Here is a 389,108-nt window from a genome sequence, read left to right on the forward strand (position 1 = left end):
ATGGTCGGCGCCTCCGGCGCGGGCGGGACCGGCGGCGCGATCTCAGCCGCCGGCGGCGCCGGGCTGTCCTCGACCGGCACCGAGGGGACAGAGGGCGGCGCGGCCGGGCCGCCCGGCATCGCCGCGCTGTCCTCGGCGTCCGAGGCGCCGTCGCGCTCGCTGTCCCAGATCAGCGCGACCGTGCCCTGCGGCGCCGGCTCCGGCGGGACGCGCGCGGCGGCCCAGAGCATCGCCGCCAGCACCGCCGCGTGCAGCAGCACGGAGGCCGCGAAGGCGATGCCGCGGCGCGTCCCGTCCCTCACCGCGCGATGGCGCCGCGGCGCCTCACAGCACCAGCACGCCCCGGTGCTTGGCCTTGCCCTCGGGCTCGATATGGATGGTGATGGTGGCCTGGCCGAGTTCGTCCTTCAGCGCGGCCTCGATCCGGTCGCAGATCTCATGCGCCTCCTCCACCGTCATCGCGGCGGGGACCACCAGGTGGAATTCCAGGAAGGTGAAGCGGCCGGAATGGCGGCTGCGCAGGTCATGCGCTTCCAGCGCGCCCTCGGCGTGGCGGGCGACGATCTCCTTGATGCGCAGCATCGTGTCGGCCGGCACCGCCTCGTCCATCAGCCCGCCCAGGGATTCGCGCATCAGCCGCCAGCCCGAGAAGAGGATGTTCACCGCGGTCGCCGCCGCCAGCAGCGGATCGAGCCAGAGCACCCCGGTCAGCGCCACCAGCGACACGCCGACCAGCACCCCGCCCGAGGACACGACATCGGCCAGCAGGTGCCGCGCATCCGCCATCAGGGCGGGCGAGCGCGCCGACCGGCCGCGGCGGAACAGCAGCGCCGACCAGGCCGCGTTGATCCCCGTCGCGACCGCCGAGACCATCAGGCCGAGCGGCGCCTGGTCCAGCGGCCGCGGGTTGTTCCAGGCGGACCAGGCCTCGTGCAGGATCATCAGCGCGGCGACGATGATCAGCGCGCCTTCCAGGACGGCGGAGAAATACTCGGCCTTGGCGTGGCCATAGGGATGGTTGGCATCGGCCGGCAGCTGCGACAGGCGGATGGCGCCGAGCGCCGCGCCGGCGGCGGCGACGTTGACCACGGATTCCAGCGCATCGGCGAACAGCGCGACGGAGCCGGTCGCCCACCAGGCCCAGCCCTTGAGGGCGAGCACCGTCAGCGCCACCACAACCGAGAGCGCGGCGATATGCTCGATGCGCGAGGCCTGCGAGCCCGCCACGTCCCAGCCTTCCTTGTTGCGGGGGGAACGGCGCTGTCTTGCCCCGAGGCCGGGGGGCCGGGCAAGCCCGCGGTGCCTGGGCGGGCAGGCGCCCTCTCGCAATCCTTCCGGGGCGGGAGCATATGCCGCGGATGGAACGGCCCGGGATCACGCGCCGCCTCGGCCTGCGGGCGGGACTCGGCCTCGCGCCCTGCCTCGTGCCCGGCCTCGCGCGGGCGGCGCCCGCGCAGGACGGCCGCCCGGTCTCCTGGGTGGTGCCGAACGGGCCGGGCAGCGCGCTCGACATCGCCGCGCGGCTGATCGCGCCGGACCTCGGCGCGCGCCTGGGCCAGCCCGTGGTCGTGGAGAACCGCCCCGGCGCCGGCGGGCTGCTGGCGGCCGAGGCGGTCGCGCGCGCCCCGGCCGACGGGAATACGCTCTTCTTCGGCAATTCCTCGACCTTCGCGATCGCGCCCCTGATGATCCCGGGCCACCGCTTCGATGTGCTGCGCGACCTCGCGCCGGTGGGGGGCATCGGCGCGTCCTGGAACGTCATCGCGGTCGCCGCCGATGGCCCGCATCGCGGCCTGCCCGGGCTGCTGGACGCCGCGCGCGCCGCGCCCGGGCGCATCTCCTGCGCCACGACCACCGGATCGGCGCAGCAGCTGGCCGCGCTGCTATTCGCCCGCGCGGCGGGGATCGAGCTGAACCTGCTCACCAGCACCTCCTCGGTCACCGGGCTGCAGGACGTGGTGGCGGGGCGGGTGGACATGGCGGTGGAACACCTCCCGACCGTCCAGCCGCTGCTGGCGGAGCGGCGGCTGCGGCCGCTTGCGGTCAACGCGCCGATGCGTATCGAGCAGCTGCCCGATGTCCCCGCTCTGACGGAATACGGCATCGCCGGCGCCGAGGCCGCGACCTGGTCGGCGCTCTACGTCGCCGCGCGCACGCCGCCGGGTGCGGTCGCGCGCCTGGCCGCGGCGCTGCGCGGCGCGCTGGCCGAGCCCCGCGTGCAGGAGACGATTCGCCGCATCGGCGCCAGCGTGATCGCCGAGGCCGACGGCGCGACGCTCACCGCGATGCTGGAGGAGGATCTCCGCCGCTACCGCGCGGTCTTCGACGTCGGCGGGCTCCGGCCTTAGAGCCCGCATCGGACTCACCCCTGCCCCGATCGCGGGCCAGCCCCGCCATTTCCGCCTTGCCCCCGGCAGCGCGCCGTCGACTATGGTCCGGAGCCGGGCACCCGAGGGAGCCATCCATGCTTGCCGATCGCCTTGCGCGCGCCCTGGAGGCGAGGGGCATCCACTACGCCTGGGTCATGGCGGCGCTGGCCTTCTTCTACGTCTTGTTCTCGACCTCCGCGCTCGGCGTCCCGGGCGTGCTGATCCTGCCGATGTCGCAGGACCTCGGCATGACCATCGGCGAACTCTCGGCCCCGCAGGGGCTGCGTTTCGTCATGTTCGGCGCGATGGCACCCTTTGCGGGCGGGCTGATGCTGCGCTACGGGCCGCGACGCATCGTGGCCTTCGCCGGCGTGCTGCTGATGGTGGGGCTCGTCGTCACCGCGACCATCGCCAGCCAGTGGCAGCTCTGGCTCGGGATCGGCGTGATCCTCGGCATCGCGCCGGGCCTGACGGCGCTGCAGATCAACGCCATCATCTCCTCCCGCTGGTTTGCCGCTCGGCGCGGGCTGGTGGTCGGGCTGATGGGCGGGGCGTCGGCCACCGGCGTCCTGATCTTCATGCCGCTCGCCGCCTGGATCGCGGAGCACTGGGGCTGGCGGATGGCGCTGCTTCCATCCGGCATCGGCATCGCCGTGATGGTCGGGCTGGCCCAGCTCCTGTTCCGCGACCGTCCGCAGGAACTCGGCCTGCCCGCTTACGGCGAGACGGCGATGCAGCCCATCCCGCCCAGGCCCCAGGGCAACTTCGTTCGCATCAGCTTCGAGATGCTGTCGCTCGGCATCCGCCGGCCGGTCTTCTGGATCCTGTCGGGCGCCTTCGCGATCTGCGGCGTTTCCAGCTTCGGCGTCACCCAGGCGCATCTCGTGCCCTATTGCGGAGACATCGGCATCCCCATGGTCACCGCGGCTTGGCTGCTGGCGGTGATCGGCGTCTTCGACCTGATCGGCACGGTCGGCTCGGGCTGGCTGTCCGACCGCTACGACAACCGCTGGCTGCTGGCCGGCTACTACGGGTTCCGCGGCCTGTCGCTGATCTGGCTGGTGTTAAGCGACACCTCGCTGGCGGGGCTGACGGTCTTCGCGGTCGTCTACGGGCTCGACTTCATCGCCACCATGCCGCCGACGGTGAAGCTGACCATCGCGACCTTCGGGCGGGAGGCCGGACCGGCGCTGCTCGCCTGGATCTTCGCCGCGCACCAGTTCGGCTCCGGCGCCTTCGCCGCGCTGGCCGGGTCGAGCCGCGACGCGGTCGGCAGCTACGTGCCGGCCTTCTTCGTCGCCGGGCTGCTCTGCCTGGTGGCGGCCGCGTCCTTCGTGGCGGTGCGGCGGCCCACGCGGGCGCCGAGCCCGGCGCCGGCCTGAAGGCCGCACCACCTCACACGCTGAAGTACTTCGCGCGGGGGTGGTGCAGCACGATCGCGCTGGTGGACTGCTCGGGGTGCAGCTGCCACTCGTCGCTGATCTCGACGCCAATGCGCTCCGCCTTCAGCAGCTTCAGCAGCGGCTCCTGGTCCTCGAGCCGCGGGCAGGCGGGGTAGCCGAAGGAATAGCGGCCGCCGCGATAGCCCTGGCTCAGCATCTTCTCGATGTCGCGCTCGTCCTCGCCGGCGAAGCCCCATTCCGCGCGGATGCGCTTGTGCACGTATTCCGCCATCGCCTCGGCCATCTCGACGCCGAGGCCATGCAGGTAGAGGTAGTCCTGGTAGCGGTTCTCCTCGAACCACTCGCGCGCGACGTCGGACGCCTTCTGGCCGACGGTGACGACCTGCAGGCCGATCACGTCGCGCCCATCCTCGATGTCGGTGACGAAGTCAGCGATGCACTCGCCGTCGTCCTTGGGCTGGCGCGGCAGGGTGAAGCGGCAGGCCTCGGTCGTGCCGTCCTCCTCGAAGAGGATCAGGTCGTTGCCCTGCCCCGCGCATTTCCAGTAGCCGTAGATCGCCTGCGGCTTGAGGATCTGCTGCTCCTCGCTCAGCGACAGCATGCGCCTGAGCACCGGGCGCAGCTCCTGCTTCGCCCAGCCCAGGAAGTCGTCGAGCGAGCGGCCGGCCTTCCGGAAGCCCCACTGGAATTGATAGAGGCTGCGCTCGTTGATGAAGGGCACGAGGGCTTTCGGCGCTGCCTCCATCACGCGCGCGCCCCAGAAGGGCGGCGTCGGCGCGGTCGATTGCGCGGCGACGCGGCGGCGACGCGACTGCGCGTAGTTCACGTCCACCGGCGCGAAACCGCGCGGATCGGCCTGGCCGAGCGTGCGCTTCTCATTGCGCGTCTTCCCCGACCGCTTGGCCTGCAGCGCCGCGAGGTAGTCGTCGAAGCCGTTGCCCATCACCTTGTCCATGAGGTGCAGGCCGTCGAAGGCGTCCCGCGCATAGGCCACGCGCCCGCAAGCATAGGCCTTCACGCAATCATCCTCGACATAGTTGCGCGTCAGCGCCGCGCCGCCGAGCAGCACCGGCACGTCGATCCCCTGGCGCGACATCTCCTCGAGGTTCTCGCGCATCACCACGGTGGACTTCACCAGCAGCCCGGACATGCCGATGGCATGCGCCTTGTGCTCCTTCGCCGCGGTGACGATGTCGTTCAGCGGCACCTTGATGCCGAGGTTGACGACCTTGTAGCCGTTGTTGGTCAGGATGATGTCGACCAGGTTCTTGCCGATGTCGTGGACGTCGCCCTTCACCGTGCCGAGCACGATGATGCCCTTCTCCTGCCCCTCGACGCGTTCCATGTGGGGCTCGAGGTAGGCGACGGCGGCCTTCATCGTCTCGGCGGATTGCAGGACGAAGGGCAGCTGCATCTTGCCCGCGCCAAACAGGTCCCCGACCACCTTCATGCCGTCCAGAAGCACGTCGTTGATGATCGACAGCGGCGTCAACCCCTTGGCCAGCGCATCGGCCAGCTCCTCGTCCAGCCCCTTGCGGTCGCCGTCCACGATGCGGTCCTTGAGCCGTCCCTCGACCGTCTCCGCGCGCTTCTTCTTGACGTTGTCCGCGGCCTTCCGGCCGGAGAAGATCTCGAGCACCTTCTGGAGCGGATCGTAGCCCTCGCGGCGGCGGTCGAAGATCAGGTCCTCGACCACTTCGACCTCCTCCGGCGGGATCTGGTGCAGCGGCTTGATCTTGGACACGTGCACGATCGCGCCCGTCATGCCGGCCTTCACGGCGTGATCCAGGAAGACGCTGTTCAGCACGTGCCGCGCGGCCGGGTTCAGCCCGAAGGAGATGTTGGACAGGCCGAGGATGATCTGGATGTCGGGGAACTCCTCCCGGATCGCCCTGATGCCTTCCAGCGTCCAGAGGCCGAGCTTGCGGTCGTCCTCATTGCCGGTCGCGATGGTGAAGGTCAGCGGGTCGATGAGCAGGTCCGACTGCGGCAGGCCGTGCCGGTTGCAGGCGAAGTCCACCAGGCGGCGCGCGATCCGCAGCTTGTCCTCCGCGGTCTTGGCCATGCCGACCTCGTCGATGGTCAGCGCGATGACGCCGGCGCCGAACTTCCTGGCGAGCTTCATGCGGTCCGTCGCATGGCCCTCGCCATCCTCGAAGTTGATGGAGTTGATGATGGGCTTGCCGCCATGCAGCTTCAGCGCGGCCTCGATCACCGGGGTCTCGGTGCTGTCGATGACCAGCGGAGAGTTCACGCTGCTGGTGAAGCGGCGGATGACCTCGTTCATCTCCGCCATCTCGTCGCGCCCGACGAAGGCGGTGCAGATGTCGAGGCTGTTGGATCCTTCCGCCACCTGCTCGCGTCCGATCGCGAGGCACCCGTCCCAGTCATGCGCGGCCTGGCGTTCGCGCCACGCCTTCGACCCGTTCGCGTTGCAGCGCTCGCCGATCGAGAAGTAGCTGTTCTCCTGCCGCAGCGCAGTCGCGGTGTAGAGCGACGCGACGGAGGGGATCCAGACGGGCTTGCGCGCGACCGGCGCCGGCCGCGCGGCGCTGCCGCCGAGCTTGCGAAGCAGCGCATCCAGCGCGGCGATATGCGCATCGTTGGTCCCGCAGCAGCCGCCGATGAGGTTGAGCCCGTCCTCCGTGACGAAGCGCTCCATCCAGCTCGCGAGCTCCGCCGGGCCCAGCGGGTAATGCGTCTTCCCGTCCACCAGCTCCGGCAGCCCGGCATTGGGCTGGACGGAGATCAGGCCGGGCCAGTTCCTGCTGAGCCAGCGCACATGCTCCGCCATCTCCTGCGGGCCCGTCGCGCAGTTCAACCCGAGCAGCGGCACGTCGAGCGAATGCACCACCGAAGCGGCCGCCGAGATATCGGGGCCGACCAGCAGCGTGCCGGTCGTCTCCACCGTGACCTGGACGAAAACCGGGATATCGGACTTCGCCTCGGCGCGCGCGATCTTCGCCGCATTCACCGCGGCCTTGATGTAGAGCGTGTCCTGGTTGGTCTCGGTCAGCAGCGCGTCGGCGCCGCCGGCGATCAAGCCGCGGCACTGGACCGCCAACTCGCGCTCCAGCGTGTCGTAGTCGATGTTGCCGAGGCTCGGCAGCTTCGTCCCCGGCCCGATGTCGCCGATCACCCAGCGGTGGCGCCCGTCGGAGAAGCCCTCCGCGGCCTCGCGCGCGAGCTCCACCGCGACCTTGTTGATCTCGAAGGCGCGGTCGCCGAGCTCGAACTCGGCGAGCGTCACCGGCGAGCCGCCGAAGGTGTTGGTCAGCACCGCGTCGGCGCCGGCGGCGAAATAGCCGTGATGAATCTCGCGCACGATGTCGGGGCGCGAGAGGTTCAGCACCTCGGTGCAGTTCTCCTTGTCCCAGAAGTCGCGGGCGACATCGAGCGTCATGCCCTGGATGCGCGCGCCGAAACCGCCGTCGCAGAGCAGCACCCGGTCACGCAGCGCGTCGAGAAGATGGGGGCGGGACATGGCGTGAGCCTTACTTCGCGAGGGCGTGCGCGGCGTGGCGCTGCGCCGACCAGATGCGGACGGAAAGCGGACCGGGAAGCGTGACCTGCGAGGCCAGTGTGCAACCCGCGCCGCCCAGCCAGCCCGCGAGCTGCGCGTCGTCGAAGCCTGGCCAGCGATGCGCCTGCTTCTCCATCAGCGAGGCGTCGCCATGCGGCGCGAGATCCGCGACCAGCAGCGTCCCGCCGGGCTTCAGCACGCGGGCGGCCTCGGCCAGCGCGGCGGCGGGATCCTCGGCGTAGTGCAGCACCATCTGCATGGTGACGGCGTCGAAGGCGGCGTCCGCGAAGGGCAGCCGGTACATGTCGGCCTGGCGCACGCCGGCGCGGTCAGCGACGCCGCGCTCGGCCAGCCGCGCGCGGGCCAGCGCCAGCATGTCGCGGCTCATGTCCACGCCGAGCGCGCGGTCGGCCCGCGGCGCCACCAGTTCCAGCAGCCGCCCCGTGCCGGTGCCGATGTCGAGCAGCGCGCCGAGCCTGGCCGGCAGCGCATCCAGCAGCGCGGTCTCGATCTCGCCCGCGGGCAGGCCGAGCGCCCGCATCTCGTCCCAGTCCATGCCATGTCGCCGGAAGGCCTCCGATGCCTCCCGCGCCCGCTCCGCCGCCAGCCGTGCCGCGACGCGGCGGTCGGATGCCAGGCGCGGATCCTCCTCCGGCAGCCGGGCCAGGATCAGCCGCGCGAGATCCGCCCCCGCCGGCATGGCGAAATAGGCGTTCGCCCCTTCCGGGATGCGCTCCAGCAGCCCTGCTTCCGTCAGCAGCTTGAGATGCCGGGACAGCCGCGGCTGCGACTGCCCCAGCACCGCGCAGAGATCGGTCACGCAGAGCGGATGCCGCGCACACAGCGCCAGCAGCCGGAGCCGCGTCGGCTCCGCCACGGCGCGCAACTGGGAGAGCAGATCGTCCATGCGCTTGCAAATGGCATAAAGATATCCTTATGTCCAGCACATGGCCTGGTCCGTTGACGCCCGTATCCCGCTTGTGACCGTCCCCGACGAGGCCACCCTGGCCGCGGCGCTGGCCGCCGGCCGCCCCGCCGCCGTCCTGGCCGAGGCGCCCCCGCCGGCGAAGCCCGAGGCTGCCGTAGCCCTGGTCAGCTTCGACGTGACGGGCCCGCAGCATGTCGCGGGCTGCACCTGCTGCGCCGGCCGCAGCGCCGCCGCGCTGGCGCTGGACCGGCTGTTCCAGGCCCGCGTCCGCAACGCCTGCCCCTGGTTCGAGCGGGTGGTGGCCCTGGCCGATACCGAGGCGGCGCGCACCGAGATCGCCGCCGCCCTGCAGGACGATGCGCTGACCGCCGCCCGCTTCCGCGCGGCTTGACCCGCCGCAAGGACGTGCGGAACTGCCCGTGCTCCGTTGCGTCCGTCACGCGGAGGTGTCGGATGCGCGTCGTCCTGGCCTGCCTGATCCTGCCCTTCCTCGCCGTCGCGGCGGCGGCGCAGGGCGACCCCGCCACGGGCCGCCGCCTGGCGGAGGCGCAATGCGCGTCCTGCCACGCCGTCGCGGGTGGCGGCCCTTCCCCCAACATGGCCGCGCCGCCCTTCGCCGCCGTCGCGCGCATGCCCTCCACCACCGCGCTCTCGCTGCAGGCCTTCCTGCGGACGCCGCATGGGCAGATGCCGGATGTCGTGCTGACGCCGGCGCAGCTCGACGACGTCACGGCCTGGATCCTGTCGCTCCGCACCGGGCCGAACTGAACCAGCTCCTCGGACCGGTTGTCTGCGGCGCTTCACAATCGCGTCGCCAGCGAATTCGCGATTGAGCGCGATCGGCACACGCGTGCAGCTTTCCTTGCCGGCAACCATGGGAGGCAGGGCGTGCCCCTATCCACTCTTCTGCAGAAGCCGATCCGCTGGTCATCCTGGGTCAACGACCCCGAGCTTCGCGAGCTGCTGCAACAGCTCCAGGCGAACGTCCTGAAGGGGCATGGCCGCGACCACACCGGCAACATCTTCGTGGGCTTGGGCGGCATGGCGGGCCAGGACATCGCCGCCCTGCTGCGACGGCTCGCGCCGCTGGTCACGCCTGCGTTGCAGCAGCTTTCCGAGGCCGAGGCCTTTCGCAACCTCGGCATCGGCGGCGGCCGTGTCGTCTGCCTGTTCCTCGCCGCGACGGCCTATGCGAAGCTCGGCCTGCCCGCGGCGAAACGGCCGCCCGGCGCGGCCTTCCAGGCCGGCATGCGTGCCCGGGGGCAGCTGCCCGCCCTGCAGTTCGGCGGCCTGCCGCCGCTGCCCGGCCTCAACGACCCGCATGAGAGCCATTGGGGCGCCGGCGCCTTCGCGCCGGGCAATCCGACGCCCGACGCCATGCTGCTCGTCGCCGACGACGACCCCGATCGCGTCACCGCGGGGCTCGAGGCGCTGATCGGCGTGCTGAACGGGACCGGCGCCCGCGTGCTCGGGGTCGAGCGCGGCAAGGCGCAACGCCGGCGCAACCAGGGCGGCAACCCCAAGGGCGAGGGCATCGAGCATTTCGGCTATGTGGACGGCCGCAGCCAGCCGCTCTTCCTCGCTGAGGATGTCGATCGCGAGCCCCGCGCGCAGTGGGACCCGGCCTTTCCGCCGAGCCAGTTCCTGGTCGCCGATCCCGCCGGCCGCTCGCCGCTCGCCTGCGGCAGCTACTTCGTCTTCCGCAAGCTCGAACAGGACGTCGCCCGCTTCAAGCGGCAGGAGGACGAGCTTGCCGACGCGCTCTATGGCCGCGACGCGGATGAGGAGCTGCGGGAGCGCGCCGGCGCGCTGGTCGTCGGCCGCTTCGAGGACGGCACGCCGGTGGTGCTGCAAGGCGATCCGCAGGGCGGCCACCCGCCGAACGACTTCACCTTCGCGGCGGACGCGCAGGGCGGCGCCTGCCCCTTCCGCGCCCATATCCGCAAGGCCAACCCGCGTGGCGAATCCGAACCGCCGGGCGCCGCGCGACCCCCGGGCCTGAAGCATGAGCGCGAGCGCATCATGGCCCGCCGCGGCATCACCTATGGCGAGCGGCGGGGCACGCCGGGCGACGGCTTCCCCGAGGATGACCGGCCGAGCGGCGATGTCGGCCTGCTCTTCATGGCCTACATGGCCGACATCACGGAGCAGTTCGAGTTCACCCAGGCCGGCTGGGTGAACAACGCGGACTTCGTGAAGCCCGCGACCGGCGTGGATCCCGTGCTGTCCCAGCGCGCCAACCGGCCAGGCACGCCCGGCGACACGAAGTGGACGGACGCCCGCACCGGCAACACCGCGTCCTACGACTTCCGCACGGCGGTGAAGCTGCTGGGCGGCGAGTATTTCTTCGCCCCCTCCATCGGCTTCCTCTACGACGCGCGGGGCTGACGCGATCGCTGTGTGCCATCCCGGGCGATGCCGTCGGGCTCGCCCGGGTCCCGCGCCGCGGATCCGATGCGCTGCAGCGCTGCCTCGATCTCCGCCACGACCTCCCGCAGCGGCTCCAGGCAGAGCCGCACGCCTTCCTCCGGCGGTATGGTGCGGGCCATCCAAATCGCGTTGACGCAGCCCAGCAGCCGCGCGCCCTGGCGCACCGGCAGCGCGATGGATCCCGTATGCGGCCAGGGCGTGCCGGCGCCGATGCGCAGCGCGAAGCCGCGCCTGCGCGTCGCCGCGATCATCCGCGCGATCCCGGCGGCATCGCGCGCCGGCGCGTCCTCCTTCCGGTCGGAGGCCGCGAGCAGGCGGAGCAGCGTCTCGCGCTCGCTCCGCGGCGCAAAAGCGAGCCAGGCCTGGCCGACGGAGCTCTGCATCACCGGCAGCGCGCGGCCGATCATGCCGCGGTCGATCGAGAAGCGCGCGACGCGATGCGTCGTCTCGCGGATCACCATCGCCGTGCCCTCCAGCGTGCAGAGGTCGCAGGGCCAGCCGATCCGCCCGGTCAGGCGATAGAGCGCGGGCGCGGCGACGGCGCTGATCCATTCCTCGTCCTCGAAGCCGTCGGAGAGGCTCCGGACCTTGAGGCGCAGCACCCAGCGCTCGTCGGACGGGCTGCGCGCGACGTAGCCCTCGCGCTCCAGCGTCTCGACCAGGCGATAGACGGTCGGGCGGGGGATGCCGGTCTCGCGCGCCAGGGTCAGCGCTGTCGCGCCGCCATGCCGGTTGAGCGCGGCGAGCAGGTCGAGGCCGCGCGCGAAGGCGCGGATCGGTTTCGGAGCCGTTCCCATGTCCACCACGCGGACAAGCCGACGGGAAGCTTTGCGCCGCGGCTGCCGGGCTGGCAAGCCTGTCGCCAGCAGGAGGAAGCGCCATGCCGCATGACGTCGCGATCGTCGGCTTCGGCCCCGTGGGGGCGACGCTCGCGCATCTGCTGGCGCAGCAGGGGCTGAGCGTCCTGGTGCTGGACCGCGAGGCCGCGGCCTATCACCTGCCCCGCGCCGTGCATTTCGACGACGAGGTGATGCGCGTCTTCCAAGGGATCGGCCTGGCGGAGGCCATCCTGCCCTTCACCCACCTCTCGCCCGGCATGCGCTTCGTGGACGCGGCGGGGCGGCTGATGATGGACTGGTCGCGGCCGCAGGCGACGACGCCGCAGGGCTGGAACGCATCCTATCGCTTCCACCAGCCCGACCTCGAACGCGTGCTGCGCGACGCACTGGCGGCGAAGCCGGGCGTCGCCATCGAGACCTCGACCGACGTCACGGCGGTATCCCAGGACGACGAGGGCGTGACGCTCTCGACGACGCGCGGCGAGCGTCGCGCGCGCTGGGTGGTGGGCTGCGACGGCGCGAAGTCCTTCCTGCGCGCGACGATCGGCGGCGGGATGGACGACCTCGGCTTCGACGAGCGCTGGCTGGTGGTGGATGTCATCCTGAAGCGCCCGCGCCCCGACCTCGGCGACCATTCCATCCAGTTCTGCCGTCCCGACCGCCCGGCGACCTATGTCCGCGGCGTTGGCGACCGCCGGCGCTGGGAGATTACCGTCCACAAGGACGAGGCGCCAGGCGAGCGCATGGACGACGCCGAGGTCTGGCGCCTGCTGTCGGACTGGATCGGACCGGACGACGCCGTGCTGGAACGCAGCGCCGTCTACACCTTCCGCTCCGCCGTCGCGCGGCGCTGGCGGGACGGGCGCCTGCTGATCGCCGGCGACGCCGCGCATCTGACACCGCCCTTCATGGGCCAGGGCATGTGCGCGGGGATCCGCGACGCCGCGAACCTCGGCTGGAAACTGGCCCGCGTGCATCGTGGCGAGGCGGACGAGACGCTGCTCGACAGCTACCAGGCGGAACGCGCGCCGAATGCGAAGGAATACATCGCGACCGCGGTGCGCCTCGGTGGCCTGATCAACACGCGCGCAATGGCCGCCGCGCTCGGCGACGCGCCGCCGGATGAGCCTGTGAGGATGAGTTCCATCGCGCCCGCGCTGGGCGGCTTCACCGCGCCCTATGGCCGCCCGGTGCCGCAGCCCACCCTCGCGGATGGACAGCGCTTGGACGACCGCGTCGGCCCGCGCTTCGCCGTGCTGCTGACGGAGCAGGCCGCCGCCGCGCTGAACGCCGCGACGATGGATCGCCTCGCCGCCCGCGGCGCGGTGCTGGTCGCGGATGACGCGCTCTCACCCTGGCTCGCCACGCTCGGCGCCGCCGCCGCGCTGGTGCGGCCGGACCGCATGCTCCTCGCCGCCGCGCCCGACGCCGCCGGCGTCGCATCCTTCCTCGACCTCTTCTGAGAACTGACACGACCATGCGCCTCCTCACCTTCCGCCGCGCCGACGGCAGCCTCGCCCCCGGCGCCATCGTCCCGGGCGGCGTCGCCGACCTCGGCAAGCGGCTCGGCGTCGCGTCGCTGCGCGCGCTGCTCGCGTCGGGCAGGCTGGACGAGGCGAAGCGCCTCGACACCGCCGACCTACCGCTGGAGGGCCTCTCCTTCGCCCCCGTCATCCCCGACCCCGACAAGATCATCTGCGTCGGCCTAAACTACCGCGACCACGTCGCGGAGACCGGCCGCACCGTCACCGAGAAGCCCGCGCTCTTCGCGCGCTTCGCCGGCAGCCAGGTCGGGCACGGCCAGCCCATGATCCGCCCCCACGCCTCCGTCGAGTTCGACTACGAGGGCGAGCTGGCGGTGATCATCGGCAAGGCCGGCCGCCATATCGCCGCTTCCGACGCGCTGAAGCACGTCGCGGGCTATGCCTGCTACAACGAAGGCTCGATCCGCGACTGGCAGCGCCACACCAGCCAGTTCCTCGCGGGCAAGACCTTTGCCGGCACCGGCGCCTTCGGCCCCTGGATGGTGACCAGCGATGAGATCCCCGATCCCTCGACGCTCACGCTGGAGACACGGGTGAACGGCCAGGTCGTGCAGCACACCACGACGGACCTCATGATCACGCCGGTGCCGCAGATCATCGAATATGTCTCGACCGTCCTGCCGCTGCTGCCGGGCGACGTCATCGTCTCCGGCACGCCGGGCGGCGTGGGGGCCAAGCGCAACCCGCCGCTCTGGCTGAAGCCGGGCGACGTCACCGAAGTCGAGATCTCGCGTATCGGTCTGCTGCGCAACCCGGTGGAGCAGGAAGCATGATCCAGGCCCTCGGCTACATCGGCATCCGCGCGGCGCAGCCCACGGAGTGGGACGGCTTCGCGACCAGGCTGCTCGGCATGCAGCGCGTCGACCGCGGCGGCGGGACGCATGTCTTCCGCATGGACGACCGCGCGCAGCGCCTGGTGGTGACGCCCGAAGCCGACGACGGCCTCGCCTTCATGGGGTGGGAGGTCGCGGACGCCGCCGCCCTCGACGCACTCGCCGCGAAGCTGGAAGCCGCCGGCATCGCCGTCGAACGCGGCAGCCGCGCGCTGGCGGATGAGCGCCACGTCGCCGGCCTCATCGTCTTCCGCGATCCCGGCGGCAACCGGCTCGAGGTCTTCCACGGCCAGGAAGTCGCGGACGAACCCTTCAAGCCCGGCCGCCCGATCTCCGGCTTCCGCACCGGCCCCTTCGGCATGGGCCATGCCGTGCTGCATGTGAAGGACGCGCAGGCACTCGCGCCCTTCTACCGGGACACGCTGGGCTTCGGGCTCAGCGACTACGGCCGCAAGCCCTACGACCTCTTCTTCTTCCACGTGAACGGCCGCCACCACTCCTTCGCCATGGTCGGATCGGGCCGGGCCGGCATCCACCACTTCATGGTGGAGCTCGGCAGCCTGGACGATGTCGGCCAGGGCTACGACCTCGCGACGGCGGAGAAGGACCGCGTCGCCTATTCGCTGGGCCGCCACACCAACGACTGGATGACGTCCTTCTACGCGAACACGCCGTCCGGCTTCTTCGTTGAATATGGCTGGGGCGGACGGATCATCGATCCCGCGACCTGGCAGCCGCACGAGACTTTCGACGGCCCGAGCTACTGGGGCCATGAGCGCCTGCACCTGCCCGAGGACGGCGCGCGCGCGCATCTCCGCGCGATGCGCATGGACGCCGCGGCGCGCGGCCTGCGCGCGCCGGACCCGCAGCCCTCGACGGGCTGCGCCTGGGCCGACGCCACCATTCGACAGAACTGACGAACAGGGAGGACCATCCATGATCACCCGCCGCCTGGCCTTGGCCGCGCTGGCCGCCGCGCCGCTGCCCGCGCTCGCCCAGACCGCGCTGCCGCGTACCGTCACGCTCGTCGTGCCCTTCGGGCCTGGCACCGTCGTCGACATCATGGCGCGCGCCTTCGCCGAGCCCTTCCGCCAGGCGCTCGGCGGCAACACCACCGTCGTCGTGCTGAACCGAGAGGGCGCGGGCGGCGCGATCGCCGCGGGCTCCGTCGCGCAGGCGCGGCCCGACGGCGCCACGATCGGCTTCGGCCCGTCGGGCATGCTGACCACGCAGCCCTTCATGGTGCCGACGCCCGGCTATCGCCTCGATAGCTTCGAGCCGGTCTGCCAGACCTTCGAGAACATCTTCGCCCTCGCCGTGCCCGCCCGCTCGCCCTACCGCACCCTGCAGGAGCTGCTGGACGCCGGGAAGGCGCGCCCGGACACGCTGAGCTTCGGCCATGCCGGCAACGGCACGGTCGGCCACCTCATCGTCCGCCAGCTCGAGATCCTCTCCGGCGCGCATTTCAACGACGTCGCCTACCGCGCCGGCGCGCAGATGATGACCGACGCGATGGCCGGCACGGTGGACCTGGTCGCGACGACCTGGGCGACGCTGCGCGAGAGCGGCCTGCGCGTGCTCGCCGTCGCGGCCGATGCGCGCGATCCCGCGATCGAGGCGCCGACCCTGGCCGAGCTCGGCTTCGCCGTGAACTGGCGCGGCTTCGGCGGCCTCTGGGCCCCGCGCGGCCTGGCGCAGCCGATCGCCGAGAAGCTGCAGGCGGCCTGCCTGCAGGCCACCGCGTCCGAGGGCTATGGGAGCGTGATGGCGACCACCGCGCAGGTCGTCGCGCCGCTCGACGCCCGCCGCTTCGGCGAGCGCCTGACGGCCGAGCAGCGCGAGGCCCAGGCGCTGCTGGACCGCCTCGGCCTCATTCCGCGGTGAACGAGGTCTCCACCGACCCGATTCCGGAGAGGCTCGCGCGTAGCGTGCCCGCCGGCGCGGCGGCCGGCGTCAGCCCCGCCACGACCAGCAGCGCGCCCGCGGGCAGCCCGCCCCAGTCGCGTGCGAACCGCGCGGCCTCGGCGAAGCGCGCGCCGAGGTCGCATTCTGCGCCGCGCGCGCCCTTCGCGCCGAGCGCGACGCGCGTCGCGCCGGCCGCGACGGCCCTGCCCTTCCCCGCCACCACCAGCCCGAGCCGCCCGAGATCCGCGGCCAGCAACAGCGGGTCCTCCACGCGCTCGCCATAGCGCATCGCGGAGACGTCGAGCGCGGGATGGATCCGCGCGAAGACCGCCGCCGCGTCGTCATCGGGATCGAGCGGCTCCGCCAGCACGCCGATCGCCGCGGCGGTCACCTCCGCATGGCGTAGCGCGTCCGTCGCGATCGGTGCGCCGGCCGGCACCAGCCGCGCCTCCGTCATCGGCCCCGCGATCATCGCGCCGCCGCGCGCCAGCACCCGCACGCCGCAGGCGACCTGGCCCATCGCCTCCAGCGCCGCCGCCGCGATCTCGGCGGCTTCGTCGGCGTCGCGCGGCGGCTCCAGAACCGCCAGCGGGTTGCCGGTCTCCGTCGCCTCCGCGATCCAGCCCGCGACGGCCGCCGCGTCGAAGCCGCTCAATTCAGCGGCGGGAGGGCGATCTCCTCCTGCTCCATGAAGCCGCCGGGCGGCGCCGCGTCGAAGCTGCCGGCCGTGGCCGGATCCACCGGCGCGCCGCCATAGAGCTGCTCCGGCAGCCAGGTCACGAGCCCCGGGAAGATGTAGACCATCAGCATGCAGAAGATGACGATGTAGATGAAGGGCATGCAGCCCTTGAAGATGTCCTCGAGCTTAACGTGCGGCGGTGCGACGCCCTTGAGGTAGAAGGCCGCCATCGCGACGGGGGGGCGACAGGAAGGACGTCTGCAGGTTGAGCGCGACCAGGATGCCGAAGAAGATCGGGCTGATGCCGAAATCGTCGAGCATCGGCAGGAAGATCGGCACGAAGATCACGATGATCTCCGTCCATTCCAGCGGCCAGCCCAGGATGAAGATGATGACCTGCGCCAGCAGCATGAAGGTGAAGGAGTTCAGCGGCAGCGACTTCACGAATTCCTCGACCACGGACTGCCCGCCGAGATAGCCGAAGACCGAGGAGAAAATGTAGCTGCCGACAAAGAGCCAGCAGACCATCGCCGAGGTGCGCGCGGTCAGGAACACGCTCTCCTTCAGCTTCTGCCAGGTGAAGGCGCGGTAGACGATCGCCAGGATGACGGAGCCCAGCGATCCCATCGCCGCGGCTTCCGACGGTGTCGCGAGGCCGAGGATGATGGAGCCGAGCACCGAGGCGATCAGCAGCGCGAGCGGTACGAAGGAGGTGACCAGCGACCAGACGATGGTCGTGACCGGGACGTTCCGCTCCTCCTTCGGCAGGCGCGGCGCCATGTCGGGGCGCACGATGCCGATGCCGATGGTGTAGAGCATGTAGAGCAGCGCAAGCGACACGCCGGGGATGAAGGCCGCGGCATAGAGCTGCACGACGGAGACGCCCGCCGTCGCGCCATACAGGATCAGCATGATCGAGGGCGGGATCAGGATGCCGAGGCACCCGCCCGCGCAGGTCACGCCCGCCGCAAGCTTCGGGTCGTAGCCCGCGCGCAGCATCGCCGGAAACGCCAGCAGCCCCATCAGCGTGACAACGGCGCCGACGATCCCCGTCGCCGTCGCGAACAACGCGCAGGTCGCGAGTGTCGCGACGGCAAGCGATCCCGGCAGCCCGCCCGAGGCCAGCTGCAGCGACCGGAACAGCCGGTCCAGGATATTCGCGCGCTCGATGATGTAGCCCATGAAGACGAAGAGCGGGATCGATAGCAGGACGTCGTTGCTCATCACGGCATAGGTGCGCACGACCAGCAGGTCGAAGACGCGTTCCTGCATGCCGAGGTAGCCGAAGAACAGCCCCATCGCCATCAGCGTGAAGGCGATGGGGAAGCCCAGCATGATGAAGAAGAGGAACAGCAGGAGCTGCGTGAGCCCGAGCGCGGGATCGGAAATCATGGAGTGCCCTCAGGCGCCTGGAGAAGCCCTCTCCACCCGAAAGGGGGAGAGGGTTGGGTGAGGGGGGCGCGCAAGACGGCCCCGTGTGCGCCGGACAGCGTCACGACCGCCCCATCACGGCGCGTGGTCGCGCGACGCCGATTGCTGCCGCGCCGCCAGCATCGCCGCATCCGCGATCGCGGCCTCGCCGCCGCGCAGCATCTCGGCCGCCAGCGCCTCGGCGCCCTTCGCCTCCGCTGCCAGCAGGATCTGCTTCTCCATCTCCTCGACGTCCGACAGCCGCGCCGGCCAGTCGCCGTTGCGGATGCACTGCACGCAGCGCACCACCTCCGCCAGGCCCTGCAGCAGCAACAGCAGGCCGACCAGCGGGATCAGGAACTTGAAGGGCCAGAGATACGGCCCGTTCGGGCTGGTGGCGCTGCGCTCGTTCTGCGCGAAGCTCAGCGCGAAGAAGTGCCAGCCGGAGATCATGAAGGCCATGATCGCGGGGAAGAAGAACAGGATGTAGAGCGTCAGGTCGAACTTCGCCTGCAGCGCCGGGCGGAAGTTGCGATAGAGGAAGTCGCCGCGGACATGCCCGTTGCGCGACAGCGCATAGGCGCCGGCCAGCATGAACAGCGTGCCGTACAGCATGTAGGAGGTGTCGTAGGCCCAGTCCGTCGGCGCGCGGAAGAAGCGCCGCGCGGTCACGTCGTAGCAGATCGCCGCCGTCAGCAGCAGGATCGCCCAGGACCCGGCCTGGCCGACGAAGGTGGACAGCCGGTCGATGCCGATCAGCACCTTCAGCGCGCCCGGCCGCCTGGCGAAGACGATGCCCGCCACGATCGCCGCCGCGACCAGCGCGACGATCGCGTAGATCCAGACCCGATCCGTCATCCGTGCCCCCCCGACACGAAGAGAGGCCGGCCCGCTGCCGGACCGGCCCTCACCCGAACGCCTGGCGCCTCAGCCCTGGCGCGCGAAGAAGTGGTTGTACCCGATGACCGGGCTCGTCTGGTAACGCAGGTAGAAGCCGGCGACGCGCCGGCACCAGTCGCGCTGGCTCTCGCAGACCTTGCGGAAGAAGGGCCCGTTCGCCGGCGAGGAATTGTCGGCCTGCAGCCGCGTCACGACGCGGTCCCAGGCGGCGAGCTGCGCATCCAGCACCGCGCGCGGCGTCTGGCGCACCGTCACGCCGGCCTGCGCCAGCGCGGCGAGGTCGCGGGGATAGCGGTCCTGCTGCTTCCACGACATGTCGGCCGACGCCGATTCCGACGCGTACTTGATGACGAGCTGCAGCTCCTGCGGCAGCGCCTCGAACTTCTGCCTGTTGAACAGGATCTCGAAGCACTCGGTGTTCTGGTGCAGCGACTGCAGCATGTAGTTCTTGGCCACGTCCGACAGGCCCAGCACGCGGTCCGAGGAGGGGTTGTTGAACTCCGCCCCGTCCAGCACGCCGCGCTCCAGCGCCGGGCCGACCTCGCCGCCCGACAGCGCCACGACCGCAGCCCCCATCTCCTGGAACAGGTCCGTCGCCAGGCCGATGGTGCGGTAGCGCAGGCCGCGGATCTGCTCCGGCCGCTCGATCGGCGTGCGGAACCAGCCGAGAGGCTGGGTCGGCATCGGCCCCGACATGAAGGCGACCGCGTTCAGCCGCAGGATGTCGTTGACGAGCTCGCGGTACAGCGCCTCGCCGCCGCCATAGTAGAACCAGCCGATCAGCTGGTTGGCGTCGCCGAACCAGGGCGGGGAGGTCCCGAACAGGCTGAAGGCCTTGTTCTTGCCGTACCAGTAGCCCGACACGCCATGCCCGCCATCGAGCGTCCCGGCATGCACGGCATCCATCAGTTGGAAGGCGCCGACGACGGAGCCCGCCGCCAGCAGGTCCAGCCGCACGCGCCCGCCGCCCATCGCGTTGACGCGGGTGACGAAGTCCTGCGCGTATTCGTGGAAGATGTCGCGCTGCGCCCAGGTGGACTGGAAGCGCAGCACCACCGTCTGGGCACGGCTGACATTGGGGGTGGCGAGCACGGTCGTGCCTACGGCACCGACCGCGGCCGCCGTCAGCAGCCCGCGACGCCCGGCGCGCGTCGTCTCTTGGGTCATCGTTTCCTCCTCGCTCCGCCGCATCCTTGTTGCGGCGAATGAACGAGAGGTCATTTAGATCGGTGCCGCGTTCCTCGCAACGACCGACATCGTGTAATTCTCGTCAGGATTTAAACGAAGCCAGACGAATTCAACTATTTCGTGACGAACGCCTTCTCCACGACGTAACTGCCGGGGTTGTTGTTGGAGCCTTCCTCGAAACCCCGCGCCTCCAGCAGCGCGCGGATGTCCGCGTTCATCGCCTCCGACCCGCACAGCATCGCGCGGTCGCGCTCCGGCGACAGCGGCGGAAGGCCGAGATCGGCCGTCAGCGACCCGTCCTCGATCATCGTCGTGATGCGCTTCGTCCGCCCGAAGGGCTCCCGCGTGACGGAGGGTATGTAGGTCAGCTTCCCCGCCACGATCTCGCCAAGCAGCTCATGCGCCGGCAGCTCCTTCGCGACGAGGTCGCGATAGGCGAGCTCCGCGGCCTGGCGGACCGTGTGGACCAGGATGATCCGCTCGAAGCGGTCATAGGTCTCGGGCTCGCGGATCAGGCTCATGAATGGCGCGAGGCCGGTGCCGGTGGCGAAGAACCACAGCACGCCGCCCGGGACCAGGTTGTCGGTCACCAGCGTGCCGGTCGCCTTGCGGCCGATCAGCACGTGGTCGCCCGGAACGATGTGCTGCAGGCGCGAGGTCAGCGGCCCGTCCTGCACCTTGATCGAGAGGAACTCGAGGTGCTCCTCCCAGGGCGGGCTCACCATGGAATAGGCGCGGACCAGCGGCTTGCCCTCCACCGCCAGCCCGATCATGGCGAACTGGCCGGCTGTAAAGCGGAAGGACGGGTCGCGCGTGCAGGTGAAGGAAAACAGCCGCTCGGTCCAATGATGGACCGTCAGCACGCGCTCCTGGAAGAAGCCGGGCGGGGCGGCGGGCTTGGCGATCTCGGCGGAGGTGCTCATGCCCGTCCTCATGCTATGGGCGCGCGGATGCTGCAATCTCATCCCTGCAGCTTACGCTGCAACGCGGTAGCTCATCTCGCATTGTCGTGGCGCAAGTCCAGCGCCGGGGCCATGCTTCCCGCGCATTGCCGAAAGCCATGGCCCCCATGACAGACCTGCCGCTCGGCCCCGAGGTGGATCTTACCCCCCGCCCGCTCCCCGCGCGCATCCCCCATCACGGCGCCGCCGTGACGCTGGAGCCGCTGGCGGTCCGCCATGCCGAGGACCTCTGGGCGGCCGCGCAATCCGACCCGGAGGGACGCTCCTGGACCTATCTCGGCTATGGCCCCTTCCCCGACGCGGCCGCCATGCGCCGCCACGTCGCGGCCTTCGCGGCCCAGCACGACCCCATGGCCTGGGCCGTCCGCCCGCACCGCTCTGGCCGCGTCGAGGGCTGGCTCACGCTGATGGAGATCCACCCCGCCCACGCCGCGATCGAGATCGGTCATATCTGGTTCTCGCCCCGCCTGCAGCGCAGCCGCGCGGCGACCGAGGCGATGTTCCTCCTCATGCGCCACGCCATGGACGACCTGGGCTACCGGCGCCTGGTGTGGAAATGCAACGCGCTGAACGCGCCCTCCGTCGCTGCCGCGCATCGCCTGGGCTTCGTGGCGGAGGGCGTCCATCGTGCGGTGCAGGTCACCAAGGGCCGCCGCCGCGACACCGCCTGGTTCTCCATCCTGGAGGACGAATGGCCCGCCCGCCGCGACGCCATCGCCGCCTGGCTGCAGGACGCCAACTGGGACCACCAGGGCGCGCCCCGGACATCGCTCACCGCGGCCATCGCGGCGCTGGATCGCGACGCATGAACGGGGCATGATGGTTCTGTCATCCGCGGGAGGAGGGCGTCCATGCACGGCATTGAATTCGAGTTCGGCGAGGTCCTGGCCTGGGGCCTGATCGTCGCGACCTTCGTCTATGCCGCGGGGCTGCATCGCCTCGGCCGCGGCGGGGCGGTCGCGCTGGCGGCGCTCGCGGCCATGGCAACCAAGGCGGCGCTGCTGCCGTTGACCTGAGGCATCGGACCGGCACCGTTCAGCAACAATGCTGCGCTGGATCGTGTCCTGTGGGACTTGAGCGACCCCTGAACCGGCGGGGGCGCGCGGCATTGTCTTTCGTTCCGCCATGCCGCAGGGTCCAAGCCTGACAGGCACGAGAAGGGGGCCAGCCCGCCCATGGCGCGCGTGATCGAGGATACCGTCGGCGCCTTCGTCCCGGGCCCCCGGATCGAGCTGGCCGGCGCCCCGTCGGGCCCGCTCGCCGGGCTCGACTTCGCGGTGAAGGACCTCTTCGACGTCGAGGCCGCGCCGACGACCTACGGCAACCCCGACTGGGCCCGCACCCATCCCGTCGCCGTCGCCTCGGCGCCCATCGTGGTGGCGCTGCTGCAGGCCGGCGCGTCGCTGCGCGGCAAGACGAAGACGGTCGAGCTCGCCTATGGCCTGACCGGCGAGAATGTCTGGCATGGCACGCCGGTCAACCCCGCCGCGCCGGACCGCTTCCCCGGCGGCTCCTCCTGCGGCTCGGCCGCCGCGGTGGGCGCTGGGCTGGTGGATTTCGCGCTCGGCTCCGACACCGGCGGGTCGGTGCGCATTCCCGCAAGCTATTGCGGCCTGTTCGGCATCCGCCCGACCTGGGGCGCGGTGAACCTGACCGGCGCCTGCGGCCTAGGCCCCAGCTTCGACACCGCGGGCTGGTTCGCCCGCGACGCCGCCACGCTCCGCCGCGTCGGCGACGTCCTGCTGCCCGCCGCGCCGGCGGCCAGCCTCGGCCCGCTGATCAAGGTGCAGGAGGCCTGGGTGAACGCGCTGCCGACCGTCGCGGCCGCGCTCTCCGTCGCGCTGTCGGCGACCGAGCGCGTCGCCGGCCCGGTGCTCTCGCTCAACCTGGTGCCGGAGACGCTGGACGCGACGTACGAGAATTTCCGCCACATCCAGGCGCAGGAGGCCTGGGCCACGCTCGGCGCCTGGATCGAGGCGACGCAGCCGCAATTCGGCCCCGGCGTCGGCGAGCGCTTCGCGCTCGCCAAGGTCACCGATCCCGCCCGCTTGGCGGAGGCGCGGCGCTTCCGCGAGGTGTTCCGCGCCCGCGTCACCGGGCTGCTCGGCTCCGGCGCGGTGCTGGCTTATCCGACCTCCCCCGTCCCGGCGCCGCGGCTCGAGACGCCGCCCGAGGGCCAGCAGGCCGTGCGCGAGAGGACGCTCGGCGTCACCGCCATCGCCGGCCTCGCCGGGCTGTGCGAGGTCACGATCCCCGCGGCGCGGGTGGACGGGCTGCCCGTCGGCCTTTCGCTCGTCGCCGCGCCGGGCCGCGACCGCGCGCTGCTGGCGTTCGCGGAGAACGTGGCGGCCGCGCTCGGCATCGGATGAGGGCCGCCGTCACGCGACCGCGGCTTGCCGCCCCGCCCGCGTCGTCCTAAGCGCCCAGCATGGTCATCCGCGACGCCACCCCCGCCGACGTGCCGGCGATCAGCGCGATCTACGCGCATCACGTCCTGCACGGCACCGGCACCTTCGAGGAGGATCCGCCGGACGAGGCCGAGATCGCCGCGCGGCTCGCGCGCGTGCAGGGCAGCGGCTGGGCCTGGCTGATCGCCGAGGACGAAGCCGGCGACGTCATCGGCTACTCCTACTTCGCGCAGTTCCGCGACCGCTCCGCCTATCGCCACACCGCGGAGAACGCGATCTATGTCCGCGACGACGTGCGCGGCCAGGGCGTCGGCAAGGCGCTGGTGCAGGCCCTGGTCGAGCGCGCCGAGGCCGCAGGATTCCGCCAGATGCTGGCCGTGATCGGCGATTCCGAGAATACGGGCTCGATCGGCCTGCATGTCTCGCTCGGCTTCCGCCAGGTCGGCGTACTGAAATCCGTCGGCGTGAAGTTCGGACGCTGGGTGGACGTGGTGATGATGCAGCGCACCCTCGGCGAGGGCGACCGCGCGCTGCCGGAACCGGCGCCCTGACGCACCGCCTGTCCTAGCCCGCGATCGGCCTGAGTGTGCTCACCGAAGGTGGGCACGCCAGGCCGTGAATCGCCGGGCCAGGGAAAGCTGGACCCGTATCGGGCTGACGACAGTCAGCCCGATACGGGTCTAAGAGCTCAGCGGATATCGGCGTCCGGGATCTCGGCCAGGCGGATCACTGCCTCGCGGAAGTTGACGGCTTCCCGGTCCATGGTGGTGCGCAGCATCGTGGCGAGTTTCATCGGCGGCAGCCCCTCGCCGAAGCGCTTGCGCATCATCCCGACAGCGTTGCGATAGGCCTCGTCCGGCGCCGCAGCCAGGATCGCGGCCCAGGCTTCCTCGCCCCGGATCGGCTTCGACAGATCCACCGGCGCGGTCTCCCAGCGCGGCTGGATCGCCTTCGGCGCGCCGCGCATCATCCCCATCATGTCGGGCGAGCGCCGGCGCAGGCTGAAGATCATGACCAGCAGGCCGACGATCGCCAGCCCCGCCGCGACCACGGCGAGCACCAGGGGATCCCAGTCGGCCAGCATGTCACGCATGGTAGCCCGGTGTCAGGCGGCCCGCACGACCCTGAGCGCGGCGGCCGTCGTCCAGAGCGCCAGGGCCAGCAGCCCGACGCGTTCTGCGTGCCAGACCAGGCGGCGGCGGAAGATCTCCCGTTGGCGCCGCTCGCGCGCGCCACGGGCTTCGGGGCGGGCGCGGGCCGCGCCAAGGCCGGGCGGCACGCCGCCGCCTTCCCGCGCCGACTGCCAGGCCGCCAGCAGCAGCGCCACCGCCACCGCCGCGACGAGATGCCCACCCTGCAGCAGCGCCAGGGCGGGATCGGCGGCGAGCGTCAGCATCACCGCCATGATCGCCACCGCCGCGAAGCCGAGCGGCCGCCGGATGCGTCGGTCGGTCACGCTCTCCATCGCGTCCATCACAGGTCCTCGCGGTATGCCCGCGCAAGCATGTGCGCCGAACCCGCCGGCGGACAAGAGGAAAATCAGGCCAACTCGAGGGAGGCGCGCAGGGATTCCAGCGTCACGTCCGCCAGCCGCCCTTCCATCGCCCGCTCCGCATCGTCCAGCACGCCGCGCAGCATTCCCGGCACGCGCAGCCCCAGCGGATCGGCGCCGCGCTGCGGGCCGCGATGCGTCGGCAGCAGCGGCAGGTTCGGCCGGCGCATCGCCGCCCAGACGTCGGCAAGCGTGATCGTCCCGGCCGGCCGGGCCAGCTCGGCGCCGCCCGGGCCGCGGCGGATCCGCACCAGCCCGGCGCGCGCCAACTGACCGGCCAAGCGGCGGATCACCACGGGGTTGGTCCCGACGCTCTCGGCGATGCGGTTGCTGGTGGCCTGGCCCGCGGGCTCGGTGGCGAGCAGCAGCAGGATGTGGACGGCGACGGCGAAACGTGTGGCGACCATGGTCGGGCTATCGCGCCTGCTGGCTGGGCCGCGGGGCCAAAAGGCATGCGGCGGCTTGACGAAAATGCGAACGGAGAGCGAACATCGGCCCATGGCCCAGGACATCACCGCGGCGCATCGCACCCGCGCCGTCTGCCGCGCCGCGGCGCGCTTCTGCGGCCTCAGGGGCTGGGCGCCGGTCACCGAGATGCCGCTGCCGAACGGCCGGCGCGCCGACATCCTGGCCCTGCTGCCCGATGGCGGCTTCGCGGTGGTGGAGGTGAAGTCCTGCGCGCGCGACTTCCTCGCGGACGCGAAATGGCCGGACTACCGGGACTATTGCGACCGCCTCTACTTCGCCGTGGACCTCGACTTCCCGCAGGAACTCATCCCCGACGAGGTCGGGCTGCTGGTCGCCGATGGCCCCGACGCCGCGCTGCTGCGCGACGCGCCGGCGCATCCCATCGCGCCGTCCCGCCGCCGCGCCCTGCTGCACCGCTACGCCGTGGTGGCCGCGGGCCGCCTGGCCGCGCTGCAGGACCCTGCGGGCCTCGCCGAGCTGCGCGCCGCGCTCCGCGTGGAATGAGCGCCCGGCGCGGGCGCCGGCATCAACGCCCCCCGCGTCGCCGCCCGATCCGCCCCCTTGCGGAGCCAACGCCATGCGTCCCACCCGATGTCGCTCTGTGACATGGATAAGACGATTCGACAGGCTCGACCACAGCCTTACAATGGAAGAAATGTTTTCGTATCAATCAACTTTAATAGCTGTTGTTTGGTACTCGACTTGTTACAACAGTGAATACAGTAGATGCCGCGCGCTGGACATGCCGGGACTGCCCGGCGCGGCCGAATGGCCTGCAGCTTGCCTTCCGCATTCCGGATACGAACCCCCGCCTAACCCCAGGGATCGAGCCCGCGCAGCCGCGCCGCGAGCCAGCTGGCGTAGTCGTCGGTCATCCCCGCCACGAAATCCACGGCGCAGCGGAGGTTCTCCGACAGCGAGAAATCCTCCCGCGGACGGTAGTCCTGCATCAGCGACACGACCTGGCGGTCGCGGTGCGCGATCCCCTCGAAGCCGGCCCGCGCGAAGGCCAGGCAGGCCGGCACGAAGACGTCGAGCGCCTTGCCGATGACGTCGCCGGCCGCGATCTCGAACTCCACCTTGCGGGGATGGAAGTAGATCGTGGTGCGGTTGAAGCGCCGGATCGCGGCCAGCGCCTCGCCCGCGCGGGCGTCGCGGTCGCCGAAGGCCCCGATCAGGCTCGCCGCGCTCGGCATGCGGCCGTCCAGGATCGCCTCGCGGTTGGCCACGAAGGCGTCGGCGCAGGCTTCCAGCAGCCGCCCCGTCGCGGCGGCGCGGAGATAGGCGATGCGCTGCGGGTCCGTCTCCTCGACATCGAGCCCCCGCACATGGTCGGGGATCGCGGCCACGAGGTCGCGATAGGTGCCATAGGGCACCATGCCGAGCTCCACCGCATCCTCGAGGTCGGCGAGCGAATAGACGATGTCGTCGGCCGCCTCCATCAGCCAGACCGCGGGATGGCGCGGGTTCGGGCCGGACAGTCCCGCGGCAGCGACGACTTCCCCGAACGCGTCCCGCTCCGTCGCGAAATGGCCGAACTTCACGCCTGGCCGGCCGCCGCGCCCGGCGCGGGGATCGGCGGCGTCCCAAGGGTATTTCAGGAAGGCCGCCAGCGTCGCCATGGTCAGCCGCATGCCGCCACGCTGGCGATAGCCGTCCGCCCGCGTCAGGATCCGGAAGCCCTGCGCGTTGCCGTCGAAATGCGCGAGGTCGGGATCGAGCCCGAGATCCGGATGCGCGGCCAGGAAGCGCGCCATCCACGCCGCGATCACCTCCTCCCCGGCATGGCCGAAGGGCGGGTTGCCGATGTCGTGCGCGAGGCAGGTGGCGTGGACGAGGAAGCCGAGCTCCTGCGACGTCCGCCCTGCGGCGGCGAGGTCCTCGGCGATCCGCCCGCCCACGATGTCGCCGAGCGAGCGGCCGACGGACGCGACCTCCAGGGTATGGACAAGCCGGTTGCGGACATGCGCGTTGGAGGGCAGCGGATGGACCTGGGTCTTCTTCTGCAGCCGCCGGAAGGGACGGGAGAAGACGATGCGGTCCTGGTCTATCTGGAAGTGGCTGCGGTGCGGCCGGTCCCTGCGCTCCGCCTCGAAGTAGCGCCTGTCGAGGAAGAGGCTGCCCCAGTCCACTATCGTGCCCTCAGACGCCGGGCGGCGGCTCCGCCGCCTTGGCTTCGCCGCACTTGCGGCGGCCGCCATTCGGCGGCGTCGTGCCGAAGGCACGCCCTCGGCGCAACGCCTGCCTGAAGAGCGGCAGGCATGTCAGCGCCGTGCCGGCATGCGGTCACCCCTTGATGCGCGCCACGGTCGCCGTGGTGCTCTGCCCCGGCAGCAGCTCTGCCAGTCGCACCACGCCGCCCCAATCCTGCACGAGCTCGCCGCCGACGACCTGGTCCACGGTATAGTCCGCGCCCTTCACCAACACGTCGGGGCGGATCAGGCGGATCAGCTCGACCGGCGTGTCCTCCTCGAACAGGGTCACGCAGTCCACGGAGGCCAGGCTCGCCAGCACGGCGGCGCGCGCCGCCTCGCCCTGGATCGGGCGCGTCGGGCCCTTCAGGCGCTTCACGGAGGAATCCGCATTGAGCCCGACGACGAGGCGGTCGCACCAGCCGCGCGCCTGCTCCAGCAGGTGGACATGGCCGGGATGCAGCAGGTCGAAGCAGCCATTGGTGAAGCCGATCCGCCAGCCGCGCCGGCGCCAGCGCTCCACCTGCTCCACCGCCGCGGTGCGCGCCATCACCTTGCGCAACGCGCCGCGCTCGGGCGTCAGCGCTTCCATCAGGTCGCTCTCGCGCGCGACCGCGGTGCCGATCTTGCCCACCACGATGCCGGCCGCGATGTTGGCGAGCCTGGCAGCGACCGGCAGCGCCAGCCCCGCCGCGAGCCCGGCCGCGACCACGCCGACCACCGTGTCGCCGGCGCCCGAGACGTCATGCACCTCCGGCGCCTCGGCCGGGAAGTGGCGCACCGCGCCGGCCTCGACCAGCGTCATGCCGTCCTCGCTGCGGGTGACGAGCACGGCGCCGAAGCCGTGGCGTTCCCGCAGGACCTCGGCCGCGGCGACGACCGCGTCCTCGCTGTCCACGCGCATTCCCGTGGCCTGGGCGAGCTCGTTGCGGTTGGGCGTCAGCAGGTCGGCGCCGGCATAGCGGGCATAGTCCAGGCCCTTGGGATCCACCACGACGCGGCGCCCGGCGGCGCGCGCGGCGGCGATCAGGCGCTGCGCGGTGTCGCCGGCCAGCACGCCCTTGTTGTAGTCCGACAGCACCATCACCGTGGTCGCCGCCACCGCATCGGCGGCGATGCGCACCATGCGCTCGGCCAGGCGGTCCTGGATCGGGCTCGCCTGCTCGTGGTCGGCGCGCATCAGCTGCTGGCCGGCCGCGATGAAGCGCGTCTTGGTCGTGGTGGCCCGCCCGCCCTGCACCAGCAGCCAGGGCTCCACATTGGGCTGCCCGCCGATCAGCCCCGTCAGGTCGCTGCCGGCCTGGTCGTCGCCGACCACCGAGACGAAGGCGACCGCGGCCCCGAGCGCCGTCAGGTTGCGCACCACGTTGCCCGCGCCGCCCGGCATGGCGAGCTCGCGTTCCACCGTCAGGACGGGAACCGGCGCCTCGGGGCTGATGCGGCCGACCTTCCCGTAGACGTAGCGGTCGAGCATGGCGTCGCCGACCACGAGGACGGAGGCGCGTCGGAGCTGCCGGACCGCATCCGCGAGCGCCGCGACGGGGATCTCGGGCATCGGAAGGTCGGCGGGCGCAGGGCCTTGCATGGCAGGGCCGTAGCGCAACCCGCGTATCCCGCGCAAGGCAAGGGAGTGTGGGCGGGGCCTCCGCCGGCCCGCTCAGGCGTGGAGGAAGCCGACCGTCTCCCCCTCCAGCACCGCCGCGGTCAGCGGTCCCCCGAAGACCGCGCCGGTGTCGATCCCGATGCGGTGGCCCAGCACCTCCGGCGCCCGGGACGGCGTGTGGCCATGCACCACGACGGCCGGCAGCCCGCCGCGCCAGGACAGGAAGGGCTCCCGGATCCAGGCGAGGTCCATCGGGTCCTGCTGGTCGAGCGGCAGGTCCGGCCGCACCCCGGCATGGGCGAAGAAATACCCGCCCAGGGCAAGGCTCGGGCGGAAGGCCCGGATCAGGTCGAACTCCGCCTGGGGGACCGCCGCCCAGCTCCGCATGTCGTGGGGATCGGCGCCGTAGCTCTCCAGCGTCGCCACGCCGCCATTCTCGAGCCAGAAGCCGACCAGCTCCTCCTCTGCCCGGGAATCCATCGCCGCGAGCATCATCTGCTCGTGGTTGCCGATGAGGTTCGCGACCTCGAACCCGCCGAGCGCGCGCGGATCGCGCAGCAGCGCCAGCACCCCCGCGCTGTCCTCGCCGCGATCCACGTAGTCGCCGAGATGCACCACGATGCTGCGCGCCGGTGGCGCCCCCGCCGCGTGGTCCGCGATCATCTCGTGCAGGGCGGCCAGCCGCCGCGCGCAGCCATGGGCGTCGCCAACGGCATAGACGCGCAGGCCCTCGGGCAGCCAGCCCGGTCCTAAGAAAGTTTCAAGCATCGTCGTTGCAATCTAGTGCGTCCGGGTTCCGCCGTCGCCCTCCGCCGGCGGCCCGGCCAGACACATGCCCGGGACAGGAATGCCCGACCTCGCTCCCGCCAGGATGGCGGACACTCCGGAGGCGCCGCCCGGCGGCCTCGCCACGGCGCTGCGCCACGCGCTGCGCGACGCCGCCGGCCGCGCGATGCTGCGCGTCGAGGCCGGCCCCCCGCACCGCGCCCGCGTCGTCCGCGCCCTGCTGCAGCAGGGCGCGCTGGCCGCGGGCGGGCAGGTCATGGACGGGCGCGGCGGCGACCTCCTGCTCCTCGGCGCCGAGGCGCGCCGCGCCGCCCGCCTCGCCGGGCTGCTGGACCGCATGGCCGGGCCGGGCGCGACCCTGGTCTGGTCGCTGGAGCAGGACCGCGACGCCGTGCTCGCCTATGCCGCCTCCGGCGCCGTCGCCGCGCCGCGCCCGCCGCCGGAAGGCCCGACGCTCGCCGGCCTCGACGCTGCGCTGGAGGCTCTGCCGCTCGGCGGCGTCATCCGCCGCCTGGTCGGGCTGCGCGACGGCCCGGCCGGGACGCGGCCCGACTTCATCCGCCTCGAACCCGACCGCGAGGCGCTCGCCGCCGCGATGGGGCCGCTCGGCGGGGATGCCGACCTGCTCGACCACGCGGCGCAGCGCGTCGCGGCCAGGCTGCGTGCCGCGCTCGCCGAGCCCGCCGAGGCCCGGATCCTGCTCGGCAGCGTGCGCGCCCCGCGGCTGCACCTGCCCCTGGCTGAGGCCCGCCTCCCCGGCGGCGGCCATCCGCCCGGCCTGCTCGTCGCCACCCTCCCCCTCTCGGCCGCCGCCGAGCCCGAGGCGCTCGCCGCCAGGCGCGAGGCGCTGGCCGCCGCCGGCATCGGCCTCGAGCTCGAGGGGCTGGAGGCCGGGTTGCTCGGCCTGCTCGATCCCGCGGGGCTGCCGCCGGTGCATCTGCGGCTGGCCTGGTCGCCGGGCCTGCCGGAGGCCGCCTGCGCCCGGCTCGACCCCGCCCGCGTCGCGCTGTCCGGCGCCGACACCGCCGAGGCCCGCGGCTTCGCCGCCGCCTTCGGCTTCGCGGTCGAGGCGCCGGCGTGAGGCTCGACGCCCTGATCCCCGATGGCGGGCCGCAGACCGCCATCCGCGCCGCCCTCGACCTCGCCGCCCTGGTGCGGGAGACCGTCTCGGCGGAGGCCGGGCGCGAGGTGCTGCACCTCTCCCTCGCCTCGCTCGCCGCGCCGCTGCGCCGGCCGAATCACCGCCGGCTGCTGCGCGACATGCTGGATACCGCGCTCGCCTCCTCCCGCACCCGGATCTTCGAACTGCCCAATGGCGACCTGGTCGCGGTGGCACGCGCCCCGGCGCCGGGGCTGCTGGCGGCGGAGGCGGCGCTGCGCCGCGGCCTGGACGAAGCCGGGGAGACCGGCGCGCTGCGCCGACTGCGCCTGCCCGCCGACGCCGCGGCGCTGCTCGCCACGGTCTCGGAGGCGCTCGGCCTCGAGCCCGGCGAGGCCCGCCCGATCGAGGCGCCGAGTGGCGGACGGCCGCTCGACACCGCCGAACTCGCCGCCGCCGAGCGCGCCCTGGCCCAGGCCGAGCTCGAGCCCATGACCCGGGCGCAGCAGGTCTGCCGGCTCGACCCCAACGGCGACCGGCCGGAGACGATCTGGGAGGACCGGCGGGTGGATTGGGCCGCGCTGGCCGCGGCGGTGCTGCCGGGGCGCGACCTCGGCGCCGCGCCGGGCCTGCTGCGCCGGCTACGCCGCGCGGCGGAACAGCGGCTGCTCGCCGGCATCCTGCGCCCGGCCTCGCTGCTGGCCTGGAAGCCGGTCGGGCTGGCGCTCTCCCCCGCCACGATCGAGGGCGCGGCCTTCGCCCGCTTCGCGGAATCGCTGCCCGCCGGCCGCGCGGCGGAAGTCACGATCGGGCTGCGCGCGGCGGAGATGCTGGCCGATCCCGTGGCGCTGCCGCGCCTTGCCGCGCTGCTGCGGCGCCGCGGCTTCCGCGTCGCGCTCGATGAGGTGCGCGCGGGCCTGCTGGCGATGCTGCCGCCGGAGCGGTTGCCGGTGGACCTGCTGCGGCTCGCCTGGTCGCCCTCGCTGCCCGTGGACGCGCCGCCGGCGATCGAGCCCCTGGCCCAGGCGGCGCCGGAGCGGATCGTGCTGACCGGCGTGGACCGCGCCGCGGCAATCGCCTGGGGCTGGGAGGCCGGGCTGCGGCTCTTCCAGGGCCCGCTGGTGGAACGCCGGCGGGCGGCGTAGCGCGGCTATTCCTGCGAGCGGTTGAGCAGCAGCGCCCCGCGCGCCCGGGCCGCTGCGGCATCGCAGTCGCCCGCGAGGTGAGGATAGCGCGCCAGGATCGCCTCGCGCGTCGCGACCTCCGGCACGCGGGCATGCGCGAGGCAGACCGCGCCGCCGGGGCCCCAGCCCGCCTCGAAGGGCATCTCGGTGCCCATGCCGCCGGGATGAACGACCTCGTCCTCCCACGCGATCAGCATGCCGTCGCGCGTCCAGGACTGGCCGTCGCCGCCGTAATCCGCGCGGAACATGCGCACGCAGGCCGTCAGCAGCGGGCCGAGGGCCGCCCCGCGCCAGGGCGCGTAGCCCGCGAGCACGCATTTCCCGATCGCGCCGGCGGTGCAGGAGAGGTGGAAGTCGGCGGGGCCGGCGGGCGGCACCCAGGTCAGCCGCTCGTCCCAATGGCCGGGAATGGCGAGCGCGGCGGCCTGGCCGTCGGGGCCGCGGTTGCACCAGGCACCCCCCTCCGGCCGGTCGAGCTCGTAGAGGCGGATGCCGGGCGCCCCGGCGTCCCGCGCGGCGGTGACGACCAGGCGCATCGGCGCGCCGGAGAAGCCGCGGGCGAGGATCTCCTGCCCCGGGCGGGGCTCGCTCTCGGCGCCGAGGAGGCGCCCGGCCTCGGCCGTGACGGCAAGCGGCTCGGCCAGCGCCGGCGCGGCGAGCAGCGTCAGGACAAGCAGCAGGCGGCGCATCGGGTCACTCCGGGCGAGGCTGGCGCGCCGCGGCGGGCTGCCGCGGCGCGTGAGGGGATCGTCAGTCGCGCTGGCCGTCCGGCGAGGTGCCGTTGATCTCCCGGCCGCAGGCCACCGCGTCGCGGCGCTCCGCGCCGTCCGGCGAGGTGCCGTTGCTCCAGCCGCAGACCGGCGCGTCGGCGCGCGTCGCGCCGTCCGGCGAGCGGCCGTTGGCCCAGCCGCAGACCACCACGTCGCGGCGATCGGCACCGTCGGGCGAGCTGCCGTTGGTCCAGCCGCAGACCGGGGCATCGGCGCGCGTCGCGCCATCGGGCGAGGGCCCCTGGGTGCTGTGGCCGGCATAGGCGGGGGCGGCGAGGCCGATCGCCAGCGCGGCGACGAGGGTGGCGGAGATTGAGGCGAAGCGGGTCATGGTCGGGGTCCTTTCTTGGCATCGGTGCCGCGGATCGGCGCCGTGCGGACCTTTTGACACTTCCGCGTTTCGATACGGCTTCGCTGATTTCCTCGCGTGCTGCGCGGGTTTCGCGGCTCGTGTCACGCCTGTTTCATGCGCGCCGGCGCGGGCCTCAGTCCCGCGCGTCGTCGCGGGACGTGCCGTTGCTCCAGCCGCACGCCGGCGCGTCGCGGCGGTCAGCGCCGTCAGGCGACGTGCCGTTGGCGCCGATGCCGCAGACCGTCCCGGCGCGCGTCGCGCCATCGGGGGACGTGCCGTTCTGCCAGCCGCAGGGCGGCGCATCGCGGCGGTCGGCGCCGTCGAGGGACGTGCCGTTGCCGCCGAGCGCGCACACCGTTTCGGCGCGCGTCGCGCCGTCGGGCGAGGGGCCGTTGATCGCGCCGGCCGAAGCCGGCTGGGCGGCGAGGCCGATCGCCAGCGCGGCCGCGGCGAGGGTGGCGGAGACGGAAGCGAGGCGGGTCATCGTCCTGGGTCCTTCGGCTCTGGATCCGGCGCGACGACCGCGTCCGGTGACACCCTTGTCGCAGGCCCTGGTTTCGCCACGGCTTCGCGCCGCGTTTCAGTTGTAGCGCAGCTTGTTTCGATTGTGGTGCGGGCACCGGCCGACGCGACCGGCAGTCAAGAGCCCTCCAGCCGGGTTGCCCTGGTGCCGTGGCAGCGCATATCCCGTGCCATGACAGACATCGCCCTGCGCGTGGAGGCGCTGACCAAGCGCTACCGCCCCGACGCGCCCCCCGCCGTACACGACCTCTCCTTCGCCATGCCGCGCGGCACGACCTGGGGGCTGCTGGGCGGCAACGGCGCGGGCAAGACGACGACCATCGGCATGCTGCTCGGCCTGCTGGTGCCGACATCGGGGCGCATCACGGCGCTCGGCCGCGACATGGCGACCGACCGCTTTGCCGCGCTCGCGCGGATGAACTTCTCATCGCCCTATGTGTCGCTGCCGCATCGGCTGAGCGTGGCTGAGAACCTGCGGGTCTATTGCCACCTCTACGGCGTGAAGCGGGCGGAGGCGCGGATCGGCGAACTCGCCGGCCAGCTTCACCTGGCGGAGCTGCTGGATCGCCCCGCCGGCGAGCTCTCGGCAGGCCAGAAGACGCGCGTCGCGCTGGCCAAGGCGCTGGTGAACCGGCCGGACCTGCTGCTGCTGGACGAGCCGACGGCGAGCCTCGATCCCGACACCGGCGACTGGGTGCGGACCTGGCTCGAGCGCTACCGCGCCGAGACGGGCTGCGCGATCCTGCTGGCCTCGCACAACATGGCCGAGGTCGAGCGGCTCTGCGACCACGTCATCATGCTCAAGGCCGGCCGCGCCGTGGACCAGGGCAGCCCGGCCGATCTGCTGGCCCGCTACGGCCGCGACGACCTCGAGGACGTCTTCCTCGACATCGCACGGGACCGGCAGCGCGCGGAGATGCCGGCATGAGCGCGCCGCCAACGTCCCTCCCTCGCACGCCGACTTCACCCTCCCCCGCCGTTGCGGGGGGCCGCGGCACTGCCGCGGCGCCGGAGCGGTCGGCTTCAGCCGACGACGCGCAGGCTGGATGGGGAGGGGGCAGCGGCCACCCCAACGCGGCCGCCCTCGCGCTCCGCCGCATCTGGGGCCTGATGTACCGCCATCTCGCGCTCTACCGCCGGTCCTGGCCGCGGCTGCTCGAGCTCGCCTACTGGCCCGTCCTGCAGATGATCGTCTGGGGGTTCGTCACGGCCTATCTCGCGGGGCTGCAGAACAACTACGCCTCGGTCGCCGCCGGCATCCTCCTCGGCGGCGTGCTCCTGTGGGAGGTCGCGATCCGCAGCCAGATGGGCTTCGCCATCTCCTTCCTCGAGGAGATCTGGTCGCGCAACCTCGGCCATGTCTTCGTCAGCCCCCTGCGCCCGCGGGAGCTGATCGCGGCGCTGGTGGGCATGAGCATGCTGCGCATGTTCGCCGGCGTCATTCCCGCGATCATCCTGGCGTTCTTCCTCTACGGCTTCGGCCTGTGGCGGATGGGGCCGGTGCTGGTCCTGCTCTTCGCGGCGCTGATGATCATGGGCTGGGCCGTGGCGCTCGGCGTCACCGCGCTGATCCTGCGCCACGGCGCCGGCGCGGAGCCGCTGGCCTGGTCGGTGCTGTTCGGGCTCACGCCCTTCGCCGCGGTCTTCTATCCCGTGAGCATCCTGCCGGCCTGGCTGCAGCCCGTCGCCTGGATTATCCCCGCCGCCCATGTCTTCGAAGGCATGCGGGAGGCGCTGCTGCACGGCACGATCGCCTGGGGCCATCTCGGCGCGGCCTTCGCGCTGGATGCGCTGTGGCTCGCGGTCATGACCTGGGTGTTCCTGCGCCAGCTCGAGGGCGCGCGGGTGCGCGGCGCGCTGCTGAACATCGGGGAATAGCGCGCTACTCCGCTCCCTCCCACAGCGACAGCGGCCGCGCGATCGCGTCCGGCGCGGCCAGGCTGCCGATCGAAAGCCGCACCCATCCGGCGCCGGGGTTGCGCAGCACCACCGGCCCCTCGGCCGCGAAGGCCACGCCGGCGGCGAAGGGGACGGGCTCCCCGTCGCCGCGGTCGCGGATCACCGTGCCCTGCGTCACCAGCACCAGCGTCTCCGCCGGGAAGCCCTGCGGCGCCGTCGCCGCCCCCGGAGAAAGCTCCAGGAGCGTCATGCGGAAGACCAGCTCGCCCGGGCGCGGCTCGGGCGGCAGCGGCTCGGCCCGCCAGTCCTGCGCGAAGCACGGCCCGGCCGCCGCGGCCAGCAGCGCCATGGGCAGCGCCACGCGCCGCAGCCGCGCCCCCGCCGCCCGCCAGGCCCGCCGCAGCGCCAGCCGCCGCAGCCGCGCCGCGCGCCGGCGGTGGTGGTCGAGGTCGAGCGCGCCATCCGCATGCCGCCTGGTCGTGATGCTGCCGGTCATCGGTCGGTCTCCCCTGCCCCGGCACGGCGCCGGAACGCGGGGACCATCCTGCGCAGCCACCGCCGGCCCCGCTGTGAGGCCGGCCCGATTTTTCCTTGAGAAACCCCCGATTTGCGGCCCAGCCTGCGCCATGCGCATGCGGTTCGGCGATTGCGAGCTCGACCAGGCGCGGCGGGAGCTGCGCCGCGGCGGCGCGCTGGTGCCGGTGGAGCCACAGGTCTTCGACCTGCTCTGCCACCTGATCCGCCACCGCGACCGCGTCGTCACCCGCGACGACATGATCGACGGCGTCTGGGGCGGCCGCATCGTGTCGGAATCCACGCTCTCCAGCCGCATCAATGCCGCGCGCCGCGCCATCGGCGACAGCGGCGAGGCGCAGGCGATGATCCGCACCATCGCCCGTCGCGGCCTGCGCTTCGTCGCGGAGGTCACGGAGGACGCCGCCGCGCCTGCCGCCATCACCGCCCCGCGACAGGAGGTGCGCTTCTGCCGCGCGCCGGACGGCGTGACGCTGGCGGTCGCGAGCGCCGGCGAAGGCCCGGTGCTGCTGCGCGCCGGCACCTGGCTCAGCCATGTCGAGCATGACTGGGCGAGCCCGCTCTTCGCGCCGATGCTGCGGCGGCTCGCGGCCCGCAACCGGCTGGTGCGCTACGACATCCGGGGCTGCGGCCTGTCGGACCACGAACCGGCGGAGATCTCCTTCGACGCCTTCCGCCGCGACTTCGAGGCCGTGGCCGCCACGATCGAGGCGCCGCGCTTCGCCCTGATCGGCGCGTCGCAGGGCGCGGCGCTGGCGATCGACTTCGCCGCCCGCCATCCCGACCGCGTGACGAAGCTCGTCGTCACCGGCGGCTTCGCCCGCGGCCGCAACCGGCGCGGCCAGACGCAGGAGCGCGAGAAGGCGCAGGCGATCCTGACCCTGATGCGCCAGGGCTGGGGCGACCCGCGATCGGCCTTCATGCAGATGTTCAGCGCGCTCTATGTCCCGAGGAGCTCGCCGGAGCAGCTGCACTGGTGGATCGCGGCGCAGCGCGCCACTACCAGCGCCGAGGCCGCGGTCCGCATCCGCGAGGTCATCGACGAGATCGACGTCACGGCGCTGCTGCCGCAGGTGCGCGCGCCGGCGCTGGTCCTGCATGCCCGCGGCGACAGCGTCGCCCCCTTCGAGGAAGGCCGGCTGATCGCCGCCGGCATTTCCGGCGCGCGCTTCGTCGAGCTCGACAGCGACAACCACGTCGTGCTGGAGGGCGAGCCCGCCTGGCCGCGCCTGGCCGCGGAGGTCGAGTCCTTCCTGGCGGCGTAACCCGCGCGCGCCCCGCGCGTTCTGCGCGCATGCACCCTGCCCCGCCCGCCTTCCTCTTCGCGACCGGCATCGAGAATTCCTACCCCACCATCCACCACGGCCGCACCCGCGTGGACGAGATGGAGCGCTGCCGCCACTACGATCTCTGGCGCGACGATTTCTCGCTGGTGCAGGAGCTCGGCCTGAGCTTCCTGCGCTACGGCCCGCCGATCCACCGCACCTGGCTCGGGCATGGGCGCTACGACTGGGATTTCGCCGACGCGACCTTCGGCGAGCTCTGTCGCCGCGACATCGTGCCCATCGTGGATCTCTGCCATTTCGGCGTGCCGGACTTCGTCGGCGACTTCCAGAACCCGGACTTCCCGCACCTCTTCGCGGAGTATGCGCGCGCCTTCGCGCAGCGCTTCCCCTGGGTGCAGCTCCATACGCCGGTCAACGAGATGTACATCTGCGCGCTGTTCTCCGCGCGCTACGGCTGGTGGAACGAGCAGCTCTCGACCGACCGCGCCTTCGTCACGGCGCTCAAGCACATCGTGCGCGCCAACGTGCTCGCGATGCGCGCAATCCTCGAGGTCCGCCGCGACGCGATCTTCATCCAGTCCGAGAGCACCGAGTACTTCCACGCGAAATGCCCCGGCGCGATCGGCCCGGCGGAGATGCGCAACCAGGAACGCTTCCTCTCGCTCGACCTCAACTACGGCCGCCGCGTGGACAGCGGCATGTACGAATACCTCGGGGACAACGGCATGACGCGGGAGGAGTACCACTTCTTCCTCGCGAACTCGCCGCTGAAGCGGCACTGCATCATGGGCAACGACTACTACGTCACCAACGAGCACCTGGTGGACGAGGACGCCTCGACGAGCCCGTCCGGCGAGGTCTTCGGCTATGCCGTGCTGACCCGCCACTACCACGATCGCTACGCGCTGCCGGTGATGCACACCGAGACCAACATGCGCGACGAGCCCGAGGGCAGCGCGGAGCGCTGGCTCTGGAAGCAATGGGCGAACGTGCTGCGCGTCAGGAACGACGGCGTGCCGGTGGTCGGCTTCACCTGGTATTCGCTGACCGACCAGGTGGATTGGGTCCACGCCCTGCGGGAGGACCGCGGCGATGTGGACAGTGTCGGGCTGTTCGACCTGGATCGCCGCATCCGCCCCGTCGGCCGCGCCTACAAGCGCCTCGTCGAGCAGTGGCGCGACGTGCTGCCCGCGCAATCGCTCTGCCTGCAGGTCCCGATCGTGATGCCGAGCCACTTCGACCCCGAGGGTCTGCCGGAGGGGTATTGGGCGGCACAGGCGTCGCGGCGGGCGAAGCGGTAGGCGTCGGGCGGCGTCGGCGTCCTCCGGCCTCTCGCTCGTCCCCCACCGGAGCTCCGCTTCCGGCACGACAGAAGGCGGTGGACGAAGGGGGCGGGGATCGCCGAGGCTCGCCGGCACGCCGCCGGTGCGCGCCGGGGGCAAGCGCATCGGCGCTTTTCTCGGCAGCCCCCATTCGCCCGGACCCTGGTGCATCATCCCATGGCATCCTCGTCGGAACAGAGCCCTGCCCTTGCCGCCCTCCGCCCGCAGGTCGGAACCCTCATTGTCGCGACGAGCGCCGTCCAGCTCGCGAACGGCTTCTTCAACACCTTCATCTCGCTGCGGGTCGCACAGGAACGGTTCGACCCGACGATCGCCGGCCTCGTCCTCAGCGCGTATTTCGCCGGCTTCACCGTGGCGGCGCTGTGGTGCGGACGGGTCATCGACGGGATCGGGCACATCCGCGCCTACGCCGCCTTCGCGGGCCTGGTCGTCGTCGCGACCACGACGATGGCGCTGGTGTCGGAGCCGCTGATCTGGATCGTCCAGCGCGCCGTCATCGGCTTCGGCTGTGCCGGAATTTTCGTCACGACGGAAAGCTGGCTCAACGCCAAGACCCAGCCGGCCGAGCGCGGACGCGTCTTCGCGACCTACATGGTCGGCACCTTCCTAGCCCTCGCTTTCGGCCAGCTCCTGATCGGTCCGACCGACATCACCGCCGCGGCCCCGTTCAATGCCATCGCCGCCCTGTTCGCCGTCGCGCTCGTCATGGTGAGCGCCACCCGGGCCGAAGCGCCGCGTGCGACGGCGGCCGCGGGGACGCTGCCCTTTCGCCAGCTCGCGCGCGCAGCCCCCGTCGCCTTCGCGGGCTGCGTCGTCAACGGGCTTCTCTCCGGCACCTTCTATTCGCTCGTTCCGGCGTGGATGCAGGGTGACGGGATCGACCGCGCCACGATCGCACTCTTCATGCTCGCGGCGGTGCTGGGCGGGCTCGCCTTCCAGATCCCGGTCGGCTGGCTCTCGGACCGCTTCGACCGGCGCGTGGTGCTGGCCGTCCTCGGCTGCGGCTTCGGGGCGACGGCGATCACCCTGGTCCTGCTGCCCCACCCCATCGAGGTGCTCCTGCCCGGAGCGGCGCTGCTCGGCGGCTTCCTCTCGACGCTCTATCCCGTCTGCGTCGCCAATGCGCATGACCGCATGCCGGCGGACCGGGTCCTGGCGGTGAGCAGGCAGCTGATCCTGCTGAGCGGGGTCGGTTCGGTGCTCGGGCCGCTAATCGGCGCAGGCGTCATGGGGCGCTTCGACATCGACGGCGTGCTGTATTTCATGGCCGCCGCCGCGTTCCTCCTTGCGGCGCTCGCGTTGCAGCAGAACCTGGCGACGGCGGCGCCCGCGCATCTGGAGCGGACCTTCGTCGTCCTCGGTCCCCAGGCCGCGTCGCTGGCGCACGACCCGCTCGAAAGCAACGACAACGCCCCGAGGTCGAGCGAGGTGGATTCGGCCGCCTGAGCGCCTGGATTGCCAGTGACACGAGCGGCCTGTTCCTGCTATGTTCCGTATGCTCTTTGACATGGCTGGGGCATCCCGGCCCGCATCCGACCCGCCCGTTCGGCTCCGGGCCGCTTTTGCCTGACCGTGCGCTCAGCAGACTCGGCAGTCCGGCCGGATTGCCTGACCTGACCCGCCGCTCAGCCCGTCAACGCCCCCCGCCTCAGGCTCAGGCCTTTTGTCCGAAGCATCCGTTTTGAGGGATAAAAGTCCAAAATCCTAAAGTCGTAAAATGGCCCGATGGCCGTGCCGCCGCCGTCGCGCTATGCCGCCGGCGTGACGACGACAACCCGCTTCTTCCTGATCCGCCATGCGCTGGTCGAGCCCTCCGCCCGCGCCACCATGTACGGCACCATGGATGTCGGCCTCTGCGAGCTCGCGCTGCGGCAGGAAGCCGCCGCCTATCGCTGGCTCGCCGCGCGGCTGCCGCAGCCCGCGCGCTGGCTCTGCACGCCGCTGTCGCGCACGCGGGCCACCGCCGCCGCCATCTTCGCGGCGGGCTATCCGGACACCCCGCTCGAGGTCGAGGACGGCTTCATCGAGCAGCGCCTCGGCGAGTGGCAGGGCCTGCCGCACGACGTCTTCTTCGAACGCCTGCGCCACCCGCCCCACCCCTTCTGGTCCATCCACGCCGAGGAACGCCCTCCCGGCGGCGAAAGCTTCGCCGACGTGATTGGCCGCGTCGGGCCCACGCTCGACCGCCTGGTGGCCGAGAACACGGGCGGCGACGTCGTGATCCTCGCCCATGGCGGCTCGATCCGCGCCGCCGTCGCGCATGCCATGGGCGTCAGCGCCCAGGCCGTACTGGCCTTTTCGGTCAAGAACCTTTCCCTCACGCGGCTCGAGAAGGTCGGGCCGGACTGGCGCGTCGCCGCGGTGAACGAGGAACCCTTCACCCTCCCTGCCGGCGCCTGAACGCGGGCCGGCCGGGGTTCACGCCCCCGCGACCCCCGGCGGAACGACCCCGCCTTCGCCTTGGACAGTCATGGTTCTGTCCTGTAGAAACCCTGCGGACGACAACGCCTTGGGGGGAATTGTTGATGTTTCGCGGCATCCTCGTCGCGGCCCTTCTCCTCGCGGGCTGCGCCAGCGGGCAGAACGAGGCCCAGCAGCAGGTCCTGGTCGATCGCGCCACCCTCGCCGTGCAGGAGGTGATGACCGCCGGCGACCGCCCGCAGGACGCGACCGACACGCTGAAGCGCGCCCGCGCCGCGCTGGTCTGCCCCCGCTTCTTCCGCGCCGGCTTCATCTTCGGCGGGGAGGGCGGGGCCTGCGTCCTCTCGGCGCGCGACGGCAGCGGGTCCTGGTCGTCGCCGGCCTTCTACTCCATGGGCGCGGCGAGCTTCGGCCTGCAGGCCGGGATCACCGACGCCAGCCTCGTCGTCCTCGTCATGAACGACCGCGCGCTGACCGCGCTGCTGCGCGACCAGGTGCGCTTCGGCGGCGACGCCAACCTGACCTTCGCGACCTTCGGCGCCGGTATCGGCGGCGGCACGACAGCGGCGGCGGGCGCCGACTACGTGGCGCTCGCGCAGTCGCGCGGGCTCTTCGCCGGGCTGTCCCTGCAGGGCTCCTACATGAATTACGACGCCGCGGGCGCGCGCGCCTATTACGGCCGCGACGCGACGGCGCAGCAGATCGTCATCGACATGGCGGCGCACAACCCGGCCGCCGATCCCCTGCGTGCGATGCTGATGCGCTTCGGGAACCGCCAGTAGCGGCGGCGGAATCCGGACACACCGCGCGAATTGACCGTCCCCGCGGCGAGTGCCAGAGGGAAAAGGTGAGTGCGCTCGACCCGCAGACCATCGCACAGCTCTCGGCGACACTGCCGCGAAGCGAGCTGGTGCCGATCCTGCGCGCCTTCCTGGACGACCTGACCCGCCTCGCCCGCGACTTCGACGCTGCCGCGGCCGCGGCGCGCGAGGAGCCCGCGCGGCGCGCGGCCCATGCGCTGGCCGGCACCGCCGCCGGCATCGGCGCAATGCGGCTCGAAGCCGTCGCCCGCCGCGCCATGGCGCCCGGCGCCGAGGCCCCGGCGCTGGCTCTCGAGATGCGCGCCGAGGCCGAGGCCGCGCTGGCCGAGATCGCCGCCACGCTCGACCGCCTCGCCCAGGGCTGACCTGGCGCCGGCCGGCCCGCCCGGGTGGGATCAACCGACCTGGTCGAGCCCGGCCCTGAGCTGGGCGCGCCGGGCGTCGCCGATTCCGTCCAGCAGCCTGTGGCGCAGCGCGAAATCGGCGATGACGAGGTTCACGTTGAACTTCACGCGGTCGGTCTCCGCGACCAGGCGCAGCGCGTCCTCGGCCGGCATCAGCTCGAAGCGCTCGACCTCGTCGTCGCGCGGGCGCGGCACGACGCCGTCGGGGATCTCGAGGTCGTAGAGGTGCAGCACGTCGCGCCGGAGCCCCTCGTCATTGGCCATGACGTAGGAGATCCGGCCCGCCGGCACCGCCCGCGCGGCAAGCTCCTCCGGCAGGGACGCTTCCTCTCCCGCCTCCTTCACCAGGCATTCCAGCGGCGAGAGCCCGGCCGGGATGCCGCCGGCGACCACGTTGTCCATCTGGCCCGGCGCGACGGACTTGTCCCTCGACCGCCAGCCCACCCAGAGGTGCAGCCCATCGGCCCGCCGGACGAAGCCGTTGACATGCACGCCCTGCGACATGATCCCGAAGGCCGGCAGCGCGCCGCGGTCGATCCGGGCAAGGGTGGGACCGTCGGGCGTGGCGCGGATGTCGAAGGGCTCGTCGCGCAGACGGAAATGGCCCCGCCCGGCCAGTGCCTGGGTCAGGCGTTCCAGCGCCGCCGTCCGCTGCCCCTCCCCGCGCAGCCGCCCGGCGAGCGCGGCGCCGCGGCCGTCGAAATGCACCTCCCGCGGGAAGAAGGAGAGGGCGCGCGCGAGCTCCGCGCCCATCCAGCCCACCTGCTCCTCTCCGATGCGGAAGGGCACGAGGTGTGCGGGCGAGGCGATGTTGTTGCAGGCCTCGATGTGGCGCCAGAGGCGGTCGAACGGGGTCATGGCCCTCAGTAACGCGGCCCGCGCATGGCCGGGAAGCGCCGGGTCGCCTTTCCCGGCCGTCGGGCGTAACCACATCTTTCCACCGACGACCCCGGCCGGAGCAAGGCGTGCCATCTCAACCCCGTGACGAGCGCAGCGGCCTGACGACGCTGCTGACGCTCGCGACCTATCTCTGGCCGGCGAACGAGCCGATGCTGCGGCTGCGCGTGGTGATCAGCCTGCTGCTGCTGGTCGCCGCCCGCGGCGCCAACGTGCTGGTCCCGCTCGCCTTCGGGCGCGCGGTGGATGCCCTGACGCCGCATGGCGCCGCGGTCCAGGCGGTCGCCGTGCCGGTCGCGATCGTCGCGGCCTACGGCCTGACCCGCCTGCTCTCCTCGGCGCTGACGGAAGGCTCCGACGCCGTCTTCTCCAAGGTGCAGGGACGCGCCATGCGGCGCATCTCCCTCGAGGTGTTCGAGCACCTGCATCGGCTGTCGCTGCGCTTCCACCTCGACCGCCAGACCGGCGGGCTGTCGCGGGTGATCGAGCGCGGGACGCGGGGCATGACCTTCGTCCTCGACTTCCTGCTCTTCCGCATCGCACCGACGCTGGTCGAGATCCTGGTGGTCGCCATCATCCTCTGGGCGATGTTCGACATCAGCTTCAGCGCGATCATCATGGTCGCGCTCGGCGGCTACATCGCCTTCACCCTGCTCTTCACGGAATGGCGCCTGCGCTTCCGCCGGCAGATGAACGAGACCGATCAGGAGGCCAACACCAAGGCGGTGGACAGCCTGCTGAACTTCGAGACCGTGAAGTATTTCGGCAACGAGGCGCATGAGGCGCGGCGCTACGACAGCGCGATGCAGCGCTACGAGCATGCCTATGTCCGCTCCGAGGTCACGCTGAACGCGCTGAACTTCGGCCAGCAGGCGATCGTCGCGGTGGGCCTCACCCTGGTGATGCTGCTCGCGGCGTACCGCGTGGCGCATGGCCAGATGACGGTCGGCGACTTCGTGCTGGTGAACACCTACCTGCTGCAGCTCTTCCAGCCGCTCAACTTCCTCGGCTTCGCCTATCGCGAGATCAAGCAGGGCCTGGTGGACATGGAGGCCATGTTCCGGCTGCTGCGCGAGGAGCGCGAGGTGCCGGACAAGCCCGATGCGCGCCCGATCCGCGTGACCCAGGGCGAGGTCCGGTTCGAGGACGTCCGCTTCGGCTACCGGCCCGACCGCGAGATCCTGAAAGGCGTGACCATCGACGTGCCGCCTGGGCGGACGCTGGCCATCGTCGGCCCGACCGGCGCCGGCAAATCCACGATCTCCCGCCTGCTGTTCCGCTTCTACGACGTGAACCAGGGAGCCGTGCGCATCGACGGGCAGGACGTGCGCGACGTCACGCAGGACAGCCTCCGCCAGGCCATCGGCGTCGTGCCGCAGGACACCGTGCTGTTCAACGACACCATCCGCTACAACATCGCCTATGGCCGTCCCGGCGCGAGCCAGGAGGAGGTCGAGCAGGCCGCGAAGCTCGCGCAGGTCCATGACTTCGTGCTCCGCCTGCCCGACGGCTACGACACGCGGGTCGGGGAGCGCGGGCTCAAGCTCTCTGGCGGCGAGAAGCAGCGGGTCGCCATCGCACGCACGCTCCTGAAGGACCCGCGCATTCTGATCCTGGACGAGGCAACGAGCGCGCTCGACACCCATACCGAGCAGGAGATCCAGGCCGCGCTACGCGACGCCGCGCGGGGGCGCACCACCCTGGTGATCGCGCATCGCCTCTCCACCGTGGTCGAGGCCGACGAGATCATCGTCTTGCAGGATGGCCGCATTGCCGAGCGCGGCAGCCACGCCGCGCTGATCGCCGAGGACGGGCTCTATGCCGAGATGTGGCGGCGCCAGTCGGAAGCGGTCGCCGCCGCCGAGGCCGCCGCGGCCGCCCAGGCCGCGGAGCGCGACTTCGAGGCCCGGGCGAAGGCGCCGGCCTGAGCGTCAGCAGAGCTCCCTGACCCCGGCCGGCGTCTCGATGCGGGCCCGGTAGCGCGGCTCGCTGCCCTGCAGGATCGCCGGGCCGCGGCTGACGCCGAGCTCGCGGTAGAGCGCCGAGATGCCGGCGGCGTCGGGGTGTTCGAGCGAGAAGGATCGCAGCCTCGCGCCGAGGTCGGCGATCGTCGCCATGGAGCGGGGCCTGCCGCGCCTGTCGATGATGCACGGCGCCGCGCCGTCGAGCGGAAGCGCGCCGTCGTCGCGAAGCGCGAAGTCGAAGGACGGATCGCTCCAGGGCAGGGAGACCTTCTTCCCGAAGGTGTCCTCGCGGCCCGCGAGGAAGGCGTCGAGCCCGTCGGTCCGCGCGACCCAGGCGCGCAGGCGGCGCCCCGCATCCCAGGCGGCCCTGACCGCGCGCCGGTCATCCAGGCCGAACCATCGCGCGCGCCCCGGCCCTGCGGTATCGGGATCGACCGCCACGATCTCCAGGTAGACGCCCGCTCCGAGCTGCAGGAGGTGATTGACGGTGCCCATGTAGCCGTGGCGCTGCCCGAACGGGATGTCGAGGTCGAGGCACGCGCGCGCATGCGCGCAGCCCTCCGCCAGGGTCGGGGCGATCACCGTGAGATGGTCAAGTTCCAGCATGTCCCGGCGAGCAGCCTTCGCGGATGCGGCGCGCGCATCCTACAGCGCCATCGCGCGGGTGGCCCGCCTTGCCTGCTTCCTGATAGGCTGGCCCGGCACCGTGAAAGGAGCCCGGCATGCCGGTCGAACGCAAGCAGGGCCATTGTGCCCTCTGCATCGCACGCTGCGGCTGCACCTATGTCACGCAGGACGGCCGGCTGGTCGGGCTCGAGCCCGATCCCACGCATCCCACGGGCCAGGCGCTCTGCGCCAAGGGCCGCGCGGCGCCGGAGCTCGTGTACCATCCCGACCGGCTGCTGCACCCGATGCGGCGCACGCGGCCGAAGGGCGATCCCGATCCCGGCTGGCGGCGCATCTCCTGGGAGGAGGCGCTGGCCGAGACCGCTTCCGCCTTGCGCCGCATCGCCGATCGCCACGGCCCGCGCGCCATCGCCTTCAGCCGCGCCTCGGGCTCCTGCACCTCGACGAACGATGCCGGGCCCTGGATCGCGCGGCTGATGCGCGGCATCGGCGCATCCAACATGATGAACAACGTGGACATCTGCGGCTGGGGCCGCGGCTTCGCGACCACCTACACCTTCGGTGTCGGCAGCCTCGCCACCGGCGCCGGCGGTGCCATGCCGGAGATCGAGCGCGCGGGATGCCTGATCCTCTGGGGCTACAACCCCTCCCATTCGCGGCTGACGCATGCGACCGCGACCGTCGCGGCGCTCAAGCGCGGGATGAAGCTGATCGTCATCGACCCGCGCCATGTCGGGCTGGCGAACAAGGCCGACCTCTGGATCAGACCGCGGCCGGGCAGCGACGGGGCGCTCGCGCTCGGCATCGCGAACGTGATGATCGCCCGCGGCTGGTTCGACCTCGACTTCGTGCGGCGCTGGTCGAACGGCCCGCTGCTGGTGCGCGAGGATACCGGGCGCCTGCTGCGCCTGTCGGACATCGAGCCCGGCGCCGATCCCGCGCTGCTCGTCGCGCTGGACGAGGCCGGCGCCGTCCTGCCCTATGATCCCCGCAACGGCGCCTATGCGCGCGACGGGCTGCCGGCGCTGGACGCCGCGCCGATCCTCGCCGGCATCGCCTGCCGCACCGCCTTCGCGCGCTACGCCGCGCTCTGCGCGGAGTGGACGCCGGCGCGCGTCGCCGAGACCTGCTGGGTGCCCGCCGCGCAGGTCGAACAGGCCGCGCGGATGATCTGGGAGGCCCGGCCCACCGCCTACTACGCCTGGAGCGGGCATGAGCAGCACACCAACACGACGCAGACCGCGCGCGCGATCTCGCTGATCCACCTGCTGACCGGCTGCTTCGACGCGCCGGGCGGCAACGTGCTGCTGCCCGGGGCGAACCTGGCGGCGGCGCCGCCCGTGAAGGGCGCGCCGGACGCTTCGCCGGCCCTCGGCATGGCCGACCGGCCGCTCGGCATTGCGCGCTGGGGCTTCGTCTCGCCCGAGGAGATCTACCGCGGCGTCCTCGAAGGCAAGCCCTACCGCGTCGCAGGCCTCGTCTCATTCGGCGGCAACATGCTGGTCTCGCATGCCGATCCCCGGCGCGGTCGCGACGCGCTGGCCGCGTTCGAGTTCAGCGTCCACGCCGACCTCTTCATGAACCCGTCCGCGGCTTTCGCCGACATCGTGCTACCCGCCGCGACGCCCTTCGAGGCCGAGGCGCTCAAGGCCGGCTTCGACGTCAGCGAGGCCGCGCAGGCCCGCGTGCAGCTCCGCCAGGCCGCCGTCGCGCCGGTCGGCGAGAGTCGCTCCGACATGCAGATCGCCTTCGACCTCGCGGTCGCGCTCGGGCTCGGCGAGCAGTTCTGGCAGGGCGACCAGCAGGCGGCATGGCGCGAGCAGCTCGCGCCCTCCGGCCTGACGCTCGAGGCGCTGCGCGACGCCCCGGGCGGCCTCGACGTGCCGCTGACGACGCGCTACCGCAAATACGAGCAGTCGGGCTTCGCCACGCCGACCCGCAAGGCACAGATCCATTGCGAGGCCTTCCTCGACCATGGCCAGGCGTCCCTGCCCGCCTTCGAGGAGCCGCTGATGGGCCCGGCCGCCCGCCCGGATCTCGCCGCCGACTTCCCGCTGGTGCTGACCAGTGCCAAGCACACGCTGTTCTGCGAGAGCCAGCATCGAAACCTGCCGAGCCTGCGGCGCCAGGCCCGCGAGCCCGAGCTCGACCTCCACCCCGAGGCCGCGAAGGCGCGCGGCATCGCCGCCGGCGACTGGGTCGAGATCGCCACCCCGCTCGGGCGGGTGTGCGCGCGGGCCGCGCTGAACGCGTCCCTCGATCCGCGCGTCGCGGTCGGCCAGCATGGCTGGTGGCAGGGCTGCGAGGCGCTCGGCCTGGCGGGCGAGGACCCCTTCGCCGAGGGCGGGACCAACCTCAACCTGGTGCTGGGCGGCGACCTGGTGGACCCGATCAGCGGTACCCAGCCCCTGAAATCCTGGCTTTGCGAGGTCCGCAGGGTCGCATCCCCGGCATAGGGGTTCCCCCCGCCCCCTGTCCTGCCTATGTGCCGCCCAGCACAGGAGGGCAAGGAATGCAGCTCGACCCCGAGGGCGTGGCCCCGGAGGACCTCAGCCACGCCGGCGCGGTGGTGGACAAGGCGATCGAATACATGCTCGGGCAGAACATCGCCCCGATCTCGGTCGCCTCGGCCCTGCTGGGCGGCGCGCTGGGGATGCTGGCCCGCAGCATGGACGACCGTGGCGTGGCGCAGGTGCTGCGCAACGCGCTGGATTCGGTCGAATCCGGCGAGCTCGACGAGATGCGCGGGCCCGGGGGATCGCCGGGCGCGATGTAGGCGGCGCCTGAGGGCGCGCCCTTGGGGCAGCGCCCGGCGACCGCGTGCGGATCGGCCCTGCGGGCCGACCGCGGGCAGATCGGCCCTGCGGGCCGACTGCGGGCAGACCGGCCCTGCGGGCCGACTGCGGCTTGACTAAGGGTCCGTTCTCCGCGATACGGCCCCGCTCCGAACAACTCCGTCCGCCCCGGGCCACGCTTTTCGCTGGCCCCCGGCGTGTCGTCCAACGGGATAGAGACTGTCATGGCCCGCCGCTGCGCAGTGACCGGCAAGGGCGTGCTGACCGGCAACAACGTCAGCCACGCCAACAACAAGACCCGCCGCCGCTACCTGCCGAACCTGCAGGAGACGTCGTTCTTCTCCGACATCCTCGGGGCGCCGATCCGCCTGCGCCTGTCCGTCGCGGGCATCCGCACGGTGGAGCACAATGGCGGCCTCGACAGCTTCCTGCTCGGCACGCCCGACCGCCGCCTTCCCGCCGAGGCGATCGTGCTGAAGCGCCGGCTCGAGAAGGCGCAGGCCCGCAAGGCCGCGGCCTGAACCGGCCCGAGGGCCTGGACGGGATCGTCCACGGCCGGGGCCTCACGGCTTCGTCACGCCAGCTTGACATGGAAGCGTCGGCCGCCCGCTGACGCTTTACCTTTTGTAAAGCCGGGGGATGGCAGCCTGCAGCCATGCCGGCGTCCATTTCCTTCACCCTGCTCCTCATCCTGGCGGGCGCCGCCGGATCAGTGCTGCTGCTCCAGCGCCGCGCCCTGAAGCAGGCCCGCGCGCGCTGTGCCGACAGCCAGCGCCTGGCGGCGGCGCGTGGCCGGTCCCTCGCGCTGGCCGCCCAGGAACTGCGGGGCATCGCGGCCGGGCTGTCGGGCTGGGACGGCCTCGCCTCGGTGCCCGCGAAATGGCGGGGCGAGACCGTGCAGGGTCCGGCCGAACGGCTTCTCCGCCTGGCCGACGACCTGGCCGAGGTCGCGGCCATCCCCGGCCCCCGCGTGATCCATGAAGGCCCCGCCCCGCTCGGCCCCATCGTGGACGCCGCCATCGCGCTGGTGGACCGCCAGATCCGCCCCGGCCGACGCCACTGGCAGGTGGACCAGGCGCTGCGCGTGCTGACCGTCAGGGCCGATCGCCGCGCGCTGGAGGGCGCGCTGGCCGCGCTGCTACGCCGCGCCGCCAGTCATTCCCGCGACGGCGACGCCATCGTGCTGCGCTGGGTCGTCGCGAGCGAGACCGTCGCCATCGTCGTGGAGGACGAGGGCGACGGCCTGGCCGCCCACGACCTCGGCGCGGAACAGCCGGCCGCGCTCCCGGGCACGCGGGGCCTCGATCTCGGGCTCAGCCTGGCCCGCTCGCTCGCCGCGGCGCATGGCGGCGACGTCCGGCTGGAGTCCGCGCCCGGAATCGGCGCCCGCGCCTGGCTGACCCTGCCGCGGGCGAGGCTGCTGGAACCCGCCTGATCCCGCCCGGCCTAGCTCGCCATCTCGAAGAACAGCAAAAGCGTCCGCTGCAGGCCGTTCTGGTTGTCGTCGGAGACGATGCCGACCAGCATCCGGCCCTCATGCATTACCGCCGCGACACCTTCGTAGTTGTCCACCGGCAGCGGCGGGGCGAGGCGCAGGATCTCCTGCGGCTCCAGCACCGGCGCGGCGAGCGCCGCGGCCGAGAGGCGCGTCAGGCGGCCGGAGAAGCCGCCGAGGAACGAGAAGCCGCGCTCCAGCACCAGCGCGCCGCCATCGGGCAGCGGCGTCGCATCGACCGGCACCAGGCCAGGGGCGGGGCGGTAGGCCAGGATGGTCCAGCGGCCGGGGCCGCCGAGCCAGGCGGTGCGCAGCGCCGGCGCGTCGGGCGGCGTCAGCTCCTCGGCGATCGCGAGCCATCGCCCGTCGGCGAGCACGGCCAGCGTCTCCAGCCCGCCATTGGCCGGCGCCTGCTCGAGCCCCGGCGGCGCCTCGACATAGTCGCCGGGGCCGTCGAGGTCGCGGTAGCGGCGGATGCGGTGCCAGCGCTCGAAGCCGACGAGCCAGTCGCCGTTCGGCAGCCGCGCGAGGGCTTCGGAGTCGCCGGTGTAGCCCCGCGACAGCGGCCGCCCCGAGCCGTCGCGCAGCCGGCCCGTGCGGATGACCTCGAGCGCGGTGGGCCGCAGGTTCGGGCCGAGGGTGAGGCGGAATTCCGCGAAGCGCGCGAGGTCGCTGACCGCAGTGACGGTGAGGTCCGGCGCGATGTGCAGCGCGGAGAGCCCGCCGAAGCCGAGCGCCTGGCGGTCGATCTCGAAGGCACCGAGGGGGCGGAGGGCGGAGGTGTCGGGCAGGTCGGGGAGGGCGAAGGCGGTCGCGACCTGGCCTGGCTGGGCCTGCGCGCAGGCGGGAAGGGCTGCGGCGAGCAGCCCACCGAGGATGGCGCGCCGCGGCATCGGGGGAGGTGGCGCCGGCCCCCACCCGCCTTCGCTGCGCTCGGGCACCCTCCCCCGCAAGCGGGAGAGGGGGAAAGGGTGCAACCGCTCCCTCTCCCGCTCGCGGGGGAGGGTCGGGGTGGGGGGAACGCCGGGAGGAACCGCGCTCAGACGATCGCCGGCGCGCGTTCGGCGGCGGCGCGCTGCGTCGCGCCGAAGGCGCGCGAGGAACAGCAGCGTGGCAGCGGGCCGCAGCACATCAGACGACCGCCGGCGCACGTTCGGCGGCGGCGCGCTGCGTCGCGCCGAAGGCGCGCGAGGCACAGCAGCGTGGCAGCGGGCCGCAGCACATCAGACGACAGCCGGCGCGCGTTCGGCGGCGGCGCGCTGCGTCGCGCCGAAGACGCGCGAGGCACAGGAGCGTGGCAGCGGGCCGCAGCACATCAGACGACCGCCGGCGCGCGTTCGGCGGCGGCGCGCTGCGTCGCGCCGAAGGCGCGCGAGGCACAGCAGCGTGGCAGCGGGCCGCAACGCATCAGACTACAGCCGGCGCGCGTTCGGCGGCGGCGCGCTGCCACGCCAGCGCGGCGTCCTCGTCGAACAGCTCCGCCAGCTTCTTCATCATCGTGCCGCCGAGCTCCTCGGCGTCCACGATCGTCACCGCGCGACGGTAGTAGCGCGTGACGTCGTGGCCGATGCCGATGGCGATGAGCTCGATGATCTCGCGCCCTTCGATCTCGCCGATCACCTTGCGCAGGTGGCGCTCGAGGTAGTTCCCTGGGTTCACGGACAGCGTCGAATCATCCACCGGCGCGCCGTCGCTGATCACCATCAGGATCCGGCGATGCTCGCTCCGCGCGAGCAGCCGGCGATACGCCCAGTCCAGCGCCTCGCCGTCGATGTTCTCCTTCAGCAGCCCCTCGCGGAGCATCAGCCCGAGATTGCGGCGCGCCCGCCGCCACGGCTCGTCCGCGGCCTTGTAGACGACGTGGCGGAGATCGTTGAGGCGGCCGGGGTTGCGCGGCTTGCCTTCCTGCACCCAGCGCTCGCGCGACTGCCCGCCCTTCCAGGCGCGCGTCGTGAAGCCCAGGATCTCCACCTTGACGCCGCAGCGCTCCAACGTGCGGGCCAGGATGTCGCAGCACATCGCGGCGACCGTGATGGGGCGGCCGCGCATGCTGCCGGAATTGTCGATCAGCAGCGTGACGACGGTGTCGCGGAAATCCGCCTCGCGCTCCCGCTTGTAGGACAGCGAGTGCATGGGGTTGGCGACGATGCGCGCGAGCCGCGCGACGTCGAGCAGCCCTTCCTCGAGGTCGAATTCCCAGGCGCGCTGCTGCTGCGCGAGCAATCTGCGTTGCAGGCGGTTCGCGAGCTTCGACACCACGCCCTGCAGGTGGCTGAGCTGCTGGTCGAGCTGCTGGCGCAGCCGGCCGAGCTCGTCGGCGTCGCAGAGATCCTCGGCCTCGACGATCTCGTCGAAGGAGCGGGTGAAGGCCTTGTAGGCCGAGGGATCGTCGACCTGCGGCACCTCGCGCCGCTGGGTCGGGCCGCCCGGGCGGTCGTCGCCATCGGCCGCCGCGCCCTCCTCCTCGCCTTCCTCGGTCTCGTCCTCGGCAGCGTCGCCCTGCATGGATTCCGGCTGGGCGCCGAGCATCGATTCCTGGTCCTGCGCCTGAGCCTCGCCCTCGCCGGACTGGTCCTGCTGCTGGCTGGTCTCGCCGCCCTCGCCTTCTTCCTCGTCCTGCTCGGATTCTGTCTCGACCTCGGCCTCGGCGAGGTCGAGGGCCGCGAGCAGCTTGCGGGAGGCGCGCGCGAAGGCGTCCTGGTTGTCGGCGCTGTGCGCCATCTCCTCGAGCGCCTGGTCGGCCTTCTCGCCGAGCGTGTCGCGCCAGAGATCGAGCACGCGCCGCGCAGCCGCGGGAGCCGGCTCGCCGGACAGCTTCTCGCGCGCGAGCAGACCTAGCGCCGCGGCCATCGGCAGCTGGTCCTTGCGCGTCATGCGGTCGTAGCCCTCGGCCTCGCACTGGTCGGCCAGCCGCGCGCGGAGGTTCGCCGCGACACCGGCCATGTGCTGGCTTCCCACGACCTCGACGCGCACGTCTTCCAGCGCGTCATAGACCTCGCGCGCCTCGCGGCGCGTCGGCAGGCGGGCGTTGTGCACGCCCTCGTCATGGTGGCGGAGCTTGAGGCCGATGGCATCCGCCGCGCCACGCAGCTTCGCCATCTCCGCCGGCGGGAGGGCGCGCGTCGGCAGCGGCAGCCGCGCCCGCTTGCCCGCGAGGCCGGAGGGGCCGGGCTGGAAGGCGACCTGGACCTCCGGCACCTGCGCGATGGCGCGCAGCACGCCGGCGGTGGCGCGCTTGAATTCCTCCTGTCGGGTCTGGTCCTGCTTGCCGCTCATGCCGGCGCCTTCATGGCAAGGGCGCGCTGCCGTGCCGGGCGGGCCTCGATGGCGGCGAGATAGCGCGCGATGACCGGCGAGGGCTGCATCAGGCCGAAGCCCGCCATGTAGGCGAGCAGGCCGCCGACGACGAGATCGGCGGCGGTGAAGCGGTCGCCCAGGAGCCAGCGACGGCCGTCCAGCGCCGTCTCGATCCGCGCCAGGACCTCGGGCATCGCGGGCCAGCCGAGCGCGCTCGGCGGCGCGGGCCGGGCGCGCGGGAAGGCGGCATCGGCCATGGCGGGTTCCGCGACGCCCGGTCCGTAGGCCATCCAGAACAGATAGGCAGCGCGTTCCCGCGTGCCGATCGCCGGCGCCAGGCCGGAAGCAGGGAAGAGGTCTGCGACATAGGCCGCGATGGCGACGGCTTCCGTCACCACCACGTCCCAGGATCCGTCGGGCCCGCGGTCCAGCAGCGCCGGCAGCTTGCCCGCGGGGTTGAGCCTCAGGAAATCCGGCGCCTTGTGCGAGCCGGCCTCCAGGCTGTACCACCGGATCTCATAGTCCGCCCCCGCTTCCTCGAGCAGCCACAGGCTGCCCATGGAGCGCGATCTCGGGGAGTGATGCAGCAGGAAGCGCGGCGCCGCCATCGGTTCACCCCGCCTTGCGCAGCAACAGGCCGGTCGGCAGCTCCTCGTTGAAGCAGCGCTGGTAGTACTCAGCGACCGTGCTGCGCTCGGCCTCGTCGCACTTGTTGAGGAAGGTCAGGCGGAAGGCGAAGCCGACATCCCCGAAGATCCGCGCATTCTCCGCCCAGGTGATGACGGTGCGCGGCGACATCACGGTCGAGATGTCGCCCGCGATGAAGCCGGCGCGCGTGAGGTCGGCGAGCGCGACCATGGCCTCGACCTGGCGCTTCATCTTCGCGTCCTTGGCGTCGATGCCGAGCTTCGCCATGACGATCTCGGTCTCCTGCGCATGCGGCAGGTAGTTCAGCGTCGCCACGATGTTCCAGCGGTCCATCTGGCCCTGGTTGATCTGCTGCGTGCCGTGATAGAGCCCCGTCGTGTCGCCCAGACCGACCGTGTTCGCAGTGGAGAACAGGCGGAACATCGGGTGGGGCCTGATGACCTTGTTCTGGTCGAGCAGCGTCAGCTTGCCCTCGACCTCCAGCACGCGCTGGATCACGAACATCACGTCCGGGCGGCCGGCATCGTATTCGTCGAAAACCAGCGCACAGGGATGCTGCAGCGCCCAGGGCAGGATGCCCTCGCGGAACTCGGTGACCTGCTTGCCGTCCTTCAGGACGATCGCGTCCTTGCCGATCAGGTCGATGCGGCTGATGTGGCTGTCGAGGTTGACGCGGATGCAGGGCCAGTTCAGCCGCGCCGCGACCTGTTCGATATGCGTGGACTTGCCGGTGCCGTGATAGCCCTGGACCATCACGCGGCGGTTGAAGGCGAAGCCCGCCAGGATCGCGAGCGTGGTGTCTCGGTCGAAGCGGTAGGAGGTGTCGATCTCCGGCACGTGCTCCGTGCGCACGGAAAAGCCCGGCGCCATCATGTCGCTGTCGATGCCGAAGGCGTCACGCACCTTGACCTCGATGTCGGGCCTGTCGATCGAGGCGGTGGTGCGGGTTTCGGCGAGGGCGACCTTGGTCATGACGCGGTCCGGCTGGGGGGAGAAAGGGGCAATCTAGGGCGGGCGAAGCGGCGGGGCTACCCCGCGGCGGCTGCCTCGGCGGGGCGGCCGACGCGATGGCGGAGCAGGCTGTAGGCGCGGTTAATGTCCTTCAGCCGCTCCTCGGCCTGGCGGTCGCCGCCATTGGCGTCGGGGTGGTGGCGCTTGGCGAGTTCCTTCCAGCGCGCGCGCAGCGTCACGGAATCGAGCGGCCAGCCCAGCCCCAGAACGTCGAGCGCCGCGCGCAGTTCGCCCGGCGGCTCGTCGCGCCTCGGGGTCTTCTCGCGCCGCGCCTTGTGCAGAGGGGTGTCGCGCAGCACGCCGAGGGGGTCGCGGATGTACTCGCTGTCGAAGGGGTTGAAGCCGCCGAGGCGTCCCAGCGGCCAGGTCGGGCGCTGCCAGCCGCTGTCCTTGCGCAGCTCGCTCTCGATCTCGGTCGGGCCCATGCCCTTGTAGTAGTCCCAGGCGCGGTTGTACTCGCGAACATGCTCCAGGCAGAACCAGCGATAGTCGTTGAGATGCGCGCGGTCCTTCGGCGCGCGGTACTCGCCGCCGAGCAGGCAGCCCGGGCTTTCGCAGAGCCGGGGCGGCGCCGCCGGCTCTTCCGGAATCCCCAGCTGGATGCGCTCGCTCCGTCGTGGCATCGGGCAGTTATGGGCGTGGGTCCCGGGGTGCGCAAGGCAGCGCGGCGCGGGCCGGACATGTTCCCCCGCCCTGTGGAAAACCCTTCGCGAACAACCATCTGCACAGCATGACCCGTCGCGCCGACCGCATCGCGGAGACCCTCCGCGCCAGCTTTCCCCCCGCCGAGGTCGCGGTGGTGGACGACAGCCACCGCCATGCCGGCCATGCCGGCGCCGCCCCGGGCGGCGAGACCCATTACAGCGTGCGCGTGGTCTCGCCGGCCTTCGCGGGGATGAACCGCGTGGCGCGGTCCCGCGCGGTGCACGAGGCGCTGGCAGCGGAGTTCAAGGGCGGGCTGCACGCCCTGGCGCTGACCTTGCGGACGCCGGAGGAGGCGTAGCCCGCCTACTCCCCCGCCTCGTCCTTCAGGCGCTTCACCACCGGGCTGTCCGCCGCATAGGCCAGGCAGGTTCCGATCGGGATGGCGCGCCGGGATGGCGGCGGGGTCTCGCCGCGGGCGATCGCGGCCTCCCGCGCCTCGCGCGCCTGGCGCCAGCGCACCGGGCCAATGGTCTGGAACGCGACCGTGGCCATCTGGGCCAGGAGCTCCCGCAGATGGGTGCAGCCCACCGCGCCGCCGACCCTCTCCCTCACCGCGCGGCTGAAGCCCGGGCCGATCGGCACGCCGGCCAGCGCGGCGAAGTTCGGCGCGGCGCGCGGGCAGATCGCGAAGGGCGTGAAGTCCGACGACGCCTCGCAGGAGCGGATCACCATGTCCTCGCCGACGGTCAGGCGCAGCCACATCCCGTGCAGCGGCTCCCCGGCCTCGATCCGGCCGCGGTCCTGGTTGTCGAAGCCGTAGGTCTTGGTGTCCTCGAGCCAGGCCTCGATGTCGAAGAGGCCGTCGTCGCGGTGGTAGCCGTTCATCTCGATCAGCCGGCGATGGAGCTTCCGGCGGGGGGCGGGCGAGGTCAGCGGCATGGTGCCCTGGCGATGTTGCGGCGCAGCAGGCCCATAACTGGCACGCCCCCCGCCGCGATGCCAGCGGCGGGGGGCGGCCCGGCGAGCGGTGCGTCAGAGCAGGATGTTGGCGTCGGTCACCGTCGCGCCCATCACCGCGATCCTCATCTCGGCCGTGCCATCGCCGTTCACGTCACCGAAGATGTAGGAGTTGCCGGCATCGTAGGTGATCCAGAGCTGGCCCGCGATGCCCTGCGGGGCGTCGCCGACATAGGCGAAGGAGTTCCGCGTCCCGTAGCCGCCATCCGCATCGATGGCGGTGAGGTTGATGACGTCCTGGCTGGTCTGGAAGCCTTCGATCACGTCCGAGGCGTAGAGGCTGCTGTGCAGCACGCTCTGGTAGATGAAGAAGTCGTAGCCCTCCCCGCCATTCATCGTGTCCGCGCCCGCGCCGCCGATCAGCAGGTCGTTGCCGCCGCCGCCATGCAGCATGTCATTGCCGTTCTCACCGAACAGGGTGTCGTTGCCGATGTCGCCGGGCGCATCGAGGTCGGTGCCCCACGTATCCCCGTAGACGGTGTCGGCGCCCTCGCCGCCGCGGAGCATGTCGTTGTGCCGACCTCCGCTGAGGCGATCCAGCCCGTCCTGCCCGAGCAGCGTGTCCGCGCCGATGCCGCCGGACATGAAGTCGTTCGCCGTGCCACCGGACAGGCTGTCGTTGCCGGTGCCCGCGATCAGCGTGTCGTTGCCCCACTGGCCGTCGAGCGTGTTGTTGCCGTCTCCGCCGTCGATCCAGTCGTAGCCGTCGCCGCCCGTGACCTTGTCGTTGCCCTGCCCGGTGGAGATCCGGTCGCCCCCGGTGCCGCCATCGACGGTATCGTTGCCGGAATAGGTGGTGATGGTGTCCGCCCCGGCAGCGCCGAAGACCGAGCTCGAGCCCGTGGCGTAGTCGAGGTTGATCGTATTGGCCTGCGCGCTGCCTGCGATCGTCGCAGGAGCCGCACCGACATACTGCAGTTCCTCCACGAAGTCGGTCATCGTGTAGTTCGCGACGGAGGTCTTGACCTTGTCGTAGCCCTCGCCGGCCAGCTCCACCACGACGTCGCCCTGGGCGACGATGTAGGAGTCGTTGCCCGCCCCGCCCCGCATGACGTCGGCGCCGGCACCGACCTCGTACATGTCGCCATCCAGCGTATCGTTGCCCGCGCCGCCGGACATCGTGTCCGCGCCCGCGCCGCCGTAGATCTGGTCCTGGCCGTCGCCGCCGAGCAGGAAGTCGTTGCCTTCCTCGCCGCGGAGGTGGTCGTTGCCGCCGTTGCCCTCGATCGTGTCGCCGCCGGCGCCGCCCGCCACCTGGTTCGCGACGTCGGTGCCTACGATCCAGAGGCCCATGTTGTTCAGGGTGCCTTCGACCGTGAGGTTCTCGATGTTGACGGGGATGGAGAAGCTCTGCGTCGTCCAGGACGAGAGGCGGATCGTGTCAATGCCCGCATTCGCGGCCTCGCCCACCCGCTGCCAGAGCGGGTTGGAGTTCGCATCGATATGGACGAAATAGGTGTCGTCGCCGGCGCCGCCGAGCATCTGCCCGCCGCCCTGCAGCGTGTCCATGCCGCCGCCGCCGATCAGCACGTCATGCAGGTCACCCGTCAGCAAGTCGGCATTGCCGCCGCCGTCCACGGTGTCTGCGCCACCGTCATTGGTGTTGACCGTGTCGTTGCCGGCTCCGCCATACACCCACCAGACCTTGCCGGCGTTGCCATCCGCAAAGCTGTCGTTGCCAGCGGTCAGGAATTTCATGGTGTAGGACATTGGAAGTCTCCCTGGTTTTCGGTTCTGCTGGAACCGTTGTGCCAGGGGCGTCCTTCACGACGATGTTGTGGCTGTTACAAACCCGGGGGTTCCGTTTCGCCCCAGGTTTCAATTGTTTCCCGCGCGGTGGCCCGCGCCGACGCGATCAGGCCGAGCAACCCTCGTCGCGCAGCAGGCGGTCCACCTGCTCGGGCGGGACGTCGCCCGCGGTGAAGCAGGCACCGGGGGCCTTCAGCAGCACGAAGCGCAGCGCCCCGTCGCGCGCCTTCTTGTCCTTGCGCATGCGCTGGACCAGCCGCTCGGCCGAGGGCACCCGCGGCAGGTCGCCGATGCGCGCCGGCAGCCCCACCGCCTGCAGGTGGGAGATCACCCGCGTCGGCCATTCCTGCGAGCAGTACCCCAGCCTGGCCGATAGCGAGGCCGCCAGGCCGAGGCCGACCGCGACCGCCTCTCCGTGCAGCAGCGCGCCATAGCCGAACTCCGCTTCCAGCGCGTGGCCGAAGGTGTGGCCGAGATTGAGCAGCGCGCGGCCGCCCTCCTCGCTCTCCTCGCGCTCGTCGGCCGCGACGACGGCGGATTTCAGCCTGCAGGATTCCAACACCGCATGCGCCAGCGCCTGCGGGTCGCCGGCGACGGCGCGCGCGCCTGCGCCCTCGCACCACTCCCAGAATTCCTCGCCGGCGATGAGCCCGTGCTTGGCGACCTCCGCCCAGCCCGCGCGCAGCTCCCGCGGCGGCAGGGTCGCGAGCGCCGTCGTATCGGCCAGCACGATGCGCGGCTGGTGGAAGGCGCCGACCAGGTTCTTGCCGAGCGCGAGGTTGATCCCGGTCTTCCCGCCAACGCTGCTGTCGACCTGGGCCAGCAGCGTGGTGGGGATCTGCACGAAGGGCAGGCCGCGCAGCGCAGAGGCCGCGGCGAAGCCCGCGAGGTCGCCGACCACGCCGCCGCCGAGCGCCACAACCGCTGTCCGCCGGTCCGCCCCCGCGCCCAGCATCGCCTCGAGCGCGCGTTGCAGTTCCGCGAAGCACTTCGTCTGTTCGCCCGGCGGGACGATGTGCTCCGCCACCACGCCGAAACCGGCCTGGCCCAGCCCGGCCCGCAGCGCGGGCAGGTGGATCGCGGCGACGGTCTCGTCGGAGATCACCGCGACGCGCCGCGCCGGCAGCACGGGGGCCAGCAGCGCGCCGGCGCGGGACAGCAGCGACTCGCCGACCACGATGTCATAGGCGCGCTCGCCGAGGCCCACCGCCAGGCGCCGGGGCTCGCGATGCGCCTCCAGCGCCTCCTGCACGCGGCGCGTCGTGATCTCCGGCGGCTCGTCCGTGCAGTCCACGATGATATCGGCCTCGGCGAACAGCGGGTGGCGGGTCGCGGTCAGCCGCTCCAGCACCTCCTTCGGGTCGGCGTTGAGGAACATCGGGCGGTGCTCGCGCCCCGCCACGCGGCGCAGCAGCGTCGGCATGCCGCAGCGCAGCCAGACCGAGAGCGCGCCGGAGCCGCGGATGGCGGCCCGCGTGCGGGTGTCGGCGAAGGCGCCGCCGCCGGTGGCCAGCACGAGAGGCGGGCCGGCCAGCAGGCGCTGGATCACCCGGCGCTCGCCGTCGCGGAAATGCGGCTCCCCGTAGCGGCTGAAGATCTCCGTGATGGGCAGGCCGGCCGCGGCCTCGATCTCGGCGTCGGCATCGGCGAAGGGCAGGCCGAGCCGGCCGGCGAGCCGCCGACCGATGGAGGATTTGCCGGAGCCCGGCATGCCGACGAGCACCACCGCGCGCCCCAGGGGGCGGTCATGCGGGGGCGCGGCGTCGGGGCGTTCGGACGACGGAGCCGGATCGGCCATCAGGGCAGTGTTGCGTGACACGATGGCGAAGGCTAGCACAGCGCCGGCCGCCCGAGGATCCGCCCCGCCGATGTTCCGCAACCCCGTCCTGCTGCTGGTCGCCGTCGTGGCGGGGGTGATCGTGCTCGGCCTGCTGGCGCTCGGCGCCTTCCCGCCCTCGGTGACGCCGCAGGCGACCGAGCGGGCGATCCCGGCGGAGCGCTTCGCGCCGCGCAATTGAGCGACCGCCACGTCGATTCCTTCCTCGAGATGCTGGCGGCCGAGCGCGGCGCGGCGCGCAATACGCTGGCCGCCTACCAGGCGGACCTCGAGGATTTCGCGGTGCATGCGCGGATGCGCGGCCTGGGTCCGGCCGAGGCGGGGCCGGAGATCGTGCGGTCCTATCTGCACGGGCTGTCGGCCGGCGGGCTGTCGGCGCGGACCGCGGCGCGGCGCCTGTCGGCGATGCGCCAGTTCTTCCGCTTCCTCGCGCGGGAGGGGGTGCGGCCGGACGACCCGACGGAACTCACGGAAAGCCCCCGCCTGCCGGCCTCCCTCCCCAAGGCCTTGTCGGAGCCCGAGGTCGAGCAGCTGATCGCCGGCGCGGCCACCCTGCCGGGAAAGCGCGGGCCGCTCGCGGTGGCGCTGGTGGAGCTTCTGTATGTGAGCGGCCTGCGCGTCAGCGAGCTGGTCTCGCTGCCGGCCGGAGCGCTGCGGGCCGACGCGCCGCTGGTCGCGGTGATGGGCAAGGGGTCGAAGGAGCGGCTGGTCCCGATCTCGTCCCGGGCGCGGGAGGCCGCGCTGGCGGCGCGGGGGACGCCGGCGAAGCCCTCGCGCTGGCTGTTCCCGTCCCGGGCGGCGGGCGGGCACATCACGCGCCAGGCGGTGGGCGTGGTGCTGAAGGACGCTGCGATCGCGGCGGGGCTCGACCCCGATCGGGTCAGCCCGCATGTCCTGCGGCACTCCTTTGCGACGCATCTGCTGGGGCGGGGCGCGGATCTGCGGAGCCTGCAGATGCTGCTGGGGCATGCCGACATCGCGACGACGCAGATCTACACCAAGGTGCTGGAGGAGCGGCTGCGCAAGCTGGTGGAGGCGCATCACCCGCTGGCGGGGTGACCGAATAGCCCTCTCCCCCGCTCATGGGGGAGAGGGTTGGGTGAGGGGGAAGCGCAGGACGGGTCACGCGTTCCTGTTCGTCGTCGCCCCCCTCACCCTGCCCTCTCTCCCCTGCGGGCGGAGAGGGTTCCAATGCCTTCCCGCCCTCCCCCCTTTCCCTCGCCCGGGCTATACGACCCCGTCATGCCCGACGCCTTGCCCTCCGACCTGCTCGACCGGCTTTCCGCGCTGCTCGGCCCGCGCGGCCTGCTGACGGACCCCGCCGATATCGCCCCGCACCTCGTGGACTGGCGCAACCTCTTCCAGGGCTCGAGCCCGGCCGTCGTCCGCCCCGCCTCGACCGCAGAGGTCGCCGGCGTGGTGCGTCTCTGCGCCGAGGCCGGCGTGCCGGTAGTCCCCCAGGGCGGCAACACCTCCATGGTCGCCGGCGCCACGCCCGATGAATCCGGCCGGGCCGTCGTTGTCGCGCTGACGCGCATGAACCGCCTCCGCGACCTCGACGTGACCGACATGACCATGACGGCCGACGCGGGGCTCGTGCTGAAGGCCGCGCAGGACGCGGCCGAGCAGGCCGGCGCTCTCTTCCCGCTGTCGCTGGGCGCCGAGGGCACGGCGACGATCGGCGGCGTGCTCTCCACCAATGCCGGCGGCAACACCACGGTGCGCTACGGCAACGCGCGCGAATTGATGCTCGGGCTCGAGGTGGTGCTGCCCGACGGGTCCGTCTGGAACGGGCTCAGGCGGCTGCGCAAGGACAACACGGGCTATGCGCTGCGGCATCTATTCGTCGGCGCGGAGGGAACGCTCGGCATCGTCACGGCCGCCGTGCTGCGGCTGTTCCCGCGCCCGCGCGACACGGCGCTCGCCTTCTGCGCGGTGGCGGACGAGGACGCGGCGCTCGCGCTGTTCCGGCGCTTCCGCGACCGCGACGAGAGCGCGGTGCGCGCCTTCGAGTACATGTCCGGCCAGGGCGTGGATTTCGCGGTGCGCCACATCGAGGGCGTGACCCTGCCCCTGTCCGAGCGCGCGGACCACTACGTCCTCGTGGACCTCGCCTCGCCCCGCGGGGATGCGGGGCTGCGCGGGATGGCGGAGTCCGTGCTGGAGGAAGCACTGGAAGCGAGCGAGGTGCTGGACGCCACCATCGCGGACTCCGACGCCGCCGCGAAGAAGCTCTGGCGCATCCGCGAGGAACACCCGGAGGCGCAGAAGCGCGAGGGCGCCAGCGTGAAGAACGACGTCTCGGTCCCTGTGTCCAAGGTGCCGGAGATGATCCGCCGCTGCTCGGCCGCGCTGCAGGCGCTGATCCCCGGCAGCCGTCCCGTGCCCTTTGGCCATATCGGCGACGGCAACATCCACATGAACCTCGAGCAGCCCGAGGGGATGGATCCCGCCGAATTCCTCGCGCGCAGCCACGACATCATGGATTGCGTGAACGCGGTGGTCCGCGACCTCGACGGCAGCTTCAGCGCGGAGCATGGCATCGGGCGGCTGAAGACCGACATGATGGCGGAGTGGCGCGGCGGCGCGGAGCTTGCGGCGATGCGCGCGATCAAGGCGGCGCTCGATCCGAAGGGCCTGATGAATCCGGGCAAGGTGCTGCCCTGAGCGCGCTCCCGTCGCGTCCGGAACGCACTCTCCCCGCTAATTTCAAACCCTCTCCCCCCGGAGGGGGGGCCGACGCACTGCGTCGGCGCCGGAGAGGTCGGCTTCAGCCGACAACGCGGAGGCTAGGGATGGGTGAGGGGGGGGCGCGCAGCGCTCGATGCGGGCGTGTGCCGCGCATTCTGCACGCCCCCCCCACCCTGACCCTCCCGCCCCTGCGGGTGGAGAGGGAAGAGGGGCGCGCACCATGACGCGCATCGATCGCTACATCCTGCGCCAATTGGCCGGCGGCCTGCTCGCCGTCACCGCGGGCCTGGCCGCGCTGGTCTGGCTCACGCAGTCGCTCCGCTTCATCGAGCTCGTGCTGGACCGCGGCCTGTCCTTCCTTGTGTTCCTCGAGCTCACCAGCCTGATGCTGCCGGGCTTCGTCGCGGTGATCCTGCCGATCACGACCTTCGTCGTCGTGCTCTTCATCTACGTCCGCATGAACTCCGACCGCGAGCTCGTCGTGATGCGCGCGACCGGCCTCTCCCCCGCGCGGCTCGCCAGGCCGGGGATCATGATCGCGCTCGTCGCCGTCGGCGTCGGCTACTTCCTCAACCTCTGGCTCGTGCCGCTGTCGCACGGCGCCTTCCGGCTCTGGCAGTTCGAGATCCGCAACCAGATGGCCGCGATCCTGCTGCAGGAAGGCGTCTTCTCCTCCGTCGGCAGCGACCTCACGGTCTATGCCCGCGCGCGCGACCGCGACGGCACGCTGCGCGGCATCCTGGTGCACGACACCCGCGAATCCGGCGGCCCCGTCACCATCATCGCGGAGAGCGGGCGCATCACCTCCACGCCGCAGGGGCCGCGCGTCGTGCTCCTTAACGGCACGCGCCAGCAGCTGGAACGCCCGCCCGGCCAGCCGCCACGCCTGAATGTGCTGAGCTTCGCGGAGAACAGCGTGGACCTCGCCCGCGCCACCCGGCAGGAGGAAGTGCGCTCGCGCGATTCGCGGGAACGCAGCATCCCCGAGCTGCTGGATCCCGACCCCGAGGAAGGGCTCCGCCCGCGCGAGATCGCGCGCTTCTACGGCGAGGCGCATCAGCGCATGACCGCGCCGCTCACCGCGCTGACTTATGCGCTGGTCGGGCTCGCGGTCGCGCTGACCGGCCAGTTTCGCCGGCATGGCGGTGGCCTCCGGCTCGCGACCGGGATCGGGATCACGGTCGGGCTGCTGGCGCTCGGGCTGACCACCGGCAACCTTGCCACGCGCGACAACGACTTCGTGTGGCTGATCTGGTTGCATGCCATCGCGCCCGGCGTGGTTGCCTTCTGGTGGATGGTCGGCGCGCCGGGCCTGCCGCGGCCGCGGCCGAGGCCGGCATCGGCATGAGGCGGCGATGACGCTGACGCCCACGCTGACGCTCTATGTCGCGCGCGGCTTCCTCGCCGCGACGATGATCATGCTGGCGGCGCTGACCGGCCTCGTCGCGCTGTTCGACTTCCTGGAACTGCTGCGCCGCGCGGCGAGCCGGCCGGATGTCGGCTTCGACATCCCCGCCACCATCGCGGCACTCCGCCTGCCCTTCGTCTCACTGCAGATCCTGCCCTTCTCCATCCTGCTCGGCGGCATCGTCGCGTTCTGGCGGCTGACGCGGTCGTCGGAGCTGATCGTGGCGCGCGCGGCCGGCGTCTCGGCCTGGGGGTTCCTGACCGGGCCCTGCGCGGTGGCGATGCTGATCGGCATCATCGCGGTGACCGGCGTCTCGCCGCTGTCGTCCATGATGCTGGCGCGCGCCGAGCGGCTGGATCAGACATTCCTGCGCACCGGCGGCGGGCTGTCCTCGCTGGCCGGCGGGCGGCTCTGGCTGCGCCAGGCCGACCACGAGCTCGACCCGCAGGGCGTCGCGGTGCTCGCCGGTCGTCCCGCCGCCGCGCGCGACCGCGACCCGCGCCGCCTGCCGCGGTTCGAGCTGCAGGATGCCACGGTCTGGCGCTTGTCCGGCGCCGACACCGCGCTCGCGCGGATCGAGGCGCCGCGCGCCCGGCTCGAGGACGGGAGATGGGTGCTGGACGACGCGGTCGCCTTCGGCGCGGACCGCCGCCCCGCGCCGCCACGGCAGATCCTGCTGCCGACCGAGCTCACGCCCGGGCGCATCGAGGACAGCTTCGCCTCGCCCGAGACGCTGGGCTTCTGGTCCCTGCCTGGCTTCATCGCGGTGCTGGAGGAAGCCGGCTTCTCCGCCGTGCGCCACCGCATCCAGTTCCAGTCCCTGCTGGCGCTCCCGGTCCTCGCCCTCGCGATGTCGCTGCTGGCCGCGGGCTTCTCCATGCGGCATAACCGCCGGGGGGGCGTGGCGCAGATGATCGCGGCGGGGGTCGCGGCGGGCTTCGCGCTCTTCGTGGTGGACCGGGTGGCCGACGAATTCGGCGAGGCGGGGTCGCTGCCGGTGGTGCTGGCGGCCTGGGCGCCAACTGTCGCGGGGCTGCTGCTGGCGCTGGCGTTGCTGCTGCATCTCGAGGACGGGTGACGCCCGTGGACGTGAGTTGCGACGCGCGTTGCGCCGTGCAGGGGTAAGGGGGAGAGTGGATGGGGATGCAGGCCTGATGCGCGTGGTCCTGTCCCGCATCCTGCCGCTGCTGTGCGTGCTGCTGGCGGCCGCGCCGGCTATGGCGCAGTCCGGCCTGCCGGGCTTCGGCGGCCCATCGTCCAACGAGCCCGTCACCTTCACCGCCGAGGATGTCAGCTACGACCAGAACACCGGCGTCGTGACCGCGTCGGGCCGCGTCGAGGCCTGGCAGGGCATGCGCGTGCTGCGCGCCGACCGCTTCACCTACAACCGCGAGACCGGCGTCGCGACCGCCGACGGCAACGTCGTGATGATCGAGCCCGATGGCAGCGTGCTCTTCGCCGAGCGCGCGGAGCTGTCGGGCGGCATGCGCGATGCGACGCTGGAAGGGCTGCGCGGACTGCTCGCGTCGAACGCCCGCGTCGCTGCGGCGGGCGGGCGGCGCACCGACGGGCGGATCACCGACCTCTCCCGCGTGGTCTATTCGCCCTGCAACACCTGCCCCGAGGACCCCGACCGACCGCCGCTCTGGCAGCTGCGCGCGCGCATCGCGAGCCTGCATGCCGACGAGCAGCGCGTGCGCTACCGCGACGCCGCGCTGGAATTCGGCGGCCTGCCGCTGCTCTGGACGCCCTATCTCAGCCATGCCGCGCCGGGCGCGCCGCGCGTCTCGGGCTTCCTCTCGCCGAGCTTCGGCCTGACCAAGCTGCTCGGCGCCTTCTGGTCGCAGCCCTATTACTGGGCGATCGACGACAGCTCCGACGCGCTGCTGCACGCGCAGATCGGCACGAGCGAATCGGGCAATCTCGGCCTGACCTACCGCCGGCGCTTCAATTCGGGCGCGCTGTCGCTGGACGGGTCCTTCGGCTATCTCGGCTCCTCCGACGCCAAGACCGACGGCAACCAGGGCTGGGGCTACCACTTCTTCTCCAACAGCCTCTTCGCGCTGGACGAGAACTGGCGGACGGGCCTGGCGATCAACCGCGCCTCCTCGCGCGACTACCTCCGCGCCTTCCGCTACAACGCGCCGCAGACCCTGACCTCCACCGGCTTCGTCGAGGGCTTCTGGGGCGGGCAGGGCTATGCGCGGCTCGACTCGCGCCTCTACCAGAACGTGCTGAACACCACCGGCACGTCGAACATTCCCTTCGTGCTGCCCTATGGCTATGCCGAATGGGCCTTCCGGCCCGACAGCTGGGGCGGGCAGCTCACCCTGGACAGCCAGGCCTATTCGCTGTTCCGCCGGGAAGGCACGGATTCCCGCCGCATCGCCACGCGGGCGAGCTACGAGCTCCCGCTCTACGGCCGCTTCGGCGAGGTCTACACCATCAGGGGCCGCGCCGACCTTCTCGCGGGGTCGAGCGAGAACCTGAACCAGGCGCCCTTCTTCAGCCCCGACACCGGCGGCGGCTGGACCATGGGCAATGCCCGCGCCGCGCTCGATGTGCGCTGGCCGCTGATGCGCCCGGCCGGCGAGTGGGGCAGCCACATCCTGGAGCCCCGGGTGCAGTTCGTCACCGGCCCGGCCATGGGCACCCAAGCGAACATCCCGGCCGAGGACAGCCTGAACTTCGACTTCACTGACGCCAACCTCTTCGAGCTCAACCGCTTCGCCGGCCGCGACCGCCAGGAAGGCGGCACGCGCATGGACGCCGCGCTCCGCGGCGCCTGGCTGTTCCCGAATGGCGGCCAGCTCGAGGGGCTGTTCGGCCAGTCCTGGCGGACCTCGGTCCAGGACCAGTTCCCCGTCAATTCCGGCCTGCAGGGCAAGACGAGCGACTATGTCGGCCGCGTGCGGCTGGCGCCGGTGCCGTGGTTCGAGGTGCTCGGCCGCGCCCGGCTCGACAACGAAAGCTGGCAGCCGCAGCTCTGGGACCTGTCGTCCACGCTGTTCGGCACGGGCTATTCGGTCACCGCCGGCTACCTCTTCGCCCCGGCCGCGGCGAACAACAGCTATCCCCAGCGCAACGAGATCGGGCTCGGCGGCAGCCTGCGCATCAACGAGAACTGGCGGATCGGCGGCTTCGGCCGCTACGACATCCAGGCCGGCACCCCGGCCAGCGCCTTCGCCTCCCTGGTCTACGAGGACGAGTGCCTGGTCTTCGAGGCGCGCTACCGCCGCAGCTGGGCGGAGGACCCCAGCACCAACCAGCCCTATGCCGGCGGGACGATCCTGCTGCTGCGGGTGACGCTGAAGACGATCGGCGATTTCGGCATCCGCGCCCTGTAGGATGGCGGGGCTTCGGTTCCGGGCCGGGGCGCCCCTTCCCTCCGGGCCGGGCTCCGCCTAACAAATGGCCATGCGCCTCCTCGCCCGCGCCCTGGCCGTGCTCGCCTTCCTCATCGCCCTCGCCCTGCCTGGCGGGCAAGGCGCCTTGGCGCAGACCAACCGCATTGTCGCGGTGGTCAATGGCGACGTCGTCACCCTCGCCGACATCGAGGGCCGCCGGCGGCTCTTCGCGATCAATGCCGGCCTGCCGGCCTCGCCCGAGATCCTCAACCGCCTGACCCCGCAGGTCACGCGGCTGCTGATCGACGAGAAGCTGCGTCTGCAGGAGGTCCAGCGCCGGCGCCTCGTCGTCACCGACACCGACATCGCCGAGGCGATCCAGCAGATCGAGAGCCGCAACAACATGGGCCAGGGCGGCCTGGTCGCGCAGCTCCGCCGCGCGGGGGTGGAGCCGCGCGTGCTGTACGACCAGCTCCGCGTGCAGATCGGCTGGTCGAGGCTGGTCCGCGCCCTGCTCGGCAACCAGGCCAACCCCAGCGAAGCCGAGATCAACGAATACCTGCAGACCCAGCGCGCCCGCACCGGCCAGCCGGAATTCCTGGTTTCCGAGATCTTCATCCCCGTGGACAACCCCGCCGACGAGCCGGAGGTCCGCCGCTTCGTCGAGGACGTCGTCAGCCAGCTCCGCCAGGGCGTCCCCTTCCCCGTGGCCGCGACGCAGTTCAGCCAGTCGCAGACCGCGCTGTCCGGCGGCGACCTCGGCTGGGTCGGGCCGGAGGCGCTGGCGCCCGAGGTCGGGCGCGTCGTCACCCAGATGCCGCCCGGCGCGATCAGCGGCGCCATCCGCGTCCCCGGCGGCTTCCAGATCGTGGCGCTGCGCCAGCGGCGCGAGGTCGGTCGCGACCTCGCGACCTTCGTCACGCTGCGCCAGATCTTCTTCCCCTTCTCGACGCCGCTGAACCCGACGCAGCCGACGGCGCAGCAGGTCCAGCAGGTGGAGCGCGCGCGCGCCGTTGCGGCTTCCGTGCGCAGCTGCGCGCAGATGGAGGCGAATGCGCGGGCCGGCGGCAGCGACCGCCCCGCCGATCCCGGCGGCGAGCTGCGGCTGGAAAGCATGAACCCGCCGCCGCTGCGCGAGCTCGTCGCCACCCAGCCGCTCAACACGTCGAGCGAGCCGATTGTCGCCCCCGACGGCGTCGCGCTGATCATGGTCTGCTCGCGGGAGCGCCGGAACGAGGCCGAGATCACCCCGGCCATCGCGCGAAACGCCATCATCCGCGACCGCGCCGAGCTGCTATCGCGCCAGACCCAGCGCGAGCTGCGCCGCCGCGCCCAGATCCAGATGAGGAACAGTTGAGCGCTTCGGCGCGCCGCGCCGCTGGCGCGGCGTCCGCGAGGTGACCGACCCTCTCCCGTCGCTGCGCGACACCGTCGCGCGGCATGGGCTGGATGCGCGGAAGTCGCTCGGCCAGCATTTCCTGCTCGATCCCGCGCTCTGCAAGCGCATCGCCGCCGCGGCCGGGCCGATGGAGGGGCGGCACGTGCTGGAGGTCGGCCCCGGGCCCGGCGGGCTGACCCGCGCGCTGCTGGCGACGCCGGCCGAGCAGGTGCTGGCTGTCGAGCTGGACCGCCGTGCGGTCGCCGCGCTGGCCGAACTCGCCGCCATCCATCCGGGCCGGCTGACCGTACGGGAGGAGGACGCGCTGCGCGTGGACCCCGCCGACGCGCTCCCCGCGCCGCGCAAGGTGGTGGCGAACCTGCCCTACAACGTCGCGACGCCCCTGCTGGTGGGATGGCTGCGCGGCGCGGCGGCGCTGGAGTCGATGACGCTGATGTTCCAGCAGGAGGTGGCCGAGCGCATCACGGCTGCGCCGGACACGGAGATGTACGGGCGACTCGGCGTGCTGGCGCAGTGGCGCTGCCGCTGCACGCTGCTGCTGACCCTGCCGCCCGGCGCCTTCTCCCCGCCGCCCAAGGTCTGGTCCGCCGTGGTCGGCCTAGTGCCGCACGAGCAGGATCCCGGCGCGGCGCTGTTCGCGACGATGGAGCGGCTGACCGCGGCGGCCTTCGGCCAGCGGCGCAAGATGCTGCGCGGTGCACTGAAGTCCCTGGGAGACGCGGAAGGGCTTCTCGCGGCGGCGGGGATTGACGGCGCGCGCCGGGCGGAGACGCTGTCCATCGCTGAATTCGACCGCCTCGCTCGCGCGCTGCTCGCGCGCGGCTGACACGGAGCCTGCCCATGCTGCCCGAACGCCCGACCCTGCTTTTCGCCCACGTCGCCTACCGCTTCGCCGAGCGCTACGCCGCGCGCGGCGGCAGCCTGCCGGTGCTGGAGGCCCGCAGCCCCGAGGAGATGGAGGCGAAGCTGCCGGAGGCCGACGTCCTGCTGGTCTCTGGCCTGTGGCGCAACCACTTCGCTGTGCCGGGCGCGCGGCTGCGCTTCATCCAGTCCATCAGCGCGGGCGTGGACCAGTACGACAAGGCCGCGCTGGCCGCCGCCGGAATCCGCCTGGCCTCGGCGCAGGGCGCCAACGCGAATGCCGTCAGCGAGCACGCGATTGCGCTGATCCTGGCGCTGGCCCGCCGCATCCCCGAGGCCCGCGACAACCAGGCGCGCCGGCACTGGCGCGGCATGATCGGCGATCTGACGCGTCGCGAGGACGAGCTCGGCGGCAAGACGCTGCTGGTGGTCGGAATCGGGCGGATCGGCGGACGGCTCGCGCGGCTGGCCAAGGCCTTCGGCATGAAGGTCGTCGGCCTGCGCCGGGATCCCGCAAAGGGCGCCGAGGGCGCCGACGAGATCCATCCGATGTCGGCGCTGAGGCAGCATCTGCCGCGCGCGGATTACGTCGCGCTGACCTGCGCCCTGACCGAGGAGACGCGCGGCCTGATGGACGAGGCCGCCTTCGCCGCGATGAAGCCGGGCGCCGCGCTGGTCAACGTCGCGCGCGGGCGCGTCTGCGACGAGGCCGCGCTGATCGCCGCCCTGCAATCCGGCCAGGTCGGCCAGGCCGGCATCGACGTCACGGCCGAGGAGCCGCTGAAGCCGGAAAGCCCGCTCTGGACCATGCCGAACGTGCTGGTCACGCCGCACACCGGCGGCGAGACACGGTCATACGAGGACAACGTGCTGGATCTGATGGAGGAGAACCTGGCGAGACTCCGCCGCGGCGAGACGGCGCTGTTCAACCAGGTCGTGTGAGGGCGGTTCCGCCGCCCCCACCCCATCCCTCCCCCGCAAGCGGGGGAGGGAGCCGCCCTCCCCCGCGTGCGGGGGAGGGTTGGGTGGGGGCGGCGCTGTCCTCCAGCCTCTACGCCCTCCTCGCCGCCCTGATCGGCGCCGCCGTCATCGCCTGGACCTTCGGCCTCCACGTCCTCCCGCCGTCCCACACGGGCTGGATGCTCACCGGCACGATCGGCCCCGATCCCGTGCAGTACTGGCTGGGCTACACCTTCTTCAAGCGCGCGCCCTGGACCTGGCCGCCGGGGCTGAACCCCGATTGGGGGCTCGAGATCGGCTCCTCCGTCTTCTATTCCGATTCGATCCCGCTGCTCGCCCTCGCCTTCAAGGCGCTGCACTCCGTTCTCGAGGTCTCGCAATACTGGGGGATGTGGCTCTTCGCCTGCGGCGCGCTGCAGGCCTTCATGGCGTGGAAAATCATCGGGCTGGCGACGCCGCATCCGCTGCCGCGCCTCGCCGGCGCCGCGCTGTTCGCGCTGTCGCCGACCATGCTGAACCGCCTCGGCGGGCATTTCGCGCTCGGGGCGCATTTCCTGCTGCTGATCGCGCTGTATCTGTGCCTGACGCGCGCGCGGCCCGCGGTGCGCCTGCTGCAATGGGCGGGGCTTATCCTGCTGGCCTCGCTGATCCATTCCTACCTCTTGCCGATGGTCGCGGGGTTCTGGGGCGCAGACTGGCTGGCGCGGCTTGTTCGACCCTCTCCCCCCTCAGGGGGGAGAGGGATGGGTGAGGGGGGCGCGCCAGCATCCCGCAAGCTCCTGGCCGTCGAACTCCTCGCCGCCCCCGGCGCCGGCGTGTTCGGCCTCTGGCTCGCCGGCTTCTTCGTGCTGTCCGGCGGCTTCGGCGGGACCTGGGGCGGCTACGGGCGGATGCAGCTCGACCTGCTCGCACCTTTCGACCCCTCGCCCTGGGGCGCCTTCCTGCCGGACCTGCCGGAGCCCGACCATCTCGAGACCGGGCATTCCTATGCCGGGCTCGGCGGGCTGCTCGCCGTGGCGATCGCGGGCCTCGCCTGGCTGCGCCGGCCCTGGCCCTGGCTGCGCGCCTGGTGGCCGCTGCTGCTTGCCGTCCTCGGGATGCTCGCGCTCGCGATCAGCAACCGCGTGTCCATCGGCGGGCAGGCCTTCGTGCTGTTCGACATCCCAGAGCGCGTGCTGCGCATCCTCGATGCGCTGCGGGCGTCGGAGCGCTTCCTCTGGCCCTTCGCCTACACGCTGCTGGCGGCGTCCGTCTTCGCCATCATCCGCGCCTTCGGGCCGAAGCGCGCGGGCGTGATCCTGGCGGTGCTGGTCGTGGTGCAGGTCCTGGACATGCGGCCTGGCTTCGCGCGGCTCGATCGCTACTTCCCCGTCGGCCCCGCGGTGGCGCCGCTGCGGCTGCAGGATCCGTTCTGGCAAGAGGCCGCGCAGCGCTACCGGCGCGTGCGCCTGGCGCCGACGGGCATGCAGGCCCGGCACTGGGAGGAGATCGCGGTCTATGCCGCGACGCTGGGTCTGACGACGGACGCGGTCTATCTCGCGCGGCTCGATCCCGCGAAGGTCGAGGCGCTGAACGCCCGCGTGCTGGCCGAGCTTGCCGAGGGCCACTACGAGCCCGGCACCTTCTATGCGATCGGCGATGCGCGCACGCTTGAGGCGGCGTTGCAGGGCGCCGATCCCGCGCGCGACCTCATCGCGCGCCGCGATGGTATCTGGGTGCTGGCGCCGGGGTGGCTTAGCCCGCAGTAATCACGGCCTCGATCTCAGCGCGCGTCATGAGGTCGGCGTATTTCTGGCCCATGTCGAAGAGGTTCGCCTCATGCGGGGCCAGCGCACGGTCGCCGACGCAATCCGTCGCGACGATGGTGCGGAAATTGTGCTGCATCGCGTCCACCACGGTCGCGCGCACGCAGCCCGAGGTCGTGCAGCCCGCGACGACGACGGTGTCCGCGCGCTTCTGCGTCAGCCACATCGCGAGGTTGGTGGCGAAGAAGCCGGAAGCGCCCTGCTTTCGCACGATGTGCTCGCCCGCAACCGGCGTCAGCGCCGGCACGATCTGCGACAGCGGCGAGACCTCGGTCAGCTTCAGCAGGCTCGGCGCCTTCAGCGTGAAGACGCCGGCATCCGACGCGTCGTCGGCATAGACCACGCGGGTATGCGCGACCGGCCAGCCCCTGGCGCGGGCGAAGGCGAGCAGCTCGATGGTCTGCCCGATCGCCGGGCCGATGTTGCCGCCGCCGAAATGCGTGGGATCGGCGAAGCCGTTGACGAAATCCACGATGACCAGCGCAGGCCGATCGCCCATGCCAGCGCGGTTGCCCATGCCCTGGCGGTGGTAGATGTCGGCTTCGGGGTGTCCGGACATTTTTCGAGCCCTCAAACGGCGGGCGCGCGCTCCGCGCGCTTGCCTTACGCGCCTACGCGCTGTTGCACCTGGCGGCAAGCGGCCGCTGCGCGCGGGCCGGCTTTGCCGGCCGGCCCGAATAGTCCGGGGTCAGGCGACCTGCTCCAGGTCGCGCAGCGACTGGATCATCGCGCTGCGCAGCAGATACGCATGGTGCTTCACGGGATCCGCCACGATTGCGCGGAGCTCGTCGTGATGCGCCTTGCGCACCGCCGGGTCGCGCTGGTTCAGCAGCTGCCGGTTCCGCAGCGCCTGCTGCTGCACGACGTCGAGCGCCACCTTCCGCCGCTGGCGCGAATAGCGCTCCATCAGCGAGGGGTCCGCGCCGCGCCAGACCTGCGTCAGCTTCTTCGCCAGGTTGAAGGCGTCGTGCACGCCGCCATTCATCCCCATCCCGCCCAGCGGGTTGTTGATGTGCGCGGCATCGCCGGCGAGGAAGACGCGGCCCTTCGCGTAGGTCTCCGCCACGCGCTCATGCACGCGATAGGCCGTGCGGTGGCGTACCTCGTAACGGCGGGGATTCGCCCAGACGCCCTGCATGCGCTGCTCGATCCGGTCGGGCGCGAGCATCCGCGATTCGTCGGCCGCCTCCTCCGGCGCCGTCGGCAGCAGCACGCGCCACAGCCCCGCGGCCTGCAGCAGCACGTACCATTCCTCGGGGTCGGAGATGTAGGCGATGTTGGCGAGCTCCGGGATGTGGTCCTCGAAGCGGAAGGTCGTGGAAAGCGTGAGGTAGGTCTCCGGGATCGTCATGCCCTCGAAGGCGATGCCAAGGGAGCGCCGAACCGCGCTCCGCGCGCCGTCCGCGCCGATGAGATACGCGCCCCGCAGCTTCTCCGTGCTGCCGTCCGGCCGCTCGATCGTCAGCGTGACGCCGTCCGCATCCTGCGCGACCTCGGTCGCCTTGGCGTCGTAGACGAAGGTGACGTCCGGGTTCTCTGCCAGGATGTCGCGCAGCATGCGCGTCAGCCGCCACTGCTCGCATTGCAGGCGGTAGGGATGCGCGGTGTCGTCCTTCAGCCGCGCCATCTCGAAGGTGGCGATCGGGCCCGTCGCGCGGTCGCGGAACTGCCAGGTCGGGCAGATCAGCCCCTGTTCGATCAGCCGGTCCACCACGCCGGGGAAGCGGCCGAGCATGTCGAGCGTCGGCGGGTGGAAGGTGGAGGCGCGGAGGTCGTCCGGCAGGTCGCGCTCCTGCTCCACGATGGTGACGGGAATGCCCTCGCCGGCGAGGTAGGCGGCCGAGACCAGGCCCGCCGGACCGGCACCGGCGACGATGACGCGCTGCATGCTCTTCCTCCGATGCGCGGAGAATGGGCCTGCCGGCGCGACTTGCCCAGGGAGGCCGCGGCAGCATCTATGAAGGGATGAAGCTCCCCTTCCTGTCGCGCCCACCCGTCGTTGCGGTGCTGCGCCTCACTGGCTTGATCGCGGCGCGCGGCGGCGGGCCGCTGGCCGCGCCCGGCATCTCCGCCCAGGGCATGGCCCCGCTGATCGAGCGGGCCTTCTCGCTGAAGCGCTTGGCCGGCGTGGTGCTGCTGATCAACTCGCCGGGCGGATCGCCCGTGCAGTCCAGCCTGGTGGCGCAGCGCATCCGCCGCCTGGCGGACGAGAAGAAGGTGCCGGTGATCGCCTGCGTCGAGGACGCCGCGGCCTCGGGCGGCTACTGGCTGGCCTGCGCGGCGGACGAGATCGTGGCCGACCCCGCCTCCATCCTCGGCTCCATCGGCGTGATCAGCGCGGGCTTCGGGCTGTCGGACGCGCTGGCGCGGGTGGGCGTGGAGCGGCGGTTGCATACCGCGGGGACGGAGAAGAGCTTCCTCGATCCCTTCCGTCCCGAGCGGCCCGAGGATCTGATGCGGCTGGAAGGGCTGCTGGCGGCGTTGCACGAGACCTTCAAGGCTTGGGTCCGCACGCGCCGGGCAGGCAGGCTGAAGGGCGACGAATCAGAACTCTTCACCGGCCGCTTCTGGACCGGCAGGCAGGCCGTCGAACTCGGCCTGGCCGACCGCCTCGGCGAGGTGTCGTCCGAGATCAAGGCGCGCTTCGGCGAGAAGGCGCGGCAGGCCGTGATCGGCGCCCGCCGCCCGCCCTGGCCGCTGCGCCTGCTGCCGGGCCTGTCGGCCGACGCCATCCTGGCGGCGGCCGAGGAACGCGCGGCCTGGGCGCGGCTGGGCCTGTAGGTCAGCCTGGAGCCCGGCGCCCGACCAGATAGGTCGCGCCGGCCGGCCCGAAGGCCTCGGCATGCCGGATGTTCGCCGCCAGTTCGAAGCTCTCCCCGGGGCCGTAGCGCCTTGTCTCGCCCTGGCAGGTCAGGATGAACTCGCCGTCCAGGATCAGCAGGCGGGCATCGAAGGGATGGCTGTGCTCCGGCACCGCCTGGCCGGCCTCCATCCGCCGGTCCAGCGCCGCGGCGAAGCCGTCGCGGGCCAGCCCCGCCTCCCAATCCGTGCGATCCATGACGTCCTCCCTCATGCCGAGACCTGCCGGATCCAGTCCTGCAGGTTGTAATAGGTTGTGATGCGCGCGATCCGGCCATCACGGATCGCCAGGAATGCCCCTGCCGGCAGGCGATAGGCCTGGCCGCGCGCCGCGGGCAGGCCAGGTTCGGTGCGCAGGTACCGGCCCGCCACCACGAATTCCGCCGCGGCCCGGGTGCCGGAGGCGTCGGCCATGACCACAACCTCCTCCAGCCGCTCCTCATAGGCCGCGTCCATCTGGGCCATGAAGGCCCGGAAGGCCGCCAGGCCCGTCCGGCGCCCGCCCTGGTTCACGTCATGGGCCAGATCCTCGGCCAGCAGAGCGCACATCGCGGCACGGTCGCCGGCATTGAACGCCTCGTAATAGGCGCGGACCACGGCTTCGGCGGCAGCGCGGGGGTCGGCGGTCATGTCGTTCCTGTCATGGGTGGTCCGAGGCGGCCGGAGTTGGCCGCCGGGCGCGGCTGGTCTATTGCGACGCGGCGCGACGCCCCCGCAAGAGCGCAGGAGCCATGCCCGACCGCCCCCCCTCCTTCCAGGAGATCATCCTGCGCCTGCATCGCTTCTGGAGCGAGCAGGGCTGCCTGATCCTCCAGCCCTACGACATGGAGGTGGGCGCGGGCACGTTCCACCCCGCGACGACGCTGCGCGCATTGGGCCCGAAGCCGTGGTCGGCCGCCTATGTCCAGCCCAGCCGCCGGCCGGCGGACGGCCGCTATGGCGAGAACCCGAACCGGCTGCAGCACTACTATCAGTACCAGGTCATCCTGAAGCCGAGCCCGCCCGACCCGCAGACGCTGTTGATCGAGAGCTACCGGGCGCTCGGCATCGACCCGATGCTGCACGACATCCGCTTCGTCGAGGACGACTGGGAAAGCCCGACGCTCGGCGCCTGGGGCCTGGGCTGGGAGGTCTGGTGCGACGGGATGGAGGTGACGCAGTTCACCTATTTCCAGCAGGTCGGCGGCATCCCGTGCGAGGTTCCTTCCTGCGAGCTCACCTACGGGCTCGAGCGCTTGGCGATGTACATCCAGGGCGTCGAGAACGTGTACGACCTCGATTTCAACGGACGCGGCGTGACCTATGGCGAGGTCTTCAAGCGCGCCGAGATCGAGTACAGCGCCCATAACTTCGAGTTCGCCGACACCGCGATGCTGTTCCAGCACTTCGCGGATGCCGAGCGCGAATGCGCGCAGCTCGTGGACCGCGGCCTGGCGCTGCCGGCCTATGACCAGTGCATCAAGGCGTCGCACCGCTTCAACCTGCTCGACGCCCGCGGCGCGATCAGCGTGGCGGAACGGCAGGCCTATATCGGCCGGGTGCGCGCCCTGGCGAAGCGGTGCTGCGAGGCCTGGATCGCGGGGGAGAAAGCGGCGTGAGCTTGCCGCTGCGCGTCCTTTCTACCATATGGAGCACGTCTTCTACCGGAGGCGCGCCATGGGCCAGCTGAACATCAAGAGCGACAGAGCCGAGGAGCTCGTCTCCCGCCTTGCCGCCCTCACGGGCGAGAGCAAGACGCAGGTCGTGATCACGGCGCTCGAGGAGAAGCTGTCGCGCATGGAGGCGGAGCGCCGCGCCAAGATCGAGGCGCTGAAGGCGCTCGGCGAGCGCGTGCGGGCGTCCACGCCGCCCCATCTGCGCACCAGCGACCACGCCGACCTCTACGACGAACGCGGCCTGCCGAAGTGATCGTCGACACCTCTGCCATCTGCGCCATCCTGTTCGCCGAAAAGGAGGAGGACCTCTTTCTCGACCGGATGGTCGATGCGCCGAAGGTGCGCATCTCGGCCGCCACGTTGGTCGAGGCGACGATGGTGGTCGAAGGCCGCAGCGGTCCCGACACGACGGACGTGATCGACACGTTGCTGGCCCAGGTCGGCGCCGAGATCTGCCCGATCACGCCGGAGACCGCCCGCATCGCCCGCGACGGCTGGCGCCGCTTCGGCAAGGGGCGGCACAAGGCCGCGCTCAATCTCGGCGACTGCTTCGCCTATGCGCTCGCGATCGAGAGGGACGAGCCGCTGCTGTTCAAGGGCGAGGACTTCGCCGCGACCAATGTGAAGAGGGCGCTGTAGCGCATGCCCGAACTCCTACTCGAGCTCTTCAGTGAGGAGATCCCCGCGCGGATGCAGGCGCGTGGGGCGGAGGACCTGTCGCGGGCTGTCGCTACCGCTTTGACGCCGGTCATCGAAGGCGCGCCGAAGCCCTTCCACGGCCCCCGCCGCATCGGCCTGGTCGCGACGCTGCGCGAGGCCGTGACGACCGAGGGCAAGGAGGAACGCGGCCCGCGCGTGGGCGCGCCCGACGCCGCGATCGCCGGCTTCCTCAGGAAGCATGGCGCGGCGAAGGAGCAGCTGGTCGAGCGCGGCGGCTTCTGGGTGCTCGACAAGCCCGGCGAGAGCGTCACCGCGCGCGACCTGATCGCCCGCGCGATGCCCGGCGTGATCCGCGGCTTCACCTGGCCGAAATCGATGCGCTGGGGCACAAGCGACTTCACCTGGGTGCGGCCGCTGCAGCGAATCCTGTGTTTGCTGGACGGCGACGTCGTGCGCTTCGACCTGCGGGCCGGCGACGATGACGCACACGGCCTGCACAGCGCCAACCTCACCGAGGGCCACCGCGTCATGGCGCCGGGCGAGGTCGCGGTCTTCTCCTTCGCGAGCTTCGAGGCTGAGCTGCGCCACCGGCGCGTCATCCTCGACGCCGCGGAGCGCATGACGATCATCGAGGAAGGCCTCAACGCGCTCGCCACCGCGAACGGCGTGCAGGTCGTGCCCGACCGCGGCCTGCTGGAGGAAGTCGCGGGCCTGGTGGAATGGCCGGTGCCGCTGCTCGGCCGCATCGACGACGCCTTCATGGACCTGCCGCCGGAACTGATGCGCACGACGATGCGCGTGAACCAGCGCTACTTCGCGATGGTGACGCCGGATGGCAGCGCCGCGCCGGTCTTCGGCGTGGTCGCCAACATCGCCGCGATCGACGGCGGCAGGGCGCTGGTCGCGGGCAACGAGCGCGTGCTGCGCGCACGGCTGTCCGACGCGCGCTTCTTCTGGGACCAGGACCGCAAGCAGAAGCTCGAGGACTTCCTGCCGAAGCTGTCGAACGCGGTGTTCCACGCCAAGCTCGGCACGCAGGAACAGCGCGTCATGCGCCTGGTGCGGCTGGCTGGGCACCTGGCGCCGCTGGTCGGCGCCGACCGCGCGCTAGCGGAACGCGCGGCGCTGCTCTGCAAGGCGGACCTGGCGAGCGGGATGGTCGGCGAATTCCCGGAGCTGCAGGGCGTGATGGGCCGCTACTACGCACGCCACGCCGGCGAGGATCCGCGAGTCGCGGAGGCAATCGGGTTGCATTACCGGCCACTCGGCCCCGGCGATGCCGTACCATCTGAGCCAACCGCTATCACTGTAGCGCTTGCGGACAAGCTGGATACGCTGAACGGATTCTTCGCCGTTGACGAGCGGCCAACGGGCAGCGGCGACCCGTTCGCTCTCCGGCGCGCAGCTCTGGGCCTCTTCCGGATCGTTAAGGACAACAGCCTGCGCTTCTCGTTGGGCGACGTCTCCGTCGTAGCGCTCGAGCCGATCCTGGCGCATCTGCGGCAGACGGACCCGAAGAACCCGTCGTTCAGTGAGGAGTACGCAGGTCATTTGGCGGGAGGTGTTGCCGAATTCATCGTGGATCGAGTTCGGGTTCAGCTTCGGTCGGAAGGGACGCGGCACGACGTCATCACAGCCGCTTTTTTCGGAGGCACCGCGACTGATGACGACTTGGTGCGCCTCCTCGCCCGCGCCGATGCGCTGAAGGCGCTGGTCGAATCCGACACCGGCGCCAACCTCCTCGCCGCCTACAAGCGCGCGGCCAACATCCTCCGCATTGAGGAAAAGAAGGACGGCCCGCACGCCGGCCTGGTGGACGCCACGCTGCTGACCGCGCCGGAGGAGCAGGCGCTCGCCGCCGCGCTCGACGCCGCCGAGCCCGCCTCGCGCGACGCGCTGGCGCGCGAGGACTTCACGGCGGCGATGGCCGCGCTCGCGGAATTGCGCGCGCCGCTCGACGCCTTCTTCGACCGCGTGACCGTGAACGACCCGGATGCGAAACTCCGCGCCAACCGGCTACGCTTGCTCACCCGCCTGCGCGCGGCAATGGACGCCGTCGCGGATTTCTCGAAGATCGAGGGCTGACAGCCCCCGGTTGGCCCCCTCCCAACCCCTCCCCCGCGACAGCGGGTGAGGGAGTTTCGTGTCAGGAGACCACAGCGTCATGACGAAGTGGGTCTACAGCTTCGGTGCCGGTCACAACGAAGGTCGCGCGGACATGCGCAACCTGCTCGGCGGCAAGGGTGCTAACCTCGCGGAGATGGCCAGCATCGGCCTGCCCGTGCCGCCCGGCTTCACCGTCACGACCGAGGTCTGCACCTGGTACTACGCGCACGACAACACCTATCCCGGCGACCTCCAGGACCAGGTGGTCGAGGCGCTGGGCCGCGTCGAGAAGGCGGTCGGCGCGAAGTTCGGCGACCACCACAAGCCGCTGCTGGTCTCCGTCCGCTCCGGCGCGCGGGTCTCCATGCCCGGCATGATGGACACCGTGCTGAACCTCGGGCTGAACGACGCGACGGTGGACGGCCTGGCCGCCGCATCCGGCGATGCGCGCTTCGCCTGGGACAGCTACCGCCGCTTCATCCAGATGTTCGGCTCCGTCGTGCTCGGCGTGGATCACCATCGCTTCGAGGAAATCATCGAGCATGTGAAACTCGACAAGGGTGTCAGCGAGGACACCGATCTCGACGCGCAGGACTGGCACCGCGTTGTCGCCGGCTACAAGGACATGGTGGCCGAGGTCACCGGCGCGCCCTTCCCGCAGGACCCCAAGGCGCAGCTCTGGGGCGCGATCGGCGCGGTCTTCGGCAGCTGGATGAACCCGCGCGCCAACACCTATCGCCGCCTGCACGACATCCCCGCGGATTGGGGCACCGCCGTCAACGTCCAGGCCATGGTCTTCGGCAACATGGGCAATGACTGCGCGACAGGGGTCTGCTTCACGCGCGACCCGTCCACCGGCGAGAACATCTTCTACGGCGAATACCTCATCAACGCGCAGGGCGAGGACGTCGTCGCCGGCATCCGCACGCCTCAGCCCATGTCGGAAGCGCGCGCCAAGCCCGGCGAGACCAGCATGGAAAAGGCGATGCCCGCTGCTTACGCCGAGCTCGTGCAGGTCCGCGCAACGCTCGAGAAGCACTATGCCGACATGCAGGACATCGAGTTCACGGTCCAGCAGAACAAGCTCTACATGCTGCAGACCCGCAACGGGAAGCGCACTGCCGCGGCGTCGCTGAAGATCGCGGTGGACATGGCGCGCGAAGGCCTGATCGACCAGAAGGAAGCGATCAAGCGCGTGGACCCGAAGGCGCTCGACCAGCTCCTGCACCCGACCCTCGATCCCAAGGCGCCGCGCAAGGCGCTGGCCAAGGGCCTGCCGGCCTCGCCCGGTGCCGCGTCGGGCGTCGTCGTCTTCTCGGCCGACGAAGCCGAGGCCCGCGCCGCGAAGGGCGAGCAGGTCATCCTCGTCCGCATCGAGACGTCCCCCGAGGACATCCATGGCATGCATGCCGCAAAGGGGATCCTCACGACGCGCGGCGGCATGACCAGCCACGCCGCCGTCGTCGCGCGCGGCATGGGCCGGCCCTGCGTCGCTGGCGCCGGCTCCATCACCGTGGACTACGCCAGCCAGACGCTGTCCGCCGGCGGCAAGCGCGTTAACGGCGGCGAAGTCATCACGCTGGACGGCGCGACCGGCGAGGTCTTCATCGGCCCCGTGGCGATGATCGAGCCCCAGCTCTCCGGCGACTTCGCGACGCTGATGGAGTGGGCCGACGGCGTGCGCAAGCTGAAGGTCCGGACGAACGCGGAAACGCCGCTGGATGCCGAGACCGCCCGGAAATTCGGCGCGGAGGGCATCGGCCTCTGCCGCACCGAGCACATGTTCTTCGACCCCGAGCGCATCGGCGCCGTGCGCCAGATGATCATGGCGGAGACGGAAAGCGGCCGCCGCGCCGCGCTGTCGCGGCTGCTGCCCTTCCAGCGGCAGGATTTCGTGGACCTCTTCCGCATCATGGCGGGACTGCCCGTCACGATCCGCCTGCTCGATCCGCCGCTGCACGAATTCCTCCCCCACAAGGAGGAGGAGATCGAGGAGGTGGCCTCCGACCTCGGCGCCGACGTCGCAGCGATGAAGCGGCGCGTGTCGGAACTTTCGGAAGCCAACCCGATGCTCGGCCATCGCGGCTGCCGGCTCGGCATCACCTTCCCCGAGATCTACGAGATGCAGGCTCGCGCTATCTTCGAGGCCGCGGTCGCGACCGCGAAGGAGACCGGCGCCGCGCCGGTGCCGGAGATCATGATCCCGCTAGTCATGGCCCGCCGCGAGCTCGAAATCCTGCGCGCCCTGGTGGACAAGGTCGCGCAGGAGGTCTTCGCCGAGACCGGCATGCACATCGAATACCTCGTCGGCACGATGATCGAGCTGCCGCGCGCGGCGCTGACCGCCGACGCCATCGCCGAAAGCGCCGACTTCTTCAGCTTCGGCACCAACGACCTGACGCAGACCGTCTTCGGCCTGTCGCGCGACGACGCCGGCAAGTTCCTGCCGATCTATGTGGAGAAGGGCATCCTGCCGAAGGATCCCTTCGTCTCGATCGACCGGGACGGCGTCGGCGCGCTGGTGGAGATCGCGGCGGAGAAGGGGCGGAAGGTCAAGAACGGCCTGAAGCTCGGTATCTGCGGCGAGCATGGCGGCGATCCCGCCTCGATCCATTTCTGCGAGAAGACGGGCCTGGATTACGTCTCCTGCTCTCCTTATCGCGTGCCGATCGCGCGGCTGGCCGCGGCGCAGGCCGCACTGCAGGGCGGCGGCGACCGGACGGCGTGACGGCGGCCGCGCTTCCGGCCGAGGGCGTCGCACGGTCGCCCTCTCTGCCGGTGGCGGTCCTGCTGGCGGTAACGCCGGCGCTCGCCGTGGCGCAGTTCCGCGCCATGGCGCTGGCGGTGACGGTCGGCTTCGCGCTCGCCATCGCCGCGCATTGGCGCAACCACCGCAGCCTGCCCTGGCCGCGCCTGACGGCCCTGTCAGGCCTGGCTGCGGCGCTGGTCGCCTGGCTCGCCCTGTCGTCGCTCTGGTCGCCCGACCTGCTGCAGGGGCTCGGCACCGCCGGCGGGCTCGCGGCGCTGCTCGTGCTGGCCGCCATGACGGCCCGGGCGCTGGAGCAGGATGGCGCGGCCAACCGGCGCCTCATCGGCCTGGCCGTCGCGCCGGGCCTTCTTCTCGGCATCGCGCTGCTGGCACTGGACTACGCCACCGGCAACTGGTTCCGGCTGGCCGTGCGCGGCTTCCCGGAATGGACGCCGCGCGTCTTCTTTGGGCTCAAGCCCGCGGTGTCCGTGCTGGTGCTGCTGCTGCCGCTGGTGCTGGCCGTGCCGGGTCTGAACCGCGCCGCACGGGGCGCCATCCTGGCTGCCGGCGTCGCGGTGGCCCTCTGGCTGCCCGCGGAATCCGCGAAGATCGCGGCGCTGGCCGGCGTCGCGGCGGGCATCGGCGCGGCCTTCGCGCCGCGGCTGCTGCCGCGTCTGACGGCGGCGGTTCTCGCGCTGCTGGTGCTGGCCATGCCACTGCTGCTGGCAGCAAGCTTCACGCGGCCGCCCGACCTCTCCGCCCTGCCCTTCTCCGCCGCGCATCGCGTGCTGATCTGGGACTTCGTGATCGGCCGCGTCGCGGAGAAGCCCGTGCTCGGCTGGGGGGCGGACGCCGCGCGCGCCATCCCGGGCGCCGAGGACGGTTTCTCCACCGAGGTGCTGGACCGCTTCGGCCTGACTTCGCCGGAGGAGCGCGACGTCTTCGGCCGCCACGCCTCGCGGCTGCCGCTGCACCCCCACAACGCCGCGCTGCATGTCTGGCTGGAGACCGGCCTGGTCGGCGCCGTCATCGCCGCGGCGCTGGCGGCCGCCGCGATGCTGGCCGCCGCCGCATCCCCGATCGCCGGCGCCACGCTCGGTGTCGGCGTCTCGGGGGCGATCACGGGCCTGCTCTCCTACGGGGCCTGGCAGCCCTGGTGGATCGCGACGGTGATGCTGGCGGCCGTCGCGCTCGGCGCGTTGCAGCGCGGCCATCTCGACGCCCCGGCCCAGCGCCGCCTATAGACGCGCCGCAGACCCGACGCCGAGGGCGGCCGCATGGTGATCCAAATTCCCGCCTCGCCGGGCGAGGTGCTCGACAAGCTGACCATCCTCGACATCAAGCTCGCGCGCATCGGCGATGCCGCGCAGCGCGAGAATGTCGCGCGGGAGCACGCCGCGCTGACCGCCGCCTGGGACGCCGCGCTGGCGGGGCGCGAGGCCGCGGCGCTCGCCGCGCTGCGCAACGCGCTGCGCGGCGTGAACGAGACGCTGTGGGACGTCGAGGACGCGCTGCGCGAGCATGAGCGCCGCGCCGATTTCGGCACTGCCTTCGTCGAACTCGCGCGGTCGGTCTATCGCACCAATGACCGCCGCGCCGCGATCAAGCGCGAGGTCAACGACCTGCTGGGCTCCGCGCTGCGCGAGGAGAAATCCTATGCCGCGTATTGATCGGCGATGAGCGACCAGTTCCGCCCGCGTTCCGTCGGCGTCTTCAGCCGGCAAGAGATCTTCGGCGACGGGCTCTACAAGGTGATCTTCCTGCGCGGCCTGCGCAGCGCCTTCCCCGGCGCGACGCTGACCTGGATGACAACGCTCGACACGGTCTTCGCGCGCTCGCTCAGTTCCGTCGCAGGCCCGCCGCTGCTCGACCAGGTCGTGGAGTTCTGCGGCATCGGCAAGAAGCCGCTCGAGCTGCTGAAGCCGCGGCCGCGCGGCCTCGGGCCCTTCGACCTCATCATCGACACGCAATCCGTGCTGGTGCCGACCATCCAGCTCTGGCGGATCCCGCACCGGCGCTTCGTCTCCGCGACCTTCCACCGGCGCGGGCTGGATGGCGCGCCGCATGGCGTGCACATCCTGGACCGACTCTTCGGCCTGCTCGAACTCGCCGCCGGGCATCGAGTAGAGCGCGACCTCTCGCCCCTGCCGCTGCCCGCGCCGCTGGTCGCGGCGGCCGAGGCGGCGCTGCCCGGCCCGGCATCGGGGCGCATCGCCCTTGCCCCCGGCGCGGGGGGCGAGAACAAGATCTGGCCGCTCGACCGCTTCATCGCGCTGGCGCAATCCCAGGCCGCGCGCGGCCGCCAGGCCGTCTTCCTGCTCGGCCCGAAGGAGGCGCCCTGGCGCGAGCGGATCGGGGCCGAGGCCCCCGGCGCCCTCTTCCCCGAGGAACACCCGGCCTTCGCCGCCGCGGTAGAGGCCGGCAGCGCGCAGCCGCTGCGGGCGGTCGCCGTCGCGGCGCGCTGCGCGGCAGGGGTCGCAAATGACGCCGGACCCGGCCACATGATCGCGGGCTCCGGCACGCCGCTGCTCTCGCTCTTCGGGCCATCCTCGCCGGAGAAGTTCCGGCCGATCTGCACGCGGTCGATGATGGTCCGCGCGCAGGATTTTGGCGGCCCCGAGATGACCCGCATCCCGGTCGAGGCCGTGCAGGACGCGCTGGAAGCGCTGATCCTCTCCGCCTCGCGATAGCCGGGAAACCCGCCCCGCCGGCGCCTCGTTGGCCCTGCTTCCCGCGGAGAGAAGCAGCCATGCCCGACACCCAGTTCCCGAAGCAGCAGCAATCCCACCAGCCCGGCCGCGAGTCCGAGATGACACCGCGCCCGGCCTCCGCGATGGAGAGCTGGCGTCCCGCGGGCAAGCTGACGGGCAAGGTCGCGATCGTCACGGGCGGCGATTCCGGCATCGGCCGCGCGGTCGCCATCGGCTTCGCCAAGGAAGGCGCCGATGTCGCGATCCTCTACCTCGACGAGAGCGAGGACGCCGCCGACACCAAGCGCCGGATCGAGGCCGAGGGCCGCCGCGCGCTGGCCATCCCCGGCGACATCGGCGACGCGGCCTTCTGCCAGGACGCGGTGAAGCAGGTGGTGCAGGCCTTCGGCAAGCTCGACATCCTCGTCAACAACGCGGCCGAGCAGCATACCTGCGACGACTTCGCCGACATCCCGACCGCGCAGGTCGAGCGCACCTTCCGCACCAACATCTTCGGCCAGATGTGGATGACGAAGGCCGCGCTGCCGCACCTGCACGAAGGGGCGGCGATCATCAACACGACCTCGATCACCGCCTACAAGGGCAGCCCGCAGCTCATCGACTATTCCAGCACCAAGGGCGCGATCGTCGCCTTCACGCGCAGCCTGTCCGTGGCGCTGGAAAAGCGGAAGATCCGCGTCAACGCGGTCGCTCCCGGACCGATCTGGACGCCCCTGATCCCCGCGAGCTTCGAGCCCGACCGCACGGCCGAGCACGGGAAGTCCGCGCCGATGGAGCGCGCGGGCCAGCCGGACGAAGTCGCGCCGAGCTACATCTTCCTCGCGAGCAATGCCGACAGCGGCTACATGTCGGGCCAGGTGCTGCACCCCAACGGGGGTGCGGTGGTGAACGGGTAGGGCTAAGCCGTCTCGCGCGCCGGAAGGGCCATCCAGGCCGGCACGCGGGGCGCAAGCCTCGCCTGGCCGCAGGTGAGCGGGCATTCCAGCGCCTCGGTCCGCAGGAGCGCGAGGCCCCGAGTGCCGCGTCCCGTGCGCATCTCGCCGACCTCGGCGCCGTCACGCGTGACCGGCGTGCCCGGCGCGGGCAGCGGGCCCGTCACATCGACCGGCACCAGGCGCTTCTTGACCAGGCCGCGGTACTTCGTGCGCGCGGTCAGCTCCTGGCCCATGTAGCAGCCCTTGGACCAGGACACGCCGTGCAACTCGTCGAAGCCGGCCTCGAGAAGCACGGTCTTCTGCGCCTCCATGTCGGCGGGATCGGGCAGGCCGAGCGCAAGGCGATGCGCGTCGTAGTCCTCCGCCGAGGCATCGGTGGGCAGCGGCGCGGCTGCCAGGATGCGCCAGCCCGCCTGGTCCAGCCGCGGATCGGGTGCGGCGATGCCGCCCGCCGGCGCCGCCTCGCCCCAGGCCGCGTGCACCGCGAATTCGCCGGAGGCATCCCGCAGCGCGACCTTGGCGCGCAGGCGGTAGCGCGACAGCGTGGTCGCCAGCAGCGCCGCCTGGTCGCGCGCGCAGTCCAGCAGCAGGCGATCCCCGTCGGCGATCACGAAGAAATCCGCCAGCCACTTTCCCTGCGCGGTCAGCAGAGCTGCCCAGACCGCCCGGCCCGGTGCGGCCTGGGCAACGTCGTTGGACACCAGGCCCTGCAGGAAGGCGACGCGGTCCTCGCCCGCCACCTCCACCACGCCCCGTCCCGGCAACCCTGCGATCGGCATACCCCGAAGTTGGGAAAGCCAGCCGAGGGATGCAACGGGGTGGGGCCGCGCGGCGGGGCATGCTATGCGCCGCCCGAAGCCATGCGCATCCTTTTCGTCACGGCGACGCGGATCGGCGACGCCGTTCTCTCCACTGGCCTGCTCGGCCACCTGCTGCGCGCCCATCCCGGCGCGCGCGTCACGGTGGCCTGCGGCCCGGCCGCCGCCGGCGTCTTCGCCCGCCTGCCGGGGCTGGAGCGGCTGATCGTGGTGGAGAAGAAGCCGCTCTCGCTGCACTGGCTGAAGCTCTGGTGGCAGGTGGCCTTCATGCGCTGGGACCTGGTGGTGGACCTCCGGGCCTCGGCGATCGCCTTCCTGGTGCCGGCCAGGCGCCGCGCGGTGGGCAAGGGCGGGCGCCGCCCCGGCCACCGTCTGACCCATATCGGGGAGACGCTGGGCCTGTCGCCGCCGCCGCTGCCGGTCGCCTGGACCGCGCCCGAGGACGAGGCCCGCGCGGCGTCGCTGCTGCCCGGCGGGCCCTGGCTGCTGCTGGGGCCGACCGCGAACTGGGCGCAGAAGGTCTGGCCGGCCGATCGCTTCGTCGCGGTGGCCCGCGCGCTGACCGCGCCCGGCGGCGCCCTCGCCGGCGCGCGGATCGCCGTGCTGGGCGGGCCGGGCGCCATGGAACGCGACATGGCCGCCCCGGTACTGGCGGCCTTTCCCGGCGCCGTGGACCTCGTCGGCAAGCTGACACTGCCGGAGGTGGCGGCGGCGATGCGGCGCGGTGCGCTCTTCATCGGCAACGATTCCGGCCTGATGCACCTGGCGGGGGCCGCGGGCGCGCCGGTGATCGGGCTCTTCGCGCAGTCGGACGCGCGGGAATACGGGCCGTCGGGGCCGCGTGCGATCGCGGTTTCGGCGGATGGCGAGCCTTTCACCTCGCCCATGACCGCGGTGCCGGTGGAACGCGTGATCGCCGCGGCGGAGACGCTGCTGGGCGCCAAGGTGGTGGCGTGAGAGGCGGAAGCGGCCCCCTCCCAACCCTCCGCCGCAACTGCGGGGGAGGGCTAGTTCCATGCGCGTAGCCCACGTCATGGCCGGCGCGGCGCATGGCGGGGCGGAGGCCTTCTTCGAACGCCTCGCCCTCGCCCAGCACCGCGGCGGCCTGCGCGTGCTGGCGGTGATCCGCCGCAACGCCGAGCGCGCGTCGCGGCTCTCGGCGGGCGGGCTGTCGCCAGTGGAACTCGGCTTCGGCGGGCCGCTCGACCTGATGACGGGGCGGCGCCTGCGCGCGACGCTCGACGCCTTCCGGCCGCAGGTCGTGGTGGCCTGGATGAGCCGCGCCGCAGGTTTCTGCCGAGCGGCATCGCGCGGCGCGGCCTGGACGCTGGTCGGCCGGCTCGGCGGGCAATACGACCTGAAGCATTATCGCGGCTGCGACATCCTGGTGGCCAACACGCGCGGCCTCTGCGACTGGATCGAGGGCCAGGGCTGGCCGCGCGAGCGACTCAGGCACCTGCCGAACTTCGCCGCCGACCTCGCCGGCGCCGCGCCCGCCGCCCTGCCCTTCCCCCCCGGCGCGCGCGTGCTGCTCGCGATGGGGCGCCTGCACCCCAACAAGGACTTTCCGACGTTGCTGCGCGCGGTCGCGCGCCTGCCCGGCGACGCGCACCTCGCGCTCGCCGGCGAGGGGCCGGACCGCGCGCAACTGGCAGCACTGGCGCGCGAGCTCGGCATCGGCGACCGCGTCGCCTTCCTGGGCTGGCGCCAGGACACCGGCGCGCTGCTCGCGGCCTGCGAGATCCTCGTCGTGCCGTCCCGCATCGAGCCCCTCGGCAATGTCGTGCTGGAAGGCTTCTCGGCGTCGCGTCCGGTCGTCGCCGCCGCCGCCGACGGCCCGCGCGAGCTGATCGAGGACGGGCGTTCCGGCCTGCTGGTCCCGATCGGCGACGACGCCGCGATGGCGGCCGCGATCGCGGTGCTGCTGGAGGATCGCGCCCGCGCGCAGGCCATCGCCGCCGCCGGCCGCGCCGAGTTCGCCGCGCATCACGCCGAGGCCCCTGTGCTCGCGGCCTGGTCGCTCTTCCTCGAAGCCGCCAGCAGGATCAGGAACTGATGTGCGGGATAGCCGGCCTCGAGCAGAAGCAGGGAACGACGCCGGACGAGGCCGTGCTGCGCGCCATGACGACGGCGCTGGCGCATCGCGGGCCCGACGGGTCGGGGCTGCACCTCGCGGACAATGTGGGCCTCGCGCATACGCGGCTTGCGATCATCGACCTCGTCACCGGCGACCAGCCGATCTTCGCCGGCCCGGCCGCGATCGTCGCGAATGGCGAGATCTACAACTACCGGGAACTGCGCGAGCTCAACCAGCTCGTCACCACCACGAACAGCGACTGCGAGCCGCCGCTGCACCTGTTCCGCCGCGACGGGATCGAGGGCTATGCGGCCGCCATGCGCGGGATGTACGCGATCGCGCTGCATGACCGCCAGGCGCGGCGCCTGGTGCTCACCCGCGATCCCTTCGGCATCAAGCCGCTCTATCTCGCGCAGCTGCCCGACGGGCTGGCCTTCGCGTCGGAGCCGCGCGCCTTCCTCGACGCCGGCCTGGTGCAGCCGCGCATCCGCCGCGCCGCGCGCGACGAGCTGATGCAGATGCAGTTCACCACCGGCGCCGAGACCATCTTCGAGGGCATCCGCCGCGTCCTGCCAGGCGAGAGCATCGTCGTCTCCGACGGCGCGATCGTGGAACGCCACCGCCGCGCCGCGCTGCCCGAAGGCGGACCCGAGGCGATCTCCGAGGAAGCCGCGATCGCGCGCTTCGACGCGGCGTTCCAGGAAAGCGTGCTGCTGCACCAGCGCAGCGACGTGCCCTATGGCCTGTTCCTGTCCGGCGGCATCGATTCCGGCGCGGTGCTCGCGATGATGGCGCGTCTGAATGACCGCCCCGTGAAGGCCTTCACCGCGCGCTTCGACGTGGCCGGTGCGGCCGACGAGAACGCCGCCGCCGAGGCCGTCGCCAGGGCAACTGGCGCCGACCATGCGACGGTGACGGTGACCGAGGCAATGGTCTGGCGCGACCTGCCCGCGATCGTCGCGGCGATGGACGACCCTGCCGCGGACTACGCCATCATCCCCTCGTGGTTCCTCGCGCAGCGCGCGCGGCAGGAGGTGAAGGTCGTGCTGTCGGGAGAAGGCGGCGACGAGATGCTGGGCGGCTACGGACGCTATCGCAGCGCGATGCGGCCCTGGTGGATGGGGGGCCGGCAGCCGCGCTCCGCCGGCAGCTTCGACAAGGTCGCCGACGTGCTGCGCGAGGCGCCGACGCTCTGGCGCGACGGCTTCGCCGCGGCGGAGGCCGAGGCCGCGACGCCGGGCCGCACCAGGCTGATGGCGGCGCAGGCCGCGGACATCGCGGAATGGCTGCCGAACGACCTGCTGCTGAAGCTCGACCGCTGCCTGATGGCGCATGCGGTGGAAGGCCGCACGCCCTTCCTCGATGCCGGCGTCGCGGCGGCGTGCTGGCGCCTGCCGGACGGGCTCAAGGTGCGCGGTCGCACGGGGAAATGGCTGCTGCGGGAATGGCTCTCGCGCCACCTGCCGGCCGCGCGCCCCTTCGCGCCGAAGCAGGGCTTCACCGTGCCCGTAGGAGCCTGGATCGCGGGAGTGGGCGAGCGGCTCGGCCCGCTCGTCGCGGCGCAGCCCGGCGTCGCGGAGATCGCGAAGCCCGACCGCGTCGCGGCGCTGTTCCGTCACGCCGGCGGCGACAAGCACCGCGGCTTCGCGGCCTGGCACCTGCTGTTCTACGCGCTCTGGCACCGCGCGCATGTCGAGCGCGCCGGCGCGGCGGGCGACGTCTGGGACGTCCTGTCGCCCCGCGCGGCTTAGCGTTATAGGCTCGAATCCGAAGGGGATCCCTCACATGGCCCAGAGCTACGACCTCGTCCTGCGCGGCGGCACGCTGGTGCTGCCCTGGGGCGTCGAGCAGGCCGATGTCGGCGTGCGGCAGGGGAAGATTGCCGCGATCGGCGACCTCCGCCTGGCGCATGCGGCCGACGAGATCGACTGCCGCGGCCTGCATGTCCTGCCCGGCCTGATCGACAGCCACGTCCATCTGCGCGAGCCCGGCGACGCCAAGGTCGAGACGATCGCGACGGGGACGAAGGCCGCGATCCTCGGCGGGCTCTGCGCGGTTTTCGACATGCCCAACACCAGCCCCTCCATCACCAACCGCGAGCAGCTGGACTGGAAGCGGGACTTCGTCTCGAAGAACGCCTGGTGCGACATGGGCCTCTATGTCGGCGCGGCGAAGTCGAAAATCCCCGCGCTGGCCGACCTGGAAGCGCAGCCGAATGTCTGCGCGGTGAAGGTCTTCGCGGGCTCCTCCACCGGCGACCTGCTGGTCGAGGACGATGAGAGCCTGGAACGCGTGATGCGGTCGGGCCGACGCCGCATCGCCTATCACTCCGAGGACGAGTACCGGCTGCAGGCGCGCAAGCCGGACTACCACAGCGGCATGCCGTACCGCATGCATGCGGAGTGGCGCGACGTGGAATGCGCCTTCCTCGGCACGCGGCGGCTGATGGCGCTGGCGCGCAAGACGAACCGGCCCGCGCATATCCTGCATGTCTCGACCGCGGAGGAGCTGGACTACCTGCGGGACTACCGCGATGTCGCGACGGTGGAGCTGCTGCTGAACCACCTGACGCAGACGGACGAGGCCTATGACCGGCTCGGCGGCTATGCCGTGATGAACCCGCCGATCCGCGACGGGCGCCACATGCGCGCGGCCTGGGCCGCGGTCGCCGACGGCACGGTGGACACGGTGGGCAGCGACCACGCGCCGCATTCCCGCGCCGCGAAGGAGAAGCCCTGGCCGGATTGCGCGGCGGGGCTGACCGGCGTGCAGACCCTCGTGCCGCTGATGCTCGATCACGTCAGCGCGGGGCGGCTGACGCTCTCGCGCCTGGCCGACCTGATGGCCGCGGGACCGGCGCGGGTCTATGGCGTGGTCGGCAAGGGGCGGCTGGCCGCGGGCTACGACGCCGACTTCACGGTCGTGGACATGAAGCGCCAGCGCGTGATCGAGGAAAGCTGGATCGCCTCGCCTTGCGGCTGGACGCCGTTTGCCGGGCATCGCTGCACGGGCTGGCCGGTGATGACGATTTTGCGCGGCGAGGCCGCGATGCGCGAGGATGAGGTGATCGGCACGCCGCGCGGCAAGCCAGTGAGGTTTGCGCCGTAGCCACCAGATCCTCACCCGGTCCGGGATGGGGGTCGCAAGGCTGGTCTGACCGGCGCTGCCACGCGCTTCGCGCCCCCCCCTCACCCGCTCCGGCTAGGCGCTTCGCGCCAAGCCTGCGCGACCCTCTCCCCCCTGCCGGGGGCGAGGGAGAAAGAAGGCGGCGGGAGTGCCGCCAGCCGCTAGTTCACCGCCCCCCAAGGCCGCGGCGGCAGGCCCCCCGCCGGCTCCGGATACGGACCCGGATCCGCCACGCCCCGCTGCGGGCTGCCCGGCGGCGGCTCCGTCCAGCAATTCACCGATCCGATCGTTCGCGTGCAATACGGCACCGGCGCCGCCGCGGTCGGGATCGGCACGCACCAGGGCCGCCGGTTCTCCAGCCGCACGGCGGAGCAATCCTGGCCCAGCACCCAGCCCGCGACATGGTCCACCGGCGTCTTCCCCGTCGCGACCAGCCCCCCGCCGGTCGCCGCCGCCCCGGCCACCATCACCGGGCCGGACACGCAGCCGCCGAGCGGCAGCATCGCCATCATGGCGAGCAGGATGGAACGGGCCATGCCCCAGCCTGGGACGGCCGGGCTTAACGCCCTATGACCGCGCCTGTATGGTCCGCCACCCGCATCGACTGGCGTAACAAGGAACCGCCGTGCCCGACATCTTCGACGAGGTCGAGGAGGATCTCCGCGCCGACCGCGCCCGCAGGCTCGCCCGGAAATGGGGCGGGGTCGCGCTGGGCGTCGCCATCGCGGCCCTCGCGGCCACCGGCGGCCTGCAGGCCTGGCGCTGGAACGAGAGCCGCCAGGCCGCCGCCGCCGCCGCGACCTACCTGACGCTTCACCGCGGCGCGGAACGCGAGGGCGCGGACCTCGCCACCGCGGCCAACGGCTTCGCCGCCCTGTCCCGCGAATCGCCGGAGGGCTACCGCACGCTGTCGCGCCTGCGCGCCGCCGCGCTGAAGGCCGAGACCGGCGACAACCCCGCCGCCCAGCAGCTCTGGAACGAGGTCGCGGGCGACACCGCCGCCGATCCGCTCTATCGCGACCTCGCGACGCTGCTGTCGGTGATGAACGCGCTCGACAGCGGCGATCCCGCCCAGCTCGCCGCGCGCATCGCGCCGCTCACGGTGGAAGGCAACCCCTGGCGCGCCTCGGCGCGCGAGGCCCAGGCCCTGATCGCGCTGCGCCGCGGCCAGACCGAGGAAGCGCGCCGCATCCTCCAGGCCCTGATGACCGACGCGAACGCGCCACCCGGCGTGCGCGAACGCGCCCAGCGCGTCTCCGCGGGGCTGCGGTCGTGAACCGGCGCGCCCTGCTCCTCGGCTCGGCCGGCCTCCTTTCGGGCTGCGGCACCTTCGACGACATCTTCGGCGAGCGGAAGGTCCGCCTGCCCGGGGAGAGGATCTCCGTCTTGCAGTCCGAGGCCTCGGTCACCGCCGATGCCGACAGCGGCCCGGTCACCCTGCCCGGGCCGCAGCCCGTGTCGGAATGGCCGACGGTGGGCGGCCCGGCCAGCCACGCGCCGGGCCATGTCCAGCTCGGCGTGAACCTGGCGCAGGCCTGGCGCGCCTCGGCCGGGAGCGGATCGGGCTATCGCCAGCGCATGGTCGCGGGCCCGGTGATCGGCAACGGCACGGTCTACGCGGTGGATGCCTGGGGCAGCGTCTCCGCGCATCGCCTGGCCGATGGCAGCCGGGTCTGGCGCACCGACAGCACGCCAGACGACCAGTGGGCGTCGCCGCTCGGCGGCGGCGCGGCCTTTGCGGACGGCACGCTCTATGTCGCGACGGGCCTGGCCGAGGTCATCGCGATGAACGCCGCGAACGGCGAGATCAAGTGGCGCGTGCGCCTGCCCGCCCCGGCGCGCGGGGCGCCCGGCATCGCCGGCGGGCGCATCTTCGTGCCCACCAACGAGAACCAGCTCTACGCGCTCTCCGTCGAGGACGGCAGCCGGCTGTGGAACTACCGCGCGCAATCCGTCACCACCATGGCGCTCGGCCTGCCCGCGCCGGCGGTGGACGGCGACGCGGTGGTCGCCGGCTTCACCAGTGGAGAGCTCTTCGCGCTGCGGGTCACCGATGGCCGCGTGCTGTGGGGCGAGAGCCTCGGCAGCCTGGCCATGGCGAGCATCGCGGACTTCGTCGGCATCACCGGCCTGCCGGTGATTGTCAACGGCCGCGTCATCGCCGTCGGCCTCGGCAACACCTCGATCGCCGTGGACCTGCGCACCGGGCGCCGCCTGTGGGAGCGCAATTTCGGCGGCGGCGCCGGCCCCGCGACCGCCGGCGACTTCGCCTTCGCCGTGACGCGCGACGGGGAGGCGCTGGCGATCGGGCGCGAGGATGGCCGTGTGCACTGGGTCACGCCGCTCGATCCACCGCCTGCCACCGGCAGCCGCCGCGGCACCCCCCCGCGCTTCGGCCGGCCGCTGGTCGCGAATGGCCGGCTGATGATCCCCTCCTCCCGCAGCGAGTTCCTGCTGCTGGATCCCGCGAACGGCCAGATCGCGGGGCGGATGTCCACGGGCTACAGCATCACCCTGCCCATGGCGGTGACCGACGGCACGCTGGTCGCCCTGGCCGACGACGGGACGCTGGTCGCGTTCCGCTGAGGGCGCGGCCGCGCGCGGGGGCTACCCCGCGCGCCGCACCTCCGCGCCCGAAGCCCTTGCGCGCCCTTGTCCCCTCGGCGCAAACCCCCGGCACCATGCATCGCATCGCCATCCTCGGCCGCCCGAATGTCGGCAAGTCCACCCTCTTCAACCGGCTGGTGGGCCGCAAGCTCGCCATCGTGGACGACACGCCGGGCGTCACCCGCGACCGCAAGGAAGCCGAGGCAACGATCGGTGGCGTGCCCGTCCTGCTCGCCGACACCGCCGGGCTCGAGGAAGCGCCGCCCGACACCATCCCGGGCCGCATGCGCGCCTCCTCCGAGGCCGCGCTGCGCGCCTCCGACCTCGTGCTCTTCGTGGTGGACGCCCGCGCCGGCATCACGCCCGCCGATCGCGCCTTCGCCGCCTGGCTGCGCCGCGCCGGCCTGCCCGTCGTGCTGATCGCCAACAAGGCGGAGGGCCGGCTCGGCGCCCAGGCCGCGATGGAGGCCTATGAGCTCGGCCTCGGCGATCCCCTGCCGGTCAGCGCCGAGCATGGCGACGGGCTGGGCGGGCTGCATGACGAGATCCGGGACCGCCTGACCGCCGGCGGCCGCGAGCCGAAGGAGGCCGAGCGCCCGCTCCGGCTCGCCATCATCGGGCGCCCGAACGCCGGCAAGTCCACCCTGGTGAACACGCTGCTCGGCGAGGAGCGGATGATCACCGGCCCCGAGCCCGGCCTCACGCGCGACGCCGTGGCGATGGAGTTCCGCGACGCGGAGGGGCCGGTCCGGCTGGTGGACACCGCGGGGATGCGCAGGAAGGCCCGCATCTCCCATCGGCTCGAGCAGATGTCGGTGGCGGCGTCGCTGGCCTCGTTGAAGGAAGCCGAGATCGTCGTCCTGGTCGTGGACGCGCTGCTCGGGATGGACGAGCAGGACCTGCGCATCGCGCGGCTTGCGGAGCGCGAGGGCCGCGCGCTCGTCATCGCCTTCAACAAGTGGGACGCGGTCGAGGACCGCGCCGCCGCGCGACGGGGGCTCGAGGACGTGCTGACCGCGAGCCTGGCGCAGTCCAAGGGCGTGTCCGTCGTCCCTCTCTCGGCCGCGACCGGGCGGGGTGTCGAGAAGCTGATGCCCGCGGTGCGCGAGGCCCATGCGCTGTGGAACCGCCGCGTCCCGACGGGCGAGCTGAACCGCTGGTTCGAGGCGATGAAGGAACGCCACCCGCCGCCGCTGGTGGAAGGGAAGCGGATCAAGCTGCGCTACGCCACCATGCCGAAGGCCCGCCCGCCGACGATCGCCGTCTTCGGCACGCGGGCGGAGATGCTGCCGGAGGACTACCGGCGATACCTCGTGAACTCCTTCAGGGAGTCCTTTGCGATGCCGGGGGTGCCGATCCGCCTCAACCTGCGCGGGACCGACAACCCCTACGCCGAGGAAGAGTGATCCGTCATATGCTGCCGCGGAGCTGAATGGCGATCCGCGCGGCGCCGGTGATGCTTTCCACCGCCGCGCCGGGCAGGCCGAGCACGACGCAGGCGGAGAACAGCGCGTCGTGCCAGCTGCCGCCCTGGTCCAGCACGCAGGCCGGCGCGGCGATCGCGGCCGCGGCCAGCAGACCGAAGGGGAGCTCCGCCCGCCACCAGGGCAGGGGCGCAACAGGGACCGGACGCCGTTTCGGCTGGCCAGGCATGAGGTTTCCTCCTGCGCGTCAACGCCGCGCAGCGCCGCAAGCTTCCCGCCGCCGCGCGCCGGCGCGCAAGGCAATTCGTCCGGCCACGCTGCCAAGGACCGCCGGCCGTGACGCACCGCTGTTCTCGCGCTGGCGTCATCCTTGGAAATGCGCAATAAAGATAAAGTACCTGCTCCGATGCGGCCGGGATTTCCGGCTCATGCATCCATAAGTTGAAGTATTCGGTCTTCTTTCAACGAGACCGCGAGGCGTGCCGCGGGCGACAGCGCGGCACCAAGGAGGGGGCGGATGACAGGAACTCGGGTCCCCCCCGAAATCCGCCCCCTCCGTTCCATTCCAAGCAAGACCGCCCCGGGCTAGACGTCGGTCGGTGAGCGGGCTGATGGACATGCTGGGGCGGCGCGGCGCCGGCACGCTGCTGCGGACCGAGGATCTGCGCGACGGGCCCCGCCAGGCCATGCAGGCCGCGATCCGCGCGCGCTGCCAGGCCGTGCCGTTGGACCAGCGGACGATCCTGTGTCGCGTGCTCGGGCGCTACAAGATGCTGGTGGATGCGCGGGACCTCGGCCTCGGCCCGCATCTGCTGCTCGACGGCTACTGGGAATACTGGTGCACGAGCTTCATGCTGAACCGCATCCGCCCGGGCCAGGTCTGCCTCGATGTCGGGGCGAACCTCGGCTACTACGCCGTGCTGATGGCCGACCTGTCGGGGCCGACCGGCCGCGTCCTCGCGCTCGAGCCCAATCCGCGTCTGGCCACGCTCTGCGCGCGCAGCCTGGCCCTGAACGGCTTCGCCGCGCGCTCTGCCGTGCACCGCCTGGCCGCCTCCGACGCGCCCGGAACGCTGCGCTTCCGCGCCAGCGACGACGACCCGAAGAACGGCCATGTGCTGGACGGCCTGGCGGAGGAGGCGGAGGACGGCGCGCTGGAGGTCGCAGTGCGCGCCGCGCCGCTGGATGACCTGGTCGAAGGCGCGGCCGACTTCATCAAGGTCGATGTCGAGGGCGCGGAGGAGAAGGTCTGGGCCGGCATGCAGCGCCTGCTGGACCGCAGCCCCGGCGTGGCCGTGCTGATGGAGTTCAACGCCTTCCGCTGCCAGGCGCCGGAGCAGACGCTGCGCGCGATCGCCGACCGTTTCCCGTTGCGGGAGCTGCGGCTGGATGGCGCGGTCGCGCCGGTCGAGCCGGCCGCGATCCTGGACCGCACCGAGGATACGCTGCTGGTGCTGGCACGCGCGGGCTGACCGGCGTCAGCCGGTCCGCGCGATCTCGATCCGGGCGCCGGTCCGCGCCTCCGACGGCATGCAGAGATCGGCGAGCGCCGGCGCGACATCGGCGGGCTGCGCGATGGTCGCGGGATCCTCGCCGGGCATCGCCAGGCTGCGCATTCGCGTCGCGACGATGCCGGGATCGGCGAGGTTGACGCGGAGCGGCGAGATGTTTGCGACCTCCTGCGCCCAGGTCAGCACGAGGTGCTCCATGCCGGCCTTGGTCGCGCCGTACATGCCCCAATAGGCCTTGGGCCGCGGCACGCGCCCCGTGGTCACGAACACCGCGCGCCCCGCGTCCGAGGCACGCAGCGGCGGGTCGCAGCTGCGGATCAGGCGCCAGGCCGCGGTCAGGTTGACCGCGACGAGTTCGTTCCAGTCGCGGGGATCGACATGCGCGACCGGCGTCAGCTTGTTCAGCGCGCCGGCGTTGTGGACCAGGATGTCGAGCCGCCCGAACCGCTCCACGATGGACGGGCCGATCATGTCCATCTCCTTCTCCTGCTTCTGCAGGTCGAAGGGCAGCAGCGTCGCGTTCTTGCCGGTCGCGCGATGGATCGCGTCGTCCGTCTCCTCGAGCCCGCCCTGGGTGCGCGCGATCAGCACGCAATGCGCGCCGCGCTTCGCCAGTTCCAGCGCCAGCGCGGCGCCAATGCCGCGCGACGCACCGGTCACCAGCGCCACGCGATCCCGCAGGGGCAGTGCCGTCACGAATTGGCGGCCTTCAGAAGCGAGAGCGGCGGCTCCGCATTGTCGCGCTGGTCCACCAGCGGGATCGCGTAGTCGCCGGTGAAGCAGGCGTCGCAGAAGGCGGGCTGCGCGGCATCCCGCCCGGGCTTGCCGAGCGCACGATAGAGCCCGTCCAGCGAGATGAAGGCCAGGCTGTCCGCGCCGATGATGCGCGCCATCTCCTCGACGTCGTGCCTGGCCGCGAGCAGCTTGCCGCGCTCCGGCGTGTCGATGCCGTAGAAGCAGGAATGCGTCGTGGGGGGGGAGGAGATGCGCATATGCACCTCGGTCGCGCCGGCGGCGCGCACCATCTCCACAATCTTGCGGCTGGTCGTGCCGCGCACGATGGAATCGTCCACCAGCACGACGCGCTTGCCCTCGATGATCGCGCGGTTGGCGCTGTGCTTCAGCTTCACGCCGAGGTGGCGGATCTGGTCCGTCGGCTCGATGAAGGTGCGGCCGACATAGTGGTTGCGGATGATGCCGAGCTCGAAGGGCAGCCCGGCTTCCGTCGCGTAGCCCATCGCGGCCGGCACGCCGCTGTCCGGCACGGGCACGATCACGTCGGCGGCGACGCCGCTCTCGCGCGCGAGCTCGGCGCCGATGCGCTTGCGCGTCGCGTAGACCGGCGTGCCTTCGACGATCGAATCCGGCCGCGCGAAGTAGATGTATTCGAAGATGCAGAAGCGGTCCTGCGTCGCGCCCAGCGGCTTCAGCGACCGCAGGCCGCTGTCGTCCACCACGACGATCTCGCCGGGCTCGACGTCGCGCACGAAATCGGCGCCAACGATGTCGAGCGCGCAGGTCTCGCTGGTCAGCACATAGGCGCCATTGGGGCCGCCGCCCGGCAGCCTGCCGATCACCAGCGGCCGCACGCCCAGCGGATCCCGCGCGCCGAGCAGCGCGCCGTTGTGCAGCGCGACCAGGCTGTAGGCGCCCTGCACCTGCTTCAGTGCGTCGATCAGCCGGTCGGTCACGGTGGAATAGAGGCTGATCGCGATGAGGTGGACGAAGACCTCGCTGTCCGTCGTGGACTGGAACAGGCAGCCGCGGCGGACCAGGGCGCGCTTCAGCGTATGCGCGTTGGTGAGGTTGCCGTTATGCGCGACCGCGAAGCCTCCGAACTCGAAATCGGCATAGAGCGGCTGGACGTTGCGCAGCGCCGTCTCGCCGGTGGTGGCGTAGCGGTTGTGACCGACCGCGGCGCGGCCGGGCAGCCCCGCCATCACGTTCGCGTCGCTGAAATTGTCGCCGACAAGGCCGCGGCCCTTGTGGGAGTGGAAGCTTCCGTTCGGCTCCAGCGAGACGATGCCGGCCGCTTCCTGGCCGCGGTGCTGCAGCGCGTGCAGCGCGAGCGCCGCCAGCGCCGAGGCATCGGCGCTGCCCCAGATGCCGACGACGCCGCATTCCTCGTGGAACTTGTCGTCGTCCCGCAGTGATGCGGGCTTCGCATCGTCGGCCCAGGGCCGGGTGCTGACGTCGGTCATGGGGCTCTTTCAGCTCCGGCTGCGGGCGGGGGGGCGCAGCAGCTGTTCCTGGGTCGGGTCCTGCCGGCCGTTGCCCTCTGGCAGGGGCGGCCGGAATTCGGGCGGCAGTTGCGTCACGAGCCAGCGGGCGCCGTCGGCGGCGAGCGGCAGGCTGCGGGCCTGGCGCACCTCCTCGGGCCATTTCTCGTCGGCGGGCATCGCGAGTGCGCCGACGATATAGGCAAGCACGACGATGAAAGCACCCCTGGCGAGGCCGAAGACCAGCCCGAGCGCCCGGTCCACCCCGCCCAGCATGGAGCGCTGCACCTTCCCCGCGATCCAGTGCACCAGGACCTTGAGGATGATCAGCACCACCAGGAAGACGGCGCCGATGGCGATGCCGGTCGCGAGCCAGTCGGGATGGACATGCGGCTCGACCAGCGGCCGGCTGAAGGGCAGCGCGAGCAATCCCGCGGCAATGGCGCCGAGCCACCCGCCGATGCCGAGCACCTCTCGCACCAGGCCACGAAAGAAGGCGAGCCCTGCCGAGAGCAGCAGCACGGCGAGGACAACGGCATCGACCCAGGTCATCGGGGGCGGGGTATAGCGGGCGGGGGGCGGGGTGTCATGGTGGGGACATCCCCAAGCCCGGCATCGAGCCGATGGCTGTGCCCCGCCTGCCGCATCATCCGGCCGCGGGTGCGGCCTCGGCCGGCGGCTTCCGCCTCACCGTCTTCGCCGCGTATTCCGCGACGAGGTCGGCGAGGTGCCCGATCTCCTTCAGCTTCAGCCCCGGCACCGCCGCCAGCGGCGCCGAGCCCCGCGCCACGCGCCGCGGCAGGGTCGCGGCCTCGAAGCCGAGCTTCTTCGCTTCCCGCAGGCGCGACTCCGCCTGGGCGACCTGGCGGACCTCGCCGGACAGGCCGACCTCGCCGAAATAAACCATGCCGGGGTCGGTCGGGCGGTCCGTCGCGGCGCTGACCAGGGCGGCGGCCACCGCCAGGTCCGCGGCGGGTTCCTGGATCCGCAGCCCGCCCGCGACGTTGAGATAGACGTCGTTCATCCCGAGCCCCATGCCGCAGCGTGCCTCCAGCACCGCGAGCAGCATGGACAGCCGCCCGGAATCCCAGCCCACGACCTGGCGGCGCGGCGACCCGCCCGCGGAGGGCGAGAGCAGGCACTGGATTTCCACCAGCACCGGCCGCGTGCCCTCGATACCGGCGAAGACCGCGCTGCCCGAGACGTTGCCGCGCCGTTCCGCCAGGAACAGGGCGGAGGGGTTGGCGACCTCCATCAGCCCCTGCTCCGTCATCTCGAAGACGCCGATCTCGTCGGTGGCGCCGAAGCGGTTCTTCACCGCGCGCAGGATGCGGAACTGGTGGCCGCGGTCGCCTTCGAAATGCAGCGTCGCATCCACCATGTGCTCCAGCACGCGGGGGCCGGCGAGCGTGCCTTCCTTCGTGACGTGGCCGACCAGCACCAGGGCGAAGCCGCGGGTCTTGGCCAGGCGAATCAGCTCCGCCGCGCAGGCCCGGACCTGGCTGACCGTGCCGGGGGCGGAATCCAGCGCGTCGAGCCAGACCGTCTGGATCGAATCCATCACGACCAGCGCGGCCTCGTTCTCAGTCTCGAGCCCCGCAGCGATGTCGCGCAGCGAGGTCGCCGCGGCGAGGCCGAGCGGCGTCTTCGCGAGCCCGAGCCGCGCCGCGCGCAGCCGCACCTGCTCCACCGCCTCCTCGCCCGAGACGTAGAGGGCGCGGCGGTTGCCGGCCGCGATGCGCGCCGCGGCCTGGAGCATGATGGTGGACTTGCCGATCCCGGGATCGCCGCCGACCAGCACGGCCGAGCCCGGCACGAAGCCCCCGCCCAGCACGCGGTCGAGCTCGGCGATGCCGGTCAGGATGCGCGCCGGCGGGGCGGATTTCCCCTCGAGCCCGACGAACTCCAGCCGCCGGCCGCCGGAGGCCTTGGCGGCCGGCCCGGGGCCGCGCGCCTCGGCGACTTCCTCGACGAGGGTGTTCCATTCCCCGCAGGCATCGCAGCGGCCCTGCCACTTCGGGCTGGCCGCGCCGCAGGCCTGGCAGACGAAACGGGTGCGGTCCTTGGCCAAGGGCGATGCTCCGGCACGAAACGGGAACAGGGATAGCGCGAAGACGCGGCGGGCAGAAGCGCCGAGTGGCTACTTCCTGAGCTCCATCTGGATCGGCCCCTCGCGCTCGCCGCGCGCGAACTGGTCCACCAGGGCGTTACCCGTATCCCCCAGCGTCGCCGCGGCGCCGCGCCAGACGATCTGGCCCTTGTGGATCATCGCGGCGTCGTCGCCGATGCGCCGGGCGCTTGCCATGTCATGCGTGATGCTGACGGCGGTCGCACCCAGCCGCTTCACGCAATCCACGATCAGCCCGTCGATCACCGCGCCCATGATCGGGTCGAGGCCCGTGGTGGGTTCGTCGAAGAAGATGATGTCGGGCTCGGCGGCGATGGCACGGGCCAGGCCGACGCGCTTCTGCATGCCGCCCGACAACTCGCTCGGCGAGAGATCGCCGACGGATGCCGCCAGGCCGACCTGCGCCAGGATCTCGGCCGCCTTGTCGCGGGCGGCGCTGCGGCCGATGCGGCGCTGGGCCAGCAGCTTGAAGCAGACATTCTCCCAGACCGGGAGCGAATCGAACAACGCCGCGTTCTGGAACAACATGCCGATGCGGTTGTTTACCGCCTCGCGCTCGCGCCGGCTCATCGAGGAGAGGTCGCGGCCATCCACCTCGATCAACCCGGCATCGGGCTCGATCAGGCCGAGGATGCATTTCAGCGTCACCGACTTGCCCGAACCGGAGCCGCCTAGGATCACCATCGAATGGCCCGCGCGGATATCGAGGTCCACGCCGTCCAGCACGACCTTCGGCCCGAATGCCTTCAACAGGCCCCGCAACCTGATCTTCGGGATGTCGCCGCTCATCGGCTGAACATCACCGCGGTCAGGACGTAGTCGCTGGCAAGGATCAGGATCGAGCTCGACACCACCGCCGCCGTCGTCGCGCGCCCCACGCCCTGCGCGCCGCCGCCGGAGCGATAACCGCACCAGCAGCCCATCAGCGTCACGATGAAGCCGAAGGCGCCGGCCTTGATGAGGCCCGAGATGACGTCCCAGCCCTGCAGAAAGTCGAAGGTCGCCTTGAGATACGCGCCCGAGGCGAAGCCCAGCTGCTGCGTCCCGATGATCCAGCCGCCCATCACGCCGAGAACATTCGCCACCACCACCAGCAGCGGCAGGGCGATCGTCCCCGCCACGATCCGCGGCGTGACGAGGTACTTCATGGGATCGGTGGACAGAGTGGTCAGCGCGTCGATCTGGTCGGTGACGCGCATCGTGCCGATCTCGGCCGCGAAGGCCGCGCCGATGCGTCCCGCGACCATCAGCCCCGCCAGGACGGGGCCGAGTTCGCGCGTGATGGACAGCACGACGACATTGGCCACCGCCCCTTCCGCGTTGAAGCGCGCGAAGCCGGTGTAGGATTGCAGCGCGAGCACCATGCCCGTGAAGACCGCTGTCAGCGCCACGACGGGCAGGCTGAACCAGGCGATCTCTAGGAAGGCGCGCAGGAAGAGCCGCCCGTAGAAGGGCGGGCGGACGACATGGCTGATCGCCTCAGCCGCGAAGAGCGCGACCGCGCCCGCACCGCGCAGCATCGCGATGGCGAAGCGGCCGAGCCCGGCGGTCAGGTCGAGCGCGCGGTCCACTCAGCCGCCTTCGTACACGCGGTCGTATCGCCGACCAAGCGAGGTCAGGATCTCGTAGCCGATTGTGCCGCAGCGCGCGCCGATGTCGTCCGGCGAGTTGCCGGGCCCGCCGATCAGCGTGATTCGGTCGCCCGGGCGCGCCTGTTCGATGTCGGTCACGTCGAAGGTCGTCAGGTCCATGGAGACACGACCCACCAGCGGCGCCTGCCGCCCGTGCAGCAGGCCGAGCGAGCGGCCAGAGAGGGATCGAAGGTAGCCATCGGCATAGCCCGCGGCAACGGTTGCGATCCGGCGCGGTTCCCTCGCGGTCCAGGAGGCGCCGTAGCCCACGCTGTCGCCGGCCGCGATCTCGCGGACCTGCAGGATCTCGGCCTCCAGCGCCACGACCTGGCGCATCGGGTTCGGTGCGCCCGGCGTCGGGTTGATGCCATAGAGCGCGCAGCCCGGCCGGGCGAGGTCCGACCGGAAGCTGGGGCCGAGGAAGATACCGGAGGAATTGGCGACGCTGCGGGGCACGCCGGGGGCGACGCGAGACGCCGCGGCCGCGAAGCGGACGCGCTGGGCCTCGTTCAGGGGATGCGCGGGCTCGTCGGCGCAGGCCAGGTGGGTCATGACCCAGCGCAGCGTCAGCCCGTCGAGCCGCGAGCGGTCCTCCGCCAGGATCGCCTGTTCCTTCGCATCCAGCCCGAGGCGGGCCATGCCGGTGTCGAGGTGCAGCACCGCCTCGCTGCCGGCGCGGGCATGCGCCGCAACGTCGCCGAGGTGGTTCAGCACGGGGACGAGGCGCGCATCGCCGTCGGCGCCGGGCGGGAAGCCGTCCAGGACGACGATGGCGGGACCCGGCCCGACCGCGTCGCGCAGCGTCATCCCCTCGGTCAGGTGCGCGACGAAGAAGGTCGTGCAGCCGGCGTCGCGAAGCGCGCGGGCGACGGGAGTGGCGCCGAGGCCATAGGCGTCCGCCTTCACCACGCCGGCGCAGGCGCCGCCATGGCGCGCGACCAGGTCGCGCCAGTTGGCGACGATGGCGCCAAGCGCCACCCGCAGCACCGCCTGGCCGGGCGCGGGCACCTAGACGTCCTTGCGGTAGATGACGAAGCCGGGCTTCGCCGCCACGGCGTCATAGAGACGCATCGCCGTCGCGTTGGTCTCCTGGGTCATCCAGTAGACCCGTGCGGCGCCGGCGGCGCGGGCACGATCGTACACCGCCTCGATGAGCGCGCGGCCGACGCCCTGGCCGCGGCATTCCGGCGTGGTGAAGAGGTCCTGCAGGTAGCAGGTCGGGCCAAGCATCGTCGTGCTGCGATGGAAGAGGTAGTGCACCAGCCCGACCAGCCGGCCGCCGCGCTCGGCGATCATCGCCTCGACGGGCTCGTAGCCGTCGAAGAAGCGCGCCCAGGTCTGGCGGGTGACGGCGGGGTCGAGCGCGGTCGGCCCGACGCGGCCATAGAACGCATTGTACCCCTCCCACAACGGCAGCCAGGCGGCGTGGTCGGTCGGGCGGACGGGGCGTATCGCGACGAGATCGGGACTCACCTAGTCCCCATACCCCCCATCATGCGTCTGATCCAGGTCGCCGAAGCGGGTGAACTCGCCTTCGAAGAACAGCTTGATCGTGCCGGTCGGACCGTGGCGCTGCTTGGCGATGATCAGCTCCGCCTTGTTGTGCGCCTCCTCCATGTCCTTCTGCCACTTCTCGACCGCGACGGAGAACTTCTCGGAGTTGTCGAAGCTCATCTCCTTGGGCTGGCGCTGCGCCAGGTAGTATTCGTCGCGGTAGATGAACATGACCATGTCGGCGTCCTGCTCGATCGAGCCAGATTCCCGGAGGTCCGACAGCTGCGGGCGCTTGTCCTCCCGGCTCTCGACCTGGCGCGAGAGCTGCGACAGCGCGATCACCGGCACGGCGAGCTCCTTCGCGATCGCCTTCAGCCCCTGGGTGATCATGCTGATCTCTAGCACGCGGGATTCCGGCCGCGTCCCCGCCGCCGGCCGCATCAGCTGCAGATAGTCCACCACGATCAGGTCGAGCCCCCGCGTGCGCTGCAGCCGCCGGCAGCGCGTGCGCAGCGCAGAGATCGTGATCGCCGGCGTGTCGTCGATGTAGAGCGGCAGCGCCTGCAGCTCGCGGCTCACCTCGACGAACTTGTCGAAGTCGCGCTGCAGGATGTCGCCGCGACGGATGCGGTCGCCCGAAATCCGCGCTTCCTCCGACAGCAGGCGCGTCGCGAGCTGGTCGCAGCTCATTTCCAGCGAGAAGATCGCGACGCCCCCACGCGGCATGGCGTTCGCGTCGTTCTCCCGCGCCTTGCGCAGGATCGCGCGCGCCGCGCCGAAGGCGACCTTGGTCGCGAGAGCGGTCTTCCCCATGCCGGGGCGCCCCGCGAGAATGACGAGGTCCGACTTGTGCAGGCCGCCCGTGCGCTTGTCGAGGTCGCGCAGGCCCGACGACAGGCCCGACACGCCGCCGGGGTTGGAGAAGGCGGCCGCCGCATGCTCCACCGCGCTCGCCAGCGCGCGCTCGAAGGGGACGAAGCCGCCCTCGGCGCCGTTGTCCTTCGCGAGGTCGAAGAGGTTCTGCTCGGCCGCTTCCAACTGCTGCCGCGCATCCAGCTCGGGCTCTGCGCCGAAGGCGCGGTTGACCACGGTCTCGCCGACATCGATGAGCTGGCGGCGCAGCCAGGCGTCGTGAATGACCTTGCCGTATTCGCCGGCATTGATGACGCCGACCATCGCGCCGAGGAGCTGCGCGAGGTAGGCGGGGCCGCCCACCTCGTCGAGCAGCCCATTGTGCTCGAACTCCGCGCGCAGCGTCACGGCGTCTGCGAGCTGCCCGGCCTCGACGCGGCGCTGGATGGCGGCGAAGATCCGGCCATGGACGGGATCGGCGAAATGCTCGGCGGCGAGGAACTCGCCGACCCGCTCATAGGCCTTGTTGTTCGCGAGCAGCGCGCCGAGCAGCGCCTGCTCCGCTTCCAGGTTCGCCGGCGGCAACCGCTGGGAGAGGCCGAACAGCCCCTCGCTTCCACTCGCCGGCCCGCCGAAGGTGTTCATCTCCCCAGTCTAGCGCGGGGATCGAGTCGCTGCCTTCCCCCCTCATCCTGTGGATCGCTGTGGATAGCGGGAGTCACTCCGCCGCCACAGGCATGGGCCTCGGCGCGGCCTGCTCAGCGTCATGCATCCAGTCGCGGGCGAGCGGGAGGGCCATGCGCTCGCGCGTGAGCTGGATCTGCCAGTTCATGTGGTCGCCATGGCGGAAGGTGAACTCGCAGCCCGCGAGGTAGCATTCGAACATGCGGCAGAAGCGCTCGTCATAGAGCGAGGCGATGGCGTCGCGGTTCGCCGCGAAGCGCCGGCGCCATTCCGCGATGGTCAGCGCGTAATGCAGCCGCAGGATCTCGATGTCGTTCACCCAGAGGCCTACGCGCTCGATCGCCGGCAGCACCTCCGACAGCGCCGGCGAGTAGCCGCCGGGAAAGATGTATTTCGCGAGCCATGGATTGGTGTTGTAGGGGCCGCTCATCCGCCCGATGGCGTGCACGAGGGCGACGCCGTCGGGCTTCAGCGCATCCCGCAGCGTGCGGAAGAAGGTGGCGTAGTTGACGATGCCGACATGCTCGAACATGCCGACCGAGACCACGCGGTCCACCCTGCGGTGCCAGTCGCGGTAGTCCATCAGCTCGAAGCGGATGCGGTCGGAAAGCCCGGCCTCGGCCGCGCGGCGCCGTGCCTCGGCCAGCTGCTCCTCGCTCAGCGTGATCCCCGTCACGCGGCAGCCCCAGTCCTGCGCGAGGTGCAGCGCCATGCCGCCCCAGCCGCAGCCGATGTCCAGCACCTCGAGCCCCGACCGGTCAAGCCGGAGCTTCGCCGCGATGTGGCGCTTCTTCAGCGCCTGGGCCTCCTCCAGGCTTTCCAGCCCGGTCGGGAAATAGGCGCAGGAATACTGGCGGTCGCGGTCGAGGAAGAGGCTGTAGAGACGCCCGTTCAGGTCGTAGTGGTGCGCGACGTTGCGCCTGGCCCGCGATGCCGGGTTGAGCTGGTCGATGCGCCGGCGGAGCTGGCGCAGCATCGAGAGCGCCTGGTCGACGGGGTGCTGCCCGCCCTGCCAGTGGTTCATCACCAGCAGTTCCACGATCTCGCCGATCGTGCAGCCCACAGGCTCGATAGCGCCTTCCATGTAGAGCTCGCCGAAGGCCAAAGCGGGGTTCAGCAGCAGGCGGCGGACGGAGCCCGCGCCATGGATGCGGAAGGCGGCCTCGGGTCCGGGTTCGCCGCGGAAGACGGCGGTGCTGCCATCGGCGTGGTGCACCGTGAGGCAGCCCTGCACCACCAGGCGCCTCAGCGCGCCATCGAGGAGCTTCTGGAACATCGTCCGCGCCTCCCGGAATCCGCTGCCCCGGCCGGTCGGTACCGGGCGGTTACAAACGGATTAAGGAAGCCGGCGCGCGGGATTCGAGGCGGGAGGCGGCTCCGGGAGACACGAAAGGTGGATGGAAAGACCGATCCGGCGTTCAAATGAGCTTGCGGCCGCAGGCCCTTCCCCGCACTCGCGCCGCCCTCCCCCGCTTGCGGGGGAGGGGAATCATCGAGGAGCGGGGAAGCTGCTCCCTCAGCGCTCCATCGCGGAGCCGAGCTCCGCCAGTTCCGCCGCCAGCTCCGCCTCCAGGCTCTCGGCCTCGGAGGCCTCGGCGGCGCGGATGTCCTCGCCGCGGGCCTGCTTGTCGGCCTCTTCCTGGCTGCGCGCGACGTTCACGGCGACCGGGATCACCACCTCGGGGTGGAGCTCCACGCGCACCGTCACGATGCCCGTCGTCTTGATGGGCTGCTCGAGCAGGACCTGGCTGCGCTCGATCGTCAGGCCGCCCTGCGTCTTGCAGACATCGGCGATGTCGCGCGACGACACCGAGCCATAGAGGCTCCCGCTCTCGCCCGCCGCGCGGATGATCACGACCTGCAGGCCAAGCACGCGCTCGGCGATGCGCTCGGCTTCCTCGCGGCGCTTGATGTTCTGCGCCTCGAGCTGGGCGCGCTGGCTCTCGAAGCGGGCCAGGTTGTCCTTGCTCGCGCGGATCGCCTTGCCCTGGGGGAGCAGGTAGTTGCGGGCATAGCCCGGGCGGACCTTCACCAGCTCGCCCATCTGGCCGAGCTTGTCGACCCGCTGCATCAGGATGACTTCGATCATGGCACTACCGTTCTAGCTGCGGGGCGGCGCCCCATGTTTCCGGGATGAGATGAGGTCGAAGGCGCCGTAGCCCGCCATGGCGAGCGACGCCGGAAGGAACAGCACCACCAGCGCGACATAGACCGCGCCCAGGATCACCGGCCGCTCGCCCCGCCCGACCAGGCGGGTATGCAGCGCGGCGAGCCCGTGCAGCACAAGCGGCAGCAACAGGACGAGCATCAGCGACAGCTCGATCGCGTCCTCGCCCGCCTCCGCCAGCAGCCAGGCCAGCCCCGCCAGGATCGGCAGCGCGATGTACCAGGCGGGCAGCCGCGCCGCGCGCCAGTCCGGCGCCGGCGCGATGCCGAGCCAGGCCATCGCCCGCCCCGCGACCCAGGCATTGCCGATCCAGGCGACGACCAGCCAGAGCCCGATCGCCGCGGCCTTGATACGCGCGATCTCGCCGGCGAGCCCCGCATGCCCCGCGATGTCGAAGCGGCGAAGCCCCGTCCGCGCGAGCTGCCGCAGCATGCCCTCGAGGCCGCCCGGCGTGTCGGACAGCCAGAAGGCCGCGCCGAGGATGCCGAGCGCCGGCAGGATGCCGGCGAGTGCGAGCGGCAGCGACAGGTCGCGCCCGTTGCCGCGCCCGCGCGCCGACGCCGCGGTCAGGACGGCGACCGGTGCGGCCAGTCCGAGCACCACGATCCAGAGCGCGGCGGCAGGGCCCGTCGCATAGATCGCGACCGCCGCGATGCCCATGGCGCCCACCGCCGCGCCCGCGCCGAAGCCGATCCCCGCCATGAAGAGCGGCATCGGCGCCAGCCAGAGCAGCACGGGCCCGAGCGGCAGCCCGCGGAAGGCCCAGAGCGCCATGACGGCGGCAGCCAGCCCCGCCGCGCCGCCGGCGAGCCATGCGGGATCGGCGAGCGGCCCGGTCCGGCCGCCCCCCGAATTCTCCCCCATGGTCCCGTCCTGCGGCATGGCCGTGCCGGTCAGCGCTGGTCAGTCGTTGATGACGTAGGGCAGCAGCGCCAGGAAGCGCGCGCGCTTGATCGCGAGCGCCAGCTCCCGCTGCTTCTTCGCGCTGACCGCCGTGATGCGGCTCGGCACGATCTTCCCGCGCTCCGACAGGAAGCGGGAGAGCAGGCGCACGTCCTTGTAGTCGATCTTCGGCGCGTTCGGGCCGGAGAAGGGGCAGGACTTCTTGCGCCGGTAGAAGGGCCGGCGGGCGCCGACGGCCGGGCGGCGCGCGGCGGGGCTGTTCGAGGTCTCTTCGGTGTTGTCGGACATCTCAGGTCACTCCCCCTCGCCGCCCATGTCCATCTCGTCGCGCGGCCGCGCGCGGTATTCCTCGCGGTCGTCGCGGTCGCGTCCGCCGCCACGGCCGGAGCTGAAGCGGCCGGCCGGGCGCGGGCCGCGGAAGCCGCGGTCGCGCTCGCGGTCCTCGCCGCGGCGGGCGAGAATGGCGGACGGCCCTTCCTCGAGCTCCTCGACGCGGATCGTCAGCGTGCGCAGCACGTCCTCATGCAGGCCGAGCTGGCGCTCGGCTTCCTGCAGGGCTCCGGCGGGGGTGTTCACGCCGAGGAGCATGTAGTGCCCCTTGCGGTTCTTCTTGATGCGGTAGGCGAGACCGCGGAGGCCCCAGTATTCCCGCTTGCGGACCTCGCCGCCGCCGGCCTTGAGCGTCTGCTCGACCTGGTCGGCGATGGCCTCGACCTGCTGTTGCGTGACGTCGTTGCGTGCGATCAGCACGCATTCATACAAGGGCATCCTGTCTCCCCTCTGGCTGGCTCAGCCCCAGGCGCGACGGGTGTCGGGCGCTGTCCTGCGGCGGTCCGGCGGGATGCCGGGGGAGCGCGCAAGCGGGCATAGCCGGGACCGATGCCTCGGGTCCCGGCAGGGAAGCGGGGCGTATAGGGCGGGAGCGGGGGCGGGAGCAAGGGTCCAATAGGGTGGGCGCCGTCATCGGCCATTTCGCGGCAGGCCGCGATTCCGGCCATACGATCGGGCCCGTCGCACGTTGCGACCGCAGGCGGCCCGGAGGGCACGAGGTGCGGACCAGGCACAAGGCGCGAGCAGCGGGTTCACGGCGGGTATCGCCGCCCCTGCCGTCCGGCCAGCGCGTCCCCGCCCCGGCCGGACGCCAGGACGACGCCTTCGACCTGTGGCTCCGGGCCAGCCTGAAGCGGGCCTACGACGATGTCGCGGCCGAGCCGGTGCCGCCGCACCTCCTGCGGCTCATCGAGCCGGACCGGGGCTGACGGCCCGCCGATGCGCCGGCCCCGATCACGCCGCCGTGATGCGGGTTCGGGCGCAACAATCGCCACATGTGCAATCCACAAGGTCTCGGCCCAGCCGCTGGGATGGGCCGGCTTCTCCCTCCCGCGGGCGCGTGATCACCAGGGGCATTTCCTTGGACCTTCGCGGAGGAGCGCTCCCGGCGGGGCCGGGCAGACCTCCAGCCAGGCTCGTCCATCGCCGGAGGCTTCCCATGCTCACGCGCACGCAGCGATCCATCCTGACCATGACCCTGCCGACGGCCCAGGCCGGCCTCGACAGGGCGTGGCGGGCCGACGAGGCCGGTGGGGAATAGGCGCATGACATCGCAACCAACGCGCCGCCGCCGCCCCGTGCCCCCGCAAGGACCTGCCGACATGGACCCCGCGGCGCGCTGGGACGGCAAGCGCGTCGTCTTCGAGGTCCGGCATGACGGCAGCGACGTCTCCTGCGCCGTCTCGCCGGACGCGCTGCGCGCGCTGACCTCGCGGCGGTGCTTCAAGCCGAAGGAGGTGCTGGACTGCTTCGCCGCGGCGCGCCCCCAGGTCGAGGCGATCGCCCGGGGCAAGCTCCGGGCGCGCACGGCGCCGCCGGTGGCGCTGCTGACGGTCTGGTCGGAGGATGTCGAGGATTACCGCGCCGCGTCCGGCGACGACCAGCGCGCCGCGCCCGGCGACGTGCCTTGACAGGGGCGGCACCGGCCGCGCCGCCAGCGGGCGCCTGCCGATGTTCCGGCTGATCAGGCGCGCGGCCCGCGCCCTGCGCTACCACCGCCGCTGGAGCGCGATCGCCGCGACGGCGGCCAGGGAGGCGGGTCGCGCCGACGCGCTCAAGGCAGGCGAGGCGCCGGGGCGGCGCCCCGGATGGCTCCGGCGCTCGCTGCAACGAGGTTCGTCCTGAGCGGCGCCGCCGCGCCCGCGGCGGCATCCATCCGGCGTCAGAGCGCCAGCGCCTTCTCCTCCCAGTCGCCACGCGCGAAGTCCGCGACATGGAAACTGCCGTCGTCGGCCCACAGGACGCTCAGCACCAGCGCGCCCGCCAGCCACACATCGAGGCCATAGGGCAGGTCGGGAGCCATGCGCTGGCGCGTGAGCGCGTGGCGATAGCCCGGCGAAGCCGCTTCCCCGGGCTGCAACTCGCTGAACGGCGTCCAGTGCTCCAGCGCCCACTCCCCGGGGCGCCAGGCGATGACGCGGACGGCATCCTGCTGGACCTCGATGGACCCGCGGGCGCGGATCAGCGGCACCAGGTGATCGCGGATCGCCAACGCATCGCCGTCCCCGGACGCCACAAGCCTCAGCGCCATGATGCCTCCGTGCAGGTCCGGCCAGACGCGGGCGGGCGACGGCGGTCCGGGGGAGAAGGCCAGGGGGCCGGCCATCCTGCGAACCGCGCTTCGGAATGCCCGCATCCCCGCGCAAAGCGGGAACGCTATCACGGCAGAGGTGCCGATGCCCAACCCTGTCTCGGCGCGACGGCGGCGAGGAGCGTCGCCGCGCCCTCGCTGCGCATGGGCCGCCGCTCGCGCGGTGGTAACCATGTGGTTTATCGGCGCTGGAAACTTTTGCGCCTAGGCTACGGTTTTCCCCCCGGCCACACCGGGCGGTGCGCGAGGAGGCTTCTGCGGGAATGTCCACGATCGAGGCGCCCAGTCCGCCGGGCCCGCGGGTCCCGACCGGGTCCGCCGGGCTTGACGAGATCCTGGGCGGCGGGCTCGCGCCCAACCGGCTCTACCTGGTGGAAGGCGCGCCCGGCGCCGGCAAGACGACGCTCGCGCTGGGCTTCCTCCTCGCCGGCGCGGCGCGCGGGGAGTCCGGCCTCTACGTCACCCTCTCGGAGACGGACGAGGAGCTGCGCTCGGTCGCCGCCAGCCATGGCTGGGAGCTGCCCGGGCTGATCGGCGTCTTCGACCTCGGCGCGGCCGAGGCCGCCCTCGCCGGCGGCCCGTCCCGCGACCAGAGCGTGCTGCACGCCTGGGAGATCGAGCTCGGCGAGACCGTGGACCTGCTGACCGCCGAGGTCGAGCGGCGCAACCCCGCCCTCGTCGTGTTCGACAGCCTGTCGGAATTGCGCCTTCTGGCGCAGGACCCGCTGCGCTACCGCCGGCAGATCCTGGCGCTCAAGCGGTTCTTCTCGGGGCGGCACTGCACGGTGCTGCTGCTGGACGACCTGACCGCCGTGGCGGGCCAGGCCGACCTCCAGCTGCAGAGCCTCTGCCACGGCATCGTCACGCTGGAACGGCGCACCCTCGACTATGGCCCGGCGCGCCGGCGGCTCGAGGTCGCGAAGATGCGCGGCTCCGCCTACCGCGAGGGCTGGCACGACTACAGCGTGCGCACCGGCGGGATCGAGGCCTTCCCGCGCCCGGCCGCCGCGCCCGTCGTGGTGGACGTGTCCATGGATGCGACGCCGGGCCGGCTGCCGAGCGGCGTCGCCACCCTCGATGCGCTGCTCGGCGGGGGGCCGCTGCGCGGCTCGAGCATGCTGGTGACGGGGCCGGCCGGCGCGGGCAAGACGACGATCGCGATGCGCTACGCCGTCACTGCCGCCGCGCGGGGCGAGCGCGTCGCCGTCTTCGAATTCGACGAGCGCCGCGACACGCTCGCCATCCGCTGCGCCGCGGCCGGAATCGAGCTCGCGCCCCATGTTGCCGCCGGACGGATCGCGCTGCGCCGCGTCAACCCGGCCGAGCTCTCGCCCGGGGAGTTCGCGCATCTCGTCCGGATGGAGGTGGAGAAGGAGGGCGCCGGGCTCCTGGTGATCGACAGCCTCAACGGCTATATCGCCGCCATGCCGGAGGAGCGCCAGCTCCTGCTGCAGATGCACGAGCTGCTGTCCTACCTCAACGTCAAGGGCGCGACGACGCTGCTGCTGCACGTGCAGCATGGGCTGATCGGGGATGTCAACAGCCTGGTCAACATCAGCTACCTCGCCGACACGGTGATGCTGCTCCGCTACTTCGAGGCCGGCGGGCGCGTGCGCAAGGCGATGTCGGTGGCCAAGAACCGCGGCGGCTGGCACGAGGACACGATCCGGGAGCTGCGCATCGGCCCGCCCCTGGGGGTCGAGGTCGGCCCGCCGCTCAGCGAGTTCCGCGGCGTGCTGACCGGCACGCCGGAATACACGGGCAGCGCCGGCGCGCTGATCGGGCAGCTCATTGGCGCGGGGCTCGGAAAGGGGAACGCTGCCGGTGAATGAGGCCGTGCCGGGCGCCGGGCTCGACATGCTGCTCCTGCTCGATCCGCGCGGCCGCGACGCGGAGGTGGTGTCCAGGCTGCTCCTCGGCATCGCGGGCGGCAGCCGGGTCTGCGCGGGGCTCGACGACCTCGCGGCCTCGGCCGGCGACGACCGGGTCGGCCTGGCCCTGGTCGCGGAGGAGACGCTGCGCGGCCGCGACCTCGGACCGCTGCGCGCGGCGCTGGCGGCCCAGCCGCCCTGGTCCGACCTGCCCTTCGTGGTGCTGACGCGCGGCCCGGGCAGCCCGCGCGAGGATCCCTATGCCGTCGGCCTGGCGGACGCGCTCGGCAATGCCGTGTTCCTGGAACGCCCGGTGCGCGCCGCGACGCTGACCGCCGCCGCGCGCTCCGCGCTGCGGGCACGTCGGCGGCAGCTGCAGCTGCGCGACCACCTGGCCGAGCGCGACGCCGCGGCGCGCCGGCAGGCGATGCTGATGCACGAGCTGAACCACCGCGTGAAGAACAGCCTGGCGACCGTGCAGGGGATCGCCGCCCAGACCATCCGCGGCGATGCCGACCCCGAGGCGGCACGGCGCGCCTTCCTCGCCCGCCTGCTGGCGCTGGCCAAGACGCACGACCTGCTGACCGCGACCGCCTGGACGGGCAGCGCGCTCCGCGACGTGATCCTGGCCGAGCTTGCGCCCTTCGGTGACGAGGCGAGCCCGGGCCGCGTGACGCTGGAGGGGCCGGAGGTGAGGCTGGCGCCGAACGCGACGGTCGCGATCGGCATGGCCATCCACGAGCTCGCGACCAATGCGGTGAAGTACGGCGCCCTGTCGGTGCCCGGCGGCCGGGTCGTGGCGGCCTGGTCGGCGGCCCCGGCGCCGCGTCCCGGCGACCGCCGCCAGCTGCACCTCACCTGGACCGAGCGCGGCGGCCCGCGCGTCGCGCCGCCGACGCGGCGGGGCTTCGGCTCGCGCCTGATCGAGCGCGGGCTGGCGCGCGAGCTCGGCGGCACGGTGCACATGGACTTCGCGCCGGAGGGCCTTCGCTGCGCCGTGGACGTGCCGCTCCCGGACGACCTGCCGATCGAGATGCCGGATGCCGGCGCCCCCAGGACCTTCCTGCACCCCGCGCTGGGTTAGTCAGGAGGAGGCGATGCGGCGTCGCACGGCGTAGCGCACGACATCGGCAACGGAGTCCGCCCCGAGCTTGCGCATGATCGCCGCCCGATGCGCCTCGACGGTCTTGAGGCTCAGCTCCAGACGGCGCGCGATCTCCTTGCTCCGGCGGCCCTCCGCCAGCAGCTGCAAAACCTGCCGCTCGCGCGCCGTCAGGCCGGCGTGGTCCTCGTTCGCCGCCACGCGATCCCGCAGGAACGCGTCCGGCAGCTTCGTCGTGACCCGGGCGCTGAAGAACGGCTCCTGTGCCGCGACGGCTTCGACCGCCGCCACGATGCAGCGCGGAGCATCCGATTTCACGAGATAGCCGCGCGCGCCGGCGGCGAGGACCTCCGCCGCGAGCTCTTCGGACTCATGCATCGTGAGGACGAGTATCGCCGTTCCCGGACAGGCCGCGCGGATCAGCGGGATGGCCTCGAGGCCGTTCAGCTCCGGCATGGTGATGTCGAGGATCGCGACATCGGGCTGCTGCGCGGCGGCCGCCTCGACCGCCTCGCGGCCATTGCCCGCCTCGCCGCAGACCTGCCAGCCGGGCTCGCCTTCGAGCAGGTTGCGAAGCCCGCGTCGCACCACGTCGTGATCGTCAGCCAGGAAGATCCGCACCACCGAAGCTGAGGACAAAGGTCAGGGAATGGCAAGTCAGGCGCTGTCGAGGGCACCGGCCCGCACGGGGGCAGGCGTCGGCGGCTCGGCAGCGACAGCGACCACCGCCTGGACCACGGTCCCGCCCTGTTCGGCCGGTCCCACCGTGAGCCTGCCGCCGAGCTGCAGCATGCGCTCCCGCATGCCGACCAGGCCGACGCCGAACAGCGCGGACTCGCCAGGGGGCGAAGGCGGCGTCGCGATGCCGCGGCCGTCGTCCCGGACGGTCAGGACCACGGCCCGTCCGTGACCAGCGGGATCGCGCTCAGTCGCCCATCGCAGCGCGATCCGGACCTCGGTGCCGCCGGAATGGCGGTAGGCGTTGCCGATCGCCTCCTGCGAGATCCTGAAAAACGCGGATTCGACGTCGGCGGGCAGCCGCCGGCCTTCCAGCTCCGGCGCGACCTCCACCATCAACGCAAGGCCGCTGCGCAGCGCGAAGCCCTTCGCGAACCAGCGGAGCGCGGCCGGCAGGCCCATCTCGTCGAGCAGCGGCGGGTGGAGGAGGTAGGCAACGCTGCGGATCTCGCGCTGGCTCTCCTCGATCAGCGACAAGGCGTCCTCGATCGCATCGTCGCCTTCGCCCGTCATGCCCGGCGACACCGCCCGTGCCCGCGCCACCGCGAAGCTGGCGCCGACCAGGATCTGCGCGGTGCTGTCATGCAGTTCCCTTGCGATCTTGCGTCGCTCGTCGTCCTGCAGCGTGAGCAGCTTCGATCCGAGGCCGCGCAGGGCGGCTTCGAACTGCCGCCGGTCGGTCACGTCGCGGGTGCTGCCGAGGATCCTGACGACGCTGTCCTGTCCGGCGCCGCGCAGCGGCACCAGGCTGGTCTGCCACTCGCGACGCCCGGCGGGGAGGGCGAGCGACTCGTCGAAGGTGGCGGAGCCGCCCGCGACGCATTCGCGGCAGCGCTCGTTCAGCCGCTCGGCCGCGTCGCGGGGGAGGCAGTCCCGTGGCTCGCGGCCGATCACCGAGGCCTGGTTCAGGCCGCTCGCCCGCTCGAAGGCGGGGTTGATCCCCTCGAAGACGAAGCGGCCTTCCGGCGTGACGCGCAGGGCGAACAGCGCCTCATGCGCATGCTGCCAATAGGTCTGGTACTGCGCCTCCGCCTGGCGCTGGCCCGACCGGGCCGTCAGGGCCGAGGTTCGCAGCGCCTCGAACGGCCGGTCGGCACGGCCGGCGAGGAGCCACGCCACGGCGCAGCCGGCGAGCACCAGCACGAGGCCGCCCGCGAGCAGCAGGTTGACCGTGGTCCGGATCGGCGCAGCGACGATGCCGTACGGGATCTCGACGACCGCCGTCCAATCCGACGACGGCGAGCGGGCGAAGGCGACCAGCAGCGGCGTGCCACCGCGTTCCGCCGCGAAGACGCCCTGCGCGTCGGCACCACGCAGCCAGCCCAGCCAGGCCTCCGGCACACCCGGGCCGGGTGGCCGCGACTGTCCGTGCGCCAGCGCGACGGTCGCGCCGTAGCGGTCGATCAGGGCGGCCCGCCATCGCAGATCCAGCTGCTGGTCATCGATGACCTGCCCGATGCGCCGCTCCGAGAGGACTTGGCTGAAAAGGTAGGTCACCCGGTCGTCGAGCACCACGGGCAGGGTGACGCCGACGACATAGGCCTGTGCGGCAGGGCCCCAGATGACCGGGGTCACCGCGATCTCCCGCGTCGCGAACATCCGGCGGGCCGCCTCCTGCGAGGCCTGGTCGAAATCGGCGATTCGCGGCAACGGCCCGGTATTGAAGGGCCTCAAGGTGTTGAGCAGCTGCGCTTCCGTGCTCGACAGCACGAACCAGGTGTCGTCCGGCTTCGGCGTCGCGAGGAGCTGGTCGTAGAACGCCCTGGCATCGCCCGCCCGCAAGGCAGGCGAGGTCGCCAGCGCCTGCAAGCGCGCCACAGCCATGCCGATCTCGCGGTCCGCTGCCTGGCTGAGGTTGCGTGCCGCAGCGACGGCGCTGGTCTCGATGGCGGTCTGTTCATGCGCCGCGCGATGCAGCGACAGCCCGGCCGCCAGCGCCACCCCACCGGCCACGCAGACCGCGGCGAGGCCGAGAAGCCAGACGCGCAGGCGCGGGGCCGGGGCCGCATCCGGCTCGAGGGCTTCAAGCGCCATCACTGGCCGGATCATGGGGGAAGCCTCCGCACCGGTGGCGGAACCTCACCACAGGTCAAGGCTGGGCGCGAGCGCGGAAAAACATGACCGATCACAGGCCGAATCAGAGACGAATCAGTGCGTACCGATCGCTTTGACAATCGATTCCATGTCGCCGCAGCACCCCCGTCACTCCAACCCGCTGCCGGAATGGGGATTCTGGCCGATACGCAACATCGCCGCCCGCGACTAGGCTGACGGTCGCGTTCACCCGGCGACGCCCGTGCCAAGGGGGAGCCAATCGGCGTGCGCATCCTGCTGGCCGACGACCATGACATCGTGCGCCACGGCCTGGCGGACATGATCGCACGCCAGCCGGGCTGGGAGGTCTGCGCCGAGGCGCGCGGCGGAAAGGAGGCGGTCGCCCAGGCCGCGGCGCTCAAGCCGGATGTCGCGGTCGTGGACATGAACATGCCAGACCTCGACGGGCTCGCTGTCACGCGGGAGATCCGTGTCGCGAGCCCGGCGACCGAGATCCTGGTCTTCACGATGGACGACTCCGAGGACCTCGCGGCCGCGGTGCTGGCGGCAGGCGGGCGTGGCTACCTCCTCAAGTCAGCGGCGGCGCGGTTGATCGTGACGGCGATCCGGACGGTCGCCGCGCACCGGCCCTTCTTCCCGCCGGGCGTCACCGACGAGATGCGCAGCGTGCTGGAGCACGCGGCGACGCATGCCGCCGCGCCGCCGCTTCTGTCGCCGCGCGAGCGTGAGGTGGTGAAGCTGCTCGCCGAGGGGGGCAGCCGCCGCGAGATCGCGCAGCGTCTCGGCATCGCCGAGCGGACGGTGAAGGCGCATCAGGAATCCGCCATGCAGAAGACCGGCGAGCGGTCGGTGGCGGGGCTGACGCGCTACGCGCTGCGCAACCGCATTATCGAGCGCTGAGGCCCGGCCTAGGGATTCTGGCCGATGCCTGCGGCGCGTCGTGGCCGGCATGCTGGTTCCTGCGGATCACGACAAAGGCCGGCCACCGCAGAACAGAATGCATGGCATGACAGCAACTTCCCAGGACACCGATCCCGGCTTGTCCGGCATCGCCGCGGCCCGCGACGGGATGCGGCCGATCCCCGGCGGATCCTTCACCATGGGCAGCAACCACCACTACGTGGAGGAGCGGCCGGCGCACCGCGTGTCGGTCAGTCCGTTCTGGATGGACGAGGCGACCGTCACCAACGCCGAGTTCGCGCGCTTCGTGGAGGCGACGGGCTACGTGACGGTGGCCGAGCGGCCGCTCGACCCCGCCATGTATCCCGGCGCGAAGCCGGAGATGCTGAAGCCGGGATCGCTCGTCTTCACCGGCAGCGAGGGCCCGGTGGACACCCGGGACTACCGCAACTGGTGGTGCTGGGTGCCGGGCGCCTGCTGGCGGCATCCCGAAGGCCCGGGCAGCGATGTCGGGGATCGCGCCGACCATCCCGTCGTGCAGGTCGCCTACGAGGACGCCGAGGCCTATGCGCGCTGGGCCGGCAAGGAACTGCCGACCGAGGCGGAATGGGAATTCGCCGCGCGCGGCGGGCTCGAGGGCAAGGAATTCGTCTGGGGCGACGAGCTCGTCCCGGATGGCGTGCATATGGCCAATGTCTGGCAGGGGTCCTTTCCCTGGCAGAACCTGGCGGAGGATGGCTACGATCTGACGGCGCCCGTCCGTTCGTTTCCGCCGAACGGCTACGGCCTCTACGACATGGCCGGCAATGTCTGGCAGTGGACGGCCGACTGGTTCGCGCGGGGCCACGCAGCCGATCCTGCGAAACCCTGTTGCGCGCCGACAGACCCGCGCGGCCCGGCGATGGAAGGCTCCTACGATCCTGCCTCGCCCGCGATCCGCATTCCGCGAAAGGTCACGAAGGGCGGCAGTTTCCTCTGCGCGCCGTCCTACTGCCGGCGTTACCGCCCGGCCGCGCGGCACGCGCAGATGGTGGACAGCGGCATGAGCCATATCGGCTTCCGCTGCATCCGCCGCGAGCGAAGCTGAGCCTCAGCCCAACCGACCCGCCACCCCCAAGAAGGACCAGGAACGACATGGAACGCAGGAATTCACGGCGCAGCCTGCTGCTCGGCGGCAGCGCTCTGATGGCGAGCGCAGCGATCGGCGGTCCGGCGCGCGCGCAGCCGCGCCCCGCGACGCCGGCCCAGGCCCCCGCTCCCGCACCGGCGCCCGCCGCGCCGGCAGGCCAGCGCCAGCCGAACATCCTGGTGATCATGGGCGACGACGTCGGCTGGTTCAACATCGGCGCCTACCACCAGGGCATCATGTCGAGCCGCACGCCGAACCTCGACCGCCTGGCGGCAGAGGGCATGCGCTTCACCGACTACTACGCCGAGGCCTCCTGCACCGCCGGCCGCGCCAACTTCATCACCGGCGAGCTGCCGATCCGTACCGGCCTCACCACGGTCGGCCAGGCCGGCGCCGATGTCGGCATGCCGGCGCAGGCGTGCACCGTCGCCACCGTGCTGAAGTCGCTGGGCTACAAGACCGCGCAGTTCGGCAAGAACCACCTCGGCGACCTCAACAAGTACCTGCCGACGCTGCACGGCTTCGACGAGTATTTCGGCTACCTCTATCACCTCGACGCCATGTCGGATCCCTACTGGTATTCCTTCCCGCGCAATCGCTGGGACGAGATCGGGCCGCGCAACCTCGTGCATTCCTGGGCGACCGACACGGACGACGCGACGGAGATGCCACGCTGGGGCCGCGTCGGCCGCCAGCGCATCGTGGACGAGGGCCCGCTGCAGCCCTTCCCGAACATGGAGGGCCGCCAGAACTGGGCCGTCGGCCGGCCCGGCCGGTACAACATGGAGACCTTCGACGACGTCCTGGTCGACAACAGCAAGCGCTTCATGGACGAATCGAAGCGCGACAGCCGGCCGTTCTTCATCTGGCACAACACCACGCGCATGCATGTCTGGACCTTCGTCCCGCCGCAGTACCAGCAGCAGATGAACCTGGAGACGAACTTCGGCATCTCGGAAGCCGGCATGAAGCAGATGGACGACAGCATCGGCGCGCTGCTCGCCCATATCGACGCGATCGGCGAGCGGGACAACACGATCGTCATCTTCACCACCGACAACGGCGCCGAGGTCTTCACCTGGCCCGATGGCGGCATGACGCCCTTCCGCGCCACCAAGGGCACGATCTACGAGGGCGGCTTCCGCGTGCCGGCGATCATCCGCTGGCCCGGGCGCGTCCAGCCCGGCCGGGTCGAGAACGGGATCTTCTCCGGCATGGACTGGCTGCCGACCCTGGCCGCCGCGGCGGGCAACCCGAACATCAAGGAGCAGTTGCTGCGCGGCGTGACGCTGAACGGTCGCGAGTACCGGAACCACCTCGACGGCTACAACCAGCTCGACCTGCTGCTCGGGCGCGGCCCTTCGGCCCGGCGCGAGATCTTCTACTTCGGCGGTGCGTCGCTCGGCGCGCTGCGCGTGGACGACTTCAAGTTCCATTTCTACCAGCAGCCCATGGGCTGGCCAGGCGAGCGGGTGACCACCGACATGCCGATGATGGTCAACATTCGCCAGGATCCGTTCGAGCGGACACCCTCAATCCGGGGCGAGACGCTCAACACCGGCGCGGGCGGCTACGTGAACGACTTCTACGCCCGCGAATTCTGGCGCTTCGTCGAGGTGCAGAACTATGTCGGGCGACTCGCGGAGACGGCTATCCAGTTCCCGCCGATGCAGGCGCCGGCCTCCTTCAACCTCGAGCAGGTCAAGCAGCGCGTCGAGGAGATGATCCGGCACCAGCGCGGCCAGTAGTGCCACGACAGCCCGCGGAGGCGGCCACCAGGCCGCCTCCGCGGGCCCCTTTCGAGTGCAGCATTCGGGAATTCCAACATGTCACCGTGCGGATGCGGTGCACGCGACGGCGTGCGTACCGAACCCATCGAGGGTTGGATGCGTCCTCTGGTCGCGTCCTTCGGCGAGGCGCTGCTCGCGGCACCGGCGGAATGCCGCAACCCCGGGCCGGCGCTCTGCGCGCGTTTCAAGCTGCCGCGGGCGCGCGTCGATCGGGCCTTCAAGGCGGTCCACGGGGTCACGCCTCTGGAATGGCTGCGTGCGCGTCGGCTTGAACTCGCGCGGGAGGAGTTGCTGAGCGCCGATACGCCGCGAAGCGCCGTGAAGCGCGCGGCGCTTTCCTTCCGTCACTGGCACTTCGGCCGCTTCGCCGCCGCCTATCGCGCCCGCTTCGGCGAACTGCCGTCGGAGACGCTGCTGCGACGCGGCTCGTCGCCGCAATGATGGATGCGCGACAGACCGCCACATCGAAAACGAGGTGCAGCTGACATGCGAAAAATCGTCGGTCTGGCCGTCCTCGCGCTGACGCTGGCGGGCGCTGCGCGGGATGCAGGTGCTCAACCAGCGCCTGCCCCGCAGGCGACGGGTGGGCAGCGCCTGTCCTTCGAGTTCACGCCCTACCTTTGGATCGCGGGCGTCAGTGGCAATGTCAGCGTTGCCGATCCACGGTTCGACCTCGGTGGACAGGGCCGGGGCGGCGGCGTGATCGAGCGCAGCATCCGGGCGGATTTCGGTGACGTCTCCTCCAACCTGTCCGGCTTTGCCTTCATGGGCGCTCTCGAGGCGCGCTATGGCCGCTTCGGCGTGGTCGCCGACATCCTGACCATCACGCTGAAAGACAGCGTCTCGACGCGTAATGTCATCTTCAATGGCGGCGACGGGCGCGTGCAGACCACCGCCGGTGGCCTGTTCGGCCTGTACCGCGTCGTGGACGAGCCGTCGCAGTGGCTCGACCTCGGCGTCGGCATCCAGCCCTTCTCGGCCAGCGTGCGGCTGACGCTGAACCCCGGGCTGCTGGAAGGGGTCACGGCGAAGGAGTCGGCCAACTGGGTCGATCCGGCCCTGGCGGTCCGTTATCGCTACCGCTTCAGCGAGCAGTGGTCGGCCACGCTCTTCGGCACCATCGGCGGCTTCGGCGTCGGATCGCAGCTGAGCTGGCAAGCCATGGCGACGCTCGACTGGCGCGTCGCGTCCTGGGCTGATCTGCGGGCGGGCTGGCGATACTTTGCGATCGATTACCGCTCGGATGGCGGCAGGCTCCAGATCGACACGGCCGTCAATGGCCCGATCATCGGGGCGACGTTCCGCTTCTGACGGACAAGGCTGGCTTCAAGGAGAGGAGGACACAGTGCCCGACGAGTTCCTGCGCGTCAGCCGGCGCGCCTTGACTGCAGGAATCGCCGCTTCCCTGATGGCAGGTGATGCGCTCGCGCAGGAGCCGCCGCCGCGCGATCCCCTGCCGTCCTGGCGCGACGGGCCGGCCAAGCGCGCCATCTTCACCGCGATCCGCCGCAGCGTGCGCGACGGCACCCCCGACCGCGTCCCTCCCGCCGAGCGTGTCGCCGTCTTCGACAATGACGGGACGCTCTGGGTCGAGCAGCCGCTCTACACGCAGTTCGCCTTCGCCATCGACCGGCTGAAGGAGATGGCCGCGCGCGATCCCGCGCTGCTGCAGCGCCCGATCCTGAAGGCAGCCGTCGACGGCGACATGCGCGCCGTGATGGCCGGCGGCGAGCGCGGCCTGGCGGAGATCATCGCCGTCACCCATGCCGGCATGTCGCAGGCCGAGTTCCAGCGCATCGTCACGCAGTGGCTGTCCACGGCGCGGCATCCCCGCTTCAACCGGCCCTACACCCAGCTCATCTACCAGCCCATGCTCGAGGTCATGCGCCTGCTGCGGCGCGAGGGCTTCGCGGTGTGGATCGTGACCGGAGGCGGGCAGGAATTCGTGCGTGCCTTCAGCGCACCGACCTATGCCGTCCCGATCGACCGCGTCGTCGGCTCCGTCGGGAAGACGGAGTTCCGGCTCGGCGCGGACCGCAGCTCCGAGCTGTTCCGCCTGCCGGAGGCCGAGGCCGTTGACGACGGCCCGGGCAAGCCCGTGGGGATCGGCCGCTTCATCGGCCAGCGGCCGCAGATCGCCTTCGGCAATTCCGACGGCGACATCGAGATGCTGCAATACGCGACCACCGGGCGCGGCGCGCGGCTCGGCATGTTCGTCCATCACGACGATGCCGCGCGCGAATTCGCCTATGACCGGGACACCCATATCGGCCGGCTGGACCGCGGGCTGACCCTCGCGCCGCAATGGGGCTGGCCGCTCATCTCGATGAAGAACGACTGGCTGCGCGTCTTCCCATGAAGCGCATGAGGCCGCGAGACGGCCGGGCGCCAAACACCCGGGAGGCGGACCCCCACCCTTGACGCCCGCCCTCCCCCAGCCCTACCCCGCGCGACCCCGAACAGGTCTCACGGTCCCGTCATGGCACTCGCCTTCACCTTCCCCGGACAGGGGTCCCAGGCCCCCGGCATGGGCCGCGACCTCGCCGCCGCCTTCCCCGCCGCCCGCGAGGTCTTCGAGGAGGTGGACGAGACGCTGAAGCAGAAGCTGTCCCGGCTGATGTTCGAGGGCCCGGCCGAGGAGCTGACGCTGACGGCCAATGCCCAGCCCGCCCTGATGGCGGTGTCGCTGGCCGTGCTGCGGACGCTGGAGCGGGAAGGCGGCTTCGGGCTGAAGGACCGGGTCGCGCTCGTCGCCGGCCATTCGCTCGGCGAATACGCGGCACTCGCCGCCGCCGGCACCTTCGACGTCCCGACCGCCGCCCGCCTGCTGCGGCTGCGCGGCGAGGCCATGCAGAAGGCGACGCCGCCGGGCACCGGCGCGATGGCCGCGCTGCTCGGCGCCGAGCTCGACCAGGCCCGCCAGATCTGCGCCGCCGCGGCCGAAGACCCCGAGACCGGGAAGAAGGAAGTCGTCGAGGTCGCCAACGACAATGGCGGCGGGCAGATCGTGGTCTCCGGCGCCGTCGCCGCGGTGGACCGCGCGATCGAGAAGGCCAGGGAGGCCGGCGTGAAGCGGGCGATGAAGCTGCCCGTGTCGGCCCCCTTCCACTGCGCCCTGATGGCGCCGGCCGCGGACGCCATGGCCGAGGCGCTGGAGAGCGCCGCGATGCGCGCGCCCGCCGTGCCGGTCGTGGCCAACGTGACCGCGGCCAAGGCGACCGACCCCGCCGAGATCCGCGACCTGCTGGTGCGGCAGGTCACGGGGACCGTGCGCTGGCGCGAGTGCATCCTGGCCATGGGCGCCATGGGCTGCGACCGCTTCGTCGAGATCGGCAGCGGCAAGGTCCTGACCGGCCTGATGAAGCGCCTGGCGCCGGAGGCGAAGGCCGAGGCGGTCGGCACGCCCGCCGATATCGAAGCCTTCCTCAAGACGCTCTGAAGGGATGCGCGCCATGTTCGACCTGACCGGCAAGGTCGCCCTCGTCACAGGCGCGACCGGGGGAATCGGCGAGGGCATCGCCAGGGGGCTGCACGCCCAGGGTGCGACCGTCGCGCTGACCGGCCGGCGCGAGGCCGAACTCGCCCGTGTCGCGGAGGCGCTGGGCGGCGAGCGCGTGATGGTGGCGCCCGCCGACCTCGCCGACCCCGCCGCCCCCGCCGCGCTGGTGGAGAAGGTCGAGGGTGCGCTGGGGTCGCTCGACATCCTCGTCAACAACGCCGGCTTCACCCGCGACATGCTGGCGCTGCGCATGGGCGACGCCGACTGGAACGCGGTGCTGGAGGTGGACCTCAACGCCCCCTTCCGCCTGGCGCGCGCCGCGCTGCGGGGGATGATGAAGAAGCGCTGGGGCCGGATCGTCTCCATCGCGTCCATCGTCGGCGTCACCGGTAATGCCGGCCAGGCCAACTACGCCGCGGCCAAGGCCGGGCTGATCGGGATGTCGAAGTCGCTCGCCCAGGAGGTCGCGACCCGCAACGTCACGGTCAACGTCGTCGCCCCGGGCTTCGTGAAGACCGGCATGACGGATGCCCTGAACGAGGTGCAGAGGACCGCGCTGCTGTCGCGGATCCCCTCCGGCCGCATGGGCGCGCCCGAGGACGTCGCCGCTGCCGTCGCCTACCTCGCGAGCAACGAGGCGGGCTGGGTCACGGGGCAGACGATCCACGTCAATGGTGGGATGGCGATGTTCTGAGGGGGTCGCCCTTCGCCGCGTCCCGGTTTCCCTCCCCCGCAGGCGGGGGAGGGTCAGGGAGGGGGTGCTCCGTGCAGTGCGCCCCTTCATCTCCGCACCCCCACCCCATCCCTCCCCCGCCAACGGAGGAGGGAGGCACGAAGCGGGGGCGGGAGCCGTGCCGCGTCGAAGCGTCCTACCTCAATCCGAAGAACGCCAGGACCGCCAGCACGACGACGACCAGCCCGACGAGGTAGATGATGTTGTTCATGACGTTCTCTCCGTGACGTTCCGTTCCGGTCCCGCCAGAACCCCTCGCCCCACCCCGGGGTTCCGCCACGCCCGCGTGGGCAACCCCGGGTCGGGCCCGGACCGCCCCCCTTTCGCCGCAACCCGCTTGCGTATCGCCCCCGCCTAGGCCAAGTGACGCTTCCATGTTAGAGCCGCGCCGCCCCGGCCCGCCGGGACGCCACGCCGCAGGCTCGGCATGCCGAGTCGAAAAAAGTTTCCATGCCCCCGCCGGACGCGGGCGCAAGACCGCAGCAGGAGAGACCCCGGTCCATGAGCGACACCGCGGAGAAGGTGAAGAAGATCGTCGTCGAGCACCTCGGCGTGGACGAGGCGAAGGTGACGCCCGAGGCCTCCTTCATCGACGACCTCGGCGCGGACAGCCTCGACACCGTCGAGCTGGTGATGGCCTTCGAGGAGGCCTTCGGCGTGGAGATCCCCGACGACGCCGCCGAGAAGATCACGACCGTCAAGGACGCGATCGACTACATCGAGAAGCAGAAGGCGGCTTGATGTCGGCTGGCATGGGCGCCTCGCGTTCATGCCATCGAAGGGCGCCGGGCCGGCCCGCAGCGCGGGCCATCGCCGGCCCCGGCACCGCCTGACCGCAGGGGGAACCTAGGACGTGTTCGCTCATCTCGCCGCGCCCCGCCGCGTCGTCGTCACCGGCATGGGAATCGCCTGCCCCCTCGGGGTCGGCGTCGAGCACGTCTGGAAGCGCCTGACCGGCGGCGACAGCGGCATCGGGGCCATCCAGTCCTTCGACGTCAGCGCGCTGCCCGCCAAGATCGCGGGCCAGGTGCCCGCCGGCCCCAAGGCCGAAGGGAAGCTCGACCTCAACGAGTGGATCCCGGTCAAGGACGTCAAGAAGATGGACCGCTTCATCCAGCTCGCGCTCGTCGCGGCGGAGGAAGCGGTGCAGGACGCGGGCTGGACGCCCGAGGCCGAATCCGACCGCGTCCGCACTGGCGTGATGATCGGCTCCGGCATCGGCGGCCTGCCGACGATCTACGAGGCCTCGGTGCTGATCAAGGAAGGGAAGTTCCGGCGGCTCTCGCCCTTCTTCATCCCCTCCGCGCTGATCAACCTCGCCTCCGGCCACGTCTCCATCAAGTACGGCTTCAAGGGCCCGAACCACTCCGTGGTCACGGCCTGCGCCACGGGCGTGCATGCGCTCGGCGACGCCGCCCGCCTCATCGCGCTGGGTGACGCCGACGTCATGGTCGCCGGCGGCGCCGAGGCGGCGGTCAGCGAGATCGGCATGGCGGGCTTTTGCGCGTCGCGCGCGCTCTCCACCGCCTTCAACGACACGCCCACCAAGGGCTCCCGCCCCTGGGACAAGGACCGCGACGGCTTCGTCATGGGCGAGGGCGCGGGCGTGCTCGTGCTCGAGGAGTACGAGCACGCGAAGCAGCGCGGCGCGAAGATCTACGCCGAGGTCGTGGGTTACGGCATGTCGGGCGACGCGCACCACATCACGGCGCCCAGCGAGGACGGCGACGGCGCCTTCCGTTCGATGCGCGCCGCGCTGGCCTCTGCCGGCGTGACGCCGGACCAGGTGCAGTACGTCAACGCGCACGGCACCTCGACCCCGATGGGCGACGACATCGAGTTGGGCGCGGTGGAGCGGCTCTGGGGCGATGCGGCGAAGGGCCTGGCGATGTCCTCGACCAAGTCCGCCGTCGGGCACCTGCTGGGCGCCGCAGGTGCGGTCGAGGGGATCTTCTCGGTGCTGGCGATCCGCGACGGCGTCGCGCCGCCGACGCTGAACCTCGAGGAGCCGTCGAAGGAAAGCCCGATCGACCGCGTCGCGAAGGTCGCGCAGGAGCGGAAGATCGACGTCGCCCTGTCCAACAGCTTCGGCTTCGGCGGGACGAACGCGAGCATCGTGTTCAAGCGCGCCGCCTGATCAGGGCGCCGCGCAGGCCGCGCGGAAGGCTCGCAGGGGCTGAGACATGGTCCGCAGCCCGCGCTTTATCGGACGCGACAGCGCCGGCGATTCCGCCGCCAGGCTCGAGCCGGCGGCCAGCGCGCAGCGACAGCCGGACCCGCTGACCCGCCTCGACCGCCAAGCCGGCTTCCACCGTCACGCGCACCGTCCCGGAACCGGGCACGCAGTCCATGAAGACAAGCACCGGGTGGTTCTCGCCGGGTGCGGCGAGCATCAGCTTCGGTGCCTCCGACACGACATGCAACCATCGCGCCCTGCTCAGCAGGTCGTCCGCGCGCAGCTGCACGGCGAAGGCGAGCACCACGCCCAGCAGCGCAAGGAAGACGTGCATTCCCGGATCAACCCAAATCGACGGCGACAACGCCGTACGGCACGCTGCCTTGCGGGAAGGCGCGGCTGACGGCACCTAGGCTGACATGCGCCGCCGTCTCCTCCAGCTCGCCGCGACCCTTGTCCTGCTGCTCGCGGTGCTCGCCGGCGGCGGCGTGTACTACGCGCGTCATGCCTACGAAGCCCCCGGCCCGCTCGCCGAGCCCGCCCAGATCATCGTCCCGCGCGGCGGCCTGACCGTCATCGCCGACGCGCTGGCCGAGCGCGGCGTCATCCGCGACCCCCGCGCCTTCGTCCTCGCGGCCTATGCGACGCGCGGCCACGGCAACCTCCGCGCCGCCGAGTTCGTCTTCCCGGCCGGCGCGAGCCTGCAGGACGTGCTGTCGATCCTCCGCCACGCCCGCCCCGTGCAGCGCCGCCTGACCATCCCCGAGGGCCTGAACGCGAAGCAGATCGCCACCCTAATCGAACGTACCGAGGGCCTGACCGGGGAGACGCCCGCCTTCGACGAGGGCGCCCTGCTGCCCGAGACCTATGCCTGGCAATGGGGCGATACCCGCGCCTCGGTCGTCCGCCGCGCCGATGCCGCGATGGACCAGGCACTGGCTGAGGCCTGGGCCGCCCGCGCGCCCAACCTGCCACTCGCCTCGCCGCGCGAGATGCTCGTGCTCGCCTCCATCGTGGAACGCGAGACCGGCAAGGCCGAGGAACGCCCCCGGGTCGCCGCCGTCTTCGTCAATCGCCTGCGGCGCGGGATGCCGCTGCAATCCGATCCGACCGCCGCCTATGCCGCGGCCGACGGCGGCGTGCTGGACCGACCGATCACGCGCGCCGACCTCGACCGCGAGCACCCCTTCAACACCTACCGCATCCGCGGCCTGCCGCCCGGCCCGATCGCGAGCCCCGGGCGCGACGCGCTGCGCGCCGTCGCCCAGCCCGAATCCACGGAGTTCCTGTTCTTCGTCGCCGACGGCACCGGCGGCCACGCCTTCGCCCGCACGCTGGAGGAGCACAACCGCAACGTCGCGCGCTGGCGCGAGATCGAGCGGGGACGCACGGGCTCGAACGGCGCGGCGCAGCGCTGACGCCGTGAACGCCTTGCCCCCTCCCGGCCAGCCTGGCCGCAGTCGGCTGAACCCGACCGCTCCGGCGCCAACGAGGTGCGTTGGGCCCCGGCAACAACGGTGGCCGGTAAGTGCGCCCGCCCCCTCTACCGCTCGTTCTTCCCCCTCCCCCGCTGTTGCGGGGGAGGGCTGGGGAGGGGGCATCAACCCGCGCCACCGCACCCCATGACCCTGACCGGCCCCGCCCTCTGGTGGCGCCTGGTCGTCATCGGCGGGCTCTGGGGCGCCTCCTTCCCGCTGCTCCGCCTGGTCGCGATGGATATGTCGCCCCTCGCGCTCGCCGCGCTGCGCGGGCTCTTCGCGGCGGCAGGCGTGCTGGCCTTCCTGCTCGTCACGCGCCGGCTCGGCGGCCGGCTGCGCCTGCGCGACTGGCTGGTGATGGGCACGACCAATGGCTGGGTGCCCAACCTGCTCACCGCCTCCGCGCTCGGCTCGATCGAGGCGGCGCCGGCGGCGTTGATCCATTCGGCGACGCCGCTCGTCGTCGCGCTGATGACGACCGTGCTGCTGCGCGACGAGCAGCCGGGCCCGCGCGCGGTCGCGGGGCTGCTGACGGGCTTCGCGGGGATCGCGGTGATCCTCGGCCCCGACGCGGTCTCGGGGCGCGCCTCCTTCGAGGGCGGGCTGCTGGTGCTGCTCTCGACGCTCTCCTACGCGCTCGGCACGATCTACGCGCGGCGCATGCGGCCGGACTCGCCGGCGCAGCTCGCGCTCGGCCAGCAGCTCGTCTCCGGCGTGGTGGCGCTGCTGATCTCGCTGCCCCTCGCGCCCGCCGGCGCCTATGACGTGCCGGCGTCGAGCCTGCTGGTGATCGCGCTGCTCGGCATCTTCGCCTCGGCGCTGCCGCTGACGATGTTCCTCTCGCTGCTGGCGCGCGCACGGGTCACCGACGCGTCGATGGTCGGCTACCTCCAGCCGCCCTTCGCGGCCGCGGTCGGCGCGCTGCTGCTGGGGGAGTGGCCCTCGGCGCTGGTGCTGGTCGGCGGGGCGATCGTGCTGGCGGGCGTGTGGCTGGCGACGACGCGGCCGGCTCGTAGGTAGGCGCGGACGACCCGGGGAGGGCAGCGCCGTCCCCGGGCCATCAGCGCCTACCCCTTGATCTCGATCCGCTTCGCCGCCGGCTTCGGCTCCGCCGGGCGCGGGATCGCGACATGCAGCACGCCCTTGTCGAAGCGCGCCTCCACCTTGTCGGGGTCGGCGTCGAAGGGCAGCGCGAAGCGGCGGAGGTAGGTGCCGGACTGGCGCTCCACCAGGTGCCAGCGCTTCTCCTTGTCCTCCTCCTTCCGCTCGACCTTGCGCTCGGCGCGCAGCGTCAGCACGCCGTCCTCAATCTCGACCGAGACGTCCTTCGGCTCGATGCCCGGCAGTTCCGCGGTGAGTTCGAGCCCGTTCCTGCTCTCGGCGATGTCCACGCGCGGGCTGATGATGCCCGGGCCCGTGAAGGCGGCGGGCAGGTTGCCCCAGCCGCCACCCATGACCTGGTCGAACAGCCGGTCCATGCCCCGGCGGAGCGAGGTGAAGGGATCGCTCTCGCGGGGATTGCTGGGCAGGGTCTGCGACATGGTTGGTCCTCCTCTGGCTGCATGAGGACCCGGACGATCGGGAGCATCCGGGCGCGGCCGCGACGGTGGCGCGCCGAGGGACCTGTTGCCTTGACCCCGATCAATCCAACGCCTGTTTCGCCGGCATCCGGTTGAACAGGGCGTGAAGCAGCGCCGGCGGCAGCCCGCCGACGAGCCGCGCCATGAGGTAGAGCGGCAGCGGATAGACCACGCGCAGGCGCCCCTTCGCGATGCCGGCATAGGTGCGGCGCGCGGCGTCGTCGGAGTCCATCAGGAAGGGCATGGGGAAGGCGTTCCGCGCCGTCATCGCCGTCCGCACATAGCCCGGGCAGACCGCGTGCAGCCGCACGCCGCGCCGGCGTTCCGTCGCGTCCAGCGCCTCCGCCCAGCGCTGCACCGCGGCCTTCGACGCGCAATAGGCCGGCGCGCCCGGGGCGGCGACGAAGGCGGCGATGGAGGCGATCACCGCGACGCGGCCGCGGATGCCGTCGCGGCCGGGGGGCTGTCCCGCCATCACCTCGATCGCCGGGAGCGCGGTGTTCAGCACGCCCGTGACGTTGGTGGCGAAGATCCGCTGGGTCTGGCTCGCGGGCTCCGTCGCTCCGCCGGTTCCGCCCGAGATGCCGGCATTGGCGATGACGAGGTCGAGCCGCCCCGCGCCCTGCACATGCGCCGCCGTCGCCGCCGCGTCGGTCACGTCGAGCACGGCCTCATGCACCGCCGCGCCGCGCGCCCGGCAGGCGTCGGCGGCCTCGGCCAAGCGCGCGGCGTCGCGGCCCGACAGGTGCAGCGTCACGCCCGGCCCGGCGGCTTCCTCGGCCAGCGCCCGCCCCAACCCGGAGGACGCCCCGGTGATCAGCACGGATTTCCAGGGATAGCCCGTCATGCCTTGCCCTCCGCCCCGACCGGAGGGACAAACCGGCGCATGACCAGCCTCGCCTCCATGACCGGCTTCGCCCGCGAAAGCGGCACGCTGCCCGACGGCACCTCCTTCGTCTGGGAGTTGCGCAGCGTCAACGGCCGCGGACTCGACCTGCGCCTGCGCGTGCCGAACGGCCTCGACGCGTTGGAACCCGCGCTGAGGGAGGCCGCGGCGAAGACGCTGAAGCGCGGCAACGTCTCCGCGAGCCTCAACGTCACGCGGCAGGAACGCGCGCCGCGGCTGACGCCGGACCCGGCGGCGCTCGAGCAGGCGATCGCGCTCGCGACCTCCGTCGCGCAGCGCCTCGGCGGCCCGCCGCCGCGGGCCGAGGCGATCCTGTCGCTGCCCGGCGTGCTGCGCGCCGAGGCCGCCGAGCCCGACGACGGGCAGGAGGAGGCGAAACGCGCCGCGCTGCTGGCGTCCTTCGAGGCCGCGCTGAAGGGCCTCGCCGCCTCCCGCGCGCGCGAGGGCGCGCAGCTCGCCACGATTCTCGGCGCGCTGCTCGACGAGATCGCCGCCCTGCGCGAGGCCGCGGCGACCGAGGCCGCGACCCAGCCCGAGGCGCAGCGCCAGCGCCTGATGGAGAACCTGGCCAGGATCCTCGGGGAGGGCGATGTCCGCGCCCGCATCCCCGAGGAGCGGCTCGCACAGGAAGTGGCGCTGCTGGCACAGCGCTCCGACGTGCGCGAGGAGCTCGATCGCCTGGCCGCGCATGTCAACGAGGCGCGGCGGCTGATCGGGTCCGGCGACGCCATCGGCCGCAAGCTGGAGTTCCTGACGCAGGAATTCGTGCGCGAGGCCAATACGCTCTGCAGCAAGAGCGCGAGCGTCGGCCTGACCAGGCTCGGCCTGGAGCTCAAGGCCGCCATCGAGCGCCTGCGCGAGCAGTCCGCCAATGTCGAGTAGCACGATGCGGCGCCGCGGCGTCTGCCTGGTCCTCTCTTCCGCGCCCGGCGTCGGCAAGACCTCGGTCTCCCGCGCGCTGCTGGAGATGGAGCCGGATCTGTCGCTGTCCATCTCCGCGACCACCCGCGCGCGACGGCCCGGCGAGCTCGACGGCGTGCACTACTTCTTCAGGCAGCCCGCCGAGTTCGACGCGATGGTCGAGCGCAACGAGCTGCTGGAATACGCCCGCTTCCTCGACCGTTCCTACGGCACGCCGCGCGCGCCGGTGGAGGCCGCGCTGGCCGAAGGCCGCGACGTGCTCTTCGACATCGAATGGCAGGGCCACCGGCAGTTGCGGGATAAGCTGCCCGGCGACGTCGTCGGCATCCACCTGCTGCCGCCCTCGCTGCACGAGCTCGAACGCCGCCTGCGCGGCCGCGCGCAGGAGAGCGAGGCCGAGATCGCGCGGCGCCTCGAGGTCGCGCGGGCCGAGATCGCGCACTGGACCGATTTCGACCATGTCCTGGTGAACCGCGACTTCGACCGCACCGTGGCCGAGGTCCGCGCCATCCTGCACGCCGCGCGCAGCGCGCGGACGCGCCAGCCCGGGCTCGATGCCTTCGTCGCGGGCCTTTTGAAAGGCTGACCCGCCGATGGCCGCCATCGTCGAGGTCGTGCTGCCGGTCTTCGCGCTGATCGCGCTGGGCTATGCCGCGGCGCGGTTGAAGCTGGTGGACGACCTGGCGCTGAAGGGCCTGGCCTTCTTCGTCTTCGCCTTCGCCGCGCCCGCCCTGCTGTTCTCCGGCGGCACGCGCCCGCACGAGCCCGCCGGCGGCGCCGCGCTGGTGACGCTCGTCGCGGGCGTCGCGGTGTTCCTGGCGATGCTCGCGGTCGGCCGGCGCGCCATGGGTCTCGCCTTGCCCGAGGCCGCGCTCTTCGCCTTCGCCTGCGTCTTCGGCAACACCGTGATGATGGGCATCCCGCTGATCGTCGCGGCCTATGGCCAGCCCGGCCTGCCGCCGCTGCTCGCGATCCTCGGTGTGCAGACCGTGGCGATCATCGGCATGGCGACCGTCGCGATCGAGATCGGGCTCGCCGCCTCCGCCCCGATCGGGCGCGTGCTGCGCGCGACCGTCACCGGCGTCGCGCGCAACCCTGTGCTGGTCGCGGTGCTGCTCGCCATGGTCTGGAACGCCACCGGCCTGCCCGTGCCCGGCCCGCTGCGCCGCACGCTGGAGATGCTGGGCGCCGCCTCGCCCCCCGTCGCGCTGTTCTGCCTCGGCGCGTCGCTGGTCGGGCTGTCCGCGGCCTCGTTCTGGCGGGAGACGGCGCTGATCGCGGCGGTCAAGCTGGTCGCGATGCCCGCGGTCGCCTTCGCGCTCTGCCGCGCCCTCGGCCTGACGCCGGTCGAGACGGCGGTCGCGGTGACGATGGCGGGCCTGCCGACGGGCGCCAACGCCTTCATCCTGGCGCGGCGCTACGCCACGGGCGCGGACCGGTCGGGCAGCGCGGTGGTGGCGACGACGGCGCTGTCGGTGCTGACGCTCGGGGCGATGATCGCGCATTTCCGCCAGGGCCTGCCGTGAGGGGCGGGGCGCGCCCGCTTCTCCACGATCCCATTGCTTGCCCCTGCGCCACGGTTGATGTTACGCGACTAATTGAACGACTCCGGTGTGGGGAGCACCATCCCAGCATCATGCGCACGACCCCCTCTCGACGCGCGGCGCAGGCCGCCCCTCCTCTCCGCGCTGCCATGCTCGGCAGCCTCGCGGCGCTGGCCGCCTGCGCCGACGGCAGCGCCATCCCCGGCCAGGGCGCCGGCGCCAGCCAGGCGCAGCGGCAGGCCTTCACGGTCTCCGGCACCGCGACGCTCGCCGACCCCGGCCTTGCCGCCATCCGCCGCAGCGCCGCCGCGGCGCCGAACGACCTCAACGCGCAGGCCCGCTTCGCCGCCGCGCTCGCCCGCGCCGGAGAGCCCGCGATGGCCGAGCAGGTCATCGTCGCCGCGCTGCTCCGCTCGCCCGACCATCCCGCGCTGACGCGCGAGCTCGCCCGGCTGCGGCTGCGCGGCGGCCAGCCGCAGGTCGCGCTCGCCCTCTTCGACCAGGCCGCCCGGATCGAACCCGGCGCGGAAGCCGAGGAGGGGCGCGGCCTCGCGCTCGACATGATCGGCCGGCACGACGAGGCGCAGGCGGCCTACCGCGCCGCCCTCGCCCTCGCGCCCAACCGGGTCGCGGTGCAGAACAACCTCGCGATGTCGCTGATCCTGACGGGCCGCGTGCAGGAAGCGCTCGCCGTGCTGGAGCCGCTGTCGCAGCGCCCGGACGCCCCGGCGCGCGTCGCCAACAATCTCGCCATCGCGCGCAGCATGGCCGGCGATGCCCGGCCGGTGGCGATTGCCGGCGACCCCGCCGAGCTGCGCCAGGCCGCGTCGTCGCTGCGCGCCACGCTCGGTGTCGCGCCGGCACAGCCCGCGCCGGCCGGCGCCTTCGCCGCGGCCGAGCCGGGGCGCGGCGCCGACACCACCCCGCTCTTCCCGCTCGACACCGGCCGCGGCGCGGCGACGGCGGCGTCGGCCGGCTGGCCGCTCGCCCCGCAGCCGCCGCGCCTCCTGGCACAGGCCACGCCGGAGGAGCGCGAGCTTCTCCCCGCCGGGCTTCCGCCGCGCCAGCCCATCCTGCTGCCGCCGCCGACCGAGCTCTCCTCGCCCCTGGCGACCTCGGTCGCGCCCTTGCCGGTGCGGCCCGTGCCCTCCGCCTTCCCCCCGCGCGAGCCGGTCGGCAGCATGGCGGCAGCGCCCGACACCGTGCCGGCCGTGTCCGTGATCCCCGTGCCAGCGAGCCCCGCACCGCCGCCCGTGATTGCGCTGCCCGCCGTGCCGACGCCGGCGGCGGCGCCTGCCCTCCCGCCGACGGCCGAGCCCGGGCTCGCCCTGGCGCCGGCCGTGCCCGCGGCCGCGCCGGCCCCTGCCGCGCGCAGGACGGCCGAGGCCGCGGGCTTCGCGCCGATGGTCGTGACGGCCCTGCTGATCCCGCAGCCCAGCGCCGCGGCGGCCCGCATACCGGCGGCGGAGCGCCAGGCCCCCGTCGCCACCGACGCGCCGCCGGCCCCGCCGGTCGTCGTGCCCGCCGTGGCGCGGCCGGCGCCGATGGCCTCCGGCATGCTCGTCACCTCGGTCGTGCTGCCCGCCGCCCGTGCCGCGGAGCCCGACGCCGAGCCCCGCCCTGCGCGCACCGAGGCGGCCGGCGCGCCGCGCGGCACGTCCTTCGTCGTGCAGGTCGGCGCGCTGCCGACGGAAAGCGCGGCGCGGGTCTACTGGTCGTCGCTGCGCAGCCAGCTTCCCGGGCAGTTCGACGGGCGCGACCCGATCCTGGCCCATGCCGAGTTGCCGAAGGGCACCTTCTGGCGCCTGCGCACCGGCGGCTTCGAGACGCCGGCCGACGCCCAGGGCTTCTGCCAGGTGCTGCGCGGCCATGGCCGCGACTGCTGGGTGCCGCCGAACTGACGGCAGGGGCGCCCCCCGGCGGCGCCGTCAGCTGCGCGCCGGGCCGCCCGTCTGAAGGCCGCGCAGCAGCGCGTCCAGATCCTCGCGCGGGAGCGAACTGCCCAGCAGCTGCTGGGCGAGCGACCGGTCGCCGATCGCCGCCGAGGCGAGCGCCAGGTTGACCAGCATCCGCGGCGGCGCGCCGGGCGCGCGCGCGACGCCTTCGAGCAGCGCCACCGCCTCGGCCGGGCGGCCCTGCAGCATCAGCGACATCGCGAGGTTGTTCAGCGTGCGCAGATCCGCCGGCGCCACGCGCCGGGCTTGGTTGTACGCGACCTCGGCCTCGGCGTGGCGGCCGAGCATGTCGAGCGCGACCCCACGCCCGTTCAGCAGCACCACGTCGGAGGAGCGGGAGCCCAGCAGCGCATCGTAGTCGGCCAGCGCCTGCTCGGGCTGGCCGGCCATCAGCTTCACCTGGGCACGGGCGCGCAGCAGGCTGGGATCGCGCGGGTGCTGGGCGATGGCCTGGGCGACGACCTGATCGGCCATCTGCGGGTTGCCGGCCCGCGCCAGCGCGCGGGCATAGGCGGCCTGGGCCTCGGGGTCGTTCGGACGCTGCGCCGCGGCGTTGGCGAACATCTGGACCGCGACCTCGGGCTGGCCGCTGGATTCCGCGAATTCGGCGGCGCGGCGACGGACCTGGGCGGCCTGCTCGGCCGACTCGTCGCGCGCGCAACCCGCAAGGGCCAGCGCCGCGAGCAGAACGGCAGCGCCGCCCCGGCGGGCGGCGCGAGCGGAAAGGTCTGGCCGCCCCGGACGGGCCCTCACAGGCCGCCGGTCTGGCCGGCCGCAACGCCGCTGCCGGTGCCGCCACTGCCGGCCCCGCCAGCGGAACTGACCTGGGGCAGCGCCGCGCGCTGGCCACGCACGAAGCGGTCGATTGGGCGGAAGGCGGTCGCGCCCTGGGCCGTGGTGGCGCCCTGGCCGCGCTCGAGGTCCGCGGGGTTCTGCGCCATGGCGCGCAGGTTTGCCTCGTTCGCGCCGGTCGGCTGCCAGGTGCCGGGCCGGTCGAAGGGATCGGACCAGGGCGGCACGGTGCAGCCCGCGAGGACGGGGGCGACGAGCATCAGGCCGGCGATCAGGCGGGTGCGCATGGCGGTCATTCCACGATGAAGCCGGCGTCGAGGTTACGCGCCGCGCCGGGCCTCGAGGGCGAAACGCGGCCGATCTGCCGTCGCTCCAGGATGCGTTCGAGGTCGATGGCCGGGCGGAATTGGTCGAGCGGCGTGGCGATCCGGTTGGGTTCCGAGACCGCGCGCACGATGACGGGGGTGACCACGATCACCAGCTCCGTCTCGCCGCGGCGGAAGGTGTTGGAGCGGAAGAGCGGCCCGAGCACGCTGTCCATCAGGCCGGGGATGCCCTGCTCGGTCTGGTTGACCGTGCGCGACAGCAGGCCGGCGATGGCGAAGCTCTGGCCGGAGCCGAGTTCGACCGTCGTCTCCGCCCGGCGGACCGTCAGCGCGGGGATGCGCACCGAACCGAAGGCACCGAGCGGCAGGTTCACCGCGCCGGCATCCGACAGCTCGCTGACTTCCGGCCGGACCCGGAGGTTGATGCGGTCGTTCGACATCACCGTCGGCACGAAGGCCAGCGCGACGCCGTATTGCTGGAACTGCACCGAGATCTGCCCGTTCGTCCCGCTGCTGTAGGGGATCGGGAACTCGCCGCCCGCGAGGAAGCTCGCGGTCTCGCCGGACTGGGCGGTCAGGTTCGGCTCGGCGAGGATGGCGACGAGGTTGTCGCGCGCCAGCGCGTCGATGAAGCTGTCGAGGTTGAAGTTGGTCGAGCGGTAGGCCGCGGCCGCGACCGCGGTGCCCGCCGTCGCCTGGATGGCGTTGGCAGCACCGGCGCCGAGCGCTGCGCCAGTGACGCCGAGCGGCGCGGCGAGGCCGATCGTCCAGCCATTGCCGGCATTGCCGAGCGCGGCCCAGTTGAAGCCGAGGTCGCGGGTGACGGTGCGCGACATCTCGGCGACCCGCACGCGCAGGTTCACCTGGATGGCCGACAGGACCTGGATGTTGTTGATGAGCGCCACCTCACCGGCGTAGCCCTGCGCGACCGTCACCGCGCGGTAGGCGGCCTGGGCGTTGGCGGCGGTGCCGCCCAGCACCAGCGCGTTGCCGGCCTGGCTGACGCGGATGTCGCTGCCGGGGCCGACCGCCTGGCGGATCGCCGAGGCGATCATGGCCGGCGTCGGCCGGGCCGTCGGCACCACGGACGGGGCGGGCTGCTGGCCCATGATGACCGGCGGGATCGCCGGGGCGGCCGCGGCACCGGAGGGACGCACCACGACGTCGTACTGCGCGACGAGCTCGCCGTCGGAGGTGGTCGCGATGACCGTGGTGCGGCCGACATCGGCGCCCATGAGGAAGACGCTGCTCGGCGAGGCCGGCTGCACGCGGGCGATCCGCGGCTCCGCCGCCAGGACGGTCGCGACCGGGCGGGGGAACTGCACCAGCATGCCGGTGCCAGCCTCGAGCGTCAGGGTCTGGGGCACCACCGGCACCACGGGACCGGGCGGGTTGGTGACGGGCAGGCCGGGCCGCGGCGGCACGGGTTGCGGCGCCGGCGCCTGCGCGAATTGCGCGGAGGAACCGCTGACGGGTGCGCGCTGCGCGAAGGCCGGCGACGCGGCAAGAAGCACCGCCATTGTCAGGATGCCGGAAGCGGTGCCAGACCGCGTCGTGAGCCGGCCCATGCGACGAGCGGGGCTTCGGCAGATCGTCATGTGGCTCAACCCCGGCCCTCCACTGGTTGCCCTGTCTTCACCTTCGAAGACAGTTGATTATCACACGATTTGCTCTCCCAACAGTAGAAATCGTGTGGAAATTGCTGACTTTCCGCTCAGTCGAACGCCATGGTCGCCCGATCCGACAACGTCAGGTTTCCGCCGGGCAGGAAGGGCACGATGAAGTTGAAACGGTATTGCAGGCTGACCGTCACGCTTTTCGGCGCGGTGCAGGTAAAGCGCGCCGCATTCTGCCAGGCGACCGAGGCGTTGTTGTTCGCCGTGTCCAGGCCGATGAGGCGCGAGGCGCTCAGGATGGGCACGCGGCCAAGCAGCGCGTTCTGGGTCGCGTTGTCGAAGTAGACGTTGCTGTTGGCAAGGTTGCCGCAGGGCGCCGTGTTGTTGTTCGCGCTGTAAAGCGACTGACCGATGCTGATCAGGCTGGTGCGTGCGGCCTCCGCACTCAGCGTCCTCAGCGATTGCGCGGTGAAATAATAGCGGGCGAGTTCGATCGTGCCAAACACCAGCAATACGAAGGCCGATCCGACGAAGGCGAACTCAACCGCGGTTGCCCCGCGCCGGTCGCGACGGAGCCTGAGGCCGGCCGCTGCGGTGGCGCGCGCGGGCGCCCCGCGGCGACCGGCATCAGAGACGGACAACGACGCTTCTGCTCTGCGTGCCGAGGGCATTGAACGGGATCAGGTTGCTGGTCGGAAGCCATGGCGTGAAGGCGAGAGTCACCGTGACGGTGCGGAACTTCGCCAGCCCGTATGTGCAAACGGAACTGCAATCGCCAGAGCTCGGCGTGCCCGACAACGCGCCCGCGCTGGTCACGCAGGTGCACGTAGAGCTTGATACGGTCACCGTGGCACCGATCTGGTTGTCGTTGCTGACGGCGCTGCTGCTGCTCACCGTGGCGCTGGACACATCGATCAACGCTCCGCTCGAAACCTCCTGAGAGTTCATCTGAACGTATTGCGCGGCGGTGCGCGCAATGCTTTCGAGCTTGATCGCCCGTTCCACGCCGCGGCCGAGATCGAGCGCGCCGCCGAGCAGGGTGACGAGGATCGGCGCGATAAGCGCGAATTCCACCGCGGCGACGGCGCGCTGGCCGAGCCGGCGGCGAGGGTGTTTCGCCAGGGCTGACGGTACCGTCATCCTCCTACTCCAGCAGGCGCACGACGCGGATCTGCGGGGCGATCGTGCTCCCGAAATTGGACTCGCAATTCGTGGTGACGGACGAAACACCCTGCATCCTGACCTCCCCCCCGACAAGGGTCAGGCAGCCCTGCGCGGAGACGCTGGACGCGCTGGTGCTGGTGCCGTTCCCGCCGGCGCCGATGGTCGCCAGCGGGGCGTAAATCGCCCCGGTAAGGCGCGACGTGCTGTTCGCGCCCCAGCAGACCTGCATGTTGCTGCATGAGCCAGAGGTGCGGTTGCCGCTGAGTTCCGTCGATGCGACGCCGTTGACGGTCTTGCCCTCGCGGTAGATGAGCATGCCGCGGTAGGGCCCGGTTGTCGGCGCCTGCAGTTGCGCCGTGCCGCTGACGCTCATCGTGCCGGCGGTGCAGGTCTGCCCGCTGCAGCCGCGGAGGAAGACCAGGGTGACGCCGACGGTGGACGAGATCGAACCGACGGAGGGGCAGGTGGTCAAGGCGTAGCTCGCCGGGACCGCGCAGACGGTGCCGGAAACGTCAAGGCCAGCGCCGTTCATGAAGAAGTACGTACCCGGCTTGAGGAGCAGCGTCCCGCCGTTCTTCACGTTCACGCTCGTAGTGATGAGGTAATACGGATACTGCGTGCCCTGATAGACCCAGCCCGAATCCGTGACGGGCGACAGTGTCAGGGCACTGTTCACGTTGTTGCCGGGCTGGCTGAAGCTCGTGCTGCTGGTGATTGCCGACGGGCTGGAATTCGACAGGATCGATTGGTACGCGAGGTAGGGATCGTCCGTCGCGATGCCCGACACCGGCGGCCCGTTGCACAGCGATATGGTGTTCGAAGCCGCGGTGCAGGTCTGGTTATAGCTGCAGGCGCTGTTATTGTTCATGCAGCCGCCAAGCGACTGCAGGTTGGATACGATGACGTTGGTTGAGTTGCCATTGAAGTAGATGGAGTCGCTGCCCGGGGCGTTCGACGCCAGCACGCAACCCGGCGCGTAGGTCGAGCTGTTACCCGACAGCGTGATCCCGCCCTGGCCGGTGGCGTCGCTCAGCGCCAGCACGCAGGCAGAGCCGATCACCTGGCTTGCCGCGACGCCACGGGCATAGATCTCCTGCGTGGTGCTTCCCGCCGCCGCGAAGAGGCCCGAGATGAAGCGCGGCTGGTTGCGCCAGATCCGGACCTCCACGGCCCGATTGTTGCCGGTGTAGCTGCCGGTCGCAGGTGGCGAGTTCACTGTAACGGTGTTGGAGGAAGTCGCGTTGGTGAATCCGTTGCGCGTCGCGACATCGGTTGCCGCTGCGATACCCTGAGTTTGCGAATTGCTGAAACTGGAGTTCAGGGCACCATACGCATATTGGAGGCGGACGGCGCCGGCCAAGGCAGCGGCATCGGCCGCGTTCTGTGCGTCGCGGCGGATGTCGTACCAGCGCCCCGCCTCGGTCGCCAAGCCGGCCATGCCGACCACGACTGTCGCCATGATCCCGAAGGCCGCGGCGGTTGCGCCGCGACGGTCGCTGAAAACCCTGGCTAGAGCTGCGCGCGTGTTTTGCACCGTTTGGGCCAACGCACGGCCTGCTCTCGCCAACCTCTTATCCGCAGCCATGACGCAGCTCCATACTCCCGGTCGGCAGTCCCGTTCGACCCTTACGCTAGCCGACCGCTGTCGCGAGGGCAACGACTTCTCGATTTTTGATGAATGCCTCAATTTCGCGCTTGACTCGTCTCGCAAACGGTATACTCGGCGGGTTATAGGAGCGTCAACGGTTGAATCTCCGGTGGCTCAATCAACCATCCTTGATGCGAGCCCCGCGGTTTTCTCGTATGATGATCCTCGGGCGCTTGGGGGATTGGCAAGGTGGACCACGGAATGATCGGGCTGATCGAGCGCGCGTCCCAGGCCCTGCGCCGGATGCGCATGGACGACCGGGGTGTCACGGCCGTCGAATACGGGGTGATCGCGGCGCTGATTCTGGTCACTTGCATCACCGCGATCGGCTTCCTCGGCAACTCCGTCTTCAACAACCTCTACCTGCAGATCGCGAACGCGACGCAGAACGCGCTTTCGCGCTGAGGTTGCGAGTCAGGGCGCCCCTCGCGCCCACTCGGACGCCTTGCTCGCGAAAATGTGAACTGAGCACTTTCATCTCGCCAACTACGGGAAACCCAGGCTCCGCCTTGCACCCGCCCGTTGCGGTACAGGCTCCGAGGACTCTACAGGTCGCGAAATCTCTTTTTTTAGGCATTCGAATTTTTTTCGACTTGACTGCGTAAATGGAACGTATATCCAACCGTCGCCGGATCGAAGCGGCGTCCACGCCAGTGCGGGGGCGCCACCCCGATCCGACCTACCCCGGAGCTTCGTCCGGGGCTGTCGCAACGACACCAGCTTCCGGTTCGTGGGCAACTGGAAACGAAAGGGGACCTCCTCATGCTCGACAAGATCGGCCTCGCCGGCATGCGTGCCTATGGCGCTCTCTCCCGCATCGGCAAGGACAAGAAGGGCGTGACCGCCGTGGAATACGGCGTGATCGCCGCGCTGATCATCGTGGTCTGCATCGTGGCCATCACCACGGTCGGCACCAACCTGCGCACCACCTTCAACGCGGTCGGCAACAACCTGACCCGCTGATCCGGCAGCGCCGCCCGGCGCCGCCGAACCGGATGGGCCGTCCGCCGCTTCTGTCGCGCCGGACGGCCCAGCCAGGGTCGGTCGCATGTCCCTAGCCGCAGCCCTTGCCGCGATCGCGCTCCTGGGCTTCGCCGCCTGGCGTGACGTCGCGACCCGCACCATCCCCGATGGCGTCAGCATCGCGCTGGCCGGCATCGGTCTTGTCGCCCGCGCCCTGCACGGGCTCGAGGCTGCGGCCTGGTCGCTCGGCGCCGCCCTCCTGCTCGGCCTGTTGCTGGCGCTGCTGCATGCCAGGGGCTGGCTCGGCGGCGGCGACGTCAAGCTCGCCACCGCGCTCGCGGTCGGGCTAGACCCGCTCGACACCTGGGCCATGGTGGTCGCCACCGCGCTTGCCGGCGGGGCCCTCGCCCTCGTCTACCTGATCCTGCAGCGGCTCCTGCCCGCTCCGCGAGGATCAATCCGGCGTGATAACAGATCCCTTCCCGCGCGCCTCCTCTCGGCGGAGGCCTGGCGCATCCGTCGGCGGGGTCCGCTTCCCTATGGTGTCGCCATCGCCGCCGGTGGCACACTGATCATCATGCAATCCATCGCGAGTTGAGGCACATCCATGCGTACGGTCCTCATCCTGGTGCTGTTCCTCATGGCCGCCGGGCTGGGCTACGTGGCCTATGAAGGGATGCAGCCCCGCGAGGTGGCGCAGCCCGCCGTCGCGCCGCCCCCCACCGTCCGGGTCCTGGTGGCCGCCGCGCCGCTCCACCCCGGCACCCTCCTGAAGGACCAGGACATCCGCGACCGCGCCCTGCCGCCGGACGAGGTGCCGGAGAACGCGGTCCCCGCCACGATCGAGCAGCGCGAGGAACTGCGCGGCGCCATGCTGCGGCGCTACCTCGCCCCGGGCGAGATGCTCTCGCGCGAGGACGTGCTGCGCCCGCGCGACCGCGGCTTCCTCGCCGCCGTGCTGCGGCCCGGCATGCGCGCGGTCGCCATCGGCGTGGACGCCCGCACCGGCGCCGCCGGCCTGATCTTCCCGGGCGACCTGGTGGACGTGATCCTCACCCAGAACTTCTCCGGGAACGAGGCCTCCTCCTCCCGCCGGGTGACCGCGGAGACCGTGCTATCGGGCGTGCGCGTCATCGCGGTGGACCAGATGATCACCCAGGGCGCCCCGATCCCCTCCGGCCGCGCCGCCGCGACCGAGGGCGTCGCCCGCACCGTGACGATGGAGGTCTCGCCCGAGCAGTCCGAGCGGGTCGCGGTCGCCGAACGGCTCGGCACGCTGATCCTCGCGCTGCGCCCGATCGACGCGCAGGAGGAGCAGACCGCACGCCCGACGGCCACCACCTTCGGCGGCGACGTCTCGCCCGCGCTCTCCAGCACCGAGGCCCCGGCCGCCCCGCGCATGCGGGTGATCCAGGGCAATGCGGTGAACGATGTAACCTTTCGTTGAACTTGCGGAGGCTTCTTCTTCCCGTAGCCTTCCCCAGGACTTAGAGAAGAGGTCCATGTCCGACACGGCCACGACCGCGCAGACCCGCCCCGCCCCGTCCCAGGACTCGCCCGGCGGACGGCGTTCCTTCGTCGCCTTCGTCAGCGAGGTCGCGTCGGAAGACGTGCTGCGCAGCGGCCTCGTCGACCTCGTCGCCAACCCGCAGGTGCGCCAGGGCGGCATCCGTGCCGCGATCAGGGCCTTCGAGAAGGAAGAGTCGCCGCGCACCCTGCTGGTCGACGTCAGCGCCTCCAACGACCCGATCGCCGAGCTCGACGCGCTGGCCGGCGTCTGCGCCCCCGACACCAAGGTGCTGGTGGTCGGCGAACGCACCGACATCGACTTCTACCGGGAGATCACCCGCCACCTCGGCGCCGACGAATACGTCGCCAAGCCGCTGACCCGCGACAAGGTCGCGACCCTGCTCGGGCCCTACCTCGCCGGCGACGCACCCGATGTCGCGGGCACCCGCGGCGGGCGCGTGGTCTGCGTCTGCGGCGTGCGCGGCGGCGTCGGAGGCACCACGGTCGCGGTCAACCTCGCCCAGCACGTCGCCGACACCACGCGCAGCCATGTCGCGGTGCTCGACCTGCACCTTCGCGGCGGCCACGTCGCGATGATGTCGGGCGTGAAGCCCGCCAGCGCGCTGCGCCATGCGCTCGAGAACCCGCAGGTCGTGGACGGGCTGTTCCTGGAACGCGTCTCCGTCTCCTCTGCCGAGCGCGTGCGGGTCTTTGCCGCCGACGAGCCCTTCGACGCCGATCCCCGCCCGACGCCCGACGGCGTCGCGAAGGTGATCGAGCTGCTGCGCCAGCGCTTCAACGTCATCATCGTGGACATGCCGATCCCGCCCAGCCTGGCCGATCGCCAGGCGCTGGCCGTGGCCCGGCAGACCCTGCTGGTCTTCACCCCCGACATGGCGAGCCTGCGCGACGTCGAGCGCGCGAAGAAGATGGCGAGCACGCTGACCGGCGCGGGGCGCACGTTGCTGGTGCTGAACCGCTCCAACATGCCGGGCGCGCTGAAATCCACCATCATCAACGAGGCGCTCTCCGCCAAGCCCGATGTGGTGATCCCCGACATGCCGAAGCAGATCTCGCGCGCCGGCAACCTCGGCCGCGCCGCACTGAACGACAGCGCCGCGTTGCGCCGCGCTCTCGCGCCGCTGACCCAGGAAGTCTCCGGCATCCGCCAGCGCAAGGGCGGCGGCATCTTCGCGAGGTTCTTCTCCAAATGAGGTCCTTCGGCCGCCGCATCGCGCCGGTCGAATCCGGCCTGCCGCACGAGCATGCCGGGGGCTACGTCCCCCCCGGCACCGGCGTGAACGAGGACGCGCCCCGCAGCGCGCGCATCGTTGGCCCGATCGGCGAGACCGGCACCGGCCAGCAATCGCCCGTCCTCGCCTATGCCGCGCTGAAGCGCCTGCGCGAGGCCGTGCTCGACCGCATCCGCCCCGAGATCGCCGCGCAGATGCCGCCCGAGCAGCTGCGCATCGAGCTCGAGAACCTCATCCACGAGCTCGCCGACCGCGAGCGCGTCGAGCTCTCCGCCCGGGAACAGGCCCGGCTGACGGAGGAATTCGTCAACGAGATGATCGGCTACGGTCCGCTCGAGCCGCTGCTCAAGGACGACCGCATCGCCGATATCATGATCAACGGCCCCGACCGGATCTTCATCGAGATCGCGGGCAAGATCCAGCAATCGGACATCCGCTTCCGCAACAACGACCAGCTCGCCTCCATCGCGCAGAAGATCGCCGGCCAGGTCGGCCGCCGCGTGGATGAGAGCAGCCCGCTCTGCGACTGCCGGCTGCCCGACGGCAGCCGCGTCAACATCGTCTTCCCCCCCCTCGCGCTCGATGGCGTCTGCGTCTCGATCCGCAAGTTCTCCCGCCGCCGTTACGACTTCAACGCGATGATCGAGAACGGCTCGCTCTCCCCCGCCGTCGCCCGCGTGCTGGAGATCGCGGCCCGCGCGCGGCTGAACATGATCGTCTCGGGCGGCACCGGCTCGGGCAAGACGACGATGCTGAACGCGCTCTCTCGCCTGATCGACCACGGCGAGCGGATCGTCACGATCGAGGACGCGGCCGAGCTCCAGCTCCAGCAGCCCCATGTGGTGCGGCTGGAAACCCGCCCGCCCAACCTCGAAGGCTCGGGCGAGATCACGCAGCGCCACCTCGTGCGCAACGCGCTGCGCATGCGGCCCGACCGCATCATCCTCGGCGAGACGCGCGGCCCCGAGGCCTTCGACATGCTGCAGGCCATGAACACCGGCCATGACGGCTCGATTTCGACCATCCACGCCAACACGCCGCGCGACGCGCTGACCCGCATCGAGAACATGGTGCAGATGGCCACCGCCAACCTGCCCCATGACGCGATCCGCACGCAGATCGCCTCCGCCATCGACCTCATCATCCAGATCGAGCGCCAGCGCGACGGCCAGCGCCGCGTCGTCGCGGTGTCGGAGGTCGTCGGCCTCGAAGGCGAGGTCATCACGATGAACGACATCTTCACCTTCGAGTACGAGGGCGAGGACTACTCCGGCAAGATCCAGGGCCGCTACAACACCCACAAGCACCGCCCGAGCTTCGAAAGCCGCCTGCATTACTTCGGCCTCTTCGATGCCTGGATGGACGCGCTGAACCGCGCATGATCACACTCCCGCTCCTGGTCGGCGCCGCGGCCGTCATGCTGGTCCTGGCCGCGCTCGCGCTGATCCCGAGCCGGGCAGAGCGCGACATCCGCAAGCGCGCCGCGCAGCTCGGCATCGGGATCGAGGACGTGCCCATCCGGGCGCGCCAGAGCCTGCGCCAGCTCACGAGCGAGGAGCGGCCGATCTGGCAGAAGGCGCTCGTCGCGCTCGGCCAGAACCCCGAGATCCCGGAGGCCTACCGCACCGCGCCGCTGCTGCTCGTGCTCATCGTCGCGGGCGCCGCGGGGGTCGGCATGTGGGCGGTCGGCGAGCGTTTCGGCCGGCCCGGCGCGCCGCTCGGCGCCGTCATCGCCGGGACCGGCGCGCTGATGTTCATGTTCCGCCGCGAGAAGAACAACTACAACGCCCTCCTCCTCCAGCAGCTGCCCGACGCCATCTCGCTCGTGCTGCGCGCGGTGCGCACCGGCCTGCCGGTGACGGAGGCGATCCGCAGCATCGGCACCGAGTTGCCGGCGCCGACCGGGGGCGAGTTCGACCGCGTCAGCCAGGAGGTCGCGATCGGCGTGCCGATCGACGACAGCATCTGGAACCTCTACGAGCGCACGCTGATCCAGGAATACGCCTTCCTCGCGGTCACCGTCGGCCTGCAGGCCCAGGCCGGCGGCAACCTGACGGAGACGCTGGCAAACCTCGCCGACCTCGTGCGCAAGCGCGTCGCCATGGTCGTCAAGGTCAAGGCCATCACCGCCGAGGCGCGGACCTCGGCGGCCATCCTGATCGGCCTGCCCTTCGTCGTGTCCCTGCTCTTGATGGTCCTGCAGCCGGACTACGTGGGCGAGCTCTTCACCCATCCGAAGGCGGGCGGCCTGCAGGCGCTCTTCGTCATCCTCATGACCTGCGGCATCCTGACCATCAACACCCTCATCGCGCGCGCGACTCGCGACTGATGTTCGAGAACCTCCCCGTCCCGCCCTGGCTGCTGCTCGGCGTCGCCGTCCTGCTGGTGCTCGCCGCGCTCTACCTCGCGCGCGAGATCTCGGACCGCGAGCTCGCGCGCCGCGCCCAGCAGCTCGCCCGCCTCGACGACAGCGAGCTGATCTCCAAGACCGCCGGCGGCGTCGCGCTCGGCGTCGTCGGCAAGCTCGGCAACGCGCTGCGCGGCTCCTTCTTCTTCGCCGACAAGGACATCGAGACGATCGAGAGGACGGCGCGCGCCGCGGGCATGGACCCGCAGCGCGCGGTGCCGATCGTGATGGGCATCAAGGTCCTGATGCTCGTCGCGGGCCCCGCCATCGGCTACGCGCTCGCGGTCTCCTGGAACCTGGAGCTGCTAGGCAAGGTCTTATGCCTCGTGCTCGGCATGGCGATCGGCACCTTCGTGCCGAACTGGACGCTCGCCTTCGCCATCCGCTCCCACCAGGACAGCCTGCGCAAGGGCCTGCCTGACGCGCTCGACCTGCTCGTCGTCTGCGCCGAAGCCGGCCTCGGCCTGGAAAGCGCGCTCGAGCGCGTCGCGATCGAGATGCGCGACGCCAGCCCGAACGTCTCGACGGAGTTCGTCACGCTGCTCGCCGACATGCGCATGTCCACCGACCGCCGCGCCGCGCTGACGCGGCTCGGGGAGCGGACGGGCCTGGTCAGCTTCCAGCGCCTCGGCGGCACGCTGTCGCAGACGCTGCGCTACGGCACGCCCATGGGCCAGGCGCTGCGCGTGCTCGCGCAGGAGATGCGCAACGAGCGCATGATGCGCATCGAGGAGAAGGCGGCGCGCCTGCCCGCCCTGCTCGTGCTGCCGATGATCCTCTTCATCCTGCCCTGCCTCTTTGTCGTGCTGGCGGGGCCCGCGGCGCTGCGCATCATCGACGCCTGGAACGGCACCGGCGGCTGAGTGGCCGCCGGCCGGCCGCCGGACGCAGGGCCGCTCAGGCCAGCGTGCGGTTCAGGAAGGCCAGCGTCCGCTCCTCCGCCAGCTTCGCGTCCGGCGCGCTGTAGCTCGACCGCTCGTCGCAGCCGAAGCCGTGCTGCGCGCCGGGATAGACGAAGATCTCGACGCCGGGCTGCGCGGCGCGGATGGCCTCGACATCCGACATCGGGATGGAGTGATCCTTCTCGCCGAAATGCAGCTGCACCGGGCAGGTCGCGACCTCGTGCCGCGCCGCCGCGATCCCGCCGCCATACCAGCCGCAGGCTGCGGCGAAGGCCCTGGACCGCGTCGCGCCGTGCCAGGCGACGGTGCCGCCCCAGCAATAGCCGACAATGCCGCGCTTCGCGCCGGCGGGCAGCGCGGCGGCCGCGGCCTCGATGTCGAGCAGCGTGCCGGCCTCTGGCACCTTGGCGCGAAGTTCTCGGCCACGCTGCACGTCCTCCGGCGCGTAGCCCAGCTCGACCTTGCGCTCGGTGCGGTCGAACAGCGCCGGGCAGACCACCGCATAGCCTTTCGCGGCCAGGCCCGCGCAGACATGGCGCATGTGGTTGTTGACCCCGAAGATCTCCTGCACGACGACCAGCGCGCGCCGCGCGTCCTTCGGCCCGTCCGCCCAGGCGTCGAGGCGGTGGCCGTCGGCGGCGGTCAGCTCGATCCACATCTCGCGTTCTCTCCGGTTCGCGGTAGAGCAGCGCCCGTCCGGCCGCTTCGCGGTACCGCCGAACGGACGTAAGCTGCTCCAGAATTTACATTTCGGGAGGACCACCTCCCGATCGGATGATTCCACCCGACCGGGGCGTGCTCTAGTGTCGCGGGATGGGCGAGATCGTCAACCTCAGCAAGATCCGCAAGCAGCGCGAGAAGGAAGCCGCGCGCGCCGCGGCGCCGGTGAACCGCGCGAAGCACGGCCGGACCGGCGCGGAGAAGGCGCGCGACCGCGGCGACGCGGCCAGGCGCGAGGCGCTGCTCGACGGTGCAAGGCGCGACGACGCGCCGGAGAAGAACTGAGCCGCGTCCCGCCCGCGCCTGTCGAAATCCCCCCTGCCCGCGCGTCATCATGGCGGCGACGCGCTCCGTCGCCCGGCGGCGGATCCGCGCCGCCGCGACGCAAGGGACACGACACATGCAGGTGATGCTGATGATCTATAGCGAGGAAGCCGGCTGGGGCCGCCTGTCGGACGCCGAGCGCGAGGGCGCGATGGCAGCCTACACCGCCTACACCGACGCGCTGGTGCAGGCCGGCGCCATGCGGGGCGGCAACCGCCTCGCGCCGAGCGGCACGGCGCACACCGTGCGCCTCGGCGCCGGCGCGCCGCAGGTGCTCGATGGCCCCTATGCCGAGACGCGCGAGCAGCTCGGCGGCTATTACCTGCTCGAGGTCGAGGACATGGCCGCCGCGCTGCGCTGGGCCGCGCGCTGCCCCGGCGCCGCGCATGGCATCGTCGAGGTCCGGCCGATCTTCCCGACGTGACCGCGACGCCGGCCGGGGCTGCGGTCGCGCGCCTGGCGCGGGAGGAACGCGGGCGGCTGCTCGCCTTCCTCCTCGCGCGCGGGCACGCCTTCGCCGAGGCCGAGGACGCGCTGGCCGACGCCTTCGCCGCGGCGCTTCGCGCCTGGCCGGAAGCCGGCCTGCCCGACAGGCCCGCGGCCTGGCTGCTGACCGCGGCGCGGCGCCGGCTGCTCGACGGGCATCGCCGCGCCGCGACCGCCGCCGCGGCCCGCGCCGACCTCGCGCGCGGGGACGCCGCCGAGGATGCCGATCCGGATGCGCTGCCCGATCATCGCCTGGCGCTGTTGCTGGCCTGCGCAGCGGAGCCGGTCGAGCCCGCCGCCCGCGCGCCGCTGATGCTGCAATGCGTGCTCGGGCTGGATGCAGCGCGCATCGCCTCCGCCTTCCTGGTCTCGCCGGCGGCCATGGGCCAGCGCCTTGTCCGCGCCAAGCGGCGGCTTGCGGCGTCCGGCGTCCGCTTCGCCCTGCCCGGCCGGGCCGAGGTCGCGGCGCGGCTGCCCGCGGTGCTGGAGGCGATCTACGCCGCCTATACCGCCGGCGCCGCGGATCCCGCCGATGGCGGCGGCCTCGCCGGGGAAGCCGCCTGGCTCGCGCGGCTCTGCGCGGCGCTGGCGCCGGAGGAGCCGGAGGCCGCGGGCCTCGCCGCCCTGCTGCTGCACCTCGAGGCGCGGCGCCCCGCCGCGCGCGACGCGGCCGGCGGCTATGTCCCGCTCTCCGACCAGGTCCCCGCGCGCTGGGACGGGGCGATGCAGGCCGAGGCCGAGCGGCTGCTGCGCGCCGCCGCGCGCCTCGGGCGGCCCGGGCGCTACCAGTGGGAGGCGGCGGTGCAGTCCGTGCACGCCGCCCGCCGCGCCACGGGGCGCACGGACTGGGCGGCGATCCGGCTGCTCTACGACGCGCTGCTCGCCGCCACGAACTCGCCCGTGGTCGCGGTGAACCGCGCCGTGGCCGTCGCCGAGGACGAGGGGCCGGCAGCGGGCCTCGCGGCGCTGCGCGCCATCGGCGACCGGCGGCTCGGGGAGTACCAGCCCTATTGGGCGGCGCTGGCGGCGCTCGCCGGCCGCGCGGGCGAGGCGGAGGCCGCCGCCGCCGCCCGGCGGCGCGCGGCGGGGCTCGCCACCGACCCCGCGGTCCGGCGCTTCCTGCTGTCGGGCGCCGAACCCGTGACGCGGGGATGAGGGCGGCGCGTCCCGCGACGCCGCGATCACGGCACGTTTACATTGCCTGGAATGGTTGCAGCACCGTCCGATCCCGACGCATCGTGCCGCGGGACCGTTGATCCCTGGGGGAAAGACGATGCAGCGTAAACTGGCGGCCGAGTTCATCGGCACCCTGTGGCTCGTGCTTGGCGGATGCGGCAGCGCCGTGCTGGCCGCGAAATTCCCGGAGGTCGGGATCGGCCTGGTCGGCATTTCCTTTGCCTTCGGCCTGACCGTGCTGACCATGGCCTACGCCATCGGCCACATCTCCGGCTGCCACCTGAACCCCGCGGTGACCTGCGGCCTCGTGGCGGCGGGCCGCTTCCCGTCCTCCGACGCGTTGCCCTACATCGTGGCGCAGGTCGCCGGGGCGATCGGCGGCGCGCTGCTGCTCTACCTGATCGCGTCCGGCGCGCCGAACTATGCCGGAAACCTTGGCGCGAACGGCTTCGGCGACGCCTCGCCAGGCAAGTACACCCTGCTGTCGGGCCTGGTGACCGAGATCGTCATGACCTTCTTCTTCCTGGTCATCATCCTCGGCGCGACGCATGGCAAGGCGCCGGCGGGCTTCGCGCCCATCGCCATCGGGCTCGGGCTGACGCTGATCCACCTCGTCTCGATCCCTGTCACCGGCACCTCGGTCAATCCGGCGCGCAGTACGGGGCCGGCGCTGTTCTCCGGCGGCACGGCGATCGCCCAGCTCTGGCTGTTCTGGGTCGCGCCGATCGCCGGCGCGGTCGCCGCCGGCGTCGTGAGCCGCTGGCTGCACGACGACACCTCAGTGGTGGAGGGGCGCGGCTGACGCCGGCACCGGGAGGGGCGCCGTCCCCTCCGGACCCTCCCCGCCGGTGGCGTCCGGGCTAGCCCGCGATCGGTCTGAGTGTGCGCACCGAAGGTGGGCACGCCAGGCCGTGAATCGCCGGGTCAGAGAAGGCTGGACCCGTCCAGCGGCATCGAGAGGCGGAACACCAGCCCGGCCGGCGCATACGCCGTCTGCACGCGCGCGCCGAGGTCGCGCGCGATCGCCTGCTCGATGAGCTGGGAACCGAAGCCGCGCCGCATCGGCTGCTGCACAGGCGGGCCACCGGATTCGCGCCATTCCAGGTCGAGCCGCCTCGCCGCGCCGGCATCGCGCACCGACGTCCAGCGCAGCGCGACCCGGCCGGCCGGCACGGACAGCGCGCCGTATTTCGCGGCGTTGGTCGCGAGTTCATGCGCCAGCATGCCGAAGGCGACGGAGAGCCGGGCGGGCAGCGACACGTCGGGCCCGTCCAGCGTCACGCGTCCCGACCCCGCGGCGTCATGCGCGGCGAGCTCGGTGCTCAGCACGTCCCGCAGTTCCGCATCCCGCCACTGCGCGCCCGACAGCAGGACATGGGTGTGCGCCAGCGCCCGGATGCGCTCGGACAGCCGCAGCTTGAAGTCCTGCACGTCAGCGGCGTGGCGCGCGCTGAGGCGGACCATCGAATCCACCATCGCGAGCGTGTTGCGCACGCGATGGTTCAGCTCATGCACCATCAGCCGCTGCCGCGCGGCGGCGGAGAGGAGCGTCTCTGCGGTCTCGTCGACCTCGCGCACTCCGGTCGTCGGCGGCGCAGAGAGGGCGCCGCCCTCGACGCTCGCGCCGAAGGCCGCGAGGCCGCGGATGGCGCGGGCCAGCCGGTTGCCGAAGGACCACGCGCCGCCCAGGGCGAGGGCGAGCAGCGCGGCGCCGATGCCCGCCGCGGCCCAGAGCCGCCGGCGCAGCGGCGCCTCGATCACCCGCACCGGGGCACCCGCCGCCACCGTCCAGCCGGATCCGGCAAGGCGCCGCTGGGCGGAATAGACCTCCTCGCCGTCGCGCCCGACGAAGCGCAGCGTCGCCTCCTCGCCGGTCATCGGCACCGTCGCGGCGGCGGCCGCGCTCCGCGTGCCGACCGTCTCGTCGTGCCGGGCCCGCCGGGCGAGGATGACGTGGTCGCGGTCGAACAGGCCGATGCCGCCGCCCGGCGGCGCGCGCTGCGCCAGCAGGATGTCGCGCAGCCTGGCCGTCGGCACGCTGACATGCAGCAGCCAGCGCACCTCGCCGCCGAGGACGACCGGCACGACCACCGCGAAGCTGTGCTCCCCGTCGATGCGGCCGCGGTAGTGCCCGGTCACGAAGGGACGCCTGCCGGCGATGATCTCCTCGTCCCATCGCGAGATCGAGCTGCCGGCGGGCATGGCCTCGCCATAGGGCGCGCGCGTGGCCAGCACCTGGCGGCCGGTCGCGTCGCGGAGGTAGATGTCGGCGCCGATCGCCCGCTTCGCCGCGGCGGCATGGGCGTGGAACTCGGCGAGCCGACCTTCCGCGAGCGAAGGTGCGGAGCCCAGGGTGCTGAGCGTCGTGACGAGGGCGTTCAGCTCGCGGTCCACGGCGATCGCCGCGGCCACCGCGCCGTCGCGCACGCCGCGCTCGAACCGTTCGGTCTCCGCCCGCACATAGGCCGCCGCGAGCCCGCCTGCGAGGAGCAGGAGCGGCAGGACCGCCGCGAGCACGACGAGCACGAGGTGCATCCGCACCGTGGTCCGCGCGGAGCGCGTTGGCAGAAGGCCCGGCCCACGGGCAGGCGCGATATGCATGGGCCCTCGTGAAATACGACGAGATTGTCAGCCCCGCCCGCGGCCGGAGTCACGTCACAATGCGGAACGGCGCAACCGCGGCCGGCGCAACGGATCAGCCGCGCAGCACGCGCCCGGCCACCGCGTCGAGCTTCGCGAGCAGCGCGGGATCGCGCCGCTCCGGCGCCGTGATCAGCGCATGATCCAGCGCGCGGTCGCAGCCCGCCGGGCACGGCCCGCGCGGCCGCCCCAGCGCCGGCACCACCTCGGCGACCAGCGCGCGCGCCGCATCGGCGTTGGAGAACAGGACCTTCACGACCTGCTCGACCGTGACGTGGTCGTGGTCGGGATGCCAGCAGTCGAAATCGGTGACCATGGCCACCGTCGCGTAGCAGAGCTCCGCCTCGCGGGCCAACTTGGCCTCCGGCATGTTCGTCATGCCGATCACGCTGCAGCCCCACTGGCGATACAGCTTGCTCTCCGCCTTGGTCGAGAACTGGGGCCCTTCCATCACGAGGTAGGTGCCGCCGCGCGTCACCGGCAGCCCGAGGCCGCGCGCGGCGTGTTCCAGCGCGTCGCCGATGCGCGGGCAGACGGGATGCGCGACCGAGACATGCGCGACGCAGCCCGAGGAGAAGAAGCTCTTCGCGCGGGCGAAGCTGCGGTCGATGAACTGGTCCACGATGACGAAGTGCCCGGGCGGCAGGTCCTCCCGCAGCGATCCCACGGCGGAGAGCGAGACGACGTCCGTGCAGCCGCTGCGCTTCAGCGCGTCGATGTTGGCGCGGTAGTTCAGCTCCGACGGCGGCGTCGGGTGCCCGCGCCCGTGCCGCGGCAGGAAGCGCACGGGCACGCCGCCGAGCCGGCCGAACAGGATCTCGTCCGACGGATCGCCCCAGGGCGTCGCGACGCGCCGCCATTCCCGGTCCTCGAGCCCCGGTATGTCATACAGGCCCGACCCGCCGATCAGGCCGATGACGGGGGTGATCTCGTCGCTCATGCGCGGGCTCCGGAAGGCGTGGCGCGCGCGTCATAGCGGCCGCGGCGCGGCCTGTCGCGGGGCGGTTTCGGACAGGATTCGCCCGCCCTTCGGGACGCGGCCGCGCCCTTCGCGCTCTGCTGCCCTCGCCGGACAGAGGGAATACGGCCATGCGCGATCACGACAGGCTGCTGCTGGCGGCGTCGGCGGCACTGATGATCATGGTGGGGCTCGTGCTGGGCAGCGCGCTTTACGCTCCGCCCGGCGGGCGGGTGGACGGCGACGCGTGGCTCGCGGCGGAGAGCGCGGCTGGAGACGCCGATTACGCCTGGACATGGTAGGCGGCGTCAGCGGCCGTCGAGCAGCGAGGCGTGCACCCAGCCCCAGGGCTCGGTTTCGCCGACCATCAGCCAGCCGCCCGGCGCCTCGCTGAAGACCTGCAGGACGGAGCCGCGCGGCGCGACGCGCAGGATCGCGCTGCCGCCATTCGGCTCGGCGCGGATGTTGGCGGGCGTCCGCTGGCTTGTCATCACCGCGCCGCGCGGCATGGGCTGGCCGGCCGCGAGCGGCGTGCCGGGCTGCGGCGCCGGTGCGGGCTGGATCAGCGGCGCGTTGGTCGAAGGCAGCGCGGTCGGCGGCGGTGCTCGCAGCGAAGCCGCAACGCCCTCGGCGCCTTGCAGCCCCTCGGGCGCTGGAGGCAGCGGGCGCGCCCCGCCGCGCGGCACCGGCGGGCCGCCGCCGTCGAAGCAGCGGTCCACCATCTCGAAATAGACCCGCGTCGCCTCGGGCGAGGTCAGGGCGAGCACGAGGTCGAGCCGCGCGACCTGCGCGCCCTCGAAGGCGACGACGGCGACATAGGGCAGCCAGGGCGTGTCGGGCCGGCCGGTCGGGTTGACTTGGCCGCAGACCGCGACGGTGTCCGCCAGCAGCTGGCGATGCGCCAGGACGGCACGCAGCGCGAGCGGCCCGTCGATGGACAGGCGCTGGCGCAGCCTCGCCTCGGCCGCGGCCTGCGCCTCGGCATGGCGCGGCGGTGCCGCGGGCGTGCGCGCGGCGGCCGGCGCGTCCTCCTTGCAGGCGGCGAGCCACGGCAGCAGCGCGAGGGTGAGGAGCCGGAGGCCGAGCGTCATCGTTCCAGGTTGAGACCGGCGCGATCTTGGCCGAGCCTTGCCGCATCGCAAAGAGGCGGCGCAGTCACCCCCCCGACAGCGGAAGGGGCCGCCCCTTGCGGAGCGGCCCCTTGCCTCGGCGTCGCGGAGGGCGAAGCCTCAGTGCTTCACGTCGGCCCAGATGCGGCGCTTCACGGCGTAGGTCAGGCCGCCGAGCACGATCAGGAACAGGACGATCTTGATGCCCATGCGGCGCCGCGCCTCGAGCTCGGGCTCGGCCGCCCAGGCCAGGAAGGTGGTGACGTCGCGCGCCATCTGGTCGACGGTCGCCTTGGTGCCGTCGGCGTATTCGATCTGGTCGTCGTTCAGCACGCGGGGCATCGCGATCTGATGGCCGGGGAAGTAGGCGTTGTAGTTCATCCCGTCCATCAGGGTGAAGCCGGCGGGCGGATCCTCGTAGCCGGTCAGCAGGGCGTGGATGTAGTCGGCGTGACCCTCGCGCGCCTTCACGATGACCGACAGGTCGGGCGGCAGGGCACCGTTGTTGGCGGCGCGCGCGGCCTGGTCATTGGCGAAGGGCCGGCGGAAATGATCGGACAGCCGCGCCGGCCGCTCGAACATCTCGCCGGTGTCGTTCGGGCCGTCCATCACCTGGATCTGCGCGGCGATGGCGCGGACCTGCGGCTCCGTCAGGCCGATCTCGAGCAGGTTGCGGTAGTACATCTGCCGCATCGAGTGGCAGTTCGAGCAGACCTCCTTGTAGACCTGGAAGCCGCGCTGCAGAGACGCCCGGTCGAAGGTGCCGAACAGCCCCTCGAAGGAGAAGCGGACGGACGGGATATGGATCTCGCCTTCCGCCGCGCGGGCCGGCGCTGCGTTGAGGGCCGCGGCGGCGCCCAGGACCAGGGCGCCGACCAGGTTACGCAGGCGGGACATCAGGCCTTCTCCATCGGCTTCGCGGCAGCGCCGGCGGGCAGCGGCCCACCCCCCCGCAGCACGGGCAGGGCAATGCTCTCTGGCAGCTTCAGCGGACGCTCCAGCCGGCCGAGCAGCGGCAGGATCACCAGGAAGTAGGCGAAGTAATAGGCGGTCGCGACGCGGGCGATCACCACCGCGATGCCCTCGGGCGGCTTCCCGCCGGCCCAGAGCAGAGCGAAAAAGGACACGGCCCAGAGCAGCAGGAACCACTTCGCCACCGGGCGGAAGCGCATGGAGCGCACCGGCGAGGTGTCGAGCCAGGGCAGGATGAACAGGATCGCGATCGAGCCGAACATCAGCACCACGCCGCCCAGCTTGTCCGGCACCGCGCGCAGGATCGCGTAGAACGGCAGGAAGTACCATTCGGGCACGATATGCGCCGGCGTCACCAGCGGGTTGGCCGGGATGTAGTTGTCGGGGTGGCCCAGGTAGTTCGGGAAGAAGAAGACGATGAAGGCCCAGAAGGTCAGGAACACCACCAGGCCGACGCTGTCCTTGATGGTGTAGTAGGGGTGGAAGGGCAGCGTGTCCTGCGGGCCCTTCGGCTCGATCCCGAGCGGGTTGTTCGACCCCGTCACGTGCAGCGCCGCGACGTGCAGGAACACCACGCCCACGATCACGAAGGGCAGGAGGTAGTGCAGGCTGAAGAAGCGGTTGAGCGTCGGGTTGTCCACGCTGAAGCCGCCCCACAGCCAGGTCACGATGGAGTTGCCGACCACCGGAATGGCGGAGAAGAGGTTGGTGATGACGGTGGCGCCCCAGAAGGACATCTGGCCCCAGGGCAGCACATAGCCCATGAACGCGGTCGCCATCATCAGCAGGAAGATCACGACGCCCAGGATCCACAGGATCTCGCGCGGCGCCTTGTAGGACCCGTACCAGAGCCCCCGCCAGATGTGGATGTAGACCGCGATGAAGAACATCGAGGCGCCGTTGGCGTGCACGTAGCGCAGCAGCCAGCCGTAGTTCACGTCGCGCATGATCCGCTCGACGCTGTCGAAGGCCATCGAGGTGTGCGCGGTGTAGTGCATCGACAGGAAGACGCCGGTCGCGATCATGATGATCAGCGTCACCATGGCGATCGCGCCGAAGTTCCAGAAGTAGTTGAAGTTCCGGGGCGTCGGAAACGTCCCGTACTCCTTCTGCATCATCGTGAATACGGGCAGGCGCGTGTCGATCCAGCGCACCACCGGGTTGGAGAACTCGCTCTGGTGAAGCCCAGCCATCGGACCTTGGCTCCTATTCGTTGTCAGGCGTCAGGGCGGGCGCGGACCATACCGCGCCCGGCATCCGTCAGCCGATGGTGATCTTGTCAGCGGCGGTGAAGGTGTAGGGCGGCACAGGCAGGTTCGCCGGCGCCGGCCCCTTACGGATGCGGCCCGACGTGTCGTACTGGCTGCCGTGGCAGGGGCAGAACCAGCCGCCATACTCGCCCTTCGGATCCGTCGGCTTCTGGCCCAGCGGCACGCAGCCGAGATGCGTGCAGATGCCGATCATCACCAGCCACGGGTCGCGCTGCACGCGCGCCTGGTCGGCCTGCGGATCGGGCAGTTGCGACATCGGTACCTCGCGCGCCTGCTTGACCTCGTCCGCCGTACGGTTGCGCACGAAGATCGGCTTGCCGCGCCAGACCACCGTGATGGCCTGGCCGACCGCGACGGGGGCGAGGTCCACCTCGGTCGTGGAGAGCGCCAGCACGTCCCGCGCGGGGTTCATCGAATCGATGAAGGGCCAGGCGATCGCGCCGACGGTCACGGCGGCGAAGGCCCCGGTCGTGAGCTTCAGGAAGTCCCGGCGGGTCTCGCCAGGCACGGTGTCCTGCCGGGACACCATCGTTTCGGCCATCTGTCGTCCCCTTCCGCGCCGCCCACGCAAGGCGGCACGGCCGCCTTCACGCGGCACGTCCAAGCCGCCTTCACACCGTCCAGTCCGATCGGGCCGTCCGTCGTCGCATGCCCGGTCAGGGGCACGCGCCATCCGTCCCGGCCGCCGGCGACGCTGCGACGCATATAAAGGTGGGGTCGCCAGACTGTAAATCCGGCCGCGATCCTGAAAATGCTGCAATTTTTTCCGCGCTCGACGCCAGTCGCGGGAGGGATCGCGTTCCGATGAAGGCGCTCTTAATCTGCGTCCCGCGCGGCGCGACGACAGCCGCCAGCCCACAGGATCGCAGGCCGCATGACCACCGCCCCCGCCCCGCAGGATCACCCGTTGCTGCCGCGCGCGCGGGCCTGGTTCGAAAGCCTCCGCGACCGGCTATGCGCCGCCTTCGAGGCCTGCGAGGACGCGCTGGAGACCGGGCCGCACGCGCATCTCCCGCCCGGCCGCTTCGTCCGCACCGCCTGGGACCGGCCGGAGGGCGGCGGCGGCGTGATGTCGGTGATGAAGGGCCGCGTCTTCGAAAAGGTGGGCGTCAACGTCTCCACCGTCTTCGGCGAATTCTCCCCCGAGTTCCGCCGCCAGATCCCGGGCGCCGACGCCGATCCGCGCTTCCTGGCCACCGGCGTCTCGCTCGTCGCCCACCCGCGCAACCCGCGCGTGCCGGCGGCGCACATGAACACCCGCTTCATCGTGACGTCCAAGGCCTGGTTCGGCGGCGGCGGCGACATCACCCCGATGGACCACGACGCCCCCCATTCGAAGGAGGACGCGGCCGAGTTCCACGCCGCCTTCAAGGCCGCCTGCGACCGGCATGACGATACCTACTACCCGCGCTTCAAGCAGTGGTGCGACGAGTACTTCTTCCTCCCCCACCGCAACGAGCCGCGCGGCCTGGGCGGCATCTTCTATGACTGGCTCGGCGACCGCACGCCGGGCAAGGGGATCGAAGCCGACTTCGCCTTCACCCGTGACGTCGGCCAGGCTTTCCTCGCGTCCTACCCGGCCATCGTTCGCAAGCGCATGGAGGAGCCCTGGACGGAGGCCGAGCGCGCCCACCAGCTCGTCCGGCGGGGGCGCTATGTCGAGTTCAACCTGCTCTACGACCGCGGCACGATCTTCGGCCTCAAGACCGGCGGGAATGTCGAGGCGATCCTGATGTCGCTCCCGCCCGAGACCGGCTGGCCCTGAGCCGCCCGGCCGGGCAGTCCGGCCGCGCTTCCCCGCCCCCGCAACCGATCCCTCCCGCCGCTGGCGGTGGCGCGGCCGCGTGCCCGCGTCCGGACCGCCGCGATTCCCTTTCCCCGGAGTCCCCGGGCCGCGGAATCAACCCAGGCACGATTTCGGTGGTGCATCCACGCGGAATGAACGATATACAAAATGATTAACGCGTTCGGGGGATGGCAGATGGAACCAGAGCTCATCGTGAAGTTGCGGCAGCCCGCTTCCGCCGCCCGCATGGCCGCCGACCCGGTGCCGCCCGGCGTGGTCGCGCGTCCCTTCGGCTCCTTCCACGACCTGCTTGTCGAGGAAAGCCTGGTCGCGGCGCCGCTGCGCCAGACCTCGGTCTTCATGGCCGCCACCATGGCGCGCCTCGGCGCCGGCGCCCAACGCCGGGTGGACCGCTACTGGCAGGTGCCCGCCCCGCCCGAGCGGCTCGACGCCCTGCTGCCCCGCTTCGCCGCCCTGCCCGAGGTCGAGGCCGTCGTCGTGCTGCCCGCGCCGGAGGCGCCGGCCACGCCCGATTTCAGCGCCGAGCAGCGCTACCGCCTGGCCGCGCCGGGCGGCCTCGACGTCTCCCACGCCTGGGGCCAGCCGGGCGGGCGCGGCAGCGGCATCCGCGTCATCGACATCGAGGGGGCCTGGCAGCTCGACCACGAGGACCTGGTCGGCGCGGTCTCGCCCTCGATCAGCCTGCTGGCGGATGCGGCGGCGAACTGGGGCGGGCTGCAGGACATCCTGACCCAGCACGGCACTGCGGTGCTCGGCCAGATGGCCGCGCGCGACAACGGCTTCGGCGTCACCGGCATCGCGCCCGACGCGACCTATGGCGTGGTGTCGCACCTCCATCGGAACTTCTGGGGCAGCCCGATCGGCCCGGTGGGCGCGATCGCGCGCGCGACCGACTTCCTGCAGGCCGGCGACATCATGCTGCTCGAGATGCACATGCCCGGCCCCCGCTTCGGCTTCCGCCCGATGGCGGGCCAGGAAGGCTACATCTGCGTGGAATGGTGGGAGCCCATCTTCGACGCCATCAGGGACGCGACGGACAAGGGCATCATCGTCGTGCAGGCCGCCGGCAACGGGCGGGAGAACCTGGACGACAGCATCTACGACGTGAACTGCGCCTTCTTCTCCGACAGCTGGCGCAACCCGCTGCGCCGCGCCGACCCGGAGTCCGATTCAGGCGCGATCCTGGTCGGCGCCGGCGCGCCGGCCTCGGGCCATGCCGGGCTGCCGCGCAGCCGGCTGCCCTTCTCCAACTTCGGCGACGCCGTGGACTGCCAGGGCTGGGGCGCGGAGGTCGTGACCACCGGCTATGGCGACCTGCTGGATGAGGGGCCGCACCGCACCTACACCGGGCGGCTCGGCGGCACCTCCGCCGCCGCGCCGATGGTCGCCGCGACGCTGGCCTGCGTGCAGGGCGTCCTGCGCGCCAAGGGCATGCCGCTGCTGACCCCGGCACGGGCGCGCGCGCTGCTGCGCGGCACGGGCTCGGCGCAGCAATGGTCGCAGGGCCAGACGATGCGCGGCGACCGCATCGGCAACCTGCCCGACATCAAGGCCCTGGTCGCGGCCGCGACCGCACCGGCCGAGGTGCAGTTGGCGGCCTGACGCCGCGACGCGCGCCGGGGGCGGGAACTCACCTCCGGCGCAACGCCGGCCGGCGCGCCAGCCAGCGCCGGACCGGCCGGTCGTAGACGCGGTCGAGCAGGGCGGCGACGGCGCCGACGCCGAGCAGCTCATAGGCCGGCATGTGCGTGATGTAGAGCGCGTAGGACAGCTCGCCGAGCCAGGCGGCGGCCTGCCGCCAGGGGCCGCGCAGCTCCATCCGGCCGAGCGCGTAACGGAGCGCGGCCGTTTCACGCACGCCACAAGTTCATTGCGGGCAGCGGATGCCCGGCACGGGGGCGGGACGCCCAGGCATGGCGCACGGCGCGCGCCTCGTGCATGGCGCGGGCAGGAGGATCGCAGCATGCCCACGACCCAGCGCGAGGAGCGCACCCTTCTCGGCCATGACGGCTTCGCCCTCGTCGCGCCGAGCCACCATCCCGCGATCGCGTCCCTGCCGGCCGAGGAGTTGCGCGCGCTCGCCACGCGGCTGCGCACCGAGCATGCGAAGCTCCGCGACCTGATCCGCGAGGGCAAGCGCGCCAGGCGCGGCAAGGGCGAGGCGCGCGCCGCGGCCGGCGCCGAGGCCGGCAAGGCGACGCGCCGCAAGCAGGTCTATGCCGCGGCGCTGAAGCGCGTGAACAAGCGCTTCGAGGAACTCACCCATGAACGCCGCCGCGCAGAGCACCGCGCCGCGCTGAAGGCCGCGCTCGCCCGTCGCCAGGCGCAGCGCGCGCAGCATCCTTCCTCGGGCTTCGGCGCGCGGGACGGCATGCGGAGCAAGGCCAGCGGCAAGGGCGCGCGCGGCGTCCATGGCGCGCGGATCGGCAGCGTCTCCGCGCAGAACAGGCGCGCCCAGGCCGCGCGCGACGGGTAGCTTGCGCGGCTGCGGCCGGCGTGCGAGCGAGGATCCAACCAGACCGGAGGATCGTCGCATGATCGCCCGCCGCAGCCTTCTCGCCGCCTCGGCCGCCGGCCTCGCCGCGCCGGCGCTGGCGCAGTCCGGCGCCTGGCCCAACAAGGCCGTGCGCGTCATCGTGCCCTGGCCGCCCGGCGGCTCCACCGACGTGCTCTGCCGGCTGCTCTGCGAGGGGCTGCAGCAGAAGCTCGGCCAGTCCTTCGTGCTGGAGAACCGGCCCGGCGCCGGCGGCAACATCGGCGCCGACGCGCTCGCGAAATCCGCGCCCGATGGCTACTCCATGGCGCCGCTGACGCTCGGCGCCTGGCACATCAACCAGTTCCTCTACAACCGCCTGCCCTACGACCCGCAGAAGGACTTCCAGCCGATCTCGATGCACTGGCAGCTGCCGAACGTGCTGGTGGTCTCGGCGGCGCACAACCCCGCCAACAGTTTCCAGGAGTTCGTGGCCTGGGCGAAGGCGCAGCGCAACGGCGTCTCCTACGGCTCGCCCGGCGTCGGCACGACGGGGCACCTGTCGGGCGCCATGTTCACCTCCCGCCTCGGCATCGACGGGACGCATGTGCCCTTCCGCGGCGCGGCGCAGATCATCCCGGCGATGCTCTCGGGCGACCTCACCTTCGCGCTCGACAACCTCGCGAGCTACGTGCCGGTCATCCAGGAAGGCCGCTGCAAGGCCTTCGTGCTGACCGGGGCGGAGCGCTGGCCGACGCTGCCGACCATCCCAACGATGGCCGAGGTCGGCGTGCCCGACTTCGTGGTGGAGAGCTGGTGCGCCATGGCCTTCCCCGCCGGCGTGCCCGCGGCGATCGTGGAGCGCGCCTCCGCTGCCATCCGCGAGGTGACGGAGCCTGCCGCGATGCAGGATCGCTTCCTCCGCGCCGGCGCCAAGGGCGTGTGGTCCACGCCGCAGGCCGTGCTCGACCGCGTCACGCGCGAGCGGCCGATGTGGCAGGAGGTCGTGCGGATCTCCGGCGCCCGGCTGGAGTAGCGCCGCCCGGCCACTGCGCGGAACGGCTCCCTCTCCCGCTTGCGGGGGGAGGGTCGGGGTGGGGGCGTGCGGTACCTCTACCGAATCAGATCACTACCCCCGCCGCTCCCCCTTCTTCGCGGGGTCATGCGTATGGTGGCTGTCGCGCTCGCCGCCGCCGCCCGACATCCGCGACTTCGGCGGGTTCGTCGGCTCGCCGGGCTCGGGGTGGTTCTTCTCGTGACGCTCGCGCGTGGCGTGGCCGTGGCTGCCGCCCTGGTGGGAGGAGCCGGGGCCGCCGCCGGTGCGGTCGGTCTCGGGCTTGTGGTCGGTCTGCCGCTGCGTGCTCATTCCTCAGCGGTCCTGCTGGTAGCCCTGGTTGGTCGTATTGGTCTTGATGTTCCCCTGGCGCCCCTGGCTGGCGAGGTTGCGCTCCTTCGATTCCTTGACCGCCTCGGCCTTGTCGGCGGCGATGTCGCCTTCCTGGCGGGCGTTGTCGCCGCCCTGAGGCGCACGGTTGGCGGGCGGCACGGGGGGAAGATGGGCCTTGGACATGGTGGTCCCTCTCGAATGAGAGACCTCAACGCCGCGTTCTCGGGCCCGTTCAGTCCTTGCCGGCCTCGTCCTGGTCCGGCGCGGCGGCGCTGTTGAGCAGGATGTAGCGCTCGATCCCGATCTGCCGGATCAGGTTCGAACTGCCGGTCGAGGTAGTCCTCGTGCTACTCCTCGTCGGCCAGGATCCTCATCAGCAGGTCGCGCGAGACGTAGTCGCGCACGGCTTCGCAATGGGCGATGCCCTCGCGCAGGTCGCCCAGCGCCTTCTCCTCGAGCTTCATGTCGGCCTCGAGGATCTCCTGCACGGACTGCCCGACCAGGACCTGGTTCAGCCGCTGTACGTTGGGCAGACAGCAATTGCGAATTATTCGCAAGTATGCCACGCCCGCCGCTCTGGTCCGCCGGGCGCATCCCGGCCATATCGGCGCCGTGCCCGACCTCTCCTCCCCCATCGGCCGTTCGCGCGCCTGGCTGAACAGCCTGCTGGTGGACCATGCCGTGCTGCGCCTGTCCTGGCGCAACTGGGGCGTGGTGGAGCCCGGGCGGCTGTATCGCTCCAACCACCCCCTGCCCTGGCAGCTTGCCCAGGCCGCACGGCGGCACGGCCTGCGCAGCGTGATCAACCTGCGGGGGCACCGGCAGTCCTGCGGATCCGACGCGCTCGGCCGCGCGCGGGCGGGCGAGCTCGGCCTAATCCATGCCGACGCGCCGTTCGAGAGCCGCGGCGCGCCGCACCGGGACCGCATCCTGCGCCTCGCCGGCCTCTTCGCCGAATTGCCGGAGCCGCTGCTGATCCACTGCAAGTCCGGCGCCGACCGCACCGGCCTCGTCGCCGGCATCTGGCTGCTGCTGCAGGGCCGCCCCGTCGCCGCCGCGCTGGACCAGCTGCACTGGCGCTTCGGCCATGTCTCCTCCAGCCGGACCGGCATCCTCGACGCCTTCTTCCAAGCCTACGGCGCCCACCTCGTGGCGCATGGCCCGAAGCCCTTCCTCGACTGGGTGCGCGAGGATTACGACGAGGCCGCGCTGCGCCAGGCCTTCACCAGCCGGGCCTGGGCGGACCGCCTGGTGGACGGGGTGCTGCGGCGGGAGTGAGCGCGCCGTCGCCCGCGGCCGCCTTCATCAAAGCGCAAGGATAGCCGGGCGAGGATGGCGCCCGCCGGTTCATCGGGACGCCGTCCGTGCTCAATCCGGGCCAACGAACCACAAGCATGCCGCGCCAGGCCGCACAGGCCGAGGCGCCCCAATCCGGCCGCGCCGCGTCGGCGTCCCTTTCCTGCCCTCGTCGCCCGGCTGCACGCCGCCGGGCCAGCCGGAGACACGCCTGATGTCCATCCTTCCGCGCCTCGGCGCGTCCCTGACCGATGCCGCCCGCTTCGCCGCCCTGCGCGACGCCCATGCCGCGATCGAGTTCGCCCCCGACGGCACCATCCTCGGCGCCAACCAGGCCTTCCTCGACGTCATGGGCTACAAGGTCGAGGAGCTGCGCGGGAAGCACCACCGGATCTTCCTGGACCCCGCCGAGACCGGCGCCGAATACGACGCCTTCTGGGCCGCGCTGCGCGCCGGGCAGGTCCAGTCTCGCCGCTTCCGCCGCCTCGCCAAGGGCGGCCGGGAGGTCTGGATCCAGGCCGCCTATTGCCCGGTGCGCGACCGCGCCGGCCGCGTCGCCGGCATCGTCAAGCTCGCCGCCGACGTCACCGCGGAGACGCTGCGCGCCGCGAGCGACGCGGGGCATGTCGCGGCGATCCAGCGCGCCTATGCGGTGATCGAGTTCAGCCTCGATGGCACGATCCTGCACGCCAACGAGAACTTCCTGACCACCACGGGCTACACGCTCGCGGAGCTCAAGGGCGCGCATCACCGCCTCTTCATGCCGCCGGGGGAAGCCGATGGCGCGGCCTACCACGCGTTCTGGGAGGGGCTGCGTGCCGGCCGGGTGAATGCCGGCGAATTCCGCCGCGTCGCCAAGGACGGCAGGGAGTTCTGGCTGCAGGCGACCTACAACCCGGTCCTCGATCCCTCGGGCCGGCCGGTGAAGGTCGTGAAATACGCTGCCGACATCACGGCGATGGTCGTCGCGCGCAGCCGGCACGAGACGATCGGGCGCGAGGTGGATGGCGAGCTCCGGCACCTCGCCGACGCGGTGGCCATCACCAGCACGCGCGCCTCCGGCGCCGCCGACGCGTCCCGCACCACCGCGGGCACCGTCCAGGCCATCTCCGCCGCGGCGGAGGAGCTCTCGAGCTCGGTGCAGGAGATCAGCCGCCAGCTCGCCAGCGCCAGCCGAACCGTCAGCCAGGCGACCGGCGAGGCCGCGGCGGTGAACGGCGTGGTGACGGACCTGGTCGCCGGGGCGGACGCCATCGGCCGCATCGTCTCCCTGATCGGCGCGATCGCCGGGCAGACCAACCTGCTCGCGCTGAACGCGACGATCGAGGCGGCGCGCGCCGGGGAGGCCGGCAAGGGCTTCGCGGTCGTCGCGTCGGAGGTGAAGACGCTCGCCGGGCAGACCGCCAAGGCGACCGCCGACATCTCCGGCATGATCAACGAGATCCAGGGCGCGGTGTCGCGCGCGGCGAGCTCGATCCAGGCGATCGGCCTGTCGATCGGGGAGCTCGACGGCGTCGTCGGCGGCATCGCCTCCGCGGTCGAGGAACAGAGCGCCGTGACGCGGGAGATCTCCTCGCGACTGCACGAATCCGCCGACGCCGTCGGCACCATCAACGACAACCTCGCCGTGATCGCGACGCAGGCGACGGAGGCCGACCGTGCCTCGCAGCGCGCGAGGACGCTCTCGCAGGACCTCGCGGCCTGACGGCGATTGGTGCGCGTCAGAAGCGCGCCGCGAATTTCCTCAGGCGCCGATCTCTCCCTCTCCCGCTTGCGGGGGAGGGTGGCCGCGCAGCGGCCGGGTGGGGGTCGGCGGAACCGAGCAGATGCACGAATGGCCCGCTCACGCGGAAAAGGCCTGCGTCCTGACCAGCCGCGCATAGAGCCCGTCGCGCGCCATCAGCTCGGCATGCGTGCCCTGCTCCACCGCGCGGCCGGCCTCCATCGCGACGATCAGGTCTGCATCGCGCACGGTCGAAAGCCGGTGCGCGATGACCAGCGTCGTGCGGCCCGCGCGCAGCCGCGCGATCGCCTCCTGCACCAGCGCCTCGTTTTCGGCATCCAGCGCGCTCGTCGCCTCGTCCAGCAGCAGGACGCGGGGATTGCGCAGCAGCGCGCGGGCGAGCGCGATGCGCTGGCGCTGGCCGCCCGAAAGCCGCGACCCGCCGGGGCCGAGGATGGTGGCGTAGCGGTCGGGCAGCGCCTCGATGAAGTCATGCGCGGCGGCGGCGCGGGCGGCGTCCTTGACCTGCTCCTCCGTCGCGCCTGGGCGGCCGCAGGCGATGTTGGCCAGCACCGTGTCGTCGAAGATCACCGCGTCCTGCCCGACATAGGCGATGGCGTCGCGCAGGCTGGCCAGCGTGACCGCGCGCAGGTCGGCGCCGTCCAGCGTGATGCGCCCGGCCGTCGCATCGTAGAGCCGCGGCACCAGCGCCAGCGCGGTAGACTTGCCCGCGCCCGACGGCCCGACCAGCGCGACGGTCCGCCCGGGCTCGGCGACGAAGGAAAGCCCGGACAGCGCGGCGTCCGGCACGCCGTCATAGGCGAAGCCGACGGCGTCGAAGACGACGCGCCCCCGGCCCGCGGGCAGCGCGCCGGCGTCCGGCGCATCCTGGATGCGCGGCGTCTCGTCCACCGTCGCGAAGACGCGCGACAGGCCGGCCAGCCCTTCCTGCAGCGCGGCGTTCAGCGAGCCCAGCGCGCGCACCGGCCGTGCCGCGATCAGCAGCGCCGCGACGAAGCCCGTGAAGTCGCCGATGGTCCCGAGGCCCTCGCTGACGCGCCAGCCCACGAAGCCGAGCACGGCGGCGACGGCGATGCCGCCCAGCGCCTCCAGCACGGGATCGAGCCGCGCGCGGCTGCGCTGGATCGCAAAGGTGCTCTCGCGCAGCCGCGCGAAGGCGGCCTCGGCGCGCGCGCGCTCCTGCGCTTCCAGGCGATAGGTGCGAACGACGCGGGCGGCGCCGAAGCTCTCGGTCAGCAGCGCCGCCGTCTCGCCCACGCGGTCCTGCATGCCGGAGGAGGCGCGGCGGATCTTCCGGCCGATCTTCAGGATCGGCACCGCGGCGATGGGGTAGAGCAGCATCCCCAGCAGCGCCATCTTCCAGTCCATCCAGAGCATCGAGCCCACCAGGCCGACGACCGTGAGGATGTCGGCGATGCCCTGGATCGCCTTGGACAGCGCCTCGCGGATCATGGCGGCGTCGGTCGTGAAGCGCGCGGCGTGGCGGGCCGGCGCCTCGCGCGCGACCTGGGCAAGGTCGGCGCGGGTGAGCGCGGCAAAGAGCCGCGACTGCAGCCCCTCGATCACGCGCAGCACGATGGACTGCGTCGCCATGGCCTGGCCGTACATCGCGAGGCCGCGCAGCGAGGTCGCGGCGATGATCACCGGCGGCAGCAGCCAGACCACATCGGGATCGCCGGCGGCGAAGCGGTTGAAGGCCTGCTGGATGATGAGGGGGTAGAGCGCAGTGACGCCGGCGAGCACCAGGGTGCAGGCGATGGCCAGCGCCAGGGCGCTGGGGTAGCGCCGGATTTCCTCCCGCCAGAGCCGCAGCACGAGCGGGACGGAGGCTGCGTCGAAGGCGGGGCGGGCCATGGCGCGGAGGTCTAGCCCGGGGGGAGGTCTGCGGGAACAGCGGCAGGCGGCGATCCCCCCACCCGCGATACCCTGACCGCCCGCTCAGGCAACGCCTGCGATCCATTGCGCAGCCTTAATGTCATCCCGCCGCCCTTGCCTTTCCACGCGGAATGCGCTAGTTCTTGTTTCGTTCCGGGCTTCCCTTGCGTCTGTCAGGTCCTTGGGTGCGCTCTCTGGGGCTTCGGCCCACCGGGATTGGTCGGGGCGGCGGGCCCGTACGCCGCCCCGGCCGTTCACCCCCCGAGTCGCCGGCGTGCCTCGGTCAGGCAGGCGTCGCGGTCGGGTCCGGCGCCGTTCTCCAGCCACCACGCCCGGATCGCCGCCAGCATCTCGCCCACCGCCGGCCCGGGGGTGAGGCCAAGCGCCAGCAGGTCGCGGCCCTGCAGCGGGAAGACTGGCTGCTCCATGGCGGCCACGGCTGCGCGGAGCGCGGACCGGTCCACGCCGTCCCGCGCCTCGGCCAGCCACAATTCGTCCAGCGCACGCGCCTTGTCCCGCTCGGCCAGCCAGGCCCGCAGCGCCGGCACATCGTCCGGGTTTGAGGGGTAAAAGGCTAAAACGCTAAAACGGTAAAGTTGGGCCGCTTCCTCCCGGGACAGCCGCAGCCGCGCGGCGATCCCCAGGGGCTCCGGCACCAGCGCCGCCAGCCGGAGCAACGGGTCGGCCGGCGCCCCGATCGCGACCAGCCTGTCCAGCGCCGCGCCGTCGCCGGCCTCCGGCAGCACGGCCGCCAGCAGCCCGGTCTCGCGCATCAGCCCGACCGCCCCGGTCGGGTCGGGTGCTTCCAGCAGGCGCTTCAGTTCCATCCAGATCCGCTCCGGCGCGATCCGGGCGGCCAGGCCCGGCACGGCGTCGCGAATGGCGGCGAGCGCGGCCGGGTCGGGCTCGCCCCGGCCATAGCGCGCCAGGAAGCGGAAGAAGCGCAGCGCGCGGAGGTAGTCCTCGGCGAGCCTGGTCGCGGCGTCGCCGACGAAGCGCACGCGCCCCGCCGCGAGGTCCTCGCGGCCGCCGAAATAGTCCCAGAGACGGCCCACGGCATCGAGCGACATGGCGTTGATCGTGAAGTCGCGGCGCGCCGCGTCCTCCCGCCAGTCGGTGGTCCATTCGACCTCGGCGTGCCGGCCGTCAGTGGCGACGTCGCGGCGCAACGCCGTGACCTCCACCGGCACGCCGCCCAGCACGGCGGTGACCGTGCCGTGCTTCAGCCCGGTCTCGAAGACCTTGAGCCCGGCGGCCTGCAGCAGCCTGGCGATCTCCTCGGGCGGCAGCGGGGCGGCGACATCGACGTCATGCACGTCGCGCCCGGCCAGGGCATCCCGCACGCAGCCGCCGACCGCGCGCGCGCCGGGCAGCGCGGCCAGCACCGCGGCCGGGGCGGGGCCGGCCAGGAAGGCCGGCGGCGGGATCCTGGCGTGGTGCGGATCCCCGGTCACCGCCGCGTCTCGCCATGGCCCTGGCTGATGCGGCCATCGGGGCCGAGCGTCGCCGGCACATAGGCCTCGTTCGGCGTGAAGGCGCGCGACAGGCCGAACCACACGGCGGCGCCGAGCATCAGCCCGACGCCGAGCAGCAGAACCAGCACCATGCCGGACGACGGCTCCCCCGACCCCGGCCCATAGCGCCGCCAGGCGAGGTAGAGCGCGAAGGGGGTGAGCGTCAGGATGACGGCAACGAAGGCGGCCATGCCGTGACTGATAGCCCGGCCGCTACGCCCTGAGCAGCCGCGACAGCGTCAGCAGCATCTTCGCCGTGGCGCCCCAGACCAGGTGCTCCGGGTGCGGCCAGACCCAGAAGTCGCGCGACCGGCCGCGGATCTCCACCTTCCGCCGCGTCGGCGCCGTGGGGTCGAACAGCGTCGCGAGCGGCAATTCGAAGATCGCCGCGACCTCGCTCGGGTCCGGCGTCAGGGTCAGCGGCGGGTCGAGAAAGGCGACCACCGGCGTCACCCGGAAGCCCGTGCCCGTCATGTGCGGCGGCAGCTGGCCCGCGATCTCCGGCAGCCGGGGATCGAGGCCGACCTCCTCCGCCGCCTCGCGCAGCGCGGCGGCCTCCGCGGTCTCGCCGGGCTCGAGCCTCCCGCCGGGAAAGGCGACCTGGCCGGGATGCTTGGACAGCGCGTCGGAGCGCCGCGTCAGCAGGATGGAGGGCGCGGCATGCCACACGATCGGCACCAGCACCGCGGCGTCGCGCATCGTGCCGGTCTCGGCGGCCCACAGCGCCTCCTCCGAGACGTCGGGCCTCACGGAAGCGAGCAGCGCGGGATCAGCCAGGCGCGCCGCGATCTCGGCGCGCGACGGCAACTCGCCGAGGGGAACCGGCAGCCCCGCCGTCACTCCGCGGCGCGCCGGACGCCCAGGCCCTCGGGCGCCTCGTCAATCGGGAAGAAGACGCCCTCGGACCAGACGCCGAGCAGTTTCCGCCCGTCCACAGTCTCGGGCTGGGCCAGCGCGACCAACTCGTAGAACACCGCGCGGTTGATCCGCGCCTCGAGGCCCGGGCGGACCGTGACATAGGGGCGCGGCTCGCGCGACCTCGGGTCGATGGCGACGCGGATGGGGTGCTCGGAATCCGCGGTGACCATCTCGTCGAGGTTGGTGCGGAAGGTCAGGCACTGCCGCGGCTTGGGATTGGGGACGAAGGGGTCGGCGCAGTCGCGCCAGAACATCTCGACCGCGACGAAGGGGGCGTCCTCGACCTCGATCCGGCCGCGCTCGACCGGGGTTTCGAGGACATAGCCGCCATCGGGCTCCCGCTTCAGCACCGAGGCGAAGAGGCAGACCAGCTCCTTCCGGCCGATGGGACTCCCCCGGTAGAACCAGGTGCCGTCCTTGGCGATCCGCATCGCGAGGTCGCCGCAATCGTGGCGGAGCCTCGGCAGCGCCCGCCCCGGTTTCTCCGCCTGCCCGTCCCTGGCCTGAGCTTCCCTCATGAGCCTTCCCGCATCCGTGCCGCCGCCACGCGCCTGCCCAACAACCGCGATCCTCCCCGCCGGCCCCGAAGTTGCAAGGCCCGACAGCAACCGACCGTAACTGGCGGCCGGTATGGGCAGGGTGGATACTCGGCCCATATGCTCGTCGCCGACATATAGGGAGCCGGCCCCCGATGGTTGAAGTGGCAGATCCGACGGAAGCGAAGGCTTTGGTGGCCGAGGCCGAATCGCTGGCCGCCACCCTGGCCCGCGTCCGCCAGGCGATCGGCCGCGTCATCTTCGGGCAGGAGACGGTGATCGAGCGCACGCTGATCACCCTGCTCTCCGGCGGGCATGTCCTGCTGGTCGGCGTGCCGGGCCTCGGCAAGACCAAGCTGGTGGAGACGCTCGGGACCGTGCTCGGGCTGGACGCCAAGCGCGTGCAGTTCACGCCGGACCTGATGCCGTCGGACATCCTGGGCTCCGAGGTGCTGGAGGAGGACGCCCATGGGAAGCGCCACTTCCGCTTCATCAAGGGCCCGATCTTCTGCCAGCTCCTGATGGCCGACGAGATCAACCGCGCGAGCCCGCGCACGCAATCCGCGCTGCTGCAGGCGATGCAGGAGCACAAGGTGGCCATCGCCGGCGAGGTCCACCCCCTGCCCGCGCCCTTCCATGTGCTGGCCACCCAGAACCCGATCGAGCAGGAAGGCACCTACCCCCTGCCCGAGGCGCAGCTCGACCGCTTCCTGCTGGAGATCGACGTTTCCTACCCCGACCTGGCCGCCGAGCGCGCGATGCTGCTCGCGACCACCGGCGCGGCCGAGGCGAAGCCCGTCCAGGCCATGACGGGCGCGGAGCTGATCACCGCGCAGTCCCTGATCCGGCGGCTTCCCGTCGGCGAGGGCGTGGTGGACGCGATCCTGCGCCTGGTCCGTGGCGCACGCCCCGAGACGACGGAGATCGAGGATGTCCGCCGCCACCTCGCCTACGGGCCGGGGCCCCGTGCGGCGCAGGCGCTGATGCTGGCGACGCGCGCCCGCGCCGTGCTGGACGGTCGGCTCTCACCCAGTGTCGAGGACGTGCTGGCGCTCGTCGAGCCCGTGCTGCGCCACCGCATGGCGCTGAACTTCTCCGCCCGCGCGGATGGCGTGCACCTGTCGGAGGTCCTGGACCGTCTGAAGGCCCAGCTTGGCTAACGCATCCATCACGGTTCCCTGGGCGGAACAGCTCGGCGCGGCGCTGCCGCCGCTGCTGGTGGAGGCCGAGCGCGTTGCCTCGACAGTGATGCCGGGCCTGCATGGCCGCCGCCGCGCCGGGCCCGGCGAGGCCTTCTGGCAGTTCCGCGCCTACGTCCCGGGCGACCAGGCGAACCGCATCGACTGGCGGCAATCCGGCAAGTCCGACCGGCTCTTCATCCGCGAGACGGAGTGGGAGGCCGCGCAGACCGTGGCGCTCTGGACCGCCGCCGGGCCGGGAATGGAGTGGCGCAGCTCCCGGGAAGTGCCGGGCAAGGCGCTGCGCGCGCAACTGCTGCTGCTAGCGCTGGCGTCGCTGCTGCTGCGCGGCGGCGAGCGCGTGCGGCTCTTCGGCCTGCCGCGGCCCTTCGCGGGGCGGCACGCGCTGCCGGCGATCGCGGATTCCCTTGGCCAGATGGCGACGCGGCCGGAGGACCACCGCATCGCGCGCCATGCCCGCGCCGTGCTGTTCGGCGATTTCTGGGAACCGCTTGAGGAGACCCGCGCGGCCATCGCCGCGCTCGCCGCGCAGGGCGTGCGCGGGCACCTGGTGCAGGTGCTCGATCCCGCGGAGGAGACGCTGCCCTATGCCGGCCGCATCCGCTTCGAGCCGGTCGCCGGCAACGTCCCCGCCGCGCTGATCCCGCGCGTGGAAGCCGTGCGGGAGGTCTATGCCGAGCGGCTCGCGCGGCATCGTTCCGCGCTGGTCTCGCTCGCGCAGGGCGCGGGCTGGACCTTCGCGACGCACCGCACGGACCAGCCGCCGGAGGCCGCGCTGATGGCTCTCCATCAAGTGCTGGCGCCGGCGTGATGGCGCAGCGCAGGATGCGTCCTTCCGCCATGGCAGACCGCGAGCGCTTCCCCGCATCGTCGACTCCCTCCCCCGCCCATGACTTCCCTCCCCCGCTTGCGGGGGAGGGCCAGGGTGGGGGTGCTTCGTCGGGCGCCATCTCGATCTTCCGCACCGCCACCCCCTCCCTCCCCCGCAAGCGGGGGAGGGGGCCATTTGGCGGGGGAGGGTCCCGCATTTCGGCTGAGGTCAGCCGATGCTGACCCTTGGCCCCATCGCCTTCGCCGCGCCCTGGCTGCTCATCGCCCTCCCGGCGCTGCCGATCCTCTGGTGGCTGCTGCGCGTCACGCCGCCGGCGCCGAAGCGCCAGGACTTCCCTGCCATCGCGCTGCTGCAGGACCTGCCGGCGCCGGAGGAGACGCCGAACCGCACACCCTGGTGGCTGCTGCTGCTGCGCCTGGCCGCGGCCGCGCTGATCATCATCGGCCTGGCGCGCCCGGTCTGGGGGCCGTCGGTCGCCGCCGGGGGCGATGGCGCGTTGCTGCTCGTGATGGACGACGGCTGGGCCTCCGCCGCCGACTGGCCGGACCGCGTCGCGGCCGCCGATGCCGCGCTGGTCGCGGCCGCGCGCGATGGCCGCCGCGCGGCGCTGCTGCTCACCGCTCCCGTCGTCGGGCCGGAGCCGCTGCGCGCCACCGCGCTGATGCCGGCCGGCGAGTTGCTCTCCCGCCTCGCCGCGATCCGCCCCAAGCCCTGGGCGCCGGACCGCGAGGCCGCGCTCGCGGCCTTCAACGCCTGGCGCGCGCAGAACGCCGGCTCTGTCGCGACGCTCTACGTCGCCGACGGGCTCGAGCACGGCAGCGACGCCTTCGCGCCCTTCTCCACGGCGCTCGCTGCCGGCGGCCCGCTGACCGTCGCGCGCGCCGAGGGCCGGCCGACCCGCCTGCTGCCCCCGCCGCGCGCCGAGGCCGAGCGGCTCATCGTCACGCTGCGCACCACGCCGCTTCCCGTGCCGACCGAGGCGGTCGTGCTCGCCCGCACCGGCGACGGCCGCACGCTCGACCGCGCCGTCGTCGCGATCCTCGCCAATGCGACGGAAGCCGAGGCCGCGCTGCCGCTGCCTCTCGAGATCCGCAACCAGGTCGTGCGGCTCGATCTCGACAATGTCGCCGGCGCCAACGCCACAGTGCTGCTGGATGAGCGCTTCCGCCGCCGCCCCGTCGGCCTGATCTCGGGCGGCGAGGAAACCGCGGCCGACGTGCCGCTGATCGGCGAGCTGTTCTACCTCGACCGTGCGCTGTCGCCCTTCGCGGAGTTGCGGCGCGGCACGGTGGACCAGTTGCTGCAGCGGCGGCTTTCCGTGCTGGTCCTCGCGGACCGCCCGATCTCCGACGAGCGCGAGCGTCAGGCGCTGGCGAAGTGGATCGAGGAAGGCGGCACGCTGGTGCGCTTCGCCGGCGCGCGCGTCGCGGAATCGCCGGACGGGCTGCTGCCGGTGCCGCTGCGCGCGGGCGAGCGGCAGATCGGCGGCGCGCTGTCCTGGGAACAGCCGCAGCGCCTCGCGGCCTTCCCCGAGGGCTCGCCCTTCGCCGGGCTCAACCCGTCGCCGGAAGTCACGGTGGAGCGCCAGGTTCTGGCCGAGCCCTCTGCGCGGCTGACCGGGCGGACCTGGGCGCGGCTCGCGGACGGCACGCCGCTGGTCACGCATGAAAGCCGCGGCGCCGGGCGCATCGTGCTGTTCCACGTCACGGCGAATGCCGACTGGTCGAACCTGCCGCTGTCCGGGCTTTTCGTCGACATGCTGCGGCGGCTGGTGTCGCTGTCCGCCGGCGTCGCGGGATCGGATGGCGAGGCGCCGCTCGCGCCGATCGAGACGCTGGACGGCTTCGGCCGGCTGGGCGCGCCGCCGCCGGGCGCGCAGCCGCTCGCGGCCAACCGCATCGCCGAGGAAGTCGCAAGCCCGCGCCATCCGCCCGGCTGGTACGGCACGGGCGTGACGACGGCCGAGGCGTCGCAGCGCCGCGCGCTGAACCTCGGCGCGGGGATCGCCGCGCCGCGGCTTGCGCCGCCGCCGCCGCCCACGGCGCGGGTGCAGGCGATCGGCGGCGTGCCGGCGGAACGGGACCTCGGGCCCTGGCTGCTGGCGGCGGCGACGCTGCTGCTGGTGGCGGACCTCATTGCCTCGCTGTTCCTGCGCGGCGCGATCGGCCGTCCGGCGCTGCTGGCGCGGGCGGTGCCCCTGGCGTTGGTGCTGATGGGCGCGCCGGCCGTCGCGCAATCGCCGGACGGCAATGCGGCGCTGGCGACGCGGCTGGCCTACGTCCAAACCGGCAACGCCGAGGTGGACGAGATCTCGCGCGCCGGCCTGGTGGGCCTGTCGGATTTCGTGAACCGGCGCACCGCGGCGTCGCTGGCAGATCCCATGGCGGTGGTGCCCGGGCGCGACGACCTCTCGCTCTTCCCGCTGCTCTACTGGCCCGTGCTGGGCGAGGCGGCGCAGCCCGACGCGCAGGCCGTCGCCGCGCTGAACGGCTTCATGCGGTCAGGCGGCATCATCTTCTTCGACACCCGCGACGAGGGCTCGGGCGAGGGCTTCTCGCCGGGGTCGAAGCAGGCGCTGCGGCGGATCACGCGCGACCTCTCCATCCCGCCGCTGGCCCCGGTGGCGGAGGACCATGTGCTGCGCCGCGCCTTCTACCTGCTCTCGGAACTGCCCGGGCGCTTCGCCGGCGGCGTGGTCTGGGCGGCGCGCGAGCAGGACCGCGCCAATGACAGCGTCAGCCCCGTGATCATCGGCGGCCATGACTGGGCCGCGGCCTGGGCGGTGGATGCGCGCGGCAACAACCCTTACGCCACGGTGCCCGGCGGCGCGCGGCAGCGCGTGCTGGCCTATCGCTTCGGCACCAACGTCGTGATGTACGCGCTGACCGGCAACTACAAGGGCGACCAGGTGCACGTGCCGGCCATCCTGGAAAGGCTCGGGAACTGATGGACGCGGCGGTCGAGACCTCGCTGCTGCGCTCGCGCGACGGCCAGGCGCGCGTCACCTATGTCGAGCTCTTCTTCGACCTCGTCTTCGTCTTCGCCATCACGCAGCTGAGCCACGCGCTGCTGGCCGACCTCACGCCGCTCGGCGCGCTGCGGACGCTCGTGCTGTTCCTCGCGGTCTGGTGGGCCTGGGTGAACACGGCCTGGGTGACGAACTGGCTGGATCCCGACCGTGGCGCGACGCGGCTGCTTCTCTTCGTGCTGATGGTCTGCGGCATGCTCGCGGCGATGTCGATCCCGCACGCCTACGACCGGATGGGGCTTGTCTTCGCGCTCGCCTATGTCGCGGTCGAGCTGTCGCGCAGCGCCTTCATGGTCTGGGCGAGCCAGGGCAACGAGTCGCTGCGCCGCAACTTCCAGCGCATCCTCGCCTGGCAGGCCGCGACCGCGCCGTTCTGGCTGATCGGCGCGGCGGTCGAGGACACGGCCCGCCTGGGGGCATGGGTGCTCGCGCTCGGGATCTGGACCGCGGCGCCCACGATCGGCTTCCGCGTGCCGGGCCTCGGCCGGTCGACCACGGCGGATTGGGACGTGGATGGCGGCCACCTCGCGGAGCGATGCGCGCTCTTTGTCATCATCGCGCTCGGCGAATCGCTGCTCGTCACCGGCGCGACCTTCGGCGAGCTCGAATGGACGCCCGGGAACGCGGCGGCCTTTCTCGTCGCGCTCGCCGGCAGCATCGCGATGTGGTGGATCTACTTCCACATCGGCGCCGAGCGCTCCGCGCACCACGCCGAGAAGACCGACGATCCCGGCCACCTCGCGCGGCTCGGCTACACCTATCTGCACATGCCCATCGTCGCAGGCATCGTGGTCGCCGCCGTCGGCGACGAGCGCGTGCTGCACCACCCCGGCGGCCATGCCGAGCCCGGCGACGTCGCGACGCTGCTCGGCGCGCCGGCGCTCTACCTCGCGGGCCTCGCCGCCTTCAAGCGGCTGAGTGCCGCGAACCTGCCGCTGTCGCACCTCGCGGGGCTCGGCCTGCTCGCCTGTCTCGCGGTGGTCGGCGGCTGGTTGTCGCCGCTGCTGCTCGCCGCGCTCGCGGCCGCCACGCTGGTCCTCGTCGCGGCATGGGAGCATGTCTCGCTGAAAGGGACGCGCCAGGCATGAACCAGGTCCTGGCCGGCATCGACTTCGCGCCCGTCCTGCCGCACTGGCTGCTGGTCGCGCTTGCCGTCGTGGTGCTCGCCGCGCTCGCGCCGGCGCTGATCCGCGTCGTCGTCACCGCCGAGGGGCAGCGCCGCATCGCGCCGGCGCGCGGCGCGCTGCTGCGGCTCGCGGCCTTCGCGGCGCTGTTCCTGGCGCTGGCCAATCCCCGCCTGGTGGAGGAGACGCGCGAGACGCGGCCCGACATTGCGCTGCTCGTGGTGGACCGCAGCGACAGCACCGGCGTCGCCGACCGCACCCGCCAGATCGAGGCGGCGCGTGAGGCGCTGGAGGCCCGCGCGCGCCGCCTGCCGGAACTGGAACTGCGCACCGTCGAGGTGCCGGAGGCCGGCAACCAGGGCACGCGGCTCTGGTCCGCGGTGGAACGCGCGCTGGCCGAGGTGCCGCGCGCGCGCCTTGCCGGTGTCATCGCGCTGACCGACGGCCAGGTGCACGACCTGCCGCCGGCGCCGAATCTCGACGCACCCTTCCACCTGCTGCTCCCCGGCAGGGCCGGCGAGGTGGACCGCCGCATCCGCATCGTGGAGGCGCCGGGCTTCGGCATCGTCGGCCGCCAGGTCGAGCTGCGCGTGGTGGTGGAAGACCTGGGCGCGACCCAGCAGGGCGGCGCCGCGCGCCTGACCATCCGCCGCGATGGCGGCGCGCCGCGCGTGGAATCCGTCCCCGTTGGCCGCGAGCACCGCATCGCCTTCACCATCGAGCGCGGCGGCCCGACCGTCGTCGAGATGACGGCCGAGACCCGGCCGGGAGAGGTCAGCGACATCAATAACCGCGCGGTGGTCTCCATCAACGGCGTGCGCGACCGGCTGCGCGTGCTGCTGGTGTCGGGAGAGCCGCATGCGGGCGAGCGGACCTGGCGGCGGCTGCTGAAGGCCGATCCCAACGTGGACCTCGTCCACTTCACCATCCTGCGGCCGCCCGAGAAGGACGACCTGACCCCGCTGCACGAGCTCTCGCTCATCGCCTTTCCGGTGCGCGAGCTCTTCCAGGTGAAGCTGCGCGAATTCGACCTGATCGTCTTCGACCGCTTCGCCAATCGCGGCCTGCTGCCGCCGGTCTACCTGCGCAACATCGCGGACTACGTGCGCTCGGGCGGCGCACTGCTGCTGTCGGTGGGCCCGGAATTCGTGGGGCCGACCAGCCTGGCCTCCACGCCGCTCGGCCAGGTGCTGCCGGCACGGCCGCCGACGGGGTCGGGCGCGGCCCAGGCCGGGCTGGTCGAGCAGCCCTTCCGCCCGCGCGTCACCGCGCTCGGCAGCCGCCATCCCGTGACGGAGAGCCTGCCCGGCGCCAACCCCACGGAAGGCACCGGCGACGCGACATGGGGCCGCTGGTACCGCGCGATGCGCGCCGATGCGCGATCGGGCTCGACTGTGATGGAAGGCCCGAACGGCGCGCCGCTGATGGTGCTCGACCGCGTCGGCGAAGGCCGCGTCGCGCTGATGCTGTCCGACCATATCTGGCTGTGGTCGCGCAACCACGACGGCGGCGGCCCGCAGGCGGAGCTGCTGCGCCGCATCGCGCATTGGACGATGAAGGAACCGGAGCTCGAGGAGGAGGACCTGACGGCCCGCATCGAGCACGGCCACCTCACCGTGCAGCGCCGCAGCCTCGACCCCGGCCCGGCGCCGGAGATCGTGGTCACCGCGCCCGACGGCAGCGTCACGCGCCATCGCGTGGAAGCGCGCGGCGGCCGCGTGACGGTGGAGATGCCGGCGGCCCTCCCGGGCGTCTGGCAGGCGACCGACGGCCAGCGCACCGCCTATGCCGCGGCCGAGGCCGGCAACCCCATGGAGATCGCCGACCTCCGCGCGGACGACGCGAAGCTGCGGCCGCTGACGGTCGCGACCGGCGGGGCGGTGCGCTGGCTCGGCGGGGATGGCGGCGTGCCGGAGCTGCGGCGCACCGCGCCGGGGCGCGACACGCATGGCTCGGGCTGGATCGGGCTGCGCCGCAACGGCGACCACACCGTGACGGGCATCACTGCGCTGCCGCTGCTGCCGCCCTGGCTGGCGCTGCCGATGGTGCTCGGTCTGGCGATCCTGGCCTGGCGGCGGGAAGGGCGATGAGGAGACTAGCCGCGTCGGCGGCGCTCCTGCTCGCGTCCTGCGCGCAGGGGCCGACGCTGGACCAGCAGCTCTCGACCCAGATCGGGCGGAGCGAGCTGGAGCTGGTCAGCGCCTGGGGCGTCCCGACGCGCACCTACGAGGTCGAGGGGCGGCGCTTCCTGGGCTACGACCAGCAGCGCACCATCTTGATGCAGGGCCCTGGCCCCTATGGCCCGCGCTGGGGCTGGCCGGCCGCGGTGCCCGTCGACGTCAGCTGCAGCATCACCTTCGAGCTGCGCGACGGCCGCGTGCAGGGCTTCTCCCACCGCGGCCAGGGCTGCTGAGCGGGCTTCCGCGGCCGCTCCGCTTCGAATAGGGTCCGACCCATGCGCGCATCCCTCCGTCCCCTGCTGCTCGCCCTGCCCCTGCTCGGCCTCGGGGCCGAGGCCATGGCCCAGCCGGCCATCCGGCCGCAGCAGCAGCAGCAGGCCCCGCAGATGACGCCGGCGCCAGCCCTGCCGGGGCTCGCGACGCGCGCCCCCCAGCAGCCCATCCCGGCCGAGCCGGGCGCGCAGAACCTCTCGCCCAACGCGGCGCTGTTCGACGCGATCAACCGCGGCGACCTGGCCGCGGCCCGCGACGCGGTCGGCCGCGGCGCGAGCCTCGAATCGCGCAACGCCATCGGCCTGTCGCCGATCGACGCGGCGGTGGACCAGGGACGGCACGAGATCGCGTTCTATCTTCTGTCGGCGCGCGATCCCGCGCCGAGCGGCTCGCCGGGCGGCGCGCCGCCGCCCGCGCCCAACCGCGCCGGGCTGGACGCGCCGCCGGCGAACCTGTCGAACCCCGGCGGCGGGGCGGCGGTGCTGGCCGCGGCGTCGCAGCGGCGCAACCAGCCAGCCCAGGCGGCGCCGCGGGCGGCGCGGCTCTGGGGCAATGACGGGGGCTCGCCGATCCCGCAGATCGGCTTCCTCGGCTTCGACGCCGGCCGGCCGGAAGGCGGGCGGCGCGGCGGGCGGAGCTAGGGCTCGTCAGATAACGCCGCGCGGGTCGGTCCGGCGGGTCTTTTCCGCCCTGGGTTCGTCAGCCGGCTTGCCGATGGAACAACCATCGGCTGCGCCGTCGGCCTTCGGCGTCGCGGCAGTGCCGCGACCCTGCCCAGGCCGGAAACTCCCTCGCCGACCCTCAGCCGCGGGCATTATCTAACGGGCCCGAGCCCGCGACCGGCCTGGGCGTGCCCACGGGATGTGGGCACGCCCAGGCCGTGAATCGCTGGGCCAAGATCCAGCTCAGGGATCGCTGGCCGCGATGATCCCGCCAGCCAGGCTGGCGGGGATGCGGTTGCGCCAGGACCCGCCATCCACCTGGGTCACGAAGTCCAGCACGGCGCGGTTGAAGGCGTCGGGGTCTTCGAGGTTCATGGTGTGCCCGCATTTCGGCATGACCAGCAGCGCGCTGCTCATGATGGTGCGCTTGAGGTAGAGGCTCGCCTCCAGCGTCGGGTCGTCCTCGTCCCCGGCGACGATCAGCGTCGGCACCGTCATCTTCGAGAACCCCTCCCTGAGGTCGAAGAGGTTCGGCCGGCGCCGCTGCACGCCGTTCATGGTCAGCGCGGAGCCCTCCGTCGAATGCTCGCAGAGCTGCGCCTTGAACTCGGCGTAGCCGCGGGGGTCCTTCTCCTCGAAGACCAGGCGCGTCGGGCCGCGGGCATAGGTCTGGCCGAAGACGGCCATGGTCTCGCTGTGGATGCGGGCGATGGCGGCGTCGGTCTCGGCCTGGAACTGCGCCGTCTTGCCGGGTGCGGCGCCATAGCCGACGCCGGCCGCGACCAGGCTGCGGCAGAGCCCGGCATGCCTCAGCCCCATATGCAACGCCGCGAAGCCGCCCATGGACAGCCCCACGACATGCGCCTGGCCGAGGTTCAGCCCCGTGATGATCGAGGCGATGTCGTCGGTCGCGCGGTCCTGGCTGTACTTCTCGGGGTCGGCCGGGACCTCCGACGGCGGGTAGCCGCGGGCCGAGAAGGTGATGCAGCGGTATCGGCGGGCGAAGAAGCGCATCTGCGCCTCCCAGCTCCGGTGGTCGCCGGCGTATTCGTGCACGAAGACCATGGGGATGCCGGACCCAGCTTCCTCGTAATAGAGGGTGACACCGTCGTCGGTGCGGATGGTCGGCATGTTCTCTCCCGTACTGTTCCGGTCCTGCACCTTGCCGGCGGCATGACGAGGCGGCAAGAAGCGACATCCGCGCCTTGACGAAAAGCCCCCCCGGGCGCATCTGCCAATCCGGACCAATGAGGTCCGGTTTCGAACCCGGGGAGGGTTCCGCGGTGCTGCGGGTCTCCAAGCTGACCGACTACGCTGTGGTGGTGCTCAGCCAGCTCGAGGCCGAGGGCGGGGTGCAGACCGCGCCGGGCCTTGCCGCCGGCACCGGCCTCGGCGAGCCCACCGTCGCCAAGGTGCTGAAGATGCTGTCCCAGGCTGGCCTGGTGGAGGGCCAGCGCGGGGCGCGAGGCGGCTACCGGCTGATGCGCCCGCTGGCAGAACTGCCGCTGTCGGAGGTGATCGTGGCCATCGACGGCCCGATCGCGCTGACGGCCTGCGTGGATGGCGGCATGGGGCTCTGCGACGCCGAGCATCTCTGCCCCGTCCGCGGCCGCTGGGACCCCGTGAACGACGCGATCCGCCGGGCCCTGTCGGGGATCACCGTGGCGCGGATCGCGACCCCGAAAACCGCCTTCGACCCCATTCCCGTCGTCGCCGCCGAATAGGAACGACATGCCAGCCGTCACCGAGACGCTCGAGACCGTCCAGTCCGTCACCGACTCCGGCTACAAGTACGGGTTCGAGACGGATATCGAGATGGAGTTCGCCCCCAAGGGGCTGAACGAGGACATCGTCCGCTTCATCAGCGCGAAGAAGAACGAGCCGGCCTGGCTGCTGGAATGGCGGCTGAAGGCCTTTGCGATGTGGAAGAAGATGGAGGAGCCGCGCTGGGCCGCGGTGAAGTATCCGCCGATCGACTACCAGGACAGCTACTACTATGCCGCGCCGGTGAAGAAGGCCGGGCCGAAGTCGCTGGACGAGGTCGATCCCGAGCTGCTGAAGACCTACGCCAAGCTCGGCATCCCGCTAAAGGAGCAGGCGATCCTGGCCGGCGTCGAGGGCGCGGGCGACAGCCCGTCCGACAGCGGCCGCATGCCGATCGCGGTGGACGCGGTGTTCGACAGCGTCTCCGTCGCGACCTCCTACAAGGAGCGGCTGGGCAGGGAAGGCATCATCTTCTGCTCGATCAGCGAGGCGGTGCAGGAACACCCCGAGCTGGTGCGGCAGTATCTCGGCTCCGTCGTGCCGCAGGGCGACAATTTCTTCGCGGCGCTGAACAGCGCTGTCTTCACCGATGGCAGCTTCGTCTACATCCCGAAGGGCGTGCGCTGCCCGATGGAGCTCAGCACCTATTTCCGCATCAATGCCAAGAGCACCGGCCAGTTCGAGCGCACGCTGATCATCGCCGATGAGCGCAGCCAGGTCAGCTACCTCGAGGGCTGCACGGCGCCGATGCGCGACGAGAACCAGCTGCATGCCGCGGTCGTCGAGCTCGTTGCGCTGGACGATGCGACGATCAAGTACAGCACCGTGCAGAACTGGTACCCCGGCGACGCCGAGGGGCGCGGCGGCATCTACAACTTCGTCACCAAGCGCGGCGCCTGCCGCGGCGCGCGGTCGAAGATCAGCTGGACGCAGGTCGAGACGGGGAGCGCGATCACCTGGAAGTACCCGTCCTGCATTCTGCAGGGCGACGACAGCGTGGGCGAGTTCTACAGCGTCGCGATCACCAACAACCGCCAGCAGGCCGATACCGGGACCAAGATGTTCCATATCGGCCGGAACACGCGCAGCACGATCGTCAGCAAGGGCATCAGCGCGGGCAAGGGGCAGAACACCTATCGGGGCCTGGTGAAGATCAGCCCGAAGGCGCATGGCGCGCGCAACTTCACGCAGTGCGACAGCCTGCTCATCGGCGACAAGTGCGGCGCGCACACCGTGCCCTATATCGAGAACCGCTGCATGTCGGCGAAGGTGGAGCACGAGGCCACCACCAGCCGCATCGCGGAAGATCAGCTCTTCTACTGCCGCCAGCGCGGCCTGAACGAGGAGGAGGCCGTCGGCATGATCGTCAACGGCTTCGCGCGGGAGGTCCTGAAGGAGCTTCCGATGGAGTTCGCGGTGGAAGCGCAGAAGCTGCTGGCGATCAGCCTTGAGGGATCCGTTGGTTAAGATGCTGAAGATCGAGAACCTGCACGCCACTGTCGACGGCAAGCAGATCCTGAATGGGCTGACGCTCGAGATCCCCTCGGGCGAGGTGCACGCGGTGATGGGGCCGAACGGCTCGGGCAAGTCCACGCTCGCCTATGTTCTGTCTGGTCGCGAGGGCTATGAGGTGACGGAAGGCGCCGTGACCTTCGATGGCCAGGACCTGCTGGCAATGGAGCCGGAGGAGCGCGCGGTGGCCGGCATGTTCCTCGCCTTCCAGGCGCCCGTCGAGCTGCCGGGCGTGGGCAACGCCAACTTCCTGCGCACAGCGCTGAACGCGATCCGCCGCGCCAAGGGCGAGGCCGAGATCGACGCGATGCAGTTCCTCAAGCTCGCGCGTGCGCGGATGAAGGTGCTGAACATGCCGGACGACATGCTGAAGCGTCCGGTGAATGTCGGCTTCTCCGGCGGCGAGAAGAAGCGCAACGAGATGTTGCAGATGGCCCTCCTCTCGCCGCGCTTCGCGGTGCTGGACGAGACGGACAGCGGGCTCGATATCGATGCGCTGAAGTTGGTGGCGGACACCGTGAACAGCCTGCGAGGGCCGGATTTCTCCTCGCTCGTCATCACGCATTACCAGCGCCTGCTGAACCACATCGTGCCGGACCGCGTGCACGTCCTCTCGGCCGGGCGGATCATCAAGTCCGGCGGGCCGGAGCTCGCGCAGGAGTTGGAGGCGTCGGGCTACGCCGGCGTCCAGGCCGCGGCATGACGGCTGTCGGTGCAACAGGCGCGGCCGCGTTCCTCGGCCGCTACGAGGGGCTGCGCAGCCGCCTGCCCGGCGCACGCGTCGCCTGGGTGGAAGCGCTGCGCGACCGCGCCGCCGCGGCCTTCCGCGCGCAGGGCTTCCCGACGCGGCGGATCGAGGCGTGGAAGTACACGGACCTTGCGAGCGTGGCCGGTGCGAGCTTCGGCGAGCCGCTGACGGGCGTCGATGATGCGCTGGCCCTGCCCGCCACCGCCAACCCGCGCGCCGTCTTCGTGGATGGGCGCTTCCGGGCCGACCTGTCGTCGCTGGATGGCCTGCCCTTCGCCGTGGAGAGCCTGGCCCAGGCCCTGCCTGGCCTCGAGGGCCGCATCGGCGCGATCGCGACCGTGGAGCAGCAGCCCATGGCCGCGCTGAACGGGATGCTGTTCGAGGATGGGCTGGTGGTGGACGTTCCCGCCGGCGTGTCGGGCGGCGTGCTGGAGATGATCCAGATCGCGACGGAAAGCGAGCGCGCGCCCGCCTACCACCCGCGCCACCTGGTGCGGCTCGGCGTCGGCGCGACGCTGACGCTGATCGACTCCGCGAGTGGTCCGGCCGGCGCGCGCTACCTGCATAATCCCGTCTTCGAGATCGAGGTGGCCCAGGGTGCGCGCCTGTCGCATGGCCGCCTGCAGCAGGAAGGCCATGACGGCGTCTTCCTTTCCACGGTCTACGCCCGCGTCGCGGCGGAGGGCACGTACGACAACTTCACGCTGAACGCCGGCGCCAAGCTCGCACGCAACGAGATCCATGTCGCGCTGAACGGCGCGAAGGCGCAGGCCCACATGAACGGCGTGCAGCTCGTCGGCGACGGGCAGCATGCGGACACCACGACCTCGCTCGATCACGCAGCGCCGGACTGCAGCAGCCGCCAGACCTACAAGACGGTGCTGGCCGGCCGCTCGCGCGGGGTTTTCCAGGGCAAGATCCTCGTCCACCAGGCCGCGCAGAAGACCGACGGCTACCAGATGAACCAGGCGCTGTTGCTGAGCGCCGAGGCCGAAATGGACAGCAAGCCGCAGCTCGAGATCTACGCCGACGACGTGAAGTGCAGCCACGGCGCGACGGTGGGCGAGCTGGATGCCGACCACCTGTTCTTCCTGCGCAGCCGCGGCATCCCCGAGGCGCAGGCGAAGGCGATCCTGGTCGAGGCCTTCCTGACCGAGGCGATCGAGGCCGTGGCCGAGGAGCCCGTGCGCGAGGCGCTGAGCCGCGCCGTCGCGGGCTGGTGGCAGCGCCAGGGCATCGCCGGCGGGATCGAGGTGGCGTGATGGACACGCACGTCACGCCCGGCCTGGATGTCGCGGCGATCCGCGCGGACTTCCCGATCCTGTCGGAGACGATCCGCGGCAAGCCCTTCACCTTCCTCGACAGCGGCGCCTCGGCGCAGAAGCCTCGGCAGGTGATCCAGGCGATGGTGCGGACGATGGAGACGCGCTACGCCAACGTCCATCGCGGCGCCTACTTCATGAGCGAGGCCGCGACGGAAGCGTATGAGGCCGCGCGCGGCGCCGTCGCGCGCTTCATCAATGCCGGCTCGGAACGCGAGATCGTCTTCACGAAGTCCTCGACCGAGGCGATCAACCTCGTCGCGCACAGCTATGGCCGCGGCGTGCTGACGCCTGGCCAGGCCGTGGTGATCAGCGAGCTCGAGCATCACGCCAACATCGTGCCCTGGCAGATGCTGCGGGATGCCCATGGAATCGAGTTGCGCGTCGCCCGCATCACCGACGCGGGCGAGCTCGACATGGACGACCTCGCGCACAAGCTCGCCGACGGCAAGGTCGGGCTGGTCGCGGTCGCGCATATGTCGAACGTACTGGGCACGGTGACGCCGGCCGAGCGCATCGCTGTTATGGCGCATGACGCCGGTGCCAAGGTGCTGTTCGACGGCAGCCAGGCCGCGGTGCATCGCCGCGTCGACGTGCAGGCGCTGGAGGCCGATTTCTACGTCTTCACGGGACACAAGCTGTACGGCCCGACGGGGATCGGCGTTCTCTACGCCAAGGCCGCGCTGCTGGAGGCGATGCCGCCCTTCCTCGGCGGCGGCGACATGATCGCAGAGGTCACGTTCGAACGATCCGTCTGGGCGCCGATCCCCGCGAAGTTCGAGGCCGGCACGCCTCCAATCGTGGAAGCCGTCGGCCTGCACGCCGCGATCGACTACGTCACCGCCGTCGGCATGAACGCGATCGAGGCGCATGAGCGCGCGCTGGTGGACCGCGCCATGGCCCGCCTGCCGCATATCGAGGGCGTGACGCTGCTCGGCCGCGCGCAGGACCGCGGCGGCGTCTTCGCCTTCGCCATCGACACCGCGCATGCCCATGACGTGGCGACGCTGCTGGACCGCGCGGGCATCGCCGTGCGGTCGGGCCGCCACTGCGCGGAGCCGCTGCATGCGCGCTTCGGCGTGGACAGCACCTGCCGCGCCTCCTTCGGCCTCTACACCACGCCCGACGAGGTGGACCTGCTGGCTGAGGCGGTGCGGCAAGCCCGGGAGTTCTTCCGGTGACGGACTTGTTCGGCGACCTGCGCGACCTCTACCAGGAAGTCATCCTGGACCACGGCCGCAAGCCCCGGAACTTCCGGCGGCTGGACGACGCCACGTTGACCTCGCGCGGCGACAACCCGATGTGCGGCGATCGGATGGAGCTGTTCCTCAAGACCGCGCCGGACGGCCATATCGAGGACGCCGCCTTCCAGGGCCGCGGCTGCGCGATCTCCATGGCCAGCGCGTCCCTGATGACCGAGACCGTGAAGGGCAAGACGCCGGCGCAGGCGAAGGACATGGGCGAGCATTTCCGCCAGCTCGCGATGACCGGCACCTGCCCCGAATGCGGCGGCGACATCGCCGACGACATGGAACGCCTGACCCCGCTGTCGGGCGTCCACGAGTTCCCCAGCCGCGTGAAATGCGCGACGCTGGCCTGGCACACGCTGAATGCCGCGCTGGACGGCGCGAAGGAGGCGAGCAGTGAGTGAATCGCCAACGGCACCCGTGCACGGCGCCTGGACACCGGAAGGGTCGACCGAGCCGCCGGTGCGGGTTTCCGAGGACGCGGTCATCGCGGTCTGCAAGACCGTCTTCGACCCCGAGATCCCCGTCGACATCTACGAGCTCGGCCTGATCTATGCGATCGAGATCGCCGACGACGGCCATGTGAAGGTCGAGATGACGCTGACCACGCCGTCCTGCCCATCCGCGCAGGAACTGCCGGCGCAGGTCGAGGAAGCCGTGCGCGCGGTGCCCGGCGTGACCGACGTGACGGTCGAGGTTGTCTGGGATCCGCCCTGGGACCAGAGCCGCATGAGCGAGGACGCGCGCCTCGCCCTGAATATGTACTGACGAGGGAGCGATGATGAGCGCCACGACCGAAGCCCCCCGCCCCAAGCGCGCGCTGCCGCCGCTGATGCAGCTGTCAGACGCTGCGGCGGAGCGGCTGCGCGCCCTCTACGAGAAGGCCGAGCAGGGCAAGACGCTTCGCATCTCCGTCAAGACGAAAGGCTGCTCCGGCCTGTCCTACGACCTGTCCTGGGTGGACGAGGCTGGGCCGGGCGACGAGCGCGTGTCCGACAAGGGCGTGACCGTCCTGGTGGACCGCAAGGCGACGCTGTTCCTGATCGGCACGGTGATGGACTACGAGGTGAAGGCGATGTCCGCCGGCTTCACCTTCACCAACCCCAACGAGAAGGGCCGCTGCGGCTGCGGCGAATCCTTCCACGTTTGAGGGGGCGTCAGCCCGCCAACTCCTCAGCGTGATGGCACGCGACGACGCCGGCGCCGACTGACCGCAGTGCCGGCGCTTCCGTCCGGCAGCGCTCCGTCGCATGGGCGCAGCGCGGGTGGAAATGGCAGCCCGGCGGCGGGTGGGCGGCGTCGGGCACGGATCCCTGCAGCACCACGCGCTTCTGCCGCGTGCGGGGATCGGGATGCGGCACCGCGGACAGCAGCGAGCGCGTGTAGGGATGCAGCGGCCGCGCATAGAGCGCCGCGGTTCCCGCCATCTCCACGATGCGGCCGAGATACATCACGGCCACACGGTCCGCGACGTGCTTCACCACGCTCAGGTCGTGCGCCACGAAGAGCAGCGACAGCTTGAGGCGGTCCTGCAGGTCGAGGATCAGGTTCACGATCTGCGCCTGCACCGAGACGTCGAGCGCGCTGACTGGCTCATCCGCTACGATCAGGCTGGGGTTGAGCGCGAGAGCGCGCGCGATGCCGATGCGCTGGCGCTGCCCGCCGGAGAAGGCGTGGGGGTAGCGGTCCATATAGGACACGGGCAGCTGCACGAGATCGAGCAGTTCCGCGATCCGCCGGCGCCGCGCCTCGCGGTCGTTCCAGCCGTTCAGCAGCAGCGGCTCCCCGATCAGGTCGGCGACGACCATACGCGGGTTCAGCGAGGCATAAGGGTCCTGGAAGACCATCTGCATGTGCCGCCGCAGCGGCCGGATCGCGCGCCGCGGCAGCGCCGCGAGGTCATGCGTGCGGCCATCCACCGTGAAGCGGATAGCGCCCGCGCTCGGCGCCATGGCGCGCAGGATGCAGCGCGAGACCGTCGTCTTGCCGCAGCCGGATTCGCCGACGAGGGCGAGCGTCTCGCCCCGGCTGATCGCGAAGGACACGCCGTCCACCGCGCGCACCGCGCCGACCTGGCGGCGCAGAAACCCCTTGCGGATCGGGAAATACTTCGCGAGGTCCTGGACCTCCAGCACGGTCGCGCTCATGCCGCACCGCCGTAGAGCACGCAGGCGACCTCGCGGCCCTCGCCGAGGCTGACGGCTTCCGGCATGTCGCGGTCGCAGAGCCCGGGCTTCGCACGATCGCAGCGCGGGTGGAAGGGACAACCTGGCGGCCGGTTCAGCGGATGCGGGATCGCCCCCGGCATGGTCGCGAGCCGCGATCGCGGCGTGGCGTCCACGGACGGGATCGAGCGCAGAAGCGCCTGGGTATACGGATGCTTCGGGTCGTGGAAGATCGCGTCAACCGGCCCGGTCTCCACCGCGCGGCCGAGATACATCACCACGACGTCGTCGGCCATCTCAGCGATCACGCCCATGTCGTGCGTGATGATGATGATGGACAGCCCCTCGCGGTCGCGGAGTTCGCGCAGGAGGTCGAGCACCTGCGCCTGGGTCGTGACGTCGAGCGCGGTCGTCGGCTCGTCCGCGATCAGGATGCGCGGGCCGCAGGCCAGCGCCATCGCGATCATCACGCGCTGGCGCAGCCCGCCGGAGAGCTGGAAGGGGTATTCGTCCACGCGGCGTTCCGCGCTCGGGATGCCGACCTGGCGCAGCATCGCGATGGCGCGCGCACGGGCCTGCTTCGCATCGAGGTCGGAATGCAGGCGGATCGCCTCGATGATCTGGTCGCCGACGGTGTAGTACTGGCTGAAGCTCGCCATCGGCTCCTGGAAGATCAGCGCGATCTCCTTGCCGCGGATGGCGCGGATCTCCGGCCCGTCATCGCGCAGCGCGGTCAGCTCCACCGGCGCACGGCCATCGCGGAAGCGCAGCGTGATTGATCCCTCCACGATGCGCCCGGGCGGATCCACGATGCGCAGGATGCTGCGCGTCATCACGGACTTGCCGCAGCCGCTCTCGCCCACGATGCCGAGCGTGCGGCCCGCCGTCACGTCGAAGGACACGCCGTCCACCGCGCGCACCACGCCGTCGCGCGTGGCGAAATGCGTGCGCAGGCCGCGCACCGACAGGATCGGCTCAGCTGCCATAGGGATCGGCCGCATCGCGCAGCCCGTCGCCCAGGAAGTTGAAGGCCAGGATCACCAGGATCACCGGAACCGCGGCGGCCAGCAGCCAGGGGGCGAGGGCGAGCGTCTGGATGTTCTGGGCGTCCTGCAGCAGGATCCCCCAGCTGATCGCAGGCGGCCGCAATCCCAATCCAAGGAAGGACAGCGATGTCTCGCTGATGATCATCGCGGGCAGCGCGAGCGTCGTCGCCGCGATGACATGCGACGCGAAGCTCGGCAGCATGTGCTTGAAGATGATCCGCATCTGGCTCGCGCCGGCGAGCTCGGCCGCCAGCACGAAATCATCGGTCTTGAGCGAGAGGAACTTGCCGCGCACGACGCGCGCCAGGTCCGTCCAGGCGAGGAACGCGATCAGCACGGTGATGGCGAAGTAGATCTGCGTGACCGACCAGTTCGTCGGCAGCGCCGCGACCAGCCCCATCCAGAGCGGGATGGTCGGCAATGACCGGATGATCTCGATCACACGCTGGATCACGAGGTCCACCCAGCCGCCCTGGATCGCGGAAATCCCGCCGAGCAGCACGCCAAGGAACAGGCTGATCGTGACGCCCACCAGGCCGATGGTCAGCGACACGCGCGTCGCCACCATCAGCCGCGACCACAGATCGCGCCCCTGCACGTCGGTGCCGAGCAGGAAGATCCCGTCGGCCGGCCCGGGGTCCTTCAGGCCCAGCAGGTGGATGTTCGTCGGGATCAGGCCGAACAGGTCGTAGTCATAGCCGCGGGCGAAGAACTGCACCTCTACGATGCGGTCGGGGTCGGGGCGGTATTCCAGCCGGAAGGTCTGCATGTTGCGGACGCCGCGCAGCCCCTGGACATGCGGCCTGAACTCGCCGTCCGGCGTGAAGAGCCGGATCATCTGCGGCGGCACGTAACCCCGCCGGGCGTCGGAGGCGTGCGGGTCGGCATAGGCAAGGAGATCGGCGAAGGCCGCGATGAGGTAGAACAGGATCACCACGATCCCGCTGGCGACCGCGAGCCTGTGCTTGCGGAAGCGCCACCAGATCAGCCGCGCCTGGCCCGCGGAAGCGTAGTCCCGCTCGGCCTTCGCACCAGTTTCGACCGCGGTTGCGCTCATGTCACTCCATCTGGTGCCGGATGCGGGGGTCGATCCACATCAGCACGAGGTCGGAGATGAAGGTGCCCACCACCGTCAACGCGCCGAGCAGCAGGATGATGGTACCGGCCAGGAACATGTCCTGCGCGATCAGCGCCTTCACCAGGAGCGGCCCGACCGTCGGCAGGCTCAGCACGATCGAGACGATGACGCTGCCGGAGACGAGATAGGGGAAGAGATAGGCGATGGTGGAAGCAAACGGATTGAGCGCGGCGCGCACAGGGTACTTCACGATCACCCGCCGCTCCGGCAGGCCCTTCGCGCGCGCCGTCACGACATAGGGCTTGCGAAGCTCGTCCAGCAGATTGGCGCGCATGATGCGCACCAGCTGCGCCGTGCCGGCCAGCGCCAGGATCAGGCCTGGCAGCGGCAGGTGCTTCACCAGATCCCAGACCTTCGCCCAGGACCAGGGCGCGAGTTCGAATTCCTGGCTGAACAGCCCGCCCGCGTTCACGCCGAAATAGCGGAAGGCGACATACATGATGACCAGCGCCAGCAGGAAGTTCGGGATCGCCAGGCCGATGAAGCTGACGAAGGTGAAGACGTAGTCGGCCACCGAATACTGCCGCACCGCGGAGATCACGCCAATCGGCAGCGCGATGCCCCAGGTCAGGATCAGCGCGAAGAAGCTGATCAGCACCGTCATCCACAGCCGGTCGCCGATCACCTCGCTGACCGGCCGGCGCCATTCCATGCTCTCGCCGAAATCGCCGACGAGCACGCGGCTGATCCACTTGAAGTACTGCACCCAGATCGGCTGGTCGAGGCCGTAGAGCCGGCGCAGCGCCTCGGCCTCGGCCTGCGAGACGGAGCTGCCACTGGCCGAGAGGTTGGCGATGTAGGTGTCCACGAAGTCGCCGGGCGGCAGCTGGATGATGACGAAGGCCAGCACCGAGATGACGCAGAGCGTCAGCGCAGCGAAGCCGAGGCGTTGCAGCAGGAAGGTCAGCATCGCCCCGGCGTTTCCGCGCTACGACTTGAAGAACCAGGTCTCTGGGTGGGAACCGCCGGGCGTCCTGCAGTGCTGCGCGATGCAGGCGCGCGACGGCGTGTTCTCGATCCGGTTGGACACGACGCGGATGCCCATAAAGGCCGGGCTCTGGCCGACGGTGCCGATTCCGTATTGCTGGTCCACCAAGATCTTCCAGATCTCCTGCGCGATGCGGTTGCGCTCCGGCTCCTTCTGGCTCGCCGCGCTGCGGAACAGGTCGAAGATGCGCTTCATGTTGGGGTCCGTCGGCTCACGCCCCTGCGTCCCGCCCGAGGCGTACCAGGTGGCGAATTCCGGCCCCATGAAGGCCTCGGTCGGATCGACCGGAATGGCGTGGCGGGGGAAGAGGTAGAGCAGCTCCGTCCCGCCATTGGTCCAGACCATGATGTGGTGCTCGTTGTTGCTCACGCGCGCCATGGCCAGGTTGCGCTCGAACTCCCGGACATCGGCGAAGATGCCGATGCGGCGCCATTGCTGCGCGATCATCTCGCATTGCTGCGGCCAGGGCAGGAAGGCGCGCACGGCCTGGATCTGGATCACCAGGCGCTGGCCGTTATCGGTGCGCAGCCGGAAACCCTCGCGGTCCTTGCGGGTCAGCCCGATGCCGTCCAGCAGGCGGTTGGCCTGCGCGGGATCATGCGTGGACCAGCGGTTCCGCCATTCCGCGCCCGGGTTCTGCGGCGAGCTTTCCGCCGGCACCGTCGATCCCGGCGTGCCGAGGCCGAGCCAGAAGGTCTCGTTCAACTGGCCGCGGTCGATGCCGAGCGACAGCGCGCGGCGGAAGTCGACATTGGTCAGCCACTTCGCGACCTCGGGGTCGGCGCGGTAGCTCTGGTTGATCTGCAGCGTCGTGTCGGAGCCGTTGAAGGCGAGGTCGAGATGCACGGCGTAGTTGCCGCGCTGCCGGTTCTCCAGCAGGACGGGCAGCTTGCCGATGTCGATGTGGCGTTCCTGCACCTCGTACTGGCCGGACATGGCGCGCAGGTTCAGCACCTCCAGATCCTCGGCCAGCGTCAGCACGACCTGGTCCATGTAGGGCAGCTGGTTCCCCTGCACGTCCACGGCCCAGTAGAAGGGGTTGCGCTCCAGCACCCAGATCGGCGTGTTGATCGGGCGCACGGTGCGCCACGGCCCGATGGTCGGCAGCTCGGGGTTCAGCGACCAGTCCTTCTTCACATGGATCATGCGGACCCAGTTCTCGAAGCCCTCGCGGCGCGCGCGTTCGTTCAGCTGCGCTTCGGACGAGTATTTCGGCAGGAACTGACGGAGGTAATGCGCCGGCGCATAGGCGCCGAAGGTGGAGCCGTTGCTCTGCCGAACGGATTGCCCGCCGCCGATCAGCGTGTCGCCGGCAAGCATCTCCATGAACAGGAAGTATGGTTCGTCGAAGACGAACTGCACCGTCGTCGCGTCCACCTTCACAACGCGGCCAGGCTTGCCGTTGACCGACATGTCCGCGATGGGGGTCGGGACGATGTTGCGGTTGCCGTAGAGGTCCTCGAACCAGAAGACGAAGTCGTCGGCAGTGAAGGGCGCTCCGTCCGACCACTTCATCCCGCGGCGGAGCTGGATGGTGAAGACCTTGCCGTCCTCGCTCATCGTCACGCCCTTGGCGGCGCTCGGGACGATGCGCGTGCCCTCGGCGTCCCAGAACAGCAGCTTGTCGGATGCGTTGATGCGGTTGCCGTTCTCGACATCGCCCGGGCCGGTGAAGCCGCGGCGCCAAGTGCCGCCGTAGCGACCGATGGCGCGCACGGGCTGCAGCACCATCGGCTCCTCCGGCACGCGCTGCTCCACCGGCGGCAGCCGGCCGGCGCGCACGAGTTCCGTCAGCTGCGGCGCTTCCTTGAGCTGCGCCGGGCGCGGCAGGTCGGCGATCGTCGCGCCCTCCAGCCGCCCGACCAGGCCGGACTGCGCGAGCCCTTGCGCGTCCGCTTCATGCGCCGCCAGCGCGAAGGCGCCGCCGGTGACGATCGCAGCCTGACGGATGAAATCCCGCCTGCCTTCCATGACTGACCTCCCTCGGCCTTGCCGGCGCGTCCTTCGCGGGCGCCATTGGCCTAGGGACGCAGCCTGCCGGCTTCGGGCGTCGGCCGCAATATCTGTCGCGGGGCCCCGCCGGCGCGGATCGGATGCCGAGCGGACGCTATTGCGGGCCGCGGATGTCCACCATGCCGACCCAGTTCGCCAGGCTGTGCGCCATCACGGGATTGCCATTCGGCGCGACGTCCATGTTGCGCACGATGTCGCCGCCGCCCGGGATCGCCCAGGTCTGGAAGCGCTCCGTCGCGGGGTCGAAGCGCACCATCGTGTTCGGCGCCGCCGCGGATTCGCTGTACCAGACCGCGCCCTGCGTGAAGACGATGCCATAGGGCTGCGATCGCGGGCCGGACGGCGACTGCCATTCCTTCACCTCGCCCGTGCGGGGATCGAGCCGGCCGAGGAAACCGCGCGCGTGGTCGGTGTACCAGATCATGTCGTCCGGCCCGATCGCGAGCCGCCGCGGCCGCGCGCCGGCATCGGGCAGCATGAACTCGCGGATGGCCATGGTCTGCCGGTCGATGGTCGCGATCCTGTTCACGCCGAACTCGACGAACCAGATCTCGCCCTTCGAATCCAGCGCCATGCCGTAGGGCCGCGAATTCGCCGTCGGCGAGGTGACGAGGCGCATCTGCCCCGTCGCGGGATCGAGCCGCCCCAGCGTGTTGCCGCGCTGCGCGGTGAACCAGACGATGCCGTCGCGTGCGATCAGCAGCGTGTGCGGATCCGGCACCTCGGGGTTGTCGATGCGGTATTCCGTGACTTCGCCCGTGCGCGGGTCAAGCCGGCCGATCAGCGCGGCGAAGTTGCCGGTGAACCAGACATTGCCGTCGCGGTCCTCCACCAGGCCATGCGGGCCGGTGTAGGGATTGAGCGGATATTCGCGCGCCTGCCCCGTCGCGGGATCGAGCCGCCCCAGCGTGTTCGCGAGCTGCCCCGTCCACCAGACCGATCCGTCGCGCGCCGCCATAGGGTCATGCGGGCGCGATCCCGGCGTCGACACGGGCCAGGTGCGGATCGTGGCCTGGACAGGCCCGCTGATGATCGCGGCCGGCGGGCGCGGTCGTTCCGGAAAATGCTGCGCGAGATAGGCGGTGACGACAGGCAGGTCGTCCGGCGCGATCCGCACGCCGAAATTGTGCATCATCGTCATGACGGTGCGCCAGCCCTCGGGCGTGTAGCCCGCGCGGATGCGCTCGACCTCGTGGCAGGAATTGCAGCTGTTCGCGACGATGTCGCGACCCGGGCCGGGCGGCAGTTCCATTTGAGCCGACGCCGTGCCCGAAAGCCCGAGCGCCGCGGCGGCGCCGAGCAGAGCCATTCCAAGCGAACGCGGTTGCATGGCCGCGGCCTCCCCTGTTCCTGGACAGGGGAAGCCTAGTCCTGAATCGTCAGGCCGCGAAAGCCGGCGCGAAGGGCCGGGCCTGGAGGAAGGACTCGGCCGCGCGCAGCACGAGCGCGTCGGCGCAGCGCGCGCCCGCGATCTGCAGCCCGATCGGCAGCCCGTCCATGGTCCGCCCGCAGGGAACGCTGCACGCCGCGCCATGCGAGAGGTCGAAGGGGTAGGAGAACTCGGCCCAGGCCAGCCAGTCCCAGTCATGCCGGGGCCAGTGCTCCGGCTGCTGCCGCCCGACCGGGAAGGCCGCGACGGAGGCTGCGGGCGTCACCAGCAGGTCCCACCCTTGCGCGAACCAGGTGTTCACCTCCGCGGCGTAGGCGAAGCGTCTGCTCTGCGCGGCATGCGCGTCGAGGAAGCTCATGCCCTCGAATTCCGCGATGCAGGCGGACAGCCCTTCGTCCTGCAAGGCGCGGCGGCCGGTATCTGATTCGATATAGGGCAGCATGGCGCAGCCCCAGATCGGGCGCTCGATCGCCGGCCCCTTCGGGCCCCAGGGCGGCGTCACCTGCTCGACGATCGCGCCCGCTTCCTGGAAGGCGGGCACGGCGGCGCGCACGGCCTCGGCGATTCCGGGGTCCACGCGCGCATGGCCGAGGTCGGGGCTGTAGGCGATGCGAAGCCCGCGCAGGTCGGGGGCGCCGACCCAGTCGCGGCGGAAGCCGCCGGGCAGCGTGACGTGGTCGGCGGGATGCAGGCCGGCGATGACCTCCAGCATCAGCGCGGCGTCGGCGACGCTGCGCGCGATCGGTCCGGCATGCGACAGCGCGCCGTTGTTCGGTGTCGGGACATAGGGCACCAGGCCAAAGGTCGGCTTGTGACCGACAACGCCGCAGAAATGCGCGGGCAGGCGGATCGATCCCGCGCCGTCGGTGCCGACATGCAGCGCGCCGCAGCCCGCGCCGGCCAGCGCCGCCGCGCCGGAGGACGAACCACCCGCCGTCATGCCGTGCTGCCACGGGTTGTGCGTGTGGCCGGTCAGCGGGCTGCTGCTGACCGCGGTCCAGCCCTGCTCGGTCAGGGTCGTCTTGCCCACCACGATCGCGCCGGCGCCCTTCAGCCGCGCGACCAGCGGCGCGTCGTGCTTCGTCGGCGAGGGATCGGACAGCTTCGATCCCCGCCTGGTCGGCAGGCCTTCCACCGCCATGATGTCCTTCACGCTGACCGGCACGCCGTGCAGCGGGCCGAGCGGACTGCCTGCCATCACCGCTTCCTCCGCGCGCCGCGCCGCGGCCATGGCCCGGTCGGCGTCGAGCGCGACAAAGGCGTTCAGCCGAGGCTCCCAGGCGGCGATGCGGTCCAGCACGGCGCGCGTGACCTCGACCGGCGAGGCGCGGCGCGTGCGGACCAGCGCAGCCTGTTCGGTGGCGGTCAGCGTGGCGAGGTCGCTCATGACCAAGCCTGCACGTCGAGGAAGGTGGACTGGTAGCAGGCGCCCTCGCCCATGTCGGTGTAGCGGTCGTCGCAGAGCATGTTGACGGTGCCCTCGACGGTCTCCCCGTCGGGACGCTGGCCCGGGACCAGCACGACGCCCGGCTGGATCTCGTCGCTGATGCGCAGCACCAGGCCGACGCTGCCCCGGTCGTTGAACAGCTTCACCGTCTGGCCGTCGTGAAGGCCGCGTCGTGCGGCGTCCTCGGGGTGGAGGATGCAGGCCGGCGCGCCCTCGCGCTTGCGCAGGAACTCGACGCCGGAGAAGGCGGTGTGCGCCTGGAAATAGCCGGGCGCGGTCAGCAGGCGGAGCGGCCAGCGCGCGGCATCGCGTGTCTCCGTCGCGTCGGGCTGCCAGACCGGCATGGGCGGCAGGCCCTGGGCCTCGAGCGCCGCCGAGAAGATCTCGAGCTTCCCAGACGGCGTGCGGAACTCCTGCGCCGCCGGCGGCGTGACCTTCACCGGGCCATCGAGGACATCAGCGGGATCGATCTCCGCGATCAGGCCCACGCCGCCCTTGAAGAAATGCGGCACCATGTCGCGCGGCGCCATCGAGAAGACAGGATCGGTCAGCCCCATGCGCCGCGCGAGTTCCTGCGCCAGTCGCAGATTCGACCAGGCTTGGCCCTGTGGCACGACGGCGGCCGGCGCATACTGCGTCCAGTAGCAGCCATAGGCGCGGTAGAAATCCTCCGTCTCCAGGTAGGTCGCGGCGGGCAGCACGATGTCGGCATGGCGGGCGGTCGCGGTCAGGAAGGGATCGTGCACGACGGTGAAGAGATCCTCGCGCGACAGCGCGCGGCGCAGGCGCTTCACGTCGGGGTTGGTCACCGCGGGGTTGTTCGCCGCGATGAAGAGACCGCGCAGCGGCGGGTCGCGCATCTCCTCCAGCGCCGCGCCGAGCGCGAGGTGATTCACCATGCGCGTCGCCGCCGGCCCCGAGGGCTTGCGGACCATCGAAAAGTCGAACTCCATGGACGCCGCCGCGAGCAGCAGCGCGCCGCCGCCCTCCCGCCCATAGGCGCCGGTAAGCGCGGGCAGCGTCGCCACCGCACGCAGTGCCTGGCCGCCGCGCGCGAGCCGCGTCATGCCCTCGCCAATGCGAATGAGACTGGTCTTCGCCGCGCCATACAGCGCGGCGAGGCGCTCGACGTCCTCCACGGACAGCCCCGTAATCTCCGCCACGCGCGCGGGCGGGAAGTTCGGCAGCACCTCGGATTCCCAACGGTCGAAGCCGAGCGTGTTCGCGGCGATATAGGCGCGGTCCAGCCTGCCGTCGCGCGCCAGGATGTGCGCGATGCCGATGGCCAGCGCCGCATCCGTGCCGATGCGGATCGGCAGGTGCCAGTCGGCGCGCGCCGCGGTCTGGCTGCGGCGAGGGTCGATCACCACCAGCTTCACGCCGGTCTTCCTGACCTTCTCCAGCAGCGTCCAGAAATGGATGTTCACCGCCATCAGGTCGCAGCCCCAGGCGATGACCAGGTCGGAATGCACCACGGCCTCGGGGTCCGTGCCGCCGACGGGCCCGAGCGTCAGGTCCCACGCGGTTTCGCAGCAGGTGTCGCAGACCGTGCCGGCCTGCAGCCGGCTCGTGCCCAGCGCGTGGAACAGGCCGTTGACGATATGCCGGTTCACCTGGCCCTGGTGGGCGGAGTAGGCGTAGCCCAGCAGCGCGAGCGGCCCGTCCTGCGCGATGATCGTCTTCCAGCGCGCCGTGATCTCGTCCAGCGCCTCGTCCCAGGTGATCGGCGCAAAATCGCCGGAGCCCTTCGGCCCGGTCCGGTGCAGCGGCGTCGCGATCCGCTCCGGCGAATGCACGAGCTCGGCGTCGCGGTTCACCTTCGCGCAGGCATAGCCGTCGGTATAGGGCTGGTTCGGGTCGCCCTGCACGCGGATCACGCGGCCGTTCTCGACGGTCGCGATCAGCGAGCACATGTCGGGGCAGTCATGCGCGCAGACCACGCGGACCTGGGATGTCACCGGCTTGCTCCTTCGCTGCGGCCGCATGGTCGGGCGGGCGGGCCCGCGATGCAACTGCGCCGGCGAGATCGTTGACGTCATCAACCGCCCCTGCGACCTTCCCGCCGTAGCGGGAGGACGCCATGCTCATCCATCGTCGCGGTCTGCTGGTCGCCGCTGCGCTGGCCCTGCCAGGCGTGGCGCGCGCCCAGTCCTGGCCGACGCGCCCGATCCGCTTCATCATCCCCTTCGCCCCCGGCGGCCCGGTGGAGGTGCCCGGGCGCTTCCTGGCGGATCGCCTGTCGCAGACGCTCGGCCAGCCCGTGCTGGTGGAGACGCGGCCCGGCGCGGGCGGCGCGCTCGGCATCCAGAACGTCGTGCAGTCCAATGACGGGCACACCTTCCTCTTCACCACGTCCTCCGTCGTGATCCTGCCCGCGCTGATGCGCGATCCCGGCTACGATCCCTTCCGCGACCTCGTGCCGATCTCCCAGATCACCGACGCGCCCATGGCCTTCGTCGCGCGGGCGGATTGGCCGGTGAGGGACCTCACGGACTTCCTGGCGCAGGCGCGCGCGAACCCCGGCAGGTTCTCCTACGGCTCCTCCGGCGCGGGTTCGACGACGCATCTCGGCGGCGAGCTGCTGAAGGTCAGGGCCGGCATAGACATCCTCCACGTGCCCTATCGCGGTGCGGGCCAGGCGGTGAACGCGCTCTATGCCGGCGACACCGACCTGCTGGTCACCGGCCTCATCGAGACGCAGCGGCATGTGCGCGAAGGCCGCCTGCGCGCAATCGGCGTCACGTCGCCGCGACGCAGCCCGGTCCTGCCGGAGGTGCCGGCGATCGCGGAGCAGGTGCCGGGCTACGAGATCTCGATCTGGTACGCGATGTTCGGCCCGCGCGGCACCCCACCGGAGGTCGTGGACCTGCTCGCCCGCGAGCTCACGACGCAGCGCACGGGATCGCGCCTGGCGGAGCAGATGACCGCGTCGGGCACGGAGCTTCTGCTGGACGGGCCCGGCCCGCTGGCTGCGCGCGTCGCGCGTGAGGTGCCGCAGTGGAAGGAGCTGGTGAGGACCGCGGGGATCAGCCTGGAATGACGCGCTTCAGTATCTCGATCGCGTCATAGGGCGTCGCCGCGGTGTGCGCACCGGCCTCGCGCAGCGCGGCGAGCTTGGCCGCCGCGCTCTCGCGGTCGCTGCCGATCAGCGCGCCGGCATGGCCCATCTGGCGATCGGCCGGCGCATGGCGGCCGACCAGCGTGGCCACGACGGGCTTCGGAAAGCGCGGCAGCGCCTCGGCCAGCGCGTATTCCTTGTCGCCGCCGATCTCGCCGCAATAGAGCACGGCCTTCGTGCGTTCGTCCTGCGCCAGCGCGTCCAGGTAATCGTGCGGGTTGCGCCCGATGACGGCGTCGCCGCCGATATGGATCGCGATGCGCTGGCCGAGGCCCGCGCGCGTCAGCAGCCGCGCGGTCGCGAGCGTCAGCGTCCCGCTGCGCCCGATCAGCGCGACCGGGCCCGGGGCACAGAAGGCCGGGGAGACAGAGCCGAGCAGCCCCTCCCCCGGCATGCAGAGGCCGAGCGTATTCGGCCCGACCAGCCAGGATCCCGCCGCGCGGGCTTCCTGCGCGGCGCGCAGCGAATCATGCAGCGGCACGTATTCCGCCGCCGCGACGATGGCCGGGATACGCGCCGCGGCGCAGAGCCGGATCGCGTCGAGCGTGCCGTCGGGCGGCGTGTAGAGGATAGCCGCGTCGGGCTGCTCGGCGATGTCCGACAGACGGTCGAAGATCGGCAGCCCGTCCAACGTGCCGCCGCCGCGGCCGAGCGCGATGCCACCGATGAAGCCGGTGCCAGCCTCACGCATTGCCGCGATCTGGCGCGCGGCATAGGTACCGGTCGCATTGAACACGACGACGCGGCGGGGAAAGGCGGAGAGGACGGGGAAGCTCATGCCAGCGCCCCCGCCGCCGCGCGCACCAGCGTCAGCGGGTCGTCATGCAGCGCCGCGATGCCGGCCGCACGCAGCCGCGCCGTCGCGGCCTCGACGTCGAAGCCTCGCGTGGCCGATGGCGCGGCTGCGAAGCCGACGAAGAGCGGCTTCGGCGCAGGCTGCTTCGCGAGGAAGGCGAGCAGCCCGTCAATGCGGTCGGACAGCGGTCGCGAGGCAAGTGTCGTGTAGAACAGGATGCCCTTCACCTCGGGCCGCGTCGCGATCTCGAAGGCGGCGGTCAGGCGCGCCTCCGTCGTGTCGGCCGGGCCGCCATGGAGGTTGTCCATGAAGCAGGCCGCGCGCAGGCCGTGATCGGCCAGCAGGTCCATCATGAGCATGCCGAGACCCGCGCCGGCCGAGACCAGCGCGATGTCGCCCGGCATCTCCACCAGCGCGAAGCCGTCGCGGCGCGCGCGGCGTTCCAGCGGCGTCAGCGCGGCATCCTCCAGCGCGGCGCTGGCCATGATGGCGTCCGCGTCGTGGCGATGGCCCGCGACGTCGTCGCGGATGAGCTTCGCGTCGCAGGCCAGCAGGCCCGCCTTCGTCACGGCGAGCGGGTTGATCTCGAGCAGCGAAAGATCCTCATCCCGCGCGATGCGCGCCAGCCGTGCGCCGAGCCGCGCGACGCGGGCCGCCAGTTGCGGCGGGATGTCGTTGCGGAGAACGGCGTGGATCGTTTCCGCCGAGTCCGGCGCATCCACATGCACGGCGACGCGGCGCAGGCGGCCAGCGGTCTCGATCTCGACGCCACCCTCGGCGGAGAAGAGCAGTTCTTGGGTCTGCCTGGTGCCGTCGACACGCAATGCGAGATACAGCTCCCGCTCGATCGCGACGGCTTCCTCGACCAGCACGGGCGCGTCGCCCGCGATGGCGGCGATAGCGGCGCGCGCATCGGCCAATGCGGCGCCGTCCACCACGCGCACCAAGCCACGCTTGCCGCGGCCGCCTTCCAGCACCTGCGCCTTGACCACGACCCGCCCACCGGGATCCGGCGTGGGATCGCCGGCGTTCAGCACGACGCCCGGCGGCACGGCGATGCCATGGCGGCGCAGCAGCGTCTTCCCGTCGGCCTCCGTCAGCCTCACGGCGCCAGGCCCAGGATCTTCACGGCATGGGCGGCGAGCTGCTTCTTCTGGATCTTGGAGCTCGCGGTCATGCCGATGTCGTCGAACCCGGCCACGAGGCGGACGTAGCGCGGCACCTTGAACCCGGCCATGTGCTGCTTCGCCCAGCCGATCAGCTCGTCCTCGGTCGCGGCGGCGCCCTCGTTCAGCACGACGAAGGCGCAGGGCACTTCCATCAGCCGCGGATCCGGCACGCCGACGATGACGGCCTGCTTGATGGCGGGGTGGCGGTGAAGGATGTCCTCGATCTCCGCGGGCGCGACGTTCTCGCCGCCGACACGCACGATCTCCTTCGCACGGCCCGCGAACTCAAGCCGCCCATCCTCGTCCATCCTTCCGAGGTCGCCGGTCGCCAGCCAGCCATCGGCGCCCAGCGCCTCCGCGGTCTCCTTCGGCCTGTCGAAATAGCCCTGCATCACGGACCAGCCGCGCACCATGATCTCGCCGGCCGCGCCCGGCGGGCAGTCCGCGCCGGTCCCGAGGTCGCGGATCCGCAGCTCGATACCGGGCTGCGGGCGCATGCGCGCAGAAACCCGCACCTCCTCCGGCTCCCACCACGCGGATTGCGAGACGTTGGGCGAGGCTTCCGACAGGCCATAGCCCACCACGCATTCCCGCGCGCCAAGCTCATCCACGATGCGTCGGACAATGCTGGCCGAGGCCGCGGCCCAGGCGCCGCGCAGCGCCAGCTTGCGATGCGCGCGGTCGGGATGGTTGAGCAGCATCAGCGCCATGGTGTCGTTGCCGGAGAAATGCGTGCAGCGCTCCTCCTCCATCAGGCGCAGCGCCTCGCCGGCTTCGAAGCGGTCCATGGTGACCAGCGTCGTCACGTGCTGGATGCAGGACAGGATGGACAGCGTCGTGCCGGCGACATGGAAGAAGGGCCGGGCGGAATGGAAGCGGTCGGCGACGCGCAGCCCCATCCGGCCGCCGGAGAAGAAGCCGTTCGCGCACATGCTGCGATGGGTGAGCAGCACGCCCTTGGGGAAGGAGGTGGTGCCGGAGGTGTACTGGATCAGCAGGATGTCATCCGGCGTGCAGACCGCCGGCCGCATCGTGCCGGCGGCCATGAACGCCTCCCACCCGATAGCCGCACGCGGCGCCTCGCCGTCGGCGACGACGACGCGCTTCAGGTCGGGGAAGGCGGGATCGGGCAGCGCGGCGTCCACACCAGGACAGATCCCGCGCAGCATGGCGACGAAGTCGACCTTCAGCACGGACGCCGCCAGGATCAACAGCGACACGCGGGACTGGCGGATGGCATAGGCCATCTCCTCCCCCTTGAAGCGCGTGTTGACGGGCACGGTCACCGCACCGAGCGAGCCGATCGCCAGGAAAGTCGCGACGAAGCGCGGCCCGTTGCCCATGCAGAGCCCGACATGATCGCCGCGCTTCACGCCCGCCGCGACGAGGCCGGCGCGGATGCGCGCGACCTCCTCGGCCAGCGCGCCGAAGGTGACGCGGCCGGCCGGCGCGACGATCGCCTCGACATCCGGCGCGATCGCGACGGCGCGGTCCAGCGCGTCCTGCGTCGTGACCGGGCAGATGCGCGAAAGGTCCATCAGGAGCCGAACCCCGCCATGGATGTCCGCCATTCCGCCGCGGCCAGGCTCTCCTCGATCGCGAGCAGTTCCGTCGCCAGCGCGCCGCGGGGATCGCGTTCCAGCCCCTCGTCGATGCAGCGCTTGGCCAGCGCCAGCGCCGTGGCTGGCGCCTTGGCGATGGTGGCGGCGATCTCGGCGATCGTCGCTTCCAGCGCGTCCGGCGCGACGACGCGGGAGACGAGGCCTGCCTCACGCGCTTCCTCAGCAGCCAGTGCCCGGCCCGTGAACATCATGTCCTTCGCCAGGCGCTTGCCGATCACGCGCGCCAGTCGCTGTGTCGCGCCGACCGTGCCCCACAGCGCTTCCGGCGTCCTGAAGCTGGCCGCGGGCGTCGCGACGACGAAGTCGCAGGCGGCGGCGATCTCGGCGCCCGAACCCACGGCAGGGCCTTCGACGGCGGCGATGACGGGCATCGGCAGGCGCTCGATCGCGTCGTAGGCCGCAAAGGCCTTCACGCGGCGCGCCCGGACGGCGTCGTCGGACATGCCCTTGCGTTCCTTGAGGTCCGCGCCGGCGCAGAAGACCGGGCCCTTGGCGCGCAGCACCAGCAGCTTTGCGCCATCCGCCACGGTGCGCCGCGTAGCGGCCAGTAGCGCCTCGCACAGCGCGGTGTTCAGAGCGTTGCGCGCCTCCGGCCGGTTCAGCGTCAGCGTTGCGACACCGTCCTCGCCCAGCGCGTAGACCGCCGCCGCTTCGTCGCTCATATCGCGCCTGCCTCCCTGAGTGCCGCAATGCGCACCGCATCGTAGCCAAGCCTCTGCGCCAGGATCTCGTCCGTGTGCTCCCCGAGCAGTGGCGGGCGGCCGACCTCGGGCTGGTCCCAGCCATCGAACTTGAGCGGCACGGGCAGCGCCGGGAAGCCGCCCAATGCCGGATGATCGAAGCGCGCGACCATGCCGCGCGCGTTGACGTGCTCGTCGGCCAGCACCTCGTCCAGCGCCAGCACCGGGCCGTTGGGCACATCCGCCGCGTCCAACAGCGCGACTGCCTCGGCGCGCGTCAGCGCCGCCATTGCCGATGTCAGCGCCGCCATCACCTCCTCGCGCCGCGCCAGGCGGCCGGCATTGGTCGCGAGGCCCGCATCCCCGGCCAGCGCCTCCAGATTCAGCGCGCGGCAGAGCGGCAGCCAGTGCTGGTCGCTGCAGGTGATGTGCAGGAACCGGCCGTCCCGGCACCGAAAGCTCGCGGTCGGCACGCGGCCCGGATGTTCCGTGCCGAGGCGTGGTGGCACTTCGGCCAGCGCGAAGAAACGCGCGGCGGCGATGGTCAGCAGCGACACCTGGCCGTCCAGCATCGAGAAATCGACGAAGCCGCCCTGCCCCGTCGCGTCCCGCCCCCGTAGGGCCGAAAGGATCGCGATCGCGACCCAGAGGCCGGAGGTCAGGTCCGCCACTGGCAAGCCGGGCTTCACCGGCCCGCCGCCGCGCTCGCCCGTCAGGCCCATCAGCCCGCCCATGGCCTGGAAGACCGTGTCGTAGCCCTTTCGCCTGGCATAGGGGCCGGTCTGCCCGAAGCCCGTGCAGGAGAGATAGACGAGGCGCGGGTTGACCGGCTTCAGGGATACCCAGTCCAGCCCGCGCCGCCTTAGCGTGCCGACCGGGAAGTTCTCCACCAGCACATCGGCCTGCGCAGCCAGGCCGCGGATGATCTCCCGCCCCTCGTCGTGCCGCATGTTGACCGTGATGCTGCGCTTCGACCGGTTGCAGGCCATGTAGTAGCCGCTGACCTCGCCGCCCGGACCGGAGGCGAAGGGTTCGAAGGTGCGGGTCTCGTCGCCGCTGCCGGGCTGCTCGACCTTGATGACCTCGGCGCCGAGCTCGGCCAGGATCATCGAGGCGAAGGGGCATGCCAGCACGCGTGACAGGTCGAGGATCGTGACGCCCTCCAGCGGCTTCATGCGACGAGCCTCATCCGCGCTGCCTCGGTTTCGGCAACCAGGCGATGCACCAGCTCCTCCGCGCCTGGCAGGTCGTCGATCAGCCCCGCGCTCTGTCCGGCCTCCACCTTGCCCCAGTCCACGTCGCCATCCAGCGCGGCGTCCTTCAGCGAGCGTGACTTGATCAGCGCGTCGAGCTCCGCAGCCGGCATGCCCGCGCGCTCCGACGCGTCCACCTGCGCGCTGAAGGCGTTGCGCAACTGCCGGATCGGCAGCCCGCCGCGGCCGACTAGCGTGGTGTCGCCGATCCCCGCCGCACGCACGCGGTCCTTGTAGGCCGCGTGCACGGTCGCCTCCCGCGTCATCAGGAAGCGCGTGCCGAGCTGCGCGCCCTCCGCCCCCAGCGCGAACATCGCGGCGATCCCCGCGCCATCCGCCACGCCGCCAGCGCCGATGACGGGGATCGAGACCGCCTTCACCACCGCGCGGACCAGCACCATCGCCGAGACCTCGTCCGGCGCGGGATGGCCGCCGGCCTCGCCGCCCACCGCGATCACCGCGTCCACGCCCGCCGCTTCCGCCTTTGCGGCATGCAGGGGCGATGCCACCACATGCAGCCACTTCGTCCCGATTGCGCGGAAACGTGGCAGCGCCTTCGGCCCGCCCTGCGAGGCGATCAGCACCGGCACGCGCTCCGCCTCCGCGATGTCGAGGAACTCCGCAGACCGCTTGTTGTAGAGCGGCACATTCACTGCGAAGGGATTGTCCGTTCCCGCGCGCACCGCGCGGATCGCCGCGACGAGGTCGTCCGGCCGCATCGGCCCCGCCGCGATGACGCCGAGCGCGCCCGCGCGCGAAACCGCGAGCGGCAGCGCCGCGCAGGACGACGCCCAGCTCATGCCGCCCTGCAGGATGGGATGCGCAATGCCGAGCAGCGCGGGCAGGCGGGAGCGGAAGGTCATGCGTCCTCCCCGACCAGCGCGGCCTGGCGCCGCGCCTCGGCTTCCAGCCGCGCGATGGCGCCGGTCAGCACGGCGCGTTCCTGCTCCGTCAGGCAGGCGCGGAAGGCGTCGTCGCGTTCCGTCGCGGCGCGCATCAGCCCGTGGTGCACGCGCCGGCCAGCCGGCGTCAGGCGCAGCGCGATCTCGCGGCCATCGTCGCGCCCGGTCTCGCGCAGCACCAGGCGACGTTCCACCAGCCCCGCCACGGCGCGGCTCGCCAGCGACTTGTCGAGCCCGCTCTCCTTCGCGAGCTGCTTCAGCGTCATCGGCGCGAAGCTGCCGAGCAGCGCGATGATGCGCCATTCCATCAGGCTGACGTCAAAGTCGCGGCGGTAGCGCGTGGCTGCGCCGCGCGACAGCGCATTGGCCAGGCGGTGGATGCGATAGGACAGCAGGTCGCGGATCGTCCTCTCCGACATGCTCAGTCCTCGAAGAAGGGCGTCTCGCCGCCCGCGGCGTCGTGCAGCAGCAGATCCAGGCGGAAGGCGGGCACGCCCTTCTCCTCGCTGTCCGGCGCGGCAATGAGGCGCGGCCGAAGCGGCGCGGGCAGCGACAGCAGCACGGGATCGGCGAGGTTGGCAGGCTCGTCCGGGAAGAACAGCGTGGTCTGCAGCCGCCCCATGATGCCGGAGCCGATGACCATGATGTTCACATGCGGCGCGCGGCGGCCGGCGGGGTCGTCATAGCCGCCCGGGCGGATGGTGCGGAACTCGAAGCGGCCGTCCTCGTCGGTCCAGGCGCGCCCCCAGCCCAGGAAGCCGGGATCGGCGTCGCGCCCCTCCGGGTCAAGCGGATGGGCGAAGCGGCCTTCGGCATCGGCCTGCCAGGCCTCGAGCACGGCGTTGACGCAGGGCGCGCCGCCTTCCTCCAGCACGCGGCCGCGCAGGACGATGCGCTGGCCGCGCGCGGCGCCGCGGTTCAGGTCGTTGTCGCCGTCGTGGAAGAAGGTGCGGGGGAAGAAGGGGCCGATGGTGTGCCACGGCGTCGGGATCGCACGCATCAATCGAGCTCCGGCGTTGCGTGTCTTCCGCGCAGCACGAGGTCGTGCACGAAGCCCAGCCATTCGCCCGGGATATCGGCGGGGTGCAGCTGGCGCGAGACGAGGCCCTCCCGCGCCCGCGCGTCGCCGATCGAGTTCAGCAGCCGGTCATGCGCGTTCAGCGGATCGCCGGGAAAGTACATCTGCGTCACCAGGCGCGACAGGCTGGACGGCCCGAGCACCGACATGTGGATGTGCGGCGGCCGCCACCAACGCCCGGAATCCGGAACGGGATAGGCACCGGGCTTGATGGTGAAGAAGGCGTAGCGCCCGTCGCCGTCGGTGAGCGTGCGCCCGTTGCCGACGAAATCGGGATCGAGCGGCGCGTCGCGCTGGTCGATCGGGTGGAAATAGCGGCCGGCCGCATTCGCCTGCCAGAGCTCCACGATCGCGCCACGCACGGGGCGCCCGCCCTCATCCAGGACGCGGCCTTCGACGCGGATCAGCTGCCCCAGCGCCACGCGGCCGGGCTTCAGCCGGGCGAGATCATTGTCGCCTGGCCGCAGCCGCGGCGAGAGGTCCGTCGGCCCCGTCAGCTCGCTGCGCGTCAGCGGTCGCCGGAACAGCGCGCCGCGCGGGTTGCGCCGCCAGGTATTGGGATAGCCTTCGATCGGCACGCGGGGCTGCCACGCCGGATCGAGCGGGTCGAAGCGCCCCGGCGGGCTTTGGTCAGGCATGCTCAGGCTCCCGCGGGTTGACCAGCTCCTGCCCAATGGTTTACTTCATCAACCAATCCGCAGCAAGGCCACGCATGCCACCGCCCGACGTGACGTTCTGCGAGTGCTTCGCCCGGGATGGGCTGCAGCACGAAGTCGATGTGATCCCCGCCGAGGCGAAGGCCGCGATGCTGGACCGCATCGCCGATTGCGGCTTCCGCCGGATCGAGATCACGTCCTTCGCGCATCCGAAATACGTCCCGCAATTCGCCGATGCCGATGCGGTGCTGGACGCGGTGAGGCCGCGCGCCGGGGTGCTGTTCAAGGCGACCTGTCCCAACCCGCAGGCCGTGGCGCGTGCGCGCGCCGCGCAGGAACGCGGGCGCGGGCCTGAGGAGCTGAGCTTCCTCGTCTCGGCGTCCGAGGGCCACACGCGCAGGAACCTTCGCCGCTCGCGCGAGGAGCAGTGGGCGAATGTCGAGGAGATGGCGCGCCTGGCCGGCGATGCCTTCACGCTGGTCGGCACGATCTCCGTCGCCTTCGACTGCCCGTTCGACGGCCCGACGCCGGCCGACACGGTCCTGGCGGATGCGCGGCGCTTCGCGTCGCTCGGCGTGACGCGCATCGCGATCGGTGACACCATCGGTAGCGCGACGCCGCCGCGGGTGAAGGCGCTGGTGTGGCGGCTCCGGGACGCGCTGCCCGAGGCCACCTTCATCGCCCATTTCCACGACAGCCGCGGAACGGGCATCGCGAACTGCGTCGCGGCGCTGGAAGCGGGCCTGACGCATTTCGACACCGCCCTCGGCGGCACCGGCGGGCATCCCGCGGGCATCGCCTATGGCGAGGGCTTCACCGGCAACGTCTGCACGGAGGACCTGGCGACGCTGTTCGAGGCAATGGGCGTCGCCACGGGGCTCGACATGGCCCGCCTTCGCGAAGCCGGCCTCGCGGCGGAGGCGATGCTCGGCCGCACCCTCCATTCCAAGTCGATCCGCATCAAGGACGCCGCCCATGTCTGACGAGAGCCCCCTGCTGGTCCGGCGCGAGGGCGCGGTGGTGCACGCCGTGCTGAACCGCCCGGCCCGCCGCAATGCAATGAGCACGGCGATGGTGGCGCGGATCGACGAGCTCGTCGCCGGGCTCGCCAAGGACACGACGGCGCGCGTGCTGGTGTTGTCGGGCGCGGCCGGGCATTTCTGCGCGGGCCTCGACCTGACCGAGGTCGCCGAGCCTGCCGCGACGCCGGAGGCCAAGCTGGCGCAGCAGCTCGAGCGCAACCGCCGGACCGGTGCGCGCTTCGCCGCGATTGCCGCCCTGCCGCAGGTCGTGATCGCGGCGGTCGAGGGCAGCGCATTCGCCGGCGGACTTGGCTTCGTCTGCGCCGCCGACATCGCGCTGGCGAGTGCCGAGGCGCGGTTCTCGGCGCCGGAAGTGCGGCGCGGCCTGGTGCCGGCGCAGATCCTGCCCTGGCTGGCGCGCCGCATGGGCCGCAGCGCCGCGACGCGCCTCGTGCTGCAGGGCAACGTCATCGGTGCCGCGGAGGCGCTGCGCGTCGGCCTGGTCCACGAGGTCTTCGCCGATGCGGCGGCGTTGCAGGCCGGCGTCGCCGCGGTGCTGCGCGACGTCATGCAGGGCGGGCCTAGGGCGCTGGCGGAGACGAAGGCGCTGATCGGCGCGCTCGGACCGGTGGCGCCGGATGACTATGGCGATGCGGCCGCACAGGCCTTCGCGCGTGGCGCGGCGAGCTCCGAGGCCGCGGAGGGCATCGCGGCCTTCAAGGCGAAGCGCCCGGCGCCCTGGGCAAGCTAGAGGGTCTTCGCCCAGGCCAGCAGAACGAAGAACCCGGCGATGCCGACGACGATGTGGACGGCGAGCGCCGCATCCACGCCGCGGCGCCGGATGCCAGGGATGCGCGGCGCCGCATAGCCGATCGCAACCGCTGCCGCGAGCATCAGCAGCGGCAGGACGGACGGCGGCCCGCCACCGCGCGACGTGCCGGTCGCCAGCACGGCCGTCACCAGTGCGACGGCCGAGAGCGCGACATAGAGGTGCAGCTTCGTCCAGCGATGCCGCCGAGCGCGCTGCAGGTACATCGCACCGACCAGCACGCCGAGCGCGATGGTCGCGACCGTCGCCGCGATTGCCCAGGCGGGGCTCATGTCGGATCGTCCTTCACGCTGTTGTGCGGCGTAGAAGGCCAGTGATCCGCCCCCGTCAAGGTCCGCTGGCCGGGATGATGGCCGGCGGGATGGTCATGCCGCCAGGCTCGCGCGCCGCCAAGGCCCCAGGCAGGGCTGCGCGACGGAGAGGAGCAGCATGCGCGTGCCCGGATCGTAGATCGCGCCGGACATGGTGGCGGTATCGGCATCATGCCGGCAGATCGGCGCGCCGCCAGCCTGTTCCGCATGCTCCGAGAGCAGCGCGGCGCAATCCGCGATGTCCCAGTCCGATGCATCGGCAATGCGCTGACGAAGGCGTGCCAGCCGGCTTTCGGAATGAACGCGCGCTGCGCAGCCGGGCCGCTCCCTCAGCGATGCCGAGAGCGTTTCGTCCAGCACGTGGTTGGTGCGCGTCATCGAGCGCGGGCCGTCCGGCCGCGTGACCGCGACGCGGCGATGTCCGATCTCCACGGCGGCGATCGTGCCGCCGGCGTCGGACAGCAAAAGGTTGCCGCCGCCGACATGGGGCAATCGCGTGATCATCGCGAGTGCCTGCGCGACATCGCCGCAGCGGATCAGCAGCGCCTCCATGAGGTCATAGCGCAGCACGCCGATGCCGAGATCGTCGGTCCGCACCGCCGTGTCCGCCACGCAAAGGCCATCGGTGTTCATGCCGCTGGATGCCGAGGGCATGCTGCCGAAGCTGCCGACGCAGAGGATCTGGCGCCCGTCCCACGCCGGATCGGATTGCCGCAGCAGCGTCTGCAAGCTGCGCAGGCCGACGGGGTTGTCGCGGTTCTTGGCAAGCAGCGTCGTGCCGTCGGCACGCGTCACCGCGAAGACGGAACAGCCGTCATCAGGGATCGGCGGCGCGTCGTGGCGATCCTCGATGGCGTAGCGGAGATGCGCGGCGAAGAGCGCGTCGGAGGGCACGCCGTAGCCATCGGCCATGCCATCCACGAAGGCCGCGATCTCCGGTAGCAGGTCGCGCTGGGCTTGGCGCTGCGCGGCGACCCACTCGGCCGAGCCGGTTCGAGCGAGCAGCTTCATGACCGAATGCACGCGCGCCTGTACGGCACCGCGATGCGCCTCGCCCGCCCACGCGAAGGCGAGGCCGCGGCTGCGTGCGTCGCCGTGGACGACGAGCGGCGTGGCGGGCTGCACGATCATGCGACGAGGTGGCACGCGACGCGACGGCCATCCTCGGCGGGTCGCAGCGCCGGCACCTCCTCCCGGCAGCGCGGGATCGCCAGGGGGCAGCGCGTGTGGAAGCGGCAGCCCGGCGGCGGCGCGAGCGGCGAGGGCGGGTCGCCCTGCAGCGGGATGCGCGACCGGCGCGCCGCACGGCTGCGCTGCGGCAACGCCGACAGCAGCGCCGTGGTGTAGGGATGCAGGGGCCGGCGCAGCAGCGGCCGGCCCGGCCCGATCTCCACGATGGTGCCGAGATACATCACCGCGATCTCGTCGCTCAGCATCCCGACCACCGCGAGGTTATGCGAGACGAACACATAGGCCAGGCCGAGCTCGTCCTGCAGCGCCTTCAGCAGCGCCAGGATCTGTGCCTGCACGGAGACGTCGAGCGCGGAGACCGGCTCGTCGCAGACCACGAGGTCGGGATGCGAGATCAGCGCGCGCGCGATCGCGATGCGCTGGCGCTGGCCGCCGGAGAACTGGTGGGGGTAGCGAAGCGCGTGCTCCGGCGCGAGGCCGACGCGCCGGAGCATTCCCGCGATCCGGTCGCGCCGCTCGGCCGGCGGGCAGGCATCGTGCAGCGCCAGCGGCAGCCCGACGGTCTGCGCCACGGTGCGGCGCGGATTGAGCGAGGCATAGGGATCCTGGAAGACGATCTGCATCCGCCGGCGCAACCGCGTCATCTCGGCCGATGGCAGGGCCAGCACATCCGTCCCGTCGAACACCACGCGGCCGGAGGTCGGCTCCTGCAGCCGCAGCAACGCGCGGCCGAGGGTGGACTTGCCGCAGCCGCTCTCGCCGATGATGCCGAGGGTGCGGCCGCGATCGAGCGTGAAGCTCACGCCGTCCAGCGCGCGCACCATCGCGCCATCCGGCTTGCGGTACAGCGCCTGCAGCCCGCGCCTGGTGTCGTAGTGCTTGCGGAGATCCTCGACCGCCAGCAGCGCGGTCATGGCACGTCCAGCGGGCGGATGCAGCGGAACGCGCGCGGCCCGTCCTGCGCAAGCGCGATCGGCGCGGCGCAGGCCTCTTCGCGCCTCGGGCAGCGCGCGGCGAAGCGGCAGCCCGCGGGTGGCGCGATCAGGCTCGGCACCACGCCTGGCATCGGTCGCCAATTCTCCTCCAGCGCATCGAGCCAGGGCGCGGAGGCGAGCAGCCCCGCAGTGTAGGGATGGCGCGGCGCCGCGATCACCTGCTCCGTCGGGCCGGTCTCGACGACCTGGCCGGCATACATCACGGCGACGCGGTCGCAGCGTTCGGCCACGACGCCGAGGTCATGCGTGATCAGGACGACGGCCGTGCCGAGGTCCCGCCGGATCTCGTCCAGCAGGTCCAGCACTTGCGCCTGGATCGTGACGTCAAGCGCACTGGTCGGCTCGTCCGCGATCAGCAGGCGCGGTCGGCAGGCCAGCGCGATCGCGATCATGATGCGCTGGCGCATGCCGCCGGAGAACTGGTGGGGGTAGTCCGCGATCCGCGTCTCCGGCGCGGGGATGCCGACCAGGCGCAGCAGGTCAAGCGCGCGGTCGCGCAGCGCGGCACGGCCGGCCCGTGGGCCCTCGGCATGCGCCAGCAGGACTTCCGTTATCTGCTCCTCGACGCGGAGCGCGGGGTTCAACGCGGTCTGCGCGTCCTGGAAAGTCAGCGCGATCGCCTTGCCGCGCAGCGCGCGCATCGCGTCCGGCGACAGCGCGCGCAGCTCATGGCCCTGGAAGACCACGCTGCCACCCGCCACGCGCCCCGGCGCGCGCACCAGGCCGAGCACGCTGAGAAAGGTGACGGATTTGCCGGAGCCGGACTCGCCGACGACGCCCAGGCACTCGCCCGGGAACACGTCGAGGTCCACGTCCTCCACCGCGACGACCAGCCCGTCATCGGTCGGGAATTCCGTTCGAAGGCCACGGATCGCCAGCAGCGGGGTCATCGCGCCAGCCTCGGGTCGAAGGCGTCGCGCAGTCCCTGGCTCGTGAGGTTCACCGACAGCACCAGCAGGAAGATCGCGAGACCGGGAAAGGTGCTGACCCACCAGGCATCCATCATGAAGCCGCGCCCGTCCGCGATCATCGACCCCCAGGCCGGCGTCGGCGGCTGCACGCCGATGCCGAGGAAGGACAGCGAGGCCTCCGTCATGATGATCGTCGCCATGCGGATCGTGGCGACCACGATGACCGGCGAGAGGATGTTGGGCAGGATCTCCCGCGTCATGACGTGCCAGCGCGACGCACCGACGGCGACCGCGGCTTCCACGTATTCCTTGTCCCGCACGTCCAGCGTCTGTCCGCGCACCAGGCGGCAGGTGATGACCCAGTCCTTCAGCACCAGCGCCAGGATGATGTTGAGCAGGCCCGGCCCCATCATGCCCATCAGCCCGATCGCGAAGATCAGCAGCGGGAAGGCGAACAGCACGTCCACGATTCGGGAGATCACGGCATCCACCACCCCGCCCGCGAGGCCAGCCAGCAGCCCCAGCGTCGTCCCGAAGCACGAAGCGACCAGCGCGACCACGACACCGATCGAGATCGAGACCCGCGCCCCATGGAGCAGCCGCGACAGGATGTCGCGCCCCAGCGCGTCGCAGCCCAGCGGATAGGCCCACTCGCCATCCTCCATCCAGCCCGGCGGCTGCAGGCGCCGCAGCAGCGATCCCGCCGCGGGGTCGTGCGGCGCCAGCAGCGGCGCGAAGATCGCGGCCAGCAGGAACAGTGCGAAGACCACGCCCCAGGCCAGCGACGCCCGGTCGCGACGGAAGCGCCGGAGGTTGCGGCCGAGGATGCTGTCCGATGCCGCGGCGCTCACAGCCGGATCCGCGGATTGAGCACGGTATAGAGGATGTCGGCGACGAAGTTCACGAGGATGTAGATCACGGCGAACAGCAGCACGCCGGCCTGCACCAGCGGGTAGTTCCGCGCGAAGACGCCTTCCACCAGCACGCGGGCTATGCCGGGCCACGCGAAGACGGATTCGACCACGACGCTGCCCGCCAGCAGGCTGCCGATGTCGATTGCCGTCACCGTCACGATCGGCACCAGCGCGTTGCGGAGCGCATGGCGCACCAGCACGCGGCGCGGCGAAAGGCCCTTCGCATGCGCGAAGGCAACGTAGTCCTGGCCGAGAACCTCGATCATCGAGCTCCGCGTCACCCGCATCAGCAGCGCCGCGAGCCCGGTGCCGAGCGTGACCGCCGGCAGCACGAGGTGCGCGCAGGCATCCAGGAAGGCTGCGGGATCGCGCGCAAGCAGCGTGTCCAGCAGCAGGAAGCCGGTGACGGCCGGGATCTCGAAGCCCGAGGAGATGCGTCCCGACACCGGCAGCGCGCCCCATTCCACCGACACCCACATGATCAGCAGCAGGCCGAGCCAGAAGCTCGGCAGCGCCACGCCGGCGACGGAGACGATGGTCACGATCCGGTCGAGCAATCTGCCCCGCCGCAGCGCCGCGATCACGCCGCAGGGGATCGCGATGGCCAGCCCCACCAGTATCGCGGCCAGGGTCAGTTCGATCGTGGCGGGCAGGCGTTCCAGCAGCACGTCCGCGACGGGACGGCGATGGAAGAAGCTCAGCCCGAAATCGCCGGTCACGGCATTGCCCAGGAAATGCAGGAAGCGCGTGTGCAGCGGCAGGTCGACCCCCATGTCGGCACGCAGCCGCGCCTCCTGCTCCGCTGTGTGGGGTTCGTTGCCGAGCATGATCTCCACGGGGTCGCCCGGCGTCAGCGTGGTCATCAGGAACACGACCAGCGCCGCGCCGAGCAGCACTGGGATCAGCTGCAGCAGCCGCTCGATGAAGCTGCGCGGCGTCATGCCGGCGTCAGCGCGACACCGTCGCCCGGTGCAGGTAGATCATCGCGCTGGGCTGCGGTTCCCAGTTCTGCACAGCGCGGCTGACGCCATAGATGTCCTGCGGCACCCACAGGAAGACCCAGGGCGCCTCCCGGTTCACGATGGCCTGGGCGTCGCGGTAGAGCTGCACGCGCCGTGCATCGTCGAACTCGGTCTCGGCTGCGGTCAGCATGCGGTCGACCTCGGCGTTCGAATAGCCCGAGGAGTTGCCGCGGCCGCGCGTCATCAGGGTCGGCGTGAAGATGCCCGTCGGCTCCAGCGCGCCGCTGCCCCAGGAGCCCAGCAGCATGTCGCGTTCCTTGCGGTCGGGGTTCTGCCAGAGCGGCGTCAGCACCGCGCCTTCCCAGACCTGCACGCGGGTGCGGATGCCGACCTCGGTCAGCATCTGGGCCAGCGCCTCCGCGATGTCGCGCTGGGCGCCGATCGTGTCCATGGTGACGTCGAAGCCGTTGGGGTGCCCCGCCTCCGCCAGCAGCCGCCGCGCGCGCGCCTGGTCGAAGCCATAGGCCGGCAGGTCGGGGTTGAAGCCGTAGGATTCGGGGCTCAGCACGCCGTTGATCGCGGTCGCGGTGCCCGCCATCACGCGGTCGATGATGAGCTGGCGGTTGACCGCGTGGTTCGCGGCCTGGCGGACACGGAGGTCGTTGAAGGGCGGCTTCGTGTTGTTCAGCGCGATGAAGAAGCTGCGCGTGCCGTTCACCGCGGCGACGCGCGTGCGCGCGTTGCGCTGGATCTGCGCGCGCATGTGCACCGGCACGTCGGTCGCGATGTCGATCTCCCCGGCCAGCAGCGCCGCGACGCGCGTGGTCGTCTCCGGGATCACGCGGAAGGTCACGCGGTCCACCCGCGCAGGGCCGGCGGGCGGCAGCTCGGCCGGACCGCCGTAATAGTCGGGGAAGCGCTCCATCACCACGCTGTCGCCGCGGTTCCAGGCCACCAGGCGGAAAGGGCCGGTGCCGTTGACGCGCGTGGCCATGCCGGCCGGCCCCTGGGCCTCGGCGAAGGCGCGGCTGACCACGGATTCCGTGGACATCATGCTCGTCATCACGGGCCAGGGGCCCGACAGGTTCAGCCGTATGCGGTCAGGTCCCACGACCTCCACCGACGACAGCGGCGCGAGAAGGCTGCGGCGTGGGCTCGATTGCCCGCCGATCATGCCGGGCTGCAGGATGCGGTCGAAGGAGAACTTGATGTCCTCCACCGTCATCGGCGTGCCGTCGTGGAAGCGCACGCCTTGGCGGATCGTCGCCTCGAAGGTGCGGCCGTCCAGCTGGCGCAGCTCACTGATCAGCGCGTTGTTGCTGTTGTCTCCGAGCTTCAGGAACAGCCCGTCATAGAGGTTGCCGAGCACGGTCTGCGTCACGCGTTCGCGGTAGTTGTGGGGATCGAGCGTCAGTACATCCGACACCACGCCGACGCGCAGTTCCGTCGGGCGGGGCTGCGCCTGGGCAGCGGGGATAAGCAGCAGCGCCGCCAGTGTGAAGCCGGCGATAGCAGGCAAGGTGCGCATCCCTTCGTCTCCTTCTTCCGGCGGGCTTGCGGCGAGGTTACGGGCTGCGCCGCGCGTTTGACCAGAGGCAATGCCAGGCCTAGCCTTTCCCGCGGACGGAGGGGCCCAGGTCATGTCGCGTGACCAGATGCGGATCATGATCTCGACCGGGCATCTCGGCACCGCGCCGTCGGGGCTGGAAAGCTTCATGGCGGCGATCGAGACCAGGCCGGACTACCTGGTGGCCGACGGCGGCAGCTCGGATCCCGGGCCCGTCTATCTCGGCGCCAACATCACGCTCGGCCACTTCATCCGCGACGAGCTCGAGCTGTTCCTGGTGGAATCCCGCAAGCGGGGCATCCCTCTGATCATCGGCTCGGCCGGTGACGCTGGCAGCAACCACGGCGTGGACGTCACCGTGCGCATGCTGCGGGAGATCGCGCAGCAGCACGGCATCCCGAAGTTCCGGCTCGGCTATTTCTATTCGGAAGTGCCGGCGGAGCAGGTCAAGGCGAAGCTCGCCGCCGGGCGCCTGGCCGGCCTCGGCGGCTTCCTCGACCTGACAGCGGAGGAAGTGGACCGCGCGACGCGGGTGGTCGCGGTGGCCGGCGTGCATCCCTTCATGAAGCTGCTCGACATGGGCGCGGACGTCATCGTCGGCGGGCGCTGCGGCGACGTCGCCTTCACCGCCGCGCCCTGCATCCGCGCGGGTTTTCCTGAGTCGCTCGCCTATCACATGGGCAAGATGATCGAATGCGCCTCCCTCGTCGCCGAACCCTTCATGGGCAAGGAGACGGTGGTGGGCACGATCACGCGGAACGACATCACCATCACGCCGTTCCATCCCGGCCAGCGCGTGACGGTGGCCTCCGCCGCCGGCCATTCCATGTACGAACGCGAGACGCCCTTTCGCGAGCACGCGCTGGGCGGCGTGCTGGACATGAGTGGCTGCGACTACCGCGAGGTGGACGGGCGCTCCACCCGCATCACCGGCGCGCGATGGATCCCGGCGGAAACGCTGCAGGTCAAGCTGGAAGGCGCGCGCAAGGTCGGAGAGCGGTACATGGGGATTGTCGCAATCCGCGACCCCCACATCATCCGCAACGTGGACGCCGCGATCGAATGGTCGCGCGGGTCGGTCGCGAAGCGCTTCGGGAACGAGGAGTACGAGATCCATTACCATGTCTTCGGCCGCAACGGCGTGCTGAAGGGGATGGAGCCGGTGAAATCAGCGCACCCCCACGAGCTCTGCATCGTGGTCGAAGGCCTGGCGCAGACCGATGCTCTCGCGCAGAAGCTGACGGATTTCGCGACGCGGATGTTCTTCCTCGCCCGCGTGCCGGGTTCGAAGGGATCGAGCGGCCTGGCGGCAACGACGAAGGAGACGATGCGCTCCTCTCCCGGCTATGTCTGGAACGTCAACCACCTCATGCCGGTGGACGACCCGATGGAGCTCTTTCCCGTGCACATAACCGAAGCAGGAGTGTGAGGGGATGCCGACGCTCTACGACGTCGCCACGACCATCCGCAGCAAGAACGCCGGGGTGAACCAGGTCACCTTCGACATCATCTTCCCCGACCGCGGCAGCTACGAACGCGTGCGCGACAGCGGCGCGGTGACGCGAAGCACCGTCGCGACGCTCTACGGCATCCCGGAAAGCCGCATCTCAGACTTCGTGACCTTCGACATCGCGAACGCCATCAAGTTCACGATCTACCGGGAGAAGCCCTCCGGCAGCCCCGGCGACTGGGACATACTGGGCTGCCAGTTCTACGGGCCGCTGATGGACCTGCAGGTCCCGGACTGAAGGTCAGCCCGCGCGCGCGAGGATGTCCTCCGCGCGGCGGACCACCGGCGGATCGGCCATGCGGCCGTCCACCATGAAGGCGCCGCGGCCCTCGGCGCGCGCCTTCGCACCCGCCTCGACCACGCGCTTTGCCCAGGCGATCTCGTCGGCGGTGGGGGTGAAGGCCTCGTTCAGGATAGCGACCTGCGCGGGATGCACGATCATCGCGCCGCGGAAGCCGAGCCGCCGCGCCTGCTGCGCCTGTGCCGACAGCGCGGCGAGATCCGTGGTGTTGGCGAGACTCCCGACGAACCCCAGCGGCAGGATCCCCGCCGCGCGCGCGGCCAGCAGCACGGCGTAGCTCGGCTGGAACAGCACCTCGGGCTCGGACACGGCGCCGAGGGCGGCGACGTAGTCCTCCGGCCCCAGCGTCATCGCAGCGACGCGGGGATGGGCGCCGGCGATGGCGGGCAGCGCGAACATCGCGGCCGGCGTCTCGACCTGCAGCACCAGGCGAACGGTCCCCGGCGCGATGCCGCGCTCGGCCTCCAACCCGTCGATCGCGTCCGCGACCTCCCGCACGAAGCCCGCATCCTCGACCTTCGGCAGCACGATCGCGGCCAGGCCCGGCACGACCGCGGCCTCCAGGTCGCGCGCGAGGTCGCGCAGGCCGTGGTTGGCGCGCACCATTGCCGCGACGCCGTTGCGCCCAACCGAGGCGACGGACGCCGCCAGGCGCTCGCGCGCGCCCGCCTTCTCCGCCGCCGGCACCGCGTCCTCGAGGTCGAGGATGATGCCGTCGGCGCCGCGTTCATGCGCGCGCGCGACGAAGCGCTCGACATGGGACGGCACGAAGAGCAGCGAACGCCAGCGCAGCGCGGTCATGCGCGGTCAACCCCTCAGGTGGCAGGCGACCCAGTGGCCGGGCCGCGTCTCGCGCAGTTCCGGCGTCTCGGTCCGGCAGATGCCGGCATTGGCGATCGGGCAGCGCGTGTGGAAGTGGCAGCCTGAGGGAGGGTTGAGCGGGCTCGGCACGTCGCCCTGCAGGCGGATACGGTTGCGCTTGATCGTGGGATCGGGGATCGGCACGGCCGACAGCAGCGCCTCGGTGTAGGGATGCAGCGGCGTGGTGTAGAGGTCGCGCGACGCCGCGATCTCCACGATGCGGCCGAGATACATCACGGCGACGCGGTCGGAGATGTGCTCCACCACCGACAGGTCATGCGCGATGAAGAGGAAGGTGAGCCCGAACTTCTCCTGCAGGTCCTCAAGCAGGTTCACCACCTGCGCCTGGATCGAGACGTCGAGCGCGCTGACCGGCTCGTCGCAGATGACGAGCTTGGGCGAGACCGCGAGCGCGCGCGCGATGCCGATGCGCTGGCGCTGGCCGCCGGAGAATTCATGCGGGAAGCGCCGCATCTGGTCGGCGTTCAGCCCGACCGTCTCCAGCAGATCCACCACGCGATCCTCGCGCTCGCGAGCGGTCTTCAGCAGGCCGTGGATGACCAGCGCCTCGCCGATGATCTGCCCGACTGTCATGCGCGGGTTCAGCGAGGCATAGGGATCCTGGAAGATGATCTGCATGTCGCGCCTGAGCGCCGTCATCTGGTCGTGGTTCAGCGCGGTGACGTCCTTGCCCTCGAACCAGACCTGGCCCGAGGTCGGCTCGATCAGGCGCAGGATCAGCCGGCCGGTCGTGGACTTGCCGCAGCCGGATTCGCCGACCAGGCCCAGCGTTTCGCCGGGCTGCATGGCGAAGCTGACGCCTGACACCGCATGGACCTGCGCCACGGTGCGGCGCAGCAGCCCGCCCTTCACGTCGAAGCGCTTGACCAGGTTCTCGACGCGGAGAAGGGCCTCGCTCATGCCACGGCGTCCTGCCGGATGCAGGCCACCCTGTGGCCAGGCGCGACGTCCAGCAGCGGCGGCTCCGCCGCACGGCAATCCTCCACCGCGAAGCGGCAGCGGGCGGCGAAGCGGCAGCCAACGGGCGGGTTGAGCAGGCTCGGCACCGAACCCGGGATCGCCTCCAGCCGGCGATGCTCCGTCGCAGCGAGGTCGAGGCGCGGGATCGAACGGATCAGCCCCTGCGTGTAGGGATGCCGCGGATTGGCGAAGAGCTCGTTGACCGGCGCCTCCTCCACCACCTTGCCGGCGTACATGACGACCACGCGCTGCGCGACTTCCGCCACGACACCCATGGCATGGGTTATCAGCATCACCGCCATGCCGAGGCGATCCTTCATCTCCTCCAGCAGGTCGAGGATCTGCGCCTGGATCGTGACGTCGAGCGCCGTCGTGGGCTCGTCCGCGATGACGAGCTTCGGGTTGCAGGCGAGCGCCATCGCGATCATCACGCGCTGGCGCATGCCGCCTGAGAACTGGTGGGGATAGTCGTGGATGCGCCGCTGCGGGTTCGGGATGTTGACCAGCCGCAGCATCTCCGCCGCGCGATCGAGTGCTGCCTTGCGCGACAGGCCTTCGTGGAGGCGCAGCGTTTCCGCGATCTGCTCGCCGACGGTGTAGACGGGGTTCAGCGAGGTCATCGGCTCCTGGAAGATGAAGCCGATCTCCTTGGCGCGGATGTCGCGCATCTGCGCGGGGCTCATCGGCACGATGTCGCGGCCCTGCCACATGATCGTCCCCGCCGCGATCTTGCCCGGCGGCATGTCGATGAGCTTCAGGATCGTCTTGGCGGTGACGGTCTTGCCGCAGCCGGATTCGCCGACGACGCAGAGCGTCTCTCCCGCGCCGACGCCGAGGTCGATGCCGTCCACCGCGCGGACCCAGCCATCGTCGGTCTTGAAGTGGACCTTGAGGCCCTTGATGTCGAGCATGCGCGGGGCGTTCACACCACTCACTGCACGCGCCTCGGGTCCAGCGCGTCGCGCAATCCGTCGCCGACATAGTTGATGGACAGCACGGTCAGGAAGATCGCGAGGCCCGGGAAAAGCGCCCAGTGCGGCGCGAAGTCCAGGTGGTCCTTCGCGTCGAACAGCAGCCGCCCCCAGGTCGGGATGTCGGGCGGGAAGCCGAGGCCGAGAAAGGACAGCGTGCTCTCCGCGATGATCGCGGCCGCGACGTCGATGGTCGCCGCCACGATCACCGGCCCCAGGGCATTGGGCAGGATGTGGCGCACCACCAGCCGCGTGCGGGACGCGCCGAGCGCGCGCGCGGCCTCCACGAATTCCTTCTCGCGCAGCGACAGGAACTGCGCGCGCACCAGGCGGGCGACCGGCATCCAGCGGAAGCCCCCGATCACGGCGACGATCAGGATGAAGACCCCCATTTCGGGCCCGACGACTTCCTTCAGGCTTTCGCGGAAAAGGTAGATGATCAGGAGCAGCAGCGGCAGCGGCGGCAGCGCCAGGAACAGGTCGGTCAGCCACATCAGCGCCGCGTCCACCCGCCCGCCGGCCATGCCGGAGACCGCGCCGACCAGCACGCCGACGCAGACCGCGACCGCCATCGCTGCGAAGCCGACCGCGAGCGAGATCCGCCCGCCATACAGCATGCGCGCCAGCAGGTCCTGGCCGAGGTCGTCGGTGCCGAGCGGATGCTCCCAGGACGGCCCCTTCAGCCGCGCAGAGAAGTCGATCTCGTCGATCGGCAGGGTCCAGACCAGCGGCCCGACCAGCACCGCCAGGATCAGCAGCAGCAGGATAACGCCGCAGGCCACCGCCAGGCGGTGCTTGCGGTAGCGCCGCCAGACCTCCTCCCAGGGGCCGATCCGCTTGCGGGCGGGTACCGCGCTAGCTGTAGCTGATGCGGGGATCGAGCCAGCCATACAGGATGTCCGCGAGCAGGTTGAACAGGATGACCAGGGCGGCGAAGACGAAGGTGATCGCCATGATCACCGGCGTGTCGTTGGCCAGGATGGAGGTGATGAGCAGGCTGCCGATGCCGGGCACACGGAAGATCTGCTCGGTCACGATGGCGCCGCCGAAGACCGCCGGCATCTGCAGCGCGACCAACGTGACCACGGGGATCATCGCGTTGCGCACCACATGCTTCATCGTGACCGTGCGTTCCGTCAGCCCCTTCGACCGCGCCGTCGTGACGTAGTCCAGCCGGATCACGTCGAGCACCGCCGACCGTACGAAGCGCGTCAGCGCCGCGCCCTGGAACAGGCCGAGCACGGTGACCGGCATGATGCTCTGGCGGAACTGCTCCCACCACCAGCGCCAGCCCGTGGCGTCGAGGTTCGTGCGGTAAACGAAGGGCAGCCAGTCCAGCGTGATGGAGAACAGCAGGATCAGCAGCAGCCCCGTGAAGAAGGTCGGCAGCGAGAAGCCGATGAAGGCGAAGGTGTTGGCGACCTGGTCGAAGATGGAATAAGGCCTGGTCGCAGCGAAGATGCCGACAGGCAGCGCGACGGCGAGCGCGAGGACCTGGGACGCGCCGATCACCAGCAGCGTGGTCGGCACCCGCTGCAGGATCAGCTGGTCCACCGGGATGCGGCTGACGAAGGAATAGCCCCAGTCGCCCTTCAGCATCGCCGTCAGCCAGGACAGGTAACGCAGGTAGATCGGATCATCCAGCCCGAGGCTGGCGCGCAGGTTGGCGCGCACCTCGGGCGGGATGGCGGGGTTCGTGGTCAACTCCCCGAAAGGATCGCCAGGCGCCAGCGCCAGCACGACGAACAGGATCACGCTGATCCCGAGCAGGCTCGGGATCGCGATCAGCAGGCGACGGGCGAGGTAGTTGGCCACGAGGGGATCAGGTCTCCTTGAACCAGTCGGCGATCATCCAGTGGTAGTTCTCCCAGCCGCTCAGCATGACGTTCATCTGGTTGGTCCGCCCGCCGACATTCGGGCGGTTCAGCAGCGGGATGATGTGGTTGCTGTTGCAGACGATGTCGTTCAGCCGGATGATCAACGCGGCGCGCTTGACGGGATCCATCTCGCTGTCGGCCTCGCGGAAGACGCGGTCGTATTCCTCGCTGCGGAAGCGCAGCACGTTGCGCCCCTGCCAGCTGTTGGCCTTGGACGAAATCTCCCAGGACACGTACTGGTTCATGAAGGTCTGGGGGTCGGCCTCGGTCATCGTCGTCGTGTACATCTGCATGTCGCAGTAGAACTTCGGATAGGTATCGGGATTGCCGACGTCGGAGGAGAAGAAGACGCTCGCGACCACCGACTTCAGCTCGAGGTCAATGCCCGCGCGCTGCGCGGCCTGCTTGATCAGCGCCTGGGTGCGCTGGCGCGGCGCGTTGACGGAGGTCTGGTAGACGAAGCGCAGGCGGACGTTGTTCTTGGCGCGGATGCCGTCGCGGCCGCGCACCCAGCCCGCGCGGTCCAGCACGTCGTTCGCCTTCTGGATGCTGAACTCCCACTTCGTGTTGGGGGAGCGGAAGCGCGGCGGGTTGTTCAGGAAGTTCGAGGTCACGATGCCGGCGCGGCCGTAGATGAACTGCTGCAGCGAGGTCTTGTCGCAGAGATAGGTCATGGCCTCGCGCACCGCCGGGTCGGAGAAAGCGGGATGCGTGGTGCGGATGGACGACCGCTCGCCGTCCACTTCCTGGTTGGGGTCGGTGGGATTGAGCTGGATGAACTCGATGTTCGCGGTCTCGGCGAGCACGACCTTGCCGCGGCCCGCGGCTTCCATGCGCGCGAGCACCTCTTCCTCGACCTGCAGGTTCCAGGCGAAGTCGAAATCGCCGGTCTGCAGCACCGCGCGCGCCGCGGACACCGCGTCGCCGCCGCCCTTGATCTCGATGGTGTCGAAGAAGGGCCGGTTCTCCCGGTGGTAGTTCGGGTTGCGCTCGCCGCGCAGCAGGTCGCCCGGGGCGAAGCTGATGAAGCGGTAGGGGCCGGTGCCCACGGGGCGCAGATTGGCCGGCGCGTCGCGCGAAGTCGCGCCCACGAAGTTCTGGAACAGGTGCTTCGGGATGATCATCCCGCGCGAGGCCACGAAGGCGTCGGCCCAGAACGGGGTGGGCTTCGGGAACTCGATCCGGACGGTGAGGTCGTCGACCTTCACCACGTTGATGCCGGTGTAGCTGCCTGAGGTGACGGCCGCCGTCGCGGGGTTCTTCGCGTATTCCCAGTTGAAGACGACATCGTCGGCTGTGAAGGGCGTGCCGTCATGCCAGCGCACGTTGGGCTTCAGCTTCCAGATCACGAAGCGGCCGGCATTGTCGAGCGTGCCGTTGTCCGTGCTCGGGATCTCGGCCGCGAGGATCGGCACCAGCGTTCCGTCGGCGGCCCAGCCGGCCAGCGGCTCGTAGAAGACGCGCGCGGCTTCCTGGTTGGTGCTGCCGTTCGCGAAATGCGGGTTCAGCAGCGTCGCGGCCTGCCAATAGAGGATCTTCAGCGGCCCGCCGCCGCCGGCGCGCGTCGCCCGGTAGCCCGACTGGAAGGTGGATTGCGCATGCGCGGCGCCCGTCACCGCGAGAAGCTGGGTCGCCATCGGCGCGGTCAGGCCGAAGGCGGCGACCCGGCTCATGAAGCCGCGGCGTGACAGCTTGCCATCCTTCACGCGGCCGATCAGCCGGCGGAGCTTGTCCTCGATCATGTCTCGTTCTCCCTTGCCTCCGGCGGCGAAGACCTGCCGCCTGCTTACGCGATGCGCACGCTAGCCGGGAACCGCCCGGCCCGCGAGTTTTTCCGCCCTCGCACGGATCAGCCCTGCGGACTGCCCAGTTCCTGTTCCACCACGCCCACCCACCAGGCAACCCCCATCGGGATGATGTCGTCGTTGAAGTCGAAATGCGGGGTATGAAGATTGGCCGACCTGCCGTCCGGCCCGGCCCCCGCGCCGATGAACATGAAGGCGCCGGGCCGCTTCTCCAGCATCAGCGCGAAATCCTCGCCGCCGGTCACGGGCGGGAAATGCGCGTCCACCTCGGACGCATCCACCAGGCCGCGCGCCGCTTCCAGCGCGACATCGGTCTGCTCGGCGTGGTTGACCAGCGCGGGCACGCCGCGTCGGTAGCTCGCCTCAGCCGTGCAGCCATGCGTCGCGGCCAGGCCCTGGGCGAGTTCCGCGATGCGGCGCTCCAGCAGGTCGCGGATGGCCGGCGAATAGCTGCGCGACGTCCCGGTGACCGTCAGCTCCGCCGGCATGACATTGGGCGAGATCGGCGAACCGCCTTCGATCGAGCCGACGGACAGCACCGCCGCTTCCACCGCCGGCACGTTGCGCCCGACGATGGTCTGCAGGGCGAGGACGAAATGCGCCTGCACGATCGTCACGTCGGTCGCGAGGTGCGGCGTCGATCCGCCATGCCCGCCGGTGCCGCGGAACACCACCTTCCAGCTGTCCGCGGCCGCCAGCGCCGGGCCCTTCCGCGTCGCGAAGGTGCCGGCCGCGATGGTCGGCTTGTTGTGCAGGCCATAGACCGCGTCGCAGGGAAAGCGGTCGAACAGCGCGTCGTCCAGCATGGCCTGCGCGCCGCCGCGACCTTCCTCGGCGGGCTGGAAGATCAGGTGGACGGTGCCGCCGAAGTCGCGGTGGGCCGCCAGCCAGCGCGCCGCGCCGAGCAGCATGGTGGTGTGCCCGTCATGCCCGCAGGCATGCATCACGCCGGGACGCTTCGACGCATAGGGCTTGCCCGTGGCCTCCGGGATCTGCAGCGCGTCCATGTCGGCGCGCAGCCCGACGGAGCGATTGCCCGGCCGCGTGCCGCGGATCGTCCCGACCACGCCGAACCGGCCGACGCCCTCGGTCACCTCGATGCCGAGCGAGCGGAGTTCCTGCGCCACCAGGGCCGAGGTCCGCGCTTCCTCCATGCCGAGCTCGGGGTGGGCGTGGATGTCGCGCCGGATGGCGACGAGGTCCGCCGCAAAGGCGCGCACGCCCTCGACCACCGGATGTCCCATGGAAGCTTCCCTGTTCATTGAGGACAGCATGGACCGGGATGAGCCGGCAGGCCAGACGGGGGGCGTCACTTGCCCGCCCGGCCGACCAGCGCCGTCAGCCGCCGGGACGCCGCGCGCTGCGCCGCCTTCTCGATCGCGCGATAATCCGCGACCAGCTTCCGTCCGGCCTCGGTCAGGCTGGCCCCGCCGCCGCGATGCCCGCCCGGCGCGGCCTCCACCACCGCGGTGCCGAGCAGACGGTTCAGCGCATCCACCAGTTCCCAGGCCCGGCGGTAGCTCATCCCCAGCGCGCGGCCGCCCGCGGAGATCGAGCCCTCGCGCCCGATCGCCTCCAGAAGCGCGATCTTGCCCGGACCGATCCGCCCGCGCGGCAGGTCGATCCGCAGGCTCAGCGATCCCCGGGTCACGGCCCCTGCCTCATGGAGGCGTCACCACGCGGTGATCGAAGGTCACGGCCTTGATCAGCGCGAAGATCGCCTGCCCCTCCCGCAGGCCGAGCTCGGCGACCGCTTCGCGCGTCACGCGCGCCAGGATCGGCGTCGGGCCGACCAGCAGCCGGAGGAACACTTCCTGCGGCTCGCCGCCAGGCGCAATGGCGGCGAGCGTTGCGGGCAGGATGTTGCGGATCGACACGCCGCGCGGCGCCTCGGTGGCGACGGAGACGTCGCGCGCGCGCAGCCGCAGGCGAAGCCGCGTGCCCGGCGGGCCGGGCCGATGCGAGGTCAGCAATTCGCCGCCGTCGAACACCAGGCGGATCAGCTCGCCGCGCGGCTCCGCCACGACGCAGGTGACCAGCACGCCGGCATCACGGCGCCAGGCGAGCGGCAGATCGGTGCGGGCAGCGAGTTCCTCCACCGCGCCGACGGCCAGCGCGCGGCCGCGCTCCATCAGCACCAGCGTATCGGCCAGCGCGTCCACCTCCTCCAGCGCATGGGTGACAAGGAGAATGGGGAGCCGCGCGACGTCGCGCAGGCGGGCGAGGAAGGGCAGCACCTCCCCCCGCCGCGCCGCATCGAGCGAGGCCAGCGGCTCGTCCATGAGCAGCAGGCGCGGCCGCGCGAGCAGCGCGCGGCCGAGGGCGACGCGCTGCCTCTCCCCGCCCGAGAGACCCGCGGGCCGTCGCGCGAGAAGATGGTCCAGGCCGAGCAGTGCGACGACCTCCTCGAAGCCCGGGCCTTCCGCGTCGCGCGGCGCGCGGCGCAGGCCGTATCGCAGGTTGGTCGCAACGCTGAGATGCGGAAAAAGCCGCGCATCCTGGAACACCACGGCGCAGCGCCGGCGCTCGGCGGGCAGGTCGAGGCCGCGCGCGGTGTCCAGCAGCGCCGTGCTGCCGACCGCGATGCGGCCGGATTGCGGCCTCAGCAGCCCCGCGACGGCCGAGAGCACCGTCGTCTTGCCGCAGCCCGAGGGTCCGAAGAGAGCGGTCACGCCCGCTGCCGGCACTGCGAAGCCGACATCGAGCGCGAAGCCGTCCGGCCCGAAGCGATGGCGCAGCGCGACCTCCAGCATCAGCCGCGCCCGAGCCAGCGATGCATCCGCCGCGCCAGCAGCTCCGCCAGCAGCAGCCCGCCGATCGCCAGCGCGAAGGAGACTGCCGCAAGCCGCGCCGCGATCGCCTCCCCGCCCGGAACCTGCGTCGCGGAATAGATCGCGAGCGGCAGCGTCTGCGTCTCGCCGGGGATGTTGGAGACGAAGGTGATGACGGCGCCAAACTCGCCGAGGCCGGCCGCGAACGCCGTGACCGCGCCGGCCAGGATGCCCGGCGACATCAGCGGCAGGGTGACCGTGGCGAAGCGGTCCAGCGGCCCGGCGCCGAGGGTACACGCCGCGGCCTCCAGGCCGGGATCCACGTTCTCCAGCCCCAGCCGCACCGCGCGCACGATCAGCGGGAAGGACATCACCGCCGTCGCCAGCGCCGCGCCGTCGGTGGTGAACACCAGGCGGATGCCGAACCACTCGTTCAGCGGTGCGCCGATCGGGCCGCGCACGCCGAACAGCATCAGCAGCGCCCAGCCCACCACCACGGGCGGCACCACCAGCGGCAGGTGCACCAGCGCATCGAGCAGCGTGCGGCCGGGAAAGCGCCCGCGCGCCAGCAGCCAGGCGATCCCGACCGCCGGCAGCAGTGAGACCAGGACGGAGCGCGTCGCGACGTCGAGGCTCAGCCTGACGGCCTGCCATTCCTCCGGGGAGAGGCCGATCACCGGGCCAGCGAGAAGCCGAAGCGCTGCCAGGTCGGCGCCGCGGCGTCACCGGTGATGTGCGCGAGGAAGCCGCGGGCCTGCGCGTTCCCGGCCGCGCGGCGCGTCAGGGCGAAGGGATAGGTGATGGGCGGGTGGCTCTCGGCCGGGAATGTGCCGGCGATGCGCACGCCCGGGCTGGCCGCGGCGTCGGTGGCGTAGACGATGCCGAACGGCGCCTCGCCGCGTTCGACCAGCAGCAGGGCGGCGCGGACATTCTCCGCGCGCGCCAGCCGCGGCGCGATCGCGTTCCACTGCCCCATCCATTCCAGCGCGGCCTGGGCGTAGCGGCCGACCGGCACATGCGCGGGATCGCCGGTGGCGAGGCGCCGGTTGCCGAGGAGCGCGGCGAGGTCGGTGCCGCGCGCAAGGTCCACGCTGCCCGTCGTGCCGGCCGGCGCGACCAGCACCAGCGCGTTGCCGATCGGCGAAACGCGGGTCGCCTCCACGATCAGGCCGCGGCTCTGGACGTAGTCCATCCAGGGCTCGTCGGCAGAGAGGAACAGGTCGGCCGGCGCCCCCTGCTCGATCTGCCGCGCGAGCGCCGAGGACGCCGCAAAGGACAGCCGCGGCGCGGGGTTGCCGCGCTCGGCCCAGTCGTGGGCGAGCGCCCGCAACGCGTCGGTCAGGCTCGCCGCGGCGAAGACCGTCAGCGGCGCCTGAGCGCGCGCCGCCGCCGGCAGCGCGGCGCCAAGGGCGACGAGAGCGCGTCGGGAGAGCATGGGCGTTTCCCGGCCGTTGTGTCCGGCCGGATATAGCGCCCTGCCCTGCCCCGGTCCAGTCGCGGCCTATTCCGCCGGCGCGTGCCCAGTGGCGAGCCGCACCGGCGCGTCCTGCTGCGGGACCATCCGCGCGTGGGAAAACAGCCCCGCCGCGACCACGGCATAAGCGAAGGCGATGCCGGGGGTGACGGCGAAGCCCACGGCTTCCCCGTGCATGAAGCCGAAGAAGGTCAGCACGGCGCCGGCGGCGGCGAAGCCCGCGGCCTTGGCGAATTCCCGCTCGATCACGAAGACCGCGATGGCGGGCAGCACGAGGCCGGTCAGGATCGCGCCCTCGCCGAGCTTCGCGAGCCCGGGATAGAGCACCCCCATCTGCGCGAGCTTGTCGTAGCCCACCGCCGCGGCCGAGGTGCCCGCGGCGCCCAACGCGCCATCGATCAGCGTCTTCGCCCAGGCCGCGAGGTGCGGCACGAAGGCCAGCGCGATCGCCGGCGCGTGGTGGCGCGGGCTTTCCTGGAAGGCCTGCGCACCGATCAGCATGCCGATGTAAAGCAGGATCGGCGCGATCGCGACGACGGGCACCAGGTCGAGCAGCACCGAAGCGATGCCGAGCCAGGTCAGCACCAGCACCGCGACGCCGGTCGCGGCGGAATAGCCGATGCGCCCGCCCATCGCCTTCCAGCCGGGATGGCCGATATAGACCGCGTTGATGAAGGGGTTGCCCATCAGGCAGCCCACCATGCTGACCACGCCATCCGCCGTCAGCACGCGCGTGGTGGGATAGACGTCGCCGGCCGCCTCCGCCGACTCCACGTTGTCCATCGCCTCGACCAGGTCGTAGATGCCGAAGGGGATGGCGGTCACCAGGATGATGCCGAGGAACTCGAAGCCGCCGAAGACATGGTCGAAGGCCGGGATCGGCACGGAGAAGCCGAGATTGGCGAAGGACGCGCCGAGCCGCGCGAGCGACATGTTCCCGATGCCGAGGTCGAGCAGCGCCGAGCCCCAGCCGATGATGCAGCCCGCGATGATGGCGATCAGGCCCGCGGGCAGCCCGCGGGGATAGCGGATGCCGCCGAACCAGCCGCCGAGGATGATCGCGAAGCACAGCACGCCGATCACCGGCGTCATGTACATCTCGAGCGCCGGGCGCATGGAGATGAAGGTGATGGACACGCCCGCCAGCGTCCCGAGCAGTGCCGCGCGCGGCGTGATGCGCCGGATATAGGGCGCGACGAAGCCGCCGATCATCAGGATGATGGACTGTATGAAGACCCAGGTGAGGCCGGCTTCCCACGCCTTCACGGGGTCGCCCGTGCGCCCGAGGATCGGCAGCATGATGACGAAGGTCACGATGAACATGTGCGGGACCGACACGCCCGAAGGCAGCGCGCAGACGTCGCCGCGCCCGGTCTGCTTCGCCAGCCTGTAGGCCAGCCAGGCATAGTAGCCCGTGGACAGGAACAGCATGAGCCCGAGCGCCGGCAGGATGCGCCCGAAGACCAATTCGCCCGGCATCTGCAGCACGAAGCGCAGCAGCCCCGTCAGCACGATCAGGTTGACCAGGATGTTCGTGCCGAAGCCGAAGAAGGCGTTCCAGTCGCCCGGCGTCCAGAGCGCCGGACGCGCCTCGCCAGTGGTCGTGCTCATGCCGCCTTCTCCGTGACGCGGGGTTGCAGCGCGCGCCCGATCGCGGCGACCTCGGCGACCCAGCCGAAGATGCCGCCCTGGGCGCAGACCATCTCCAGCGCCGCGGCGTGGAAATGCGGGAAGTAGGAGCCGCAGGCGTCCGCCGCGACGATGCAGCGGAAGCCGCGGTCGTTCGCCTCGCGCACGGTGGTGTGGACGCAGACCTCGGTCGTGACGCCGGCGACGATCAGCGTCGCGATGCCGCGGTGGCGCAGCATGGGCTCGAGGTCCGTCGCGTAGAACGCCCCCTTGCCCGGCTTGTCGATCACCGGTTCGCCCGGCAGCGGCGCGCAGTCCGGCACGATGTCGTGGCCGGGCTCGCCGCGGACCAGGATGCGCCCCATCGGGCCGGGATCGCCGATCCGCATGCCGGGCGGGGAGCGGTCGAGCTTCGCGGGCGGCGCATCCGCCAGGTCCGGGCGATGCCCTTCCCGCGTGTGCATCACCGCGATGCCGGCGGCGCGCGCGATGGCGAGCAGGTCGCGGCAGGGCACGATGCAGGACGCCAGCATCGAGACGTCATTGCCCAGCGCCTCGCCGAAGCCGCCGGGCTCCAGGAAGTCGCGCTGCATGTCGATCACCAGCAGCGCGGTGCTGCCGGGATCGATCGCGATCGGACCGGGACGGGCCTCGATGACGGCCATGCCGATGCCTCCGGGGCGTGGGGCCCCCGGAAGGCTCAAGCAACTACCGTGCCTCCCTGCTGCTGGAGGTTCCAGACCGGGACGGACCGGAATCCGAGCAGGCCTGCATCAGGCCTGGGCAGCCTCTGCCTCGATGGCGGTGTCCACGCAGGCCGCGAAGCCGGGCTCCCGCGCGATCGCGCCGGCGCCGAGCATCGCCGCCTGCAGCCGGTCGAAAGCCGCCTGCGGGAAGCGCGGCGCGCGCGCCCAGATGCCGAGCGACTGGTACCGCGAAATGCCCGTCGCCAGTCGCGCGGGGTCGAGTTCCCCGAAGAAGCGCGGCCCCACCGTCGCTGCGATCCCGGACGCGGACGTGGCGTGCAGCCAGGCCAGCGTCTCCGCCATGCCGCGCACCATGCCGGTGACGGCCGCGCGCCGCGCCGCGACGCCGTCCCTTGTCGCATAGAAGGCGGTGTAGGAAGTCGGCCCGCGCGAGGCCTGGGCGTGCCAGACCGTCGCGCCCTCGGTCTCCAGCCCCGACGCGAAGGGCTCGAAGACCTGCACGAGGTCGATCTCGCCCGCCAGCAGCGCCGCCGCGTTCTCTGCCATCGTCCGGCCCGTCACGACGTCGAGCGTCGCGGGGTCCACCCCGAGCCGTCGCAGGTCGTCCTGAAGGCACCACCAGGGCGTGGGCACCTCGCTGACGACACCGAGCTTCAGGCGGGACAGGGCGCGCAGCGAGAAGCCCGAAGGCGCCTGCCCGCGCCCCATCAGGAGGAAAGGATCGCCCATCACCACCGCACCGAAGCTGACCAGCCGCGTGTCGCCGCGCGCGTGTTCCCGGATCACCCGCATCGGCCCGCTCCAGGCGAGGTCCGCGGCGCCGGACAGCAGGTTCGCCGCGGCCTTGTCGGGATCGCCGACGGTCAGCAGCTCCACCGCGATCCCCTGCCGCGCGAAGGCGTCGCGGGCCAGCGCCACATAGAAGGGCGTGTAGAAGACCGCCCGGAAGGGCTCCTGCAGGATCAATCTCTCGGCCATCGGGTTCCCTCCATCGCGCCGCGACAATATCTTCCGCCGCGCCGGATAGAAGGGGGCCCGCCGATGATCGCTCGACGTTCGCTGCTGGGCGCGCTGGCGCCCGCTGGGCTGGCGCGGCCCGCGCTGGCGCAGCCCTATCCGAACCGGCCGATCCGCGTCGTCGTGCCCTTCGCCGCGGGCGGGCTCACCGACGTCGTCGCACGCATCGTGGTGGAGCCGATGGCCGCGACCCTCGGCCGGCCCATGGTGATCGAGAACCAGGGCGGCGCCGGCAGCACGATCGGCGCGCTGACGGTCGGCCGCGCGGCGCCCGACGGCTACACCATCATGGTCGGCAGCGTCGGGCACACCGTGATGGACGTGCTCTATCCCGGCTTCCCGTATTCCCCGAGCCGCGACTTCGCTCCCGTCGCGCTGCTGACGCAGCAGCCCTTCGTCGTCGCGCTGCATCCCTCCATCCCCGCGACCGACGTGCCGTCCTTCCTGGCCTGGCTGCGCTCGCGCAACGGCGAGGCGAATTTCGGCACGGCGGGCATCGGCGCGAGCTCCCACCTCGCGGCGGAGCTCCTGCGCAAGCTCGCCGGCGTGCAGTTCACCGTCGTGCCCTACCGCGGCACGCCGCAGGCCGTCAGCGACCTGACCGCCGGCCGCGTGGACTTCATGATCGACAGCCAGACGCTGCTCGCGCCGCTGATGGCGGACAGCCGGGTGCGCGGCATCGCGGTGACGACGGCGCAGCGCTCCACCATGCTGCCGGCCCTGCCCACGCTCGCCGAGGGCGGGGTCGCGGGCTACGACGCCGCGGCCTGGCAGGCGATCTACGCGCCCGCCGGCACGCCCGCCGAGATCCGCCGCACCCTGTCCGAGGCTGCGACCCGCGCGATGCGCGAGCCCGCCGTGATCCGCCGCCTGAACGAGGCCGGCGTGGACGTCACCCCCGACAACTCGCCCGAGGCGGCGGCGCGGCACCTGGAGACCGAGGTCGCGAAATGGAGCGAGCTCGTCCGCACGCTTGGCATCCGAGGGACGTGATCAGCACTCGATCACGTTCACCGCAAGGCCGCCGAGCGACGTCTCCTTGTACTTGTGCGACATGTCGAGCCCGGTCTGGCGCATCGTCGCCACGACCTGGTCGAGGCTGACGAGGTGCCGCCCGTCGCCATGCAGCGCGAGCCGCGCGGCGTTGATCGCCTTCACCGCGCCGATCGCGTTGCGCTCGATGCAGGGCACCTGCACCAGGCCGGCGACGGGGTCGCAGGTGAGGCCGAGATTGTGCTCCAGCGCGATCTCCGCGGCGTTCTCGACCTGCGCATTCGTGCCCCAAAGCGCAGCGGCCAGGCCCGCGGCGGCCATGGCGCAGGCCGAGCCGACCTCGCCCTGGCAGCCGACCTCCGCACCCGACAGCGAGGCGTTTCGCTTGATGATCGCGCCGATCGCGGCGGCAGCGAGGAAGAAATCCTCGATCCCGGCCGGCGTCGCTTCCGGCACGAAGCGCTCGTAGTAGTGCAGCACGGCGGGCACGATGCCGGCGGCGCCGTTCGTCGGCGCGGTGACGACGCGGCCGCCCGCGGCGTTCTCCTCGTTCACCGCCAGCGCCCACAGATTCACCCAGTCCATCGCCATCAACGGATCGGCGGTATTTCGGGCAGCCTGTTCGTTCAGCCGCTGCAGCAGCCCCGGCGCGCGGCGCCGCACGCGCAGGCCGCCCGGCAATTCGCCGGTGTTGCGCAGCCCGCGCGCGGCGCAGGCGCGCATGGCGTCGCGGATGCGCGCGATGCCGGCGGACAGCTCGGCGGGGCTGCGCAGCGCCGTCTCGTTCGCGCGCATCAGCGCGGCGATGGAAAGCCCGGCGGCCTCGGCGCGGGCCAGCAGTTCCGCGGCGTCGGTGAAGGAATGCGGCACCGAAGCCGTCGCGCCGCCTTCGCCGAGCGGCCTTCCGTCCTCATCCACCACGAAGCCGCCGCCGACTGAATAGTAGGTGCGCGCGACATCGCCCGCCGTCAGCCGCAGCGCGTTCGGGTGGAAGGGCAGGGTCTCGCGCGGGCGGAAGACGATGTCGCTGTCGGGATCGAATCCGATGCGCCGCCCGTCCGGCAGCGTGATCCGCCGCGTCCGCCTCACCTCCGCCACCACCACCACGGCATCGTCGGGATCGAGCGTGTCGGGCCGCACGCCGGTCAGGCCGAGGATGACGGCGGTGTCCGTGCCATGCCCCTTCCCCGTCAGCGCGAGCGAGCCGAACAGCTCCACCGTTACCGAATCCCCGCGCAGATCGGCGGCGAAATGCGCGGCCGCGACCATGGGCCCGACCGTGTGGGAGCTGGACGGGCCGACACCGACGCGGAACAGCTCGAACAGGCCGATCCAGCCCTCGCTCATCGCGCCGGCACCAGCACGACGAAGCGGCGATACACCCAGCCCAGCGCGATGAGCGCAAGTCCCAGCCCGAGGAAGCTCAGCACGCGCCACAGCCCCTCGAGCCCGCTCATGTCCACCAGGAAGGCCTTCGCGATCGCCACCGCCATCACCCCGAGGCCCGACAGCCGCAACGCCGGCACCTTCCCCCGGATGCCGAGCGCCAGCAGCACGCCCGCCAGCAGCAGCCAGGCGCCGCTGTAGGCATAGAGCTCGGCCTCGCCGGGACCGCGGCGCCAGAAGGGGTTCAGCACCATGTCGTCGGGGTTGAAGGCGTGGCGAACCTCCAGCGTCGTCCAGGCGAAGACCCCGACGACGGCGTAGGCGCCGAGCGCGTTGCGGATCCAGCGCTCGACCTGCGTCGCGCGCGCCGCCAGCGCGGCCAGCAGCGCGGGCAGCAGATAGGCGAAGAGCAGTTCGTTGAAGACGGGCCAGGGCAGCAGCGGCTTCTGCCGCTCGATCATGGGGTTCCGCATCAGCAGCATGATGCCGAACACGACCGCCAGCCCCTGCAGCAGCTGCCAGCCCGTCGCGACCACCGGCCGCCCGCCGAGCCGCGCATCCAGCCCGCGCAGCAGCGTGGCGAGCACCGCCAGGCCCGTCACCTGGAACGCCGCCTCCCGGAAGGTCATGATGCCGTTCACCGCACCGCCACCCATGGCATGGCGGATCTCGAGCATCGTCAGCACCGCAGCGAAGGCGATCGCGCCGGCCTCCAGCACCGCGACCGTCACATCGTCGCCGCGCCGGCGGAACATGACGGAGGCCAGCGCGAAGCTCGCGGCCGGCACGCCGTAGCCGAGGAGCAACCCGTTCAGCACGGGCGCGTCGCCGAATTCGTACTCCGCCACCCAGGGGTTCAGCAGCAGCCGCGCGAGCACGACGCCGGCAACGACGAGCGCGACCTTGCGCAGCGCAGGGAGGTCGGCGCGCCCCTCGATCCAGGCCAGTGGCGGCAGGAACAGCGCGACGGCCAGCGTCAGCCACTGCTCCGACAGCACCATCGCCGCGGCCAGCGCCAGAGCCGCGGTCGCGCCCGCGGCATGCGCGCCGGCGCGTCGGGGATCGCCCTCGCGCATCGCCAACGCCGCGGTGCCGACCAGTGCGCCGGCCAGCGCCAGCGCCGCGAAGCCCCAGCCGAGGTCGAGCGCAAAGCCGCGCGCGCGGGCATAGGCGGCCAGCAGCACCAGCACCGGCACCGCGGCGACCAGCCCGGCCCAGCGCAGGGCATGCGGTGCGCGGCGTTCGAACCACAGCCCTGCCGCCGCGTGCATGGCGGCCAGCACGACGGCGCCGGCGAGGAAGGGCATCAGCGCGGCGGGCGGCCAGGGATCGCCGGGCAGGATGGCCTGGACCATGCCCTCGACGGTCACGCGCTCGCCCGGCGCGACCCAGGCGGCGATCGGCCAGGCCAGCAGCAGCAGCAGCCCCGCCAGCGCCGCCAGCCAGGGCATGCGGTCCAGCCGTGCCTCCCGCGCGCCCGCCAGCACCGCGACCGGCGTCAGCAGCAGCAGGCCCGTCGCGGGGCCGAGGCTCGTCGTGCCGCCGGTGACCAGCATCAGCCCCGCACCGGCGAGCACCGCGAAGGGAACCCAGGCCAGGCGCCGTCCGGCCTCGCTCTCCAGCGCCGTGCCCGGCAGCAGGAAGAGGTGCAGCGCCGCCGCGGCCGGCACGAAGAGCGCCGGCGCCCAGAGATCGCCCGCAGACGGCGCCATCATCCCGCCGACGATGACCCAGAGCGCCGCCGCGATCGTCGCCGCCCAGCCCAGCCAGACCGCCGCGACCTGGCGCAGCACCGCCAGCGCCGCCGCCGTGACGACCAGCAGATAGGCGAAGAGCCCGGGCAGCGACGGATCGCCCGTCGCCACCAGGATCGGCGTGGCATAGGCGCCGAGGATGCCGACCGCGGCGACCAGCGGCCCGTGCAGCAGCGCCAGCGCGATCCCCGCCAGCGCGACCACGGCCAGCAGCACGAAGCCGACCAGTGGCGGCAGCAGCGCGTAGAGCTCCGTCGCCGCATAAGCCGCACCGAACAGCGTCGCGACGCCGCCGGCGGCGAGTGCGGCCGGCACCTGGTCCGGCCAGGGGATGTTGGGGCGGTCCGGCAGCGGCCGGCGGCGCAGCCATTCCGCCGCGCCGACCAGCGCGAGCCCGAGCAGCGCCGCCAGGAAGCAGCGCATCGCGGGGCCGAGCCAGCCTTCCTCGATCGCGAAGCGCACCAGGAAGACGCCGGCCAGCAGCAGCGCGCCGGCACCAAGCCAGGTCCCCCAGCGCAGGGTCAGCAGCGCCTCGAGCCCCGGGCCGGCGGGCGCGGGGGGTGGCGCGGCCGCGGCCGCGGCCGGCACGGCCCAGGGGTTGGGCAGCGCAGCGGCTTCGGCGGTGGCGGGCTCGGGCGGCGGCGGCGCGGGTTCGGCGGCCGGCACGGGCGGTGGCGCCTGGAACGGCGCGGCGCCGGGCACCACGATGCCCTGCGCGGCCAGCGTCTGCCGCAGCGCGTGCAGCTCGCGCTCCAGCCGGCCCGCGCGGCGCCAGCCCTGGATGCCCAGCACCCAGCCCACCACCAGGCCGACCGGAATCCCCAGGCCGAGAAGGATCAGCAGGCCTTCCATTACGCCACGCTCCACGCAAGGCGCGCGGCGGTCAACTACTCCTTGATGCCATAGACCCGCATCGCGTTGTCGCGCAGGAATTTCCGCATTGGCCCGGGCCGAAGCCCCAAGGCCGCGACCTCGTCGCGCATGCGCTTGAAGAACAGCACGGGGAAGTCGGTGCCGAACATCACCTTGTCCTGCCCGTAGCTGTCGATGTAGCGCACGAAGCTGGCCGGCCAGTGCTTCGGCGCATGCGCGTCCGCGACGATGAAGACGTTGCTGTGCTTCCAGGCCATGGCGATCATCTCGTCATGCCAGGGGATGCCGATATGGATCCCGACGAGCTTGAGTTCCGGGAAGTCGCAGGCGACGGCATCGAGTGCGATGGGACGCCCGACGGAGCGCAGCGGACGCCTCGGCTCGTAGACCAGGGACTGGCCGACCTGCAGCTGGATCGGCACGCCGAGCTCGCAGCATTCCGCGTAGAACGGGTACCACCGCGCGTGGTCGGGCGGCAGCTCGAACCAGTGGGGGTATCCATGCGCGCCGATGAAGCCGTGCTCGCGCACCCAGCGGCGCAGCTCCCGCACGCCCTGCATGCCCTGGGTGGGATCGAGGCCGAGCATCCCGCTGAAGCGCTCCGGCCGCCACTGCACGAGATCGGCAACCCGCGCGGGATCGAGGTGATGGGACCCCACCAGGCCGAGCTGGCCGATCTTCGCCGCGACGAGGAAGGCGCGGCCGATCCCGGCCTCGTCCATCATCGCAAGCGTCTCCTCCTTCGTGTAGCCCGCGCGCACGCGGTCCGCATTGCGGAAGGTACCGGTGTGGAAGTCGCCGCTCCAGGAAGGTCGCGCGGCGGCGATCTCCGGCGTCAGCGGGTTGACGACGGTGTCGATGGCGAGGATGTCGTCCGGCACGTCCCGTCCCTTGGCAGCCCACGGCTTCGGCGCGAGGATCGGTCGGGACCGGGAGCAAGTCCAGCATGCCGGACGGTGTGTTCGACGAGGCACTGATCGCGCGGGTGAGAGCGCGGCGCGGTGGGCGCGTGCATGTCACGACGCGGATCAACCCCGCGCGGACGGCGCTGGTGGTGATCGACATGCAGCGCGCCTTCACGAAGGACGGCGCGCCTTCGGGGTCCGGCGGCACGACCTCCGTGATCCCCGCCATCAATGCGATCGCCGGCGCCCTGCGCGCGGGCGGCGGGCAGGTCGCCTTCTCCCGCGCGACCTTCGACGCCAGCGAGGATGGCGGCTGGCCCGGCTTCTACCGCCGCATGGTGGCGCCAGGCCTGGCGCAGGGGATCCTGGCGGCGTTGCGCGAGGGGAACGAGCTGCACGCGCTGGACCCCGCGCTGCATGTGGCGGCGGGCGACTTCGTCTTCCCGAAATGCCGCTACTCGGCGTTTGCGCCGGGCGCGTCGCCCTTGCCGGGGTGGCTCGAGGCGCGCGGGATCGCGACGGTGATCGTCGTCGGCACGCTGACCAACATCTGCTGCGAAAGCACCGCGCGCGACGCGATGCAGTGGGGCTACGAGACGATCATGGTCTCGGATGCGAACGCCGCGCGCGACCGTGCGGCGCATGAGGCGACGCTGCGGACCTTCCTGGAGTTCTTCGGGGATGTGCTGACGACGGCGCAGGTGCTGGATCTGTTGGCGGGCGGCGAACTGCGCGACTGAGCGTCTCGCAGACCCCCACCCCAGCCCTCCCCCGCAAGCGGGAAAGGGAGCGGTCGGCGGCAATTTCCCTCCCCCCGCTTGCTGGGAAGGGCTGGGACAGGGGTCAGCGCACCCTGACAGACACCAACGCCTGCGTTCCGCCGCGCACCGTCGCGATCGCCTCCTCCAGCGCCGCGTCCAGATCCGCGGCGCCCTCCACCCGCCAGCCCCTGCCGCCGCACGCCTCCACGATCCGCACGTGATCCGGCACGACGCCAAAATCGCTGAGCGGGATCGTCCCCGATGCCACCGCCGCGCCCTGCGGATACATCGCCGTCGTCGCCCGCTTCACCGCGCCGTAGCCGCCATTGTCGAACACCACTGACAGCACGGGCAGCCCCTCCGCCGCCGAGGCCTGGTGACACACCACCGGGTTGGCAAACAGATACGACCCGTCCCCCAGCGCCGCGACGACCAGCTTGTCCGGCGCCGCCAGCTTCGCCCCCAGCGCCGCCGGCAAGCCCCAGCCCAGCGATCCCACCGGCGAGGAGCCGAAGAAACCCGCCTCGTGCCGCAACGTCATCGCCGGCCGCACCAGCGGGTATTCGTTGACCAGCATCACCCCGGGCCCCGGCCCGCCCAGCGCGGCGGCCAGCCGCGCCGTGACATATGCCATCGACATCGCGTCGCCGGCGGCACGCCCCGCGGCCAGCCCGCCTTCCCGCGTTCCCGCATGCGCCGCCGCCATCGCCGTCCGTCGCGCGGCGATGCGCGCTTCATGCGGCCGCGCCGCGTCGCCCAGCGCCACCGCCAGCGCGTCGAGCACCGCGCCGGCCCGGGCCGCCACCGCAGCCTCGCCGCCGAAGCCGCGCATGGGATAGCGCCCGAACAGCGGATCCGGCCCGGCATGGAAGACCCGCGCCTCCGGCCGCGGCGAGCGGATCGCGGGAATCCAGGGCACGTCGCATTCCAGCACCAGGATCGCGTCGGCCTCCGGGAGCCAGGGATCCACCTCGAACCCGCCATGCATGGCATGCGCGTTGTCCAGGCTGTGGAAGCGCGGGCGGAATTCCACCACGCGCAGCGCAAAGCGCTCCGCCAGCGCCGCCAGCTTCGCCGGCACCGCGACATCCCGCCCCGCCGATGCCGTGATCACCATCGGGCGTTCTGCTCCGGCGAGCGCCTCCGCCATGAGCGCGATCGCACCCGCATCGGGCGCCGCCGGCGCGACCGCCGGCAGATCCGGCACCACGCCCTCCGACGCGGCCTCGGCCAGCACCTCGCGCGGCAGCAGCAGCGCGACAGGCCCCTGTGGGTCCGACATCGCGATGGCCAGCGCGCGCGCCGCCGCGACCTCGGCCTGCGATGCGCGGCGCAGCTCGTAGTCCCATTTCACGGCCTCTCGCAGCATGCCGGCCTGGTCGAACATCTCCTGCGCCCAGTGGATATTCAGGCTCCGCGCGCCCGGCGCGCCGGATTCCAGCACCGGCGTCCGGCCCGCCATGAACACCATCGGCACGAAGTCCCGCGCCGCGTTGAACAGCCCGCCGAGCGCATTCGCGGCGCCCACGTTCACATGCACCATCACAGCCTGCGGCCGGCCCGACACCATGGCATGGCCATGCGCCATCCCGACGGCCAGGTTCTCATGCGCGCAGAGGATCGGCCGCGGCAGCGCTTCCGGCCTCCTGGCATAGGCCTCGATGACGGAGGGAAAATCCGTTCCGGAATTGGCGAAGAGGCAGTCCACGCCGCGCGCCGCCAGCGCCTCCAGCAGCGCCTCGCCGGCGTTGCGCCCGTCGGCCATGCGGTCCTCCTGCCTTGCCCGTCCTCCGGGGCGAACCTAAGCTTCCCGCCACACCGGGGGAAGGAGAGCCACGATGCTCCGCCGCAGGACGCTTGCCGCCGGCGTGCTCGCCGCCATCGCGGGCCGCGCGCAGGCGCAGTCCCGCACCACCGTGCAGTTCGGCATTCTCACCGCGCTCTCGGGCCCGCTCGCCGCGCCCGGCAAGTTCCAGATGAACGGCTTCAACCTGGCCGTGGACGAGCTGAACGAAGGCGGCGGGATCGAGGTCGGCGGCCGCCGGCTCCGCGCGGAGCTCAAGACCTACGACACCCGCGGCAATCCCGCGGAGGGGTCGTCCGCCATGCAGCGCCTATGCAGCGTGGACCGCGTGCCCGTCGTGCTAGGCGAGCTCTCCTCGGCCGTCGTCCCCGCCGTCGCGCCGATCGCGGAAGAGAACGAGGTGCCCTTCGTCATGACGGTGCCGACCGGCCCGTCGCTGACGAAGCAGCGCAACCGCTGGGTCTTCCGCGTCAATGCGCACAACGACCAGCTGGGCAGGTCGATCGCGGATTTCGTGGTGCAGCGGGACTGGAAGCCGCTGGCCTTCATCGCCTGGAACAACGATGCCGGCCGCGGCGGCGTGCAGGGCATCCGCGACGCGCTGCCGCCGGGCTTCCCCATCGCCTACACCGGCTTCTTCAACGTGGGCGAGGTGGATTTCTCCGCCCACATCACGAACATCCGCAATGCCGGCGCGAAGGCCGTGATGCTCTTCATGGACGAGGAGCCCGGGAGCCTGGCGATCAGCCAGATCCGCGCGGCCGGGCTGCAGGTGCAGCTGATCGGCACGCTGGCCATGGGATCCGACCGCTTCCTGCAAAGGTTGGACGCGCAGCGGCTGAACGGGATGGTGCAGTACAACGCCTTCCCGCCCAACGCGCCGATCCCGCGCATCCAGGCCTTCTCCCAGCGCTACCGCGCCCGCTTCAACGAGGAAGCGCATGGCTTCGCCGCGCAATCCTATGACGGCCTGATGATGGCCGCCGCCGCGATCCGCGCGGCCAACAGCGTCGAAGGCAAGCGCGTGCGCGACGCGCTGGCCCGCATCACGCATGAAGGCGTGACCGGCACGCTGCGCTTCGACGCCGAGGGCCAGGCCAACCCGCCGGTCTATGTCACGGAATGGTGCGCCGACGGCCGTCGCAGCATCCTCTTCCCGCCCGATCTCGCTGCCGCCTGCGGCGCGGGCTGAATGCTCGCTTTCGCCGAGCAGGCCGTGAACGGCCTGATGATGGGCTCGATCTACGTCTTCGTCGCGCTCGGCATGATGCTGATCTACGGCGTCATGCATGTCCTGAACTTCGCGCATGGCGCGCTGTTCATGCTAGGCGCCTATGTCGCGCAGACCGTGTTCACGAAGGTGATCGGCAACTACCCTCTCTCGGTGCTCACGGCCGGGCTGTTCCTGGTGCTGGTCGGCGCGGGGCTGGAACGCGGCGTCTTCGCCCCGCTGCGGGGAAACCTCCGCAACCAGGTCATCGCCTCATTGGGCCTGGTGCTGGTCATCCAGAACGCGGTGGTCGCGATCTTCGGGCCGAACGCGCTGCAGTTCCCGGTGCAGGCGACGCGCGCGACGGTGCACCTCGGGCCGCTCGCCTTCGCCGTGCAGCACCTGCTGATCATCGCGGTCGGCTTCGCCTGCGTCGCGGCGCTGTTCGCCTTCCTGCAACGGACGAAACTCGGCACCGCGCTGCGCGCCGTGTCCCAGAATCCGCGAGGCGCGCTTGTCGTCGGCATCGACGTGGAGGCGACGCACCGCATCGCCTTCGCCCTGTCCATGGCGCTGGCCGCGATTGGCGGAGCGCTGCTGGGGCCGCTGTTCCTGGTCTTCCCTGGGATGGGCGACCTGCCGCTGGTGAAGGGCCTGGCCGGCATCGTGCTGGGCGGCATGGGATCCATTCCGGGCGCGGTGATCGGCGGGCTCGCCATCGGCGTGATCGAGGCGACCTCCACCCTCGTCCTACCGACGGACTGGAAGGACGTGGTGGTCTTCGCGATCATCGTCGTCGTGCTGCTGGTCCGCCCGCAGGGCCTGTTCGGCCAGCGCGTGCGGGACGAACATTGATGCATCCCGCAGGCGTCCTCGCCTTCTGCGTGATCGCGCCGGCGCTGGTCCTGCTCGTCGGGCAGGCCGACCTGCCGCCCTATCTCGTGCACATCGTCACGCTGGCCTGCACCTACGCGATTCCCGCGATCGGGCTGAACATCATGCTGGGCTATGCCGGCCTGGTGTGCCTGGGGCATGCCGCCTTCGTGGGGCTTGGCGCGTACGCCTTGGGGATCCTCGCGGTGGACCGCGGCTGGAGCTTCTGGGCCGCGCTGCCGATTGCCGCCCTCGTCGCCGGCGCGGCGGGTGCCGGGCTCGGTGCCGTGACGCTAAGGCTGCGCACGCATTTCTTCATGATCTCGACGCTCGCCTTCGGCCTGGTGTTCCACGCCGTTGCGAACAACTGGGACGGCCTGACCCGCGGCGCCGTCGGCCTGCCCGGCATTCCCCGCCCGGAGGGCTTCGCCTTTCTCGGCTTCGACTTCGCCTTCCGCCGCCTGCCGGATTTCGGCGCCTTCGCGGTCGGCGCGACCGCCATCGCCTTCGCGCTCTCCGCCCTGCTCATCCGCTCCGACTTCGGGCGCATGCTGAGCGCGCTGCGGCAGGACGAGACGCTGGCCGCGGCGAAGGGCGTGAACGTCACCGCCGGGAAGATCCTGGCCTTCGCCATCGGCGCCGCCATCGCCGGCGCCGGCGGGGCGGTGAAGGCGGCGTTCCTGCGCGTCGCCGCGCCGGCCAGCTTCGAATATCTCGAGGGCATCAACCTCGTGCTGATCGTGATCATCGGCGGGGCGGGGCGGCTGCCCGGGCCGATCCTTGGCGCGCTGCTCTTCGTGGCGCTGCCCGAATACCTCCGCGTCGCCGCGGAATGGCGCCTGGTCTTCTTCGGCATCGCGCTGGTCCTGCTGATGCGCTTCGCGCCGGAGGGCCTGGCCGGCATCGCCGCGAAGATCCTCCGCCGCCGCGCCGCGCCCGCATGAGCCTCCTCGCCGTCGAGGACGTCCACAAGCATTTCGGCGGCGTGCGCGCGCTGGACGGCGCGGGCTTCGCGATCGAGCAGCCCGGCATTGTCGGCCTGATCGGCCCGAACGGCGCGGGCAAGACCACGCTCTTCGACATGATCGCCGGGCGGCAGTTCCCCGATACCGGCCGCATCGCGTTGGCCGGCCAGGACGCGACCGCGCTGCCGCCGCACGCCCGGGCCGCGCTCGGCCTCCAGCGCAGCTTCCAGGAATGCCGCGTCTTCCCGGAATGGACCTTGCGCGAGAACCTGCTCTTTGCCGCGCGCCCGCGCAGCTTCGGCTCCGCACTGCTGCGCGCCTTCACCCGACGCGAGGCGCTGCCAGACCAGGCCGAGACGCGCGCCGACGAACTGCTGAGGCTCGCCACCCTCGACGCCTATGCGGACGCGCCCGCCTCCATCCTCTCCTTCGGTCAGCGCCGCATGCTGGAGATCGCGAGCGCGCTCATGACCCGCCCGCGCTGGCTGCTGCTGGACGAGCCCGCCGCCGGCATCAATCCCGGCCTGCTCGACGCGCTCGGGCGCTTCCTGCGCGCGGCGCATGAAGCCCAGGGCGGCCTGTTCCTGATCGTCGAGCACAACATGGAATTCATCATGGGCCTGGCCGGCCGCATTATCGTGATGCACCAGGGCGCGGTGCTGGAGGACGGCACCCCCGCCGCCATCCAGGCATCCTCCCGCGTCATCGAAGCCTATCTCGGATAGCGGGAATGCTGCGCGCCGACACCGTTTCGGCCGGCTATGGCGGCCGCACCATCGTGGATGGCGTGACGCTGTCCGTCGAGGCCGGCGAGGTCGTGGCGCTGCTCGGCCACAACGGCGCGGGCAAGTCCACGCTGCTCCGCGCCTTCTTCGGCCTGCTGCCGGGCCGCAGCGGTCATGTGGAGGTCGAGGGCCGCAGCCTGGACGGCCTGCCGCCGCGTGGCGTGCTGCTCGCTGGCCTCGCCTATGTCCCGCAGGAGCGCAGCGTCTTCCCGCGGCTGACCGTGCTCGAGAACCTGCGCATGGGCGGCTATGCCCTGACCGATGCCGGGTTGCTGGCGCAGCGGATCGAGCAGGCGCTGGACCTGTTTCCCCGTCTGCGCGAACGCGCGGGGCAACTCGCCGGCACGCTCTCCGGCGGGGAGCAGCGCATGCTGGAGGTCGCGCGCACCCTTCTGCTCGACCCTCGCGCGGTGATGCTGGACGAGCCGTCCATCGGCCTGGCGCCACGGCTCGCGGAGCAGGTCTTCGCGACGATCCGCGACCTCGCCGCGCAGGGGCGCGCCGTCCTGCTGGTCGAGCAGTCGGTCAAGCGCGCGCTGGCGATCGCCGACCGGGCGGTGGTCATGGAGATGGGCCGCATCGTGCTGGAGGACAGCGCGGCGTCGCTCATGGCCGACGACCGCGTCGCGAAGCTCTACATGGGGGCGGCCGGGAAGGCGTTCGGGACGTAGCGAATCACCCCCACCCCTAGATGCGCTTATCGATCCACCGTTTCGCCTTCCACGACGCGCTGTCCAGTGCTTCGACCAGCACGACCCTCGGCGTGACGCCGATCGCGGACTTCACCTTCGCTGCCAATTCGGCCTCCGGCGCCGCGCCCGGCTCCGGCACGACCAGCAGCGCGAGGTCGTCCATCCCCAGCACGCCCTCCCGCGCGATCTCGAAGCGGAAGTCGTGCACGGCGGCCACACCCTCCACCGCCGCCACCGCGAGCGCCGGGTTCACCAGCATCCCGCGCACCTTCGTGAGTTCATCGGCGCGCCGCAGCGGCCCGACGATCCGCTCCGTCACCCGGCCGCAATGCGGGCAGGGCGCGGTGCTGCGCACGCCGAGGTCCCCCACGGCATAGCGCAGCAGCAGCGTTCCGCGCCGGCGCATATGCGAGACCAGGATCAGCCCTTCCTGCCCATCCGGCAAAGGCCGGTGCGTCTCGGGGTCCACGACATCCACCGCGATGGCCTCGGGGTGCGGGTTGTGCAGCCCGGCGCCGGCCGCGCATTCCACCAGCCCGCCCTGGATCTCCGTCATCCCATAGCTGATCGAGACCTGCGCACCCGTCGCGCCCGCGGCCGTCAGCCGCGCCAGCAGCTCGCCGCGGCCTTCCTCCGACAGGCCCTCCCCTGTCACGAAGACCAGCCGGACGTCCGGCAGCGCGATGCCGAGCTCCGCCGCGCGCGCCACGACGCGCCGCATGTAGGACGGCACGCCCCAGAGTATCGTCGGCGGGTGGCGCGCGAGCGTCTCCACCACGCCGTCCAGCTCCTGCCCGACCGCGAAACCGGGGCCGGGATTGCCGGGCAGCGCGCTGACCACGGGAATGTGCAGCGCCGCGGCGGCATGCAGCACGCGGAAGAAGCCGCCATGCGGATGGCGCGTAAGCGGAAAGAGGTTCGCGATGCGGTCGCGTTCCGTCACGCCGCGGATCCGCAGCATGCGCCGCTGCAGCAGCAGGATGTCCCAGAAATCGCTCGTCGTGTTGACGAAGGGCGTGGGACGGCCGCTGGTGCTGCCGGTGGTGTACATCGTGTCCCAGACGATGCGCTGCTCCTCCGGCACCTCCGCCCCGTCGAGGTCCAGCACCGCGTCATGCGGCGCGGCCATCAGCTCCGCCTTGGTCGTGACCGGCAGCCTGGCCAGGTCCGCCGGCGCCGCGATATCAGCGCGCGTCAGCCCGGCCTCGGCCAGCTTGCGCCGCGTCAGCGCGTGCCGCGTCGCCGCCAGGTCCATCGTCGCGGCCAGCGCCACGCGCCGCGCCGCCTCGATCGCTGGCCAGTCAGGGGGGAAGTCGTCCGATGCCATGGCGCGATGCTGGCCCCGGGGCGCCACGCCCCGCAATGCCTTGACCTCCACCCCGTGGCAGGCACCATGGCCTGCCCTCCGAGGAAACCGCGATGGCGCCAGCCCCGCCCATGCCATCGCGGACTGAGACCCGATGACCAAGCATCGCCTCTTCCTAGCCGCGCCGCCCGGCGACGAACGCGCCGCCTTCCGCGCCCGCGCGCTGTCGTCGCTCGGGCCCATGGCGCTGGCCGCCGCGCCGCTGCAGGCGCTGTCGGTGGACCTGGTGGACGCAACGCCCGCCGCCCCGCCCTGGCAGCGCCCTGGCGAACCCGCCGCCAATCAGGAACCGGACTACGACGCGATGCTCGACCTCCGGGGCGAGCCCGCCGCGATCGAGGCGGCGATCGCCGAGGTGCGCGGCGCCGCCGGCAGCGCGCCGGTGGTCTCCGTGCGCGTGGCGGAGACGATCGAGAAGGACGAACTCCTCCGTCCTGGCGGCCGGGCGCCCGGCGTAAAGTTCCTATCGCTCATGACCTTCCAGCCCGACCTTCCGCCCGCCGCCGCGCGCCGGCTCTGGGCGCATCACGCAGCGCTCGCGCTGCGCGTCCACATCGGCATGGACCGCTACGTCAGGGACTGGGTCGTCGAAGGCGAGGCCGGCTTCCACGGCATCGCCGAGCTCCACTTCCCCTCGGTCGAGGCCATGATGACGCGCTGGTTCGACAGCGAGGCCGGCCGCGCCGCGATCGCCCATGACGTCGGCCATTTCCTGCTGCGCGCGACCCGGCTCTACACCACGGAGCACGTCCTGAAGCCCGGTCCTTGATCCCCGGGCCGTTCTCGCTCAGGCTCGCCGGCTCACGACCCATGGGCAGGCGGGATGAGCGGCAGGGCACGCTGGCGCATCGGCTTCGATATCGGCGGTACCTTCACGGATTTCATCCTATATGACTCCGCGGAAGGCGCGCTGCGGTTGCACAAGCGCCTGACAAGTGTCCCTGATCCCTCCGACGCCGCGTTGGCAGGGCTGGAGGAGCTGGTCTCCATGGCCGGCATCCAGCTCGCGGATGTGGGCGAACTGCTGCACGGCACCACGCTGGTGACGAACGCGGTGATCGAGCGCCGCGGCGCGCCGCTCGGCCTGATCACCACCGCGGGGTTCCGCGATGTGCTCGAGATGGGGATCGAGCAGCGCTACGACATCTACGACCTGTTCCTCACCTTCCCCGATCCGATGGTCCCGCGCGCGCGCCGCATCGGCGTGCCGGAACGGCTGGACCGCGACGGGCAAGTGCTGACGCCGCTCGACCTTGATGCCGTGCGCGCCGCGCTGACAGGCTTCGTGAAGGACGGCGTGCAGGCCGTCGCCGTCTGCTTCCTGCACAGCTACCGCAACCCCGCGCATGAACAGGCCGTCGCCGCGCTGATCCGCGAGGAATTCCCGCAGATCGCGGTGTCGCTGTCGAGCGAGGTCGTGGCGGAGCTCCGGGAATACCAGCGCTGCGCCACCACCTGCGCCAACGCCTATGTCCAGCCGCTGATGGATCGGTATCTCGGCCGGCTGGAGGCGGCGCTGGCCGCGCGCGGCTTCCGCGGCGCCTTCCGGCTGATGCACAGCGCGGGCGGCCTGGTCTCGCCCGCCGCGGCGCGCGCCTTCCCGATCCGGCTGCTGGAATCCGGCCCCGCCGGCGGCGGCCTGGCCACCGCGCTGTTCGGCGATCTCGCGGGACACCGGGACGTCATCTCCTTCGACATGGGCGGCACCACCGCCAAGGCCTGCCTGATCGAGCACGGCCGCGCCGAGATCGCGGCCGAGATGGAAGCCGGGCGCACGCACCGCTTCAAGAAGGGCTCCGGCCTGCCGATCAAGGCGCCGACCATCGACATGATCGAGATCGGCGCCGGCGGCGGATCGATTGCCTCCATCGACGAGGTCGGGCTGCTGCGCGTCGGGCCGCATTCCGCGGGCTCCGCGCCCGGGCCGGCCTGCTACGGCCGCGGCGGCACGCAGCCCACGGTGACGGATGCGAACTTGCTGCTCGGCTACTACGACCCCGGCTTCTTCCTGGGCGGCCGCATGTCGCTGGATCTGGAGGCCGCACGCTGCGCCGTCGGCGCGCTGGGCGACAAGCTCGGCCTAACGGTCGAGGAGACCGCGCACGGCATCCAGAAGGTGGTGGTCGAGAGCATGGCCGCCGCCGCGCGCGTCCACCTCGTCGAGAAGGGCAAGGATCCCCGCAACTACGCCATGGTCGGCTTCGGCGGCGCCGGGCCCGCCCACGCGGCCGAGGTCGCGCGCGCGTTGGGCGTGAAGGAGGTGATTGTGCCGCCGGCCTCCGGCGCTGCCTCGGCGCTCGGCTTCCTCGCGGCACCGCTCTCGTTCGAGACGGTGCGCTCGCACCCCGTCGAGTTCACCGCCCCCTTCGACGGCGCCGCGCTGGCCGCGGTGCTGGCGCAGCTGGAAGCGCAAGGCCGCGCGCTGCTGCTGGAAGCCGGCGTCGCGCCGGGCGACGTCACGGTCGAGCGCAGCGCGGACATGCGCCTGGTCGGCCAGATGCACGAGATCACGGTGCCGCTGCCCGACGGCGCCCTCACGCCGGACCGCGTCGAGGAGATCCGCGCTTCCTTCGTCGCGACCTATGCCACGCGCTACGCCACCCCGCCCGCCGGCGCGCGCTTCGAGGCCATCAACTTCCGCGTCCGCTGCGTCGGCCCGACGCCGACGCTCGTGCTGCACGGCGCCGTCGGCGGCGCGACCGACGCGCCGAAGCGCAAGGGCACGCGCCGCGCCTGGTTCGCCCATGCCTGGCACGACACGCTGGTGCTGGACCGCTACGCCCTGACGCCGGGCGACGCCTTCGACGGCCCCGCCATCATCGAGGAACGCGAGGCCACGACGATCCTCGCCCCCGGGGATCGCTTGTCCGTGGACGAGGCGTTGAACCTTCGCATCGCCGTCGCGCAGACCACCGCCGCGCCGGCGCGCATCACGCGCGACACGCCGGTGCAAGACGCGATGCAGATCATCGAATCCGATCCCATCGGCCTCGAGATCATGTGGAGCCGCCTGGTCACGGTGGTGGAGGAGATGTGGTGGACGGTCTGCCGCACCGCCTTCTCCCTGGTAATCTCCGAGGCCCAGGACTTCGCCTGCGAGATGCTGGACGCCAGTGGCGAGCCGCTGGCCCATTCGCCGCGCGCCATGCCGGTCTTCAACCTGACGCTACCGCGCGCGGTGAAGGCGCTGCTGGCCGCCTATCCCGCGGAGACGCTGCGGCCGGGCGACGTGCTGGTCACCAACGATCCCTGGCTCTGCGCCGGGCATCTCTATGACATCGCCGTCGTCACGCCGGTGTTCCACGAGAACCGGCTGATCGCGCTGATGGGCACCGTCGGCCATGTCTCCGATATCGGCGGCGCGCGCGATTCCATGCGCGCGCGGGAGATCTTCGACGAGGGGCTGCAGATTCCGCCGATGAAGCTGGCGGAGCGCGGCGTGCCCAACGAGACGCTGTGGCGCCTGCTGCGGGAGAATGTCCGCAACCCCGACCAGGTGCTGGGGGACGTGCAGTCCTTCCTGTCCGCGAACGCGCTCGGCGCCGAACGCCTGGCCGCCTTCGTCCGCGAATACGGGATGCACGACCTCCGCGCGTTGGCCGCCGTAGTGCAGGGGCGGTCGGAACGCGCGATGCGCGATGCGATCCGCGCCATCCCGGACGGCACCTACAGCGCCGTCACCGTCAACAACCCCGCGGGCGAGAAGTTGTCCTATCCGCTCAAGCTGACCGTCACCGGCGACGAAATCGAGCTGGATTTCGATGGCGCGCCCCCGCAGCAGCCGCGCGGCGCGATCAACTGCACGCTCAACTACACCGAGGCGCATGCGACCTACCCACTCAAATGCATGCTGACCCCCGGCGTGCGCGGCAATGCCGGCTGCTACCGGCCCTTCCGCGTCAAAGCGCCGGAGGGATCCATCCTTAACGCACGACGCCCTGCCGCGGTGAACATGCGCACGCGTAGCGGCTGGTACCTCTCGCCCTCCATCTTCCGCGCGTTGAGCGACGCCGCGCCGGACCGCGTGCAGGCCTTCACCGGCCTGCCGATCGCCGTGAACATCTACGGGCTGAACGCCGAAGGGCAGCCCTATTCCGACATCCTCTTCACCGGCGGCGGACAGGGCGCGTCGGCCGCGCGCGACGGCAAGTCCGGCCTGCTCTGGCCGACATCGGCCTCCAACACCTCGATCGAGTTGCTGGAATCCCGCGTCCCCGTGCTGATTGAGGAGAAGGAGTACACGACGGATTCCGGCGGCCCCGGCCGATTCCGCGGCGGTCTCGGCCAGCGCGTGAAGCTCCGCAAGCTGAGCGACGACGGGCTGACGACGCTGCTTGCCATCTTTCCCGAAAGCATCGGCGTGGACACGCCGGGCCTCTTTGGCGGGCATCATGGCGGTCGGTCCTCCGGCATCCTACGGCGACCGGACGGCACGATGATCCGCGACCTCGGCGTGGGCGAGCTGCTGCAACTCTCCCGTGCGGACGAGGTGCTGGACATCCACGTCCCCGGCGGCGCCGGCTTCGGCGATCCCGCGGAGCGCTCCCGCATCGCGGTGGCCGACGACGTCGCGGCCGGATTGGTTTCGCCGGGCGCCGCGCGGAAGGAGTACGGTGCGGATGAACGCGCGCTGGCGGCCGCGATGGCCCCACGCGAAGCCGCGGACTAGGAGGACCGAGAGATGAAGCGTCGCACCCTGTTCGGACTGGCCGGCGGAACGCTGCTCGCCGCCCCTAACCTCGCCCAGGCGCAGCGCGGGCAGCGGCGCGTGCTGGTCATCGCGTCCGGCGCCGACGTGCCGGACCTCGATCCGCATCTCGGAACGGGCTACGCGCCGGCGGCCTTCTACCGCAACCTGTATGAGACGCTGGTGCGCGTGGAGGGCAATCCGCCGCGCGTCGTGCCGATGCTGGCGGAAAGCTGGACCGCCTCGGCCGACGGCATGGAATACGTCTTCAGGCTGAATCCCGCTGCGAAGTTCAACGACGGCAGCCCCGTGAACGCCGAGGCGATCCGCTATTCCTTCAACCGCGCGCTCCGGCTCGGCCGCGGCAATGCCTGGATGATCTCCGGTGCGCTGGACGGGAACAGCGTCACCGCGGTGGATGCGACGACCGTGCGGATGAAGCTGATCCGTCCCTTCGCGCCCTTCCTGACCGTGCTGCCCTGGATCTTCATCGTGAACCCCACGGTGGTCGAGGCGAACAAGGGCAGCGACGACGGCGCGGGGTATCTCCGCACCAATGTCGCGGGCTCCGGCGCCTTCCGCATCACGCGGCAGGAGGTCGGCAGCATCTACGAATTCGAGCGCGTGGCGAACCACTGGCGCCCGGGCGGCGGCAACCTCAACGGCGCGATCTGGCGGCTGGTGCGGGAGACCACCACCCAGCGCCTGCTCGTCCAGCGCGGCGAGGCGCATATGGCGCTCGATCTGACGAGTGAGGACATGGATGCGCTGGCCGGCCGGCCCGGCCTGAAGCTGATCAGCGAGCCGGAATTCCGCACCTTCTCCATCAAGATGAACACGCGCTTCGGCCCGCTGATGGACATAGAGCTGCGGCGCGCGATCTCCTATGCCTTCAACTACCAGAGCATGCTGGACAGCGCGGGCCAGGCGCGGCTGATGGTGGGACCGCTGCCGCACGGCATCCTGGGCCACGACCCGAACCTGGACGTGCCGCGCACCGACATGGCCAAGGCGCGGGAGCACCTGGCCCGCAGCACGCAGATGCGCCCGGGGCTCAAGCTGAAGGTCGTCCATGTCGTCGGCCTGGAGCAGCAACGCCGCTGGAGCCTGGTGATGCTGGACAGCCTGCGTCAGCTCGGCATCGATCTCGACGTGCAGGCCATGCCCTGGCCGGACATGGTGGCCTCCGCCCGTTCGCCGGAAACGACGGCCGACTTCTTCATGGTCTACCAGACCGCCAACTACGCCGATCCCGACAACATCGCCTTCGCGGCCTATCATTCGTCGCGCAACGGCGGCTGGCAGAATCCGGTCTACCGCAACCCCGAGGTGGACGCGCTGATCGAGCGCGGCCGCAGCGAGACCAACGAGGCGACGCGCATCGCGATCTACCGCGAGATGCAGCAGAAGGTCGTCGCCGACGCGCCCGACATCTTCGGCGTGCTGGAGACCCGCAAGCTGGCGTTCCGCGACAATGTGGACGGCTTCGTCTTCACGCCCGTCGCCTCCAACGCCATCGAGTTCGCGAACCTGAACCTGCGGTAGTGCTGGCCTATATCCTCCGCCGGCTCGTCTCGCTGGTTCTGACGCTGGTCGGGCTGTCGATGGTGGTCTTCGCGATCGCGCGGCTGCTGCCGGGCGATCCCGCGAGGCTCGCCGCCGGGCCCAACGCCAGCCCGGCGGAGGTCGAGGCGATCGTCCGCCAGTTCGGCCTGGATCGCCCGATCTGGGAACAATACCTGACATATGCCGGCGGGCTGCTGCGCGGCGACTGGGGCACCTCGATCCTGAACCGGCGTCCCGTCGCGGAGGAACTCGCGGCCTATCTGCCGGCGACCCTGGAACTGGTGATCGCGGCGCTGCTGATCGCGGTGCTGGTCGGCATCCCCGCCGGCCTGATCTCCGGCGTCTATGCCAACCGCTGGCCCGACACGGTCTCCCGCACCGTCTCGCTCGGCCTCGTCTCGATGCCGCGCTTCTTCCTCGGCCTGCTGCTGCAGCTGGGCTTCGCGATGTGGCTCGGCGTTCTGCCCCTCGGCGGCCGCTTTCCCGTGACGGAGCCGCCGCCCGACCACGTCATCGGCTTCTTCACCGTCGACGCCCTGCTGACCGGCGACTGGGAGGGCTTCGTCATCGCGCTGCGCCACCTCATCCTGCCGGCAGCCGCGCTCTCGCTTTCGCCGCTGGCCACCATCACGCGGATGATGCGCGCTGCGACGGTGGAGGCGCTGCAGCAGGACTGGGTGCTGACGGAGCGCGCGCTCGGCCTCTCGCCCGCGCTGATCGTCGGCAAATACGTGCTGCGCAACGCCGCGTCGTCCTCGCTGACCGTCATCGGGCTTTATGTGGGATGGCTGCTCGGCGGGACGGTGCTCGTGGAGACGGTCTTCGACTGGCCAGGCATCGGGCTCTATGCCACGCGCTCCATCACGACTCAGGATTTCGCACCCATCGTCGGCGTGACGCTGGTGGTCGGCGCAATCTTCATCAGTGTCAACCTGATGGTGGACCTGCTCTATGGCGTGCTGAACCCGAAGGTGCGGACAGGATGAGCGCGACCGTCGCCTCGGAGGGGATGCGGCGCGGCCTCTATCGCTTCCGCCAGTCTGGCCTGTCGCTCGTTGGCGCCGGCATTGTCGCCTTCCTGCTGATCGTCGCGGCGATCGGGCCCGAGATCGTGCCGCACCCCGAGCATATCAGTGGCGGCATTGCTACCGCGCTGCGCTTCCAGCCGCCCTCCGCCGGCGCCTGGTTCGGCACCAACGAACTCGGCCAGGACGTCTTCTCCCTGACCGTCGCCGGCACGCGCGTCTCGCTGCTCGCGGGGCTTGCCGTCGTGGTGCTCGGCACCGTCTTGGGCACGCTCATCGGTGGCATCGCGGGCTTCGCCGGCGGCTGGCTGGACGAGGCGCTGATGCGCTTCACCGACCTCATGCTGACCATCCCCTCCCTCATCCTCGCCATGGCGATCGCCGCGGCGCTTGGGCCGGGGCTGACGAACATGGTCGTCGCAATCGCGCTGTCCTGGTGGCCGGGCTATGCGCGGCTGGTGCGCGGCGAGGTGATCGCGCGAAAGGAGGAGACCTATGTTCTCGCCGCGCGCGCGCTCGGCGCCTCGCGCGCGCGGCTGCTGCTGCGGCATGTGCTGCCCAACATCCTCTCGCCGGTGATCGTGAAGATGTCGCTCGACATGGGCTTCACGATCCTGACGGTCGCGGCGCTGGGCTTCATCGGCATCGGCGTCCGCCCGCCGACGCCGGAATGGGGCATGATGCTGTCCAACGCGCGCAACTACATGCCCGATGTCTGGTGGCCCGCGATCTTCCCGGGCCTGGCGATCTTCCTTGCGGTCTATGGCTTCAACCTGCTGGGCGACGGGTTGCGCGACGTGCTCGATCCCAGGGCTCGCCGCTGAGTGCTGGAGATCCGCGACCTTCACCTCGCGATGCGCAGCTTCGAGGGCGAGGCGCATGTGCTCAACGGCATCTCACTCTCCGTCGCGCGCGGCGAGGTCTGGGGCCTGGTCGGCGAGACCGGCTGCGGCAAGTCGCTGACGGGCCTCTCCGTCTCGCGCCTGGTCGCGCAGCCGCCGGGCCGCTACCTCCGCGGCCAGGTGATCTTCGACGGGCAGGATGTGCTGTCGATGCCCGGAGCCGCGCTGCGCGCGCTGCGCGGCCGGCGGATCGGCATGATTTTCCAGGATCCCACGACGAACCTGAACCCCGCCTTCCGCGTGGCGTCGCAGATGATCGACGTCGCGCTGCACGCCGGCGCGCCCAACCGTCGCGCCGCGCGTGACGGTGCGATCCGCATGCTCGACCGCGTCGGCATCGTGGATGCCGCGAAGCGCGTGGACGACTATCCCCACCAGTTCTCGGGTGGCATGCGCCAGCGCGTGCTGATCGCGATGGCGCTGCTCGGCAGGCCAGACCTGCTGGTGGCGGACGAGCCGACGACGGCGCTGGATGTCTCGGTCCAGGCGCAGATCCTGCGGCTGCTGCATGACCTGGTGCAGCAGGACGGGCTCGGCGTGCTGCTGATCACGCACAACCTCGGCGTCGTCGCGCAGATCTGCAGCCATGTCGCGGTGATGTATGCCGGCAACGTGGTCGAGACCGGGCCCGTGCGCGCGATCTTCCGCACGCCGTGTCATCCCTACACCCGCGCGCTGCTGGAAGCCCTGCCCGGCGCCGGCGCCGCACGCGGCGCGCTGCGGAGTCTCGCCGGCCAGGTGCCGAACCTCTTCACCCCGCCGCCGGGCTGCCGCTTTGCCCCGCGCTGCCCGCGCGCGACGCCGGAATGCGAGGCCGGCACGCCGCCGCTGGCGGAGCTCGCCCCTGCCCACCGCGTCGCCTGCCTGCACCCCCATGCTTAACGTCGAGGGTGTCTCCAAGACCTACCCGCTGGCGCGCCAGGGTGTGCTCGGTCCACGTCCGGTGCTGGACGCGCTGACCGACGTGTCGCTCTCCATCGCGCGCGGAGAGAGCTTCGGCCTGGTCGGCGAATCCGGCTCCGGGAAGTCCACGCTGTCGCGCATCGTGCTCGCGCTGGAGAAGCCGACCGCGGGCCGCGTGACCTTCGACGGCGCCGACGTACATGCGCTGCGCAGCGCCGCCCTGCGCGACGTCCGCGCGCGCATGCAGGTGGTCTTCCAGGACCCCTATGCCTCGCTCAATCCGCGCATGCGCGTCCACGACATCCTGACGGAGCCGCTGGTCATCCATGCCGACCGCTTCCCGATGACAGCCCGCGCCCGCACCGACCGCGCGGCGGAGTTGCTTTCGCTCGTCGGCCTCGGCCCGCAGCACCTGCATCGCCACCCCCACGAGTTCAGCGGCGGCCAGCGCCAGCGCATCGCCATCGCCCGCGCGCTGGCCTGCGAGCCGCAGTTCCTCGTGCTCGACGAGCCGACCAGCGCGCTCGATGTCTCGGTCCAGGCGCAGGTACTGAACCTGCTGCACGATTTGCAGCAGCGGCTCGGGCTGACCTATCTCTTCATCTCGCACGACCTGGCCGTCGTGCGGCATGTCTGCGACCGCGTTGCGCTGCTGCTGCGTGGCCGCATCGTGGAGACCGGCCCCACCGAGCAGGTCTGGAACGCGCCGTCGAGCGACTACGCCCGCATGCTGCTCGACGCGATGCCGGTCCCGGACCCGGATCTCTCGCCCTTCAACCGGTAATCCCGATCTGCCACGGCGCGAATTCGTGGCGGCCGAGGCCGAGCTCCTCGCTCTTTGTCTTCTCGCCCGACGCCACGCGCAGCATCAGGTCCAGGATGCGCGCGCCCATCTGACCGAGACTCGCCGTGCCGTCCAGGATCTCGCCGCAGTTGATGTCCATGTCGTCCATCAGTCGGCGGTACATCGGCGTGTTGGTCGCAAGCTTCACCGACGGCACGGGCTTCGCGCCATACATCGACCCGCGCCCCGTGGTGAAGGCGATCATGTTGGCGCCGCCCGCGATCTGCCCGGTGGCGGAGACCGGATCAAAGCCCGGCGTGTCCATGAAGACGAAGCCGCGCGCGGTGACGGGCTCGGCGTAGCGGAAGACCCCCATCAGCGGCCCCGTGCCGCCCTTCATCATCGCGCCCAGCGACTTCTCGAAGATGTTCGCCAGGCCACCGGCCTGGTTGCCGGGGCTGACGATGCCGTTGATCTGGGTGTCGCGGCCTTTGGCGTAGACGTCCTTCCACCAGCGGATGCGCTCGATCAGCTTCTCGCCGATCTCCTGCGATGCCGCGCGGCGGGTCAGTGTGTGCTCGACCCCGTAGATCTCCGGCGTCTCCGACAGGATCCCCGTGCCGCCATGCCGCGCGAGCAGATCCACGGCCGCGCCCAGCGCCGGATTGGCGGTGATGGAGGAGAACCCGTCGGATCCGCCGCATTGCAGGCCGACACAGAGATGCGCCGCGGAGACCGTCCGTCGAGTCGCCTGGTTCGCGACGGGCAGCATCTCGTTGACGATGGCGACGCCGGTGTCGATGGACTTCTTCGTCCCCCCGACTTCCTGCATGACCATGGTCCGCAGCATCGAGCCGGGCTCCAGCCCCTGGCTTTCCAGCATGGACTTGATCTGGTTGCGCTCGCAGCCGAGGCCAACGACCAGCACGCCCGCGACATTCGCGTGCTTCATGTAGCCGCCGAGCGTCCGGCGCAGCAGGTCCATCGGCTCGCCCGAGAACTCCATCCCGCAGCCCGTGGAATGGGTGAAGGCCGCGACGCCGTCCACGTTGGGGTAGTCCGCCAGGCGTTCCGGCGTGAACCAGTCCGCGATGGCCTGCGACACTGTCGCGCTGCAGTTCACGGACGACACGATCGCGATGTAGTTGCGCGTGCCGACGCGGCCATCGGCGCGGACGATCCCTTCGAAGGTCTTGCGCTGCACCTCGGGGATCGGATCGACAGGGCGGTAGTCGCGGCCGATGGCGTAGTCGCGGTCGAAGTCGTGGAACTCGATGTTGTGGCCGTGCAGCATGGTGCCGGCCGGCGTGTCCTCCGCCGCGAAGCCGATGGTGACCTGGTATTTCAGGATGGGGTCGCCGGCGCGCAGGTGCTGCGTCGCGATCTTGTAGCCCGCCGGCGCCTTCTGGCGCGCAACGACATTCTCGCCGGGGATCGGCGTGCCGGGCTCGATATCCACCCGCGCGACGACGACGTTGTCGTCGGGATGGAGGCGGATGACGGGGCCGTTGAGCGTCTTGGCCTGCAGGTCGATCATGGTCTGGCGGTCCTTCCTACCCTTCCTGTCCCGCTTCCCCGCGCCCGCGTCAACCGTCCAGGAAGGCGCGCAAGATCGCCGCCGTCTCCGTGCATTCCGCCGGCGCCTCGATGCCCGGCAGTTCGGCTCGCTGCGCGCTCGGCAGTAGCGCATGCGCGCGGTCCAGCAGCGGGAAGACCATGTCGCTGCGCGTGAACGCGATCAGCGTCGGCACGGTCAGCTTCGGCACGGCGTCCGCCATCGAATAGCGGAAGGCCGCACGGTAGCTCTTGTGGTAGGTCGTGACGGCCTTTGCGACCTCCATGAACAACGCGTGCAGCCGCGCCGCGTCCGGCATGTCCCTGTTATATCGATGCGCGACGTCGCGCTTGAACCAGGGAAAGAACAGGTGCTGGTCGCGCACGAAGTGCCAGGTCCACATGAGATGCCCGGCGTGCAGATCGGGCATCACCTTTGGCGCATAGACCCGCAGGATCTCGTCCAGATCCTCCGGCGTGTAGAGCCCGAACCCATCCAGCACGAGCTTGCGCACGCGATCCGGCCTGGTGAGCGCGATCTCGGTCGCGATGCGCGCGCCGGTATGCGCGCCGTAGAAATCCGCACGCGCGATCCCCATCGCGTCCAGCAGACGGCATGTCGCGTCGGCGAAATAGGCGATGTCCGGCACCTCCGGCACCGGCGGGCAGGAATCGCCGTTGCCCAGCGTATCCGGCGCCAGCGCCAGGCGGTCGCGGCCGAGCTCAGCCAGCAGTCCCTCCAGCACCAGCGACGAATAGGGGGAGGGGTGCAGCAGCACCATCGGCACGCCGCCTTCACCCGCCGCGCGCCAATGCACCTGGCCCTCGGCGATGTCCGTGAATCCGCGCCGCACCATCTCTCGCCTCCCGCGTCCCGCGCAGCCTATCCTGCGGCATGAATCGCGCCTTCGCAGCCCCCATCCATCCCGACGCCACGCTCTATGGCGCGCCGCCCTGGCGCTTCGCCGGGCGCAGCCTGACGGTGCTGGCGGAGTGCGACGGCGTCGCGGGGCTGGTGCCGGCGCCGCTAAAGCCGGTCGCCGACGTCGTCCGCTTCTCCGTGCACGAGCTGCAATGCGACCTCGGCTTCGGCTGGGACTGGGCGCAGCGCAACCCGCATCGCAGCCAGTTCCGCGAGGCCGTGGTCGGCATCGCGGTGGAGCACGAGGGCCGCATCGGCCATTGGGACCCGTTCCTCTGGACGGACGGGGATGCGGAGCTCGCGGTGGGTCGGGAGATGTATGGCTGGCCGCAGCGTCTCGGCCACATGGCGTTGACCGCGCCGCATCCGATCCGCGGCCTCGGCGTCGGCGACCATGTCGCGGGGCGGGTCGGGCGCCTGACCGAGGGCGTGTTCACCTGCGGCGTCACGCTGGACCGCGAGGGCGAGCCGGACGTGCCGCAGCCGCCCTTTGTCGGCTTCTACACCGAACGCGCGCTCCCCGATCCCGCGCGGCGGGTGCTGGTGCGGGAACTGTTCTTCTCGGAAATGCGCGAGGTGCAGGTCAGGGGCGTCTATAGCGGTCGCGCGACGCTGGAGCTGGTCGCACCCGAGCTGCGCGCGCTCGGGCCGCGGCGCGTTCTCGCTGGGAAGGTGAATGCGGTAGCCTGGGTGAAGGATGCGTCAATAATGGTGGCGCGCATTGAGAAAGCGTTTTGACGGGTCGCTGACGAAGCACCCCCACCCTTACCGTCGCCCGCTTGCGGGGGAGGGAAGGCTACAGCGCCTCGTTTCGCAACGGGCCCCGCGCGTCGCCGGCTTCGGCCATGATGCGCAGCAGGCGGCGGAGATTCGCATCCAGGGCGGCTTGCGACGATTCCAGGAACGCGGCGTCGCCGGCCAGCGCCTCGATCTCCTCGCGCGCGATCACTCCGCGGCGGACCAGCACGTCCTCCAGCGCCATCCGCCGCTGGCGCTCCGCGTGCAACTGCGCCGCCAGTTCCATCAGCAGGGACGCCAGCCGGTCCGGCGACACCTCGCGCAGGTATTCGTGGTCCGTGCCCTTCATGCCGGCTTCTCCGCCTCCAGCACGGCCCAGGGGAAGTGCCACTCCGCGCGCCTCGGCCAGCGCAGCTCGTCCAGCCGGCCCGCGCCACGCTCGTCGAACGCCACCCAGCGCGCGCCGACCAGCCCCGCCTCCACGCACATCGCGGGCAGGTCGGCGGCGATGGAGCCCGGCAGGAAGGGCTCGTTGTTGCGCTCGCCATGCTCGATCATCGCGAGGTCGCGGAAGGCATCGCCGGTCTTCGTGAAATCCAGGAAGCGCAGCAGCCCGCCCGGGGCCAGAAGACGCGCGCTCTCCTTCAGCGTCGCCATCAGCGCGGGCCGGGGCATCTCATGGATCAGCATGGTGCTGGTCACTAGGTCGAAATGCCCACCCGGCAGCCCCGTCGCCTGGCAGTCGCCCTGGCGGAACTCGATCGCGAGCCCCTGCGCGCTCGCCCTTTCGCGGGCCTTGCGAAGACATGGCGCAGCGAGGTCGAGGCCGATCACCTCGGCCAAGGGATAGGCCTTCTTCAGCGGCCAGGTTGATTTCCCGAAGCCACAGCCGAGATCGAGGATTGCGCGGTAGCTGCGCCTCGGGATCGCTGTCTGCGTAAAGGCCCGATGGAAGGTGTAGTCGTCGTTGACGCCGAGCATCACCAGCTTCGCACCGAGCTCGTAGGTATCCGCCGAGGCGTCGCTGCGCCAGACCCCACCAGGCTGAATGTGGATGTCCCAGTCCGTGTACCAGGCCGGCATTTCCAGCGCGGGGTCCAGAACCAGCGTCGCGGGGCCGTGCTCGACGCCCGCCTCGGTGGAACGCGCGGCCACCGAATCCTGCACGGCGCGCCAGAGCATCTTCTGCCCGTTGCGCTCGAGCCACGCAAACCAGGGATACGCGGGCAGCGCGTGCACGACAGGCCGCGCTTCCTTCGCCTCCGCGGGTTCCGGCGCGCCGCCCAGCGAGGCCTCGTACTGGCCGCGCAGCGCGGGGTAGAGCATGTCCGCCCAGCGCCGCCGCAGCAGCAGCGCGAAGTCCAGATGCGCCTGTTCGTCCAGCGTCCGCATCAACCCGCCTCCGATCGCCCGGCACCGAGCCTAGCGCGCGGAGGCCGCGGCGGAACAGCTAGCGGAGCAGGTGCTCCAGCACGACCATCAGCAGGACCAGCACCGCCGCCGTCCCCGCCACGGCAGGGAAGACGTAGGGGAGCTGGGGCGGATGCGCGGGGTCGTGGTTGGGATGCAGCAGGGTCATGCGCGCCGAACGCCGCCCCGCAGCTCCGGTTGCCCACCGCGGGCGGCGGCCTCAGCCCGGCTCCACCTCGCCGCCTGCCTCGACCCAGTCCTTGAAGCCGCCGAGGTTGCGCACATCGGTGTAGCCCATGTCCTTCAGCGTCTTCCCCGCCAGCGCCGACCGGCCGCCCGACGCGCAATACACGATGATGGTCTTCGCGCGATCGAAGGCCGCGTCGTGCATCGGGCTTTCCGGATCGGCGCGGAACTCGACCAGCCCGCGCGAGACATGCAGCGCGCCCTTCGCCTTGCCGGACGCCTTCACCTCCGACCCGTCGCGCACATCGACCAGCACGACGCGCGGATCGCCCGCCATCGCCTTCGCCTCGGCCGGCGCGACGCGCGGCACCGCAGCATTCGCGGCCGCGAGCATCTCCTTGACGGTGGTGGCCATGAAGTTTCCTCCGGGGTTGCAGTGGCGCGCAGGCTATCGCGCGACGGCAGGCCGATAAACCCTCCGTCCATGGGCGGCACACGCGATCGCGAAAGAGCCGGCGCAACAGTCTCCGGATTGTCACCCCGTTCCGCCGCGCGGAGGTCCAAATATCGGATCACGGCGCCATCGGCGCCGGCACCCGGAACGAGACAGACACACCCACTTGCCATGACAGCACACCAGGTGAACGAAGCCGGGCGCGCCCAGGCGCTGCGCGGCGACGATGCGCTCGCGCGCGCGGCCGGCGATATCGCCGCACCACGCCGGCGCCTGCTGGCGGGGCTGCGCGACGCGCATGCCGAGGCCTGCGCCCGCATCGCGCGGCTGCGCGGTCAGCAGGACGCGCTGCCCGCGCGGCTGCGCGGTCAGCAGGACGCGCTGCCCGCGCGGCTGCTGGCGGAGGCGGAGGAACAGCTCCGCCGTATCGAACTGCTGCTCGCGCTGCTGCGCGAAAGGCCGCGGCCGTCCGGCCCGCGCGACCCCGCGCCGGCCACGACGGCAACGCTTGCGGCGGAGGAACGCGCCGGCGCGGCCGAAGCGCGGCGCCTGCGCGACATGGCGACGCTGGCGGAGCAGCACCTGGCGGCGCGCCTGCTCGACCTCACGGCCGAGGAGCGCGACGCGACGGCGCGGCTGATGGAGGCGCGGCTACACTAGCCGCCGCAGCGCCTCGCAAACCTGCCCGAGCTGCCCGTCGGTCATCTCGGGGAACATCGGCAGGCTCATCACCTCGCCCGCCGCGCGCGCGGTCTCGGCGCAACCCGCGGGGCCCATAGCGACGCGGCCGGCATAGGCGGGCTGCAGATGGACGGGCTGGGGGTAGTGGATCGCGGTGGCGACGCCCTCGGCCCGCAGCCGCGCCATCAGCGAGGCGCGCTCACTCACCCGCAGCACGTACTGGTGGAAGACATGCCCTGCGCCCGCGCGGCGCATCGGCGCGGCCAGGCTGCCGCCGGACAGCGCAGCGTCATAGGCCGCCGCGATCGCCTGGCGGCGCGCGTTGTTGGCGTCCAGCACCGTCAGCTTCACCCGCAGAATCGCGGCCTGCAGCTCATCGAGGCGGGAGTTCACGCCGACATCGGCGCTGATGTAGCGCTCCTTCCAGCCGTATTGCCGGATCGCGCCGATGCGGTCGGCGAGCGTCTGGTCGTCGGTGGTCAGCACGCCGCCATCGCCGAGCGCGCCGAGGTTCTTCGTGGGGTAGAGCGAGTAGCAGGCGACGCGGCCCATGTTGCCGACCTTGACGTTGTCGAGCGTCGCGCCGTGGGCCTGGGAGCAATCCTCGATCACCGCCACGCCGTGACGCGCGCAGGCCTCCAGCATCGGCTTCAGGTCGCAGGACTGGCCATAGAGATGCACGGGGATCACCGCACGGATCGGCGGCAGGCCCGGCGGCGGATCGTCCAGCACGGCGACAAGCTCGTCGGGGTCCATGGTGTAGGTATCGGGATCGATGTCGAGCAGCAGCGGCGTCGCGCCCACCATCTCGATCGCGGCGACCGTCGCGACCGCGGTGTGGGACACCGTGACCACCGTGGCGCCCGGCCCGATGCCGAGCCCCCGCAGCGCCAGCGTCAGCGCATCCGTCCCGTTGGCGCAGCCGATGGCGCGGGCGGCCCCCTGCCACGCCGCGTATTCCTTCTCGAAGGCTTCGCCTTCCTTGCCGAGGATGTACCAGCCGGATGCCAGCGCGCGCGCGACGGCGGCGTCGATGGCGTCCTTCTGGGCGCGGTAGCCCGCGCCGGGATCGGCCTGCGGGACGGTGATGGTGGTGGCATTCATGATGAGCGTCCCCTTTACGCCGTGTATTCCGCGAGCCGCGGGCGATACCACTCGAGCAAGCGCTTCAGGCCTTCATCCACCGCCACCCGCGGCCACCAGCCCGTGGCGGCGCGGAAGGCGCGGTCGTCGGCGGCGAAGCTGCCGATGTCGATCGGCGCGCGGTCGGCCGGAAATTCCTTCGTCTCGAACCGACCCTTGCCGCCATTCGCCGCGATCAGCTTCTCCGCGAGATCCAGCAGCGACAGCGGCGGCGCCCCGCCGATGTTGAAGACCTTGCCGCCGACCTGCGGCTCATGCGCATGGCGCGCCGCGCGCAGGAAGGCCTCAACCACGTCGTCGAGATAGGTGAGGTCGCGCAGCTGGTCACCGCCCCAGACCTCGAAGGGCTCGCCTTCCAGTACCTTGCGGATCCAGATGCCGAGGAAGGTCTGCCGCGCGTCCTTGATGCGCAGCCGCGGGCCGTAGCAGTTGGTCAGGCGCAGCGACACGACGGGGCGCCCATGCACGCGGTTCTCCAGCAGCCAGTACTGCTCGCCCGCCCATTTCGAGACGCCGTTGGCGTCGGGCGGGTTGACGGTGTGCTTCTCGTCCACCGGGAGGTATTGCGGCCGGCCGTAGAACTGCCGCGTCGAGGCGTGCACGACGACCGCCTTGGGGGCGGCTTCCCGCATCACGCCGATCAGCCGGACCTGCGCGACGGCGTTGATCGCGATGTCGGCCACGGGATCGCGCTGGCCGCCCATGTGGCTGGTCTGCGCCGCCATGTTGAACAGCACGTCGATGCCCTGGCAGAGGCTGTGCAGCTCGGCGTCGCGGATGTCGCCGCGCACCAGCATCACGTTGCTGCCCTCGAGGTTCAGCGGGCTCGCCCCGCCGTCGGGCATCATGGCGTCGAGTGCCACGACGCGCGCCCCTTCGGCGGCCAGCGCATGGCACAGGCCGCTGCCCAGGAACCCCGCGCCCCCCGTCACCAAGACGCGCTTGCCGCGCCAGCCTTCCGTCAGCATCCCGCTACCTCGTCCTGCCGCTCGGGCGGCAAGCCCATACATGCAAGGCGATTGAGGCGGAAGCGCGTCCGCTCCCCGGCGGCGGCAAGGCCCTTCGCCATGGTTCCGTCATCACCCCTCGTGCCGGTCCTTCCGCCCGCGGTCGAGATGGCGCTCCTCATGACCGCCGCGCCGCGCGCGCATGATCTCGGCGAAGCCGAAGAGCAGCATGAGCTGGCCGGCCACGACCTCCAGGCTCGACAGCACGCGGATGCCGTCGTCATGCGGCTGGATGTCGCCATAGCCGACCGTGGACAGCGTCACGACGGAAAAGTGCAGCGCGTCGGAGTAGGTCAGTCGCATCGGCCCGCCAGGCCCGGTGAACAGCGCCACCACCGAAAGCCCGTCGGCGATGCGGTAGGCCGCGGCGAAGCCCACGATCAGCAGCGCATACAGCATCAGGAAGGCGGTCGCCGGCACCACGAGATGGCGCAGCCTGGCGGAGATCTCGTGCATGATGAGCGCGACATCGACCAGCAGGCGCACCACGTCGCGCTCCGCCAGGGCGACGATCAGTGCGATCGCCCCCATGGCGCCGATCAGCGCGGCGGCCTGGGCACCGGCGTCCATGCGGTTGATCGGCAGGACGAAGCAGACCAGGCCGATCATCCCGCTGAACAGCAGCCAGCGCGCGCTGTGGGACAGCGTGTCCAGATCCTGCTCGGCCTGGTGGCTGACGATCGCCGCCATCTCCCGCCGCCGCCACCAGCTCATGCCGAGGAAGGCCAGCATCGGCATGAGGAAGGCGACCGCGCGGGCGGCGTCGGGGGCGCCCGGGAACTGCGCGCGGCCCAGCACGACGAAGAGCGTGGCGTAGAGCACCAGCCCGGCCGTGGTGCCGATCGCGAAATGCACCCCGCGGGGAAACAGCCAGTAGAGGAAGCCGAGCCCGAGCCCCGCGCTCGCGACGACCGAGGCCGGCAGCAGCCAGCCCGCATCGCCCACCCCCCAGGCCACCAGCACCGCCGCCGAGAAGGAGAAGGCGGTCGCGCGCAGCCAGGAGAGCAGCCGGGGCATCCCCCGGCGCGGGCGCGGCGGAATGGTCACGGGGCCAGCGCCACCCCGGTGATCTCCACCTTCCACGACGGATCGACCAGCGGCGCCTGGATGGTCATCCGGGCGGGCTTGTGGCCGGGATCGAGCCAGGCGTCCCAGGCCCGGTTCATCGCCGCCGCGTCGCCGATATCGGCCAGCACCACGGTGGCCGAGAGCAGCGCGCGCTTGTCCGTCCCCGCCTCGGCCAGCAGGGCGTCGATCTGGCGGAGGATGTCGGCGGTCTGCGCTTCGGCATCTGCGGTGGCGTCGTCGGCCACCTGGCCGGCCAGCCAGATCAGGCCGCCGCCCACCACGGCGCCGGACAGGCGCGCCTCCTCGGCGATTCGGCGGATGGTCATGCTTCCCTCCGGTTGCGGGTCATGGTTGATGCTGCCCGACCGGGAGCCCGATATGAAGCCGTTCCTCGACACGCTGATCCTGTCCAGCCGGTGGCTGCTGGCCGTGTTCTTCGTCGGCCTGATGTTCGCGCTGGCCGTCTATGCCGCGCGCTTCGTCTACAAGCTCGGCAAGTTCGCCAGGGACGTCTTCGCCAGCGACGACAACCGGATCCTGATCGACCTGCTCCACCTCCTGGATTCGGCGCTGGTGGCGTCGCTCGTGGTGATGGTGGCACTCGCCTCCTATGACAGCCTGGTCTCGCGGATCGGCGGGGACACCGCGACGAGGATCTCCTGGGTGTCGAACGTCGATCCCGGCAACCTGAAGATCAAGCTCTCCACGGCGCTGATCGCGATCTCCGCGATCCACCTGCTGCAGATCGTCATGCAGGTCAGCGACTACGACGACCGCTCCATCATCTGGGCGGTGACGATCCACGGCATGTTCCTGCTCGGGATCCTGGCGCTGGGCATCCTGGATCGGCTGACGGCCGGGTCGAAGAAGAAGGAGTAGGCGGGTTCAGCCCGCCAGGTGCGGCCGCCGGATCGCCCTCTGCAGCAGCCCGTCCACCGGCCCCGTCACCACCGACACCGCCCAGGCCAGCCCCGCCGTCAGCACGATGGCAGGGCCGGATGGCAGGTCGAGCCAATAGGACGCCAGCAGTCCCGCGAAGGCCGAGACCGCGGCGATCCCCACCGCCGCATAGGCCAGCCCCGAGAGTTGCCGCGCCCAGTGCCGCGACGCGACCGCGGGCAGCATCATCAGCCCCACCGCCATCAGCGTCCCCATGGCCTGGAAGGCGGCCAGCACGTTCAGCACGACCAGCGCCAGGAACAGCATGTGCCACAGCCCGCCGCGAGCGCCTTCGGCCCGCGCGAAGGCCGGATCGAAGGTCTCGAGCGCGAGCGGCCGCCAGGCCAGCGCCAGCGCCGGCAGCGTCACCGTCGCCGCGCCGGCCATCAGCCACAGCGCCTCGTCATCCACCCCCAGCACCTGGCCGAAGAGCAGGTGGGTCAGATCAGCCGCATCCCCCCGCAGCGACACCAGCGCCACGCCGAGCGCCAGCGCGATGAGGTAGAGCGCGGTCAGCGCGGCGTCCTCGCGCCCGCCGGTCGCGCGCGACAGGGCGCCGGCGCCGAGCGCGACCGCCAGCCCCGCGAGCAGGCCCCCCAGCGACATCGCGGGCACCGAGGCGCCCGCCAGCAGGAAGCCCGCCGCGATCCCGGGCGTGACGCCATGCGCCAGCACCTCCGCCGTCAGGCTGGTCCGGCGCAGCATCAGGAAGACGCCGAGGACCGGCGCGCCGACCGCCAGCGCCAGGCAGCCCACCAGGGCGCGGCGGAGGAAGCCGAATTCGACAAAGGGGGCGAGAAGCTCCGTCACGCCGCGCAGGCCGGCGCCGCCTCGTCCCAGGCCTCGGCCATCATCCGCGCCTTGAGCCGGTTGGCGGCGCTCAGCACCTCTGCCGTCGGGCCCATCGCGATCTTCTCGCGCGCCAGAAGCAGGCAATCCGGGAATTCCTCCCGCACGAGATCCAGGTCGTGCAGCACCGCGACGACCGTCCGGCCTTCCCCGTGCCAGCGGCGCACCATCGCCAGCAGGTCGGCGGCGGTGCGGGCGTCCACGGCGTTGAAGGGCTCGTCCAGCAGGATCAGGTCGGCGTCCTGCACCAGCAGCCGGGCGAACAGCAGGCGCTGGAACTGGCCGGCCGACATCTCGCCGACCGGCCGCGTCTCGAAGCCGCGAAGGCCGACGGCCTCCAGCGCCCCGGCCGCGCGGTCGCGGTCCGCGGCGGAGGCGCCGCGGAAGGCCCCGAGCCTCGACCACAGCCCCTGCAGCACCACGTCGCGGCAGAGGATCGGGAAGCTCCGGTCCATCCCGGACTGCTGAGGCAGCAGGGCGATGCGGGCCGAGCGGCCATCCCCGCAGGTGACGCGGACCTGGCCCTCGTCGCAGGGATGCAGACCGGCGACCGCGCGCAGCAGCGTCGTCTTGCCCGCGCCGTTCGGCCCGACCAGGGCGGTCAGGCTGCCCGGCGCGAAGCGCGCCGAGAGGTGATGCACCGCGGGATGCCGCCGGTGCGCCGCCGTCAGATGCTCGATCGCGAGTTCCGGACCCCGCATCGCGGTCAGACCGCCATGGCCCAGGCCACGGCCAGCCACAGGACGGCCAGCACCACCGCGGCCAGCGCCAGGCGGGATCCCGCGCCGGCGGACAGGTCGAGCGGGTTGGCGAGAGCGCGGCGGGCCATGGTTATCTTATAACGTAGCATCCCCCGGCTGGGCAAAGCCTCTTCCGGCCATTACCTCCGCACCCCATGCAGGGCAGCCCTCTCCTCCCCCCGCCGGACCCGGACGCCGAGCTGCGGCGCAACCTGGTCCGCCACCGGGCGCTCGCCACCGGCCTGCTCTGCGGCATGGGCGGCCTGCTGGTCGGCACCTACTCCCTGCCCCCGGGCTACTGGACGGAGCTGCTGCAGGCTTCCGCCAAGGCCGGCGTGGTGGGGGGCATCGCGGACTGGTTCGCGGTCACCGCCCTGTTCCGCCATCCGCTCGGCCTGCCCATCCCGCACACCGCCATCATCCCGAACCAGAAGGAGAGGCTCGGCGCCGGCCTCGGCCGCTTCGTCGCCAACCATGTCTTCACCGAGGACGAGGTGCGCCGCGTCCTCGCCCGCCTCGACCTCGCGCGGATCATGCGCGACTTCCTCCGCGACGAGGAGGCGGTGAAGCCGGCGGCGCTGGCCATGGCCGGCCTGATGCCGCGCGTCGTGCGCACGCTGGAGGACGGGCGGGCGAAGAAGCTGCTGGCGCGCGTGATCCCGCGCCTGGCCGGCGGGCCGGGCGCCGCGCAGCTGATCGCACGGACGCTCACCACCCTGCTCGAGGGCGGCCACCACCAGGAGGTCTTCAACCTCGCGGTCGGGCAGATCAAGACGCTGCTGATCGCCAAGGAGGACCAGCTCAAGGACGCGATCCAGGCGCGCGTCCGCGCCGAGGGCGGGCCGCTCGTCGGCTGGATCGCGGGTGCGGCCATCGCGCGCCGGGTGCTGGGCGCGATCAACGCCGAACTCGACCGCGTCGAGCCCGGCGACAGCGACCTCAGGCGCGCCTTCGAGGCCTGGGTGCGCGACGAGATCGCGCGCATGCAGACCGACCCCGAGCGAGCGGCCGCGATCGGCCGCGCTGTGCGCCAGGCGCTGGCGCATCCCGCGGTCTCCGCCTGGCTCGGCGATGTCTGGGGCCGGCTGCGGGACGCCATCCTGGCCGATGCCGCGAACCCCGAGGGGCGCACGGTCCAGGCCATCGCCGGCTTGCTCGGCAATCTCGGCCGCGTGCTGGAGGAGGACGAGGCCGCCCGCGCCCGGCTCAACCGCGCGGCCGAGGGCGTGCTGATGACGCTTCTGCCGAATGCGCGGTCCCGCCTGTCCGACTTCATCGCCGGCGTGGTCGCGAACTGGGACACCGCGACGGTGACCGAGAAGATCGAGCTGCGCGTGGGCAAGGACCTGCAATATGTGCGCGTCAACGGGACGCTGGTCGGGTTCCTGGTCGGCGGGGCGCTGTTCGCGCTGCTGACGGCGCTGTTCGGGAAGGTGGCGGTGTAGGCATCAAGGTGCCCGACCCCATTCCCCTGTCTTTCCCTCTCCCCCCGACAGGGGGGAGAGGGTCGCGCAGCCTTGGCGCGCAGCGCCTAGGGGGAGCGGGTGAGGGGGGCGCGCGAAGCGCTGGCAGCGCTGCGCCGGCAAGCTTTGCGACCCCCTCACCCATGCCTCTCCCCGCCTTACTCCTCCCGCAACACCCGCAACGCCTCCGTCCTCACCGGCTCCGGCAGCTCCTGCAGCGCCGACGCGACGCGCTTTAGCACCAGCCGCGTCGCGTGCAGCCGGTCCACCAGGTCGAGCGCGACCGACACGCCCTCGTCGTTCACGCCCATGGCCTCCCGCAGGTCGCGCACCAGGCGGGCGCGGGCGAGGTCGGCTTCCTCGAACCCCTCCCGCCGGACGATCCAGCCGGATTCCACGAACATCTCGAGCGTCGACTCGTCCAGCCGCGCGCGCATCAGGAACTCGCGGGTCTCGATCATGCGAATCTCCCCTGCCGAGGATCCGCTGCCTTGCCGGCCTCCCAGCCCTCCACGAAGGCTTCGAGATCAGGGTCCGGCGTGTCCGGCAGCACCACCTGCAGCGTGACGTAGCAATCCCCGGCGGTGCCGTCCGCGCGCTTCACGCCGCGGCCGCGTAGGCGCAGCACGCTGCCGGTGTTGGATCCCTTCGGCACGTTCAGCATCACCGCGCCGGCGGGCGTCGGCACCTCCACCTTGCCGCCCAGCACGGCCTCCCGCAGCGAGACCGGGAGATCCAGGTGGATGTCGTCGCCCTTGCGCGTGAAGTGCCGGTGCGGGCCGACCTCGATCTCGACCAGCAGGTCGCCATCGGGCCCGCCGCCCATGCCCTTGCCGCCCTTGCCGCGCAGCCGCAGCACCTGGCCGTCGCGCGTGCCGGCCGGGACCGTGACGTCGATGGTCGTCCCGTCCGGCAGCGTCAGCCGCTTCGTTGCCCCGTTCACCGCATCGAGGAAATCGAGCGCGAGCCGCCCCTGCACGTCCTGCCCGCGCATGCGGATGGTCCGCCCGCCGCGCGCGCCGGCGCCGCCGCGGCCGAAAAGCTGCGACAGCAGCTCGTCGTCCAGGATGTCCTCGTAGCCGCCGGCGCCGCCATAGGCCTCGGCCCCCGGCCGCTCCGCGAAGTCGCGGTAGAAATGCTCCTGCGGCGGCGGGCGCTCGTTGCCGGCGGCGTCGATCTCGCCCCGGTCGAAGCGGGCGCGCTTCTCGGGGTCGCCGACGATGTCGTTGGCGGCGGCGACGCGCTTGAACTTCTCCTCCGCCGCCCTGTCGCCGGGATTGAGGTCGGGGTGCAGCTTCCGCGCGAGCTTGCGGTACGCCTTGCGGATGTCGTCCTGCGACGCGTCGCGCTTCACCCCGAGGATGTCATAGGGGTCGTCGGCCAATCCCTGCCTCCCTCCGGCCGCTCTCGGCCGGAACCTGTTCCCGGCAGATCGCGACGCGGAACGGCCGTCTCAAGGGGTGGCGACCCCGGGCTGCGGCGGGGCTGCTCACGCCGCCTTCGGCAGGATGCGCCAGTTCTTCTCCGCCCAGTCGAAATAGAGGTCCCGCGCCTTGCGGGCGATCGGGCCGGGCTGCAGCGAGCGGCCGTTGTAGTTCGTGCAGGGCTGCACCTTGGCGTAGTTGCCGGTCGAGAAGATCTCGTCGGCGGTGTCGAGCTCCTCCGGCGTCACCGCGCGCTCCTCCACCGTCACGCCGGCCTGGCGCAGCAGGGCGATCACGCGCTGGCGCGTGATGCCGTTGAGGAAGGTGTTGTTCGGCGACGGCGTGACCACCACCCCGTCCTTGGCGAACATGATGTTGGCCGAGGCGAATTCGGCGACCAGGCCCTCGGCGTCGCACATCACGGCGTTGTCGAAGCCGCGCTCCGCCGCCCAGGCGCTGGCGCGCGCGCCGTTGGGATAGAGGCAGGCCGCCTTGGCGTCGGTCGGCGCCTGGTCCGGCGACGGGCGGCGGAAGGGCGCCAGCGTCGCCGAGAAGCCCGTGAAGCCCGGCAGCGGGCTGTCATAGATTGCCAGGATGAAGTCGGTGCTGTCGGGGTCGGGCCGCGCGCCGCCCAGCCCCTTGCGGATGAAGAACATCGGCCGGACATAGAGCTCCGCCTCCGGCCCCATCCTCGCGATGCCCTCGCGGCAGAGCGCCTCGATCTCCTCGGCGGTCCTGGTGGGCTTCATCAGCATCGCCCTAGCGGAGGCGACGCAGCGCTGGCAGTGGCGATCGAGGTCCGGCGCCACGCCCCTGATCGAGCGGCCGCCGTCGAAGATGACGCTGCCGAGCCACATCGCATGGTCCATCGGGCCCATGATCTTGGGCTCCTCGGCATACCACTTGCCGTCGTACCAGTAGACGCCGGCCATGTCGTTCTGCTCCCCTTGCTTGGCCCGGCTGTTCTGCCACGCGCCCGCGGGGCCGGGAAGGAGGCGAGGATGACGATCCATGCCGGCGGCTGCATCTGCGGCGCGATCCGATACGAGACGGAAGGCGCGCCGCTGCGCGTGACGGTGTGCCACTGCCGCTGGTGCCAGCGAGCCACCGGCACGGCCTACATGGTCGAACCCGTCTTCGACCTCGCGGCCTTCCGCGTCACGGAAGGCGAGCCCGCGACCTACGACCACCGGTCCGAAGGCAGCGGCAAGCTCGTCCATGTGCATTTCTGCCCGCGCTGCGGCACCAAGCTGTTCCTGACCTTCGAACGCTTCCCCGGCGCGGCCGGGATCTATGCCGGCACCTTCGACGAGCCCGACTGGATCGAGGTCCGCCCGTCGGAGGCCAATCACCTCTTCTGCGAGGTCGCCCGCCCCGACACGCTGCTGCCCGAGGGCACCCGGGCCTTCCCCGGCCATGCCCGCGCCCAGGACGGCGCGCTGAACGAGCCCCGCCTCGTGGAAACCGCCATGCCGGCGCGCCGCGTCTTCGGCTGAGCGCGGATTGCGCGCCCATCGCGCGGCGCCTAGGTTCCCGCCTGCAAACCGAAGTTCCAAGGGGAAGGAAGCGCGATGACGATCCACTTCGTCGTCCATGACGAGGGCGACAGCGTGGGCGTGGTGGTGGTGGAAGGCCTGAAGGCCGGCACGCGCCTCAACGGCTGGATCATGGACCAGGACCGCATGATCGAGTTCGACGCGAAGTCGGACATCCCGATCGGCCACAAGCTGGCGATCAAGGGCATCAGGTCGGGCGACACCATCATCAAGTACGGCGTCGACATTGGCCGCGCGGTGAAGGACATCGGCGCCGGCGAGCATCTGCACGTCCACAACGTCAAGACGAAGCGCTGGTAGGGGAAACGCCATCATGGGCATCGATCTGAAGGGCGCTTCCTTCGAGGGCTGGCGGCGCGAGAACGGCCGCATGGGCGTGCGCAACCACGTCATCATCCTGCCCGTGGACGACCTGTCCAACGCGGCGGCGGAGGCGGTGGCGAACAACATCAAGGGTGCCATGGCGATCCCGCACGCCTATGGCCGCCTGCAGTTCGGCGCGGACCTGGACCTCCATTTCCGCACGCTGATCGGCACCGGCACGAACCCCAACGTCGCCGGCGTCATCGTCGTCGGCATCGAACCCGGCTGGACCGGCAGGATCGTCGAGGGCATCGCAAAGTCCGGCAAGCCCGTCGAGGGCTTCGCCATCGAGCAGAACGGCGACATCAACACCATCGCCAACGCCTCGCGCGCCGCGTATCGCCTGGTCAAGCACGCGTCCCGCCTGAAGAAGACCAGGGCCGAGCTGACGGAGCTCTGGGTCAGCACGAAGTGCGGCGAATCCGACACCACGTCGGGCCTGGCGTCCTGCCCGACAGTAGGAAATGCCTTCGACAAGCTGTGGGAGAACGGCAACACGCTGGTCTTCGGCGAGACCAGCGAGATCACCGGCGGCGAGCACCTCGTCGCCAAGCGCTGCCGCACGCCGGAAATCGCCGCGCAGTTCATGGCGATGTTCGACCGCTACCAGCGCATGATCGAGGCGAACAAGACCAACGATCTCAGCGAGAGCCAGCCGACCAAGGGCAACATCGAGGGTGGCCTGACCACCATCGAGGAGAAGGCGCTCGGCAACATCCAGAAGATCGGCAGGAAGTGCCTGGTGGACGGGGTGCTGGACAAGGCGGAGGAGCCGACCGGTCCCGGCCTGTGGTTCATGGACAGCTCCTCGGCGGCGGCGGAGATGGTCACGCTCTGCGCGGCGTCGGGCTATGCCGTGCATTTCTTCCCGACGGGCCAGGGCAACGTCATCGGCAACCCGATCCTGCCGGTGATCAAGCTGACGGCGAACCCGCGCACGCAGCGCACGATGTCGGAGCACATCGACGTCGATGTCACGGGCCTGCTGCAGAAGCGCATGAACATGGACGACGCTGGCGAGGCGCTGCTGGACTGCATGCTGCGCACGGCGGATGGCGAGCTGACCGCGGCCGAACTGCTCGGCCACCGCGAGTTCAGCCTGACCAGGCTCTACGAAAGCGCCTGAGGCGCGTCGGCGAAGGGCGCTCCGTCCCCCGCTCATCGGCTCCCTCCCCCGCTAGCGGGGGAAGGAAAGCGAGGCCGGGGAGGAAGCGCGCCCCGCAACCCGCAACACCATCCCGAAACGCCCGCGAAGTCCGCGCGAAACGCGCGCCCGTCATCCTTCCGCCACCACGCAACCACCCGGAAGGACCCGCACCGATGACCGTCAAGCGCCCCGTCTTGGCCGTCCTGCTCTGCGTCTGGCTCGGCCTGCTCCTCGGCTTCGCCTTCGCCGAACCGACGCCTCAGCCGGAGCCCGTCCCGCTGTCATGGGTCGGCGAGGCGCTGGACCAGATGCCCTTCATCCTGGCCGGGCGCCGCTGACCCCCGCGCAGCCCGGCGCCACCTCCACCACGGCATAGCGCTCCGTGCGGAACGCCAGCCTGGGCGGCCGCGCGCCGCGCAGCCGCTCCGGCGTCTCGACCAGCCAGCCGATGCCGTTCGCGCAGGCATAGGCGATGTCGTCGCCCACGCCGCGCAGCGCCTGCACCTCGCGCAGCCGCGAGCTCCATTCCGCGTGGTAGTGCGGCGACCACTGCACAGCGCCGCCGCGCTTCCAGTCCACCCAGAAGCGCCGCCGCGCCCAGACCTGGATGTTGTGCGAATGCGGCGGCGTCGCCGCGGCCGGCACCAGCACCATCGCCTCCGCCGGCGTGCGCTCGCGCAGCCAGTCGCCGATCTCGCGCTGCGCCGCGGCGTCCCGCGTGCGGGCGGCGCGGGTCTCGGCGAACTCGGCCAGCCGCAGCGGCACCAGCGCGGCCAGCAGCGCCACCGCCGCCGCCGGCGCCCAGTCCGGCACCCAGCCCAGCCAGGCCGGCCGCGCTCGCCGCATCGCCAGCAGCGCACCGAGCGACACGACTGCGACCGGCATCGCCTTCAGCGACCCCCAGGCGATCGCCAGCATCGCGATCGCCGCGAGCCAGCGCCGCGCGGCGCCGCCCTGCTCCTCCAGCAGCGCCCGCGCTGTCGCCGCGACCACCGCCAGCGTCGCCAGGAAGGTCACCAGCCCCGACCCGATGCGCAGGGGATGCAGGTTCAGGATCGTCAGGGAATGCGTCACGTGCGGAAGCAGCCCGGCCAGCGCGAAGACCGCGGCGTAGCCGCAATACGCCCACAGCAGCACCCGCGCCCGCTTGCCCAGCAGCAGCAGCGCCAGCAGGCCCGCCACGGCGTTCAGCACCGCCCAGAGCCGGTCGCGCCAGGGCGCGAAGCTCACCCACCAATGCTCCGGCCAGTACGACCAGAGGAAATCCCGCCCGTCGAAGCCTGCGGCGGGCGGCGGCTGCGTCGCCAGCATCTGCCACACCCAGACCAGCGTCGGCGCGCCGACCAGCAGCGCGAGCACCAGGCCCAGCAGCCATTGCCGCACCAGGCGCCACCGCCCCGCCCGCTCCTTCGGCCACAGACCCAGCGCGCCCGTCAGCAGGCCGACCCCATGCGTCGCCGCGACGAAGCCGTTTATGCCGAACACCACGCCGTTCGCAGCCACCGCCGCCACGACATGCCCGCGGATCAGCGCCAGCAGCGACAGCAGGATCACCGGCCAGGTCACGCCGGAATGGCTGAAGAACCAATAGTAGAGGTCATGGCCGCCGACCCGCGACGTCCGGTGCAGCCCGTCCGCCAGCGCCAGCGCCAGCATCGCGACGGCGATCCCCGCCACGCCTCGCGGCCCGACCTCGCGGACCAGCAGCGCCGCGGTCAGCATCATCAGGAAGCGGCTGGCGATGTGGAGGATGAGGAACGCCTGCTCCGTCCCCGTCGCGGGCGCCATCAGCCCCGCCAGCGACCACACCCAGGACGCGAAGAATCGCAGCGACTGCACGAAGGCGTCGTTCGCGAAGGCGGGGTCGTCGAACCAGCCCTCGACGAAGGGCACCTGGAACAGGTTGTTGGACCAGCCGAAGACGAAGCCCTGCACCAGGATCGTCAGCGCCGCCGCCACCGCCGCGATCACGCAGAGCATCGGCAGGCCCACGGCAGCCGTCTCCGCCACGCCGTGCCGGGCGGCGCGCGCGGTTTTCGCCTCGGCCATGCCGATCCCTTCCCCAGACGCAGGCGCAACCGCGCGCGCCGCGGAAGGTTGCGCGGCCAGGCGGTCACGCGCGGCGGAGCGGGGCGCGATCACGGGCGCGTCATTTCATCCGAACGGATCACGCCGGACAGCGCGAAACGCGCGAAACCAAAAACGCCTTGGCGCAACATCGTCGTGAAACACGGGATCGGCATAGTGATCCCTACGAGATCCCGCCCTTCCAGGGTTCCCAGGAGGGCGGGTTGGGGTGGGGGCGGCGTCCCCCGGCAAAACGACTGCTCCCACCCCCCACCTTCCCCCTTCCAGCACGGATCGGCACGCGGCGGCAGCCCGGTTCTGCCCCGCCCGCGAAGCCCGCGACATCGCCCGCGAAACCGGCAACACGGGGCGAAGCACGGCTGAAACCTGAAGTCGCAATGATCCGGATCGCGGACGGCAGGAGCCGCCGCGGCGGACGGCATCGGGCCTTCCGCACCACGCCGGAGACCATGCCATGCGCCGCCTCGCCCTCGCCGCCGTCCTCGCCAGCCTCGCCGCCCCGGCCCTCGCCGGACCCGGACTCGTGCTCCAGGGCGTCAGCCTGAACGGCGTCGCGTTCAACGGAATCGCGATGAACGGGGCATCCCTCAACGGCCCCGTGCTGCAGGGCCGGACGTTCAACGGCACCGCGACGGACGCGGCCGCGGCAATCACCGCCCCCGCCGGCCTGACCCTGCCCACGGGCGAGCGCGCCGAGGCCCGCTGATCGCCGCCGCCATGCTCGTCCGGCTCCTGCTCCTCCTGCTCCTCGCCGCGCCCGCCGTCGCGCAGCCGCGGTTGACCCGGCTGGCGGCGGAGGGCGGCGACATCCGCGCCGAGCTCTCCGACGGCCGCGTGCTGCGCGGCGCCGATCTCGTCGGCGGCGTGCTGCATTTCGACGGGCTCGACATCCGGCTCGACGCCGCGCGCCGCGATGGCGGCGTCCCCGGCGCCGAGCCCGGCACCCCGGTCGCCGATGTCTGGCTCTTCCGCCTCTCGGCCCGCGCCGCCGGCGCCGCGCCCGACGCGCCCTGGGCCGAGTTCTGCGAGCCCGACCCGCAGGGCGAGCGGCTCGGCCTGGCGATGCCCGGGCCGGGCGGCGCGCTCGCCTTCACCTGCTCGGCCGGCGGCAACGGCAAGTGCATCCGCTTCGGCTACCGCCCCTGGGCGGCGCTGCCCGACGGACGCTCGCTCGGCCCCTTCCACGCGGCCTGCGTGAACCTGCTGCGCGCGGCCTATGGCGGCGGCGAGCACGGCTTCACCCGCGACGGCACGGCAGTGGACATCTACGACCGCGTCGGCATCCAATCCGCCGCCAACGACCCCGGCCAGGCGTTCGAGGCAGGCTGGGCGCCCGACGGCGCGGTCTGCGTCGCGCATCCCCGCATCCCGGAGAACGGCGACCTCGCCGCCATCGTCGCCGAGGTCCCGCGCCTGGCCGGCCGCACCGGCCCCGAGGCCTGCGACGAGGCGCGCGCCGCCGCCCTCGGCGCGCTGGTCTTCAACCGGTCCCGGCGACGGTAGCGCCGCGGCGCTTGTGCCCCGGCCCGCTGCCGCGCCAGTCTCCCGCCACCACACCGGGAGATGCCCATGCGCCGCCGCACGGCCCTGACGCTCGCCACCGCGCTCGCCCTGCCGGGGCCGGCCCGCGCGCAGGCCGGCTTTCCCGACCGCAATCCCCGCTACATCGTGCCCTTCCCGCCGGGCGGGCTGACCGACATCATGGCCCGCATCCTTGCGCAGCGGCTCGGCGAGGTCTGGGGCAAGGCCGTCGTCATCGACAACCGCGCCGGCGGCAACGCGCTGATCGGCGCCGATATGGCGGCGAAGGCGCCGCCCGACGGCCACACGCTGCTTGCCATCACGCTGACGCATGCCGTCAACGCGACGCTGTTCCCCCAGGCGCCCTACGATTTCCGCCGCGACTTCGCGACGGTCTCCATGCTGGGCTCGCTGCCGCTGGTCGTCGTCGTGAACGCCGAACGCAGCCCCGCGCAGAGCCTGGACGCGCTGATCCAGCTTGCGCGCACGCGCACGCTCAACGGCGGCAGCTCCGGCAACGGCTCGCCCCCGCATCTCGGGCTCGAACTGCTGCGCCGCGTATCGCGGGCCGGCGACAACATCGTGCACGTCCCCTATCGCGGCGGAGCGCCCTCGGTAACGGACCTCGCCGCCGGCAATCTCGACGTGATGGTGAGCAACCTGCCGGAATGCCTGGCGCAGATCCGCGGCGGCAGGCTGCGCCCGCTCGCCATCACCAGCGCCGAGCGGCATCCCCTGGTGCCGGAGGTGCCGACGGTGCGTGAGCTCGGCGTGCCGGAGCTCGAGATCACGAACTGGACCGCGGTGCTGACCCAGGCGGCGGTGCCGGCACCCCTGCTCGCCCGGCTGGAGCGCGACGTGCTGGCCGCGATGGCCGATCCGGACACCGCGAAGCGCGCGCGCGACGCGGGCTTCCAGGTGCTGGCCTGGGACAGCGCGCGGTCCACGCGGTATGTCCGGGAGGAGACGGATCGCTGGGCGACGCTCGTGACCGAGGCGCAGATCAAGCCCGATAGTTGATGTGCCCTCAGGCGGCGGGCGCGGCCTCCGGCCGCTTGCCTTCCGCGCCTGCGCGCTGTTGCGTCTGATCCTCCGTCCCGCCGCGCGCGGGGCCACCTTCGCGGCCCGAGGAGAAGAATGCCCCGCCTGACCCTGCCCGAAGCCGAGACCCTCGCTTGCGACGCGCTGCTGCGCGCCGGCGCCAACCCCCGTATGGCCGCGCTGACCGCAACCGCGCTGGTCGCTGCCGAATCCGAGGGCCAGTCCGGCCACGGCCTGTCCCGCGTGCCGCAATACGCGGCCTTCCTGCGCAACGGGCGCGCCGAGGGCAGCGCCGAGCCCGCCATCGCGAACCAGCGCGGCGGCGCCGTGCTGATCGATGCGCGCCATGGGCTGGCCTACCCCGCTCTCGCCCTGGCCGTGGAGGAAGCCGCGAGCCGCGCCGCCACCCACGGCATCGCTTTTGCCGGCATCGCGAACAGCCACCACGCCGGCGCGATGGGCCTGCCCGTCGCGGCGCTGGCCCGGCGCGGCCTGGTCGCGCTCGCCTTCACCAACTCGCCCGCCGCCATGCCCGTGCCGGGCGGGAAGCGCGCGCTGATGGGCACCAATCCCGTTGCCGCCGCCTTCCCCCGCCGCGGCGCCGATCCCCTGGTGATCGACATGGCGCTGAGCGAGGTCGCCCGCGGGAAGATTATGGTCGCGGCGAAGGAAGGCCGCCCGATCCCCGAGGGCTGGGCGCTCGATGCGGACGGCAACCCGACCACCGACGCCAAGGCCGCGCTGTCCGGTGCCATGCTCGCGATGGGCGGCGCCAAGGGCGCGCTGCTGGCCATGGTGGTCGAGCTTCTCTGCTGCGCGCTGACCGGCGCGGCCTTCGGCTTCGAGGCCGACAGCTTCTTCGAGGAACAGGGCAACCGCCCGCGCCTCGGCCAGGCGATCCTGGCGGTGGATCCCGGCGCGCTCGCCGGCGCCGACGCCTTCGCCACCAGGCTAGAGGCCTTCGTCGCGGCGATGGGCGCCGATCCCGGCGTGCGCCTGCCCGGCAGCCGCCGCCGCGGCCTCGCCGCCCGCGCCGCCGCCGACGGGATCGAGGTGCCAGAAAGCCTGCTGAAAGCCCTGATGGCATGACGGCGTGACCTTCGTGTAGGAAGACCGCCATGTCGCACCCGGCCTATTCCATTGGCGAACCGATCCCCGCCTTCCACGCCCGTGCCGAGGGCAACCCGCGCTTCGCCTTCGACACCGTCGCCGGGCGTTGGATGATGGTGCTGATCCCGGGCTCGCTCGGCGAGCCCGGCAAGGCCGAGCGGCTCGCCGCCGCCATCGCGCCGCATGCCGCGAAGCTCGACCTGACGAACGCCTACATGATCGTGATCGGCACTGACCCTGAGGACGAGCGGAGCGGCCGGCTGAAGGACGGGCAGGGAAGGCGCGTACTCTGGGACGACAGCGGCGCCGCCCGCCAGGCGCTGCGCGCGACGGAGCCGGACGGCACGCTGCGCATGGGCTGGATGCTGCTCGATCCCATGCTGCGCGTCTTCGGGATCTGGCCGCTCGAGAAGGGCGAGGACGCGATGCGGACGCTGGCGATGCTGCCGCCGCCCGCCCAGCACGCCGGCGTGCCGGTGCACGCGCCCGTGCTGATCGTCCCCCGCGTCTTCGAGCCCGCCTTCTGCCGCCGCCTGATCGACCTCTACGAGGCCCAGGGCGGCGACGAGAGCGGCTTCATGCGCGACGTCGACGGCAGGACCGTCGGCCTCACCGACCAGAGCCACAAGCGCCGCAAGGACTGCCTCATCGAGGACGAGACGCTGCAGGCGGCCTTCCGCGCCAGGCTGACCGCGCGGCTCAGCCCCGAGATCCGCCGCGCCTTCAACTTCAACCCGACGCGGATCGAGCGCTACATCGTCGCCTGCTACGACGGCGCCGACAGGGGCTTCTTCCGCGCGCATCGCGACAACACCACGCTCGGTACCGCGCATCGCCGCTTCGCCGTCACCATCAACCTCAACACTGGCGACTACGAGGGCGGCGAGCTCTGCTTCCCCGAATTCGGGCCGCAGACCTATGTCGCGCCGGCCGGCGGCGCGGTTGTGTTTTCCTGCGCCCTGCTGCATGAGGCGCGGCCGGTCACGAAGGGCCGCCGCTACGCGACGCTGCCCTTCCTCTACGACGACGCCGCGGCGAGGATCCGCGAGGAGAATGCGAAGTTCCTCGCGATCGAGGCGGCAAGGACCGAGGCCGCGCCGGCCTGAATTCCCGGTGCGCACAGCGCCGGAAGGCTGGAACGATGAAGGACACCACCCCCTGGCCGCGGCCGCAGGACACCGACCGCGTCGCCGGCGTGGCGGCGGTGGAGGCGGTCTTCGCCAGGCGCCCGGACGACGTGCTGCGGCTGTTCTACGTCGCGGAGCGCCGCAAGGAAGCCGGCCCGCTCTGCAAGGTCATGGCCGCCGCCCGCAAGCCCTATCGCGAGGTACCTCCGGACGAGCTTTCCCGGATTGCCGGCACCGGGCACCACGGCGGCATCGTCGCCGTTGCCCTGATCAAGCCGGTGCCGGAACTCGGCGCGCCCTTCCCGGCGGAACTGCTGTCGCAGCGCGTGCTGCCGGTGCTGGACGGCGTGGGCAACCCGCACAACCTCGGCGCGATCGCACGGTCCGCCGCCTTCTTCGGCTGCGCGGGCATGCTGGTCTCCGGCGATCCGCGGCAGGCCGGCCTGTCGGACGCGGCCTATCGCACGGCGGAAGGCGGGCTGGAGCATCTCTCGCTGTTCCGGGTGCCGAACCTGCCCGTCGCGCTGCGCGCGATGGGCCCGCGTTTCACCACGGTCGCCGCGGTGTCGAAGGGCGGCGTCGCGCCGGAGAAGCTGCCCCGGACGAAACCCTTCGCGCTGGTGCTGGGCAACGAGGAGGAAGGCCCGACGCCGCCTGTCGTCGCGGCCTGCGCGCAGCGCGTGACCCTGCCGGGATCGGGCGCGGTGGAAAGCCTGAACGTCTCGGTGGCCGCGGCCGTGCTGATCCACGCTCTGAAATCCTTGTCCGCGTGACCGTCGATCTCCTGGTGATCGGCGCGGGCGCGGCCGGCATCGCCGCTGCGCGCGCCGCGCTTGCCGCGGGAAGGAGCGTCCGCGTGCTGGAAGCCCGTGACCGCGTCGGCGGCCGCGCGCTGACCGACCACTCGCTCGGCGTCCCCTTCGACCTCGGCGCGACCTGGCTGCACGCGGCGGAGCAGAACCCGCTGGTGCCGCTCGCGCCCACCGTCGGCGTGGCGCTGGTGGACAGCGACGCGCTGCGCAACGAGATCACCTTCGCCGGCATGCGGCCCGTCACCCCGGCCGAGGACGCTGCCTATGGCGTGGCGTGGAACGCCTTCGAGGCCGCGATCGAGGCGCGCGCCGCGCGGGGCCCCGACATCCCTGCGGCCGACGCCGCACCCTCGGGCGGCCCCTGGGACGCCACCATCGCGGCCTGGCAGGGCGAGGTCATCGCCGCCGCGCCGCTCGCCGCCATCAGCCTGCACGATTTCGCCGCGACGCTGCTGGAAGGCGGCAACCGCCTGCCGGAGGGCGGCATGGGCGCGCTGCTGGAACGCCTCGGCGCCGGCCTGCCCGTGACGCTGTCCGCCCCCGTCGCGACGCTGCGCTGGGGCGGCGCCGAGGCGGTGGCGGAAGGCCCCTTCGGCACGCTCCGTGCCCGCGCCGTGATCTGCACCCTCCCCACCCCGCTGCTGTCGGCCGGCGCGATCCGCTTCGACCCCGCCCTGCCGGCCGAGGTGATGCAGGCCGCGCATGACCTGCCGCTCGGTCGCGCCATCAAGGTCGGGCTGCACGCCGCCGGCGAGGACCGGCTCGGCCTGCCCGCCCACACCTCCACCGACCGCCAGGTGCGGCCGGGGGAGGCGATGGTGCCGATCACCTTCTGGCCGCGCAGCCAGCCCATCGCGCATGGCTGGATCGGCGCGGGCGTCGCGCCCGACATCGAGCGCGAAGGCCCCGCCGCGGCCGAGGCGCTGATGCGCGAGGAGATCGCGAAGCGCCTCGGCCACGACGCCCCGCGCGCCTTCCGCCCCGGCGCGCTGGTCTCGGCCTGGGGCACCGACCCGCTGGCCCGCGGCGTCTACAGCCACGCCCGGGTCGGCGCCGCCGGCGCGCGCGCCGTGCTGGCCGCGCCGCTGGCCGGCGGGCGCCTGGTCTTCGCCGGGGAGGCCTGCCACCCCACGCTGGCCGGGACCGTCGGCGGCGCCTGGCTGTCGGGCGAGGCGGGGGCGGGCATCGCGCTCGCCGCTTGACCCGACGCGGCGGCAGACCGACTTGATGGCGGCATGAGTGACGCCGCCGCCTTCGAGACCCGCGACGACGGCGGCGCCAGGGTGCTGGCGCTGTCCGGCCGGCTCGACACCGGCGACGCCGCCGAGATCTGGTCCCGCTTGGTGCGGGAAGCCGCGTCCGGCGGCGCGGTGATAGACCTCGCGCGGCTGGAGGCGGTGGACACCACCGGCGCCACCCTGCTGCTCGTCGCCGAGGCCGCCGCGCCGGGCAACGCCATCCGCAACGCCTCGCCCCGCGTCGCCGACGTGCTGGCCCGGGTCCGCACGGCGCGCGACGCGCCGCAGCCGAAGCCGCCTGCGCGGCTCGGCCCGCTGACGCTGTTGGGCCGCATGACCTGGAACGCCGGGCGGGCAGGGCTCGACTCCGTCGCCTTCCTCGGCGAGCTCACGCTGATCGCGCTCGGCACGCTGGCGCGACCGTGGCGGCTGCGCTTCCGCGAGGTGCTGCGCCACCTCGACGAGGCCGGCACGCGCGCCTTCCCGCTGACGGTCCTGCTGGGATTCCTGCTCGGCGTGATCCTCGCCTTCCAGTCGGCCATCCCGCTGCGCCGCTTCGGCGCGGAGATCTTCGTGCCCAACCTCGTCGGCATCTCGCTGCTGCGCGAGCTCGGGCCGCTGATGGCGGGCGTGATCCTGTCGGGGCGCACCGGCAGCGCCTATGCCGCCGAGCTCGGCACGATGAGCGTGAACGAGGAGGTCGCGGCGCTGCGCGTCATGGGCATCGACCCGATGGCGCTGCTGGTGCTGCCGCGCGTGCTGGCGGGCGTGATCGTGATGCCGGTGCTCTCGCTGCTGCTGACCCTGGCGGGCCTGGCCGGCATGGCGCTGATCATGGGCGTCTTCGGCTTTCCGCTGACCACCGTGCTGAACCAGCTGTCGCAATGGCTGGAGCTGACGGACCTGATGGGCGGGCTGCTCAAGGCCTGCTTCTTCGGCCTGGCGATCGCGGCGATCGGCTGCCGCGCGGGACTGGGTGCGGGGCGCGGCCCGCGCGCGGTCGGCGACGCGGCGACGGGCGCGGTGGTCGGCGGGATCGTCTCGATCATCCTGCTGGATGGCCTCTTTGCCGTGATCTACGAGAGGCTCGGCCTTTGAGCCCGGATGCGCTTCCCGCCTCGGCGCCGGCGAACGCCACCGACGAGGTGGTGATCAGGTGCGAGGGCATTGCGGCCGGCTTCGACGACCGCATCCTCTTCAAGGACGTCTCCTTCGAGGTGAAGCGCGGCGAGGTCTTCGTGATCCTCGGCGGCTCGGGCTGCGGCAAGTCCACGCTGCTCAAGCTGATGATCGGGCTGATCCCGCCGCGTGCCGGCCGCGTGTCCATCCTGGGCGCCGATGTCTGGTCCACCGGCGGCGCCGATCGCCTTGCGTTGCTGCAGCGGATCGGTGTCATGTGGCAGCAGGGCGCGTTGTTCGGATCGCAGACGCTGCTGGAGAATGTCGAGATGCCGCTGGCCGAGCACACCGCGCTGCGCCCCGAGGCGCGGGACGCGGTGGCGCGCGTCAAGCTCGGCCTGGTCGGCCTGTCGGAAGCCGCGGACCGCCTGCCGGCCGAGATCTCGGGCGGCATGCTGAAGCGCGCGGGCGTCGCGCGCGCGCTGGCGCTCGATCCGCCGATCCTCTTCCTGGACGAGCCCTCGGCCGGCCTCGACCCCATCACCTCGGCGGGGCTGGATGCCATGATCAGGGATCTCGCGGCCACGCTCGGCACCACCTTCGTCGTGGTCACGCATGAGCTCGCCTCGATCCTGGCGATCGGCGACCGGTGCATCATGCTCGACAAGGACGCCCAGGGCGTGATCGCGGCGGGCGATCCGCGGAAGCTCCGCGACGAGAGCACGAACCCGACCGTGCGCGCCTTCTTCCGGCGCGAGGCCGCATGAAGGTCGTGCGGGCGAACAGACTGACCTGCGGCCCGTGCAACGGGCCGAGGCCGCGAATGGGGCTCGCCGCCTGTGCGGTGAAGCCAGGCGCCGCGGCGCGCCGGCGCTTGAGGGCGACGATGCGGCAGCGTCGTCGCTTCGCAAGATGAAGGGCACCAGCCTCTATCTCCGCGTTGGCCTGCTGGTCATCGCCGGCGTCCTGCTCGGCACGGGCTTCGCGGTCTTCCTGCTCGGCAAGGGCAGCCAGGGCCCGGCGCAGATCTTCGAGACCTATTCCGCGGAATCCGTCCAGGGCCTCGATACCGGCGCGCCGGTGCGATATCGCGGCGTGCAGATCGGCCGCGTGACCGAGTTGCGCCTGGCCTCCACGGTCTATGGCCGGCCGCAGGGCGTGCCTTTCAGCCAGGCCTTCCAGCTCGTGATGATCCGCTTCGCCGTGCAGACCGACCAGATCGGCGAGGTGCCGAGCACCGCGGAGGCGATCCGGCTGGGGCTGCGCGCGCGCATCGCCGCGCAGGGCATCACCGGCGTGAACTACCTCGAGCTCGACTTCGTGCAGAACGCCGAGCGCTTCCCCCCGATCGACGTGCCCTGGACGCCGCGCTTCGCCGTCATCCCGTCCATCCCCTCCACCGTCGCGCAGGTCCGCGGCGCGGCGGAGACGCTGATCGACCGCCTGTCGCAGATCCCGCTCGAGCAGATCGCGGGCGACCTTGCGAAGCTCGTCGGCAGCCTCAGCCAGCAGACCACCAGCGGCGACCTCGCGCAGACATTGCGGGAGACCGCGCAGACCATGGCCCGCGTGCGCGCCATCATGGACAGCGGCGAGATCCAGCAGACGCTGACGGATTTCCGCCGCACCGCGGAATCCGCACAGTCCGTCGCGGCCTCGCCCGAGCTGCGCCGCGCCATGGCCTCGGCCGCGGCGGCAGCGGATGAGCTGCGCCGCAGCGCGGAGCGCCTGCCCGGCACGCTGCAGAGCTTCGAACGCACCATGCGCACCGCGCGGGAGACGACGACCGACGTGCAAGCCGACCTGCTGCCCATCCTGAACGACCTGCGCGCCACCACCGCCAGCCTGCGCGCGACGGCGGATGCGCTGCGCGCCTCGCCCTCGCAGTTCCTGCTCGGCGCGCCGCCGCCGGCGCCGACGGACCGGCGGCGATGAGCGACATGGAAATGCTGCGGAACTTGCGGCCCGTGAAACGGGCCGAGGCCGCGAATGCGGCCCGCCGCTTGTGCGGCGAGCCAAGGTGGCGGAGCCGCCGCCCGGCCTTTGAGGGCCTGGTATGACCCGTCGCGCGCTGCTGCTGCTGCCGCTGCTGGCAGGCTGCTCGGTGCTGCCGGAGCGGCCCTTCGTGCCGGTGCGGCGCTTCAACCTCGACCCGCAGCGGCCGACGTCGCGCGCCGCGCCGCGCGGCGCGGCGGTGGTGCTGCTGCGGCGGGTGCGCGGCGTCCCCGGGCTGCAGGATCTCGGCCTGCGCGTCGCCAATCCCGACGGATCCTATTCGATCGCGGTCTACGACCAGTGGCTGGCCCCGCCCGGCGAGCTGGCCGAGGCCGCGCTGCGCGCCTGGCTGCAGGCGTCGGGGCTGTTCAGGGCCGTGGTGCTGCCGGGCAGCCGCGCCGAGGCGACGCTCGCGATCGAGGCGCAGCTGACCGTGCTGGAAGCCGCGCCGGATGCGGAGGAAGCCCGCGCGGGCCTGGCCGGCGTGCTGCTGCGCGAGGGCGCGAGCGGGTCGTCCATCGTGACGGCCTTCCAGGTCCGCGGCCGCGCGCCGATGGCCCGCGATGCGGATGCGGCGGGCCAGGCGGAGGCGATGGAGAAGGCGCTGGGGGACGCGTTTGCGGAGTTGGAGAGAGCGCTGTTGCGGGGCGCGCGGTAGCCCGCGATCGGCCTGAGTGTGCTCACCGAAGGTGGGCGCGCCAGGCCGTGAATCGCCGGGCCAAGGAAAGCTGGACCCGTATCGCGGTGACGACAGTCAGCCCGCTACGGGTCTAGACGATCCGACCGCCCTCTACGGGGGCGTCGCAGGGTGCGGGCCGGACGCCTTGGCCAGCGCCACCGCCTCCCGCACCACCTCGGTGTCCCCGACATGATTGGCCAGGATCAGCACGAGCTTCGCATCCAGCTTGCGCGACTCCTCCGCACTCAGCCCGCGATGCGCCTCGACCAGCAGCGCGAACAGCGCATCCGGATCGGCCAGCCAAGGCCGCGTGTCCAAGGCCATCACGCCACCTCCCGCCCCAGCGCGCGATCATGGGCCACGCGGATCGCCGCGACATCAGGCACGTCGAACCGCGCCGCGACATGCTGGTCCGGCCGCAGCAGCACCGCCCCGCCCGGCTTCACGCCATAGCGCGCCAGCGCCAACCCGCTGTGGTCCCACAGCGTGCCGCGCGCTTCCTCCGCGCTGACGAAGACCGGCTCAAGCCCGTCCCACAGCGAACCGACCAGCGCCGCATCCACGGGCCCGAAGACCAGCAGCTGGAACCCGTAGCCGAGATGCCGCAGCAGCCAGTCCGGCTTCCCCGCGCGCATCACCGGCGCATCCGGCGCGGGGAAGCCCGGCCCCGCGCCCGGCCCTTCGTCCGGCGTGCTCAGCGGCGTCGCGACATAGCGGTGCGGCCGCGACAGCCGCCCCGAATTCACCAGCGGCCGCGCGAAGCCGTGCTGCGCGGCAAGCTCCAGCACCGCGTCGCGATAGGCGCGCGCGGCTTCCGTCTTCGGCGTGATGAAGTCGGTGCTGCGCGTGGAGTTCAGGATGTTCTCGTCATTCGCCGGGATGCGCTCGGCGTCGTAGGTGTCGAGCAGCGCTTCCGGCGCCTCTCCCTTCAGCACCGCCGCCAGCTTCCAACCCAGGTTGTCCGCGTCCTGCACGCCGGCATTGCCGCCGCGCGCGCCGAAGGGGCTGACCTGGTGCGCGGCGTCGCCGGCGAAGATCACGCGGCCATGCCGGAAGCGCTCGAGCCGGCGGCAGCGGAAGGTGTAGACGCTGACCCATTCCAGCTCGAACGGCACGTCGGGCCCAAGCATCGCGCGCACGCGCGGGGTCACCTTCTCCGGCTTCTTCTCCTCATCGGGGTCGGCGTCCCAGCCGAGCTGGAAGTCGATGCGCCAGACATCGTCGGGCTGCTTGTGCAGCAGGACCGACTGGTTGGGATGGAAGGGCGGGTCGAACCAGAACCAGCGCTCCGTCGGGAAGCCGACATCACCTCGGATCACCACGTCGGCGATCAGGAAGCGGTCGCGGAAGACCTGGCCGGCGAAGGGCAGCCCCATGCTCTCGCGGATGAAGCTGCGCGCGCCGTCGCAGGCCAGCAGCCAGTCCGCGTGCAGCGCGTAGTCGCCGTCCGGCGTCTCCACCGCCAGCCGCGCGCCGTCCCCGCCCAGCGCCACCGCGGCGATGCGGTGCTTCCAGCGGATCTCGACGCCGGCTTCGCCGCAGGCCCGCACCAGCCATTCCTCCGCGTAGTATTGCTGGAGGTTCACGAAGGCCGGGTATTCGTGGCCTTCCTCCGGCAGCAGGTCGAAGGCATAGGCTTCGGTCCCGCGGTGGAAGACCCGCCCCGTCTTCCAGGTGATCCCCTTCTCCAGGAAAGCGGCGCCGATGCCGAGCCGCCCGAAGATCTCGAGCGTGCGCTTGGCGAAGCAGATCGCGCGCGACCCGAAGGAGACGGTGTCGTCCTCATCCAGCACCACGGCCTTCACGCCGCGCCGCGCGAGGTCGAGCGCGAGGGTCAGCCCGACCAGCCCCGCGCCGGCGATGACGACGCGCTGCCGGTCCTCGGCGCCGGGGCGGGGCGCGGCGGGGTAGCGCGGGCTGGCGTAGGTCAGTGGCATCGCGGCCTTCTAATCCCTCGATCACGGCGCGCGGACCGTGCCGGCGACAGCATCCCGCCCCCCCGGCCTTGCATCGCATTCCGTCGCCGCGGCCGGCAAGTCCCTGGGATCGCTGCCTGCCTTCCTTTCCTCCGGCATGCCGTGCGGAAAGCCTGAAAGATGAAGGAGATTCCCATAGTCGCCAGCCCCCTGAGCAACTAGGTTGCGCGTGTCGGAAGGCTCCCGCGGCGGCGGGTTCCGGCCCAGGAGTTGGGGAAGAAGAAACGGGATGACCCGGACCACGACGACGCTTACTCCGCTGCCCGGCGGCTGCGCCGCCTGCGCGGTGCGTCCCTTCGCCCTGTTCCGGGTCGTGCCGCTGGCTCGGGTGGCGGAGATCGCCCGCGTCCGCACCGGCGTCCGCCTGGTCCGCGCCGGCGAGGCCGTGCGCGACAAGGTCTTCACCCTCTATGCCGGCTGGGCCTTCTCCTGGACCGCGACGCCGGACGGGAGGCGTCAGGTGCTCGACTTCCACCTTCCCGGCGACCTCGTTGAACGCACCGAGGACGGGGCCGAGGTCGAGGCGCTGACCGACGCGTCCTTCTGCATCCTCTCGCGCGAGCGGCTCTGCGAATACATGGGCCACGATCCCGCCCTGGCCATGTCCTACGCGGAGGGCCTGACCCGCGACCGCGCCCGCCTGCGGGAGCGCCTGACCAGCCTCGGCCGCCGCGACGCGGTGGGGCGCGTCGCGCATCTTCTGCTCGAACTGCATGGCCGCGTGCAGCGCCGCGGCGGCGGCGACGCGCGCGGCGCCCCGGTGCCGCTGAAGCAGGCGCACCTTGCCGATGCTCTCGGCCTGTCGGTGGAGCACGCCAACCGCGCCCTGGCCGTGCTGCGCAAGGACGGCGTCGCGACGCTCGCCAAGGGCCGCCTCGACATCCTCGACCGCCAGGCGATGGAGGAGATTGCGGGGTGGGACGGCCCCCCGATCGTCGAACCGCTGGCCCCCCGCACCGTCACCGTCTGAAAGGCTTCCGTCGCGCCGCGGTTGCGTTAGCCTGCCGGCATCGGAACCGGAGGCATTCATGTCACTGCGCCGTCTTGTCATCGCCGCGCTGCTGGCCCTCGCCGGCGGGCCGGCCCTCGCGCAGCAAGGCGATCCCTCCTTCAACCTGGTCAACCGCAGCGGCCAGGCCATCAACGAGATCTACGTCACGCCCGTGACGCAGCAGAACTGGGGCCGCGACCTCCTGGGCTCCGACGTGCTGCCGAACGGCCGCGCCTTCGCCGTGCGCATCGCGCCCGCCGCGGGCTGCCGGCAGGACGTGCGCGTCGTCTATGCCGACCGCCGGCCGGAGGAACGCCGCAACGTCGATACCTGCGCCATCACCGAGATGGTCTTCGGCGCCGCCGCCCCCGCCCCGCAGGCCCGTCCGGCGCCCGGCGGCTCCACCGGCAATCCGTCCTTCAACCTGGTCAATCAGGGCGGCCAGCCGATCCGGGAGGTCTACGTCTCCTCCGTCCGGCAGCAGGATTGGGGCACCCAGCGCCTGCCGCAGCCGCTCGCCCCCGGCGCTTTCCTGCCGGTCAGCCTGCCGCAGGACGATTGCGTGAACGACGTGCGCGTCGTCTGGGCCGATGGCAGGCGAGAGGACCGCCGCCAGGTCGACACCTGCCGCATGGTGAACCTCGTCTTCGGGTAGCCGCCGGATTTTCGAAACATGCTTGCTTCGTCGAAGATGCGCGCCTAGTCTCCGCGCCTTCGGAGAGGAGACGCCGTGAGCGCGCGCCTGACCCGCCGGCCCGCCGAGGCCGAGGCCGTCCTGGTCAGCCAGGACGTGCTCTCGCGGCTCAAGGGCGACATCCTCGACGGCCGCTTCGCCCCCGGCGCCCGCCTGCGCTTCGCAGAGCTCCAGCGCGAATACGGCGCCGGCATCGGCACCCTGCGCGAGGCGCTGTCCCATCTGCTGCCCGAGGGGCTGGTCGAGCTCGACGCCAATCGCGGCTTCCGCGTCGCGGCCATCTCGGCCGAGGAGCTGCGCGACGTCTCCGCGCTGCATGTCGAGTTCGAATGCCGCGCCATCGTGGCATCCGTGAAGCATGGCGACGAGGCCTGGGAAGCCGGCCTGGTGCTGGCCTTCCACCGCCTGTCGAAGATCGAGCGCCTGTCGAGGGAGGAGCGCAAGGCGCGGTCGAGCGAGTGGCTCGCCGCGCATCGCGACTTCCACCGCGCGCTGGTCGCCGCCTGCCCGTCGCGCTGGCTGCTGCGCCTGCGCGGCCAGCTCTACGACCACATGGAGCGCTACCGCCTGGTGTCCCAGCGGCACCGCCCGCTCGGCCCTTCCAAGCGCGCGGAGCACGAGGCCATCAGGGACGCCGCGATCGCGCGCGAGGCGGAGCGCGCCGGCGCACTGCTGGCCGCGCATCTCCGCGAGACGACGGAAACCGTGCTGCGCCACGCCCCGCAATTCATGCCCGCCGCGCCCTGAAGACCGGCGCGGAGACTGGGAGGACGACAAGCAATGGCAGACCCGATCATCAAGGTGCGCGACGTCGCCTGGATCAGGCTCGGCTCGCCCGACCTCGACCTCGCCGAGAGGTTCCTGACGGATTTCGGCCTGCTGCGGCAGGTCCGCACGGACGACGCGCTCTACATGCGCGGCACCGGCGAAGCGCACCACATGCACATCACGCAGCGCGGGCCGGACCGCGTGCTGGCCATCGGCTTCCACGCGGACAGCGAGGCCGACCTGCATCGCCTGGCGCGGCACGCCGCCGGCGCGTCCGGCGTGATGGACCTCGACGAGCCCGGCGGGGGCAAGGTCGTGCGGCTGAAGGAGCACAACGGCTTCACCATCGAGGTCGTGCACGGCGTCGCCGAAGTCTCGCGGCTGCCGGAACGCCACAGCGTGATGAACACCGGCGCGTCGCGCGAACGCCTCGGCGTCTTCCAGCGCATCGAGCCGCGGCCCTGCCAGGTCAGGCGCATGGGCCATGCCGTGCTCTCCACGCCCGACATCGAGGGATCGGTCGCCTGGGCGCACCGGCATCTCGGCTTCGTGGTGTCGGAGCACGTCCATGCCGAGGACAACCCGGACATGCTGCTGGCCAGCTTCAACCGCGCCGACCGCGGCGAGGACTACGTGGACCACCACGTCATGATGTTCGGCCGCCACCACCGCGCGGGGCTGAACCACATCTCCTACGAAGTGCAGGACATCGACGACCTGCATGCCGGGCACGACTGGCTGGCGCAGCAGGGCCACGCGCATCTCTGGGGCATCGGGCGGCACCTGCTCGGCAGCCAGATCTTCGACTACTGGAAGGACCCCTGGGGCCGCGTGCACGAGCACTGGACCGACACCGACGTGCTGAACGCCGCGATGCCCGCGCGCAAGGTGCCGAAGAGCCAGGGCCTGCGCAGCCAATGGGGCCCGCAGGCGCCGCAGGAGTTTCGGGACGCCGCGAGCGTCTGAGTCTGCCTCGGGAGGAACGACAGGAATGATCACCCGCCGCGCCGCGCTGGCGATGCTCGCCACGCCGCTGATCGCGTCGCCCGCCCTCGCGGCCTGGCCGGAGCGCCCGATCCGCCTGCTGCACGGCTTCGCGCCGGGCGGCACGGCTGATATCCTGGCACGGCTGCTCGCGACGCCCATGGGCGAGCAGCTCGGCCAGCCCGTCATCGTGGAATCGCGCCCCGGCGCCGGCGGCAACATCGCCTCGGCGCAGCTCGCGCGCTCGGCCCCCGATGGCTACACGCTGGGGCTGCTGACCGGCGGCCACGCGGTCTCCGCGGCCTTCGCGCAAGGGCTCACCTTCGATCCCGTCGCCGACTTCGACTTCGTCGCGCTGGTCGTGCGCTACGCCTTCGTGGTCGTGGTGCGCGCGGACAACCCGGCGCGCGACCTGAAGTCGCTGCTCGATCTCGCGCGCGCCAATCCCGGGCGCGTGACCTTCGGCTCCGCCGGCGTGGGATCCACCCATCACCTGGTCGGCGAGATGCTGAACGCCACGGCGGGGGTGCAGATGCAGCACATCCCCTATCGCGGCGACGCCGCGGGGACGACGGCGCTGCTCGGCGGCGAGATCACCGCCATGATCACGACCAGCGTCTCCGTCCTGCCGCAGGTGCGCGCGGGGTCGGTGCGCGCGCTGGCCGTGAGCTCCGCGAGACGGTCCAAGCTGCTGCCCGAGGTGCCGACGGTGGCGGAGGCCGCCCTGCCCGGCTTCGAGGCCCCGACCTGGGCCGGCATCGCCGGCCCGCGCGGCCTGCCCGAGCCGGTCGCCGCGCGGCTCTACGAGGTCATCGGCAGGGTGATCGAGGAGCCCGGCCTGCGCGCCCGGCTGGAGGAGTTGCTGGACGGCGAGGTCGGCACCGGCCGCCCCGGCGAGATGCGCCCCTTCGTCACCGCCGAGATCGCCCGCTGGCGGAGGCTGATCGAGCAGCGCGGGATCAGGATGGAGGGGTAGCGCCAACCCCCACCCCTTGCCCTCCCCCGCTTCGCGGGAGAGGAAGCGTCGCGCCAATCCCCCTCTCCCGCTTGCGGGCCGACGCACTGCGTCGGCCCGCAAGCGGCCGGCTTTAGCCGGCAACGCGCAGGCTGGTGGCCGCGCAGCGGCCGGGTGGGGGTTCGCGCAACCCCCCGCCTTTACGCCGCGCCCGCTTCGCCCGATATCTCCCGCCGCAGCCGCCACGGACCCACCCCCATGCCCCTCGACCACACCGCCAAGGGCGTCTACGTCATCGCCCCCACGCCCTTCCGCCCTGACGGCGCGCTCGACCTCGACAGCACGCGCCGCATGACCGAATTCTTCGTCGGTGCCGGCTGCGACGGCATGACCATCCTCGGCGTGATGGGCGAGGCGCCGAAGCTCGACGGCGCGGAATCCCTGGAGTTCAGCAGGCACGTCATCCGCGCCGCCGGCGGAGCGAAGATCATCGTCGGCGTCACCGCGCCTGGCTTCGCCGCGATGCGCGCGCTGGCCCGCGGCGTGATGGATGCCGGCGCGGCCGGCGTGATGATCGCGCCGCCGTCGCACCTGCGCACCGACGATTCCGTGGTCGCCTATTTCCACCAGGCGATCGAGGCGATCGGCGGCGACATCCCCTGGGTCCTGCAGGATTACCCGCAGCTCTTCCAGGTGCAGATGCCGCCCGCGGTGATCCGCCGCATCGTGACGGAGCTGCCGTCCTGCGTGATGCTGAAGCACGAGGACTGGCCGGGGCTCGAGAAGATCAGCGCGCTGCGCAAGTTCCAGCAGGACGGCATGCTGCGCCCGATCTCCATCCTCTGCGGCAATGGCGGCATCTTCCTCGACTTCGAGATGGAGCGCGGCGCCGACGGCGCGATGACCGGCTATGCCTTCCCGGACATGCTGGTGGACCTCGTGAAGCTGTCGGCCGCCGGGGAGCGCGATCGCGCGCATGACCTGTTCGACGCGCACCTCCCGCTGATCCGCTACGAGCTGCAGCCCGGCGTGGGCCTCGGCGTGCGGAAATACGTGCTGGCCCGTCGCGGGATCATCGCGTCGGACGCGCAGCGCCGTCCAGCGGCGGGAATGAGCGCGGCGGCGCGGGCGGAGGTGGAATACCTGCTGTCGCGCGTGGCGCGGCATGACCCGCGGGCGAAGCTGCCGGCGGTCGGGTGAGGTAGCGCCAACCCCCACCCCCCCACGCGAATCGTGGGAGGGTGGGGGTGAGCGCTACCCTACCTCCGGCACTGCGACGCCCAACTTCCCCGCCGCCTCCACCAGCTGCTTCCACACCCCCGCCGGTACCGGCACGCCGTCCCGCTCGCGCCGGACACGCTCCGCGTCCCCGCGTTCCCCCGGCACCATCAGCTGATCCACCCCCGGCGCCGTCGGCTGCTCCGCGACCACCGCCGCCAGCTCGTCCACGTCGGCCGCGAACGCGTCCCCATCCCCGAACGCCGCGACATCCACCGCGATCGCAACGCCGTTCATGTTCGTCCCCTTGCGTCCCTTCATCGCCGGCGCCAGCACGGGATTGCCCGCCGCCAGGCTCGTCAGGCACTCGATCATCAGCGACAGCCCCGCGCCCTTCGCCCCGGCCATCGGCGTCAGCGTCGCGACCGCGGCCGCGTCCGTGGTCGGATTGCCCTCGGCGTCCACGCCCCAGTCGGACGGGATCGGCGTGCCCGCCTGCTTCGCGCTCATGATCTTCCCCAGCGCCACCGTCGCCGTCGCCATGTCCAGCAGCAGCGGCGGATGCCGGCCTGCGGGGATCGCGATCGCGATCGGGTTGGTGGACACCACCGCACCCCTGCTCCCCGGCCAGGCCATCAGCGGCACGGAGGCCGTCATCACCAGCCCCGCCATCCCCTGCGCCGCCGCGCGCAGCGCGAAATGCCCGACGGCGCCGGCATGGGTGATCCCGCGCGCGACGCACCAGCCGACATGGACGCGCCGCGCCGCCGCGATGGCCTCCTCCATCGCGCGCGCCATCGCCACCGGCCCCGGCGCGCGGTCCGCATCGAGCAGGGCGATCGCGCCGGCAGCCTTCAGCAGCTTCATCTCGGCCGCGGGCTTGATCTCCCCGCTCGCGATCCAGTCGAGGTAGCGCGGGATGCGCAGCACGCCATGGCTGTCCACGCCGCGGAGGTTCGCCCAGACCAGCGTCTCCGCCCAGAGCGCCGCGTCGTCGCGCGGCGTGCCCGCCGCATGCAGGATGTCGCGCGCGAAATTCCTGAGCGCGGCCGCGGCGACGCGCGTCACGACGCCGTCGCGGGGAAATGCACGTCGAGCCAGCCCTTCAGGATCCCCGCCATGCGCTGGTTCCCCGCCGCGAGCGGGAAGTGGTCGGTGCCCGTGATCAGCACGAGGTCCTTGGGCTGCCCGGCCTTCTCCCACAGCCGGATGGACTGCTCGGTCGGCGTCACCGTGTCGTCGGCGCCGTGGACGAAGAGCACTGGCCGCGGGCTGATCCAGTGCACCACCTCCTCCGCCCGGAAGTCGAACATGGATTGCGCGGTGTCGGCCGAGACCTCCATCAGCGCATTCGGCGAGAGGTTTCGCCGCAGATGCTCCTGCATTGGCACGACGTCGAAGCGCGGCACGGTCAGCGCCTCGCCGGTCTTCTCCTTGTGGAGGCGGTTGGCTTCGAGCATGCCGACGAACTTGTCCCACATCTCGCCGGGATGCTGGCCGCGGAACTTGCGCTCCCCATGGCCCCAGCCGCAGGACGAGATGACGGCGGCGAAGCGCTGGTCCACCGCGCCGGCGAAGCAGGCAACCGCCGCGCCGAAGCTGTGCCCAATAACCGCGATGCGCGCCGGGTCCACCTCCGGCCGCTGGCTCAGCCAGGTCAGCGCGTTCTTCGCATCCGCGACCTGGTCGTGGCAGAGCACGTAGCCGCGCCGCCCCTCGCTCTTCCCGCAGCCCCGGAAGTCGAAGCGCAGCACGGCGTAGCCGAAGCTCTCCATCAACCGCGCCATGATCTCGGCGTGGCTCCTGTCCTTCGATCCGATGAAGCCGTGCAGCACGATGAAGGCCGGCAACTTCCGGCCGGGGACGTGGCCGTCGGGGATGTGCAGGTCGCCCGCCAGCGTCAGCCCGTCCGAGGCGAAGGTGATCGGCGTGTCCATGGCGGCCCTCCGTGCCGGACGGAGACGTCGCACGGATTTTCGAAAATGACAATATTCTTCGAAGGGCCTCAGGGCCGGTAGGCGAAGCCTCCGCGCCCCGACCTGGCGCGCCATTCCGCCACCAGCCGGCCCGGCGGGATCGTCACCGCCTCGCCCTCAGCGGTGTCGATCGCCCGAAGCTGGTCGGCCATGCGCGCGCGGGCCAGGCGCAGCGTCTCCTCCCGCCGCTTCAGGCGCTGCGGGCGGATCGCATCCACATGCGGGTTGGTGTTGATCTCGTAGACCACTTCCCGCCCGCCGACCGTCGCGTGGTCCGCCCGGCCCCATTCGATGCCGGCGATCTCGAAGGCCGGCTTCACCGCCGCGGCGAAGCGGTTCGTCGCGACATCCTGGTATTCCGCCTCCGCCATCGACTCGGTGGACAGGCCGAGCGTGCCGTACTTCACGCACCAATTGTCCTCGATCACCGAATGGTCGGTCGAGTAGTTCTCGCCGATCCGGAAGGTGCCGAGTTTCCGCCAGGTGCCCTCGGCCAGCGGCTCGGCGCAGAACTCGACGACCAGCACGCCGGCGGGCGCATGGCCCGCCGCGGGCAGCCCGGCGATCGCGGCGTCCAGCGCCGCCTGGTCGCCGATCAGCCCGCCGAGGGGGCGCCCATGCTCGGCGTCGGCGCGCAGGAAGACCGGGAAGCGCCCGGGGCGCGGCTGGTCCTCAGCCCGCCAGGCGCGGAACGGGTTGATCCCCGCGCGGTGCAGCGCCAGCAGCAGGCCGTGGCGCGTCGGCACGCGCAGCGGGTCATTCAGGCAGCGCAGCCCCGCCGCGACCAGCACCGCGCGGACCGCCGCCACGAGTCGCCGCTCATGCGCCGACAGCCTCTCGATGTCGCAGAGCACATAGGTCGCGCGCGGCAGCCTGTTGGCGCGCAGGAACCGGCCGAGCGGCATCGCCTCGATGCGCGGCATGGCCGGGTCCTCCGCGATCGCGGCGATGGTCCCGACATGGTTGGGGAAGGTGACGAAGACGATCATGGGTGCGGCGGCTGACAATGACGCCTCGACCGTGTTAGGCAAGCCACTCGCTCAACCCTGGAGAGACGCGATGCCCGACAAGACCCGGACCGAGGCCCTGGCCCGCATGGCGAAGCGCCTGTCCGCCCGCCCGCTGGTCGGCTTCGTCCAGGCCACGCCGGACGACGCCGCGCGACGCGCCTCCGCCCTGAAGCAGGGCTTGACCAAGAAGGGCTTCAACAAGGTCGGCCAAACCAAGACGGGGCAGACCAAGACGGGGCAGACCAAGACGGGCCAGACCAAGGTCGGCACCACGAAGCAGGGCCTGACCCGCGCGCGGTGAGCCTGCCGCCCGCGCCGGGCTTCGCGCCCTCCGCGGCGCGCGGCGCGGCGCTGGACGCCGCGGTCCGCGCCCGCTTGGCCGAGAGCCTGGACGCCATCGCCGATTCGGCCGAGGACGGCATCCCCTGCGACCGGGACGCGATCCGCGCACTCGGTCGTGCCGTCGCCGCGCACCCCGTCCGCTCCGCCGTGATGGTGCGCTACACCGAGGCCGTCACCGCCGTCACCGCCGAGGATCTTCCGGCGACCGAGGCCGCTCTCGCCGCGCTGGCCGATCCCGCGCTGCGCGCGCCACCGGGGCCGGCACTGCGCGTCATGACGCTACGCGACGCCGATCTCGGGCCCGGCGGCGCGGACGCCTATCGCCGCGTCATGGACGACGATCCCGAGACCCCGCTGGCCGTCCTGCCGCTCGAGGAGCCCGCGTTGCGGGCGGCTTCGGCCCGCGTCGGAGACGCGATCGCCCTGCTCGACGACGGCTTCGCCGAGGAGATCGGGGCGGTCGCGCCGGAGATCCTCGCGGTGCGCGGCCGTCCCGGCGACCGCATCCAGTTCGACGGCGCGACCAGCTTCCACCTCTGGGGCTGCTTCGCGCTGAACCTCGGCCGGCCGCGCCACCCCATCGAGCTCGCCACCGCCATCGCGCATGAAAGCGGCCACGCCGTGCTGTTCGGCCTGACCATGGGCGGCCCTGTCGTCGCGAACCCCGACGGGGAACGCTACGCCTCCCCGCTGCGGGAGGATGCGCGCCCGATGGAGGGCATCGCGCATGCGACCTGGGTGCTGGCGCGCATGCACCTAGCCGTGTCGGGGATGCTCGGTTCCGGTAGGCTCGACGCCACCGGCCGCGCCATCGCCGCGCAATCGCTGCAATCGATCGCGCGTGACTATGCGGCGGGGCTGTCGGTGATGGCGCGGCACGCCCGCTTAACCGAGGCCGGCGCCGCCGCCTTCGCCCCGGCCGAGGCCTACATGGCCAGCCAGGGCATCGGGCGGTGACACCCCCCTCGCCCATCCCTCTCCCCCCTGTGGGGGGGGAGAGGGCTTTCGCGGCATTCTGCTAAGCTCCCGCCCCTACGGGACGCTGCGCTCCCCGCTGCGGGACGCTCAGGCGGCCTGCAGCGCCTTCCAGACGCTTTCCGGCGTCGCCGGCATGTCCACGACCTTGCCGCCCAGCGCATCCACCAGCGCGTTGATCACCGCCGGCGGCGAGCCCACCGCGCCTGCCTCGCCCGCGCCCTTCACGCCGAGCGGGTTGGTCTCGCAGGTCACCTCGATCAGGTCCACGTCGATGTCGGGCAGGTCCTCGGCCCGCGGCAGCGCGTAGTCCATGAAGGACGCGGACAGCAGCTGGCCGCTGCCGTTGTCGTAGGCCGTGCGCTCGAACAGCGCCTGGCCGACGCCCTGCGCCACGCCGCCATGCACCTGGCCCCGCACGATCAGCGGGTTCAGCGCATGGCCGACATCGTCCACCACGATGTAGCGCGGCACGGTCACCTGGCCGGTCTCCGCATCCACCTCGACCTCCGCGACGTGGCAGCCATTGGGGAAGGTGTGGCTCTCGATCTTCGCGGTCTCCATGGTGTCGAGGATGATCGCGGATTGCCCGGCCTTCACGCGCTGCCGCTGCTTCGCCGCGAGCTCGAGGATGCCGATCCCGCGGTCGGTGCCGACGACGTTGAACAGGCCATCGGCCGAGACGAACTCGATGTCCGCCACGGCGGCTTCCAGGTTCTCGGCGGCCGCCTGCTTGCCCTTCTCGATCACGCTCGCCGTGGTCACCAGGATCGCCTGGCCCTCGGAATAGAGGCTGCGCGCGCCGCCGGTGCCGCCGCCATCCGGCAGCGTCTCGGAATCGCCCTGCCTCACCCGGATCTTCTCGATCGGGATGCCGAGCTCATGGCTGGTCAGCATGGCGTAGGCCGTTTCGTGGCCCTGGCCGGTGGACTGGGTGCCGACATAGACGTCCACCATCCCGTCCTCGGCGAAGACGACCTTGGCGTTCTCGGTCGGTCCGCCGCCGGTGGCCTCGAGGTAGTAGGCCAGCCCGATGCCGCGCTTCTTCCCGCGCTTCGCGGAGGCCGCGCGCCGCGCCTCGAACCCCGCCCAGTCGATCTTCTTCAGCGCGGATTCCAGCAGCTGCGCGAAGTCGCCGCTGTCGTAGCGCTGGCCCATCGCGGAGACGTAGGGCATCGCGCTGCGGGGAACCATATTGCGCTTGCGGAGCTCGATCCGGTCGATCTTCAGCTCCCGCGCCGCGGTGTCGATCAGGCGTTCGACCAGGTAGTTGGATTCCGGCCGCCCCGCCCCGCGATACGCGTCCACCGGCACGGTGTTGGTCAGCACGCCGATGACGTTGGCGTGGATCGCCTCGAACCCATAGACGCTGGCGAGAACCTTCGTGCCCGCGCCGGTCGGGATGAAGGGGGCATAGTTCGAGAGATAGGCGCCCATGTTCGCCCAGTTCTTCGTGCGCAGCGCCAGGAACTTGCCGTTCGCATCCACCGCCAGCTCGCCGAGCGTGATGTTGTCGCGGCCATGCGTGTCGGACTGGAAGGCCTCCGTCCGCTCCGACGCCCACTTCACGGGCCGGCCGACGACCTTCGCGGCATGCGACACCATGACATGCTCGGGGTAGAGGAACAGCTTCATGCCGAAGCCGCCGCCGACATCGGGCGTCAGGACGTGGATCTTCTCCTGCGGCATCTTGAAGATCACGTCCGCCAGCATGTTGCGGACCTGCCAGGAGCCCTGGGTGTTGGTGTGCAGCGTGAGCCGGTCGCCCTCCCACGCCGCGACCGCGGCGCGGGCTTCCATGGACGCCACGACGACGCGATTGTTCACCACCGTCAGCCGCGTGACATGCGCCGCCCTCGCGAAGGCCGCGTCGGCCTTGGCCTTGTCGCCGGCTTCCCAGTCGAAGCAGATGTTGGTGCCGGCCTCCGGCCAGACCGGCGCGGCGCCCTTCTCATGCGCGGTGGCGAGGTCGGTCGACGACGGCAGGATCTCGTAATCCACCATCACGGCCTCGGCGCCGTCGCGCGCGGCCTGCGGCGTCTCGCCCACCACGAAGGCGACGGGGTCGCCGACATAGCGCACATGGCCCGTCGCGATCGCCTGGTGCGGCGTATCCAGCCGCGGCGATCCGTCGCGGCTCTTCAGCGGAATCATGCAGGGCATGCCGCCGAGGCCCGCGGCTTCCAGGTCCGCACCGGTGATCACCGCCAGCACGCCCTTGACCGCCCTCGCCGCCGAGACGTCGATGGACGCGATCCGCGCATGCGCATGCGGGCTGCGCAGCACGATGCCATAGGTCTGGCCGGGCATCGAGATGTCGTCGGTGTAGCGGCCGCGCCCGGTCAGCAGGCGGGGATCCTCGACGCGGCGGACAGACTGGCTCAACCCGAACTTCGCCATGGACAGCTTTCCCCGTGCTTCGGTGTGTCGGCCCCCATCATCTGACGGCGCGGGGGCGTTCGTGAAGGGGGCAACCGTGCCCGCGCGGGGGCGTTCCCGCAACGGATCGGAGGAGACCCCCCATGGCCATCCCCCGCCTGGTGCTGGCCGCGCTGCTGCTGGCCGGCCCGGCTCTGTCCCAGCCCGCAGCCCGGACCGAGGCGAATCGCGCGCTCCAGGCCGCGGAGCGGGAGCTGCGCGACACGCTGCGCCGCATGGACGAGGGCACGCTGCCCGGCAGTTCGGCCCTGTCACGCCTGCGTCAGTCGCTGAACGAGGTGGAGCGGGCGATGCTGCAGCTCCCCGCGGAATCCCGCACGGGCGCCCCCTGGCAGACCGCGGTCAAGGAAGTGTCCGAGGCGCTGGCGATGCTGCGCGAGGACGGCACCGACCCCGCCGCCGCCCGCAACGCCGCCGGCGAGGCGCTCGGCACGCTGCCGGCGCTGCGCGGGGAGGAGACGGGGTCGGAGGGGGGCTGACCTCACCCGCCCAGAAAGAACCCCTCTCCACCCGCAGGGGGGAGAGGGAAGGGTGAGGGGGGGGCGTGCAGGACGAGCAACGCACGCGTCATAGGGCGCGTCCCCCTCACCCAACCCTCTCCCCCTTAAGCGGGGAGAGGGCTCCGAACCCAGCCCCCTACGGCGCCGCGTTCCCCTCCTTCGCGCGCCCGAACTTCCGCTTCGTCCATTCCCGCATCGTCTGGAACACGACATACAGCAGCGGGATCATGAAGATGCCGACCAGCGACGCCGCAAGCATCCCGCCGAAGACCGGCGTTCCGACCGCGCGCCGCGACGCCGACGCCGCCCCCGTCGCCACGATCAGCGGCACCAGGCCGAGGATGAAGGCGACGGAGGTCATCATCACCGCCCTGAACCGCAGCCGCGCGCCCATGACCGCGGCGTCGCGGATCGGCCGCCCGGCCTCGCGCTGCTCCTTCGCGAATTCCACGATCAGGATGCCGTTCTTCGCGGCGAGCGCGATCAGCACGACAAGCCCGATCTGCGCATAGACGTCGAGCGACATCCCCGCCGTCGAGATCGCGAGGAAGCTGCCCAGCACGCCGACGGTCACCGACAGCAGCACCGGGATCGGGATCACCCAGCTCTCGTACAGCGCGACCAGGAAGAGGTAGGCGAAGAGGACCGCGAGCGCCAGGATCACGCCGGTCTGGCCGCTGGCGAGCTTCTCCTGGTACGCCGTCCCGGTCCATTCGAAGCTGTAGCCCGCGGGCAGCACGCGCTCCGAGATCTCCTCCATCGCGGCCAGCGCCGCGCCGGAGGACACGCCGGGCGCCGGCGCGCCCTGGATCGCGACGGAGCGGACGTTATTGTAGCGGTTGATGGTCTGCGGCCCGAGCACGATGCGCGCATCGGCGATGGAGCGCAGCGGCACCATCTCCCCCTTCTGGTTGCGGACATAGATCCGCCAGAGGTCGGGGATGTCGTCGCGGTCCAGTGCCTCGGCCTGGATGTTCACCTGCCAGGACCGGCCATAGAGGTTGAAGTCGTTGACGTAGAAGCCGCCGAGCGTCGCCTGCAGCGTCGTGAAGATGTCGCTGATCCGGACGCCGAGCGCCTGCGCCTTCTCCCGGTCCACGTCGAGGAACAGGGACGGCGTGTTCGCCGCGAAGGTCGAGAAGACGCGCGCGAGCCGCGGATCCTGGTTCGCCGCGACGACCAGGCCGAGCATGACGGAGGCCATCTCCTCGGGCGGGCGTCCCTCCAGGTTCTGCAGCTGGTACTGGAAGCCCGACCCCGTGCCCAATCCGATGATCGGGGGGATGTTGAAGGCGAAGGTGTTGGCGGTGCGCACCTGCTGCGTCGCGCCGAAGACGCGCCCGATCGCGGCGAAGACGCTTTCCTGTGCCGTCGTTCGATCGGCGAAGGGCTTCATCCGCACCACGATGAAGGCGGAGTTCGACTGCGAGCCGCCATCGACCAGGCTGAAGCCCACGATGGACAGAATGCGGTCCACGCCCGGCGTCGGCCTGATGATGGCTTCCAGCTGTTCCACCACCGCCCGCGTGCGCGACAGCGACGCGCCCTGGGGCAGCTGGGTCTGCACGAAGAAGGCGCCCTGGTCTTCCTCCGGCAGGAAGCCCTGCGGCGTCTTGCCCGACAGCCACCAGGTCCCGCCGGCGAAGGCCGCGGTGAAGAGCAGCGAGACCAATGAGACGCGCACCAGCCGCGCCACCGCGTCGCCGTAGCGGTCGCGCACCCAGTCGATGCCCCGCATCACCGCCGCCAGCACGCCCCGCCGCGGCCCGTGATGCGGCCGCAGGAACACCGCGCAGAGCGCGGGCGAGAGCGTCAGCGCGTTGATCGCGGAGATCACCATCGCGACGGAGACGGTCACGGCGAACTGGGCGAACAGCACGCCCGACAGGCCCGGGATGAAGCCCACGGGGACGAAGACCGACAGCAGCACCAGCGTGATCGCGATGATCGGCCCGGTGATCTGCGCCATCGCCTTCTTGGTGGCCTCGGCCGGGGTGAGCTCCGGCTCCTCCTGCATCACGCGCTCGACGTTCTCGACCACGACGATGGCGTCGTCCACGACGATGCCGATCGCCAGCACCATCGCGAGCAGGCTGACCGTGTTGGCCGAGAATCCCAGCAGCAGCAGCACCGCGAAGGTGCCGATCAGGCTGACCGGGACGGCGATGACGGGGATGATCGTCGCGCGCAGGCTGCCGAGGAAGAGCAGCACCACGATGACCACCAGCACGAAGGCCTCGAGCAGGGTCTTGATGACCTCGTACATCGTGTCCACGACGAAGGTCGAGGTGTCGTAGAAGACCGTGCTGCGCATGCCTTCGGGGAAGCGGCGCGCCAGGTCGGCCAGCGTCCTCGACAGGTTGTCCGCCGCCGTCACCGCGTTCGCGCCGGGCGAGAGGTAGGTCGCGATGGTGATGGCGGGCAGCCCGTTGAGGCGGCTGTTCTGGTCCATCCGCGCGGCGCCGAGCTCGATCCGCGCGATGTCGCGCAGGCGCAGCAGCGAGCCGTCGTTGCTGGCGCGGATGACGATGTCGCCGAACTGCTCGGGCGTGATCAGCCGGCCCTGCGTCTGCAGGTTGATCTGGTACTGCTGGTCGTCGGAGATCGGCTGCGCGCCGATGCGCCCGACGGCGGCCTGGATGTTCTGCGACTGGATGGAGGCGATGACGTCGGCCGGCGTCAGGCCGAGGCTGATCAGCCGGTCCACCTGGAACCAGATGCGCATGGAGTAGTCCATCGCACCGAAGATCTGCACCGACCCGATCCCCGGCACGCGCGCCAGGCGGTCCAGCATGTTGATCGTCACGTAGTTCGACAGGAACAGCCCGTCGTGGTTCGGGTTCTCCGACGTGATCGCGATGAACTGCAGCACGGCGGAGGATTGCTTGCGCACGGTCACGCCGTTGCGCTGCACTTCCTGCGGCAGGCGGGCGAGGGCGGACTGCACGCGGTTGTTGACGTTGACCGTCGCGATGTCGGGGTTCGTCCCCAGCGCGAAGGACACCGACAGCGTGTAGGTCCCGTCATTGGCGGAGTTGGAGGACATGTAGATCATGCCCTCGACGCCGTTCACCGCGCTCTCGACGACCTGGGCGATGGTGGATTCCACCACGGCGGCCGAGGCGCCGGGATAGGTGGTGGAGACGCTGACCTGCGGCGGGACGATGTTCGGGAACTGGGCCACGGGGATGCGCAGCATCGCGAGCCCGCCGGCCAGCGTCAGCAGGATGGAGATGACGATCGCCAGCCGCGGGCGATCGACGAATACCGCCGAGATCATGCGGACCTCGCGGTCCGCACCATCGTGCCCTCAAGCGCCGGGCGCGGCCTCCGGCCGCCTGGCTCCCCGCACTCGCGGCGGCGGCCATTCGGAAGCTCGACCGGCTGCGCCGGCCGCCTGTCACGCATGCTGGTCATCTTCATCAACCCCGCGGGGCCTGGGGCGCGCCCTCGCGCACCGCGGGCGGCGCCGCGGGGGCGGGGTTGACGGGCTGGCCGGGGCGCACGCGCTGCACGCCTTCCGTGATCAGGGTCTCGCCGCCCTGCAGGCCGCCCTCGATCACGACCTGGTCGCCGATGGTGCGGCCGAGGTTCACGCCGCGCCGCTCCGCTCGGTTCTGCGCGCCGACGAGGAAGACGTAGTTGCCCTGCTGGTCCTGCAGAACCGCGGCGCGCGGGATCACCACCGCCTGCACGGGGGAGACGCCCTCCACGAAGACGTTGACGAACATGCCGTCGATCAATTGCCGCTCGGGGTCGCCGGTGCCGCCCGCTACCGGCAGGGGCGGGTTGCTGATGCGCGCGCGCACCAGCAGCGTGTCGGTGTCGCGGCTGACGGAGGTATCGATGAACTCGATCCGCCCGGTCTCGGAGAAGACCTGGTTGTTGGCGAGCCGGATGCGCACCTGAACGGCCTGCACGCCGCCGCGCTCGGCGAAGCGGTCGCGCAGCTCCAGCCCCGCGCGCAGGCTGACGGGGAAGGCGACGCGCATCGGGTCCTGGCTGACGATCGTCGCCAGCGGCCCGGAATCGGGCCCGACCACCGCGCCGGGCGAGAAGTTGGACCGGCCGATCTTGCCCGCGAAGGGTGCGGCGATGTCGACATAGCCGAGGTTGATCTGCGCCACCCGCGCCTGGGCCTGCGCGGCCAGGAGCTGCGCCTGGGCGGTGCGCTGCTGCGCCGTGGCGTCGTCCACCCGCGCCTGCGTGCCGGCGGCGGTGCGCACGAGGTCGCGCGCGCGCTCGAGGTTGATGTTCGCGTTGGTCAGCGACGCCTCGGCCGAGGCGACCTGGGCCTGGGCACGGGCGAGATCGGCCTCGACCGGCGCGCGCTCCAGGCGGTAGAGCGGCTGGCCCTGCGTCACCTCCTGCCCCTCGCGGAACAGGCGCTCGTTCACGAAGCCGGTGATGCGCGCGCGCAGGTCCACGCGATCGATCGCCTCGACGCGGCCGATGAACTCGGTCGATTCCGTCACGGGCTGGCGCTGCGCCGTGATCACGCCGACGGCGGGCGGCCCCTGCGGGCCGGGCTGCGCGAGGGCGGGGCCGGCGGAGGAGACCGTCAGCAAAAGCAGGGCAGCCAGGGCAGCGCGCAGCATCTTGTTCCGGCTTGATTGGGGTTTGCCGCATGGAGACCAGCGGCGGCAGGCCCGTCAAGTGAAGGATGCCGAGACGTTACACGCGCGTCGGCGCGCGCGCCGCCTCGAAGACCTCGATCTCCGGCAGCAATGTGAGGGTCAGGCCGATTTCGTCCAGCCCCCGCACCAGGCAGTCGCGGTTGAAGGGGGGGATCGTGAAGCGGTGCGTGGCCCCGTCGGGCGTGGTCAGCGTCTCGGCCTGCAGGTCCACCGTGATCTCGGCACCCGGCGTTGCGGCCAGCGTCGCGCGCAATCCCGCGCACACCGCCTCGGGCAGGCGGACAGGAACGAGCCCGTTCTTCAGCGCATTGCTGAAGAAGATGTCGCCGAAGCTCTCCGCGACGACCGCGCGTACCCCGATCGCGAGCAGCGCATAGACCGCGGCCTCGCGCGAGGAGCCCACGCCGAAGTTGCGCTGTGCGACGAGGATGCCGGCGCGGTCGAAGGGGGCGCGGTTCAGGATGAAGTCGTCGCGCTTCGCCCCTTCCGGCGTGAAGCGCAGGTCGTGGAAGGCGTAGGTCGCATAGCGCTCGTCGCGCGGCCGGCGCAGGTAGCGCGCGGGCAGGATCTGGTCGGTGTCCACGTTGGACATCTCGAGCGGCGCGGCGATGGCGGTGAGGGAGAGGAAGGGCTCCGGCATCAATTCATCCTTTCTGGTGTGACCGGCGACGGCTACGGTGCTCGGCACCTGAGGTGCCTCCGCCCTGCGCCTGCCGGATCACACGCCCTCCGCCGCGACCAGCCGCCCCGTGACGGCGGCGGCGGCGGCGGAAGCGGGCGAGACCAGATGCGTCCGCGCCCCGCGTCCCTGCCGCCCCACGAAGTTGCGGTTCGAGGTGGAGGCGCAGCGCTCGCCTTCCCCCACGCTGTCGCCGTTCATCGAGACGCAAAGCGAGCAGGCGCTCTCCTCCCACGCCGCGCCGGCCTCGGCGAAGATGCGGTGCAGCCCCTCCGCCTCCGCCTGGCGCTTCACCTGGGTCGAGCCCGGCGAGACCAGCATCGGCACCGCGACGCGCCTGCCCTTCAGCACCGCCGCCGCGGCGCGCAGGTCCTCGATGCGCGAATTCGTGCAGGAGCCCAGGAAGACGCGATCCACCCTGACGTCGGCCATGCGCTCCCCGCCGCTCAGCCCCATGTAGTCCAGGCTGCGCGTCCAGGCCTTGCGGCGCGCCTCGTCCGGCGCCTGGTCGGGCTTCGGCACGCGGCCCGACAGCGGCACGGCTTCCTCGGGGCTGGTGCCCCAGGTCGCCATGGGGCCGATCCGCGACGCGTCGAGCCGCGCCTCCTCGTCGAACTCCGCGTCGTCGTCGGACCGCAGCGCGCCGATATCGACGGGCTTCGCGAAGGGGCGCCCTGCCAGCCACTCCAACGTCGTCGCGTCCGGCGCCACCATGCCGGTGCGCGCGCCGGCCTCGATCGCCATGTTGCAGAGCGTCAGCCGAGCCTCCACCGACAGCGCGCGCACCGCGCTGCCCGCGAATTCGATCGCGCCGCCCAATGCGCCGCCGGTGCCGATCTGCGCGATCAGCGCGAGCGCCATGTCCTTCGACGTGGACCCCGAAGGAAGCGTGCCGTCGAACACCGCGCGGATCTGCCTCGGCGGCATCTGCCAGATCGTCTGCGTCGCGAAGACATGCGCGACCTCGGATGCGCCGATGCCGAAGGCCAGCGCGCCGAGCGCGCCATGGGTCGAGGTATGGCTGTCGCCACAGACCACCGTCATCCCCGGCAAGGTCAGCCCGAGCTCCGGCCCCGCGACATGCACGATGCCCTGGCGGGCATTGCCCATCTCGAAGGCCTCGATCCCCGCTTCCCTGGCGTTCCGCTCGAAGGTCTCGATGATGCCGCGCTGCTCGGCATCCACGATGTCGGCCGTGCTGCGCGACTTCGTGGGCGCGTAATGGTCGCCGAAGCCGAAGCAGAGGTCGGGGCGGCGGACCTTCAGCCCGCGCGCGCGCAGCATGTTGAAGGCGTGGAAGCTGCCCTCGTGGAAATAATGGCGGTCCACATAGAGCAGGCAGAGCCCGTCGTCGCGGCGATGCACGACATGCGCATCCCAGATGCGGCTGAACAGCGTCTTCCCCATGGGGGGAACCTGCGTTGCCCGGGGCTCGACCGCAAGGGGCGGGCCAGGGCACCCTGCCCGCCATGTGGTTCGACCCGCCCAGGGCTATCCCGGCCAGCCTGCTCTCCCGCCTGCCGGACGCGCAGCGCCGGCCGCGGCCGTCAGCCTGGGCGCAGGCCAACCGCGGCGGGGCGCCGGTGGACAGCTTCCTCGAAGGCCCCTGCTTCGACGCTGCGGGCAACCTGTTCTGCACCGACATCCCGCATGGGCGCGTCTTCCGCGTCGCCGGCGACCGGTGGGAGGCCATCGCGGAGTATGAGGGCTGGCCGAACGGCCTGGCCGCCCGCGCGCAGGATCTGGTGATCACGGATTACCGCCACGGCCTGCTCAGCCTCGATCCCCGCGACGGCGCCATGGCGCCGATCCTGGAGGACGTGATGTCCGAGGGCTTTCGCGGGCTGAACGACGTGATCGTCCATCCCGACGGCTCGCTGCTCTTCACCGACCAGGGCCAGACCGGGCTGCAGGACCCCTCGGGCCGCGTCTGGCGCCTGCACCAGGACGGCCGCCTGGACCGGCTGATCGCGAACGGCCCGAGCCCGAACGGCCTGGTCCTCAACCGCGCCGCGACGCATCTGCTGGTCGCGATGACCCGAAGCTGCGAGATCTGGCGCTTCCAGCTGCGCGCGGACGCGGTCGTCGCGAAGGCCAACCTCTTCTTCCGCATCCCCGCCGGCACCTCGGGCCCGGACGGCCTGGCGGTGGACGCGCATGACCGGCTCTTCGTCGCCAATCCTGGCCACGGCCAGGTCTGGGTGGTGGACGAGCACGGCGTCTGCACCCACCGCGTGGACTGCACCGAATTCGGCCGGATGCCCACCAACTGCACACTCGCGCCCGATGGCCGCACGCTGGTGATCACGGAAAGCCAGTCGGGCTGCCTGCTGGCGGCGGAGATGCCGGCGCCCTAATCTGCGCCGCAACGGCAAGCCCCCGCCCCTCCCGTCGCGGGGGAGGCAGCGGTCGCCCGCTTCGCGCTCTTCCGCTTGCGGGGAGAGTGCCGAGCGGGGCGAGGCGGGTGGGGGTTTGCGCAACAGGGAGAAAGGCGAGGACCACGACATGCCGACAAGGCGCATCCTGCTCGCCGCGCCCGCCCTCTTCGCCACCCCGGCCTTCGCCCAGGACGCGTGGCCCACGCGCCCCATCCGCATGGTCCTGCCCTATGCCGCGGGCGGCCCGACCGACATCATTGCCCGCCTGGTCGCGGAGCGCCTCTCCACCCGCCTCCCCCAGCGCGTGGTGGTCGAGAACCGCACCGGCGCGGCCGGCTCCATCGGCGCGAGCTTCGTCGCCAAGTCGCCGCCCGACGGCTACACCATCCTCTTCACCAATATCGGCCATGCCGTGCTGCGCGCCGTCGTGCCCACGCTCGACTTCGACCCCGAGCGCGACCTCACGGCGATCACCATCGTCGCGGAGAGCCCGATGGTGCTGCTCGTCCCGCCCAACGCGCCCTGGCGGAGCGTCGGCGACCTCGCCGTGGCCGCGCGCAGCCAACCGGGCCGCCTGACCTACGGCACCGCCGGCGGCGGCGGCGCGCTGCAGCTGGTCGCGCTGCGCTTCCTGCGCGCGGCCGCCCTCGAGATGACCGAGGTGCCCTATCGCGGCAGCGCCCCCGCCGCGCTCGACCTCGCCGCTGGCACGCTCGACATGCTCTACGACGCCGGCGCGACAGGCTTCCCGCTCGCGCAGGGCCGCCGCGCGCGCGCGCTCGCGGTCTCCGGCCCGCAGCGCAGCCCGGTGATGCCCGATGTCCCCACCATCGCCGAGGCCGGCTTCCCCGAGGCCACCTTCATGGTCTGGCAGGCGATCCTCGCACCCGCCGCCACGCCGCCCGCGATCGTCGCGCGCCTGCAGCAGGAAACCGCCGCCGTGCTGGCCGAGCCCGCGGTGCGCGCGCGGCTCGCCGAGCTCGGTGCGGAGCGCGTGATCGGCAACCCGCCGGCCGAGGCGCAGCGCTTCGTGCAGGAGGAAGCCGCGCGCTGGGCGACCATCCTGCGCGAGGCCGGCCTGCGGCCGAACTGACGTCCGGAGCCACGCGATGACCTCCCCCACCCCGCTCGCCGGCATCCGCGTCGTCGAGTTCACGCACATGGTCATGGGCCCGACGGTCGGCATGACGCTCGCCGACCTCGGCGCCTCCGTGGTGAAGGTGGAGCCGGCGCCGGACGGCGACACCACGCGGCGCCTGACGGGCTCCGGCACCGGCTTCTACGCCGCCTTCGGCCGCGGTCGGCGCAGCCTGGCCGTGGACATGAAGGCGCCCGAGGGCATGGCGCTGGTGCGAAAGCTCCTCGCCCGCGCCGACGTCGTGATCGAGAACTTCCGGCCCGGCGCGATGGCGAAGCTCGGCCTCGGCTACCAGCAGCTCGCGGCGGAGAACCCGCGCCTGGTCTACTGCTCCTGCAAGGGCTTCCTGCCCGGCCCCTACGACCACCGCACCGCGCTCGACGAGGTCGTGCAGATGATGGGCGGGCTCGCCTACATGACGGGGCCGGAGGGCCGCCCGCTGCGCGCCGGGTCTTCCGTGATCGACATCATGGGCGGGCTCGCCGCCGTCATCGGCATCCTCGCCGCCCTGCGGGAGCGCGAGACCACGGGACAGGGCGGCGAGGTCCAGGCCGGCCTGTTCGAGACGGTCACCCTGCTGATGGCGCAGCACATGGCGCAGACCCGGATCACCGGCACCGCACCGCGGCCGATGTCGGTGCGCACGCCGGCTTGGCCGGTCTACGACATCTTCGACACCGCCGATGGCGGCCAGGTCTTCGTCGGCGTCGTCACCGACACGCAATGGCCGGCCTTCTGCAGGGCGTTCGGGCTGGACGACCTGGCGGCCGACCCGAGCCTGGCCACGAAGCAGCAGCGCGTCATGGCGCGCGACCGCACGCTGCCGCGGATCGAGGCCGTGCTGCGCCGATGGACCAAGCCCGACCTCATGGCGAAGTGCGAGGCGCTCGGCCTGCCCTTCGCGCCCATCGGCAGGCCCGCCGACCTCTTCGAGGATCCGCATCTCCTGGGCTCCGGCGGCCTGGTGCCGGTCACGCTGCCCGACGGCACGCACACGGCGCTGCCCGCCCTGCCGATCTCGATCGACGGCGCCCGCCCCGGCGGCGCCGGCGACCTCCGCCCGCCTGGCGCCGACGGCGCGGAAATCGCCGCCGAGCTCGGCTACGCGCCGGCCGAGATCGCCGCCCTGCGTGACAAGGGCATCATCACGGGTTAGCGCGGTGGCGCACGGCCGCGCGGCTCTGCCGTAAAAGCGGCCTGGACCACACAGCGAGGCATCCGTGCCGCTCCACCGCGCTCTCCGCTACGCCGTCTATACGGTCTGGGTGTCGCTCTGCGCCTTCGCGCCGGAGCTGATCTGGCAGGGCTTCGTCCTGATGCACGGGCATTTCGGCATCGCCGACGCCGCCTCCGCGCTGTTCATCGGCGCGCTCTTCGCCTTCTTCGTGGAGCCGCTGGCCGAGCGGCTGAAGGCCGGCCACTGGCGGCTCGAGACGGAGCAGCGGCACGGGCTGCTGTTCAGCGCGGCCCTCTCGGTCGGCTTCGGCTTCGTCGTGGTCTGCCTGCACGAGGCGATCGCCGCCTATCTCGGCGGCGGCCATGCCGGCGACGACGAGCACCGGGTGAGCCTCGCGCGCGCGCTCGACGCGACGCTCGAATGGGCGGCGATTCCCGCGGCGGTCACGGCGGCCTGGTTCGTCGCCGGCAGCTGGCGCCGCGCGGCCGTGCCGGCGGTGGCGCTGGTCGGCGCCTGGACCGTCGCGACCGGCATCCATTTCGACTGGGGCTGGCCCGTCACGCTGACCAGCGCGGTGCCCTGCACGCTGCTCGCCGGCCTCGGCGCGCGGATCGCGCTGCGGCGCTGGGACGCCTCGACCTTTCCCGCGCTCGCGCGCCTCACGGCCTGGGTGACGGGCGGGTGGCTGGTCTTCGCCTGGGCCGCGGATGCGGTCGCGACGTCGCTCGGCGGCGCGCGGCTGGACTTCTACGCCTCCGACGCGCTGGACGACGATCTCCGCTTCTACCTCGGCTGGACGCTCGGGCTCTTCGTCGCGCCGGACCCGATCGTGGAGGACTGAGCCAGGACCGCCTCGGCTTCCAGGATCGACACCGGCGAGCCCGTCGGCAGCACGCGGCGCAGCGCGAAGCCGGCCTCCGACAGCAGCCCCGCGAACTCCTCCGCGCTGCGCTCCCGCGCCTCCCCGAACATCACCATCATCTGCGCATCCACGAGGCAGGAGGTGGAAGCGGAGCGGGACGGGTCGGGATCGAGCAGCTGCTCGACGACCAGCAGCCGGCTGCCCGCTTCGGCTGCCGCGTGGATGTTGCGCAGGATGCGCCGGCAGTCCTCGTCCCCCCAGTCATGCAGCACGCGCACGACGAGGTAGAGGTCGGCACCCGCCGGCACGGCGTCGAGGAAGCTGCCGGGACGCGGCTCGATGCGCCCGTCCAGCAGCTGGTCCGCCGGGATGGCGGCCAGCACGTCGGGCAGGTCGAGGAGGATGCCGCGCGGCCCCTCGAACCGCGCGAGGATGTGGCGCAGCGCCGCGCCGTTGCCGCCGCCGACGTCGCAGATCACCCGCACCGCGGCGAAGTCGTAGGAAGCGGCGACCGCGGCATGCCGGTTGTCCGGGAAATTCGCCATCATCGCGTCGAAGATCCGCGCTTCCTCGGGGTGCGCGCGGAGCCAGGCGAAGCGACCCATGCCCCAGGCCGCCTCGTGCGGGACGCCGCCGGTCAGCGCGGCCTCGGCTTCCTCCCAGGCGCGCCAGCTGCCGCGGGCGGTCCAGAAGCGCGCGGCGTGGTGCAGGCTGTTCGGCGCGTCGCTGCGCAGCAGGCGCGACATGGCGCTGTGCGCGACCTCGTCCCCGGCGGTCAGCGCGAAGACGCCGGCGGAGGCGAGCACCCGCAGCACGCGGCGGAGCTGGCCTGGCTGCACGCCGGCCTCCTCCGCCAGCGCCGCCACCGTGGTCGTGCCCTCCGCCGGCACCCTGTCCGCGAGATGGAGTTCCGCCGCCGTGCGCAACAGGCGGGAGACGATGAAGCCGCGCAGCAGCCGGTCGAGCGCCGCGCGGTCGCTGTCGGGGCTGTCCATGACGGACCTCCGCGCGGGACGCTATGCCCGGCGCGGACCGCAGGCCAGGCAAATCGCCGGCTTCACCGATCGATGAAGACCGGCACCGGGGCGTCGCGCAGCAGCGCGTCGGTGGTCGCGCCCACGAGCATGCGCACCAGGCTCGACCCGCCGAAGGCGCCCATCACCAGCATGCGGCCCTTCACGCCCTCCAGCGCCTCCAGCACGGCATGCGTGACGTCGCGACCCGTCCAGGGCAGCGGCGTCGCCGCCAGGCCGCGGGCGCGCAGGATCGCGCAGCCCTGCTCGGCCAGCGGCAGCGCCGAGTCCCGCGTCGCGTCCACCGTGACCACGCGAACCTCCACCCCCGGCAGGGGATCGAGCAGCGCGAAGAGCTGGAAGGATTCCCGCGCCGGCGCCGATCCGTCATAGGCCGCGACCACCGGCCCTTCCGCCGCCAGCACCGCGCCCGGCGGCACCACCAGCAGCGGCCGCGCGCCATCGCGCAGCAGCGCCTCGATGACCGGGGCGACGCCGTCCTCCGTCTGCTCGCGGCCGAGCGTGCTGTCGCGCCCGATCACCACCAGGTCATGCGCCGCGCCGGCCTGGCGCAGCGCGGGCTCCGGTGCGTCCTCCAGCCTGAGCGTCGCGTAGCGCAGATCGCCCGCCGCCACCGCGCAATCCGCCAGCGCCTGCTCGGCATCGCGCTCCGCCTGCTCGGCGAGCTTCGCGTCGCGCCGTTCCTTGAAGGCCTGGCCGCCGAGCGGCACGGCCTCGTACTCGTCGCCGGTATGCGGGCGGTCCAGCACGACCGCGACCGTCAGCGCCGCGCCGGTCGCGCGGGCGAGCGCGATCGCGGTGTCGCGCGCGGCCTGCGCGCCCGGCGTGTCGTCGAGGGCCACCAGGATGCTGCGGAGCATGCGCCGTCCTCCTCCCCGAAAGGCTAGCCCGGGCCGCGCGTGCGTCCAATCCGGCTCAGTGGCAGGCGCCGCAGCTGCGCGCCGCGACGCGCCCGAAGGCGCCGTCGGCGTGCTCGCCGATGACCAGCACGAGGTGCACGAGCCAGAGCGCGAAGACCACGGCGCCGAGGCCGATCATGCCCTTCAGGAGGCCTCGCATGGCCCCGGCCTCCGCTGCCAGACCGCAACGGTAGCGCCGGGCGGGGCGCGCGGCGAAACACCGTCCCGCGTGCGCTCAGCCCCGCCCGCGCTGCAGCAGGAGGAAGCCCGCGGTGCAAAGCACGAGCCCGCCGGCGAAGGTCAGCAGCGCCGCCGCGACGCCGCCCTGACCCGCCGCCCAGCCCGACAGCCCCTGCAGCACCGCCGCGCCAAGGAAGTAGTACATGTTGGCCGCCGACAGCGCCCGGCCCGCCTGCTCCGCCGGCACCGCCGCCCGCACCAGGGAGAAGGCGATGATCTGGAAGGAGATCACGATGCCGAAGGCAACCAGCAGGAGCAGGTCCCAGCCCGGCGGCATGACGGCCAGCCCGAAGGCGCGCGACGCCGCGCCCCCCGGCCCCCCGGCGACGAGCAGCAGGATCAGCGCCGCGGCCAGCAGGTGGCTCCCCGACAGCAGCAGTACCGGCCGCCCGATGCGCCGCAGCGCATAGCCCCCGATGGCCGGCCCCGCCGTCAGCGCCAGGGCGGCGGCGAGCAGGATGTTGCCGGCCTCGACCCGCGGCAGCCCCTTCACCTCCATCAGCCAGGGCCCGCCCCACAGACCCCGCACGCCGAGCACCGCGGCGAAGCTCGCGAAGACGAAGACCGTCACCGCGCGCAGCCCCGGCGACCAGGCCAGGCTCAGCACCTCCCCCATGTCGGCCGCGATCCCGCGCGAGGGGCGCGGCGGCGGCCGGTCATGCGGCACGAAGGCCGCGACCGCGGCCATCGCCGACAGCGCCAGCGCGGCGCAGGCCGCGTAGCCCATGCGCCAGTCCGTCGCCTCGATCAGCCAGGCGAGCGGGCTCGCGGAGAGCAGCATGCCCGTGTTGCCCACGGCCTGGATGATCCCCGACCAGGAGGCGAAGCGCGCCGCGGACAGGCCCCGCGCGGCGAAGGTGATCGGGCACATCAGCATCCCCGAGCAGCCCGCGCCGAGCACCATCTGCGCCGCCAGCATGGACCAGGGCCCGGTGGCGGCCGCCCCCATCGCGGCGCCGCATCCCGCGACGGCAAGCAGGCACAGCGACACCGCCTTCACCCCGTGGCGGTCGAGCCCGATGCCCACGGGGACCATCGCGATCGCGAAGACCAGCGGAAAGGCGCCGGTGACCTGCGCCAGCGTTTCCGCCGTCAGCCCAAGGTCCCGAATCAGCACGTCGGCCGCGATGGCGGGGATGGTGCGGACGGCGTTGGAGAAGACGTGGCCGAGGCAGAGGACGAGGATGGGGAGAGCAATAGGCTGGGTCATGCCGGCGGGCTCCGCCGGAACGGCGCCTCCCTCCCCCGACCTTCGATTTCCCTCCCCCGCAAGCGGGGGAGGGTCAGGGTGGGGGTGCGAGGATGAGAGCGCCCTCGACGAACCACCCCCACCCCATCCCGCTCCCGCTTGCGGGGGAGGGGGGCTCTGGAGCGGGCGAGGGAACGAGGGCGGGGAACAAGGGTGAAAGCTGCCCTCAATTCCTGAACATCTTCCCCGGGTTCATGATCCCCTTGGGATCCAGCGTCTGCTTCAGGCTCCGCATCACCGCCAGCGCCTCCGCGCCGTGCTCGCGCTCCAGGAACTCGCGCTTGCCGAGCCCGATGCCGTGCTCGCCCGAACAGGTCCCGCCCAGCGCCAGCCCGCGCTCCACGATGCGCCGGTCCATGTCCCAGGCGCGCTCGAGTCCCTTCGGATCCGTCGGGTCGTAGAGCACCATCTGGTGGAAGTTGCCGTCGCCGACATGGCCGACGATGCAGGTCGCGTGGCCCAGCGCCCGCGCCTCCTCCTTCGCTGCGACCAGGGCTTCGGCCAGGCGCGAGATCGGCACGCAGACATCCGTCGTCAGCGCCTTGTGCCCGGGCTTCCAGGCCACGCCGGCCCAGTAGCTGTCGTGCCGCGCCTTCCACAGCCGCGCACGCTCCCCGGCGTCCGTCGCCCACCGGAACCCCGACCCGCCATGGCCGGCGGTGATCGCCTCCACCGCCTCGGCCTGTTCCTTCACCCCGGCCTCGCTGCCGTGGAACTCCAGCATCAGCGTGGTCTTCGGCGCATAGCCCTCGAGCTTCGAATAGGCAATCGCGGCCGCCATCATGTCGTCGTCCAGCAGTTCGATCCGCGCGACGGGGATGCCCATCTGCATGGTCTCGATGACGGACTGCACCGCGCCCGCCAGCGTCTCGAACTGCACCACCGCCGCGCTCATCGCCTCGGGGATGCCGTGCAGGCGGAGCCGGATCTTCGTCACGACGCCGAGCGTGCCCTCCGACCCGATGAACAGCCTGGTCAGGTCGTAGCCGTTCGCCGCCTTGCGCGTCCGCCCGCCGGTCTCGATCAGGCGGCCATCCGCCAGCACGACCTCGAGGCCCAGCGTGTTCTCCCGGATCGTGCCGTAGCGCACGGCATTGGTGCCGGAGGCGCGCGTCGCGACCATGCCGCCCAGCGTGCAGTGGCTGCCGGGATCCACGGGGAAGAACATCCCCTGGTCGCGCAGGTGGTCGTTCAGCTGCTGTCGCGTCACGCCCGGCTCGACGACGCAATCCATGTCCTCGGCATTCACCTCGAGGACCCGCGCCATGCGCGAGAGATCGAGGCTGATCCCCTTCCGCACGGGGTTCACATGGCCTTCCAGGGACGTGCCGGCGCCGAAGGGCACCACGGGGACCTCGTGCCGGTGGCACAGCGCGACCAGGCGGGCGACCTCCGCGGTGCTTTCCACGAAGGCGACGGCGTCGGGCAGCGTCGGGGTCGAGCTGTCCTCGCCCCGGCTGTGCTGCTCGCGCACGGTGGCGTTGGTGGTCAAGCGATCGCCCAGGAACTCCCGCGCGGCGGCGATCACGGCATCCACGGGGCGGGGGGTTGTGTTCATGGCTCTGCCTTCGCCCGCACCCTGCCCCCCGGGCCGTCGGCGGGCAAGGTCGAGCCGGCGCAGCGGGGGAGGCCCGGCCGCGCATGGCGCCTCGTCTCCTGGAATGCGGCCGACCCGCTGCAGCACGCAAACGAAGGGACAGGACGGTCGCGACCCCGCATCAACAATCTGTCTCCAAATAGGAACCTTGCAGCTTACAAACCAAAAAATAAGATTTCACTCGATAGTTGACAGGATTTGTGCTCTATCCCGCGTAACGGGAACAGAGCCGGCGCGCCACCCCGGCCGATGCACCCGGACTCTGGCGCGGCGCCACCGGCGCCGCCCAACGAAGACGCCACCCGAACCTGCCCACGCCTGGGGCAGCCGAGAGATCCGCGCCATGTCCGGCACGACCATCACCGGCACCACCAACCCTGACGACACCGTCGGCGGTGCCAGCAACGACACGATGCTCGGTGCGCCCGGCGCCGCCGCGGATCCAGCCGCCGGCGGGACCGCGGACGCCGATACACTGAGAGGCCTCGGCGGCAACGACCTCATCTTCGGCGGCGGCGGCAACGACAGCATCGACGGCGGCGCCGCCGACGACGTCATCTTCGGCGGCCTCGGCGCCGACACGATCCTCGGCGGCATCGGCAATGACACGATCTCGGCCGGGCTCGGACGCGACAGCGTCCTCGGAGGCGATGGCGACGACGCCATCTCCACCGGCAGCAACTCGACCGTCTTCGGGAATGCCGGCAATGACAGCATCTACGTCACCGGCGATGACAACCTCGTCTCGACCGGCGACAACGCGTCCGGCACCGGCGCCGCCGCCTATGAGTTCATGGGTGTCTACGGCAACCGCAACACGCTGATCGCCAGCAACCAGAGCGACACGATCTATCTGGACGCCAGCTACCGCGACAATCGCATCGATGCCGGCAACGGCCCCAGCGATGTCCTTGTCGTGACGCAGGGCAACTTCACGATCGACACCTTCGGCTCCGGGTCGAACCAGTACCAGATCATCACCTTCCCGAATGGCAACGCGAACACCATCATCGGATTCGACACCGTCATCAGGGATGACATCCCGGCCCCTATCTGCTTCGCCGCCGGCACCGACATCCTGACCGCTCGCGGCGAGGTCATGGTGCAGGAACTCCGGACGGGCGACCTGGTCGCCACGATCGGCGCAAGCGGCGCGCCGTTGAAGCCGGTGCTCTGGGTCGGCCGACGTCGAATCGCCCTCGCCGGGAACCCCAACGCCCACCGGCTGGCCCCGGTGCGCATCGAGGCCGGCGCCCTCGCCGAGAACACGCCGCACCGCGACCTGCTGGTCTCGCCGGACCACTGCCTGTTCCTCGACGGCATGCTGGTGCCGGCGCGGCTGCTCGTGAACGGCACCTCCATCCGGGTGGAGCGCGGCCTGACGGAGGTGACCTACCACCACGTCGAGCTGGAGCGGCATGACGTGCTGCTGGCCAACGGCGCCGCTGCCGAAAGCTGGCTCGACGCCGGCAACCGCGCCTGGTTCGAGAACGCGCCGCTCGCGCTGCTGCGGGTCGCCGACACGCCCGACGCCCATGCGGCGGGGGCTCCAAACCCCTGCGCGACGGATCCCTGCGCGCCGATCATCCAGGGCGGCGCCAGGCTCGCCGCGATTCGCGACGCGATCGCGCTGCGCGCCGGCCGGGCCGGGCCGGCGGCAGAAGAGGCGCAAAGCCGGACGGTGCCGGCCCGCCGCCGAGGCTGAGCGACGGGGCGCGGGCGGGCGGATTCGAGGCGGCCCCGCCCCCTGTTCCGGCCAGGCTCAGGAGGCGCCGAGTCGCGCGGAATCGCGCAGAAAACCGCGGTTTTCTCGCTTTTTGGGATGCCGACTCAGCGAGGCGTTAACCTCGCACTGCAGCGCAACAAACAGCCAACCCGCTGAATAAACATAATTTCTTGTGGAAAACCCAACCGTGGATACAAAATCGAACCTTGATTCATCACCTGTCATTCGGTAAGGAACCTTTGACAGGGCGGGTGAAGGTTTTTTGAGCACCGTCGCGGGTTCGCCCGCGGCGCGAACCTCTCCCGAATCCGGCAGAACCGCCGGCTTCATCCGCGAACGGGACTGAATCGGAAGAGGTACAGGGCAATGTCTGGCACGAATACCGTCCTGGGCGCAGGCAATACGACCTTCTCGGGTACGCCGAACAACGACACCGTGCTGGGCAGCGCGGGCGCCAACACCGTGTTCGGCAATGCCGGGAATGACACCATCGATGCCGGCCTCGGCAACGACTCCATCGCTGGCGGCGCCGGCAACGATACGATCCTCGGCAACGGCGGCAACGACACCCTCTTCGGGCAGGGTGGTAACGATTCCATCCTGGGCGGCGACGGCAGCGACCTTGTCAGCGCCGCCGGCAGCGGCACCGTCTATGGTGGCGTGGGCTCGGACACCATCTCGCTGGAAGGCAGCCGGAACTTCGGCTCGGGCGGCGATCCCGGCAACAACGCCGCGCAGTCCGACACCTACATCATCTACGGCGACCAGAATACCGTCCTCGGCGGCAACGCCGCCGACACGATCTACATGGACAGCTCCTCGGGCGGGAACTCCATCGATCTCAGCACCCAGACCGACAGCCTCGTCGTCAACGGCCCGATCGAGATCATCCAGCAGGGCTCAGGGCCGAACGGGGTCACGATCTTCCGCTTCACCGGCACCGGCGCCGACACGACCTCGAACACCATCATCGGCCTGGACACCATCGTCCAGGGCACTGTCCCGCCGCCGATCTGCTTCGCCGCCGGCACGGACATCCTGACCGACCAGGGCGAGATCATGGTGCAGGAGCTCAAGACGGGCGACCTCGTCGCCACCGTCTCGGGACGTGGCGCGCCGATGAAGCCGATCCTCTGGGTCGGCCGCCGCCGCATCACCCTGGCCGGCAACCCGAACGCCCACCTCCTCGCCCCGGTGCGCATCAAGGCCGGCGCGCTCGGCGACTGCACGCCGCATCGCGACCTGCTGGTCTCGCCGGACCACTGCCTCTACCTCGACGGCGTGCTCGTCCCGGCCCGCGTGCTGGTGAACGGCACCTCCATCGTGGCGGAGCAGGGCCTGCCGGAGGTCACCTACTACCACGTCGAGCTCGAGCAGCATGACGTCCTGCTGGCGCATGGCGCGGCGGCGGAAAGCTGGCTCGACGCGGACAACCGCGCCTGGTTCGAGAACGCCTCGGTCGCCGCGCTGCAGGTGACCGACGCCCAGGACGCCTACGGCACCGGCCGCGACGAACGCCGCGTCTGCGCCCCCGTCGTCCAGGGCGGCGAGAAGCTGGCCGCGATCCGCGACACCGTCGCGCTCCGCGCCGCCGCGGCGGCCGAGCCGGTCCGCCAGGCCGCGGTCGCCTGAACGCGGCGGGGGCTTCACGCCCCCGCGCCCCGAGTCCAGAAGGGCCCGGCCGCTCCCCGATCGGGCGGCCGGGTCTTTCTTTTGCCGGGACCGTCATGCCTGACCGCCCAGCCGACACCGCCGGCCCCCGCGGCCTCGCCGAGGGGACCCGCGTCTTCACCCTGCGCGGCGAGGTCGCCGTCGCGTCGCTGCGCCCCGGCGACATGCTCGTCACCCTCGCCGGCCAGGGCGCGCCGATGAAGCCCCTGCTCGCCCTGCACCGCGGCGAGGGCCCGGGGCTGCGCATCGCGCCCGGCGCGCTCGGCCCGGGCATCCCCGCTCGCGACCTCCTGCTCGGTGCCGGCCAGGCGCTGCGGGTGGACGGCCTGCTGCTGCCGGCCGGGCTGCTCGCCGGCCTCCCCGGCGTCGAGGCGGCGCCGGCCTGCACGCTGTTCCAGCCCGAACTCGCCGCCCCCGACCTGCTGATGGCGGAGGGCACGCCCGTCGCGCCCCTGCCCGGCGCGCCCGAGGACGCGGCGCCCGACCCGGCCGCCGTCGCCGCGCTGCGCGCCCGGCTGCTCGCCCGCGCCGCCCCGCGTGCCGCCGCCGACCCGCGCGACGCGCTGCTCGACGCCGTGCTGGACGGCCCCGCCGCCGCGCCGCTCGACGCCGGCGCCGCTCCCCTGCTCGGGCCCGGGCCCCATGGCTGAGCCCGAGGACGCGCCCCGCTTCATCGAACTCTCGCCCGAGGGGCTGCGCCGCCGCTTCATCCTCGCCGTCCCGCCCGCCCGCCTGCAGCACCACCGGGAACGCCGCCTGGCCGAGATGCGGCTCGGCCCGCAATCCCCCTCCGAGGCCGCCGACCCCCGCCTCGCCGCCATCCGCCGCCGGCTCGAGGCCGCGGCGGGCGAGGAAGCCCGCCAGCGCGCCGGCGCCGAGGCGATGGAGGCGCTGATCCGCCGTCTCGGCCTGCAGCCCGCCGGCCCGCCGCGGCTCGATCCCCTGCCGACGCCGGCCGGCGGCGACCTCGTCCTGCACGCCGAGGTCGAGGCCTTCGCCCTGCCCGACCCGCCCGACCCGGCGGCGCTGCGCATCGCGCCGGTCCTGCCCGCGCCCGACCCCGGGGCGGTCGAGCGCGCCCTCCTCGCCCTGGCCGAGAGCCGCGCCGAATGGGCCACCCTGCCGGAAGCCGAACCCGCTGTACCCGGCGACGCCCTGCTCTGCGACGTGGACGCGCTGCTGCCGCCGCCGGCCAACCGCCTGCCGGGCCCGGGCCCCGCCGGCGCCGCGCCCGGCGCGCTTCCGGAAGGCTGGTCCTTCGGCAACAACAATTCCGGCCTGGCGGGAGAGGTCGTCGCCGTCGCGCCCGACGCCGCGCCGCCCCATCTCGCGCTGCGCCTGCACGGCCAGGCCTCGGCCGCCGGCCAGGCCTTCGTCATGCTCCACCCGCCCGAGGCCGTCGCCGCCGAGCCCGGCCAGACCTGGGCGGGCTCCGTCGCGCTGCGCCTGGCCGGCCCCGCCATCGGGCTGCGCGGCTGCAAGCTGCGCCTCTCCACCAAGCCCCGCCGCGGCAAGCAGACGCTGGAGCGCAAGGACGCCGCGCTGCAGCCCGGCCCCGCCTTCCAGCGCGCCTATGTCTCCGACACGCCTGGCGATCCCGCGACCGGCTTCGTACGCCTCGCCGTGCTGCTCGACCACGCCGCCGGCCCGGTGGACGCCACGATCGAGATCGCCGCGCCGCGCCTGACGGAGGGGCTCGACCTCGGCCAGGACGTGCCGCTGCCGCTGCCCGAGCTCTCGGGGCGGGGGCTGCGCCTCGGCCCCGGCGGTTCCGATCCTGCGGGGCTGCTCGGCCATCTCGCGGGGCTGGCCGCCGGCGCGACGCGCAGCCTCGCCCTCCCTTTGCCCCCGACGACGGCCGACGCCGCCCTGGCCGGACGCGTCGCGCAGTTCGAGGTGCGCGTCGCCGCCGTGCTGCGCCGCCGCGTCCCGCCGCTTGATGACGCGCTGGCCCGCGCGCTGGGATTCGACGGGCTCGATGCGCTGCGCGCCTCCGTCGCGCGCCGCATCGCCGCGCGGGACGATGCCCAGGCCCGCATCGCGTTGCGCCGCGCCGCGCTCGATGCGTTGCTCGCCGCCGCCCCGCCGATCGCCGTGCCGGAAGCCGCGCTGCGCGACGAGCTCGCCGCGATCTGGCCGCGCCTGGCGGCCGAGGCCGAGGCGCGCGGCGCCCCGCCGCCCGGCCAGGCCGCGGCGCATGCCCTGGCCGCCCGACGCGTCCGGCTCGGCCTGCTGGTCCGCGCGCTGGCCGCGAAGCACGCCATCGCGCCGGACGAGGAAGCGCTGCGCGCCGCCGCCGAGGCGATGCCCGGCGCGAAGCCGGAGGCGCTGCACGCCCAGGCGCTGGAGGATCTCGTCGTCGCCTTCGTCCTGGACCGCGCGACGGTCGCCGGGGATGCCGCCGCGCCGCGTTGACGCTCCCGGCCCCGAAGCCTAGCGTCCGCCTCCCATACGAACATCCTTGGTTGGGAAGGGAACGCAATGGCGAATGGCGTGAAGGCGGCCTGGGCAGCAGGCAAGCCGGTGGTCAACGGATGGCTCGCCATCCCCAGCGGCTTCAGCGCCGAGGTCATGGCGCAGGCCGGCTTCGACAGCCTCACCGTGGACATCCAGCACGGCGTGCAGGACTACCAGTCCATGGTCGCCTGCTTCCAGGGCATGCAGCCGCATGGCGTCACGCCGATGGTGCGCGTGCCCTGGAACGAGCCCGGCATCATCGGCAAGGTGCTGGACGGCGGCGCGAAGGGCGTGATCTGCCCGATGGTCAACACGGAGAAGGAGGCGCGCGACCTCGTCTCCTTCTGCCGCTATCCCCCGAAGGGCGCGCGCAGCTTCGGCCCGATCCGGTCCGGCATCTACGGCGCCGCGGCCGATACCGACGCCGCGAATGACGACGTGCTCGTCATCCCGATGATCGAGACGAAGACGGCGCTCGACAACCTCGAGGCCATCGTCAGCGTGCCCGGCGTGGACGCCGTCTATATCGGGCCGTCCGACCTCTCGCTCTCGCTCGGCATGAAGCCGCTGCAGGACCGGCGGGAGCCGGAGTTCCTCGAGATCCTCGACCGCATCCGCACCACCGCCGCGAAGCATGGCGTGAAGGCCGGCATCCACACCATGACCGGCCAGTATTCCAAGGAGATGTTCGGGCGCGGCTTCAACCTCGCCACGATCATGAACGACAGCGGCCTGATGCTGACCGCCGCGCGCGCCCAGGTCGGCGTGGCGAAGGGCTGAGGCCGGCGCGCATCCTCTCTCCGGCGGCGCAGGACGCCGCCGGAAACCATGACTTGCCCGAACCCTGACTGCGTGGGATTGAAATGCGCGCCGCATGCGCATCCGCGGCGCACCTCGGACCGGGCATTGCATGAACGACGAGGCCACACGCGACGGACGCGCCGCGGCGAGCGCCACGACGCGCGCCGCGCCCCCGCTCGAGCCGCTGCTGGTCGCCGTCGGCGCCTCCGCCGGCGGGCTTGCCGCCGCCGAGGCGCTGCTCGCCGGTCTCGACGGCGACCTGCCTCTCGTCATCGTTATCGCCCAGCACCTCGCGCCAGGCGACGAGCCCGGCTTCGCCCGTGTCCTGGCCGAGCGCGCCGGGCTCGGGGTCGCCGTGGCCGAGGACGGCATGGCGCTGCAGCCCGGCACCGCGCTGGTGATCCCCCCGGACCGCGAGGTCGCGTTCCGCGTCAACCGCATCCGGCTGCGCCCGCTCCGCCGCGGCGCCGGCGTGGGCGACCGCCGGCTCAACCCCGTCGACCGCCTGTTCCGTGCCGTCGCGACCGCCTTCGGCGCGCGCGCCGTCGGCATCGTGCTGTCGGGCACCGGCGTGGACGGGGCGATGGGCCTGCAGGCGATCGGCGAGGCCGGCGGGCTGACCATGGCGCAGGACCCCGCCACCGCCTCGCGCCGCGACATGCCCGATGCCGCCGGCGCCTCCGGCTTCGCCGACCTCGTCGCCGCCCCGGGCGCGCTCGCCGCCGCGCTGGCCGAGCACGACCGCCACCGCCGCGACCGCGTGCTGGCCGAAGGCCCGCCGGGCGGCGCGGCCGCGCAGCGCAGCGCCGTCGTGGGGCTGCTGCCGGAGGTCTGCGCGCTGCTGCGGGAACGCACCGGCCATGATTTCCGCCACTACAAGGCCAGCACCCTGGTCCGCCGGGTGGAACGGCGGATGCGGGTGCTGCGCCTCGACAACCCGCGGCTCTACATCGAGCGCCTGGGGACCGACCCGCAGGAGCCCGCGACGCTCTTCCGCGAGCTGCTGATCGGCGTCACCGGCTTCTTCCGCGACTCCGAGGCCTTCGCCGTCCTGGCGGAGCGCGCGCTGGACCCGCTGCTCGCCACCCGCTCCTCCTCCGATCCCCTGCGCATCTGGGTCGCGGGCTGCGCGACCGGCGAGGAAGCCTATTCCGTCGCCATGCTGGTGCGCGAGCGGCTGGACGGCATGGTGGCGCCGCCGCCGGTGCAGATCTTCGCCACCGATGTGAACGAGCGGGCGCTCGCCACCGCGCGGCGCGGCATCTATCCCGTCTCGATCGCCGCCAGCGTCTCGCCCGAGCGGCTGGAGCGCTTCTTCACGCGCCGTGGGCGCCAGCTGCAGGTGACGGAGGAGCTGCGGGCGATGTGCCTCTTCTCCCCGCACAACATCATCGCCGACCCGCCCTTCTCGCGCCTCGACCTGATCTGCTGCCGCAACATGCTGATCTATTTCGGCGCGCATCTGCAGAAGAAGCTGATCCCGGTCTTCCACTACGCGCTGCGCCCCGGCGGCTTCCTCTTCCTCGGCACCTCGGAGACGCTGACCGGCCATGCGGAGCTGTTCCGCCCGGTCGATCCGCGCCATCGCCTGGCCCAGCGCAGCGCCGGGCGCGGCATCGCCCCGCCGGGCAGCCCCGGCCCGCGCACCGTGCCGCGCGCGGCGCCGGAGCTTCCCCTGGCGCCCTGGCAGGAACCCGCGGGCGGCCTCGCCCCCGCGCCCGACGCCGATCTCGGCGCCATCGCGCACCGCATCCTGCTCGACGAGTTCGCGCCGGCCTATGCCATCGTCACCGGGGAGGGCAGCGCCGTCTATCTCTCGGAGAAGGCGGGCCGCTACCTCCAGCCGCCCTCGGGCAGCTTCACCAACGCCGTCACGCGCATGGCGCGGCGGGGGCTCGGCGTCGGGCTGCGCGCCGCGCTGTCCGAAGCCGTGCGCATCCGCCGCGCCGTGGTGCGCGAGGGGCTTCAGGTGCAGACCGAGCGCGGCGCCCAGCCCCTGCGCCTGACCTGCCAGCCCATGCCCGAGCTCGGCCGCGGCGAGGACCTCTACATGCTGGTCTTCGAGGAAGCCGGCCCGCCGCGTGCGCAGGGTGCGGCCGGCGGCATCGCGCCGGACGCGGAGGCCGTGATCGGCCAGCTCGAGCGCGACCTGCTGCACACGCGCGAGGACCTGGAGCGTGCTGTCCAGGACCTCGAGGCGGCGAACGAGGAGCTGAAGGCCTCCAACGAGGAGCTCCTCTCGATGAACGAGGAGCTGCAGTCCAGCAACGAGGAGCTCGAGACCAGCAAGGACGAAGTGCAGTCCGCCAATGGCGCGCTCGCCGCCGCGAATGCCGACCTCGAGAACCTGCTGCGCGCCACCCGCATCGCCACGATCTTCCTCGACGGGGAGGGGCGGGTGCGGAGTTTCACCCCCGCGGCGACCGCGATCTACCCGATCGCGCCGGGCGACATCGGCCGGCCGCTGGCGCATCTGACGCATGGGCTGAAGGACCTGCCGCCGCTGCCGACGGCCGAGGCGCTGCGCGAGGCGCCCGACGGCGTCGAGCACGAGGCCGAATCCGAGGACGGCCACTGGTACCTCCGCCGCGTCCTGCCCTATCGCGCGCACGACCAGGCGGAGGAAGGGCTGGTCGTCACCTTCCTCGACATCACCCGTCGCAAGCAGGACGAGCAGGCGCTCGCGCGCGGCGCGGAACGCTTCCGGCGCGCGCAGGAAGCCGGCCAGACCGGCACCTTCGAATGGGACGCGGTGGCGGATGCGGCGGTGTGGTCGGACGGCATCTATCGCCTGCTCGGGTTGCCGCCGGGGTCGGAGGCGAACCTCGGGACCTTCCTGTCCCTGGTCCACCCGGACGACGTCGCGGGGCTGCAGGGCGCGCTCGCGGCCGCCGGCGCCACCGGCCGCTTCGACGCGGAGTTCCGCATCCTCCGCGCCGACACCGGCGAGATGCGCTGGATCGCGGCACGCGGCGATGCCGGGCGCGACACCGAAGGCCGGCTGCTCGGCATCCACGGGGTCAACGTCGACATCACGGCGCTGCGCCGCGCCGAGGACGAGCGCGCGGCGGCCAACGCCCGCGCAAGCCTCGCCATGCGCGCCGGCGACCTCGTCTCCTGGGAGGTCGAGGCCGAGACGGGCAGGCTGCTCGGCGATGCCGGGCTGGCCGAGCTGTTCGGCGTGCCGGCCGACGAGCTCGACGGCACGATGGCGCCCTTCGTCGGACGCGTGCACCCCGAGGACCGTGACGCCGTGCTGGCGGCTTTCGAGCCCGCCAGGACGGCAGGCGGCGTCTACCGCGCGGAGTTCCGGGTGATCCGAGGGGATGGCGAGACCCGCTGGCTGCTCGGCGCGGGCCAGGGGATCGCCGGCCACAACGGCTCGGTGCGGGTGATCGGCTACAACACGGACGTGACGGAGCGGCGCCGCGCGGAGGCCGCGCTGCGCGACGCGCTGGCCGAGCTGCAGGCGATCTACGACACCGCGCCGGTCGGCCTCTGCGTCTTCGACACCGAGCTCCGCTTCCGCCGCATCAATGCCCGGCTGGCAGAGATCAACGGTGTGCCCGCCGAGGCGCATCTCGGCCGGACGGCGGGCGAGGTCGTCCCGGCCCTCGCCGGCCAGGCGGAGGCGGCGCTGCGCCGCGTGCTCGGGACCGGCGAGCCGGTGCTCGGCCTCGAGATCACGGGCGAGACCCCGGCGCAGCCCGGCGTGCGCCGCATGTGGGAAGAGAACTGGCTGCCGCTGCGCGACGGCGCTGGGCGGATCATCGGCGTCAACATCGTCGCCGAGGAAGTCACGCAGCGCCGCGCGCAGGAAGCCCAGCTGCGCACCCTGATGCGCGAGCTGGACCACCGCGTGAAGAACACGCTAGCCGTCGTGCAGTCGCTGGCGCACCAGACGCAGCGCGCCACCGCGACCGAGCCCGCGCGCTTCTGGGACGACTTCGCCCCGCGGCTGCGCGCGCTCGCCCGCTCGCACGACATGCTGACCGCGCGCAGCTGGGCCGGCGCGCCCCTGCGGGAGGTGCTGGAGCGCACGCTCGCGGCCTATGTCAGCACGCAGGAGCCGGCCCGCATCACGTTCGGCGGCGAGGACGCGATGCTGGCGCCGGGCACGGTGGTCGGGCTCAGCATGGTCTTCCACGAGCTCGCCACCAACGCCGCGAAGTACGGCGCCCTTGCCGTCCCGCATGGCCGGCTGACGGTGAGCTGGAGCATGACGGGCGAGGACGAGGCGTCGCGGCGGCTGCTGGTGGACTGGGTCGAATTCGGCCGCCGCGGCACCGGCGGCGCGCCGGTACGGCGCGGCTTCGGCACGCGCCTCGTCGACAGCGTCGTGATGCACGATCTCGGCGGCGAGGTGCGCCGGACCGAGAAGACCGGCGGCTTCGCCTATGCCTTCGACATCCCCTTCGGCACCCGCAACGCTGCGCCGTGAGGCGCCGCGCGCGACGCCTCACGCGGGCTGCGCGGGATCGCGCAGCAGCTCCTCCAGCATCGCACGGTCCGGCGTCGCGCCGTCGCGCGCGCGCAAAGCGCCCGCGGCCGAGGCGAAGCGCATGGCCTGCGCGACGTCCTGGCCCTCCGCGATCGCCAGCGCATAGGCGCCGTGGAACACGTCGCCCGCGCCTGTCGTGTTCGTCGCCATCACGCGGAAGGCCGGCATGCGGCGCGGCGTCGGGTCGTCGCGCGTCATCCAGAGCGTGCCCTTCTCGCCCTGCGTCACCGCCGCGACCCTGCAGCCGGAATCCAGCGCCTTGCGGAGCGCCTCCGCCGGCCGCAGCCCCGGCGCGAAATTGCCCAGACCCGGCACCGAGAACACCGCGTGGTCCACGCGCGGCACCAGGTCGAGCAGGATGCGCGTCTCCGTCTTCTCGCCGTCGATCACCGTCGGCACGCCCTTCGCGCGCGCGTGGTCCAGCGCCTTGGCCGCGCCTTCCGGCCAGCGGGGGTCGCAGAGGAAGCACCGCGCCCCGTCGATCAGCGACAGGTCCAGCCAGTCCGGCTCCGTGCCGAGGTTCTCGCCGCGATAGCTGTAGATGCTGCGCTCGCCCTGCGGATCCACCAGCACCGCCGAGACCGGCGTCCGCCCGCCCGGCGCGAGGCGGCATTGCGAGACATCCACCCCCTGCGCCGCCAGCGCGTCCAGCAGCGGCCGGCCGTTCAGGTCGTCGCCGACGCGCCCCCAGAAGATGCAGTGCCCCCCGAGCCGCGCCACGGCGATCGAGGCGTTCGCCGCCAGCCCGCCCGCGCCCAGCGCGTAGCTCCGCGCGCGATTCTTCGACGGGGGCTGGACCACGTCGTCCACGTGGAAGGTATGGTCCATCACGACACTGCCGAGGCAGACGACGATGGGACGGGGAAGCTCGGCCATGAGGGGAAGGCTGCCCGGTCATGCTGCACCGCGGCAAGAAGGAATTGCGCTGCCGGACTGGCTGCCCGCGCGATTGCTGCATGTCGGACCGGAGGTGATCGTTCTCGACAAGCCCGCGGGGCTGCCGGTTTCCGCGCGATCGGGCGAGAGCCTGGAACGCTGGCTGCCCGCGCTGCGCATGGGCAAGCGGCGAGACCCGCAGCCCGCGCACCGGCTGGATGCCGACACCGCGGGCTGCCTGGTGCTGGGCCGCACCGCGCCGATGCTGGCCAGGCTCAACGCGCTGTTTGCGGGGCGCGAGGTCGGGAAGACCTATTGGGCCGTGCTGCGCGGCGAGTTGCGCGGCGAGGCTAGCGTGATCGAGGCGCCGCTGCGCAAGGTCAGCACCAGGGAACGGGGCTGGCGGATGGAGGTGCACGAAGCCGGCGATCCCGCCCGCACCGCCTGGCGCGTGCTCGGCCGCGCGCCCGGCCTCACCTTCGTGGAGTTCACGCCCGAAACCGGCCGCACGCACCAGCTGCGCGTTCACGCCGCGCATCTCGGCGCGCCGATCCTCGGCGACGCAATGTACGGAGGCGGGCCCGGCCGGCTGCACCTGCTGGCGCGCGCGATCGCGCTGCCGCTTGATCCGCCGCTACGCGTCGAGGCGCCGGTGCCAGACCACATGCGCGACGCGGTGGCGGCGTGCTCTCCCGCCGCGCCCGGCTGAGCCGCGTCCCTTCACGACCGCGATCCCACCTCGCCGGGGCGCTTGAATCGCCGAGTCGCCGGGGCATAGGCTCCGGCCGCCAGCAGCGGGAGGGAGTGACGATGGCCAATCTCGAAACGGCCAGGGCGTTCTTCGAGGCTCTCGACACCGGGCAAGGCTGGGAGGCGTGCCGCCCGCATTGCGCGCCGGGCGCCACCTTCAGCGCCCAGGCGGGCGCGCTGGCGGACATCCGCACCCTGGAACAGTACAGCGAGTGGATGAAGGGCCTTCTTACCGTGCTGACCGACGGCAGCTACGAGCTCCATGCCTTCGCCGAGGACCCGGGGCGCGAACAGGTGCTGGCCTTCGCCACCTTCACCGGCACGCACAAGGCGGGTGGCCCGGTGCCGCCGACGGGGAAGACCACGCGCACCGAGTACGTCTATGCCATCCGGTTCCGCGACGGAAAGGTCGCCCACATGACCAAGATCTGGAATGACGGCTACGCGCTGAAGGAGCTCGGCTGGGGCTGAGACGGGGGCACGGCGTCCCGCCCGCCGCGCGCGCTCATCGCACGCGCAGCTCGGCGCGTGCCGAGACGCCATCCGCGTCCAGCACCGTCACGCGGTAGAAGCCAGGCCCCGGCGGTGTCCAGGCGGCCTCGCGGCGCGCGCGCTCCGCCTCGAGCGGCGCGCCGTCCACCAGGAAGGTCAGCGGCCGGCGCCCGCCCGCGGCGCGGATCGTCACCGTCCCGCCCTCCATCAGCACCGCATTCGGCATCGGGAACAGCAGCCGCAGCCGGTCCGCCGGCTCCGCACCCGCCATCGCATTCGCCGGCGCCGCGCGCACCGCCAGCGCCTCGCGCGGGGCCGCGGGCAGCAGCGCGAAGGCGCGAGCCAGCACGGGGAGCGCGAGCGTGCGGCCCTGCGCGCCGGGGATCGGCGTGCCGTCGGGCCGACCCACCCACACGCCGGCGACATGCCGCGCGTCCAGCCCTAGCGCCCAGGCGTCGCGCCCGCCCCAGCTCGTGCCCGTCTTCCAGGCGACGCCCGTCGGCCCGCCCTCGGGGAAGCGCTGCACCAGCACGCCCGCGACCTGCGCCGCCGCGCGCGGCGCGATCACCGGCGTGCGCAGGACATCGTCGCCGGGCGCGACGCGCAGCGGCGCCGCGCGGCCGCCATCGCCGAGCACGGCATAGAGCGAGACCATCCCGCGCAGCGTCATCCCCGCCCCGCCGAGCGCCAGCGGCAGCGACGGCTCGGCCCCCGCCGGCAGCCGGGGCGGCACGCCGGCCGCCTTCAGCATGGAGGCGAAGCGCAGCGCGCCGACCTCGTTCAGCAGGGCGACAGCGGGCAGGTTCAGCGATTGCCGCAGCGCGTCGGCCGCGGTGACGCGCCCCGCGAATCCGCGGTCGAAATTCTCCGGGGCATAGGCGCCGAAGCGCAGCGGCATGTCCGCGATCACGCTGTCGGGCCGCGCGACGCCGTTCTCGAAGGCGAGCGCGTAGAGGAAGGGCTTCAGCGCCGATCCCGGCGAGCGCACCGCGCGCGAGAGATCCAGCATGCCCGCGCGGGATTCCTCGCCGAAGGCGCCGCCGACCAGCGCACGGATCTCGCGGCTGTCGATGTCGGCGATGACCATGGCGAGTGCGGCGCGGTCCGGCAGGTCGCGCAGCGCCTCGCCCGCCAGGCGTTCCGCCGCGCGCTGCAGGTCGCGATCCAGCGTCGTCGCGATACGCGCCCCGGCTGGCGCACCCCGGGACAATTCGCGCGCGAGATGCGGCGCGAGACGCGGCATCGGCAGCCGGCGCTGCGGCACCGCCTGCGCCAGCGCATGCGCGCGTTCGTCGGCGTTGACCTCTCCCGCCCCGGAAGCGCGCGCGAGCAGCACCGCGTCGCGCGCGCGCCGCGCGGCCTCGGCGTGGCGGTCGGGCCGCAGCGCCTCCGGCTTTCGCGCGAGCGCGACGAGCAGCGCGGATTCCGCAGCGTCCAGCGTCGCCGGCGCGCGGCCGAACCAGGCGAGCGATCCCGCGCGCAGCCCCTCGAGGTTGCCGCCCTGCGGGGCGAGGGTCAGCCAGATCCCAAGGATCTCGTCCTTGCTGTATCGCGCTTCCAGCTGCAGCGCGCGCGCGATCTCGATGAGCTTGGATCGCAGCGTGCGCGGGCGGGGCTCGAGCAGGCGTGCGGCCTGCATGGTGAGGGTGGAGCCGCCGGAGACGACGCGCCCCGCGCGGATCCACTGCGCGGACGCGCGGGCGAGCGCGACGGGGTCCACGCCGGGGTGATGACGGAAGCGCCGGTCCTCCGCGGCGATCAGCATCGCGATCAGGTGCGGCGGCACGTCGCCGATGTCGGTGCGCAGCCGCCAGGTGCCGGCGGCGGAGAGGACGGAGAGCGTGCGGGCGTCGCGGTCCAGGATCTCGATGCCGGCGGCGCGGTAGCGGGACAGGTTGGGGGGGAAGAGGCGGTCGAGGGTGAAGAAGGTGAGGACGAGGATGGCGAAGGCGCCGAGCGACCACGCGGCGCGCTTGCGGATGCGCGCGCGGCCCCCTCGCCATCCCTCCCCCGCAACAGCGAGGGAGGGGGAAGTGGGATGCGGGGGAGGTGCGCCAAGTTGTCCTCCCCCGTGCGCTGCTTCTCCTCCCCCGCTGTTGCGGGGGAGGCCGGGAGGGGGCAAAGGCGCCGCCTTCACCACCCCCTGCCTCACCGCGGCCCTTGCGGCCGCTGCGGCGCTGGCGCCGGCCGCTGCTGCGGCGCCGGCGCCTGCGCCGGCGGCAGCGCGTCATCCGGCCCGTACACCACCACGCGCCCCGTGTTCTGCCGCGCGAAGACGCCAGGCCGGTACATGTCCTGCGCCTCCATCCCCGGCAGCTCGAAGCGGCCCGGCGTCACCGCGCGCACGCGCACTGCGAGCCGCGCCAGCGGGTTCTCCGCCGTCAGCGTCACCGCCGCGGCGTAGCGGTCATCGCGCGCCGGCGTCGCCTCGGCCTCGGTCAGCGTGCCGAGCCAGGCCATGCCCTGGATGTCGCCCGCCGGCAGCCGCGCCGTGATCTCCCACCCCGCGGGCAGGCCCTGCAGCACCATCGCCTGGTGACGCTCGTTGGTCAGCGCGCGGGCTTCCAGCAGCAGCACGAAATTCGTGCCCGTCCGCACGCGATCGAGGTCGAGCGGCTGCCCGTCCATCGCGAAGAAGCGCCGCGCGACGCGCATTCCCTGCGAGGCCGCAGGCAGCGGGGAGCTCGGCACGCCCACGATGCTCACGGCCTGCACCACGGGCTGGTCGCCGCGGTTCGTCGCCGATCCCGACTGCGTCAGCCCCGCCGCGACGACCTGCGCCGTCGGCAGGTCGCGCCCGTCCAGCGACACCCGAAGCGGCCGCCCGTCGCGCCCGAGCAGGCTTGCCGCCGCGACGGCCCAGGCCTGTTCCTGCGTGTTGGCGATGGCCGGCGTGAAGTCGGCGCCGGGCAGGCGCCCGAGCAGTTGCGGAATGCGGTCCTGGCCGACGCCGCTCTCCCTGAGCAGCACCGCGATCGCCAGGATGTCGCGCTGCGCGCTGCCGAAATCCACGAACCACCATTGCCGGTCCGTGGTCGCCAGCGCGCGGTCGAAGATCTGCTCCGCCCGCGCGCGGTCGCCGGCGCGCGCGAAGGCCGCGGCGAGCTGCGCGCGCGCCAGCGGCGTCGGCAGCGCGTCCACATCCTCCGCCAGGCGCCGCGCCGCGCCGAGCCGGTTGCGCCCCGCCATCGCCAGCACATGCACGCGATAGGCGACGAGCGCCCGCGCCTCGGGGCTGCCGAGGCCGGTGTCCAGCCCCTCATCGGCCGCCTGCAGCGCCTGGTCCAGCGCGCCCTGCGGCACCGTCATCCCCGCGGCGCGGGCGCGCAGCAGCACCTCGGTCGCATAGAGGCTCGCCCATTCCACGACGTTGCCCTCGGCCGACCAGAAGCCGAAGCGCCCGTCGTAGCGCTGACGATCGAGGATCGAGGTCACGGCCTCCTGCAGCATTCCCGCATCCTCGGCCGCGAGGTCCGGGTTCTGCGGCGCATAGACCAGCGCCATCGCGCGGGAGGACGCCTGCTCGATGCAGTTCAGGGGGTAGCGCTTCAGCGCGGCGAGCATGCCGCCGGGATCGAAGCGCACCGGCGCGCCCCAGGTCGCGCGCGCCGCCCAGGTGTTGCGGATGAAGCGGTCCGACGGCACGGGCACCGGCGCGGTGGCGCCTGGTGCCAGCGTGCTGACCGCGACCTCCGTCACGGAAGGCCGCGACGACCGCACGGTGATTCGCGATTCGCGTTCGGTGACGAAGCCGTTCGGCCCGGTGACGGCGAGCCGGATCACGCCCTCGCCCGCCATCACCGCGCGCAAGGACGTCGCCGGCGTCATCCGCGCCCCGGTCGCGAGCGCGCCGCCGAGCTTGTTCGGCCCGGCGAGCTCGACCGCGCCGGTCGCGCTCAGCGTCGCCACGACATCGCCCGCCGGCAGTTCGATGTTGTGCAGCAGCACGGGTAGCCGGACCTCGTCGCCGGGCGCGAGGAAGCGCGGCAGCAGCGTCTCCGCCACCACCTGCTCGCGCACCGTCATCGGCCTGCTCGCCGCGCCGATCCGCGCGCCGTCCCAGGCGACGACCATCAGCCGCACCTCGCCCGCGAAATCCGGCATGTCGAGCGGCACGCGCGCCACGCCGTCCGGCCCGACGCTGACGATGCCGCTGAACAGCGCCACCAGCTTCTGCGGGATCTCCAGCATGCCCGTGCTGTCCGCGCCGTCGCCGCCCTGGCGCAGCGTCGCGGCCTCGCCCTCCGCCGGCGCGATCAGGCGGCCGTAGTCGTCGCGGATATCCACGCCGAGACGGCGGCGCGCGAGGAAATGCTCGACCGGATCGGGCGAGCGGAAGTTCGTCAGGCGCAGGATGCCCTCATCCACAGCGGCCAGCGTCAGGCGGGCCTGGGTCGCGCCGGGGATGCGCACCGGGACTTCCACGCGCCTGCGCGGCCGCACGAGGTCGGGCGTGTCGATCGCGACCTCCATCCGCCGCGTCGCGGGATCGAGCCCGATCCACGCCAGCCCCAGCGCGCGCGCCGGGCGGCCCGCCGGCGACTGGCCCGCGCGGAAGACGCTGACGGCAATGTAGGCGCCGGGACCCCAGGCCGCGTCCACCGGCACCTCGATCTCAGCACCGGCTTCCGGCACGGCGATGTCGCGCAGCGAGACCAGCCGGTCCGTCAGCACCGCGACACTCGCCTGCCCCGCGAAGGGCGGCGTGATGCGGATGCGGGCGACCTCGCCGGGGCGGTAGTTCCGCCGCTCCGTCGCGAGGTCCACGCGGTCCGGCACCTCCGGCGATTCCGCGCCGGCCCAGCCCGAGCGGAAGCGGTAGGAGGCGATGGCGAGCCCGTTCGGCTCCGTCACCTCGATGCGGTAGCGGCCGAAGGGCAGGCGACGCGCAAACGTCGCGGGCGCATTCGGCGCGACGCGGATGTCCGTGCTGTCCACGGGCTCGTCGCGCCAGACCGTCTCGTAGCGCGCCACGCGCTCGCGCAGCACGATCCGCCAGTCCGGGCGTTCGCGCACGAGGCGCAGGCGCAGCGTCGCCGCGATCGCCTGGCCGTCGGGGTTGACCGCGGCGATGTCGAAGCCGGCTTCGGCGTTCGCGTCCACCGCGTCGCCCTGGAAGCCCGGCCGGATCGCGAGCAGCGTGCCGCGCGCGCGCACCGGCAGGGAGAAGCGCGTGCCGCTGGCCCGCCCGCCCGGCTCCTCCATCAGCACCGAGACCTCGGCCTTCACCGGCCGCGTCGTGTCCGGCGCGCTCGGCAGATTCAGCGTGAGGGTCGAGCGGCCCTGCTCATCCGTCTCGGCGATCTCGAAGCTCTGCAGGTCCGGCGAGTAGCTCTCGTCGGCCAGGCCGAAGCGCCAGCCGCGCCAGGCCTCGAAGGGTTCGGGGTCGAGCAACAGCCGCATCTCCGCGCTGCCCGTCAGCCCCGCGCCCGGCGCGCCATAGAGGAAGCGGGCCGTCACCGGCACCTGCAGTGGCTGCCCGCCGACCAGCTGGCCAGCCACGGGCCCCGCCACGACCTCCAGCCGCTCCGGCACGAAGGCATCCACCTTGAAGGTCGCGCTGCCGATCGGCGGCGCGTTCGGGTCGGCATGGACCTCGATGCTCCACTGCCCGGCCGCGGCGCCGGCGGACAGCACGACGGGCACGCTGAAGGCGGCGTCGGCGCGCGCCGGCACGCCCTGCCAGAAGACCTGCCCGTTCGGCCGCAGCACGCGCAGCCGCGCCGGCACGTCCACCGGCGCGCCGCCGGCGTCGCGCAGCAGCGCCGAGACGTTCACCGTCTCGCCCGGCCGGTAGATGCCGCGGTCCAGCCAGACGAACGCATCGAGCGGCCCGGGATGCGCCCGCCCCGCGGCGCCGCGATCCGACAGGTCGAAGGACGCGGTCTCGAGGTCGAGCGAGGCGAAATCCTCGCTCTGCAGCGCATGCAGCGACAGCGGCGCGAGCGGCCCCGTGCCGCGCAGCAGCGCCGCGCCGAAGCGCACCAGGCCCTGCGCATCCGTCGTCGCCTCGCCGAGGATATCGTTGTTGCGCGCGATCAGCCGGACCTGCACGCCGGCCTTCGGCGCGGCGTCGGAAAAGCCCCGCACCTGCGCCGCGAATCCCGCCGCGCTGCGCCAGGCCGTGATGCCGAGGTCGGTGACCATCACCGCCACCGCGGTCTCGGCGTCGTAGCGCCCGCGCCCGCCATCGGCCGGCCGCGCCACCAGCACATACATCCCCGGCCCCGCCGTCAGCAGCGCGTCGGGCAGCGGCAGCGCCTGGCGCACCAGGCGGTTCGGCTCGGCCTGCGGCATCTCCGCCCGGCCTTCCCAGACCAGCCGGCCGGACTCCTCCGCGATGTTGTTCGCCGTCCAGCTTTCCAGCTGCTCGCCCGGCCGCCAGTCCCGCGTCAGGCCGGGCAGCGAACGCTCCGTCACCCGCATCAGCTTCAGCGACAGCGCCGAGACGTTCACCGCCGAGACCGTCAGCCTGGGCTGCTGGCCCCGCGGCAGGATGAAGGCGCGCGTGTCGAAGACCAGCCGCGGCGCGCGGTTCGGCATCGCGACGTTGACGTTGGTGTCGCGGCTCAGCCGCAGCCCGTCCTCGCCCGGCATCCCCGCGCGCAGCACGAGCCGTGTCGTGCGCCCCCAGGGCAAGCCGGCGACGCAGAGCTGGTCGCTCTCCTTCGTCACGGCCATGCCCGGCAGCGCGGGCTCCGCGCGCACCCAATCCCCGGGCTGCCAGTCGGACCGCCGCGAGGGCGCGGTGGTGAACGCGATGCAGGCCCGCGCGGGCTCGGCATCCGGCTCGGTCCTGACCTGCCGCACCAGGATGCCCGCGGCGCGGCGCGCGGCGGCCAGCGCATCCCGCGCCTTCACATCGTCGGGAGCGCGCTCGACCACCGCCTCCAGCGCCTGGATCTGCTGCGCCGGCAGGTCCAGCCGCCGCAGCGCCTCCGCCATCATCGCGAGGGAGGGGATCTCCGGCGCGCCGCCCGGCACCATCATGAAGGCGCGCCAGGCCGCCTGCAGCGCGCGCCGCGCCTCCGGCGGGTTGCGGCGGAGCTGCGCATCGGCCAGCGCCATCCAGTTGTCAGCGGTCGCCTGGCCCGCGGCGATCCGCTCCTCCCACGCCGCCGCGGCAGCCGGCCAGTCGTTGCGCTGCATCGCTGCCCGCGCACGCTGTTCCGCCTGCGCCCGCTGCTGCGCCGTCCCGCCCGCCGGCATCCGCCGCGTCAGCGAGGATTCATAGCCCAGGGCATCGTTCTCGAGCCCCGGTATCTCAAAGGCGGGCGCCGGTGTCGCGAAGCTCAGCACAAGAAGGATCAGCAGCGTCAGCAGGCGGCGCATGGCGTTCTCCACGACCGGGAAGCGAACCGGGGGCGGGAAGCATGGCACGCAGCGCGCCCTGCGTCGCGGGGGTGATATGTGCCGCGTGTTTCATGGCGGCGTCACACGCGACATGCGTGCAACCGGATTCCACGCCCTCGCGACATCGCCGCGACACCGGATCCTGCGACGTTGCGCAGGACGCCGTTCCAGGGAGACCCGCGCATGCCGACAACCCGCCATGCCGCCGCCTTCGCGCTCTGCCTCGCCACCGCGCCAGCCGCGGCGCAGGATTCCTGGCACAACCCCTATACCGGGCGGAACTGGAACAATCCGGGCTCCTCGCTGATCGACACCTTCCTGCAGAACGACGCGCGGCGCCGCATGATGATGCAGCAGCAGGGCTCGCAGCCCGGCGCCGTCGCCTCGCAGCCCGGCCGCGATCCGTCCTTCCGCCTGGTCAACCGCGGCGGCGCGACGATCAACCAGCTCTACGTCTCCTCCACGCAGTCCGACCAATGGGGGCCGGACCGGCTCGGCCAGGGCGTGCTGCCCTCGGGCCAGGCCTTCATCGTGCGGCTGCCGCAGGGGATGTGCGCGAACGACATCCGCGCCGTCTTCGCCGACGGTCGCGTCGCGGAGCGGCGCGGCGTGGACACCTGCGGGATCACCGACCTCGCCTTGCCCTGAGGCGGGCTACCCGCCCCTTCCCCCATGCCCCGACACCCGCGCCCCCACATCGGCGGGAAGGCGCAGCATGGATGGCAGCGACATCAGCACCACCGCCGCCGAGACCAGGAAGCCGATCCCGAACTCGCTCGCCCCCGGCGATGCCGCGCCGGTGACCAGCATCGCCGCTTCCAGCGACAGCGATCCCAGCACCACCCCCAGCGCCTGGCCGAGCTGCTGCATCGTCCCCGTCATCGCCGTCGCTGGCGCCAGCTTGCCCTGCGGCACATCCGCAAAGGCGAGCGTCCCGAGCGAGGTGAACTGCAGCGCCCGCGTCAGCCCCCCCGCCGCCAGCACCGCGAAGATCGCGACCAGCGGCCAGGCCTGGGTGAACAGCGCGCAGGCCGCGACGCCGATCGCCGCCAGCACCGCGTTCACGCTCAGCACGGCGCGGAAGCCGAAGCGCTTCAGCAGCGGCCGCACCAGCGGCTTCATCGCGAAGGCGCCCAAGGCCGTGGCAAAGGTGATGGCGCCCGACGCGCTTGCCGACAGGCCGAAGACGATCTGCAGCTTCAGGGGCAGCAGGAAGGGCAGCGTCGAGGCGCCGACGCGGAACAGCGTGCCAGCCCCCATGGAGACACCGAAGCTCGGCAGCCGCATCAGCGACAGGTCCACCGCCGGCCGCGCCGCGCGGTTGGAATGGCGCACCGCCATCACCGTCGCGACCACGCCCGCCAGCAGCGCGACGGGCGCGAACCAGGGCGGCGCGATGCCGCGCCCGATCGTCTCGAGCCCCGCCATCAGCAGCGCCAGCGACAGGCCCCACAGCGTCAGCCCCCTGATGTCCATCGGGCCGGGATCCTGCGGCTCGACCTCGGGGATGAAGAACCAGACCAGCAGCAGCCCGAGGCAGCCCACCGGGATGTTCAGCCAGAAGACCGCCCGCCAGGAGAAGGCGTCGGTCAGCAGCCCGCCGACCGGCGGCCCGAAGACCGGGCCGAGCAGGCCGGGCATGGTCAGCCAGGTCATGGCGACCACCAGCTCCTCCTTGCTCACCCGGCGCAGCAGCAGGAGCCGCCCGACCGGCACCATCATCGCGCCGCCGAAGCCCTGCAGGATGCGCGCGGCCACCAGCGACACCACGCCCTGCGACAGGCCCACCAGCGCCGAGGCCGCGGTGAAGATCACGATCGCCGCCATGAAGACGCGCCGCGCCCCGAAGCGGTCCGCCACCCAGCCGGAGACGGGGATGAAGACGCAGAGCGCGACGAGATAGGACGTGATCGCGACGGACAGGTGCACGGGATCCACCTGCAGGTCGCGCGCCATCGCCGGCAGCGCCGTCGCGACCACCGACGAATCCAGGTTCTGCATGAAGAGCGCGCTGGCCACGATCGCCGCGACGGCGCGGGGGTCCTTAGCCCTCGGCACGCGCCATCTCGCGCAGCCCCGCGCGCCGGATCTTGCGCCCGTTGGGTCCGTCGGTCGTGGGGAAGGCCTCCAGCGCCACGATGCGCCTCGGCACCTTGAACCGCGCGAGGTCGCGCGCGCAGGCCGCGAGAACGGCCTCCGCGTCGAAGCCCGGGCCGGGGATGACGAAGGCGATGGCGGCGCCGTCATCGGCCACGACCTGCGCGGCGCGGATGCCGGGCTGCGCCGTCAGGAAGGCCTCGATCTCCTCCGGCGCGACGAGGAAGCCGCCGAGCCGCAGCGCATCGCCCGCACGCGTGACGAAGGCGAAGCCGCCATCGGGCTGCACGGTTGCGATGTCGCCGCTGCGGAACCAGCCGCCATCCCACGCCGCCGCCGGCGCGTCCTCATCGCCGAGATAGCGGTCGAACAGCGACGGTCCGCGCAGCCAGAGCCCGCCATCCCCGTCCACCCGGAACGCCGCCTCCCCGCTCGCCGGAATCCCGCCGCCCGTCGCAGCGTGCGGCCCGCGGGGATCCTGCAGCGCGAACAGCGCCTGCGCCTCGGAGCTGCCATAGACGCCGCGCGCGGCCAGGTTCAGTCGCGCACTCTCCGCCATCACGCGCTCCGCCCGCCCATGGAAATTCGCGAAGCCCGTGAAGGCGAAGGGGCGGTAGGGCTCGCGCGCCGCCTCGGCCAGCATCAGCAGCAGGTCGTCGCCACCGACGAGGTGCGTCACGCCATGGCGGCGGATCAGCGCATCGGCCTCATGCGCGTCGAAGCGTTCCATCGGCAGGATCGCCGCCCCGCCGGCCAGCGCCGCCAGCGCCGCCGCCAGGCCGAAGGTCCCGCAGAGCGGCACGGCAGCGAGGAAGGCCGCGCCCGGCGCATCGGTGCCGATCCGCGCCGCGACGTCGCAGGCATGGCGGGCGATGCTGCGCTGGCGGTGCAGCACGAGCTTCGGCCCCGCGGTGGTGCCGGAGGTCGTGAAGGTCAGGCACTCCGCGTCTTCCGACGAGGCGTCCGGCGCCTCCGCGCCGCGCAGCATGCCGATGGGCGTGCAGCGCAGCGCCGCCAGCTCGCCCTCGTCCAGACCATCCACGCCGATCGCGAAGCGCAGCGAGGCCCGCGCCTGCGCCGGCACGGCGCCGATCACCGCCGCCGCATCCACCGGAGCGAAGTCGCGCGCCACCGCGATCGCGCGGGGTTGTGCGCGCGCCAGCAGGGGCCCGATCTCGCCGGCACGGAAGCGCGTGTTCAGCAGCACCGCGCAGGCGCTGCGGCGGGCCAGCGCCAGCAGCAGCAGGATAAGACCGGGCCGGTTCGGCAGGAACAGCGCGACGCGATCGCCCGGCCCGATCCCGCGCGCGGCGAGCCCGCCGGCGAGGCGGCGGACCTCGGCCGCGGCCTCGGCCCAGCCCATCCCCGGCAGCGCCGGCGCGTCGGGCCGCGCGGCGGCGGTGCGCTCGAGCAGGTCGGTGAGGGTGGCGGGGGCCATGCCGGCCCATCATGGGACCACCCCGCCGGTGCCGCCAGAGCGGCCGGGGGCGGTTTCGCGCATCCCTCCGCCGCCTCCCGCGTTGGCGTCGCGGTGAGCAGGACGGAGGCCATCATGTCACGTCATCCAATCGCGGCCGGCATCCTGGCCTGCGCACTCGGCATCGCGCCGGCGCTGGCCCAGGCGCCGGGCGCGCCGCCGGGCACCGGCGGGCAGGGGCGCCCGGCGCCCTCCAACACGCAGGGAGCGCAGCAGGACCGCATGCGCAACTGCAACGCCGAGGCCGGGACGCGCCAACTGGCGGGCGATGCGCGCCGCGACTTCATGAGCGAATGCCTCGCCGGCCGCATGCCGCCGGCGGCCGGCCGGCCCAGCGCCGCACAGCAGGCGCAGCAGGACCGCATGCGGCGCTGCAACGACCAGGCGGGCTCGCGCCAGCTCACCGCCGATGCGCGGCGGGCCTTTATGAGCGACTGCCTCGCCGGCCGCGACGCCACCGGCGCGACGCCGGCGACGCCGTCCGCGGGCTCGGGCGGCGCGGCGCGCGCGGGATCCGGTGCCGCGGCGCCGTCGGCGACCCCCGCGCCGCAACCGGCGACCCCCAGCCGCTGACCCCGGCCCTTTCCCCGCCGCCGATCTGTGGCAGGATGACGCATGGCGAAGAACACGGTCTGCCTCTGGTTCGACAAGGATGCGGAGGACGCGGCGCGCTTCTACGCCGCGACCTTCCCCGACAGTTCGGTGGGCAAGGTCTTCCGCGCCCCCGCCGACTTTCCCTCCGGCAAACAGGGCGACGTGCTGATGGTGGAATTCACCGTCGCCGGGGTCGCCTGCATCGGGCTGAACGGCGGCACCGCGTTCCGCCACAGCGAGGCCTTCAGCTTCGCCATCGCGACGGAGGACCAGGCGGAGACCGACCGCTACTGGGATGCCATCGTCGGCAACGGGGGCCAGGAGAGCGCCTGCGGCTGGTGCAAGGACCGCTGGGGCATCTCCTGGCAGATCACGCCGCGCACCCTGATGGAGGCGATGGCCGCCGGCGGCGACGAGGCGCGCCGCGCCTTCCAGGCCATGATGACGATGAGGAAGATCGACGTCGCCGCCATCGACGCCGCGCGGCGGGGATAGTCGCCGGCGCCTCTCGCCCATTCTCGCTTTGACATCGCCCCGGCGCGCGGCGCGGAGTGCGCGGGCGGTCGCCCGGCGGCCGCTGCCCTGGATGTCACGGGGGATGGACGATGGACACGGACCGGCGGGCCATCCTCGCTGCGGCGCTCGCGCTGCCGGCGATCGCGTCCGGGCGCGCCGCCCGAGCCGGCGGGATCAGGCTGCTCTGCGCCGTCGCCCTGCGGCCCGCGATGGGCGTCCTGCTCGCTGATTTCGCAGGCGCCGCCGGGCAGGAGGCCGCGATCGCCTTCGACACGGCGGGCGCCGTCGCCAATCGCGTGCGCGATGGCGAGGCGGCCGATGTGCTGATCAGTTCCACGCCGCTGATGCAGCAGTTGCAGGCGCAGGGCAGGATCGCGCCCGGCGACCTCGTCGTCTTCGCCCGGGTCGGCGTCGGGGCCTTCGTGCGACCCGGCGCCGCGAAGCCGGACATCGGCTCGGCAGCCGCCTTCACGCGTGCGATGCTGGCCGCCCGCTCCATCGCCTATCCCGATCCCGCCGGCGGGGGTGCCAGCGGCATCTATCTCGCCGCGCTGCTCGAGCGGCTGGGCATCGCCGAAGCGATGCGCCCGCGCACCCGGCTGCTGCCCCCGACCGAGGTGCTGTACGACAGCGTCGCCGGCGGCGAGGTCGAGATCGGCTTCAATCAGGTCAGCGAGATCCTCGCCCAGCCCTCCGTCGAGTTCGCCGGCCCCCTGCCGCCGGAGATCCAGAACTACACGCGCTTCGCCGGCGGCATCGTGACCGGCAGCGCCGAAGCCGAGGCCGGCCGGGCGCTCGTCGCGTTCCTTGCCTCGCCGCCCGCCCAGGCGGTGCTGCGGGCGAAAGGCTTCGAATAGGGCGCTGCACCAGCCGCCGGGGCCAGGTCACGCAGCCGCCCGTCACGGCGGCAGGCCGAGCCTCGACAGCCCGTCGGCGACGACCAGGCCCTGCGCCGGCATGCCCGTCGGCAGGGCCGCGACGACTTGCCTGACCGTGATCATGGGGCAGTCTTCGCGAAGCGCCCGCAGGCCGAGCCGCGCCGCCGCGCCTTCGCCCAGCATGAGGTAGCACGGCGCCAGGATCCGGTTGACCCAGGCCATGCGCGGATTGAGCGCCAGCGCCCGGCGCAGCGCGACCGCCGCCTCGGCATACTGCCCCTGCCTGAAATGGGCGCAGCCGATGCCGGCCGTGCAGTTGGCGAGCGGCAGCCCCGGCGGCTTCAGGCCGATGGCGCGGGCGAAAGCGCCGATCGGCGCCGCGGGCGCCTCGCAGAAGCATTCCATCCAACCCAGCCTTTCCCATGCCCAGGAGGCGTGCGGGCCAATGGCCAGTGCGCGCGCCATCAGCGCCGGGGCCTGCTCGCTGTCGTATTGCGCAAAGGCGACACCGCTGGCGGCGACGAAGGCGGCGCTGCTGCCGGGATCGAGCATCATGGCCCGGCCCGCCAATGTCCTCGCCAAGGACAGCTCCGCTACGCGGTCGGTCGCGCGGTGGTAGGAGACGCGCTGCGCATGGCACCAGGCCGCCAGCGCCGGCGCCTCGGCGTCGCCCGGGTCCATCTCCATGGCCTCCCGCAGCCAGCGCAGCGCCTGCTCCGCGCTGTCGGGATCGGCCGCCAGCACGAAGGGCGTCGCGCGCAGCACGAGGTCGCGCGCTTCCAGATGCGGCGGCGCCTTCCGCCGCGCCAGCGCGATCTCCGATCCCTCGATGCGCGCGCCGACGGCGTCCAGCGCGGCACCGACCGCGCGGTCCTGCAGGTCGAGCGGATCGATCGCCTCCCCGTCGAAGGCGTCGCCCCAGAGATGCGTGCCGTCGCCGCGGTCGAGCAGCCGCAGCACCAGCCGCAGCCGCCCCGCGACACGCACGACCAGGCCGTCGAGGCCGTAGCGCGCGCCGTCGCGCCCGCGCTCCCCGGGCCGCGCGAGGGACACGGCGAGCCCCGTCCCCCGGCTCAGCGCGGCGACGAGGTGCTGGGCGAGCGACTCCGCAAGCGCGCGATCCTCCGCCCGCGCGCCCGCCGGAAGGCCGGGCGGCGAGACCACCAGCGTCGGCGCATGGCGCGCGACGGTGGGCGCCGCCATGCGGGCCGCCGCTTCGGCGCGGCCGCGCGCGAGCGTCGCCGAGGGCGGCTCCCCGAAGCGCTGCCGATACGCCGCGGCGAAGCGGCCGTGATGGTCGAAGCCATGGGCCAGCGCGACGTCCGTGACGGTCGCGCCGGCCGCCGGCCGCGCCAGCGCTTCCCTCGCCGCAGCCAGGCGAAGCTGCCGGAGATAGACGAGCGGCGCGACGCCGAGGAAGCCGAGGAAGTGCCGCTGCAGCGTGCGCCCCGGCACGCCGGCGGCCCTTGCGAGCTCGGCCGCAGTGACGGCGCCGGCGAGGTTGGCGCGCATATGGGCGACCGCCCGCGCGACGCCGTGCGGCACCGCCCCGATGCCGCTTGCCTTCGCACCGTCCCGCCGGTCGCGGGCGTTGTCGTGCGGGGCCATGGCTTCGCCTCCAGGCCGCGGCGGCGCGCGCCGCCGCGCCGGGCAGCATAGCCAGGGCCGGGACGCGGAGCGCGGGAATTATCGGCGGATTCCGGATGACGCCGGCGGAACGGGGATGTCGGGGCCGCCGTGACGCGGCGCATCGTCGCGCCCGGGCCGTCCGGGGCCGTCCGGCGGCATCGCGGGAGGATGATGTCCATGCTGCGCCGAAGCCTGCTGGCGGCGACGGGCGCCCTGGCGGCGCCACGCGTGCGGGCGGCGTCCCCGGAGGACGCGGTGGACGTCGCCCTGGTGCTCGCGATCGACGTCTCCGGCAGCCTGAGCGACGAGCGGCTGGCGATGCAGCGCCTCGGCCATGCGCGCGCCGTCACCAGCCCCGCCTTCCTCGCCGCGCTGGGCGCCAACGCGCGCGGGCAGGTCGGGCTTGCCGCCATCGAATGGTCGAACCGCGATCGCCAGGACCTGCTCGTTCCCTGGACCGTGGTCGAGGACGAGGCCAGCGCCTGGCGCGTCGCCGGCCGGCTGCTGCGCGCGCCGTCCCCGGTGCCGGGCTTCACCTCCATCAGCGGTGCGATCGATTTCGCGGCGCGGCTGCTGGCGAGGATGCCGTGGGAGGCCGCGCGACGCGTGGTGGACATCTCCGGCAACGGGCGGAACAACGACGGGCGGTCCGCCGCCGCGGCGCGCGACGAGGCGGCCGCGGCCGGGATCACCGTGAACGGCCTGCCGATCCTGGACGCGGAGGCCGGCCTCGACGCCTACTACGCCGAGGAGGTGATCGGCGGCCCGGATGCGTTCCTGGTCGTCGCACACGACCTCGGGAGCTTCGCCGAGGCGATCCGGCGCAAGCTCGTCCGCGAGATCGCCGCCGCGCCGGGCCGCCAGGCGCGCGGGGAGGACGCGGCCGATCCGGCCTGATACCTGCCTCATGACGTCCTGACCTGCGCTGCGCAGGAAGCGCCCGCCCTCAGAGGCGCTTCCACACCCTGACGGGGCCGTGGCCGTCCTGCACCGTGGCGATGAGCTCGTAGTCCGCCAGCGCGGCCTCGATCGCCGCGCGCGCCTCGGGGCGCGCGTCGCGCCAGCGGTCGTCGGCGGTGACGATCACGCGCGGCGGGATCGCGAGCACGCGATCGAGCTCCTGCGCGATGCCCTCGCCCGCCAGCCCCATCTCCGTGCCGATGAGGTGGGTCGGGAAGGCGTAGCGCGTCGGCGGCGCCCGGCCGGCCAGCGCATAGGCGATGGGATGCCAGTTCGCGACATACATCACCTCGCCCGGCGCCAGCGCCTCGCGCGCGATCCGCGCGACCTCGCGCACGGGGTCGGGCCCGCGCAGCCCGAGCCCGTGCTGGATGCGCGGCGCCATCATCAGGGCGAAGGGCAGCGCGACAGCGAGGACGAGGAGCGGGCGCGACAGGCGCCGCGGCAGGGCCCGCAGCCCGAAGGCAGCGAGCAGCGACAGCGGCGGCAGCAGGATCAGGAAGTAGTGGTCGAAATACTTGCCGGGCGCCGCGACCGCGACCGCGGCGGCGGCCAGCCAGGGAAGCAGCAGCCGGCTTCTGCGCCCCGTCAGCCCGATGCAGGCCAGCACCGCCGGCCCGATCAGGTCCGGCCAGACCGGAGCCACGCCGCGCCAGACGCCGATCCGGGTCTCCTCGATCCCGGCATAGGCGATCAGCGCGAGCAGGTTGCCCTGCAGCCAGAGGTCGAAATGCCCGGAGATCCAGTAGCCCGCCGCCATCGCGCCGGTCGGCAGCCCCGCGCAGAGCGCATAGACGCAGGCCATCGTCGCGATGCGCGCGACACCCGTGCCGCCGCGCCAGGCGCACCAGGCCATGGTCAGCCACAACGCCGAGCATTCGAACACCGTGACCTGCTTCACCCACACCGCGATCCCCGCCGCCAGCCCCGCCAGCGCGACGCGCCGCAGCGACGGCGTGGCGCCGAGCAGCAGCACCGCCACGAGCACGACAAGGGGCGCGAAGAGGATCTCGGTATTGGTCGCGAGCCCGTTCAGCCGGAGCGAGCCCGCGATATAGAGCAGCCCCGCCGCGCGCCCCGTCCAGGCAGAGGCGCCCAGACGCAGTGCCAGCATCGCGAGCCCCGTCGCCGTCGCCGCGACGGCGAGGATCCCCGCGACGCGCAGCGCCAGCACGGGGTCGGGGATGAGCGCGCGCGGGATGACCAGCAGGGCCGGCGCGCCCGGCGGATGCATGTCCCACACCGCGACATAGGGCCAGCCGCCGCGGAGCCAGGCCTCGGCCTGGAGGAGATAGAGCCCCTCATCGGGGTCGAGCACCGCCGATCCCATCACGGGCGCGCGCAGCACCGCCGCGGCGAGCAGCATCAGCAGCGCGGTCATGGCGCGCCGCGGCGGCCTGCCGCGCTCGATCAGGGTGAACGACACGGCATGGAACGCAACGCCTGCGTGTCGGTTCGCGCCCGGCATCCCCTCGGGCTTGACGCTCGCGCGTGCGCGCCGGAGCGTGAGCGGATGACAGACCCGGTCACGCTCGCCGTACTGGAGAACCGTTTCCGCGCCATCGTGGAAGAGATGGGCGAAGCGTTGTTGCGCACGGCGACGTCGCAGATCCTGAATTCGTCGCGCGACTTCTCGATCGCGCTGTGCGACGGGCAGGCGCGGCTGGTCGCGCAGGCCGATCACATCCCGGTGCATGTCGGCGCGATGCCCTTCGCCGCGGCCGCGGTGCTGGATGCCTTCGGCGACGCCATGCAGCCGGGCGACTGCTATCTTCTGAACGATCCCTGGCATGGCGGGAGCCACCTGCCGGACCTGACGATCGTCCTGCCCGTCTTCGGCGAGGGTTCGCTGCGCTTCCTCGCGGTGGTGCGCGCGCACCAGTCCGACATCGGCGGCGCGACGCATGGCGCCTACAACCCCGCGGCCTTCGAGATCTGGCAGGAGGGCATCCGCATCCCGCCGATCCGCCTCGGCGAGGGCGACGCGCTGCGCGAGGACCTCGTCGCGATGCTGGCGCTGAACACGCGCATCGCGCGCGACTTCCGGGGCGACCTCATGGCGATGTGGGGCGCGGCGCGGCTCGGCGCCAGGCGCGTCGAGGCGCTGGTCGCGGAGCACGGCGCGGCGAAGCTGGCGGCGGCGGCGGACGCGATCCTGGACCTCTCGGAAGCGCATGCGCGGCGCATCATCGCGGGTTGGGGGGATGGCGAATACCGCGGCGAGGCGGTGCTGGACGACGACGGCCATGGCGCGACCGACATCCCGATCCGCGCGCGCGTCATCAAGCGAGGCGGCGACATCACCGTGGACCTGTCGGGCTCCGCGCCGCAGGTGCGCGGCTTCGTCAATTCGTCGTGGCCGAACACGGTGAGTGCCGCGCGCATGGCGCTCGCCTATCTGCTCGACCCCGAGGTCGCGAAGAACGACGGGGCCTTCCGGCCGCTGACGGTCATCGCGCCGGAGGGCAGCATCGTCCGCCCGCGGGAAGGCGCCGCGGTGACGCTCTGCACCAGCCACTGCTCCAACGAGATCGTCGAGGCGGTGGTGAAGGCGCTCGCGCCCGCCTGCCCCGATCGCGCGATGGGCGGCTGGGGGAGGCGCTTCCGCGTCGCCATCCAGGGCCGCGATCCCCGCCGCGCGCGGGGCTTCGTCTGGCACCTGTTTCACGCCCGGCCCGGCGGTGGCGGGCATGCGAAGGGTGATGGCTGGTCCACCGCCGGCGAGTGGCATTCCGCCGGCGGGCTCAAGTTCGGCAGCGTCGAGATGGCCGAGGCGCGCTTCCCCCTCTTCTTCCGCCGCCACGAATTCCGCCCGGGTTCGGCGGGCGAGGGCACGCATCGCGGCGGGTTGGGAGCGGAGCTCGAACTGGTGATCGAGACCGACGGCCCCGCCCGCGCCAACACCGCCGGCGATGGCGTGCGGCATGGCGCGGCGGGGATGCTCGGCGGCAAGGACGGCGCGCCGCACCACTACACGCTGCGGCATGCCGACGGGACGGAGCGCGACCTGAAGACGAAGGAGACCGGCGTGGAGCTGGTGCCGGGCGACGTGCTGGTCGTCCGCTCCGGCGGCGGCGGCGGCTGGGGGCCGCCGGAGAAACGCGACCCCTCGGCGATCGCGGAAGACCGGAAGGAGGGGCTGCTGCGATGATGGGCCCCTATCGCATCGGCGTGGATGTCGGCGGCACCTTCACCGACGTCGTCTGCATCGGCGCCGACGGCGCGACGATCCTCGCCAAGGCCGCGACCACGCCGCAGGACCAGTCGCAGGGCGTGCTCGACGGCCTGGCCGCGCTCGCCGCCGAGCTCCATGTCACGCTGCGCGAGCTGCTCGAGGTCACGGAGCGCCTGGTCCACGGCACCACCGTCGCCACCAACGCCCTTCTCGAGCGCCGCACCGCCCGCGTCGCCCTGCTCACCACCGACGGCCATCGCGACGTCATCGAGATGCGCGAGGGGCTGAAGCCCGAGCGCTACGACCTCCGCCTCTCCCCGCCGCCGACGCTCGTCCCCCGCCGCCTGAGACTGCCGCTGCGCGAGCGCCTGCGCGCCGACGGCACCGTCGAGACCGCGCTGGACGAAGCCTCGCTGAACGCCGCCATCGCGACGCTGAAGCGGGAAGGCGTGGACGCCGTCGCCATCGCCCTCCTCCACGCCTGGCGCGATCCCCGCCACGAGCGCCAGGCCGGCGCCGCCGTACAGGCCGCCCTCCCCAACGCCTACGTCACCCTCTCCTCAGACGTCCTCCCGCAGATCAAGGAGTTCGAGCGCTTCTCCACCACGGTCGTCAACGCCGCCGTCGGGCCGATCGTCGGCCGCTATCTCGGCCGCCTGCAGCAGCGCCTGGACGAGGCCGGCTTCCACGGCCCGCTCTTCGTCATCCTCAGCCATGGCGGCGTCGCGCCGGTCGAGGAAGCGCAGCGCCTGGCCGCCGGCACCGCGCTCTCCGGCCCCGCCGGCGGCGTCGCGGCGGCGCTGGCGCTGGCCCGCACGGGCCTCGGGCAGGACCTCGTCACCTTCGACGTCGGCGGCACCTCCACCGATGTCGCGCTCGTCGCGGGCGGCGAGGCCGCGCTCGGCCGCGGCCGCAGCGTGGGCGGGGAGCGCATCGCGCTCGAATCCCTCGACATCGTCACGCTCGGCGCCGGCGGCGGGTCCATCGCGCATCTCGACGGCGCGGGGATCTTGCGCGTCGGCCCCCGCAGCGCCGGCGCGGTCCCCGGCCCCGCCTGCTACGGCGCCGGCGGCACCGAGCCCACCACGACCGACGCCAACCTGGTGCTCGGCTATCTCGATGGCACGAGGTTCCTCGGCGGCAAGCGCCGCCTGTACCGCGACGCCGCCGAGGCCGCGGTCGCGCGCCTGGCTTCGCGTGTCGGGCTCGACACGCTCGCCTGCGCCGCGGGCATCCACCAGCTTGCGAACGTCGCGATGGCCGAGGGCATCCGCGTCGCGACCGTCCGCCGCGGCGTCGATCCCCGCGGCTTCACGCTGTTGGCCTTCGGCGGCGCGGCCGGATTGCATGCGAGCGCGGTGGCGCGCGACCTCGGCATGACGCGGGTCGCGGTGCCGATGCTGGCGGCGGGGCTGTCGGCCTGGGGCATGCTGCAGACCGACCTGCGCTACGAGGTCTCCCGCAGCCTGGCGGACGCCGTCGGCCTGCCCGAGGAGGCCGCCCTGCGCGACCTCTTCGCGCGGCTGGAAACCGAGGCCCGCGCGCGGATCGCGGCCTGGATGCCGGGCGAGCCTGCGATCCGCCGGAGTGCCGACATGCGCTATGGCGAGCAGGTCTTCGAGGTCGGCGTGCCGCTGGACGGCGTCGCCTGGGACGCGCCCGGCCTGCCTGCGCGCGTGGCCGAGGCCTTCCACCAGCGCCACGAGGCGCTGTTCACCTATGCGCTGCGCGGCGAAGAGGTGGTGCTGGTCACCGCCCGCGTCGCCGCGGTCGGGAAACTGCCCGCGCGGGAGGCGCCGGTGCTGGGGGCGAAGGAGCCGGCGAAGCCGGTCGGAATCCGCCGCGCCCTGGTCGGCGGCGCGCTGCGCGACCTGCCGGTGTGGGGATTTGGGGAGTTGGCCCCGGACCAGCGCGTCCCGGGCCCGGCGATCGTGGAGAGCGACACGACGACGGTGCTGCTGCTGGAGGGTGACGAGGCGCGGCTGGATGGCCGGGGGTGGTTGGAGGTGGGGGTGGGGTGACGCGCAATCTGCCAGGCAGCAATCGCCCTGTGTAAGGCTGTTGCGATCAGCCGCGATGATTGCTCCCATGCAGGACGAACGTCAGATTTTCGGTTGCCGCAAGCCAGGAACGCGGACAATCTTGAATTGATTTGGAGGCCCAGCGTGTCAGGCATGACGAGTCCCGTCGGCGATTTCGACCCCGCATCGTCCATACTGTTTCTGGGTTCTGGCTTCAGCATGAGCGCGACCAACATTGCCGGGAACCATCCCCCCAATGGCGCACAACTTCGCAAACACTTTCTCGATGAACTCAAACTTCCACCCGAATCAACTTACGATCTTCAAGTCCTCTCTGAAGAATATGCAGAGAAGGATTCCAAGAAGCTGCGCGGCCATTTGTATAGCATATTTCGGACAAATGCGCTGCATGAATCACAAAAAACGGTACTTCGTGAGCCTTGGCGAAGAATATACACAACCAATTACGACGACATTGTAGAAGTATATCGCATTTCGAAGAAAGAGCCGCCTCACTCATACGACGTATCTGACAAACTTCCACCAAAACTTCCAAATGGGGCCGTGATTCATCTGCACGGCAGCATCCGACTTGTGACCGAAGAGAACGTCCGATCAAGTCTTATACTTAGCGAAACATCATATATCAATCAGTATATGGTGAAATCGCCGTGGTACGACCAGTTTCAAAGAGATTTGGCATATGCTAGCGCGCTCTATATCATAGGCTATAGCCTATCAGACTATCATATCGCCGCATTACTGATGAAGGATCCAGGTCTAGCAAAAAGAACTTACTTCATTCAGGGGACAACTCCTGATTCTATCTTTGTTCGACGCACAGCTGACTATGGAACCGCGCTCTTCATCGGCACGGAGGGATTTTCTGATTACATCCGATCCGCTCCGAGACCCGCGTCGCCTCCCGACTTGTATTCGCTGAAATCGTTCCGCTCACTTGATCCTACTCGAGACCGGCGCGCAATTGCGCAACCAACAGCCAGCGAAATCTACGATCTTCTTGTTTATGGCGACTTTGACGCTGGTAGATTGGCACGATCTCAACCAAGTGAGGATTACGCGATTGCTCGGTCGGTAGTCGTCCAAACCGCCGCCGACTCATTGGAGCGCAAAGCATCCCTCGTGATTGATGGGCGTCTCGGAAACGGCAAGACTGTTTTTCTTCACCTACTTGCGTTTGAACTATCTAAGCGCGGCTGGAAGTGCTTTTTGTTTAGGCCTGGACATCCGGACGTTTCGAAGGAAATTGCCGTACTTTCCGGTGTAGGTAAAATCGTGATATTTGTCGAAAACTATCCATCTGCACAGGACGCGCTCGGCGGCCTTCGGTCTGCCTTGCCGGACATGAAGCTCGTTGTCGAAGTTCGAACGGGAACCTTTGAGGTCCGATTTCACGAACTTGCACAGGTGCTCCCGCAACCATTTGACCGCGTGAGTCTGAACGCCCTTTCGACCCCAGAGATGTCTGCCTTCAGCCAACTGTGCAAGCGTGCCGGACTACCGATCCCACAAAACGCCACGACAAAACACGCTGAATTACGGGACCTCCTACTTGACCTTTTTGAAAATAAATCGATCAAATCTCGGATTCGCACCGCACTTGCGCCTCTTTTTGATAGCCATCGAAATAGACGAACTCTTTCTATAATGATGCTAATTGCGGCCCATCAGGGCACAGTCGGGTCCGGATTTATTCGATCCGTGATTGGCGCTGATCCATTTGTCGCTTTGAAGCCGCTAGAGGATCTTGCAAAGGAAATATTTTCTGTATCTTCTGAGCAATTCAGAGTCCGATCAGCAGTATTTTCTTCGTTTGTTCTGCAATCCTTTCTAGAGTCCGAGGAAATTGCCGCCGCAATTGTGGATATTATTTTAGCATCCTCGGATCGAAAGTCGGAGCGCGTCTACCGTGTTCTGATGTCAAATATGATGGCATATAGTAGCTTGCGCCAGATCCTGCGGGACAAGGGCGACTATCAGTCTATAATTATTGATATATATGAAAAGATTCGCCACGATCAGCGTGTTAATGATGAGCCTTTGTTTTGGCTTCAGTATGCTATTGCTATGGCAGAAGTACCCAGACTGGATGCGGCCGAAGATTATATTGAAACGGCATATGTAAAGGCTGCAGCACTGGTAGCCTTTCAGACTTTCCAGATAGACACACAAGCGTTTAGAATTTCACTCCTGCGAGCGACAGCCGAACAGAGTGGTAGATCGATATCCAATATCGACAAAATTATTTCCGGATTTGAACGCATCAACAGCATGCTTGTTGAAAGCAGCAACCGATCCTATGCTGTTCGCGTTCTTGATCACATACCTCCATTCATTTCCGCTCGCCGTTTTGATCTTTCCTCTAGCGAGCGGACAGCGACACAATATTGGCTGTATAAGATCATCAATTCTCTTGAGGATTTGCCGGCCGAATTTAAGGCGGTGGTTGGTTCTGACGTTATGCGGCAACGCGTCCAAGCCGCCGTATCTTCACTTGTGTAACCGCAGGAGCGCGGCGGCTCATGCGAGATCGGGAAATCCAACACCCGCAGTCCGGCGCCGCGGATGACGAAGGCGCAGGGTCGCGGGTCAAGCCTTTTCGGCGTTACTTCCGCTTCGCCTTGTTCCCCAAATTCGCCGCCACCGCCGCCCGCACCAGCGCCACGAACGCCCCCTCCTCCACCATCTCCCCCTCCCGAATGTCGATCGCCCGCCTGGTCCCGCCCTCCAGGCTCGCGTTGAACAGTCCCGCCGGGTCGGGCAGCGACGCGCCCTTCGCGAAGGTCAGCTTCACCACCGCCTTGTAGGTCTCGCCGGTGCAGAGGATCCCGGCATGCTCCCACACCGGCACGCCGCGCCACTTCCAGGTCTCCTCCACCTCCGGGTCGGCCGCGTGGATCAGCGCCCGCATCCGGGCCAGCGTCGCGCCGCGCCAATCGCCGAGCTCCGCGATCCGCCCGTCGATCAGGCGCGACGCGTCCTGCCCTTCCGTCATCCCCCGCGCTCCGTCCGCTCCACCATGCGCCGCGCCACCTCGCCCTCGATGATCTCGAAGCGCCCGGTCTCGGGCTCGTGGGAATACATGTCTCCCGTCCCGACCGAGAACCACCACCCCGTCAGGCGCAGCCGCCCTGCCGCCACGGCCTCGCGCACGATGCCATAGGTCATGAGGTGCCCGATCTGCGCCAGCACGTTGTGCTGCGACAGCTGGTCATCGGGCGGCAGCGCGGTGTCCAGCGGCCCGTCGCATTCCAGCCGCGTCCGCGCCGGCCCGGCATGGCCCAGCCAGCGCGCCAGGTTCGGCGTGTCGCCGCGCATCCGCGCCGCCAGCGCCGCGCGCATCGCCCCGCAGGCGGAATGCCCGCAGACCACGATGTTGCGCACGCGCAGCACCAGCACCGCGTATTCGATGGCGCTCGCCTCCGACAGGTCGCCGGTGGACATCCCCGCCGCATCGGCCGGCGGCACCAGGTTGCCGACGTTGCGCATGGTGAAGAGGTCGCCGGGATCGGTGGACACCAGCAAATCCGGCACCACGCGGCTGTCGGCGCAGGTGATCATCAGCGTGTCCGGCGCCTGGCCGGCGGCCAGCGCGCGGAAGCGCTCGGCATGCAGCGGCAGCTGCGTCGCGCGGAACTCGGCAATGCCCTCGATCAGCCTGCGCAAGCCTGCCCCAATTGGATTCCCGTCGGCGATGCTATCCCGCGCGCGGCGGGGCGCGCTACGGCGCCGGCGGCCGAGCGCTACGGCGCCGGCGGCCGAGCGCCTTACGGCGCCGGCGGGATGGTCACGCCGCCGGCGAAGCCGTTCAGCGTCCACTGGTAGACCCGGGGATCGAGGCCGATCGAGCCGAACCTCGGCTGCGACAGGTCCACCGTCAGCGCGATCGTCGCCGTCCACATCGCGATCAGCATCGCCGAGGCGAAGGGCAGCCACCGCGCCCGAAGCGAGATCTGGTAGCCCAGCGCCGAGATGGACACGACCGACATCGCGAGCAGCAGCAGCAGGATCTCCTCCGGCATCGGGTCGGCGAAGGCCCAGCGCTGGGTCGTGCTGGAATCGAAGGCGTCGTTGACCGATGCCTGCAGCGCCGCCGCCACCGGGTCCGACCTCTCCCGCACGATCGCCGCGACATGGCCCCAGATCAGCCCCTGCGCGGCATTGGTGCGGTCCGCGATGTCGGTCAGCCCCGCCTGCCTCGGCCCGGCCTGGACGTAGTCCAGGCGCAGCCTGAGGTAGTTCTCGAAGCCGCGGGCGATGGCCTCGCCGCGGGGATGCCCGATGGCCTTCGCGCGCAGCCAGGCCGTGCCGATCGCATTCGATTCCGCCAGCGCCGCGGCGCGCCGCGCGTCGAAGCGCCCCTGCGCCATGTTGAGCGTCAGCGCGAGGGAGAAGGCGAGCAGCCCCAGCATGCCCGTCACCACGGGGCTGACATTGTCGGCCTCCGAAGCGGAGGCGCGCGGTCCCCGCCGGGCGCCCAGCGCGACGCCGACGTAATAGCCGGCCATGAGCACGGCGAAGACCACCACCGCGAAGGCGGTGATGCCGAGGTTCGTGGCGGCGAACAGGTTCTGGATCATGGGCGGGCTCCGCGGCGCATTGGAGCGCATCCGGCGGCGCCTCGCCATGCGCCGCCCAGCGGAATCCGGCATCGGAATCCCGCGTCGTCCCAGGCGTCGCGGAAAGGCTGGCGATTAGGAATTTTTGCCGTTATGGTGACGGGATGAGCGACGCCCTCCCGGCCTTCCCCCTGCTGCCGACCGCCCCGCGCCACTGGTGGCCGATGTCCGACGCGCAATGGGCGGAGCTCTCCCGCATCCTCCGCCGCGCCGGCCGCGGGCGGCCGCCGCGCAATGCGCGCCTCACCTGGGACGGCATCTTCTGGGTCGCCTGCTCCCGCGGGCCCTGGCGCGAGATGCCCGCGGCCTTCGGCCGGCCCGACACCGCCCATCGCACGCTGCGGCGCGCCGCCAAGGCGAAGCTGCTGCACCGCATGCTGCTGCATGCGAGCCGGCATCCCGGCTTCCGGGACAGCCCGCTGCGCCAGATCGCCTGGTATGTCGTCCGCGCCTTCCGCCGCGCCTTCCGCGTCGCCCCCGCGGCGATCGAGTTCGCCCGCCGCCTCGGCCTGGAAAGCGCCCTGCCGGCGCCGGCCTGGGCGCTGCCGCGGCCGCTTTTGTCCGAAGCCGTCGCTTTCATCGCGCGGAAGGCGGCGCCGCTGGCGGGGCGGCTGCCGCTGGCCTTCCTGCGCGCGCTGCAGACCCTCTTCAGCCATTCCGGCGGCCTGCCAAGGCTCTGGCGGACGACAGGCTGACGCGGCGGTGCCGCGGCTACAGCGGCGCGCAGGCCGCTGCCAGCCAGGCCCGCGCCGGCCCATCCAGCGCCGGCCCGACCTCCGCCAGCACCCGCGCGTGATACGCGTCCACCTGCGCGCGCTCCGCCGGCGTCAGCAGCGCCACCTCGATCAGCGCGCGGTCATAGGGTGCGAGGGTCAGCACCTCAAATTCCAGGAAGGGCCTGGTTTGCCCCGGCTGCATCGCCGCTTGCTGCACCAGCAGCAGGTTCTCGATCCGGATCCCGTAGGCGCCGGGCTCGTAGAAGCCGGGCTCGTCCGACAGGATCATGCCGGGCTTCAGCGCCACCGGCTTCGCGGCGCGGCTGATCCCCGCAGGCCCCTCGTGCACGGACAGGAAGCTGCCGATCCCGTGCCCCGTGCCGTGGTCGTAGTCGAGCCCCGCCAGCCACAGCGGCCGCCGCGCGATGGCATCGAGGTGCGGGCCGGCCACGCCTTCGGGGAAGCGCGTCGCGGCCAGCGCCAGGTGGCCCTGCAGGACGCGGGTGTAGCGCTCCCGGATCTCGCGCGGCGCCTCGCCGGGACCGGTCCAGAGCGTGCGCGTGACGTCGGTGGTGCCGTCGCGGTACTGCGCGCCGGAATCCAGCAGGAAGACCTCGTCGGGGTTGATGGCGCGGTCGGTCGCCGCGGTCGCGCGGTAATGCACGATGGCGCCGTGCTCGCCGGCGCCGGCAATCGCGGGAAAACTCTCGGCGACGAAGTGCTGGCCGGCCCCGCGCAGCGCCAGCAGCCTGGCCGCGGCGCCCATCTCGGTCAGGCCGTCACGGGGGACGGCGGCGAACCAGGACAGGAAGCGGGCGAGCGCGACCGCGTCGCGCGCATGGGCGGCGCGCGCGCCCTGCTGCTCCACCGCGTTCTTGCAGGCGCGCGGCATCCGGCAGGGGTCCTCGCCCGGGACGACCGTCGCGCCGGCCTCGCGCAGGCGGCGCGCGAACCAGGCCGGCGTGACATCGGGGTCGAGCCGCACCTTGCGGCCCTTCAGCGCGTCCAGCGCCTCGGCCAGTTCGGCCGGCGCGCGCAGCGTCACGGCATTGCCGAGATGCGCCCGCAGCGCCGCGTCCGCCCGCGCGGGGTCGAGGAACAGCTCGACCGCGCCATCCGCCCCCAGCACCGCCTGCGCCAGGGCGAGCGGCGTGTGGAAGAGGTCGCCGCCGCGGATGTTCAGCAGCCAGGCCACGGAATGCGGGTCGGCCAGCACGGCCGCGTCCTCGCCGGCCTTGCGGAGCCCGGCGGCCGCGGCCTCGCGCTTCGCCGCGCTGTCCACGCCGGCGAAGGACAGGGGATGCCCAACGGCCGGGCCGGCGGGCGCGGCGGGCCGGTCGGTCCAGACCGCGTCCACGGGATTGGCGTCGAGCGGGACGAGCTCCGCGCCCGACCCCGCCAGGCGCTCGATCGCGGCCTCGGTGTGCAGCCAGGGGTCGTAGCCGATGCGCGTGCCCGGGGGCTCGGCGCGGAGGAGGTCGGAGGGCGGCTGGTCGGTGACGTGGCGCAGCGTCCAGAGCGCGGGATCGGCCTCGCGCCCGGCCTGGGTGGTGTAGCGGCCGTCCACGAAGAGATAGGCGCGGTCCCGCAGCACCAGCGCGAGCCCGGCCGATCCCGTGAAGCCCGTCAGCCAGGCCAGCCGCTCGGCGGACGGCGGCACGTATTCCCCGAGGAAGGCGTCGGCGCGGGGGACCAGCACCCCGGCCAGGCCGAGGCGGGCGGTATGGGCGCGCAGCGCGGCGATCCGGTCGGCGGGGGTCGGGGCGTTGGTCAAGCGAGCCTCAACAATCCAACATGTGTCCATATCAAGACATGCGTTTTGCGCATGCCTCAGGCGTTGTTGCGGCGCAGCAAAAGGGCGGCCGCCGGTCCTATCTACGGGCCTGTCGCGCGACCGCTGCCTCGGGCCATGGGGACCCGGACAAGCCGCGCGGAACCGCAGGACTGCACCATGAACCCCCGTGACACCCAGGAACAGATCGGGCTGTTCCCCGTCTCGAACACCCCTGGCTCGGCCGGGATCGACGCCATGCTGGCCGAGGCCTACCAGGCCCGCGATGCCGCGATCGTCTCCGGGCTGCGCCGCGCCTTCTCGGCGCTGTGGCAGGTCGTGACGACCTGGCCCTCGCGCCGTGCCGCCTATGAGCAGCTGCGCGGGCTGACCGACCGCGAGCTCGCCGATATCGGCCTGACGCGCGGCGACATCGCGAAGGTCTTCGACCCCGGCTTCAAGGCGCCCGCGCGCGCCGCGAACCTCAACCTGGCGAGCCGCGCCCCCCGCGCCGCCTAAGGTCCACTCCGCGAGGGTTCCCGCCCCCCCACTTCGGGCCCTCGCGGACGCACGGGGCCGGCGCCTCCCTCCCCCGGGCAGCCGGCCCCGTTCTTATCGGCGGCGCAGCACCAGCGTCGTCCAGGGCCCGACGGGCAGGGCGCGCTCCAGCACCAGCCCCTGCCGGCGATGCGCGGCGAGGACCATGCGGGCCTGGCTGCCGAGCAGGCCGGCGAGGATCGCCGTCCCCCCCGGGGCGAGGCCCGTCGCCAGGTGCCTCGCCATTGCACAAAGCGGCCGCGCGAGGATGTTCGCGAAGACCAGGTCGTAGGGCCGGCCCGCCCTCACATGCCGCTCCCCCCACCCGTCGGCGAGCCGCGCGCGAACCAGCGACCCCACGCCGTTCATGCGCGCATTCTGCCCCGCGACGCGCACGCTCCAGGGTTCGATGTCGGTGGCGAGCACGCGGCGATGCCTTCGCTTCGCCGCCGCCATCGCGAGGATCCCCGACCCCGTGCCGAGATCGAGCACGCGCCGCATCGGCCGCCGGTCCTTTGCCGCGCGCGCGAAGGCGACCAGGCAGCCGCGTGTGGACGCGTGCTCGCCCGAGCCGAAGGCGATGCCGGCATCGAGCACCAGCACCGTGCGCCCATAGATGCGGCGCGGCGGGATATGCGTCGGGCGGATCAGGAAGTCGCCGCCGATCTCCTGCTCGCCGAAGGAGGCGATAGTGCGGGCAAGCCAGCCCTCGGCCTCGACGGGCGCGGCCTGTAGCGCGCCGTCGTGGCCGGTGACGGCGGAGGCGAGCGCGAGCGCGCCGGCCAGTTCCTCCTCGCCGCTGCCCTGCGCCCGCACGCCCTCGACGCGCCAGGTGTCGCTGGCCTCGTCGAGGAAGAGCGCGACGGTGCGGCAGACCGTCTGCAGCGCGGCCTCGAAGGCGGGCACGGCCTCCTCGGGTAGCGCGTCGATCCAGATGGTCTCGAGCGGATCGGCGCGGCGGTCGCGCCTGCCGGTGGAGTAGACGTCCCGTGTCATTCAGGCCTGGTCCGCGGGCTTCACGAAGCGGTCGAGGACGCGCTTCGTGTCGGACTTGTCGAAGGCGATCTCGAGGCGGTCGTCATCCACCGCGGTCACCGTGCCGTAGCCGAACTTATCGTGGAACACGCGGTCGCCGCGCTGGAAGCTGGCGACCTGCGCAGGCCGTTCCTTCACCTCCCACGATCCTGCCTCGATCACGCGAGGGCGTCGCGCGAAGAGGCCGCCGCCGGCGCCGAACACCGACGGCACGTCGCGCTGCATGCGCATGGCGCTCGCGCCCTCGCGCGTCACCATGTCCTCGGGCAGCTCGTCCAGGAAACGCGACGGGATCGCGGAGGACCAGTTGCCGTAGATCCGGCGGTTCGCGGCGTGGCTGATCACCGCGCGCTTCCGCGCCCGCGTGATGCCGACGTAAGCGAGGCGCCGCTCCTCCTCCAGCGCCTTCTCGCCACCCTCATCCAGGCTGCGCTGCGACGGGAACAGCCCTTCCTCCCAGCCCGGCAGGAAGACCGTGTCGAACTCGAGGCCCTTCGCCGCGTGCAGCGTCATCACCTGCACGCGCTCGCCCTCGGCGTTCTCGTCATTCTCCATCACCAGCGCGACGTGATCCAGGAACCCCGCGAGCGACTGGAACTCCCCCATCGCGCGCAGCAGTTCCTTCAGGTTCTCGAGCCTGCCCTGCGCCTCCGGGTCCTTCTTCACCGTGGCGGCTTCCTGCCACATCGCGGTGTAGCCGCTCTCCTCCAGCATCGTCGCGGCCGCGACGACATGGCCTTCTTTCTCGTTCACGCCGCGCCAGCGCGCGAAGCCCTGCATGAGTTCGCGGATCGCGTTGCGCGGCTTCGGCTTCAGCGCGTCGCCTTCCACGATGCGCTCGGCGGCGGCCGCGAGCGGGATGCGTTCCACCCGCGCGAGGTCATGGAGCAGCCGCAGCCCGCTCTCGCCCAGGCCCCGCTTCGGCGTGTTGACGATGCGCTCGAAGGCGAGGTCGTCGGCGGGCTGGTTGAGGATGCGGAGATACGCCATCGCGTCGCGGATCTCCGCGCGCTCGTAGAACTTCAGCCCGCCCACAACGCGATAGGGCAGGCCGAGCACGATGAGACGTTCCTCGAAGCTGCGGGTCTGGAAGCCCGCGCGCACCAGGATCGCGCATTCGCTCAGGCTCTCGCCGGATCGCCGCGCCGTCTCGATGCGGTCGCCGACCATGCGCGCCTCCTCCTCGCTGTCCCAGAGCGAGACGACGCGCACCTTCTCGCCGTCGGCGTCGTTGCGCCCGGGCCGCAGCGTCTTGCCGAGGCGCCCCGTGTTGCGCGCGATCAGTCCCGACGCCGCGCCGAGGATGGGGCGCGTCGATCGGTAATTGGCTTCCAGCCGCACGATCTTCGCGCCGCGAAAATCCTTCTCAAAGCGCAGGATGTTCTCGATCTCGGCGCCGCGCCAGGAATAGATGGACTGATCGTCGTCGCCGACGCAGCAGATGTTCTGAGGCTGCGGGTCGGGGCGCTGCGCCAGCAGGCGCAGCCAGAGATACTGCACGAGGTTCGTGTCCTGGTACTCGTCGACCAGGATGTAGCGGAAGGTCCGGTGGTAGTCGGCCAGCACCTCGGCGTGGCCGCGCAGGATCTCCGTCACGTGCAGCAGCAGGTCGCCGAAATCCGCGGCGTTGAGGTCGCGCAGGCGCTGCTGGTAGCCCTCGTACAGCGCCTTGGCGCGGCCCGCGGCGTAGTCCGTGTCCTCGGCCGGCGTGACGCGCGCGGGCGTCAGGCCGCGGTCCTTCCAGCGCTGGATCTGCGCCATCAGCCCCTGCGGCGGCCAGCGCTTGGTGTCGACGCCCGCGACCTCCATCACCTGCTTCAACAGGCGAAGCTGGTCGTCGGTGTCGAGGATGGTGAAGGACGGATTGAGCCCGACCAGGGCCGCGTGGCGGCGCAGCATGCGCGCACACAGCGCGTGGAAGGTGCCGAGCCAGAGCCCCTCCACCGGGCGGCCGAGGATCGCCCCGATCCTCTCGCGCATCTCGCGCGCGGCCTTGTTGGTGAAGGTGACGGCGAGCACTTCCCAAGGCCGCGCCTTGCCGCTCATCAATATGTGGGCGAAGCGCGTCGTCAGCACGCGCGTCTTGCCGGTGCCGGCGCCGGCCAGCACCAGGAGCGGGCCGTCGATGGTCTCGACGGCCTCGCGCTGCTCGGGGTTCAGCTTCGCCAGATACTCGCTCACTGGCACGTCCCCACGGAACCGGCCGCACAGATGCGCTGCCCGTCGGTCCAGCGCGCGCCGTCGAGCGTCGCGCCGGACAGATCGGCGCCCGCCAGCATCGCGCCCGTCAGGTCGGCGCCCGAGAGATCCGCGCGGAACAGCCGCGCGCGGCGGAGGTCGGTGCGCACCAGCTTCGCACCCCGCAGCTCCGCCCGCGTCAGGTCGGCCTCGCGCAGCGTGGCGTCGGTCAGGTTGGCCTCGGACAGGTCGGCGGAGACGAAGCGCACATCGATCGCCTCGGCGCCGACCAACATCGCGCCATGCAGCCTGGCGCGCTGGAAGGACGCGTCGCGCAGCGTCGCGCGCGAGAGGTCAGCGCCCGAGAGGTCGCGCCCATCCAGCAGGCAGCGCCGCCAGACCACATCAGGGCCTGGCGGGTCGGTGCAGGACGCCATGGCCGGCGATGCGGCCAGCATCGCCAGCACGGCGGGAATCCAGAGGGATCGACGGGGCACGGCGCCGGATATAGAACAGCCTGCGAACGTCTCCAACCGCCGCACACGCCTTGGCCTTCATCGGAACCGCACTCGAATGGATGGCCCGGCGCGGCGGGCTGTTGCTTGCCGGCTGCATCTTCGTGGGCCTGGCCGTCCCCCCGCTGGCCTCGCTGCTGCGGGAGACGCTGACGATCACCGTCGCGGGGCTGATGACGCTGGTGATGCTGCGCATCGACCTCGTGCAGGTCGTCTCCTATCTCCGCCGGCCGCTCCTGGTCGCGGCGTTGCTGGCCTGGCTGCTGCTGGCCTGCCCGCTGATCGCCTTCGCCGTCGCGCGCGCCACGGGGCTCGACGGGCCGCTCGGCGCTGCGCTGGTGATCATGGCGACGGGCTGCGCCGCAACCTCCTCGCCGGCCTTCGCGCGGCTGGTGGGGCTGGATGCCTCGATCTCCCTGGTCGCGGCGGTGCTGTCCACACTGCTCGTGCCCTTCACGGCGCCGCCGCTGGCGCTCGGGCTGCTCGGCGTCGATCTCTCGATCTCGATCGCCGCGCTGATGGGACGGCTGGCGCTGATCGTGCTGCTGCCGCTGGCGGTCGCGCTGGCGATCCGCCGCATGGTCGCGCCGGCGCGGCTGGCGGCCTGGTCTGGGCGGGTGGACGGAACGATCGTGCTGCTGCTCGTGATCTACGGCATCGGCGTGATGGACGGGATGCAGGCCAGGCTGCTGTCGGACCCGGCCTGGGTCGCGGGCGGGCTGGCGCTCGCATTCGCGGGCAATCTCGGGCTCAACCTGCTGACCGCCGCGGCGATGTGGCGCACGGGGCGGCGCATCGCGCTCGCGGCAGGGCTGCTCAGCGGCAACCGGAACATGGCGCTCTACCTTGCGGTGCTGCCGGCCGCGACCGAGCCGCGGATCCTGCTGTTCTTCGCGCTCTGCCAGTTCCCGCTCTTCCTCAGCCCCTTCCTGCTGCGCCCGGTCTACGACCGCTTGCGGCACGGCTGACATCGCGGGATATCGATAGCGCAATCGCTGGTCGTTGCACCGCGCCCCACGCTAGCCTGTTGCGAGAGGAAGAGGCACGCCATGGCCAGGAAGCACAAGAAGCACGACGACGGGAAGCCGAAGAAGGCACGGGAGCCGTCGCCGCCGCCCGCAAAGGACAGCCCCTTCCGCGCCGACGGCAAGCTCTCCCGCAAGGCCTATGAGGCCGCGCTGTTCGACCTGCATGTCGAGCTCGTGAAGCTGCAGGAATGGGCGAAGGCGACGGGCGCCAAGGTCTGCATCGTGTTCGAGGGCCGCGACGGCGCCGGCAAGGGCGGAACCATCAAGGCGATCACCGAACGCGTCAGCCCCCGCGTCTTCCGCGTCGTCGCGCTGCCGGCGCCGACGGAACGGCAGAAATCCCAGATGTACATCCAGCGCTACATCGAGCACCTGCCCGCCGGCGGCGAGATCGTCATCTTCGACCGTTCCTGGTACAACCGGGCGGGCGTCGAGCGCGTCATGGGATACGCCACGGACCAGCAGGTCGAGCGCTTCCTCCAGACGGTCCCGGCGGTGGAGAAGGCCATCATCGAATCCGGCGTCATCCTGCTGAAGTACTGGCTCGAGGTCGGCATGGAGGAGCAGACGAAGCGCCTGACGGAGCGCATCGAGGACGGCCGGAAGACCTGGAAGCTCTCGCCGATGGACCTGAAGAGCTACAGCCGCTGGCACGACTATTCGCGCGCGCGGGACGCGATGTTCCAGGCGACGGACAGTTCCTGGGCGCCCTGGTACGTCGTGCATTCCGACGACAAGCGGCGCGCGCGGCTGAACATCATCCGCCACCTCCTGCGCCACATCCCCTACGAGGCGCCGAAGCGGGACAAGGTGAAGCTGCCGAAGCGCGGCGACCCCGGCGGCTATGTCGAGCCCGACTATCCCTGGAAGGTCGTGACGGATACGGTCGGGCCGGGCTGAGGGCCCGCGGACGACGCCGGCCAGGACCCGCCATGCCATCGGACGGCATGCCGGCCGCGGCGCCGGTCCCGTCCCGGACTTCGCGACGGTGGCGGCCAACACGCAGCGCTTCGGCCGATGGTCTACAAGGAGCCTTCGCCAGCGTCCTGCCACGCCACCACTTCGCGCTGATCACCAACTCCGCCGCGCCCGCACAGCACCGCAACGCCGCGATCCGGCTCGGGCAGTTCCGCCCGCCCGACCTCCGCGCCGCGCCCTTCGGCTGGCCGGTGGACCCCGTCTTCGCCTTCGGCAATGCCCGGTGGCGGAAGTCGGTCGTGCTCCGGGACCGCGACCATGTCGCGCGCCTGGTGGCGCCGACGGCGGGAAACTGACGGCGCACTTTCCCTGTTCACCTCCCCTGTTCACGCGGCGGCGCGGCGGGCGTTAAGCTGGCGCCCTCACGGCAAGAGAAGCCCATGTCCTGGCCCGTTTCCCGCCCTGGCGAACCCGCCGATCACGACCGTCCCTGGCACTGGGTGAGCCGGGTGGAGGATGGCGGGTCGCACCCGCTGCCGCTGGGCTGGAACCCGCATCTGCGCCACTGGGTGCTGTGGGACGGCGCGACGATCGCGCCCGAAGAAGCGGCGCGCCGCTTCGCCTATCTCGGCCCCTGCATGACGCCGGCCGAGACCGAGGCGAAGCTCGCCGAGGCGGTCGCCGCAGCCACGCCCGCCGCCCCCCCGCCGGAGGCGGAGCCGCGGGGCCTGGCGGCTCTCGCCGCCTCCGCCCTGCCAGAGCCGCCGCCCGAGATGGTCTACAAGAAGAAGGCGATGGTGATGCACCTGATGATCTTCGCGGGGACGCTGTTCGGCACGCTCTTCATCGCCGAGAAGTTCATCCTGAGATAGACCCAGGGCGGCCGCCTTCGCCGCAGCGCGACGCGGCCGCGCTTTTCAGCCCGCCGCCTTCGGCCGCACCCCGAGCAGATGCGCGATCGCGTAGGTCAGGTCGGCGCGGTTCAGGGTGTAGAAGTGGAACTCGTCCACGCCGCTCGCCTGCAGGCGGCGCACCTGCTCCGCCGCGACGACGGCCGCGACCATCCGACGCGTGTCGGCATCCTCGTCCAGCCCCTCGAAGAGCTTCTCCATCCAGGCCGGCACGGACGCGCCGCACATCGCGCTGAATTTCTGGACCTGCTTGAAGTTCGACACCGGAAGAATGCCGGGGACGATCGGCACCGTGATCCCCGCCGCGCCGCAGAGGTCGAGGAAGCGGAGATAGATGTCAGTGTCGAAGAAGTACTGCGTGATCGCCCGCGTCGCGCCCGCGTCGATCTTGCGCTTGAGGAAATCAAGGTCGGCGATGGCCGAGACCGCCGCGGGGTGCCGTTCGGGATAGGCGCCGACGCTGATGTCGAAATCCGCGATGTTGCGCAGGCCCCGGACGAGGTCCTCGGCCTGGGCATAGCCGCCGGGATGGGGGGTGTACTGGTTGGCGCCGGCCGGCGGGTCGCCGCGCAGCGCCACGATGTGCCGCACCCCCGCATCGAGGTAGCCGCGCGCGACCTCGTTCACTTCCTCCTTCGTCGCGCTGACGCAGGTCAGGTGGGCGGCCGGCGTCAGGCTGGTCTCGCGTGCCAGGCGGCTCACGGTCTCATGCGTTCGGGCGCGGGTCGAGCCGCCGGCGCCGTAGGTGACGGAGACGAAGCGGGGGCCGAGCGGCTCCAGCCGGCGGATCGCTGCCCAGAGCTGCTGCTCCAGCGTCTCGTTCTTCGGCGGGAAGAACTCGAAGGAAAGCTTGGGCGGGGGCAGGTCGGAGCCCAACGGCAGGCCGGCGACGCGCGGCCCCGTCAGCCAGCGCTGCAGGGTTCCCGGATCGGCTTGCACGGCGACGTTCATCCTGATCCTCTCCCGCCCGCGCGCCGTCCCCGGCGCAACATTGTGCAACGCGGAAAGTCCACCGTTCCGCTACAGCCGCCGCGCGCATATATAGACGGGGCCCGGGCGCCGGAAGCCCCGCGCCCCGTCCAGGAGACGCCGCTTGAGCCGCTCGCCCCGCCCGAGCCCTTGGTCCCGCCTGTTCCTCCTGCTGCTGCTCGGCGCGGGGCTGGCGGCCTGCGCGACTCGGCCGGACCCCTCGGACCCGGAGGCCGTTGCCGAGTTCCGGGAAGCCAACGACCCGCTGGAGCCGCTGAACCGTGCCTCCTATTTCGTGAACGACGGCATCGACACGCTGCTGCTGCGCCCCGCGGCCGAAGCCTATCGTATCTTCGTCCCGCCGGAGGTGCGCGTCGGCGTGCGCAACGTGCTCGGCAACGTGCGCACCCCCGTGGTGCTGCTGAACGACGTGCTGCAGGGCGACAGCTACGGCGCGGCGGAGACGCTCGGGCGCTTCCTGCTGAACACCACGCTCGGGGTGGGGGGGATCTTCGACGTGGCGAAGGACCTCGGCCTGCCGGGGCACGCCAACGACTTCGGGCAGACCCTGGCGCGCTGGGGCACCGGAGAGGGGCCCTATCTCTTCGTCCCGGTGCTCGGGCCTTCCAACCCGCGCGACCTCGCCGGCGCCGGCGCCGACCTCGCGACCAACCCGCTGAACTATGTCGGCGGCGAGTTCTGGAGCGGGCTGAACACCGGGCGCACCGTGGCGTCGGGCCTCGACACGCGCGAGGGCCTGATCGACCCGCTGGACGCGGTGCGGCGGGAGTCGCTCGATCCCTACGCGACGATCCGCAGCGCCTATCGCCAGCGGCGCGCGGCGGAGGTTGCGCGGACCTCCGGCGCCTCGCAGGCCGCCCGCGGCACCGGCTTCGGCGCCGGCACCGGCGGCCCCGGCCAGAACCGCTGAGGCAACCGCGACGCTGCCGACGAGCTTAGGACAGACGAGATGACATCCACCCCGAGACGCGTCCTGCTGCTGGCCGGCCTGGGCGGCACCCTGCTTCCGCTTGCCGCCCGCGCGCAGCAGGTGGACATCGCGCGCGCCACCGCCTTCATCCAGGCGACGGGGCAGGAACTGGTGGCCGCGATTAACGCGACGAACCAGCCCGTCGCTGCCCGGCGCGAGCGCGTCGCACAGGTGCTGCGCCGCGCGGTGGACGTGGAGGGCGTCGGCCGCTTCATCCTCGGGCGCTGGTGGCGCAACGCGACGCCGGACCAGCACGCGGAATACCTTCGCCTGTTCGAGCAGGTGCTGATCCACAACCTCTCGGCGCGCTTCGGCGAATACCAGGGCGTGCGCTTCTCCCTCGGCCGCAGCCAGGCGCGGACGGAGGAGGACGCGCTGATCAACACCGTGGTGGAGCGCCCGGGCAACCCGGCCTTCGGGCTGGACTGGCGCGTCGCCGAGGTGAACGGCCAGCCCAAGGTGGTGGACGTGATCGCGGAGGGCACGAGCCTGCGGCTGACCACGCGGAGCGAGTATTCCTCCGTCATCACGCGCAACAACGGCAATGTCGGCGCGCTGCTGGCGGCCATGCGCCAGCAGATCCAGCAATTGTCGGCGCGCGAGGGCGCGTAGCCTTCTGCGCGCCGAAGCGCGACGCTACCTCACGCTCTCGAACACCAGCATCCGGTGCCCCTGGTGCCGGTACTCGCCGCATTCGCGCATGCCGATGTCGGTCAGCACGCCGCGGGAGGCCATGTTGGTCTCGCGTGCCACGGCGATGATGCGCGCGAGGCCGGCGCGGTGGCCGAAGTCGAGCGTGGCGGCGGCGGCTTCCCGCGCATAGCCCTTGCCGCGGCAGGCCGGCCATAGCGCGAAGCGCAGCGCGACGCCGCGGCCGTCGGGGCGCTCCATCAGGCCGCAGATGCCGAGGAACTCGCCGCTGCCCTGTTCGAAGACCGACCAAGTGCCGTAGCCCCGCACGAGCCAGAACTCGATGTCGTCCTCGAGCTCCTCCTTCGTGCGCTCCGCGCTGCGGGTGCCGTGCAGCATCAGGCCGAAGGCCTGCTCGTCGGCCTTGAGGCGGATGAGGTCGGGCAGGTGCTCCGGCCCGGGCGGGAGAAGCGAGAGACGCGCAGTGCGGAGGGTGCGAGGGGCAGCGTGGAGGTTGGGGGTCATGCGGAAAGACCCGTGTGCAGTGCTGCCCAAGGCCCCCTCCCCATCCCTCCCCCGCAAAAGCGGGGGAGGGGGAAGAGAGAGCGGATGAACGCGCACTTGCCCTCCCCCGCTGTTGCGGGGGAGGGCTCGGAGGGGGCCTCTTCGGTCACCTCGCCAGCGGGCGGTACTTGATGCGGTGCGGTTCGGTCGCGGCGGCGCCTAGTCGACGTCGCTTGTCCGCTTCATAGGCCTCGAAATTGCCCTCGAACCACTCGACGTGGCTGTCGCCTTCGAAGGACAGGATGTGCGTGGCCAGCCGGTCGAGGAACCAGCGGTCGTGGCTGATCACCACGGCGCAGCCCGCGAACTCCTCGAGCGCATCTTCCAGCGCGCGCAGCGTGTCCACGTCGAGGTCGTTGGTCGGCTCGTCGAGCAGCAGCACGTTGTGCTCGCGCTTCAGCATCTTCGCGAGGTGGACGCGGTTGCGCTCGCCGCCCGACAGGATGCCGACGCGCTTCTGCTGGTCGGCGCCCTTGAAGTTGAAGGCGGCGACATAGGCGCGGCTCGCGATCGTCCTCTTGCCAATGGTGATCTGGTCCATCCCGTCGGAGATCTCCTGCCAGACGGTCTTATTGTCATCGAGGCTGTCTCTGCTCTGGTCGACGTAGCCGAGCTTCACGGTGTCGCCGACGGTCAGCGTGCCGCCATCGGGGGTCTCCACGCCGGTGATCATCTTGAAGAGCGTGGACTTGCCCGCGCCGTTCGGCCCGATGACGCCGACGATGCCGCCGGGTGGCAGCTTGAAGTCGAGATCCTCGATCAGCAGGCGGTTGCCATAGCCCTTGCGCAGCTTCTCCGCCTGGATGACCAGGTTGCCGAGCCGCGGCGGCGGCGGGATGACGATCTCCGCCTCGCCGAGGCCGCGATCCTGGCTCTTCTGCAGCAGCTCCTCATAGGCGGTGATGCGGGCCTTGCTCTTCGCTTGGCGCGCGGCGGGGCTGCGCCCGATCCATTCCTGCTCGCGGGCCAATTGCCGCTGCCTCGCGCTCTCCTCGCGCTCCTCCTGCTGCAGGCGCTTGCGCTTCTGGTCGAGATAGGCGGAGTAGTTCCCCTGGTAGGGGAAGCCGCGGCCGCGATCGACCTCGAGGATCCAGTTCGTGACGTTGTCCAGGAAGTAGCGGTCATGGGTCACGACCAGCACCGCGCCCTGCCATTCGCGCAGCGTCTTTTCGAGCCACGCTACGCTCTCCGCGTCCAGGTGGTTGGTCGGCTCGTCCAGCAGCAGCAGATCGGGCTTCTCGAGTAGCAGCTTGCACAGAGCGACGCGCCGCCGCTCGCCGCCCGACAGGTGGCCGATCGCGCTGTCGAAGGGCGGGCAGCGCAGCGCATCGAGCGCGATCTCGATGCGGCGGTCGAGCTCCCAGCCCTCGGCAGCGTCGATCTTCTCCTGCAGCTCGGCCTGCTCGGCGAGGAGGGCGTTCATCTCCTCCTCCGACATCTCCTCCGCAAATTTTTCCGAGATTTCGTTGAAGCGCTTCAGTTGGCCGGTGAGCTCGGAGAAGGCTTCCATGACGTTCTCGCCCACGGTCTTGGTGGGGTCGAGATGCGGCTCCTGCTCAAGGTAGCCGACGCGGGCGCCCTCGGCGACCCAGGCCTCGCCGCCGAATTCCTTGTCCAGGCCGGCCATGATCTTCATGAGCGTGGACTTGCCGGCGCCGTTGGGGCCGAGCACGCCAATCTTGGCGTCGGGCAGGAAGTTCAGCGTGATGCCTTTGAAGACTTCGCGTCCGCCGGGGTAGGACTTGGTGAGGTCCTTCATGACGTAGACGTATTGCCAAGCGGGCATGAGACGGGACTTCCGGGAGATGGGGAGGAGTGGCGGGTTCTATCGCGGGGCGGCGGGGCGCGCAAAGGGCGCAGAGGGCGCGGCGGCTGCGCGCGGCGCAGGGGTCTCGGCGCTGCGGATCGGCCGGGGGACGCGCACGATGCTGGGCGGACCTGAAAGCCGGTCCGCGAAGGGAAGGGCCGGAGCAAAGCGCCTTCGCGTGGAACCGCTCAGCGGTTTCGCCAAACGGTAATCAGCTGCTCCGGTCAAGCCCGCGATCGGTCTGAGTGTGCTCACCGAAGGTGGGCACGCCAGGCCGTGAATCGCCGGGCCAAAGAATGCTGGAGCGTATCGGACCGACGACAGTCAGCCCGATACGGGTCTAGTGGTTCGCCCCCCGGAACAGCCCGATGTCGATGCTGTTCGCCATCGCGGTGTAGCCGGCCGGGCTCGGGTGCAGGTGGTCGCCGGAATCGTGCTCGGGCCGCATCCGCGTCGGGTGGGCCGGGTCCTGCGTCGCCGCCGCAAAGTCGAGCACGGCGTCATAGGCCCCGCCGGTCCGGATCCACTCGTTCAGCGCCTGGCGCTTGGCCTCGCCCTCCGGTGTCCAATAGGCCGCGCCCTGGAAGGGCGTGAGCGTTGCGCCATAGACCCGCAGGCCGCGCGCGCGGGCGCGCTCGATGAACTGGCGATGGCCCGCGATGAGTTCGGCGACGCTCGGGTCGGGGCGGGCGCCGCCATTGCCGATGTCGTTGATGCCCAGCATGACCGTGACATGCGTCGCGCCGGCCTGGGCCAGCACGTCGCGGTCGAAGCGCGCGAGACCGTTCGGGCCTACCCCGTCCTCCAGCACGCGGCCGCCCCCGATCCCGCCGTTGACGACGCTCATGCGGATCCCCGCCTCGGCCAGGCGGGCGGCGAGCAGGTTTGGCCAGCGCCGGTTCTGGTCCATGCCGGATTGCGTGCCGTCGGTGATGGAATCGCCGAAGGCGACGAGCACCCCGGTCGACTGGGTCGTGACGACCTCCACCCGGCTCAGGAAGAAGGAGGAGGCCGAGGCCAGCCCGTCGCCGCGGCGATAGGCCGTCGTCGTCGCGACCGGGAAGGCGACCGCGCCCGCGTGGTTGCCTTGCGTGGAGACGTAGTTGGTCTGCCAGGATGCCGGGTGATACGTCACGGGCGAGCGCGCCGCGGCCGTGTCGCCGGGGAGGTAGAGGTCCACGACGAGGTCGGCGAAGTCCGGCACGGCCAGGTCCACGGGATCGCTCACCATCAGGGCGCCTGGCGGGATGGCGGGCTGGGCGAGCCCGCCGAAGGTGAGCACGCGGTTGCTGCCGGCGACGATGGACGGGCCTCGATCGCGCAGGGCGACCTGCGCCGCGCCGATGCGGAGCGGCACGGTGCCGAAGGTGTTGGTCAGTACCACGCGGACGCGGCCGCCCCCCATCGAAACACGCGCGACCTGCCTCAATGTCTGGTCGTTGAAGTGCAGCCGGGAGCCCCCGGCGATCTCGAGCTGCTGGCCCGGCGCGGCCTCCCGCACGGCCTGCGGGACGTCGTTCGCCCAGGGGAAGGTCTGCCCGGCCGCCGTCAGGGCCTGCGCGGGCTGGTCCACCCGGGCGACGTCCGGCGCGGCCCATGTCGGGATCCAGCGCTCGGGCGGAGTCTGGGCATGGCCGGCGGACGACAAGGCCAGCGCGATCGCCGCGGACGCGACGACGAGACGACGAGACATCGGCACTCGATTTCCTCCCCGATCCGGATGGTTGTCCGGCTCGGCGGAGCGTGCCGGCGCCCTGCCGGCGGAGCAAGAAGCCGAACGCCGTTGCGCGTCATTTGATGAGCGCCGCCGCGGGGCGCGCCACCCGCGCCGACGGAGGGGCGCTGCTGCGCGGCGCGAGTCTCGTCCCTCGGTCACCTGCGGTGCCCCGCGAGCGCTGGAAATGGGCCCGGAGGGACTCGAACCCCCAACCAAGCCGTTATGAGCGGCCCGCTCTGACCATTGAGCTACAGGCCCGGCCCGCCCCTCTCTTCGCCCGCCGCGGGCGCCGAAGACAAGCCCATCAATCCCCGAGGAAGCGCGCCACGGCGGGTGCGATCGCCTCCAGCGACGCCGGGGCCAAGCCGTTGAGGTGGCCGAAGGGACCGACGGCCTCGGCCATGGTCACCGCCCGCCCCTGCCCCCGCAGCACCGCGGCCAGCTCGTGGCTGTAGGAGGGCAGCCAGACATGATCGGTCGGCGAGGGCACCACCAGCCAGCGGGCGGGGCTGTTCGCGAGGGCGGCCTCCGTCGAGGCGTAGTCCTGCAGGAACAGCTGGTTCGCGCGCGCCATCCAGAGCAGGTGGTTGGCGTCCGACAGCCTGGCCCGGTCGGCGGCCGCGGCGTCCATGGCGCGCGTCACCTCGAAGCGGCCGGCAATGTCGCTTGCGGGGTTGGGACCCTCGGCCGGCGCGCGGCCGAAGGGCGCCAGCGCGCCGCGGTCCTGGGCCTGGACGGTGATGATCTTGAAGGCCTCGGCAAGGCCGCGGACCGGGCCAGGGCCGTCGTGGTAGGCGCCGCCTTGCCAGTCCGGATCGAGCCGCACCGGCGCGGTCCAGATGTCGAGCCAGCTGATCATCCAGGGGTCGAACCAGGCGCCGCTGATCGCCGTCATCACGCGGTCCACCAGGCCGGGATGGGCGGCCGCCCATTCCACGGCCTGCATGCCGCCCATGGACGGGCCAGCGACCATGGCCAGCCGCGTCACGCCGAGATGGTCCAGCAGGCGCTTCTGCACCTCGACGAAGTCGCGGATCGCGACCACGGGGAAGGCCATGCCCCAGGGCCGTCCCGTCGCGGGGTTTACCGTGGCCGGCCCGGTCGTGACGGTCCGCCCGTCCCGGACGTTCAGGTTCACGAGGCTGTCGGAGGCGATCACGAACCAGCGGTCCGTGTCGATCGCCCGGCCCGGGCCGATCAGCGGATCCCAGAAGCCGAGCGGGCCGCCTTCCTCGTACCGGCCCCAGGCATGCGCGCTGCCGGAGAAGTAGTGGGTCACCAGCACCGCGTTGTCGCCTGCGGCGTTCAGCCTTCCGGCGGTCTGGTAGCCCACCCGCAGCTCGGGGATCGTCGCGCCGCCGCGGGTGACGTAGTCCCGCGTCTCGAAGACCTGGCGCCGAACCAGCATGCCAAGCTCAGCCCGCCTGCCTGGCCCGCTCGATCGCCTCCATCACGTAGGACCGCGCCCGCGCCGCGTCGCCCCAGCCCAGGATCTTCACCCACTTGCCGGGCTCGAGGTCCTTGTAGTGGGCGAAGAAGTGCTGGATCTGGTCGATCGTGATCTGCGGCAGGTCGGTGTACTGGTGGACCTTCTCGTAGCGCTTGGTCAGCTTCGGGCTCGGCACGGCGATGATCTTCTCGTCATGGCCGCCATCGTCCTCCATCAGCAGCACGCCGACGGGCCGGCAGTTGATCACCGCGCCCGGTGCGATCGGGCGGGTGTTGGCCACCAGCACGTCCAGCGGGTCGCCATCCCCGCAGAGGGTGTGGGGGACGAAGCCGTAATTGCCGGGATAGCGCATCGGCGTGTGCAGGAAGCGGTCCACGAAGAGCGTGCCGGCTTCCTTGTCCATCTCGTACTTGATGGGCTCGCCGCCGACGCCGACCTCGACGATGACGTTGACGTCGTCCGGCGGGTTCTTACCGATCGGGATGTGCTCGATGCGCATGGCCAGGGGCTCCGTGGTGTCGCCGCCGCGGCATGAAGCACGAAACGGCGTGCGCTGCGAGGGGCCCGGAGACGGGACCCCGCCGCCAAAATGGCATGAACGTGGCGGCTTCTTCACCCGCTGGGCGGGGGGTGGTGGCGTTGCCAGCCCCGCCGGCTTCGCGCACATTCCCGCCCGGGCCCGCGAGCCGGGCCGGCCCGATGTGGCGCGCCCTTGCGCGCCCCGTGGCCGGCTGTCCGTGGCCATGGGGAGAGAGGGGTAAGCCGCCTTGATAACAATATCGGTGTTGCTGATCATCGTGCTGGGGGCGCTGTCGATCGCCTACAGCGTGAAGACGGCCAGGGAGATCATGGCCCTCGATGCGGGGTCGGCCCGCATGCAGGAGATCGCCGCGGCGATCGCGGAGGGCGCCGGCGCCTACCTCAAGCGCCAGTACACCACCATCGGCATCGTCGGCGCGGTGCTGTTCGTCGTCATCCTCGTGGCCTTCGGCTTCGGCGGGCATGCCTTCGCGGTCGCCATCGGCTTCCTGATCGGCGCTGTGCTGTCGGGGGCGGCGGGCTTCATCGGCATGAACGTCTCGGTGCGCGCGAATGTCCGCACCGCCCAGGCCGCGACGCAGTCGCTGGCGGCGGGCCTCGACGTCGCGTTCAAGTCGGGCGCGATCACGGGCATGCTGGTCGCGGGCCTCGCGCTGCTGGGCGTGGCGACCTACTTCCTCATCCTGGTGCCGATCGGCGGCATGGCGCCGAACAGCCGCGTGGTGATCGACGCGCTGGTGGCGCTCGGCTTCGGCGCGTCCCTGATCTCGATCTTCGCCCGTCTCGGCGGCGGCATCTTCACCAAGGGTGCCGATGTCGGCGGCGACATGGTCGGCAAGGTCGAGGCCGGCATCCCCGAGGACGACCCCCGCAACCCCGCCACCATCGCGGACAATGTCGGCGACAACGTCGGCGACTGCGCGGGCATGGCGGCCGACCTGTTCGAGACCTATGCCGTCACCATGGTCGCCACCATGGTCCTCGCCGCGATCAGCTTCGGCGATGCCACGCGCACCGCGGCGATGCTGTTCCCGCTCGCGATCGGCGCGGTCTGCGTCGTGACCTCCATCGCGGGCACCTATTTCGTGAAGCTGCCGGCCAACAACTCCATCATGGGCGCGATGTATCGCGGGTTCGTCGTCACCGGCGCGCTGTCTCTGGCGGTGCTGCTGCCGCTGAGCTTCATCGTCTTCGGCACCGGCACGGTGACCGCGGGCGGCCATAGCTTCGGCGCCTTCAGCCTGTTCCTCTGCGGCGCGGTGGGCCTGGCGGTGACGGCGGCGATCGTGTGGGTGACGGAATACTACACCGGCACCGACTTCCGCCCCGTGAAGTCGATTGCCGAGGCGTCGCAGACCGGCCACGGCACCAACGTGATCCGCGGCTTGGCGGTGTCGATGGAGTCCACGGCGCTGCCCGCGCTGATCATCATCGCGGGCGTGCTGAGCGCCTATGGCCTGGCGGGCCTCTACGGCATCGCCATCGCGACGACGACGATGCTGGCGCTGGCCGGCATGGTGGTCGCGCTCGACGCCTTCGGTCCGGTGACGGACAATGCCGGCGGCATCGCGGAGATGGCGGGACTGCCGAAGGAGGTTCGCGTCTCCACCGACGCGCTGGATGCCGTCGGCAACACGACCAAGGCGGTGACCAAGGGCTATGCGATCGGCTCGGCGGGCCTCGGCGCGCTGGTGCTGTTCGCGGCCTATACGCAGGATCTGTCCTACTTCATCGCCAACCCCGGCGCCTATCCCTTCTTCGCCGGGATCGGGACCCTGACCTTCAGCCTGTCCGACCCCTATGTGGTCGTCGGCCTGCTGTTCGGCGGCCTGCTGCCCTACCTCTTCGGCGGCATGTCGATGACGGCCGTCGGCCGCGCCGCCTTCGCGGTGGTCGAGGAGGTGCGACGCCAGTTCCGCGAGAAGCCGGGCATCATGCAGGGCACCGAGAAGCCGGATTACGGCCGCGCGGTGGACATGCTGACCAAGGCGGCGATCAAGGAGATGATCATCCCCTCGCTGCTGCCGGTGCTCAGCCCGATCGTGGTCTTCCTGCTGATGTGGATGATCGGCGGCAAGGCGGCGGCCTTCTCGGCGCTCGGCGCGATGCTGCTCGGCGTGATCGTGACGGGCTTCTTCGTCGCGGTGTCCATGACCACCGGTGGCGGCGCCTGGGACAACGCGAAGAAATACATCGAGGAAGGCAATTACGGCGGCAAGGGCAGCGAGGCCCACAAGGCCGCGGTGACCGGCGACACCGTCGGCGACCCCTACAAGGATACGGCGGGCCCGGCGGTGAATCCGATGATCAAGATCACCAACATCGTGGCGCTGCTGCTGCTGGCGATCCTGGCGCATAGCTGACCGGGTCGCGCCGAACGGAACAGGCCGGCGGGGCGACCCGCCGGCCTTTTTTCATTGGGTGTCAGCCCGCGACGCCGAGCAGCGTGAGGCGCCGCAATTCCTGCTCCTGCACGCGCAGCAGCCGCACCGTGTCGGCCTTCGTGATGTCGCCGGTGTGCGCCGCCATGAAGGCATGTCCCTCGGCCACGCGCGCCATCGCCGCGGCGCGGGCATCCCGTGCGACGCGGCGGCGCCCGGCCTCGGCCTGGCGGGCGGCGGCGAGTTCCTCGGCCAGCGCACGCTGCAGCGCGGTCGCGTTGCGCGGCAGCTCCAGCAGGGCGGGCGCGGCGCCCTGGGCGGCCAGCGCGTCGGATTGCCGCAGCAGCGAAGCCATGACCTTCTGGAAGGAGGGATCGCCGCGCTCGATCGCGGTGCGCAGCCAGGGGGCGCGGGTGTTGCGCCGCGCCGCATAGGCCATCAGCTCGCCCAGGTCGTTCAGCGCCGCCGCGCCCTCGGCGTCATAGGGCTGCACCTTGGCGACGTGGTCCGCCAGCGGGTTCTCCCGCTGCCGCGGCCAGCCGTCATCGGCCAGGAAGGCCAGCATGCCGAGCCAGGCGGCGGCCCCTTCCTGCAGCGCCATCGCCGCCCCGGCCTGGCCGTCCCGCGTCACCGGCGCCGGCGGCACGGGGATGACGGCCGGGATGGGGCGGATCGTGACCTCGGCGGGCAGGACGGCGTCGCGGGCCTGTGACGACCAGTCCCGAACGGCCGAGTAATCAGGCGAGCAGGCCACCAGCGGAGCGAGGAACAGAAGGCCGAAGACGCGCATGGGTCGAGCGTCGCCCGCAGGACGCGGTGCTGGCAAGGGCATCGCAACCGCCCGGTAAGTTGAAGGCGCGCGAGCCAGGGTTGATTTGCCGGCGCGGGCCGCAGTTCGGAAGGTTCCGCCCATGCACGCCCATGCGTGCCGCGGGGACGATGTCGTTGCAGGGCCAGGGAGCGGACGCAGCATGTGGCAGGTGATCCACTCCGCCCTGCTGCGGTTGGATGAAAGCGCACCACAGATCCGCCGGATGATCCCGGCGCGTATCACGGACGACGTCGCCTCCTTCTTCGGCAACCGCATCAACCGCGCCCATGCGGACCGGCGCTACCTCATCGAGACAATCCTGCCGGCCTTCCGCGCCGCCCGGCCGCGGCGCGTGCTGTTCGTGGGCTGCCGGCCCTACACCCGGCCGTACGAGGCCTTCTTCGAGGACGCGGAATACTGGACGCTCGACGTCGAGCCCAAGGTCGCGCGCTGGGGCTCGCGGCTGCACCGCACGGGCGACGTCAGCATGGCCGACGCCATTTTCGAACGCGGGCAGTTCGACATGATCCTGCTGAACGGCGTGCTGGGCTGGGGCGTGGACAGCGACGAGGACATCAGCCGGACGCTGGGCGCGCTGTGGCGCGTGATGCAGCCCGGCGGCCTGCTCCTGGTCGGCTGGAACCGCGGCCGCTGCGCCGACCCGCTGGAGATCCCGCCGGCGCGGCAGCTGTTCCGCCACGGGCCGGCGCTGGGCCTGCCGGCCCGCAAAGGCTTCGCGGACAGCACCCATGTCTTCGACCTGCTGACCGCCCGCGCCCAGCCGGATTGAGCCGCGCCGGTCAGACCCGCAGGCGGTCAGGGATGCGCAGGCCGAGGCGGTTCGGCACCGGCCAGACCTCCCGCACCGTTCGCAGGATGCGGAAGCCGGCGTCACGGTAGTTCGGCAGCGCGCGGGGATGGTCGGCGGTGCAGGTGTTGACGGTCAGCGCCCGCGGGCGCTCGGCCCATGCGGTGTGCACGGCATGGCGCAGCAGCGCCTTGCCCACGCCATGGCCGATCGCATGCGGCATCAGCCCGAAATAGGCGAGGTTCGTGCCGGCTTCGCCGCGCCGCTCCAGCTCGTAGAAGCCGACGGGCTCGCCGCCCTGGTACAGGACATGGATCGAGATGTCGGGCCGCGCCAGCAGCCCCGCGATCTCCTCGTCCGGCACCGTCCGGCGCAGCCACCACACCCAGTCGCGCCCGACCGTGTCGTAGAGGTAGCGGTAGAAGGGCACCGAACAGCGCGCCAGGCGGATCACGCTGGTGCCGGCTGGGAAGGACGGCGCCGGCCCCTCGGCCGGCGCGTCCATCCGCAGGAAGGTCACGTCCACCGCGATGCGGGTGACGGGTTCGCGCATCGCGGCAGCGGTGGACACGTCAGTTGTCCAGGAAGGAGCGCAGCTTCCGCGAGCGGCTCGGGTGCTTCAGCTTGCGCAGCGCCTTCGCCTCGATCTGGCGGATGCGCTCGCGCGTCACGTTGAACTGCTGCCCGACCTCCTCCAGCGTGTGGTCGGTGTTCATGCCGATGCCGAAGCGCATGCGCAGCACGCGCTCCTCGCGCGGCGTAAGCGAGGACAGCACCCGCGTCGTCGCCTCGCGCAGGTTGGACTGGATCGCGGCATCGAGCGGGATGATCGCGTTCTTGTCCTCGATGAAGTCGCCGAGGTGGCTGTCCTCCTCGTCGCCGATCGGCGTCTCGAGGGAGATCGGCTCCTTCGCGATCTTCAGCACCTTCCGCACCTTCTCGAGCGGCATGCCGAGCTTCTCGGCCAGCTCCTCCGGCGTCGGCTCGCGGCCGATCTCGTGCAGCATCTGGCGGCTGGTGCGGACCAGCTTGTTGATGGTCTCGATCATGTGGACCGGGATGCGGATGGTCCGCGCCTGGTCGGCGATGGATCGGGTGATCGCCTGGCGGATCCACCAGGTCGCGTAGGTCGAGAACTTGTAGCCGCGCCGGTACTCGAACTTGTCCACCGCCTTCATCAGACCGATGTTGCCCTCCTGGATCAGGTCCAGGAACTGCAGGCCGCGGTTGGTGTACTTCTTGGCGATGGAGATCACGAGGCGGAGGTTCGCCTCAATCATCTCCTTCTTCGCCTGTGTCATGTCGCGCTCGCCGCGGCTGACCGTGGCATAGACGCGCTTGAATTCGTCGACCGGCAGGCCGGTGTCGCCGGCGACCTTGCCGATCTCGCCGCGCAGCACCTCGACCTCGTCCTTGCCCTTGGCGAGGAAGTTCTGCCAGCCCTTGCCCTTGTGCTTGGCGAAGCCCTCGAACAGCGCGGGGTCCAGCTCATGGCCGCGCCAGCCCGCGATGAACTCCTCCCGCTTCACCTTGTAGCTCTCGGCGATGCGGACGATCTGGCCCTCCAGGCCGATCAGGCGGCGGTTCAGCCCCTTGAGCTGGTCCACCAGCTCCTCGATCCGGTTGTTGTGGAGATGGACCTTCTCGACCATCGCCACGAGCTCGGTGCGCTGCTTCTCGTAGGTCTTCTCGCTGCGCACGGAGGTCTCGCCGCCCGAGGTGTAGGCGTCCATCCGCTTGGACGACAGCTTGTGCAGCTTGCCGTAGGCAGCCTCGATCGCCTCGAAGGCGGCCAGCGCCTCCGGCATCAGCTTCTCCTCGAGCGCGGACAGCGACAGGCCGAGGCCGCCCTCGCCCTCCTCGCCCTCCTCGAATTCCTCCTCCTGCTGCTCGGCGCCGCCATTGGCGGCCGCATCGGGGTTGTTGGCGCCGGCGGTCGCCTCGAGGTCGATGACGTCGCGGAGGAGCATGCGCTTCTCCTTCACAGCATCATGCCAGGCGACGATGGCCTTGAAGGTCAGCGGGCTCTCGCAGAGCCCGCCGATCATCATGTCGCGGCCGGCCTCGATGCGCTTGGCGATCGCGATCTCGCCCTCGCGCGAGAGCAGCTCGACGCTGCCCATCTCGCGCAGGTACATCCGGACAGGGTCGTCGGTGCGGCCGAGGCTCTCCTCGTCCACGTTGCCGCCGGACTCCTCGTCCTCCTCCTCCTTCTCGGCGGCGACGGGCTTGGGCGCGGCGGCCTCGCCGTCCTCGCTCTCCTCGTTCTCGACCACGTTGATGCCGAGGTCGTTCAGCATCGCCATGGTGTCCTCGATGGTCTCGGAGGACACCTGTTCCGACGGCAGGGCGGCGTTCAGCTCGTCATAGGTGACGTAGCCGCGCTCCTTGCCGCGGGCGACCAGCTTCTTGACGGCCGCCGACTGGATGTCGAGCAGCACGCCCTCCACCGCTTCGTCCCGGACTTCTGCCGTCTCGGCGCCGTTCGCGACCTTGGTTGCCATGCCTGAACTGCTCCGTCCAAATTCGCCACCGGGGTCCGGACCGCCGGGGTGGCGATTCGAGTCCCCCTACCCTATGGGGTTCTCCCCCATGCCTGCCTGGATGCCCGCTGGGGCCTCGGCCGGCGTCGTATCCTCGTCCCATTCGCCGCGCCGGAGCGCGTTGATGGCGGTGCGCAGCCCCACGATCCGCCGAGACAGGCGCGCCTGGGCCTCAGCGTCCGCACTCTCGATCCAGGCCTTCTCGGCCGAGGCCTGGTCTTCCAGCAGCTCCGCCTCGCCGCGCAGCAGCCCGAAGAAATGCCACCACCCGTCCAGCGCCTCCTTGGGCTGGGCGTCGGGCTGCGCAGCGATGGGCAGGGCGGGGTCGCGCAACAGCCGGGCCGCGAAGTCCCCCATCCCAACTTGGGCGAGGTGGTCCATGAGTCCCGCGGAGTCAAGCACGTGGCCCCCGGCAAGCCATGCGAGGCAGAGGCTTCGGGCCTGCGAAAGCGGCCCGTCGCCGAGATCGAGGCCCGCCAGGCTCTCCTCGACATCGGCGAGCAGCCAGGGGTGGCGCAGCGTGATGGCCATCAGCGCTGCCGCCTGGGCGGCTCGGGTGCGTTCGGGGGTGATGGCGGGCCGCGGGCGCTTCACCGGCGGGGGCTTGGCGCCGGGCCGGCCGCCGAAGGGTGTGCGGGTGGACTGGAAGAAGCGGTCGAGCAGCGCGCGGCGGTATTCGCCCGCCAGGGCACGGTCCTTGATCCCGCCCGTCGCTTCCTCCAGGCGCTTGCGGAGCGCGGCGCGCTGCTCGGGCGTGGCCACGGGCCGGCCCTCCGCGATCAGGCCGTAGAGCGCGTCGCCCAGCCCGCGCGCTCCGTCGAGCACGGCCTGGAAGGCGGCCGGGCCGCCCTTGACGACCAGCGTGTCGGGGTCCTCACCGGAGGGCAGCGTCGCGAGCTTCAGGCTGCGCTCGGCAGAAACCAGCGGCAGCGCGATCTGCGCCGCCCGCGCCGCGGCCCGCGCGCCGGCGGCGTCGCCGTCGAAGCAGAGGATCGGCTCGGGCGTCATGCGCCAGAGTTCCTCCAGCTGTTCCTCCGTCAGCGCGGTGCCGAGCGGGGCGACGGCGCCCGCGAAGCCAGCCTGGTGCAGCGCGATGACGTCCATGTAGCCCTCGACAGCGACGACGATGCCGCCGCGGAAGGCGCCTTCGCGCGCGAGGTCCAGCGCATAGAGGTTGTTGCGCTTCTTGAAGAGGACGGTCTCGGGCCCGTTTACGTATTTCGGCACGCCATCGTCGAGGATCCGCCCGCCGAAGCTGATCATCCGCCCGCGCCGGTCGCGGATCGGGAACATCACGCGGTTGAAGAAGAGGTCGGTGTAGCCCTCCCCTTCCTCGCGCTCGCGGATCACCCCCGCCTCGGCGAGCTGTTCGGGCGTGATGCCCTCCGCCTTGAGGTCGGCCGCGATCGCCCCGCGCCCGCCACCGGACCAGCCGAGGCCGAATTTGGCGATGGTCTCGTCCGTCAGGCCGCGGCGCTTGAGATAGGCCAGGCCCTCCGCGCCCTCGGGCAGGCGGAGGCGCCGCTGGAAGGCGGCGGCGGCGGCCTCCAGCACGCCGTGAAGGTCCCGCGCGCGCTTCTCCCGTGCGGCGGCCTCGGGGGTGGGCTTGGGGACATCCAGGCCGGCTTCGCCGGCCAGGCGCTCGACGGCCTCGGGGAAGGACGCGCCCTCGGCCTGCATGACGAAGCTGATGGCGTCGCCATGCGCGCCGCAGCCGAAGCAATGGTAGTGGTCGTCATAGACGTAGAAGCTCGGCGTCTTCTCCCCGTGGAAGGGGCAGCAAGCCTTCCAGTTGCGGCCCGAGCGCACCAGCCGCGTCTTCCGCCCGATCAGGCCGGGCAGCGGCGTGCGGAGCCGAAGCTCGTCGAGGAATTGCGGGGGGAGCGCCATGCGGGGTCGGGCAGACTACCGCAGGAGGGGTGGGTCCGTCAGCGGCGTGTCCGCGCCGGCAGGAGGAAGAGCGTCGCCACGCCCAGGCAAAGCAGCGCAAGGATGCCCGTCACCCAGGGCGTCGCGCCCATGCCTTCGGCGAGCGCGGCGGCGTGGCGGACATGCGTCGGCGCGGCGGGGTCGTAGACCACCTTCACCCTCTGGCCGCGGCGGAGTTCCGCGGGATCGGCGCCGACGCGCGACGTGCCCTCGACCTGGCGGCCATCCACGGCGAAGCGGAAGATGGGGTAGTGGGTCCAGCCATACTTGCCGCGGACATCCTCGTAGCCCGCGACGACGGCCTCGGTCTGGACGCCGCGGACGAACAGCGCTCGGTATTCGTCCACACTCGCCCAGGTGAACCAGCCGAAGAGCAGCGCGAGCCCGCCCAGGAAGGCGAGGTAGATCCAGCGGCTGAGCGGTCCCTTCATGGCGTGCTCACTTCGCCCCGACGATAGCCTTCAGCCCGGCGAGCGCCAGGCGGTAGCCCTCGATCCCGAAGCCCGCGACGCAGCAGCGCGTGCCGGAGGCGACCTCCGACACCGCGCCGCGGCGGGCGGGGTTGGAGATATGGACCTCGACGCTCGGAAAGCGGACCTGGCTGAGGGCGGCGACGAGGGCGGGATAGCCGCGCATGAAGCCCGCGGGGTTGATGATGCAGCCATCCAGGGCCTCGTCATGCGCGGCGTAGAGGCGGTCGATCACCGCGCCTTCGTTGTTGGACAGGAAGAACTCGACGTCGAGGCCGAGGTCGGATGCGTAGCCGCTGATGGCGGTCTCGTATTCCGGGAGGGTCATCGGGCCGAAGGTCTCGATGGCGGTCTTGCCGCGCATGGACATGCCGGCGCCGTGGATGACCAGGATGCGGGGCATTCGTTCCTCCCGTTGCGGCGCCTTGTTCTTCAAGGGCGAGAATGCGGACCCACCCCCACCCGTCCTCCCCTCCCCCGTACGGGGGAGGGGAAGCGTGGTGTGCGGGGGAGGGTAACGCCTTGTCCGGTCAGCCGCCCAGCCTGGCCTTCACCAGCGGATTGGCCTTCGACATGTCGAGCGCGCTGCCGAGCTTCTTCAGGACGGCCATGACCTTGCCCATGTCCTTGACGCTGGTCGCGCCGGTCTCCGCGATGGCGGCGTCCACCGCGGCGGCGACGGCGGCCTCGTCCATCTGCTGGGGCAGGAAGCCTTCGATCACCGCGATCTCGGCGAGTTCCTTGTCGGCCAGTTCCTGCCGGCCGCCCTGGCGGTACATGTCCACGCTCTCGCGGCGGGACTTCACCATCGACCGCAGCATCTGCACGACCTGGTCGTCGCCAACCTTCTCGACGCCGGAGGGGCGGGCCGCGATGTCCACCTCCTTCAGTTTCGCGATGATCATCCGCACGGTGGAGGTCGTCGCCGCGTCCTTGGCGAGCATCGCCTCCTTCATCGCGGCGGTGAAACGGGTGCGCAAATCCTCGGCCATGGCGGGATCTCCTGAGGCGGAAAGCCCTCTCCCCCACTCATGGGGGAGAGGGTTGGGTGAGGGGGACAGGCAATGTCCTGGGCCCGTTCCTAGCCCGGCACGCCCCCCTCACCCAACCCTCTCCCCCCTACGGGTGGAGAGGGCTTTCATGCCGACGTCAGAAATACCCCTCGCGCTTCTTGCGCTCCATCGACGCCTCCTGGTCGCGGTCGATCAGGCGGCCGGCGCGCTCGCTGACGCGGCTTTCGCGGAGCTCGCGCAGCACCTCCTCGATCGTGGCGGCGCGGCTTTCATGGGCGGCGGTGAGCGGCCAGTCGCCCATGGTGCGGAAGCGGACCCAGATCTCCTCGACCCTCTCGCCGGGCTCGAGCGGCAGGCGGTCGTCGTCGCGCATGATCAGCATGCCCGACCGCCGCACGACCGGGCGCGGCGCCGCGTAGTACAGCGGCACGATCGGGATCTGCTCGGCGGCGATGTAGTCCCACACGTCGAACTCGGTCCAGTTGGAGAGCGGGAAGACCCGCATGCCCTCGCCCTGGTTGATCCGCGTGTTGTAGAGACCCCAGAGCTCCGGCCGCTGGTTGCGCGGTTCCCAGGCGTGGCCGGCGGTGCGGTGGCTGAAGACGCGTTCCTTGGCGCGGGACTTCTCCTCGTCGCGCCGGGCGCCGCCGATCGCGGCGTCGAAGCCGTGCTTGTCGAGCGCCTGCTTCAGCGCCTCTGTCCCCATCACCGTCATGTGGACTTGGCTGCCATGGTCGATGGGATTGATCCCGCGCGCCAGGCCGTCGGGGTTGGTGTGGACGATCAGGTCCAGGCCGAGCTCGGCCGCGCGGCGGTCGCGGAAATCGAGCATCGCGCGGAAATCCCATCCCGTCGCGACATGCAGGCAGGGGAAAGGCAGCCGGCCCGGTGCGAAGGCCTTCATGGCGATGTGCAGGACGACGGAGCTGTCCTTGCCGATGGAATAGAGCAGGACGGGGTTGCGGAAGCTGGCCGCGGTCTCGCGCAGGATGCCGATCGCCTCGGCCTCGAGCCGCCGGAGATGGGGGGTCAGCCTGCCGGCCGCCTCTGTCTGCATGACCGCTTCTGCGCTCCACCGCCTCGGCGGGCGCCATCGCACGCCAGGGGGCTTCGGGGAACCCCTGCCGGGACGGTAGCAGCCAAACCGCTGACGAAGGATGAGCTTCGACCGGTCGCTCGGATTAACGCCTCCAGGCCGATCGGCCCTGCGGAGATCCGATCTAACTCGCCTTCAGCACGCCCTGCAGCTTCTCCGCTGCCGTAGGCTTGTCCGTGCCGTCGATGGCGGCGAGTTCCGCGGCCAGGCGGTCCATCGCCTGTTCGAAGATCTGGCGTTCCGAGAAGGACTGGTCGGGCTGGCCGGCATTGCGGTGGAGGTCGCGGACGACCTCCGCAATGGCCAGCGGATCGCCGGAGTTGATCTTCTGCTCGTATTCCTGCGCCCGGCGCGACCACATCGTGCGCTTGATCCGGGCTCGGCCGCGCAGCACGTCCAGCGCCTCGTTCATCAGGGCCTGGCTGGCGAGCTTCCGCAGGCCGGAGGACGCGGCCTTGTTGACGGGCACGCGCAGCGTCATCCGGTTCTCCTCGAAGGTGACGATGATCACCTTCAGCGAGATGCCGGCGACCGGCATGTCCTCGATCCCCTGGACCTGGCCGACGCCGTGGGTGGGGTAGACGACGTGGTCGCCGGTCTTGAAGTCCACCGGCGGGCCCTTGGGCTTGGGTGGTGCGACGATCTGGCCGGCGGCCTGGCCGGCCTCGCCCGACATCGGGCGCGGGCCACCGGGCCGCGGCGGGCCGGGCGGCCGGGGCGGCATGCCCGGGCGCGGCGGGACGGCAAGCGC

Annotated in this window: 374 protein-coding genes, 1 tRNA gene and 2 pseudogenes; 189 read left to right on the forward strand and 188 right to left on the reverse strand. The window is 71.8% G+C overall.

Going from position 1 to position 389,108, the window contains the following annotated elements:
* Positions 1-302 (reverse strand): annotated as a pseudogene (locus ACLF3M_RS00005) (hypothetical protein); the annotation flags it as partial.
* 22 nt (positions 303-324) lie between these two features.
* Entirely contained in the window at positions 325-1,227 is a 903-nt protein-coding gene (locus tag ACLF3M_RS00010; RefSeq protein ID WP_430654773.1) for a cation diffusion facilitator family transporter, read from the reverse strand.
* A 131-nt stretch (positions 1,228-1,358) separates the two neighbouring features.
* Between ACLF3M_RS00010 and ACLF3M_RS00015 the strand changes: the two genes are divergently transcribed.
* Together ACLF3M_RS00015 and ACLF3M_RS00020 are read left to right on the forward strand one after the other, a co-directional pair.
* Positions 1,359-2,348, forward strand: a complete 990-nt coding sequence (locus tag ACLF3M_RS00015) for a Bug family tripartite tricarboxylate transporter substrate binding protein (protein ID WP_430654774.1) — start codon at positions 1,359-1,361, stop codon at positions 2,346-2,348.
* Between the two features lie 116 nt (positions 2,349-2,464).
* On the forward strand, positions 2,465-3,751 hold the full coding sequence (locus ACLF3M_RS00020; protein ID WP_430654775.1) for an MFS transporter: 1,287 nt from the start codon (positions 2,465-2,467) through the stop codon (positions 3,749-3,751).
* A 13-nt stretch (positions 3,752-3,764) separates the two neighbouring features.
* Here ACLF3M_RS00020 and metH read toward each other — a convergent pair whose 3' ends face one another.
* Together metH and ACLF3M_RS00030 are read right to left on the reverse strand one after the other, a co-directional pair.
* On the reverse strand, positions 3,765-7,256 hold the full coding sequence (metH, locus tag ACLF3M_RS00025) for a methionine synthase (RefSeq protein ID WP_430654776.1): 3,492 nt from the start codon (positions 7,254-7,256) through the stop codon (positions 3,765-3,767).
* A 10-nt stretch (positions 7,257-7,266) separates the two neighbouring features.
* Positions 7,267-8,202 (reverse strand): ArsR/SmtB family transcription factor, encoded by a 936-nt coding sequence (locus tag ACLF3M_RS00030; RefSeq protein WP_430654777.1) that lies wholly within the window; start codon positions 8,200-8,202, stop codon positions 7,267-7,269.
* Between the two features lie 40 nt (positions 8,203-8,242).
* Between ACLF3M_RS00030 and ACLF3M_RS00035 the strand changes: the two genes are divergently transcribed.
* From ACLF3M_RS00035 to ACLF3M_RS00045, 3 genes are all read left to right on the forward strand, one after another.
* Positions 8,243-8,614: a hypothetical protein gene (locus ACLF3M_RS00035; RefSeq protein WP_430654778.1), complete on the forward strand. Its 372-nt coding sequence runs from the start codon at positions 8,243-8,245 to the stop codon at positions 8,612-8,614.
* Between the two features lie 62 nt (positions 8,615-8,676).
* Positions 8,677-8,991, forward strand: a complete 315-nt coding sequence (locus tag ACLF3M_RS00040) for a c-type cytochrome (RefSeq protein WP_430654779.1) — start codon at positions 8,677-8,679, stop codon at positions 8,989-8,991.
* Positions 8,992-9,111: 120 nt separating this feature from the next.
* Complete coding sequence (locus tag ACLF3M_RS00045; protein ID WP_430654780.1) at positions 9,112-10,611, forward strand: Dyp-type peroxidase; 1,500 nt, start codon at positions 9,112-9,114, stop codon at positions 10,609-10,611.
* On the opposite strand, the gene ACLF3M_RS00050 is transcribed toward ACLF3M_RS00045, so the two are convergent.
* Positions 10,593-11,450, reverse strand: a complete 858-nt coding sequence (locus tag ACLF3M_RS00050) for a helix-turn-helix domain-containing protein (protein WP_430654781.1) — start codon at positions 11,448-11,450, stop codon at positions 10,593-10,595. The genes ACLF3M_RS00045 and ACLF3M_RS00050 overlap by 19 nt on opposite strands.
* An 83-nt stretch (positions 11,451-11,533) precedes the next feature.
* Here ACLF3M_RS00050 and ACLF3M_RS00055 point away from each other — a divergent pair, with 83 nt between their 5' ends.
* From ACLF3M_RS00055 to ACLF3M_RS00070, 4 genes are read left to right on the forward strand one after another with little or no spacing between them, the layout of a single operon-like run.
* A complete protein-coding gene (locus ACLF3M_RS00055; protein ID WP_430654782.1) occupies positions 11,534-12,955 on the forward strand; it encodes a bifunctional 3-(3-hydroxy-phenyl)propionate/3-hydroxycinnamic acid hydroxylase in 1,422 nt (473 codons plus the stop codon).
* A 14-nt stretch (positions 12,956-12,969) separates the two neighbouring features.
* The gene (locus ACLF3M_RS00060; RefSeq protein ID WP_430654783.1) at positions 12,970-13,809 is read left to right on the forward strand and encodes a fumarylacetoacetate hydrolase family protein; all 840 of its coding nucleotides are present in this window, start codon (positions 12,970-12,972) and stop codon (positions 13,807-13,809) included.
* A complete protein-coding gene (locus ACLF3M_RS00065; protein ID WP_430654784.1) occupies positions 13,806-14,786 on the forward strand; it encodes a VOC family protein in 981 nt (326 codons plus the stop codon). Before ACLF3M_RS00060 ends, ACLF3M_RS00065 begins: the two co-directional genes overlap by 4 nt.
* A gap of 19 nt (positions 14,787-14,805) precedes the next feature.
* Entirely contained in the window at positions 14,806-15,753 is a 948-nt protein-coding gene (locus ACLF3M_RS00070; protein ID WP_430654785.1) for a tripartite tricarboxylate transporter substrate binding protein, read from the forward strand.
* Here ACLF3M_RS00070 and ACLF3M_RS00075 read toward each other — a convergent pair.
* The 6 genes from ACLF3M_RS00075 to ACLF3M_RS00100 all read right to left on the reverse strand — a co-directional run bounded on the left by ACLF3M_RS00075 (position 15,740) and on the right by ACLF3M_RS00100 (position 20,874).
* Positions 15,740-16,429 (reverse strand): hypothetical protein, encoded by a 690-nt coding sequence (locus ACLF3M_RS00075; protein ID WP_430654786.1) that lies wholly within the window; start codon positions 16,427-16,429, stop codon positions 15,740-15,742. The genes ACLF3M_RS00070 and ACLF3M_RS00075 overlap by 14 nt on opposite strands.
* Positions 16,426-16,683 carry a hypothetical protein gene (locus ACLF3M_RS00080; protein ID WP_430654787.1) on the reverse strand — a complete coding sequence of 86 codons (258 nt, stop codon included), beginning with the start codon at positions 16,681-16,683 and terminating at the stop codon, positions 16,426-16,428. The genes ACLF3M_RS00075 and ACLF3M_RS00080 overlap by 4 nt, the downstream gene beginning before the upstream one ends.
* Positions 16,640-17,845 (reverse strand): TRAP transporter large permease, encoded by a 1,206-nt coding sequence (locus ACLF3M_RS00085; RefSeq protein WP_430654788.1) that lies wholly within the window; start codon positions 17,843-17,845, stop codon positions 16,640-16,642. Before ACLF3M_RS00085 ends, ACLF3M_RS00080 begins: the two co-directional genes overlap by 44 nt.
* A gap of 114 nt (positions 17,846-17,959) precedes the next feature.
* Positions 17,960-18,721 (reverse strand): TRAP transporter small permease subunit, encoded by a 762-nt coding sequence (locus ACLF3M_RS00090; protein WP_430654789.1) that lies wholly within the window; start codon positions 18,719-18,721, stop codon positions 17,960-17,962.
* Between the two features lie 69 nt (positions 18,722-18,790).
* Positions 18,791-19,930: a TRAP transporter substrate-binding protein gene (locus ACLF3M_RS00095; protein WP_430654790.1), complete on the reverse strand. Its 1,140-nt coding sequence runs from the start codon at positions 19,928-19,930 to the stop codon at positions 18,791-18,793.
* A 134-nt stretch (positions 19,931-20,064) separates the two neighbouring features.
* Positions 20,065-20,874, reverse strand: a complete 810-nt coding sequence (locus ACLF3M_RS00100) for a ferredoxin--NADP reductase (RefSeq protein ID WP_430654791.1) — start codon at positions 20,872-20,874, stop codon at positions 20,065-20,067.
* Between the two features lie 137 nt (positions 20,875-21,011).
* On the opposite strand from ACLF3M_RS00100, the gene ACLF3M_RS00105 reads away from it, so the two are divergent.
* The 4 genes from ACLF3M_RS00105 (at position 21,012) to ACLF3M_RS00120 (ending at position 23,872) form a co-directional block, all read left to right on the forward strand.
* Positions 21,012-21,722, forward strand: a complete 711-nt coding sequence (locus tag ACLF3M_RS00105; RefSeq protein WP_430654792.1) for a GNAT family N-acetyltransferase — start codon at positions 21,012-21,014, stop codon at positions 21,720-21,722.
* A 42-nt stretch (positions 21,723-21,764) separates the two neighbouring features.
* Positions 21,765-21,929, forward strand: a complete 165-nt coding sequence (locus ACLF3M_RS00110) for a hypothetical protein (protein ID WP_430654793.1) — start codon at positions 21,765-21,767, stop codon at positions 21,927-21,929.
* Between the two features lie 159 nt (positions 21,930-22,088).
* Entirely contained in the window at positions 22,089-23,282 is a 1,194-nt protein-coding gene (locus ACLF3M_RS00115) for an amidase (protein WP_430654794.1), read from the forward strand.
* A gap of 59 nt (positions 23,283-23,341) precedes the next feature.
* Complete coding sequence (locus ACLF3M_RS00120) at positions 23,342-23,872, forward strand: N-acetyltransferase family protein (RefSeq protein WP_430654795.1); 531 nt, start codon at positions 23,342-23,344, stop codon at positions 23,870-23,872.
* A gap of 137 nt (positions 23,873-24,009) precedes the next feature.
* Here ACLF3M_RS00120 and ACLF3M_RS00125 read toward each other — a convergent pair whose 3' ends face one another.
* From ACLF3M_RS00125 to ACLF3M_RS00135, 3 genes are all read right to left on the reverse strand, one after another.
* Positions 24,010-24,405 carry a hypothetical protein gene (locus tag ACLF3M_RS00125; RefSeq protein ID WP_430654796.1) on the reverse strand — a complete coding sequence of 132 codons (396 nt, stop codon included), beginning with the start codon at positions 24,403-24,405 and terminating at the stop codon, positions 24,010-24,012.
* Between the two features lie 21 nt (positions 24,406-24,426).
* Positions 24,427-24,795 carry a hypothetical protein gene (locus tag ACLF3M_RS00130; RefSeq protein WP_430654797.1) on the reverse strand — a complete coding sequence of 123 codons (369 nt, stop codon included), beginning with the start codon at positions 24,793-24,795 and terminating at the stop codon, positions 24,427-24,429.
* Positions 24,796-24,860: 65 nt separating this feature from the next.
* On the reverse strand, positions 24,861-25,280 hold the full coding sequence (locus ACLF3M_RS00135) for an Rrf2 family transcriptional regulator (RefSeq protein WP_430654798.1): 420 nt from the start codon (positions 25,278-25,280) through the stop codon (positions 24,861-24,863).
* Positions 25,281-25,371: 91 nt separating this feature from the next.
* Between ACLF3M_RS00135 and ACLF3M_RS00140 the strand changes: the two genes are divergently transcribed.
* A complete protein-coding gene (locus ACLF3M_RS00140; protein WP_430654799.1) occupies positions 25,372-25,845 on the forward strand; it encodes an MmcB family DNA repair protein in 474 nt (157 codons plus the stop codon).
* Between the two features lie 308 nt (positions 25,846-26,153).
* On the opposite strand, the gene dgt is transcribed toward ACLF3M_RS00140, so the two are convergent.
* The 3 genes from dgt to ACLF3M_RS00155 form a co-directional block, all read right to left on the reverse strand.
* Positions 26,154-27,473, reverse strand: coding sequence for a dGTP triphosphohydrolase (dgt, locus tag ACLF3M_RS00145; protein ID WP_430654800.1), 1,320 nt, complete (start codon positions 27,471-27,473; stop codon positions 26,154-26,156).
* A gap of 154 nt (positions 27,474-27,627) precedes the next feature.
* Complete coding sequence (gene rfaE1 / locus ACLF3M_RS00150; RefSeq protein WP_430654801.1) at positions 27,628-29,088, reverse strand: D-glycero-beta-D-manno-heptose-7-phosphate kinase; 1,461 nt, start codon at positions 29,086-29,088, stop codon at positions 27,628-27,630.
* Between the two features lie 102 nt (positions 29,089-29,190).
* The gene (locus tag ACLF3M_RS00155) at positions 29,191-29,904 is read right to left on the reverse strand and encodes a metallophosphoesterase family protein (protein WP_430654802.1); all 714 of its coding nucleotides are present in this window, start codon (positions 29,902-29,904) and stop codon (positions 29,191-29,193) included.
* Positions 29,905-30,007: 103 nt separating this feature from the next.
* Between ACLF3M_RS00155 and ACLF3M_RS00160 the strand changes: the two genes are divergently transcribed.
* Together ACLF3M_RS00160 and ACLF3M_RS00165 are read left to right on the forward strand one after the other, a co-directional pair.
* Entirely contained in the window at positions 30,008-31,003 is a 996-nt protein-coding gene (locus tag ACLF3M_RS00160; protein WP_430654803.1) for a hypothetical protein, read from the forward strand.
* Entirely contained in the window at positions 31,000-32,166 is a 1,167-nt protein-coding gene (locus tag ACLF3M_RS00165) for a hypothetical protein (RefSeq protein ID WP_430654804.1), read from the forward strand. The genes ACLF3M_RS00160 and ACLF3M_RS00165 overlap by 4 nt, the downstream gene beginning before the upstream one ends.
* 5 nt (positions 32,167-32,171) lie before the next feature.
* On the opposite strand, the gene ACLF3M_RS00170 is transcribed toward ACLF3M_RS00165, so the two are convergent.
* From ACLF3M_RS00170 to ACLF3M_RS00180, 3 genes are all read right to left on the reverse strand, one after another.
* Entirely contained in the window at positions 32,172-32,894 is a 723-nt protein-coding gene (locus tag ACLF3M_RS00170) for an ADYC domain-containing protein (RefSeq protein WP_430654805.1), read from the reverse strand.
* A 61-nt stretch (positions 32,895-32,955) separates the two neighbouring features.
* The gene (locus ACLF3M_RS00175) at positions 32,956-33,306 is read right to left on the reverse strand and encodes a hypothetical protein (protein ID WP_430654806.1); all 351 of its coding nucleotides are present in this window, start codon (positions 33,304-33,306) and stop codon (positions 32,956-32,958) included.
* Positions 33,307-33,460: 154 nt separating this feature from the next.
* Positions 33,461-33,811 carry a hypothetical protein gene (locus ACLF3M_RS00180; RefSeq protein WP_430654807.1) on the reverse strand — a complete coding sequence of 117 codons (351 nt, stop codon included), beginning with the start codon at positions 33,809-33,811 and terminating at the stop codon, positions 33,461-33,463.
* A gap of 210 nt (positions 33,812-34,021) precedes the next feature.
* Between ACLF3M_RS00180 and ACLF3M_RS00185 the strand changes: the two genes are divergently transcribed.
* Together ACLF3M_RS00185 and ACLF3M_RS00190 are read left to right on the forward strand one after the other, a co-directional pair.
* The gene (locus tag ACLF3M_RS00185) at positions 34,022-34,777 is read left to right on the forward strand and encodes an ABC transporter ATP-binding protein (RefSeq protein ID WP_430654808.1); all 756 of its coding nucleotides are present in this window, start codon (positions 34,022-34,024) and stop codon (positions 34,775-34,777) included.
* A gap of 182 nt (positions 34,778-34,959) precedes the next feature.
* Positions 34,960-35,727, forward strand: a complete 768-nt coding sequence (locus ACLF3M_RS00190; protein ID WP_430654809.1) for an ABC transporter permease — start codon at positions 34,960-34,962, stop codon at positions 35,725-35,727.
* A gap of 4 nt (positions 35,728-35,731) precedes the next feature.
* Here ACLF3M_RS00190 and ACLF3M_RS00195 read toward each other — a convergent pair whose 3' ends face one another.
* On the reverse strand, positions 35,732-36,244 hold the full coding sequence (locus ACLF3M_RS00195; RefSeq protein ID WP_430654810.1) for a hypothetical protein: 513 nt from the start codon (positions 36,242-36,244) through the stop codon (positions 35,732-35,734).
* A gap of 136 nt (positions 36,245-36,380) precedes the next feature.
* Between ACLF3M_RS00195 and ACLF3M_RS00200 the strand changes: the two genes are divergently transcribed.
* The 6 genes from ACLF3M_RS00200 (at position 36,381) to ACLF3M_RS00225 (ending at position 42,518) form a co-directional block, all read left to right on the forward strand.
* Positions 36,381-37,547 carry an alpha/beta fold hydrolase gene (locus tag ACLF3M_RS00200; protein ID WP_430654811.1) on the forward strand — a complete coding sequence of 389 codons (1,167 nt, stop codon included), beginning with the start codon at positions 36,381-36,383 and terminating at the stop codon, positions 37,545-37,547.
* Between the two features lie 29 nt (positions 37,548-37,576).
* On the forward strand, positions 37,577-38,869 hold the full coding sequence (locus tag ACLF3M_RS00205) for a family 1 glycosylhydrolase (RefSeq protein ID WP_430654812.1): 1,293 nt from the start codon (positions 37,577-37,579) through the stop codon (positions 38,867-38,869).
* Positions 38,870-39,067: 198 nt separating this feature from the next.
* The gene (locus ACLF3M_RS00210; RefSeq protein ID WP_430654813.1) at positions 39,068-40,357 is read left to right on the forward strand and encodes an MFS transporter; all 1,290 of its coding nucleotides are present in this window, start codon (positions 39,068-39,070) and stop codon (positions 40,355-40,357) included.
* A gap of 279 nt (positions 40,358-40,636) precedes the next feature.
* Positions 40,637-41,311 carry a histidine phosphatase family protein gene (locus tag ACLF3M_RS00215; protein ID WP_430654814.1) on the forward strand — a complete coding sequence of 225 codons (675 nt, stop codon included), beginning with the start codon at positions 40,637-40,639 and terminating at the stop codon, positions 41,309-41,311.
* A 125-nt stretch (positions 41,312-41,436) separates the two neighbouring features.
* Positions 41,437-42,114, forward strand: coding sequence for a lipid-binding SYLF domain-containing protein (locus tag ACLF3M_RS00220; RefSeq protein ID WP_430654815.1), 678 nt, complete (start codon positions 41,437-41,439; stop codon positions 42,112-42,114).
* A gap of 65 nt (positions 42,115-42,179) precedes the next feature.
* Entirely contained in the window at positions 42,180-42,518 is a 339-nt protein-coding gene (locus tag ACLF3M_RS00225) for an Hpt domain-containing protein (RefSeq protein ID WP_430654816.1), read from the forward strand.
* Positions 42,519-42,548: 30 nt separating this feature from the next.
* Here the strand turns inward: ACLF3M_RS00225 and ACLF3M_RS00230 are convergent, their stop codons facing one another.
* Positions 42,549-43,415, reverse strand: coding sequence for a DUF4743 domain-containing protein (locus ACLF3M_RS00230; RefSeq protein ID WP_430654817.1), 867 nt, complete (start codon positions 43,413-43,415; stop codon positions 42,549-42,551).
* A 191-nt stretch (positions 43,416-43,606) separates the two neighbouring features.
* Here ACLF3M_RS00230 and ACLF3M_RS00235 point away from each other — a divergent pair, with 191 nt between their 5' ends.
* On the forward strand, positions 43,607-45,382 hold the full coding sequence (locus ACLF3M_RS00235; protein ID WP_430655143.1) for an ABCB family ABC transporter ATP-binding protein/permease: 1,776 nt from the start codon (positions 43,607-43,609) through the stop codon (positions 45,380-45,382).
* Between the two features lie 3 nt (positions 45,383-45,385).
* Here ACLF3M_RS00235 and ACLF3M_RS00240 read toward each other — a convergent pair whose 3' ends face one another.
* Positions 45,386-46,024, reverse strand: a complete 639-nt coding sequence (locus ACLF3M_RS00240) for a VOC family protein (protein WP_430654818.1) — start codon at positions 46,022-46,024, stop codon at positions 45,386-45,388.
* A 116-nt stretch (positions 46,025-46,140) separates the two neighbouring features.
* On the opposite strand from ACLF3M_RS00240, the gene ACLF3M_RS00245 reads away from it, so the two are divergent.
* From ACLF3M_RS00245 to ACLF3M_RS00260, 4 genes are all read left to right on the forward strand, one after another.
* Positions 46,141-48,501, forward strand: a complete 2,361-nt coding sequence (locus tag ACLF3M_RS00245) for a molybdopterin-containing oxidoreductase family protein (protein WP_430654819.1) — start codon at positions 46,141-46,143, stop codon at positions 48,499-48,501.
* A gap of 56 nt (positions 48,502-48,557) precedes the next feature.
* Positions 48,558-48,821, forward strand: a complete 264-nt coding sequence (locus ACLF3M_RS00250) for a hypothetical protein (protein ID WP_430654820.1) — start codon at positions 48,558-48,560, stop codon at positions 48,819-48,821.
* A 243-nt stretch (positions 48,822-49,064) separates the two neighbouring features.
* The gene (gene rpmB / locus ACLF3M_RS00255; protein ID WP_430654821.1) at positions 49,065-49,361 is read left to right on the forward strand and encodes a 50S ribosomal protein L28; all 297 of its coding nucleotides are present in this window, start codon (positions 49,065-49,067) and stop codon (positions 49,359-49,361) included.
* Between the two features lie 134 nt (positions 49,362-49,495).
* Positions 49,496-50,275 (forward strand): sensor histidine kinase, encoded by a 780-nt coding sequence (locus ACLF3M_RS00260; RefSeq protein ID WP_430654822.1) that lies wholly within the window; start codon positions 49,496-49,498, stop codon positions 50,273-50,275.
* A gap of 11 nt (positions 50,276-50,286) precedes the next feature.
* On the opposite strand, the gene ACLF3M_RS00265 is transcribed toward ACLF3M_RS00260, so the two are convergent.
* From ACLF3M_RS00265 to ACLF3M_RS00285, 5 genes are all read right to left on the reverse strand, one after another.
* Positions 50,287-51,228, reverse strand: a complete 942-nt coding sequence (locus ACLF3M_RS00265) for an esterase-like activity of phytase family protein (RefSeq protein ID WP_430654823.1) — start codon at positions 51,226-51,228, stop codon at positions 50,287-50,289.
* Between the two features lie 514 nt (positions 51,229-51,742).
* Positions 51,743-53,611 (reverse strand): cobaltochelatase subunit CobT, encoded by a 1,869-nt coding sequence (cobT, locus tag ACLF3M_RS00270; RefSeq protein WP_430654824.1) that lies wholly within the window; start codon positions 53,609-53,611, stop codon positions 51,743-51,745.
* Positions 53,608-54,240 carry a glutathione S-transferase family protein gene (locus ACLF3M_RS00275; RefSeq protein ID WP_430654825.1) on the reverse strand — a complete coding sequence of 211 codons (633 nt, stop codon included), beginning with the start codon at positions 54,238-54,240 and terminating at the stop codon, positions 53,608-53,610. The genes cobT and ACLF3M_RS00275 overlap by 4 nt, the downstream gene beginning before the upstream one ends.
* 4 nt (positions 54,241-54,244) lie before the next feature.
* A complete protein-coding gene (cobS, locus tag ACLF3M_RS00280; RefSeq protein ID WP_430654826.1) occupies positions 54,245-55,252 on the reverse strand; it encodes a cobaltochelatase subunit CobS in 1,008 nt (335 codons plus the stop codon).
* Between the two features lie 56 nt (positions 55,253-55,308).
* On the reverse strand, positions 55,309-55,914 hold the full coding sequence (locus ACLF3M_RS00285) for a J domain-containing protein (RefSeq protein WP_430654827.1): 606 nt from the start codon (positions 55,912-55,914) through the stop codon (positions 55,309-55,311).
* Between the two features lie 107 nt (positions 55,915-56,021).
* Between ACLF3M_RS00285 and ACLF3M_RS00290 the strand changes: the two genes are divergently transcribed.
* On the forward strand, positions 56,022-56,294 hold the full coding sequence (locus tag ACLF3M_RS00290; protein WP_430654828.1) for a BolA family protein: 273 nt from the start codon (positions 56,022-56,024) through the stop codon (positions 56,292-56,294).
* A 5-nt stretch (positions 56,295-56,299) separates the two neighbouring features.
* Here the strand turns inward: ACLF3M_RS00290 and ACLF3M_RS00295 are convergent, their stop codons facing one another.
* From ACLF3M_RS00295 to aroB, 3 genes are all read right to left on the reverse strand, one after another.
* Positions 56,300-56,875, reverse strand: a complete 576-nt coding sequence (locus ACLF3M_RS00295; protein ID WP_430654829.1) for a DUF2889 domain-containing protein — start codon at positions 56,873-56,875, stop codon at positions 56,300-56,302.
* A gap of 93 nt (positions 56,876-56,968) precedes the next feature.
* Positions 56,969-58,663: a calcium-binding protein gene (locus ACLF3M_RS00300; RefSeq protein ID WP_430654830.1), complete on the reverse strand. Its 1,695-nt coding sequence runs from the start codon at positions 58,661-58,663 to the stop codon at positions 56,969-56,971.
* 145 nt (positions 58,664-58,808) lie between these two features.
* Complete coding sequence (gene aroB, locus ACLF3M_RS00305) at positions 58,809-60,500, reverse strand: 3-dehydroquinate synthase (RefSeq protein ID WP_430654831.1); 1,692 nt, start codon at positions 60,498-60,500, stop codon at positions 58,809-58,811.
* A 70-nt stretch (positions 60,501-60,570) separates the two neighbouring features.
* On the opposite strand from aroB, the gene ACLF3M_RS00310 reads away from it, so the two are divergent.
* The 10 genes from ACLF3M_RS00310 to ACLF3M_RS00355 all read left to right on the forward strand — a co-directional run bounded on the left by ACLF3M_RS00310 (position 60,571) and on the right by ACLF3M_RS00355 (position 72,953).
* A complete protein-coding gene (locus ACLF3M_RS00310; RefSeq protein ID WP_430654832.1) occupies positions 60,571-60,720 on the forward strand; it encodes a hypothetical protein in 150 nt (49 codons plus the stop codon).
* Positions 60,717-61,598, forward strand: a complete 882-nt coding sequence (locus ACLF3M_RS00315; RefSeq protein WP_430654833.1) for a site-specific tyrosine recombinase XerD — start codon at positions 60,717-60,719, stop codon at positions 61,596-61,598. The genes ACLF3M_RS00310 and ACLF3M_RS00315 overlap by 4 nt, the downstream gene beginning before the upstream one ends.
* Before the next feature lie 183 nt (positions 61,599-61,781).
* Positions 61,782-63,206 carry an FAD-binding oxidoreductase gene (locus ACLF3M_RS00320; protein WP_430654834.1) on the forward strand — a complete coding sequence of 475 codons (1,425 nt, stop codon included), beginning with the start codon at positions 61,782-61,784 and terminating at the stop codon, positions 63,204-63,206.
* A 244-nt stretch (positions 63,207-63,450) separates the two neighbouring features.
* A complete protein-coding gene (gene lptF / locus ACLF3M_RS00325) occupies positions 63,451-64,578 on the forward strand; it encodes an LPS export ABC transporter permease LptF (protein WP_430654835.1) in 1,128 nt (375 codons plus the stop codon).
* 7 nt (positions 64,579-64,585) lie between these two features.
* On the forward strand, positions 64,586-65,716 hold the full coding sequence (lptG, locus tag ACLF3M_RS00330) for an LPS export ABC transporter permease LptG (protein ID WP_430654836.1): 1,131 nt from the start codon (positions 64,586-64,588) through the stop codon (positions 65,714-65,716).
* Positions 65,717-65,792: 76 nt separating this feature from the next.
* Positions 65,793-67,985 carry an LPS-assembly protein LptD gene (locus ACLF3M_RS00335; RefSeq protein WP_430654837.1) on the forward strand — a complete coding sequence of 731 codons (2,193 nt, stop codon included), beginning with the start codon at positions 65,793-65,795 and terminating at the stop codon, positions 67,983-67,985.
* A 70-nt stretch (positions 67,986-68,055) separates the two neighbouring features.
* Positions 68,056-69,342, forward strand: a complete 1,287-nt coding sequence (locus ACLF3M_RS00340; RefSeq protein WP_430654838.1) for a peptidylprolyl isomerase — start codon at positions 68,056-68,058, stop codon at positions 69,340-69,342.
* Positions 69,343-69,382: 40 nt separating this feature from the next.
* Positions 69,383-70,210, forward strand: a complete 828-nt coding sequence (gene rsmA / locus ACLF3M_RS00345; RefSeq protein WP_430654839.1) for a 16S rRNA (adenine(1518)-N(6)/adenine(1519)-N(6))-dimethyltransferase RsmA — start codon at positions 69,383-69,385, stop codon at positions 70,208-70,210.
* 14 nt (positions 70,211-70,224) lie between these two features.
* Positions 70,225-71,187 (forward strand): D-2-hydroxyacid dehydrogenase, encoded by a 963-nt coding sequence (locus ACLF3M_RS00350; protein WP_430654840.1) that lies wholly within the window; start codon positions 70,225-70,227, stop codon positions 71,185-71,187.
* 83 nt (positions 71,188-71,270) lie between these two features.
* Positions 71,271-72,953, forward strand: a complete 1,683-nt coding sequence (locus ACLF3M_RS00355) for a DUF6311 domain-containing protein (RefSeq protein ID WP_430654841.1) — start codon at positions 71,271-71,273, stop codon at positions 72,951-72,953.
* Here the strand turns inward: ACLF3M_RS00355 and ACLF3M_RS00360 are convergent.
* Together ACLF3M_RS00360 and ACLF3M_RS00365 are read right to left on the reverse strand one after the other, a co-directional pair.
* Entirely contained in the window at positions 72,940-73,569 is a 630-nt protein-coding gene (locus ACLF3M_RS00360) for an isochorismatase family protein (protein WP_430654842.1), read from the reverse strand. The genes ACLF3M_RS00355 and ACLF3M_RS00360 overlap by 14 nt on opposite strands.
* Positions 73,570-73,698: 129 nt before the next feature.
* Positions 73,699-74,898: an FAD-dependent oxidoreductase gene (locus ACLF3M_RS00365; RefSeq protein WP_430654843.1), complete on the reverse strand. Its 1,200-nt coding sequence runs from the start codon at positions 74,896-74,898 to the stop codon at positions 73,699-73,701.
* Positions 74,899-74,975: 77 nt separating this feature from the next.
* Here ACLF3M_RS00365 and ACLF3M_RS00370 point away from each other — a divergent pair, with 77 nt between their 5' ends.
* Positions 74,976-75,791, forward strand: a complete 816-nt coding sequence (locus ACLF3M_RS00370) for a S49 family peptidase (RefSeq protein WP_430654844.1) — start codon at positions 74,976-74,978, stop codon at positions 75,789-75,791.
* 1 nt (position 75,792) lies between these two features.
* On the opposite strand, the gene ACLF3M_RS00375 is transcribed toward ACLF3M_RS00370, so the two are convergent.
* Both ACLF3M_RS00375 and ACLF3M_RS00380 read right to left on the reverse strand, forming a co-directional pair.
* Positions 75,793-76,068, reverse strand: a complete 276-nt coding sequence (locus ACLF3M_RS00375) for a cupin domain-containing protein (RefSeq protein ID WP_430654845.1) — start codon at positions 76,066-76,068, stop codon at positions 75,793-75,795.
* Positions 76,069-76,079: 11 nt separating this feature from the next.
* The gene (locus tag ACLF3M_RS00380; protein WP_430654846.1) at positions 76,080-76,499 is read right to left on the reverse strand and encodes a ketosteroid isomerase-related protein; all 420 of its coding nucleotides are present in this window, start codon (positions 76,497-76,499) and stop codon (positions 76,080-76,082) included.
* 101 nt (positions 76,500-76,600) lie between these two features.
* Here ACLF3M_RS00380 and ACLF3M_RS00385 point away from each other — a divergent pair, with 101 nt between their 5' ends.
* The 9 genes from ACLF3M_RS00385 to ACLF3M_RS00425 all read left to right on the forward strand — a co-directional run bounded on the left by ACLF3M_RS00385 (position 76,601) and on the right by ACLF3M_RS00425 (position 86,646).
* A complete protein-coding gene (locus tag ACLF3M_RS00385) occupies positions 76,601-77,467 on the forward strand; it encodes a glycine--tRNA ligase subunit alpha (RefSeq protein ID WP_430654847.1) in 867 nt (288 codons plus the stop codon).
* A 58-nt stretch (positions 77,468-77,525) separates the two neighbouring features.
* On the forward strand, positions 77,526-77,777 hold the full coding sequence (locus ACLF3M_RS00390; RefSeq protein ID WP_430654848.1) for a type II toxin-antitoxin system VapB family antitoxin: 252 nt from the start codon (positions 77,526-77,528) through the stop codon (positions 77,775-77,777).
* Positions 77,774-78,163, forward strand: a complete 390-nt coding sequence (locus ACLF3M_RS00395) for a type II toxin-antitoxin system VapC family toxin (RefSeq protein WP_430654849.1) — start codon at positions 77,774-77,776, stop codon at positions 78,161-78,163. Before ACLF3M_RS00390 ends, ACLF3M_RS00395 begins: the two co-directional genes overlap by 4 nt.
* A 3-nt stretch (positions 78,164-78,166) precedes the next feature.
* Positions 78,167-80,269 carry a glycine--tRNA ligase subunit beta gene (gene glyS, locus ACLF3M_RS00400; protein ID WP_430654850.1) on the forward strand — a complete coding sequence of 701 codons (2,103 nt, stop codon included), beginning with the start codon at positions 78,167-78,169 and terminating at the stop codon, positions 80,267-80,269.
* Positions 80,270-80,348: 79 nt separating this feature from the next.
* Positions 80,349-83,018: a pyruvate, phosphate dikinase gene (ppdK, locus tag ACLF3M_RS00405; RefSeq protein ID WP_430654851.1), complete on the forward strand. Its 2,670-nt coding sequence runs from the start codon at positions 80,349-80,351 to the stop codon at positions 83,016-83,018.
* Entirely contained in the window at positions 83,015-84,283 is a 1,269-nt protein-coding gene (locus ACLF3M_RS00410; protein WP_430654852.1) for an O-antigen ligase family protein, read from the forward strand. Before ppdK ends, ACLF3M_RS00410 begins: the two co-directional genes overlap by 4 nt.
* A 33-nt stretch (positions 84,284-84,316) precedes the next feature.
* On the forward strand, positions 84,317-84,709 hold the full coding sequence (locus ACLF3M_RS00415; RefSeq protein WP_430654853.1) for a hypothetical protein: 393 nt from the start codon (positions 84,317-84,319) through the stop codon (positions 84,707-84,709).
* Between the two features lie 6 nt (positions 84,710-84,715).
* Positions 84,716-85,729, forward strand: coding sequence for a glycosyltransferase family 9 protein (locus tag ACLF3M_RS00420; protein WP_430654855.1), 1,014 nt, complete (start codon positions 84,716-84,718; stop codon positions 85,727-85,729).
* Between the two features lie 59 nt (positions 85,730-85,788).
* Complete coding sequence (locus ACLF3M_RS00425) at positions 85,789-86,646, forward strand: SDR family oxidoreductase (RefSeq protein WP_430654856.1); 858 nt, start codon at positions 85,789-85,791, stop codon at positions 86,644-86,646.
* Positions 86,647-86,648: 2 nt separating this feature from the next.
* Here the strand turns inward: ACLF3M_RS00425 and ACLF3M_RS00430 are convergent, their stop codons facing one another.
* The gene (locus tag ACLF3M_RS00430) at positions 86,649-87,464 is read right to left on the reverse strand and encodes a YgfZ/GcvT domain-containing protein (protein WP_430654857.1); all 816 of its coding nucleotides are present in this window, start codon (positions 87,462-87,464) and stop codon (positions 86,649-86,651) included.
* Between the two features lie 81 nt (positions 87,465-87,545).
* On the opposite strand from ACLF3M_RS00430, the gene ACLF3M_RS00435 reads away from it, so the two are divergent.
* From ACLF3M_RS00435 to ACLF3M_RS00450, 4 genes are read left to right on the forward strand one after another with little or no spacing between them, the layout of a single operon-like run.
* Entirely contained in the window at positions 87,546-88,460 is a 915-nt protein-coding gene (locus tag ACLF3M_RS00435) for a glycosyltransferase family 9 protein (protein WP_430654858.1), read from the forward strand.
* A 58-nt stretch (positions 88,461-88,518) separates the two neighbouring features.
* Positions 88,519-89,559 (forward strand): glycosyltransferase, encoded by a 1,041-nt coding sequence (locus tag ACLF3M_RS00440; RefSeq protein ID WP_430654859.1) that lies wholly within the window; start codon positions 88,519-88,521, stop codon positions 89,557-89,559.
* Complete coding sequence (gene asnB / locus ACLF3M_RS00445) at positions 89,559-91,331, forward strand: asparagine synthase (glutamine-hydrolyzing) (RefSeq protein WP_430654860.1); 1,773 nt, start codon at positions 89,559-89,561, stop codon at positions 91,329-91,331. The genes ACLF3M_RS00440 and asnB overlap by 1 nt, the downstream gene beginning before the upstream one ends.
* Positions 91,332-91,365: 34 nt before the next feature.
* A complete protein-coding gene (locus ACLF3M_RS00450; RefSeq protein ID WP_430654861.1) occupies positions 91,366-92,688 on the forward strand; it encodes a dihydroorotase in 1,323 nt (440 codons plus the stop codon).
* Positions 92,689-92,867: 179 nt separating this feature from the next.
* Here the strand turns inward: ACLF3M_RS00450 and ACLF3M_RS00455 are convergent, their stop codons facing one another.
* Positions 92,868-93,242: a hypothetical protein gene (locus tag ACLF3M_RS00455; protein ID WP_430654862.1), complete on the reverse strand. Its 375-nt coding sequence runs from the start codon at positions 93,240-93,242 to the stop codon at positions 92,868-92,870.
* Between the two features lie 89 nt (positions 93,243-93,331).
* Between ACLF3M_RS00455 and ACLF3M_RS00460 the strand changes: the two genes are divergently transcribed.
* From ACLF3M_RS00460 to der, 3 genes are all read left to right on the forward strand, one after another.
* Positions 93,332-93,982, forward strand: coding sequence for a tetratricopeptide repeat protein (locus ACLF3M_RS00460; RefSeq protein ID WP_430654863.1), 651 nt, complete (start codon positions 93,332-93,334; stop codon positions 93,980-93,982).
* Positions 93,979-95,292 (forward strand): PQQ-binding-like beta-propeller repeat protein, encoded by a 1,314-nt coding sequence (locus ACLF3M_RS00465; RefSeq protein WP_430654864.1) that lies wholly within the window; start codon positions 93,979-93,981, stop codon positions 95,290-95,292. Before ACLF3M_RS00460 ends, ACLF3M_RS00465 begins: the two co-directional genes overlap by 4 nt.
* Before the next feature lie 95 nt (positions 95,293-95,387).
* A complete protein-coding gene (gene der, locus ACLF3M_RS00470) occupies positions 95,388-96,719 on the forward strand; it encodes a ribosome biogenesis GTPase Der (RefSeq protein WP_430654865.1) in 1,332 nt (443 codons plus the stop codon).
* A 4-nt stretch (positions 96,720-96,723) separates the two neighbouring features.
* On the opposite strand, the gene ACLF3M_RS00475 is transcribed toward der, so the two are convergent.
* Entirely contained in the window at positions 96,724-96,966 is a 243-nt protein-coding gene (locus tag ACLF3M_RS00475) for a hypothetical protein (protein WP_430654866.1), read from the reverse strand.
* Between the two features lie 370 nt (positions 96,967-97,336).
* Between ACLF3M_RS00475 and ACLF3M_RS00480 the strand changes: the two genes are divergently transcribed.
* Positions 97,337-98,209, forward strand: coding sequence for an FkbM family methyltransferase (locus tag ACLF3M_RS00480; RefSeq protein ID WP_430654867.1), 873 nt, complete (start codon positions 97,337-97,339; stop codon positions 98,207-98,209).
* Positions 98,210-98,215: 6 nt separating this feature from the next.
* Here the strand turns inward: ACLF3M_RS00480 and ACLF3M_RS00485 are convergent, their stop codons facing one another.
* From ACLF3M_RS00485 to rpsF, 14 genes are all read right to left on the reverse strand, one after another.
* Positions 98,216-98,944, reverse strand: coding sequence for an SDR family NAD(P)-dependent oxidoreductase (locus ACLF3M_RS00485; RefSeq protein WP_430654868.1), 729 nt, complete (start codon positions 98,942-98,944; stop codon positions 98,216-98,218).
* Positions 98,941-100,449 (reverse strand): amidophosphoribosyltransferase, encoded by a 1,509-nt coding sequence (purF, locus tag ACLF3M_RS00490; RefSeq protein ID WP_430654869.1) that lies wholly within the window; start codon positions 100,447-100,449, stop codon positions 98,941-98,943. The genes ACLF3M_RS00485 and purF overlap by 4 nt, the downstream gene beginning before the upstream one ends.
* 9 nt (positions 100,450-100,458) lie before the next feature.
* Positions 100,459-101,019 (reverse strand): CvpA family protein, encoded by a 561-nt coding sequence (locus ACLF3M_RS00495; RefSeq protein ID WP_430654870.1) that lies wholly within the window; start codon positions 101,017-101,019, stop codon positions 100,459-100,461.
* Positions 101,020-101,113: 94 nt separating this feature from the next.
* Complete coding sequence (gene radA, locus ACLF3M_RS00500; protein WP_430654871.1) at positions 101,114-102,538, reverse strand: DNA repair protein RadA; 1,425 nt, start codon at positions 102,536-102,538, stop codon at positions 101,114-101,116.
* Positions 102,539-102,607: 69 nt separating this feature from the next.
* Positions 102,608-103,384 (reverse strand): ABC transporter ATP-binding protein, encoded by a 777-nt coding sequence (locus ACLF3M_RS00505; protein ID WP_430654872.1) that lies wholly within the window; start codon positions 103,382-103,384, stop codon positions 102,608-102,610.
* Positions 103,381-104,166 carry an MlaE family ABC transporter permease gene (locus ACLF3M_RS00510; RefSeq protein ID WP_430654873.1) on the reverse strand — a complete coding sequence of 262 codons (786 nt, stop codon included), beginning with the start codon at positions 104,164-104,166 and terminating at the stop codon, positions 103,381-103,383. Before ACLF3M_RS00510 ends, ACLF3M_RS00505 begins: the two co-directional genes overlap by 4 nt.
* A complete protein-coding gene (gene alr, locus ACLF3M_RS00515; protein ID WP_430654874.1) occupies positions 104,167-105,234 on the reverse strand; it encodes an alanine racemase in 1,068 nt (355 codons plus the stop codon).
* Entirely contained in the window at positions 105,235-105,699 is a 465-nt protein-coding gene (locus ACLF3M_RS00520) for an N-acetyltransferase family protein (RefSeq protein ID WP_430654875.1), read from the reverse strand. It lies immediately after the preceding gene.
* Positions 105,700-107,217: a replicative DNA helicase gene (locus ACLF3M_RS00525; protein WP_430654876.1), complete on the reverse strand. Its 1,518-nt coding sequence runs from the start codon at positions 107,215-107,217 to the stop codon at positions 105,700-105,702.
* 73 nt (positions 107,218-107,290) lie between these two features.
* Entirely contained in the window at positions 107,291-108,532 is a 1,242-nt protein-coding gene (locus ACLF3M_RS00530; protein ID WP_430654877.1) for a class I SAM-dependent methyltransferase, read from the reverse strand.
* A 240-nt stretch (positions 108,533-108,772) separates the two neighbouring features.
* The gene (gene rplI / locus ACLF3M_RS00535) at positions 108,773-109,345 is read right to left on the reverse strand and encodes a 50S ribosomal protein L9 (protein ID WP_430654878.1); all 573 of its coding nucleotides are present in this window, start codon (positions 109,343-109,345) and stop codon (positions 108,773-108,775) included.
* A 12-nt stretch (positions 109,346-109,357) separates the two neighbouring features.
* Entirely contained in the window at positions 109,358-110,287 is a 930-nt protein-coding gene (locus ACLF3M_RS00540) for a hypothetical protein (protein ID WP_430654879.1), read from the reverse strand.
* 39 nt (positions 110,288-110,326) lie between these two features.
* A complete protein-coding gene (rpsR, locus tag ACLF3M_RS00545) occupies positions 110,327-110,614 on the reverse strand; it encodes a 30S ribosomal protein S18 (protein WP_430654880.1) in 288 nt (95 codons plus the stop codon).
* Between the two features lie 6 nt (positions 110,615-110,620).
* The gene (rpsF, locus tag ACLF3M_RS00550; protein WP_430654881.1) at positions 110,621-111,094 is read right to left on the reverse strand and encodes a 30S ribosomal protein S6; all 474 of its coding nucleotides are present in this window, start codon (positions 111,092-111,094) and stop codon (positions 110,621-110,623) included.
* 281 nt (positions 111,095-111,375) lie between these two features.
* On the opposite strand from rpsF, the gene ACLF3M_RS00555 reads away from it, so the two are divergent.
* A complete protein-coding gene (locus tag ACLF3M_RS00555) occupies positions 111,376-111,585 on the forward strand; it encodes a hypothetical protein (protein ID WP_430654882.1) in 210 nt (69 codons plus the stop codon).
* A 393-nt stretch (positions 111,586-111,978) separates the two neighbouring features.
* Positions 111,979-112,287: a DUF1488 family protein gene (locus tag ACLF3M_RS00560; protein ID WP_430654883.1), complete on the forward strand. Its 309-nt coding sequence runs from the start codon at positions 111,979-111,981 to the stop codon at positions 112,285-112,287.
* A 251-nt stretch (positions 112,288-112,538) separates the two neighbouring features.
* On the opposite strand, the gene ACLF3M_RS00565 is transcribed toward ACLF3M_RS00560, so the two are convergent.
* Positions 112,539-112,907, reverse strand: a complete 369-nt coding sequence (locus ACLF3M_RS00565; protein WP_430654884.1) for a hypothetical protein — start codon at positions 112,905-112,907, stop codon at positions 112,539-112,541.
* Positions 112,908-113,230: 323 nt separating this feature from the next.
* Here ACLF3M_RS00565 and ACLF3M_RS00570 point away from each other — a divergent pair, with 323 nt between their 5' ends.
* Both ACLF3M_RS00570 and ACLF3M_RS00575 read left to right on the forward strand, forming a co-directional pair.
* Positions 113,231-114,799 carry an ATPase domain-containing protein gene (locus tag ACLF3M_RS00570; protein WP_430654885.1) on the forward strand — a complete coding sequence of 523 codons (1,569 nt, stop codon included), beginning with the start codon at positions 113,231-113,233 and terminating at the stop codon, positions 114,797-114,799.
* The gene (locus tag ACLF3M_RS00575; protein ID WP_430654886.1) at positions 114,792-115,922 is read left to right on the forward strand and encodes a sensor histidine kinase; all 1,131 of its coding nucleotides are present in this window, start codon (positions 114,792-114,794) and stop codon (positions 115,920-115,922) included. Before ACLF3M_RS00570 ends, ACLF3M_RS00575 begins: the two co-directional genes overlap by 8 nt.
* Here the strand turns inward: ACLF3M_RS00575 and ACLF3M_RS00580 are convergent, their stop codons facing one another.
* Both ACLF3M_RS00580 and ACLF3M_RS00585 read right to left on the reverse strand, forming a co-directional pair.
* Complete coding sequence (locus tag ACLF3M_RS00580; RefSeq protein WP_430655144.1) at positions 115,923-116,564, reverse strand: response regulator; 642 nt, start codon at positions 116,562-116,564, stop codon at positions 115,923-115,925. It abuts the gene before it with no gap.
* Between the two features lie 33 nt (positions 116,565-116,597).
* Positions 116,598-118,727, reverse strand: coding sequence for a PAS domain-containing protein (locus ACLF3M_RS00585; protein WP_430654887.1), 2,130 nt, complete (start codon positions 118,725-118,727; stop codon positions 116,598-116,600).
* Between the two features lie 270 nt (positions 118,728-118,997).
* Here ACLF3M_RS00585 and ACLF3M_RS00590 point away from each other — a divergent pair, with 270 nt between their 5' ends.
* From ACLF3M_RS00590 to fabG, 8 genes are all read left to right on the forward strand, one after another.
* On the forward strand, positions 118,998-119,633 hold the full coding sequence (locus ACLF3M_RS00590) for a response regulator (protein ID WP_430654888.1): 636 nt from the start codon (positions 118,998-119,000) through the stop codon (positions 119,631-119,633).
* Between the two features lie 106 nt (positions 119,634-119,739).
* Entirely contained in the window at positions 119,740-120,720 is a 981-nt protein-coding gene (locus ACLF3M_RS00595; protein WP_430654889.1) for a formylglycine-generating enzyme family protein, read from the forward strand.
* Between the two features lie 47 nt (positions 120,721-120,767).
* Positions 120,768-122,510 carry an arylsulfatase gene (locus ACLF3M_RS00600; protein ID WP_430654890.1) on the forward strand — a complete coding sequence of 581 codons (1,743 nt, stop codon included), beginning with the start codon at positions 120,768-120,770 and terminating at the stop codon, positions 122,508-122,510.
* Between the two features lie 138 nt (positions 122,511-122,648).
* The gene (locus tag ACLF3M_RS00605; protein WP_430654891.1) at positions 122,649-122,993 is read left to right on the forward strand and encodes a helix-turn-helix domain-containing protein; all 345 of its coding nucleotides are present in this window, start codon (positions 122,649-122,651) and stop codon (positions 122,991-122,993) included.
* A gap of 45 nt (positions 122,994-123,038) precedes the next feature.
* Positions 123,039-123,863: a hypothetical protein gene (locus tag ACLF3M_RS00610; RefSeq protein ID WP_430654892.1), complete on the forward strand. Its 825-nt coding sequence runs from the start codon at positions 123,039-123,041 to the stop codon at positions 123,861-123,863.
* Positions 123,864-123,897: 34 nt separating this feature from the next.
* Positions 123,898-124,911, forward strand: a complete 1,014-nt coding sequence (locus ACLF3M_RS00615) for an HAD family hydrolase (protein WP_430654893.1) — start codon at positions 123,898-123,900, stop codon at positions 124,909-124,911.
* 120 nt (positions 124,912-125,031) lie between these two features.
* Positions 125,032-125,991 carry an ACP S-malonyltransferase gene (gene fabD / locus ACLF3M_RS00620; protein WP_430654894.1) on the forward strand — a complete coding sequence of 320 codons (960 nt, stop codon included), beginning with the start codon at positions 125,032-125,034 and terminating at the stop codon, positions 125,989-125,991.
* A gap of 13 nt (positions 125,992-126,004) precedes the next feature.
* On the forward strand, positions 126,005-126,745 hold the full coding sequence (gene fabG / locus ACLF3M_RS00625; RefSeq protein ID WP_430654895.1) for a 3-oxoacyl-[acyl-carrier-protein] reductase: 741 nt from the start codon (positions 126,005-126,007) through the stop codon (positions 126,743-126,745).
* 175 nt (positions 126,746-126,920) lie between these two features.
* Here fabG and ACLF3M_RS00630 read toward each other — a convergent pair whose 3' ends face one another.
* Complete coding sequence (locus ACLF3M_RS00630) at positions 126,921-127,064, reverse strand: hypothetical protein (protein WP_430654896.1); 144 nt, start codon at positions 127,062-127,064, stop codon at positions 126,921-126,923.
* A gap of 221 nt (positions 127,065-127,285) precedes the next feature.
* On the opposite strand from ACLF3M_RS00630, the gene ACLF3M_RS00635 reads away from it, so the two are divergent.
* A complete protein-coding gene (locus ACLF3M_RS00635) occupies positions 127,286-127,525 on the forward strand; it encodes an acyl carrier protein (RefSeq protein ID WP_270935769.1) in 240 nt (79 codons plus the stop codon).
* 112 nt (positions 127,526-127,637) lie between these two features.
* Positions 127,638-128,921 (forward strand): beta-ketoacyl-ACP synthase II, encoded by a 1,284-nt coding sequence (fabF, locus tag ACLF3M_RS00640; protein WP_430654897.1) that lies wholly within the window; start codon positions 127,638-127,640, stop codon positions 128,919-128,921.
* Here the strand turns inward: fabF and ACLF3M_RS00645 are convergent.
* Positions 128,905-129,369: a hypothetical protein gene (locus ACLF3M_RS00645; protein ID WP_430654898.1), complete on the reverse strand. Its 465-nt coding sequence runs from the start codon at positions 129,367-129,369 to the stop codon at positions 128,905-128,907. The genes fabF and ACLF3M_RS00645 overlap by 17 nt on opposite strands.
* A gap of 10 nt (positions 129,370-129,379) precedes the next feature.
* Here ACLF3M_RS00645 and mltG point away from each other — a divergent pair, with 10 nt between their 5' ends.
* Both mltG and ACLF3M_RS00655 read left to right on the forward strand, forming a co-directional pair.
* Positions 129,380-130,378, forward strand: a complete 999-nt coding sequence (gene mltG / locus ACLF3M_RS00650; protein ID WP_430654899.1) for an endolytic transglycosylase MltG — start codon at positions 129,380-129,382, stop codon at positions 130,376-130,378.
* Between the two features lie 204 nt (positions 130,379-130,582).
* Positions 130,583-131,458, forward strand: a complete 876-nt coding sequence (locus ACLF3M_RS00655; protein ID WP_430654900.1) for a DMT family transporter — start codon at positions 130,583-130,585, stop codon at positions 131,456-131,458.
* Positions 131,459-131,505: 47 nt separating this feature from the next.
* On the opposite strand, the gene ACLF3M_RS00660 is transcribed toward ACLF3M_RS00655, so the two are convergent.
* Positions 131,506-131,979, reverse strand: coding sequence for an Hsp20/alpha crystallin family protein (locus ACLF3M_RS00660; protein ID WP_430654901.1), 474 nt, complete (start codon positions 131,977-131,979; stop codon positions 131,506-131,508).
* A gap of 100 nt (positions 131,980-132,079) precedes the next feature.
* Entirely contained in the window at positions 132,080-132,865 is a 786-nt protein-coding gene (locus tag ACLF3M_RS00665) for an SDR family NAD(P)-dependent oxidoreductase (RefSeq protein WP_430654902.1), read from the reverse strand.
* Between the two features lie 39 nt (positions 132,866-132,904).
* Between ACLF3M_RS00665 and ACLF3M_RS00670 the strand changes: the two genes are divergently transcribed.
* The 4 genes from ACLF3M_RS00670 (at position 132,905) to ACLF3M_RS00685 (ending at position 137,291) form a co-directional block, all read left to right on the forward strand.
* Entirely contained in the window at positions 132,905-133,807 is a 903-nt protein-coding gene (locus ACLF3M_RS00670) for a YicC/YloC family endoribonuclease (protein ID WP_430654903.1), read from the forward strand.
* The gene (gene gmk / locus ACLF3M_RS00675; RefSeq protein ID WP_430654904.1) at positions 133,797-134,432 is read left to right on the forward strand and encodes a guanylate kinase; all 636 of its coding nucleotides are present in this window, start codon (positions 133,797-133,799) and stop codon (positions 134,430-134,432) included. Before ACLF3M_RS00670 ends, gmk begins: the two co-directional genes overlap by 11 nt.
* Positions 134,433-134,439: 7 nt before the next feature.
* The gene (locus ACLF3M_RS00680) at positions 134,440-135,372 is read left to right on the forward strand and encodes an AEC family transporter (RefSeq protein WP_430654905.1); all 933 of its coding nucleotides are present in this window, start codon (positions 134,440-134,442) and stop codon (positions 135,370-135,372) included.
* A 110-nt stretch (positions 135,373-135,482) separates the two neighbouring features.
* On the forward strand, positions 135,483-137,291 hold the full coding sequence (locus ACLF3M_RS00685; RefSeq protein ID WP_430654906.1) for an SPOR domain-containing protein: 1,809 nt from the start codon (positions 135,483-135,485) through the stop codon (positions 137,289-137,291).
* 27 nt (positions 137,292-137,318) lie between these two features.
* Here the strand turns inward: ACLF3M_RS00685 and ACLF3M_RS00690 are convergent, their stop codons facing one another.
* The 6 genes from ACLF3M_RS00690 to ACLF3M_RS00715 form a co-directional block, all read right to left on the reverse strand.
* Positions 137,319-138,098: a tetratricopeptide repeat protein gene (locus ACLF3M_RS00690; protein WP_430654907.1), complete on the reverse strand. Its 780-nt coding sequence runs from the start codon at positions 138,096-138,098 to the stop codon at positions 137,319-137,321.
* The gene (locus ACLF3M_RS00695; protein ID WP_430654908.1) at positions 138,095-138,424 is read right to left on the reverse strand and encodes a hypothetical protein; all 330 of its coding nucleotides are present in this window, start codon (positions 138,422-138,424) and stop codon (positions 138,095-138,097) included. The genes ACLF3M_RS00690 and ACLF3M_RS00695 overlap by 4 nt, the downstream gene beginning before the upstream one ends.
* A gap of 5 nt (positions 138,425-138,429) precedes the next feature.
* Positions 138,430-140,031: a type II and III secretion system protein family protein gene (locus ACLF3M_RS00700; protein WP_430654909.1), complete on the reverse strand. Its 1,602-nt coding sequence runs from the start codon at positions 140,029-140,031 to the stop codon at positions 138,430-138,432.
* Between the two features lie 146 nt (positions 140,032-140,177).
* Positions 140,178-140,720 carry a TadE/TadG family type IV pilus assembly protein gene (locus ACLF3M_RS00705; RefSeq protein WP_430654910.1) on the reverse strand — a complete coding sequence of 181 codons (543 nt, stop codon included), beginning with the start codon at positions 140,718-140,720 and terminating at the stop codon, positions 140,178-140,180.
* On the reverse strand, positions 140,707-141,219 hold the full coding sequence (locus ACLF3M_RS00710) for a TadE/TadG family type IV pilus assembly protein (protein ID WP_430654911.1): 513 nt from the start codon (positions 141,217-141,219) through the stop codon (positions 140,707-140,709). The genes ACLF3M_RS00705 and ACLF3M_RS00710 overlap by 14 nt, the downstream gene beginning before the upstream one ends.
* Positions 141,220-141,223: 4 nt before the next feature.
* A complete protein-coding gene (locus ACLF3M_RS00715) occupies positions 141,224-142,789 on the reverse strand; it encodes a pilus assembly protein TadG-related protein (RefSeq protein ID WP_430654912.1) in 1,566 nt (521 codons plus the stop codon).
* Positions 142,790-143,080: 291 nt separating this feature from the next.
* Here ACLF3M_RS00715 and ACLF3M_RS00720 point away from each other — a divergent pair, with 291 nt between their 5' ends.
* The 8 genes from ACLF3M_RS00720 (at position 143,081) to ACLF3M_RS00755 (ending at position 149,886) form a co-directional block, all read left to right on the forward strand.
* On the forward strand, positions 143,081-143,296 hold the full coding sequence (locus ACLF3M_RS00720; RefSeq protein WP_430654913.1) for a Flp family type IVb pilin: 216 nt from the start codon (positions 143,081-143,083) through the stop codon (positions 143,294-143,296).
* Positions 143,297-143,653: 357 nt separating this feature from the next.
* Positions 143,654-143,854 carry a Flp family type IVb pilin gene (locus tag ACLF3M_RS00725; RefSeq protein WP_430654914.1) on the forward strand — a complete coding sequence of 67 codons (201 nt, stop codon included), beginning with the start codon at positions 143,654-143,656 and terminating at the stop codon, positions 143,852-143,854.
* Positions 143,855-143,939: 85 nt separating this feature from the next.
* Positions 143,940-144,452 carry an A24 family peptidase gene (locus ACLF3M_RS00730; protein WP_430654915.1) on the forward strand — a complete coding sequence of 171 codons (513 nt, stop codon included), beginning with the start codon at positions 143,940-143,942 and terminating at the stop codon, positions 144,450-144,452.
* Between the two features lie 9 nt (positions 144,453-144,461).
* Positions 144,462-145,301: a Flp pilus assembly protein CpaB gene (cpaB, locus tag ACLF3M_RS00735; RefSeq protein WP_430654916.1), complete on the forward strand. Its 840-nt coding sequence runs from the start codon at positions 144,462-144,464 to the stop codon at positions 145,299-145,301.
* A 55-nt stretch (positions 145,302-145,356) separates the two neighbouring features.
* Positions 145,357-146,577 carry an AAA family ATPase gene (locus tag ACLF3M_RS00740; protein WP_430654917.1) on the forward strand — a complete coding sequence of 407 codons (1,221 nt, stop codon included), beginning with the start codon at positions 145,357-145,359 and terminating at the stop codon, positions 146,575-146,577.
* Positions 146,574-147,998 (forward strand): CpaF family protein, encoded by a 1,425-nt coding sequence (locus ACLF3M_RS00745; RefSeq protein WP_430654918.1) that lies wholly within the window; start codon positions 146,574-146,576, stop codon positions 147,996-147,998. The genes ACLF3M_RS00740 and ACLF3M_RS00745 overlap by 4 nt, the downstream gene beginning before the upstream one ends.
* Positions 147,995-148,945, forward strand: coding sequence for a type II secretion system F family protein (locus ACLF3M_RS00750; protein WP_430654919.1), 951 nt, complete (start codon positions 147,995-147,997; stop codon positions 148,943-148,945). Before ACLF3M_RS00745 ends, ACLF3M_RS00750 begins: the two co-directional genes overlap by 4 nt.
* Entirely contained in the window at positions 148,945-149,886 is a 942-nt protein-coding gene (locus ACLF3M_RS00755) for a type II secretion system F family protein (RefSeq protein ID WP_430654920.1), read from the forward strand. Before ACLF3M_RS00750 ends, ACLF3M_RS00755 begins: the two co-directional genes overlap by 1 nt.
* Before the next feature lie 34 nt (positions 149,887-149,920).
* Here the strand turns inward: ACLF3M_RS00755 and ACLF3M_RS00760 are convergent, their stop codons facing one another.
* Entirely contained in the window at positions 149,921-150,583 is a 663-nt protein-coding gene (locus ACLF3M_RS00760; protein WP_430654921.1) for a dienelactone hydrolase family protein, read from the reverse strand.
* Between the two features lie 155 nt (positions 150,584-150,738).
* Between ACLF3M_RS00760 and ACLF3M_RS00765 the strand changes: the two genes are divergently transcribed.
* The 4 genes from ACLF3M_RS00765 to aqpZ all read left to right on the forward strand — a co-directional run bounded on the left by ACLF3M_RS00765 (position 150,739) and on the right by aqpZ (position 153,433).
* The gene (locus tag ACLF3M_RS00765; RefSeq protein WP_430654922.1) at positions 150,739-150,930 is read left to right on the forward strand and encodes a DUF4169 family protein; all 192 of its coding nucleotides are present in this window, start codon (positions 150,739-150,741) and stop codon (positions 150,928-150,930) included.
* A gap of 124 nt (positions 150,931-151,054) precedes the next feature.
* Entirely contained in the window at positions 151,055-151,393 is a 339-nt protein-coding gene (locus ACLF3M_RS00770) for a YciI family protein (protein WP_430654923.1), read from the forward strand.
* Positions 151,390-152,610 carry a DUF6596 domain-containing protein gene (locus ACLF3M_RS00775; RefSeq protein WP_430654924.1) on the forward strand — a complete coding sequence of 407 codons (1,221 nt, stop codon included), beginning with the start codon at positions 151,390-151,392 and terminating at the stop codon, positions 152,608-152,610. The genes ACLF3M_RS00770 and ACLF3M_RS00775 overlap by 4 nt, the downstream gene beginning before the upstream one ends.
* A gap of 118 nt (positions 152,611-152,728) precedes the next feature.
* The gene (gene aqpZ / locus ACLF3M_RS00780) at positions 152,729-153,433 is read left to right on the forward strand and encodes an aquaporin Z (RefSeq protein ID WP_430654925.1); all 705 of its coding nucleotides are present in this window, start codon (positions 152,729-152,731) and stop codon (positions 153,431-153,433) included.
* 122 nt (positions 153,434-153,555) lie between these two features.
* Here the strand turns inward: aqpZ and ACLF3M_RS00785 are convergent, their stop codons facing one another.
* Complete coding sequence (locus ACLF3M_RS00785; RefSeq protein ID WP_430654926.1) at positions 153,556-155,166, reverse strand: sensor histidine kinase; 1,611 nt, start codon at positions 155,164-155,166, stop codon at positions 153,556-153,558.
* 160 nt (positions 155,167-155,326) lie between these two features.
* Positions 155,327-156,211 (reverse strand): S-methyl-5'-thioadenosine phosphorylase, encoded by an 885-nt coding sequence (locus ACLF3M_RS00790; RefSeq protein ID WP_430654927.1) that lies wholly within the window; start codon positions 156,209-156,211, stop codon positions 155,327-155,329.
* Positions 156,212-156,360: 149 nt separating this feature from the next.
* Here ACLF3M_RS00790 and ACLF3M_RS00795 point away from each other — a divergent pair, with 149 nt between their 5' ends.
* On the forward strand, positions 156,361-156,531 hold the full coding sequence (locus ACLF3M_RS00795; protein WP_430654928.1) for a hypothetical protein: 171 nt from the start codon (positions 156,361-156,363) through the stop codon (positions 156,529-156,531).
* A 6-nt stretch (positions 156,532-156,537) separates the two neighbouring features.
* Here the strand turns inward: ACLF3M_RS00795 and ACLF3M_RS00800 are convergent, their stop codons facing one another.
* From ACLF3M_RS00800 to petA, 4 genes are all read right to left on the reverse strand, one after another.
* Positions 156,538-157,320 (reverse strand): SH3 domain-containing protein, encoded by a 783-nt coding sequence (locus ACLF3M_RS00800; protein WP_430654929.1) that lies wholly within the window; start codon positions 157,318-157,320, stop codon positions 156,538-156,540.
* A gap of 138 nt (positions 157,321-157,458) precedes the next feature.
* Entirely contained in the window at positions 157,459-158,235 is a 777-nt protein-coding gene (locus tag ACLF3M_RS00805) for a cytochrome c1 (protein ID WP_430654930.1), read from the reverse strand.
* Positions 158,235-159,503, reverse strand: coding sequence for a cytochrome b (locus ACLF3M_RS00810; protein ID WP_430654931.1), 1,269 nt, complete (start codon positions 159,501-159,503; stop codon positions 158,235-158,237). The genes ACLF3M_RS00805 and ACLF3M_RS00810 overlap by 1 nt, the downstream gene beginning before the upstream one ends.
* Before the next feature lie 67 nt (positions 159,504-159,570).
* Positions 159,571-160,122 carry a ubiquinol-cytochrome c reductase iron-sulfur subunit gene (gene petA, locus ACLF3M_RS00815; protein WP_430654932.1) on the reverse strand — a complete coding sequence of 184 codons (552 nt, stop codon included), beginning with the start codon at positions 160,120-160,122 and terminating at the stop codon, positions 159,571-159,573.
* A gap of 333 nt (positions 160,123-160,455) precedes the next feature.
* Between petA and hemF the strand changes: the two genes are divergently transcribed.
* Together hemF and ACLF3M_RS00825 are read left to right on the forward strand one after the other, a co-directional pair.
* Positions 160,456-161,346 carry an oxygen-dependent coproporphyrinogen oxidase gene (hemF, locus tag ACLF3M_RS00820; RefSeq protein ID WP_430654933.1) on the forward strand — a complete coding sequence of 297 codons (891 nt, stop codon included), beginning with the start codon at positions 160,456-160,458 and terminating at the stop codon, positions 161,344-161,346.
* Between the two features lie 216 nt (positions 161,347-161,562).
* Complete coding sequence (locus tag ACLF3M_RS00825; protein ID WP_430654934.1) at positions 161,563-162,990, forward strand: S8 family serine peptidase; 1,428 nt, start codon at positions 161,563-161,565, stop codon at positions 162,988-162,990.
* Between the two features lie 28 nt (positions 162,991-163,018).
* On the opposite strand, the gene ACLF3M_RS00830 is transcribed toward ACLF3M_RS00825, so the two are convergent.
* Positions 163,019-163,246, reverse strand: a complete 228-nt coding sequence (locus tag ACLF3M_RS00830) for a hypothetical protein (protein ID WP_430654935.1) — start codon at positions 163,244-163,246, stop codon at positions 163,019-163,021.
* 105 nt (positions 163,247-163,351) lie between these two features.
* On the opposite strand from ACLF3M_RS00830, the gene ACLF3M_RS00835 reads away from it, so the two are divergent.
* Both ACLF3M_RS00835 and ACLF3M_RS00840 read left to right on the forward strand, forming a co-directional pair.
* Positions 163,352-163,864 (forward strand): hypothetical protein, encoded by a 513-nt coding sequence (locus tag ACLF3M_RS00835; RefSeq protein ID WP_430654936.1) that lies wholly within the window; start codon positions 163,352-163,354, stop codon positions 163,862-163,864.
* Positions 163,865-163,922: 58 nt separating this feature from the next.
* Positions 163,923-164,897, forward strand: a complete 975-nt coding sequence (locus ACLF3M_RS00840) for a Bug family tripartite tricarboxylate transporter substrate binding protein (protein ID WP_430654937.1) — start codon at positions 163,923-163,925, stop codon at positions 164,895-164,897.
* A 93-nt stretch (positions 164,898-164,990) separates the two neighbouring features.
* On the opposite strand, the gene ACLF3M_RS00845 is transcribed toward ACLF3M_RS00840, so the two are convergent.
* The 3 genes and pseudogenes from ACLF3M_RS00845 to ACLF3M_RS00855 all read right to left on the reverse strand — a co-directional run.
* Positions 164,991-165,227 carry a hypothetical protein gene (locus ACLF3M_RS00845; RefSeq protein ID WP_430654938.1) on the reverse strand — a complete coding sequence of 79 codons (237 nt, stop codon included), beginning with the start codon at positions 165,225-165,227 and terminating at the stop codon, positions 164,991-164,993.
* 3 nt (positions 165,228-165,230) lie between these two features.
* Positions 165,231-165,407, reverse strand: a complete 177-nt coding sequence (locus ACLF3M_RS00850; protein ID WP_430654939.1) for a hypothetical protein — start codon at positions 165,405-165,407, stop codon at positions 165,231-165,233.
* A 73-nt stretch (positions 165,408-165,480) separates the two neighbouring features.
* Positions 165,481-165,781, reverse strand: a pseudogene (locus ACLF3M_RS00855) (ferritin-like domain-containing protein); the annotation flags it as partial.
* Positions 165,782-165,860: 79 nt separating this feature from the next.
* Between ACLF3M_RS00855 and ACLF3M_RS00860 the strand changes: the two are divergent.
* Complete coding sequence (locus ACLF3M_RS00860; RefSeq protein WP_430654940.1) at positions 165,861-166,526, forward strand: tyrosine-protein phosphatase; 666 nt, start codon at positions 165,861-165,863, stop codon at positions 166,524-166,526.
* Between the two features lie 232 nt (positions 166,527-166,758).
* The gene (locus tag ACLF3M_RS00865; RefSeq protein WP_430654941.1) at positions 166,759-168,249 is read left to right on the forward strand and encodes a methyl-accepting chemotaxis protein; all 1,491 of its coding nucleotides are present in this window, start codon (positions 166,759-166,761) and stop codon (positions 168,247-168,249) included.
* 138 nt (positions 168,250-168,387) lie between these two features.
* Here the strand turns inward: ACLF3M_RS00865 and ACLF3M_RS00870 are convergent, their stop codons facing one another.
* The 5 genes from ACLF3M_RS00870 to ACLF3M_RS00890 form a co-directional block, all read right to left on the reverse strand.
* Complete coding sequence (locus ACLF3M_RS00870) at positions 168,388-170,142, reverse strand: ABC transporter ATP-binding protein (protein ID WP_430654942.1); 1,755 nt, start codon at positions 170,140-170,142, stop codon at positions 168,388-168,390.
* Between the two features lie 275 nt (positions 170,143-170,417).
* Positions 170,418-171,617 (reverse strand): CCA tRNA nucleotidyltransferase, encoded by a 1,200-nt coding sequence (locus tag ACLF3M_RS00875; RefSeq protein ID WP_430654943.1) that lies wholly within the window; start codon positions 171,615-171,617, stop codon positions 170,418-170,420.
* Entirely contained in the window at positions 171,614-171,868 is a 255-nt protein-coding gene (locus ACLF3M_RS00880) for a hypothetical protein (RefSeq protein ID WP_430654944.1), read from the reverse strand. Before ACLF3M_RS00880 ends, ACLF3M_RS00875 begins: the two co-directional genes overlap by 4 nt.
* Positions 171,869-171,890: 22 nt before the next feature.
* A complete protein-coding gene (locus tag ACLF3M_RS00885) occupies positions 171,891-172,517 on the reverse strand; it encodes a CoA pyrophosphatase (RefSeq protein WP_430654945.1) in 627 nt (208 codons plus the stop codon).
* Entirely contained in the window at positions 172,514-173,113 is a 600-nt protein-coding gene (locus tag ACLF3M_RS00890; RefSeq protein WP_430654946.1) for a DUF1285 domain-containing protein, read from the reverse strand. Before ACLF3M_RS00890 ends, ACLF3M_RS00885 begins: the two co-directional genes overlap by 4 nt.
* 173 nt (positions 173,114-173,286) lie before the next feature.
* On the opposite strand from ACLF3M_RS00890, the gene ACLF3M_RS00895 reads away from it, so the two are divergent.
* The 7 genes from ACLF3M_RS00895 (at position 173,287) to ACLF3M_RS00925 (ending at position 182,408) form a co-directional block, all read left to right on the forward strand.
* On the forward strand, positions 173,287-174,291 hold the full coding sequence (locus tag ACLF3M_RS00895) for an AAA family ATPase (RefSeq protein WP_430654947.1): 1,005 nt from the start codon (positions 173,287-173,289) through the stop codon (positions 174,289-174,291).
* Positions 174,284-175,141, forward strand: coding sequence for a DUF58 domain-containing protein (locus ACLF3M_RS00900; protein WP_430654948.1), 858 nt, complete (start codon positions 174,284-174,286; stop codon positions 175,139-175,141). The genes ACLF3M_RS00895 and ACLF3M_RS00900 overlap by 8 nt, the downstream gene beginning before the upstream one ends.
* A gap of 235 nt (positions 175,142-175,376) precedes the next feature.
* Positions 175,377-178,109, forward strand: a complete 2,733-nt coding sequence (locus ACLF3M_RS00905) for a DUF4159 domain-containing protein (RefSeq protein ID WP_430654949.1) — start codon at positions 175,377-175,379, stop codon at positions 178,107-178,109.
* Positions 178,109-179,278 carry a low temperature requirement protein A gene (locus tag ACLF3M_RS00910; protein WP_430654950.1) on the forward strand — a complete coding sequence of 390 codons (1,170 nt, stop codon included), beginning with the start codon at positions 178,109-178,111 and terminating at the stop codon, positions 179,276-179,278. Before ACLF3M_RS00905 ends, ACLF3M_RS00910 begins: the two co-directional genes overlap by 1 nt.
* Complete coding sequence (locus tag ACLF3M_RS00915) at positions 179,275-181,404, forward strand: hypothetical protein (protein ID WP_430654951.1); 2,130 nt, start codon at positions 179,275-179,277, stop codon at positions 181,402-181,404. The genes ACLF3M_RS00910 and ACLF3M_RS00915 overlap by 4 nt, the downstream gene beginning before the upstream one ends.
* The gene (locus ACLF3M_RS00920) at positions 181,401-181,727 is read left to right on the forward strand and encodes a hypothetical protein (protein ID WP_430654952.1); all 327 of its coding nucleotides are present in this window, start codon (positions 181,401-181,403) and stop codon (positions 181,725-181,727) included. Before ACLF3M_RS00915 ends, ACLF3M_RS00920 begins: the two co-directional genes overlap by 4 nt.
* 42 nt (positions 181,728-181,769) lie before the next feature.
* Positions 181,770-182,408, forward strand: a complete 639-nt coding sequence (locus tag ACLF3M_RS00925) for a hypothetical protein (RefSeq protein ID WP_430654953.1) — start codon at positions 181,770-181,772, stop codon at positions 182,406-182,408.
* A 264-nt stretch (positions 182,409-182,672) separates the two neighbouring features.
* On the opposite strand, the gene ACLF3M_RS00930 is transcribed toward ACLF3M_RS00925, so the two are convergent.
* The gene (locus tag ACLF3M_RS00930; RefSeq protein WP_430654954.1) at positions 182,673-183,560 is read right to left on the reverse strand and encodes an alpha/beta fold hydrolase; all 888 of its coding nucleotides are present in this window, start codon (positions 183,558-183,560) and stop codon (positions 182,673-182,675) included.
* Between the two features lie 152 nt (positions 183,561-183,712).
* On the opposite strand from ACLF3M_RS00930, the gene ACLF3M_RS00935 reads away from it, so the two are divergent.
* Genes ACLF3M_RS00935 through ACLF3M_RS00970 form a run of 8 tightly spaced genes read left to right on the forward strand, consistent with a single transcriptional unit; the run spans position 183,713 to position 190,172 of the window.
* Entirely contained in the window at positions 183,713-184,153 is a 441-nt protein-coding gene (locus ACLF3M_RS00935) for an SUF system Fe-S cluster assembly regulator (protein ID WP_430654955.1), read from the forward strand.
* Positions 184,154-184,160: 7 nt separating this feature from the next.
* The gene (gene sufB / locus ACLF3M_RS00940) at positions 184,161-185,660 is read left to right on the forward strand and encodes a Fe-S cluster assembly protein SufB (protein WP_430654956.1); all 1,500 of its coding nucleotides are present in this window, start codon (positions 184,161-184,163) and stop codon (positions 185,658-185,660) included.
* Between the two features lies 1 nt (position 185,661).
* On the forward strand, positions 185,662-186,408 hold the full coding sequence (gene sufC, locus ACLF3M_RS00945; protein WP_430654957.1) for a Fe-S cluster assembly ATPase SufC: 747 nt from the start codon (positions 185,662-185,664) through the stop codon (positions 186,406-186,408).
* On the forward strand, positions 186,405-187,715 hold the full coding sequence (gene sufD / locus ACLF3M_RS00950) for a Fe-S cluster assembly protein SufD (RefSeq protein WP_430654958.1): 1,311 nt from the start codon (positions 186,405-186,407) through the stop codon (positions 187,713-187,715). The genes sufC and sufD overlap by 4 nt, the downstream gene beginning before the upstream one ends.
* Positions 187,715-188,956: an aminotransferase class V-fold PLP-dependent enzyme gene (locus tag ACLF3M_RS00955; RefSeq protein WP_430654959.1), complete on the forward strand. Its 1,242-nt coding sequence runs from the start codon at positions 187,715-187,717 to the stop codon at positions 188,954-188,956. The genes sufD and ACLF3M_RS00955 overlap by 1 nt, the downstream gene beginning before the upstream one ends.
* The gene (gene sufU / locus ACLF3M_RS00960) at positions 188,953-189,426 is read left to right on the forward strand and encodes a Fe-S cluster assembly sulfur transfer protein SufU (RefSeq protein WP_430654960.1); all 474 of its coding nucleotides are present in this window, start codon (positions 188,953-188,955) and stop codon (positions 189,424-189,426) included. Before ACLF3M_RS00955 ends, sufU begins: the two co-directional genes overlap by 4 nt.
* The gene (locus ACLF3M_RS00965; protein ID WP_430654961.1) at positions 189,386-189,790 is read left to right on the forward strand and encodes an SUF system Fe-S cluster assembly protein; all 405 of its coding nucleotides are present in this window, start codon (positions 189,386-189,388) and stop codon (positions 189,788-189,790) included. The genes sufU and ACLF3M_RS00965 overlap by 41 nt, the downstream gene beginning before the upstream one ends.
* Positions 189,791-189,803: 13 nt before the next feature.
* Positions 189,804-190,172 carry a HesB/IscA family protein gene (locus ACLF3M_RS00970; protein ID WP_430654962.1) on the forward strand — a complete coding sequence of 123 codons (369 nt, stop codon included), beginning with the start codon at positions 189,804-189,806 and terminating at the stop codon, positions 190,170-190,172.
* A 7-nt stretch (positions 190,173-190,179) separates the two neighbouring features.
* Here ACLF3M_RS00970 and ACLF3M_RS00975 read toward each other — a convergent pair whose 3' ends face one another.
* The 8 genes from ACLF3M_RS00975 to ACLF3M_RS01010 form a co-directional block, all read right to left on the reverse strand.
* Positions 190,180-191,169 (reverse strand): ABC transporter ATP-binding protein, encoded by a 990-nt coding sequence (locus tag ACLF3M_RS00975; protein WP_430654963.1) that lies wholly within the window; start codon positions 191,167-191,169, stop codon positions 190,180-190,182.
* Positions 191,166-192,173 (reverse strand): ABC transporter ATP-binding protein, encoded by a 1,008-nt coding sequence (locus ACLF3M_RS00980; protein ID WP_430654964.1) that lies wholly within the window; start codon positions 192,171-192,173, stop codon positions 191,166-191,168. The genes ACLF3M_RS00975 and ACLF3M_RS00980 overlap by 4 nt, the downstream gene beginning before the upstream one ends.
* The gene (locus tag ACLF3M_RS00985; protein ID WP_430654965.1) at positions 192,163-193,290 is read right to left on the reverse strand and encodes an ABC transporter permease; all 1,128 of its coding nucleotides are present in this window, start codon (positions 193,288-193,290) and stop codon (positions 192,163-192,165) included. The genes ACLF3M_RS00980 and ACLF3M_RS00985 overlap by 11 nt, the downstream gene beginning before the upstream one ends.
* A 1-nt stretch (position 193,291) precedes the next feature.
* Positions 193,292-194,281, reverse strand: a complete 990-nt coding sequence (locus ACLF3M_RS00990; RefSeq protein ID WP_430654966.1) for an ABC transporter permease — start codon at positions 194,279-194,281, stop codon at positions 193,292-193,294.
* A gap of 18 nt (positions 194,282-194,299) precedes the next feature.
* Entirely contained in the window at positions 194,300-196,330 is a 2,031-nt protein-coding gene (locus tag ACLF3M_RS00995) for an ABC transporter substrate-binding protein (protein WP_430654967.1), read from the reverse strand.
* 136 nt (positions 196,331-196,466) lie between these two features.
* Positions 196,467-197,702, reverse strand: coding sequence for a virginiamycin B lyase family protein (locus ACLF3M_RS01000; protein ID WP_430654968.1), 1,236 nt, complete (start codon positions 197,700-197,702; stop codon positions 196,467-196,469).
* Positions 197,703-197,751: 49 nt separating this feature from the next.
* Entirely contained in the window at positions 197,752-199,149 is a 1,398-nt protein-coding gene (locus ACLF3M_RS01005) for an amidase family protein (RefSeq protein WP_430654969.1), read from the reverse strand.
* On the reverse strand, positions 199,146-201,167 hold the full coding sequence (locus tag ACLF3M_RS01010; RefSeq protein WP_430654970.1) for a molybdopterin-containing oxidoreductase family protein: 2,022 nt from the start codon (positions 201,165-201,167) through the stop codon (positions 199,146-199,148). Before ACLF3M_RS01010 ends, ACLF3M_RS01005 begins: the two co-directional genes overlap by 4 nt.
* Before the next feature lie 122 nt (positions 201,168-201,289).
* On the opposite strand from ACLF3M_RS01010, the gene ACLF3M_RS01015 reads away from it, so the two are divergent.
* On the forward strand, positions 201,290-202,249 hold the full coding sequence (locus tag ACLF3M_RS01015) for a Bug family tripartite tricarboxylate transporter substrate binding protein (RefSeq protein ID WP_430654971.1): 960 nt from the start codon (positions 201,290-201,292) through the stop codon (positions 202,247-202,249).
* On the opposite strand, the gene ACLF3M_RS01020 is transcribed toward ACLF3M_RS01015, so the two are convergent.
* The 9 genes from ACLF3M_RS01020 to ACLF3M_RS01060 are packed head-to-tail and all read right to left on the reverse strand — an operon-like array spanning position 202,236 to position 210,465.
* Entirely contained in the window at positions 202,236-203,105 is an 870-nt protein-coding gene (locus tag ACLF3M_RS01020) for a succinate--CoA ligase subunit alpha (RefSeq protein ID WP_430654972.1), read from the reverse strand. The genes ACLF3M_RS01015 and ACLF3M_RS01020 overlap by 14 nt on opposite strands.
* The gene (locus ACLF3M_RS01025; RefSeq protein WP_430654973.1) at positions 203,102-204,229 is read right to left on the reverse strand and encodes an ATP-grasp domain-containing protein; all 1,128 of its coding nucleotides are present in this window, start codon (positions 204,227-204,229) and stop codon (positions 203,102-203,104) included. The genes ACLF3M_RS01020 and ACLF3M_RS01025 overlap by 4 nt, the downstream gene beginning before the upstream one ends.
* Positions 204,226-205,830, reverse strand: coding sequence for an AMP-binding protein (locus ACLF3M_RS01030; RefSeq protein ID WP_430654974.1), 1,605 nt, complete (start codon positions 205,828-205,830; stop codon positions 204,226-204,228). The genes ACLF3M_RS01025 and ACLF3M_RS01030 overlap by 4 nt, the downstream gene beginning before the upstream one ends.
* Positions 205,830-206,576 carry an enoyl-CoA hydratase/isomerase family protein gene (locus tag ACLF3M_RS01035; protein WP_430654975.1) on the reverse strand — a complete coding sequence of 249 codons (747 nt, stop codon included), beginning with the start codon at positions 206,574-206,576 and terminating at the stop codon, positions 205,830-205,832. The genes ACLF3M_RS01030 and ACLF3M_RS01035 overlap by 1 nt, the downstream gene beginning before the upstream one ends.
* Positions 206,573-207,769: a CaiB/BaiF CoA transferase family protein gene (locus tag ACLF3M_RS01040; protein ID WP_430654976.1), complete on the reverse strand. Its 1,197-nt coding sequence runs from the start codon at positions 207,767-207,769 to the stop codon at positions 206,573-206,575. Before ACLF3M_RS01040 ends, ACLF3M_RS01035 begins: the two co-directional genes overlap by 4 nt.
* Entirely contained in the window at positions 207,766-208,710 is a 945-nt protein-coding gene (locus ACLF3M_RS01045; RefSeq protein WP_430654977.1) for an NAD(P)H-dependent flavin oxidoreductase, read from the reverse strand. The genes ACLF3M_RS01040 and ACLF3M_RS01045 overlap by 4 nt, the downstream gene beginning before the upstream one ends.
* Positions 208,707-209,168: a MarR family winged helix-turn-helix transcriptional regulator gene (locus ACLF3M_RS01050; protein WP_430654978.1), complete on the reverse strand. Its 462-nt coding sequence runs from the start codon at positions 209,166-209,168 to the stop codon at positions 208,707-208,709. The genes ACLF3M_RS01045 and ACLF3M_RS01050 overlap by 4 nt, the downstream gene beginning before the upstream one ends.
* A gap of 2 nt (positions 209,169-209,170) precedes the next feature.
* On the reverse strand, positions 209,171-209,749 hold the full coding sequence (pcaG, locus tag ACLF3M_RS01055; RefSeq protein ID WP_430654979.1) for a protocatechuate 3,4-dioxygenase subunit alpha: 579 nt from the start codon (positions 209,747-209,749) through the stop codon (positions 209,171-209,173).
* The gene (locus tag ACLF3M_RS01060) at positions 209,749-210,465 is read right to left on the reverse strand and encodes a protocatechuate 3,4-dioxygenase subunit beta (RefSeq protein WP_430654980.1); all 717 of its coding nucleotides are present in this window, start codon (positions 210,463-210,465) and stop codon (positions 209,749-209,751) included. Before ACLF3M_RS01060 ends, pcaG begins: the two co-directional genes overlap by 1 nt.
* Positions 210,466-210,539: 74 nt before the next feature.
* Between ACLF3M_RS01060 and ACLF3M_RS01065 the strand changes: the two genes are divergently transcribed.
* Complete coding sequence (locus tag ACLF3M_RS01065; protein WP_430654981.1) at positions 210,540-211,466, forward strand: hydroxymethylglutaryl-CoA lyase; 927 nt, start codon at positions 210,540-210,542, stop codon at positions 211,464-211,466.
* A complete protein-coding gene (locus ACLF3M_RS01070) occupies positions 211,459-212,256 on the forward strand; it encodes an enoyl-CoA hydratase/isomerase family protein (RefSeq protein WP_430654982.1) in 798 nt (265 codons plus the stop codon). Before ACLF3M_RS01065 ends, ACLF3M_RS01070 begins: the two co-directional genes overlap by 8 nt.
* Here ACLF3M_RS01070 and ACLF3M_RS01075 read toward each other — a convergent pair.
* The 7 genes from ACLF3M_RS01075 to ACLF3M_RS01105 all read right to left on the reverse strand — a co-directional run bounded on the left by ACLF3M_RS01075 (position 212,253) and on the right by ACLF3M_RS01105 (position 219,146).
* Complete coding sequence (locus tag ACLF3M_RS01075; protein ID WP_430654983.1) at positions 212,253-212,606, reverse strand: hypothetical protein; 354 nt, start codon at positions 212,604-212,606, stop codon at positions 212,253-212,255. The two genes, ACLF3M_RS01070 and ACLF3M_RS01075, sit on opposite strands and share 4 nt — an antisense overlap.
* A gap of 93 nt (positions 212,607-212,699) precedes the next feature.
* The gene (locus tag ACLF3M_RS01080) at positions 212,700-213,776 is read right to left on the reverse strand and encodes a C45 family autoproteolytic acyltransferase/hydolase (RefSeq protein ID WP_430654984.1); all 1,077 of its coding nucleotides are present in this window, start codon (positions 213,774-213,776) and stop codon (positions 212,700-212,702) included.
* Positions 213,773-214,750, reverse strand: a complete 978-nt coding sequence (locus ACLF3M_RS01085) for an ABC transporter ATP-binding protein (RefSeq protein WP_430654985.1) — start codon at positions 214,748-214,750, stop codon at positions 213,773-213,775. The genes ACLF3M_RS01080 and ACLF3M_RS01085 overlap by 4 nt, the downstream gene beginning before the upstream one ends.
* Entirely contained in the window at positions 214,747-215,721 is a 975-nt protein-coding gene (locus ACLF3M_RS01090) for an ABC transporter ATP-binding protein (RefSeq protein WP_430654986.1), read from the reverse strand. Before ACLF3M_RS01090 ends, ACLF3M_RS01085 begins: the two co-directional genes overlap by 4 nt.
* The gene (locus ACLF3M_RS01095) at positions 215,718-216,593 is read right to left on the reverse strand and encodes an ABC transporter permease (RefSeq protein WP_430654987.1); all 876 of its coding nucleotides are present in this window, start codon (positions 216,591-216,593) and stop codon (positions 215,718-215,720) included. Before ACLF3M_RS01095 ends, ACLF3M_RS01090 begins: the two co-directional genes overlap by 4 nt.
* Positions 216,590-217,597, reverse strand: coding sequence for an ABC transporter permease (locus tag ACLF3M_RS01100; RefSeq protein ID WP_430654988.1), 1,008 nt, complete (start codon positions 217,595-217,597; stop codon positions 216,590-216,592). Before ACLF3M_RS01100 ends, ACLF3M_RS01095 begins: the two co-directional genes overlap by 4 nt.
* 7 nt (positions 217,598-217,604) lie before the next feature.
* The gene (locus ACLF3M_RS01105) at positions 217,605-219,146 is read right to left on the reverse strand and encodes an ABC transporter substrate-binding protein (RefSeq protein WP_430654989.1); all 1,542 of its coding nucleotides are present in this window, start codon (positions 219,144-219,146) and stop codon (positions 217,605-217,607) included.
* 112 nt (positions 219,147-219,258) lie between these two features.
* Between ACLF3M_RS01105 and ACLF3M_RS01110 the strand changes: the two genes are divergently transcribed.
* Both ACLF3M_RS01110 and ACLF3M_RS01115 read left to right on the forward strand, forming a co-directional pair.
* Positions 219,259-220,614 (forward strand): acyclic terpene utilization AtuA family protein, encoded by a 1,356-nt coding sequence (locus ACLF3M_RS01110; RefSeq protein ID WP_430654990.1) that lies wholly within the window; start codon positions 219,259-219,261, stop codon positions 220,612-220,614.
* Positions 220,615-220,618: 4 nt separating this feature from the next.
* The gene (locus ACLF3M_RS01115) at positions 220,619-220,933 is read left to right on the forward strand and encodes a DUF4387 domain-containing protein (protein ID WP_430654991.1); all 315 of its coding nucleotides are present in this window, start codon (positions 220,619-220,621) and stop codon (positions 220,931-220,933) included.
* Between the two features lie 3 nt (positions 220,934-220,936).
* Here the strand turns inward: ACLF3M_RS01115 and ACLF3M_RS01120 are convergent, their stop codons facing one another.
* The 14 genes from ACLF3M_RS01120 to ACLF3M_RS01185 form a co-directional block, all read right to left on the reverse strand.
* Complete coding sequence (locus ACLF3M_RS01120; RefSeq protein ID WP_430654992.1) at positions 220,937-221,797, reverse strand: HpcH/HpaI aldolase/citrate lyase family protein; 861 nt, start codon at positions 221,795-221,797, stop codon at positions 220,937-220,939.
* 6 nt (positions 221,798-221,803) lie between these two features.
* On the reverse strand, positions 221,804-222,778 hold the full coding sequence (locus ACLF3M_RS01125) for an ABC transporter ATP-binding protein (protein WP_430654993.1): 975 nt from the start codon (positions 222,776-222,778) through the stop codon (positions 221,804-221,806).
* On the reverse strand, positions 222,775-223,749 hold the full coding sequence (locus ACLF3M_RS01130; protein WP_430654994.1) for an ABC transporter ATP-binding protein: 975 nt from the start codon (positions 223,747-223,749) through the stop codon (positions 222,775-222,777). Before ACLF3M_RS01130 ends, ACLF3M_RS01125 begins: the two co-directional genes overlap by 4 nt.
* A gap of 20 nt (positions 223,750-223,769) precedes the next feature.
* Positions 223,770-224,699 carry an ABC transporter permease gene (locus ACLF3M_RS01135; protein ID WP_430654995.1) on the reverse strand — a complete coding sequence of 310 codons (930 nt, stop codon included), beginning with the start codon at positions 224,697-224,699 and terminating at the stop codon, positions 223,770-223,772.
* Positions 224,665-225,624, reverse strand: coding sequence for an ABC transporter permease (locus ACLF3M_RS01140; protein WP_430654996.1), 960 nt, complete (start codon positions 225,622-225,624; stop codon positions 224,665-224,667). The genes ACLF3M_RS01135 and ACLF3M_RS01140 overlap by 35 nt, the downstream gene beginning before the upstream one ends.
* A 7-nt stretch (positions 225,625-225,631) precedes the next feature.
* Positions 225,632-227,428: a peptide ABC transporter substrate-binding protein gene (locus ACLF3M_RS01145; RefSeq protein WP_430654997.1), complete on the reverse strand. Its 1,797-nt coding sequence runs from the start codon at positions 227,426-227,428 to the stop codon at positions 225,632-225,634.
* A gap of 107 nt (positions 227,429-227,535) precedes the next feature.
* Positions 227,536-228,735 (reverse strand): M20 aminoacylase family protein, encoded by a 1,200-nt coding sequence (locus ACLF3M_RS01150; RefSeq protein ID WP_430654998.1) that lies wholly within the window; start codon positions 228,733-228,735, stop codon positions 227,536-227,538.
* A gap of 65 nt (positions 228,736-228,800) precedes the next feature.
* The gene (locus tag ACLF3M_RS01155) at positions 228,801-229,142 is read right to left on the reverse strand and encodes a winged helix-turn-helix domain-containing protein (RefSeq protein WP_430654999.1); all 342 of its coding nucleotides are present in this window, start codon (positions 229,140-229,142) and stop codon (positions 228,801-228,803) included.
* Between the two features lie 10 nt (positions 229,143-229,152).
* The gene (gene modC, locus ACLF3M_RS01160) at positions 229,153-230,244 is read right to left on the reverse strand and encodes a molybdenum ABC transporter ATP-binding protein (protein ID WP_430655000.1); all 1,092 of its coding nucleotides are present in this window, start codon (positions 230,242-230,244) and stop codon (positions 229,153-229,155) included.
* Positions 230,244-230,939: a molybdate ABC transporter permease subunit gene (modB, locus tag ACLF3M_RS01165; protein WP_430655001.1), complete on the reverse strand. Its 696-nt coding sequence runs from the start codon at positions 230,937-230,939 to the stop codon at positions 230,244-230,246. The genes modC and modB overlap by 1 nt, the downstream gene beginning before the upstream one ends.
* A complete protein-coding gene (gene modA / locus ACLF3M_RS01170) occupies positions 230,936-231,697 on the reverse strand; it encodes a molybdate ABC transporter substrate-binding protein (RefSeq protein WP_430655002.1) in 762 nt (253 codons plus the stop codon). The genes modB and modA overlap by 4 nt, the downstream gene beginning before the upstream one ends.
* Before the next feature lie 66 nt (positions 231,698-231,763).
* Positions 231,764-233,347: a hypothetical protein gene (locus ACLF3M_RS01175; RefSeq protein ID WP_430655003.1), complete on the reverse strand. Its 1,584-nt coding sequence runs from the start codon at positions 233,345-233,347 to the stop codon at positions 231,764-231,766.
* Positions 233,344-234,030, reverse strand: a complete 687-nt coding sequence (locus ACLF3M_RS01180) for a cysteine hydrolase family protein (protein ID WP_430655004.1) — start codon at positions 234,028-234,030, stop codon at positions 233,344-233,346. The genes ACLF3M_RS01175 and ACLF3M_RS01180 overlap by 4 nt, the downstream gene beginning before the upstream one ends.
* Positions 234,031-234,138: 108 nt before the next feature.
* The gene (locus ACLF3M_RS01185; RefSeq protein ID WP_430655005.1) at positions 234,139-235,050 is read right to left on the reverse strand and encodes an ABC transporter substrate-binding protein; all 912 of its coding nucleotides are present in this window, start codon (positions 235,048-235,050) and stop codon (positions 234,139-234,141) included.
* Positions 235,051-235,113: 63 nt separating this feature from the next.
* On the opposite strand from ACLF3M_RS01185, the gene ACLF3M_RS01190 reads away from it, so the two are divergent.
* Positions 235,114-236,082 (forward strand): Bug family tripartite tricarboxylate transporter substrate binding protein, encoded by a 969-nt coding sequence (locus ACLF3M_RS01190; protein WP_430655006.1) that lies wholly within the window; start codon positions 235,114-235,116, stop codon positions 236,080-236,082.
* Here ACLF3M_RS01190 and ACLF3M_RS01195 read toward each other — a convergent pair whose 3' ends face one another.
* From ACLF3M_RS01195 to ACLF3M_RS01205, 3 genes are read right to left on the reverse strand one after another with little or no spacing between them, the layout of a single operon-like run.
* On the reverse strand, positions 236,083-237,429 hold the full coding sequence (locus ACLF3M_RS01195) for an L-serine ammonia-lyase (protein ID WP_430655007.1): 1,347 nt from the start codon (positions 237,427-237,429) through the stop codon (positions 236,083-236,085).
* On the reverse strand, positions 237,426-240,074 hold the full coding sequence (locus ACLF3M_RS01200; RefSeq protein ID WP_430655008.1) for a DUF2339 domain-containing protein: 2,649 nt from the start codon (positions 240,072-240,074) through the stop codon (positions 237,426-237,428). Before ACLF3M_RS01200 ends, ACLF3M_RS01195 begins: the two co-directional genes overlap by 4 nt.
* A gap of 35 nt (positions 240,075-240,109) precedes the next feature.
* On the reverse strand, positions 240,110-240,976 hold the full coding sequence (locus ACLF3M_RS01205; protein ID WP_430655009.1) for an amidohydrolase family protein: 867 nt from the start codon (positions 240,974-240,976) through the stop codon (positions 240,110-240,112).
* Positions 240,977-241,041: 65 nt separating this feature from the next.
* Between ACLF3M_RS01205 and ACLF3M_RS01210 the strand changes: the two genes are divergently transcribed.
* Positions 241,042-241,740 carry an isochorismatase family protein gene (locus ACLF3M_RS01210; RefSeq protein WP_430655010.1) on the forward strand — a complete coding sequence of 233 codons (699 nt, stop codon included), beginning with the start codon at positions 241,042-241,044 and terminating at the stop codon, positions 241,738-241,740.
* A 103-nt stretch (positions 241,741-241,843) separates the two neighbouring features.
* Here ACLF3M_RS01210 and ACLF3M_RS01215 read toward each other — a convergent pair whose 3' ends face one another.
* On the reverse strand, positions 241,844-243,526 hold the full coding sequence (locus ACLF3M_RS01215) for a thiamine pyrophosphate-requiring protein (protein ID WP_430655011.1): 1,683 nt from the start codon (positions 243,524-243,526) through the stop codon (positions 241,844-241,846).
* A 73-nt stretch (positions 243,527-243,599) separates the two neighbouring features.
* Between ACLF3M_RS01215 and ACLF3M_RS01220 the strand changes: the two genes are divergently transcribed.
* From ACLF3M_RS01220 to ACLF3M_RS01240, 5 genes are read left to right on the forward strand one after another with little or no spacing between them, the layout of a single operon-like run.
* The gene (locus tag ACLF3M_RS01220; RefSeq protein ID WP_430655012.1) at positions 243,600-244,757 is read left to right on the forward strand and encodes an ABC transporter substrate-binding protein; all 1,158 of its coding nucleotides are present in this window, start codon (positions 243,600-243,602) and stop codon (positions 244,755-244,757) included.
* A complete protein-coding gene (locus ACLF3M_RS01225; protein WP_430655013.1) occupies positions 244,758-245,630 on the forward strand; it encodes a branched-chain amino acid ABC transporter permease in 873 nt (290 codons plus the stop codon).
* Positions 245,630-246,592, forward strand: coding sequence for a branched-chain amino acid ABC transporter permease (locus ACLF3M_RS01230; protein ID WP_430655014.1), 963 nt, complete (start codon positions 245,630-245,632; stop codon positions 246,590-246,592). Before ACLF3M_RS01225 ends, ACLF3M_RS01230 begins: the two co-directional genes overlap by 1 nt.
* A complete protein-coding gene (locus tag ACLF3M_RS01235; protein WP_430655015.1) occupies positions 246,589-247,338 on the forward strand; it encodes an ABC transporter ATP-binding protein in 750 nt (249 codons plus the stop codon). The genes ACLF3M_RS01230 and ACLF3M_RS01235 overlap by 4 nt, the downstream gene beginning before the upstream one ends.
* A gap of 5 nt (positions 247,339-247,343) precedes the next feature.
* Entirely contained in the window at positions 247,344-248,069 is a 726-nt protein-coding gene (locus tag ACLF3M_RS01240; protein WP_430655016.1) for an ABC transporter ATP-binding protein, read from the forward strand.
* Between the two features lie 16 nt (positions 248,070-248,085).
* On the opposite strand, the gene ACLF3M_RS01245 is transcribed toward ACLF3M_RS01240, so the two are convergent.
* The gene (locus ACLF3M_RS01245) at positions 248,086-249,417 is read right to left on the reverse strand and encodes a phenylacetate--CoA ligase family protein (protein WP_430655017.1); all 1,332 of its coding nucleotides are present in this window, start codon (positions 249,415-249,417) and stop codon (positions 248,086-248,088) included.
* Between the two features lie 133 nt (positions 249,418-249,550).
* Between ACLF3M_RS01245 and ACLF3M_RS01250 the strand changes: the two genes are divergently transcribed.
* The 7 genes from ACLF3M_RS01250 to ACLF3M_RS01280 are packed head-to-tail and all read left to right on the forward strand — an operon-like array spanning position 249,551 to position 259,323.
* Entirely contained in the window at positions 249,551-250,225 is a 675-nt protein-coding gene (locus ACLF3M_RS01250) for an EthD domain-containing protein (protein ID WP_430655018.1), read from the forward strand.
* A 54-nt stretch (positions 250,226-250,279) separates the two neighbouring features.
* Positions 250,280-254,125 carry a hydantoinase B/oxoprolinase family protein gene (locus ACLF3M_RS01255; protein WP_430655019.1) on the forward strand — a complete coding sequence of 1,282 codons (3,846 nt, stop codon included), beginning with the start codon at positions 250,280-250,282 and terminating at the stop codon, positions 254,123-254,125.
* Between the two features lie 12 nt (positions 254,126-254,137).
* A complete protein-coding gene (locus tag ACLF3M_RS01260) occupies positions 254,138-255,688 on the forward strand; it encodes an ABC transporter substrate-binding protein (RefSeq protein WP_430655020.1) in 1,551 nt (516 codons plus the stop codon).
* Positions 255,688-256,695, forward strand: coding sequence for an ABC transporter permease (locus ACLF3M_RS01265; protein WP_430655021.1), 1,008 nt, complete (start codon positions 255,688-255,690; stop codon positions 256,693-256,695). The genes ACLF3M_RS01260 and ACLF3M_RS01265 overlap by 1 nt, the downstream gene beginning before the upstream one ends.
* The gene (locus ACLF3M_RS01270) at positions 256,692-257,558 is read left to right on the forward strand and encodes an ABC transporter permease (RefSeq protein ID WP_430655022.1); all 867 of its coding nucleotides are present in this window, start codon (positions 256,692-256,694) and stop codon (positions 257,556-257,558) included. The genes ACLF3M_RS01265 and ACLF3M_RS01270 overlap by 4 nt, the downstream gene beginning before the upstream one ends.
* Positions 257,559-258,518, forward strand: coding sequence for an ABC transporter ATP-binding protein (locus tag ACLF3M_RS01275; RefSeq protein ID WP_430655023.1), 960 nt, complete (start codon positions 257,559-257,561; stop codon positions 258,516-258,518).
* A complete protein-coding gene (locus tag ACLF3M_RS01280) occupies positions 258,511-259,323 on the forward strand; it encodes an ATP-binding cassette domain-containing protein (protein WP_430655024.1) in 813 nt (270 codons plus the stop codon). The genes ACLF3M_RS01275 and ACLF3M_RS01280 overlap by 8 nt, the downstream gene beginning before the upstream one ends.
* Here ACLF3M_RS01280 and ACLF3M_RS01285 read toward each other — a convergent pair.
* Together ACLF3M_RS01285 and ACLF3M_RS01290 are read right to left on the reverse strand one after the other, a co-directional pair.
* On the reverse strand, positions 259,313-260,860 hold the full coding sequence (locus ACLF3M_RS01285) for a UxaA family hydrolase (RefSeq protein ID WP_430655025.1): 1,548 nt from the start codon (positions 260,858-260,860) through the stop codon (positions 259,313-259,315). The genes ACLF3M_RS01280 and ACLF3M_RS01285 overlap by 11 nt on opposite strands.
* Before the next feature lie 49 nt (positions 260,861-260,909).
* Positions 260,910-261,734 carry an alpha/beta fold hydrolase gene (locus tag ACLF3M_RS01290; RefSeq protein WP_430655026.1) on the reverse strand — a complete coding sequence of 275 codons (825 nt, stop codon included), beginning with the start codon at positions 261,732-261,734 and terminating at the stop codon, positions 260,910-260,912.
* A gap of 38 nt (positions 261,735-261,772) precedes the next feature.
* Here ACLF3M_RS01290 and ACLF3M_RS01295 point away from each other — a divergent pair, with 38 nt between their 5' ends.
* Positions 261,773-262,537, forward strand: a complete 765-nt coding sequence (locus tag ACLF3M_RS01295) for an acetoacetate decarboxylase family protein (RefSeq protein WP_430655027.1) — start codon at positions 261,773-261,775, stop codon at positions 262,535-262,537.
* Positions 262,538-262,595: 58 nt separating this feature from the next.
* Here ACLF3M_RS01295 and ACLF3M_RS01300 read toward each other — a convergent pair whose 3' ends face one another.
* The 4 genes from ACLF3M_RS01300 to ACLF3M_RS01315 are packed head-to-tail and all read right to left on the reverse strand — an operon-like array spanning position 262,596 to position 264,548.
* A complete protein-coding gene (locus ACLF3M_RS01300; RefSeq protein ID WP_430655028.1) occupies positions 262,596-262,886 on the reverse strand; it encodes a hypothetical protein in 291 nt (96 codons plus the stop codon).
* Positions 262,883-263,929 carry a class I SAM-dependent methyltransferase gene (locus ACLF3M_RS01305; protein WP_430655029.1) on the reverse strand — a complete coding sequence of 349 codons (1,047 nt, stop codon included), beginning with the start codon at positions 263,927-263,929 and terminating at the stop codon, positions 262,883-262,885. The genes ACLF3M_RS01300 and ACLF3M_RS01305 overlap by 4 nt, the downstream gene beginning before the upstream one ends.
* Before the next feature lie 58 nt (positions 263,930-263,987).
* Complete coding sequence (locus ACLF3M_RS01310; protein ID WP_430655030.1) at positions 263,988-264,116, reverse strand: hypothetical protein; 129 nt, start codon at positions 264,114-264,116, stop codon at positions 263,988-263,990.
* Between the two features lie 51 nt (positions 264,117-264,167).
* Positions 264,168-264,548, reverse strand: coding sequence for a rhodanese-like domain-containing protein (locus ACLF3M_RS01315; RefSeq protein ID WP_430655031.1), 381 nt, complete (start codon positions 264,546-264,548; stop codon positions 264,168-264,170).
* Between the two features lie 210 nt (positions 264,549-264,758).
* Between ACLF3M_RS01315 and ACLF3M_RS01320 the strand changes: the two genes are divergently transcribed.
* Positions 264,759-265,247 (forward strand): hypothetical protein, encoded by a 489-nt coding sequence (locus ACLF3M_RS01320; RefSeq protein ID WP_430655032.1) that lies wholly within the window; start codon positions 264,759-264,761, stop codon positions 265,245-265,247.
* On the opposite strand, the gene ACLF3M_RS01325 is transcribed toward ACLF3M_RS01320, so the two are convergent.
* From ACLF3M_RS01325 to ACLF3M_RS01340, 4 genes are all read right to left on the reverse strand, one after another.
* Positions 265,239-266,372 (reverse strand): DegT/DnrJ/EryC1/StrS family aminotransferase, encoded by a 1,134-nt coding sequence (locus tag ACLF3M_RS01325; RefSeq protein ID WP_430655033.1) that lies wholly within the window; start codon positions 266,370-266,372, stop codon positions 265,239-265,241. The genes ACLF3M_RS01320 and ACLF3M_RS01325 overlap by 9 nt on opposite strands.
* A 14-nt stretch (positions 266,373-266,386) precedes the next feature.
* Positions 266,387-267,379, reverse strand: coding sequence for an NAD-dependent epimerase/dehydratase family protein (locus ACLF3M_RS01330; RefSeq protein WP_430655034.1), 993 nt, complete (start codon positions 267,377-267,379; stop codon positions 266,387-266,389).
* A 111-nt stretch (positions 267,380-267,490) separates the two neighbouring features.
* Positions 267,491-268,435, reverse strand: coding sequence for a potassium channel family protein (locus ACLF3M_RS01335; RefSeq protein WP_430655035.1), 945 nt, complete (start codon positions 268,433-268,435; stop codon positions 267,491-267,493).
* Positions 268,436-268,461: 26 nt separating this feature from the next.
* Positions 268,462-268,812, reverse strand: a complete 351-nt coding sequence (locus ACLF3M_RS01340; protein WP_430655036.1) for a RidA family protein — start codon at positions 268,810-268,812, stop codon at positions 268,462-268,464.
* A 52-nt stretch (positions 268,813-268,864) separates the two neighbouring features.
* Here ACLF3M_RS01340 and ACLF3M_RS01345 point away from each other — a divergent pair, with 52 nt between their 5' ends.
* Positions 268,865-269,365 carry a YqhA family protein gene (locus ACLF3M_RS01345; protein WP_430655037.1) on the forward strand — a complete coding sequence of 167 codons (501 nt, stop codon included), beginning with the start codon at positions 268,865-268,867 and terminating at the stop codon, positions 269,363-269,365.
* 6 nt (positions 269,366-269,371) lie between these two features.
* Here the strand turns inward: ACLF3M_RS01345 and ACLF3M_RS01350 are convergent, their stop codons facing one another.
* From ACLF3M_RS01350 to ACLF3M_RS01360, 3 genes are read right to left on the reverse strand one after another with little or no spacing between them, the layout of a single operon-like run.
* Positions 269,372-270,235: a metal ABC transporter permease gene (locus ACLF3M_RS01350; protein WP_430655038.1), complete on the reverse strand. Its 864-nt coding sequence runs from the start codon at positions 270,233-270,235 to the stop codon at positions 269,372-269,374.
* The gene (locus ACLF3M_RS01355) at positions 270,232-270,975 is read right to left on the reverse strand and encodes a metal ABC transporter ATP-binding protein (RefSeq protein ID WP_430655039.1); all 744 of its coding nucleotides are present in this window, start codon (positions 270,973-270,975) and stop codon (positions 270,232-270,234) included. The genes ACLF3M_RS01350 and ACLF3M_RS01355 overlap by 4 nt, the downstream gene beginning before the upstream one ends.
* Positions 270,976-270,980: 5 nt before the next feature.
* Entirely contained in the window at positions 270,981-271,103 is a 123-nt protein-coding gene (locus ACLF3M_RS01360) for a hypothetical protein (RefSeq protein WP_430655040.1), read from the reverse strand.
* A gap of 66 nt (positions 271,104-271,169) precedes the next feature.
* On the opposite strand from ACLF3M_RS01360, the gene ACLF3M_RS01365 reads away from it, so the two are divergent.
* On the forward strand, positions 271,170-272,459 hold the full coding sequence (locus ACLF3M_RS01365) for a DUF445 domain-containing protein (protein WP_430655041.1): 1,290 nt from the start codon (positions 271,170-271,172) through the stop codon (positions 272,457-272,459).
* Positions 272,460-272,635: 176 nt separating this feature from the next.
* Here the strand turns inward: ACLF3M_RS01365 and ACLF3M_RS01370 are convergent, their stop codons facing one another.
* The 3 genes from ACLF3M_RS01370 to ACLF3M_RS01380 all read right to left on the reverse strand — a co-directional run bounded on the left by ACLF3M_RS01370 (position 272,636) and on the right by ACLF3M_RS01380 (position 274,833).
* Entirely contained in the window at positions 272,636-272,938 is a 303-nt protein-coding gene (locus ACLF3M_RS01370; RefSeq protein ID WP_430655042.1) for a hypothetical protein, read from the reverse strand.
* Positions 272,935-273,861 (reverse strand): DnaJ C-terminal domain-containing protein, encoded by a 927-nt coding sequence (locus ACLF3M_RS01375; RefSeq protein ID WP_430655043.1) that lies wholly within the window; start codon positions 273,859-273,861, stop codon positions 272,935-272,937. The genes ACLF3M_RS01370 and ACLF3M_RS01375 overlap by 4 nt, the downstream gene beginning before the upstream one ends.
* Positions 273,862-273,966: 105 nt before the next feature.
* Positions 273,967-274,833, reverse strand: a complete 867-nt coding sequence (locus tag ACLF3M_RS01380) for a branched-chain amino acid aminotransferase (RefSeq protein ID WP_430655044.1) — start codon at positions 274,831-274,833, stop codon at positions 273,967-273,969.
* A gap of 69 nt (positions 274,834-274,902) precedes the next feature.
* Between ACLF3M_RS01380 and ACLF3M_RS01385 the strand changes: the two genes are divergently transcribed.
* From ACLF3M_RS01385 to ACLF3M_RS01400, 4 genes are all read left to right on the forward strand, one after another.
* Positions 274,903-275,397: a GFA family protein gene (locus ACLF3M_RS01385; RefSeq protein WP_430655045.1), complete on the forward strand. Its 495-nt coding sequence runs from the start codon at positions 274,903-274,905 to the stop codon at positions 275,395-275,397.
* Between the two features lie 75 nt (positions 275,398-275,472).
* Entirely contained in the window at positions 275,473-275,757 is a 285-nt protein-coding gene (locus tag ACLF3M_RS01390; RefSeq protein ID WP_430655046.1) for a UxaA family hydrolase, read from the forward strand.
* Positions 275,758-275,770: 13 nt separating this feature from the next.
* A complete protein-coding gene (locus ACLF3M_RS01395; RefSeq protein ID WP_430655047.1) occupies positions 275,771-276,946 on the forward strand; it encodes a UxaA family hydrolase in 1,176 nt (391 codons plus the stop codon).
* Positions 276,947-277,140: 194 nt separating this feature from the next.
* Positions 277,141-277,305, forward strand: coding sequence for a hypothetical protein (locus tag ACLF3M_RS01400; protein WP_430655048.1), 165 nt, complete (start codon positions 277,141-277,143; stop codon positions 277,303-277,305).
* Here ACLF3M_RS01400 and ACLF3M_RS01405 read toward each other — a convergent pair.
* Positions 277,283-279,016, reverse strand: a complete 1,734-nt coding sequence (locus ACLF3M_RS01405) for a DUF6798 domain-containing protein (protein ID WP_430655049.1) — start codon at positions 279,014-279,016, stop codon at positions 277,283-277,285. The genes ACLF3M_RS01400 and ACLF3M_RS01405 overlap by 23 nt on opposite strands.
* Positions 279,017-279,509: 493 nt before the next feature.
* Between ACLF3M_RS01405 and ACLF3M_RS01410 the strand changes: the two genes are divergently transcribed.
* The 11 genes from ACLF3M_RS01410 (at position 279,510) to ACLF3M_RS01460 (ending at position 289,676) form a co-directional block, all read left to right on the forward strand.
* Complete coding sequence (locus ACLF3M_RS01410) at positions 279,510-279,761, forward strand: hypothetical protein (protein ID WP_430655050.1); 252 nt, start codon at positions 279,510-279,512, stop codon at positions 279,759-279,761.
* An 11-nt stretch (positions 279,762-279,772) separates the two neighbouring features.
* Entirely contained in the window at positions 279,773-280,558 is a 786-nt protein-coding gene (locus ACLF3M_RS01415) for an ADYC domain-containing protein (RefSeq protein ID WP_430655051.1), read from the forward strand.
* Between the two features lie 66 nt (positions 280,559-280,624).
* A complete protein-coding gene (locus ACLF3M_RS01420) occupies positions 280,625-281,596 on the forward strand; it encodes a Bug family tripartite tricarboxylate transporter substrate binding protein (protein WP_430655052.1) in 972 nt (323 codons plus the stop codon).
* A gap of 117 nt (positions 281,597-281,713) precedes the next feature.
* Entirely contained in the window at positions 281,714-282,706 is a 993-nt protein-coding gene (locus tag ACLF3M_RS01425; protein ID WP_430655053.1) for an Ldh family oxidoreductase, read from the forward strand.
* 29 nt (positions 282,707-282,735) lie between these two features.
* On the forward strand, positions 282,736-283,833 hold the full coding sequence (locus tag ACLF3M_RS01430; RefSeq protein ID WP_430655054.1) for a 2OG-Fe(II) oxygenase family protein: 1,098 nt from the start codon (positions 282,736-282,738) through the stop codon (positions 283,831-283,833).
* 35 nt (positions 283,834-283,868) lie between these two features.
* Positions 283,869-284,627 carry a TrmH family RNA methyltransferase gene (locus ACLF3M_RS01435; RefSeq protein ID WP_430655055.1) on the forward strand — a complete coding sequence of 253 codons (759 nt, stop codon included), beginning with the start codon at positions 283,869-283,871 and terminating at the stop codon, positions 284,625-284,627.
* The gene (locus ACLF3M_RS01440) at positions 284,624-285,868 is read left to right on the forward strand and encodes a flavin monoamine oxidase family protein (protein WP_430655056.1); all 1,245 of its coding nucleotides are present in this window, start codon (positions 284,624-284,626) and stop codon (positions 285,866-285,868) included. The genes ACLF3M_RS01435 and ACLF3M_RS01440 overlap by 4 nt, the downstream gene beginning before the upstream one ends.
* A gap of 33 nt (positions 285,869-285,901) precedes the next feature.
* The gene (locus tag ACLF3M_RS01445) at positions 285,902-287,002 is read left to right on the forward strand and encodes an ABC transporter permease (protein ID WP_430655057.1); all 1,101 of its coding nucleotides are present in this window, start codon (positions 285,902-285,904) and stop codon (positions 287,000-287,002) included.
* 47 nt (positions 287,003-287,049) lie between these two features.
* Positions 287,050-287,790 (forward strand): ABC transporter ATP-binding protein, encoded by a 741-nt coding sequence (locus ACLF3M_RS01450; protein WP_430655145.1) that lies wholly within the window; start codon positions 287,050-287,052, stop codon positions 287,788-287,790.
* Between the two features lie 145 nt (positions 287,791-287,935).
* Complete coding sequence (locus ACLF3M_RS01455) at positions 287,936-288,958, forward strand: MlaD family protein (RefSeq protein WP_430655058.1); 1,023 nt, start codon at positions 287,936-287,938, stop codon at positions 288,956-288,958.
* A gap of 121 nt (positions 288,959-289,079) precedes the next feature.
* Positions 289,080-289,676, forward strand: coding sequence for an ABC-type transport auxiliary lipoprotein family protein (locus ACLF3M_RS01460; RefSeq protein WP_430655059.1), 597 nt, complete (start codon positions 289,080-289,082; stop codon positions 289,674-289,676).
* Between the two features lie 132 nt (positions 289,677-289,808).
* Here ACLF3M_RS01460 and ACLF3M_RS01465 read toward each other — a convergent pair whose 3' ends face one another.
* The gene (locus tag ACLF3M_RS01465) at positions 289,809-290,021 is read right to left on the reverse strand and encodes a DUF2783 domain-containing protein (RefSeq protein WP_430655060.1); all 213 of its coding nucleotides are present in this window, start codon (positions 290,019-290,021) and stop codon (positions 289,809-289,811) included.
* Positions 290,021-291,634 carry an FAD-dependent oxidoreductase gene (locus ACLF3M_RS01470; protein WP_430655061.1) on the reverse strand — a complete coding sequence of 538 codons (1,614 nt, stop codon included), beginning with the start codon at positions 291,632-291,634 and terminating at the stop codon, positions 290,021-290,023. Before ACLF3M_RS01470 ends, ACLF3M_RS01465 begins: the two co-directional genes overlap by 1 nt.
* Positions 291,635-291,902: 268 nt before the next feature.
* On the opposite strand from ACLF3M_RS01470, the gene ACLF3M_RS01475 reads away from it, so the two are divergent.
* From ACLF3M_RS01475 to ACLF3M_RS01500, 6 genes are all read left to right on the forward strand, one after another.
* A complete protein-coding gene (locus tag ACLF3M_RS01475) occupies positions 291,903-292,643 on the forward strand; it encodes a Crp/Fnr family transcriptional regulator (protein WP_430655062.1) in 741 nt (246 codons plus the stop codon).
* A 58-nt stretch (positions 292,644-292,701) separates the two neighbouring features.
* Positions 292,702-293,319, forward strand: a complete 618-nt coding sequence (locus tag ACLF3M_RS01480) for a hypothetical protein (protein WP_430655063.1) — start codon at positions 292,702-292,704, stop codon at positions 293,317-293,319.
* A gap of 75 nt (positions 293,320-293,394) precedes the next feature.
* Entirely contained in the window at positions 293,395-294,105 is a 711-nt protein-coding gene (locus ACLF3M_RS01485; protein ID WP_430655064.1) for an FCD domain-containing protein, read from the forward strand.
* A 33-nt stretch (positions 294,106-294,138) separates the two neighbouring features.
* Entirely contained in the window at positions 294,139-295,092 is a 954-nt protein-coding gene (locus ACLF3M_RS01490; RefSeq protein WP_430655065.1) for a VOC family protein, read from the forward strand.
* Between the two features lie 25 nt (positions 295,093-295,117).
* Positions 295,118-296,086 carry a tripartite tricarboxylate transporter substrate binding protein gene (locus tag ACLF3M_RS01495; protein WP_430655066.1) on the forward strand — a complete coding sequence of 323 codons (969 nt, stop codon included), beginning with the start codon at positions 295,118-295,120 and terminating at the stop codon, positions 296,084-296,086.
* 237 nt (positions 296,087-296,323) lie between these two features.
* Positions 296,324-297,265 carry a dihydrodipicolinate synthase family protein gene (locus ACLF3M_RS01500; RefSeq protein ID WP_430655067.1) on the forward strand — a complete coding sequence of 314 codons (942 nt, stop codon included), beginning with the start codon at positions 296,324-296,326 and terminating at the stop codon, positions 297,263-297,265.
* Positions 297,266-297,319: 54 nt separating this feature from the next.
* On the opposite strand, the gene ACLF3M_RS01505 is transcribed toward ACLF3M_RS01500, so the two are convergent.
* The 3 genes from ACLF3M_RS01505 to ACLF3M_RS01515 form a co-directional block, all read right to left on the reverse strand.
* Positions 297,320-298,351: an Ldh family oxidoreductase gene (locus tag ACLF3M_RS01505; protein ID WP_430655068.1), complete on the reverse strand. Its 1,032-nt coding sequence runs from the start codon at positions 298,349-298,351 to the stop codon at positions 297,320-297,322.
* Positions 298,348-299,220: an alpha/beta hydrolase gene (locus tag ACLF3M_RS01510; protein WP_430655069.1), complete on the reverse strand. Its 873-nt coding sequence runs from the start codon at positions 299,218-299,220 to the stop codon at positions 298,348-298,350. The genes ACLF3M_RS01505 and ACLF3M_RS01510 overlap by 4 nt, the downstream gene beginning before the upstream one ends.
* A gap of 68 nt (positions 299,221-299,288) precedes the next feature.
* Positions 299,289-300,248: a hypothetical protein gene (locus ACLF3M_RS01515; RefSeq protein ID WP_430655070.1), complete on the reverse strand. Its 960-nt coding sequence runs from the start codon at positions 300,246-300,248 to the stop codon at positions 299,289-299,291.
* A 70-nt stretch (positions 300,249-300,318) separates the two neighbouring features.
* Here ACLF3M_RS01515 and ACLF3M_RS01520 point away from each other — a divergent pair, with 70 nt between their 5' ends.
* Together ACLF3M_RS01520 and ACLF3M_RS01525 are read left to right on the forward strand one after the other, a co-directional pair.
* On the forward strand, positions 300,319-300,570 hold the full coding sequence (locus tag ACLF3M_RS01520; protein WP_430655071.1) for a hypothetical protein: 252 nt from the start codon (positions 300,319-300,321) through the stop codon (positions 300,568-300,570).
* A complete protein-coding gene (locus ACLF3M_RS01525; RefSeq protein WP_430655072.1) occupies positions 300,567-301,568 on the forward strand; it encodes an aKG-HExxH-type peptide beta-hydroxylase in 1,002 nt (333 codons plus the stop codon). Before ACLF3M_RS01520 ends, ACLF3M_RS01525 begins: the two co-directional genes overlap by 4 nt.
* Before the next feature lie 108 nt (positions 301,569-301,676).
* Here the strand turns inward: ACLF3M_RS01525 and ACLF3M_RS01530 are convergent, their stop codons facing one another.
* Positions 301,677-303,986, reverse strand: coding sequence for a xanthine dehydrogenase family protein molybdopterin-binding subunit (locus ACLF3M_RS01530; RefSeq protein ID WP_430655073.1), 2,310 nt, complete (start codon positions 303,984-303,986; stop codon positions 301,677-301,679).
* Positions 303,987-304,108: 122 nt separating this feature from the next.
* Here ACLF3M_RS01530 and ACLF3M_RS01535 point away from each other — a divergent pair, with 122 nt between their 5' ends.
* Entirely contained in the window at positions 304,109-304,504 is a 396-nt protein-coding gene (locus ACLF3M_RS01535; protein WP_430655074.1) for a hypothetical protein, read from the forward strand.
* 157 nt (positions 304,505-304,661) lie between these two features.
* On the opposite strand, the gene ACLF3M_RS01540 is transcribed toward ACLF3M_RS01535, so the two are convergent.
* The 4 genes from ACLF3M_RS01540 to leuC all read right to left on the reverse strand — a co-directional run bounded on the left by ACLF3M_RS01540 (position 304,662) and on the right by leuC (position 311,248).
* Positions 304,662-307,805: an efflux RND transporter permease subunit gene (locus ACLF3M_RS01540; RefSeq protein WP_430655075.1), complete on the reverse strand. Its 3,144-nt coding sequence runs from the start codon at positions 307,803-307,805 to the stop codon at positions 304,662-304,664.
* A gap of 142 nt (positions 307,806-307,947) precedes the next feature.
* Positions 307,948-309,123, reverse strand: coding sequence for an efflux RND transporter periplasmic adaptor subunit (locus ACLF3M_RS01545; RefSeq protein WP_430655076.1), 1,176 nt, complete (start codon positions 309,121-309,123; stop codon positions 307,948-307,950).
* A gap of 76 nt (positions 309,124-309,199) precedes the next feature.
* Complete coding sequence (gene leuD, locus ACLF3M_RS01550) at positions 309,200-309,802, reverse strand: 3-isopropylmalate dehydratase small subunit (RefSeq protein WP_430655077.1); 603 nt, start codon at positions 309,800-309,802, stop codon at positions 309,200-309,202.
* Positions 309,803-309,880: 78 nt separating this feature from the next.
* Positions 309,881-311,248, reverse strand: coding sequence for a 3-isopropylmalate dehydratase large subunit (gene leuC / locus ACLF3M_RS01555; RefSeq protein ID WP_430655078.1), 1,368 nt, complete (start codon positions 311,246-311,248; stop codon positions 309,881-309,883).
* Between the two features lie 62 nt (positions 311,249-311,310).
* On the opposite strand from leuC, the gene ACLF3M_RS01560 reads away from it, so the two are divergent.
* The 4 genes from ACLF3M_RS01560 to ACLF3M_RS01575 all read left to right on the forward strand — a co-directional run bounded on the left by ACLF3M_RS01560 (position 311,311) and on the right by ACLF3M_RS01575 (position 315,375).
* On the forward strand, positions 311,311-312,198 hold the full coding sequence (locus ACLF3M_RS01560) for an SMP-30/gluconolactonase/LRE family protein (RefSeq protein ID WP_430655079.1): 888 nt from the start codon (positions 311,311-311,313) through the stop codon (positions 312,196-312,198).
* Positions 312,199-312,346: 148 nt separating this feature from the next.
* Entirely contained in the window at positions 312,347-313,312 is a 966-nt protein-coding gene (locus tag ACLF3M_RS01565; protein WP_430655080.1) for a Bug family tripartite tricarboxylate transporter substrate binding protein, read from the forward strand.
* Positions 313,313-313,328: 16 nt separating this feature from the next.
* Entirely contained in the window at positions 313,329-314,513 is a 1,185-nt protein-coding gene (locus tag ACLF3M_RS01570) for a CaiB/BaiF CoA transferase family protein (protein WP_430655081.1), read from the forward strand.
* Positions 314,514-314,577: 64 nt separating this feature from the next.
* Positions 314,578-315,375, forward strand: a complete 798-nt coding sequence (locus tag ACLF3M_RS01575) for a hypothetical protein (RefSeq protein ID WP_430655082.1) — start codon at positions 314,578-314,580, stop codon at positions 315,373-315,375.
* Here ACLF3M_RS01575 and ACLF3M_RS01580 read toward each other — a convergent pair.
* The 5 genes from ACLF3M_RS01580 to ACLF3M_RS01600 all read right to left on the reverse strand — a co-directional run bounded on the left by ACLF3M_RS01580 (position 315,318) and on the right by ACLF3M_RS01600 (position 320,376).
* Entirely contained in the window at positions 315,318-316,391 is a 1,074-nt protein-coding gene (locus tag ACLF3M_RS01580) for a methyltransferase (RefSeq protein ID WP_430655083.1), read from the reverse strand. The genes ACLF3M_RS01575 and ACLF3M_RS01580 overlap by 58 nt on opposite strands.
* Positions 316,392-316,453: 62 nt before the next feature.
* Positions 316,454-317,290, reverse strand: a complete 837-nt coding sequence (locus tag ACLF3M_RS01585; protein ID WP_430655084.1) for a universal stress protein — start codon at positions 317,288-317,290, stop codon at positions 316,454-316,456.
* 55 nt (positions 317,291-317,345) lie between these two features.
* Positions 317,346-317,489 carry a hypothetical protein gene (locus tag ACLF3M_RS01590; protein ID WP_430655085.1) on the reverse strand — a complete coding sequence of 48 codons (144 nt, stop codon included), beginning with the start codon at positions 317,487-317,489 and terminating at the stop codon, positions 317,346-317,348.
* 75 nt (positions 317,490-317,564) lie between these two features.
* Positions 317,565-318,779, reverse strand: a complete 1,215-nt coding sequence (locus ACLF3M_RS01595; RefSeq protein ID WP_430655086.1) for an MFS transporter — start codon at positions 318,777-318,779, stop codon at positions 317,565-317,567.
* A gap of 205 nt (positions 318,780-318,984) precedes the next feature.
* Entirely contained in the window at positions 318,985-320,376 is a 1,392-nt protein-coding gene (locus tag ACLF3M_RS01600; RefSeq protein WP_430655087.1) for an FAD-binding oxidoreductase, read from the reverse strand.
* Between the two features lie 382 nt (positions 320,377-320,758).
* Between ACLF3M_RS01600 and ACLF3M_RS01605 the strand changes: the two genes are divergently transcribed.
* Entirely contained in the window at positions 320,759-322,120 is a 1,362-nt protein-coding gene (locus tag ACLF3M_RS01605; RefSeq protein WP_430655088.1) for a Hint domain-containing protein, read from the forward strand.
* 57 nt (positions 322,121-322,177) lie between these two features.
* Here ACLF3M_RS01605 and ACLF3M_RS01610 read toward each other — a convergent pair whose 3' ends face one another.
* Positions 322,178-322,471: a hypothetical protein gene (locus ACLF3M_RS01610; protein ID WP_430655089.1), complete on the reverse strand. Its 294-nt coding sequence runs from the start codon at positions 322,469-322,471 to the stop codon at positions 322,178-322,180.
* 36 nt (positions 322,472-322,507) lie between these two features.
* On the opposite strand from ACLF3M_RS01610, the gene ACLF3M_RS01615 reads away from it, so the two are divergent.
* The 5 genes from ACLF3M_RS01615 to ACLF3M_RS01635 all read left to right on the forward strand — a co-directional run bounded on the left by ACLF3M_RS01615 (position 322,508) and on the right by ACLF3M_RS01635 (position 331,511).
* Positions 322,508-323,773, forward strand: coding sequence for a Hint domain-containing protein (locus tag ACLF3M_RS01615; RefSeq protein ID WP_430655090.1), 1,266 nt, complete (start codon positions 322,508-322,510; stop codon positions 323,771-323,773).
* 95 nt (positions 323,774-323,868) lie between these two features.
* Entirely contained in the window at positions 323,869-324,462 is a 594-nt protein-coding gene (locus ACLF3M_RS01620; RefSeq protein ID WP_430655091.1) for a Hint domain-containing protein, read from the forward strand.
* Complete coding sequence (locus ACLF3M_RS01625) at positions 324,455-326,227, forward strand: hypothetical protein (RefSeq protein ID WP_430655092.1); 1,773 nt, start codon at positions 324,455-324,457, stop codon at positions 326,225-326,227. Before ACLF3M_RS01620 ends, ACLF3M_RS01625 begins: the two co-directional genes overlap by 8 nt.
* Positions 326,228-326,293: 66 nt before the next feature.
* On the forward strand, positions 326,294-327,049 hold the full coding sequence (locus ACLF3M_RS01630) for an HpcH/HpaI aldolase family protein (protein ID WP_430655093.1): 756 nt from the start codon (positions 326,294-326,296) through the stop codon (positions 327,047-327,049).
* 130 nt (positions 327,050-327,179) lie between these two features.
* Entirely contained in the window at positions 327,180-331,511 is a 4,332-nt protein-coding gene (locus ACLF3M_RS01635) for a CheR family methyltransferase (RefSeq protein ID WP_430655094.1), read from the forward strand.
* 18 nt (positions 331,512-331,529) lie between these two features.
* Here the strand turns inward: ACLF3M_RS01635 and ACLF3M_RS01640 are convergent, their stop codons facing one another.
* Positions 331,530-332,447 (reverse strand): PfkB family carbohydrate kinase, encoded by a 918-nt coding sequence (locus ACLF3M_RS01640; protein WP_430655095.1) that lies wholly within the window; start codon positions 332,445-332,447, stop codon positions 331,530-331,532.
* Between ACLF3M_RS01640 and ACLF3M_RS01645 the strand changes: the two genes are divergently transcribed.
* Together ACLF3M_RS01645 and ACLF3M_RS01650 are read left to right on the forward strand one after the other, a co-directional pair.
* Positions 332,446-333,156, forward strand: coding sequence for an RluA family pseudouridine synthase (locus tag ACLF3M_RS01645; protein WP_430655096.1), 711 nt, complete (start codon positions 332,446-332,448; stop codon positions 333,154-333,156). The genes ACLF3M_RS01640 and ACLF3M_RS01645 overlap by 2 nt on opposite strands.
* A gap of 101 nt (positions 333,157-333,257) precedes the next feature.
* On the forward strand, positions 333,258-333,668 hold the full coding sequence (locus ACLF3M_RS01650; protein WP_430655097.1) for a nuclear transport factor 2 family protein: 411 nt from the start codon (positions 333,258-333,260) through the stop codon (positions 333,666-333,668).
* Between the two features lie 34 nt (positions 333,669-333,702).
* Here ACLF3M_RS01650 and pbpC read toward each other — a convergent pair whose 3' ends face one another.
* Positions 333,703-335,811 carry a penicillin-binding protein 1C gene (gene pbpC / locus ACLF3M_RS01655; protein ID WP_430655098.1) on the reverse strand — a complete coding sequence of 703 codons (2,109 nt, stop codon included), beginning with the start codon at positions 335,809-335,811 and terminating at the stop codon, positions 333,703-333,705.
* Positions 335,812-335,837: 26 nt separating this feature from the next.
* Entirely contained in the window at positions 335,838-341,021 is a 5,184-nt protein-coding gene (locus ACLF3M_RS01660) for an alpha-2-macroglobulin family protein (RefSeq protein WP_430655099.1), read from the reverse strand.
* Positions 341,022-341,225: 204 nt separating this feature from the next.
* Between ACLF3M_RS01660 and ACLF3M_RS01665 the strand changes: the two genes are divergently transcribed.
* Positions 341,226-341,690 carry a hypothetical protein gene (locus tag ACLF3M_RS01665; protein WP_430655100.1) on the forward strand — a complete coding sequence of 155 codons (465 nt, stop codon included), beginning with the start codon at positions 341,226-341,228 and terminating at the stop codon, positions 341,688-341,690.
* 6 nt (positions 341,691-341,696) lie between these two features.
* Here ACLF3M_RS01665 and ACLF3M_RS01670 read toward each other — a convergent pair whose 3' ends face one another.
* Together ACLF3M_RS01670 and ACLF3M_RS01675 are read right to left on the reverse strand one after the other, a co-directional pair.
* Positions 341,697-343,100 carry an MFS transporter gene (locus ACLF3M_RS01670; protein ID WP_430655101.1) on the reverse strand — a complete coding sequence of 468 codons (1,404 nt, stop codon included), beginning with the start codon at positions 343,098-343,100 and terminating at the stop codon, positions 341,697-341,699.
* A complete protein-coding gene (locus tag ACLF3M_RS01675; protein ID WP_430655102.1) occupies positions 343,087-344,577 on the reverse strand; it encodes an AMP-binding protein in 1,491 nt (496 codons plus the stop codon). The genes ACLF3M_RS01670 and ACLF3M_RS01675 overlap by 14 nt, the downstream gene beginning before the upstream one ends.
* Positions 344,578-344,691: 114 nt before the next feature.
* Between ACLF3M_RS01675 and ACLF3M_RS01680 the strand changes: the two genes are divergently transcribed.
* The 3 genes from ACLF3M_RS01680 to ACLF3M_RS01690 all read left to right on the forward strand — a co-directional run bounded on the left by ACLF3M_RS01680 (position 344,692) and on the right by ACLF3M_RS01690 (position 346,583).
* Positions 344,692-345,189: a PsiF family protein gene (locus ACLF3M_RS01680; protein ID WP_430655103.1), complete on the forward strand. Its 498-nt coding sequence runs from the start codon at positions 344,692-344,694 to the stop codon at positions 345,187-345,189.
* 42 nt (positions 345,190-345,231) lie between these two features.
* On the forward strand, positions 345,232-345,705 hold the full coding sequence (locus ACLF3M_RS01685; RefSeq protein WP_430655104.1) for a VOC family protein: 474 nt from the start codon (positions 345,232-345,234) through the stop codon (positions 345,703-345,705).
* 110 nt (positions 345,706-345,815) lie between these two features.
* The gene (locus ACLF3M_RS01690) at positions 345,816-346,583 is read left to right on the forward strand and encodes a molybdate ABC transporter substrate-binding protein (protein WP_430655105.1); all 768 of its coding nucleotides are present in this window, start codon (positions 345,816-345,818) and stop codon (positions 346,581-346,583) included.
* Positions 346,584-346,625: 42 nt separating this feature from the next.
* Here the strand turns inward: ACLF3M_RS01690 and ACLF3M_RS01695 are convergent, their stop codons facing one another.
* Positions 346,626-348,212, reverse strand: a complete 1,587-nt coding sequence (locus ACLF3M_RS01695; RefSeq protein WP_430655106.1) for a helix-turn-helix domain-containing protein — start codon at positions 348,210-348,212, stop codon at positions 346,626-346,628.
* Positions 348,213-348,410: 198 nt separating this feature from the next.
* Here ACLF3M_RS01695 and ACLF3M_RS01700 point away from each other — a divergent pair, with 198 nt between their 5' ends.
* Positions 348,411-349,130 carry a DUF1194 domain-containing protein gene (locus ACLF3M_RS01700; protein ID WP_430655107.1) on the forward strand — a complete coding sequence of 240 codons (720 nt, stop codon included), beginning with the start codon at positions 348,411-348,413 and terminating at the stop codon, positions 349,128-349,130.
* Between the two features lie 49 nt (positions 349,131-349,179).
* Here ACLF3M_RS01700 and ACLF3M_RS01705 read toward each other — a convergent pair whose 3' ends face one another.
* Entirely contained in the window at positions 349,180-350,619 is a 1,440-nt protein-coding gene (locus tag ACLF3M_RS01705; RefSeq protein ID WP_430655108.1) for a hypothetical protein, read from the reverse strand.
* Between the two features lie 87 nt (positions 350,620-350,706).
* Between ACLF3M_RS01705 and ACLF3M_RS01710 the strand changes: the two genes are divergently transcribed.
* The 3 genes from ACLF3M_RS01710 to ACLF3M_RS01720 all read left to right on the forward strand — a co-directional run bounded on the left by ACLF3M_RS01710 (position 350,707) and on the right by ACLF3M_RS01720 (position 356,912).
* A complete protein-coding gene (locus tag ACLF3M_RS01710; protein WP_430655109.1) occupies positions 350,707-352,344 on the forward strand; it encodes a hydantoinase B/oxoprolinase family protein in 1,638 nt (545 codons plus the stop codon).
* Positions 352,341-354,389, forward strand: coding sequence for a hydantoinase/oxoprolinase family protein (locus ACLF3M_RS01715; RefSeq protein ID WP_430655110.1), 2,049 nt, complete (start codon positions 352,341-352,343; stop codon positions 354,387-354,389). The genes ACLF3M_RS01710 and ACLF3M_RS01715 overlap by 4 nt, the downstream gene beginning before the upstream one ends.
* A gap of 153 nt (positions 354,390-354,542) precedes the next feature.
* Complete coding sequence (locus ACLF3M_RS01720) at positions 354,543-356,912, forward strand: SIR2 family protein (RefSeq protein ID WP_430655111.1); 2,370 nt, start codon at positions 354,543-354,545, stop codon at positions 356,910-356,912.
* Positions 356,913-357,015: 103 nt separating this feature from the next.
* Here the strand turns inward: ACLF3M_RS01720 and ACLF3M_RS01725 are convergent, their stop codons facing one another.
* From ACLF3M_RS01725 to ACLF3M_RS01735, 3 genes are all read right to left on the reverse strand, one after another.
* On the reverse strand, positions 357,016-357,405 hold the full coding sequence (locus tag ACLF3M_RS01725) for a DUF1801 domain-containing protein (protein ID WP_430655112.1): 390 nt from the start codon (positions 357,403-357,405) through the stop codon (positions 357,016-357,018).
* Complete coding sequence (locus ACLF3M_RS01730; protein WP_430655113.1) at positions 357,402-358,076, reverse strand: carbonic anhydrase; 675 nt, start codon at positions 358,074-358,076, stop codon at positions 357,402-357,404. The genes ACLF3M_RS01725 and ACLF3M_RS01730 overlap by 4 nt, the downstream gene beginning before the upstream one ends.
* Positions 358,077-358,177: 101 nt before the next feature.
* Positions 358,178-358,990 carry a hypothetical protein gene (locus ACLF3M_RS01735; protein ID WP_430655114.1) on the reverse strand — a complete coding sequence of 271 codons (813 nt, stop codon included), beginning with the start codon at positions 358,988-358,990 and terminating at the stop codon, positions 358,178-358,180.
* A gap of 143 nt (positions 358,991-359,133) precedes the next feature.
* Between ACLF3M_RS01735 and ACLF3M_RS01740 the strand changes: the two genes are divergently transcribed.
* Positions 359,134-359,724, forward strand: a complete 591-nt coding sequence (locus ACLF3M_RS01740) for a transposase (RefSeq protein WP_430655115.1) — start codon at positions 359,134-359,136, stop codon at positions 359,722-359,724.
* Between the two features lie 16 nt (positions 359,725-359,740).
* Here ACLF3M_RS01740 and ACLF3M_RS01745 read toward each other — a convergent pair whose 3' ends face one another.
* Positions 359,741-361,549: an aminopeptidase P family protein gene (locus ACLF3M_RS01745; protein ID WP_430655116.1), complete on the reverse strand. Its 1,809-nt coding sequence runs from the start codon at positions 361,547-361,549 to the stop codon at positions 359,741-359,743.
* A 147-nt stretch (positions 361,550-361,696) separates the two neighbouring features.
* On the opposite strand from ACLF3M_RS01745, the gene ACLF3M_RS01750 reads away from it, so the two are divergent.
* Entirely contained in the window at positions 361,697-362,035 is a 339-nt protein-coding gene (locus ACLF3M_RS01750) for a DUF1127 domain-containing protein (protein WP_430655117.1), read from the forward strand.
* 93 nt (positions 362,036-362,128) lie between these two features.
* On the opposite strand, the gene ACLF3M_RS01755 is transcribed toward ACLF3M_RS01750, so the two are convergent.
* From ACLF3M_RS01755 to ACLF3M_RS01765, 3 genes are read right to left on the reverse strand one after another with little or no spacing between them, the layout of a single operon-like run.
* Positions 362,129-363,049, reverse strand: a complete 921-nt coding sequence (locus tag ACLF3M_RS01755; protein ID WP_430655118.1) for a 50S ribosomal protein L11 methyltransferase — start codon at positions 363,047-363,049, stop codon at positions 362,129-362,131.
* Entirely contained in the window at positions 363,050-365,269 is a 2,220-nt protein-coding gene (locus ACLF3M_RS01760) for an ATP-dependent helicase (RefSeq protein ID WP_430655119.1), read from the reverse strand. It abuts the gene before it with no gap.
* A complete protein-coding gene (locus tag ACLF3M_RS01765; RefSeq protein ID WP_430655120.1) occupies positions 365,266-365,763 on the reverse strand; it encodes a pentapeptide repeat-containing protein in 498 nt (165 codons plus the stop codon). Before ACLF3M_RS01765 ends, ACLF3M_RS01760 begins: the two co-directional genes overlap by 4 nt.
* Before the next feature lie 80 nt (positions 365,764-365,843).
* Between ACLF3M_RS01765 and ACLF3M_RS01770 the strand changes: the two genes are divergently transcribed.
* From ACLF3M_RS01770 to ACLF3M_RS01785, 4 genes are all read left to right on the forward strand, one after another.
* The gene (locus ACLF3M_RS01770) at positions 365,844-366,749 is read left to right on the forward strand and encodes a hypothetical protein (protein WP_430655121.1); all 906 of its coding nucleotides are present in this window, start codon (positions 365,844-365,846) and stop codon (positions 366,747-366,749) included.
* Positions 366,750-366,830: 81 nt separating this feature from the next.
* Positions 366,831-367,709 (forward strand): polyphosphate kinase 2, encoded by an 879-nt coding sequence (gene ppk2, locus ACLF3M_RS01775; RefSeq protein WP_430655122.1) that lies wholly within the window; start codon positions 366,831-366,833, stop codon positions 367,707-367,709.
* A 32-nt stretch (positions 367,710-367,741) separates the two neighbouring features.
* Positions 367,742-368,083, forward strand: coding sequence for a hypothetical protein (locus ACLF3M_RS01780; protein ID WP_430655123.1), 342 nt, complete (start codon positions 367,742-367,744; stop codon positions 368,081-368,083).
* A gap of 84 nt (positions 368,084-368,167) precedes the next feature.
* Positions 368,168-368,599: a hypothetical protein gene (locus tag ACLF3M_RS01785; protein ID WP_430655124.1), complete on the forward strand. Its 432-nt coding sequence runs from the start codon at positions 368,168-368,170 to the stop codon at positions 368,597-368,599.
* Between the two features lie 45 nt (positions 368,600-368,644).
* On the opposite strand, the gene metF is transcribed toward ACLF3M_RS01785, so the two are convergent.
* Positions 368,645-369,589, reverse strand: coding sequence for a methylenetetrahydrofolate reductase [NAD(P)H] (gene metF, locus ACLF3M_RS01790; protein ID WP_430655125.1), 945 nt, complete (start codon positions 369,587-369,589; stop codon positions 368,645-368,647).
* A gap of 142 nt (positions 369,590-369,731) precedes the next feature.
* Here metF and ACLF3M_RS01795 point away from each other — a divergent pair, with 142 nt between their 5' ends.
* On the forward strand, positions 369,732-370,538 hold the full coding sequence (locus tag ACLF3M_RS01795) for an MlaA family lipoprotein (RefSeq protein WP_430655126.1): 807 nt from the start codon (positions 369,732-369,734) through the stop codon (positions 370,536-370,538).
* Between the two features lie 39 nt (positions 370,539-370,577).
* Positions 370,578-371,210 (forward strand): MlaC/ttg2D family ABC transporter substrate-binding protein, encoded by a 633-nt coding sequence (locus tag ACLF3M_RS01800; protein WP_430655127.1) that lies wholly within the window; start codon positions 370,578-370,580, stop codon positions 371,208-371,210.
* A 24-nt stretch (positions 371,211-371,234) separates the two neighbouring features.
* Here ACLF3M_RS01800 and ACLF3M_RS01805 read toward each other — a convergent pair whose 3' ends face one another.
* The 6 genes from ACLF3M_RS01805 to ppa form a co-directional block, all read right to left on the reverse strand.
* Complete coding sequence (locus tag ACLF3M_RS01805; RefSeq protein WP_430655128.1) at positions 371,235-371,753, reverse strand: GNAT family N-acetyltransferase; 519 nt, start codon at positions 371,751-371,753, stop codon at positions 371,235-371,237.
* Between the two features lie 145 nt (positions 371,754-371,898).
* Positions 371,899-373,578, reverse strand: a complete 1,680-nt coding sequence (gene ettA / locus ACLF3M_RS01810; protein WP_430655129.1) for an energy-dependent translational throttle protein EttA — start codon at positions 373,576-373,578, stop codon at positions 371,899-371,901.
* 361 nt (positions 373,579-373,939) lie between these two features.
* On the reverse strand, positions 373,940-375,292 hold the full coding sequence (locus tag ACLF3M_RS01815; RefSeq protein ID WP_430655130.1) for an SGNH/GDSL hydrolase family protein: 1,353 nt from the start codon (positions 375,290-375,292) through the stop codon (positions 373,940-373,942).
* Positions 375,293-375,501: 209 nt separating this feature from the next.
* Positions 375,502-375,574: transfer RNA gene (locus tag ACLF3M_RS01820), tRNA-Ile, on the reverse strand.
* A gap of 46 nt (positions 375,575-375,620) precedes the next feature.
* Positions 375,621-376,724 (reverse strand): E22 family MetX-like putative esterase, encoded by a 1,104-nt coding sequence (locus ACLF3M_RS01825; RefSeq protein ID WP_430655131.1) that lies wholly within the window; start codon positions 376,722-376,724, stop codon positions 375,621-375,623.
* Between the two features lie 7 nt (positions 376,725-376,731).
* Positions 376,732-377,265, reverse strand: coding sequence for an inorganic diphosphatase (ppa, locus tag ACLF3M_RS01830; RefSeq protein ID WP_430655132.1), 534 nt, complete (start codon positions 377,263-377,265; stop codon positions 376,732-376,734).
* Positions 377,266-377,548: 283 nt separating this feature from the next.
* Here ppa and ACLF3M_RS01835 point away from each other — a divergent pair, with 283 nt between their 5' ends.
* Positions 377,549-379,669, forward strand: a complete 2,121-nt coding sequence (locus tag ACLF3M_RS01835; protein WP_430655133.1) for a sodium-translocating pyrophosphatase — start codon at positions 377,549-377,551, stop codon at positions 379,667-379,669.
* 61 nt (positions 379,670-379,730) lie between these two features.
* Here the strand turns inward: ACLF3M_RS01835 and ACLF3M_RS01840 are convergent, their stop codons facing one another.
* Positions 379,731-380,477, reverse strand: coding sequence for a hypothetical protein (locus tag ACLF3M_RS01840; RefSeq protein WP_430655134.1), 747 nt, complete (start codon positions 380,475-380,477; stop codon positions 379,731-379,733).
* Between the two features lie 181 nt (positions 380,478-380,658).
* Between ACLF3M_RS01840 and ACLF3M_RS01845 the strand changes: the two genes are divergently transcribed.
* Positions 380,659-381,288 carry a methyltransferase domain-containing protein gene (locus tag ACLF3M_RS01845; RefSeq protein ID WP_430655135.1) on the forward strand — a complete coding sequence of 210 codons (630 nt, stop codon included), beginning with the start codon at positions 380,659-380,661 and terminating at the stop codon, positions 381,286-381,288.
* Between the two features lie 10 nt (positions 381,289-381,298).
* Here the strand turns inward: ACLF3M_RS01845 and ACLF3M_RS01850 are convergent, their stop codons facing one another.
* The 8 genes from ACLF3M_RS01850 to ACLF3M_RS01885 form a co-directional block, all read right to left on the reverse strand.
* Positions 381,299-381,859, reverse strand: a complete 561-nt coding sequence (locus tag ACLF3M_RS01850) for a GNAT family N-acetyltransferase (protein ID WP_430655146.1) — start codon at positions 381,857-381,859, stop codon at positions 381,299-381,301.
* 19 nt (positions 381,860-381,878) lie between these two features.
* A complete protein-coding gene (rpoD, locus tag ACLF3M_RS01855; protein WP_430655136.1) occupies positions 381,879-383,810 on the reverse strand; it encodes an RNA polymerase sigma factor RpoD in 1,932 nt (643 codons plus the stop codon).
* A gap of 66 nt (positions 383,811-383,876) precedes the next feature.
* Positions 383,877-385,739 (reverse strand): DNA primase, encoded by a 1,863-nt coding sequence (dnaG, locus tag ACLF3M_RS01860; protein ID WP_430655137.1) that lies wholly within the window; start codon positions 385,737-385,739, stop codon positions 383,877-383,879.
* Between the two features lie 38 nt (positions 385,740-385,777).
* Positions 385,778-386,209 (reverse strand): DUF3592 domain-containing protein, encoded by a 432-nt coding sequence (locus ACLF3M_RS01865; protein ID WP_430655138.1) that lies wholly within the window; start codon positions 386,207-386,209, stop codon positions 385,778-385,780.
* 7 nt (positions 386,210-386,216) lie between these two features.
* The gene (locus ACLF3M_RS01870; protein ID WP_430655139.1) at positions 386,217-386,651 is read right to left on the reverse strand and encodes a type II 3-dehydroquinate dehydratase; all 435 of its coding nucleotides are present in this window, start codon (positions 386,649-386,651) and stop codon (positions 386,217-386,219) included.
* A 127-nt stretch (positions 386,652-386,778) separates the two neighbouring features.
* Positions 386,779-387,240: a GatB/YqeY domain-containing protein gene (locus ACLF3M_RS01875; protein WP_430655140.1), complete on the reverse strand. Its 462-nt coding sequence runs from the start codon at positions 387,238-387,240 to the stop codon at positions 386,779-386,781.
* Positions 387,241-387,397: 157 nt separating this feature from the next.
* A complete protein-coding gene (cysD, locus tag ACLF3M_RS01880) occupies positions 387,398-388,318 on the reverse strand; it encodes a sulfate adenylyltransferase subunit CysD (protein WP_430655141.1) in 921 nt (306 codons plus the stop codon).
* A 163-nt stretch (positions 388,319-388,481) separates the two neighbouring features.
* Positions 388,482-389,108, reverse strand: a 627-nt coding sequence (locus ACLF3M_RS01885; protein WP_430655142.1) for a CarD family transcriptional regulator, incomplete at its 5' end; no start/stop codon positions are given.

Source organism: Falsiroseomonas sp. HW251, from assembly GCF_050563545.1.
In the GTDB taxonomy this organism is placed as follows: domain Bacteria; phylum Pseudomonadota; class Alphaproteobacteria; order Acetobacterales; family Acetobacteraceae; genus Falsiroseomonas.

Coding starts and splice junctions, on each gene's coding strand:
- ACLF3M_RS00015 (WP_430654774.1), top strand. CDS start 1,359: ATGGAACGGCCCGGGATCACGCGCCGCCTCGGCCTGCGGGCGGGACTC.
- ACLF3M_RS00020 (WP_430654775.1), top strand. CDS start 2,465: ATGCTTGCCGATCGCCTTGCGCGCGCCCTGGAGGCGAGGGGCATCCAC.
- metH (WP_430654776.1), bottom strand. CDS start 7,256: ATGTCCCGCCCCCATCTTCTCGACGCGCTGCGTGACCGGGTGCTGCTC.
- ACLF3M_RS00030 (WP_430654777.1), bottom strand. CDS start 8,202: ATGGACGATCTGCTCTCCCAGTTGCGCGCCGTGGCGGAGCCGACGCGG.
- ACLF3M_RS00035 (WP_430654778.1), top strand. CDS start 8,243: ATGGCCTGGTCCGTTGACGCCCGTATCCCGCTTGTGACCGTCCCCGAC.
- ACLF3M_RS00040 (WP_430654779.1), top strand. CDS start 8,677: ATGCGCGTCGTCCTGGCCTGCCTGATCCTGCCCTTCCTCGCCGTCGCG.
- ACLF3M_RS00050 (WP_430654781.1), bottom strand. CDS start 11,450: ATGGGAACGGCTCCGAAACCGATCCGCGCCTTCGCGCGCGGCCTCGAC.
- ACLF3M_RS00055 (WP_430654782.1), top strand. CDS start 11,534: ATGCCGCATGACGTCGCGATCGTCGGCTTCGGCCCCGTGGGGGCGACG.
- ACLF3M_RS00060 (WP_430654783.1), top strand. CDS start 12,970: ATGCGCCTCCTCACCTTCCGCCGCGCCGACGGCAGCCTCGCCCCCGGC.
- ACLF3M_RS00065 (WP_430654784.1), top strand. CDS start 13,806: ATGATCCAGGCCCTCGGCTACATCGGCATCCGCGCGGCGCAGCCCACG.
- ACLF3M_RS00070 (WP_430654785.1), top strand. CDS start 14,806: ATGATCACCCGCCGCCTGGCCTTGGCCGCGCTGGCCGCCGCGCCGCTG.
- ACLF3M_RS00080 (WP_430654787.1), bottom strand. CDS start 16,683: ATGGCGGCCTTCTACCTCAAGGGCGTCGCACCGCCGCACGTTAAGCTC.
- ACLF3M_RS00085 (WP_430654788.1), bottom strand. CDS start 17,845: ATGATTTCCGATCCCGCGCTCGGGCTCACGCAGCTCCTGCTGTTCCTC.
- ACLF3M_RS00090 (WP_430654789.1), bottom strand. CDS start 18,721: ATGACGGATCGGGTCTGGATCTACGCGATCGTCGCGCTGGTCGCGGCG.
- ACLF3M_RS00095 (WP_430654790.1), bottom strand. CDS start 19,930: ATGACCCAAGAGACGACGCGCGCCGGGCGTCGCGGGCTGCTGACGGCG.
- ACLF3M_RS00100 (WP_430654791.1), bottom strand. CDS start 20,874: ATGAGCACCTCCGCCGAGATCGCCAAGCCCGCCGCCCCGCCCGGCTTC.
- ACLF3M_RS00105 (WP_430654792.1), top strand. CDS start 21,012: ATGGCCCCCATGACAGACCTGCCGCTCGGCCCCGAGGTGGATCTTACC.
- ACLF3M_RS00110 (WP_430654793.1), top strand. CDS start 21,765: ATGCACGGCATTGAATTCGAGTTCGGCGAGGTCCTGGCCTGGGGCCTG.
- ACLF3M_RS00115 (WP_430654794.1), top strand. CDS start 22,089: ATGGCGCGCGTGATCGAGGATACCGTCGGCGCCTTCGTCCCGGGCCCC.
- ACLF3M_RS00120 (WP_430654795.1), top strand. CDS start 23,342: ATGGTCATCCGCGACGCCACCCCCGCCGACGTGCCGGCGATCAGCGCG.
- ACLF3M_RS00125 (WP_430654796.1), bottom strand. CDS start 24,405: ATGCTGGCCGACTGGGATCCCCTGGTGCTCGCCGTGGTCGCGGCGGGG.
- ACLF3M_RS00130 (WP_430654797.1), bottom strand. CDS start 24,795: ATGGACGCGATGGAGAGCGTGACCGACCGACGCATCCGGCGGCCGCTC.
- ACLF3M_RS00135 (WP_430654798.1), bottom strand. CDS start 25,280: ATGGTCGCCACACGTTTCGCCGTCGCCGTCCACATCCTGCTGCTGCTC.
- ACLF3M_RS00140 (WP_430654799.1), top strand. CDS start 25,372: ATGGCCCAGGACATCACCGCGGCGCATCGCACCCGCGCCGTCTGCCGC.
- rfaE1 (WP_430654801.1), bottom strand. CDS start 29,088: ATGCCCGAGATCCCCGTCGCGGCGCTCGCGGATGCGGTCCGGCAGCTC.
- ACLF3M_RS00155 (WP_430654802.1), bottom strand. CDS start 29,904: ATGCTTGAAACTTTCTTAGGACCGGGCTGGCTGCCCGAGGGCCTGCGC.
- ACLF3M_RS00160 (WP_430654803.1), top strand. CDS start 30,008: ATGGCGGACACTCCGGAGGCGCCGCCCGGCGGCCTCGCCACGGCGCTG.
- ACLF3M_RS00170 (WP_430654805.1), bottom strand. CDS start 32,894: ATGCGCCGCCTGCTGCTTGTCCTGACGCTGCTCGCCGCGCCGGCGCTG.
- ACLF3M_RS00175 (WP_430654806.1), bottom strand. CDS start 33,306: ATGACCCGCTTCGCCTCAATCTCCGCCACCCTCGTCGCCGCGCTGGCG.
- ACLF3M_RS00180 (WP_430654807.1), bottom strand. CDS start 33,811: ATGACCCGCCTCGCTTCCGTCTCCGCCACCCTCGCCGCGGCCGCGCTG.
- ACLF3M_RS00185 (WP_430654808.1), top strand. CDS start 34,022: ATGACAGACATCGCCCTGCGCGTGGAGGCGCTGACCAAGCGCTACCGC.
- ACLF3M_RS00190 (WP_430654809.1), top strand. CDS start 34,960: ATGTACCGCCATCTCGCGCTCTACCGCCGGTCCTGGCCGCGGCTGCTC.
- ACLF3M_RS00195 (WP_430654810.1), bottom strand. CDS start 36,244: ATGACCGGCAGCATCACGACCAGGCGGCATGCGGATGGCGCGCTCGAC.
- ACLF3M_RS00200 (WP_430654811.1), top strand. CDS start 36,381: ATGCGGTTCGGCGATTGCGAGCTCGACCAGGCGCGGCGGGAGCTGCGC.
- ACLF3M_RS00205 (WP_430654812.1), top strand. CDS start 37,577: ATGCACCCTGCCCCGCCCGCCTTCCTCTTCGCGACCGGCATCGAGAAT.
- ACLF3M_RS00210 (WP_430654813.1), top strand. CDS start 39,068: ATGGCATCCTCGTCGGAACAGAGCCCTGCCCTTGCCGCCCTCCGCCCG.
- ACLF3M_RS00215 (WP_430654814.1), top strand. CDS start 40,637: ATGGCCGTGCCGCCGCCGTCGCGCTATGCCGCCGGCGTGACGACGACA.
- ACLF3M_RS00220 (WP_430654815.1), top strand. CDS start 41,437: ATGTTTCGCGGCATCCTCGTCGCGGCCCTTCTCCTCGCGGGCTGCGCC.
- ACLF3M_RS00230 (WP_430654817.1), bottom strand. CDS start 43,415: ATGACCCCGTTCGACCGCCTCTGGCGCCACATCGAGGCCTGCAACAAC.
- ACLF3M_RS00235 (WP_430655143.1), top strand. CDS start 43,607: ATGCTGCGGCTGCGCGTGGTGATCAGCCTGCTGCTGCTGGTCGCCGCC.
- ACLF3M_RS00240 (WP_430654818.1), bottom strand. CDS start 46,024: ATGCTGGAACTTGACCATCTCACGGTGATCGCCCCGACCCTGGCGGAG.
- ACLF3M_RS00245 (WP_430654819.1), top strand. CDS start 46,141: ATGCCGGTCGAACGCAAGCAGGGCCATTGTGCCCTCTGCATCGCACGC.
- ACLF3M_RS00250 (WP_430654820.1), top strand. CDS start 48,558: ATGCAGCTCGACCCCGAGGGCGTGGCCCCGGAGGACCTCAGCCACGCC.
- rpmB (WP_430654821.1), top strand. CDS start 49,065: ATGGCCCGCCGCTGCGCAGTGACCGGCAAGGGCGTGCTGACCGGCAAC.
- ACLF3M_RS00260 (WP_430654822.1), top strand. CDS start 49,496: ATGCCGGCGTCCATTTCCTTCACCCTGCTCCTCATCCTGGCGGGCGCC.
- ACLF3M_RS00265 (WP_430654823.1), bottom strand. CDS start 51,228: ATGCCGCGGCGCGCCATCCTCGGTGGGCTGCTCGCCGCAGCCCTTCCC.
- cobT (WP_430654824.1), bottom strand. CDS start 53,611: ATGAGCGGCAAGCAGGACCAGACCCGACAGGAGGAATTCAAGCGCGCC.
- ACLF3M_RS00275 (WP_430654825.1), bottom strand. CDS start 54,240: ATGGCGGCGCCGCGCTTCCTGCTGCATCACTCCCCGAGATCGCGCTCC.
- cobS (WP_430654826.1), bottom strand. CDS start 55,252: ATGACCAAGGTCGCCCTCGCCGAAACCCGCACCACCGCCTCGATCGAC.
- ACLF3M_RS00285 (WP_430654827.1), bottom strand. CDS start 55,914: ATGCCACGACGGAGCGAGCGCATCCAGCTGGGGATTCCGGAAGAGCCG.
- ACLF3M_RS00290 (WP_430654828.1), top strand. CDS start 56,022: ATGACCCGTCGCGCCGACCGCATCGCGGAGACCCTCCGCGCCAGCTTT.
- ACLF3M_RS00295 (WP_430654829.1), bottom strand. CDS start 56,875: ATGCCGCTGACCTCGCCCGCCCCCCGCCGGAAGCTCCATCGCCGGCTG.
- ACLF3M_RS00300 (WP_430654830.1), bottom strand. CDS start 58,663: ATGTCCTACACCATGAAATTCCTGACCGCTGGCAACGACAGCTTTGCG.
- aroB (WP_430654831.1), bottom strand. CDS start 60,500: ATGGCCGATCCGGCTCCGTCGTCCGAACGCCCCGACGCCGCGCCCCCG.
- ACLF3M_RS00310 (WP_430654832.1), top strand. CDS start 60,571: ATGTTCCGCAACCCCGTCCTGCTGCTGGTCGCCGTCGTGGCGGGGGTG.
- ACLF3M_RS00320 (WP_430654834.1), top strand. CDS start 61,782: ATGCCCGACGCCTTGCCCTCCGACCTGCTCGACCGGCTTTCCGCGCTG.
- lptF (WP_430654835.1), top strand. CDS start 63,451: ATGACGCGCATCGATCGCTACATCCTGCGCCAATTGGCCGGCGGCCTG.
- lptG (WP_430654836.1), top strand. CDS start 64,586: ATGACGCTGACGCCCACGCTGACGCTCTATGTCGCGCGCGGCTTCCTC.
- ACLF3M_RS00335 (WP_430654837.1), top strand. CDS start 65,793: ATGCGCGTGGTCCTGTCCCGCATCCTGCCGCTGCTGTGCGTGCTGCTG.
- ACLF3M_RS00340 (WP_430654838.1), top strand. CDS start 68,056: ATGCGCCTCCTCGCCCGCGCCCTGGCCGTGCTCGCCTTCCTCATCGCC.
- ACLF3M_RS00350 (WP_430654840.1), top strand. CDS start 70,225: ATGCTGCCCGAACGCCCGACCCTGCTTTTCGCCCACGTCGCCTACCGC.
- ACLF3M_RS00360 (WP_430654842.1), bottom strand. CDS start 73,569: ATGTCCGGACACCCCGAAGCCGACATCTACCACCGCCAGGGCATGGGC.
- ACLF3M_RS00365 (WP_430654843.1), bottom strand. CDS start 74,898: ATGCAGCGCGTCATCGTCGCCGGTGCCGGTCCGGCGGGCCTGGTCTCG.
- ACLF3M_RS00370 (WP_430654844.1), top strand. CDS start 74,976: ATGAAGCTCCCCTTCCTGTCGCGCCCACCCGTCGTTGCGGTGCTGCGC.
- ACLF3M_RS00375 (WP_430654845.1), bottom strand. CDS start 76,068: ATGGATCGCACGGATTGGGAGGCGGGGCTGGCCCGCGACGGCTTCGCC.
- ACLF3M_RS00380 (WP_430654846.1), bottom strand. CDS start 76,499: ATGACCGCCGACCCCCGCGCTGCCGCCGAAGCCGTGGTCCGCGCCTAT.
- ACLF3M_RS00385 (WP_430654847.1), top strand. CDS start 76,601: ATGCCCGACCGCCCCCCCTCCTTCCAGGAGATCATCCTGCGCCTGCAT.
- ACLF3M_RS00390 (WP_430654848.1), top strand. CDS start 77,526: ATGGGCCAGCTGAACATCAAGAGCGACAGAGCCGAGGAGCTCGTCTCC.
- glyS (WP_430654850.1), top strand. CDS start 78,167: ATGCCCGAACTCCTACTCGAGCTCTTCAGTGAGGAGATCCCCGCGCGG.
- ppdK (WP_430654851.1), top strand. CDS start 80,349: ATGACGAAGTGGGTCTACAGCTTCGGTGCCGGTCACAACGAAGGTCGC.
- ACLF3M_RS00415 (WP_430654853.1), top strand. CDS start 84,317: ATGGTGATCCAAATTCCCGCCTCGCCGGGCGAGGTGCTCGACAAGCTG.
- ACLF3M_RS00420 (WP_430654855.1), top strand. CDS start 84,716: ATGAGCGACCAGTTCCGCCCGCGTTCCGTCGGCGTCTTCAGCCGGCAA.
- ACLF3M_RS00425 (WP_430654856.1), top strand. CDS start 85,789: ATGCCCGACACCCAGTTCCCGAAGCAGCAGCAATCCCACCAGCCCGGC.
- ACLF3M_RS00430 (WP_430654857.1), bottom strand. CDS start 87,464: ATGCCGATCGCAGGGTTGCCGGGACGGGGCGTGGTGGAGGTGGCGGGC.
- ACLF3M_RS00435 (WP_430654858.1), top strand. CDS start 87,546: ATGCGCATCCTTTTCGTCACGGCGACGCGGATCGGCGACGCCGTTCTC.
- ACLF3M_RS00440 (WP_430654859.1), top strand. CDS start 88,519: ATGCGCGTAGCCCACGTCATGGCCGGCGCGGCGCATGGCGGGGCGGAG.
- asnB (WP_430654860.1), top strand. CDS start 89,559: ATGTGCGGGATAGCCGGCCTCGAGCAGAAGCAGGGAACGACGCCGGAC.
- ACLF3M_RS00450 (WP_430654861.1), top strand. CDS start 91,366: ATGGCCCAGAGCTACGACCTCGTCCTGCGCGGCGGCACGCTGGTGCTG.
- ACLF3M_RS00455 (WP_430654862.1), bottom strand. CDS start 93,242: ATGGCCCGTTCCATCCTGCTCGCCATGATGGCGATGCTGCCGCTCGGC.
- der (WP_430654865.1), top strand. CDS start 95,388: ATGCATCGCATCGCCATCCTCGGCCGCCCGAATGTCGGCAAGTCCACC.
- ACLF3M_RS00475 (WP_430654866.1), bottom strand. CDS start 96,966: ATGCCTGGCCAGCCGAAACGGCGTCCGGTCCCTGTTGCGCCCCTGCCC.
- purF (WP_430654869.1), bottom strand. CDS start 100,449: ATGACCGACGTCAGCACCCGGCCCTGGGCCGACGATGCGAAGCCCGCA.
- ACLF3M_RS00495 (WP_430654870.1), bottom strand. CDS start 101,019: ATGACCTGGGTCGATGCCGTTGTCCTCGCCGTGCTGCTGCTCTCGGCA.
- ACLF3M_RS00505 (WP_430654872.1), bottom strand. CDS start 103,384: ATGAGCGGCGACATCCCGAAGATCAGGTTGCGGGGCCTGTTGAAGGCA.
- ACLF3M_RS00525 (WP_430654876.1), bottom strand. CDS start 107,217: ATGAACACCTTCGGCGGGCCGGCGAGTGGAAGCGAGGGGCTGTTCGGC.
- ACLF3M_RS00530 (WP_430654877.1), bottom strand. CDS start 108,532: ATGTTCCAGAAGCTCCTCGATGGCGCGCTGAGGCGCCTGGTGGTGCAG.
- rplI (WP_430654878.1), bottom strand. CDS start 109,345: ATGATCGAAGTCATCCTGATGCAGCGGGTCGACAAGCTCGGCCAGATG.
- ACLF3M_RS00540 (WP_430654879.1), bottom strand. CDS start 110,287: ATGGGGGAGAATTCGGGGGGCGGCCGGACCGGGCCGCTCGCCGATCCC.
- rpsR (WP_430654880.1), bottom strand. CDS start 110,614: ATGTCCGACAACACCGAAGAGACCTCGAACAGCCCCGCCGCGCGCCGC.
- rpsF (WP_430654881.1), bottom strand. CDS start 111,094: ATGCCCTTGTATGAATGCGTGCTGATCGCACGCAACGACGTCACGCAA.
- ACLF3M_RS00560 (WP_430654883.1), top strand. CDS start 111,979: ATGGACCCCGCGGCGCGCTGGGACGGCAAGCGCGTCGTCTTCGAGGTC.
- ACLF3M_RS00565 (WP_430654884.1), bottom strand. CDS start 112,907: ATGGCGCTGAGGCTTGTGGCGTCCGGGGACGGCGATGCGTTGGCGATC.
- ACLF3M_RS00570 (WP_430654885.1), top strand. CDS start 113,231: ATGTCCACGATCGAGGCGCCCAGTCCGCCGGGCCCGCGGGTCCCGACC.
- ACLF3M_RS00585 (WP_430654887.1), bottom strand. CDS start 118,727: ATGATCCGGCCAGTGATGGCGCTTGAAGCCCTCGAGCCGGATGCGGCC.
- ACLF3M_RS00595 (WP_430654889.1), top strand. CDS start 119,740: ATGACAGCAACTTCCCAGGACACCGATCCCGGCTTGTCCGGCATCGCC.
- ACLF3M_RS00600 (WP_430654890.1), top strand. CDS start 120,768: ATGGAACGCAGGAATTCACGGCGCAGCCTGCTGCTCGGCGGCAGCGCT.
- ACLF3M_RS00605 (WP_430654891.1), top strand. CDS start 122,649: ATGCGTCCTCTGGTCGCGTCCTTCGGCGAGGCGCTGCTCGCGGCACCG.
- ACLF3M_RS00610 (WP_430654892.1), top strand. CDS start 123,039: ATGCGAAAAATCGTCGGTCTGGCCGTCCTCGCGCTGACGCTGGCGGGC.
- fabD (WP_430654894.1), top strand. CDS start 125,032: ATGGCACTCGCCTTCACCTTCCCCGGACAGGGGTCCCAGGCCCCCGGC.
- fabG (WP_430654895.1), top strand. CDS start 126,005: ATGTTCGACCTGACCGGCAAGGTCGCCCTCGTCACAGGCGCGACCGGG.
- ACLF3M_RS00635 (WP_270935769.1), top strand. CDS start 127,286: ATGAGCGACACCGCGGAGAAGGTGAAGAAGATCGTCGTCGAGCACCTC.
- mltG (WP_430654899.1), top strand. CDS start 129,380: ATGCGCCGCCGTCTCCTCCAGCTCGCCGCGACCCTTGTCCTGCTGCTC.
- ACLF3M_RS00655 (WP_430654900.1), top strand. CDS start 130,583: ATGACCCTGACCGGCCCCGCCCTCTGGTGGCGCCTGGTCGTCATCGGC.
- ACLF3M_RS00660 (WP_430654901.1), bottom strand. CDS start 131,979: ATGTCGCAGACCCTGCCCAGCAATCCCCGCGAGAGCGATCCCTTCACC.
- ACLF3M_RS00665 (WP_430654902.1), bottom strand. CDS start 132,865: ATGACGGGCTATCCCTGGAAATCCGTGCTGATCACCGGGGCGTCCTCC.
- ACLF3M_RS00670 (WP_430654903.1), top strand. CDS start 132,905: ATGACCAGCCTCGCCTCCATGACCGGCTTCGCCCGCGAAAGCGGCACG.
- gmk (WP_430654904.1), top strand. CDS start 133,797: ATGTCGAGTAGCACGATGCGGCGCCGCGGCGTCTGCCTGGTCCTCTCT.
- ACLF3M_RS00680 (WP_430654905.1), top strand. CDS start 134,440: ATGGCCGCCATCGTCGAGGTCGTGCTGCCGGTCTTCGCGCTGATCGCG.
- ACLF3M_RS00685 (WP_430654906.1), top strand. CDS start 135,483: ATGCGCACGACCCCCTCTCGACGCGCGGCGCAGGCCGCCCCTCCTCTC.
- ACLF3M_RS00695 (WP_430654908.1), bottom strand. CDS start 138,424: ATGCGCACCCGCCTGATCGCCGGCCTGATGCTCGTCGCCCCCGTCCTC.
- ACLF3M_RS00700 (WP_430654909.1), bottom strand. CDS start 140,031: ATGGGCCGGCTCACGACGCGGTCTGGCACCGCTTCCGGCATCCTGACA.
- ACLF3M_RS00710 (WP_430654911.1), bottom strand. CDS start 141,219: ATGACGGTACCGTCAGCCCTGGCGAAACACCCTCGCCGCCGGCTCGGC.
- ACLF3M_RS00725 (WP_430654914.1), top strand. CDS start 143,654: ATGCTCGACAAGATCGGCCTCGCCGGCATGCGTGCCTATGGCGCTCTC.
- ACLF3M_RS00730 (WP_430654915.1), top strand. CDS start 143,940: ATGTCCCTAGCCGCAGCCCTTGCCGCGATCGCGCTCCTGGGCTTCGCC.
- cpaB (WP_430654916.1), top strand. CDS start 144,462: ATGCGTACGGTCCTCATCCTGGTGCTGTTCCTCATGGCCGCCGGGCTG.
- ACLF3M_RS00740 (WP_430654917.1), top strand. CDS start 145,357: ATGTCCGACACGGCCACGACCGCGCAGACCCGCCCCGCCCCGTCCCAG.
- ACLF3M_RS00745 (WP_430654918.1), top strand. CDS start 146,574: ATGAGGTCCTTCGGCCGCCGCATCGCGCCGGTCGAATCCGGCCTGCCG.
- ACLF3M_RS00750 (WP_430654919.1), top strand. CDS start 147,995: ATGATCACACTCCCGCTCCTGGTCGGCGCCGCGGCCGTCATGCTGGTC.
- ACLF3M_RS00755 (WP_430654920.1), top strand. CDS start 148,945: ATGTTCGAGAACCTCCCCGTCCCGCCCTGGCTGCTGCTCGGCGTCGCC.
- ACLF3M_RS00760 (WP_430654921.1), bottom strand. CDS start 150,583: ATGTGGATCGAGCTGACCGCCGCCGACGGCCACCGCCTCGACGCCTGG.
- ACLF3M_RS00765 (WP_430654922.1), top strand. CDS start 150,739: ATGGGCGAGATCGTCAACCTCAGCAAGATCCGCAAGCAGCGCGAGAAG.
- ACLF3M_RS00770 (WP_430654923.1), top strand. CDS start 151,055: ATGCTGATGATCTATAGCGAGGAAGCCGGCTGGGGCCGCCTGTCGGAC.
- aqpZ (WP_430654925.1), top strand. CDS start 152,729: ATGCAGCGTAAACTGGCGGCCGAGTTCATCGGCACCCTGTGGCTCGTG.
- ACLF3M_RS00785 (WP_430654926.1), bottom strand. CDS start 155,166: ATGCACCTCGTGCTCGTCGTGCTCGCGGCGGTCCTGCCGCTCCTGCTC.
- ACLF3M_RS00790 (WP_430654927.1), bottom strand. CDS start 156,211: ATGAGCGACGAGATCACCCCCGTCATCGGCCTGATCGGCGGGTCGGGC.
- ACLF3M_RS00795 (WP_430654928.1), top strand. CDS start 156,361: ATGCGCGATCACGACAGGCTGCTGCTGGCGGCGTCGGCGGCACTGATG.
- ACLF3M_RS00800 (WP_430654929.1), bottom strand. CDS start 157,320: ATGACGCTCGGCCTCCGGCTCCTCACCCTCGCGCTGCTGCCGTGGCTC.
- ACLF3M_RS00805 (WP_430654930.1), bottom strand. CDS start 158,235: ATGTCCCGCCTGCGTAACCTGGTCGGCGCCCTGGTCCTGGGCGCCGCC.
- ACLF3M_RS00810 (WP_430654931.1), bottom strand. CDS start 159,503: ATGGCTGGGCTTCACCAGAGCGAGTTCTCCAACCCGGTGGTGCGCTGG.
- petA (WP_430654932.1), bottom strand. CDS start 160,122: ATGGCCGAAACGATGGTGTCCCGGCAGGACACCGTGCCTGGCGAGACC.
- hemF (WP_430654933.1), top strand. CDS start 160,456: ATGACCACCGCCCCCGCCCCGCAGGATCACCCGTTGCTGCCGCGCGCG.
- ACLF3M_RS00825 (WP_430654934.1), top strand. CDS start 161,563: ATGGAACCAGAGCTCATCGTGAAGTTGCGGCAGCCCGCTTCCGCCGCC.
- ACLF3M_RS00835 (WP_430654936.1), top strand. CDS start 163,352: ATGCCCACGACCCAGCGCGAGGAGCGCACCCTTCTCGGCCATGACGGC.
- ACLF3M_RS00840 (WP_430654937.1), top strand. CDS start 163,923: ATGATCGCCCGCCGCAGCCTTCTCGCCGCCTCGGCCGCCGGCCTCGCC.
- ACLF3M_RS00845 (WP_430654938.1), bottom strand. CDS start 165,227: ATGAGCACGCAGCGGCAGACCGACCACAAGCCCGAGACCGACCGCACC.
- ACLF3M_RS00865 (WP_430654941.1), top strand. CDS start 166,759: ATGTCCATCCTTCCGCGCCTCGGCGCGTCCCTGACCGATGCCGCCCGC.
- ACLF3M_RS00870 (WP_430654942.1), bottom strand. CDS start 170,142: ATGGCCCGCCCCGCCTTCGACGCAGCCTCCGTCCCGCTCGTGCTGCGG.
- ACLF3M_RS00880 (WP_430654944.1), bottom strand. CDS start 171,868: ATGGCCGCCTTCGTTGCCGTCATCCTGACGCTCACCCCCTTCGCGCTC.
- ACLF3M_RS00890 (WP_430654946.1), bottom strand. CDS start 173,113: ATGAGGGAAGCTCAGGCCAGGGACGGGCAGGCGGAGAAACCGGGGCGG.
- ACLF3M_RS00895 (WP_430654947.1), top strand. CDS start 173,287: ATGGTTGAAGTGGCAGATCCGACGGAAGCGAAGGCTTTGGTGGCCGAG.
- ACLF3M_RS00905 (WP_430654949.1), top strand. CDS start 175,377: ATGCTGACCCTTGGCCCCATCGCCTTCGCCGCGCCCTGGCTGCTCATC.
- ACLF3M_RS00910 (WP_430654950.1), top strand. CDS start 178,109: ATGGACGCGGCGGTCGAGACCTCGCTGCTGCGCTCGCGCGACGGCCAG.
- ACLF3M_RS00915 (WP_430654951.1), top strand. CDS start 179,275: ATGAACCAGGTCCTGGCCGGCATCGACTTCGCGCCCGTCCTGCCGCAC.
- ACLF3M_RS00920 (WP_430654952.1), top strand. CDS start 181,401: ATGAGGAGACTAGCCGCGTCGGCGGCGCTCCTGCTCGCGTCCTGCGCG.
- ACLF3M_RS00925 (WP_430654953.1), top strand. CDS start 181,770: ATGCGCGCATCCCTCCGTCCCCTGCTGCTCGCCCTGCCCCTGCTCGGC.
- ACLF3M_RS00930 (WP_430654954.1), bottom strand. CDS start 183,560: ATGCCGACCATCCGCACCGACGACGGTGTCACCCTCTATTACGAGGAA.
- sufB (WP_430654956.1), top strand. CDS start 184,161: ATGCCAGCCGTCACCGAGACGCTCGAGACCGTCCAGTCCGTCACCGAC.
- sufC (WP_430654957.1), top strand. CDS start 185,662: ATGCTGAAGATCGAGAACCTGCACGCCACTGTCGACGGCAAGCAGATC.
- sufD (WP_430654958.1), top strand. CDS start 186,405: ATGACGGCTGTCGGTGCAACAGGCGCGGCCGCGTTCCTCGGCCGCTAC.
- ACLF3M_RS00955 (WP_430654959.1), top strand. CDS start 187,715: ATGGACACGCACGTCACGCCCGGCCTGGATGTCGCGGCGATCCGCGCG.
- ACLF3M_RS00965 (WP_430654961.1), top strand. CDS start 189,386: ATGCCGCGCTGGACGGCGCGAAGGAGGCGAGCAGTGAGTGAATCGCCA.
- ACLF3M_RS00970 (WP_430654962.1), top strand. CDS start 189,804: ATGAGCGCCACGACCGAAGCCCCCCGCCCCAAGCGCGCGCTGCCGCCG.
- ACLF3M_RS00975 (WP_430654963.1), bottom strand. CDS start 191,169: ATGAGCGCGACCGTGCTGGAGGTCCAGGACCTCGCGAAGTATTTCCCG.
- ACLF3M_RS00980 (WP_430654964.1), bottom strand. CDS start 192,173: ATGGCAGCTGAGCCGATCCTGTCGGTGCGCGGCCTGCGCACGCATTTC.
- ACLF3M_RS00985 (WP_430654965.1), bottom strand. CDS start 193,290: ATGAGCGCAACCGCGGTCGAAACTGGTGCGAAGGCCGAGCGGGACTAC.
- ACLF3M_RS00990 (WP_430654966.1), bottom strand. CDS start 194,281: ATGCTGACCTTCCTGCTGCAACGCCTCGGCTTCGCTGCGCTGACGCTC.
- ACLF3M_RS00995 (WP_430654967.1), bottom strand. CDS start 196,330: ATGGAAGGCAGGCGGGATTTCATCCGTCAGGCTGCGATCGTCACCGGC.
- ACLF3M_RS01000 (WP_430654968.1), bottom strand. CDS start 197,702: ATGCAACCGCGTTCGCTTGGAATGGCTCTGCTCGGCGCCGCCGCGGCG.
- ACLF3M_RS01005 (WP_430654969.1), bottom strand. CDS start 199,149: ATGAGCGACCTCGCCACGCTGACCGCCACCGAACAGGCTGCGCTGGTC.
- ACLF3M_RS01015 (WP_430654971.1), top strand. CDS start 201,290: ATGCTCATCCATCGTCGCGGTCTGCTGGTCGCCGCTGCGCTGGCCCTG.
- ACLF3M_RS01020 (WP_430654972.1), bottom strand. CDS start 203,105: ATGAGCTTCCCCGTCCTCTCCGCCTTTCCCCGCCGCGTCGTCGTGTTC.
- ACLF3M_RS01030 (WP_430654974.1), bottom strand. CDS start 205,830: ATGGACCTTTCGCGCATCTGCCCGGTCACGACGCAGGACGCGCTGGAC.
- ACLF3M_RS01035 (WP_430654975.1), bottom strand. CDS start 206,576: ATGAGCGACGAAGCGGCGGCGGTCTACGCGCTGGGCGAGGACGGTGTC.
- ACLF3M_RS01040 (WP_430654976.1), bottom strand. CDS start 207,769: ATGAAGCCGCTGGAGGGCGTCACGATCCTCGACCTGTCACGCGTGCTG.
- ACLF3M_RS01045 (WP_430654977.1), bottom strand. CDS start 208,710: ATGACCTTCCGCTCCCGCCTGCCCGCGCTGCTCGGCATTGCGCATCCC.
- ACLF3M_RS01050 (WP_430654978.1), bottom strand. CDS start 209,168: ATGTCGGAGAGGACGATCCGCGACCTGCTGTCCTATCGCATCCACCGC.
- pcaG (WP_430654979.1), bottom strand. CDS start 209,749: ATGCGTGCGATCCCGACGCCGTGGCACACCATCGGCCCCTTCTTCCCC.
- ACLF3M_RS01060 (WP_430654980.1), bottom strand. CDS start 210,465: ATGCCTGACCAAAGCCCGCCGGGGCGCTTCGACCCGCTCGATCCGGCG.
- ACLF3M_RS01065 (WP_430654981.1), top strand. CDS start 210,540: ATGCCACCGCCCGACGTGACGTTCTGCGAGTGCTTCGCCCGGGATGGG.
- ACLF3M_RS01070 (WP_430654982.1), top strand. CDS start 211,459: ATGTCTGACGAGAGCCCCCTGCTGGTCCGGCGCGAGGGCGCGGTGGTG.
- ACLF3M_RS01075 (WP_430654983.1), bottom strand. CDS start 212,606: ATGAGCCCCGCCTGGGCAATCGCGGCGACGGTCGCGACCATCGCGCTC.
- ACLF3M_RS01080 (WP_430654984.1), bottom strand. CDS start 213,776: ATGATCGTGCAGCCCGCCACGCCGCTCGTCGTCCACGGCGACGCACGC.
- ACLF3M_RS01085 (WP_430654985.1), bottom strand. CDS start 214,750: ATGACCGCGCTGCTGGCGGTCGAGGATCTCCGCAAGCACTACGACACC.
- ACLF3M_RS01090 (WP_430654986.1), bottom strand. CDS start 215,721: ATGACCCCGCTGCTGGCGATCCGTGGCCTTCGAACGGAATTCCCGACC.
- ACLF3M_RS01100 (WP_430654988.1), bottom strand. CDS start 217,597: ATGACGCCGCGCAGCTTCATCGAGCGGCTGCTGCAGCTGATCCCAGTG.
- ACLF3M_RS01105 (WP_430654989.1), bottom strand. CDS start 219,146: ATGCGCACCTTGCCTGCTATCGCCGGCTTCACACTGGCGGCGCTGCTG.
- ACLF3M_RS01110 (WP_430654990.1), top strand. CDS start 219,259: ATGTCGCGTGACCAGATGCGGATCATGATCTCGACCGGGCATCTCGGC.
- ACLF3M_RS01115 (WP_430654991.1), top strand. CDS start 220,619: ATGCCGACGCTCTACGACGTCGCCACGACCATCCGCAGCAAGAACGCC.
- ACLF3M_RS01120 (WP_430654992.1), bottom strand. CDS start 221,797: ATGACCGCGCTGCGCTGGCGTTCGCTGCTCTTCGTGCCGTCCCATGTC.
- ACLF3M_RS01125 (WP_430654993.1), bottom strand. CDS start 222,778: ATGAGCGAGGCCCTTCTCCGCGTCGAGAACCTGGTCAAGCGCTTCGAC.
- ACLF3M_RS01130 (WP_430654994.1), bottom strand. CDS start 223,749: ATGCTCGACATCAAGGGCCTCAAGGTCCACTTCAAGACCGACGATGGC.
- ACLF3M_RS01135 (WP_430654995.1), bottom strand. CDS start 224,699: ATGGCTGGCTCGATCCCCGCATCAGCTACAGCTAGCGCGGTACCCGCC.
- ACLF3M_RS01145 (WP_430654997.1), bottom strand. CDS start 227,428: ATGATCGAGGACAAGCTCCGCCGGCTGATCGGCCGCGTGAAGGATGGC.
- ACLF3M_RS01150 (WP_430654998.1), bottom strand. CDS start 228,735: ATGGGACATCCGGTGGTCGAGGGCGTGCGCGCCTTTGCGGCGGACCTC.
- modC (WP_430655000.1), bottom strand. CDS start 230,244: ATGCTGGAGGTCGCGCTGCGCCATCGCTTCGGGCCGGACGGCTTCGCG.
- modA (WP_430655002.1), bottom strand. CDS start 231,697: ATGCTCTCCCGACGCGCTCTCGTCGCCCTTGGCGCCGCGCTGCCGGCG.
- ACLF3M_RS01175 (WP_430655003.1), bottom strand. CDS start 233,347: ATGAGCACGACCACTGGCGAGGCGCGTCCGGCGCTCTGGACGCCGGGC.
- ACLF3M_RS01180 (WP_430655004.1), bottom strand. CDS start 234,030: ATGGCCGTCATCGAGGCCCGTCCCGGTCCGATCGCGATCGATCCCGGC.
- ACLF3M_RS01185 (WP_430655005.1), bottom strand. CDS start 235,050: ATGGCCGAGAGATTGATCCTGCAGGAGCCCTTCCGGGCGGTCTTCTAC.
- ACLF3M_RS01190 (WP_430655006.1), top strand. CDS start 235,114: ATGATCGCTCGACGTTCGCTGCTGGGCGCGCTGGCGCCCGCTGGGCTG.
- ACLF3M_RS01195 (WP_430655007.1), bottom strand. CDS start 237,429: ATGAGCGAGGGCTGGATCGGCCTGTTCGAGCTGTTCCGCGTCGGTGTC.
- ACLF3M_RS01200 (WP_430655008.1), bottom strand. CDS start 240,074: ATGGAAGGCCTGCTGATCCTTCTCGGCCTGGGGATTCCGGTCGGCCTG.
- ACLF3M_RS01210 (WP_430655010.1), top strand. CDS start 241,042: ATGCCGGACGGTGTGTTCGACGAGGCACTGATCGCGCGGGTGAGAGCG.
- ACLF3M_RS01215 (WP_430655011.1), bottom strand. CDS start 243,526: ATGGCCGACGGGCGCAACGCCGGCGAGGCGCTGCTGGAGGCGCTGGCG.
- ACLF3M_RS01220 (WP_430655012.1), top strand. CDS start 243,600: ATGCTCCGCCGCAGGACGCTTGCCGCCGGCGTGCTCGCCGCCATCGCG.
- ACLF3M_RS01225 (WP_430655013.1), top strand. CDS start 244,758: ATGCTCGCTTTCGCCGAGCAGGCCGTGAACGGCCTGATGATGGGCTCG.
- ACLF3M_RS01230 (WP_430655014.1), top strand. CDS start 245,630: ATGCATCCCGCAGGCGTCCTCGCCTTCTGCGTGATCGCGCCGGCGCTG.
- ACLF3M_RS01235 (WP_430655015.1), top strand. CDS start 246,589: ATGAGCCTCCTCGCCGTCGAGGACGTCCACAAGCATTTCGGCGGCGTG.
- ACLF3M_RS01240 (WP_430655016.1), top strand. CDS start 247,344: ATGCTGCGCGCCGACACCGTTTCGGCCGGCTATGGCGGCCGCACCATC.
- ACLF3M_RS01245 (WP_430655017.1), bottom strand. CDS start 249,417: ATGGCATCGGACGACTTCCCCCCTGACTGGCCAGCGATCGAGGCGGCG.
- ACLF3M_RS01250 (WP_430655018.1), top strand. CDS start 249,551: ATGACCAAGCATCGCCTCTTCCTAGCCGCGCCGCCCGGCGACGAACGC.
- ACLF3M_RS01255 (WP_430655019.1), top strand. CDS start 250,280: ATGAGCGGCAGGGCACGCTGGCGCATCGGCTTCGATATCGGCGGTACC.
- ACLF3M_RS01260 (WP_430655020.1), top strand. CDS start 254,138: ATGAAGCGTCGCACCCTGTTCGGACTGGCCGGCGGAACGCTGCTCGCC.
- ACLF3M_RS01270 (WP_430655022.1), top strand. CDS start 256,692: ATGAGCGCGACCGTCGCCTCGGAGGGGATGCGGCGCGGCCTCTATCGC.
- ACLF3M_RS01280 (WP_430655024.1), top strand. CDS start 258,511: ATGCTTAACGTCGAGGGTGTCTCCAAGACCTACCCGCTGGCGCGCCAG.
- ACLF3M_RS01285 (WP_430655025.1), bottom strand. CDS start 260,860: ATGATCGACCTGCAGGCCAAGACGCTCAACGGCCCCGTCATCCGCCTC.
- ACLF3M_RS01290 (WP_430655026.1), bottom strand. CDS start 261,734: ATGGTGCGGCGCGGATTCACGGACATCGCCGAGGGCCAGGTGCATTGG.
- ACLF3M_RS01295 (WP_430655027.1), top strand. CDS start 261,773: ATGAATCGCGCCTTCGCAGCCCCCATCCATCCCGACGCCACGCTCTAT.
- ACLF3M_RS01300 (WP_430655028.1), bottom strand. CDS start 262,886: ATGAAGGGCACGGACCACGAATACCTGCGCGAGGTGTCGCCGGACCGG.
- ACLF3M_RS01305 (WP_430655029.1), bottom strand. CDS start 263,929: ATGCGGACGCTGGACGAACAGGCGCATCTGGACTTCGCGCTGCTGCTG.
- ACLF3M_RS01310 (WP_430655030.1), bottom strand. CDS start 264,116: ATGACCCTGCTGCATCCCAACCACGACCCCGCGCATCCGCCCCAGCTC.
- ACLF3M_RS01315 (WP_430655031.1), bottom strand. CDS start 264,548: ATGGCCACCACCGTCAAGGAGATGCTCGCGGCCGCGAATGCTGCGGTG.
- ACLF3M_RS01320 (WP_430655032.1), top strand. CDS start 264,759: ATGACAGCACACCAGGTGAACGAAGCCGGGCGCGCCCAGGCGCTGCGC.
- ACLF3M_RS01325 (WP_430655033.1), bottom strand. CDS start 266,372: ATGAATGCCACCACCATCACCGTCCCGCAGGCCGATCCCGGCGCGGGC.
- ACLF3M_RS01330 (WP_430655034.1), bottom strand. CDS start 267,379: ATGCTGACGGAAGGCTGGCGCGGCAAGCGCGTCTTGGTGACGGGGGGC.
- ACLF3M_RS01335 (WP_430655035.1), bottom strand. CDS start 268,435: ATGCCCCGGCTGCTCTCCTGGCTGCGCGCGACCGCCTTCTCCTTCTCG.
- ACLF3M_RS01340 (WP_430655036.1), bottom strand. CDS start 268,812: ATGACCATCCGCCGAATCGCCGAGGAGGCGCGCCTGTCCGGCGCCGTG.
- ACLF3M_RS01345 (WP_430655037.1), top strand. CDS start 268,865: ATGAAGCCGTTCCTCGACACGCTGATCCTGTCCAGCCGGTGGCTGCTG.
- ACLF3M_RS01355 (WP_430655039.1), bottom strand. CDS start 270,975: ATGCGGGGTCCGGAACTCGCGATCGAGCATCTGACGGCGGCGCACCGG.
- ACLF3M_RS01360 (WP_430655040.1), bottom strand. CDS start 271,103: ATGGCCCGCCGCGCTCTCGCCAACCCGCTCGACCTGTCCGCCGGCGCG.
- ACLF3M_RS01365 (WP_430655041.1), top strand. CDS start 271,170: ATGCAGGGCAGCCCTCTCCTCCCCCCGCCGGACCCGGACGCCGAGCTG.
- ACLF3M_RS01370 (WP_430655042.1), bottom strand. CDS start 272,938: ATGATCGAGACCCGCGAGTTCCTGATGCGCGCGCGGCTGGACGAGTCG.
- ACLF3M_RS01380 (WP_430655044.1), bottom strand. CDS start 274,833: ATGGCCGGCGTCTACTGGTACGACGGCAAGTGGTATGCCGAGGAGCCC.
- ACLF3M_RS01385 (WP_430655045.1), top strand. CDS start 274,903: ATGACGATCCATGCCGGCGGCTGCATCTGCGGCGCGATCCGATACGAG.
- ACLF3M_RS01390 (WP_430655046.1), top strand. CDS start 275,473: ATGACGATCCACTTCGTCGTCCATGACGAGGGCGACAGCGTGGGCGTG.
- ACLF3M_RS01395 (WP_430655047.1), top strand. CDS start 275,771: ATGGGCATCGATCTGAAGGGCGCTTCCTTCGAGGGCTGGCGGCGCGAG.
- ACLF3M_RS01400 (WP_430655048.1), top strand. CDS start 277,141: ATGACCGTCAAGCGCCCCGTCTTGGCCGTCCTGCTCTGCGTCTGGCTC.
- ACLF3M_RS01405 (WP_430655049.1), bottom strand. CDS start 279,016: ATGGCCGAGGCGAAAACCGCGCGCGCCGCCCGGCACGGCGTGGCGGAG.
- ACLF3M_RS01410 (WP_430655050.1), top strand. CDS start 279,510: ATGCGCCGCCTCGCCCTCGCCGCCGTCCTCGCCAGCCTCGCCGCCCCG.
- ACLF3M_RS01415 (WP_430655051.1), top strand. CDS start 279,773: ATGCTCGTCCGGCTCCTGCTCCTCCTGCTCCTCGCCGCGCCCGCCGTC.
- ACLF3M_RS01420 (WP_430655052.1), top strand. CDS start 280,625: ATGCGCCGCCGCACGGCCCTGACGCTCGCCACCGCGCTCGCCCTGCCG.
- ACLF3M_RS01425 (WP_430655053.1), top strand. CDS start 281,714: ATGCCCCGCCTGACCCTGCCCGAAGCCGAGACCCTCGCTTGCGACGCG.
- ACLF3M_RS01430 (WP_430655054.1), top strand. CDS start 282,736: ATGTCGCACCCGGCCTATTCCATTGGCGAACCGATCCCCGCCTTCCAC.
- ACLF3M_RS01435 (WP_430655055.1), top strand. CDS start 283,869: ATGAAGGACACCACCCCCTGGCCGCGGCCGCAGGACACCGACCGCGTC.
- ACLF3M_RS01445 (WP_430655057.1), top strand. CDS start 285,902: ATGAGTGACGCCGCCGCCTTCGAGACCCGCGACGACGGCGGCGCCAGG.
- ACLF3M_RS01455 (WP_430655058.1), top strand. CDS start 287,936: ATGAAGGGCACCAGCCTCTATCTCCGCGTTGGCCTGCTGGTCATCGCC.
- ACLF3M_RS01460 (WP_430655059.1), top strand. CDS start 289,080: ATGACCCGTCGCGCGCTGCTGCTGCTGCCGCTGCTGGCAGGCTGCTCG.
- ACLF3M_RS01465 (WP_430655060.1), bottom strand. CDS start 290,021: ATGGCCTTGGACACGCGGCCTTGGCTGGCCGATCCGGATGCGCTGTTC.
- ACLF3M_RS01470 (WP_430655061.1), bottom strand. CDS start 291,634: ATGCCACTGACCTACGCCAGCCCGCGCTACCCCGCCGCGCCCCGCCCC.
- ACLF3M_RS01475 (WP_430655062.1), top strand. CDS start 291,903: ATGACCCGGACCACGACGACGCTTACTCCGCTGCCCGGCGGCTGCGCC.
- ACLF3M_RS01480 (WP_430655063.1), top strand. CDS start 292,702: ATGTCACTGCGCCGTCTTGTCATCGCCGCGCTGCTGGCCCTCGCCGGC.
- ACLF3M_RS01490 (WP_430655065.1), top strand. CDS start 294,139: ATGGCAGACCCGATCATCAAGGTGCGCGACGTCGCCTGGATCAGGCTC.
- ACLF3M_RS01495 (WP_430655066.1), top strand. CDS start 295,118: ATGATCACCCGCCGCGCCGCGCTGGCGATGCTCGCCACGCCGCTGATC.
- ACLF3M_RS01500 (WP_430655067.1), top strand. CDS start 296,324: ATGCCCCTCGACCACACCGCCAAGGGCGTCTACGTCATCGCCCCCACG.
- ACLF3M_RS01510 (WP_430655069.1), bottom strand. CDS start 299,220: ATGGACACGCCGATCACCTTCGCCTCGGACGGGCTGACGCTGGCGGGC.
- ACLF3M_RS01515 (WP_430655070.1), bottom strand. CDS start 300,248: ATGATCGTCTTCGTCACCTTCCCCAACCATGTCGGGACCATCGCCGCG.
- ACLF3M_RS01520 (WP_430655071.1), top strand. CDS start 300,319: ATGCCCGACAAGACCCGGACCGAGGCCCTGGCCCGCATGGCGAAGCGC.
- ACLF3M_RS01530 (WP_430655073.1), bottom strand. CDS start 303,986: ATGGCGAAGTTCGGGTTGAGCCAGTCTGTCCGCCGCGTCGAGGATCCC.
- ACLF3M_RS01535 (WP_430655074.1), top strand. CDS start 304,109: ATGGCCATCCCCCGCCTGGTGCTGGCCGCGCTGCTGCTGGCCGGCCCG.
- ACLF3M_RS01540 (WP_430655075.1), bottom strand. CDS start 307,805: ATGATCTCGGCGGTATTCGTCGATCGCCCGCGGCTGGCGATCGTCATC.
- ACLF3M_RS01545 (WP_430655076.1), bottom strand. CDS start 309,123: ATGCTGCGCGCTGCCCTGGCTGCCCTGCTTTTGCTGACGGTCTCCTCC.
- leuD (WP_430655077.1), bottom strand. CDS start 309,802: ATGCCGGAGCCCTTCCTCTCCCTCACCGCCATCGCCGCGCCGCTCGAG.
- leuC (WP_430655078.1), bottom strand. CDS start 311,248: ATGGGGAAGACGCTGTTCAGCCGCATCTGGGATGCGCATGTCGTGCAT.
- ACLF3M_RS01560 (WP_430655079.1), top strand. CDS start 311,311: ATGTGGTTCGACCCGCCCAGGGCTATCCCGGCCAGCCTGCTCTCCCGC.
- ACLF3M_RS01565 (WP_430655080.1), top strand. CDS start 312,347: ATGCCGACAAGGCGCATCCTGCTCGCCGCGCCCGCCCTCTTCGCCACC.
- ACLF3M_RS01570 (WP_430655081.1), top strand. CDS start 313,329: ATGACCTCCCCCACCCCGCTCGCCGGCATCCGCGTCGTCGAGTTCACG.
- ACLF3M_RS01580 (WP_430655083.1), bottom strand. CDS start 316,391: ATGGACAGCCCCGACAGCGACCGCGCGGCGCTCGACCGGCTGCTGCGC.
- ACLF3M_RS01585 (WP_430655084.1), bottom strand. CDS start 317,290: ATGCTCCGCAGCATCCTGGTGGCCCTCGACGACACGCCGGGCGCGCAG.
- ACLF3M_RS01590 (WP_430655085.1), bottom strand. CDS start 317,489: ATGCGAGGCCTCCTGAAGGGCATGATCGGCCTCGGCGCCGTGGTCTTC.
- ACLF3M_RS01595 (WP_430655086.1), bottom strand. CDS start 318,779: ATGACCCAGCCTATTGCTCTCCCCATCCTCGTCCTCTGCCTCGGCCAC.
- ACLF3M_RS01600 (WP_430655087.1), bottom strand. CDS start 320,376: ATGAACACAACCCCCCGCCCCGTGGATGCCGTGATCGCCGCCGCGCGG.
- ACLF3M_RS01605 (WP_430655088.1), top strand. CDS start 320,759: ATGTCCGGCACGACCATCACCGGCACCACCAACCCTGACGACACCGTC.
- ACLF3M_RS01610 (WP_430655089.1), bottom strand. CDS start 322,471: ATGAAGCCGGCGGTTCTGCCGGATTCGGGAGAGGTTCGCGCCGCGGGC.
- ACLF3M_RS01615 (WP_430655090.1), top strand. CDS start 322,508: ATGTCTGGCACGAATACCGTCCTGGGCGCAGGCAATACGACCTTCTCG.
- ACLF3M_RS01620 (WP_430655091.1), top strand. CDS start 323,869: ATGCCTGACCGCCCAGCCGACACCGCCGGCCCCCGCGGCCTCGCCGAG.
- ACLF3M_RS01625 (WP_430655092.1), top strand. CDS start 324,455: ATGGCTGAGCCCGAGGACGCGCCCCGCTTCATCGAACTCTCGCCCGAG.
- ACLF3M_RS01630 (WP_430655093.1), top strand. CDS start 326,294: ATGGCGAATGGCGTGAAGGCGGCCTGGGCAGCAGGCAAGCCGGTGGTC.
- ACLF3M_RS01635 (WP_430655094.1), top strand. CDS start 327,180: ATGAACGACGAGGCCACACGCGACGGACGCGCCGCGGCGAGCGCCACG.
- ACLF3M_RS01645 (WP_430655096.1), top strand. CDS start 332,446: ATGAGGGGAAGGCTGCCCGGTCATGCTGCACCGCGGCAAGAAGGAATT.
- ACLF3M_RS01640 (WP_430655095.1), bottom strand. CDS start 332,447: ATGGCCGAGCTTCCCCGTCCCATCGTCGTCTGCCTCGGCAGTGTCGTG.
- ACLF3M_RS01650 (WP_430655097.1), top strand. CDS start 333,258: ATGGCCAATCTCGAAACGGCCAGGGCGTTCTTCGAGGCTCTCGACACC.
- ACLF3M_RS01660 (WP_430655099.1), bottom strand. CDS start 341,021: ATGCGCCGCCTGCTGACGCTGCTGATCCTTCTTGTGCTGAGCTTCGCG.
- ACLF3M_RS01665 (WP_430655100.1), top strand. CDS start 341,226: ATGCCGACAACCCGCCATGCCGCCGCCTTCGCGCTCTGCCTCGCCACC.
- ACLF3M_RS01675 (WP_430655102.1), bottom strand. CDS start 344,577: ATGGCCCCCGCCACCCTCACCGACCTGCTCGAGCGCACCGCCGCCGCG.
- ACLF3M_RS01680 (WP_430655103.1), top strand. CDS start 344,692: ATGTCACGTCATCCAATCGCGGCCGGCATCCTGGCCTGCGCACTCGGC.
- ACLF3M_RS01685 (WP_430655104.1), top strand. CDS start 345,232: ATGGCGAAGAACACGGTCTGCCTCTGGTTCGACAAGGATGCGGAGGAC.
- ACLF3M_RS01690 (WP_430655105.1), top strand. CDS start 345,816: ATGGACACGGACCGGCGGGCCATCCTCGCTGCGGCGCTCGCGCTGCCG.
- ACLF3M_RS01695 (WP_430655106.1), bottom strand. CDS start 348,212: ATGGCCCCGCACGACAACGCCCGCGACCGGCGGGACGGTGCGAAGGCA.
- ACLF3M_RS01700 (WP_430655107.1), top strand. CDS start 348,411: ATGCTGCGCCGAAGCCTGCTGGCGGCGACGGGCGCCCTGGCGGCGCCA.
- ACLF3M_RS01710 (WP_430655109.1), top strand. CDS start 350,707: ATGACAGACCCGGTCACGCTCGCCGTACTGGAGAACCGTTTCCGCGCC.
- ACLF3M_RS01715 (WP_430655110.1), top strand. CDS start 352,341: ATGATGGGCCCCTATCGCATCGGCGTGGATGTCGGCGGCACCTTCACC.
- ACLF3M_RS01720 (WP_430655111.1), top strand. CDS start 354,543: ATGACGAGTCCCGTCGGCGATTTCGACCCCGCATCGTCCATACTGTTT.
- ACLF3M_RS01725 (WP_430655112.1), bottom strand. CDS start 357,405: ATGACGGAAGGGCAGGACGCGTCGCGCCTGATCGACGGGCGGATCGCG.
- ACLF3M_RS01735 (WP_430655114.1), bottom strand. CDS start 358,990: ATGATCCAGAACCTGTTCGCCGCCACGAACCTCGGCATCACCGCCTTC.
- ACLF3M_RS01740 (WP_430655115.1), top strand. CDS start 359,134: ATGAGCGACGCCCTCCCGGCCTTCCCCCTGCTGCCGACCGCCCCGCGC.
- ACLF3M_RS01745 (WP_430655116.1), bottom strand. CDS start 361,549: ATGGACACATGTTGGATTGTTGAGGCTCGCTTGACCAACGCCCCGACC.
- ACLF3M_RS01750 (WP_430655117.1), top strand. CDS start 361,697: ATGAACCCCCGTGACACCCAGGAACAGATCGGGCTGTTCCCCGTCTCG.
- ACLF3M_RS01755 (WP_430655118.1), bottom strand. CDS start 363,049: ATGACACGGGACGTCTACTCCACCGGCAGGCGCGACCGCCGCGCCGAT.
- ACLF3M_RS01770 (WP_430655121.1), top strand. CDS start 365,844: ATGGCCCGGCGCGGCGGGCTGTTGCTTGCCGGCTGCATCTTCGTGGGC.
- ppk2 (WP_430655122.1), top strand. CDS start 366,831: ATGGCCAGGAAGCACAAGAAGCACGACGACGGGAAGCCGAAGAAGGCA.
- ACLF3M_RS01780 (WP_430655123.1), top strand. CDS start 367,742: ATGCCATCGGACGGCATGCCGGCCGCGGCGCCGGTCCCGTCCCGGACT.
- ACLF3M_RS01785 (WP_430655124.1), top strand. CDS start 368,168: ATGTCCTGGCCCGTTTCCCGCCCTGGCGAACCCGCCGATCACGACCGT.
- metF (WP_430655125.1), bottom strand. CDS start 369,589: ATGAACGTCGCCGTGCAAGCCGATCCGGGAACCCTGCAGCGCTGGCTG.
- ACLF3M_RS01800 (WP_430655127.1), top strand. CDS start 370,578: ATGACATCCACCCCGAGACGCGTCCTGCTGCTGGCCGGCCTGGGCGGC.
- ACLF3M_RS01805 (WP_430655128.1), bottom strand. CDS start 371,753: ATGACCCCCAACCTCCACGCTGCCCCTCGCACCCTCCGCACTGCGCGT.
- ettA (WP_430655129.1), bottom strand. CDS start 373,578: ATGCCCGCTTGGCAATACGTCTACGTCATGAAGGACCTCACCAAGTCC.
- ACLF3M_RS01815 (WP_430655130.1), bottom strand. CDS start 375,292: ATGTCTCGTCGTCTCGTCGTCGCGTCCGCGGCGATCGCGCTGGCCTTG.
- ACLF3M_RS01825 (WP_430655131.1), bottom strand. CDS start 376,724: ATGCTGGTTCGGCGCCAGGTCTTCGAGACGCGGGACTACGTCACCCGC.
- ppa (WP_430655132.1), bottom strand. CDS start 377,265: ATGCGCATCGAGCACATCCCGATCGGTAAGAACCCGCCGGACGACGTC.
- ACLF3M_RS01840 (WP_430655134.1), bottom strand. CDS start 380,477: ATGCGCGTCTTCGGCCTTCTGTTCCTCGCTCCGCTGGTGGCCTGCTCG.
- ACLF3M_RS01845 (WP_430655135.1), top strand. CDS start 380,659: ATGTGGCAGGTGATCCACTCCGCCCTGCTGCGGTTGGATGAAAGCGCA.
- ACLF3M_RS01850 (WP_430655146.1), bottom strand. CDS start 381,859: ATGCGCGAACCCGTCACCCGCATCGCGGTGGACGTGACCTTCCTGCGG.
- rpoD (WP_430655136.1), bottom strand. CDS start 383,810: ATGGCAACCAAGGTCGCGAACGGCGCCGAGACGGCAGAAGTCCGGGAC.
- dnaG (WP_430655137.1), bottom strand. CDS start 385,739: ATGGCGCTCCCCCCGCAATTCCTCGACGAGCTTCGGCTCCGCACGCCG.
- ACLF3M_RS01865 (WP_430655138.1), bottom strand. CDS start 386,209: ATGAAGGGACCGCTCAGCCGCTGGATCTACCTCGCCTTCCTGGGCGGG.
- ACLF3M_RS01870 (WP_430655139.1), bottom strand. CDS start 386,651: ATGCCCCGCATCCTGGTCATCCACGGCGCCGGCATGTCCATGCGCGGC.
- ACLF3M_RS01875 (WP_430655140.1), bottom strand. CDS start 387,240: ATGGCCGAGGATTTGCGCACCCGTTTCACCGCCGCGATGAAGGAGGCG.
- cysD (WP_430655141.1), bottom strand. CDS start 388,318: ATGCAGACAGAGGCGGCCGGCAGGCTGACCCCCCATCTCCGGCGGCTC.